Origin of the sequence: Pseudomonas frederiksbergensis (genome assembly GCF_900105495.1) — a bacterium.
Classification (GTDB): Bacteria; Pseudomonadota; Gammaproteobacteria; order Pseudomonadales; family Pseudomonadaceae; genus Aquipseudomonas; species Aquipseudomonas frederiksbergensis.
The window spans coordinates 5,103,132-5,560,502 of record NZ_FNTF01000002.1 but is presented as its reverse complement, the minus strand read 5'-3'; the positions used below and the strand labels follow the sequence as shown (position 1 = coordinate 5,560,502).

Genomic DNA, 457,371 nt, shown 5'->3' with positions numbered 1-457,371 from the left:
GGCGAAAGAAGCCGTCGAACGTGGTTTCACTGCGGTGAAAATGAACGGCACCGAAGAACTGCAATTCCTCGATTCCTTCGAGAAAGTCGACCTGGCCCTGGCCAACGTCGCCGCCGTGCGCGATGCGGTGGGCCCGAACGTCGGCATCGGCGTCGACTTCCATGGCCGGGTGCACAAGCCCATGGCCAAGGTGCTGATGAAGGAACTCGACCCGTACAAACTGATGTTTATCGAAGAGCCGGTGCTCAGCGAAAACTACGAAGCGCTGAAAGAATTGGCGCCGCTGACCAGCACCCCGATTGCCCTCGGCGAGCGGCTGTTCTCGCGCTGGGATTTCAAGCGTGTGCTCAGCGAAGGTTATGTCGACATCATTCAACCGGATGCGTCTCATGCCGGCGGCATCACCGAAACCCGCAAGATCGCCAACATGGCCGAAGCCTACGACGTGGCGCTGGCGCTGCATTGCCCGTTGGGCCCGATTGCACTGGCGGCGTGTTTGCAGCTGGATGCGGTTTGCTACAACGCGTTCATCCAGGAACAGAGCCTGGGCATTCATTACAACGAGAGCAATGACCTGTTGGATTACGTCAAGGATCCGCGGGTGTTCGACTACGACAAAGGCTTCGTGAAAATCCCCAATGGCCCGGGCCTGGGGATCGAGATCAACGAGGAATACGTCATCGAACGTGCGGCCGTCGGCCACCGCTGGCGCAACCCGATCTGGCGCCATGCCGATGGCAGTTTTGCCGAGTGGTGATGCCCTCTCGATGATCGTTCCCACGCTCCGCGTGGGAATGCAGCCAGGGACGCTCCGCGTCCCAAGAGCGGACGCAGAGCGTCCGGTGAGGCATTTCCACGCAGAGCGGGGGAACGATCACATCCAAGCTTTTCATCGACCTCAATAAACATAAGAAGAGGCATTCCTCATGCAACCGCAAACCCTCACCGGGCAGGCGTCGTTGGTGACGCCCAGTCGCAAGCGTTTTTTCATCATGGTGCTGCTGTTCATCACCGTGGTGATCAACTACCTGGACCGCAGCAACCTGTCCATCGCCGCCCCGGCACTCACCAGCGAACTGGGCATCGATCCGATCCACGTCGGGCTGATCTTCTCGGCATTCGGCTGGACCTACGCCGCCATGCAAATCCCCGGCGGCTGGCTGGTGGATCGGGTTCCACCACGGATTCTTTACAGCGTCGCATTGCTGCTGTGGTCGATCGCCACAGTGATGCTCGGCTTCGCCGGCAGCTTCATCGCACTGTTCGTGTTGCGCATGGCAGTCGGTGCACTGGAAGCGCCGGCGTACCCGATCAACAGCCGCGTGGTCACTACCTGGTTCCCCGAGCGCGAACGCGCCACGGCTATTGGTTTCTATACCTCCGGGCAGTTCGTCGGCCTGGCATTCCTGACGCCGGTATTAGCCTGGTTGCAGCATCAATATGGCTGGCACATGGTATTCGTCAGCACCGGTGCGGTGGGCATTCTCTGGGCAGTGATCTGGTACGCGGTGTATCGCGAGCCGCGGGATTTCAAAGGGGCCAATGACGCCGAAATCGAGCTGATCCGCGAGGGCGGCGGGCTGGTGGATATCCAGGCTGAACAAGCCAAAGTCAAAGCCAAATTCAGCTGGATCGACCTCGGCATCGTGCTGACCAAGCGCAAGCTCTGGGGCATCTACCTCGGCCAGTTCTGCCTCAACTCGACGTTGTGGTTTTTTCTGACGTGGTTCCCGACCTACCTGGTGAAATATCGCGGCATGGACTTCATCAAGTCCGGCCTGTTGGCGTCGCTGCCGTTTCTCGCCGCTTTCGTCGGAGTGCTCTGTTCGGGGTTCTTCTCCGACTGGCTGATCCGTCGCGGCTATACCGTGGGTTTCGCCCGCAAGTTGCCGATCATTGGCGGCCTGCTGATTTCCACTTCGATCATCGGCGCCAACTTCGTTGAGTCGACACCGCTGGTGATTGCCTTCCTCGCGTTGGCGTTCTTCGGTAACGGGTTGGCTTCGATCACCTGGTCGCTGGTGTCAACGTTGGCCCCGGCGCGCTTACTCGGGTTGACCGGTGGGGTGTTCAATTTCATCGGCAACCTGTCGGCGATTACCACGCCGATCGTCATCGGTTTCCTGGCTACCGGTGATTCGTTCGCTCCGGCGATCACCTATATCTCGGTTCTGGCATTGATTGGCGCGCTTTCCTACATCTTGCTGGTCGGCAAAGTCGAGCGTATCAAGTTGTAGTGGCGGCATGCGGGCGACCATAATGCCGCCCGTTCACTCGCTCAACGGTAAAGGCTGGATATGCAGGAAGACGCCCCAAAAATCGCCAAGGACGCCGCCCCGACCGGCACCCAGACACTGCTTCGTGGTTTGGGTGTGGTTCAGGCCGTGGCCAGCGGTGCCCGCGATCTCAAGGAGATCGCCCGGCTGATCGGCACCACGCGCAGCACCACTCATCGACTGGCCAGCTGCCTGGTGGACGAGCGATATCTGCGCGTGGTGCCGCAAGTTGGTTATCTGTTGGGACCAAAGTTGATCGAGCTGGGCTTCCAGGCGCGTGAAGAATTGCCGCTGGTCACATTGGCCGGGCCGTATCTGGATGAGTTGTCAGCGTTGACCGGCGACACCATTCACCTGGCGATTCGTGAAGGCGACGAAGTGCTGTACCTGCATAAGAATCCGGGGCGCAATGGCCCGGAAATGCGTTCGCGGGTCGGCCATCGCATGCCGTTGGCGCGCACCGGGATCGGCAAGGCGCTGATGCTCGACGACACGCAGGAAGAATGGCAACGGCTGTACGAAATCAGCTTGCCGGTGGGAGGGAAAAATCAGTTCTGGCCGCAGCACCCGGAGCAATCCTGGGAGCAGTTTCAGCAGCGCATGGTCGAGTATGTGGCGGGCGGTTACGCCTTCGATCTGGAAGATAACGAACCGTCGATCCGCTGTGTGGCGGCGCCGATTCGTGATGCCAGCAAGCGCATCGTTGCCGGCATCAGCATCGCCAGCACCGTGCCTTATATGCCGCTGGAAAAAATGGCCGAGCTGATTCCCCTGATCAAAGGGGTCACGGCTCGGCTGTCGGCGGAGCTTGGCTTGAAGGTTTAAATCTTCAGTGTCGCCATGTCGATCACGAAGCGGTACTTCACGTCACCGGCAATCATGCGGGTGTAAGCCTCGTTGATTTGGCGGATGTCGAGCATTTCGATGTCGCAGGTAATGCCGTGTTCGGCGCAGAAATCCAGCACTTCCTGGGTTTCGGCGATGCCGCCGATCAGGGAGCCGGCCAATACGCGACGGCTCATCACCAGTTTGCCGGCGTGGACCGGTGGATCGACCGGCTCGATCAAGCCCACCAGAATGTGCACGCCGTCGAAACGCAACGTATCGAGGTAGGGATTGAGGTCGTGCTGCACCGGAATGGTGTCCAGCAGGAAGTCGAAATGTCCTGCGGCGGCTTTCATCTGTTCGGCATCGGTGGACACGATCACGTGGTCCGCACCCTGGCGACGACCTTCCTCAGCCTTGCTCACCGAGCGGGTGAACAGCGTGACTTCGGCGCCCATCGCCTTGGCGAACTTGATGCCCATGTGGCCGAGGCCGCCCATGCCGAGAATCCCGACCTTGTCGCCCGCCTTCACGCCGTAGTGCTTGAGCGGCGAATAGGTGGTGATGCCGGCACACAGGATCGGCGCAGCGCTGGCCGGGTCGAGTTTTTCCGGGATGCGCACGACGAAATGTTCGCTGACCACGATGCTGTCGGAATAGCCGCCCATGGTGTTGCTGCCATCGACGCGGTCCGGGGTGGCATAGGTCATGGTCGGACCTTCGAGACAGTATTGCTCGAGGTTCGACTGGCAGGCTTCGCAGCTGCGGCAGGAATCAACCATGCAGCCGACGCCAACCAGATCGCCGACTTTATGTTGGGTCACGTTCGCACCGACGGCGGTAACTTTGCCTACGATCTCGTGGCCGGGCATCAGTGGATAAACGGCAATGCCCCACTCGTTGCGTGCCTGATGGATGTCGGAATGGCAGACGCCGCAGTAGAGAATGTCGATCGCAACGTCGTCGGCCCGCGGGCTGCGGCGCTCGAATTTTACGGGGGCGAGGGGAGTGGTGGCCGACTGGGCGGCGTATCCGATGGCGGTGTACATGGTGAACCTCGCAAAAGCTGTGACGGGTGAGGTGGCGCATTTTGGGCGCCGCACCGGCCACCGGCCATGGCGAATCCTCCGGGTGTCATGCCTAATCCTCCGGCATCAGCCTTCGACGGGTCGCATTGGCCATCAGACCTGCGATGATGCTTTCATCCCTGTTTTCGCGACTTTTTTGTGAAGAGCTCTCATGTTGTTGACCCGTCATCTGGATGCCAATGCCACGCTGGTTTCGCTGATTCAGCCTTTGACCAATCGCGACGGTTTCGCGCCCACGGCGTTGCCGGGTGTGCAGGTTTTACGCGCCAGTTGTGATGTGGCTCGCGGCCCGCAGATTTACGAACCGAGTCTGGTCATCATCGCCCAGGGCAGCAAACTGGCGTATCTGGGGCCGCGTACGCTGGAGTACGGCGCCGGGCATTATTTGATTCAGGCATTGCCGGTACCTTTTGAGTGCGAAACGTTTTCGGCGCCAGATGGACCGATGCTAGGGGTTTCCATTGCCATTGACCGGGTGTTGCTCGGTGAGTTGGTCTTGGCCATGGGGCTGGCGCCGGGGCGTAGCATTGCGGCGCAAACGCCAGCGTCCATGACCTCGGCGGTACTCGACGATGCGATGCGTGGTTGTGTTGAACGACTGCTGCGTTGCCTGCACGATCCGCTGGAATGCCAGGTCATGGGGCAGGCGCGATTGCGCGAGTTGTTGTTCGTCGCCTTGCGCGGGCCGCAAGCCGATGTGCTGCGGGCGCTGGTCGAGCAGCAGGGGCAGTTCGCCCGGATCGCGGCGTCGCTCAGCCATCTGCATGCGCATTACACCGAACCGCTGAACGTCGAAACCCTGGCCAGTTGCGCGAACATGAGTGCGTCGACCTTTCACGAGCATTTCAAACGCAGCACATTGTTGTCGCCGGTGCAGTACTTGAAGCGTTTACGTTTGCTCAAGGCGCAGCAGTTGTTGCTATCCGAGGGGCTGGGTGTGGCGCAGGTGGCGCATCGGGTCGGGTATCAAAGTACGTCGCAGTTCAGTCGCGAGTACAAGCGCTACTTCGAGCGTAATCCCGGTGACGAACGCGCCGCTTAAGTTGGCGATGATCCCCCTTGTAGGAGTGAGCCTGCTCGCGATTGCTGTGGGTCAGTCGACATCTTCTTTGGATGACTCACCGCAATCGCGAGCAGGCTCACTCCTACAGGGGGATTGTGGTGTGGGGTAAATGGCGGACAACAAAAAGGCCCCCATTTCGGGAGCCTTGATGTTCAGCGATTCGACTTACATGTTCGGGTAAGTCGGGCCGCCAGAGCCTTCCGGTGCGACCCAGGTGATGTTCTGTGCAGGGTCCTTGATGTCGCAGGTCTTGCAGTGAACACAGTTCTGGGCGTTGATCTGGAAGCGCTTCTCGCCGTCTTCCTTGGTCACCACTTCGTACACGCCGGCCGGGCAGTAACGCTGGGCAGGCTCATCGTACAGCGGCAGATTCTTGGCGATCGGGATGCTCGGATCGGTCAGCTTCAGGTGGCACGGCTGCTCTTCTTCATGGTTGGTACCCGAGATGAACACCGAACTGAGTTTGTCGAAGCTGATCTTGCCGTCCGGTTTCGGGTAGTCGATCTTCTTGCAGTCGGCCGCCAGCTTGAGGCAAGCGTAATCCGGCTTGGTGTCGTGCAAGGTGAACGGCAGTTTGCCGCCAAAGATGTTCTGGTCGAGCCAGTTGAAACCGCCGCCGACGATGGCGCCGAACTTGTGGATCGCCGGGCCGAAGTTGCGGCTGGCGAACAGTTCGTCGTAGAGCCAGCTCTTCTTGAACGCGTCGACGTAGGTGGTCAGCTCTTCGGTGCCGTCTTTTTCAGCAAACAGCGCTTCGGCCACGGATTCAGCGGCGAGCATGCCGGACTTCATCGCGGTGTGGCTGCCTTTGATCTTGGCGAAGTTCAGGGTGCCGAGGTCGCAACCAATCAGCGCGCCGCCCTTGAAGACCATTTTCGGCAGCGAGTTCAGGCCGCCTTTGCAGATGGCGCGAGCGCCGTAGCTGATGCGCTTGCCGCCTTCCAGGTACTGCTTGAGCACCGGGTGATGTTTGAGGCGCTGGAACTCGTCGAACGGCGACAGGAAGGTGTTGCTGTAGGAAAGATCGACGATCAGGCCGACTACAACCTGGTTGTTTTCCAGGTGATAGAGGAACGAGCCACCGGTGTTCTCGGTGCCCATGATGTCCAGCGGCCAACCGGCGGTGTGCACCACCAGACCTGGTTGATGCTTGGCCGGGTCGATTTCCCAGATTTCTTTCAGGCCGATGCCGTAATGCTGGGCGTCGGCTTCGCTGTCGAGATTGAAGCGCTTGATCAGTTGCTTGCCGATATGGCCGCGGCAACCTTCGGCAAACAGCGTGTACTTGCCACGCAGTTCCATGCCCGGGGTATACAGGCCTTCCTTCGGGTTGCCTTCGCGGTCAACGCCCAGATCGCCGGTGATAATCCCGCGAACCACGCCGTTCTCGTCGAACAGTGCTTCCTGGGCGGCGAAGCCTGGGTAGATTTCCACGCCCAGGTTCTCGGCCTGTTGGGCCAGCCAGCGGCACAGGTTGCCCAGGGAGATGATGTAGTTGCCTTCGTTGTGCATGGTCTTGGGCACAAAGAGGTCAGGAATCTTCTGCGCGCTGTCGGCGTTCTTGAGAACGAAGATGTCGTCGCGGGTGACTGGCGTATTCAGCGGGGCGCCGAGTTCTTTCCAGTCAGGGAACAATTCGTTCAGGGCGCGTGGTTCGAACACGGCGCCGGACAGGATGTGAGCACCGACTTCGGAGCCTTTTTCGACCACGCAGACGCTGATTTCCTTACCGGCTTCGGCGGCCTTCTGCTTCAAGCGGCAGGCGGCGGAAAGACCAGCGGGGCCGGCACCGACGATGACGACGTCGAATTCCATGTATTCGCGTTCCACAGGTTATCTCCTACTCAAGGCTCAACAGTTTTTTTTCTAATTGGAGGTTTGGTGTCGCATCCATGAATTCCTGCGCAATGCAGGAAGAGGACAATCGATGAGCCACCTTTCTCTCTAAGGTGGCGCATTATATCTACACCACTCCTAGCGTCCAATACAAACGTTTGTTTGAATCGGCTCAAAGCCAGAGAAATCAAAGTCACGCGGCTTATGACTGGCCATTTTGCCGTATTGACCGGAATAGGCGTTCCGGTCAAGATACGGTCGGTTTTGCGCTCGCCGTAGGCTGACTGTTGGTTTCAAGAGCACCTCTAAAGACAGGGCGATGGCAGTACAAGGTGATGCGCAGCGCAGGTTCCGGCGCGCAGTTTACACGCCACGATATTGAATGACTCGTCAGTCACCACTGACGAACGGTCATCTTCATCGTGAGCGCTTGTCACTTGACAGCTTTGCCAGCGTTTTTAGAGGTGCCCTTGCGCCGATGAGCATCAAACCGCCAGGTTCGCCTAGGCGACTTTCTTTTCACCGGAGAGTAACGAGGAATCCATGAAGGTTCTTGTAGCTGTCAAACGCGTTGTGGACTACAACGTCAAGGTTCGCGTCAAGGCGGACAATTCCGGCGTCGATCTCGCCAACGTCAAGATGTCGATGAACCCGTTCTGCGAAATCGCAGTGGAAGAAGCCGTACGCCTGAAAGAGAAAGGTGTTGCGACTGAAATCGTCGTCGTCTCCATCGGCCCGTCCACCGCTCAAGAGCAACTGCGCACCGCGCTGGCTCTGGGTGCCGACCGCGCCATCCTCGTCGAATCCGCTGAAGACCTGACTTCCCTGGCCGTTGCCAAGCTGCTCAAGGCTGTTGTCGACAAGGAACAGCCTCAGCTGGTGATCCTTGGCAAACAGGCTATCGACAGCGACAACAACCAGACCGGCCAGATGCTTGCGGCACTGAGCGGCTACGGTCAGGGCACGTTCGCGTCCAAAGTCGAAATCAGCGGCGACAGCGTTGCCGTGACTCGTGAAGTCGACGGCGGCGCGCAGACGGTTTCCCTGAAACTGCCGGCCATCGTCACCACCGACCTGCGTTTGAACGAGCCGCGCTACGCGTCCCTGCCAAACATCATGAAAGCCAAGAAGAAGCCTCTCGAAGTGCTGACTCCGGACGCTTTGGGCGTTTCCACCGCCTCCACCAACAAGACACTGAAAGTCGAAGCGCCGGCTGCACGCAGCGCGGGTATCAAGGTCAAGTCGGTGGCTGAACTGGTCGAGAAACTGAAAAACGAAGCGAAGGTAATCTAAATGACTATCTTGGTTATTGCTGAACACGACAACAAAGTGTTGGCCCCGGCCACGCTGAACACCGTCGCTGCCGCCGTTAAAATCGGTGGTGACATCCACGTTCTGGTTGCAGGTCAGGGCGCTGGCGCCGTGGCTGAAGCAGCGGCGAAAATCGCTGGTGTGAGCAAAGTCCTGTCAGCTGACAATGCCGCTTACGCGCATCAGCTGCCGGAAAACGTCGCGCCGCTGGTGGCCGAGTTGGGTAAGAGCTACAGCCACATCCTGGCTGCCGCTACTTCCAACGGCAAAAACATCCTGCCGCGCGTTGCCGCTGCACTGGACGTTGACCAGATCTCCGAGATCATCTCGGTCGAAAGCGCTGACACTTTCAAGCGCCCGATCTATGCCGGTAACGCCATCGCCACCGTTCAATCGAACGCTGCGGTCAAAGTGATCACCGTGCGTGCTACCGGTTTCGACCCGGTTGCTGCTGAAGGTGGATCGGCTTCGGTTGAAGCCGTTGCAGCTGCTCACGATGCGGGTATTTCCAGCTTCGTCGGCGAAGAATTGGCCAAGTCCGATCGTCCGGAACTGACCGCTGCCAAGATCGTCGTTTCCGGCGGCCGCGGCATGCAGAACGGCGACAACTTCAAACACCTGTACGCCCTGGCCGACAAGCTGGGCGCTGCCGTCGGTGCTTCGCGCGCCGCGGTCGACGCAGGTTTCGTACCGAACGACATGCAGGTCGGTCAGACCGGCAAGATCGTTGCGCCACAGCTGTACATCGCCGTCGGTATCTCCGGCGCGATCCAGCACCTGGCCGGCATGAAAGACTCCAAAGTGATCGTTGCGATCAACAAGGACGAAGAAGCGCCGATCTTCCAGGTGGCCGATTACGGCCTGGTGGCAGACCTGTTCGAAGCAATCCCTGAGTTCGAGAAGCTGGTCTAATCCAGCGGCCTGACTTATAAAGAGCCCGACCTTTTGGTCGGGCTTTTTTTTTGTTCCGGATTTGAGTGGGAGAGTGTCGCCATGGATCTGCGCCGCGTTTACGGCTGGTCATTGCTGCTGGGGCTGACGGTATTGCCGGCGTTGTCCGTCGCTGCGGGCAAGTGCGAGCGTCTGGTGGTGACTGGCAGCCCGGACGCGCCGCCGTACCTGTGGCAAGACCCGCAAAACCCCAAGCATCTGATCGGCGCCAGTGCTGATCTGTTGCAGCAAGTGGCGGGGGAGTTGGGGATCAAGGTCGAATTGCTTTACGCCGGCAAACGTTCCCAGGCCCTGGATGAAGTGCGCAGTGGGCGAATGGACATGCTGGCGGATGCGTCATTGACGGTCAGCGAACTGGACACTCTGGATTACATTCATCCTCCATTACTGGAAAACGATTACCTGGTCTGGACCCGCAAAGACTCGACGCTGGTCTACAACGAAGCGCAGGACCTTCACGGTCATCCCGGCGCATTGTCGGAAAAGTCTCGTATGACACCGGCATTTGGCGTGTTCGCCGAGCAGCAATTGACCCTCGCACGTACGCCTAACCTCACCCAGGCCTTTCAGAAATTGCTGCTGGGTGAGGTGGAATTTGTCCTCGCCGGACGCTACTCGGGCCTGACGGCTGCGCAGACGCTTAATCTGGCCAATGACCTGATCGCCCGTCCACAACCGATCGACAAACCCGGTCTGTTCCTCGCGGTTTCCCACAACTCCGCCTGCAACGATCCGTGGTTGCGCGGACAGCTGGCCAAAAAGATGACAGAATTGCCCGCGTCCGGACTGACGGAAGCCGTGCTGCAACGCAACATCGAGCGCTGGAAGGCGCAGCTCTCACAGCCGCAGCAACCACCTGTCAGTACCCCAAAACAGTAGGGATTTTTAGTGAGTATCCGACCTTTTTTCGCTGCCCTGGCCGTTCTGGCCCTGGCGGGTTGTGCAGCCGATCCGGCGCCGAATGAACAAATGCGCCTGACCGAACGGGCACTAGAGCAGGCCAAGGCCGTGGGCGCCACCGCCGCCGACGTGCCGGAAATGAAACTGGCCGAAGACAAGTTCACCCGCGCCAAGGGCAGCATGAACGACCAATCCTTCAAGAACGCGCGCATGCGGGCCGAGCAGGCCGAGCTGGACGCGCGTCTGGCCGAAGCCCGGGTTCTGACCCTCAAGAGCGAGGAACAGTTGAACGTGCTCAACACCCGCATCACTCGCCTGCGCAAGCAACTGGGAGATGCCCAATGAGCCTCAAGACCAAAGCCTTGGGCGGTTTGATCCTGGCAGGCTGCGTCAGCCTCTATGGTTGTGCCGGTCAGCACAGCGAGGCCGCGTTGCAGCAGGCCAGTACCGACTTCCAGAAGGTCAAGGAAGATTCCAACGTGCTGCGAATCGCGCCCAAGGAAGTGATTCGCGCCGGTGAGTCGCTGGCCCGAGCCGATCGTCTGTCCAGCTATTGGGGCAGCGGATCGGACGTGCTGCATTACGCTTACCTGAGTGAACGCTATAGCGAAATCGCGCGCGAACACACCAATCAGGTGCTCAACGAAGAACGTGCGGCGAAGCTTGAACTGGAGCGTCAGCGTCTGCAGCTGGCCCTGCGCGAGTCCAAACTGCTTAGCGTGCAACAGCAGGGCAAGTGGCTCGAAGAACAGATTGTTGCACTGGCGACCACTCAGACTGACCGCGGCCTGGTGATGACGTTGGGCGATGTGCTGTTCGACACGGGCGAAGCGGAGTTGAAAAACTCGGCGAACCGCGTGGTGTTGAAGATCGTGCAGTTCCTGCAGCTCAACCCCAAGCGCGTAGTGCGCATCGAAGGTTATGCCGACAGCACCGGTGGCAAGCAGGAAAATCTCAAGCTGTCCCGTGACCGTGCGCAATCGGTGGCAGACGTGCTGATGGATTTGGGTATCGACGATAAACGCATTCAGGTCGAAGGTTACGGTGATGAATATCCGGTCGACGTGAACGCCTCCGAGCGGGGACGTGCACAGAACCGTCGGGTAGAAATTGTGTTTTCTGACGAAAAAGGCCAGCTCGGCGCTGCCCGGTAGGAATCTGTGATCTTTTGATCTTGCCCCTGACACTCAATGGGCCTGGAAAGATCGCAGCCTCGTTTCACTCGACAGCTGCTACAACCCGGCCTGCCCGTCAGCGCCGGGTTTTTTTACGCCTGCTGATCAACGCCAAAAAACAGTACAGTTTTTGCTGACACTGCACTGTACGGTCGACTATTGTGGCAACTGTCCCAGTACACTTCTAAACTGTTCCGGTATTGTTTCACACAAGAATAAAATGCCCGTGAAATCGAGTGCTGCGTCATGACCAATCTCTTGCTCTACCAACGTATTGCTCAGCAACTGGCCGAAGACATCCGCCGTGGCGTCTATCAACCGGGGGAGCGCGTGCCATCGGTGCGCAAGATGAGCTCGCAGCTCAATGTCAGCCATGCGACGGTGTTGCAGGCTTACGCCAACCTCGAGGATCAGGGGCTGATCCGCGCCCGGCCGCAGTCCGGTTACTACGTGCACCAGACCCCGGCCCTGACCGCGCCGACACCGGACATCGCCCGGGTCGAGCGTCCAGGTCTGGTCACCCGCAGCAGCATCATCCAACAAGTCCTGGTCGAATCCCGCCGCGAGGGTGTGTTTCCCTTGGGCGCGGCGGTACCGAGCGTTGATTACCTGCCGGTGCGGGCGCTGCATCAGCAACTGGCCAAAGTTACCCGTTTCCATAGCCCGCGGGCGTTCAGCTATATGTTCAGCCCGGGTTTCGAACCGTTGCGCCGACAGGTGGCGATTCGCATGCGCGATGCCGGCGTGGTGGTCGATCCGTCGGAAGTGGTGATTACCCACGGCTGCGTTGATGCCTTGCAGATGTCTCTGCGCGTATTAACCCGGCCGGGCGATTTGATCGCCGCCGAGTCGCCAACCTATTACGGTTTGTTGCAACTGGCTGACCTGCTGGGCCTCAAGGTCATCGAGATTCCGAGCGATCCGGCCACCGGCATGAGCCTCGAAGCTTTGCAACTGGCGGCCAACCAGTGGTCGATCAAGGCACTCGTGCTGACCACTCGTCTGAGCAATCCATTGGGCGGCACCATGCCCGAAGAGCGGCAGAAACAACTGCTGCGCCTGGCCTCGGATTTCGATATCCAGATTGTCGAGGACGATATCTACGGCGAACTGATGTTCGAGCAGGGGCGCACCAAATCACTTAAAGCCTACGATCGGCTGGATCGGGTGATCTATTGCTCCAGCTTCTCCAAAACTCTGTCGCCCGGTGTGCGGATCGGCTGGATGATTGCCGGCAAGTACCAGCAGGAAATCCAGCGTTTGCAGACCTTCAGTACCCACTCGGCTTGCAGCGTCACCCAAATGGGCATCGCGGCTTATCTGGAAAATGGTGGTTACGACCGGCATTTGCGCTACATCCGTCAGGAGTACCGCAAGAACCTCAGCGCATTCCAGCTGGCGGTACAGCAATATTTTCCGGAAGGCACGCAGATGACCCGGCCGACCGGCGGCTTCATTCTGTGGGTCAGCCTGCCGGGGCGGGTCAACACGCAAGAGCTGCACGTTCGTGCGTTGCAGCAGGGCATCAGCATCGCGCCGGGGCTGATTTTCAGTAACACCGAGCAGTTCAACCACTGCATTCGGCTGAACTGCGGCACACCCTGGAACCGTGAAGCCGAACGTGCATTGATGACCCTGGGCATGCTCGCCACCCAGCTCTGTCAGGAAATGGTCGGCGGCTTTTGAGGGGGCGGGCAGGATATTCCTGCCCGAGCTTGTCATGTCGCGTACAACAGGCGAGCATATGGCTCCTGCCGTTTGCCCCGTTGGGTCCATGAAGCCGATTTTCCCCGCCGTATGGCTATCGATCTGCCTGCTGATGACCTTCCAGGCCGAAGGTGTATTGGCGGCTTCCGTTCAAGAAAAACCGGCAGCCAGCGCCACGTCGAAAAAACCGGCAACGGTCAAGAAAGCCGCGCCGGTCAAAAAGAAAGCGGCCAAGGCAACAAAGCGACCGCCAATTGCATCCAAGTCCAAAACCGCCAGTGAGATCGCGAAAACCAAGCTGCCTTCGGCCGACCTGGATTTAAGCCTGCCCGAAGACATGGCCGAGGAGCTGAAACCGATCGGTACGGTAGAGTTGCCACGGCACGATGCAGTATTGCCGCAAATGTTCAGTGACAAGGCAGGCCCGTTTCAGCTCAACGGGAGGCTGATCAGCAACGAAATGCAGTTGCAACTGCGCAACGAAGAGCGTCATGAGGTCGAAGGCGCAGCCCTGGAATTCGAGTTCAAGCGATAATTTCTTTCCGTCCGTGACCTGTTGGCCAGACGCTTTGTCGGAGACTGGTCAGTCACGCTCGTTAAAGCGAAAAACCCCGGCCCAGACAATTTTAAACAAGCGTTTTAGCGGTTACTCTGTGCCACGTCATTTAACACATCACCCGTCGAGGAGCTCGTCGTCATGAAATGCCGTGAAGGCTGTGGCGCCTGTTGCATTGCCCCTTCCATCAGTTCACCGATCCCCGGCATGCCTAATGGCAAGCCCGCGGGAGAACGTTGCGTACAACTCTCTGTCGATAACCTGTGCGGCATTTTCGGCAAACCGGAACGTCCAGCAGTGTGTTCGGCGTTCGAAGCCGACGTCGAAGTCTGCGGGAGCAGCAGTGACGAAGCGATCAAATTGCTGGGGTGGTGGGAGGAAATGACGGCGGCGTGATGTGTTCAACGAACGGATTTTCAACAATAAGGAATAAGACTATGGGTTCGCTGCAACGTATGGCTGTGCTGTGTGGTTTAACGGTTTTTCTGGCTTCCACGGCCGCTCAGGCAGAAGACTGGAAAGTCGCCAAGAACGAAGACGGCATCAAGGTTTCCTTGAGTGAAGTGGCTGGCTCCGATTACAAGGCTTACCAGGGCGTCACCCTGATGAAGACCACCATGGCCAAACTGCGCGCGTTGCAGGAAGACGTGCCTGGCGCTTGTGCCTGGATTCACGACTGCAAGACTCAGAAATTGCTTAAGCATGAGGGCAATCAGAGCTGGACCTACACTCAGTTCAATACGCCTTGGCCGGTTACCGCGCGTGACTCGGTGTTGCATGTCACCACCACCGAAGGCGCCGATGGCAGTCTGACTCGCAAACTTGAAGGTGTGCCGACGTACCTTCCTGAAGAAAAAGGCTTTGTGCGGGTGACCAAGATTGATGGGTTCTGGAAGTTTGTGCCCAAGGGCGATCAGATTGAAGTGACTTATCAGGTGCATACCGAGCCGGGCGGTAGCATTCCGTCGATGGTTGCCAACAAGTTTGTGGTGGATGCGCCGTTTAATACCTTGAAAGCCCTGAAAGAACGCGCTGAGAAATAATTGCTCTTTTGATAAAACGCCCTGACTTGTTTGGGGCGTTTTCTATTTTGGTGGGGCGGTTTATTTAATCGGGGGCATATCCGTTTTTGCGGTAACGGCGGCTGGCGGTTCCGCCCTTACGGCGGGTCACTTGGAAAAGTCCCAAGTAACCAAGGGCTCTTGCCCCTTTCGGTCGGTGCCACGCCCAGGTTCGGCATGCCCTCGCTCCGGTCCTGCTCCGTGGGCCCCTGTTTCCTCAAAGCTTGCGCGTACATCTGATCATTCCCACGCTCTGCGTGGGAACGCCGCCGGGGACGCTCCGCATTTCGCTGTTGACGCAAGGCGTAAGTCCTGCGCACTGGTGACGCGGAGCGTCACGGGATGCATTCCCACGCAGAGCGTGGGAACGATCAAACTAACGGGCATTCGGAGCGGGAGACTTTATTTTGTATCCGAATATACGTTGCACGAAATTTTCACAACGTCTCCAAGACAATTCGCCCGCGCCAGGCATGCCGGACAGTAATCAATGGCAATGCCGCGTTTGATCGTGCAACATTTGCGCACCGCGCAAGCCCCGGGGCCGAGTACAGGCCAACAGAGGGCAAGGCGCCGCTGTATTTATTGAAACTTCAACTTCCAATGGGTCCTAAAACGACATGGCAAACCCGGACGCCCTGAGTCAGCAGCGAGCTTCTAGTCGCCTGCTGCAACCGACCGTCAAATCGCATCTGGCCTACACGCTGCTGTGTGCCCTGGTCATGATGGTCATGTTCAGCCTGTTGCGCGTTGCGCTGCTGGTTTACAACCGCGAGATGATCCTCGACACCCCGGCCTCGACCTTTCTCGAAGCGTTCGCCAACGGTCTGCGTTTCGACCTGCGCCTGGTGGTCTACCTCAGCATTCCATTGCTGCTGGCGCTGTTCAGCGCCCGGGCGATGTCCGCACGCGGATTCTTCCGGTTCTGGCTGACCATTGCCTCGAGCATCGCCCTGTTCCTCGGCCTGATGGAGATGGACTTCTACCGCGAGTTCCACCAGCGCCTCAACGGCTTGGTCTTCCAATATGTAAAAGAAGACCCGAAAACCGTGATGAGCATGCTCTGGTACGGTTTTCCGGTGGTTCGCTACCTGCTGGCCTGGGCCGTGGGCACGTTGATCCTGACCCTGGCATTCAAGGGCGCCGACCGCGCCACCCGGCCTCGTGGCCCCTTCAGCGGCGGCAGTATCGGTACGCGTAAGGTCGCCCCGTGGTATTCGCGCATCGCGGTGTTTGTCGTCTGCCTGCTGGTCTGCGTGGTCGCCGCTCGTGGCACCTTGCGCCAGGGCCCGCCAATGCGTTGGGGTGACGTCTACACCACCGATTCGAACTTCGCCAACCAGTTGGGCCTCAACGGTACTTTGTCGTTGGTCGCCGCGGCCAAGAGCCGGATGTCCGAAGATCGCGACAACATCTGGAAGGCCACCCTGCCACAGCCTGAAGCGCAGAAAGTGGTGCGTGACATGCTGGTGATGGCGGACGACAAACTGGTGGATGCCCAAACCGCAGCCGTGCGTCGCGATTACACGCCGCCGGCCGACAAGACCCTGCCGATCAAGAACGTCGTCGTGATCCTGATGGAAAGCATGGCCGGTCACTCGGTGGGCGCCTTGGGTGCACCGGGCAACATCACACCGTACCTCGACAAACTGTCGAAGGAAGGCCTGATGTTCGACCGCTTCTTCTCCAACGGCACCCATACCCACCAGGGTATGTTCGCCACCATGGCCTGCTTCCCGAACCTGCCGGGTTTCGAATACCTGATGCAGACGCCGGAAGGCAGCCACAAGCTGTCCGGCCTGCCGCAATTGCTCAGTGCCCGTGACTATGACGACGTGTACGTCTACAACGGCGACTTCGCCTGGGATAACCAGTCGGGTTTCTTCAGCAACCAGGGCATGACCAACTTCATTGGGCGCAACGACTTCGTGAACCCGGTGTTCTCCGATCCGACCTGGGGCGTGTCCGACCAGGACATGTTCGACCGAGGTCTGACTGAGCTCAAGGCGCGGGAAAACGGCAAGCCGTTCTATGCGCTGCTGCAAACCCTGTCCAACCACACGCCATACGCCTTGCCGACGCCATTGCCGGTTGAGCCCGTGACCGATCGCGGTAGCCTGAACGAGCATTTGACCGCCATGCGTTATGCGGACTGGGCGCTCGGCCAGTTCTTTGAAAAGGCCCGCAAGGAGCCGTATTTCAAGGAAACCCTGTTTGTGATCGTCGGCGACCACGGTTTTGGCAACGAGCGTCAGATCACCGAAATGGACCTGGGCCGCTTCAACGTACCGATGCTGATGATCGCACCGGGCATCCAGGAAAAGTTCGGCGAGCGGGACCATACCGTGGGCACGCAGATCGACATCGTGCCAACCATCATGGGCCGTATTGGTGGTGAAGTGCGTCATCAGTGCTGGGGCCGCGATTTGCTCAACCTGCCTGAAGGCGACACCGGTTTCGGTGTGATCAAGCCGTCGGGTAGCGAGCAGACCACCGCCATCATCACGGCAGATCAGATTCTGGTGCTGCCGAAGGAAAAGGAAATGGCGCCGAAAATGTACCAGTACGAACTGGGCGCCACCCCTCACGCCGAGATCGTTCCGGATGCGCCGCGTACCGCTGAGCTGAAGCTCAAGCTCGAAGCGTTCCTGCAAACGGCGACCAAAAGCCTGATCGACAACACCGCCGGTGTGGTTGACGGCACGCCGGACTAAGTCGTGATGCAATAAAAAGAGGCCCTTGAAAAGGGCCTCTTTTTTTTGCCTGTTAAACCTTTATATCTTGCCGAGCAACAGCAGGATCAACAGCACCACCAACACCACGCCGATGATACCCGACGGGCCATAACCCCAACTTCTGGAGTGTGGGAAGACCGGTAAGCCACCTATCAGCAGGAGGATCAGAATAATGATTAGAATTGTGCCCATATCTATTTCCTTGTTGGAAGTGTTCTGGAATTACCTGGCGTTTAACGGTCAGCCGGGCTGCTGTAAATCCGGGCTGCTTACAAAATCCGACTGTAGTGAATGAAAGAAAATTCCAAGTTTTTTTAATGTTTTTCGAAGAAAGGCTTATTTCGTTTTTTATTGCACAAGTTGGTTCAGGCGCTGCCACGGTTTGCTCGGGCCATTCAGCAATCTGATGGAGCGTGGATCGGGCATAGTCCTTCGCTACACTCGGTGCATCTTCCCCGGAACAACAAGGCTGTTTGCTATGCAAAATCGCATGATGATCACTGGCGCGGGCTCGGGCTTGGGTCGCGAAATCGCGCTGCGCTGGGCGCGTGAAGGCTGGCAGCTGGCCTTGTCGGATGTCAGCGAACCCGGTCTGCAGGAAACCCTGAAATTGGTTCGAGAAGCCGGCGGCGACGGTTTTATCCAGCGTTGCGACGTGCGCGATTACAGCCAGCTGACCGCGTTCGCCCAAGCCTGCGACGAGAAATTCGGGGGCATCGATGTCATCGTCAACAACGCCGGCGTTGCCTCGGGCGGGTTTTTCAGTGAGCTGTCCCTGGAAGACTGGGACTGGCAGATTGCGATCAACCTGATGGGCGTGGTCAAGGGCTGCAAGGCCTTCCTGCCGCTGCTGGAAAAAAGCCAAGGCAAGATCATCAACATCGCGTCGATGGCCGCCCTGATGCAAGGCCCGGCCATGAGCAACTACAACGTGGCCAAGGCTGGCGTGGTGGCGTTGTCCGAAAGCCTGCTGGTGGAGTTGGCGCAGCAGGAAATCGACGTGCATGTGGTGTGCCCGTCATTCTTCCAGACCAATTTGCTGGACTCCTTCCGTGGCCCGACGCCGGCCATGAAAGCCCAGGTCGGCAAGTTGCTGGAAAGCTCGCCGATCACCGCAACCGACATTGCCGACTACATCTATCAGCACGTTGCCGCCGGCGAATTCATGATCCTGCCTCACGAACAGGGCCGTATGGCCTGGGCGCTCAAGCAGAAGAACCCGCAACTGCTCTACGATGAAATGACCGCCATGGCCGACAAAATGCGCGCCAAGGCCAAACAAACCGCAGGCTGAACTTGCCCGTACGCAATACCGTCGTTAGGGTGGCCGCCATCGGCCATCCTCGCGAGACGTTTGCATGCTCAATTACCTGTGGTTTTTCCTCGCCGCGCTGTTCGAAATCGCCGGCTGTTTTGCCTTCTGGATGTGGCTGCGCCAGGGGAAAAGTGCCTGGTGGGTCGTGCCCGCGCTGCTCAGTCTGACCTTGTTCGCGCTGCTGCTGACCCGCATCGAAGCGACCTACGCCGGTCGCGCCTATGCCGCTTACGGTGGCATCTACATCATCGCGTCGATCGGCTGGCTGGCGGTGGTCGAGCGGATTCGTCCGCTGGGCTCGGACTGGCTCGGGGTGGCACTGTGTGTGATCGGGGCTAGCGTCATCCTTTTCGGCCCGCGATTCTCCGCTTCCTGAAGGATCAGTCCTTCATTCAACCGGTTTGTCAGACGTTTCCATAGGAACTGTTCGGAAGGGGCTGTAGGGCGGGACTGATTTGCCGTAATCCCATTGAAGACCCTCCGAGTGCAGGGCATCGTCAGGGTCCGATACCCCTGAAGGACGAATGCCATGCTTGTACTCAGTCGCGTTGTGGGCGAGTTGATTTCCATCGGTGACAACATTTCCGTGCGCGTTCTTGCCGTCAACGGCGGCAGTGTGCGTTTCGGCGTCGAAGCGCCGCAAAACGTCAACGTGCACCGGTCCGAGGTCTACGACCGCATCCAGGTCAAACTGGCGAAAAACAAAGGGCGCTGAGATCTCAGTCGAACAAGTGCTTGGGCACATCGTGTTTGAGCATCAACTGGCATTGTTCGCTTTCCGGGTCGAAGACAATCAGCGCCTGGCCCTTGGTCAATGCCTGGCGAACACGCAGAACACGGGTTTCCAGCGGCGTGTCATCGCCATTGTCCGTACCGTCACGGGTCACGAAATCCTCGATCAGGCGGGTGAGGGTGTCGACTTCAAGTTGGTCATGGGGGATCAGCATAGGCACCTCGGCTAAACAATGGCGCGATGCTACGGCGAATGGGAGGTTGCGGCTAGCCTGGGGTTTTGAGTTGTCTGGTCTGACGCCATCGCGAGCAGGCTCACTCCCACAGGTGACCGCGTACTCCTGTGGGAGATTCTATGGTTGAGGGAAAGCCCTCAACTGGCTTTTGGCTGATATTCGCTTTGCCCTTTCAGCAAGGCGAATACCACCCGAGCAAGCTTGCGAGCCAGCATCACCAGCGCCTGAGTGGTGCTGAAACCCCGCGTTCTTTGTTCTTCGTAATACCCTTTCCAGGCTTTCGTACGGCTAGCCGACATCGCTGCATTGTGCAGAAGTCGGCGGGCCTCGGGGTCGCCGCGCTTGGTCAAACTGCGGCGAGCGTCCTTCTGTCCTGATTTCGCCACCCGTAAATCCATGCCCAGGAAGGCGATAAAGGCATCCGCGTTTCTAAAATCTCCTCGCTGAAATGCAGTTATCAAGCGGGCCCCAGTCAAAAATCCAATACCCTCAACTTTCAGGCAGCGCTTCAATTGACCGAGCAAACCGGCTTCTTTGAGCTGATCGTTGATCGTCTTTTCGATCAGCGTCTCAAGCTGCTGCATGGACTTCACTTGCTCGGCAAAAGCCGCCTTAAGCAGCGGCTCATTCGACCAGCTCTGCACCAGGCCGACCCTGGCCTGGACCAAGGCTGCGCGGCGGCGGAAAAGGCTCAGGAGCTGGCGGTACAGCGGTGAGGGCGGGGTCCAAGGACGCAACTCCTCGGCTTCGTTCTTCAGGTAACGAGCCAGTAGCTTGGCATCCAGTGCGTCGGTTTTGGCGCGGATCTTCACGCCTTCGCGATAATGTTTGAGCTCATAGCCTCCCACCATGTAAATCGTGCAACCGGCCTCATAGGCCAGATCAGCGAAGTCCAGGTGGTAAATGTTGGTCGCCTCAATGGCAATAGCCACCGTCCCCGACAACGCCTTCAGCCACTGTTTGATGGATGTTTTGGTGTTGGGAATCTCTTCAAGCAAATCCCCATCAGACTGATAAATCACCAGTTCATTCTTGGCGACATCCACACCTACGATCGGCTTTGTGACAGAAACCGGCATTGCCATTGGATTTCCTCCGGGATATGGTTTTAAGCACTTGAAGGGCTCACCCAGAGGCGCAGGCTTGTTCCTATCGTCGGTCTAGCCAGATGCATTCTTTATCGGCGCTTGGGTGAAAGGAGGAGGGGCGAAATCTCCCACGGTCTGTACTGCGTCAACAGTCAGAATCGAGCCTTGTCCCTCCTCCTCCCTTCAAGTCCTACCATACAAGCGAGCCTGCTCGCGATGGCAATCTTTCAATCACAGCCTATCTCAAGCAAGACTCAGCTTTCGGAGCGCTGCCCCACCAGGCTATCCACCGACGGCACCCGCGTGTCGCTTTCCATCTGTGTCTCATGTTCGATCTGATGACTGAACCGGTCCAGCGACCCCTTGGCCGGTTGTGCATCGCTGGCAAACACCGGCGGGCTCAGAATATAGGCGCCGAGCAGGCGGCTGAGGGCGGCGAGGCTGTCGATGTGGGTGCGTTCGTAGCCGTGAGTGGCGTCGCAGCCGAAGGCGAGCAGGGCGGTGCGAATGTCATGCCCGGCAGTGACCGCCGAATGGGCATCGCTGAAGTAATAGCGAAACAGGTCACGGCGCACCGGCAACTCGTTGTCACTGGCCAGGCGCAGCAGATGTCGCGACAGGTGATAGTCGTAAGGCCCGCCGGAATCCTGCATCGCCACGCTCACCGCGTGTTCGCTGGAATGCTGACCCGGTGCGACCGGGGCAATGTCGATGCCGACGAATTCGCTGACGTCCCACGGCAATGCCGCCGCCGCGCCACTGCCGGTTTCCTCGGTGATGGTGAACAGCGGATGACAGTCGATCATCAGCTCTTGGCCGCTGTCGACGATCGCTTTGAGCGCCGCCAGTAATGCGGCAACGCCGGCCTTGTCGTCAAGATGACGGGCGCTGATGTGGCCGCTTTCGGTGAACTCCGGTAAAGGGTCGAAGGCGACAAAGTCACCGACGCTGATCCCCAGTGAGTCGCAATCGGCACGCGTGGCGCAATAGGCGTCCAGGCGCAATTCGATGTGATCCCAACTGATCGGCATTTCATCCACGGCGGTATTGAACGCATGCCCGGAAGCCATCAGCGGCAACACGCTGCCACGGATCACGCCGTTGTCGGTAAACAGGCTGACCCGGCTGCCCTCGGCAAAACGGCTGGACCAGCAACCGACAGGCGCCAGGGTCAGGCGGCCGTTGTCCTTGATCGCGCGAACCGCTGCGCCGATGGTGTCGAGGTGAGCGGAGACCGCGCGGTCGGGACTGTTCTTCTTGCCCTTGAGGGTGGCGCGGATCGTGCCGCGGCGGGTCATCTCAAAGGGAATGCCCAGCTCTTCAAGCCGTTCGGCGACGTAACGCACGATGGTATCGGTGAACCCGGTCGGGCTGGGAATGGCGAGCATTTCCAGCAGGACTTTTTGCAGGTAGTTCAGATCCGGTTCGGGAATGTTGCTGGTCATGGAAACTCCTGATGAGTTAAGCGTTGATCGTTCCCACGCTCCGCGTGGGAATGCCTCACTGGACGCTCCGCGTCCGCTTTTGGGACGCAGAGCGTCCCTGGCTGCATTCCCACGCAGAGCGTGGGAACGATCAGGAAGGGGGGGCTAAGCCGCCGGTTGACTGTGCGGAAACAACAAATCCACAAACCGCTCGGCCGTCGGCTGCGGTTCGTGGTTGGCCAGTCCGGCGCGCTCATTGGCTTCGATAAACACATACTCCGGTTGATCGGCGGCAGGCACCATCAGGTCGAGCCCGACCATTGGAATGTCCAGCGCCCGCGCCGCGCGCACCGCCGCATCCACCAAGGTTGGATGCAGGATCGCCGTCACATCCTCAAGAATCCCGCCGGTATGAAGGTTCGCCGTTCGCCGTACGAACAGATGCTCGCCCGCCGGCAGAATGCTGTTGTAGTCAAAACCCGCCGCCTTCAAGGTGCGCTCGGTCTCGTGATCCAGCGGGATTTTGCTTTCTCCGCTGGTAGCCGCCTGACGACGCCGGCTCTGCGCTTCGATCAGCGCACCGATGGAATGCTGGCCATCACCGACCACTTCTGCCGGACGACGAATCGCCGCGGCGACCACCTCAAAACCGATCACCACAATCCGCAAGTCGAGGCCTTCGTGGAAACTCTCCAGCAGCACGCGACTGTCGAACTGGCGGGCGGATTCGATGGCTTGCTGGACCTCTTCGATGCTCCGTAAATCCACCGCGACGCCTTGGCCTTGTTCGCCATCCAGCGGTTTGACCACGACCCGTTCGTGCTCGTCGAGAAACGCCAGGTTGTCGTCGGCATTGCCGGCCAGTTGCTGCGACGGCAGGTTCAGCCCGGCGGTCTTGAACACTTTGTGCGTCAGGCTTTTGTCCTGGCACAACGTCATGCTGATAGCGCTTGTCAGGTCGCTGAGGGATTCACGGCAACGTACGCGGCGACTGCCATGGATCAAGGTGAACAGGCCGGCATCGGCGTCATCGACTTGCACTTCGATGCCGCGACGGTGCGCTTCCTCGACGATGATCCGTGCATAAGGATTGAACTCGGCTTCGGGACCCGGGCCGAGAAACAACGGCTGATTAATGCAGTTCTTGCGCTTGATCGCGAAGGTCGACAGGTTGCGAAACCCCAGCTTGGCGTAAAGGCTCTTCGCCTGCCGGTTGTCGTGCAGCACTGACAGGTCCAGGTAACTCAGCCCACGGCTCATGAAGTGTTCGATCAAATGTCGCACCAGCACTTCACCGACACCCGGACGCGAACATTGCGGATCGACCGCCAGGCACCAAAGGCTGCTGCCATTTTCCGGATCGTTGAACGCCGTGTGGTGATTGAGACCCATGACGCTGCCGATGATCGCACCGCTGTCCTCATCTTCGGCCAGCCAATAGACGGGCCCGCCCTGATGACGCGGCGTCAGCAGACTCGCATCGATCGGCAGCATGCCGCGCAACAGATACAGCTGATTGATCGCCTGCCAGTCCGCGTCGCTCTGGGCGCGGCGGATGCGAAAGCCGCGAAATACCCGAGTCGACTGGCGGTAATCGCTGAACCACAGGCGCAAGGTGTCGGACGGGTCAAGGAACAACTGGGCCGGCTCCAGCCCCAGCACTTGCTGAGGCGCAGCCACGTACAGGGCGATGTCGCGTTCACCGGTGTGCTCGTTGAGCAGTTCTTGGGCCAGGCTCGCCGCATCCGGGAAGGTATGGCCGATCAGCAACCGGCCCCAACCGCAATGCACGGCGATCGGTGCAGCGCCCAATTCACTGCCGTCTTCGGCGAGGCGCGCCTGCAAGCGTTCGTAAGAGGGCGCCTGACCGCGCAACAAGCGTTGGCTGTAGGCCGTGGCGTGGGGTTTCATCGATCAGATTCCTTGTTCGCTGAGCCACAGGTTCAGCGCCGCCAATTGCCACAGCTTGGAACCGCGCAACGGGGTCAATTGACCTTGTGGATCGGTCAGCAGACGGTCGAGCATCGCCGGGTTGAACAGGCCGCGATCCTGACTCGGATCGAGCAGCAGTTCGCGCACCCAGTTCAGCGTATCGCCTTGCAAATGCTTCAGGCCGGGGACCGGGAAGTAGCCTTTCTTGCGATCGATCACTTCACTCGGAATCACCAGCCGCGCCGCTTCTTTCAAGACCTGCTTGCCGCCATCGGGCAGTTTGAATTTGCCCGGCACGCGCGCCGACAATTCCACCAGGCGATAGTCGAGAAACGGTGTGCGCGCTTCCAGGCCCCAGGCCATGGTCATGTTGTCGACGCGTTTGACCGGGTCGTCCACCAGCATGATCGTGCTGTCCAGGCGCAGGGCTTTGTCCACCGCGGCATCGGCGCCGGGTTGTGCGAAATGTTCCTTCACGAAGTCACCAGCAGCGTCATTTGATGTCAGCCATTTCGGCTGCACGGTGGCGGCGTAGTCGTCGTAGCTGCGGTCGAAAAAGGCATCGCGATAGGCGGTGTACGGATCTTCGGCACCGTCGACTTGTGGATACCAGTGATACCCGGCGAACAACTCGTCCGCGCCTTGGCCGCTCTGCACCACTTTGCAGTGCTTGGCCACTTCACGGGACAGCAGATAGAACGCGATGCAGTCATGGCTGACCATCGGTTCGCTCATGGCGCGGAACGCCGCGGGCAATTGCTCGATGATTTCTTTTTCGGCGATGCGCAATTGGTGATGCTGGGTGCCGTAGTGCTTGGCGATCAGGTCCGAATACTGGAACTCGTCGCCGCGCTCGCCGCCGGCATCCTGGAAACCGATGGAGAAGGTCGACAGGTTTTCCACGCCGACTTCACGCAACAGGCCGACCAGCAGGCTCGAATCGACACCGCCCGACAGCAGCACCCCGACGTCGACTGCCGCACGTTGACGGATCGCCACCGCGTCACGGGTGCTGTCGAGTACGCGGTCACGCCAGTCTTCGAGTGTCAGATTCATCTCGTCGGCGTGTGGGCCGTAGGGCAGGGTCCACCAGGTTTTCTGCTCAGTGGTGCCATCGGCTTCGATGCGCATCCAGGTCGCCGGTGGCAGTTTTTCGATGCCGGCCAGCAAGGTGCGCGGTGCCGGGACGACGGCGTGGAAGTTCAGATAATGATTGAGTGCCACCGGGTCGAGGATCGGGTTGATGTCGCCGCCCTTGAGCAACGCCGGCAGTGCCGAGGCAAAGCGCAGGCGCTGACCGGTGCGCGACAGGTACAGCGGCTTCACGCCGAGACGGTCGCGGGCGATGAACAGGCGTTGGGCATCGCGCTCCCAGATGGCGAAGGCGAACATGCCGTTGAGTTTGGGTAGCAGTGCTTCGCCCCAGGCGTGATAACCCTTGAGCAGGACTTCGGTGTCACCGCCGGAATAGAAGGCATAACCGAGGCTTTCAAGCTCGGTGCGCAGTTCCGGGAAGTTGTAGATCGCGCCGTTGAAGGCCAGGGACAAGCCCAGTTGGTTGTCGATCATCGGCTGCGCCGAGCCGTCCGACAGGTCCATGATTTTCAGGCGACGATGGCCCAGGGCAATCGGCCCCTGGCTGTGGAAGCCCCATGCGTCAGGGCCGCGTGGGGCCAGGTGATGGGTGATTCGTTCAACGGCCGCGAGGTCCGCAGGTTGATGATCAAAGCGTAACTCGCCAGCTAATCCGCACATAAATTCCTTACCGGTTTTTCCGTTGGGGAGGGTCAATCGATACCGCGCCAAAAACGGCGGGTACTCAGAAACTGACCCGGCTGAATCCCCGGAGTTTTAGACCGATAAGTTATAAGGCGTGGCGTCAGACTTTTCCGCGGACCAATTGGCGCACGGCAAAACGGTTGGGATGGCAGGCTTCGGCGACCGTTCTGGGCAGGGGCAGCGGTTCGTTTTCGATCCATGCCGCGAGCAATTCACCCGACAGCGGCGCGGTGATCAAGCCGCGAGAACCGTGGCCGCTGTTGACGTAAAAACCCTCAAGCCAGGGGCAGGGAACATCCGGTACTTGCCGGGCGTCCTTGCTCAGCACGGCGTAGGCATCGGCGAAGGCCGCGGGTTCGGCCAACGGGCCAACGATCGGCAGGTAGTCCGGGCTGGTGCAGCGGAACGCGGCGCGTCCTTCAAGCAGTTGCGGGTCCAATTCCTGTGCATGCAGCCGCCTGGCCAGGTCGGGGGAAATTTCCTCCAGCAAAGCCAGGTTGCCGAGGTGTTCGGCGAGGGTCGGGGTCAGGTCGTCGCTCTTGAAGTCGAAGCTGGCGCCGAGGGTGTGTTCGCCCAGTCGAGCCGGCGCCACATAGCCTTCGGCGCAGACGACGGTGGCCAGGCTCTGGCTTTCCGGTGTTTGCGCCAACCGAGTGATCTGGCCACGAATGCGTTTGAGGGGCAGCTCGGCGCTTTGAGGGAAGCGCTTGATTTCTGCGGCGCCGGCCAGGATCACCACGGGGGCACTGGCCAGCAAATCATCACCGTCCCAGGCCTGCCATTGATCATCAACCTTGCGCAGCTCCAGGACATCGCGATGGGGCAGCCACTGGATGTTCGCCGAAGATGCTTGCCAATGGCACAACGCCGGCGGATGAACCCAGCCGCCCTCCGGGAAAAATAATCCGCCGTGCTCCAGGGCGATGCCGGCCCGAGTCTGGGCTTGCGGTTGATCGAGCAAGTGCACCAGGTCTGGCGAAAAGGCGGCGGCCAATTGCGCCTGGCGTTCGGCTTCCTTGGCATTGAAGGCCAGTTGCAAGACCCCGCAATCGTCCCAGTCGATGCCCCGTTGCAGCTGTTCGAGCAAGCGTCGGGTGTGACCGAAACCACTGACAATCAATTGCGACAACGCGGTGCCATGGGCCGAAAGCTTGAGATAAAGCACGCCCTGTGGATTGCCCGAGGCTTCTTGCGCCAGCGCATCGTGACGCTCCAGCAGGCTGACTTGCCAACCCCGCGCGGCGAGACTGGCGGCCGTGGCGCAACCGGCCAGGCCGGCGCCAATCACCAGTGCCCGACGTTCGCCGGTCAATGGCGTCGGACGTGCGAACCATGGTTTGACTGCGGCGGGCGCCGGGACTTCTTCCGGCCAGCCAAGAAAAACGCCCCGCAGGATCTCCCATTTGTGGCCGATGCCGGGCGTGCGCTTCATCTTGAAGCCTGCGGCATTCAACAGGCGGCGAACCCAACCGGTGCTGGTGAAGGTGCTGATGGTCGAGCCGGGGGCCGCGAGGCGTGCCAGTTCGGCGAACAGCTCGGCGGTCCACATGTCGGGGTTTTTCGCCGGGGCAAAACCGTCGAGAAACCAGGCGTCGATCTGCGCGTCGAGTTGGGGCAGTTGTTCCAGCGCATCGCCGATCAGCAGGGTCAAGGTCACGCGGCCGTTGTCCAGCACCAGGCGCTGGAAGCCTGGATGGATCGCGACGTATTGCGTCAGCAATTGATCGGCAAACGGCTTGAGTTCCGGCCACAAGGCCAGGGCGCGCTGCAGGTCGGGCAGGCTCAGCGGGTACTTTTCGACACTGACAAAATGCAGTCGCGCCCCGGCCGCCGCGTGCTGTTCGAACAGCTGCCAGGCGCAAAGGAAATTCAGCCCGGTGCCGAAACCGGTCTCGCCAATCACCAGTCGACCGCCCGCCGGCAGCGCGGCAAAGCGTTCACGCAAAGCGTTCTGTTCGAGGAACACGTAGCGGGTTTCGTCCAGCCCCGACAGGTCGGAGAAATACACATCATCGAACACCCGCGAACGCGGGAGCCCTTGGTCGTCCCAGTCGAGCTGGGCGTGGGGCAATACAGGTTTCATGGCAGGCTCGGCAACGGCAAGGCGGCCATTCTAGCCGATCGCCGGGGTGGTGCTTGATCCATGGCAACGCATGCGCTCGCAGATTCGCTGAAAATCTGTAGCAGCTGCCGAAGGCTGCGTTCGATCGCGCAGCGGTCGCAAAAACAGCCGATGCATTTTTCAGGTAAAACGTGAATTCAGGATTTACGACCGCTGCGCGATCGAACGCAGCCTTCGGCTGCTGCTACAGGAAACGTCGTTGCTGGGAAGTCAGGGATTTCTCCTGCGGAAACCACTCAATCCGCTAGTCTTGCTCAATCTGGAAAGGGAGCCATCCATGTTCGAATCCGCCGAAATCGGTCACGCCATCGACAAAGAAACCTACGAAGCCGAAGAACCAGCCCTGCGTGAAGCCCTGCTCGAAGCGCAGTTCGAACTGCACCAGCAACGCCGCTTCCCGGTGATCATCCTGATCAATGGCATCGAAGGCGCCGGCAAGGGCGAGACGGTCAAGTTGCTCAACGAATGGATGGACCCACGCTTGATCGAGGTCCGCACGTTCGATCAGCAGACCGACGAAGAGCTGGCGCGGCCACCGGCCTGGCGCTACTGGCGGATGCTTCCGGCCAAGGGCCGCATGGGGATTTTCTTCGGCAACTGGTACAGCCAGATGCTGCAAGGCCGGGTTCATGGCTTGTTCAAGGACCCGGTGCTGGATCAGGTCATCAACCAGTCCGAGCGCTTTGAAAAAATGCTCTGCGACGAAGGCGCGCTGATCTTCAAGTTCTGGTTCCACCTCTCCAAGAAGCAAATGAAGGCGCGGCTCAAGGCCCTGGCGGATGACCCGCTGCACAGTTGGCGCATCAGTCCGCTGGACTGGCAGCAATCGCAAACCTACGACAAGTTCGTGAAATACGGCGAACGCGTGTTGCGCCGTACCAGCCGCGACTATGCGCCCTGGCATGTGATCGAAGGGGTGGACCCGCATTACCGCAGCCTGGCGGTGGGCAAGATCCTGCTCGAAGGCCTGCAAAGCGCCCTGAAGCGACACAAGGTCCATCCTTCCAAGGTCAATGCCGCGCCGTTGCCGATCCATGTCGATCAACTGAGCCTGCTCGACAGCCTGGATTTGACCCTGCGCCTGGACAAGGACGATTACGAAGAACAATTGATTACCGAACAGGCACGATTCTCCGGCCTGATGCGCGACAAACGCATGCGTCGGCATGCCTTGGTGGCGGTGTTCGAGGGCAATGACGCGGCCGGCAAGGGTGGGGCGATCCGCCGGGTTGCCGCGGCCCTCGATCCGCGTCAGTACAACATCGTGCCGATTGCCGCGCCCACTGAAGAGGAACGGGCGCAGCCTTATCTGTGGCGGTTCTGGCGGCACATCCCGGCCAAGGGCAAGTTCACGGTGTTCGATCGTTCGTGGTACGGGCGCGTGCTGGTGGAACGCGTCGAGGGCTACTGCCCACCGGCTGACTGGTTGCGGGCCTACAGTGAAATCAATGATTTTGAAGAACTGATCGCCGAGGCCGGGGTGATCGTGGTCAAGTTCTGGCTGGCCATCGACAAGCAGACGCAACTGGAGCGCTTCCAGGCGCGGGAAGAGATTCCCTTCAAGCGTTTCAAGATCACCGAAGATGACTGGCGCAATCGTGACAAATGGGACGCCTACCGCGCGGCGGTCGGTGACATGGTCGATCGCACCAGCACCGAGATCTCGCCCTGGACACTGATAGAAGCCAATGACAAGCGCTGGGCGCGGGTCAAAGTCCTGCGCACCATCAATCTGGCGCTGGAAGAGGCGTTCGAAAAGTCCGACAAACACAACAGGAAAGCGCAACAGCACAAGAAGTGAACGATGGTTACGCATACACGGGGTGAATGATTGTCGCGGTCGGTAATGCAGTGGACTTATGCTCGGTCCACTCCCAACCGACAACAACAATGAGGTATGCCATGCGTGAAGTGGTGATCGTCGACAGTGTGCGGACCGGCCTGGCCAAATCCTTTCGCGGCAAGTTCAACATGACCCGCCCGGACGACATGGCGGCCCATTGCGTCAATGCGCTGCTGGCGCGTTCGGGCATCGACCCGGCCAGCGTCGAGGATTGCATCGTCGGTGCCGGTTCCAATGAAGGTGGCCAGGGCTTCAACATCGGACGCAACATCGCGGTGCTGTCGCGCCTGGGCACCGGCACTGCCGGCATGACCCTCAACCGTTTTTGCTCGTCGGGCTTGCAGGCGATCGCCATCGCCGCCAACCAGATCGCCTCGGGTTGCAGCGACATCATCGTCGCCGGTGGCGTCGAGTCCATCAGCCTGACCATGAAAAGCATCAACACCGACAACCTGATCAACCCGCTGCTGAAAGAGCAGGTGCCGGGCATTTATTTCCCGATGGGCCAGACCGCCGAAATCGTCGCTCGTCGTTACAACGTCAGCCGCGAAGAACAGGATCTGTACGCGCTGCAAAGTCAGCGACGTACCGCTCAGGCTCAGGCCGATCGATTGTTTGACGATGAAATCGTGCCGATGGCGGTGAAGTATCGGGTTGAAGACAAGGCCACCGGTCAGGTGCAGATCCTCGACGGCATCGTCGACCACGATGACTGCAACCGCCCGGGTACCACCCTGGAAAGCCTGGCGGGATTGAAACCGGTGTTTGCCGAAGACGGTTCGGTGACGGCGGGCAACTCTTCGCAGCTGTCCGATGGCGCGTCGATGACGCTGGTGATGAGCCTGGAAAAAGCACTGGAACTGGGGTTGAAACCGAAGGCGTTCTTCCGTGGTTTCACCGTGGCCGGTTGCGAGCCGGATGAAATGGGCATCGGCCCGGTGTTTTCGGTGCCGAAGTTGCTCAAGGCCAAGGGTTTGCGAATTGGCGACATTGATCTGTGGGAACTCAACGAAGCGTTCGCCTCGCAATGCCTGTACAGCCGCATTCGGCTGGAGATCGATAACGACAAGTACAACGTCAATGGCGGCTCGATTTCCATCGGCCATCCGTTCGGCATGACCGGCTCGCGTCAGGTCGGGCATCTGGTGCGTGAATTGCAGCGCCGCAATGTGCGTTACGGTATCGTCACCATGTGTGTAGGTGGCGGCATGGGGGCGACCGGGTTGTTTGAAGCAGTGCGTTAAGACTGCAAGATTTGTGTTGCCTGGTTAGCCGCTATCGCGAGCAGGCTCACTCCCAGAGGGATCTGGTGTGACATAGATCCAATGTGGGAGTGAGCCTGCTCGCGATGGCCGCGCCGCGGTCTACAGGCTCATCCGCAAAAGCAGCATCCGCTCAATGTAAGCCTGTACCTCGCGCGCCAACTTCTCCGGATTTTCAAACGGCCCCTCCAGGGTGTTTTCCCGGGTGCTGAAATACAAATCCCCATTCACACGACACACCCGGTCACAGCGAAAGTGAGTGGCGGGGGCATTGTCCTGGGCGCGTTTGCCGTACATGGCGATCTCCTGGGGAATGTTCCTGTTGGCGAATTCCATGAGCTTATGCATGAACCACTTGCGACGCCTGGCCAGCCGATCGACGGCATAGCGCCAATTTAATGGTGCGACCTGCACAGTTTCATTCGCGGCCAGCGCCCAACTGTCCCTGTGTGCTGAACAGGTCTGAGCCTAGAATGACGGTTCTCGCCACTTGGCTTCGGGGTTCGCAATGCACATTTCATCGGGTCGCTGGGTTTACGGTCTGTTCCTGGCCTTGGTGACCGCGCTGTTGTGGGGAATCCTGCCGATCAAACTCAAGCAAGTGCTGCTGGTGATGGACCCGGTGACGGTGACCTGGTTTCGCCTGATCGTATCCGGCGGCTGCCTGTTCATTTATCTGGCGGCGACCAAGCGCCTGCCGAGCCGCAAGGTGCTCGGGCCGCGTGGTGGCTGGTTGGTGTTGATGGCGGTGCTCGGCCTGGTGGGCAACTACGTGCTGTACCTGATGGGCCTGAACCTGCTCAGCCCCGGCACCGCGCAACTGGTGGTGCAGATGGGGCCGATTATGTTGCTGATCGCCAGTCTGTTTGTGTTCAAGGAACGGTTCAGCGTGGGGCAGGGGATTGGCCTGCTGGTGCTGCTAATCGGCTTTGCCCTGTTTTTCAATCAGCGGCTGGCCGAATTGCTGACCTCGCTGACCGATTACACCGCCGGCGTGCTGCTGGTGTTATTGGCGTCCACGGTCTGGACGTTTTACGCCTTGGGCCAGAAGCAACTGCTCACGGTATGGAATTCGCTGCAGGTGATGATGGTGATCTATCTGTTCTGCGCGTTGTTGCTGACGCCGTGGGTGCACCCGCTGGAAGCGCTGCAACTGAGCCCGCTGCAAGGCTGGCTGCTGCTGGCGTGCTGCATGAACACCCTGATCGCCTATGGCGCCTTTGCCGAAGCCCTGGCGCATTGGGAGGCATCGCGGGTCAGTGCGACGCTGGCGATCACGCCGTTGGTGACATTCGCTGCGGTGGCCGTGGCGGCGTGGATGTGGCCGGAGTATGTGCATGCCGAGACGATCAATGGTCTGGGGTATGGCGGGGCGGTGCTGGTGGTGCTGGGGTCGGCGCTGGTGGCGTTGGGGCCGTCGCTGATTGCGGGGCTCAGGGCTCGAAAGGCCCGAATAGCGGTCGGATGATCGTTCCCACGCTCTGCGTGGGAATGCCTCAATGGACGCTCCGCGTCCGCTTCGGCAGGGACGCGGAGCGTCCCGGGCTGCATTCCCACGCGGAGCGTGGGAACGATCAGTCAGGTCAGCCTTTGGCACCCGCCTCGAGCATATTCTCCGGCCTTACCCACGCATCAAACTCTTCATCCGTCAGGTACCCCAACTGCAACGCCGCCTCACGCAAGGTCAGCCCTTCCGCGTACGCCTTCTTGGCGATTTCCGCCGATTTGTCATAGCCAATGTGCGGATTCAGCGCCGTCACCAACATCAATCCACGCTCCAAATGCTCAGCCATTTTCTCTGCATCCGGTTCCAGACCGGTGATGCAATGCTGCTGGAAGTTGCTGCATCCATCGCCAAGCAGGCGGATCGATTGCAGCAGGTTGTGGATGATCACCGGTTTGAACACGTTCAGTTGCAGGTGCCCCTGGCTCGCGGCAAACCCGATGGCGACGTCGTTGCCCAATACCTGGCACGCCAGCATCGACAGGGCTTCGCACTGAGTCGGATTGACCTTGCCCGGCATGATCGAGCTGCCTGGTTCGTTGGCCGGCAATTTCACTTCGGCAAAGCCTGCTCGCGGTCCGGAGCCCAGCAGGCGCAGGTCGTTGGCGATTTTCATCAGGGTCACGGCGAGGGTTTTCAGCGCGCCGGACAGCGTGGTCAACGGCTCATGGCCAGCCAGGGCCGCAAACTTGTTGGGTGCGGTGACGAACGGCAGGCCGGAGAGGGCGGCCAGTTCGGCAGCGATGGCTTCGCCAAAACCGTGGGGCGAATTCAGCCCGGTGCCGACTGCGGTGCCGCCCTGGGCCAGTTCACAGACGGCGGGCAGCGCACTGCGAATCGCCCGCTCGGCGTAATCCAGTTGCGCGATGAAGGCCGACAGTTCCTGGCCGAAGGTGATCGGCGTCGCGTCCATCATGTGGGTGCGGCCGGTCTTGACCAGTTTCATGTGCCGCGCAGACAGCTCGGCCAATCCGCCCGACAGTTCGTTGATCGCCGGCAACAAATGCTGTTGCACCGCCTGGGCGGCCGCGATGTGCATGGCGGTCGGGAAGCAGTCGTTGGAACTCTGGGAGCGGTTGACGTGATCGTTAGGGTGAACCGGCGACTTGCCGCCGCGAGCATTACCGGCCAGTTCGTTGGCGCGACCGGCGATCACTTCGTTGACGTTCATATTGCTCTGGGTGCCGCTGCCGGTCTGCCAGACCACCAGCGGGAACTGGTCGTCATGGCTGCCGTCGAGCACTTCGTCGGCGGCCTGTTCGATCAGCCGGGCGATGTCGGCGGGCAGGTCACCATTGCGGTCATTGACCCGCGCCGCGGCTTTCTTGATCAGCGCCAGGGCATGCAGCACCGCCAGCGGCATTTTTTCGTTGCCGATGGCGAAGTTAATCAGCGAGCGTTGCGTCTGAGCGCCCCAGTAGGCTTCATCCGGGACTTCAACCTGGCCAAGGCTGTCGGTTTCGATACGGCTCATCATGCACACTCCTGTAGGTCGATAGCGCAGTTTAGGCCGTGATCGCCGGCCGTGGTTCCATCAGTCTGTTTTTTGACCGTTCAGCCCCTCTAAATCAGGTGCGACAAGGCTTGGGGTTGAGTGACACAGTTTTTTAGGTGCAGAATGGTCGCCCTTGAGGTTTTGCCTCGCCTGCTAGAAAAGGAAACTCGATGACTCGTCTTCGTGCCATCTGTACCGCGGTTGCACTGGTTTGCGCCAGCGGCCAGGTTCTTGCCGATACCGCCAGCCACAACGCCAGTGCCGAAGCTTTCCTGACCCTGGCGCACGCTGACAAATTGGGCACTCCGGTGTACATGCAAGTGCAGCAAATGTTCGCTCAGCGCTTTGAGCAAACCAAAGCCCCCGAGTCGAAAAAAGCCTTGCTGGAAACTTACCAGGCCAAAGCCAACGCCGCGCTGGACCAAGCCATTGGCTGGAACAAGCTGAAGCCGGACATGGTCAAGCTCTACACCACCAACTTCAGCGAATCCGAGCTGAAAGACCTGGTCGCGTTCTACAAGTCGCCACTGGGCAAGAAAGTCCTGGAAAAAATGCCGCAGCTGACTCAGCAATCGGCCCAGATGACTCAAGCCAAGCTGGAAAGCGCGGTGCCTGTGGTCAACAAGCTGCTGGCTGACATGACGGCCGAGCTGGAGCCTAAAGGCGCCGCTCCTGCCAAGAAAAAGCCTTAAGCGGAGTTCGGTATGACCATGCAACAACGCATCGAATCAACGCTGAGCCTGTTGCAGCCGCTGCATCTGCAAGTGCTGGATGAAAGCCACATGCACAGCCGTGGGTTGCAGACCCACTTCAAGGCCGTGGTGGTCAGCCAGCAGTTTGAAGGGCTCAACCGCGTCAAGCGTCACCAGAAAGTCTACGGCACGCTCGGCGAGCTGATGGGCGAGTTCCATGCGTTGGCGCTGCATACCTACACGCCAGAGGAATGGGCACAGATCGACGCGGCTCCGGCCTCGCCGACCTGTGCTGGCGGCAGCAAGCATTGATGTGAAGGGTTGATGGGCTGTGCCAAGCCTGCAGATCGCAGTCCTAAACCACACCGTTTTTGCTAGAATCCGCAACGCGCCGCTCACCCGGCGCGTTTTTTTTCGCATCCGGTTCACCCCTTACGAGGGTAGCCACCTGGAGAATCACCCATGACACAACAGATTGTCGTGGCGGCACTGTATAAGTTCGTCACCCTGGAAGATTACGTCGCCCTGCGCGAGCCACTGCTGCAAGCGATGGTCGACAACGGCATCAAAGGCACCCTGCTGATCGCCGAAGAAGGCATCAACGGCACCGTGTCCGGCAGCCGCGAAGGCATTGACGGGCTGATGGCCTGGCTGAAGAACGACCCGCGCATGGACGACATCGACCACAAAGAGTCGTACTGCGACGACCAGCCGTTCTATCGCACCAAAGTCAAACTCAAGAAAGAAATCGTCACCCTCGGCGTCGAAGGCGTAGACCCGAACAAAAAGGTTGGCACCTATGTGGATCCGCAGAACTGGAACGCGCTGATCAGCGATCCTGAAGTGCTGTTGATCGACACCCGCAACGACTACGAAGTCTCGATCGGCACCTTTGAAGGCGCCATCGACCCGAAGACCACCAGTTTTCGCGAATTCCCCGACTACATCAAAGCCCATTTCGACCCGGCCGTGCACAAGAAAGTCGCGATGTTCTGCACCGGCGGCATTCGTTGCGAAAAGGCTTCGAGCTACATGCTCAGCCAGGGTTTCGACGAGGTCTATCACCTCAAGGGCGGCATTCTGAAATACCTCGAAGAGGTGCCGCAGGAAGAAACCAAATGGCAGGGCGACTGCTTCGTGTTCGACAACCGTGTGACCGTGCGTCATGACCTCAGCGAAGGCGACTACGATCAATGCCATGCCTGCCGTACGCCTGTCAGCGCCTCCGACCGCGCGTCCGAGCACTACGTGGCCGGCATCAGTTGCCCGCATTGCTGGGATAAGCTGAGCGAGAAGACCCGTCGCAGTGCCATCGACCGGCAAAAGCAGATCGAACTGGCCAAGGCGCGCAACCTGCCGCACCCGATCGGCTACAACTACAAGCAAACTCCTTCCGAGGCTTGAACCATGTCTGCGCAACGCCTGCTTTATGTGATGGACCCGATGTGCTCCTGGTGCTGGGGCTTCGCGCCGGTGGCCAACGCGCTGGTCGAGCAGGCGCAAGCAGCGGGGGTGGACGTGCACCTGGTGGTGGGCGGTTTGCGTACCGGCAGCGGTTCCGCGCTGGAGCCGACCACCCGGCGCTACATCCTTGAGCATTGGCAAGCGGTCACCGAAGCCACGGGGCAACCGTTCAAGCTGGAAGGCGCATTGCCCGCCGGGTTTGTCTACGACACCGAACCTGCCTGTCGGGCACTGGTGACCGCGCGCAGCCTGGCGCCGGATTGCGCATGGAAACTGCTGGGGCTGATTCAGCATGCGTTTTACGCCGAAGGTCGCGACGTCACTCACGCCAGTGTCCTGGTGGAGCTGGCGGAGCAGGCCGGTCTGCCACGTATCGAGTTCGCCGCCGCGTTCGACCGTGCCGATCAGCACGCCGCGACAGCGGCCGATTTCACCTGGGTCCAGGACCTGGGCATTGCCGGTTTCCCTACCTTGCTGGCTGAGCGTAATGGTCAATTGGCGCTGTTGACCAATGGCTATCAGCCGCTCAGCGTATTGTCACCGTTGCTCGGCCGCTGGCTGGAGCGCGCTGCCTGTGCATGACCAGCCTGACGAAGCCGCAACCGCTACACGTGTCGACCGTCTGAGCTGGGCGGAAATCCGTCGCCTGGCGCTGCATCACAAAAAATCCCTGTGGATCGCCAACGGCGTGGCCGTGTTGGCCACCTTGTGCAGCGTGCCGATTCCCTTGCTCTTGCCGTTGCTGGTGGACGAAGTGCTGCTGGGCCATGGCGACTCTGCGCTGAAGATCATGAACCACGCGCTGCCCGACGGCTGGCAGAAAGCGTCGGGCTATATCGGCCTGATGCTGCTGGTGACCTTGTTGCTGCGTTGTGGCGCCTTGTTGTTCAACGTGGTTCAGGCGAAGTTGTTTGCGGCACTGGCCAAGGACATCGTGTACCGCATTCGCACACGGCTGATCGATCGGCTCAAGCGCATTTCCCTGGGCGAATACGAAAGCCTGGGCAGCGGCACGGTGACCACGCACCTGGTCACCGACCTCGACACTGTGGACAAATTCGTCGGCGAAACCCTCAGCCGTTTCCTGGTCGCCATGCTGACCCTGGTCGGCACCGCGAGCATTCTGATCTGGATGCACTGGAAGCTGGCGCTACTGATCATGCTGTTCAACCCGCTGGTGATCTACGCCACGGTATTGCTGGGCAAGCGGGTCAAGCACCTGAAGAAACTCGAGAACGACAGTACCTCGCGCTTTACCCAGGCACTCACCGAAACCCTCGATGCCATTCAGGAAGTGCGTGCCGGCAACCGTCAGGGTTTTTTCCTCGGGCGCCTGGGGCAGCGCGCCCGGGACGTACGCGATTACGCGGTGAACTCGCAGTGGAAAACCGATGCTTCGAACCGTGCCAGCGGCTTGCTGTTCCAGTTCGGCATCGATATTTTCCGTGCGGCGGCGATGCTCACCGTGCTGTTTTCCGACCTGTCCATCGGCCAGATGCTCGCGGTGTTCAGCTATCTGTGGTTCATGATCGGTCCGGTGGAACAGCTGCTGAATCTGCAGTACGCCTACTACGCCGCCGGCGGCGCGCTGTCGCGGATCAACGAGCTGCTGGCCCGGGCCGATGAACCTGAATACCCGGGCGGAGTGGACCCGTTCCACGGTCGCGAAACCGTGGGCATTGAAGTCCAGGGATTGAGTTTCGGTTACGGCGACGAGTTGGTGTTGAACCAGATGGACCTGTCGATCGCCCCCGGCGAAAAAGTCGCGATCGTCGGCGCCAGCGGTGGTGGCAAAAGCACGCTGGTGCAGTTGCTGCTGGGCCTGTACACGCCGCTCTCCGGGACGATCCGCTTCGGCGGTTCCACCCAGCAAGAGATCGGCCTGGAAACCGTGCGGGAGAACGTCGCCGTGGTCTTGCAACACCCGGCGCTGTTCAACGATACCGTGCGCGCCAACCTGACCATGGGCCGTGAGCGCAGTGACGAAGCCTGTTGGCAAGCGCTGGAAATCGCGCAATTGCACGCCACGATTCGAGAGTTGCCCAATGGCCTGGACAGTATCGTCGGGCGTTCCGGCGTGCGTTTGTCCGGCGGCCAGCGCCAACGCCTGGCCATTGCGCGGATGGTGTTGGCCGAACCCAAGGTAGTGATCCTCGACGAGGCCACTTCGGCACTGGATGCCGCCACCGAATACAACCTTCACCAGGCGCTGGCGCGGTTCCTGAGCAATCGCACCACGCTGATCATTGCGCACCGATTATCGGCGGTGAAACAGGCCGACCGGGTGCTGGTATTCGATGGCGGACAAATTGCCGAGGATGGCGACCATCAGCAACTGATTGCCGAGGGTGGTTTGTACGCCAAGCTTTATGGGCATTTGCAGCAGCATTAGGTCGGTGCCGCGTACCTATATAGGGCGATGTTCAGAGGGTGCCGAGGCGGATCCTCCGCTTGCCGGAACCGGGAACGCACCCTAGTCTAGCTGTAGCGATTTCGTCCGGAAGACGATCAAGCAGTGCTAATGCAAGGGATCTCATGAAACAAACGCGGACTCTCGGAACGCCACGGTTGTTGGGCATTGTCTGGCCATTTATCGCCGTTGTGTTATTTCAGGCCCTGTTGGGCGGCGTGAGCCTGTACGTTCTGTCGGCGGTTCGCGGCTACGTTGCCGGTGAAAGCCTGTGGTCCAAAGGCCAGAAAGACGCCATTTATTACCTCAATCTTTACGCCGACAGTCGCGACGAGGCGATTTTCCTCAAATACCAGAACGCCATTGCCGTGCCCCAAGGGGGCCACGAGTTGCGTGTGGCGCTGGATCATCAGCCGCCGAATATCGAAGCCGCGCGCGCGGCGATCCTCAAAGGCGGCAACCACCCGGATGACATCGATAGTGTGATCTGGCTGTACCTGAATTTCCGGCACTTCAGTTACCACGAGAAAGCCATTGACCTCTGGAGGGTGGGGGATGCGTATCTGGTGCAACTCGATGCCATTGCGCGGGAAATGCATCAGCGCGTCACCACCCGCCAGGCCAGCGCTGCCGATATCAAGCGCTGGAAGGAACAGATATTCCTCATCAACGAAAGTGTGACACCGGCGGCGAAGGCCTTCAGCGATGCCTTGGGTGAAGGCTCGCGGAGGATCCTGCGGGTGTTGCTGGTGACCAACCTCGCCACGGCTCTGGGATTGATCCTCCTGGCCTTGATGCGCACGCACAAATTGCTCAAGCAGCGCCATGCCTTCGCCGACGCTTTGCAGTTGGAGAAAGACCGGGCACAAATCACTTTGCAATCGATCGGCGATGGCGTGATCACCACGAATGTCGACGGAGCGATTGCCTACATGAATCCGGCCGCCGAGGCGTTGACGCACTGGAAAGCCGAACAGGCGACGGGTTTGCCGCTGGCGGCGCTGTTCAATCTATTGGACGAGAACGCTCAGGCCGATGGTTTCACGTTGATCGAGCACATTTTGAGCGGACAGCTGAGCGGTGGCAGCGAACACTCAAAACTGATCCAGCGCCTGGATGGCAGCACGGTTTCGGTGACCCTGGTCGGTGCGCCGATCCGCAACGCCGGCAAGGTCAGCGGCACGGTGTTGGTGCTGCACGACATGACCCAGGAGCGGCAATACATTGCCAATCTGTCCTGGCAGGCGACCCATGACGCCTTGACCGGGCTCGCCAACCGCCGCGAGTTCGAATATCGCCTGGAGCAGGCGCTGCACAACCTGACACGTCAGCCGGGGCGCCATGCGCTGATGTTCCTCGATCTGGATCAGTTCAAACTGGTCAACGATACCTGTGGCCATGCAGCGGGTGATGAATTGCTGCGGCATATCTGCGCACTGTTGCAGTCCGGTTTGCGCGAAGGCGATACCCTGGCCCGCCTGGGTGGCGACGAGTTTGGCATCCTGCTGGAGAACTGCGCCCCGGAAGCCGCCGAGAAAATCGCCGAGGGCCTGCGTCAGACTGTGCAGAACCTGCACTTCGTCTGGAAAGGCCGACCCTTTGTAACCACGGTGAGCATCGGGCTGGTTCACGTTGCTCAGAATCCGACCACCCTCGAGGCCTCGCTGCGCGCTGCCGACATGGCCTGCTACATGGCAAAGGAAAAGGGGCGCAATCGGGTTCAGGTCTATCACGCCGATGATTCGGAACTGTCCCTGCGCTTCGGCGAGATGGCTTGGGTACAGCGCTTGCACATCGCACTGGAAGAAGACCGTTTCTGTTTGTATGCCCAGGAAATCGCGCCACTTGGTCATGTCGAGAAGGGCGGTGGACATATCGAAATTCTGTTGCGCCTGCATGACGAAGCCGGACGCATGATATTGCCCGACAGTTTTATTCCGGCTGCTGAGCGATATGGTCTGATGACATCCCTTGATCGCTGGGTGGTACAGAACGTATTCAAAATTATTGCCCAATGCATAGCCGAACAGCACAAAGGCCCATTGGCCATGTGTGCGATTAATCTGTCAGGCACAACTATCGGAGATGAGGCGTTTCTGCACTTCCTGCGTGAACAGTTTGTTACTTACTCCATACCGCCTGAAATGATTTGTTTTGAAATCACTGAAACCAGTGCTATTTCAAATCTTGGAAGTGCAATCAGATTTATTAATGAACTCAAAGGCTTAGGTTGCCACTTTTCACTGGATGACTTTTGCGCCGGAATGTCCTCATTCGCATACTTGAAACATTTACCTGTAGACTTCTTGAAGATCGACGGGAGTTTCGTAAAGGATATGTTGGACGACCCGATTAACCGCGCCATGGTCGAAGTGATCAATCACATCGGTCATGTTATGGGTAAGCGTACGATTGCCGAGTTTGTTGAAACACCCCAGATCGAGCAGGCACTGTTGGAGATCGGGGTGGATTACGCTCAAGGGTATGTTATTGAACGCCCGCATTTGTTTACCTGCGACAGTTTACAAAGTCGTCCCGCCAGGCCACAGCCTTTGTTGTTCAAGGCGCCTGGCACGTTCCGTTGAAATCTCTTGCTGATCCTTATAATCACAATCAAAAGGAGCTCGACAGTGATCGACACATTCAACCGAACCGGACCACTCATGGACGCTGCAAGTTATCCCGTCTGGGCTCAACGCCTGATCCAGGATTGCAGCGAGAGCAAACGCCGGGTTGTCGAACACGAACTGTATCAGCGACTGCGTGATAACAAACTCAGTGCAAAGACCATGCGCCAGTACCTGATTGGTGGCTGGCCGGTAGTTGAACAGTTCGCGTTATATATGGCACAAAACCTGACCAAGACACGCTTCGCCCGCCATCCAGGTGAAGACATGGCTCGTCGCTGGTTGATGCGTAACATACGCGTCGAATTGAACCATGCCGATTACTGGGTGCACTGGAGCCGTGCTCACGGTGTCAGCCTGGAAGATCTGCAAGCGCAAAAAGTTGCCCCTGAACTTCACGCCTTGAGCCATTGGTGCTGGCACACCAGTTCAGCGGATTCACTGATTGTTGCCATTGCCGCCACCAACTACGCCATTGAAGGCGCGACCGGGGAATGGTCGGCGCTGGTCTGTTCCAATGGTATCTACGCGGCCTCTTTCCCGGAGGAAGATCGCAAGCGGGCCATGAAGTGGTTGAAGATGCATGCCCAGTACGACGATGCCCATCCGTGGGAAGCCCTGGAAATCATCTGCACGTTGGCGGGTATGAACCCTAGTAAATCCCTGCAAGTGGAACTGCGTCAGGCCGTGTGCAAGAGCTACGACTACATGTTCCTGTTCCTGGAGCGCTGCATGCAGCTTGAGCATGCGCAAAAGGCACCTGTCGCGCGTGAGCGCATGGAACTGGCCGAGAGCTGATCGGCTGATACACGCCATTGAAAAAGCCCGCTCTCCCTCGTCTAGGGAGGCGGGCTTTTTTGTATTGGCAGTCAACAACAGTCAGGCGCTGATCTTCAGCCCAATCAGCCCGGAAATGATCAACGCGACACTGGCGAGCCTGAACAACGCCATGGATTCACCGAACAGGATGATCCCGGCAATGACCGTCCCGACCGCACCGACACCCGTCCAGATCGCATAGGCCGTGCCCAGCGGCAATTCCTTCATGGCAAGGCCCAGCAAGCCAAGGCTGATCGCCATGGCGGCAACGGTCAATGCGGTGGGGAGAGGGCGGCTGAAGCCATCGGTGTATTTCAGGCCGACGGCCCAGCCAACTTCGAACAGGCCGGCGAAAAACAGAATGATCCAGGACATGAGAGACCTCCATCGATTGACGGGGTCGTCCCCAGATTAATGACTCGATCGAGCCGCGAGGTCGTCCTCGCGTTTTGCAATAGAGTGCCCATCATTAACCCGGGGATCAAGTTTTCGGATCAGTCGATAGCCTGCTGCGCCGCTGTTTCCCGATCTTCTTTCTCGCTCATCCGGCGGAAATATGTCGAGAGCAGCGCCCCGGAGATATTGTGCCAGACGCTGAACAACGCACTCGGCACCGCCGCCAGCGGTGAAAAGTGTGCACTGGCCAGCGCTGCACCCAACCCGGAGTTCTGCATGCCGACTTCCAGTGCCAGGGATTTACGCTGGGCCAGTGGCAATTTGAACAACCTTGCGGTGAAGTAACCCAGCAGATAGCCAAAGCTGTTGTGCAGCATCACCACGGCCATGATCAGCAGGCCGGATTCGGCAATCTTCGTCTGGCTGGCGGCCACCACGGCTGTGACGATGATTACGATGCTCACCACCGACACCAGTGGCAACACGTCTATCGCGTGGCGAACCCAATCACCCAGCAGGCGCTGGGCAACCACGCCAAGCACGATCGGCAGCAGCACCACTTGCAGGATCGACCAGAACAGCTCCATGAACGACACCGGCAACCAGGCTGAGGCCAGCAGCCAGATCAGAGCCGGGGTCAAAAGCGGGGCGAGGAGGGTGGTGACAGCGGCAATGGCCACCGACAGCGCCAGATCGCCGCGGGCCAGCCAGGTCATCACGTTCGACGAAGTGCCGCTAGGGCAGCAGCCGACCAGGATGACGCCGACAGCGATCTCCGGCGGCAAGTGGAAAGCCTGGCAAAGCAACCACGCCACACCGGGCATGATCACAAAATGCGCAACCACGCCCAAGGCCACGCGCCATGGATGGCGAGCGACTTCGGCGAAGTCTTCGAGCTTGAGGGTCAGGCCCATGCCGAACATCACCAGGCCCAACAGCGGCACGATTGCGCCCTTCAGGCCGATGAACCAGGACGGTTGCAGGAACGCCACGACGGCGAAAATCAATACCCAGTAAGCGAAGGTGTTGCCGACAAAACGACTCAATGCAGCCAGTGCGCGCATGGCCTGATCCTTGTTCTTTGAGTAACCCATAAAAATGTGGGAGCGAGCCTGCTCGCGATAGCGGTTTCACAGTCAACATACATGTTGATCGTGATGACGCCATCGCGAGCAGGCTCGCTCCCACAGGGATGACCTTTTACCTTTTAGATCCCCTGCGGAGTCTCTTCACCACCCAGCGCTTCAACCATCGATGGCAGGAAGTCGCCGAAGGTCAGCATCATCAGGGTGAAGCTGGCGTCCAGTTGGCCGAGGGCTTCTTCGCCACCGTCCTGTTCCGCCTGGTCTTGCAGCAGGTCTTCGAACTTCAGGCGCTTGACCACCATCTTGTCGTCAAGAACGAAAGACAGCTTGTCCTGCCAGGCCAGCGACAGCTGAGTGACCACTTTGCCGGTGCTCAGATGCAGTTGGATTTCTTCGCTGGTCAGGTCCTGGCGCTTGCAACGCACGATGCCGCCATCTTCATGGGTATCACGCAGCTCGCACTCGTCCAGCACGAAGAAATCGTTCGCGGCTTTCTGGGTGGTGACCCATTCAGTCATGGTCGCGGTAGGAGACATCTTCACGGTCAGCGGACGTACCGGCAGTGTGCCGATGACTTCACGCAGGGTGGACAACAGGTCTTCGGCACGTTTCGGGCTGGCCGAGTTGACCAGGATCAGGCCCTGCTTCGGCGCGATGGCAGCGAAAGTCGACGAACGACGAATAAAAGCCCGCGGCAGGAAGGCCTGGATGATTTCATCCTTGATCTGATCGCGTTCTTTTTTGTAGACCTTGCGCATTTGTTCGGCTTCGATCTCTTCGACCTTTTCCTTTACCGCGTCGCGCACGACGCTGCCCGGCAGAATGCGTTCTTCTTTACGGGCAGCGATCAGCAGGAAGTCGCCGCTGATGTGCACCAGCGGAGCATCTTCGCCCTTGCCGAAGGGCGCGACGAAACCGTAGGTGGTCAACTCCTGGCTTGCACATGGACGCGCCAGTTTGGTGGCCAGTGCAGTTTCCAACGCCTCGGCATCAAAAGGCAGATCTTGGGTCAGGCGATAGATAAGCAGGTTTTTGAACCACATGGGGCGAGTCTCTCCTTTATACAAAGGGGGGCATTATTCTCTTCGCAGCGCCATAGGCCAACCCTTCTCTAAGCCTTTGGAAGGCCTGAAAAAATTAATTTAAAAAGTGCTTGCCAGAGATGTGGTCGCTCCGTAGAATGCGCGCCACACCGAAAGTGAAGGGTGATTAGCTCAGCTGGGAGAGCGTCTGCCTTACAAGCAGAATGTCGGCGGTTCGATCCCGTCATCACCCACCATTCGCTTCCAGTGTTACGCGCAGCGGTAGTTCAGTCGGTTAGAATACCGGCCTGTCACGCCGGGGGTCGCGGGTTCGAGTCCCGTCCGCTGCGCCATATTCGGTTATCTGGAACGCTGAACGCCAGGTCACCACGGAAAAGCCCGCTTAACGCGGGTTTTTTTCTGTCAAAAGTTTGCAAGTTGTTCCTGCTGGTCGCGTCGTTTTATGGGTTTTCAGATTTTTTTGAAAAATATTCAATTAAATCAACACTTTATGAAAATCTGTGGCACAATGCGCCCCGCAACGAAGGTAAAGGGTGATTAGCTCAGCTGGGAGAGCGTCTGCCTTACAAGCAGAATGTCGGCGGTTCGATCCCGTCATCACCCACCACTTACTTTCAACGCTACGCGCAGCGGTAGTTCAGTCGGTTAGAATACCGGCCTGTCACGCCGGGGGTCGCGGGTTCGAGTCCCGTCCGCTGCGCCATATTCGGTCACCTGGAACGCTGAACGCCAGGTCACCACAGAAAGCCCGCTTAATGCGGGCTTTTTGCTGTCTGGGGTTTGGTGAAGTCCTTCACAGCGTGCCGTGGATATAACTATGTAGTGCCTGCAAGGCACGCAGCTTTCGGACAATGGACAGCGTTCTCCATGACCAATACCTGTCATGGAGCAAGTTCATTGCCTACCGAGAGGCTGTAATCATGAAGTCCACCCCTCCTGAAGTTGTTGTTTCGTCCTCCACTCCCGACTCGTTCCTTCCGAATCCGGTTTTCGTAACCTGCGATGACGCCGCTGCTTTTTTGCACGAGTCGTTGAAAGGTCAACAAGGCGTCGAGTTCTCAGGATTCATGCTCAAAAACGAGGAAGGTCACTTTCTTTGCGCCACCGAGGTGATGCACGGCGAAGAAAGTGCTGATACACAAAAAGAACCCAAATTTCCGTTAGTCGTATCCGTAAGTGCAAATGGTGCGCTGGAGGTTCCGGCCGGATACACCCTCCAGGCGCGCTTGCTTTCCCATGTCGACATGGTCAGAGGTCTGGAGGAAAGCAACGTAGAGTGGATCCAGCGAAAGCTGTTCTTTTCAGTTTCCGATCTTTTCGAAGTAATGACCCGGCGTCGAAAATTTTCCAGATGTTACGTATCTGGAAGTGGCGGTCTGCTTTCTTACACCTCAAAAGACACAGAGTTCGAGCAGGAGTTGTCACGCCAGCTTGGAAGAAAGCCCGATGGCAGGCTTCAATCCTTCGAGAGCTTGTATGAACGAGGTGAAGTGCCAGGCAGCATTCTGGTTTTGTTGGCTGTAGCCGCCGGGGAGGTGGTCACAGTGGTACCAGGCAGTCTTTGGAGGAAAAGGGGCGAGCTGAAAGCCAGTTGGCGGAAAGACATGCTGCAGCAAAATCCGCCGATCAGGCGGATGCCGGTTTGTGGGCCAATCCTTAAGGATGCCAGGGAAGTTGCCCGGTATCTTCATACGAAAATGCAAACGTTATCGTCCACGCAGCAGCAGGTGGGCATCGTACTCAAGCATAAAACGCAGGAAGTTTTTGTCGTCACCCTCCCTATTGCATGTGATTACGCCTCGTTCAATCGGGAAGCTCTCTTCCCAAAGGATCGCCACGGTAATCCAATCCTCCCGGAAACATTTCGGGTTCACGGTTTCTACCAATCGGTGAACCCTCTCCCGACAAATCGACTGCCCCCCACAGACGTCGAGCTTTATAAAAACTTCTTCTCTCCCGCGGACCTGCGGGTCGGCCTGAACCGGGTTGTCATGGCACCTCATCATCGCTTGTTTTTGTGCACGCCCGATGGGGCGGTACTGCGTTTTGCCAAGCCTGAGTCCGAGAAAGTGATAGAACTGATGGCGAAGCTGGACCTGTATACCAATGGACAACAAGACATTGAGCAGAGCATAACGACGGGAGCGCTGCGTCCGAGGGCGTACGTTGATTTGGTGGCGGCTGCCGGGGCCTTGGGTGTCCTTTATACGAGTAAAGTCTGGCCGCAAGCCGGTAAGGTTACTGTCTCCACGACCGTCGTCTCCGTCGACCCGGAGGCGCCGCAATGATTACTCACTATTACGGCTGTGGCGGTAGTCGCTGACTGCTTCATACACGGCTTTGCGTAACCGGTTGATGCCGCCAATGGGGCGATGAGCCTCAAGGCCAAACCACGGGTTGAACGACTGGTTATCGCATTGCATGTTCAGCGCAGGTGTATCGAAGTCCTGGGCGGGTACTTTGATCCGCGCCACGGTCTCGAACGGAGCATCGCGTTGCTGCCACTCAATACTGGTGTCTTCGATCGGCATGTATTTGGTCGGATCCTGGCGCTGTATCTGCAGTACGAAACAGGCTGGCACCCGGTCGGTCGACAGCTGCTGGTTCAGCGCAGTGCGCAGGAAGTTCGGCAGGTTCTGATTTTGCGTGGGCAGCGTGTAGACCGGGCAGCTATCAGGATCCGGGGCCACGCGGAATTTAGCGTTGGCTTCACCGAACTTGTACGGCGAAACCGAAAAGTAAGTGGTCTGCGTCGGGCTTGCCGGGGCAGGGGAGAGCGTCGCCAACGCGATAAACAGATGGCGGACTTGCCACGTGCGCGGGTCCCAACCCGGGAAGAACGCCATCGCCTTTTTGCCATCAGCCTGAGCCGCCACATTCTGACGATACTCAGCGACATCGCTGACAAAGAAGTTCGGATGGTTGAACATCACGAAGTCCTGTTCACTGTGCCCTTGGCGATCGCTCAGCAACTGTTTGCCAGGCACATCGAGCAATTTGATTGCCATGCCCCGGGCATCGCGGATGCTGTCGAATTGCGGATACGCATTGCCGTTGGACAGCCGTATCGTCGCTTGCCAGGTTTTGCCGGGTTCGTTGAATACCCCCTGACGCAGTTCGCCCGCCAGATCCGGCAGCACCTGAACCTCGGCCTTCACGCAGCCATGGGCCTTGGCATGGGCGTCGCGCAGGTAGCGGGTGTTTTCACGATGCTGATCGACGATGCGTACGGCCGTCTGGATGATGTCTCGGGTCATCGCTGATTCACCATCGGGAATCAGTTCTTCAGCCGAGACAGGGCCGCGGTGCTGCCAGGCGAACCACGCGGCGGCAAGTGCCCAGGCGAGCAATCCCAAGCCCAGCAACCACAGCAGGGTTTTGCCGAGAAAGGTGCCAAAACGCATCCAGAGTCTGCTCATGGCAATTGTGCCTCTAATGGGCCGCCCAACACTTTCAGATACTCCAGCAGCGCCCAGCGCTCTTCTGGTTGCAGCAGGCGACCGATGACGCCGTCACCACGCTTGCCTGCGCGGAATTCGTGGCCACTGTTGTGATTGCCGGTGATGCGTGTGTCGAACATGAAGCCATTGGTGAAGGCCTCGGTGCGATAGCCGAGGTGCCGGGGGTCGTACTCGAAAGTGCCTTTGTAGAAGGTGGTTGCGCGTTCATCCTGGGGTGAGAGCAACTGATAAAGGCTCGGCACCGAACCGTTATGCAGAAACGGTGCGGTTGCCCAGACTCCCGCCAATGGTCGCGCCTTGTAGGCGCGCAATTCGCGCACGCCAATCGGCAGGCCGAAACCATCCATGTCCGGTCGTTCGGCCGCAGGAATGTTTGCGTCACGGTAGGCCCGGTTTCCGACGAAAGCGGTGACGTAGGCCAACCCCTTAGCCGATGAGAGCTTGCTCAAATCCAGCGATTCAGTGGGCGTCGGCTGCAATTGCACATCCAGTTGCGCCAACTCTGCCGGGTCCCATTGCAAGGCGCTGAGGTCGAAGCGATGGTCGGCAATGTTGTTGGCCGCGCCCGGGTCGGTGCCGATGAACTCCACGGGCAGCATTTTCAAATGTTGCACCCAGCGCCCGTCACTTTGGACCGTTCGAGGTACATGGCAGCCGGCGCAGTTCTCGGTGAATAACTCACGACCCTTTGCGGCCTGGGTTTTGTCGATGGCGCCCAGCAGTGCTTCCGGCCAGGCCGGTGGTTTGAGCCGTTGCAGGGTTTGTTCGATCAGGTGCAGATCGCGCAAGCGGACACTGGACGGATAACGGTCGTCTCCTTTAAGCGGCTGGCCGTCAGCTTCGAAGAAACTCAGCGTGGCGCCCACTCCCAGGGCCTCGCCGATGTTACGGGCCATCGGTTGCTGCGCCGAACCGTTCCATTGCACCCAGTCGAAGGTCCACATGTCCCACAGTTGCGGATAGTCGACCGGAGCGTTGGCCACACGGTAGTTGGCGGGGGAAATCGCATCGCCGAAACTGGCGTTGGCAATGCGCCCGAAAGCGTCGGTGCGACCGGGGCCTTCTTCGGTGGGATAGAGCCCGCGATGGGTGTCGTTCCAGGCCACTTTCAAGAAGGTGTCGAGAGAGACTTTGAAGTCTTTGCGCAGTTGTTGATGCCGGGCATCGTAGTCCTGGCCCAATACGTTGCGAGCGAAACGCTCGAATTTCCATGGGTTGTAATAAGTCGACGTCAGGCTCGCTACCAGCGCTTGTCCGAAACTACCGCCGCGCAATGTAGGAACGCTGGAGGGCAGAACGTGCTGTGCCGAACCGCCATCGATGCGCACGGCCTGGCCGTTAAAGCGCAGTTCCCCGGTGTGGCAGGCAGCGCAGGTAATGTCCAGAAACTCGTCCTGGCTTCCAGGGTTCTGATGCCGGGCAAAACCCACGGGCAGATTGCCAGGGTTGTTCAATGTGGGTTTCTGGCTGGGGTCGATCAGGAAGCCAAAGCGGGCGAGGTATTCGGGGGCGGCGAATCGCTGTTGCGAGAACGGTAATTCGAGGGCCTTGAACCAGTCATAGCGCAAGCCTTTGACCTGAGTGCCCTGGGGCGTGAAGTAATAAGTCTCGCGATCGCTGGCGCTCCATTGCTCCAGATAATGCACTTGCTGCGCGGGGGACCAGGCCGGCAGTTTCGGGTTGGCGACGTAGTACAGAACCACAGCGAGGCCCAGCCCCAGCAGGATTGCGAACAGAACCAGCAAGCGAAAGAAGAGGCGCAAGATGGACATCCTTGTTGATTTGAAGCTCCCTTATGCCTCAGCAACTGAAGTGCGGCAAGAGGCCATTACGCCAGATGCGGGGGTTCTGCTATCGGTTCTTGCGAGCGCAAGATGACAGAACCTTCATCCGCCCATTCCCCAAATGCGTTAAAACACCTGAACTTATCAGAAGTTTCCTGCTCTCATGCCGGTAGCCATTGGTCGTGGCGGCCTGATAAGCTCGCGGCTTTACTCGATTGCCCTTTAGGCGCATGAACAAGGAAATAGCATGAAACAGCATCGGTTGGCGGCGGCGGTGGCCCTGGTTGGCCTGGTACTTGCGGGTTGTGATTCGCAGACCAGCGTAGAGCTGAAAACCCCGGCGCAAAAAGCTTCCTACGGGATTGGCCTGAACATGGGCAAGAGCCTGGCTCAGGAAGGCATGGATGATCTGGACTCCAAAGCCGTAGCCCAGGGCATTGAAGATGCCGTCGGCAAGAAAGAACAGAAGCTGAAGGATGACGAACTGGTCGAAGCCTTCGCTGCACTGCAAAAGCGTGCCGAAGAGCGTATGGCCAAAATGAGCGAAGAGTCGGCAGCTGCCGGCAAGAAATTCCTCGAAGACAACGCCAAGAAAGCCGGTGTAACCACCACCGCTTCGGGCCTGCAGTATGAAGTGGTCAAGAAAGCCGATGGCGCACAGCCTAAGCCGACTGACGTAGTGACCGTTCACTACACCGGCACCCTGACCAATGGCACCGTTTTCGACAGTTCCGTCGAGCGTGGCAGCCCGATCGATCTGCCGGTCAGCGGTGTGATTCCGGGTTGGGTCGAAGGCCTGCAACTGATGCACGTTGGCGAGAAGTACAAACTGTACATCCCTAGCGAACTGGCTTACGGCGCCCAAAGCCCAAGCCCGGCGATTCCAGCCAATTCGGTGCTGGTATTCGACCTGGAACTGCTGGCAATCAAGGATCCGGCGAAACAAGACGCTCCTGCCAAGTAACAGCGTCTGCTTTAAAAACAACGCCTCGCTTATGCGGGGCGTTGTTGCATCTGGCGTTCGGCGAAGGTAAACAAAGCGAACGGATGCTATAGGCTGGAGTCTTAGCCATTGAGGGCGCCCGCGCTAGCCGCGCCAAAGCGCCAAGTCAATGAAATCTTGGGTTTTTTTATGTGAGTAAAAAACGCCCGATCTGAGTCAGGCCCTTATGAATCGGGGCTTTCAGCCATGAAATGCAGCTCTGTTCACAAGGTTATCCACAATTTGTGTGGATAACATTTCAGCGGGAGAAATGATGAAAACGCCCTGGAATTTCGCTCGTTTCCTGCCTTTGGCTGGACGCCTGCTTGCGCGCGGACGTTTGCCGACCTTGCTCTTCGCCGTAGCCAGCAAAGGTGCCAGCCAAGGTAATCGGCTGGGCAAGATCAAGGATGATCTACGCCTGTTGCAGGCACTCTGCCTGGCTTACTGGCGCGGCGAGTATCGGTCCATCAGCCCCAAAGCGCTGATATCGGTGGTGGCAGGCCTGATGTATTTCCTCAGTCCGCTGGATGCCTTGCCGGACTTCATTCCAGTGTTCGGCATGCTCGATGACATTGCCGTGCTGGCTTGGCTGATGAAGGTTCTCGACGATGAACTCAACGCCTTCCGCGCCTGGCGCAAGCGTCAGTTACCGGAAAAGCTTGCGGTGGTCGAACGCCTGCCCGATACGCCGGAGCAACTTCAACTTCAGGGTCCGAAAAAAAACTGAACTGATTCAGTCTCATCCATTGATACCCCCGCGACCTTGGCCGCTGTTAGGATTACACTTCTAGGGAAAAGTGCCGACTCGCTAAGTGTTGTTGTCCTACGGGGTAGTCATGGATATTCAGATAATTACACGCGAAGGAGAGCCCGAGTATGCGGTTCTTCCATGGGCTCAGTATCAGGCTCTACTGAAAGCAGCAGGCATCAATGAACAACCGCCTCGGGTCGCCCCAGAGCGTCCGGCGGCAACACCAGACCAGATTCTTCCGGGGCTGGATCAATTACGCAGTTTGCGCGAAGGGAAGGGCATCGCCATCGAGGCGTTGGCCCGCACGGTAGGCATCAGCCCGTCTTATCTGGCCTTGATCGAAAGTGGCGAGCGTCTACCCGACGCTGCGATTCGCCGCAGCCTGGCCTGGGAATTGACGGTGCCAGGGTGGAGGGATGAATCGTGAGCGTACGCATCAGTCGTCAACATTGGGACGGGTTGCTAGGCGAACTGGATCAGGCACGGCGCCAGCGTCATCTTCTGACATACCGAGCGTTACTTGAACGTTTGCAATTACCCACACCGGCCATGCAAACCTTGACCGCCGCCCTTGAGCACTTGGCCGCGCTGGACGCCAAGGCCGAGCAGCCATTGCGCAGTTCGCTGGTGATCAGCCAGGGCGCCAGCCGCCTGCCGCGCACCGGATTCTTTGAATGTGTCGAGCGTCTGGGGCGTTTCTCCGGGCCGTCCGACGGGGTGGCCGCAGCGTCCTGGCATGCCTCGGAAGTGGTGCGGGTGTTCGAATACGAGTACCCGGAATCGGCGGAGGCCTGAGTGTTTTTAAAACTCAAGGCGCGGGCCAGCTACTGGCTGGCTCGCCGCTTGTTTCACTGGTCATGGTTTGTGCGTCAGCCGCGTGGCTGGAGCTGGCTCGAAGGCCAGTTCGCACGCATGGCGAACCTGGGTGATGTTGGCGCCCAGAGCTTCTATGGCCACATCCTGACCTTTCGCGGCGTGGGCCTTGGGGCTCGTGAGGAAGGTGTTCGATTGCTGCGCCTGGCGGCGTTGGCGGGGGATGGCAAAGCAGCGTATCAGGTGGGTGTGATCAGCCTGGCGGGAACGCCGAGCAAGGCACCGGATGCGGTTGAAGCTGCGCGGTTTTGGGAGATCGCCGCCAAAGCAGGGCATCCGTTGGCCGAACTTAAACTGAAAGAGTTGGCGGCTCGCGGTTCCGAGGCACCGCCCTCGATCTGAGTTGGCAGATCAATCACCGCTGCCCGACGAGCAATTCTTCTTCGGCTGCTGGCACCCCCAGACTATCGATCACATGCACGCTATACCCTGGCATATTCTTCGCGTGATGCTTGGCCTGCGATGCCATCTCCGCCAACTGGCTTGCATCGAGTTGTCCACAGGCCTGTGGATGTAAATGCACCACGCCAATCGACAGTGACAACAACGCAAACTCCTGGCGCACACCCTGACGGTTTGGCGCGATGAAGCAGCCGGCTTCCAGGTGTTCACTGCGATAAAAGCGTCGGCATTGGCTCTGGAAGTCGTCCAGTAACTGGTTCAAGCGTTTGCGCCAGTCTTCCGGGCCGAGTACCAGCAGGAAGTCATCGCCGCCGATATGGCCGACAAAGTCGCGGGAAGGGTCGACGCGATCATTCAGGCATTGCGCCAGGCACAGCAGGACTTCATCCCCACGGCCGTAGCCATAGATGTCGTTGAAGGGTTTGAAACTGTCGATGTCGACGTAGCAGATCACCGACTCCCGTTGCTGTTGCAGCACTCGCGACAGGCATTGCTGGATCGGCACGTTGCCCGGCAGCAGGGTCAGCGGGTTGGCGTAACGGGCTTGCTGGATCTTCAGTTCGGTAATCAGCTTGAGTACGTTGATCACCCGGCCCAGTCCCAGGTAACCACCGTTGAGGGTGATGATGAAGTCTTCTTCGATGCGCTGTCGCGCGCGGCTGGTGATCAGGCGACTCACTTGTTGCAACGACTGACTCATCTCAACGGCGAGGAAGTCATCACTCATTAAGCGGCTGATCGGTTTACGGGCGAACAGGTCGGTGGCAAAAGGCTTGAGCAGTGCATCGGAGAGCGAATGCCGGTGGACGATGCCACAGGGCTGGCCTTGCTCGTCGAGCACCGCCAGGGAGTTCAGGTTGGCCTGGCGACGAAAGGCTTCCAGGACGGTGGCGGTCGGGGTATCGCGACCCACTGCCGGTTGGTCGTTAAGCAAAGCGCTAAGGTCACTGACTTCATCATTCAACGCTATCGCTGTGCTTTCCCGTTTGGGCATCAGGGCTCGGGCATCACGAGGCGGATGTTCCTGAGGCCGGCAGAGCAGATAACCCTGGACCAGATCAACGCCCATCTCGGTCAGCACCGCGAGCTCTTCTGGCAGCTCGATACCTTCGGCGATCACTTGCGCCCGCGAGGCCTTGGCAATTTGCAGGATCGAGCCGACAAATTCGCGCTTGAGGGCGTCCTGGTGAATGCCGTCGATGAAGTGTCGATCAATCTTCACGTAGTCCGGACGCAATTCAGACCACAGGCGCAAACTTGAATAGCCTGCGCCCAGATCATCCAGAGCTATGGAAAAACCCATCGCTCGATAGTGATGCAGAGCGGTTTGCAACAGCTCGAAATCGTCGGTCGGGGTCTGTTCGGTCAGTTCGATTACCACCTGACTCGGCGGTATGCCGAAATCCTGCAGCAGTTGCAGGGTGCGCCCGGGTTGGTGGGCGGCTTCGAGCAGGGATTCAGGGGAAACGTTGAGGAACAGTTTGCCGGGTAGTTGCTGCTCATTGAAACGTCGGCAGGCGCTTTGACGGCAAGCGATTTCCAGCTCGCTCAACCGGCCTGCCTGACGGGCAACGGCGAACAGCGCGAGGGGAGAGTGCAGCGGACTGTTGGAGGGGCCGCGACTGAGGGCTTCGTAACCGACAATACGTCGCTCGGAGAGGGAAATGATCGGCTGGAACAAGCTGTGCAAACCGCTTTGAGTCAGTATGAAACTCAAGGCACTCAGCTGTTCTGTGGTGGTCATGGCTTTCTCTGGCGATAAAAAAAGGACCGGGAGCACTCTCTTCGATGAAGAGGGGCTCCCAGTCCTTTATTTCACGACAGAATGATGACTGTTTGATGACGCTCCGGGGAGCGTCAGCATTAAATTGCCATCATCTTGCGTGTAACCATTTAGTGCTTGGCTACTGCGGTATTGAGTTTCAAATAGTCCAACAGAATCCGCCCGGTCTCGCTCAGGTAGGCATCGTCTTCTGGTTTGGTCTTGTCTGTCTCGGCCGCAATTGCGTCTTCGTCTTCTTTCTTCAGCTCTTTGAGCGGCTCTTCACCCTTGGCCTTGCGACGGATATTTTCCATGGCAAGTTGCTTGGCTTCGATATCGGCGTGTTGTGCACGACGATCAGCTTCATTGAGACTGACGGTTTTTTCCGTCATCAGTTTTTGCGCCAGGGCCAGTTTGTCGCGGATGAATACGAACTCTGCGTCCTTGGCCGAGCGTACGTCATGCTCGGACTTGAGCTGCGAAATGTACGGCTTGAAGGGGTCGACCGCAGGCTTGATGGCCGCGCGGATGGTGTCCCACGGCATGGCTTCAGGCAGTGCGCTTTCACCGATTTCCTTGGTGTCGATGATCGACGGGTAATCGATGTCCGGCAGTACGCCCTGATGCTGGGTGCTCTGGCCGGAAACCCGGTAGAACTTGGCCAGCGTCAGTTTCAGTTCGCCATGGTTCAGCGGCTGAATGGTTTGCACGGTGCCTTTACCGAAGGTCTGGCCGCCGATGATCAACGCGCGGTGGTAGTCCTGCATGGCGCCGGCAAAAATTTCCGAAGCCGAGGCAGACAAGCGGTTGACCAGCAACGCCATCGGGCCTTTGTAGAAGGCACCCGGGTTTTCATCTTCCAGCACATCGACCCGGCCATCGGCATTACGCACGAGAACGGTCGGGCCTTTGTCGATGAACAGACTGGTCAGCTCGGTGGCTTCCTGCAAGGAACCGCCGCCGTTGTTGCGCAGATCGATGACCACGCCGTCGACCTTGTCTTTCTGCAACTCGGTCAGCAGTTTCTTGACGTCGCGAGTGGTGCTCTTGTAATCCGGATCGCCAGCACGGAAGGCCTTGAAGTCCAGGTAGAAGGCCGGGATCTCGATGACGCCGAGCTTGTAGTCCTTGCCGTCCTGTTTCAGGTTGAGAACCGACTTCTTCACGGCCTGGTCTTCAAGCTTCACCGCTTCGCGGGTAATCGGGACGATCTTGCTGGTCTGGTCGTTCGGCGCATTGCTGGCGGGGATCACTTCCAGGCGCACCACGGTGCCTTTTGGCCCACGGATCAACTTGACCACTTCGTCCAGGCGCCAGCCGACCACGTCGACCATTTCCTTGTTGCCCTGGGCAACGCCGATGATCTTGTCGGCCGGTGCGACCTGTTTGGTCTTGTCGGCCGGGCCGGCAGGCACCAGACGCACGACTTTCACCTGGTCGTTGTCGCTCTGCAACACGGCGCCAATGCCCTCGAGGGACAGGCTCATGTTGATGTCGAAGTTTTCCGCGTTATCCGGTGACAGATAGTTGGTGTGCGGGTCGTAGGACATGGCGAAGGTATTGATGTACGCCTGGAAGATATCTTCCGCACGGGTCTGGTCCAGGCGCGCCAATTGATTCTTGTAGCGCTTGGTCAGGGTTTCCTGAATCTGCTTGGAATCCTTGCCCGCGATCTTCTGCCGCAAGACTTCGTCCTTGACGCGTTTGCGCCACAGGTCGTCGAGTTCTGCGGTGTTCTTGAGCCATGGGGCGTCCTTGCGATCGACCTGCAAGGTTTCCTTGGCGTTGAAGTCGATCTTGTCGACGCCTTTGTTCAACTCGGCAAGGGCGAAGTCCAGACGCGCCTTGACGCGGTCCAGGTAGCGCTTGTAGATGGTGAACCCGGCGTTCAGGTCGCCGCTTTTGAGGAAATCGTCAAACTGGGTTTTCCACCTGTCGAATTCGGCAATATCGCTGGCCATGAAGTAGCTGCGCGACGGATCCAGCAGTTTGATATAGCTGTCATAGATGATCACGGAACGCGCGTCATCGAGCGGCGGCTTGCTGTAGTGATGGCGCTTTAGCAACTCGACGACGTTCAGGCTGGCGATCACTTCGTCACGATCAGGCTGAAGCTTGTCCCAGCTGTTGGCTGCAAACGAATGGGTCGACATCGGCAGCAGACCGATACCAATGAACAGGGCTAGGGCGGTGCTGGGGAAAAAATGCTTCATGCTGATTCGACGCGGGGACAATTGATCACGCATATTAGGCCGTCTTTGAAGTCGCCGGTACCACTAGTCTCTGTATGGAAACTGCCTGTTAGCTTTCGTACAGACCCCAGGGCCGGTCGCATAATGCAAGAAAGCCCGGCGCTACAGCTACGGGCTCAGTCCAGACTCACTATGGAGGCACTGTGAAAGCATTGCAAGGCGTTGAAGGTCGAGTGGAGTGGCTTGAAGAGCCCAGTCCTACATGCGATGTAGGACAAGTTCGGATTCGAGTGGCGGCAGCGGGTCTCAATCGCGCCGATTTGTTACAGAAAGCGGGCCTTTATCCGCCACCGCCGGGAGCCAGTCAGGTACTGGGTCTTGAGTGTTCGGGGGTGATCAGCGAGGTGGGGCCGGGCTCGTCCTGGCAGGTCGGGGATCGGGTTTGCGCCTTGCTGGCCGGGGGCGGGATGGCCGAGGAGGTAGTTGTCGACGGACGGCATGTGTTGCCGGTTCCCGAAGGTTTGTCCCTGGCTGAGGCGGCAGCGCTGCCCGAAGTGTATGCGACCGTTTGGCTGAATTTGTTTCAACTGGCTGCGCTCAAGCCGGGTGAGAAAGTTCTCCTGCACGCCGGCGCAAGTGGAATCGGTTCAGCTGCCATTCAGCTGTGCAAGGCGTTTGGTAACCCGTGCTGGGTCAGCGTCGGTTCCGCCGAGCGTTTGGCTTACTGCGAAGCGTTGGGCGCTCAAGGTGGGGTCGTGCGCAACGGCGATCTGGATAGCTTGAGCGACCTGGGGCCGTTCGATGTGATTCTCGACCCGGTGGGCGGCAGCTACGCCGCGTTGAATCTGAAACTGGTGGCGCTCGATGGTCGTTGGGTGCTGATCGGCCTGATGGGCGGTCGTGAGGCGCAGCTGGATCTGGCACAGGTACTGGCCAAGCGCGTGCAACTGCTGGGTTCGACCTTGCGCAGTCGTGACGAACAGTTCAAGGCGGATCTGTTCAGCGATCTCGGCCAACATGTCTGGCCGCTGTTTGCCGAAGGGCGTTTGAGCCCGCAATTGGCCAAGACCTTCCCGATCAAGGACGCCGAAGCGGCGTTTGCGGAGTTGGCGACTAACAAGGTGTCGGGAAAGTTGGTGTTGGTGATCGACGAAAGCCTGGTTTGATTGATCGTTCCCACGCAGAGCGTGGGAACGATCAGGCGAGGAGGTTACTTCCAGGTATGAATTGGCCAGCCGGCTTTTTCTGCGTGCTCAAGCAGCACCGGATCGGGATTTACCACGTGTGGGAAATCCACCTTCAGCAGCAACGGCAAATCATTGCGTGAGTCGGAGTAGAAGCTCGCGCCCTCGAGGTTTTCCTCTTGCGCATCCAGCCACTCCAGCAACCGCGTGATCTTGCCTTCGCGGTAGGTCAGCGTGCCAACGGTGTTGCCGCTATACACCCCATGTGCCACTTCCAGTTCGATGCCGAGAATCTCGTCAATGCCCAAACGATCGGCAATCGGCCTGACCAGGTGCGTGCCCGACGCCGAAATCACCAAAATCCGGTCGCCGGCCTTGCGATGGGCGGCAATGGCTTTGGTGGCGTCACTGAAAATGATCGGCTCGATGAAGTCTTCCACCCAAGGCCCTACCAAATGGTCGACCTCTTCGGGGGTGCGCCCGATCATCGGCTCCAGGCTGAAGGTCATGTACTCCTCCATCCGTAGTTTGCCGTGGCTGTAGGCGTCCATCAGTTCATTGTTCTGACGCATGAACGACTCGGGATCGACCCAGCCCAGGCGACCCATTTGTTCGCTCCAGAGGGTGGCGCAGTCGCCGTGGATCAGGGTTTCGTCCAAATCAAAAATTGCCAGGGCCATCAGTGCGGTTCTCTCTTCAACATCAGCAAAGTCATCAGGCTACCTCACACAGGGCCGTCGGATCGATGGAAAGCGCCAGACGCTGACCATCGGGATGCAGATCGGCCGCCGAGCGGTTCAGCACATCCACCACCAATTCCACGCCCCGAGCTTCGACCCGGTAGCGAATCACGTTGCCCAACAGGCTGTGGCTGCGGATTTGTGCGTCGAGTTCGCCGTTCAGGCTCAGTTCGATGGCTTCCGGGCGTATCGCGATGCGGTGGGTAATCGGTCGCTGCAGCAGTTTTGTGGCGCTGTCGGCGTCCAGCAGGTTGTAGTTGCCGATGAAACCTGCGGCAAAGAGATCGATGGGGGCGGTGTAAAGGGTCTGGGCGTCGCCGCTTTGTACGATCTTTCCCTGATTCATCAAGAAAATCCGGTCGGACATGGTCAGGGCTTCTTCCTGATCGTGAGTGACGAAGATCGTGGTCAAGCCGAGTTCGCGCTGGATCTGACGGATCTGTTCGCGCAAGTGCTTGCGAATCCGTGCATCCAGGGCCGACAGCGGTTCATCCAACAGCAACAGGCGAGGCCGGGTCACCAACGAGCGGGCGAGGGCGACTCGCTGGCATTGACCGCCGGACAGTTGATGCGGATAACGCGCGGCGAAGTCATTGAGTTCCACCAGTTTCAGTACTTCGGCAACACGCCTATGGCTGTCGTCGGCGTTGACCTTCTGCATGCGCAAACCAAAGGCGACGTTCTGCTCGACAGTCATATTCGGAAACAGCGCGTAGCTCTGGAACACCATGCCAATCCCGCGTTTTTGCGGGCTCAACGGCACGAGGTCCTGGCCATCGAGCAGGATTTTGCCGCCATCCACCGAGGTCAGCCCGGCGATGCAGCGTAGCAGTGTGGACTTGCCGCAACCGGACGGGCCGAGGAGGGTGACGAACTCACCCTTCTGGATTTCACAGTTGATGTCGCTGAACACCGTGGTGCCCGCGTAGCTTTTCAGTAGGTGTTGGACGCTGACGAAGCTCATTGGCTTTTGTCCTTGTTCAAAATATTGGCCGCCCAGGTCAGAACCAGCACAAAGAAGAAATAGGAAATCACCAGCGCACTGGTGAAGTGGCCGCTGCTGTTGCGCATGTTGTTGAGGTAGACCTGCAGGGTTTCGAAGCGGGTCCCGACGAGGATGTTGGCGAACACGAACTCACCGAACAGGAACGAGAACGACAGCAGCAACGCCACCATCAAACCTTTGCGCAAGTTTGGCAGCACCACCAGGAACGCCGCTTGCCAGGTGCTGGCACCGAGCAACTGAGCGGAGTCCATCAGGTCGCGCAGATTGATCGCCTGCAGGTTATTGGTGATTGCCCGGTACATGAACGGCAGCGCCACGGTGAAGTAGCAGCCGATCAGAATCCACGGCGTCCCGACCATCGCGAATGGCCCGGAACCGTAAAGCTGCAACAGTCCCACCGACGACACCACCGGCGGCACCGCGAAGGGCAGCAGGATCAGGATGTTCATCAGGGCATCGAGTTTCGGGAAGTGGTAATGCACCACAAACAGCAGCGGCAGAATCAGCACCACGGACAGAATCAGCGAGCCGACGCAGACCAGCAGCGATTGGCCGAACGAATGGAGAAAGCGCGGATCGCTCCACAGCTCCAAGTACCATTTAACGGTAAAGCCACTGGGCAGAATGGTCGCCGACCAACTGCTGGAGATCGAGTAAATCAGCGTCCCGAGTAACGGCAGCAGCAGGATGGCAAATAGCAAATACACCACCACCCGGTGATAGATCCCGACGGGGCCCAGTTCAGCGCGAGACATGGTAGCTCCTCTTCAACAGCAACTGATGCACGATGGTCACCAGGGTCATCAATGCCACCAGTACCACGGCCAGAGCACTGGCCAGGTTCGGGTCCAGGGAAATGTCGCCGGAAACCATCGCCGCGATGCGGATCGGCAGCACGTTGAAGTTGCCGGTGGTCAGTGCGTACACCGTCGCGTAGGCGCCCAAGGCGTTGGCCAACAGGATCACAAACGTACCGAGCAGCGCCGGGGTCAGCACGGGCAAACCGATGTGCCGCCAGAACTGCCAGCCATTGGCGCCGAGCAACGCGGCGGATTCGCGCCAGTCTTCGCGCAACGCATCAAAGGCCGGGTAGAGCAGCAGCACGCCGAGCGGAATCTGGAAGTAGGTGTAGAGAATGATCAGCCCGGTTTTCGAATACAGGTTGAAGTCCTGAATGATCCCGGCCTGCTTGAGCATGATGGTGAAGCTGCCGTTGAAGCCCAGCAGGATGATGAACGCGAAGGCCAAAGGCACGCCGGCAAAGTTGCTGGTCATGTTGGCGAAGGCGTTGACGAAGTTGCGCAGTTTCGAGTCGACCCGGCGCAGGGAATAGGCGCCGAGCACCGCGATGATGATCCCGAACACGCTGGACCAGAAACTGATCTCGAGGCTGAACTGGATCGCCTGCAGATAGAACTTCGAATTGAAGATCCTGGTGAAGTTAGCAATGCCCCAGCCGAACTCTTCCGATTGCAGGCTGTTGATCATCACCCAGGTCAGCGGGGCGATCTGGAATACGATAAAGAACAATGCGAAAGGCACCAGACACAAGGCTGCCAGCCATTTTCCGCGGGTCATGGTGTTCACTTGAGCAGCTCCCGGCACACAGGTTTGTCATGGGGCACGCCCAGCAGTTCACAGACAGTGCCGCAGATTTCAGTCTGTTTCGGTGCGGCGTTGGCATTGAAGCTGAAAGCATCGCCGAGGACGAACAGCGGTACTTCGCGTTCTTCCTGCAGCAGGCCGTTGTGGGAACGATCGTTGTTCATGCCATGGTCGGCGGTCACCAGCACCTGATACCCGGCGTCGAGCCAGGTTTGCAGGTAATCGGCCAGAATTATGTCGGCCGAACGGGCGCTGTTGCGGTACTGCGGGGTGTCGAGACCGTGCTTGTGCCCGGCGTCGTCAATGTTCATGGGATGGATCAGTAAAAAATTCGGCGCATGACGCAGGCGCAGGTTTTCGGCGTCGGCGAACAGGTGCGAGTCCGGGTAGTGATCGTTCCAGTAGAAATGACCGTGCTGGATCGGCAGGTCCAGGTCGTCGGTGTGACGATCCCGCGCGGCCACGAACGGCGAACGGTTATACAGCTCACTGACCCAGTGATAGGCCGCGGCGGCGGTGACAAGGCCGGCATCGCTGGCGTAGTGATAGATGCTGCGCTGGTTCGACAGGCGCGAGACGTTGTTGTGAACGATGCCACTGTCGATCGGGGTGACACCGGTCAGGATGCACTCGTAAAGCGGTCGGGACAGCGCCGGCAATTCGCACTCCAGTTTGTAGAGTGCCGCGCGTCCTGCGCCGACATAAGCCTGCAGGTGCCCCATGGCGTGACGGGCGACCTCGTAATTGAGGCCGTCGAGCACGACAAGGATGACGTTGTGCTTCATAGGGGCTGGAACTCCGCAAAACAGATGATTCAAATACGCAACCAATCCTTTGTGGGAGCGAGCCTGCTCGCGATAGCGGTCTGACATTCAACATTGATGTTGGCTGACAGTCCCTCATCGCGAGCAGGCTCGCTCCCACATTGGATCTCCATCAGATCCCCGAATGGGGATCTACCGTGTTACGGCATGTTGATGATGACTTCTTCCTGCCACTTCTGCGGAAGGGCTTTGGAGGTCTTTTCCCATGCATCGGCGTCTTTGATCGGCGTGACCTTTTTGTACTGCTCGTTAGGCAGCAACTGGGCCTGAACCTCGGGCGGCAGAGTCAGATGCTCGGCGCGGATCGGACGGGCGTTGCCGCGCGCCAGATTGATCTGGCCAGCGTCGCTGAAAATGTATTCGCGGGTCAGCTTGGCGGCATTCGGGTGCTTGGCGTACTTGTTGATGATGGTGGTGTAACCAGAGATCACCGAGCCATCGGAGGGAATCAGCACGGTGTAGTCATCCGGGTTGGCCATTTTGGCCTTGTAGCTCAGACCGTTGAAGTCCCAGACCACGCCGACTTCGATTTCACCCTTTTCCATGGTGGCAATTGTCGGGTTGGCCATCGACAGGCGGCCTTGCTTGGCGATATCGGAAAACAGATCCAGCGCCGGCTGGAGGTTTTTCTCATTGCCACCATTGGCGAGCGCGGCAGCCAGAACACCGTTGGCGGCTTGGGCCGCGGTGCTCACATCACCGATGGAAACCTTGTATTTGCCGTCCTTGAGGTCAGCCCATTTGGTCGGAGCGTCGGAACCGTGCAGCAGCTTTTTGTTGACGATGAACGCGATGGTGCCGGTGTAGGCGAGCGCCCAGTTGCCGTCCTTATCCTTGGCCCAGCTCGGGATCTGATCCCAGGTGCTTGGCTTGTAAGGTTGCACAACGCCTTGCTTCACCGCGATCGGACCGAACGCGGCACCGACATCACCGATATCGGCAGTGGCATTGTCTTTTTCAGCGGCGAACTTGGCGATTTCCTGGGCCGAGCTCATATCGGTGTCGATGTGTTTCAGGCCGTAGTTCTTGGCCAGGTCATCCCAGGTGCCTTTCCAGTTGGCCCAGTTGTCGGGCATGCCGACGCTGTTGACCTCACCTTCCGCTTTCGCCGCGGCTTCGAGGGTTTTCAAATCGCTATCAGCCGCCATCGCGGCGGTACACATGGCAATGGTCGAGCCTAACAGTGAGGCCAGGAAAAGCTGTTTCATCCGAAGCTCCTTTGGGCGTTTTCAACGCTGCGATTGCGGTTGTGTTGGTCTAGGTCAGCAATACCTGAGCCAATTTAGGCGCCTCGGATGACATTTTGATGTCGACGACCGGTCGGCCTATATTTTTCAAGTTGCAAAGCTCAGGCTTCGGAGTAAGCGTAGACCATGGCTAATAGGCTGATATAAAAGGACTTGGCCGTGAAATTGCAGGCGTTTGGAGCAACCGTTCGGCGGCTTTGTCATCTGTCAGTCATGAGCAGTGCCTAGGCTTGTCGGGAATTGAGGGAACCGATTTGAATCGCGGTTCCGCCCCGGAACAGTGCTGGTCTAGTCCAGATAGGTAACGTTGATGCGCATCGAGACAACCAAAGCGGTGACAGCCATCGGGCAGGTTCTGCAAGAACAGCTCGACCATGGCCTGTTGGCGCCCGGGAGCAAACTGCCGGCCGAGCGCAAGCTCAGTGAGTTGTTCGCAACCACGCGGATCACCGTGCGTGAAGCGTTGTTGCAACTGGAAGCCCAGGGGCAGATTTATCGGGAGGAGCGCCGTGGCTGGTTCGTATCGCCACCGCGCCTGGCCTATAACCTGATGCAGCGCAGTCACTTTCACGCAATGGTCAGTGCACAGGGGCGGGTGCCGTCCACCGAGGTGATTTCCGCGCGGTTGCAACCGGCGTCGGCGGCGGTCTGTGCCTGGTTGCAGTTGCCGGCGTTGTCCAGCGTGATTCAGATTTGCCGGGCGCGGCGGATAGATGGGCGGCTGGTGTTGTATGTGGAGCACTATTTGAATCCGCAGTTTTTTCCGGGGATTCTGGACTTCGATCTGAATCAGTCAATTACCGAACTGTATGCCCGGCATTACGACTTGCACTATGGGCGGGTGCGTTTCGAGATTGTGCCGACGGCGTTGTCGGTGGATGCGGCGGCGGCTTTACGGGTGTCGGTGGGGAGCCCGGGGTTGCGCATCGCTCGGGTCAATTACGATCAGCATGAACGGTTGATCGATTGTGATCTGGAGTTTTGGCGGCACGATGCGATTCATGTCGGGGTTGATGTGGTCTGAGCCTGGCCGCCACAGGCCTTGGTTCTGTCATTACCCGAATCGGTAAATGTCCATGCCCAGGGCGCCCATGGTGAATCCCTTGTGGCTCACGCTGAATGTACCTCCCGCACCGCGCGCAAAGTACAACGGCAACAGATGTTCATCACTGGGGTGGTTGCGCACGGCATTCGGTGCTTGCTGACGGTAATCGTGCAACGCGGGTTCGTCGTTGGCAGCGAGTTTTTCGATCATCCAGTCACGAAATGCCTGGGCCCAGGGTTCGACGCTTTCCGGGCCGGCGTGCCAGTCCAGTTCGCGCAGGTTGTGGGTGATGCTCCCGGAACCAATCAGCAACACGCCATGTTCGCGCAGGCTGGCCAGGGCATGACCGACACGGGTCTGCAGGGCCGGGCCGCCGCGGGTGGGTAGCGAAACTTGCACCACGGGGATGTCGGCTTGTGGATACATCAATGACAAGGGCACCCAGACCCCATGGTCGAACGGCCGTTCGGCGTCGATGCGAGCGGGCAGGCCATTGCTTTTCAGCAGTTCGACAACCTCTGCGGCCAATTTTGGATTGCCGGGTGCCGGGTATTGCACGTTGAACAACGCCTGCGGAAAACCGCCGAAGTCATGCCAGGTTTCAGGCTGGGGATTGCCGCTGACGAGCAACTCATTGCTTTCCCAATGCGCAGAAACAATGACGATGGCCTCGGGTTTCGGCAATTCTGCCGCCAGGCGAGCAAGAGCGGGCCCGCTGGCGCCCGGTTCCAGTGCCAACATGGGCGAGCCATGGGATATGTAAAGGCTGGGGAACATGAATGCGCTCCTGAGGGGTAAGATGGCATCATCTTCAGTCAGATCATTGATCTAAATCTAATATAAGTTTTAGAGTCTTTTGATCGAATTTTCGGGATTAATTATGCAGCCGGAGTTTTGGCACAAGCGGTGGACGTCGAATCAGATCGGCTTTCACCTGCCGGAAGTGAATCCATATCTGCAACGGTACTGGCCGCAGCTGGGCCTGGAAGAGGGCGCGCGCGTACTGGTGCCGTTATGTGGGAAAAGCCTGGATCTGCTGTGGCTGGCGAAATGCGGGCATGAGGTGCTGGGCATCGAATTGTCGGAAAAAGCGGTGGAAGACTTTTTCCACGAGCATCAATTTGATCCGGACGTCAGCGATCAAGGCCCCTTCACGGTCTATCGGGCGGGCTCGATCGAGATCTGGTGTGGTGATTTCTTCGCGTTGACGGCCGGCGACGTTGCCGATTGCAGCGCGCTGTACGACCGCGCTGCGTTGATCGCCTTGCCACCGAAGATGCGCGAGCAATATGCCGAGCATCTGAAGCGGATTATGCCGAAGGATTCGCTGGGGCTGCTGATTACCCTGGATTACGACCAGGCACAAATGGAGGGACCGCCCTTTGCCGTGCTGGATGACGAAGTGCAGCGGTTGTTCGGTGCGTCGTGGGAGTTAAAGATTCTGGAAGATCAGGACGTTCTGGGCGAAAGCTGGAAGTTCCTGGAAAAGGGTGTTACGCGGCTTGAAGAGCGGGTTTATCGGGTTTCCAGCCGATAGATTGGTGTTGTTTGTACCGGCCTCATCGCGAGCAGGCTCGCTCCCACAGTTGACCGAGCTGTCTAGATAGACGCGGTCTAATGTGGGAGTGAGCCTGCTCGCGATGGGGCCCGAATGAACACTGCAAAAATCAGCAGACAAAAAAAGGCCCGCATTCAATGCGGGCCTTTTTTTGTTAGTGCGAAGCCTCTCAGCCCCGACGACGCAACGCGTCAATACGCTCTTCCAGCGGCGGGTGGCTCATGAACATGCGGGCGAACCCTTGTTTGAGGCCACCGTTGATGCCGAAAGCCGTCAGGGTGTCCGGCATGTGCACCGGCAGCCCCTGTTCGGCCCGCAGGCGTTGCAGGGCGCCGATCATTGCGGCGGTGCCGGCCAGGCGTGCACCGGCTTCGTCTGCACGGAATTCGCGTTTACGCGAGAACCACATGACGATGGCGCTGGCCAGAATGCCCAGGACCAGCTCGGCGAAGATGGTCGCCACGTAATAGGCGATGCCTTGGCCTTCTTCGTTCTTGAAGATCACCTTGTCGACAAAGTTGCCGATGATCCGTGCGAAGAACATCACGAAGGTGTTCACCACGCCCTGGACCAATGCCAGGGTGACCATGTCGCCATTGGCGACGTGGCCGATTTCGTGGGCCAGAACGGCCTTCACTTCATCAGGCGAGAAGCGTTCGAGCAGCCCTTGGCTGACCGCGACCAACGCATCGTTCTTGTTCCAGCCGGTGGCAAAGGCGTTCGCCTCGTAGGCCGGGAAAATACCGACTTCGGGCATCTTGATCCCGGCTTCCCGGGACAATTGCTCGACGGTTTGCAGCAGCCATTGCTCGTGACGTGTGCGCGGCTGGCTGATGATTTGGGTGCTGGTGCTCATCTTCGCCATCCACTTGGAGATGAACAGCGAGAACAGCGAACCGGCGAAACCAAAGACCGCACAGAAAATCAGCAGCTGATTGAGGTTGAGATCAACCCCGTTGGCCGCCATGAACCCGTTGAAGCCGAAAAGGCTCAGGGTGATGCTGGCAATCAGCACGACCGCCAGGTTAGTGGCCAAAAACAGCAGGATGCGCATCATGGTTGTAGAAATCTCCTCATGCTAAAGATGTAGCGTACTGCGGGGTATATAAGGTGCTGACCCGGGCTATTCAACCGGGTGACTATTTCAAACTGTGTCCTACGGCAACAGTCTAGCTGTTTGAAGGGCATTTCCGACATCGATGCAGGAAGTGTTTGTCAGCCAATTAACGTCGTAAGCCCCGCCGTTGTTAGGCGCGAGCACGCAACGAGGCATCGGTCAGCGATTGAAGAAGCGATGTTCGGCAGGGCGCAAAGAAATGTTGCTGAATCAATCACCGTGCGACATGCGCAAGCGTCGCACGGTGACAGGCAGGTTACTGGCGATAGGACTTGAGGAAGTTGCCGATACGTCCGATGGCCATGTCCAGCTCGTCCACGCGCGGCAGGGTCACCACACGGAAGTGGTCCGGCCAAGGCCAGTTGAAGGCCGTGCCTTGTACCACCAGCAGCTTCTCCGACAGCAGCAGGTCGAGCACGAATTTCTCGTCGTTATGGATCGGGCAGACTTTCGGGTCGATCCTTGGGAACGCATACAGCGCGCCCATTGGCTTGACGCAGCTCACGCCGGGAATATCGTTGAGCAGCTCCCAAGTGCGATTGCGCTGTTCCAACAATCGTCCGTTGGGTAATACCAGATCATTGATGCTCTGGTAGCCGCCGAGGGCGGTCTGGATCGCGTGCTGGCTCGGTACGTTGGCACACAGGCGCATGTTGGCCAGCATGTCGATACCTTCGATGTAGCTCTGGGCATGGTGTTTCGGGCCGGAAATGGCGATCCAGCCGGAACGGAAACCCGCGACGCGATAGGACTTGGACAGACCGTTGAAGGTCAGGCACAGCAAGTCTGGCGCCAGGGACGCCGTGCAGATGTGCACGGCATCGTCGTACAGAATCTTGTCGTAGATCTCGTCGGAAAAAACTACCAGGTTGTGCTGACGGGCCAGTTCCAGCATGCCCAACAGGACTTCTTTCGAATACACCGCGCCGGTCGGGTTGTTCGGATTGATGATCACCAGTGCCTTGGTGTTCGGGGTGATCTTGGCCTTGATGTCGGCCAGATCCGGCCACCAGTTGGCCTGCTCGTCGCACAGGTAATGCACCGGGTTGCCGCCCGACAGGCTCACCGCGGCAGTCCACAGCGGGTAGTCCGGGGCCGGCACCAGCACTTCATCGCCGTTGTTGAGCAGGGCCTGCAGCGACATCACGATCAGCTCGGAAACGCCGTTGCCCAAATAGATGTCTTCAATGCCGACGCCTTCTACCTGCTTTTGCTGGTAGTACTGCATCACGGCCTTGCGGGCGCTGAACAGACCTTTGGAATCGCTGTAGCCCTGAGCCGTCGGCAGATTGCGGATGACGTCCTGGAGGATTTCATCCGGCGCTTCGAAACCAAAAGGCGCCGGGTTGCCGATGTTCAGCTTGAGGATGCGATGGCCTTCCTCTTCCAGGCGTTTGGCGTGCTTGAGCACTGGGCCGCGAATGTCGTAGCAGACGTTGGCGAGCTTGTTCGATTTGCTGACCTGCATGGCGATGTGTTCCCGAAAATGAACGATCCAGGCGGCGTATGAACGACCGTGCTGGGAATCCTGCGTATTCACACAGGCCTGACGCCTTGAGAGGCAGCATCCATAAATCCGTTTGAATGCGCGTGGTCTGGCTGCCAGACTGGCGTTTGACGAGGCGCAATCATACGTGCCGCCCGATCCGTGGAAAAGGTTCTGATCGGGCTTTTTCAGCTGCTGAGGTGTGATGATGGAAAAGTTGGAAAAAACCCAGGAAGAATGGCGGGCGATGCTCGATCCGGAGCAGTACAACGTTTGCCGCCTCAAGGGCACCGAGCGGCCGTTCTCCGGCAAGTACAACGACACCAAAACTGACGGTGTCTACCACTGCATCTGCTGCAACGAGCCGCTGTTCGATTCCAAGACCAAATTTGATTCCGGCTGCGGCTGGCCGAGCTTTTATGCACCGATCGGCGACAGTGCCATGGTCGAGATCCGTGACGTCAGCCACGGCATGATCCGCACCGAAGTGGTCTGCGCCAAATGCGATGCGCACCTGGGGCACGTGTTCCCGGACGGCCCGCCGCCGACCGGCCTGCGTTATTGCATCAACTCAGTGTGCCTGGACCTGGCACCGCGCGCGTAATGCGAGCCCTGTGGGAGCCGAGCTTGCTCGCGATGGCGATCAAAAGGACGCCATCGCAGGCAAGCCGTGCTCCTACAGTCAATCGGCAATTGATTTATTAAATTGCACACAATTCAATTGCTCGCTATGTTTGTCTCATCTTCCCTCATTCAGAGTCCGAACCATGAGCGACAACCTGCTGAGCATCCCTTGCACCACCATCAAGGGTGAGCAAAAGACCCTGGCCGATTTCGCCGGCAAGGCCGTGCTGGTGGTCAACACCGCGAGCAAATGCGGTTTCACCCCCCAGTACAAAGGTCTTGAAGAGTTGTGGCAGACCTACAAGGATCAAGGTCTGGTGGTGCTGGGTTTTCCGTGTAACCAGTTCGGCAAGCAAGAGCCGGGCAACGAAGGGGCGATTTCCGAGTTCTGCGAGTTGAACTTCGGCGTCAGTTTCCCGCTGTTCAAAAAGATTGAAGTCAATGGCGCCGGTGCCCATCCGCTGTTCGTTCAACTGAAAAAGCGCGCGCCGGGTGTGCTGGGTTCCCAAGGCATCAAGTGGAACTTCACCAAGTTTCTGATTGGCAAGGATGGTCAACTGGTCAAGCGCTTCGCCCCCGCGACCAAGCCGCAGGACCTGAGCCGCGAGATCGAAGCCCTGCTCAAATGAACACCTTGTCAGTCGATTCCCTGAAGCTTGACAGTCAACTGTGCTTCAAGCTGTACGCCGCTTCCCGGGCGGTGATCCGCGCCTACAAGCCGATGCTCGATCAGCTCGGCCTGACCTACCCGCAATACCTGGCGATGCTGGTGTTGTGGGAATGGCAGGACGCAGCGCCAGAGCAGCCGACGGTCAAGGCGTTGGGCGAACGTCTGGCGCTGGATTCCGGCACGCTGACGCCGTTGCTCAAGCGTCTTGAGCAACTGCAACTGGTTCAGCGGCAGCGCTCGGTGCGGGACGAGCGGGAAGTACACTTGAGCCTGTCGCCAACCGGCAAGGCTTTGCGCGATCAGGTCGGGCCGCTCAAGGCCCGTCTGTTATGCGACAGCGGTGTCGATCTGGATCGCTTGAATGATCTGCGCGACGGCCTTGATCACCTGTTGAGGCAAATCAAAGTACTGTCGTAGTCGGAATCCATAAATCCAGCAGGGCAGCCAGCTCTTCCCGGCGGAAGGGTTTTGCCAGGTAATCGCTCATGCCAGCCGCACGGCAGCGTTCGCGCTCCTCGGACATGGCGTTGGCGGTCAGGGCGACGATGGGCAGCTGTGGCCAGCGTCCGCTGCGACGGATTTGCCGACTGGCCTCGTAGCCGTCCATCACCGGCATGTTGCAGTCCATCAGCACCAGATCGAATTCGCTCTGCTCCAGCTGATCCAGCGCCTCACCACCGTGACCGGCGACAATCACCTCGCAACCGAGTTTTCCGAGCATCCCCTTGGCCACCAGTTGGTTGACCGGATTGTCCTCCACCAGCAGCACGCGTCCGCGTCGTTGTGGGGAGAGGACGTCGAGCCGGGCACCGTTGATCGTGCTGAGTTCCGGCTGCAGGGTTCGCCTTAGCGTCTGGTACAGCGCGTTGCGTGCCAGAGGTCGCGCCTGTTGCTGTAAGGGGGCGAGGGCGAGGGCTTCTTCGCTGGGCAGGAAACTGCCGTACGCGGTGACCAGCAGAATGGGGGCTGTACACGAAGGACGCAGGCCAAACAGACATTCGAGGCAATCGGTAATCAGTACATCCGGGTTCACACCCAGCAACGAGTCATCGATGGAACGCTGCTCATAGTCGAGTCCCCAGCCAGGCAAAACACTGCTCAACAGTTCGGCCAGACCGCTGCTGGCGGCGGTGATTGCGATGACCTTGCCCCGTAAAGAGGCCGGGGGAAGGGCGCGGGTGTGGCTGGGTAGCGGCAGATCGGCACAGAACTGACTGCCGAAGCCTGCTTCCGAGCTGATGGTGAGGCGCCCTTGCATGGCTTCGCAGAGGTTGTAGGTCAGCGCCAGACCCAGCCCGGTCCCGCCGAATTGCCGGGTAATGCCGGCGCCGGCCTGCGTGAAGGGCTGGAAGATCTTGACCTGGGCGTCCTGGGCGATGCCGATGCCGGTGTCGCAGACTTCGATTCTGACGCCGTCCTCGAATGTCGACAGGCGCACATCGACCCGACCGAAACGGGTGAATTTGAGGGCGTTGGACAACAGGTTGCTGACGATCTGTCGGACTCGCGTCGGATCCCCAAGCACCAGGGCCGGAAATTGCGGGTCGATCAGGCAGCTCAGCTCGACGCTCGGCGCGGCGTTTTGCGATAGCAGGTTGGCGGTGTCCTCGATCAGCGAGCCAAGATCGAACGGAATATGTTCGAGCTCCAGTTGGCCGGCATCGAACTTCGACAGATCGAGAATATCGTTGAGCAGTTCCACCAGCACTTTGCCTGAGTCATGGGCGATGGACAGCTGTTGCTGTTGCTCGGCATTGAGCGGTCCGTCCAGGGAAAGCGCGATCATCCCCAACAGGCCATTGAGCGGCGTGCGGATCTCGTGGCTCATGTTGGCCAGGAACACCGAGCGCGCTTCGGCCATGTCCAGGGCGGTACTGCGGGCGACTTCCAGTTCCTCGTTGGATTGGCTGAGCCGCGAGTTGATCGCCTTGAGTTCCGCAGTGCGGGCCGAGACGATGTTCTCCAGTTGCCCGAGGTAGTCGGTCAGGCGGTTTTCCGCGTTGCGTCGCTGCTGGATTTCGGTGGCGATGTTTTCGAATTGTTGATTGGCCACCTTGACCAGTACACCGATTTCATCGTTTTCATGGTCCGTCGGACACTCCAGCGACGTTGACTCCGCGCTGCGCGGGTCGCGACTGCTGAGTTCACGGATGACTCGCACCAACGGCTTGGTCAGCATCACGTAGAACAGCGCCAGCAGGATGCCAGTCAGCAGCAGGCTGCGCGCGAAGCCATTGAGCAGGGTCACCTCGGCCCGACGCAGAAAGCGGTTGCCGAATGAATAGGTGTCGACGTCCAGTCGCAGGATGCCGAGGGATTCGGTCGGCAAGTGATCCAGGTAGAGACGGTCTTCGAACTGCCGATTGGCGCCGAACAGGAAGTCGCTGATCACCCGATAGCCGCTTTGCACCCCCGGGCGTTTGACGTTGGCCAGCACGGTACTGTTGTTGTCGATCAATTGTGCGCCGATGATCGCCGGCGAGCGCAACAGGCCCAGGGTCAGTTCCTGAGCGAGTTCGGCGTCGATGTTGTAGGCAATGCGGGACGCGGGGTTATGGCTGATTTCCAGCAACGACAGGATTTCGCGGTTGATGGAGGCGTCTTCACTGGCATAATCGATGCCTATTTGCAGCAGGCTGAGCAGCGTGCCCAGAATGAAACCGACCAGCACAGTCAGCCTGGCTTGCTTGTAGGACAGCCGGTTGGTGAACTTGATATCCATGGGGTGTTGAACCACTTCCGTTTCCCTTCGCTGCTCAAGCATAGTCGATCATGCATGGATACCGATGTTCTCGTGAGCCCTTGTGCAGAGGGATGAACCGGACACCGGATGTTGTGTTTCGTCGCTGTATCACCATCATTACTGTGAACGTGCCCGAGGAGAAGACGTGGATTCCCGATTAAATGCTTTTCTTGAACGCGCCGATGCCGTTCTGGCCCGTATCGAACCGCTGCTGCCAGCACCTCGGCAAACCATCGACTGGACTCACTGCCTGGCCGCGCGCTGGCAACGTGAGGGCCGCAGCGGTTTTCTGTTGCCGCTGCAAGTCAGCCTCGACACACGTTTGACCGACCTGGTCGGTGTCGACCGTCAAGTGGAGCAACTGGGGCGTAATACCCTACAGTTCCTCGACGGCATGCCGGCCAACCACGCGCTGCTCTGGGGTTCGCGTGGAACCGGTAAATCGTCGCTGGTTCGCGCCTTGCTGGCCGAACACGCCGAAGCCGGTTTGCGCTTGATCGAAATCGAGCGCGATCACCTGGCGGACTTGCCGCGTATTGTCGAACAGATCGCCAAGTTGCCCCAGCGTTTCGTGCTGTTCTGCGATGATCTGTCGTTCGAGTCGGGCGAGGGCGATTACCGCGTGCTCAAAAGCGTGCTCGACGGCTCTCTCGAACAGGCGCCGGATAACGTTTTGCTGTACGCCACGTCCAACCGTCGCCATCTGGTGCCGGAAAAGGAAAGCGATAACGAAAACTGGAAACGCGTTGACGGCGAACTACATCCCAGTGAGGCGGTGGAAGACAAGATTGCGCTGTCGGATCGTTTCGGATTGTGGCTGTCGTTCTATCCGTTTACCCAGGAGCACTTCCTCAACGTCGTCGAACACTGGATCGGTCAACTGGCCGACAAGGCGGGCCTCAAGTGGCAGCGGGACGAAGAACTGGACATCCTCGCGGTACGTTGGGCCACGGGCCGCGGTAATCGCAACGGACGTTGCGCGTATCAATTTGCCCGCTATTGGGTCGGGCTGAAGCTGTTGGAGCACAAGGCATGATCGATTTACAAAAGAGCGGCCAGGGCCTCGAAGGCTACGGCATGCTGTGGGCGCAATTGGAGTCATTGCTGGCGGACGAACGGGATTTCATCGCCAACGCCGCGCAGTTCTCGGCGTTCCTGTTCAACCAGCTCGATGACCTGAACTGGGCCGGGTTCTACCTCAATCGCAATGAAGAGCTGGTGCTTGGCCCGTTTCAGGGACAGATCGCCTGCGTGCGGATTCCGTTCGGCCGTGGCGTGTGCGGAGCGGCAGCGGCTACCTTGCAGACCCAATTGGTCGAGGATGTGCATGCGTTTCCCGGGCACATCGCTTGCGACAGTGCGTCGAACAGCGAGCTGGTGGTGCCACTGGTCAAGGACGGTCGATTGATTGGCGTGCTGGACCTCGATAGCCCGAAACTGGCGCGTTTTACCGTTGAAGATCAGGCTGGTATCGAGCAATTGGCGGCGATTTTCCTGCGCCTGACCGACTGCTGATCATGCCAGGCCTGCCTTGACCAGCAGGCTTGCCGGATCAACCGCATCGATCTGTTGGGGATCGAGGAAACGATCGGCGTACTCCAAGTAGATTTGCGCGTTGATGAACAGCCCGAACAACTCGGGATCGATGTGAGCATCCCGGCACATGGTGGCCATGATGCCCAGCGCTTCGCTCAGGGACTTGGCTTTCTTGTAGGGGCGATCGGCGGCGGTCAGGGCTTCGAAAATATCGGCAATCGCCATCATCCGCGCCGGCAGGCTCATTTCTTCGCGCTTCAACTGTTTGGGATACCCCGTGCCGTCCATTTTCTCGTGGTGGCCGCCGGCGATCTCCGCGACGTTGGTGAGGTGGCCGGGGAAGGGCAGGTGGCTGAGCATCAGAATCGTCTGCACCATGTGGTGATTGATGATGTAACGCTCCTCACGGGTCAGGGTGCCTCGGGCAACGCTCAGGTTGTAGAGCTCGCCCCGGTTGTACTTGTAGCGCGGCACATCGAGCTTGAACCCCCAGGGATTGTCCTCTGGAATCAACTCGGCTTCGGGGCGTTCGAACAGGTGCTCGGGTTTGTCCGCCAGCAATGGCTCGCTGACCGGCAGTGCCGGTGCCGGGGTCCGTGCCTGACGTCGATTCTCTTCCCAGGAAACGCCCAGCCGGTCATCCAGGGTTCGGGTCCAGCTGCGTTGGGCAATGCTGCGCAGGCGTTGCTGGTCGGACTCGGCCATTGCCTCGCTGCCCAGGTTGCAGCGGGCAACGAACGCGAAATCATCGTCCAGCCCCGCCAGCGTGGCGTTGCGCAGTTCGGCCAGGTGCTGCTCGTTACCGCCCAGGGCCATGGCTTGCCAATAGCTGATCCAGGCATCGCGCTTGAGCACTTCGAAACGGGTGCGGATTTCGTGAATACGGTCGTTGAGGGTTTCCAGCTTCGTGGCTTTATCGACCACATATTCCGGGGTGGTGACCTTGCCGCAGTCGTGCAGCCAGGCGGCGATGTGCAGCGCTTCCCATTCATCTTCGTTGGGTTGATAGCCACTGAAGGCGGGGGCCTGGCTGGCAGCGGCGGCTTGGGCGAGCATCAGGGTCAGCGCCGGTACTCGCTGGCAGTGACCGCCGGTATAGGGGCTTTTGGCGTCAATCGCCCCCGCCAGAAGTTGAATGAAGGAATCCAGCAGTTGTTTTTGTTTGGCTTGCAGACGCTGACTTTCAATACTGACGGCGGCCGCGCCTGACACAGCCTGGAGGAACGCGATGCGGTCCGGACGAAGTTTCTCCAGATCGCTCTGGTTGCCGCTATCGGCCAATAGCAGGACCAGCAGGCCCACGGTTTCGTTATGACGATTGTGCAGTCGAATGCCGATCAGGTGGACGCGGGGACACTCCAGCTCATGCAACACCTTTTGCAAATCCCCGGCCTGTTCGAAACCAAGCGTGGTGACGATGTTGTCGGCCTTCGACAGCTGTTGTAGCCATGCCGGGCTTTGCGGCGCCTGGGAGTCGTGTGCTCGAAGATGAAATGGCGGCAATGCCCGTGAGGAACCGTTGAGGACCAGGCCATGGGGCTCCATTCGATCGCCATCACTTTCGCGCAGGTAGATCAGGCCGGCCTGGGCCTGGCCGATTTTCACGGTTTCAAACAACACCCGTTCCAGCAAGGGGGTGAAGCGAGTCTCGGCGCTCAGGCTGTCGGTGATCCGGAAAAAACTCGCCAGGGTGTCTTTCATGCGCGTCATCGACACGCTCAGTTGGTCGACTTCGAGCACGGGAGAGCGACGCGAGGCCGGAAAGTTGAAGTCGAAACTGCGCACCGCATCGGCCTCCTGCACCAGCGCGCGCAAGGGTTTGACCAGGATTCGTGAGGTCAGCCAGCCCAGCGGCAGGCACAGCAACAGCGTGGCCAGGGTAATCAGCGCGCCTTGCCAGCGCATGCGGTAGGCATCGACCAGCAATTCATCTTCCGGCACCAGCAGCGCCAGTTGCAGCCCCTGAGGGCCGCCCTCCTGCATGCGGCTGCGGGCAACGATCCATTGACGACCGGCGACATCCAGGCGATTACCTGCGGAGGGATTGTTGAGCAATGCACCGAGGCTGGGGCTCAGGTCGGCGGCTTTGATCAGGCGGGCAGTCTGATCGTCGATGATCAGTTTGCTGCTGTCGGGATACGCGATGGCATTTCCTTCTGCATCGAACAGCACGATTTCGGTACTGGGGGTCACGACATGTTTGGCCAGGGTTGCGGAGAGTGCCGCCAGGGTCAGGTCGGCACCCATGACCGCCTGTTCGCCACTGCGCCGGGCCAGGGTAGTGCCGACATTGCGGGTGGAGAAAAAGAGATAGGGTTCGGTGGTGATCTGATTGCTGTCGCTACGGGCATTGGCATACCAGGCACGGGTTCGCGGATCGTAGGATTCGTCGGGGTTGTCCTGGCGGCTGATGAGGGCCAGATCCTGATCGAAAAACAATGATTGGGAGCGGACCTGGCCGCTGTTGCCTGTTCGCTCAATGCTCCACACCTGATAAGCCGCCGTGTCCGGTGCCTTGAGGAGCGTTTTCAACTCGGGGGTTCGCAAGGGCCGAACCATGAAGAAATCGCCATTGCCATAGCCAAGGTACAACGAGGCCAGGTCGGGGTTGTCCTTGAGCGACTGGCTGAAGGGTTTGAGCAGCGCCAGGCGTTGCGCAAGGTCAGGTGCCTGGGTCGCCGGGTATTGCGCCAGCAGGGACAGCAGATGGCGAATCGGTTCATAAGTGGCGTGCAGGTCGAGACGGACATCCTGCTCGATGCGGTTGAAGAGTTTCTCACTGCTGGAAAGGATGATCTGCGTGGTTTGCTGGTAGTTGAAAAGGCCCAGCACCACGCCGGTCAGCAACAGCAGGAATGTGAACATCACACTGATATGGACGTGCAGGGGAAACCGACGTTGATCCGGGCGCAGTGGGCTGGGCATTGCAGGTCTCTCCATGATGGTTAACACACTGCTCAGCGTCCAAGCATAGTTAAGGCTCTGTCATTCTGCCTTTGTCGTTTTGGCCGATCTGTTGCTGCAATGCCTGCTCCAGTTCGAGCATGGCGCGCTCTATAGCCTTGCTGCAATCGGCCACTTGATCCTGATGGAACACTTCATGGCAGGCCTTTTCCATCGCCTCGCAGCTGTCGATCACCCTGGACGCCTGGACGATTCGGGCGGCGCCTTTGATTTTGTGGGCGACGTCGAGAAATGGCTGAGGCTCTTTGGAGGGGGACAGGGCCAGCAGTTCTTGTCGGTCCAGACGGTTGCTGTTCAACAGTTCGGTCAACAGTCGCTGGTCCAATACCGGATCTCCGCCGGTCAAAAGACGCAATCCTTGCAGACTGAAGGCAGGATCGCGCACGGTTGGCCTGATACCTTCAAACCACTGACTCAAGGCTGTGAGGGTAAGTGGCTTGAACAGGCAATCGTCCATCCCGGCTTGTTTGCAGCGTTGTATTTCTTCCGGTTGTGCGTTGGCGGTAAAACCCAGCACGGTACAGGCCGGGCGGTGCGTTTTTTGTTCATGTTGGCGAATGGCGCGGGCCAGTTCGTATCCGTTCATGACCGGCATGTTGCAATCGGCAATCACCAGATCGAACGGCTCGGCTTCCCATGCCTGAAGCCCCGCCTGTCCATCCGGCGCGACGCTGAATCGATGGCCCAGAAACTCCAGTTGCTGGCACATGAGCAAGCGATTGGCGGGGTGATCGTCGACCACCAGAACGTTCAAGGGAGTCGCAGTGGTGCGGATTTTCGCTTCAGCAGTTTCTGGCATCTGTACCAATGGCAATGTTGCCAGGTGCAACGACACCTCGACGTGCGTGCCGGCACCCGGCTGGCTGCTCAATTGCAGGCTGCCGCCCATCATTTCGCACAGGCTGCGGCTGATCATCAGCCCAAGCCCCGCCCCGCCTCTGGCTGACTGCACGGCGTGATCGGCCTGAGCAAAGGGTTCGAACAACCGCTGCTGATCCTGTTCGCTGATCCCTATGCCGCTGTCATGAACCTGCAACAACATCCGGACCCGCTCAGGCTCGGTGGTCGGCTGCAGGTCGACGATGATCCTGATTTGGCCGCGTTCCGTAAACTTGATGGCGTTGCTCACCAGGTTGGACAGCACCTGTTTGAAGCGCATCGGGTCCAGCAGGACATCAAACCCTGGATTGGCAGGGCGAAATTCCAGTAGCAGCCGCAGATTTTTCTGACGCGCCAGTCCATCGAAGACCCGCACCACCGAGGCCACGATTTCACTGGGATTGACCCGTTCAGGACTCAGGCTCAGGCGTCCGGATTCAATCCGTGCAATGTCGAGAATGTCTCCGATCAGCTCCAACAGGTCTTTCGCCGAGTTGTACGCCACGTCGATTGCCGGGCGATCCGGATGCTTGTGATCGATGCGTTTGAGCGTGAGTTCGAGCATGCCGATGACCGCATTCATCGGAGTGCGGATCTCATGGCTCATGGTCGCCAGAAAGGTGGTTTTGGCACGGTTGGCTTCATCGGCGCGCTCTTTGGCCTCGCGCAGGTCATCGAACAGTTGCCGCCGTTCGCTGATGTCGATCCAGCCGCCAATGATGCCTTGGACTTCACCGCTCGAATCACGGTAGGGAAGAATCCAGTGGTAAATCGTCAGTCTGCGCTCGCCGATGTGCAGCGCGCGATCGAGAATCAGCGGATTGCCCTCGGCCACGACGCGCTGGTAATCGGCCTGAAATTCCCGGGCTTCGAACGCATTGCTCAGGCTGGCTTGCATGACGCTTTTGCCGATGACGTCTTCACGTCTTGCGCAGAAGGCTTCCAGGTAACTGTCGTTGCAGCTTTGCAGCAGTCCCTGGCGATCGCGGACGTAGATCGGATGAGGCGTCCCGTTGACCAGTGATCGCATGAATTCGAGTTGATCGTTCAACGCACGCTCGGCTGCCTGGCGCTGCTTTATCTGGCGCCGCATGTAAGCGTTCCAGGCAACGGAAATCAGCAGCAGCACCCCGGCACCGATGACGACTTGGTAGAACAGACGGTGATAGTTGCGCCAGGTACTTTGCGAGGACGCCGAATAGCCGCGCCAGCGGCTGTTGATGATGCCCAGTTCTTCCGGTGCAATGCTCAGCAGCGCCTTGTCGAGAATGGTGTTCAGTTCTTTGGCGTCCCGGCTTGTTGCCAGTGAAAACGCAGCTTGCCGGGTGCCGATGGTGGTACTGATTTGAAGGGTGTGCTCGAAGAGCTGCGAAGAGATGAAGTAGTTGGCAATCACCAGTGAATTCACCGCACCTTCTGCCTTGCCCTCGGCCAGCAACTCCACGGCGCTGAAGGTATCCGGGGTTTCAATCAGCTTGATCCGCGGGAACTCGCTGCGCAGGTAATCCACCAGGGGATTGCCTTGGGCGATTGCCAGGCGTTTGTCCTCCAACTGCGCAAGGCTTGCCGGGCTGTCGGCGGCTTTGCGAGTCAGCAGGACAAAGGAGTTTTGCAAATAGGGGCGGGTGAAGTTCAACGTCGTTTCACGTTGGGCACTGGGAAGAAGTGCGGCGATCACGTCGGCCTGGTTGTCGCTGATCTGTTGGATCATCTCTTCATCGCTGCGGCTGCGACGGACATCGAAGCGCAAGCCGGTGCGCAATCTGATCAGCTCCAGCAAGTCCGCAGTAACCCCACGAAAGTTGCCATCACTGTCGAAAAACGTCAGCGGCGCAAAAGCCTCATTGACCACCACTCGCACTACCGGGTTTTGTGCCAGCCAGCGTTCCTCTTTGTGGGTGAGTTGCAGTTTCTGATCGGTGAGCAGCATGTCACTGCCGGCACTCCAGCGCTTGGCAATGTTGTCTCGTTCGCTGGTGGGGATGGCTAACAGCATTGCGTTGATGATGCCGAGCAGTTGCGGGTTGTCCTTATGCACGGCAAAGCTGAAACCGTGGGCTTCGTGTTTGCCGAAGTTGGCCATGCGGATGTTGTTCAGATAACCCTTGTTGATCATGTAATGGGTGGAAATCGTGTCACCCAGAAACACGTCAGCCTGATCGAAGGCAACGGCATTGATCGCATTCTGGTAGGACGGAAAGGACGTGATGATCGCCCCCGGATACATGGCCTTGACCTCTTCCAGCGGCAAATAGTGATACACCATGCTCAGCCGTAGCCCGGACAGGCCATCGGTCAAGGATCGGGTTTCACCTTCGCGGGTCACCAGAACCGGCTGGTCTGCGGCGTAGGGTGCGGAAAGTACGATGTCAACGTTGCGGGCTTCGAAACCATTGGCGGTCCCCAGCAAGTCGATCTTGCCACTTTCGAGCGCCTCGATCGCGGCCTCCCGGGACGCAAAGCGCAGCACCTTGATGGGCAGACCGGTTGTTTTGCCAAGGATACCTGCGTAATCGGCGGTAAAGCCTTCGTAGTCGTGACCACTGATGGTCAGGTCGAAAGGGGGGTAGTCCGGGGCTGACGTGCCCAGGATCAGTTCCCGTTTATGCTCAATCCATTGTCGTTGTGATTTATCCAGTTGGACTTCCTGGTGTCCAGCCATCGAGCGACTCATCAGGTTGTAGTTCTCGCTGACGGTCTGCGCAGCGGCCACTGAGGTGTGCAGGCATAAACCTGCGGCCATGAGTGTCAGATAATCCTTTATACGACTGGGCATCCTGTCTCTCACACTAACGCGTTACGTTTTGCCATATCGATGAGTTCAACCAGAGATTTGGCTTCGAGTTTCTGCATGAGGCGTTTTTTATAAGTACTAACAGTCTTGTTGCTCAGAAACATGCCTTTGGCAATTTCCTTGTTGGTGCGTCCTTGGGCAAATAGTTGCAAGACCATCAGTTCCCGATCATTGACTGACTTGAACAATTCCAGGTCGGAAAAACGAGCATCATCACAGCGAACAGGATTCAAGGCCTGGCTGGGAAAGTAGTTGTAACCTGACAATACGGCTTTTATAGCACTGACCAGCTCACTCAGGTCTTCCTGTTTGCACACATATCCCGATGCGCCGGATTGCATGCAGCGAATACCGAAAAGTGTTGGGCTCTGTGCTGTTAATACCAATGTTTTCAGGCGGGTACTCATTGCGTTGAAACGGGCGAGAACTTCCAGCCCGTCCAGTTTGGGAATGCTGATGTCGAGTATGACGAGGTCAGGCATGCATTCGCGAACCATCTGCATGGCGTCGACCCCATTATCGGTTTCGCCGACGACTTTGTAACCTTCATGTTCAAGCAACATTCTGACGGCAAGGCGGATGACTGGGTGATCGTCGACAATAAAAACGGAGTTCATAATCAAATCCCATACGAGCTCTAATAAAGCGCGCACCTTAGCTCAGATAGTTGAGGTGACGCATGAACTGACGTACCTGTAGCTGCAATATAGGAATAGTCCTACGGCTGAAGAAGAATAGGACTACGTATCAACTAGGTTTCTTATGAGGAAAGGTGAAAGTTGTTGGTAGTTGGTCGAAGTGTTGGAGTTGTTTAAGGTAAGTTTCAAATTGTGTTTTGGCGGGGGGTTAGTGTGGTTGGTATGTGTTTTTTTAGAATGATGCCAAGGTCAACAAGTTTCTAAATTCGGATTGTTTCAGAGGTTTGATCAAGTATCCCAATAATGGCAGTCCGTGTTCGTTGGCCTTTTTTTCAAGTTCATCCAGTTCAGCCGATGTCAGGCTGCTTAACAGTATCGCCTGTCTGATCATCCCCCGCTGACTGGCAAATTCGACCAGATCAAGTCCGCAAAGACCGGGCAGACATTGATCGCACAGAAGAATATCAAACGGTTGCACTGCCTTGAGCATTTGATGCAAGGCGCCATCGGCGCTGTCGGTCGTGGTCAGTTGAGTGAAACCGTAACTCTCAAGCAAGTATTGAGTCGCCCGGAGTTGGAAGGGATGATCTTCTACCAGCAAGATGCGCAGATCGTCTTTGAACATAGGAGTATTCACGCTTCTTCTGTTGGACTGAAGGAAGCGAGATTATTTCGCGAAGTTACCGAATAAATCGATCAGTTAGCTCAGCACATGTTGTAGGGGGATTCGGCGAACGTTGAGTGCACTTGGGGTTTGAGGGGGGCAAATCAACCATTGCACGCGGTGTAATGGCTGACCCCCCGGTTTTATCAGTGGCTTGAACGACCGGTCATCTCCAGCGCCATTTCGCTGGCATAGCTGTCGGTCATGCCGGCGATGAAATCAATCATCCGTAGAAACGAGGCGTGCAATGGACCGTGAGGATCGGGCGCATTGTTTCCCAACAGATCGAGGACCCGGCGACTCTTGAAGGACGGGGTTCGACCGTTATGCTGTTCCAGTGCCGCGCCGCAGAAGGCGTTGAGCAGGATTTCCAGCGTGGTGTAGGCGCCGATTTCATGCAGGGTCTTGCGCTTGTCCTGGAAGATTTTTTTCCGCGCCATGTCCTTCGCATTCAGCACGCAACGCTTGGCAGGCCCGTGCATGTGCTCCACCAGATCACCGGGCAGCGTGCCGGCCAGTAACGCGTCCTGTTGCTCGACAAAAGCCCGCGCAGCGGCATTGGTCAGGTGTTCAATGGCTTTGCCTCGCAGGATCGCCAGTTTGCGTCGACGCGAATCCAGTGGGCCCAGCTGGCGATAGGTTTCCGGCAGATCGTCACCTACAAGGTCCAGCAACAGGGACTCGACTTCGGCGTATTCCAGCAGCTCCATTTCCAGACCGTCTTCCAGATCGATCAGCGCGTAACAGATGTCATCGGCAGCTTCCATCAGATACACGAGCGGATGGCGCGCCCAACGTTGTTCCTCGAGTTGCGGCAGGCCGAGTTTATGGGCGATTTGTTCCAGGAGCGGAAGTTCGCTCTGATAGCAGCCGAACTTGTGTTTCTTGTAACCCAGTGAATCTGCGTGTTTTGCCGTCCATGGATACTTCAGATAAGTACCCAGCGTGGCGTAGGTCAGCCGGGTGCCGCCGTCGAACTGGTGATATTCCAGTTGGGTGAGTACCCGGAAGCCTTGGGCATTGCCTTCGAAATTGAGGAAGTCATTGCGTTCGACTTCGCTCATCGCATCCAGCCAGCCACGGCCGGCGGCTTGCTGGAACCAGTGGCGAATCGCGTCTTCGCCGGAGTGGCCGAAGGGCGGATTGCCGATGTCATGGGCCAGGCAAGCCGATTGCACCACCATGCCCAGGTCGCTGGGCTCGCACCAGTCGGGCAGGGCGCTGCGGATGGTTTCGCCGACGCGCATGCCCAGCGAACGACCGACGCAGCTGACTTCCAGCGAGTGGGTCAGGCGCGTGTGGATATGATCGTTGCTGCTGACCGGATGGACCTGGGTCTTGCGGCCGAGGCGGCGAAACGCGCCCGAGAAAATGATCCGGTCGTGGTCTTTGTGGAACGGGCTGCGGCCGAGTTCTTCCGGGCTGTGCAGAGGCTTTCCGAGGCGTTCGCGAGTAAGCAGGGTTTGCCAATCCAAGGCGGGTTCTCTCCGTCAGGTGTTCGGTTGCTTAAGCTTCCGGGTTCGCGTGCGGACCTGCAAGCGAAAAACACCCACACATCTGTAGGCGCACGGCTTGCCGCGAGCGCGCAGGACTGAACCCCTCGATAAAGAGGTTCAGTCCCGGTGTTACAAGAACGCGGCCAGATATGGCCTTAGTGGTGACGCGAAGAGCCTTGCATGACCAGCTTGATCAACGGACCCAGCGTGGCGCCCAGACGAACCAGCCGAGTGAGGCTGCTGACGCCACCGCCCTTGGCGCCCTTGCCCGTCAGGAAGCCCAGCAAGGTGACGGCTGCCACGCCCCAGAGTGGCGCGTGCTTGATGCCGAAGCCGTCCTGCAGGTTTTGCGTCATTCCGCGCACACGCTGCAAGGGTTGCAACAGTTGCGCGGATTCGTGACGGATTTCCTGACGATGCATTTCCATGCGCAGGCGGATCAGTGCTTTGCGCATTTCAGTGCGCGAGCTGTTGTGAGGCAGTTCAGGCAGGCTCATGGCAGCAGGCGCTCCCGATCGTTGGCCAATTCTTCCAGGGTGCCGTGGAAGGGCGAGGATTCATCGAAAATCGCCGCTCTCAAGCGCATCGCACAGAAAATCGCCGCGAGGGTATAGAAAACACAAAGCCCGATGATGGCCGCCAGGCGATAGGTGTCCCAAAACAGGATCAACACCAGCGTCGACAAGCCCACCAGCAACAGCAAGGCAAAAACCAGCGCCAGGCCTGCGAACAGCAGCAGGCTTACCGTGCGGGCTTTTTGTTCCTGCAATTCAATGCCGAACAGTTCGACATGGCTGTGCAGCAGTCCAAGAAACGCAGCACCCAGGCGCCGCGGTGAGGAGCTTGGGCCCGTCGCGGACGAGCCGGATTCGCCGATAGCCATATCAGCGCCGAGTGGCCAGCAAGCCAATCAGGAAACCAACCCCGGCCGCGATCCCGACCGATTGCCATGGGTTGGCCTGGACATAGTCTTCGGTGGCGGTAACAGCAGCCTTGCCGCGTTCGCGCATGGAGTCTTCGGTCAATTTCAAGGTTTCGCGCGCACGCAGCAGACTGTCGTGGATTTGCTCGCGCAGCTCATCAGCCTGATCGCCGGCCAATGTTGCCGTGTGTTCCAGCAACCGTTCGGTGTCGCTGACCAGAGTCTGAAAATCATTCATCAGGATTTCTTGAGCAGTCTTTGCCTTGATGCTGGCCATGGGTGGATCTCCGTAAGTGGCTTCTGAATCGTTCGAGTATGAGCCTTGCGCGAAGGTTCAGTACAAATGACTGGTACAACTTTTGCTATGTCGTGGTGCGTCTGTCTGCGCCGTTGCGCTGTTGCTGGGCAGGATGCGAGCAAAACCTTATCTCAAATAATGAAAACTCGCGCAAAGGTTGCAACCTTGTGCGCCAAAGTGGCTCATCGGGATCGATCTGCTGATCCTGTCAGGATGCAACTTGGTGCATGAATTGTCTGCGCGAACTGCTTTGGTGCTTTTTTAGCCTTCAGGTCTGCCAACCCCATGGAAAATCTGCAAAGCGCTGTGGACAGTCTGGTTCATAGCTCCAATACGTTGTTCATTCTGATCGGCGCGGTCATGGTTCTGGCGATGCACGCCGGTTTCGCCTTTCTTGAAGTCGGCACGGTTCGACAAAAGAACCAGGTCAATGCCTTGTCGAAGATTCTCAGCGACTTCGCCATTTCGACCCTGGCCTACTTCTTTATAGGCTATTGGATTTCCTACGGGGTGACCTTCATGCAACCGGCGGCTGTGATCAATGCTGATCATGGCTATGGACTGGTGAAGTTTTTCTTCCTGCTGACCTTTGCGGCGGCAATACCCGCGATCATTTCCGGCGGCATCGCCGAACGTGCCCGGTTTGTCCCGCAGTTGTGCGCGACGGCGCTGATCGTGGCGTTCATTTATCCATTTTTCGAGGGCATGATCTGGAACGGCAACTTTGGTTTGCAAGCCTGGTTGCTGGAACGCTTTGGCGCCAGCTTCCATGATTTCGCCGGCTCGGTCGTGGTTCATGCCATGGGTGGCTGGCTGGCCCTGGCGGCGGTGTTGTTGCTCGGGCCGCGCAATGGTCGTTATCGCGAAGGGCGACTGGTGGCGTTCGCGCCCTCGAGCATTCCCTTTCTGGCGCTGGGGTCGTGGATCCTGATCGTTGGCTGGTTCGGTTTCAACGTAATGAGCGCGCAAACACTGCAAGGTGTCAGCGGACTGGTGGCGGTGAACTCGCTGATGGCCATGGTCGGCGGTACCGTGGCGGCGCTGATCATCGGGCGCAATGACCCGGGTTTTCTGCATAACGGCCCGTTGGCCGGGTTGGTGGCGATTTGCGCCGGGTCCGACCTGATGCACCCGGTGGGCGCGCTGGTCACCGGCGTCATCGCCGGCGCATTGTTTGTCTGGTGCTTCACTGCGGCTCAAGTCAAATGGCGCATCGACGATGTGCTGGGGGTTTGGCCGTTGCATGGTTTGTGTGGCGTCTGGGGCGGAATCGCCTGCGGCATTTTCGGCCAGAGCGCGTTGGGTGGGCTGGGCGGCGTGAGTCTGATCAGCCAGTTGATCGGCACCGCGTTGGGGGTGATCGTGGCGCTGGCCGGCGGCTTTACCGTGTATGGCGTGATCAAGGCGTTGCATGGTCTGCGTCTGAGTCAGGAAGAAGAGTATTACGGCGCTGACTTGTCGGTGCATAAGATTGGCGCTGTGAGCCAGGACTAGGTTTCTTCGTCATCAGTACCCGGATAGAAACCGTGCAGCAGGCGATAGCGGTCGTGCCGTATCTGGTCGGCCCGCTCCTGTACCTGATGTGCGGGTAATCCCAGCATGATCAGCGCGTGGGAGGCGAGCATTAGGCTCGACTCCAGCAGTTCGGGCACGACTTCGCTGGCGCCGGCTGCCTTCAGCTCGGCCAGTTGGCTGTCGTCGCGTGTGCGCACCAGAATCGGCACGCTCGCATTGAGTTGCCGCGCTTCCTTGAGAATCAACAACGCAATGTCGGTCTGATCCACGGCGATCACCAGCAGCCTGGCGCGCGACAGCCCTATCGCAACCAGGAGTTCACCGCGACTTGAGTCGCCATAATGCACGCAGGTCTCATCCATGGCGGCTTCGTGGACACGCACCGGATCAGTATCCAGTGCGATGTAGGGTTGTTGCGCGTTGCGTAGCGCGCGGCCGATTGACTGACCTACACGACCGTAGCCACATATAACGACATGGTTGTGTAACCCGGCATTGAGCGCGTTGATTTCTTCAAGTTTTGCTTCTTCGTTGGGTTTGCGGTGCAGGCGTGTGGCGATGTGGGGGGCGGCGCGCAGCAACAACGGCGTGACGAGCATCGAACAAAAGGTCGCCGCCAGCAGCAGGCCACCAAAATCCGCGGGCATCAATTTGTTTTGCTGCATCTGTGCCATCAGCGCAAAGCAGAACTCGCCGCCCTGGGCCAATGCCAGGCCGCTGCGCCAGGCGGTTTCGCCATCGCTGCCACGCCATTTGACCAGCAGCGCAACGACGCTGCCCTTGAGCAGCAACAGCCCGAGGGTCAGGCCGAGGATCAGCAGGCCGTGGCTGGCGAACAACTGCAAGTCGATCAGCATGCCGATACTGACGAAGAACAGCCCGAGCAGGATGTCGCGGAACGGGCGGATGTCGGCCTCGATCTGGTGCCGGTAATGGCTTTCTCCCAGCAGCATGCCGGCGAGAAATGCACCCAGGGCAGGGGAGAGACCGAGCAGGTGCGTCAGCCACGCCGTCAGCAGAACAATGACTAGCGCCAGTAGTACGAACAGTTCCGGGGAGCGGGCAGCTGCCACTTCATGGAACAGCCGCGGCAGCAACCAGCGACTGACCAGCAGCAGGCCCACGAACAGTACGACGGTTTTACCCAGCGTCAGTGGCAGCGCCCAATACCAGGCCTGGTCACTGCTGCCAGAGAACACCGGCACCAGGGTCAGCAGCAATACCGCCACGACGTCCTGGAACAACAACACGGCGATGGCATTCTGGCCGTGGCTGCTGAAGATCTCGCCGAGACTGCTCAGTTCTTTACTGACTATGGCAGTGGAAGACAGCGACAGGCCGGCGCCGAGTAACAGCGCAGGCGTGATCGGCATGCCGAGCAGCATCAGCAACCCCCCTAGCAGCATCCCGGAGCACAGCACCTGCAGACTGCCAAGCCCGAATACCACTCGGCGCAACACGAGGATTTTCGACAGGGAAAACTCCAGCCCCAGGGAAAACAGCAGAAACACTACGCCGAACTCGGCGAGATCCGGCAGCTCTTCGCTGTCATTTACCCAGTTGAATGCGGTTGGCCCAATCATCAGGCCCACGCACAGGTAGCCCAGCACGGGTGGCAATCGCAGGCGCTGGAACAGCGCAATCACCACCAGGGAGGAAGCGAGGATGATCAACAGGTTGGCGAACACGAATAACTCCGGTGATGGGCGCTGGCAATTCAAGCGTAGAGGCAAAAAAGCGGCGAGCATGACGCAAGTGATGTTCAGGTCGAATGATTTGCGTCAGGGCGTTGCCGAAATCTCATGAAACCAGTTTTGATCAAGATGTCCCTGGCTCGACGGCTTTTCGTGGCGGGCCTAGAATGAACGCCTACTTTACCGGGTCTTGTAGTCATGCTTCCTGAATGTCAGCTGTTCGGCACCGTTGGTTGCCATCTTTGTGAAGTCGCCGAAGCCATGCTGATGGAGTTTGTCGAGCGCGGTCTGCTGGTGGAACTGGTGGATATCGCGGACGACGAAACATGGTTCGAGGCTTACAGTCTGCGTATTCCGGTTTTACGGCGGATCGATACCGGCGCGGAGCTGGGCTGGCCGTTCAGTGCCGATCAGGTAGTGGCGTTCCTGCGTTAGGCGGTCGGTGTTCCCGCCTGTCGAACTTTGCGATGGTTCCCTTGGCTTTACCGGCATTGATCGGATACTGTATGCACATACAGTTATTCGTGATGCCTGCCTTGCCCTCTGGTTTTCGGGTTTTGGGCAGGCGGTCCGGGCGTGAGAGGGATGAATCGTGGTCAATGTCGAACAATTGAAGAACAGCGTGAACCGGATGTCGGCGGACGTGGTGCGCGAGGCTGTCCTCGAATTGCGCCTGGATGGCCTGGTGACAGAAGGAAAAACTCCTTTCAATAAACTGCATTTCAATACCTGTTTCGCCGAAATCGAAGCCTTGTTCCAGCGCGCGGGCTATCACCGGCAGCTGGATGTCGTGGGCTATCAGGGTTTGTTGTATGCACTTTATGACCCAGGTCGATGGGAGGCAGTCGATGTGCTGCGCTGGCTCAAGGAGTTCACCGAAGCGGCAGCGCGCACGCAGATTCCGGCTTGAGGATTCTCTTCTAGGTTCGTTCCGGTCGCTGTTGGATAATGCCGCCCTGTATTGAGGGTTAGAATTTTCGTATGTCCACTTCATCATTTTCTGCTGCACACAACCAGGCCAGCACGCTCTACTTGCCGCCCGGTCCGTGGCGGACCGTACTCGATTGTCTGTGCGAGCACTTCAGCGCCATCGGTCGTGAACAATGGCTGGACAGAATCGCTCGTGGCCGTGTCCTCGACGGTCACGGCATACCGATCGCCCTGGATCTTCCTTACAAGGAAGGCTTGCGGATTCATTATTTCCGTGAGGTGCCGGACGAAAAGCCGATCCCGGTGGTTGAGTCGATTCTGTATGCGGATGAGCATCTGGTCGTGGCGGACAAGCCGCATTTTCTACCGGTGACGCCGGCGGGTGAATACGTGGAGCAAACCCTGTTGCGACGGTTGATCCGTCGACTCGATAACCCGCATCTGGTGCCTTTGCATCGCATTGACCGGCACACAGCGGGGTTGGTGCTGTTTTCCGCCAACCCTCAGAGCCGTTCCGCCTATCAGTCCTTGTTTCCTACACGGCAGATCGAAAAACGCTACGAGGCAATTGCCCGAGCGCTACCTGAACTGTCTTTTCCGCTGGTCCACAAGAGTCGGCTCATCGATGGCGAGCCTTTCTTCCGCATGCAGGAAGGCCCGGGCGTCAGCAATACCGAAACGGCTGTCGAGGTTACGGAGAAGAACGGTGATCTGTGGCGTTATGCGCTTTACCCGGTGACAGGCAAAAAGCATCAATTACGGGTGCACATGACAGCCTTGGGCGCCAGCATCTGCAACGACCCGTTTTATCCGCACGTACTCAAGGGTGTTGAGGATGACTATGCCAATCCTTTGAAACTGCTCGCTCAGGGATTACGATTTGTGGACCCGGTCAGCGGCCAGGAAAGAGCATTCGAAAGCACCATCACTCTGCAGTGGTGATCACCAAATTCAGCGAATCTGCCGATCTTCAGCCACGAAAAAGCCCGCATGAAGCGGGCTTTTTCATATCCGGTTGTTCACCGCAAAAATTACAGCTCTTTAACGGTACGAACCTGATCCTTGTTGATGCGGTTCTGCTTGCCATCCAGTTGTTCGAATTCGTAGAAACCCGAATCCTTATCGAACTTTGGCGCGTCGACAGCCTGGATTTCTCGACCGTCATTCAAGGTAATCACTGTAGGCGATGCGCAACCGGCGAGGGTAGCGAGGCCCAGTGCGAGCATGAAAGTGGCGAGGGTCCGTTGAGTCATGAGTGTGTCTCCGAATATGAATTCTTTTGGTTACTGAGCTTGAGACGTGTAGAGCGCGCGCAAGTTCCTTCTCGTGTCAGTCTGACACAGAGTTGTGGGCACTTAACAGTTCTGGTGTGTTGAGGTTGGCCAGACGTGGGTCATTGTCGGGGCATTGCAGGGCCGTAGCGCCCAGTTTGCGCATGAGGCGACCCGGGCTGCGTTCACCGTCGCTCCAGGCGCTTTCGAATTCGGCCGAGAGTGCCACGGGAATAATGCACAGCAGAGGCTCCCAGTGTTCGCCATGGCGAAGCATCAGTGGTTGGTCCGGGTGATGGCTGGCGGAATCGCGCATGCTATTGAGCAGTGCGGTGTCTACGCGCGGTACATCACAAGGCAGCACCAGCAAATGCGCATGGCGGGCGGCCTTCAGGCCTGCGCGAATACCGGCCAGGGGGCCAGGGAAGTCGCCTTCATCGTCATGAACCAGTTGGTCGGCGTAGGGGGCGTACTTTTCCAGGTTTCTGTTGCAGGAGATGATCAGGTCATCGCTCAGTGAGCGGGTCTTGCGGTGCAAGTGGGCAATCAATGGCTCGCCGTGCCATTCCAGCAGCCCTTTGTCCTGCCCGCCCATGCGTTGGCCGCGACCACCTGCCAGGAGCAGAATGGAGCAGGGCGGCAAATGTGTATTCGAGGTCATGGCCGGTCTCCATGGGGGCGGCGAAAAAATGAAGCGCTGTGATATAACACCGGGCTGTTTCTCCTACAACTGGATGAGCCTATGAAAGCCAAGGCTGATGTACCTTTCGCACCGCTCAACATCGCGGTGCTGACGGTCAGCGATACCCGTACCCTGGAAACCGATACTTCAGGCCAGCTCTTCGTCGACCGCTTGAGTGCTGCCGGCCATAACCTGGCGGCCCGGGTTCTGCTCAAAGATGATCTCTACAAAATTCGCGCGCAAGTCGCCAACTGGATTGCCGACGATGTTGTGCAGGTGGTACTGATCACTGGCGGTACCGGTTTCACGGGGCGCGACAGCACTCCGGAAGCGGTGAGTTGCCTGCTGGATAAACAGGTCGACGGTTTTGGTGAACTGTTCAGGCAAATATCGGTGGCGGATATTGGCACCTCTACTGTTCAGTCCCGTGCCCTGGCCGGCTTGTCCAATAGCACGCTGGTCTGCTGTTTACCGGGTTCGACCAATGCCGTGCGCACCGGTTGGGATGGCATTCTTGCCGAGCAGCTGGATTCGCGGCACCGCCCGTGCAACTTCGTCACTCATCTTAAACAGGCGGCACCCTGTGAATCCCGCGGGTAAGCCAGGCAAGACTGGCAGCCTGATGGCTGTCGAGGTGGCATTGGCACGCTTGCTGGCAATGGCGGAAGCCTCACCGATTCGTGAGCGTGAACGCTTGCCATTGGTGCAGGTTCAGGGGCGGGTGCTGGCTGATGACCTGGTCTCGACGCTGGATCTGCCACCTTGGCCCAACAGTGCCATGGACGGTTATGCCTTGCGCGTGGCCGACTGGACTGGAGAACCCCTGGTAGTCAGCCAGAAGATTTTTGCCGGTCAGGCTCCGCAGCCCTTGAAGCCTGGCACCTGTGCACGAATCTTCACCGGTGCGCCAGTGCCCGCTGGTGCAGATTGCGTCGAGATGCAGGAAAACACCGAGATTCTGGCGGATGAGCGAGTACGTTTCACCCAAACCATGGCCCCAGGACAAAACATTCGTCCCCAAGGCCAGGAAGCTACCGTTGGTGAATTGATTCTGCCAGCCGGCACGCGCCTCGGGCCGATCGAGCAGGGGTTGGTTGCATCGCTGGGATGTGCAGAGCTGGACGTGATTCGCAAGGTTCGCGTTGCTGTTCTGTCCACCGGGGACGAACTGATTGAACCGGGTCAGGCGCTGGGACCGGGACAGATTTACAACAGCAATCGAGTGTTGTTGTGCAGTTGGTTGCAGCGTCAGGGCTGTGAAGTGATCGACGCCGGGATTCTCCCGGATGATTTAGCGACTACCCGTACTTGTCTTGGTGAATTGAAAGATGTCGATCTGATCCTTTCCACCGGTGGTGTCTCGGTGGGCGAGGCGGATTTTCTGGGCATTGCCTTGCGTGAAGAGGGCGAGTTGACGTTGTGGAAACTTGCCATCAAACCCGGCAAACCGCTGACATTCGGGCATTTTCGCGGCGTGCCGGTGATTGGGTTGCCTGGCAATCCGGCTTCAACGCTGGTGACCTTTGCTTTGTTGGCAAGGCCCTATCTCTTGCGCCGCCAGGGTGTAAAAGAGGTTGAGCCCCTTAAGTTTCAGGTGCCTGCAGGGTTTGCATGGCCAAAAGCAGGCACTCGACGCGAGTACTTGCGCGGGCGTCTGGAGAATGGCCGGGCAATTATCTACAGTAATCAGAGTTCTGGTGTACTGCGTAGCGCTGCCTGGGCTGATGGTCTGGTTGAGGTGCTGGAGGATCGCACGCTGAGCGAAGGTGACTACGTGGGCTTCATCCCGTTGAGCGAAGTCTTGAGCTGACTCCCGCCGCTGTCTTACCGCGCAACCCCGGTTGATCGAACCGGGTTTCGCGTTCATGGCTTACCCTTGGTGAGCCAGGAGTGTCACGAGCTGGTCGAAACGGCTATTGGCGATCCAGGCCAGAACGCCGATGACGACGGCTGTTCCGATAGCCGAATAGGCAAGCCTGTGTTTTATGGATTTGACGTCACTGCGGACTTCATCGATGTCTCGTCGGATGTATTTGAGGTGTGTCTCCAGTTCAACGACGCGAGATTCCATGGCAGCCTCTCCACTGGGCTTTGCGCTGGTTTTGAATTCAGCTTGATGATTGGCGCGTTTTTCTGCGAAGGATGCAACCGGAGTGACCGGTGACCTGATCTCTTGGCTTTGCATGGCACGTCCCTGTGTAGTTTCTGCTGATGTTTGATAACTGCAGGTGCCAAGGTGTACCAAACGCATTGCTCGGTCAATTGAGCCGATTCCTCACATGTTGTAAGAAAAAATCCCGCCTTGTAGGACGCCATACGGCTCGACTTCAAAAAATTCAAATTCTTGCGACTTTTATGGGGCTAGATGAGGTCAACATTTCCAATACGGAATTCAATCATGGGAGTGACAACTAATGGGCGAACGCAAGGCGCTGTTGATTCTGCATGGCAAGCAAGCGCTCAACGAGGCGGTTCGCTCTGCCGTTGCGGACAAGCGAAAACAGGGTTGGGAACTGGCTGTTCGAGTGACCTGGGAAGCGGGCGACGCACAGCGGCTGGTAGATGAAGCACTGGCGGCAGGCTACACACAGATCATCGCCGGTGGCGGTGACGGTACCTTGCGCGATATTGCCGAAGCCATGGCAGCGCATTCGACACAGGCCAGCCTGGTACTGATGCCGTTGGGGACCGCCAATGATTTTGCGCGTGCCGCCGGCGTGCCTCTGGAGCCCGAGCAGGCGCTGGAACTTCTCGACATTGCACCGAGCGCCATTGATCTGGGGGAGGTCGGCGGGCAGGTGTTCCTGAATATGGCCACGGGCGGTTTTGGCAGCCAGGTCACGGCAAACACCTCGGAGGACTTGAAAAAAATCCTCGGCGGCGCGGCTTACCTATTCACCGGTTTATCGCGGTTCAGTGAGTTGCACGCAGCCTATGGCGAGTTGCAGGGGCCTGATTTCCACTGGAGCGGCGAGCTGTTGGCATTGGGCATCGGCAATGGCCGACAGGCTGGCGGTGGACACGTGCTGTGTCCAGAAGCGCTGGCTGACGACGGTCTGCTGGACATCAGTATTCTGCCTGCGCCGCAGGAAATCGTCGGCACCTTGAAAACCCTGCTGGCGGATGGCTTCGGCATCGACAACATGTTTGTGCGAGTCCGCTTGCCATGGGTCGAAATCAAGGTCTCGGAAGGCCTCTGTATCAACCTCGACGGCGAACCTCTGGAAGGTGACAACTTGCGTTTCTCGACACGTCCGGCGGCACTGCGCGTGCATTTACCTGAAAACTCGCCGCTGCTGGGGGCATCGCCATTGATCAATCATCCAGGCTGATGATCTGCTCGCGCACGGCGAACAGTACCAGGCCTGCTACATCGTAGATCTGCAAGCGCTTCATGAGCTGCGAACGGTGGGTTTCAACGGTCTTGATGCTGAGGCCCAGGCCATTGGCGATTTCCCGGGTAGATTTTCCGCGAACGATCAGCCGGAGGATTTCCAGCTGACGCGCTGTCAGGTTGTGCGAATCAGGTTCCGGCTGGTGTTTCTGAGTTCGGGTCAGCGCCTGGCTGATGACGGTATGGGCGATGGCCGGGCTCAGGTAGCGCTCATTGTTACGCAAGGCATCCAGGGCATGTTCGAGCTCGGTGGCCGTGGTGTCCTTGAGCAAGTAGCCATGCGCACCTGTTTCCAATGCCTGCATGATGAGTGCGGGATCGGTGTGCATCGACAGGATCAGCACCTTGCTCTGCGGGCGTACGCGCTTGAGTCGCTGCAATGCGTCAAGGCCACTGGTTTCCTTCATGGAAATATCCAGCAGGATGATGTCGGGGGACAACTGCTCGACCAACTCGAGCAACTGCGAACCGTCATTGGCTTCACCGATTACCGCGTAACCGGGAATATCCAGCACCAGGGCGCGCACGCCTGCCCTGATAAGTGAGTGGTCATCCACCAGAAGTAAGTTACAAGTCAACGCATAACCTTATTCGTACTGGCCCGTTCGAGCGCACGGGGCGCCCAGGGGAAGAGGGCTTCGATTTGAGTGCCTTTGCCCGGCTCGCTGCAAATGCTCAGTGTGCCGCCCAACTGATTGATCCGCTCCGACATCCCTGCCATGCCGCGTTGCCCTTCTCGGCCTGGATCGGTCGCTGGCGCGAAACCCTGGCCATCGTCGCTGATCAATAGCGTCAGGCCCTGCGGCAGACGTTGCAGGCGGACCAACAGATTTTTCGCTTTGGCATGGCGCAATATATTGGTCACCGCTTCCTGGGTGATACGAAAGGCGGCCAGGCTCATTTCCTCCGGTATACCGGACAGGCGCTGATGGCATTCCAGGCTCCAGTGCACCGGTGTGTTGGCCAGTGTCTTGAGTAAGTGCGCGCGCAGACTGGCTTCCAGGCCGAGGCTGGTCAGCTGCCTTGGATTGAGAATGGCCGACACGTCTCTTACCTTGGCCAGGGTCTCTTCCAGCGTGTCGCAGAGTACCGAACACTGGCCCTGGAGTTCTTCGGGCATTCGGCGTTTGAGCCAGTCGCTTTGAAGTTTTGCCGCGGTCAGCAATTGGCCGATGTCGTCATGCAGCTCCCGACTGAGCCGGTGACGTTCGTTTTCCTGAACCTCCAACAGCCGGTCAGCCAATTCCTGGGGTTGAAATTTTATCGACTTGCGCGAAAAACAATGCCGCACCCAGACGCAGGCCAACGCGGCGATATTGAGGGCAAGCAGACTCAGCGGCAGGCGAGTGGACAGGCTATAAACCAGCGCGCTGCCAAGCGCCGAGCAGGTACACAACACAAGCATGACCAGGTGCGCGTACTTTGAGGAGGGTAGCCTTCGTATGATTGACTTGAGGCTGGCGTACATAGCGGATGGAGCCAATAGATGTTCGCTGCGGGAAGACCGGGGCATCGAGGATAACGGTCTCTGTCTGGAGTCAATCTGCCATTAATTGACGTCAACTAATGGGCGGCATACTACCACCTAAGATACCGTTGGTCGCGTTTGGTCTATATGTCAGTCGAGTCAGGAAACAAGCACTCTATGGACAGCAGTTCCATAATGGAAAAAGTTGGCTGAAAGAGTGGTTTATTTGGTTTCGAGTTGTCGTAAGCAGGTATGAAATATTCAAATGCGACATGAGCCCGCTAAAGGGGCTTCACGGCAATAAAATTTCAGCACGGCATAGAAGCCCGATAATTCAGGCTTGCCGACCTGCAAAGGAAACGAGTGTGAGCGGTTTGGAATGAGCGGGGGGGTGAAACTGGCTGTGTCCGACCTGAAAGGCGAAGGCTTCGATCAGGGAGGTCTGTTCGCTGTCATCCAGGCTGAGTTGGCCGGTCTTCTGATCGATAAGCTCGAGTTGCCAGGCGATCAACGTCAGGCAGTCTTTCAGCGCACTCAGGGCCTGGTCGTGTAAATCCATGTGATTCTGCGCATGGCTGAGCAAACCATGAATGTGCAACGAAAATTCCGAAACGGCTGCCAAGGCAAGAGCATCGGCCTTGTTGGCCAGTTTGAGCAGGGTGCTCAGCATGCAGTCGATGGCGTCCTTGTCATTGCTGATCAGCTGCAAATGGCTCAGGCACTCCTCGGTTTTAACCAGCAGTGTTTCTGCTTCGACGAGAAATTCAGGGAGCCGGTTAGCCCATTCGTTACGATCGTTCGGCATGTCTATCTCCACAACGTCATGTCAAATGCGGGAATGTCGTATGTGTTGACGGGGACGATCAGAGTCCCCGCATTGCCATGCCGTCGTGAAATCGCGCGCCGGCCTGTCTGGCTGCAGGCTGGGGAACTCGATAGGGTGGATGGCCACTTACCTGCGATCGCACACAAAAGCCTGACTCCGTTCATGCAATGAGAATGGCGTCACATTAATGGCTATTGGATATTGCGAATATCAGGTTGGGCCTGATTGTTACTAGGGGAATCCCTTACACAGGGGAACCAACCGAACGAAACGAGGTCTCGCGGCAGGCAACAGGGCAGATGAATCGCCTGGCCAGTAAAGCATGATGTTAATGTGACATCAATGTTTGTTCGTGGCATTTTACACGGGGGTCAAGGTCCGGCAAAAACAGCCGATAACCCCCTTTAGTGAATTCATCAGAACAAGCCCAGGAGTCATTGATGGCCGGCATTCTCGACACGGTAGACCAACGCACGCAACTGGTGGGTGAGAATCGCCTGGAAATTCTCATGTTCCGGCTGGCCGGACGTCAATTGTTCGCGATCAACGTGTTCAAAGTGCAGGAAGTGCTGCAACTGCCGAAGCTGACCCTGATGCCCCAGCGTCATCCGTTTGTTTGCGGCGTGGTGAATTTGCGTGGCCAGACCTTGCCAGTGATCGACCTGTCCCAGGCCATCGGCATGCGCCCGTTGGTGCCAGGCCCGACCAGTACGATCATCGTCACCGAGTACAACCGTTCGGTGCAGGCGTTCCTGGTTGGTGGCGTGGACCGTATCGTCAACATGAACTGGGAAGCCATTCTGCCGCCGCCGGCCAGCGCCGGTCGCCAGCATTATTTGACGGCTATCAGCAAGGTCGACGACCAGTTGGTGGAAATCATCGACGTCGAAAAAGTTCTCGCGGAAATCGTCCCGTACAACGCCAAGGTCTCGCGCGAAAAACTCGACGATCCGGTTCTGGAACGTGCCCGTGGCCGTGAAGTGCTGCTGGTGGACGACTCGAACGTGGCCCTGTCGCAATTGCGCGACACCCTGGGTCAACTGGGCGTGAAGATGCACATCGCCAGCGACGGCTTGAAGGCGCTGAACATGCTCAAGGCCTGGGCCGATACCGGTGTGAACATGACCGACAAACTGCTGATGATTTTTACCGACGCGGAAATGCCGGAAATGGACGGCTATCGCCTGACCACGGAAATCCGCAACGACCCGCGCTTGCGTGGCCTTTATGTGGTCCTGCATACCTCGTTGTCCGGCAGCTTCAACGACTCGATGGTGAAGAAGGTTGGCTGCGACAACTTCCTCTCCAAATTCCAGCCGGACAAACTCGTCGATGTGGTGCGCCAGCGTCTGATGCTCGACGAAGTGCCTGCCTGACCCAACACACTCCCACAGTTTTGGCCTTTGATTCGGTGATCAAGCTCGTATAGGGTGGCGTTTTTATCCACCAGGGAGCTGGCCATGTTGCGTCTGAGCGCGCTGTATCGTTATCCGTTGAAATCCGGCAAGGGCGAGATCCTGCAGCAGGTCAGCCTCGACAAGCTGGGCCTGGACGGTGATCGACGCTGGATGCTGGTGGACGAGGCCAGCGGGCGCTTTCTGACCCAGCGTGCCGTGGCGCAGATGAGTCAACTGTCGGCGTTGTGGAATGCCGACGGTGGCTTGACCCTCAGTGCGCCGGGCCGCTTACCGATCAATGTCGCCCTGCCTGCCAGCCACGCTGAACTGCGTGGCGTGACCATTTGGCGCGATACGTTGCGTGTGCCGGATGCCGGTGACGAGGCGGGTGCCTGGGTCAGTGAGTTCATTGGCAAACCGACTCGCCTGGTACAAGTCCCTCTTGATCGCGCACGGACCACCCAGGCCGGCTACGGCAAGGACGATGATCAGGTGGCCTTCGCCGATGGCTTTCCGCTGTTGCTGATCGGACAGGCCTCACTGGATGACTTGTCGCAAAAAGTCGGCCGCCCGCTGGAAATGCTGCGCTTTCGGCCCAACCTGGTGATCGAGGGTAGCGAGGCGTATGCCGAAGATGGCTGGAAGCGTATCCGCATCGGCGATGTCGAGTACCGCGTGGTCAAATCGTGTTCACGTTGCATTCTGACCACCATCGACCCGCAAACCGGTGAGCGCAGCGAAGATCGTGAACCTCTGGCTACATTGCAGAAATACCGTAGCGAAGCCGACGGCGCGATGTTCGGACAGAACCTGGTCAACGACAGCAATGGCCAACTTGAAGTCGGTATGCCGGTGACGATCCTTGAATAGGACCATCTGAACAAAAAAATGCCCGTGTCCAAGGACGCGGGCATTTTTTTTTCGCTGTGAAACCCAGGGTTTTAGCCGCGGTATTCGCACAGGTAAGCGGTGTCGACGGCCACTTTCAGCTGGAACTTGCTGTTGGCGGGGACGTTGAACTGGCTGCCGGCGGAGAAGGTTTCCCAGTCGCTGCTGTCCGGCAGTTTGACGGTCAGGGCGCCGGACACCACGTGCATGATTTCACGCTGGCTGGTGCCGAATTCGTATTCGCCCGGTGCCATGACGCCGATGGTCGCAGGACCTTCAGCGGTGCCAAAGGCGATCGACTTGACGGTGCCGTCGAAGTACTCGTTGACTTTAAACATGGGCGATTCCTCGAAAAGGGCTGAAAAGGGCCGGCCAGTATGCACAAGGCCCATGCCGGCGTCACCTCTCTAAGACGGAAGAACCAATGGTAATAATCGTGCGGTATTGCGCGCATCTTCCAGCGCCCGATGTTGTTGGCCACTGAACTGCATGCCCGCCAGCTGCAGCGCGCCGTTGAGCCCTAACGGGCGTTCCAGACGTCGAGACTTGGCAAAGCGCTGTTTGAGGTTCATGTGCGGAACCCGGCTCAGGGCGCTGTCGAGTTGCAGGCGCTCCCACTCCTGGACCAGCTGTTTGCGATCGTAATCGCCCCAACTGGCCCAGCCTTCGAGGCGCGAGTGATGCTGGCCGAGCCAGTGTTCGAACGACGCCCAGACCTCGCTCAGAGACTGCGCGGCGTCGATGTTGGCCTGGGTGATGTGGGTCAGTTGCCGGCAAAACGGCGTCAGCAAAGGCCGACGCGTCGGGCGTACGAAGCGCTGAAAGCTATCCAGTTCTCGACCTTTTCGGTCCACCAGGGTGGCGCCGATTTCGATGATTTCCATTTCTGTTACTGGCCAACCACCCTCATCGGTGGTGGCTTCCAGATCAATGACCAGCCAGTGAGGCATCGCAGGGTTCCTGGTATCCGCGTCCTGATAGGGCTTGAGCGTAGCCAAACCCGGCGGATCCGCCTAGCGGCTTATTCGACCTCCAACAAAATCTGACGATTTTTCACCTGGTCACCGACCCTGACCTGCAAGCGTTTGAGCACGCCGTCGATGCCTGACTTGAGCGGATGCTCCATTTTCATGGCCTCCAGCACCACCAATAACTGGCCTTTACTGACAGGGCTGCCCTCGGTCACCAGCACGTCGACGATCGCCCCGTCCATCGGAGCCTTGAGGGTGCCGGAGCTGACGCTGGCCTGGCTGCTGACCAAGGCTTGCGTGCGGTCCATCAGCCGCACACTGCCGGGACGGGTGAACAGCCAGAGTTGCCCGGCCTCAAGACGGTAGGCATGGCGTCGGCGGACACCGTTGATGTCCAGGCTGGCCCAGCGTCCGTCGCACTGGATGATCTTCAATTCAAAGGGCACTGTTGCGACTTGAATCCGATACGGCTCACCCGATACAGCGTTCAACTCCACAGGCCAATCCTGATCCTCAAGGCCGATTCGATAGTGCAGCGGCACGCTGGCGTTGTTGCGCCAACCGGCCAGTGGCGCGTGATGAACCTGCGCCGAAGCCTGATAGAACAATGCCGCAGCGATGGCCAGTTCTTCGGCGCTCGGCACATGCGCATGCAGGCAAGGATGCTCGGCAAAGTGAGTCGGGATGAAGCCGGTACTGAACTCACCACTGATGAACTGCGGATGTTCGAGCAGGCTGGCGAGCAAACGCTGATTGCTCTGCACGCCGAGCAGCACGCTGTCCTGCACTGCCCGCAGCAGTTTGCGCCGGGCTTCTTCGCGGGTGGCGCCGTGGCTGATGATCTTGCCCAGCATCGGGTCATAAAACGGGCTGATGGTCTGGCCTTCGACCAAGCCATGATCGATTCGCACGCCGCTCTGCAACGCAGGCTCCCAGGCGGTGATGCGACCGGTCTGTGGCAGAAAACCGTGCGCCGGATCTTCGGCGTACAAGCGGACTTCCATGGCATGGCCGCTGAGCTGGACCTGCTCCTGGCGCAACGGCAACGGCAGCCCTTCGGCGACGTGCAACTGCCAGGCCACCAGATCGAGGCCGGTGATCAATTCGGTCACTGGGTGCTCCACCTGGAGACGGGTGTTCATCTCCAGAAAGTAAAACTGCCCGCGCGCATCCAGCAGAAATTCGACGGTGCCAGCGCCAATGTAATTCACTGCGCGACCTGCTTTTAGCGCCGCTTCACCCATGGCCTGACGCAACTCGGCGGTCATCACCGGGCAGGGCGCTTCTTCGATGACTTTTTGATGGCGACGCTGGATCGAGCAGTCGCGCTCGCCAAGGTAGACCAGGTTGCCGTGCTGGTCGCCGAACAGTTGAACTTCGACATGACGCGGGTCGATCAGCGCTTGCTCGAGGATCAGTTCGTCGCTGCCAAACCCATGCAGCGCTTCGGAGCGAGCGGTGCGCAGCTGTTCGAGCAAATCTTTGGCCTCGCGCACCAGGCGCATGCCACGCCCGCCACCGCCGGCACTGGCCTTGATCATCAGCGGATAGCCGATGCGTGCGGCTTCGCGGCTCAGGGTGGCGTCGTCCTGTTCTTCGCCCTGATAACCCTTGATACACGGCACACCGGCATCGAGCATGGCGAGTTTTGACAGGCGTTTGCTGCCCATCAGTTCGATGGCATCGGGACTGGGGCCGATGAAGGTGATGCCGGCATCCTGACAAGCGCGGGCGAACCCGGCGTTTTCCGAGAGGAAGCCATAGCCCGGATGGATCGCGTCAGCGCCGGTGCGCCGGGCGGCGTCGAGAATGGCCGGGATATTCAGATAGGACTGCTGCACCGGTGCCGGGCCGATGTTTACGGCTTCGTCGGCCAGTTGCACGTGCAGCGCATTGGCGTCGGCATCGCTGAACACCGCGACCGTGCGATAGCCCAGGGCCTGGGCGGTGCGCTGGATGCGGCAGGCTATTTCACCGCGGTTGGCGATCAGGATTTTTCTGAGTCCGGGCATGTTTTATTCCCACGGTTTTGCGGTGGATGTGATGGCCTCATCGCGAGCAGGCTCGCTCCCACATTTGAAATGCATTCCCCTGTGGGAGTGAACCTGCTCCGGGCGGCGTTCCGACTATGCTTTTAAGGCGCCCAGCCCGGTTTACGCTTTTGCACGAAAGCCATGGTCCCCTCAATACCTTCAGCCCCGGTCACCGCCTCGCTGAACCAGTCGGCCGCTTCATCCAGCAACGCATTCGAGGGCTGTCCGGCACTCGCCAGCAACAGCTTTTTGGTCGTCGCATTCGCCTCCGGCGCGCAGCACAACACATGGGCCAGAATTTCATCGAGACGCTCGGCCAACGCTTGCGCGTCATGCTCGACAAAATGCACCAGCCCCATGCGCCGTGCGTGTGTGCCATCGAAACGTGCCGCGGTCAGCGCCAGTCGACGTGTCTGGGTCAGGCCGATTCGCTGCACCACGAACGGTGCGATCTGCGCAGGCAGAAGGCCGAGGCTGGTTTCCGGCAGACCGAATTGCGCCTGGTGATCGGCCAAGGCGACATCGCTGACGCAGGCCAGCCCCAAACCACCGCCGAGCACCGCGCCTTGCAGCACCGTGATCACCACTTGTGGTGCGTGTTGTACCTCTTGCAGCAGCGCACCGAACGCGCGATTCAAATCGCGATAGGCGCTCGGGCCCTGAGCGCGTGCGTTGGCCATGTCCTTGATGTCGCCACCGGCGCAAAAATGCCCGCCGGCACCAGCGATCACCAAGGCACGAATCCCACGGTCATCGCGCACGGCCAACAGCACCGCACGCAGTTCCGCGACCATCAACAGGCTCATGGCATTGCGGCTTTCGGGGCGGTTGAGGGTGATGTGCAGGACGCCGTTGTGCGATTCCAGCAACAAGGTCTGGCAAACCGGCAGGGCGCTCATTTGTTTTTCCCCGGCAGGATGCCCATGAGTTTGCAGATGATCCCCAGCATGATTTCGTCGGCACCGCCGCCGATCGACACCAGCCGCACGTCACGGTACGCGCGGGCCACCGGGTTATCCCACATGAAGCCCATGCCGCCCCAATATTGCAGGCAGCTGTCGCTGACTTCCCGGCCCAGGCGCCCGGCCTTGAGTTTGGCCATCGACGCCAGGCGGGTGACGTCCTGGCCTTTGATGTATTGCTCGGTGGCCTGATAGACCAATGCCCGCAGGCATTCGATTTCGGTTTGCAGTTCGGCCAGGCGAAAGTGGATGACCTGATTGTCGATCAGCGCATTGCCGAAGGTTTTACGTTCCTTGCAGTACTCGATGGTGCTGTCGACGCAGTACTCCAGGCCCTTGATCATGTTCGCCGCGCCGAACAGCCGCTCCTCCTGGAACTGCAGCATTTGCATCATGAACCCCGCGCCTTCGTGGCCGATGCGGTTGCGTTGCGGTACGCGCACGTTGTCGAAAAACACCTGGGCGGTTTCCGAACTGCGCATGCCGAGCTTGTCCAGGTGCGAACTGAGGCTGATGCCGGGGGTGTTCATCGGCACCATGATCAGCGACTTGTTGATGTGCGGTTTGTCGTCTGAAGTGTTGGCCAGCAGGCAGATGAAATCCGCGCTCGGCGAGTTGGTGATCCACATCTTGCTGCCGTTGATCACGTAGTCGTCGCCGTCCTTGCGGGCGGTGGTTTTCAAACCGGCCACATCGGAACCGGCGCCGACTTCGGAAACACCGATGCAACCGACCTGCTCGCCAGTGATCGCCGGTCGCAGGAATTCTTCACGCAGTTCATCGGAGCCGAAGCGGGCGAGGGCCGGGGTGCACATGTCGGTCTGCACGCCAATGGACATCGGAATGCCGCCGCAATGGATGGTGCCGAACTCTTCAGCCGCGACGATCGAATAGCTGTAGTCGAGCCCCATGCCGCCAAACTTTTCCGGTTTGGAAATCCCCAACAGGCCGAGCTCGCCGGCCTTGCGGAAGAGCTCGTGGATCGGAAAGCGTCCGGCCTTTTCCCATTCATCGACGTGAGGATTGATCTCGTGATCGACGAATTGGCGGACAGTGCGGCGCAGTGCTTCGTGTTCCTGGGTGAAGATCATTCTTATTGTTCTCCTGACGAACCCGATCGTTCCCACGCTCTGCGTGGTAACGCCTCTATGGACGCTCTGCGTCCGCTCTTGGGACGCGGAGCGTCCCTGGCTGCATTCCCACGCAGAGCGTGGGGACGATCAAAATCTAGCGACGCCGAAGCTGTTGGATTGCAATGGCCGCACTTCAGCCTCATGGCAGATATCCAGCAAGTACCCGAGCAGGGTCCGGGTATCGCGAGGATCGATCAACCCGTCGTCCCACAAGCTGGCGCTGCCGTACAGTGCGGTGGACTGGCTGTCGAGTTTCTGCGCGGTGACCTGTTCCAGCATGTCGAGCATTTTCGGGTCGGGTACCAGGCCGTCCTTGGCCTGTTTGGCCTCGGTGACGATCCGCAGCACTTTGCCGGCCTGGGCGCCGCCCATCACCGCCGTGCGGCTGTTGGGCCAGGCGAAGATGAAGCGCGGGTCGAGGCCGCGGCCGCACATCGCGTAGTTACCGGCGCCATAGGAGCCACCGACGACGATAGTCAGTTTAGGCACCCGGGCATTGGCCACCGCTTGAATCATTTTCGCGCCGTGTTTGATCACGCCCTGCTGCTCCGACTCGGTGCCGACCATGAACCCGGTGGTGTTGTGGAAGAACAGCAACGGCGTCTTGCTCTGATCACAGAGCTGAATGAACTGCGCCGCCTTGCTCGCACCCTTGGGCGTGATCGGCCCATTGTTGCCAATGAACCCGCAGGCGCGGCCTTGAATCTGCAAATGGCCGCAGACGGTTTGCTGATCGAACTCGCCCTTGAATTCGAGAACGTTCGAGCCGTCGGCTATCCGCGCGATGATTTCGCGCACGTCGTAAGGTTTTTTCGCATCGTCGGGAATCAGCCCGAGCAACTCATCGATGGGGTAGAGCGGTTCTTCCCAGTGACGTTCGGGTAGCCATTGCAGCTGATCGTTCCACCGCAGCAGGCCGACAATCTCGCGCACCAGGCGCACGCCGTCGGCATCGTTCTCGGCCAGGTATTCAGCTGTGCCGGCGATCTGCGCATGCATCTCGGCGCCGCCCAATGCTTCATCGGTGGCGACTTCGCCGGTGGCAGCCTTGAGCAACGGCGGGCCGGCCAGAAACAGCTTCGCCTTGCCACGCACCACCACGACGTAATCCGACAACCCTGGCTGATAGGCGCCGCCCGCCGTGGCCGAGCCATGGACCACGGTGATTTGCGGCAGGCCCATGGCCGACATCCGCGCCTGATTGGCAAAGCTGCGGGCGCCTTCGACGAAAATCTCCGCCGCATAATTGAGGTTGGCGCCACCGCTTTCGGCCAGGGTAATGACCGGCAGTTTGTTCTCCATGGCGATCTGTTGCAGGCGCAGGGATTTTTTCAAACCGCTGGGGGAAATGGTCCCGCCCTTGATCGCACTATTGTTTGCCACTACTAGTACGCGCACGCCGGACACGTAGCCGATCCCGGCGATCAACCCGCCGCCTGCCGAGCTGCCGTCCTTGTCATCGTGCAACTTGTAGCCCGCCAGGCTCGCCAGTTCGAGAAACGGTGCGCCAGGGTCGAGCAGCAGATTGAGGCGTTCACGGGGCAACAATTGGCCGCGCTTGTCGAACCTGGGTTTGGCCTCGGCCGCTTTGTTCAGCAGGTTCTGTTCGAGCTGGCGGACATGCTCGATGCCGACCAGCATCGCCGCGCGATTGCGGGCGAACTGTTCGCTGAATGGGTCCACTTGCGACTGAATCACCGGCATGACTTATTCCTTGTCCTTGAGCACGTCAGGCAGGTAGGCACGGTGAAAACCGTTATACGACTCGCTGATCTGCGCCTTGTGTATCGGCCAGGCACGCCCGCCGAGGCTGGCGGCGCCGTCGATGCGCAAGGTGCTGCCACTGACAAATGCCGCGGCCGGGCTGAGCAGGAAAACGATCGCCGCGCTGACTTCCGATTCGGTGCCGATGCGTTTCAGCGGCACGTGTTCGCGCAAGGTCGGGATCACCGCTTTGAACGCGCCTTCGTAGGTGTCCATGCCGCTGGACGCGATCCAGCCCGGCGCCACGGCGTTGACCCGCACCCCGGCATAACCCCATTCGAACGCGGCGGTCTTGGTGAGGTTGTCCATGCCTGCACGGGCCGCGCCCGAGTGGCCCATGCCGGGCATGCCGCCCCACATGTCGGCGAGCATGTTGACGATGGCACCGCCGTGTTTGCTCATGGATTGGTTGAACACTTCCCGGGCCATCAGGAAGCCGCCCATCAGGTTGGTACGCAACACCGTATCGAAGCCTTTCTGATTGATCGACGCTAGCGGCGACGGGTACTGCCCGCCAGCATTGTTGACCAGGCCGTGAATCGGTCCGTGCTTGCGGATCAATTCGCTGACCACATGCTTGACCGTTTCTTCCTCACGAATGTCGCAGACCATCCAGTCAGCCTTGCCGCCATCTTCGGTAATCTCGGCCGTGACGTTTTTCAGCTTGTCAGCCTTGCGCCCGAGCAGCAGCACATGGGCGCCGAGGGCCGCCAGTTCGTGAGCGGTGCAACGGCCGATGCCGCTGCCGCCACCGGTGACGATGATGTTTTGGCCTGCAAACAAGTCGGCTTTGAAAATCGAATCGTAAGCCATGGCGACAGTCCTCTAGTTGACCCGGTCGGCGATGCGCTGCGGCACCGGTATCTGGATTTCCAGCAGTTGTTGGGCGAAGGCTTTGCCTTGCGGGTCGATCCGCAGGCTGGCCACGCCACCGCCTCCCAGGGCGTTTTCCAGCAGAAAATTAAGGCTGTGGGTGCCCGGCAGGTACCAGCGTTCGACGCGTCCGTGGATCGGATCGAGGACATGACTCATCCAGTCGACGATCACTGCCGGCGTCAAGGCTTCGGCAATCCACGGCAGGTACTCCGGCTCGCGGGCCATGACGCCGATGTTGCTGTGGTTGCCCTTGTCACCGGAGCGCGCCACGGCGAGTTTGACCAGGGCCACGCTGGCATCGGCTCGGCCCGAGGGTTTCGGTGGGGCGTACGCCACGGGCAGGTCGGCGGTGTCGATTGCATCAACGGCGGGCAAGGCACAGGGGTGGCGCTGGCCCTTGAGATCAATTTCCAGCGTGCAGGCGGTTTTGTCGATAAGGAAGGAGAACAGCCGGATCAGCGGATACACCGTCGGCCGGCCACCGACAATCCCGGTCAACCCCGGTGCCATGCCTGTGGCGGCCTGGGCGATCTCCCGGGAAAACACAATCAACGCCTGTTTGCCCGGATGGCGCACCGCGAGTTTGATCACCACTTCGCGGCTGTCCTGACGCTGACCGTGGGGCCCGTAAGTGGCCTCGCTGCCAAGCAATTCGATGTTCACTTCGCTGTAGGGTGGCCAACCGCGCTGACTGAAGATTTCCGAGGTCTTGTTGATGATGGCTTCGCTGACTCGACGCGCCTTGTCGACCGCATCGATCCCGGCGATCAGGCAACTGGCGGTGCAGCGGAAACCGTCCGGGTACGTCGCGCTGACTTTGTACTGATCGGTCGGCGCCAGGCCTTTTGCGCCGTGTACCTGAACCGCGTTTTTGCCTTGTTGCACGAGTTTGACTTCAGTGAAATCGCAGACCACGTCCGGCAGCAGATACGCCTGCGGGTTGCCGATTTCATACAGCATTTGCTCGCCGACCGTCAGGGGAGTGACCAGGCCGCCGGAGCCGTCGGGTTTACTGACGATGAACTGGCTGTCGGCGCTGACTTCAACGATGGGAAAGCCGATGTGTTCGTAGTCGGGCACCTCGCGCCAATCGGTGAAGTTGCCGCCGGTGCACTGGGCGCCACATTCGATGAGGTGCCCGGCCAATGCCGCCTGGGCGAGTTTGTCGTAGTCGTGCCAGGACCAGCCGAATTCATGCACCAGCGCGGCGCTGACCACGGCGCTGTCGACCACGCGGCCGGTGATGACGATGTCGGCGCCCAGACGCAGGGCCTCGACGATGCCCGGTGCGCCGAGGTAGGCGTTGGTCGAGACACACATCGGCGGCAGGGGCGCGCCGCTGAACATTTCATGGATACCGCTGCTGCTCAGCTGTTTGAACTGCGGCTGCAGGTCATCGCCCAGCAACACGGCGATTTTCAGCGTCACTCCGGCCTGGTCGCAAGCCGCTTGCAAAGCGGCGGCGCAGGCTTGCGGATTGACCCCGCCGGCGTTGCTGATGACACGGATTTTCCGTTCGGCCAGTTGACCCAGCAGCGGGCTCAGGACTTCGATGAAGTCGCTGGCGTAACCGGCCTGGGGATTTTTCATTCGCGCACCGGCCATGATCGACATCGTAATTTCGGCCAGATAATCGAACACCAGATAATCCAGGCGCCCACCTTCCACCAGTTGCGCGGCGGCGGTCGAGGTGTCGCCCCAGAAGGCACTGGCGCAACCGATGCGGATTGTCTTGGGCACAGTCAACTCCATAGTCACCTGCGATAGAAGTGCGTCGAGACTACCAAGCAAGCGCTTGGTTTGTAAACGGTATAAATATCTTCGGCCCGAGCGCTTGCTTGGTTGCGCCGTCCAGCTTAAATTGCCCGCGCAAGCCCGCGGTTTTAGCGGCGTGCGGCGTATTTGATTGATTCGACTGTAGGAGAGAACGGGTGGACGAGCAAAAAGCCCTGAGGGTGATGCGCGAATTGGTCGACAGCGGCCAATTGACCGACCCGGACAGCGCCCGCGGCAAACTGCTGCAAGTGGCGGCTCACCTGTTCCGCAACAAAGGTTACGAACGCACCACCGTGCGCGATCTGGCCGGCGCCGTGGGGATTCAGTCCGGCAGCATTTTCCATCACTTCAAAAGCAAGGACGAGATCCTGCGGGCGGTGATGGAAGAAACTATTCGCTATAACACTGCGTTGATGCGTGCAGCCCTGGCCGAAGCCGGCAGTGTGCGCGAGCGGGTACTGGCGCTGATTCGTTGTGAATTGCAGTCGATCATGGGCGGCAGCGGCGAGGCCATGGCGGTATTGGTATATGAGTGGCGCTCGCTGTCCGCAGACGGGCAGGCGCAAGTGCTGGCGCTGCGCGACATTTATGAAGAACTCTGGCTTCAGGTGCTGGGCGAAGCCAAGCAGGCCGGTTTTATTCGCGGCGATGTGTTCATTACCCGCCGTTTTCTGACCGGGGCGTTGTCCTGGACCACCACCTGGTTTCGCGCAGGCGGCAGCATGAGCCTCGATCAATTGGCCGATGAGGCATTGATTCTGGTGCTGGAAGAAAAGCAGTAAGTTTGTTTTGAAACAGAAGAAAACTGGCTAAGTAGCCGAAACCGCCTAGCTTGAATGCATTGAGGCGTTTTTTTTGGGGAGTGGGTTGTTTTGATGTCTTCGCCAATTCGGACGGTTTCGCGGCTTTTGCTGGCGACGCTTGCGCTGTTATGCATGGTTCCGTCCCAGGCTGCACAGCTGGTTCGGGTCGGTGCCGCACATTTTCCCCCTTATACCGTGCGCCCGGAATCCGGTGCCGACACCGGTTTGCTGCCGCAGTTGGTCGAGGCACTCAATGCCTTGCAGAGCGACTATCAGTTTGTGTTGGTGCCGACTTCCATTCCCCGACGTTTCGGCGACTTCAAGCAAGGCCGGGTGGACATGGCGATTTTCGAGAACCCGGACTGGGGCTGGAAGGACATCCCGCACACCACCGTCGACATGGGGCTGGAAGACGCCGAGATTTTTGTCGCGCAACGCCAGCCCGATGGCCAGCCGGTTCGCCAGCAGAATTATTTTGCCGACCTCGCCGGCAAGCGCCTGGCGCTGTTCAGCGGCTATCACTATGAATTCGCCAACTTCAATGCCGATCCAAAATTCCTCGCGCAAAACTACGATGCAACGTTGACGTATTCCCACGACAGCAACCTGCTGATGGTGCTGCGTGGGCGTGCCGACGTTGCCCTGGTGACGCGCTCCTATCTGAGCGATTACCTGCTGCGTAACGAGAAAGTCGCCGATCAGCTGCTGGTGTCCCAGCGTATCGACCAGATCTATCACCACTACGCCATCCTCCGGCCGGCCGCACCGATCACTGGCGAGGCTTTCGGCAAATTGCTGCAAGGGTTGCGGGACAATGGCCAACTGCTGAAGATTTTCGATCCCTACAAGATCGCCGTGGTGCCGGTTCCGGGTACCTGAGATCTGTGTGTAAGCCTTGAAGGGCAGCCGCTGATTCAGCTGCACCTGACTCGAGAGCCCGCGCTGCAAGTTCAAGTAGAAGGCAGATTACAGGTCTTAGCGACGGGCAAAGGTATCCACACGACTCCCCGACACCTTGCGGCAGTGCCCCAATGCATCGCGAATCATGAAGTTCACCAGCGTCGGCGAGACGCCAAGCTCCTTGGCGATGTCTTTTTGCGGCACGCCGTGCAGGCGGTACATCTCGAAGGCGTAGCGGGTGCGGCTAGGCAGCTCGGTCAGCGCGTCGGCGATGTGTTCCAGCGTCGAGAAGTTGATGTGCGAGGTTTCCGGTGAAGCACCTTGAATCACCACGTTCAGGCCTTCCTCCTCAGATCCTGAATACTTCTGCTCCAGCGCCTGTTTGCGGTAGTGATCGATTGCCAGGTTGCGCACGATCTGGAACAGGTAGCTCATCTGAGCCTTGAACGAGGACGTGATCTGCGGCGCTGATTGCAGTCGGAAGAACGCATCCTGCACCACGTCTTCAGCACGCGATCGGCAGCCGGTAATGCGGGCGGCAATCTTGACCAGAATCAGTCGATTGTCGACGAATACTTGAAGTAGCGGTGAATCGCACCTGCTTGTGGACACTTGTTCCGTCATTGGAAATCACCTTGCTCCAAATAGGTTGGCGGGACGGCAAGCGGGGGCTGAGCCGTCCAACACGTCGAGCAACAAATTATTATTAATGATAATTATTGTCAAATGAGAATTAGAGCTAATGCCCCTTTGAGGTGCAGAGTGAGAACTGCGACACGCTGGGTTAATCAAGTAGCGCCTGCGCACTGAAATGCCGGAGTACATGGTTCCGCTGCGATGGCGTCACCGAAATTTGCGCGGATTTGCGCGTTGACTGTCGCTTCGGACCGGCTCAGGCTGCCTGTGCTTTTTTGGGTGGATCGCAATTCACAAAGGAGACAGTCAATGCCCTTCGTTACGGTTGATGGACAACCCCTTCACTACACTGATCAAGGCACCGGCCCAGCCGTTCTGCTGGCCGGCAGTTACCTGTGGGACCAGGCCATGTGGGCGCCGCAGATTGCCGCCCTGTCCCAGCAATACCGGGTGATTGCTCTGGACCTCTGGGGCCATGGTGAATCCGGGCCGCTACCCCACGGCACGCAATCGCTGGATGACATTGCGCGCCAGGCACTGGCGTTGCTCGATCACCTGGACATCGACCGTGTCACGCTGGTCGGTCTGTCGGTCGGCGGCATGTGGGGCGTGCGTCTGGCGCTGTCGGCGTCGCAGCGGATCAATGGTCTGGTGCTGATGGACACCTACGTCGGCGTCGAGCCGGAACCGACTCGCCAATACTACTTCTCGCTGTTCAAACAGATCGAAGATACCGGCGTGATCGCACCGCAGCTGCTCGACATCGTCGTGCCGATCTTCTTCCGTCCGGGCATCGATCCGCAGTCGGCGCTGTACCAGGACTTCCGCGCCCAACTGGCCGCGCTGCCGCCGGAGCGTCTGCGCGAGAGCATCGTGCCGATGGGGCGGATTACGTTTGGGCGGGACGATTTGTTGCCGCGACTGGGCGAGTTGGATCCTGATACCACGCTGCTGATGTGCGGCGATCAAGACAAACCGCGGCCGCCATCGGAAACGAGGGAGATGGCCGGGTTGATCGGATGCCCGTATGTATTGGTGCCAGAGGCGGGGCATATCTCCAATTTGGAGAATCCGCAGTTTGTTACTAAGGCCTTGCTGGTGTTCCTGGCAGACAGGAGTTCGTGTGACACTTGATAAAAAGATTGTTAGAGCGCGGCCCGAACCTTCGGTGTGAGTAACTCGGTAGGCGTTACCGAAGGTTCAGGTGTGCTGGGACTATTTATAAAACAATGAGCTGGGTGAATGTAGCGTTACGGAAATGAGTTGTGCCAACGCCATTCAGTATGGTCAGTATTAATTCCCAGGCCTCGGAGTTTTTCTTCTACGTACTTTAAACATGCACCGCCATCCGGAATGTAATGCCCGGACGCGTCATTTACCAGTCCGATGACATCACGAATGCCTGAGCGGTCCTGAATATTATCCAGTCTGAATTCACCCGCACATATAACGGGTCTGCCACCGCCCAGTTGGCTGTGTCTTATATAATCGTTACGTGCTTCGTGCTTCCAAAGCTTATAGATAATCGAACCTTCGGGAGTGTACACCCAGGTGTAACTGTCATGGGAACCGTTGACGTTCAGGATTTCGGTCTGTCGACTTTTCAAACGTTCGCCCACCAGTTTTCCGTCAATCATTCCAACCAGCTGGCCTACACCATCGATTTTTGATGGATCATAAGTCCGCCACGACCGAAGGTCGCCGATCCACGGCAACCAGCGAACAGGATAGGTCTGGGTGTTCACATCTATGGGGCGGTAGTCGGTGTTGACCCACTCGGACCACGATATTTGTCCGGCCCATATTTGCTGTAAGTTAACGGAGTGGTTGGAGAGCCATTGGTGGATTTTCTTAAAGGATGTATTGGTAAAAATACGGTTGGCGGTCAGTATCAGTGACTCCAGCTCCCAATCATCGCTGGCGATCGGATGCTCCACTGGAAGTTGATATAGTGAAATATTATTCAGTTCGCTGATATGAATACTTTGCTTGCCGAAGAGGCGGGGAATATCTATGTCGACAGTGATGGCCTGGCCCGCTCTAGGGGCGTCGCAAAATAATTGCTTGTTTTCATGGTGGCCCATGCTTATATAGATTTTGTCGTCGGTGCCCGCAAATGATTTGTTCTGGATGGTTGCCGATATGCTGAGCTCTGTAATGTCGGCGCTGCGCTCAAAGTTACGCATTTCGTCGGTGAGGAAGTTCATGTTTTAGTGTCCTTTCTGTATGTCGAGGTCCTTCGTTTTCAGAAAGGTAAATGATTGTTTTATTGATGTCTCGTCGGGAGTGCTACGGAATATTAAAGTTGCCGCACAGATGATTCAGGGGAACATATCCCCCTGCGTAAGCGGTAAGCGGGCAGGGGGGCTTGGCTATAAGTTGGGAATGTCAGGTGCGTGGCCCGAGAATTTGCACCAACTTATCCGGCGACGGCGCGCCTTGCTGTTGTTGCAGCTCGCCCTTGCCGTCCATGTAGAAAATCGCCGGGGTGGCCTGCAGCTCCAGGTCTTCCATCAACTGCATGTTCGCCGCCAGTTTCGCCTGAATCGCCGGGGGCACGTCCTTCAGGGCTTTCAGCGAGCTCTTCTTGCCTGACTTCTCATGGTCTTCCAGTGCTTTCTGCGGATCTTTGGCGGCCAGCAGTGCAGCCGATTTCCCTGGACTGTCTTCGCGAATGATGCCGACCATGATGTGCCGCAGCTGCACCTTGCCCGCCTTGACCCATGGCCGCGCCTGCTCCCAGAACACGTTGCAATAAGGGCAGTTCGGATCGCTGAACAGGTACACGATCCGCGGTGCATCGTCCTTCCCGTCGGCGATCCAGTTGCTGGCTTCCATCTTGCCCCAGATTTCCTTGGCCATCGGTGCATAAACCAGCTTCTGCAACGGTGCGCTGCTCAGGTCGTTGCCGTCGGCATCGTACAGATTGCCGAGCAGCACGTGCTTGCCATCCGGGGTCAGGTACAACGCCATGCCCCGGTTCTGGTACTGCGCCGCATAACCGCGCAGGCCATCGGGCGCGTCGAATTGGCCGACGATTTTCGCGCCCTTGGCTTCGATTTTCTTGATCGCTTCGGGCAATTCTTCGGCGGCCTGCACTGAGGGTAAATGCAGCAGGGCAGCGCCCAGGGTCAACGTCAGCAGGTGGCGGAGGCGGGGCATGGCAATTTCCTTGAATAGGTGGCCGGTACGGCAGGATTCGGGGTGTCGAAGTTTTCCAGGGCGCGGGCCAGGCTCGCTTCCGACAGCTCACCCAGATGGCTGCCCAGCAGGCGACCTTCGGGGCTATAGAACAGCGTAGTCGGCAACGCCATGGAGCCGACGGCCTGACCCAATCGGCCACTGCCGTCGAACAGCACGTTGGAGAGGCTCAGGCCTTGGGTTTCCAGAAAAGTACTGACGCTTTGCATGCTTTCAGCCTGATTGACGAACAGGAACGTCAGGTCCGGGCGGTGTTGCTGGGCGTTTTCCAGTACCGGCATTTCCCGACGGCACGGCGGACACCAGGTGGCCCAGAGATTGATCACCAACGGGCCGCCCTGGTAATCGGCCAGTTGCACGGTTTCACCGGCGGCATTGCGCAGGGTGATTTCCGGCAGGCGCGTGCCTTGTTCGTAAATAGTCAGGGAGAAGGTCGCCAGCAACCAGAACGCCAGGCCACTGGCCACGCCAAAGCCCAACGGCCGGCGCAAGCCCGGGCGACGCCAGCCTCGATACAACGCCGCAAGTAGCAGCACGATCACACCGGGCCAGGCGAGGAAACCGCCGTCGCGCAGGTCGATGATCTGCCAGGGATCGTCGCGATAATGGGCCCAGTAAACGGCCACGAAACCGACCCGGGCAGCCACCAAGCCCAGCAGGAACAGGCTGAACAGCACCGACTCCGGATTCTCGCCGCCGCGTTTGGCCACCCGCCAGCCGACGAAAGTCGCCAGCGCCAGGGCGCTGATCAGCAGCAGGTGATTAAGCGCGATGGCAAAAGTGCCGAGAGTAAAAGTCAGCATTTAATGGGCGTCTCGGGTAGTGGTCCAGCGTTGCAGGAAGGTGCCGGCATCGACTTCACCGGTGATGCGCTGGCTCCGACGCTCGATGCCGTCGGCACCGATCCACAGCAGGCTCGGTGGCCCCGGCACTTTATAACGGCCGAGCAGTTCGCGGCTGGCGGCATTGTCGGCGGTGACGTCCAGCCGTAGCAAGCGCACATCGCTCAAGGCCTCCAGTACGTGGGCTTTGCCGAACACCTGTTTTTCCATGACCTTGCACGACACGCACCAGTCGGCGTAGTAGTCCAGCAAGACCCATTGGCCTTGAGCCTGTGCTTCATCGAGCTCCCGTTGCAGAGCTGCTGGGTCCTTGATCGTGGTGAATGCGTCATGGCTGACCGGGTTGGCGGCGCTGCTCGAGTTTGAAGCGCTGTAGACCTGCAAAGGCTTCATCAAGTCGTCGCTGCCACCGGCGGCACCGATCATCAACAGGCTGCCCCACACACCCAACAAGAGTGAGCTGGCGCCGAACACATGAGCGACGCGACCGAAACCTTCCGACTGTTTCCAGGCGCTGTACGCAGCAATCAGCAGCAACCCACCGCACAAACCAATCCACAGTGATTCGTCCAGCACCGGGCGCAGCATCAGCAATGCGGTGGCGAGGAACAGGAAGCCGAACACACCCTTGAGCAGGTTCATCCACGCACCGGGTTTGGGCAGGAAGCGATTGCCGACGGTGACCAACAGCAGCAGCGGCACACCGATGCCGATGCCCATGGCGAACAGAATCAGCCCGCCATGCAGCGCATTGCCGCTTTGCGCGATGTAGAGCAAGGCGCCCGCCAGCGGGGCGGTCATGCACGGCCCCACCAGCAAACCGGACAAGGCGCCCAACACCCCGGCCCCGAACAGGCTGCCGCCGCGCTGATTGCGCGAGACATTTTCCAGTCGATCACGCAGGGCCACCGGCAGTTGCAACTCGAAGAAACCGAACATCGGCAATGCCAGCAACACAAACACCGCAGCGAAACTGCCCAGCAACCAAGGGTTTTGCAACAACGCCTGCAAATTTGCCCCGAGCATTGCCGCCAGCACGCCCATCGCCGCATACACCAGCGCCATGCTCACGACGTAGCTGGTGGCCAAGGCGAAACCGCGTTTGGGTGTGGCGCCACTGCCGACGATCAAACCCGCCAGAATCGGCAGCATCGGCAACGAGCAAGGCGTGAAGGCCAGCAACAATCCCAGGCCAAAGAACACCAGCAAGCTCCAGCCCAGCGCCCGTTGTTGCAGGCCGCTGGCCAGGGCTTGGTCCGGTGCTTCGTCTGTCGCAGCGATAGCGGAGGTACCGCCCAGATCCACGACCTGAGTGTGCGGCGGATAACACAAGCCAGCGTCGGCACAGCCCTGGAAGCCCACTTTGATTTGACCGGTGGCGCCGGCCGCAATCTTCAGCTCCAGACCCTGGCGATAGACCTGCTGTTCGCCGAAGAACTCATCGCTGTGCGCTTCGCCTTCAGGTAACGCGGGATGCTGCTCAGCGGGCAAGCCATCGAACTTCAGGCGTTTCTGATACAGGTAATAGCCGTCGGCGATCTGCCAATAGAGCTGGGTTTCGCCCGACTCAAGACGCTCGGACGTGAAGACGAACGCTTTTTCCACCGGCAAAAAATCAGGTTTGGTCTCGAACGGATTGGTCCCTGCCTGGGCCACGCCCGAGATCAAGAGAGCAAAAAACAAAAACAGTCGACGCATGGGTAAGCCTTATCCCTGTGCAAGTGAGGTGCACAATGGAAGGCGGCGATTAACCGATGATTAACCACAGTGGCCTTGTGGCAATGGCGCTTGCGGCATAATGTCCGCTTAATCGGCCTCCGGCCTACTCACCTTTTTTTCAACAGGTCTCACCATGCACGTACTGGTTTGCGAAGACGATGAGTTGATCGCCAGCGGCATTGTTGCCGGCCTCACCGCTCAGGGCCTGACGGTAGAGCATGTCGCCACTGCCTCGTCGGCCCGGGCGATGCTCAAGGTCGCCGAGTTCGATGTGATGGTGCTCGACCTCGGTCTGCCCGATGAAGATGGCCTGAAGCTGTTGCAGCAATTGCGTCACAGCGGTCTGGAAATCCCGGTGCTGATCCTCACCGCCCGGGATTCAGTCACCGACCGCGTCGACGGCTTGCAGGCGGGCGCCGACGATTACTTGCTCAAGCCTTTCGACCTGCGCGAACTCGCCGCGCGCCTGCATACCTTGCTGCGACGAGTGGCCGGACGCAGCGTCAACTTGATCGAACACGGTCGCCTGACTTACGACCCGAGCAGCCGCGAAACCATGCTCGGCGGCCAGCCGGTGGACCTTTCCCGTCGTGAGCAGTCGCTGTTGCAGGCCTTGCTGCATAACCGGGGCCGGGTGCTGTCCACCGAGCAACTCAAAGACAGCGTCTACGGTTTCAACGATGAACTGGAAAGCAACGCCCTCAACGTGCATATCCATCACCTGCGACGCAAACTCGGCAATGGCATTGTCGAGACAGTGCGCGGCCTGGGCTATCGCCTGGGGCCGGCTGATGGTGCAGAGGAATTGAAAAAGTGATGAGCCTGCGTTTGCGCCTGAGCCTGACACTCGGCGCTGCTTTTGCGCTGATCTGGGCCTTGGCGGCAGCCTGGATGCTCAGCGACCTGCGCAATCAGATGATGTTTTCCCTCGACCAGCGGTTGGTGGCCTCGGCGCGGATGGTCGCCGGCCTGATGGAACAATTGCCGCCATTGCCGAGCAAGGGTGAGGGCACCCATTTCAGCGCTGAACAACTGAACCTCCCCGGTGGCATGGCCTGCCAGGTCAGTTCATTGCGTGGCGAAATCCTCGCCCGCAGTCACACCGATCCGCAACAAACCCTCGAAGCCGAGAAAATGGGCTTCCACGACCAGATGATCGACGGTGCGCCGTGGCGCAGTTTCACCCTGGCCCGCGGCGACGTGCGCATCACCACCGCTGATCGGCAGATCGAACGTGAGGCGCTGAACATGTCGATCCTGCTGGCCGCTTCGGTGCCGGTGGGCGTGGCGTTGCTGGGCTGCCTGTGCCTGCTCTGGCTGGGAATCGGCCAGGGGCTGGCGCCGCTGAATCGCATGCGTGACGCCTTGATGCGCCGTAGCGCCGATTCTCTCGAACCTTTGCAAATCCAGCCGCTGCCCAGCGAACTGCAACCGTTGCTGGACACCCAGAATCAGCTGTTCCAACGGATAGGCAAGACCATCGAACGCGAGCGCCGCCTGACCGGTGACGCTGCCCATGAATTGCGCAGCCCGCTGACAGCGATCAAGACCCACCTGCAAGTGGCGCGCATGACCGACGGCGCGGCCCGCGATCAATCCCTGGCCCGGGCCGAAGAGGGCGCCGATCGCCTGCACCGGACCCTTGAACAATTGCTGTTGCTGGCGCGGGTCGAGGGCAGTCTGTCGTTTGATGACGGCGTGCAATGCAGCGCCGAGCAGGTGGCGAAACTGGCAATTCAGGACGCCGCCAGCGGTGATCGTCAGCGGATCAAATTTCAGCTGCCGCCGAAAATCTCCCACGCCCCGGTGCAAATGCCCGCGGTGCTGTCGATTGCCGCGCTACGTAACCTGCTGGACAACGCGCTGCGGCATACCCCGGGCGACGGCGCGGTGGAACTGAGCCTGGAAACCACCGGCAATCGCGTGCAGTTCCTGGTTCGCGATCATGGGCCGGGGATTGCCGAAGACGATCTGCAACATTTGACCCAACGCTTCTGGCGCAACGGCCAGAGCACCGGCTGCGGCCTGGGGCTGGCGATTGTCCAGGCGATTGTCCAGCGTTGCGGCTGTACGTTGCATTTCGACAGCCGGCCGGACGGGTTGCGAGTCGAACTGACCATGCCGTTGCAACCTATCTAACAAGCACAAAAATCCCCCTGTGGGAGATTCTATGGTTGAGGGAAAGCCCTCAACTGGCTTTTGGCTGATATTCGCTTTGCCCTTTCAGCAAGGCGAATACCACCCGAGCAAGCTTGCGAGCCAGCATCACCAGCGCCTGAGTGGTGCTGAAACCCCGCGTTCTTTGTTCTTCGTAATACCCTTTCCAGGCTTTCGTATGGCTAGCCGACATCGCTGCATTGTGCAGAAGTCGGCGGGCCTCGGGGTCGCCGCGCTTGGTCAAACTGCGGCGAGCGTCCTTCTGTCCTGATTTCGCCACCCGTAAATCCATGCCCAGGAAGGCGATAAAGGCATCCGCGTTTCTAAAATCTCCTCGCTGAAATGCAGTTATCAAGCGGGCCCCAGTCAAAAATCCAATACCCTCAACTTTCAGGCAGCGCTTCAATTGACCGAGCAAACCGGCTTCTTTGAGCTGATCGTTGATCGTCTTTTCGATCAGCGTCTCAAGCTGCTGCATGGACTTCACTTGCTCGGCAAAAGCCGCCTTAAGCAGCGGCTCATTCGACCAGCTCTGCACCAGGCCGACCCTGGCCTGGACCAAGGCTGCGCGGCGGCGGAAAAGGCTCAGGAGCTGGCGGTACAGCGGTGAGGGCGGGGTCCAAGGACGCAACTCCTCGGCTTCGTTCTTCAGGTAACGAGCCAGTAGCTTGGCATCCAGTGCGTCGGTTTTGGCGCGGATCTTCACGCCTTCGCGATAATGTTTGAGCTCATAGCCTCCCACCATGTAAATCGTGCAACCGGCCTCATAGGCCAGATCAGCGAAGTCCAGGTGGTAAATGTTGGTCGCCTCAATGGCAATAGCCACCGTCCCCGACAACGCCTTCAGCCACTGTTTGATGGATGTTTTGGTGTTGGGAATCTCTTCAAGCAAATCCCCATCAGACTGATAAATCACCAGTTCATTCTTGGCGACATCCACACCTACGATCGGCTTTGTGACAGAAACCGGCATTGCCATTGGATTTCCTCCGGGATATGGTTTTAAGCACTTGAAGGGCTCACCCAGAGGCGCAGGCTTGTTCCTATCGTCGGTCTAGCCAGATGCATTCTTTATCGGCGCTTGGGTGAAAGGAGGAGGGGCGAAATCTCCCACGGTCTGTACTGCGTCAACAGTCAGAATCGAGCCTTGTCCCTCCTCCTCCCTTCAAGTCCTACCATACAAGCGAGCCTGCTCGCGAAAGCGATCTGTCAGTCACATCAATGCTGGATGTGCTGCCGCCTTCGCGAGCAGGCTCGCTCCCACATTAGCTTTGTGTTGCACACCAAATGTAACGTCTCTCCATTAGCCACCCACTCGCCGCAGCGCTATCGTCCCCGGCAGCAGCTTTGACTCAATGGATTGAGGTAACAGCGCCATGGATGCATCCCTTCAAATTTGCAAGGCAACCCCCGCCGACGCCGGCATCATCAGCCGGATCGTCGAGCGCTCCATTCGCGTGGGTTGTGCGCTCGACCATCGCAACGATCCACTCATCGTTGCCACCTGGACCCACAACAAAACCATCGAACACGTGCAGCCCTGGCTCACCGACGAGCGGTTGTACCTGAACATCGCCCTGTTGCAGGACAAACCGGTCGGCGTCGCGATGGCTGCGATCAGCGGCAAAGTGGCGTTTTGTTACGTGCAACCGGAATGGTTTCGTCGCGGGGCCGGGCAAGCGCTGGTGCGCGACCTTGAGCGCTGGTTGACTGATCAGGGTTTGCATCAGGCACGACTCAACAGCACCCGCACCAGCGAAGCCTTTTACCGTCATCTGGGTTACCAGCCTTGCGCTGAAACCTTCGCCGTAGCCGGGCTCCACGCCATTCCCATGCACAAAGCACTGCCCCCCCTTCATAGAATGGTCAGCGGGCTTTTTGGTTTTTGAACGTCGAAAGATCGTCCGAACACGGCCCGAGCCTTCGGACGATCTTTTGATCTCAGGCCGAAGGCTCGCCGCTCAACCCCTTGATCAGCAAATCCACATTCCCTTCCAGCTCGGCCACCGGATCCTCCGCATCCACACTCAACACCACCAACCGACTCCCTGCCTCGGCAATCACCGCTTTCACCGCCTCCGACGGCTGGCGATGGTGCAACACCACCGCCACCTCATTGTCCTTGAGTGTCGCGCCCAATTGCTTGAGCGCTTCAGGTGTCCACTCGGTATCCGGCCGCGCATCGAGGCCGATCAGCTCCAGGTTGAGGCCGCCAATCAGATAGCCAAAGTGATCGCTCAGGCTCATCACGCTGAGGTTGTCGGTACTGGCCAGCCGCGCTTCGCTGTCGGCGCTGAACTTGAGCAAACGCTGTTTGAGCGCCGCCAGGTTGGCCTCGATCTTCGGCTTGGCCTCGGGCGCCAGACGCACCAGGTCCGCCGCCATCACGTCCGCCATCCGTCCCATGTTGTTGCTGGAAAACCACGGCTGACTGTTCAACCCATCAACCTTGTTGTCGGGCTGCACGGCAATGCCGGGCAGGGCGCCGTCCACCGGGCGGGCGGCGTCGACCTCGACGATGCGGATGTTGCTACGCCGGGAGATCGGGTAAAGCGGATCATCCGCCCACAGCGAACGCAGACCAATCACCGCATCGGCGTCGGTCGCCAGTTTGGCCAGCGCCGGCGCGCCACGACCTGTGAAGTACGCGGTCTGCCGGCTACCGGGCAGGTTCGCCGGCGCGGCACGTTCAAGGCTGATGTCGGTGCCTTTGAGCAAGACTTCACCCAGACCATAAGTGATCGGTAAGGACGCCAGCACGCGCAACGGTTTGGCGCTGTCAGCTGCAAAGGTTGTATTGACCAGCCCGCACAGGGCCACGGCCAGGGTCAGTTGACGCAGAGAGAAAGACATTTATCCGAGATTCCCTTTCAGACTGGGGACAACGCCACGGGCAATGGCGGCGAGAGCGAAGGCGATACCAGCCACCAGGATGATCGCGGCGCCGGACGGGATAGGCAGGTCGAAGACAATCGGCGCGAGAATCCCGCACAGCGTGCTGACCGTAGCGATCAGTACCGAACACCAGAAGAAGCCCTTCAGCGACTGACTCAGCAATCGCGCCGCTGCCGCCGGAATCACCAGCAGGGCACCGACCAGAATCGCGCCGATGACTTTCACCGCCGCCACGGTGATCAGGGTCACCAGAATCACAAACAGGTAATCCAGGGTCTTCACCGCCACGCCACGGACCGCCGCCAGTTGCGGATTGAAACTGGCCAGCATGATGCGGTTATACAGCGGCAAGGCCAGGGCCATGACCAGCGAACCGACGATGGCCAACACCAGCAGGTCATTGCCGTTGACGGTCAGCACCGAACCGAACAACACGTTTTCGAGGATGTGCACGTTGATCTTGCCCGCCAGAATCAGCAGCAGACTGGCACCCAGCGCCAATGACACGGAAAGGAACACGCCGATCAAGGTATCCGGCGCCAGACCCGTGCGGTTGCGCAGGTAGTTCAGCAAGATGCCGAACAACAAGCAGTAGCCGAACAGGCTGCCGTAAGGCCCGGTGTAGGGTTCGCCCAGCAAAATGCCGATGGCTACGCCGGTCAGCGCCGCGTGACCCACCGCTTCGGAGAAAAACGCGAAGCGCTTGACCACTACCAGCGTCCCCAAACCGCCCAGCACCGGGCCGATCAGCAAACCGGCGAGCAATGCGTTGACCACGAATCCATAGGCCAGCGCCTCAGGCAGATAACCTGACGAGGCCCAGCCCTGGACCATCAAACGAAAGGCTTCATAACTCATTGCACAGCGCTCCGTGGATGAGTGGAGAACAGGGTCAGCAGACGTTCCGGGGTCAGCGCCTGTTTCGGCGTGGCATCGAACAGCACCCGGCGATTGAGCCCGGTGACGCGATCCGCCAGACGACCCACGGCTTCCAGATCATGCTCGATCCACAGCACGGTGATGCCGCTCTGGCGCCAGTCACCGAGCAGCCGTTCGAACACCTGAATGCCGGCCTCGTCGAGCGCCGACATCGGTTCATCCAAAACCAACAATTGCGGCACCGGAATCAATCCTTGAGCCAGCAATACCCGTTGCCGTTCACCACCCGACAACGCACCCATGCGCCGCTTGCGTTTGTCCTGCATGCCGACCCGTTCCAGGGCTTCGCCAATGGCGGCGGCGTAGTGTTTGCTCAAGCCGAGGAACGCCGGACGCCGCTGGCACATCGCGGCCATGAAATCATCGACGGTCATCGGCAACCCCCGATCGAATTCCAGGGCTTGGGGTACGTAACCGATGGTTCCCGGTGTGCCGGGCCATTGCAGGCTCAAGCGACCCTGATGCGGCATCTGCCCAAGCAAGGTCTTGATCAGCGAACTCTTGCCGCCACCGTTGGGGCCGACCAGTGCATGCACGCTGCCGGGCTGAACCTGGAAGGTCACGTTGTCGAGGATTGTCGTGCGCCCCAGCGTCAAACTGACCTGCGCAAAATCCAGCGTCGGTCCCGAAACCTGTAGGAGTGAGCCTGCTCGCGATTGCGGTGTGTCATTCAAGGATGATGGCGACTGACTGGACGCCTTCGCGAGCAAGTCGAATCGTCGCACCGCCGCTCCCACAGGGGATTCGGGATCAGTCAGGGAGGGGGTTTGTGCGGTGATGGTTTCTTTCGCGGTCATTTACCCGACTCCTGAATCGCCCTAACCACCGTGTCGAGGTTGCCGGTCATTTCCTTTTCGTACTTGTCGGCGGTGTATTCGCCATACGAAATGTGCGACAGCGGGTACAGCTTCACCCCGGACTCTCGCTGGATGGTGTCGACGTAGCTGGACGGGAAATCCATCTCCGAGAAGATGACTTTCACGTCCAGTTCGCGCAGTTGATCGATGGTCTTTTTCAGCTGGCTCGGGCTCGGTTCGATGCCGTGCGCCGGTTCGACCACAGCCGTCACTTCCAGGCCGAATTCGCGCAGCAAATAGTCATAAGCCGCGTGAACCGTGGCTACTCGCAGTTCGGCGTTCGGTGCCTGGGTCAGTTTCGCCAGGGCATCGGCGCGCATCTGCCGCAGGCGCTTGCCGTAGGCGCGGGCGTTCTGGGTGTAGGTCTTGGCGTTGGCCGGGTCGAGCTTGCCCAGTTCCCGGGCGATGTTGTTGACCTGGGCAATCGAGGCACTGATCGACAGGAAGGTGTGCGGGTTTACGACCTTGCCGGCACCGCGAGCGGCGGTGCCGGTGGCGGCCAGCAACGGCACGTTTTCGTTGGCTTCGATCACCGGGATTTTCGGGGTTTCGCTGGCGCCGATCATGCGGTCGGCGAAGTCGTCATGACCGACACCGTTGAGCACGACCACGTCCAGCCCGCTGATGCGCTTGATGTCTTCGGCGCGCGGCTCGTAGGCATGCGGGTTGAAACCGGCCGGAATCAGCGGTACCACCTCCGCCTTGTCACCGACGATGTTCGCCACGTAGCTGTAGTAAGGGTGCAGGGTGATGCCGATGCGCAGGCGCTTGGCTTCGTCGGCACTGGCCAGCGGAGTCAGCAGGCAAGCCAGTAAGCCGACCAATATCAGGCGCAAGAAACAACGTTGAGATGAAATAGGCATGGGAAAGCGGTCTTCTCTCGGGTGAAGGCGAGGGTTCAGTGCCGGTGCTGGCGTGTCACGCCGGCATCGAATTGCGCGACGATCTGCTGCCAGCCGGCGCTTTCCAGCGCGGCGTCGGTGAGGTCGGTCGGGGCCGCGAGGGCGTTGCCGCGGTTGAGCCAGACGTCCGGCGCATCGTCGTCAGCGCTCAAGCGCATCAGAAACGAACCCGCCACGGTGGGCGCCTGGCTCTGGCCGAAGTAAGCCTTGGCGTCGAGCAATTGCCAGGCATGACCGCCGCGGCTGACCGAACTGGCGTCCTGGGCGAACGGCGCAAAACCCTCATCGGCGAGGGCGGCAGGGGCGGGTAGCGCCTGTTGCTCCTGACGTAACAGATGAATTTCGTCGAGCGTCACCCGCAGGTCGGCGTAGATGCCTTGCTCGGACGCGCTCAAGTCACGACGGGCATCCAGTTGATGGCTGCCAACGCTGCTGACTTCCTGGGACTCACCGCGCCATGCGACCACCGAGCCGGCAACCGCAAGGATCATCAGGCACAACAGCAACACAAAGAGGGTTTCATGACCGGCACCGGCCGGACGGACGACTTGCGTGGTTGGCGTACTCATGGGGCTTCGATGTCCGCTTGGTCGATCTCGACGACGTGGCCAGGGCCGGCATCGAACAGCACATAGAACTCGGCGCCGGGCTTCTTGAAAGTCAGGGTCGAATCGGCGCCGAGCTTGCCCGGCACCAGGATGGTTTCGTCGTAGCCGATCACGTCCAGGGTCACCCCCGGCGCGCCGCTGCCGTCGGAGAAGCCGCCGGTGCATTTGATCTGCTCGGCGTCGATGGCTTTGCATTCGCACATCGGGTTGTGGGCCAGAGCGCTGGCGCTGAAACCGGCGCAAAGCAACAGCAGCGCGGCGCTCAACGGACGTAAAGCGTTAATCATGGTTTGCCTCCTTGTTGATTCAGCCAGGCGAGGGTGGCCGGGGATGCCTGGCTCAGGGGGATGGAGGCCTGGTGCATGGCGCCATCCCAGCCTTCCATGGTGATCCACAGTTCGGCGTCGGTTTTGGTCTTCTCGGGGATCGGCAACATCGCGCCCATGCGATACGGCGTGCCGAAGAAAATCACCCCGGCGGCGCGCAGGCTGCGCGGTTTGCCAATGCGCAGGTACGTCGCCTTGACCTGATCGCGGCAGCTGTCGCACAACGCCGCGTTGAAGCTCTTCATGTAGCCGGCCGGACCATCGAGGGTCGGGGCGTCGTTGCGCAACTCGGCCAGGCGCAGGCTCCAGGGCCCCACCTGAACCTCGCCGATTTCCCGCTCGCCCAGGCCGGTGTCACCGCGAAACAGCGCAGCATCGGCGAAGTACTTGGGCATGAACCCCAGCGGCACCAGCAACAGCAGGATGTTGATGTGGAAGCGCCATTTGTGCCAGAAACGGCTCAGTTTCGAGCCCGGTTTATCAGCGATGAACAGACTCATTGGCTGACCTCCGTGGCTTCATGGCTCGCAACCGCAGCAGCCTGACTGCGCGGGCGTTTATGGTTGCGCTTGAGGGCATTGGCCGTGGCCAGGGCGGTGCGTTTGGTCCAGATCAACAAGCCGCTGAGCACCATCATGCTCAGGATCAGGCCGAAGAAGAACCAGATCAGCTTGATCCAGATGCCACCGAAATCCCCGGTGTGCAGCGGACGCATGGACTCGGTTACCAGCTCCAGGCCGGAACGATCCGACAACAGGCGGGCGGCGGCGATGTCGCCGGTGTAAGGGTTGATGTCGGCGGTCTGGAACATCAGCGGATACCAACTGCGCCCACCCACCGAGAGGTAGCTATAGGCATTGGCGGGCAGGCTGACGAAGCTGTCGTCCAGGCCGGGAATACGTTCCTCGGCTTCGCGGATTGCTGTTTCCAGGCTGATCATCGGCGCTGGTGAACCGTCGGCCGTCAGCGGGACACTTTCACGCGGGACCACAGCCGTCACCGGCGCGGTGCTGATCGAGATCTGATTGTCGAACATGAACGCCTGAATCAGGAACCAGGTGCTGGTGATGGAAATCACCGCGATGAACCAGATCGACCAGATGCCGCTGAGGCGGTGAAAGTCGCCCCAGAAAATCCGGGCACCGTGACGAATGCGCAACGTCGGTCGCAAGAAGCCTTTCCAGAAGCGCTTGTAGACCACCAGCCCGGTGACCAACGAAGCCAGCAATGGCAGGCTGAGAAACGACACCAGGTACCAGCCCCAGCTATAACCGTTGGTGAACGGCACCAGCCACCAGCCATGCAGCGCACGGGTAAACGCCTTGAAATTGAACTGCGGCGCCGTGCCCTGAATGACGCCGCTATAGGGATTGACGTAAACCGTCACCGAGCGACCGTCGGGGTAGCTGACGTCCACGTCGAGGGCAAAGTGCGATTCATCGGGTCGGCTGATGGCCTCAACCAGAGTATTGGGCTCAGCCTTTTTGATCGCAGCAATGATCTGGTCATAGCTGAGCAGAGGCGCATTGTCCGAGGGTTGGCTGGCGCGCATCTGCGGGTTGGCCAGCCAGACGATTTCCTGGCTAACCACCGCCAGGGTGCCGGTCACGCAGACGATCAGTACGAAAAACCAGATCGGCAATGCCAGCCAGCTATGGACCAGAAACCAGAGTTTTGAACGGGATTTCTTCGACATGATTAAAGGTCTTGTTTCGATGAGCGGGCCGTCGCTGAGGGCTTCCCAGCGATGAGGTCCATGAAAGGCCGGGCTGTGGCTTTTGCCTACGCGGGCCGACTGCATCTAGATAAGACGGATGAGCGTCGGAAATCCTGAAGGGGGAGATGAAAGATAATGTTTCGCGATATCGTTTGGCTGTAGGCGAGTGATCCACGATCGTTCCCACGCTCTGCGTGGGAATGCAGCCCGGGACGCTCCGCGTCCCAGAAGCGGACGCGGAGCGTCCATTGAGGCATTACCACGCAGAGCGTGGGAGCGATCATTGGCTCAACCCTGCTTGAACATCTCCTGCGCCCGCTGCTCAATCTGCTCCTGAGTCAGATCTTCCTTGCGCGTGGCCAGAAACCACAGATGCCCATAGGGATCCTTCAAGGTCCCCGAGCGGTCACCATAAAACTGATCCTTGACCTCGGACACCACGATGCCGCCAGCCGCAATCGCCTGTTTGTAGGACTTGTCTACATCGTTCACATACAGATGCAGCCCCACGGACGGCGACGTGTCGGGATTGCTCAGCGGCCCCTGATCGCACGGCGTGCCAAGCATGATCGGGCAATCGCCGATGCGCAGTTCGGCGTGGCCGATGCCGCCATCGGGCATGGACAGGCGCATGACTTCGGTGGCGCCAAAGGCTTTCTTGTAGAACTCGATGGCTTCCGCCGCTTTTTGAATGCCCAGATAGGGGGTAATGCTGTGATAACCCTCGGGAATAGGTTTGACACTCATGATCGTTCTCCCTGATTTTTTTGTAGATGGAAGATTTCACTTCGCCGCTTTTCAGCAGGATCATCAAGTGTAGGCGCTGCCAAAAATGGCGATGTCTTGATTTTGATCCCCAGCATTTACCAAGTTCACAAAAAAGATCACCGCCCGCGGCTGCATCAGCACTGTTCAGCCATCAACCAAGGAGCTGCGCCCCTGGCCCGCGTTCCCCCAGCACATCGCCAAAGTTGCGCAGCGGACATGCCTCCATCGACAGACAACCACAACCAATGCAGCCATTGAGCTTGTCCCGCAGCAAGGTCAGTTGATTGATCCGCTCATCCAGATCCCGACTCCACTGCGCCGACAACACCTTCCAGTCCGCCGCCGTCGGTGCTCGGTTATCCGGCAGGGACTTGAGCGCCTCGCCAATCTCCGCCAGCGGAATCCCCAATCGCTGGGCTACTTTGATCAATGCCACCCGCCGCAGCACTTCCCGTGGATAACGTCGCTGGTTGCCCTGGTTGCGATTGCTTTTGATCAAACCCTTGGACTCATAAAAGTGCAGCGCCGTGACCGCGACGCCGCTGCGCGCAGCCACTTGGCCGACGGTGAGTTCCTTGTGCAGATTTTCCGAGGTGATCATTTGAAAAATGCCCCTTGACCTCAAGTTAACTCGAGGTTTTACCCTGCAGGCCTTCGGATCGCAAGATCCGGCTTACACGTCAGTGGGGACTCTTCATGCAAGCGTCAGAGAAAAATCGCAGCTTCACCCAATTGATCGAATTCGAGATCGAACCCCATCAACAGCCCGCGTTGGTATCGGCACTGTCGAAACAGACCGAACGTCTGGCCCAGGACTTCACAGGATTTCTGAGTGCCAGCATCCAGGCCAGCGATGATGGCCGACGAGTGCTCAACTACCTGCAATGGCAAACACGCGAGGCGGGAGAGGCCGCGTTCCAGAGCTTTGAAAGCGGCGAGCAGGATTTCTGGCAACTGATTCGCACCCATCAGGCGAAAACTGTGACCTTTGGCTCGTTCCAGGTCCTGCATAGCCTGGAACGCAGCCACGACAACGCCCTTCACTGCAATCTCGTGGGTTAGATCGACAGCTGCATGACACGCTCGCCCTGGAGATTTTCCGTGGGGCGGCGCTTGTTCACCGCCAGTTCGCCGATCTTGATCAGTCGCGTGCGGGTTACGTTGCGGCTCAAGCCCAGCAGCGCGGCGGTGTGTACCTGGTTGTAATGGCTGAAGCGATAGGCGGCTCGCAGCAACGCGTCTTCGACTTTCTCGTGCAGCGCTCCGGCTTGTTCTTCGAAGAGCTTTTGAAAAGCCCGGTCGAGCTGGGCTTCCGCTGAGTCATCGATGGTGCTGTGGTAATCGTCCTGACGCTCGATGCGTAGGTTCGACAGGCGCAGGTCGTCGCGTTCGATCACGCCGTTACGGCAGATCAACAGTGTGTGATGAATGACATTTTCCAATTCGCGAATATTGCCCGGCCAGCCGTAGCCGCGCAGTTTCAGTTCGGCCTCCTTGCTAATGGTGATGGTGCCGTAGCCGAGGCGCTGGCTGTAGGCTTCGATGAAATGCCGTGTCAGCGGCAGGATGTCGCCGGGGCGGTCGCGCAGGGGGCTTAATTCCAAGCTGACGACGTCGAGGCGGTAGTACAAATCCTCACGGAAATGCCCGGCGTTGATGGCTTTCTCCAGTTGCACGTTGGTCGCCGCCAGCACACGCACATTGATGGGAATGCTCTTGCGCGAACCCAGGCGCACCACTTCGCGCTCCTGCAAGACCCGCAATAACTTAACCTGGATCGCGATCGGCAAATCGCCGATTTCATCAAGGAACAACGTGCCGCCATCAGCCTCCTCGAACCAGCCGGCCTTGGCGCTCAGCGCACCGGTAAAGGCACCTTTTTCATGGCCGAACAACTCGGCCTCCACCAGGGATTCGGAAAACGCGCCGCAGTTCACCGCCACAAATGGCCGGTTGCGCCGGGCGCTGAGGTTGTGGACATGCCGTGCCACCAGCTCCTTGCCGGTGCCGGTTTCACCGATGATCAGCACGCTGGCTTCACTGGGCGCGACTTGTCGAATATGGGCGAGCAAAGCCTGGGATCTGGGGTCTTCGAACACCTGCGCCGTGGCGCGGATCGAGGTGGCCAGGGCGGGCGAGGGCGGTAAGGTCAGCAGTTGCATGGGCAGGCTCCATGAATAGAAGGCTATGAATAGAAAGTCGGGATCGGCAGGGACATGGTTCATGGAGTGTCTGAAGCGATGACAGGTTTATAAAGGTCCAGCTTTATTCCGTAAAAGACATTAAATTAATATTAATAGATCATTTGGAGATATAAAACGTTCTGCCTCAGCGGCGTTAGCCAAAGTCGATAGCCACTATCGAGAGCGTTGATTTCTGCAGATCGGATGCCCGGCGTAGCCTGTGTTCATTGCCTCGAACCCAGATGTCAGGACACTCACAATGAAACCTCCAATCGCTGCTTTCTTGCTGCTTGCGGTCTCCGTGCTCACTGGATGTGCCAGCCATGTTTCCCCGGAATTACGGCCGTACACCGCAGAAGAAACCAGAGAGTTGGCACTTGAGGCGTTGAATCGTCGCGGTTTGTCGTTCGACGAATACCATGCGAAAAAAGCCGAGCTGCTCGGCCAACCGCAAAAGTCGTTCAGTTTCGACAAACAAGGCGAGATGAACGCTGAACGTGCTGTACAGCTTCACGGTCGTCCTAGCTGAGCGAAAACTGTACCGCTTGAAGTTTTACGCAACTGTCCATGGGTTTCCCTGAAGGCCTGCGATAGGGTCAGTACCTGACTGACCCAATGGACTGCCACCATGACGCTCTCACTCGATCTGCTATTGGGCTTTGCCCTGTTTGCGCTTGTCACCTCGATCACTCCCGGCCCGAACAACACGATGTTGTTGGCATCGGGTGTGAACTTCGGTTTCAACCGCACCATCCCTCACATGCTTGGCATCACCTGCGGCTTCTTCGTGCTCGTCGTGGCGGTGGGGTTTGGCTTGGGCGCAGTGTTTCAAACCTATCCTTTGCTCTACAGCGTGCTGCGTTACGTCGGCGCGGCGTATTTGCTGTATCTGGCGTGGAAAATCGCCCATTCGGGACCGGTTTCCGAGAATGAAAAGGGCGAGAGCAAACCGATCAGCTATTTGGGCGCAGCGGCGTTCCAGTGGGTCAATCCCAAGGCCTGGATCATGGCCATCGGCGCAATCAGCACCTACACGCCCATGCAGGGTTATTTCACCAACGTGATCGTGATTGCAGCGGTGTTCGCCTTGATCAACCTGCCGAGCGTCAGTGTCTGGGCCGGCTGCGGCACGTTGTTGCGCAACGTGCTGAAGGATCGCCGCTGGTTGCGGCTGTTCAACTGGGGCATGGCCTTGCTGCTGGTGGCTTCGCTGTATCCGTTGTTGGTCGAAAGCTTTAGCTGACGCATTGCTTCAACCGCTTGCCCGATGCCTGTTAAGCTCGCCTTCAGGAGCGTTCCTACGCACTTTTAAATGAAGTTGTTCTTCTTTAACGGCCTCCGATCAGGTATTTCTAACGCTCTGAACGAACGGCGCAGCTCACGAGGCTGCGTTTGGCGTTTCAGTGACGAGCCTCCTGATCCCGGAACATGCTCTGCGAGTCTTCTATGAATAAGCGTCCTCTGTATTTCGACTACGCCGCCACCACGCCGGTGGATGAACGAGTCATCAAGGTCATGGTCGAGTGTCTGGGTTTTACCGGCAACTTCGGCAATCCAGCGTCCAGCTCCCATGCGTTCGGTCAACAGGCCCGACAATCGGTCGAGCAGGCGCGGCAGCAGGTCGCCGAACTGGTCGGCGCCCAGCCGGACCAGATCGTCTGGACCTCCGGCGCCACCGAATCGAACAACCTTGCCCTCAAGGGCGTGGCCCAGGCCCGCGGTGTTTCTGGCGGCCACATCATCACCAGCCAGATCGAACACAAAGCGATTCTCGACACGGCAAAGCAGTTGCAGGACGGCGGTGTTGCGGTGACTTATCTGGTGCCTGACGCCGAGGGTTTGATAACCCCGCAAGCGGTCAGCGAAGCAATGCGCGAAGACACCTTTCTGGTGTCGTTGATGCTGGTCAACAACGAGTTGGGCACGGTCAACGACATCTCGGCCATCGGCGAAGTCGTGCGTGCTCGCGATGCGTTGTTCCATGTCGACGCGGCTCAAGGTGCAGGCAAAGTGCTGATTGACCTGGCCCGGTTGCCAGTGGATCTGATGTCATTTTCCGCCCACAAGATTTACGGCCCCAAAGGCATCGGCGCGTTGTACGTCGGGCCACGCGCGCAGCAGCGTTTGCAGGCGCAGATTCATGGCGGTGGTCACGAGGGCGGTTTGCGTTCCGGCACCCTGGCGACTCATCAGATTGCGGCCATGGGTGTGGCGTTCGCCTTGGCGGCCGCTTCGTTCGATGAAGAGAAAGCCACGATCGTGCGGTTGCGTGAACGCTTGCTTGAGCAATTGCTGAGCATTCCCGGGGTACGCCTCAATGGCAGTCCGACCCAGCGCATCCCTCATACCTTGAGCCTGACCTTCAGCGAAGGCGAGTTCAATTCTGCGGCGTTGAGCACCTCGATCGCGTTCTCCGCGACCTCGGCCTGCAACTCCGCCAGTAATGCGCCTTCCCATGTGCTGCTGGCCCTGGGGCATGACGCCCGCTCGGCGAGTCGCACCATTCGCTTGAGTCTCGGCCGGTTCACCACCGAGCAAGACATCGACCAAGCGGTACAGCTGATTAAAGCGGCCTGCGCCAGTGCTCCGGCATTTTGGCAATAAGGTCTGAAAGTGTCGGCGTTGATCGACACTCAACAATAATGATGAAGTGATTAGCAGGAGACATGATGAGTACGCAGCCTTCGATCAATGGATCGGTGCCTCAACGCCTGGCGCAAACCCGCGAACTGATGAGCCGGGAGGGCATTCACGCTCTGTTGGTGCCGTCGGCCGACCCGCACCTGTCGGAATATCTGCCGGGTTACTGGCAAGGACGGCAATGGCTGTCGGGCTTCCATGGCTCGGTCGGCACGCTGATCGTTACGCCGGACTTTGCAGGCGTCTGGGCCGACAGTCGTTATTGGGAGCAAGCGACCAAGGAACTCAAGGGCAGCGGCATCGAACTGGTCAAGCTGCAACCGGGTCAACCCGGCCCGCTGGACTGGCTGGCCGAGCAAACCCCTGAAGGCGGCGTCGTCGCGGTAGATGGCGCGGTGATGGCCGTGGCTTCGGCGCGTACGTTGGGTAGCAAGCTCGAAGAGCGCGGCGCACGTTTGCGCACTGATATCGATGTTCTGAACGAAGTCTGGAGCGACCGTCCGACGCTGCCAAATGAACCGATCTATCAACACCTGCCGCCTCAGGCGACGGTCAGCCGCGGCGAGAAACTGGCGAAGCTGCGTGAGGTTTTGAACGATCGCGGTGCCGACTGGCATTTCATTGCCACCCTTGATGACATCGCTTGGCTGTTCAACTTGCGCGGCGGTGACGTGTCGTTCAACCCAGTGTTTGTTTCTTTCGCGTTGATCAGCCAAGAGCAGGCCACCCTGTTCGTGGCTCTGAGCAAGGTCGATACCAAGCTGCGCGCAACCCTCGAACAGGACGGCGTGACCCTGCGCGATTACAGCGAAGTGGCCGACGCCCTGCGCGCTGTGCCGAGCGGGGCGAGCCTGCAAGTCGATCCGGCGCGCGTTACCGCCGGCTTGCTGGATAACCTGGACAGCGGCGTGAAGCTGATCGAAGGCCTGAACCCGACGACGTTGGCCAAGTCACAGAAAAGCCTGGCCGATGCCGAGCACATTCGTCAGGCCATGGAGCAGGACGGCGCGGCGCTGTGTGAATTCTTCACCTGGCTGGACACCGCGTTGGGCCGTGAGCGCATCACCGAACTGACCATCGACGAACACCTGACGGCGGCGCGTACCCGACGTCCGGGCTATGTATCGCTGAGCTTCAACACCATTGCCGCGTTCAACGCCAATGGCGCAATGCCGCACTACCACGCCACCGAAGAAGAACACGCGGTGATCGAAGGCGACGGTCTGTTGTTGATCGATTCCGGCGGCCAGTATTTGGGCGGCACCACTGACATCACGCGGATGGTGCCGGTCGGTACGCCGACCGATGAGCAGAAGCGCGATTGCACGCGGGTGCTCAAAGGCGTGATTGCGTTGTCCCGTGCGCAATTCCCTCGTGGCATTCTCTCGCCGTTGCTCGATTCGATTGCCCGCGCGCCGATCTGGGCTGAAAGCGTTGATTACGGTCACGGCACCGGTCACGGCGTTGGCTACTTCCTCAACGTGCATGAAGGCCCGCAGGTCATCGCCTATCAGGCCGCTGCGGCACCGCAAACGGCTATGCAGCCTGGCATGATTACGTCCATCGAACCGGGCACTTACCGTCCGGGCCGCTGGGGTGTGCGGATCGAGAACCTGGTGTTGAACCGCGAGGCAGGTAAAAGCGAATTCGGTGAGTTCCTGAAATTCGAAACCCTGACCTTGTGCCCGATCGACACTCGTTGCCTGGAACCGTCGCTGCTGACTGACGACGAAAAACAATGGTTCAACGCCTACCACGCCGAGGTGCGCCAGCGCTTGAGCCCGTTGCTCGACGGCGCAGCCCTTGAGTGGTTGAACACCCGGACTGCGGCTATTTGATCGGTTGGAGTTCAGGCGCTTCTTCGAGCGCCTGGCTCATGTAGTCGACGAAGGCTTTGACCCTGGCGGATTGGCGACGATTCGCCGGGGACACGGCATGAATCGGCAGCGACTGGGCGCTGTATTCCAGCAAAATCGCGGTCACGCGTCCTGCCTTCAAGTCCTCGCTGAACAGCCAGACCGGCGACAGCGAAATCCCCAATCCCCCCAGTACCATCTCGCGGATCGCCTCGGAGTTGTTGCTTTGTGCGTTGCCCTTGATTCGCACTTCGTGACGTTGTCTCTCTCTCTCGTAAACCCACAGGTTCTGACTGTTCAGCAGGTTGAACAGCAGGCAGTTGTGTCCGCGTAATTCTTCGGGCGTTTGCGGCTGGCCGTGCTGCGCAAGGTACTCGGGCGCTGCGACAGTTACTCGGTGGGTGGTGCCGATGCGGCGGGCAATCAATCCGCTGTCGTTCAACTCGCCGATCCTGAACGTGACGTCCAGCCCTTCACTGACCAGGTCCTGATTTTGATCGCTCAGTTGCAGATCAATCTGCACTTGAGGATGTTTTTTGAGGAATGCCGGCAGTCGCGGAGCAATCTGTAAACGCCCGAAACTCACGGACGATCCGACTTTCAGGTTGCCGGCGACAGCTTCGCGGCCGGAGTGAAAGCTGTGTTCTGCGGCGTCTACGGCCGCCAGGATATGTCGACATTCGCTGTAGTACCGCTGACCTTCGTCGGTCAGGGATAGTTGTCGTGTGCTACGAGAAATCAACTTTCCACCCAGCTCAGTTTCCAGTGCTCGCAGCACTTTGCTGATGGTCGGCTGGCTGGTCTGCAATTCCCGGGCGACGGCAGAAAAGCTGCCACGTTCGACAACGCGAACGAAGATCGCCATTGCATTGAGTTTGTCCACGGGGTTTCTCATTGATGCCAAATGGGCATGGTCACTATAGCTATATAGCGTCTTATCGGCATGAGTGAACGGGAGGAGGATTTATCCCACAGCCACCTCTGACGGGAAATTGCGAAATGACTGACTCACTTGAAATGCGCGCTCTGATTGTTGACTCGGCCAACGGGCCTTTACGCTTGGCTTCCGTTCCACGGCCTGTGCCTGAGGCCGGTCAGGTATTGGTCAGGATCAAGGCCAGTGGGGTGAACCCTTTGGATGGAAAGATTCGCTCGGGTCAGGCTGCTCATGCGCGTCAGTCATTGCCGGCCGTATTGGGTATTGATCTCGCGGGAACAGTGGCGGCATTGGGGGAGGGTGTCAGTGAATGGCTGCCGGGGGATGAGGTCTATGCAATGGCCACCGGTATTGGCGGTGCGCAGGGTTCACTGGCTGAATACGCCGCCGTCGATGCACGGCTGCTGGCACGCAAGCCAGGCAATCTGAGCATGCGCGAGGCGGCTGGGTTGCCGTTGGTACTGATTACGGCGTGGGAAGGGTTGGTGGATCGTGCGCGGGTGCGGGCGGGTCAGAAGGTGCTGATTCACGGCGGTGCGGGCGGTGTCGGGCATGTGGCTATACAAATTGCCCGGGCTTTCGGTGCTGACGTATTTGCCACCGGGTCGGCCGGGAAGCAGGCGATCATCGAAGGGTTCGGTGCGACGTTTATTGATTATCGAAAATCTTCGGTTGAGGAGTATGTGGCTGAGCACACGGCGGGGGAGGGCTTCGACATTGTCTACGACACGGTGGGGGGTGAGACGCTGGACGCTTCATTCAAGGCTGCTCGGGTCTACGAGGGGCATGTCGTGAGTTGTCTCGGATGGGGGCAGCACAGTGTGGCGCCGCTCTCGTTTCGTGGGGCGACTTATTCTGGAGTGTTTACCTTGTTGCCGTTGCTGACTGGCAAGGGGCGTGAGCATCACGGGGAGATACTTAGGGAGGCTGCGCGGTTGATCGAGACGGGTCAGTTGAGACCTTTGCTCGACCCTCGGCAGTTCACGCTGCAAACCGCCGAGGCCGCCCATGAGCTGCTCGTTTCGGGAGCTGCGCAGGGGCGGTTGGTTGTCGAGATCTAACTCAGGGCTTCAACGACGAAGTCCAGGCGATCCTGACCGAAGAACAGCTGATTATCGACAAACATGCTCGGGGCACCAAATACACCCCGTTGCACTGCTTTCTCTGTGTTGTCCTTGAGAGTGGCTTTGACTTCCTCGTCGGCGGTCAGGGCCAGGACTTCATTTGGATCGAAACCGTTCTGTGTCAGTACTGACGCGACGGTCGCCAGATCATCGAGGCTGCGGCCTTCAACCCAGAGGGCGTGAAACAGGCAATCGATGAATGCCTGAAAGCGTTCAGGATGGCGCAATTGCATGCCGGTGACGGCGCGCATCAGCATCAGGGTGTTGATAGGAAAGTGGGGATTGAACTTCAGTGCCACGCCATAGCGCTTGGCGTAGCGGTCCAGATCTTGAAACATGTAGCGACCCTTGGCGGGGATAGCCGCGGGGGAGGCGTTACCTGTGGCTTTGAAGACGCCGCCCAGCAAGATGGGTATGTAGATCAACTGGCTGTCGGTCTGCTCACAGATCTTCGGTAGCTGGGTATAGGCCAGGTAGGTGGCGGGGCTGCCGAGGTCGAAGTAGAACTCCACGGTTTTGCTCATGGTCGATGCGCTCTGTTTATTATTGTGGGGGAGGGCTTACCAGCGTTCGCTCCAGGGGCGCAGGTCCAGCTCGAAGGTCCATGCATCACGGGGCTGGCTGTGGAGATACCAGTAGTTCTCGGCAAGGTGCTCTGGATTGAGAATGCCGTCCTGGTCCTTGGTCGCGTACTTTTCGGGGAAGCTCTCGCGGATAAAATCGGTATCGATGGCACCGTCGACTACAACATGGGCGACGTGAATGTTCATCGGCCCCAGTTCACGCGCCATGCTTTGCGCCAAGGCACGAATCCCGTGCTTGGCGCCGGCGAACGCCGCAAATCCTGAGGCCCCACGCAGGCCGGCGGTAGCACCGGTGAACAAAATAGTCCCGCGTTGACGCTTGGCCATGCGCTTGGCCACTTCACGAGCGTTGAGGAATCCTGAGAAACAGGCCATTTCCCAGATCTTGAAATATTTGCGCGCGGTTTCTTCGAGAATGCTGCAAGGCACATTGGCGCCGATGTTGAAGACGAACGCTTCGATTGGGCCGATCTGGCTTTCGATCTGCTCAACCAACGCAATCACGTCCTCTTCCTTGCGCGCATCGCAGGCAAACCCGTGGGCTTCACCTCCATCGGCCTTGATGGCGTCCACCAGCGGCTGGAGTTTGTCCGCGCTGCGGCGGGTGACACACGCCACAAATCCTTCCTGCGCAAAGCGCTTTGCAATTGCGCCGCCAGTGGCATCCCCTGCACCGACAACCAGTACGACCTTCTTGTTATTCATGGGTAGATCCCTTTGCTAAACGATCGTTAACTAAACGAACGTTATGCTACGATCCGGCAAGCGTCAAGGCGATCAATCCTGAGGGCAAGGCAATGCGTTACTCGGCCAATCACAAACTGGAAACCAAAGAGAAACTACTTGAAAGCAGTGCGGTGTCGGCCAAGAAGTCGGGTTTTTCAACGGTAGGCGTCGATGGTTTGATGAAGGCGATCGGCTTGAGTGGCGGGGCTTTCTACAGTCACTTTTCGTCAAAGGATGAGCTGTTCGCTTCAATCGTCGAGCGTGAACTGTCTCAAAGCCTGGAGCGGTTAGGGGCAGACCTGAATCCTGAGAAGTTCCAGCGCTGCCTGAAACACTACCTGAGCATGGCCCATGTCGAGCATCCGGAATCGGGTTGTGCTTTGCCGGCATTAGGGGCCGAGATTGCACGTTCAGACGTGATAATTCGTCAACAAGCGGAGAACTGGATTTGTCGGCTTCAGAAGAGTTGGGCACAAGTTCTGGAAAGCGACAGCCTGGCCTGGGCGATTCTGTCGCAATGTATCGGTGCGTTGGTTATTGCTCGAATGCTGGCCACGCCGGACATTCAGCGTGCGGTCCTGAAATCCAGCTACGATGAGATTGGCCGCCAGATCGCAGGTCCACGAACCTGACAAGGCGGCATCGATCTATTTGCAGATGACGATCATGCTGCGGCTGGTATAGCCGGCAGGGTTGAGGCCGAACGGGTAATCGCCTGGTTCTTCCACAGTGTCCCCTGACTTGGCGATGACCTTGTAACCTTTTGGAGCGCACGAGTTGGCGGCGCTGGTGTAGCACTTGTCCCAGGATGATGACAGCCCGGAACAGTTGATATGCAGCCCTCTCTTGCCGTGTTTTACCTGGGTTTTCGATGTCGCCGCGCAGCCCGCAACCGCAAGTACGGCGATCAATACCAAAATTCGTTTCATTACTGTCCTTATAGCGTTCCCGGATCTTTGCGCCCGGGTCTGGCTGCATTCGCTTTCGCTTGAAGCGTTCTGATATCCCTATCTGAAAAAATCCATGTCTGACACTGGGTTATGGGTCTAAACATGGCCTAATTGCGCGACAAATACCAGACCCTCGTCAAATCCTGGCTCAATCTGCAGTGACAGCAGGCTTGGCTGCACTCCCCATCGTCATGGTCGCGCCTATGGAGGCCAGAATGATGCAGATGATGGCCATCCATTGTGACAATGAAAGGTACTCCTGCAGAAACAACAGGCCTGACAGCGCGCCGATCGCAGGTTCAATGCTCATCAATGTACCGAATGTCCGGGTAGGGATGCGGGTGAGGGCGACCATCTCCAGCGTGTAGGGCACTGCGGTAGATAGAATGGCGACAGCGATGGCCACTGGGATCAGTGAGGGAGTGAGTAGTGCGGCACCAGCATGAACGATGCCGATAGGGGCTACAAAAAGTGCCGCAATCATCACCCCCAGTGCCGCGGTCTGCACGCCATTGTCGGCACCGGCCTTTTGGCCGAACAGAATGTACAGCGCCCAGCAGACACCTGCGCCCAATGCATAACCGGCGCCTACCAGATCAATCCCCGCGGTTGTTTCTCCCATAGGTATTAACAGTAGCAAGCCGACGGCTGCCAGGGCGATCCACAAAAAGTCGATCGCGCGACGTGAGGCGTAGATGGCTACCGCCAGTGGACCGGTGAATTCCAGCGCAACCGCGATACCGAGGGGGACGGTTTGCAATGACATATAGAAGAGGAAGTTCATGCCGCCCAACGCCATTCCGTAGACGATGACGGTGCGCAAGGATTTCGCGGTGAACTTCGCTCGCCAGGGGCGCAGTATCAGCATCATGATCACGCTGGCGAAGATCAGCCTCAGTGTGGTGGTTCCTTGCGCGCCGATAATGGGGAACATGCTTTTAGCCAGGGAGGCTCCTGACTGGATTGATGCCATGGCTATCAATAGCAGGCCAACCGAAAACAGAGTCGAGGCAAGGCTGCGAGGTTGGTCATTCATGGCGTGGCATTGTCCGAAGTAGGAAACGAGAGTGGTATTGGGCAATATACTGCGCATTCATGGCGGGCGCGTCTATATATAAGCTGTGATTTTGGCCGTCCTTATAGAAAAGCGTAATTAAGGATTGACGGCAGATTCTGGAAGTCTATAATTCGCCCCACTTCCGGCGCAGTCGAAACGGAAAACTCCTTGGTAAACAATGAGTTATGCGGTTTTCGGCAGCGAGTTGCTTCAGGTCATTGAAGCCCAGAAGGAGTTGAAAGAGCGAGGTGGTTTGGCGCTTTTGACGGTTCGATCTTCTCGGTCGAAAGCGGTGTAAAAGAGGTGTTGACAGCAGCGAGTAACGCTGTAGAATTCGCCTCCCGCTAACGAGAGATCGAAAGCGCAAGTGGTTGAAGTTGCAAAGGAAACTTTGAAAACTTCGAAAAATAACCGCTTGACAGCAACAGAGGCTGCTGTAGAATGCGCGCCTCGGTTGAGACGAAAGATCTTAACCAACCGCTCTTTAACAACTGAATCAAGCAATTCGTGTGGGTGCTTGTGGAGTCAGACTGATAGTCAACAAGATTATCAGCATCACAAGTTACTCCGCGAGAAATCAAAGATGTAACCAACGATTGCTGAGCCAAGTTTAGGGTTTCTTAAAAACCCAAAGATGTTTGAACTGAAGAGTTTGATCATGGCTCAGATTGAACGCTGGCGGCAGGCCTAACACATGCAAGTCGAGCGGCAGCACGGGTACTTGTACCTGGTGGCGAGCGGCGGACGGGTGAGTAATGCCTAGGAATCTGCCTGGTAGTGGGGGATAACGCTCGGAAACGGACGCTAATACCGCATACGTCCTACGGGAGAAAGCAGGGGACCTTCGGGCCTTGCGCTATCAGATGAGCCTAGGTCGGATTAGCTAGTTGGTGAGGTAATGGCTCACCAAGGCGACGATCCGTAACTGGTCTGAGAGGATGATCAGTCACACTGGAACTGAGACACGGTCCAGACTCCTACGGGAGGCAGCAGTGGGGAATATTGGACAATGGGCGAAAGCCTGATCCAGCCATGCCGCGTGTGTGAAGAAGGTCTTCGGATTGTAAAGCACTTTAAGTTGGGAGGAAGGGCATTTACCTAATACGTAAGTGTTTTGACGTTACCGACAGAATAAGCACCGGCTAACTCTGTGCCAGCAGCCGCGGTAATACAGAGGGTGCAAGCGTTAATCGGAATTACTGGGCGTAAAGCGCGCGTAGGTGGTTCGTTAAGTTGGATGTGAAATCCCCGGGCTCAACCTGGGAACTGCATTCAAAACTGTCGAGCTAGAGTATGGTAGAGGGTGGTGGAATTTCCTGTGTAGCGGTGAAATGCGTAGATATAGGAAGGAACACCAGTGGCGAAGGCGACCACCTGGACTGATACTGACACTGAGGTGCGAAAGCGTGGGGAGCAAACAGGATTAGATACCCTGGTAGTCCACGCCGTAAACGATGTCAACTAGCCGTTGGGAGCCTTGAGCTCTTAGTGGCGCAGCTAACGCATTAAGTTGACCGCCTGGGGAGTACGGCCGCAAGGTTAAAACTCAAATGAATTGACGGGGGCCCGCACAAGCGGTGGAGCATGTGGTTTAATTCGAAGCAACGCGAAGAACCTTACCAGGCCTTGACATCCAATGAACTTTCCAGAGATGGATTGGTGCCTTCGGGAACATTGAGACAGGTGCTGCATGGCTGTCGTCAGCTCGTGTCGTGAGATGTTGGGTTAAGTCCCGTAACGAGCGCAACCCTTGTCCTTAGTTACCAGCACGTAATGGTGGGCACTCTAAGGAGACTGCCGGTGACAAACCGGAGGAAGGTGGGGATGACGTCAAGTCATCATGGCCCTTACGGCCTGGGCTACACACGTGCTACAATGGTCGGTACAGAGGGTTGCCAAGCCGCGAGGTGGAGCTAATCCCAGAAAACCGATCGTAGTCCGGATCGCAGTCTGCAACTCGACTGCGTGAAGTCGGAATCGCTAGTAATCGCGAATCAGAATGTCGCGGTGAATACGTTCCCGGGCCTTGTACACACCGCCCGTCACACCATGGGAGTGGGTTGCACCAGAAGTAGCTAGTCTAACCTTCGGGAGGACGGTTACCACGGTGTGATTCATGACTGGGGTGAAGTCGTAACAAGGTAGCCGTAGGGGAACCTGCGGCTGGATCACCTCCTTAATCGACGACATCAGCTGCTCCATAAGTTCCCACACGAATTGCTTGATTCATTGAAGAAGACGATAAGAAGCAGCCCGAAATTGGGTCTGTAGCTCAGTTGGTTAGAGCGCACCCCTGATAAGGGTGAGGTCGGCAGTTCGAATCTGCCCAGACCCACCAATTTTGTGTGGGAAACACCTGTAGAAATACGGGGCCATAGCTCAGCTGGGAGAGCGCCTGCCTTGCACGCAGGAGGTCAACGGTTCGATCCCGTTTGGCTCCACCACTACTGCTTCTGTTTGTTGAAAGCTTAGAAATGAGCATTCCACCAAGATGGTGATGAATGTTGATTTCTAGTCTTTGATTAGATCGTTCTTTAAAAATTTGGGTATGTGATAGAAAGATAGACTGGACGTTACTTTCACTGGTAACGGATCAGGCTAAGGTAAAATTTGTGAGTTGCTCTTTGGAGCAAGAATCGAATTTTCGGCGAATGTCGTCTTCACAGTATAACCAGATTGCTTGGGGTTATATGGTCAAGTGAAGAAGCGCATACGGTGGATGCCTTGGCAGTCAGAGGCGATGAAAGACGTGGTAGCCTGCGAAAAGCTTCGGGGAGTCGGCAAACAGACTTTGATCCGGAGATGTCTGAATGGGGGAACCCAGCCATCATAAGATGGTTATCTTAAGCTGAATACATAGGCTTAAGAGGCGAACCAGGGGAACTGAAACATCTAAGTACCCTGAGGAAAAGAAATCAACCGAGATTCCCTTAGTAGTGGCGAGCGAACGGGGACTAGCCCTTAAGTGGCTTTGAGATTAGCGGAACGCTCTGGAAAGTGCGGCCATAGTGGGTGATAGCCCTGTACGCGAAAATCTCTTAGTCATGAAATCGAGTAGGACGGAGCACGAGAAACTTTGTCTGAATATGGGGGGACCATCCTCCAAGGCTAAATACTACTGACTGACCGATAGTGAACTAGTACCGTGAGGGAAAGGCGAAAAGAACCCCGGAGAGGGGAGTGAAATAGATCCTGAAACCGTATGCGTACAAGCAGTGGGAGCCCACTTTGTTGGGTGACTGCGTACCTTTTGTATAATGGGTCAGCGACTTATTTTCAGTGGCGAGCTTAACCGAATAGGGGAGGCGTAGCGAAAGCGAGTCTTAATAGGGCGTCTAGTCGCTGGGAATAGACCCGAAACCGGGCGATCTATCCATGGGCAGGTTGAAGGTTGGGTAACACTAACTGGAGGACCGAACCGACTACCGTTGAAAAGTTAGCGGATGACCTGTGGATCGGAGTGAAAGGCTAATCAAGCTCGGAGATAGCTGGTTCTCCTCGAAAGCTATTTAGGTAGCGCCTCATGTATCACTGTAGGGGGTAGAGCACTGTTTCGGCTAGGGGGTCATCCCGACTTACCAAACCGATGCAAACTCCGAATACCTACAAGTGCCGAGCATGGGAGACACACGGCGGGTGCTAACGTCCGTCGTGAAAAGGGAAACAACCCAGACCGTCAGCTAAGGTCCCAAAGTTATGGTTAAGTGGGAAACGATGTGGGAAGGCTTAGACAGCTAGGAGGTTGGCTTAGAAGCAGCCACCCTTTAAAGAAAGCGTAATAGCTCACTAGTCGAGTCGGCCTGCGCGGAAGATGTAACGGGGCTCAAACCATACACCGAAGCTACGGGTATCACTTAGGTGATGCGGTAGAGGAGCGTTCTGTAAGCCTGTGAAGGTGAGTTGAGAAGCTTGCTGGAGGTATCAGAAGTGCGAATGCTGACATGAGTAACGACAATGGGTGTGAAAAACACCCACGCCGAAAGACCAAGGTTTCCTGCGCAACGTTAATCGACGCAGGGTTAGTCGGTCCCTAAGGCGAGGCTGAAAAGCGTAGTCGATGGAAAACAGGTTAATATTCCTGTACTTCTGGTTATTGCGATGGAGGGACGGAGAAGGCTAGGCCAGCTTGGCGTTGGTTGTCCAAGTTTAAGGTGGTAGGCTGGAATCTTAGGTAAATCCGGGATTCCAAGGCCGAGAGCTGATGACGAGTGTTCTTTTAGAACACGAAGTGGTTGATGCCATGCTTCCAAGAAAAGCTTCTAAGCTTCAGGTAACCAGGAACCGTACCCCAAACCGACACAGGTGGTTGGGTAGAGAATACCAAGGCGCTTGAGAGAACTCGGGTGAAGGAACTAGGCAAAATGGCACCGTAACTTCGGGAGAAGGTGCGCCGGTGAGGGTGAAGCATTTACTGCGTAAGCCCATGCCGGTCGAAGATACCAGGCCGCTGCGACTGTTTATTAAAAACACAGCACTCTGCAAACACGAAAGTGGACGTATAGGGTGTGACGCCTGCCCGGTGCCGGAAGGTTAATTGATGGGGTTAGCTAACGCGAAGCTCTTGATCGAAGCCCCGGTAAACGGCGGCCGTAACTATAACGGTCCTAAGGTAGCGAAATTCCTTGTCGGGTAAGTTCCGACCTGCACGAATGGCGTAACGATGGCGGCGCTGTCTCCACCCGAGACTCAGTGAAATTGAAATCGCTGTGAAGATGCAGTGTATCCGCGGCTAGACGGAAAGACCCCGTGAACCTTTACTATAGCTTTGCACTGGACTTTGAATTTGCTTGTGTAGGATAGGTGGGAGGCTTTGAAGCGTGGACGCCAGTTCGCGTGGAGCCAACCTTGAAATACCACCCTGGCAACTTTGAGGTTCTAACTCAGGTCCGTTATCCGGATCGAGGACAGTGTATGGTGGGTAGTTTGACTGGGGCGGTCTCCTCCTAAAGAGTAACGGAGGAGTACGAAGGTGCGCTCAGACCGGTCGGAAATCGGTCGTAGAGTATAAAGGCAAAAGCGCGCTTGACTGCGAGACAGACACGTCGAGCAGGTACGAAAGTAGGTCTTAGTGATCCGGTGGTTCTGTATGGAAGGGCCATCGCTCAACGGATAAAAGGTACTCCGGGGATAACAGGCTGATACCGCCCAAGAGTTCATATCGACGGCGGTGTTTGGCACCTCGATGTCGGCTCATCACATCCTGGGGCTGAAGCCGGTCCCAAGGGTATGGCTGTTCGCCATTTAAAGTGGTACGCGAGCTGGGTTTAGAACGTCGTGAGACAGTTCGGTCCCTATCTGCCGTGGACGTTTGAGATTTGAGAGGGGCTGCTCCTAGTACGAGAGGACCGGAGTGGACGAACCTCTGGTGTTCCGGTTGTCACGCCAGTGGCATTGCCGGGTAGCTATGTTCGGAATAGATAACCGCTGAAAGCATCTAAGCGGGAAACTAGCCTCAAGATGAGATCTCACTGGGACCTTGAGTCCCCTGAAGGGCCGTCGAAGACTACGACGTTGATAGGTTGGGTGTGTAAGCGCTGTGAGGCGTTGAGCTAACCAATACTAATTGCCCGTGAGGCTTGACCATATAACACCCAAGCAATTTGCATGCTTCGAGCTGAAAGGCAAAGGGCACCAGATTGCGGTGTGTGAAGACGAAACGAACCGAAAGTTCGAGATACTCACAAAACACCTGGCTATCACATACCCATTCGCTGGAGCGTGAACCTGCAAAGGCCCACGACCTGGCTACCGAATTTCTTGACGACCATAGAGCATTGGAACCACCTGATCCCATCCCGAACTCAGCAGTGAAACGATGCATCGCCGATGGTAGTGTGGGGTTTCCCCATGTGAGAGTAGGTCATCGTCAAGATCAAATTCCGAAACCCCTATCTGCGTATGCAGGTAGGGGTTTTGTTTTGTCCGCGGGAAAGTGCAGTAGCGAAAAAGGCGCACCCGTTAGAAGAAATCCCACTAAATTGACCGCCCGGTTTTTGGTATGGTGCAGCTCGTTTTTTTAACGGACTGATTTCAAGCATACGGATTGGCGCCCCCCTTTTTAGTCAAAGAGCTGCTGCAGAAATGCCCCAACCGATACCCATAAAGGACCACGAAAAAGAGACGCGTCTGGTCAACAAAAGACTGATGGCGTGCGCCCTGTTCGTTGTTGCCATTACCTGCGCGCTGGTCGTGCGCATGTATGTCCTGGAAGTGGTCGAGTTTGACTACCACTCGACAATCTCTGAAAACAATCGTGTCCACGTCCTGCCGATCACCCCCACACGCGGATTGATCTATGACCGCAATGGCGTGGTTCTGGCGGACAACCGCCCCAGCTTCAACCTGACCATCACCCGCGAACGCGCCTCCGATGTTAAAGAGGAGCTGGATGAAGTCGTCAGCCTCCTGCACTTGCCGACAGAAGATCGAGTACTGTTCGACAAGGCAATGAAGCAGACCCGGCATCCTTTCGTGCCGGTCACTTTGTTCTACGAGCTCAGCGAAGAACAGATCGCCGTGTTGGCGGTCAACGAATTCCGTCTGCCGGGGATCGACGTAGAGCCACAATTTGTTCGCCACTACCCGATGGGCGCGCACTTTGCGCATTCGATCGGCTACGTCGGCCGCATCAACGAGAAAGAGTCCAAAGCCCTGGACACGGTGGAATACCGTGGCACTCAATCAATCGGCAAGACCGGCATCGAAAAATTCTACGAGTCGCAGTTGCACGGCCAAGTGGGTTACGAAGAGGTCGAGACCAACGCTCAAGGCCGGGTCCTGCGAGTGCTCAAGCACACCGATCCGATCCCAGGCAAAAACATCGTACTGAGCCTCGACGTCAAACTTCAGGAAGCCGCCGAGGAAGCCTTGGGTGATCGTCGCGGTTCGGTGGTCGCTCTCGACCCGTCGACCGGCGAAGTACTCGCGATGGTCAGCAAGCCGAGTTTCGACCCGAACCTGTTCGTCACCGGAATCAGCTTCAAGGAATACGCAGCGCTGCACGATTCCATTGACCGGCCGCTGTTCAACCGCGTGCTGCGCGGCCTCTACGCACCGGGCTCGACCATCAAGCCGGAAGTGGCCATTGCCGGCCTCGACGCCGGCGTCGTTACCCCGCAGACCCGCGTCTTCGACCCTGGTTACTACCAACTCCCGGACTTCGATCACAAATACCGCAACTGGAACCACAGCGGCGATGGCTGGGTGGACATGGACGCGGCGATCATGCGCTCCAACGACACTTACTTCTACGACCTGGCCCACAAGCTGGGCATCGACCGACTGCATGACTACATGGCCATGTTCGGCCTCGGCGAGAAAGTATCGCTGGACATGTTCGAAGAGTCTGCCGGCCTGATGCCATCGCAAGCCTGGAAGCGTGCCACGCGCCGTCAGGCGTGGTTCCCGGGTGAGACTGTGATCCTTGGCATCGGCCAGGGTTACATGCAGGTCACCCCATTGCAGCTCGCCCAGGCCACGGCACTGATCGCCAACAAAGGTGTCTGGAATCGCCCGCACCTGGCCAAAACCGTGGACGGTGTTGCGCCAGTGGATGACCATCCAATGCCAAACATCCTGTTGAAAGACCCGCGTGACTGGGAGCAGGTTAACCACGGCATGCAAATGGTGATGCACGACGCTCGCGGGATTGCGCGCGCGGCAGCGCAGGGCGCTCAGTACCGCATCGCCGGCAAGAGTGGTACCGCGCAAGTGGTGGCGATCAAGCAAGGCGAGCGCTACAACCGTGCGAAAACCCTGGAGCGTAACCGCGACAACGCTTTGTTCGTCGGTTTTGCCCCGGCTGAACATCCGAAGATCGTCATCTCGGTGATGATCGAAAACGGCGAGGCCGGCGGCCGCGTCGCAGGTCCCGTGGTACGGCAGATCATGGATGCCTGGCTACTCGATCAGGACGGCCACCTGAAGCCGCAATACGCCACACCGAGCAAAGCACCGGGCGCCCCTCACGTGTAAGCGCTCGCTATTTATTCCGTGTGTCGGCGGCTTGAGCCATAACGAAGCCGAGGACGTGCTGCCCACACTTGACTGAGTTGAACCGCAGATTTCTGGACGACGCTGAACTCGTGGGAGCGAGCCTGCTCGCGATGAACGATGACGCGGTGCCACGGATGAAACGCAAGCGCCATAAGGCACTTGCCATTGCCCTGACGTTAACGTAAAGATTGCGCCAGGGCGCTGATCTTAAAAAAGCGCAGGGCGGACCGATCCGGAGCGCTTGATGACGCTAATAAAAACAACTCATCCCACGTTGCACCATGAAGCTCGGCTGGCCCGGGAAAAACTCCATCTCGAGGGCGAAGTCCCGGATGGCGTGTTACGGGCGGAAATCGATGCGTCGTGGCGGCGTAGCCTCAGCCATGGCGTGCATTTCAATGCCAAGCACGAACTGGCGCTGGAATCGAGCGCGAGCCTCGACGTGCTGTTGGCGAGCAATCGGCTGCTGATCGATGCAGCATTGCCGGCCATCGATTACCTGGCCGAACGTCAGGGCAAGGAAGGGCTGGTCATCCTCGCCAATTCCGACGCCACCATTCTAGCTGTCGAAGGCCGCGCCGATCGCCTCAAGGGCAGCGGCCTGCAAGACATCACCCTAGGTGCCTGCTGGAGCGAAGCCGCTCGCGGCACCAACGCGCTGGGCACCGCACTGGTGGAGGCCCGGCCAACGATGATCGATTGCGGCGAACATTACCTCGATCGCCTGACCGATTTCTCCTGCACCTCGGTGCCGATCCATTGTCCGCAGGGCGACATCCTCGGCGTACTCGATCTGACCCGCGAAGGTCCGCTCGGCCGCGTTCACGACAGCACTGCGTTGCTGGCCATGGCCGTCAGCCAGATCGAAAGCCGGGTGTTCAACGCCAGTTATCCGGACGAGATCGTCCTGGCTTTCCACAGCCGTCGGCAGTACCTCGAATCCCCTTGGCAGGGCTTGTTGGCCGTGAGCCTTGGCGGGCAGATTCTCGCGGTCAGCGCCCAGGCCTGTCAGTTGCTCCACGCCGAGCGCTCGGCGCTGGTCGGTCGCCGCTGTGAAGAGTTTCTGGGCGTCGATGGCCTGCAACTTTTGTCGCGTCTGCATCAGGGCGGTGTCGGCAGTCTGCAAACCGCCAAAGGCGAGTTCTTCTACAAAACCCTGCGCGCGCCGCAGCGTACGATCAACGTCAGCACGCCGCCGCGCAGCCCGGCGAAAACCGCCAAAGCACAACCGGATCTCGAATTCCTGGCCGGCAGCAATGTCCGTTATGCCCGAGCCTTGCGCATGGCCCGTCAAGGCCTGGCCAATGAGCTGCCGGTGTTGCTGCTGGGCGAAACCGGCACCGGCAAGGAAGTCATCGCCCGCGCCCTGCACATGGCCGGCACCCGCTGCGACAAACCCTTTGTCGCGGTGAACTGCGCGGCGATCCCCGAAGGCCTGATCGAGTCGGAACTGTTCGGCTACCGCGAAGGCGCGTTCACCGGCTCCCGTCGCGGGGGGATGATCGGTCGGCTGCAACAGGCCCACGGCGGCACCTTGTTTCTCGATGAAATCGGGGACATGCCGCTGGCCTTGCAGGCCCGTCTGTTGCGGGTGTTGCAGGACCGCAAAGTGGCACCGCTGGGTGCCGGTGAAGAGCAAGACATCGACATTGCACTGATCTGCGCCACCCACCGCGACCTCAAGCGACTGGTCGAGGAAAAACACTTTCGTGAAGACCTGTTTTATCGAGTCAACGGCATTAGCGTGATGCTCCCGGCCTTGCGCGAACGTGAGGATTTCAGCGCTCTGGTCACGCGCCTGCTGGCCAGACTGGGTGCGCCGACGATGGTTCTGCATGACGATTTGAACCGCTTGCTCGGCGGCTATCACTGGCCGGGCAACATCCGCCAACTGGAAATGGTCTTGCGCACCGCGCTGGCCATGCGCGAGCCGGGGGACACCGCACTTACTCTCGACCACTTGCCCGACAGCATGCTCGACGAGTTGAGCGCCAGCGAACGTCCTCAGGCCGGCAGCATTCGCGAAAATGAACTGGAGCTGATTCGTCAGTCCCTGGATACTCACCAGGGCAACGTCTCGGCCGCCGCCGACGCCTTGGGCATCAGCCGCGCGACCTTGTATCGCAAGCTCAAACAGTTGCGCTCGTGATGCAGCGCTTGATCGTTCGGCTGATCGACAGCCAGGACCCTGAAGCCCTGCAAGCGGCGTTGCGCTGGCTGTACAGCTTCGTACGGCCCCATCGTCTGGCGATTGCCGGGCTGCTCGGGCTGTCGGTCTGCGCCTCGTTACTGGTGCTGGTCCAGCCTTGGCTGACCAAACTGCTGATCGACGATGGTTTGCTCGCACGCAACTTCCCGATGCTGGTGCTGATCGCCGGGCTGATGATCGTGGCCGGGCTGCTGGGAACGCTGCTGTCGGGGATCAACCGTTACCTGCACACGCGGCTGTCCGGGCGGATTCTGTTTGCCCTGCGCGATGACCTCTATCGACATCTGCAAACCCTCTCGCCGAGTTTCTACGGACAGCGCCGAATCGGTGACCTGATGTCGCGCCTCGATGGCGATGTTGCGGAGATCCAGCGCTTTGCCGTGGACTCGCTGTTCTCGGCAGTGTCGAGCGTGATCGGCCTGGTCTGCGCCGTGGCGATGCTGCTGACCCTGTCGTGGAAACTCTCGTTGCTGGCACTGGTGCTGATTCCCCTCGACGTACTCTGGTTGCGCTGGATGCGGCGCAAGGTCGAGCGCGATGTGCGGCAATTGCGCGAGCGTTCGGCGGACATGTCTTCGTTCATGGTCGAGACATTGCCGGTGATGAAATTCATCCAGTCCGCCGGCCAGCAACAGCGTGAATCGCGGCGCCTGGAAACCCTGGGCCAAGGCTACATGAGCCAGTTGCTGCGCCTGCAAGTCACCGAGTTTTTCACCCAGGCGGTGCCCGGCACGCTGACGTCCCTGTCCCGTGCCTGCGCGTTCCTGATCGGCGGGTATTGGGTGGTGCAGGGGACTTGGCAACTGGGCGCGTTGATCGCGTTTTCCACCTATCTGGGCATGGCGGTCGGACCGGTGCAGAGTTTGCTGGGGCTCTATGTCGCGGTCCAGCGAATGACCGTCAGCCTCGGGCGCGTGATGGAGTTGCGCGGTGAAGAACCCACCGTACTCACCCCGGTCACGCCGCAGCCGATGCCGACTTCCGGCGAGCTGCGTTTCGACAACGTGCACTTCAGCCATTCCGGTCGCCCGACGACCCTGCGCGGCATCGAAGCACGAATTCCCTACGGTTTGAAAGTCGCCCTGAGCGGCGGCTCCGGGGTCGGCAAATCGACCCTGATCGACCTGCTGCAACGGCACCACGATCCGCAGTCCGGCCGGGTGTTGCTGGGAGAAGTCGATCTGCGCGAACTTGACCTGTTCCAGTTGCGTCGGCGGATTGCCGTGGTCAGTCAGGACATCGTGCTGTTTCGCGGCAGCCTCGCCGACAACCTCGCCTACGCGGTGCCGGACGCCAACCGTGAAGCGATTGCCGAAGTGGCGCGGCTGGCGCAACTCGACAGCCTGATCGAGTCTTTGCCCGAAGGCCTCGACAGTCCGTTGGGCGAACGCGGTCAGCAGTTGTCGGGTGGGCAGAAACAGCGCATCGCCATCGCCCGGGCGCTGTTGCAGGACCCATTGATTCTGGTGCTGGACGAAGCGACCTCGGCGGTGGATGAAGCCACCGAGCGCGAAGTCATCGAAGCCATCGACCGACTGTTTGCCGGGCGCACGCGGATCCTCATCAGCCATCGTCCTTCAACCTTGGCCGATGCCGATTTGCGCTTTGAATTGCTCGACGGCGTACTCACTTCAAAAACGGTGCTGCATGAAACCTGAGCTGCGGATTGGTGTGGTGGATAGCGGGCACTCGGCGGCGCAGCGGGTGCAAGTGGTCGCCGGGCGGCGCTTTTCGTTGCTGGCCGATGGAATGGCCGAAAGCGATTTGCGCGACGATCCGCTGGGCCACGGCAGCGCGGTGATCGAGGCCATCGGTCGACGGGCGCCTGCGGCGGTATTTTGTGTGGCTCAGGTGTTCGACCAGCGCGGGGTCACCAGCGCGTTGCAGATTGCCACGGCGATTGACTGGCTGGTGGCGCAGGACGTTCGGCTGATCAATTTGAGCCTCGGTCTGCGGCAGGATCGCAGCCTGTTGCGTGAAGCCTGCGCGGCAGCGGTGGTGCGGGGCATCCTGCTGTGTGCGTCCAGCCCGGCGCAGGGCGAAGGAGTATTTCCGGCGAATTATCCACAGGTGCTGCGGGTGACCGGCGATGCCCGTTGCGCCGAACAGGAATGGTCGTGGCTCAACAGCGCTCAAGCGGATTTTGCCGCGTGTGTGCATGGCACCTATCCGGGGCAGTCCGGCGCCAGCCTCGGCTGCGCGGCGTTGAGCGGGCACATTGCGGGTTTCCTGGTTGAACATCCCGAGGCGAGCAACGAACAGGTCATTGAGTGGCTGCGAGAAAACGCCCGTTATCGCGGCCCTGAACGGCGCTTCGGCGCATGATTCTGATCCTTGGCGCAGGGCCCGCGGGAGCGGCGGTTGCCTTGGGTTTGCGTCGGCTCGGTTATCCCGTGACGCTGGTCAGCGAATGGCGGCGATTTGCGGCGCTGGAAGGCATTTCCCTTCGGGTGCTGGAAGCCTTGCGTGGCGCGGGGCTTCATCAAGCTTTGGCGGATGCGGCGCTGCCGTCTCAGCGGCAGGTGTCATGGAACGGTCAGCAGCATGCGCAAAACATCGAATTTTTACTGGATCGCCCGAGCTTTGATCGAGGCTTGCGCGAGGATCTGCGCCTGGCGGGCGTTGAGCTGATCGAAGGCCGAGTGCTGACGGTGCAGTCATCGGCTTCGGGGCATCGGGTCGAGGTCGAAGGGCGCGAGGCGCTGCTGGCGGATTTTCTGGTCGAGGCGCGCGGGCGTCAGGCTCCTGCGCTCGGCAAAGGCCTGCGCGGGCCGGAGACGGTCAGCCTGCTCAATCGCTGGCAAGGTGCGCCGGGCAGCACCGCCAGCGCGGTGGAAAGCCTTGAGGACGGCTGGGCCTGGATGGCCCGGCGAGCCGACGGTGAGTGTTACTGGCAATGGACGGTGGACGTGGCCAGTGCTGAGTTGCCGGGCAAAGCGCAATTGCTCGACTACTGTCGTCAACGGCGCCAAGGTTCGGCGTTGGCGCGGGCGTTTTTTGGTGTCGAGCCTGAACACGATCTACAGCTGCATGCCCGCAGCAGCACCGCGATTCTGTGCCCGCAGGTGTGTGGCGAGCACTGGATTCGGGTAGGGGATGCGGCGATGGCGGTGGATCCGCTGTCAGGCAACGGGATTTTTCAGTCCTTGTCCTCGGCGTTACAGGCGCCAACGGTGATCAACACGTTGTTGCGCAAACCCGAGCGAGCGGCGCTGGCCCAGCGCTTTCATCGGCAGCGGGTGGAGCAGCTGTTTTTGCGTTTTGCGCGGATCGGGCGGGATTTTTATGCCGATGAGCAGCGGTGGCTGGATCAGCCGTTCTGGCAGGCGCGGCGGCAGTGGCCGGATGCTGAGGTGGCGCATGCCGAGGCGGATTTTTCCTCGTTGAGAATCGAGCGTGCACCGGTGCTGCGCGATGGATATGTGGATGAGGCCGAGGTGGTGATCACGGCGGATCAGCCGCTGGGGATCTGGCATGTGCAAGGGGTTGAATTGGCGCCGTTGGTGCGGCGGTTGGGCACTGAATCTGCTGATCAGGTATTGGCGGGGTTGACGGTGGAGCAGGGAAGGGTGGTCCGCAGTTGGTTACTGTCGCAAGGCTTCAAACCCTGACACAGACTGATCGTTCCCACGCTCTGCGTGGGAATGCATCGAGTGACGCTCTGCGTCACATCCCAAAGCGGAACGCGGAGCGTCCCTGGCGGCATTCCCACGCAGAGCGTGGGAACGATCAACGTGTCACAACTTGATCAACACCGACTTCAACTCGGTGTAATGCTCAATCGCCGCGTACCCCATCTCGCGCCCAACCCCGGACATCTTGTAACCACCAAACGGCAGCGCCGGGTCCAATGCGCTGTGGCAGTTGACCCACACCGAACCGGACTTGATCCGCGGAATCATCCGGTGCACCGCCGCCAGATCGTTCGACCAGATACTCGCCCCAAGCCCATAAGGGCTGTCATTGGCCATGCGCAATGCATCGGCCTCGTCATCGAATGGAATCGCCACCAGCACCGGCCCGAAGATTTCCTCCTGCACCAGCGAGTGTTTCTGATCAACATCCACAATCACCGTCGGTTTGACGAAAAAGCCTGGCCCGAACTGTTCGCCACCACAGGCGATCGTCGCGCCGCTTTCCCGGCCTTTTTCGATGTAACCGTAAACCCGCTCCTGCTGACGCGCCGAGATCAGCGGTCCCATTTCCACGGTTGGGTCCAGGCCATTGCCGAGTTTCATGGCGTTGGCGATGTCGGCGATGTCTGCCACCACATTGTCAAAATGCTTGCGCTGCACATACAACCTGGAGCCGGCGCAGCACACCTGGCCCTGATTGAAGAAAATCGCGCTGGCGGCACCGGCTGCGGCGGACTTCAGGTCGGCGTCGGCCATGACGATGGTTGGCGATTTACCGCCCAGTTCGAGAGTCACCCGGGTCATGGACTCCATGGCGATCTTGCCGATCTGCTTGCCCACGGCGGTGGAGCCGGTGAAGGTCAGTTTGTCCACCAGCGGGTTATGGGTCAGGGCGGAACCCGCCGTGATGCCGGTGCCGGTGACCACGTTGAACACGCCTTCGGGGTAACCGGCTTCCAGCACCAGTTCGGCAAGTTTCAGTGCAGTCAGCGGGGTTTCGTCGGCGGGTTTGAGCACCACGGTGCAACCGGTGGCCAGGGCCGGGCCGAGTTTCCAGCAGGCCAGCAGCAGCGGGAAGTTCCAGGCAACGATGGCGCCGACCACGCCCACCGCTTCGCGGCGAATGAAACTGTGGAATTGATCGTTGGGCATCAACGGCAACGATACTTCAACGCTGGAGCCTTCGATCTTGGTCGCCCAACCGGCCATGTAGCGCAGGAAGTCGATGGACAGTTGTACGTCCATCACCTGGGCCACCGCCGCACTTTTGCCGTTGTTCAGGCATTCCAGTTGCGCCAGCAGTTCGGCGTCGCGCTCCATCAGGTCGGCGAGTTTCCACAGCAGGTTCTGCCGCTCCCGAGGTCGGGTGCGGGTCCAGGCCGAATCATCGAAGGCCTGACGGGCGGCGAGCACGGCGCGGTCGACATCTTCGGGCGTGGCCCGCGGCACGACGCACAGCACTTCACCGGTGGCCGGGTTGTGCAGGGGCATGGTCTGGCCATCGGCGGCCTCGACCCAGTCGCCGCCGATAAGCATGCGCGGTGCACGCTGGATGAACGCCGAAGTAGCGGGAAGCAGATAAGGGAGTGACATGGCGAGGCCTCTTGTTGTTCGTGAGAACAGGGCTTTCGCAATGGCTGTGCCAAGTGCCCGCAAAGGCAGGACTGCCCTTGGTTGACGGGGTTTGGGGGCTCAAAGGATATCGTGGGCGCTGTGAGGTTGTTGCAAATTGCGACAGCTATGAGACGACGAGCAACCGGGTGGCGACCTTGAGGTGTCGATTATTGAGGATTAAGATTTTCTGGATCGGTGGGTGAAGTGACGGACCGTTCATCCGGCAATACATCTGGCGTGAGGGAGGTATCGATGTTCCTTTCAACACTGGAAATTCAAAACATCATTGAACACAGTTTTCTGCCGTCCGTTTGTACTTGCCACATGGAGGCAGACCAGTCCCTGACGATTCGGGTCTGTGATTGCATGACCGGCAAAGTGGACCTGGTGGCCACCCATGTTCCGCTGTGGACGCTGGACAGTCCTCATGCAATCGCGTCGCTGGTAGCAGACATGCGGCACGAGATCGACGTGCACAAAGGCATTCACCCCACCTTTAATACTTGAACCGGCGTCACGCCGCACCGTTGTAAGACGGTGCGGCCCGCGCCGATTGATCAAGCTGCAAACTTACGGGAAATTTCTTCGAACGTGTCGCCATCCACGGCAGCCAGTAGTTTTCTGCCGTCCTTGAGTGTCGCCAGAAAGGTCACCTCGGTTTCCTTGCCGGCCAGCATGAACCCGGCAATTGCGCCGATGGGCCCCAACAGCATGGCCCCGGCCACGCCAAAGCCGATGGCATCCTTGATGTTGTTGATCGAATCCTCATTGGCCACTTCCACTCGCTTGAACGATGAGAGCGGGAGGGTAATGCCCGGCCATGGATGAAGCGACGTTCTGAGGGTGAAAACGCCGTCTCTGTACTCTCCATCACCTTGCAGAAAGTCCCCCGCCAGGACAGTGATGCTTGCCATTTTCTTATCCCCTGGTGGCAATCGGTGAACGACCATTTCGCGCTTGCAGGGGAGCAACGTCAATCGTCGACCGATGAGCTGTTCCGATCGGGCCATCTATGCTTGTCTCAGACTGCAACACGTGTCGCGATATTAGACGCAGGTAGTCACGTCCAGCGTTGTCGCAATGTCGTTGTTTTATCGTAACTAGTTGATTTAAAAGCTAATCATCAAGCTGGCACGCTCCGTGTATTGCTCATTGCAGACGTTTCTCTTGCCTCCGTCAGCGGTGCGCCGCCGACGGCAGAAACCATAAAAACGATAAGCCACAACAATAAGAAAGCACCGTGCGAGGTTCGACGTTGATGAAGAGAAAACTCCGATCAGGCCTGAGTGCCAGTCTGCTGGCCGTGGCCGCCTGTGCGGCGCTGCATTCGCCTTATAGCCTGGCAGCCCGCGACGCCCAGACCATCCTCAAGGAAACCTGTCAGGGCTGTCATACCCCCGAAGCCGATAACGCCCTGAGCCGAATCAGTCACCAGCGCAAAACCCCGGAAGGCTGGCTGATGAGCATCGCCCGGATGCAGATCATGCACGGTTTGCAGATCAGCGATGACGACCGCCGCACCCTGGTCAAATACCTGGCCGACACCCAGGGCCTGGCCCCAAGCGAAACCGATGGCGTGCGTTATGCGCTGGAACGTCGACTCAATACCGTCGAGAAATTCGACGACCAGACCAGCCAGATGTGCGGCCGCTGCCACTCCGGTGCGCGGGTTGCCCTGCAACGGCGTCCGGCTCAGGAATGGGAGCGTCTGGTGAACTTCCACCTCGGCCAATGGCCGTCCCTGGAATACCAGGCACTGTCTCGCGACCGCGACTGGTTCGACCTGGCTCGCAAAGACATGGTGCCGCTGCTGGCCAAGCGGTATCCGCTGGACAATCCAGCCTGGAAAAAGTGGCAGAGCAGCGCGCCGAAAGCCGAGGCGCTGGTGGGCGACTGGAGCTTCAGCGGCCACTTGCCGGGCAAGGGTGAACTGGCCGGCGTGATGAGCGTCACGGCCGATGGCAGCGACACATTCAAAGTCAGCGTCAAAGGCCAATACGCCGATGGCAGTCCGTTCAACGGCGATGGCAGCGCGATTCTCTACACCGGCTACGAATGGCGCGGCAATGTGACCATCGACGGCGTGACCATGCGCCAGGTGTTCGCCGCCCAGGGCAACGCGATGCAGGGCCGGATGTTCGAGGCCGAGCACGATGAGCGTGGCCTGGACTTCGTCGCCGCCAAGCAGGGCAGCAGCCGTTTGCTGGCGGTGCAGCCGGGTTACCTGAAGGCTGGCGCTGAAACTGAAGTCACTCTGATCGGCAGCGGTCTTTCCGGCAAACCGGACTTCGGCAAAGGCGTGGAAGTGGTCGAAGTACTGGAGCAAAGTCCAGAGCGCCTGCGCGTCAAGCTCAAGGCTGCGGCCAATGCTCAACCGGGTCTGCGCAACGTCACCGTCGGCACGCTGAAAGGTCCGACCCTGTCGGTCTACAGCAAGATCGCCGAAGTCAAAGTCGTGCCCGAATTCTCGGTGGCGCGGATCGGCGACGGCGGCGGTTCGACGCCGAAAGTCCAGGGCCGTTTCGATGCCGAAGCCTGGGGTAAGGGCGCCGACGGCAAGCCGTATCGCATCGGCGTGTTCCCGGCGCAGTGGTCGGTCGAAGCGTTCGACGACCGCGCCAAGGAAGACGAGGACGTCAAGTTCGCCGGCACCATGCAGGCTGACAGCGGTGTGTTCACACCGGGCGATGCAGGGCCAAACCCGCAGCGCAAAATGTCCACCAACAATGCCGGCAATCTCAAGGTGATCGCCGCCGTCGACGATGCAGGGAAATCCCTGACCGGCGAAGGCCACATGATCGTCACCGTGCAACGCTGGAACAATCCACCCATTCCATGAGTTGGCTGATTTGCAGGGTTTCAGACACTTTTTTGGAATGACCGCGAGCCCCGTAGAACGGGGTTTGCACAGGAGGTTGCAATGGGCGCTATTTTGAATCTGGTCGAGCGGAATCTGCACGAAGTGCACGTCGATGCCGACCGCATGCTGTTTCACATTCCCAGCAGTTCGCTGTTCGCCAGCGATGAGCTGACCGGCACCATCATCGATACCTTACGCGGTCCCGGCTGTTCGTCGGACGAGCTGATCCAGCGCCTGGCCGCGCGCTTCAACGGCGAGGAAATCACCGAGACCCTGCGCGAGCTGATGGCCCTGGAACTGGTTAGCGACGGCTCGCCGCTGACCCCGGACATTGGCACCAAACGGGTCGAGCGCACGGCGATCAATACCGTGGTGCTCAACGTCAATACCGGCTGCAACCTGAGCTGCACCTACTGCTACAAGGAAGACCTGGACAAGCCGTCGGCCGGCAAGAAAATGGACGTCGAAACCGCGGTCGCCTCGGTGGAAATGCTGTTGCGTGAATCGCCGGACGAAGAGCGTTTCACTGTGGTGTTTTTCGGCGGGGAGCCGCTGAGCAATCGCAAGCTGATCGAGTACATGGTCGACTATTGCGAGAAGCGTTTCCGCGAGGCCGGCAAGTTCGTCGAGTTCGTCATGACCACCAACGCGACGCTGCTCACGGAAGAGACCGTCGACTACCTCAACGCCCACCGTTTCGGCCTGTCAGTCAGTATCGACGGACCGAAAACCGTGCACGACCGCAACCGCATCACGGTGGGCGGGCAGGGCACGTACGACGTGGTGCGGCGCAAGGCTGAAATGCTGCTGTCGCGCTACAACAGTCGTCCGGTCGGTGCTCGAGTAACGCTCACCACTGGCGTCACCGACGTTGAAACCATCTGGGATCACCTGTTCAACGAACTGGGTTTTGCCGAAGTCGGCTTTGCCCCGGTGACTTCCGGTGACATCAGCACTTTCAACCTGTCCAGCGACGAACTGATCGAAGTCTTCGCCAACATGAAGAAGCTCGGCCGGCGTTATCTGGAAGCGGCGCTGGAGCATCGCAATATCGGTTTCTCCAACCTGCACCAGTTGATCACCGACATCCACGAAGGCCACAAAAAAGCCCTGCCGTGCGGCGCGGGCCTGAAGATGCTGGCGGTGGATCACAAAGGTGAATTGAACCTGTGCCACCGCTTTACCGGCTCTTCCTTGCCTACTTTTGGCAATGTCCATAGCGGGGTGAAACAGGTGGAATTGAACGACTTCCTGTCCCAGCGCCTGGACCGCACCAACACCGGTTGCGAGGACTGCCAGATCCGCAACCTCTGCTCCGGCGGCTGCTACCACGAGAGCTACGCACGTTACGGCGACCCGACCCACCCGACCTATCACTACTGCGAACTGATGCGTGACTGGGTCGACTTCGGCATCGAGGTCTACACCCGGATCATGGCCCACAACCCTGCGTTTATCAGCAGCTACATCACTCCGCGCAAGGCTCACTGATATGAAACATCTCAAGGCAATCAATAACAAAGCGCTGAAACTGGATGAGGCCGCGGCCGAGAACCGTATCGAAGAAGTGGTGGCGATGAGTTCCGTCGCCGGCTGCGCCTCGACCACCGACCCGGGTTGGGAAATCGACGCCTTTGGCGGTGTGTCGTCGCTGTGCCAGCCGATGGAAGCCGACCTCTATGGCTGCTCCGACCCTTGCTGGTGGCCGGCCCAGGTGCCCGACATGATGAGCACCTACCCGGACTGGAACAAGGATGCCCAGGCGTCCAATGAGAACTGGCGCAACCTCGGGACTGTCTTTCCCAAAGACAAATAATCGGACAGAAGAAGGATTCCAGCATGCTTCGCACTAAAGCCTGCGGCCTGGCCGCTTTCGCCGTCCTGAGCGCCTGTTCGCTCAACGTTCTGGCCGATGAAAACACCGCCCTGCAAAGCGGTCACGAATACATGGTGACCACCAATTACCCGAACAATCTGCACATCATTGATCTGGCTACCGACAGTCTGTTCAAGACCTGCAAAATGCCGGACGCTTTCGGTCCTGGCACCGTGCAGCTGTCGCCGGATCGCAAGACCGCCTACGTGTTGAACAATCACTACGCGGATGTCTACGGCGTTGAACTCGACAGTTGCAAGCAGGTGTTCCACGCCAGCATCACCCAGCAGCCGGGGGAGAAAGCCAGGTCGATGTTCGCCTTCACCGTCAGTCATGACGGCAAGGAACTGTTCACCATCGCCAACCCGACGTTGATGCTCAATGATCGCTACGAAGTGCAGCAACCGCGGCTCGATGTGTACGCCACTGACGCCGGCATGGATGCCAAACCCGTGCGCAGTTTCCCGGCGCCACGGCAGTTGACCATCATGCAGAGTGGGGACGACGGCACGCTGTACGTGGCCGGGGCGGATGTCTACAAGGTCGATGTGAAGACCGGCAAGTTCGACGTGCTGATCCCCAGTCGCCACTGGAAACGCCCGAACTACAGCGCGCCGGACGTGCTCTACGTGTGGAACCAGCAGACTTATCGCCATGACTTCTCGCTGCTCTACACCGCGGCGAAATTCAAGGACAAGAAGCAGGACCCCGCGACCGCCGAGTACCTCTACGGGCTGTTCAGCATCGACCTGAAAACCGGCAAGACCGAAACCACCGACTTCGGCCCGTTGACGGAAATCTACTTCAGCGGCATGCGCTCGCCGAAGGATCCGAACCTGATGTTCGGCGTGCTCAACCGTTTGGCGAAGTACGACATCAAGGAGAAGAAAATGCTTCAGGCGGCGACGCTGGATCATTCCTACTACTGCATTTCGTTCAACAAGGACGGCAGCAAGATTTATCTGTCGGGGACGTTTAACGATGTGGCGATCTTTGATGCCGATAGCCTGAAGCAGATCGGCAATATCAAGTTGCCGGGAGGGGATATGGCGATCACCACCGCGCAGGTATTTGTCCGGTAATTGCTTCGCTTGTGAGGACGCTTTCGCGAGCAAGCCCGCTCCCACATTCAACTGTTTTCTTTCTGAAAGAACTCGGTCGAATGTGGGAGCGGGCTTGCTCGCGAAGAGGCCCTCACAGACGCCCGGACATCAAGCCCCAGGCACCGGGCAACTCAAATCCCCCTCCTGACACTTCAGATAATTCTTGAAAGTCTCAACCCGCGCCTTGGTCAACTCAGTGATGCAATTGCTGTAGATCAGCGGATACACACTCCCGCCTTCGACCCCGGCGCTCGAGAACTTGCACTCGGCATCCCGAAACGCAATCCACGAACGCTGCGCCCCGATCAGCAGCTTTTTACTGTCGGGGTTACTCTTCAGTCGCTCATTGATCTGCTGGTAAAGCGCATTCAACTCCTTGTCCGCCGTCTTGTGTTGCTGTGCCGCACATTGATTCATCGTCGCTTGATCGGTGGCGTTGTCGCAGTCCATTGCATAAGCAGTGGCGGTGAACAGCAGAGGCGTCAGTGCCAGAAGAAAGCGTGGGTGCATGGGGATTCTCGCTGTGACTGGAAAGTTGGGAGGCAGTGTAGCGAAGCGGGCGGTCAACCAATAATGACGTCTGCCGCAAACTCTGTGGCCAGGGGGCTTGCCCCCGTTGGGGTGCGAAGCGCCCCCAAGCAGTTCCCTCTCCACATAAGTTATGGCCTGTTCGGGGATTCGTGTCTGTGTGCAGCCACCAGCAAAGCGTCAGCCGTGGCTTCGATATCCTCACGCCAATGCAACTTCTCCAACCAGCGTTCGGGAATGCCCTGCACTCCGTAATAAGCCCCGGCCAACTGACCAGCAATGGCGGCGGTGGTATCGGCGTCGTCGCCCAGGTTGGCGGCTTTCAGGATGGCGGCTTCAAAGTTGTCAGTCTGATGAAAACACCACAGGGCCGCTTCCAGTGAAGCAACGCAGTAACCGCTGCCATGGATTTCGTGTTCAGGTTTGCCGAAATATTCACCTCGGGCGATAGCGGCCACTTTGGGTTCCAGGCATGTCGTTTCTGACACGCTGAGCATTTCTGCCTTGGACGCGCCTTGCAACGCCCGGTGGATCAGCTCGGCGAACAACTGACAGCATTCAACCGCTTCCGGTGCGGCGTGGGTAGTTCGCGAACTGTTGGCGGAAAATGCCAGGGTCCGGTCGCGATCGGGAAAGTAATACAGCACCACCGGCACCAGACGCATCAGCGAGCCATTGCCGGCCGTGCCGGGATTGGTGGAGCCGGCGAACGGTTCGCCGGTTTGCTGATAACGCGTCAAGGCGTCGCGTACGGTCATGCCAATGTCGAAGCATTCGCCCGTCGAGCTCAAATAACCCCATTGCCACCAATTCACGTAACGCGCCATCTGGTCGGCCGCCTCGAAGCCGTTTTTGCTTAGCAGGCTTTCGGCCAGGCACAGCGCCATCGAGGTGTCATCGGTCCATTGCCCTGCTTTCAGATTGAAAGGGCCACCACCCACCATGTCGGTCAAGGGCTTGAACGAGCCGCGTGGCTGGAACTCGACGCTGGTGCCAACGGCATCACCGCAGGCCAGGCCCAGCAGGGCTCCGCGATAACGTTGCGTAAGTGAAAGCTGCATGAATCGTCCTGGTCTGAGTCAACGTCGCCCTGAACGTTAGCAGTTTCGGGCGCTGAGTTTCGTCTTCACGCCAGAACTTACACCTTGAAATGCAGCCGAATATTTCAGGTAGGGTTGATTGCGATACCCGATTGATACAACTTTAGGGTTGGTCTTGTGGTCTTACAGGCCTACTGTTCAGTACAGGAGGTGACTTATGAATCCAGCATCAGATCGCATCGAAAGGAAGATCCTGCTCAAAACGCCGCGCTCGCAGGTCTGGCGTGTGCTGGCCAATGCCGAAGCCTTCGGACAGTGGTTTGGCGTGGCGCTGGAGGGCAAGCGTTTTGTCGCCGGTGAGTGGACCCAGGGGCAGATTACGTACCCGGGTTATGAGCATTTGCTGTGGAACGTACTGGTGGAGCGGGTCGAGCCGGAACGGGTGTTTTCGTTTCGCTGGCATCCGTACGCGATCGAGCCCGATATCGATTACTCCCAGGAACCCACCACATTGGTGAAGTTCGAGCTCGAAGACCTGGATGAAGGCACGTTACTCAAAGTCACCGAGTCCGGTTTCGATCACATCCCTCAGACGCGCCGGCTCAAGGCGTTCCGCATGGACAGTCGCGGCTGGGATGAGCAGATGAGCAATATCGAAGAATTTCTCAAGGTCAATGCCAAGGAACGCGAGCGTCAGTCAGAGTGATGGCTGCATGTTCGAATGGTGGCTGAAACACCGGTCGTTTCTCGAGATGCACACGTTGTCGGCTGAATGTCCGCTGCAAGCCGCTAAATTCGCGGCTTCAACGCCTGAAACCTTACCCGTCTAAGGGTTTTCGGAAGGGTGGCTATAGCGAATGTCCTACACGCGATGGTTACTATGTCGTCTATTGCACATTGGATCCTAAGCGTAATCTGGCTTCATCAACCGAAGCACAGGAAGTGCTCGGGATCACGGATGATCGACCATAAGCAAGGAATCGCTGCCGACAGGGAGTCGTAATGGTCTTGGGAAACCCGCTTCGGCGGGTTTTTTTTCGCCTGCCGAAACCTGCACCCCTTAGGACCGGCAGCCAAGCCTTGGCTGCCGGCCGGGATGGATCAGCGTGCTGGCAACTGATCGAGTTTCGCCGCCGCGCGCTCGGTGATTTGCGAGCGCAGTTTCAACGACCCGGCGGCGCGTTCACGGGCTTCCTCTAGCACGCTGGCCGGGGCCGTCTCAGGGCTGCCCGAGGTAAACGGCGGTGCCGGGGCGTATTCGAGCTGCAACTGCACCAGCTCTGCCGTGTCCTTATCGAACAACTCCGCGGCCAGGGTCAGGGCAAAATCAATGCCCGCCGTGATCCCGCCACCGGTCAGAAGATTTCCGTCGCGCACCACCCGATCCTTCACCGGTATCGCCCCCAAAGGCGCCAACAATTCGTGATAGGCCCAGTGAGTGGTGGCGCGTTTGCCTTTCAACAGACCCGCTGCACCCAGCACCAGCGCGCCGGTACACACCGACGTGACGTAACGCGCGTTAGCGGCTTGCGTCTGGATGAAGGCCAGCGTCTGTTCATCCTCCATCAACGGCCCGACGCCAGCGCCGCCAGGAATGCAGATCACATCCAGCGGCGGGCAGTCGTCGAACGTGATGGTCGGTTTCAGCACCAGGCCCGTGCTTGCGGTGACGGGCATCAGGTCCTTCCAGATCAAATGCACCTTCACGTCCGGCAGCGAGGCCAGTACGTCGTAAGGGCCGGTGAGGTCCAGTTGCTGAACCTGTGGAAACAACAGAAAACCGATCTGCAACGTCATGGCATTTTTCTCATGAGGTGGGTGGACGACTTCACTTTAGGCTCGTAGGATTTGGCGCATACGCCAATAACCCCACGAATTACGCCAATCATGTCGAAAACCATTCACGTGCTCGCCTTTGCCAATGTGCAATTGCTCGACGTCACCGGGCCGTTGCAGGTGTTCGCTTCGGCCAACGATATTTCCCGCCAGCAAGGTTTTCCGCCACCTTATGCGCCGACGGTGATTGCCAGCGGCGGCGGGGCGGTGATGTCGTCGGCGGGGCTGGCGCTGTTGGCCGAGCCGTTGCCCGAAGAGGCCAGTGACACGTTGATCATTGCCGGTGGCTGGGGCGTTTACGACGCGGCGCGAGATGAACCGCTGGTGGCCTGGGTACGGGAACACGCGACGGGGTGTCGGCGAGTGTCGTCGGTGTGCACCGGGGCATTTTTGCTGGCGGCCAGCGGCTGGCTCGATGGCCGGCGGGTGGTCACTCATTGGAGCCGTTGCGAGCAGTTGGCGCAGCAGCATCCGCGGCTGCTGGTTGAGCCCAATCCGATTTTCATCAATGACGGCCCGGTCTGGACCTCGGCTGGGGTCACTGCCGGTATCGATCTGGCGCTGGCCATGGTCGAAGAGGATCTTGGCCGCACAATGGCCCTGGAAGTCGCCCGGCAACTGGTGGTGTTCCTGAAACGCCCCGGCGGCCAGTCGCAGTTCAGCGTGACGCTCTCTTTGCAAAAGGAAGGCAACCGTTTCGACGAACTTCATGCCTGGATCAGCGAAAACCTCACCAAGGATTTGGGCATCCCGTCCCTGGCCTTGCAGGCCGGCATGAGCGAACGCAGTTTTGTCCGCCATTACCGCGCCGACACCGGCCAGACGCCGGCCCGGGCCATCGAACTGATTCGGGTCGAGACCGCCCGGCGTTTGCTCAGCGATACCGGCGTGCCGATCAAACGGGTGGCGGTGCAATGCGGATTCGGCAGCGAAGAGACGCTTCGACGCAGTTTTCTGCGGGCCATGGGCGTGACCCCGCAGGCCTATCGCGAGCGTTTCAGCGTCAGCCTTCCAGTAGATCCAGTAATGCCTTGACCGTTGCCTCGGGCGCTTCTTCGGGAATGTGATGCCCGACGCCCGCCGGTGAGGTGGGCGATGTCTTCGCCTGTTTTTCCTAGGCTTCGATTTCCGCGACCTGATTGAAGTACTTCGACCGATCCGGCGTAAACGTCACCACCATGTTGGTCCGCGAACAGGTCAACGCCCGTTCTTCACTCAAATCGATATCCAGATCCTCCCCACGCAACCCTTGCCACTGGGCGAGGTACTTGAGGGATCCGTACTTTTCGAGCTTTTTCAGGCTGCGGCTGACGCCGCCTTTCCAGCCCAGCACCGGCAGTTCACCGGCAAGGCAGCGTTGGGCGAGTTCGGGGAAACGGGCGGCGCGTTGGCGGCCGATTTCCCAGCATTTGATCAGGCCTTTGTCATGGGCTTCCCACAATTCGTCGCGGTTCAGTCCGGACCTGAGAGGGGTGTCAATGCTGCGGTGGATGCGCTGGGTCATTCGGTTTCCTTGAATTCGGGTTTTGTTGGACAGCTCCGCTGTACCCGTTGGTGGTCGATGGTAGGGGGGATGTAACGGCTGGCAACAAAGGATTTTCTGGAAGTGAACGGGGGTGTTGTTTATGAAATGTCAGGCCTTGGCCTACACAAAACCTGTGGCGACACGGCCTCAAGGCTGCCAGAAACTCTTCTCCCCACTCAATTTCCGATCCAGGAAACACGCCGCACTGATCAGTGCCAAATGCGTCAGCGCTTGCGGCGTATTGCCCAGATGCCGCGCATGGCTGTCGAACTCTTCGGCGTACAACCCCAGCGGGTTCGCATACCTCAGCAATTGTTCAAATTCCAGATGCGCCTTTTCCACCCGTCCGGCGCGGGCCAGGCATTCGACGTACCAGAATGAGCACGCGGCGAAGGCGCCTTCTGTGCCGTCGAGGCCGTCGATCCGGGCGTGATCATTGCGATAGCGGTAAACCATGCCGTCGCGTACCAGATGCTTTTCGATGGCGTCGAGGGTCGCGAGCCAGCGCGGGTCTTTGGCGCTGACGAAGCGCACCAGTGGCATCAGCAGCATTGAGCCGTCGAGGGCGGTGCCGCCGATGTACTGGACGAAATGCCCGCGCTCTTCGTTCCAGAAGTTTCCCCAGATGTCCGCGTAGATCGCCTGTCGGGTCTGGTCCCAGCGCGCGAACGGGGCGGGCAGCGAGCGTTTTGAGGCGAGGCGAATGGCTCGGTCCAATGCGACCCAGCACATCAGCCGCGAGTGCAGAAAGTGATGCTGCTCGCCGCGCATTTCCCAGATGCCGACGTCCTTTTGCTCCCAGGTTTCGCAGACCTGATCAACCACTTCCACAGCGTGTTTCCAGCCTTCATGGGAGATGGCGTCGCCGTATTTGTTGACCAGGTACACCGCGTCCATCAGCTCGCCGAAGATATCGAGTTGGACCTGGTCGTAAGCCTGATTACCAACGCGCACCGGTGTTGCGCCGCCATGGCCGGAGAGGTGCGAGAGTTCGGTTTCCGGCAATTCCTGACGGCCGTCGATGGCGTAGAGGATGTTGAGTTTCATGGACTTGCCGTGGCAATCGCTGACCCGCCCGCGTAGCCAGCGCATGTAATCATTGGCTTCCTGAACGAAGCCCAGGCGCATGAACGCGTAGACGGTGAACGAGGCATCGCGGATCCATGTGTAGCGGTAATCCCAGTTGCGTTCGCCGCCAGGCGTTTCCGGCAGGCCGAAGGTTGCGGCGGCGAGGATTGCGCCGTGTTTGCGCGAGGTCAGCAGCTTCAGCGCCAGGGCCGAGCGATTGACCATTTCCCGCCAGCGGCCGCGGTAGTTGGACTGGCCGATCCAGTCGCGCCAGAACTTCAGGGTGCGTTCCAGGCAGATCGCGGCGACGCCTTCCTTGAACCGAGGGTCGTCGATACCGCCGAGCAGGAATTCGGCGCTCTGGTCCTGTTCGAGGGTGAATTCGGCGACAGCGGCATGGCCATCGATGCGTAAAACCTGATCCGAAGACAGGCGCAGGGACGGTTGATTGGCGGCCTCGAAGGTCACGTCTACTTCATCCATGCGGGCGCGGGTCTTGGCGCGAGCGTAGTCATGACGCACGGCGCAGCGCATGTGGAACGTTGCCTGGCCGCTGACCACAAGCACCCGGCGCATCAGCATCGGTGTGTCATCTTCGCTGTCGCCGATGGGCAGCAAGTCGGTGATCTCGACGACGGCGCGTTCGCTGAGCCAGCGGGTTTGCAGCACATTGGTGTCGGGCAGGTAAATCTGTTCGCGGCGAGCGTCGGGTAAGTCCGGGAACAGCTGGAATATCCCGGCCTCGGGGGTATCCAGCAGTGAACAGAAGATCGACGGGCTGTCGAATTCCGGCCAGCAGAAAAAGTCCACGCTGCCCTTGTCGTTGACCAGTGCCGCGCTGCGCATGTCGCCGATGATGCCATGGGCATCGATTGCGCTTTGTCGTTCGGGATGATGATCAGCCATTGCCGCGAAACTCCGGGAGCCTTGTGTCGAGGGCATAACTAGCTGACCGGCGGGCGGTGATGAGAGTTCACGCCGAACCCTGAACGTTTCGTCACCTGACACCCGATCGTTCCCACGCAGAGCGTGGGAACGATCAGGTCACGGGGTAGCGGATTCACATTCAACCAACAATTGCCTGCTTTCCCCTCGATCAAGCTTATGGCAACTTGCAGGCCCTTGTTGAGACCTGCACCTATGGCAAACCCTTACCGCGAGCTGTTCAAAGCCCCAGGCAGCTGCGCCTTTGTGCTGGCCGGGATGATCGCGCGGATGCCGATTTCCATGACCGGCATCGGCCTGATCACCATGCTCTCGCAGTTGCAGGGCGGGTATGGATTGGCCGGCGCCGTGGCGGCGACGTTTGCCTTGGCCACGGCGTTTTGTGCGCCGCTGGTTTCGCGGCTGGTTGACCGTTTCGGCCAGCGTCGGATCTTGCCCGTCTCGGCGCTGATCGGTGGCGGGGCGTTGTTGCTGGTGTTGCTTTGCACGCGCTTGCAGGCGCCGAACTGGACGTTGTTTGTGTTCGCAGCGCTGGCCGGTTGCATGCCGAGCATGTCGGCGATGGTGCGGGCGCGCTGGACCGAGGTGTATCGCGGCCAGCCTGAACTGCAGACCGCTTATGCGCTGGAGTCGGTGCTGGATGAGGTCTGTTTTATCGTCGGGCCGCCACTGTCGGTGGGGCTGTGCGTGGTGGCGTTCCCCGAGGCCGGGCCGTTGGCGGCGTTGCTGATGCTGGCGATCGGCGTGACGGCGTTTGTGCTGCAACGTGACACCGAGCCGGCGATTCATCCCCATGAAGACCATCATCAGGGCTCGATCATTCGTTCCAGCGAGATTCAGTTGCTGATGCTGTTGATGGTCGCCATGGGCATCATCGTCGGTGTGGTGGACGTGGTCAGCGTGGCGTTCGCCCAACAGCAGGGCCAGCCGGCGGCGGCGAGCATTGTGTTGTCGGTGTATGCCATCGGCTCTTGCCTGGCGGGGCTGGCATTTGGGGCGTTGCGCTCGAAACTGCCGCTGCCGCAACTGTTCCTGTACGGCGGGGTGGCGACGGCGGTGACCACGCTGCCGTTGCTGCTGGCGACGAACATTCTCGGGCTGTCGCTGGCGGTGTTTGTCTCCGGGATGTTCTTTGCGCCGACGCTGATTGTGGCGATGGCATTGGTGGAGCGCATCGTGCCACCGGCCAAACTCACTGAAGGCCTGACCTGGCTGGTGACCGGGTTGAGCATTGGCGTGGCGATCGGCGCGGCCAGTTCCGGCTGGCTGGTGGATGCATTCGGCGCGCGCAGCGGATTCTGGGTGGCGATTGCGGCTGGCGTGGTGGTGCTCGGTTCCGCAATCCAGAGCTTCCGCCACTTGAAATAAAGAACCCCTGTAGGAGTGAGCCTGCTCGCGATAGCGGTGTGTCAGTCAACTTGATGGTGACTGACACACCGCTATCGCGAGCAGGCTCACTCCTACAGGGGGATGTGTACGACTAATTCCCTTCTGTGTTCATCCGTTCATCTATACAGACAACTTTTCGAGGTGCGCCCGGTGACCCAGCTGACATTGCTCTGCCTGCCCTATTCGGGCGCGAGTGCCATGGTCTACAGCCGCTGGCGGCGCAAACTGCCGGAGTGGCTCACGCTGCAACCCGTGGAACTCCCAGGACGTGGCGCCCGGTTTGGCGAACCCTTGCACACCGACATGCGACGCCTGGCGCTGCAACTCGCGCAGGAACAAAAAGCCACGCTCAAGACGCCCTACGCGCTGTTCGGGCATAGTCTTGGCGCGTTGCTCGCCTGTGAGATGGCCCATGCGTTTCGCTCGCTGGGCTGCCCGGAACCGGTGGCGCTGTTTGCGTCCGGTACGGCTGCACCGACGATGCGGGCCGATTATGACCGGGGTTTCGCCGAGCCCAAAACCGATGCCGAATTGATCGAGCAACTGCGCACCCTCAACGGCACCAGCGAAGAGGTACTGGCCAACGAAGAGCTGATGAGCCTGACGCTGCCAGTGCTGCGCGCGGACTTTCTTTTGTGCGGCCGTTTCGAACCGCAACCGCGCCCGGCGCTCAAGTGCCCGATCCATGTACTCGGCGGCAAGGCTGATCGCGCCACCACTGAACAGTTGATCGGCTGGAGCGAGGAAACCCGCGGCAGTTTCTCGGTGGACATGCTGGCGGGCGGACACTTCTTTATCCATGAGCACCAGGCCAAGGTGTTGCGGCTGATCAAGGATCAGCTGGAAGTTCACCATCGGCGGCACGCGATGGCCGCCAGCGCCTGACAGAGCGAGTCTGTTCGCTCCCACAGGAACCACGTTTAAACAACTGGCGTATCCAAAAAAAATGCCCGTATCTCGCGATACGGGCATTTTTCATTTCAGCTCCGCCACTCAGAAATCATACTTTGCGGTGATCTGCATGTTACGCGGCTCGCCGTAGAACGTGGTGCCGAAGTTGCCCAGGCCCGTCAGGTACCTCTTGTCGAAGATGTTATAGGCATTGACGGTGAAGCTCAGGTGATCGTCGTACTGGTAACGGGTCATCAGGTCCACGAGGGTGTAGCCACCTTGCTTGAGCATGGTGCTGCCGCCCTCGCCACCGCCCACGTTCGGGCTGTAGCTCTGGCCGTAAAACGCGCTCTGCCAGCTGACCCCGCCACCGACGGTGAACTGGTCCAGCGCGCCGGGCAGACGGTAAGTGGTGAATGTACGAATCACGTGTTCCGGTTTACTGGTGGCCAGCGGGAAACCGAAGATGCGCTGTTCGTCCTTGTCACGGGTGCGGGCGTAGGTGTAGCCGGCAGACACGTTCCAGTCCTGCGCCAGTTCGCCGGCCAGTTCCAGTTCTACACCATTGGTGGTGGCGCCGTCGGTGGCTTTGAAAATGCCATCGCCGGTATTCAAATCAGTGCCGACCGATTGAGCGACGTTGTCCTGCTCGATGCGGAAAAATGCCAGGCTGGCGTTCAGTTTGCCGTCGAAGTAAGCCGCTTTCAGGCCGGTTTCGTAGCTGTCGCCTTCGACCGGTGCCAGGGTCGAACCGTTGATGTCCTTGTTGATCTGAGGTTGGTAGATCTTGGTGTAGCTGCCGTAGACCGAGTAGGTATCGTTCAGGTCATAGACCACACCGGCGTAAGGCGTGACAACCCCGTGTTCCTTGTAGCTGGCGTGAGTGTCGGTGAGGGTGCCGCCCGGATAGTAGGAGTAATCCTCGTTGTACTTGAAGGTGCTCAGACGGCTGCCGAGGATGAACGACAGGTCGTCGGTCGGACGCAGGCGCGTGGCCAGGTAAAGACCGTTCTGGCTCTGGGTGCGTTCGTACTTGCCGTTTTTCGGGAAGTCCTGTTTCGGCAGGCTGCCGTTCCAGTCATAGATGCTGCCCGGCACCAGTTCGAAGGCGCTGGTGTCGTACGTCGAGCCGGTCTGGCGCGAGTGCGATGCCATGAAGCCGGCTACCAGTTCATGCTCGCGACCGCCCAGGGAGAACGGACCGGAGACGCTTACGTCTGCGCTGTTCTGCACGCGATGACCTTCCCAGCGACCCCAGTAAAGGAAATTGCCTTCGCCCGTGGCGCGGTCCGCGTAACCACCGCTGGCCGAGGCCAGTTGGGTATCGTGATCGGTGGTTTTCTGGTCGAAGCTGGCCTTGAATTTCCAGTCATTGGCCAGCGCTTGCTCCAGCGACGAGAAGTAGGTGACGCTGTCGAAATCACGACGGCTCCAATCGGCACCTGGGTTGAAACTGCGAGAGAAGTCGGTACGGCCGCCGTCGGTGAAGTACGGCGAGTTACCGGTCCAGGAGCTGCCGCGCGGGGTGGCACTGGACTTGTCGACGCCCAGGGTCAGCAGGGTATCGTCGGTCAGGTCGGCTTCGAGCACACCATAAAACAGGTCTTTCTTCTGGCTGTAGTGGTCGATGTACGAATCTTTGTCCTGAAGGGCACCGACGAAGCGACCGCGCACGCTGCCGGAATTGTTCAGTGAACCGGAGATGTCGCCTTCGGTGCGGTAGTTGTCCCAGTAACCGGCGGTGGCGCTGACCGAAGCCTTGAACTCCTTGGTCGGCTTCTTGCGGATCAGGTTGACCGTGGCGGACGGGTCGCCAGCGCCAGTCATCAGGCCGGTGGCGCCTTTGATGACTTCGATGTGGTCGAGGCTGGCTGCGTCGTCGCTGTTGTTGGGGTTTTCACCGTACACGCCGTCGTAGGGGATGTTGACGCCATCGTACTGGAAGTTGGTGATGGCAAAGCCACGGGCGGAAAACTCGGTACGGTCACTGTCGTACTTCTGCGACGTGACGCCGGGGGTATTGCGCAACGCATCGCCAACGCTTTGTACGCCGCGATCATCCATCTGCTGACGGGTGATTACGGTGACTGATTGCGGGGTTTCGCGAATGGTCAGCGGCAACTTGGTCGCGGTGGTGGTGGCGCCGGTGGTGTAGGAACCGGTGTCTTCAGTGGTCAGGCCCAGGGCCTGGCCGGAAATGGTGGTCGCACCCAGTTGCAGGCTCGCGCCGCCGGTTACCAGCGTGACGGTATTGCCGCTGATCTGGAACGAAATGCCAGTGCCTTTGAGCAGGGTGACGAGGGCGTCGGAGGGTTCCAGTGAACCGGACACTGCGCGAGACTTGATCCCTGCAACCTGGTCCGGGCTGTAGAGGATTTGCAGAGGGGTCTGCATGCCCAGCTCGGTCAGCGCGCTGGAAAGCGATTGACCTGCAATGTTCACTTTTACAGGTGCGGCATTGGCCATCGAGCTCCCCAGCAAGGTGGCGGCCAGCATTACGCTTGTGAGCAGGGTGCGATGCAATGTCGGGCGCTGTACGGCCAACGCGAGTGGTGTGCGGCGTATTTGAGGTCGCATTACTTACCTGAGCTCCTGAAAAGTGTTGTGCAGAGTTTTGTTAATAAGAATGATTATTAGACGCGGCACGACCACAAAACCGGAAAGAAACCCGTTAAATAAATGTCGAAATGATGGAATGACCGGGTGTATACGACCCTGTGGTTAGGGAGCGGTGCAGGGGCAGCTCCTACAGGTGAAGCAACGTGCAGCCGCTCGTTCTTGACTATTTTTCAGGCAACGCGAAGCAATACTTTAAATCTATATGAGAATTACTATAAATTACGCACCTCAAGCTGCCACTATCGTGCCACTGCCTATCTCGGCGGTCGCCGATCTGGCTCAAGGATAGAAACCGCACCCTTGCGGCCGGGAGTCATGTTGGAAAACTACTATCGCGAGCTGGTGTGTTTTTTGAACGCCAAGCTGGGCAACCGTCAGGTCGCCGAAGATGTGGTGCATGACGCTTATCTGCGAGTTCTGGAGCGGTCCAGCGCCACGCTGATCGAGCAGCCTCGGGCGTTTCTGTACCGCACCGCGCTCAACCTGGTGATCGACGACCATCGGCGTAATGCCCTGCGTCAGGTCGAACCCCTGGAAGTGCTCGACAACGAAGAGCGCCACTTCACCCCATCCCCTCATCACAGCCTCGATCACGACCAACGCCTGGAGATGGTCCAGCGTGCATTGGCGGAATTGCCACGGTTGTGCCGCGAGAGTTTCCTGCTGCGCAAGATCGAAGGCCTTTCGCATCCGGAGATCGCCGAACACCTGGGCATTTCCCGGGCCCTGGTGGAGAAACACATCGTCAATGCGATGAAGCATTGCCGGGTGCGGATGCTGCAATGGGATGCCCATTGATCCGGCCCCATGTTCGCCGGTTTGGCTGACAGTAATGCTCCTACAGAAAATCGTAAGTTTTGGCTTTTCGGAAAAGTCCTACAGAAACATCGACAAGTCTTCCGTAGCCTTGCGGCCTCACGAATTCGATACCCTCCTGGGGGCCCGCATTGTCGAACAAAGCCTTACGTATCCTGATCGCCGACGAGTTGCATTTTCATCGCATGAAGGTCGAGCGACTGTTCAATCAACTCGACTACTACCGGATAGCACCGGTGCACAGTCTTGAAGAGCTGTTGACCCTGGTCGAATACAGTGGCGAGCCATTTGATCTGGTGGTCATCAATGCCTCGCTGGCGAGCGGGGCATTGAACCTGTTCGATTTCTTTCTTGATAACCAACAGGTTCATCACGCCTTGATCTATGACGGTCAGCAGGCGCAACTGCCGGCCATTCACGCTTGCGCTCATCAGAAGGTGGCGGTGAGCCACACACTACTGCCTGACCTGGCGTCCATTTCGCGGTTGATGGCAATCATCGATCCTCGGCTACCGTTCGTCGGTACTGTCATTTCTGTCAGGTAGTTGCGCCTGGTTTTCCATGCAAAAGTCTTTGCGTCGCCGGTGCGTTCAACCGGGTCGGGCGTATGGGCATTGATTATTCAATTGTCGTTTTTGTTGCTCAGGAGTTGCCATGAAGTCAGCGCTGATTGTGGACGATCATCCGGTGGTTCGCGCCGCAGTCAAAATCGTACTGATGCAGGAGGGTTTCAAGCGGATATACGAAGCGGCGTGTGGTAATGAGGTCTTGCCGAAGATCCGCGAACTCAAGCCCGATCTGGTGATCCTGGATCTGGTGATGCCCTCGCTCGACGGGCTGGATGTACTGACGCGGATCAAGGCCAGCGGGGTGCCCAGTCGAGTACTGGTCTTCACGTCCCAGGAACCCATTTTTTTTCAGGATCGTTGCATGCACGCCGGCGCCGTGGCTTATGTCGCCAAGACCAACGATTTGCAGCATTTGCACAAGGCCGTGCATGCCGTGATGGCTGGTTACACCTATTTCGCCCAGTTGCCCTTGGCGTCGGTGGCGCTGAACTCGATACAACTGAGTGAAAAACAGATGATCGATACGCTTTCCGACCGGGAACTGACGATTCTTCAGTATCTGTGCCGGGGCTTCAGCAACAAGGCGATCGCTGAATGTACGCACTTGAGCCACAAGACCGTCAGCACCTACAAGACCCGTCTGGTTGGAAAACTCAATGTGGAATCGGCGGTGCACCTGAGGGATTTTGCCAAGCGTAATCATCTGATCTGAGTGAGTTCGATCATGCGCGATTGTTTGTGGGCCCTGTTGCTGTTCTGTGGACTGGGTGCATCGGTGACGGCAGCCGATGAGCCAAAGCTTTTGCACGTGCTGGGACATTCCGCGGTGGAGGATTATCAGGTCCGGCTGGATGAAAAAGACTGGCAGTGGTTGCGCGGCAAACGAGTCTTGCGCCTTGGAGTATCGGGGCCGGACTACCCGCCGTTCGAGATCACGCGAAACGTTGATGAGCTGGAAGGCATCACCGCAGACTATGCCGCCCTGTTGGGGCAGTTGCTGCACGTCAAGATCGACGTGCTTCGTTATCGCACGCGCGAGGCAGCCATGGAGGCGCTCAAGCGCGATGACCTGGACCTGCTCGGCACGTCCAACAACTTTGAGGCGGCTGACCCCGAGCTGACCCGATCCGATGCCTATGCCGAAGATCAGCCGATGCTGGTGACCCGCCTGGACGACGGAATGCCCGTCGACCTTGCGGGCAAGCGCATTGCCATGGTCGATGACTATCTGCAAGCACAGACTGTCGAAGCCTTTTATCCCGAAGCGAGCTTGCAACGCTACCCCTCGGCACTCGACGCGATCGGGGCGGTGGCGTTCGGGCAGGACGATGTGTACCTCGGCGACTTCATCAGTGCCAATTACCTGATCAATAACAACTACCTCAGCAACGTTCGCCTGGTGGGGCCCTCCGGCCTGGACGCCAATCCGTTCGGCTTCGCCTTCAGCCGCGGTAATCCACGTCTGAAGAGTATTGTCGACAAAGCTCTGGCGGCGATTCCCATGGATCAGCGCATGGCCATCGAGCAGCGCTGGAGCGCCGGCAGAGCCAACATGGCGGGTCAAGAGCGAGTCCGTTTGAGCGCCAGCGAGCAACGTTGGCTGGGTCGACATCCGACCGTGCAAGTGGGGGTTATCGAGGACTTCGCACCGCTGACTTTTTACGATGCACAGGGACAACTCAGCGGGTTGACTGCGCAATTGCTGTCGCTGATCAGCCAGCGCAGCGGCTTGACCTTCGAGGTGCAGCGGGGTAACTCCCTCGATCAGCAGATCCAGCAACTCAAGGATGGCAAGATCGACGTGTTACCGGTGGTCACGCCCGGTATCGAACGCGAAGCCGAACTGCGTTTCACTCGGTCGTACCTGAACAATCCGTTTGTACTGGTCAGTGCGACCAACCCGGGAAGCCCCAGGACCCTGGACGATATGGCCGGTAAACGCCTGGCGATTTATCGCGGTCATCCGTTGCTCGAGTTCATCCGCGCTCAGGCGCCCACTGCACGTCTGGTCGAAGTGGCGAGTCCGGCGCAGGGGATGGAGTGGGTAATCAAGGGCCAGGCCGACGGGGTCGTCAGCTCATTGATCGTGGCTCGGTATCTGGTCACCCGGCAATACCGCGAGCGTCTGCGGATCAGCAGCACCTTGGGTGATGAACCGGCGCGTATCGCTCTGGCCACCAGCCGTGGTGCGCTGGAGTTGCACTCGATTCTGAACAAGGCACTGCTGAGCATTTCGCCCCGGGAGATGGATGAGTTGTTAGCCCGCTGGAGCAATGACGTGGTGGTCGATGACAGCTACTGGCTGCGCCATCGCCAACGCATTCTCCAGGCGTTTGCCGCGGCAGGCGCTTTGCTGTTGCTCGCCTTGGCCTGGATTGCCTGGCAGCGTCGGCAGATCACTCAACGCCAACAACTGCTCGGGCAATTGCAGGAGGCCAAGAACGCCGCCGACGACGCCAACCGCGCCAAAACCACTTTTCTGGCGACCATGAGTCATGAAATCCGCACACCGATGAATGCCCTGATCGGCATGCTCGAACTGGCGCTTAAGCGAGCGGAAGAGGGCTTCACTGATCGCTCCGCCATCGAAGTGGCGTCCACTGCCGCGCAGCAATTGCTGGCGTTGATCGGCGACATCCTGGACATCGCCCGCATCGAGTCCGGGCATTTGTCGCTGACCCCTGAGCGGGCCAATCTGCGCACGCTGGTGGCGTCGGTGTGCCGGGTGTTCGAAGGCCTGGCACGGCAGAAGAACTTGCAGTGGCGGGTCGAATTGGCCGAGCACAGCGATCGCGACGTGTTGGTCGACCCCACGCGCTTCAAGCAGGTGCTGTCCAATCTGCTGAGCAACGCGATCAAGTTCACCCGTGAAGGTGGGGTGAGTCTGACACTGCGAGTGGAGCCCGGGATCTCGGGGCATCTGGCCGTCAGTGTGCGTATCGAGGACAGCGGCATCGGGGTCAGTGCAGTCGATCAGCAACGACTGTTCAGCCCGTTCGTGCAGGCCGGCAACAGCCAGCAATCAGGCCACAACGGCTCCGGTCTGGGACTGGTGATCAGCCGCACGCTGTGCGAAATGATGGGCGGTCGATTGCAGCTCGACAGCGTCCTCGGAGTAGGGACGCGGGTCGACATCAGTGTTGATCTGATTGCGTTGCAACCGTTGGCCGGCGGCGCGTGTGCCGAAAGCGGATTGCAGGTGGCCACTCGGCTGCTGACGATTCTGGTGGTCGACGATTACCCGGCCAATCGATTGCTGCTGTCGCGGCAGTTGAGCTACCTGGGGCATCAGGTGCTGGAGGCTGATGATGGCGAGCAGGGTCTTGTGAAGTGGCGCGAGCATGAGCTCGATTTGGTCATCACCGATTGCAACATGCCGGTGGTCAATGGCTATGAATTGGCCGGTGCGATACGCGATGAAGAGCGCGCTAATGGCTTGCCCCCCACGCTGATTCTGGGGTTTAGCGCCAATGCGCAGCCGGAGGAAAAGATCCGTTGCCTTGAAGCGGGCATGGACGATTGTCTGTTCAAACCGATCCGGCTGGCAGACTTGAGTGCCTGGCTGGCGTCCCGATTTGTCAGTGAACCGCTGGCGCCGGTTGAAGAGAAAGCAACATTCCCAATCGACTTGAGCGGCCTGGAGCTCTACGTCGGCGAAGACCGCACGCTGATCGATCAACTGTTGCGCGAACTGGCCGAGACCAATCGCTACGATCGCGATGATCTGCTTGCCGCGCACGTCATTGGCAATCGACACCGGCTGCAAGACCTGGCGCACCGCATCAAAGGGGGCGCGCGGATGGTTCGTGCAAAACGTCTGATCGAGTGCTGCGAACAGCTGGAACGTGCCTGCGCCGAAGGGCGCGCGGCGTTGATCGACGAGGCCGTCGATCAATTGCAACACGCCATGGCACGCCTGGATCAGAGCCTCACGCAAGACTGACGCTTAATCCCACTGGGGCGCGAGGCCTTTGGGGCTGGTCAGCCGATGGCCACGATCCAGGCCCGCGATCAGCGCCATGTCGGCGTCGCTCAAGGTCAGTGTGCGGGCGTGCAGGTTACTTTGCAGGTTGGCGCGTTTGGTCGACGAGGGAATCACTGCGTAACCCAGTTGCATGGCCCAGGCCAGCGTGACGTGTGCCGGCGTCGCTTTCAGGCGATCGGCGATTTGCTGGATCACCGGGTCTTTCAGCACTTCGCCGTAAGCGAGGGTCATGTACGAGGTGATCGGGATGCCCTGGCTCTGCGCAAATTCGACGACCTTGCGGTTTTGCAGGTACGGGTGCAGTTCGATCTGGTTGGTCGCGATGTGTTCGGCACCGACCGCGGCGATCGCCTGTTTCATCAAGTCCACGGTGAAGTTGGACACGCCGATCTGCCGGGTCAAGCCCAGTTGTTTGGCTTCGAGCAGGGCGCCCATGAACTCATCGACTGGCACCTGGTTTTCCGGGGACGGCCAATGGATGAGGGTCAGGTCCAGGTAGTCGGTTTGCAGCTTTTGCAGGCTTTCCTTGAGGCTGTCGATCAGGCGATCCCCGGCGAAGTTGGCCACCCAGATCTTGCTGGTGATGAACAACTCGTCACGGGCGATGCCGCTGGCGGCAATGGCTTCGCCGACCTCGGCTTCGTTCTCGTAGATTTGCGCGGTATCGATGACCCGATAGCCCAGCTCCAGGCCAGTGCTCACCGAATCGATGACCACCTGGCCTTGCAAGCGAAACGTACCAAGGCCGAATGCGGGAATAGACATCAATGACTCCAGGGGTTGCAGTGGGAATGGGCAGGAGTATCCGCGCCCGCAGCCAGGGGAAAAACCGCTGGATTGGCAAAGCAATCTTTACCGCAAGTCATGAATCGGCTATTTCGCGTTGGTTATGGTCAGTGAGCCCTTTTGTGAAAGCGGTATTGCCTCCCTCTTTCATTGACGGTTGAAAGTAGGTCAAGTGCATGCTTATCAAGCATTCCCGCTTGTTGCAGCACCGCATAGAGTTGGTAAAAATCGCCATTAAGGTCATTTGCGAAGACGCCGGGATCATCGGAGCCGAGTGAAATCATAATGTCAGGGTCCCCATCAACGGCGAACCCAGGTGCTTTCATCCACCGTAGTGAGTGATGTTCTGCGAATGTCTCGTATTGGCTAATTCGAACGTTGCTAGTGGGAAGTGTTTCGACTACAACGTTTCGTTCGGCGAGTAAGCGCATGACGCTTTGCTGGAGTAGCAGCAGTGTATTTGCGTCAAGGTAGTTGGCTTCGACGCTGATCAGTTCTTCACTGCGATGCCATAAATCACCATTACCGGTTAGCCATTGAGTGAGCAGTTTCAGCAGTCTTCCGTTCGTCCGCCTTGCCTGATCGACGATTCGGGCCTCTTCTCGCCAGGCATCGGACAGCGACGCGTGTTGCCAACTCCAGGCAGGGTCCTTGTCGGACGCTAGAACATAGGGAACGTGCAGTCCACGCAATCGCATTACGTTTTCAAGAGAGATGGTGCTGATGTCTTGATTGAAGACGTAGCTTGCCATTTCTGTGATGGACAACTCGATGCGCCGAGTCTCAAGCTGAGCCGAGGGATGGGTCCGTAATAATGACCAGGCGCAGAGCAGGTCCAGCATCCACTCTCCCCGACTTACCACTATCTTCGGAGGCATCCTCGATAGCCAAAGAGAAGGGGCGATACCGAATGCAGTGCCATGGCCGATACGATCCCCTTCTTTGAGATCGAGCAGCTGCAGGGCGTCGGTCACATGTCTCAAGCCCGATATCAAATGGGGGAAGTCTTCCCCGACATGGTAGGTTCGGTGCGTGAAACCGTGGTGATGGCACACCCTGAAAACGGGTGCGAATACTTCCGGTGAAGCGTGGAGTTCATTCGCCGCCGCGTCGATTCCGGTTACCCAATTCTTTAACAATGGCCACCGATTGACGACACCCATCAAAGCGTTACCTTGCGCAACGAGATCTTTCCTCAATCCATAATGTCGGTAGCTTTTTTCTTTTTTACTTTGCCAATCCCAGATTTTTTTTGGGAAGTGTGCAACCAATGTCAGCTTGTGATTTTTACGATGGTTTGGGTTTTGAAGGCTCGGCTGAAACGTTTCCAACATGTGTAATATTTTACTGAGCGAAGATGAACGAGGCGTATCGGCGTCCGACGAATTGCCTTGCAGGAGGTACTCCAGATAGCCGCCCAAAACCGAGGTCAACATCGATTGATTTGCCAGCACGGTTTTTTTTGGCGCGAAACGACCTTCCAGCCATCCAACTTTGCTCACGCTTGGATTCGCTCCATGCATCTGTTGGAAGCGCGCTAGATATTGCTTTTCTACCGGGTCACGCAAGTTCGTGTAGGTGAATTTTTGAAATTGATCAAACCCATATTGATCTTCACCTTGTACCAGCAGACGGTAGTACTGGTTTTGAAGTAACAGGTAAATGTGCAACAGTCTATCGACTAACGGCTCCGCTTTGTGTTGCAGCCGTTCAAGAATGACTTTGATCCAGTCAAGTTCCTGAGCATAAGTGCAGCGTTTTTCGATGAGCGCTCTGGTGCGCTCCAGCGATGACACCGTGAGTATCTCCTTGTAATTGATCATCTGTTCGAAGTTTGGAGGCACCGACAAGGGCAGAGCACGGTTTGGTTCATAAGCCAGATTAATCAACCAGGCGCGGATGTGACGAGCACCTACAATTTGGCGGTATAGCATAGCAGGTGACAAATTTTCATTTATCGCATGACACAACTCGCGCGTACGAGCCCCGTTCGGTGACCGCTGCGAGTACTGTTCAGAAAAAGCCAATATTTCTGCTTTTGGCTCGTGCAGCGCTTTTAACCAACACGCTTCGGCATGTGTACTGCCGTTTAGATGAAGATGAGTCTCATGCAACCCTTCGCGCTCGATATAGTCCTCGACCAAGGGATGCGTTGGACTTAACAGCAAACAGGCGTGCGGTCCCTGGGTGTGAGATTTCTGCCAGTTAGGGGATATGTTTAACGAAGTTTTGGCGTAGGCCGCAGCCTGGATTGGTAAGGCAGATACCCTGCTGAGCAGACTTTGTTGCCATTCACCGAAGCTTTTTATATTGACGTGAAGTTCACCGTGACGGAACTCTAGAAACCCATTGACCAATGTATTCAGTGCGGGTAATACCCAATGACCAACTCTCGCTTCATAATGGTTGCAGAATAACCGCCAATTGGATTGAAAAACATGGTCCGGTTGCCGAGAAAACCAAGTTTGAAATGTTAGATAAGTCGCTTCCTCCATAAATTCTTTTGGAAATAAATGTGTGAACGGAATCTGCGTAAGTTTATTAAGCAGTCTGTTGCTGGACAGGAATGATGTACAGATACCCGGGTGTACGATAGTCGGCGTGTTTAGGTAGGTTTTCATTCGGGGTATTATCACTTGCGCAAGATTTTGTGGTTGTTACTTTTTACTTTGTTTTACTATTAATCCGCAGTTAATTTTTTCAAATATATCAGTTGGGCAGCCAGGATTCTGCTCTTTGTTAACGGCTAATTTGTCAAATAGTTCTTTGTATGTATTTTTTTGAGGAAGTAGGTTTAATAGTAGTGGGCATCCTCCAATAATTGCGGTAAGGGGGTACTTGGTCATGTCTATATTGATAAATTTTGAGTTGATGGTGGACCCGGCTGTTTGCGGGTTTTTTCTAAAGTTGCTCGAAGAGTTCGGCTCGATGTCAGAGCTATAATGATGATCGTGCTCTTCTACCAATACCGCATTGATTACGCATAGAGCAAAAAACTCCATGATTGTTGCTGGTCCCGCATTTGTGCCAGAACCTATTCTATAAGTTTGAGCACAATTGATTAGGCTGAAATACAAGCGTGTCCATATTTTTCCGATTAATACGGCAGATGGTTTAATGGATGGCGATAATGAGTTCGTATGGTCTAACCACATTGCGGTATTTTCTACAAATTTTGTTTTTTCGATGGCGCTGATTTGATCGTCTTCAGGGTCTTTTTCATCGGTGTCATCAGTGCCAACGTTATCAGACCAGCGAGGAGCTGAAATTGTCGGAGTTGTGGATATTCTGACTAATTCAAAAGCGACATGATTGGTTGAGTCCTTTGATGAAGGAAGTAACAGACGACACATTAACCCTAATACGTTAAAGATAGAAGCATAGGTTCTGTTGTCTTTATCAAAGACATTAATCAGGGTATAAGAAAAGGCGGGGGCCTCGTACTCCTTGCCAATGGAATCAAGTATTTCTTTAATGGGGATAAGGTCTTTGTTGGTATTGCCTGATGAACTGCGATTTAACCCAAGCACACCGCACTTGATTGCTCTGATCGAAGACGACGCTCCCATGATTACCGGCGCTGCATGCCATGCCCAGTTGAGTGCGTCTTCTTGGCGTCCGATGCTGAAGTAATTTTTAAACCAAGTTAACGCTAACTCATCGCTGTCTATTTTTATCGATTTACGGGCATCTTTGTATAAGGCGACGCTTCCAGGGCCTTGCAATAAGTACATGATGGTGTTTTGGGGGCTGCCCTCGCAGTGGCGTGCGACCTCCGCTGAAAGCGCCGCAAAGCATTTGCGCAGGCTCTCATCTTTTGGTTGTGGTCTTAAATAAGCGCCGGTATCAAATTCTCCATCTTCCAAGGCCAAGCGAAATACCGCGTCAATTAGAGTGGTAATGTCTCCAGTCGTCAAAGCATCGGTATCAATGCCTTTTTTGTAAAGGCTACCCAGGACCATTGCACGCATGGATTCCGAGAGGATTTGTGGCGAAATTGTCTGGTTTTTTTCGATTAAATGCGGGGCGCATGAGTTCAGTAGTTGGAGAATGGAGCGGAGAGGTTGCTTAAGCAAAAACTCTCGAAAAAGATTTATGTCTTGGTCCGATTTAAGCCTGAAGCCAGTTTTGATTATTGATTTTAGGGTTTCGTCTAGATTTCGCTTTTCGGTCCCCCATTTTGGATGGGTTATAGATATGTCCTTGATGCTTTTTTCGAAGCTCCAAAGAGGTGATAAGTGGATCCTTTTGTTTATCGGAAATAACTTTAATAAGTATTGATCTTCCAAGTGATCAATCAATTTTTCGCGCTCTGGGTTTCTGGTTGGGTCTTGTTGGTGAAGTCTCTCTCCGATATTTTCGTAGTAGTGATCTCTGACAAGGTGGGAGTAAAGCTCTAGGTCGCCTGTAATTAATACAATGAAGTGTGGGCTGTCCAAGTAGCACCTAATTAGCTCGAGAACCTCTCTTCCCTTTTTAAAGTTCGTATCTGCATCGTCTATCGCGATGACAAGTGCGTCAACTTTTAATATTTCGCACGTTGTTTCAACTAATTTGTGGAAGTTTTTCGCAAGTTCTACACCGTCCCTGGCTCTTTCAATGCCCAAGTCAAGAAATACTTCTTCGTCAATGCCGTCTAGCGGGTTGTGATTGTCGTTAAGTAATTGGAGTCCGCCGGCAAGCTCTTTAAATTGTTTTCTAAATTTTTCGCTTTTTTCGTTTGATAAGTCTGAGTACGATTGATAAGCAGTGGTTGTGTTTTCAATAAGTTTTTTAATTCTGTAAACTATTGAAAGAAATAAGTGTTCTCGGATATTTATTTTGCTTGGGTCTAGTAATTGAAGCGCTTTTAGACGAAGCCCCTTGATTTCAGCGTTTTCTTCACTGGTTAGTGCGTGATAGACGGCACTAAGAAATGTAGATTTCCCCGCGCCTCGAGTACCATCAATAAAAAACACTTGGCTGTTTCCCAAGGCGGGGGAGTACTGTTCTTTTTTTTCCTTGTTCTCAAGTCGCTCCTTTATTTGGCTTGTTAGTTTTTTGAAGGAGCCTCCTTGGATAAGGTTGTTTGGTTCGATAGGGCCGTTCCTTTCGCTGGATGATAGATCAATAGTTACTTGTTGTTCATTTGTATTTAACATTTGGGTTTCTCCGTTACAAGAGGGCGCCTGTCCAATTCTCTAGACATTAACAGCAGTGAAATTCTTAGTTGTACAATGCGCGTATCCGCATATCGGGTACGCGGTGATAGCTGATGGAGAAATTTCCATTTTTAATGTCCCTGTTGGCACGTTTCATCCTTGGTGACTGACCGGCCTCGTAGGAATAGCCGTTATTTTCGAGGACGATATCGAATTGATATCACTTCGTCTACGACGGTTTGGCCTAACTATTCGTCGTGAATGGGACGTGGGCACTGTCGACCCCGTCGCTACAACCGCCCGAACATAGCTGATTCGCCAGCTGCTACAGGGGGACGGGCTCCTAGGCAATATCACTGTGGCTGAATTCCTCACCCAGAAAGTCGATCAATGCGCGCACCGACGGCAGCAGCCCGCGGCGTGACGGGAAAATCGCGTGGACGATCCCGCACTTGGGGGCCCAGCCCGGCACCAGTTCCACCAATCGGCCCGCGGCAATGTCATCGCGCACCACCACGCTGGGCAGGTGAGCGATGCCGATCCCGGCCACCACCGCGTGACGCAGCGCCAACAGGTCATCGGTGACCATTCGTGGCGCATGCCGGATCACCGCGCTGGCGCCGTCCGCTGCAAACAATTCCCACTGATATTCACGCTGCGCCGCGCCCCAGTGCAGGCTCGGCAACCCGCTGAGGTCAGCCGGGGAGGCCGGTGACGACAGGCGCGGCACGAAGGCCGGACTGCCCACCAGGCATTGGGTGCTGTTGCCCAGTACCTTCATCACCATGTCGGTATTTTCCAGCGGCGGAAAGCGCACCCGCAGGGCGATGTCGAAACCCTCGTGGATCAGGTCGACCCGGCGGTTGGTGCTCTCGATGAACAATTCCACCAGCGGGTACTTGAGCATGTAGCGGGTCAGCATCGGCCCGACCCAGGAATTGAGCAGCGCCGTCGGACAACTGAGGCGCACCAGGCCTTGGGGTTCGGAGCGGTTGCGTTCGATCAGTTCGGCAGCGCTTTCCGCTTCGACGCGCATCGCCAGGCAACGCTGGTAATAGGCCTGGCCGATTTCCGTCAGTGAACAATGCCGGCTGGTGCGGTGCAGCAGGCGTACGCCGAGGCGCTCTTCGAGCTCGGCTATGCGCCGGCTCAGCTTCGACTTGGGCATGTCCAGCGCCCGGCCGGCGGGAGCGAAACCGTGATGTTCCACCACCTGGGTGAAGTAGTAGAGGGTGTTGAGGTCTTCCACCATCGTTCTCCATATAGAACGCTAAGGCTGATTTTTGCAGTCTAGTGCATCAAAGGCTGCGGTTTTAAGCTTTGTCCATCGCGTCACTCACCAGATTCGGAGGCGGAATGAAAAACATCATCGGTATCTACACCAGCCCACGGACCCATTGGGTCGGCGACGGTTTTCCGGTTCGTACGCTGTTTTCCTACGACAACCTGGGCAAACACATCAGCCCGTTTTTGCTGCTCGATCACGCCGGTCCCGCTGAATTCACCCCGACCACCGAGCGTCGTGGCGTTGGTCAGCATCCACACCGCGGTTTCGAAACCGTGACTATCGTTTACAAGGGCGAACTGGAACACCGCGACTCCACCGGCAGTGGCGGCAAGATCGGCCCAGGCGACGTGCAATGGATGACCGCGGCCTCCGGGATTCTCCACGAAGAATTCCATTCCGAAGGTTTCGCCAAGAGCGGCGGCACCCTGGAAATGGTGCAGCTGTGGGTCAACCTGCCGGCCAAGGACAAAATGGCCGACGCCGGTTACCAGACGATTCTCGATGGCGACATCCCGAGCATCACGCTCAAGGATCAGGCCGGCAGCCTGCGCTTGATCGCCGGTGAGTTTGACGGCCACACCGGTCCGGCGCACACGTTTACCCCGATTGACGTCTGGGACCTGCGCCTCAACGGCGGCAAATTGCTGACCCTGGACCTGCACGAAGGTCGTAACACAGCCCTTGTGGTGTTGCGGGGCACGGTTCAGGTCAACGGTGTGGAACTGGTGCGCGAAGGGCAGTTGGCGTTGTTCGAACGCAATGGCCAGCAGCTCAGCCTCGAAGCCAATAACGATGCCGTCGTGTTGCTGCTCAGTGGCGAGCCGATTGACGAACCCATCGTCGGTCACGGTCCGTTCGTGATGAACACCGAGCAAGAAATTCACCAGGCCTTCGCCGACTTCCAGTCCGGTCGGTTCGGTCGGATGAGCGGTTGAACTCAACGTTGTAATGCTGTGGCGTGCCGGACAAGGGCGACTACCCTTGCTTGGCCGCGTTTTAACGAACTATCAGGTTTCTCTCACGCCGGCCCGTTCGGCATCGATAAAAAGCGAGGATTACTCCCATGACTACTTCTTACAAACGTCTCGACAAGGATAACGCCGCCGTTCTGTTGGTCGATCACCAGGCGGGTCTGCTTTCTCTGGTGCGCGACATCGAGCCGGACCGTTTCAAGAACAACGTGTTGGCCCTGGCTGACCTGGCCAAGTACTTCAAGTTGCCGACCATTCTCACCACCAGTTTCGAAACCGGTCCCAACGGTCCGCTGGTGCCTGAGCTCAAAGCGCTGTTCCCGGACGCGCCATACATCGCCCGTCCTGGCCAGATCAATGCCTGGGACAACGAAGACTTCGTCAAGGCGATCAAGGCCACCGGCAAGAAACAACTGATCATCGCTGGCGTAGTGACCGAAGTGTGCGTGGCGTTCCCGGCGCTCTCGGCACTGGCTGAAGGCTTCGAGGTGTTCGTGGTGACTGATGCTTCCGGCACGTTCAACGAACTGACCCGTCAATCGGCCTGGGACCGCATGTCGGCCTCCGGCGCTCAGTTGATGACCTGGTTCGGCCTGGCCTGTGAGCTGCATCGCGACTGGCGCAACGACGTGGAAGGCCTGGCCACCTTGTTCTCCAACCACATCCCGGACTATCGCAACCTGATGACCAGCTACAACACCCTGACCAACAGCAAATAACCCTGACAACATAGAGCCCCTGTGGGAGCGAGCCTGCTCGCGATAGCGGTCTGCCAGTCACCCTCAATGGTGACTGGCATGGCCTCATCGCGAGCAGGCTCGCTCCCACATTGGTTTTGCATCAAACACTCCTACACTGTGCCCAATCTGTGAGATCTTCGCGCCACTGGTCCTTGCTGGAGTTGCTTGATGCTGTCACTGCTTACCGATCACCCATTGATCTGCGCGATGACTTTGGTCCTTATCGATCTGGGGCTGTGGCGCCTGCTCAGTGCCAATGGCAGCAACTGGAAACTGTTGGTGCGGCTGGTGATTTTTTCGTTGTTCAGTGTCCTGCTGTTCAACGAAGGCCTGAACCCCATGGAGCCGGCGCCCTGGGCCGACAATGTCCCGCTGCACCTGGCGGCGACCGGATTGCAGATCGGCTGGTGGTTGTTCGGTGCGCGCACCCTGACGGTGCTGATCGGCGCGGGGATGATGCAACGGGTCGGGCATACGGGGCGCTTGCTCCAGGATTTGCTCGGCGCGGTGATTTTCCTGATCGCGATCATCGCGGCTCTGGCGTATGTCCTCGACCTGCCGGTCAAGGGCGTGCTGGCAACCTCCGGCGCGTTGGCGATCATCGTCGGCCTGGCCTTGCAAAGCACCCTCAGCGACGTGTTCTCCGGGATCGTCCTGAACACCACCAAACCCTATCAACTGGATGACTGGATCTCGATCGACGGCACCGAAGGGCGGGTCACCGATATCGACTGGCGCGCGACGCGCCTGCAAACCTCCCAAGGCAGCATGGCGGTGATCCCCAACTCCCTGGCGGCCAAGGCCAAGATCATCAATTTCAGCCGGCCCAGTGACATTTTTGGTGTCTCTATCAGCCTGCAACTGAGCCCGCACGCACGTCCGCAAACCGTCATCGAAGCACTGGAGCGGGCGATGGAGGGTTGTCGTTATCTGTTGAACAAACCGGCGCCGTGTGTCGCGTTGAAAGGCTCCAGCGCCACCGGCGTGGAATACGAAATCAGTGGTTTCGTGGTCTCCATGGACCAGAAGCGCATGGTCCGAAACCTGCTGTTCGATTTGGCATTCCGGCACTTGCAGGCCAGCGGGGTCAGCCTGTTGTCGAGCGTCGAACCCAACGCACCTGCCAACCTGTCGCGGCCACGGGCATTGCTGGACGCGTCGAGTATTTTCTCGACCCTGCGTCAGGAAGAGAAAGAAACCTTCAGCCAGAACATGACACTGCAAACCTTCCGCGCCGGCGAAATGATCCTGCCGGCGGGGGAGGTCAGCGATCATTTGTTCATCATCGAATCCGGTGTGGTGTCGGTGGAGCTGAGCCGTGGCGGGGTCAAGTTTGAGTCCGGGCGCATGGGCCCGGGTGAGGTGATCGGCGAAGGCGGGATCTTGTCCGATACGGCGCTACCGGCGGACTTCAGCGCCAAGACGTTCTGCAGCTTGTACCGGATCGAAAAGGAGTACCTCACACCGTGTCTGGATGCGCGGCATGACATCAGCGAAGCGATGAAGGCGTTACTGGATTTCCGCTTGAACAAGGCGCAGACGTTGACCCAGGAAGCACCTAGGGTTGTGCAGAAGAAGGGGTTTTTGCAGTGGCTGCGCAATCGAGCGTAAGGGCTCGGAGATCACGGGAGCGGGTGCAATCGAGTGCACCGTCAGCCGGCGTCCCATTGGCATCCTCAACTTCCCAATAATTGGCTATTTTCTGCCATTCAGTGCGCGATTAACGTAGCTCCACATCCCTTGTGACTGGAGCTCACCATGCAACCGCGTATCGATTTCTACACCGCGTCCCCCGATGCACTCAAAGCCATGATCGCGCTGGAAACCGCTGTTTCGAAGTTGCCGCTTGAAAAGACCTTGATCGAACTGGTCAAGCTGCGTACCTCGCAAATCAACGGCTGCGCCTTCTGCCTTGATATGCACAGCGCCGATGCCCGCAAGGGCGGTGAAGACGAGCGCCGCCTGTACACACTGTCGGCCTGGCGTGAAACGCCGTTTTTTTCCCCACGTGAACGTGCTGCGCTGGCCTGGACCGAGTCCTTGACGCTGCTGAGCCAGACCCACGCCCCGGATGAGGACTACGAGCTGGCGGCGTCCGAGTTCAGCCCGAAGGAACTGGTCGACTTGACTGTGGCCATTACCACGATCAACGCCTGGAACCGTCTGGCGGTTGGTTTCCGCAAAATGCCTCAAGCCTGATCAATGAGCGTCTGCTGACGGTGCGGCCGGTGGTTGCACCTTGCGCATCAAGGGCACCATCGCCGTGGCGATGATGAAGCAGACCATGATCATCAGGAACGCATCGCCGTAGGTTTGTGTCTGCGCTTCGCGATAAGTCAGCAGCCACAGCTGATGCAGGCTGGCGGTGACGCCCGCGTCACCGCTTTGGCCGAGGGTGGCGAAGTTGTTGCCGACCTGGGACAGCCACTGGTTCAGTGCTTCGTTGGTGCTGTTGAGATTTTCCGCCAACCGGGTGAAGTGCAGGTTGGTGCGGTCATTGAGAATGGTCGCGCACGCGGCGATGCCGATGGCACCTCCCAGGTTTCGCATCAGGTTGAATAACCCCGAAGCATGTTTGAGCCGCGCCGGTGCCAGACCACCCAAGGTCAACGTCACCGCTGGCGGCACCGCCAATTGTTGGGCAATCCCGCGCAGCGCTTGCGGCAGCATCAATTCCTTGGCCCCCCAGTCATGGGTGATCGGGCTGAAATCCCACATCGACAACGCGAACAACCCCAGGCCGATCATCATGACCCAGCGCAGATCGATGCGATTGGCCAGAAAGGCGTACAGCGGAATCGCCATGATCTGGAACACCCCGGTGGAGAAAACCGCCAGACCAATGTCCAGTGCGCCATAGCCACGTACCCGGCCGAGAAACAGCGGCGTCAGGTAAATGGTGGCGAACAGGCCGATGCCGGTCACGAACGAAAAGAAGCAGCCAAGGGCGAAGTTGCGGTCTTTCAGGGCGCGCAAATCGACGATCGGGTTGGCGACGTGCAAGGTTCGACCAATGAACGCCAGGCCGGCCAATGCGCTGACCCATGCCGTGGTCAGAATCGTGCTATCGCTGAACCAGTTCCAGCGCGGGCCTTCTTCGAGGGTGTATTCCAGGCAGCCGAGAAACAGCGCCATGAACACCATGCTCAAGTAGTCAGCCCCTTTAAGCAGCGACAATTCCGGCTGATCGATCTTCACCAGCATCGGCACCGCCACCGCGACGAAAATTCCCGGCACCAGGTTGATGTAGAACAGCCAGTGCCAGGAAGAAACATCGGTAATCCAGCCACCGATGACCGGCCCCAGGGTCGGTGCCAACGACGCCACCGCGCCAATGGTCGCAGCCGCGATCACCCGTTGCTTGCCGGTGAAGAAAAAGAACGCGGTGGTGAACACCAGCGGGATCATCGAACCGCCGAGAAACCCTTGCAGGGCGCGGAAGGCGATCATGCTCTGAATGTTCCAGGCCGCGCCGCAGAGCAGGCTGGCCACGGTGAAACCCACCGCAGAAGCGCAGAACAGCCAGCGTGTCGAGAACACTCGGGACAGCCAGCCGGACAGCGGGATCACGATGATTTCAGCAATCAGGTAACTGGTTTGCACCCACGCCGTTTCGTCGGTTCCCGCCGAGAGCCCGCCGCCGATGTCGCGCAGCGAGGCCGAGACGATCTGGATGTCCAGCAGCGCAATGAACATGCCGATGCACATCGTGGCGAAGGCGAAAACCTTGGTCGCCGTTGCCATGTCGGCGGCATTGAACGGTTGTGCGGGGGCGGCGAGAGTGCGGCTCATGGCGCACTGGCCACGGCTGGCGTTTCGGCTTCCTTGCGAGTGTCCACTTCAGCGGTGACCGACAGGCCCGGACGCAGATGGCCGAGCACGCCATCGGCCGGATCAAGCGCGATGCGCACCGGCACCCGCTGGACGATTTTGGTGAAGTTGCCGGTGGCGTTTTCTGGTGGCAGCACGCTGAACTGCGAACCACTGGCCGGCGCAAGGCTGTCCAGATGACCGTGGAATTCCTGCCCCGAGAGCACGTCGGCATGAATGATCACCCGTTGCCCCGGTGTCATTCGCGATAGCTGATCTTCCTTGAAATTGGCATCGACCCACAGCCCGCTGGCCGGTACCACCGACAGCAGTTGCGAACCCGCCTGGGCATACGCGCCGACCCGCGCTCGGCGATTGCCGATCACGCCGTCCACCGGGGCCTTCAGTTCGGTGTAGCCCACATTCAACTGCGCCAGATCACGTTCGGCACGGGCCTGCATCAGCGCCGCGTGAGCTTGTTGTTTCTGGGTTGCAATCACATTCAACTGACGTTGTGCGGCGAGCAATTCAGCCTGGGCCCGGGCGCTGAGGGCTTGGGCGGTCTTGAACGTGGCGTTGGCGCGTTGGGCGCTTTCCACCGACACAGCGTTGCTGCCGATCAGTTTTTTATAGCGAGCATCGTCATCCCGGGAGCGGGTGGTTTCGGCGCCGGCGGCATCAATTCCGGCGCGGGCCTGGCCGATCACCGCGTGTTGCAATTGTTCAGTGGCATCGAGATTGGCGAGCAGCGCTTCTTCGGCGGCCACCGCACCTTCGGCCTTGGCCAGGTTGGCGCGGTAATCGCGGGAGTCGAGACGAATCAGCACATCGCCGGCCTTGACCTTCTGGTTGTCGGTGACCAGCACCTCTTCGATGTAACCCGCCACCTTCGGCCCGATCACCGTCACGTCGCCGCCGATGTAAGCATCGTCGGTTTCTTCGATGAAACGGCCAACGGTCCACCAATGAGTCGCATACAGCCCGGCGAACACCAGGGCAGCGATAACCACAGCCAGCAAGATCAACCGTTTGAGCAGGGGAGGCTTGGGTGTGCTCACCGGGACTGCGAGGTCGGGTTCAAGGGTGGGCATGCTGGTCATAGGGATTACCTGTGGGATGCGGGTATTTATTACGAATGTAATATGACGTAGGTAATATTTTGTGGCAATTGATTTTTGTTGCCGATCGTCAGGTGGCCTCGTGGAAAGAAAGCTAACCATTTGTTTAAGAAATGTAAGCGTTGTAGGACGCGTCTTGCATTTGCGTAGGAACGATCTGACTATCACTCGCATTAATGGAGTGGCATTAAGCCATTTAATGACCGCAAGGATGTTGAGTGCCGTATTCGTTTTGCGCTGTTCCTCGTCGTAGTCCCACGCCTTGCACGCTGTTGTCGGCCTTGCTGCTGAGCCTGAGTGTTTCCTCGCTCAAGGCGGCCGAACCCTCCGCTCCAGGCCAGGAAGTGCTACGCCAGCAGCAACAACAACAGCGCGACCTGCAACAACTGCAACTGGAACAGCGCCGCCGGCAACTGGAGCGCGGCAGTTTTGGTGCGGCGCCGGTCACGCCTGTCGTTCCTGCCACGGTGCCTGCCGATGAGCGCTGCTGGCCCCTGAGCGGAACGCGCATTGGCGGCGTGACGCTGATCAGCAGCCAGACACTCAATGAGCGAATCAAACCGCAGCTGTCGTCGTGCATGGGCGTCGGTCAGATCAACCATTTGCTGGCGACCATCACTGGCCTGTATGTCGAGGCGGGTTACATCGCCAGTCGGCCGTACCTGCGCAGCGCGCCAGCGGCGGGGCAGTCGCTGGATATCGTGGTCGATGAAGGCTACGTCGAGTCCATCGAGCTGGCCGACCAGAGTCTGCCGGTGTCCCTTGGCGGTGCATTTCCCGGCATGCTCGGCAAGCCGCTGAACCTGCGGGACCTGGAGCAAGGCCTGGATCAGTTGAACCGCTTGCGCTCCGTGGATTTCACCGCCGACATCGCCCCCGGCAGCCAACCCGGTGCTTCACGACTGATCCTGCGTTCGCGCACCCATGGGCAGTCGCGTTGGGCGTTGGGCCTGGGCGTGGACAACCTCGGCAGCGCCAGCACCGGGCGCGATCGCGACACCTTGAACCTGAGCCTGGACAGCCCGCTGGAGTTCAACGACGCGCTCAATCTGAACGTCAGCGACACCCTCAATCAGGGCGACCGCTACAGCCGCAATGCCAGTTTGTACTACGCCATTCCCTACGGTTACTGGACTTACAGCCTGTTCGCCAGCCACGCCGAATACCGTGCGCCGTTCAAACTCAGCACGCTGACATTCCACAGCACCGGCATCACCGATCAACTGAGCCTGCGCGCCGACCGAGTGCTGTGGCGAGATCAAAGCCGTCAACTGAGCGCCAACCTGCAACTGGCCCACAAGGACGTCGACAGTTACTTGGAAAACATTCGCCTGGGCATCCAGAGCCCGACCCTGACCGTGGCCGAAGCCGGACTCAATCTGTTCTGGCTCAACAGCGCGGTGTGGAACCTGGACATCCATTACGCCCAAGGGCTGCGCTGGCTCGGTGCCGACGACGATGCCCAACGCCAGGTCAACGACGTGCCCAAGGCGCAGTTTCGCAAATACCGCGCCGGCCTCAGCCAGTGGCGCAATGGCCAACTCGGTCAGCAGGCCTGGCAATGGCAGAGCCAGTTCAACGTGCAATACAGCTCCGATCCGCTGCCGGCCATCGAGCAATTGCTGGGCACCGACGATTCCGCGGTGCGCGGCTATCGGGTCAGCAGTGCGTCCGGTGCCAGTGGCGCGATCTGGCGCAATACCTTGCGCCTGCCATTGCGTAGCGCTTTGCCAGTGCAGATCACCCCACGTTTGGGCCTGGATAACGGCTGGATCAAGGCCGACCACGGCGCTCAAGGGCAACGCCTGAGCGGCGCCAGCGCCGGGGTCAACTTGAGCTGGAAAAACCTGCAAGTCGACGTTGATTACCAACGCAGCCTCAATACCCCCAACGGTTTGCAACATGAGCCAGAGACCTGGCTGATGCGCGTGGGGTTGCAGATATGAACACCAACAAACAGCCGTCGGACCTGAGCGCCACAGCCACGGCCAACAACTCAGCGCGCAACGTGATGCCGCACTTTAATTGAGAGGTTTTTATGCCTGCACAGACATTTGCGTTTCATCTTTCCCCTCGGGGCAAACTGCGCTGGGCAATTGCCAGCCTGTTCCTGATTGCTCACCTGCCCAACGCTTTGGCAGGGGGCGTAGTGGTCGCGCCAGGCCCCGGCGGCACCGCGCAATTGCAAACCCAGGGCGGCGTGCCCATCGTCAACATCGTTGCGCCTAATGGTTCCGGCCTGTCCCATAACCAGTTCCTGGACTACAACGTCGACCGTCAGGGCCTGGTGCTGAACAACGCGCTGCAAGCCGGGCAGTCGCAACTCGCCGGGCAACTGGCAGCCAACCCACAATTCAAGGGGCAGGCCGCGAGCGTGATCCTCAATGAAGTGATCAGTCGCAACCCCTCGGCCCTCAACGGCGCCCAGGAGATCTTCGGTCGCGCCGCCGATTATGTGTTGGCCAACCCCAACGGAATTTCGGTGAACGGCGGCAGTTTCATTAACACCCCGAACGCCAATCTGGTGGTCGGTCGCCCCGAACTGAACGACGGCAAGCTGCAAACCCTCAGTACCCGCGACGCCACCGGCTCGTTGCAGATTCAAGGTGCGGGCCTGCAAAACCGCGAAGGCTCGGTCAACCTGATCGCCCCACGCATCGACAGCCAGGGCAACCTGAGCGCCCGGGATCAGTTGAACCTCACCGTTGGCCGCAACCAGGTGGATTACGCCAGCAGCCAGGTGAAAACCGTGGACCCGGCCGGCAACTCTCAAGACCAACGCATCGACGCCAGCCTGTTCGGTGCGATGCAGGCTGGGCGCATCAACATCGTCAGCACCGCCGAGGGCGCGGGGGTGCGGGTCGGTCCGGTACAGGTCGACGGTCGTGATGGCGTACAGATTCGTTCCGCCGGTGACCTGAGTATCAGCGGTCAAGCTGTTCCCGACATCCTCGATGTGGTCCGCGCCGGTGTGCGCAGCAGTCAGGGCGATGTCGGTCTGCACAGCGGCAAGGACCTGCTGCTGGCTGCTGCTGATGTCAGTGGCCGTGACGTCAAGGTCGACGCCAAACGCAACCTGACCTTGACCACCGTCGAAAGCCGCAAGCTGCAAGAGAAACGCGAAAACTGGAACAACAGCACCATCGGCATCACCTGGGAAACCTATGACCGGACCCAGACCGACAGCGACTCGCGCCAGCACGGCAGCCAGATTCTCGCCAGCCGTGACGCGCAGTTGTCGTCCGGTGGCAACACCGAACTCAAGGCGGCCAAGGTCGACGCTGCCAACACTCTCAGCGTCCAGAGCGGCGGCGATCTGCGCCTGACTGCCGCCACCGAAAGCCACACCCAAACCGATCAGGGCAACCATCGCAAACACCTGTGGAAAGCCAACTGGGACACCAGCAGCGAAGAGCAGCGCAGCATCACCACACAGTTGAAGGGCGGCAATATCGCTTTGGCCACGGCGGCGTTGTTACGTGCCGAGGGCGCGGAGTTGAGCAGCAAGGGTGATATCCAGCTCGCCGGTAAAAAGGTCGAGATCACCAGCGCCAGCCGTACCCAACGCAACAGCGACAACCGCTATTCCGGTGACTTGGTGGGCGGCGGTTTCTTCGGCAAGACCGGCGACGCGGATCGGGGCAAAACCCTGAATCAGGGCAGCAAGGTCAATGCCGGCGGCAAACTGATCGTCAAGGCTGACGATGTGCGCATCAGTGGCAGTCAGGTGCGCGGCGGCAGCGAAGCCAGCGTGATCAGCGACAATGGCTCGTTGGTCATCGATGGCGTGCAAGACACCTCCCATGCCAACAGCCACGACAAGAACAGCAAGTTTTTTGGCATCACCAAGGATGAAACCCGTCAGAACGCCAAGGACAGCACCACGGTACGCAGCGAGCTGACCTCCGACAGCAACCTCAAACTCAATAGCGCCAAAGACATCGAAGTGGCCGGCTCTACGGTCAAGGCTGGCGGTACCCTCAGCGCCGAGGCGGTGGGGGACGTCAATGTGCATTCCGCGCAGAACACCCATGAGGCCGGCAAAACTACCGAAACCCGAGGCTTCGATGCCTATGCCAAGGAAAACACCCTGGGCGCCGGGCAGTACCGCGCCGGTGTGCATTACGAAGACAAGCAGCAAACCGCGAGTAGCCGTGATGTCAGCCAGCAAGGCTCCAGCCTCAGCGGCGCCAACGTGCAACTGGCGGCAGGCGGTGATCTGACCCTTAAAGGTGCCGAGGTCAAAGCCAAAAACGGCGACGCGACCCTGAGCGGTAAAAACGTGTCGCTGCTGGTCGAGCAGGACAGCCACAGCACTTCGACGGACACAACCAGCACCAGCGGCGGTTTCTACTACACCGGCGGCCTCGATCGTGCCGGCAGCGGAGTGGACTTCACCTACAGCACGTCCCAGGACACCACGAACAAAACCACCGCACAAACCACCAGCGTCCAAAGCAGCGGCAACCTGAATATAAACACCGGCAAACTCACCACTGAAGGCGCGCGTATTGATGCGGGCAGAGGTCTGAATGTCGCCGCCACCGAAGTCGACAATCGGGCCGCGAGCAACTCCGACAGCAGCACTCATACACAGAGCAACTGGTCGGCAGATGTTGGTGCCAACGTCGAATACAAAGACATCGCCCGGCCGATCGCCAAAGCCGTCGAAGGCGTACTGAACGGCAAGGTGCCGGACAAGGACACACTCTCCAATCTCGGCCAGCCGAATGTCGGCATCGACGTGGCGATCGGTCATCAGAACGGCAGCCATACCGAGCAAAGCAGCAACGCCGTGGTCAGCCAGTTCAAGGGTGGCACGGTGGACGTGAATGTCGCTGGCACATTGCAGGATCAGGGCACTCAGTACCAGGCGAGTGCGGGCAAAGTGAACATCAGTGCCGACACGTTGGTGGCGAGCGCCGCGAGCAATACCCACGGCAGCACCGATCAGGCGCTGGATGCCAAGACTGACGTGCGGGTCTACACCAAAACCGGTGAGGACGTGAACGTCGCCGGCAGTGGCGCGGGCGGCAGCAGCCAGACGCGCAAAGACAACTCCACCGCTGTGGTCGGCGGCTATGCCGGTAGCCAAGGCGTGAACATCAACCTGCGGAATGACGGCCAGTTTGAAGGCAGCCATTTCGATGGCGGGCAGGGCGGTGTTTCGATTAAAACCGGTGGTGAGCTGGCGTTGAATCAGGCCAATGACCGCCAGAGCAACGACAGCTCCAGCCTGCGTGGCAATGGTTCGCTGAGCGTCGGCACCGCGCCTGGCACCGACGGCACTAACGTCAACCTCGGTGCCGGTTTCCAGCTCGATCACAAAGGCAATCAAATTCAGGACAGCCAGGCTCGCGTGGCAAGTATCGAGGGCAAAGGCCCGGTGCAATTGAGCAGCGGCGGCGACCAGATCCTGCAAGGGACGACAATCGATACCGTCGGCGCCATCCACCTGAAGGCCGACGGCAAACTCGACCTGCAAGCGGCCACCGACACCCATCACGCCACCGGCAGCAATCTCGGCGGCGGTTTGAAGGTGGGCGGCAGTAAAACCAATACCGAGAAAAGCCTCGATCAGGGCGGCAACCTGAGCGCCAACTTCAACATCGGTCGGGTCAATGAAAGCAACCAGACACTGAGTGGCGGCAAGCTCAAAAGCCAGGACAAGATTCAACTCAGCGGCGATTCGATCCACCTGCAAGGCACTCAGGTCAGCGCGTCGAACGTTGCCCTTGATGCGCAAAACGGCGGGATCTATCAGGAGTCGGCTCAGTCCACGCAAAACCACACGAACTGGAACGTCGCCCTGAATGCCGGCGGTAATCTGAGCAACAGCACTCCGACGGCCACCAACGAAAAAGACGTGGCCAAGAGTGATCATGGCTTCAATGCCGGGGCCAAGGTGGGCGTGGATTACCTGCAAGGCACGACTCAGCAGAACAGCCAGATCAAGGCTGACAGCGTGGTATTGAACAGCGCGGGCGATGCGCAGTTTGCCGGTGCGCGGATCGATGCGACGAAGGTCAGCGGCAAGGTCGCTGGCGACCTGACCGTGGAAAGCCGTCAAGACAGCCAGACCAGCGCGAAGGTCGATGTTGACCTCGGTTTGACCGGCAAAAAAACAGCGTCCGCTGACAAGGACAAAGTGGCCGACAACACTAAACCGGGCGGGACGAACTACAAGCCGACCCTGAAACTGGATGCCGGTTACGCCCATAAGGACAGCGTCAACCAGGCGTCCGGCATCAACGGCATACAAGGCGTGAATCTCAAGGTTGGCGGTGCAACGCAATTGACCGGTGCACGGGTTGCGTCATCTGAAGGTCGTGTGGATTTAGGGGGCTCCAAGGTCAGCACCACCGACCTGAGCAACCGCGATTACGGGGTCAAGGCTGGACTCGATCTGCCAGAAAAACCGCAAACCGAGGGCAGCAAACCCGACGTTTCCGCCGCTGGGGAACACAGCGTCAAACTAGGCCCCGTGACCCTTGGCGGTCATTACGACAGCCAGATACTGCAAGCCGGGATCGACGAGAAAAACATCTAAGCCCCACATGCATCCCCCAGTGGGAGCGGGCTTGCTCGCGAAAGTAGTGGGTCAATCGACATCAATGTTGCTGACACACTTTCGCGAGCAAGCCCGCTCCCACAGGGACCGCGTTACTGCCGTTTGAAGCGGGTCATCAGTGATGACTGGTTGAAACATCCCTCGGGAATCCCGCATGGAAATGACACAAACGGAAATCGGAGACGGTCATTTCGGAAACTTCCCACATCCAGCATTTGAGCTTCCCGGTAGGGTCAATGGCCCCGGCAATGTGCCGAGCCTCCCAAGGAAGAACGCACCATGACCAGAAAGGCCGTTATCGTTTTCAGCGGCGGACAGGATTCAACCACCTGCTTGATCCACGCATTGCCGCTGTACGATGAAATTCATTGCATTACGTTTGATTATGGCCAGCGCCATCGTGCGGAAATCGAAGTGGCGCAACAGCTTTCAAAGCAGCTTGGCGTGAAGGTGCACAAGGTATTGGACACTTCATTGCTAAACGAACTGGCTATCAGCAGCTTGACGCGCGATCACATTCCCATTGCAAGGAGTACCGGAGAGGGCGTGCCTGATACGTTCGTGCCGGGCAGGAATATCCTGTTTTTAACGTTGGCTTCTATTTATGCCTATCAAGTAGGTGCGGAAGCTGTCATCACGGGTGTTTGTGAAACGGATTTCTCTGGCTATCCGGATTGTCGAGATGAGTTTGTGAAGGCTATGAATAAAGCTATTGAGTTGGGGATGGATTATAAATTGCGAGTTGAGACGCCGCTTATGTGGCTGAATAAAGCTGAGACCTGGGCTTTGGCTGATTATCATGAGAAGTTGGATTTGGTTCGTTACCGTACATTGACTTGCTATAACGGAATAATGGGAAGTGGGTGCGGTGACTGTGATGCATGTACTCTTCGTGCGAAAGGTTTGAGTGAGTTTTTGGAAGATAGAGCTGAGGTGAGTAAAAGTCTAAAAACTAAAATAAAGCAGTAGAGAGTAATGCACGGCGGGGGAGTGGCAATTAGAAGCTGATTCACACTCCCCTAGACCTTAAGCGGTTTTGGCTTCAGGTATGTATTTTTTAAATAATGATCTTGCTCCGTAAGCTGGGAAAACATTAAATACAGCGAAGCACATTTTTATAGCTATCTGTGCGTAGATCATACTAAGTATGTCGCTATTTTGCATTGCGCCATAAAACGCAATAAAGCAAAAAAGAATGCTATCTATTATTACTGCGAAGAAAGTGCTAAAAAATACGCGCAAAAATAGAAATCTGGAATTTGTGAGCTCTTTTATCTTGCAAAGCAAGTAAGAGTTTACGTATTCCGAGAAAAGAAACGAAACTGATGAAGCTACTAGAACTGACGACACTTGAGTCACGACTTCTGCATACGGAGCATCAAGTTTCCATCCGGGTAGTCCAGGTAAATAAATGACACCGTTCATTAGTAAAACAATTAGTGCGTTACTTGAAAAGGCAAATAGTAGGGCTCTCCTTGCTAATCTAAGTCCGTAGGTCTCGTTCAATAAATCTACGACTAGAAATGTTAGAGGGTAAAGAAAAACAGCAGGAGGTATGACGATGTCAAACGATTGCAAATATACGAGTTTAGTCGCGGCAATATTTGTGAAGATGTAAAGTGAAAGCAGAAGTACATTTAAAGCTACATAGATCATCCAGGATCGTTCATTACGATCATTCATTTCGTAGGTGGTCGGCGCGGTCCCGCCAGAGTAATATTTTCTGTATATGTCCTTGATTTCCCCTTTGCTTAGGTTATCTATTATTTCGCTTCTTAATACCTCGCCTATCTTTATTTTTATTATCTTCCCTGTGGAAATCACCATAACAACGACAAGGTTCTTGTTTTTTTCAAAACCCAATAATTTGTATTTGCTGTTTTCGGCTTCGTTGTTATTTACCATTAAATCTCTCCTCGATCACTATCCCAATAATGTAGCTAGTGTCGGTGTCAAACCCGTCCGTGGTAATGCGTAGTTTTTTTGTTGTTGTGTCGTACGCCAATTTTTCTCCATCGCCAGTTGACGAGCCCTTCTTCACTATCAAGATATCTCCCGGTTCGTTCATGCCACTAATTTCATTCTCCAGAAGTACACCTATTAAATTGCAGGCCGTGCCGAAGTAATATGTCAGCGGATGCGTTATGGCTAACTCACCAATTCTTTTGTCCAGGCTTTCAATCAGTAAGCACTCTTTAATGACCGGGACTGCTGCGGGGTTCATATTCCCTTGTGGTGATACACTGCTCTCTATTGTTTCTTTCTCTTCAAAATCTATTGTCTCTATCTCTTTATAAGACACACCAAAGAAATCCGATATTTTTCGAATCGTTGATTGTTGTACATGGATAACCCTTCCTTCCAGAATGTTGTAGATGGTCGTTCGGGTCAATCCGCTAGCATTGCACAAGGAAAGCCGGGTCTCTCCGCGGCTCTTTATCAGGTACTTGATGTTGTTCTTTAAATTTTCCGTTCTGTCTTTCTTGTGCATTAAATATTTACCATTTGCTTGTCGCTGCAACAGATTGCATGTAAGGAGATGATTCGCTTTGAGTGCAGCATCCTACACGTCTGCTCCGTCGGCAAAATAGATAATTTTTCACTCGGGTTAAATAACTGCGAAATATTTTTTATTGCCATGATTGAGTTCTGACATGTCATGTAAGACGCTGCCTACTAAGCTTGTAGAAATTTCTTACAGTAACTAGGAAGGGCTGAAAAATATTGATCTGGTAAGAATCATTTAATTACACAGATGTTCATTTATTTGATTAATTAAATAGAATTTTCTGGTAATAAATCTACCGGTCCGCCCTGTATAGCCGCCACCCAATCCTGGTTGAGGGCAAGAGTCGGGCGCTTTCTTATCCTTGCAAGGAGTTCCGAAATGAAAAAGATCACTTCAATCGGTATCGAACCGTCAGACCTTCCGGCTGATGACACCATCGATTCATCCCGTCCCGCCAAAGTCGCCGAACAACTCGTCAGCGTGCCTCTGCGCACTCACACACGTCCCGCCTCTGCGAGCTATTTCTTCGCCGTCGTTCCGGATGTCGACACGGAAGCTCTGCTCTGTCACGCCTCTGAAACCCTTGCCTCCCTCAGTGTCATGGCCACCGATCTTGCCCGTGAACTGGAAGGTCCTCGTCGCCATGTCATTGTGGGTATTCAGCAACTGTCGGCGCTGGGGGAATTGCTGGTCAATCGAGCGCTGGACAACCTGGAGCCGCCCCGGGGATCGTCTGAAAGTCGTCCGATGGCCAGTGCTGAATAATCGTGTGCCTTTACCCAATGGAGGTTTTTTGTCATGGATCGATACATGCCCGTTACCGGCGTCGACTGCAACGTCCCATCATTGCTGATCGACACTGAAGCACCCCTGGATGTGTTGCATGAAACGGCGGCCTACCGCATTCGTACCGCAACGCAACTGCTGGAGAGCTTTGCGTTTGGCGAGGGTGTCCACAGTGAGCTGGCGCGGGTGTTGGTGACTTCATTGCGCGATGGCTGTGATTTGCTGGATGTCGTTGGACGACGGTTGCAGGGGCAGGTTTCCGTGCAGGAAAACAGGTAGTGCCGATCAATTAACCGTAACCCGATCTGTAGCAGCTGGCGAAGCCTGCGTTCGGCTGCGAAGCAGTCGTAAAACCTGAGTTTGCGGTCTTCCTGAAATATCGCATCGTCTGATTTTACGACTGCTGCGCAGCCGAACGCAGGCTTCGCCAGCTGCTACGGTCCGTGTTGTTCCTTAACGGGTCGGTTCCTGCGGCGGGTTAATCCCGTTGCTTCCGGTTAATAGGAAGCATTACTATTCACGTCCCGTCTTCACAGCGCACCGCAATGACCCCCAAGCTGCCCCGCAGACACGGCTTTTTCGAGCATTACGAAGAGTTGGTCGGGACCTGGACCCGTCGCCTGAGAAATTGTCAGCAGGCCGAGGACCTGGCCCACGACACCTCCGTCAGAACGCCTTTTAGATCCGAAAACTCCCCACCAACTGATTCAATCGCCCAGCCTGCCGCTCCAGCTCGGTACAGGCCTGCAACGTCGATTGCAGATTCTCCACCCCTTGCTGATTCAGGGTGTTGATCTCGGTTATGTGGACGTTCAACGCCTCAACCACCGATGTCTGCTCCTCAGTCGTCGCCGCCACCGACTGGTTGACGTTGTCGATCTCGCCAATGCGCTGCGTCACGCTATTCAGCCGTTTGCCGGCCAGGTTGGCGATGCTGATGCTTTCTTCGCTGTGCTGCTGGCTTTCGGTCATGGAGGTCACTGATTCGCGCGCGCCGATTTGCAGTTCTTCGATCATCTGGTGGATCTCGGCAGCCGAGGTTTTGCGTGCGTCCGGCGAGGCTGCGCACTTCATCGGCAACCACGGCAAATCCACGGCCTGCTTCACCTGCGAGCGGCTCCGATGGCGGCGTCAAGCAATCAGGCATGGGTCGCGAGTTTGGTCGCGCCGTGATCGAGGCGTATACCGAGTTGAAGTCGGTGTGCATCACGCACTGACCCAGACGTTTACGACGGCCCCTGCAACGGGGGCCGTTGGCTTGACTGACTGATCTTGCGAGGACAACTAGTAGCTACACTTCTGCCTTGTTGTGGCGAGAGGCCGGGCGTAGGATGCGCCCCATGTCCAGCATGGCTGAATCGTTTTACCGCTACTCGACACGGATTGTTATGACTGCCCCCACCCGTTTTTTTGTTCCGCTGTTCTCCCTCTCGTTAATGACTCTCCCGGTGCTGGCCGACGCCAGTTCCGATCGCGCCGATTTGCTCGGGGTTTACCGTCAGGCGGTTGAACATGACGCGCAGCTTTCGGCGGCGCGGCATGATTACCAGGCGCGGCGCGAAAGTGTCCCGCAAGCTCGGGCCGGATTATTACCAACGCTCAACGCCGGTAGCACGGTCGAGTCGGTGCGTATGCAACGTGATGAGCCAGGCCTGACACGCTCGCGCAGTACGGCGGTATTTCAAGCCAGTCTCAACCAGCCGCTGTTTCGGGCCGATCGCTGGTTTCAGCTCGAAGCGGCTCACGCCAGTACCGCCCAAGCCGAGCTGGAATTGGGGGCCAAGGAACAGGGGCTGGTGCTGACAACCGCCCAGGCTTATTTCGAAACTTTACGTGCGCTGGATTTGCTGGCGGCGTCCAAAGCCGAGGAAGCCGCGCTCAAGCGCCAGCAGCAACAGGCCCAGGCGCGTCTGGAGAATGGTGCCTCAAGCATCACCGATGTGCTCGACGCTCAGGCCGCTTATGACAACGCCGGTGCCAATCGAAAACTCGCCGAGCGCAAGGTTGAGGATGCGTATGAAGGGTTGGCCCGTCTGACACGCCAGGATTACTCGTCAATCGAAGGCATTGCGCACCAGTTGCCGGTGGAGCTTCCGGCCCCCAACGATGCCAATGAGTGGGTGAGCCATGCGGTACGGCAGAACCTTGCCTTGCAAGCCAGCAATTATGCGGTGATCGCCGCCGAGCAAACCCATCGCCAGCGCAAGGCCGGTTATGCTCCGACCGTCGACGCGGTGGCGTCGTGGCGCAAGGGCGACAACGACAGCTTTGGCTACAGCAACCCGACGGACTTCGGCCGGGATGGCTACCGGGGCAATGTGGCCCAAGGCAGCATCGGCGTGGAGTTGAACATTCCGTTGTACAGCGGTGGCATGACCCGTTCGCAAGTGCGCGAAGCGACCGAGCGCCTGGCACAAAGTGAAGACGAGCGCGAAGACCGGCGCCGCGAAGTGGTGCAGAACACCCGCAATTTCTATCGCGCGGTCAACTCCGATATCGAACAGGTGATGGCCCGCCGACAGACCATTCACTCCGGCCAGGCCTCGGTCAAGGCCAACCAGGTGGGCCGTGACCTGGGCTCGCGCAACACCGCTGATGTGCTCAACGCCCAACGTCAGTTGTACAGCGCGGTGCGTGAATACAACAACGCGCGATACGACTACATCATCGACACGCTCAAACTCAAACAGGCGGCGGGGACATTGAGCCCCACCGACCTGACGGATCTGGCGATGTACCTGACCAAAGACTACGACGCCGATCGCGATTTCCTGCCGCCCGAGGAGCGCAGGGCGCTCTGATTGCTGATTCATACACCTGAGTGAAAGAAATATCATGCGATGATGTCATATTGATACTAATTGTTTCAGTGTTGATATAACCTATTGAAAGTTGAAGAATTTTTTTGCCGTTTACGGCAGGCATGGAAGCTTATGAGTAATGAAGGAAGGGGCGCTGAGTCGCCCATGGCAGACACAGGTCTTGTGTGTCTGGTGATGCTGGCCCGGTTTCATTCGGTGGCAGCCTCCGCCGAGCAGTTGGCCCACGAGTTCGCCCCCGCGCAACAGCCGTTCACGCCCCGTGAACTGCTGCTCGCCGCACGCAAGCTGGGGCTCAAGGCCAAATCGGTCAACACCACCATCCCCCGTCTGGACCGTACGCCAATGCCTGCGATTGCGGCCGATGGCGACGGGACGTTTTTCATCATTGCCAAGCTGGACCAAGGGAAGGCGCTGATTCAGGACCCGCGATCGGAGCGTCCTGAAGTCATCACCTTCGAGGCCCTGGCGGCGCGCTGGACCGGTGAATTGCTGCTGGTGCGTTCCGAGGCCGGGTTGCCGGGTGAAACCTCGCGGTTCGACTTCACCTGGTTCATTCCCGCCATCGTCAAATACCGAAAGCTGTTGGGCGAAGTGCTGCTGGTGTCCTTTGCCTTGCAGCTGTTTGCGTTGGTGACGCCGTTGTTTTTCCAGGTGGTCATGGACAAAGTGCTGGTGCATCACGGTCTGACCACCCTCGATGTGATTGCCGCCGGGCTGCTGGGCATCATGATCTTCGAGTCCGCCTTGAGCGGTCTGCGCAGCTACGTGTTTGCCCATACCGCGAGCCGTATCGACGTGGAGCTGGGGTCGCGATTGTTCCGGCATTTGATCAACCTGCCACTGGCGTATTTTCAGGCGCGACGGGTCGGTGATTCGGTCGCCCGAGTACGCGAACTGGAGAACATTCGCAGCTTCCTGACCGGCAACGCCATTACCTTGTTGCTGGATGTGCTGTTCTCTCTGGTGTTCATCCTGGTGATGTTTTACTACAGCGGTTGGCTGACCCTGATCGTGCTGCTGTCGTTGCCCTTGTACGTGTTGGTCTCGCTGTTTGTCACGCCGCTACTGCGTGCCAGGTTGCAGGACAGTTTTACTCGCGGCGCGGAGAACCAGGCGTTTCTGGTAGAGACCGTGAACGGCATCGACACAGTGAAATCCATGGCTGTCGAGCCCCAGGCGATCCGTAAGTGGGATAACCAGATGGCGGCCTATGTTGCTGCCGGTTTCAAGACCCAGACCTTGTCCACTGTTGCCAATGAAAGCGTGTCGTTGATCGGCAAACTGGTCACCGTGGCGACCCTCTGGCTGGGGGCTCGATTGGTGATCGATGGTCAGCTGTCGGTGGGCGAGTTGATTGCCTTCAACATGCTCGCCGGTCGCGTCAGCGGCCCGATCATGCGCCTGGCGCAGTTATGGACCAGTTTCCAGCAAACGGGTGTTTCGGTGCAGCGCCTGGGCGATATCCTCAACACCCGCACCGAGCTTTCCCAGGCTACTCGCAGCGCGTTGCCCCCTATCAAGGGGCAGATCGAATTCGACCAGGTGCATTTCCGTTATCGCACCGATGGCTCGGAAGTCTTGCGCGGGGTCAGCTTGCAGATTGATGCCGGCGAGGTGATTGGCGTGGTGGGGCGTTCCGGTTCCGGTAAAAGCACCCTGACGCGACTGCTTCAGCGCCTGTACGTGCCCGAGCGCGGACGGGTGCTGGTCGATGGCATGGACCTGGCACTGGCCGACGTTTCCTCCCTGCGCCGGCAGATCGGCGTGGTGTTGCAGGACAACATGCTGTTCAACCGCAGCATCCGCGAAAACATCGCCTTGAGCGATCCGGGCGCACCGCTCGAAGCGGTCATGCACGCGGCTACCATGGCCGGCGCTCACGAGTTCATTCTGGAGTTGCCCGAGGGCTACGACACCATGGTAGGGGAGCACGGCACCTCACTCTCCGGCGGCCAGCGGCAACGGGTGGCCATCGCCCGTGCCCTGATCGGCAACCCGCGGATTCTCATCTTTGATGAGGCCACCAGCGCGTTGGACTATGAGTCCGAACGGATCATCCAGCAGAACATGCAAAGCATCTGCGCAGGTCGCACGGTGATCATCATCGCCCACCGATTGTCGGCGGTTCGCGATGCCAATCGCATTCTGGTGGTCGATCGCGGGCAAATCGTCGAGCAGGGCAGCCATGCCGAATTGCTCACGCATCAGGCCGGCCACTATTCGCGTCTGCACCGTATGCAACAGGGCTGAGCAGCCCTTCACTCACTCGTCATTGGTTTGTCGACCGCGCCTGATATCGGGCGCGGCGGCACTCACTGTATTCCGGATTCAAGGACCGATTTCCCATGAGCGCAACGCCTTCGTTATTGCAGCGTTATCGCCACGCCTGGCTAGACTCCTGGCGCCAGCGCAAACAGATGGACAGCGTGCAGCGCCTGCCACATGAAGCGCAGTTTCTCCCCGCCGCGCTGGAGTTGCAGGACACCCCCGTGCATCCGGCACCGAGAATCTTTGTCTGGAGCATCATGGGGTTCGCCGTGTTGGCGCTGCTGTGGGCTTGCATCGGCAAGATCGAAGTGGTGGCGGTCGCACCGGGCAAGATCGTTCCCAATGGCAAGACCAAGCTGATTCAATCCAGCGAAACGGCGGTGGTCAGAGCGATCCATGTCAGTGACGGTCAAGCGGTGAAAGTCGGTGAGTTGCTGGTCGAACTCGACCCGACGGCGGCGGACGCCGACGTCAGACGGATTCAGAGTGACCTGCTGGCTGCACGCATCGACAGCGCCCGTAGTGCAGCAATGCTCGACGCGATCAATCAGCAAAAACCACCGGCATCGCTGATCGGAGCGATTGCCAACGCCAACCCGGAGCAGGTGCTCAGCGCTCAACGCTGGTTGCAAGGTCAGTATCAGGAGTACCGCAGCAATCTGGAGTTGGTAGACGCGGAAATCCTTCAGCGCAGCGCCGAAATCCAGTCTGCCCAGGCCCAGGTGGCCAGTCTGCGACAAACCGTGCCGATCGCCACGCAACTGGCCGAGGACTACCAGCGGCTATTGGCGCAACAGTACGTGGCGCGTCATGAATACCTGGAAAAGGAACAGGCCCGACTGGACCTGCAACGTCAGTTGAGTGTGCAGCAAGCCAGCGTGTTGCAATCCACCGCCGCCCAGGGGGAGGCGCGGCGTCGGCGCGAAGGTGTCGTTGCACAAAATCGCCGCGCCATGCTCGACCTGCAACAAGAGGCCAACCAAAAAGCCGCGAGCCTGGTTCAGGAACTGGCCAAGGCCCGGTACCAGGAAACCCTGACCAGCCTCAAGGCCCCGGTGGACGGCACCGTCCAGCAATTGGCCATCCACACGGTCGGCGGCGTGGTCACACCGGCCCAGCCGTTGATGGTCATCGTCCCGCTTGATCAGCCGGTCGAAGTGGAAGCAATGCTGAAAAACAAGGACGTCGGTTTCGTCCGAGCCGGCCAACCGGTCACAGTCAAAGTGGAAACCTTCACCTTCACCAAATACGGCACCGTCGACGGCGAAGTGCTCAGCGTCTCCAACGACGCCATCGACGATGAAAAACGCGGCCCGATCTACAGCAGCCGCATTCACCTGAAAACCGACCATTTGATGATCAACGGCCAGCGCGTGGCGCTGTCGCCGGGGATGTCGGTGACGGCGGAAGTGAAGACCGATCAGCGGCGGGTGATCGAGTACTTTTTGAGTCCGTTGCAACAGCATATGGATGAGAGTTTTAGGGAACGGTAATTGGGGGATCTCCGATACGCAAAAAAGGGAGAAGCTAAAAGGGATAGATGTATTTTAAGTCTGGATCAACTCCAGAAAAATAAATCTGTCTCCTTTGAAGTTTCTTTGAAGTTAAATTTGTTAAGGGTCAATAATGAATGGTTATGTAAAGCGATTGCTGTTTTGGTTGGGGGTTGGAGCAGCTAGCGTGCTGTTTTTGTATTGCTTGATACCGGAGCCTAACGACAATCCATATATGGAAATCTATTCGGCATCGAATGGCGATGATTTTTCCGGTTGTGGGTTTTCAGATAGCGAAAGGTCAGGAAGAGTATTTCGGTTTTATATGACTCCTGAAGATTGTCGGTTGATTGATTATGGTGGTGATGTTTTTACCATTTCCATTGAGTATCCCAGCATGAAAGTGGTAAAGCCGCGGGTGGATAACTCGGTTGTCACGATTCGAATGTTTCCGATTTTACGTTCTTCTTTTCAAGAAGGTGCATTTTTAGAAGGCGAGATACCTTCGAAAATAATTGAAGGTGTCAAGTTTTACGACTATGGGGGGCTTACTACTCGAACTTTTGACGGAGGTGAAGGCGAAACTGTATTCGCTACAGATCATAAGCGTTTCTGGCTGGCAAAGCGTTTGTTTAAAGATTTACGGGTGTCTTATCAGTATGCGCGTAAGTATGAAGACATAAGGTCGATGGATAGGTTTGTTATGAGCTTTCTCAAGCAAGTAATAGTTAACTAAGGGTTTATGGATGAATGTCGTTAATTTTAGTTTGGAAGAGCTTGTAAAATTAAAACAGTTTCAGGAGCAGAAAAATTATCCGGCGGTGTACGGGTATATGCATGAAATTGTGACCCGAGAGATAAAGGCCTCGCAGGATCCAACAGCTCTTGCGGAAATGAAGTCCATCGCCACATGGCTGGATGCTGCAAAATCGATTAACTCAAACGACCGAACGTTTCAAAGTGATGTTGTTCGTGGCTCCATGAAATTTGCAGTGGCGACGACAGGACGGCTTTTAACGGATGCCAATTTCCAAAAGGCCTCGGATGACTTAGCGTTAGAGGTTTCTACGCATGTGCTGGGTGCTAGAGGGATGCCGCCCATTCAGGAGATTATTAACGCAGACGTCAATTCGGCTGTGCAGGGGTTAGATCTCCAACGCTGGAACTGGGCTGGGACTATCGGTGACGTTCTTTGGCCAGTGCTTGGCGGGTTGGGGCACGATTATGTGCAGATAACCGGTGATTCCAAGGCCGAATACAGCAAGCATCTTGTTATCGCAGTCCTGCAGAACTCTGCTGGTATCAACCGCTTTCTGGACAGAGACACGCCACTCGACTCTTATCCAAAGTGGAAGCTCGCTCGTGAAATGGGTAAGTTACTTCCAGATGTTCTTTACCGTCTTTTTGACGGTTCGGCGGATGCGCCTGTCAGTGTGCCCTTGAACCCGGCATCTACAAACTTGATCAACATCGACATCAACCCATCCCCCAACCCCAACAACACATCCAGGGCGAAAGCAAAGCCCAGCAAGACGTCGCCACCGGCTTCATTCAAAACTCGGCGACGCACAACGTCTTCGCCGTCGGCGGGATGCTCAACAAAACCGATTTCACCTCTACCCAAATGGCCAGTCTTGCCTCTGGCGGTATCCGCCCTGGTGAGATGCAGCTGGACCCCAACGCTCGCCCTAACACTTACCTGTCGCAGTTCTACCCGACCCCGAGCGCGACCAAGCCGGATTTCAGCCTGCGCAGTGCGGTCACCCTGAACGGTTTGTCGGCAATGTCGACGTTCAACACCTATGTCGACCCGCTGCTGCTGGACCTGACCGGCAATGGCGTGCACATGACCGATATTCGCGACGGTGTGCTGTTTGATACCGACCACAGTGGCACGCTCAAGCGCAGCGGCTGGGCGGATCGCACCACGGGCATGTTGGTGATTGACGATGGCAGTGGTCAGGTCAAAGACGTCAGCCAGATGTTCTCCGAGTATTACGACGGCAAGGTCGGCGTCAACGGCGCGGCGGGCGAGGCAAAGTTCAAGGACGGTTTCGCGGCGTTGGCCAGTGAAGACGCGAACAAGGATGGCGTGATCGATCAGCGCGATCCGATCTGGAGCAAGTTGCGCGTCTGGGTTGACGGCACGCATGACGCCAAAGTCGATGGCGGTGAACTCAAGACGCTGGCCGAACTGGGAATCACCCAGATCAACGTCCGTGCAGTGGCATCTCCTCAAGCTGAGATGCGCGACGGTAACAAGGTGCTCGCCACCGGTTCGTTCACGATGAATGGCAAAAACCAGGAAGCGTTGGCGGTGGATTTTCTGGGGGATCCGGTCAGCAATGTCGTGACCAGCCAAGGCACCGGTACGCGGGTGACCTCGACCACCAGCGGCAGCAACAGCCGCACCACCAGCGCTTATGCCAGCCAGAGCACCACCGGTGAAACCCTGGATGCGGCACAACTGGGCGTGAACAACCTGTATGGCGGCAGCGGCGACGATACCTTGATCGCGGCGCCGGCCGGTGGTTGGCTGGTGGGCGGGGCGGGCAGCAACACCTACAACGGCGGCGTGGGCGATGACGTGTTTGTCATCAGCGCCTCGGACAACCCGACCAACATCCAAGGCAATGGCGGTCACGACACGGCGATTATCGTCGGTGACAAAGGCGTCGTGCTGAACATGGCCCGCGCTGGCCTGACCATCGCCCAAGGCGGTGGCGGCAACGACACGATCATGAGCGGTGGCATCGGCAGCGCCTTCATCAAGGGCGGTTCGGGCAACTCGACGCTGGTGGGCGGCTCGGGCAACGACGTGCTGGTCGGCGGTACCGGCCACAACACCATCATCGGTGGCAGCGGCAAAGCGGTGATTTATGCCGGGCCCAAGGGCGACACCATTTATGCCTCCGAAGGCGGCAGCATCATCCATGCCGGTGGCGGCGCCGATAAAATCTTCGGCGGTGCCGGCAATGACATCATCGAAGTCGGCCACGGCAACGCGACCATCGACGGTGATGGCGGGATCAACCTGGTCACGCTGCACGGTACCCATGGCGACTACCGTATCACCCGCACCGCGACCGGTTATGAAGTGGCCGACAAGGTCGCCGGGCGTGACGGCACGGTGACGCTGAGCAACATCCAGAAGCTCAACTTCTCGGACATTTCCGCCGTTGACCTGCTGACCCCCAACGCGATGCCAGTGGCGGATGTGCTCACGCTCGACAAGGCCGGCAAGGCGTTCGATCGCACGCAGGCGCATCTGATCAGTGCTGAAAGCCTGTTGGCCAACGATCAGCGCCTTAACAGTCAGGGCGCGCTGCATATTGCCAACGTCGGTGACGCGGTCGGCGGCACGGTCAGCCTCACCGCCCAGGGCGATGTGTTGTTCACCCCGGACGCGCGTTACACCGGTCTGATCAGCTTCAAGTACGGTGTGGCCGATGCGGCGGGTAATCTGTCGGCGTCGGTGGTGGACCTCGGCAGCGGCCAGACGGCGCCGATGCGTGCCGGTGTGACCCTGCTGACGCCAGAGGTGCCGCTTGATCCTTTGGCGGCTCAGCAATGGTACTTGAGCGACACCCATGTGCTGCCGGTCTGGAAGGACTACACCGGCAAAGGCGTGCGCATCGGTCAATTTGAGCCGGGTGGCCAGTTCGCCACCGCGCCGGAAATCTTTGATGTCGCGCACCCTGACCTGGCACCGAATATCGATCAGGCCTGGCTGCAAACGCAAAAGACCAACGGCACCTTGCCGGGGCTGGTGTCCAACCACGCCACGATGGTGGCGGGCGTGATGGTCGGGGCGAAGAACGGCATCGGCGGCGTGGGCGTGGCCTACGACGCGAAACTCGGTGGTTATTACCTGGCCGGCAAGGGCGACGACCTGGCGGGTCTGGGGCACATGGTCAGCTTCGACATTGCCAACAACAGCTGGGGCTTCAGCAATGACTTCGCCCTCAGCAGTTATCAGGACGGCCACTTCACCACCGCCACTGCGCTGAGCATGAATGCGCAGTACGCGGCGAGTAACGGTCGTGGCGGCCTGGGTACGATCATCGTTGCAGCGGGCGGCAACAGCCGTGCTACCGGTGGCAATGCCCAGGGTTCGCTGACCAACAACAATCGCTTCTCGGTAGAAGTGGGGGCGATCAACGCACAGGGCGATCTGTCGACCTTGCAGATTGGCTCCTCGCCATTTTCCAACCCGGGTGCGAGCCTTCTGGTGTCAGCACCGGGCAGCAATGTCGTGTCCACCAGCCACATGCTGGAAACCGAACGCGGCTCCACGTTCGGCAACGATTACTCCAGCATGCAAGGCACCAGTTTTGCCGCGCCGATTGTCTCCGGCATTGTTGCGTTGATGCTCGAAGCCAACCCGAACCTGGGTTATCGCGATGTGCAGCAGATCCTCGCGTTGTCGGCGCGCAAGATCAACGACCCGTCCACCCAATGGAGCGATAACGCTGCCCACGGCTGGAACGGTGGCGGCATGCACACCAGCAACGACTACGGTTTTGGTGAAGTCGATGCACGGGCCGCCGTGCGCTTGTCCGAAGCCTGGATGACCCAGAGCACCAGCGCCAACGAGTTCGTCTACAGTGCCTCCAGCGGTGCGCTCGGCAAGCCGTTGGCCGCGGGCGCGACGCTGACATCGTCCATCGCGATGCAGGCCGGTTTGAATGTCGAGCACGTCGAAATCGACTTTGATGCCCAGGCCGGGCGTCTGGGCGATCTGACGCTCAAGCTGATCTCCCCCGATGGAACCCAAAGCGTGTTGCTCAATCGTCAGGGCAAAGTCCCGGATGGCATGCCGGGCGCCAGTGCCTCCGACGTCGGCAGCACGCAGTCCGGGTCGTTCAAGTACACCTTCATGTCGACCCATGACTTCGGTGAGCGTTCGGCGGGTAACTGGACGCTGCAAGTAACCGATTCGGCATCCGGTCTGCCGGTGACGCTCAACGCCTGGTCGCTGCGTTTGTACGGCAGCAAAACCACGGCGGACGACACCTATTTCTACACCGATGAATACCTCAAGTCGGTGGTCGGGCAGGCTGATCGCGTGGTGCTGGATGACGCGGTCAATGGTCTGGCGGGCGGGCGCAATACCCTCAATGCGGCGGCTGTTTCGGGGGATACCTCGGTCAACTTGCTGACCGGTGTCGCCAGCATCGGCGGCGCGGCGTTGACGGTGAAAGATCCGTCGGGCATTCAGAACATCGTCACTGGCGATGGCAACGACACACTGGTGGCCGGCAATTCCGATGCCTTGCTCGACGGCGGGCGTGGCAACAACACGCTGACGGGCGGTGCGGGCAAGGACTTCTTTGTGGTCCATCGCCGTGAGGCGGGCAGCGATACCCTCGGCAACTTCGAGGCCGCTCGCAGTGAAATCGTCGATCTGGTGGGCTTTGCAGGGAAGACGTCCGCGGATCTGGTGCTAACGCAGCAGGGCGCGGACGTCAAGGTGGACCTGGGCAAGGGCCAGAGCCTCATCCTGAAGAACCAGGCGCTTGCCGGCCTCAGTGCAGCGAACTTCAAGTTCCAGGACACTTTTGTCGCGCCGACAGCTTACGTCAACAGCGACGCTTCGGCGGTCAAGCCGCAAGAGGGGCTGGGCACCGTGGTGCTTAACGGTGGCAGCAAAGGCGTGATGTACAGCAGCGATGCCCAGGGCAAACCGTTGGCTTCGCTCAACGGTACGATCTACAGCCATGACAGCGCGACTTCGGATGTGTTCGTGGTGGCGGCCCAGTCTGGCGTCAAGGATTACAACAACGCCTTGCGCGGGTTCCGTCACGGCATCGACAAGATCGACTTGCGCCAGACCGGCGTCACCGATTTCAGTCAGTTGATCATCGAGCACAAGAACCGCGCGACCTTCAATGGCCTGACGCAGATTCACGGGGTGTATGTGACGCGCATCGGTGCCCAGGGCAGCGATTCGAATACCAACCTGCTGTATCTGGATGCGCTGGATGTGGCGCAGATCAGTGCGACGGATTTCCTCTTTGCCGACCCTGCACCGGCTGTGGTGCCAACGGTCGGACCAGTGCCACCGGTGATCGAGCAGCCGACGGTCACCGTACCAGGAACGCTGACGCCGATTGTCGAGCGCCCTGGCGTCGACAAACCTTCGGTAGTCGCGCCGCTGCCTCCCATTGACCTGCACCCGACCATCAGCGTCCCGACCATTGATCCGGTGCTGCGACCTTCGGTCACGATTCCGGATTTCAAGCTTCCGGAAACCAAGACGATTGAGCAGATCCTGGCAGAGCGCGGTGTCAACCTGAACCCGACAATGCCGGAGCATAAAACCATCGAGCAGATCCTCGCCGAGCGCGGTGTCGGTTCGCTGGTGCCGTCGAAGGTGCCGGACATCGGTCCGGTCGGGCGGGATGTGGGCGGGCGTGAGCCGGTTGATATTCCGAGACCACGGCCGATAGTCATTCCGGATATCCCGACGATCGATATCGCTCATCGCGACCTTGATATCCCGACGCGTCGACCAGTCACCGTTCCAGACCTCGCGAGTTTGCAAGATCCGCGCCTGAAGATCGATGACATCTGGGGCGCCGGGCAAACGGCGGACACCACGTTTGCGTCAATCCGGGACAGAATCCGTGGCGGTTCAACACCTTCGACAGCGGACCCTCTGCCGGTCGCCACCGACCCCAACGTCATGACGGTCAAAGGATTCTTCGCCAATGTCACCGTGGGGGACGAGAGCAAGACTATCAACGTGGAGGCGTCCAGTGCCAAGGTGGTTGCCGGCAACGGTGACAATAAGGTGAATGTGACGGGCGGTCGGGCTGAGATCACGCTGGGTAATGGCAACAACGTGATTGCAGGCGACGTCAGCAAACTCACGGTCGGCCATGGCAACAACACCCTTACCAACACCGGGTCCTTCACGGCGGTGAAACTGGGGGATGGCAATAACAAGGTCCTGGTGAGCGGCAACATGCCGACGGTGGAAGTCGGGCACGGGGTCAACGACCTTGAGTTCAGCGGGGGGATGGGGCAGTTGGTGTTCGGTAAGGACATCAGCCCCGATCGTCTGTGGTTCCAGCACGAAGGGCGGGACCTGCAGATCTCGGTCATTGGCAGCAAGCAGGAGGTCACGCTGCATAACTGGTATGCCGATACCCCAGAACGTCCACGCGACATCATGACTGGAGATCGCCATCGGTTGTTGGGCAGTGATGTCGAGCACCTGGTCCAGGCCATGGCGTCGTTCGCGCCGGCGGCACCTGCAACCATGACCTTCGGTGCTGCCGAACAACAGGTATTGCAGCCTGTGCTGGCGGCCAACTGGACGTAGCTTCACGTTAGCCCGGTAACACGGCCCGCGATGGTTATCGGCGGGCCTTCGACCGTCTCGTTCGAGACCGGTCATGGCCTCATGAGACCCCTTTGTGGCCCCGGAGCCCTCAACGCCAGACCCGGTGAATCATCTATTTGCAGGAATCGTCATTTCTTCTGGAAGACGACATCCTGCGATTTCTTAATCCCATTGCTTCCAGTTAATAGGAAGCATTACTATTCACGCCCCGTCTTCACAGCACATCGCAATGACCCCCAAGCTGCCCCGCAGACACGGCTTTTTCGAGCATTACGAAGAGTTGGTCGGGACCTGGACCCGTCGCCTGAGAAATCGTCAGCAGGCCGAGGACCTGGCCCACGACACCTTCGTGAGGGTGCTTGAGTCCGATTCGGCGACGGTCGCACAACCTCGGGCGTATTTGCACCAGACCGCGCGCAACATCGCCGTGGATGGTTATCGGCGGGAGGATCGGCGGAGCGCCATGGAGTCGGAGGCGATCGATCACAGTGTGTCGTCGTCCGGCGACCCGGAGCATTTCATGCAGGCGATCCAGTTGGCTGACTCCATTGAACGGGCGCTCACCGAGTTGCCGGTCAACTGCCGCAAAGTGTTTGTCTGGCAGAAGATCGAAGGCCTGACCCAGGCCGAAATCGCCGAACGCCTGGGGCTGTCCAAGAACATGGTGGAAAAGTATATGATCCGCACGCTGCGGCATCTGCGCGACCGCCTTGACGGATTGCAGCCATGATCGGCGGTGCCTTTTCATCCCCAGCCAAACAGGAACTTCCATGATGGATACTCGTGATTGTGCGTGCGGGCAAACAGCGGTTCGCGACGATGCGGCGCGGTGGTTTGTGCGTTTGCAGGAACCTGCGATCAGTGTCGAAGAGTCTCGGCATTTCGAAGCCTGGCTGGACGAACACCCTCAGCATCGCGATGAATTCCAGTTGCTCCAGGGCTTGTGGTCGGCAGCGGATTTGCTGCCGGCGGCGCGTCTGCAAGCCTTGTGTGAAACCCCGCCGGTGCGCAGCAAGCGTCGTCCGCTGGTGCGTTATGCGGTGGCGGCCAGCGTGTTGGCCGTCGCGCTCGGCCTGGGGTTGTTCAGCGGTTTGAATCACCCGGCGATCTACACCGCCGAATTTTCCACGGCCCTGGGCGAGCGACGTCATGTGGCGTTGCCGGACGGTTCGGTGATCGACTTGAACAGCCGCAGCCGCGTTGAGGTGCGCTATGAGAACGACCGCCGCAGTATCGAGCTGACGCAGGGCGAAGCGATGTTCAGCGTCGAGCACGACGCCCGCCGGCCCTTTGTGGTCGAGGCGGGCAGCGGCAAGGTCACGGTTACCGGCACCCGTTTTGATGTGCGCCGCGACACCGCCCAAACCCGGGTCGTGGTGGAGCAGGGTACCGTCAAGGTTCAGGGCCACGCTGCGGCGGACAGCGATTTCATCAGCCTCACGGCCGGTCTTGGCACGCACATCGATGCCCAAGGAAAAGTGGCCGCTGCCTACGCGGTCAATCCTGCCGAGCTGACCGCCTGGCGCAGCGGCAAACTGGTGTTCAGCAACGCCAGGCTCAGCGACGTCGCCGAGGAAGTTTCGCGCTATCGAGAGAAGCCGCTCACCGTCGGCAACGACAAAGTGGGCAATCTGCGTCTGACCAGCGTGTTCAAATCCGACAACACCGACGCACTGCTCAAGGCCTTGCCGAGCATTCTGCCGGTGGCCGTGCGCACCCTCGATGACGGCAGTCAGGAAATAATTTCAAAATAAATTCAGGTTTTTTTCGAGTTGATCGTCTTCCTGTCCAACTGCAACTGGTTTGCATTAACAGGCGCACACTCTTGCGATCCACAGGACTACGTTCGACGTGAAAAAATCCACCGCTAAAAACAATAAATCACCTTGGTTACGCCTCGCTCTCGCCCTGGCTGTCACTGCGGCACTGCCCCAGGCTTTTGCCGCCGAGGCGATCCGCATCCCGGCGCAACCCTTGGGTCAGGCCCTGAGTGAACTGGGCCAGCAAACTTCGCTGCAGGTGTTCTTCAGCCCTGAGCTGGTCGCCGGCAAACAGGCCCCGGCGGTGGACGGCAACCTCTCACCGGAAGAAGCTCTGCGCCAACTGCTGCAAGGCAGCGGCTTGCAATACCAGATCGACGAAGGTTCGGTCACGTTGATGCCGGCTCCGACTTCGGCTGCCAACGGCCCTTTGGAACTGGGCGTGACCGACATCAAGGTGGTCGGCAACTGGCTCGGTGACGCCGATGCCGCCGTGGTGCAGAACCATCCCGGCGCCCGCACGGTGATTCGCCGTGAGGCGATGGTCGAGCAAGGCGCAATGAACGTCGGCGACGTGCTGAAGCGCGTGCCCGGTGTGCAAGTGCAGGACGCCAACGGCACCGGCGGCAGCGACATCTCCCTGAACGTCGGGGTGCGCGGCCTGACTTCACGCCTGTCGCCACGCTCCACCGTGTTGATTGACGGCGTGCCGGCAGCGTTTGCCCCGTACGGCCAACCGCAATTGTCCATGGCGCCGATTTCCTCCGGCAACCTCGACAGCATCGACGTGGTTCGTGGCGCCGGCTCCGTGCGTTACGGGCCGCAGAACGTCGGTGGCGTGATCAACTTCGTTACCCGCGCGATTCCGGAAAAAGCCACCGGTGAAATCGGCTCGACCCTGGAAACCTCCCAGCACGGTGGCTGGAAGCACATCGACACAGCGTTTCTCGGCGGCACCGCGGACAACGGCATCGGCATGGCGCTGCTGTACTCGGGCGTGAACGGCAACGGTTACCGTGAACGCAACAACGGCAACGACATCGACGACGTGATCCTCAAGACCCACTGGGCACCCACCGATGTCGACGATTTCAGCCTCAACTTTCACTACTACGACGCCAGCGCCGACATGCCCGGCGGCCTGACCCAGGCGCAGTACGACGCCGATCCGTACCAGTCCGACCGCAACAACGACAACTTCAGCGGCCGCCGCAAGGACGTCTCGTTCAAGTGGGTACGGCAGATCGACGACCGCACCCAGGCCGAAGTGCTGACTTACTATTCCGACAGCTTCCGTGGCAGCAACATCGCCGCTCGCGATCAGAAAACCCTCGGCTCGTTCCCGCGTACTTACTACACCTTCGGGATTGAACCGCGGGTGTCCCGTGTGTTCGATGTCGGCCCGACCACCCAGGAAGTCAGTGTCGGTTATCGCTACCTCAAGGAAGGCATGCACGAAGAGGCGAGCCGCCTGGCGCTGGTCAACAACGAGCCGGTCGCGACCAGGAGCTCGGACGGCCATGTGTATCAGGACCGCACCGGCGGCACTGAAGCCAACTCGGTGTACGTCGATAACAAAATCGACGTCGGCAACTGGACCATCACCCCCGGCATCCGCTTTGAACACATCAGCACCGACTGGCACGACCGCCCGGTGCTCGACACCGCCGGCAGACCGGTGCCGGAAAAGAACCGCAGCATCGAAAGCAACGAGCCACTGCCGGCCCTGAGCGTGATGTATCACGTGTCGGAGGAGTGGAAGCTGTTTGCCAACTACGAAACCTCGTTCGGCAGCCTGCAGTATTTCCAGCTCGGCCAGGGTGGCTCGGGTGACGAACCCGCCAATGGCCTGGAACCGGAAAAGGCCAAGACCTACGAGGTCGGCACGCGCTACAACAATGATGTGTGGGGCGGGGAAGTGACGCTGTTCTACATCGACTTCGATAAAGAGCTGCAATACATCAGCAACGATGCGGGCTGGACCAACCTCGGCGCGACCACGCACCAGGGTCTTGAAGCCTCGGTGCATTACGACATGGCGGCGCTGGACCCACGGCTCGATGGCCTGACCGCCAATGCCGGCTTCACCTACACGCGCGCCGTTTATGAAGGCGAGATCCCGGGCTTCAAGGGCCGTGACCTGCCGTTCTATTCGCGTCAGGTGGCGACGGCCGGCCTGCGTTACGACATCAATCGCTGGACCTACAACCTCGATGCGTTTGCCCAGTCCAAGCAGCGTTCGCCGGGCGTGGCGGTGAACGCTGATGGCAGTTTCAGCGGCAACTACATCACCGAAGGCACTGCGGACGGCCAGTACGGCGACATCCCGGGCTACGTGACCTGGAACGTACGCGGCGGTTATGACTTCGGCGCGACGCTTTCGAACCTGAAAGTCGGTGCCGGGGTGAAGAACATTTTCGACAAGCAGTACTTCACCCGTTCCAGCGACAACAACTCGGGGATGTACGTTGGCGCTCCGCGCACGTTCTTTGTGCAGGCTAGCGTCGGGTTCTGAGACCGAGGTGACTTCATCGCGAGCAGGCTCGCTCCCACACTTGATCGGCGTCGAACACAGACAGTGTGTGCACCGACGATTCCTGTGGGAGTGAGCCTGCTCGCGATGCTTTTAGACCTTCAACACCTTCCCGCCAATAGACACCGCCACCAGCAACACCGCCATCAACCCGAAGGCAAAACTCAAACTGCTGCCATGGGCGATAAACCCGATCAACGCAGGCCCCGCAAGAATCCCCGCATAACCCAGTGTGGTAATGGCCGGTACGGCGACGCTTTCGGGCATCACCGTCTGTTTGCCCACGGCGGTGTACAGCACCGGCACAATGTTCGAACAACCCGCTCCCAACATTGCATAACCCACCAGCGCCGCTTCCCAACTCGGGGCGAAGGTCGCTACAAACAGACCCGCTGCGGCCGTCAACCCACCGAACACAATCACCCGCGTGGCGCCGAGGCGACGCACGATCGAATCACCGGTCAACCGTCCGACGGTCATGGTCAGCGCAAACGCCGCGTAACCCAGTCCTGCATAAGCGGTGTCGATCCCGCGTTCCTGCGCCAGGAACACCGCGCTCCAGTCGAGCGCCGCGCCTTCGGCGAGGAACACGATGAAACACATCCCGCCGATGAACAGCACGATGCCATGGGGAACGGCAAACGCCGGCCCCGAACTTTCGCTGCCGTAAGGCAAGAGGTGCGGCGCGGCCTTGGCCAGGGCGATCAGCAGCATCACGATCACCACCAGCGTTGCTCCCAGCGGTGAAACCCCGAAGCCGAGCAGGGCGCTGACGCCCGCCGCACCCACAATCCCGCCGAGGCTGAACAGCCCATGGAAGCCCGACATCATAGTCTTGCCGCTGGCCCGTTCGACGATCACTGCTTGCAGGTTCACCGTCGAATCCACCGTGCCAAGGCCCGCGCCGAACATGAACAACGCAGCAATCAACGCCGGAATCGACGTCACCGTCGCCAGCAGCGGCAGGGCCGCGCAGATCAGCAACACCCCGGCGCTCACCACCCGGCGACAACCGAAACGCGTGGCCAGAAGACCCGCCAACGGCATCGCCAGAATCGACCCCACCCCCAGGCACAACAGCAGCAAACCGAGCGTCCCTTCATCCAGCCCGGCCCGAGCCTTGGCATAAGGCACCAGCGGCGCCCACGCAGCGATGCCGAAACCGGCGATGAAAAAGGCGATGCGCGTGGACATCTGCTCCAGGCGTCCGGGAACAAATGCGGTTTGGGTGTTGAGGTTGGTCATATCAATCCTTGGCAAAAGCGTCGCGTACCCAAGGGACAGTGATCGACCTGTAAGGGTTCGATATCCAGTCCGCGGGATTGGCAGTCAGGCAGGGCGCCATCGTTGCACAGCGTGACCCTCTGCCGCGAGCGCAAGTGCCGTCAATGTCCGGTTGGAGGCGATATGGACCATCCCCCTCAGGCTTTATTCGATGAAGGGAAAGATTGACGGTTGAAATAGCGTTGATGCATTTTTCAGGCACTTTCTGGCTGACTTCAGGACCGAACCATGACGCCGTTCTACGATGCTCGAGGCAATATCTATGCGGTTGTGGCGCCTGACGCCGTGCGCCGGGCAGGTATGGATTTACCCGCGCAGGCCAGTCGCGCTGCGCAAACCCGCGCGGCATGGACGGTTTCGGCTATCGAGGCTTTTTGTGGCTGGGCACCCGGTACACAACCGCCGGGTAGCAAGGATCATCGTTGCGATGGCTTGCTGATCGGGCCATTTCAAGACTCGCCACCGTTTGATCTGCTGATCGTCAACACCGACGGCACTCTGGCCGAGCGCAGTGGCAACGGGCTGACGATTTTCTCTCAGGCCCTGAGTGAGCAAGGGCGGCTGCCTGGGGATGAGGTTTGTTTGCTCAGGGTTCATCACGACAAGGCTGATGCGGTTTCGCCAGTGGGTACTTCGGTGAAACCGGCCGAGGTCGAGGGTGTGAAAGGGTTCTGGCTGGATTTGGGCAAACCCTCATTCGGGCCTGACGCGGTGGGGGCAAAAGGGGTTGATGACGTGCTGTTGAACGATCGCGATGTCAGCCATGTGCAGGCGTTGTCGGCGCTTGATTTCTCCTGGTCGCGCAGCCAGTTCGTGCGTATCGGCAATCCGCATTGCGTGACGCTTTTGGAGAGCGCCGATGCATTACCAAGCAATGAGCAAATGCGCGAACCGGAGTTGTCCGAAGGGCTGACGCGTATCGCTTACGCCATGCCGGCCGGGACAGGAGAGCCGTGTGCTGCTGGCGTGAATCTGCAATGGGCGATGCTTGAGTCTGAAGGGCGAGTCGTCGCGCGGGTATTCGAGCGCGGAGAGGGGCCGACAGCGTCGTCGGGTACCAGCGCCAGTGCGGTGGCTTGCGCGGCGTGGCGGGTGGGGTGGGTCAGTGCCGGGGAGGTGAAGGTGGTCATGCCTGGCGGTACGGCGCCGATTCTTCTGGAGGAAGAGCAGGGTGAGTTGAGTCGGGTCAGGTTGTTCGGCACGGCGCGGTTGATGGATTGAATTCAAGATTGCCTTCGCGAGCCTGCTCGCGAAGGCGTCAGCCCAGCCAACGCAAATCTCAGCTCTGATCGCCGAAGAACTCGACCACCGGCATCTGCCGCTTCATCAACACCTTGCCATCGCGCACCGAATACAGCGGCAGGCCCTGGCTGCGGATCACTTCGTAATCGCTGTCCGCCGACAGAATCAGCAAATTCGCTGGCCGCCCGCGTTCCAGTCCATAACGATCACCCAGGTTCATGGCTTTGGCACTGTTGTCGGTGACCAGGTCCAGCGCGCTTTGCAGGTTGCGGTAACCGAGCATGTGGCAGATGTGCAGGCCGGCTTCGAGCACCCGCAAGATATTGCCGTTGCCCAGCGGATACCACGGATCGACGATAGAATCCTGGCCGAAACACACGTTCATGCCCGCTTCCAGCAACTCATTCACTCGGGTCACGCCACGGCGTTTCGGGAAGTTGTCGAAGCGCCCTTGCAGGTGAATGCTTTCGGTGGGGCAGGAGACAAAACTGATCCCCGAATGCCCGAGCAGGCGAAACAGTTTGGCGCAGTAAGCGTTGTCGTAAGAGCCCATGGCCGTGGTGTGGCTGGCGGTGACCCGCGAGCCCATGTCGCGGCTGCGGGCTTCTTCAGCCAGCACCTCAAGAAAGCGTGAATGCGGGTCGTCGGTTTCATCGCAATGCACGTCCACCAGGCAACCGGTGCGCTCAGCCAGGTCCATCAGGAATTTCACTGAGCTCACGCCTTGATCGCGGGTGTACTCGAAATGCGGAATGCCGCCGACCACATCGGCGCCCATGCGGATCGCTTCTTCCATCAGGTCCCGACCGTTGCGGTATGACTCTATGCCTTCCTGCGGGAACGCAACGATTTGCATGTCGATCAGGTGACGGCTTTCCTCGCGCACTTCGAGCATCGCCTTGAGCGCGGTGAGCTGCGGGTCGGTGACGTCGACGTGGGTGCGCACGTGCTGGATGCCGTGGGCAGCGAGGGTCTGGATGGTTTTCTTCGCGCGGGTTTTGGTGTCCTCTTCGGTGATGGTCACCTTGCGCTCGCCCCAGCACTCGATGCCTTCGAACAGCGTGCCGCTCATGTTCCAGCGCGGTTCGCCGGCGGTGAGTGTGGCGTCGAGGTGGATGTGTGGCTCGACGAAGGGTGGCACCACCAGGTTGCCGCCGGCGTCCAGATCATCGGGCCCCAGGGTCGGGGCTTCGGTCTGTCGGGCGATGTTGCTGATCAGGCCGTTTTCCAGGTGCAACTCATGCAGGCCATCTTGGTTGCGCAGGCGGGCGTTGATGATGTGCATCAGGTGAATCCTTTTATAGATCTTGTAATGGTGCGTCGGCAGTACGGGCACCCAGCACGCCGGTCAGTACTACATACGTTAACGCGGCTGCGGCAATCCCTACCAGCGGCGCGACCCACGGTGAACTGAACGCAGCCACGGTGCCGACTGCGTAAGCGGCCAAGCCAGACCAGTTGAACGCCGGCAACCGGGCGTCGGCCAGACGTGGATATTGACCACGATAGCGGTAGAAGAAGTCCGCCATGATCACGCCGCCAATCGGCGGAATCACGGTGCCCAGCAAAATCAGGTAGGGCACCAGCAGGTCGTACATGCCCAGCAATGCCAGCAATGTGCCGATCACCGCGCCCGCCAGGGTCACGGTTTTGCGACGGCCGGTGCGCAGCAGGTTGCAACCGGCGACGGCGAAGTTGTAGATGGTGTTGTCCTGGGTGCTCCAGATATTGAGCAGCAACATCGCCATCGCCGCCATGGCGAAGCCTTGCAACAGCAACACTTCGACCACGTCCGGTTGCTGGTAGACGATGGCGCCATAAGCACCGATCAATACCATCAGGCCGTTGCCGATGAAAAAGCCGATCAGGCTCGCCAGCACCGCGACGCGTGCCGAGCGGGAGAAGCGCGTCCAGTTGGTCGCCTGGGTTGCACCGCTGACGAAGGTGCCGAACACCAGGGTAATCGCGGTCGACCAATCCAATGTTCCCGTCGGGACTACTGCGAGCAAACCGTCGAGCCCGCCGACCTTCATCGTGGCGACCCACATCGACAGCATCAGCAGCAACATCATCACCGGTACGGCGATGTACGACAGAATCTCCAGCCCGCGATAACCGACATACGCGGTCGCGCAAAACAGCAGGCCGAACAGCACCATCAGCCCCAGAACGGTGCCCTCGCTCAATTCGAAATACTTGCCCAGCACCACGGCGGCAGTGGCGGTGCCCCAGGCGTACCAGCCGATCTGGGTAAAGCCGAGGATCAGATCGCTGAGCTTGCTGCCCACTTCACCGAAGCAAAAACGTCCCATCAGCACCGAATTCAGACCGCTCTTGAAGGCGATGTAACCCAGGCCGGCGGCGTAAATCCCCAGCAGCAGGTTGCCGACGACGATCACCGCCATCATCTCGCCGAAGCTGAACGCCACACCCAGCTTGCCGCCGGCAAACATGGTCGCGGTAAAAAAGGTGAAACCCAGCAGGACCATGGCCGTTGAGGCCAGGCCCTTGCGGGCATGCATCGGGACTTCGCTGAGGGGGTAATCGTTGCCGGGATCGTTCTGCGTCATGGGGCGTTCCTTGCTGAATGAGTGACGCGGGGGTGTGTTGCAGTGGTCGTGCCAAGCGTGCGGTGGTGTAGTTATTTATAGCCGAGCGGGGGGATTTGGCTTGAGGAAGGCTCGATAGCGGTGCGGCAGTGATGCAAGTTGGAACACTGCCATTGATCGTTCCCACGCTCTGCGTGGGAATGCCTCAATGGACGCTCCGCGTCCGCTTCGGCAGGGACGCAGAGCGTCCCGGGCTGCATTCCCACGCAGAGCGTGGGAACGATCATCATCAATCAGCCGAAGGGAGGAACCGAAGGAGCGCTGCGACGATCGCTTCCGGCGCATCTTCCTGAACCAGATGCCCGGCATTCGCAATCACCTGAAATCGCGCCCCGGGGATCATCTGATGCAACGCCTGCCCACGCTCGATGGGAATCCACTGATCGTCTTCCCCCCACAGAATCTGCACCGGACAACGAATCGTCGGGTACAGCCCTTCGACCTCACGGGTATAGCGCTCGTCCATCTGCGCGATCTGCCGATAGAACGCCGCTTGTCCCGGATCGCCGAGCCACGGCTGCACGTAAGGCGCGAGTTCATGATCAGGAATCTCGCGCTTGATTGCCCCGCGTATATAGGCCGGCACGATCACCCGCTGAATGTAATCGGGCAGGCCGCTGAACGCCGCCTCATGCTGGCGCACATGCTGCACAAACGGCGAACCCCAGGGCGTCAGCGCCACCGGATCAATCAGCGTCAGGCTGCGGTAATCCTTGCCGTTCAGCAGGTGAGCACGCAGAGCGGTGGCGCCGCCGAAGTCGTGAGCGACCACGTCTGGCCGTTCCAGGCCCCAGTGATCGAGCAAATGAGCCAGCAGGTCGTTCTGCACGCCCAGCGACACATCGCCCTCGATTTTCTCCGATAGCCCATAACCCAGCAGGTCAAAGTAATGCACCCGATGGGTGGTGATGAAGTGCGGCGCAATCCGGTGCCACACGTAAGAAGAAAAAGGCGTGCCATGCACGAACACCAACGGCGGACCGTCGCCCCTTACGGCGTAACGAACGGAGCGCCCGTTGAAGCGATAGGTCTGAGGCAGCGGCCAGTCAGTCATTGGGGGTGTCCTCTTGGCGTGGAGAAGCCAAAAAGCATAGGCATAAAAAAACAGCCGATGAAGGCTGTTTTTATATTCACTGACGAAACGTATTACCCTGTGGGATTTTTATCGGCGTTTAGATCGGTTTACTCGCCGTGATAGATGCAGCCGCTGGTGCACGTCTCGTGGATGCGGATCGCGCTGAGTTCCGGCAGCAGTGGCTTCAATTCCTTCCAGATGAACTTGGCCAGCACTTCACTGGTCGGGTTTTCCAGGCCAGGAATGTCATTCAGGTAGTTGTGGTCCAGGCGCTCATAGAGCGGCTTGAAGATCGCCTTGATTTCCGAGAAATCACGGATCCAGCCCGTGTGCGGATCGAGGTCGCCGCTCAGGTGGATCGCCACTTTGAACGAGTGACCGTGCAGGCGGCCGCACTTGTGGCCTTCCGGCACGTGGGGCAGGCGGTGGGCGGATTCGAAGGTAAATTCCTTGAAGATTTCCAAAGTGATTTCAGCTCTGTCAGGTGGCGATCGCCGTGGCGATGTGGGCAGGCGGCGAGTTTAACAGTTTGCGTTTGGCGTTGCGGGAAAACACTGACTAAAGGGTCAGCAAGCGTTCCCCAAGGCGACCGCTGGCAGCCAGTTCGAGGAACTCATCGCCCATGCGACGGCTTTCATCCATCGTCGTGCGCCAGTATTTCTGCCGGCTCGGGGCATCGCCCATGAAGCGTTTGAAGTCGTTGCGGTCCGGGAGTTTGCCGTAGGGCAGGCGCGCCAGGTAATCCTTCGACGGCGCCAGCAACAAGACATCCTGCAAGCGCGCAGGACACGCGCGGCGCCACGGCAGGGTCTTGTCGAACCAGCCGGGAATCACCCGGTCGGTGAAATGCGGATAGAGCACGATGTCGTTGCCGCTGTAGGGCAGGTCGAGGTGATAGTCCAGCAGACCGCCATCGCGAAACGTCCCGGCACCGGCACCCGGTAAATCACGTACGCCTTCCATTACCATCGGGATCGAGCCCGACGCGAGCAAGGCCTGGCGCAGGTTGCCGGCCTCCAGCGCAACGAAGCGCGAGGGGAAGTCGTTGAGTGCATTGACCGGCGGTGCCAGGCGCGGATCGTGAATGATCAGCCGCTCGAAATGCCGCGACAGGCGCGCCCGGCCGCGCAGGTTGTCGGCGATCACCGATGACAGGCCCAACCCCAGTCGGCCGCGATGATCGTCGGCCAGCAGGCCGTGGCTTTTGACCACCATGATGTTCAGGCGGTAATGGGCGTTGTCCAGAATCGACGCATCGCGGCCGTCGAGTAGCTCATCGAGCATGCGCCGGGAGCTCTGGCTGATCTGCGCCATGGTCACGCCCTTGGCGAAGTTCTGCTCGGTGTAGAGATGACCGAGGCGGCGGATACCTTCGGCGGCATCCGGCAGACACGCGCTGGCGAAGCGCCAGGAACCCACCGACGCACCGATCAACGAGCGCTCTCGCGGTGCCGACGGCAGCCATTCGCCGAACAACGCCAGGTCCAGGCCTTGAATCCCCAACGCCTTGGGACCACCGGCGGCACCCGGCAGTGTGCCGACATCGGCGGCGCTCAAACCGTTTTCACGGATGCGCGCCAAGGCGCGAGGACCGGCCTTGAGGGTCAGGGAGGGGAACTTGATGTGGATGGCGGTCATACCGGTCTCGAATGCAGGCAAGCGGGGGATTATAAACAGGTCAGGCAACGCCACCAGCCCACTGTGGGAGCGAGCCTGCTCGCGATAGCGGTGTATCAGTCGGTATTAGTATTGGCTGACCCACCGCTATCGCGAGCAGGCTCGCTCCTACAGGGTTTTGTGTATGCCGGTGATGTCGCGTTGTCATCACTAATGATGGCAATTCAGTTTCAGTTAAGTTCGCCCCGTTAAGGTGCACTCCGTAGGCAACACATAAAAAACACGGAGACACCCCATGAAAACCCTGACTGCCCTGTTCACCGCGTCGATCATCGGCATGACCGCCAGCATCGCCCACGCTCGCGACCTCGGACCCGACGAAGCCCTGAGACTGCGCGACGCTGGTACCATTGTGTCTTTCGAGAAACTCAACGCTACCGCCCTGACCAAACACCCGGGTGCCACCATCACCGAAACCGAGCTGGAAGAAGAGTACGGCAAGTACATCTATCAGGTGGAAATGCGTGACCCTCAGGGTATCGAGTGGGATCTGGAATTGGACGCCGTCAGCGGGCAGGTTCTCAAGGATCATCAGGATACGTAATGAACGTAAATCTATGCGCCAGAGGTCGAATGGCCCTGGTGCTTCTGGCTTTTTGCTCGGTGGTCATGGCTCGCGACCTGGATCAGGACGAGGCCCTGCGCCTGCGCCAACAGGGCGTGATCCTGCCGCTGGAGCAGCTGTTGCAGCAAGCGCTGGACCGCTATCCCGGGGCCAAATTGCTGGAAGCCGAGCTTGAAGAGAAACACGACGTCTACATTTATGAAGTCGAATTGCTGACCAGCGAAGGTGTGGTCCGCGAACTGGACCTCGACGCCATTACCGGCCAGTTACTGAAAGACAAGGAAGATTGATCGATGCGTTTGCTCCTGGTGGAAGACCATGTGCCGCTGGCCGATGAACTGATGGCCGGCCTCAACCGTCAGGGTTACGCCGTGGACTGGCTGGCCGACGGTCGCGACGCTGTGTATCAGGGCAGCAGCGAGCCCTATGACCTGATCATCCTCGACCTCGGCCTGCCGGGTTTGCCAGGGCTCGACGTGCTGACGCAATGGCGGGCCGCTGGCCTGTCGACGCCCGTGCTGATCCTCACCGCCCGTGATTCCTGGGCCGAACGGATCGAAGGCCTCAAGGCCGGCGCCGACGATTACCTGACCAAACCCTTCCACCCCGAAGAACTGCACTTACGCGTCCAGGCGCTGTTGCGCCGTTCCCATGGCCATGCCAACCAGCCGACGCTCAAGGCCGCCGGGCTGCACCTGGACGAAGGCCGCCAATGCGTGACCCGCGACGGCGCCGACATCCAGCTGACCGCCGCTGAATTTCGCCTGCTGCGTTATTTCATGCTGCACCCCGAGCAGATTCTTTCCAAAAGCCACCTCGCCGAACACCTCTACGACGGTGAAACCGAGCGCGACTCCAACGTGCTCGAAGTCCACGTCAACCACCTGCGGCGCAAACTCGGGCGCAGCGTCATCGAAACCCGTCGCGGCCAGGGTTACCTGTTCGGCGGGCAAGCCCAGTGAGGTCGATGCAGCGCCGCTTGAGTCTGGGGTTGATCAGCGTGATGGTGATCGTCGGCCTGGTGCTGGCGCAGACCAGCCTGTGGCTGTTCGAAATGGGTTTGCATCGCTACCTCGAAGCCGGGCTGCGCAACGACAGCGAAAACCTGCTGGTGGCGCTGGTGCGTGGGCCGCAGGGTTTACAGCTGGATGAGCGACACCTGTCGCCGGCCTATCAGCGACCGTTTTCCGGGCATTATTTCCGCATCGATTTTGCCGACAAGCATTGGCGTTCCCGTTCGCTGTGGGATCAGGAACTGCCGCGCCTCGACCATGCCGGCCTGCACAGCAACCTGCAATTGGGGCCGGAAGGCCAGCAATTGCTGGTGCTGCGTTCAGACTATCGACGGCTCGGCCAATCGATTTCGATCAGCGTGGCCCAGGATTACACGCCAGTGCGCGAGAGTTTCCGGCGCATGCAGCAAGTCGGTCTGGGGCTTGGTTTGGCGGGGCTGCTGCTGATTCTGCTGCTGCAACGCATCACCGTGCGCCGCGCCTTGCGCCCGCTGGAAAAGGCCCGTGAGCAGATCGCCCAGTTGCAGCAAGGCCAGCGCTCGCAACTCGATGATCAGGTGCCGGTAGAGCTTGAGCCGCTGGTGGCGCAGATCAACCATTTGCTGGCGCACACCGAAGACAGCCTCAAGCGTTCGCGCAATGCGCTGGGCAACCTCGGCCACGCCTTGAAAACCCCGCTGGCGGTGTTGTTGAGCCTGGCCTCAAGCGAGAAGCTCGATGCGCAGCCAGAACTGCGCAAGGTTATTAAGGCGCAGCTGGAACAAGTCCAGCAGCGACTCAATCGCGAACTCAATCGTGCACGGTTATCCGGCGATGCGTTGCCGGGGGCGCTGTTTGATTGCGATGCCGAATTGCCTGGGTTACTGGCGACCTTGAACATGATTCATGGCGAGCATCTGGACCTCAGCTATAGGGCGCCGAAGGGGTTGCAACTGCCTTGGGATCGCGAAGATTTGCTCGAACTGCTTGGTAACCTGCTGGACAACGCCTGCAAATGGGCAGATGCCGAGGTTCGGTTGAGCGTGGTCGAGACGGCCGAAGGGTTTGAGTTAAGCGTGGAAGACGATGGGCCGGGGATTCCTGAAAACCAGCGCGATCAGGTGTTCGGCCGGGGTACTCGGCTTGATGAACAAACGGATGGGCATGGGTTGGGATTGGGGATTGTGCGGGACATCGTCGATACGTGGGGCGGGGTGTTGCGGCTGGAGGAGAGTGAGTGGGGCGGGTTGAAGGTTGTAATCGAATTACCTCGTCGATGATCGTTCCCACGCTCCGCGTGGGAATGCATCCCGTGACGCTCTGCGTCACATCCCAAAGCGGAACGCGGAGCGTCCCTGGCGGCATTCCCACGCGGAGCGTGGGAACGATCGGCGTCAGGTCAAACCCTGAACTGATCCATCAAGCTCTGCTGCTGATTCGCCAGGCTATTGAGTGACTGACTCACCCGCGCCGATTCATTGGCCTGGCCCGACAGCGACTCTGTCACATCCCGAATCGTCGCCACGTTGTTGTTGATCTCCTCGGCCACGGCACTTTGCTCTTCCGCAGCACTGGCGATCTGCAAGTTCATGTCGCTGATCACCGTCACCGCCTCACCAATCTGCCGCAGCGCCGTCACCGCCTGACCGACCTGTTCGACACTGCCCTGAGCCTGACGATGGCTGCTGTTCATCGAGCCGACCACGTCCTGAGTGCCACTCTGCAACTGCTCGATCACCAGGCGGGTTTCTTCGACGGACTCCTGGGTCCGGCGTGCCAGGTTGCGCACTTCATCGGCCACGACGGCAAAACCACGCCCGGCTTCACCGGCACGAGCGGCCTCGATGGCGGCGTTCAGCGCCAGCAGGTTGGTCTGCTCGGCGATGGCGCGAATCACTTCCAGCACCGAACCGATCTTCTCGCTGTTGGCCGCCAGGCCTTCGACTTGCACCATCGCCGCGCTCATGTCGGCGGCGAGGTTGTCGATGCTGGCGGTGGTGCGGTCGATCACGGTCAGACCGCGACGGGTGGCCTGATCCGCGTCCCGCGCAGCCTGTGCCGCTTGCGCTGCACTGCGCGCGACATCCTGGGCGGTGGCGCTCATTTCGTGGGAAGCGGTCGCGACCTGATCCACCTGACGGTATTGCTGCTCCATGCCGGCGCTGGTCTGCGTGGCGATGGCGGACGATTGATCCGCCGTGTTGCGCGCGTCCTGCACCGAGCGTTTGACCTCGGCAATGATCGGTTGCAGCTTGTCGAGGAAGCGGTTGAACCAGCCGGCCAATTGGCCGAGTTCGTCCTTTTTGTCGTAGGCCAGGCGGCGGGTCAGGTCGCCTTCGCCGCTGGCAATGTCTTCGAGCATCTGCGCCACACCCAAAATCGGTTTGGTCACGCTGCGGGCCATCAACCACACCAGCAACAGGCCAATCAATGCGGCCAGTACACCCAGGCCGAGTTCGATCAGGGTGCCGGCGGTGTTGCTTTCATCGAGTTGCTTTTTCAACGCTTCGGCGGGGCCGACCAAAACTTTCTCCGGCACCTCGAGCAACACGCCCCAGGACTTGCCACCGGGAATCGGCTGGAACGGCGACAGCACTTTGAGCTGTTGATTGCCGTGCAGGCTTTCGGTCTTGCTGCTGGCGGCGAGCATGCGGATCAGCTCGGCACCGTTGGTTTTGTCCACGGCGTCCAGGCGCTGGCTGAGTTTGCTGGCGTCCGGGCTGTAACCGGCCAGCAACCCGACCGGGCTGATGATGCTGACGTTGGTCTGGCCGTCATAGAGCTTTTTGCTCGCGCCCTGGCTGATGGCTTGCAGGCTGTTGAGGTTGATGTCCACCGACAGCGAAGCGATGACCTTGCCGTTGACCATCAGCGGGAAAACGATGCTGGTCATCAGCACATTGTGGCCGTCGATCACGTAGAAGTAAGGTTCGATCACGCAGGGCTTGAGGGTCGTGCGCGGGCAGGTGAACCAGGCGTTGGCCGGTTCGCCGCTCGGGCCGGTGGTGGTGTCGGCCATGTCGCTTTCCGGTAGCGCCATCGACGTCACCTTGCCAGGCACAGGTTGCGACCAATAGAGCGCGAAACGGCCCTTGTCGTTGCTGCCCAGCTCGGCCTGGCCGGCGAACAGATCGTCCTTGCCGTCCAGCGCGTTGGCTTCGAACACCAGCGAGAGGCCGAGCAAGTCGGGGTTGGCTTGCAGGGCCGACTTGACCTGACGCGTCAGGTCCTCACGCAGGTCAAAGGCATCGAGGAAGCGCTTCTCGGCCTGATCGCGCAGGAACAGCACCTGACGCGAAAAACCGTGGCCGTATTGATAGGCGTCCATGAACTGCTGGCGAATCCCCAGCGCCTGGTTTTCACCCTGGGATTCGATCCGGGCCTGGGCTGCCTCGGTGAGCATCTCCATGCTGGAGGCTTTCACCATCTCGGAGCTTTGCTCCATGCGATACAGCGAAAGACCCACCAGCAGGGTCACGATGCCGGCCAGGCACAGCCCGGCCAGCAGGGTGATTTTCCATTGAATGGAAAGTTGTCTGAGCGACATGGAGACGTCCTTATTCGATATTTATCTGAGACTTTGCACTGTAACGGCCGCGATTCGGCTTTCTTTATTCGTTCAATCAAATAAGCCATCACACAAAACCTGTAGCAGCTGGCGAAGCCTGCGTTCGGCTGCGAAGCAGTCGTCAATTCGGGTGCTGAGGTGTTTCAGGCACACCACATGCGCAGGTTTTACGACTGCTACGCAGCCGAACGTAGGCTTCGCCAGCTGCTACAAGGGGTCGTGATCGCTTTGACAAGGCGTTAATGGTCCGGCAAAGTGCGCGCCCTCTAATAAAACCCTCACATTCCATCCGCTGGCGGCTCTTTGCAGACTGCCGGCCGGGCTCTTCCGTTTGCCTTGAGGTAACGATGATTAATGCTGTAATCGCTGCGGTCGGCGTCATGCTGATCCTCAGTCTGTCCCGCGTGCACGTCGTAATCGCGCTGATCGTAGGTGCCCTGGTGGGTGGTTTGACCGGTGGCCTGGGCGTCGACGCCACACTCAAAGCCTTCAATAGCGGCCTCGGTGGCGGTGCGACGGTCGCGTTGTCCTACGCATTGCTTGGCGCTTTCGCAGTGGCCATTGCCAAGTCCGGGCTGGCGCACGCGCTGGCAGACAAAGCCTTGCTGATGGTCGATCGTCAGCACGCCAGCGGTGGCCGTCAGGTCAAATGGCTGTTGATCGGTTTGCTGTGGGTGGTGGCCATCGCTTCGCAGAACATCCTGCCGATACATATCGCCTTTATTCCGCTGCTGGTGCCGCCGCTTTTATATGTGCTGACCAAGTTGCAACTGGACCGCCGACTGATTGCTTGCGTCATGACCTTCGGTCTGATCACACCGTACATGTTCCTGCCCGTGGGCTTCGGCAACATTTTCCTGAATGAAATCCTGCTGGCCAACGTCGCCCGTAGCGGGGTGGACATCAGCGGCATCAACGTCACCCATGCCATGGGGATTCCGGCCTTGGGCATGGTCGTCGGGCTCGCGGCAGCGTTTGTCAGCTACCGCAAGAAGCGCGTCTACGATCTGGAAAAGATCGAGCAAGTCGAACAGGTCGCGGTGCAGTACAACCCGCTGAGCCTGATGATCGCCGGTCTGGCCATTGCGGTGGCTTTCATCATTCAGCTGTTGCTGGACTCGATGATCATCGGTGCGCTGGCAGGCTTTCTGATTTTTTCGGTGTCAGGCATCGTGAAGTGGCGTGAAACCGACGACCTGTTCACCGAAGGCATGAAGATGATGGCGATGATCGGTTTCATCATGATCGCCGCCTCCGGTTTTGCCGAGGTGATGAAAGCCACCGGTGAAGTGCAGACACTGGTCGAGACATCGGCTTCGTGGATCGGCCACAGCAAAGGCATTGGCGCGTTGCTGATGTTGTTGGTCGGGCTGTTGGTGACCATGGGCATCGGTTCGTCGTTCTCCACCGTGCCGATCCTGGCCGCGATTTTTGTGCCGTTGTGCGTGCAACTGGGCTTCAGCCCGATCGCGATCGTGTGCATCGTCGGCACCGCCGGCGCGCTGGGCGATGCCGGTTCGCCCGCGTCGGACTCGACCCTCGGTCCGACCTCGGGCCTGAACATCGACGGCCAGCATCACCACATCTGGGACACCGTGGTCCCGACCTTCCTGCACTACAACCTGCCGTTGCTGGTGTTCGGCTGGGTGGCGGCGATGGTCCTCTAAGCCGGCCCACCACCGATCGTTCCCACGCTCTGCGTGGGAATGCCTCAACGGACGCTCCGCGTTCGGCTCTTGATGGGACGCGGAGCGTCCCGGGCTGCATTCCCACGCAGAGCGTGGGAACGATCAACAAGAGCCGCATTCAACTTTTGATGCTGCGTGCCGTTAAAGCCTCTAACCACGCCAATAAAATCAAAAGAGTGAACCGTCATGCGCATGAGCCTGAAGGCTAAAGTCCTGTCCCTTGCCGTCCTCCCGGTGTTGCTCTTTGCGCTGGTCATCAGCCTGACCACATTGTTCATTCTGCAGGAGCAGGCCCGCACGGAAGTCGAGGAAACTCGCCAGCGCCTGCTCAGCGATGCCAAGGCAACCCTGCAAAGTTACGTCGCCGTGGCCATGACCACGATCAAACCGCTCTATGACGCGGCCGCCCCCGGTGATGATGCGGCGCGGGCCCACGTGGTCAAGTTGCTGTCGAGCATCACCTACGGCAAGGACGGCTACTTCTTCGGCTACGACTCCAACACCGTGCGCCTGTTCAAGGCCAACAGCCCGGAAGGTGTGGGCCAGAGCTTCAAGGACAACCGCGATCCGAACGGCGTCTATGTCAACCGCGACCTGGTGAAAGTCGCCAAGGACGGCACCCACTACCTGCAATACAGCTCGACGCTGCCCGGCAACACCCAAGTGCTGGTGCCGAAACTCGGCTACACCGAATACCTGCCGAAGTGGGACATGGCGGTCGGTACTTCGGTCAACCTCGACGGCATCGAAGCGCAAGTGGCGCTGGTCGAAATCAAGGTCCAGGAGCGCATGCAAGGCGTGGTGCTGAGCATCGTCGGGATTGCCGTGGTGGTGCTGTTGATGATTGCCGCTGCCGGGATGCTGCTGGCCAACACCATCTTGCGTCCGCTGAACCTGATGAAAGCCAACCTCGATGACATCGCGGCGGGCGAGGGCGACCTGACGCGTCGCCTGACCATCACCAGCCAGGACGAACTCGGCGAACTGGCCGGCTCGTTCAACCGCTTCGTCGACAAGATCCATGGCCTGGTGCGCCAGATCACCGAAATGACCTCGCAACTGACCGGGCTGGTGAATCAGGTCTCCGACCAGGCGCAGCGCTCGGATCAAGCCATGGAGCGTCAGCGTCACGAGACCGATCAGGTCGCCACGGCGATCAATCAAATGTCGGCGGCGGCTCAGGAAGTGGCGAAAAGTGCGCAAAACGCCGCAGTGGCTGCCCAGCAGACCGACGAAGAAGGCCAGGCTGCCAAGCGTGTGGTGGCCGGCAGCATCGTGAAGATTCATGCGTTGGTGGACGACATTCGCAGCAGTGGCGTGTCGCTGGACAGCTTGCAAAAAGACGTGTCGTCGATTGTCAGCGTACTCGGCGTGATCCGTTCGATTGCCGAGCAGACCAACCTGCTGGCGCTCAACGCCGCCATCGAAGCTGCCCGTGCCGGTGAGGCCGGTCGTGGTTTTGCGGTGGTGGCCGACGAGGTTCGGGCGCTGGCCAGTCGCACGCAAATCAGCACCCAGGAAATCCAGGGCATGATCGATCGTTTGCAGGCCGGCACTCAGTCGGCGGTGGAAGCGATGCGCCGTTCCAGCGAAGCCGGGGACGGCACTTCGGCCCAGGCCAACGAAGCGGGTGCCTCGCTGGACACCATGGCCCAGCTGATCGGCACCATCAACTCGATGAACGCGCAGATCGCCAGCGCCGCCGAAGAGCAGACCGCCGTGGCCGAAGAGATCAACCGCAGCGTGCATCAGATCGCTGTGGCCGTGGACAGTGTCGCCGATGAAACCCAACTCGGCGCCCAGACGTCCCGCAGCCTGGCCGACCTCGGTCAGCGCCTGGGCAAACTGGTGGGCCAGTTCCGCATCTGACGGACGATGCCTTTGTGGCGAGGGGGCTTGTGTGGCGAGGGAGCTTGCTCCCGCTCGAGTGCGCAGCGCTCGCAAGATTTTACGGCCGCTGCGCTGCCGAGCGGGAGCAAGCTCCCTCGCCACACAAGCGTGTTCGACTTGGTCGCTACGGTCTGTCCCAGTAGGGCACCGTGCCGAAGCATTCGACAAAGAAATCAATCACCGTCCGCACCTTCACCGACAACCGTCGGCTCCCAGGCCAGAGAACTGCAATCTGCTGCGGTTCCGGACTGTTGGACACCTGATACGCCCCGAGCACCGGCACCAGCGTGCCCTTGCGCACCGCCTCACCGATCAGCCACGACGGAAACATCACTAGCCCCAAGCCTTGTTCGGCGGCTTGCGTCAGGGTGTCGGCGTGGTTGCCGGTGATCGGACCCTTCACCGAGCAGGGCGTCCAGTCCTGCTGATCCTTGCGGAAAAACCAGCGTTGCTGGCCGGTCACGCCCTTGTAGGCCAGGCACTGATGCGCGGCCAGTTCTTCGGGATGTTGCGGTGTGCCGTGACGTTCCAGATAGGCCGGGCTCGCGGCGACTTGAAAACGATGGGGCGCCAGAATCCGCGCCTGCATGCTCGAATCGTGCAGCGCGCCGATGCGAAACAGCAGGTCGGCGCCTTCCTGCAAGGGATCGACGTAGCTGTCGGTCTGCTGGATATCCAGTTGCAGTTTCGGGTAGCGCTCGCAGAGCCGCCCCAGCCACGGCGTCAGGTGCCGCTGACCGAACACCACTGGCGCGTTGATCCGCACCAGTCCGCTCGGTTCGCTTTGCTGTTCCTGCAGGGCCTGCTCGGCCTCTTCGAGTTGCACCAGCACCAGCCGCGCGTGATGACCCAGCATGCGCCCGGCTTCGGTAGGTGAGACGGCGCGGGTGTGGCGGTAGAGCAATTGCTGGTTCAGGGCTTGTTCCATCAATTGGATCTGCCGGGAAATCGAAGAAGGGGCCAGGCCTTCGCGACGGGCGACTTCGGAAAAACTGCCGTGGTCCAGCACCGCTACAAACAGCCGAAGTGCCTTGAATCCCAGTTCGTTGAGGCCATGCATGAGAAGTCTGCTGTGCGAGTTACGCAAAAGTGTTGTCTGGATGCTCCCATTTATCGCAAAGGATCGCCAGCCGATAATGCGCGCCACCCCATCCCCGCGTTCATCTGATAACTGGCAGGTTTTCGTTATGCAATCTTCTTCAATCGACATCGCTGAAACGCCGGCGCCCCAACCAGGGCTGCGGCTGTTGCTGCTGCCACTGGTGATTCTGGCCGGCATGGGCCTGTCCGTGGAGGCCGGTCTGCTCGGGCCGCTCGGGGTTCAGGTCGGGCACTTGTGGGCGACCTTGAGCATCTTCGGTGTCGGCTCGGCGATTTTGTTCTTGCTGTTGCTGTTCAGCGGTCCGCAACAGGGGCCCGCCTTGAATGAACTGCCGCGCTGGCAGTTGATCGGCGGTTTTTTGGGGCCGATGTACGTAATCGTGCTGACCTTGGCCACGCCGCACATCGGCATTGCCATGACCATGATCGCGATCCTCTCCGGGCAGGTTGGCAAAAGCGTGTTGATCGACCACTTCGGCTGGTTCGGCGCTACCCGCAAAAAGGTCAACGGTGAACGTTGGCTGGCCTTGCTGCTGATTGTCGCGGCACTTGTTCTGATCGCTCGGGGTTGATGATGAATCTGATTATTTTGTTGGCGGTGGTCGTGGCGGCCGGTGCGGTGCTGAGTGTCCAGGCGGCGATCAATGGGCGATTGGGCGAAACGGTGGGCGTGTTGCGTAGCAGTTTGCTGACCTTCGTGGTCGGTGCAGTGACCACCGGGCTGCTGATCCTGTTTTTCGAGCCGGCCCATGCCGTGAGTTTGCTGGACGTGCCGAAATGGCAGCTCAGCGGTGCACTGTTCGGGGTGGTGTACATGCTGGTGATGGTTGGCGCGGTGCCGCGGGTCGGCACGGCGGTCGCGACGGTGGCGGTGATCGTGGGGCAATTGGGGATGGGGATGTTGATCGATAACTTCGGCTGGTTGGGCAACCCGGCGATCGAGTTGTCCAGCAGCCGGATACTGGCGATGGTGTGTCTCGCCTTGGCATTGCTGTTCATGTATCGCAGCAGTGCCCGGCAGGGGTGACGCAAGCTCCTACACTGGTGATACGGGTCGCATGTGCGAAACCCGGACGACCACCACCAATGGAGTCAGGCTCATGATCGACAGTGAAAGTAAATGCGACTGCCCCAAGTGCTCCTGCAAACTGGGCGAACATCCGATCGCGCGACACGGCAAGCACTATTGCTGTGAGGCCTGCGCCAAACACCATGAACACGGCGAAGAATGCGCGACCAAAGGTTGTAAGTGCGCCAAGGGCTGACACCCATGACGCACAGAATGTGGAGCCTAATCAGGCTCCACTTCCAGCTTCAGGCTTTGATCTTCCAGCCGTTCGGTATGGCGGATGATTCCATTGAGTCGTCGCCCATCCACCTTCACTACCAGCGTTTTTGCCTGTTCCAGATCTTGCGGTACAGGTGACTGGACGCGGAGGGCGAAGCGGGTCGGGTCATGCTCGACTTGTTCAAGGCCGACCTCACACTCGGCACTTTTGGTGATCCGGCCAAACAGCGTATCGAGGCCGTAGTCCAGGTGTGCCTTGCTGGTAAGTTGCGTCGTTGTCATGCCCGATCCCTCCCAAAAGTCCAAGGCTGCGCCATCCGTTAATTCGCCGGCCGCCACTTGACGTTTTCCACGCCGAACTTCTCTGCCATCGGCTTGCTGGTTTTTTGCACCTTCTCACGGCCGAAGCGGGGGATTCGTCCGATCCCCGCGTCGCAACTTGCCCAATGCCAAGCCTCCGCGTTATCCATCTTGTCCAGGCGGATGATGAAAGACTTGGGCGCGCCATGAAGGGTGTATTCAATGACGAAAAGTTTTGCGTTGTTCATAAAGCCCATATTCCTCCCTGTGGTTATACAAGGATCGTTGGGGGGGCGGAAAATTCACTCGGATTGTCAGACGGATACCACCAATGCCGACAGACTGCTGGTTCGTTACCTGTAATCCCCTGAAACCCTGCGTCCCAGGCCGAACGGGGAGCATCCATTGAAGCATTCCCCTGTGGGAACGATCAGCTCCTTCGAAATAGGGGTTGATGTAAACTCCTCGGCACTGACTTCACGAGATGTGCCTCCCCCATGAGCGAACCGATTCGTCTGACCCAATACAGCCATGGTGCTGGATGTGGCTGCAAGATTTCTCCCCAAGTGCTGGAAGTGATCCTGGCCGGCAGCGGGGCGCAGAACCTTGACCCGAAACTCTGGGTCGGCAACGCCTCGCGCGATGACGCGGCGGTATACGCCATTGATGAAGAACGCGGCGTGGTCTCGACCACCGACTTTTTCATGCCGATCGTCGACGACCCGTTCGACTTCGGCCGCATCGCCGCCACCAATGCCATCAGCGACATCTACGCCATGGGCGGCGATCCGTTGATGGCGATTGCGATCCTCGGCTGGCCAGTCAACGTGCTGGCCCCGGAGATTGCCCGGGAAGTGATCCGCGGCGGGCGTTCGGTCTGCGATGAAGCCGGCATTCCGTTGGCCGGTGGGCATTCCATCGACGCACCAGAGCCGATCTTCGGCCTCGCCGTGACCGGTCTGGTGGAAAAGCGCCACATGAAGCGCAACGACACCGCTACCGCCGGTTGCCTGCTTTACCTTACCAAACCGCTGGGCATCGGCATCCTCACCACCGCCGAGAAGAAGGGCAAGTTGCGCCCTGCCGACATCGGCCTGGCCCGCGACTGGATGTGCACCCTGAACAAACCCGGCAGCCGTTTCGGCAAACTCGAAGGCGTCACCGCGATGACCGATGTCACCGGTTTCGGCCTGCTGGGGCATTTGGTGGAAATGGCCGATGGCAGCAACGTGACCGCGCGCATCGAGTACGACCGTGTGCCGCGTCTGCCGGGTGTCGAGTATTACCTCGACCAAGGCTGCGTGCCGGGCGGGACGCTGCGCAACTTTGACAGCTACGCCAGCAAGCTGGGGCGTCTTCAGGAAATGCACAAGCGCGTGCTCTGCGATCCGCAGACCAGCGGTGGCCTGCTGGTTGCAGTCACCCCGGAAGGCAACGAACACTTCCTCAAAGTAGCCGCCGAGCTGGGTCTGACCCTTGAGCCGATCGGTGAACTGATCGAGCGACAGACCAACGCGGTTGAGGTGTTTTGATGTCCATCGAATTCACCGATTACCGCGACATTTTCCTCAACGACCGACCGATGATGGATGCCCGTGCGCCGGTCGAATTTCTCAAAGGCTCGTTCCCCGGCGTGATCAACCTGCCGCTGATGAATGACCATGAGCGGCAACGGGTCGGCACTTGTTACAAGCAACACGGCCAGCAAGCGGCCATTACGCTGGGGCACCAGTTGGTGTCCGGCGAGATAAAAGCCGAGCGTATCCAGGCCTGGGCCGATTTTGCCCGGGCTCATCCTGATGGGTATTTGTATTGTTTTCGCGGTGGTTTGCGTTCGCAGATCGTCCAGCAATGGCTCAAGGACGAGGCGGGCATCGACTATCCGCGAGTGGGTGGCGGCTACAAGGCCATGCGCAGCTTCTTGCTCGACACGCTCGATCAGGCGGTTGCCCAGTGTGATTTCGTCTTGCTGGGCGGCATGACCGGCACCGGCAAAACCGAAGTGCTCACGCAGTTGAGCAACGGCCTGGACCTTGAAGGTCACGCCCATCATCGCGGCTCCAGTTTCGGCAAACGTGCCACTGGCCAGCCCTCCAACATCGATTTTGAGAACTGCCTGGCGGTGGACGTGCTGAAGAAGCGCGCCCACGGCATCGAGCAGTTTGTGCTGGAAGACGAGAGCCGCGCGATCGGCAGTTGTGCGCTACCGCTGCCGCTGTTTCAGGGCATGCAGCAGTTTCCGATGGTCTGGCTGGAAGACAGCCTGGAAGGGCGGGTCGAACGGATCCTGCGCGATTACGTGGTGGACTTGTGTGCCGAGTTCATCGGTGTGCATGGCGATGAAGGTTTCGCGCTGTTTTCCGAGCGCCTGCTGGAGAGCCTGAACAATGTGCAGAAACGTCTGGGCGGTGAGCGCCATCGGCGGCTGTTGATGTTGATGGAAGACGCGCTGACGGAGCAGGCGAGCAGCGGGGCCGTGGACTTGCACCGGGGCTGGATCGAAGGGTTGCTTCGCGAGTATTACGACCCGATGTATGCGTTTCAGCGGGAGAAGAAAGGGGGGCGCATTGAATTCGCCGGGGAGCGGGTTGCGGTGCTTGAATACCTGCGCGAGCGGCGCATCAATCAGAAGTAATGTGTTGGATTTGCCGGCCCCATCGTCGGAACGCCGCCCGGAGCAGGCTCACTCCCACATTTGATTTGGGGTGGGCACAAATGTTGTGGTCACAGCAGGCACCTGTGGGAATGAGCCTGCTCCGGGCGGCGTTCCGACGATGAGGCCCTGACAGGCACCAAATCCCTTAAAGCTTATGTCGGACAAGTCTCCTGCCCATTATCCAGACCTTGCTTGTAGGCGTGGCTCTGCACACTGGCCTTGCCGTTGTGCCAGGTCAGAGTGAGCACGTACAGCGAGTCGTAGTCGCTGGATTCCCAGTCATCGGTAATGTTCTGTTTCTTGCCAACGGCTTCTCCAGCAACCCTGTTGATCAGCTCCGGCAGGTAGCCGGAGGACCAGGCGGTGTAGATGACCGAGTTGTGATATTTGTCGTGGAGCAATTCATCGGCCAGGTCGCTGGTGTCGTTGGCCGAGAAATTGATGTTCACCGGCAAACCGAGCTTGATCGCGCTGGGGCTGATGGTCATCAGGGGACGGATGTAGCTGTAGGAATTGTCCAGTTCGCCTTCTTCGACATTGCGCGTCGGGTTGGCGGCAAACACATAGTTGGCCTTGCCGAATTTTTCCGGCAACAAGGTGGCCAGGTCGATGGCACGGTTCAGGCCCTGGCAGTTGAGCTGGCCGAGGCCGCCGGCGGGTTTTTCCGCATGGCGCAGGAACACCAGCGTCTGGGTGCCGTCCGCTGGTTGGGCGCGGCTTTCGCTGGACTCAAGGGACAGGAACAGCGCGCTGACCGCCAACAGGGAAGGCAGGAGGACATACGCGCGATGTTTGAAGCGTTGGGCGAATTTGAAAAGGTTCATCATTTGAATAGGTGATCTTCAGCGCATTCAGTTAAGGCTGACAAACCTTTACACCGCCAGCTCCGTGCATCGGGTGTTTTCCATGTCGTTGGGCCGGTCCGTTTCCGAAAGGGCAATGCTCAGAGTCCTCTGAAGCCCATTTGGTTCGATCCGAGCGAGTGCGCAGCACTGTAGCGGCAACCTGAGATGGGTTAGAGCAGAGGTTATCGACAGGATGTTGCGGATTTATGGACACAGTACAGGTCTCGGCGCCATTCACAGGCTGCGATCTTCTGATCTTGCTCATCAGCAATATTGATAACGCCAAAAATTCGCGGCCGTCGCCAAGCCTACATTATGATCAGCGTCGACTTTTTTCGTGTGGATGCTTCCCATGACCGATCTGTCCGCGTTCCCGATTACCCAAAAATGGCCGGCTCAATACCCCGAGTGGATCCAGCTTTACTCCTTGCCGACTCCCAACGGCGTCAAGGTGTCGATCATGCTCGAAGAGATCGGACTGCCCTACGAGCCGCATCGGGTGGCCTTCGACACCCACGACCAGATGTCCCCCGAATTTCTTTCGCTGAACCCCAACAACAAGATCCCGGCGATCCTCGACCCCCACGGTCCGGGGGACCAACCCCTGGCACTGTTCGAGTCCGGGGCGATTCTGATTTACCTGGCCGACAAGAGCGGGCAACTGCTGGCCCAGGAATCGGCGGCTCGCTACGAGACCATTGCGTGGCTGATGTTTCAGATGGGCGGCATCGGGCCGATGTTCGGCCAGCTCGGTTTTTTCAACAAATTTGCCGGCAAGGACTACGAGGACAAACGTCCCCGCGACCGCTACGTCGATGAAAGCAGACGCCTGCTCAATGTCCTCGATAACCGTCTGGAAGGGCGCAACTGGATCATGGGCGAGCGCTACACCATCGCCGACATCGCAACCTTCCCCTGGGTGCGCAACCTGATCGGCTTCTATGAGGCTGGCGAGCTGGTGGGCATAAACGACTTCACCAACGTCACGCGGGTGCTGGAGCGCTTTCTGGCGCGGCCGGCGGTGATGCGCGGGCTGGAAATCCCCAAGCCAAACGCTTCGATTTGATCAATACCAAGGAAGGCCATGCACTCATTCGATTTCAAGCAAGTAGATGTCTTCAGCCGTGTTGCGCTCAAGGGCAATCCGTTGGCGGTGGTGTTCGGCGCCGATGAGCTCAGCGATGAGTACATGGCGGCGTTCGCCAGCTGGACCAACCTCAGCGAAACCACATTCATACTCGAACCGCGCGATCCTCGCGCTGACTATCGCGTGCGGATTTTCACCACCCTGAGCGAATTGCCGTTCGCCGGTCACCCGACACTGGGCACCTGCCATGCGTGGCTGGAGGCCGGTGGTGTGCCCAAGGGCGAAGAGATCATTCAGGAATGCGGCGTGGGGCTGGTGCGGGTTCGTCGACAAGGGGCAGAGCTGGCCTTTCTCGCACCGGCATTGCTCAAAACCGGGCCGGTGGAAGCCGATGTGGTGGAACGGGTGCGGCGGGGGCTAGGCCTGGAATCGGGGGCGATCGTGCGCACTCAGTGGGTCGACAACGGTGCGGGGTGGCTGGCCGTGATGGTCGAGGATCGCCAGCAGGTGCTGGACCTGCAACCGGATCATTCGCAAATGCTTGGCCTGGCCGTCGGTGTCATCGCGCCCTGGCATCCCGAGCGTGATGGTGATGACGCACAGTTCGAAGTACGGGCGTTCATCTCCGGCGACGGCATGCCGGAAGACCCCGCCACCGGCAGCCTGAACGCCGGAATTGCCCAGTGGTTACTCAACGCAGGACTGGCGCCGACGTCCTATGTGGTCAGCCAGGGCCTGACCATGGGCCGCGCCGGGCGCATTCAGGTCGAGCAAGTGGGCGACGAGATCTGGATCGGCGGCGCGGTGGTGACCTGCATCAGCGGAACCTTGACGCTCTAGCAGAACTTGCCGCAAACCCCTGTATCGCGGTGATTATTGCCGAACCGGTAAGGGCTTATTCTGCGATCGAGGTTTGTACCCCGCGCCTTGCAAGGCATAAGCTTCGCCCCCTACGACTTTCGTCTCGTCCTCCGTTTCTCAGGAAATCCACATGTCCAGTCAGTTCCCCGAAGCACGTCCACGCCGCCTGCGCCGCAATGCGAGCCTGCGCAGCCTGTTCCAGGAAACCGAGTTCAGCTTGAACGATCTGGTGCTGCCGATTTTCGTTGAGGAAGAGATCGATGACTTCGTCCCGATCAAAAGCATGCCCGGCGTGATGCGTATCCCGGAGTCGAAACTGGCAGGTGAGATCGAGCGATATGCCCGCGCCGGGATCAAGTCGGTGATGACGTTCGGCGTGTCGCACCATTTGGACGGCAACGGTAGCGACACCTGGAGCGATAACGGTCTGGTGTCGCGCATGTCGCGCATCGCCAAGGATGCGGTGCCGGACATGATCGTGATGTCCGACACCTGCTTCTGTGAGTACACCGACCATGGTCATTGCGGCGTGCTGCACAACCATGAAGTCGACAACGACCAGACCCTGATTAACCTCGGCAAGCAAGCGGTGGCCGCGGCCCGTGCCGGTGCCGATGTGATCGCCCCGTCGGCCGCGATGGACGGGCAGGTTCAGGCCATTCGCCGGGCGCTCGATGAAGCGGGTTTCAACCAGACCGCGATCATGGCCTATTCGACCAAGTTTGCCTCGGCACTCTACGGTCCGTTCCGTGAAGCCGGCGGCAGCGCGCTCAAGGGCGATCGCAAAAGCTACCAGATGAACCCGATGAACCGTCGCGAAGCCGTGCGCGAATCCCTGATGGACGAGCAGGAGGGCGCCGATGCGCTGATGGTCAAACCGGCCGGGGCGTACCTGGACATCATCCGCGACATCCGTGAAGCCTCGCGCTTGCCGCTGTCGGCGTATCAGGTGAGCGGCGAGTACGCGATGATCAAATTCGCCGCCCAGGCCGGGGCGATCGATGAAGATCGCGTGGTGCGTGAGAGCCTTGGCGCGATCAAGCGGGCCGGGGCGGATCTGATCTTCACTTACTTTGCGATGGACCTGGCGCTGGCCGGGATCTGAGATCTTGACGTGATCGTTCCCACGCAGAGCGTGGGAACGATCATCAGCGGACGCCAAAAAACGGCCTGATCCCGTGATCCCGCAAGTACCGCTCGATCACCTTGGGATCGGCAGAATTGTCGGCAATCGCCACATACGTGTCCGGTCGCAACAGGTAAAACCCGTTACGCGCCAGCCCCGCCGCTTCAAACGCCGGCCGCCAGTCAAACACATGCAAGGGCAAATGATGTTCGTGGCACCAGGCGATCATTTCGTCGCTGGTGTCGCCATACACATGCACCTGCCAGGTCAGACACTTCAGCGATTCGAAATTGTCCCCCTCACCATCGTGAGCCCACGGCAGGCGATCGCCACCATGAACATGACCGGCAACGCCCGCGCTCAACGGCATCCCGCGATAATTCAGGGTGATCTGCGACACCGTGCGAAACAGGAACTCGCGGGACGCCTCAAACGATGCCATTTTCGGAATCAACAACGGCGTCAGGCGCGTGCGCAGTAAATCCGCGATGCGCCCTTCGGCCGTGACAAAGCTGAACACCCGATCGGTGGTGGCGACCAGTTTGCGGGCAAACGCGATGCGCTCGGTTTCGTAAGTGTCGAGGAGTTTGGCCTCAGCGCCGCCGCTCAACACCGCCGCGAGTTTCCAGGCGAGGTTGATGGCATCGCCAATGCCGGTGTTCATGCCCTGGCCCCCGGCGGGGCTGTGGACGTGGGCGGCATCACCCAATAGAAACGCGCGCCCGGTTTGAAAGTGATCCGCCACCCGATGATGCACGCGGTAGGTCGAGAACCAGTTCAGTTGCTCGATCTTCACTTTCATATGCTCGATGGCCCGGCTGCTGACGTCTTCAAATTGCAGGGTGTCGACCTGGTCGGCGCGTTCGTCGCGTACGGTGCCGATCAGACGGGCGCGGCCTTCACCGGCCAAGGGAAACACTGCGAGAAAATCCGCTTCATCGAGATCCACGTGCAGTTCGCCGTTGAACGTCGGCCCGCTGGCTTGCACGTCGGCGACGTAGAAAACCTGTTGGTAGGTGCCGCCAGGGAAACCGGTGTCCAGGGTTTTGCGCACGATCGACCGGGCACCGTCACAACCCGCCAGATAGCAGGCCTGGCAGGTTTGCTCCTGACCATCGGCCAAGCGCAAAAAGGCGGTGATGCCGTCACCGGTTTCCACGAAATTCTCAAGCTCAGTGTTGCGTTCAACCTGGACGCCAAAGGCTTCGAGGCGGTCGATCAGCAGCCGTTCGTGTTCGTCCTGAGGAAAGATTTCGAGGAACGCATAGGGCGTCAGGCCTTCACCGATGCGGCTCAGTGGCAAGCGCGCCACGGGTTCGCCCTTGACCCAGAAATTGGCGGCGGCCACTCGATGACCGTTCTGCACCACGGCATTGCTGAGGTCGAGCTGGCGATACAGCTCCAGCGTCCGCGCCTGGACGGCCAGCGCCCGCGACGTGGTTCCGGGTGCTGACGTCTTGTCGATGATGCGCACTTGCACGCCAAGCTTGCTCAGCCACAGCGCTAACACCAGTCCGGTCGGGCCGGCGCCGATGATCAGTACGTCGCTACGGTTCATGAGCCTGTCCTCCTCGGTGTGTGGCTCAAGTATGGTTCAGCCGCGACGGACGGGCGGGTTGTCTGCCAAACGGAGAAAGGCCCCGCAGCCCTGATGCCGACCAAGCCAAAACGCGATCCGTAGCAGCTGGCGAAGCCTGCGTTCGGCTGCGAAGCAGTCGTAAAACCTGAGTTTGCGGTCTTCCTGAAACACCGCATCGTCTGATTTCACGACTGCTTCGCAGCCGAACGCAGGCTTCGCCAGCTGCTACAGGGAACAGTGGGGGGCGGTGAGAGTCATAGCCTGCGCCATGCCATTGATCGTATGGTTACCCCGGCTCAACGGATTTGATGGAGCAACATGCAAGCCAAACGATTGATGATGAGCGTCGCCGCGCTGCTGGTGCTGGCGGGTTGCGGTACTCAGCGCACGCAAGAGCCCCCGGCGCGCAAGCCTGCCGAGGTCAAGGCCGAGATCGTGCGCCTGCTGCCGGCAAAAACCACCGATCGCCAGGGCTGGGCGACCGATATCTACGTAGCATTTGCTGCCCAGAACATTTATCCATCCACCCAAAACCTGTGCTCGGTCCTGGCGGTCACCGAGCAGGAATCGACTTTCCAGGTGGACCCGCCGGTACCGGGCCTGGGCAAAATCGCCCGCGCGGAAATCGACCGCCGTGCCGACAAAGCCCACATTCCCGGCCTGCTGGTGAGCGGTGCGCTGCAGGTGAGTTCATCCAATGGCAAAAGCTACAGCGAACGGCTCAATGCGGCGCGCAGCGAAAAAGAGCTCAGCTCGATCTTCGATGACTTCATCGGCATTGTGCCCATGGGCCGGACGCTGTTCGGTGGGCTCAACCCGGTGCGCACCGGTGGACCGATGCAAGTCAGCATCGATTTCGCCGAGCAACAGGCGAAGACCTATCCGTATCCGGTGAACGGCTCGATCCGTCGTGAAGTATTCAGTCGTCGCGGCGGCCTGTACTTCGGTATCGCCCACTTGCTCGGTTATCCGGCGAGCTACAAACAACCGCTGTATCGCTTTGCCGATTTCAATGCCGGTTGGTACGCCAGCCGCAATGCCGCGTTTCAGAACGCAGTGAGTCGCGCGTCGGGCATACCGCTGGCGCTGGATGGTGACCTGGTTCGCTACGATTCGATCATGCCAGGCACCACGGAATTGGCGGTGCGCACCCTCGGCAAGCAACTGGGCATGCGCAATCCGACCATTCGCGACCAATTGGAGGAGGGCAAAAACTTCGAATTCGAGAACACCCAGCTCTATGCACGGGTTTTTGCCCTGGCCGAACAGGCGGAAGGTCGGCCATTACCGCGTGCGGTGTTGCCGGGGATTGTGCTGCAAAGCCCGAAGATCACCCGCAAACTCACCACGGCATGGTTTGCCAAGCGGGTCGATGAGCGCTATCAGCGTTGCATGGCGCGGGCCGGCAAGTGACCGAGCGCAAAAGACAGACGTAAAAAAACCCGGCTGATAAGGCCGGGTTTTTCATTGAGTACCACGGTAAAACCATTCATTTATACAGCGCGGCTTTCGATCAGACGGTCCGAACCACCTTCAGCGACGCGGTTCTCGATCAGGCGATCGGAGCCACCTTCAGCAACGCGGTTTTCGATCAGACGATCCGAACCACCTTCAGCGACGCGGTTCTCGATCAAACGATCGGAGCCACCTTCAGCGACGCGGTTCTCGATCAGACGATCTGAACCACCTTCTGCGACGCGGTTCTCGATCAGACGATCCGAACCACCTTCAGCAACGCGGTTTTCGATCAAACGATCGGAGCCACCTTCGGCCACACGACTTTCAATCAGACGATCCGAGCCGCCTTCAGCGACAACCGGGTGAACAGAGGTAGCGGCGAAAGCGTTAACTGCAAAAACCGAGAAAGCAATGCTGAGGATAGTTTGGCGTTTCATGATGGTGTGCTCCGGGGTGTAGTTGTTGGGTGTGAGGCTGATGTTACGCCGCGGATTTTTTATGAGAACTTCATTGCCGTGATGGTGAACATCGACGGCAATGATAGGAAGGACGACTCACCCCACATGAGCGTGATGTTCCAGTTCCCCACCTCGGCCGCCATCGTGACCAGCGTTCGACGCCATGCTCATAGGCGAGCATGGCGCCACCGCGCCCTTGTTCACCGGCTAGACTGGCCGATGACGAGTATTCGCTCGTCTGCTGATTCTGTTTTCGTTTCGCCAGGAGCGCGCGATATGTACCAGCTATACGGACACCAGAACTCCGGCGCTGCCGCGATAGAAGCGGCACTGGAGCTGTGCGAAATTCCTTACCGCTTCATCGACGTTGAAACCTCTCCCGAGGCGACCCACGCGCTGGAGAAGCTCAATCCGCTCAAACAGGTCCCGACCCTGCAATTGCCCGATGGCAGCGTTCTCACCGAGAGCGCGGCGATTCTGATTCACCTGGGGCTCACGTTCCCCCAATCAAACCTGTTGCCGAAAAACGCCGCCGAGCGGGATCAGGCCATTCGCGGCCTGGTGTACATCGTCAGCAATTGCTATTCGGCGATTGGCATCATCGACTACCCCGAGCGCTGGCTGGCCGAGACGGATGAATCGTCCAGGCAAAACCTCATGGCCGGCGCCCGCGCGCGACTGCACCGGAGTTGGGAGGTGTTTGCCGATCAGTTTTCGGGCGATTTGTATCTGGGCGACGAGACGCCGGGGGCACTGGATGTGCTGGCGGCGGTGGTTTCAAGATGGGCGGGCAGTCGCGAGTATTTGCGCAGTGCAAGGCCCGGATTTTTCGCGTGGCTTACGCGCATTGACCGGCACCCGACATTGGCACCGGTCTTTGCGCGGCATTGGCCGGGTTGATCTATTCGCCGCGGATGTACTGCTCCAACTGGCGAATCAATTCAGCCTGTTCGGCGATGGCTTCCTTGACCAGGTCGCCAATCGACAGCAAACCGATCAACTGGCCGTTTTCCACCACCGGCAAGTGGCGCAGGCGTTTGTCGGACATGATGCCCATGCAGGTTTCGACGGTTTGACGGGTGTCCACGGTGATCACCGGCGACACCATGATGTCTTCGACCGGTGTACCGACGGAGGAGCGGCCCTTGAGCACGAGTTTGCGCGCATAGTCACGCTCGCTGATGATGCCGACGACCTCGCCATTTCTCAAGACCGGCAAGGCGCCGACGTTTTTGGCGGCCATGACCATCAGGGCTTCCAGCACCATTTGATGCGGTGCAATGGTGTGGACCTCATGATTCTGTTCAGCCTTTAACTTCAGCAGTTGGGCGACGGTTTTCATGGCAGTTTCTCAGGTGTTGTCGTTGTCCTTGAAGAATCGTAGACACCGGCGCTGAGGGCAAGGCAGAAAGCGGCAGATAACGCTCAAAAAACGCCATTCAGCAGTTTTTCTTCGGTAAACCTGAAATTTTCCACAGTTATTCATTGATCCATGGGCTGACTCGATCCATGTGGGAGTGAGCCTGCTCGCGAAGACCGCGGGTCAGTCAATACAGGTGTCGACTGATACACCGTTTTCGCGAGCAGGCTCGCTCCCACAGGGATTGCATCCACCTCGCAGAGACGGGCTATCGCCTTGGATGACGCGTAGAATTGCGCCTTGAATCAAATCTTGAGGTTGCAGTGGTGGATTTACAGCGGGGCTTCGTCCTGACCCGGCATTGGCGCGATACCCCGGCCGGTACGGAAGTTGAGTTCTGGCTGGCGACCGACACCGGTCCCCAGCGGATCCGCCTGCCTCATCAACCCTCGGTGGCGTTCATTCCCGCCGCCCAGCGCGATCAGGCTGAAGCGTTGCTTCGCGGCGAAAAGAACGTTGAGCTGAGGCCGTTGGCGTTACTGGATTTCGAACACCGCCCGGTGCTCGGTCTGTACTGCCAGCAGCACGGTCAACTGATGCGTCTGGAAACCGCACTGCGCAAGGCCGGTGTCGACGTGTTCGAAGCCGATGTGCGCCCGCCGGAACGCTACATGATGGAGCGTTTCATCACCGCGCCGGTCCGGTTCAGTGGCACGCCGAACGCCGAGGGCCTGCTGCTCGATGCCCAGATGAAACCCGACCCCGACTATCGCCCGAGCCTCAGGCTGGTCTCCCTGGACATTGAAACCACCGCTCAGGGCGAGCTGTACTCCATCGCCCTGGAAGGCTGCGGCGAACGCCAGGTCTACATGCTCGGGCCGCCCAATGGCGACGGCAGCGAGGTGGATTTCCAGCTCGAATACTGCGATTCCCGAACCCTGCTGCTGAAAAGACTCAACGAATGGTTCGCCCGCCACGACCCCGACGCGATCATCGGCTGGAACGTCGTACAGTTCGACCTGCGCGTGCTCCACGAACATGCCCGGCGGCTGGCGGTGCCGCTGAAACTGGGGCGTGGCGGCGAAGAAATGCAGTGGCGCGAACACGGGAGCCGCACCCATTACTTCGCCTCGGCCGCGGGCCGGCTGATCATCGACGGCATCGAATCCCTGCGCTCGGCGACCTGGAGTTTCCCCTCGTTCAGCCTGGAGAACGTCGCGCAAACCCTGCTTGGCGAGGGCAAGTCGATCGACAACCCGTACCAGCGCATGGACGAAATCAACCGCATGTTCGCCGAGGACAAACCGGCCCTGGCCAAGTACAACCTCAAAGACTGCGAGCTGGTAACGCGGATTTTCGCCAAGACCGAGCTGCTGACCTTTCTGCTGGAACGGGCCAGCGTCACCGGTTTGCCGGCGGATCGCAGCGGCGGCTCGGTGGCGGCGTTCACGCACCTGTACATGCCGCTGATGCACCGCCAGGGTTTCGTCGCGCCGAACCTTGGGAACAAGCCTGCGCAAGCCAGCCCCGGCGGGTTTGTCATGGACTCGCAACCGGGCCTGTACGAATCGGTGCTGGTGCTCGACTACAAAAGCCTCTATCCGTCGATCATCCGTACCTTTCTCATCGACCCGGTGGGCTTGATCGAGGGCCTTAAACATCCGGATGACAGCGAGTCGGTGCCAGGCTTTCGCGGTGCGCGTTTTTCCAGAACCCGGCATTGCCTGCCCGCCATCGTCGCCCGGGTCGCCGAAGGGCGTGAAACCGCCAAGCGCGAACACAATGCGCCGCTGTCCCAGGCCCTGAAAATCATCATGAACGCCTTTTACGGCGTGCTCGGTTCCAGCGGTTGCCGCTTCTTCGACACACGCCTGGCGTCGTCCATCACGCTGCGCGGTCACGAAATCATGTTGCGTACGCGACAGCTGATCGAAGCCCAAGGCCACACGGTGATTTACGGCGACACCGACTCGACCTTCGTCTGGCTGCGTCGTGCCCACGGTCAGCAAGAAGCCGCACAGATCGGCCACGCGCTGGTGGATCACGTCAACCAGTGGTGGCGCGAGCATGTGCAGCAGCAATACGGTCTGGAAAGTGCGTTGGAGTTGCAGTTCGAAACCCACTACAAGCGCTTTCTGATGCCGACCATTCGTGGCGCCGAGGAGGGCAGCAAGAAGCGTTATGCCGGGCTTGTGACCCGCGCCGATGGCGCCGACGAAATGGTCTACAAAGGCCTGGAAACCGTGCGCACCGACTGGTCGCCGCTGGCCCGGCAATTCCAGCAGGAGCTGTACCTGCGCATCTTCAATCGCAAACCCTATCAGGAGTATGTGCGCGACTACGTGCGCAAGACCTTGGCGGGGGAGTTCGACGATCGCCTGATCTACCGCAAGCGCCTGCGCCGCACCCTCGATGACTATCAGCGCAACGTGCCGCCCCATGTGCGAGCCGCAAGGATTGCCGATGAGTACAACGACCAGCAGGGCCGTCCGCGGCAATACCAGAACGGTGGCTGGATCAGTTACGTGATCACCGTCGCCGGGCCCGAGCCGCTGGAAATCCGCAGCGCGCCGATCGACTACGACCACTATGTCACCCGGCAACTGCAACCGGTGGCGGACGCCATTCTGCCCTTCGTGGACGACGACTTTTCAACGTTGATTGGTGGGCAACTGGGCCTGTTTTGAGTCCAGCAGCAACAACGTCCAGTCATCCAGGATGCCGTGGAAATACTGATCAAGTGCTTGATGAAAGTCGCTGTTGGCGCCGGCAACCTGGGCGAACAGTGTCATGGAAGAGTGAAACTTGAGATCGTCGGGATGGCCGAATATGCTGGCGACCGAGCTTTTTTCGATGTTCAGCACCATTTGCGTGCAGGTGTGCAACCGTGAGCCCAGCAGTGGATGATTGAGGTACGCCGCAGCTTCCTCTTTGGAACGAATGGCAAAGTGGCGGGACATCTCGCTGCCGCCCAACCCTGCGAATTGCGGAAAGATGAACCACATCCAGTGACTGCGCTTGTGGCCGGCGTTCAGCTCGGCCTGGACCCGTTTGTACACCGGGTCCTGTGCCTGGATAAAGCGTTGCAGATTAAAGGAATCGTCCTGATCAGTGCTTCTCATGCCGAAGCCCTCTGACAGACTGCGATGGCTCAGACCATGGCCAATCGCTGTTTGCGTTGTGGCGCGCGAAACGCCTGTTCCAGCGCCTCCAGATCCCCAGCCTCCAGTTGCAATTGCGCCGCTTGCGCATTGAGTTGCAGGTGCTCGGGGCGGACCGCTTTGGGGATGGCGATCACGCCTTCGTTACGCAGCATCCATGCCAGCGCTACCTGGGCCGGCGTCACACGGTGACGGGCGGCTATTTGCTTGAGCGTTGCATGGTTCAGCATAGGCCCACCCTGACCGATCGGACAGTAGGCCATGAGTGGCATTCGATGCTGGCGGCTCCAGGGCAGCAGATCAAACTCGATGCCGCGCTCTTCCAGGTTGTAGAGCACCTGGTTGGTGGCACAGGCCGATGAGGCCAGTTCCTCCAGGTCATCGACATCAAAATTGGAAACGCCCCAGCGACCGATCTTGCCTTCGACCCGCAGGCGTTCGAAGGCTTCGACCGTTTCTTCGAGGGGGTACTGGCCGCGCCAGTGCAGCAGGTAAAGATCGATGTAATCGGTATCCAGCCGCCGCAGGCTGCGTTCGCACGCCAGGGGAATCCCTTTGCGGCTGGCGTTGTGCGGGTAGACCTTGCTGACCAGAAACACTTCATCACGTCTGCCGGTGATGGCTTCACCGACCACTTCCTCAGCGCCGCCCTCGCCGTACATTTCAGCGGTATCGATAAGGGTCATGCCGAGTTCGATACCCAGGCGCAATGCCGCCACTTCCTGGGTGTGCCGGGAACGGTCTTCGCCCATGCGCCAGGTGCCTTGGCCGATCACCGGTACGTTGACGCCGGCCAGTTCGAGGGTGCGCATTCAAATCTCCTTATTTTGAATCGATGAGTACTCCTTCGGTTGGCAACAGAATACCCCGGTGGTTCCATCGACCTGTAGCAGCTGTCGAGCTTGCGAGGCTGCGTTCGGCTGCGAAGCAGTCGCCGAATCAAACAATGAGGTGTTTCAGGAATACCGCGTGCGCAGGAGTTGCGAGGACTTCGTCCTCGGACGCAGCCTCGCAGGCTCGGCAGCTGCTACATGATCGCATTGGGCCTTACTGGGTAGAAAACTTCATCACCGTGCTCTGGGCATAGGTCTTGCCCGGGTCCAGGCGCGTGGACGGGAAGTTCGGCTGATTCGGCGAATCCGGGTAGTGCTGGGTCTCCAGCGTGAACGCGCCCCAGTGCGGGTAGACCTTGCCAGCCTTGCCCTTGACCGAACCATCGAGGAAGTTGCTGGTGTAGAACTGCACACCAGGCTCGGTGGTGTAGAGCTGCAAGCGACGACCGGATTGCGGATCGCTGACCTCGGCGGCGAGTTGGCCCACATCACCTGCGGCGTTCAGCACCCAGTTGAAATCGAAGCCGCCCTGTTTCGGTTCGGCAAATTTCAACTGAGGGTGATCGGCTTTGATGTGCTTGCCAATGGCGGTCGGCTGGGTGAAGTCCATCGGTGTGCCAGCCACCGGGGCCAGTTCGCCGGTAGGGATCAGCTTGCCGGTGACCGGCGTGTAATGACTGGCGTGCAGGGTGGCGAGTTGTTTCAGCACATCACCGTTGCCGGCGCCGGCCAGGTTGAAATAGCTGTGATTGGTCAGGTTCAACACTGTGGCTTTATCGGTGGAAGCCTTGTAGTCGATGCGCAACTCGTTTTGCTCGTTGAGGCTGTAGGTCACCTCGGTTCTCAGGTTGCCGGGGAAGCCCATTTCACCGTCTGCCGACAGGTAGGTCAGGGTCACGCCGACCGAATCCTTGCCGTTGCTCGGTTGGGCTTCCCAGACGTGCTTGTCAAAACCCCGGGGGCCGCCGTGCAGCGAATTGGAACTGTCGTTGAGCGGTACCTGATAACGCTTGCCGTCCAGTTCGAAAGCACCGTTGGCCAGGCGATTGCCAAAGCGCCCGATGGTCGCACCGAAATACGCCGTGCCGCTCTGGTAGCCCTGCACGTCATCGAAACCGAGCACCACGTCGTCGAACTTGCCGTTTTTGTCCGGCACTTTCAGCGACTGCAAAATGCCGCCGTAAGTAATGACCGTGGCGGTCAGGCCATGGCTGTTGCGCAAGATGTATTGCTCGACGGGCGTGCCGTCATTGGTTTTGCCAAAGGCCTTGTGTTCGCTGGACAGGCCGGCGGCCTGGGCGGAGAGGGTGGCGATCATCAGAGACAGTCCAAGGGCGCAGAACGGGTATCGGGATTGAAGCATGGTTGACCTTCCTTTTTATTGTTTTTGACAAAGTAGTCATACTACTAATCGGTTTTTAATAGGAGCAAGGAAGGATTTATAGCTTATGCAGGCGATGTTGCAATTATAAAGTATGACTAATTTGATGGCGTCGCTTAACGGGTTCCAACGCTTGCGGACGGTCGGCACTGCACTTTTCCAGGATTCACGGCTCTACCCTTGGCCAGCCTGCGGCGAATCCCCACCGCCGGCCCATGCCCAAGTTCGATAACCCATGGCTCGAGTTTTACCCCGCACCACCCCGCGAATCCGCCGCCGTTGCCTGCTGTTGGCTTGCTTGTCGATGCTCGCCGCCTCCGGGTGCAGCCAGCAGCAGGGCAGCGATATCGTCAACCAGTTCCGCGAAGGCAAACCCCAGGAATTTCTCCAGACCAGCGTCGACCGCATGGCGACCCTGGCGATGCGCGACAACCTCGACAGCCTCTACCTGCTGATGAGCAAGCTCTACTTGCGCAACCCGGACGAGTTGAAAAAATCCGGCTTCCTTGACGCCCGCACCGCGGGCAAACAAGTGCGCATGGCCATCGAACAGCAACAGCCGCTGCCGACCCTGGGAGGCAAAAAAGACTTGGCAGCGCTGAGTTATGCCATGAGCCCGGAGTTTCTCGGCGACCGGGTCGGTGCCTTCATTTATGCCATTGGCAGCATGCTCGTCACTGCGCACGGCAATCGGCTCGAGTTCTACATGACGGATGCGATCAACCCGACGTTCGTCAGCAATGCGGCCCGCAACATCGAGAAAGCCACCTGGATCCTCAGCCAGCGGCAAAACAGGAACGGCGAGCCTTTACTGTTCTCCAACGAAATCTCGGAGGAGGGCAGCAACCTGAGTTTTGCCGTGGAGTTCGGCAAGATCGTCGCCCGGCTGGACCTGCTGACGCAGATGCTGGACGAGCGCTACCGCCGGATCGGCTTAAATTACGCGCAGAGTTTGCTGTTCCTCAATTTCCTGCCAGTACAGTGAACCCCTTGTAGGAGTGAGCCTGCTCGCGATAGCGGTTTAACATTCAGCAATGATGCTGGCTGTGAGTCCGTCATCGCGAGCAGGCTCACTCCCACAGGAGCGTGTGTGGGCTTTAGGTATAACGATAGTTCGCATCGATATAAGTGGTTATAAGAAAAATCGCTATGCTGCGGGCCTGATTTTTCATGCGTTTTTGTGGGCGTGTTAATGGAATTCGGTAATTTCGGTTTAGTCGTGGCAGGTCTGGTGGTCGGCTTTATTGTCGGGATGACAGGCGTGGGTGGCGGTTCGTTGATGACCCCCATTCTGTTGTGGTTCGGTGTCAATCCGGCCACCGCAGTGGGGACGGATTTGCTGTACGCGGCGATCACCAAGTCCAGTGGCGTGCTGGTTCATCGAAAGAACAAGAACATCGACTGGGCCATCACCGGTTGGTTGACCCTCGGCAGCGTGCCGGCGGTGGCGCTGACGTTGTGGTTCCTGAGCACCTTGCAAACGTCCCCGGAGGCGATGAACGCGGTCATCAAACAGGCCTTGGGCTTTGTCCTGTTTGCCACGGCGCTGGCGATTTTCTTCAAGAAACGCCTGCTCGATTTCGCCCACAAACGCGCGGGCGGTCATTACAACCCCAGCGGCAATCGCTTGAATGCGCTGACCGTGATCACTGGCCTGGTCCTCGGCACCATGGTTGCCCTGACCTCCATCGGCGCCGGCGCCCTGGGCACCGTTGCGTTGTTCATTCTCTATCCGATGCTGCCGACCCGCCGCCTGGTGGGCACGGAAATCGCGCACGCCGTACCGCTGACCCTGGTGGCCGGCCTCGGCCATGCGAGCATGGGCAACATGGATTGGCACGTATTGGGTTACTTGCTGATCGGTTCGCTACCGGGAATTTACTTGGGCAGCCACCTCACTGGCCGCATCTCCGATGAAGTGCTGCGACCTTGCCTGGCCACGATGCTGGTGCTGATCGGGTACAAACTGGCCTTTTGATCGGGCCGCGGTTGCACAAACAAACCAGCCTGGCAGGCGCGCTCAGGGCCGAGTCAGAATTTCCAGCAGATGCCCGTCCGGGTCATCGAAGTAAACCCGTCGGCCACCGCCGTAATCGTTGATCTCGTTCGGTCGTTGTTTACCGGGGTCGGCCCACCAGGGTTGCTGTCGGGCTTGCAGGCGGGCGAAGGCCGCATCGAAATCCTCGTCACCGATCAAAAACGCGTAGTGCTGGGAGGCAATCGGCGGGTCATTGTCGTAGAAGTCCAGCGACACGCCATTGTCGAACTTGACGATCAGCATCGGGCCGAAGGGTTCGGGGCTGGGCAGGCCAAGGATGTCTGCCAGGTAGTTGGCTGATATCTGCTTGTCGCGACACCAGACGATGGTGTGGTTCAACTGAGCGCTCATGCAGAGGTCCTCACGGCGGATCAGGGCGATGTTATTGATTTATGAGATTAGCTCAGGCTGTTGCGCAATGACCGCCCTGACCTAAGCTTGGGGCAGGCGAGACATATTGCGTGCGTCACCCGGAACGAACGCCGCGATGCGCAATCATTAGAGCGTGGATATCAAAAGGAGATGCGCATGCTCATCAGGTCTTTGACCCTGACTACCCTGCTGGCTTTCGCCGGCCCCTTGCTCGCTGCCGATGACGGCTCACCGCTGGACATGGACAAGGGCAGGTCCCGGCCGTTGATTGTCATCGCGCCGAGCACGGTCGATCCCACGTGGGTCAGTCTGAAAAAGTCGCTGGATGAACCGGCCAATCGCAAGGGGTTCACCGAGCGAAACATGGTCCTGTACACCGTGCTTAATCTGATGGGCCAGCGCGAGGGCAAAGACCTGGGGCCGCAAGACACGGCGGCATTGATCCGTTCGCTCAAGTTGGGGGCTGGCGCCAAGAGCAAAGTCATCCTGGTGGGCAAGGACGGGGAAAAGAAACTTGAGCAATCGGGAACGATCGAGCTGAAGGAGATTTTCGCCGCCGTCGACCAATTGCCGGCGACGGAGCAACAAGCCACAGTGCCGACACCACCGCCGGTCACGGAAGCCGAACCGGCCAAGGGCGCCAAGGGAGCAAAACCGGGCAAACCGGCGAAGCCTGCCAAGCCGCCTGAAATGCCGGATGATTGAACTCGGCGGCTAAAAAAAACGCGTGTTTCGGGGGGCGATGTACCGATTTCCATTGGTCTCGGAAGTTTCCTGCAAGTCCTGTCGGTGTTTATGAACTGGTTTCTGTCAGAGCGCACGGCTAGCCTTCGTCAGCCACCGCGAAATAGCGGTCGGACGTGGGAATCCGCGACACTGAGGGATCCAGGGACGTAAACACCAATGGCACAAAAAGGAGCCTCGTCTGTGAAGAAGTTCAGCAAGCATCCATCGCAAACCCCAAACGGTGCCGATCAACTCGATCCCGCGAAGCCGTGTGAAACCGCAAAAGGCGCCGTTACCCAAAGCCCCAGGCGTACCCCCACGACCCGGCAGGTTTTCACTGTTGCGCCTGGTGTCGACACGCTGACCCTGCTGAATCAGGCCTGCGAAAACCTTGCCTCCCTGAATGTGCTGATTGCGAGTTTTGCCGGAAAACTGGAAGGTTCGAACCGCCAGCTGCTGCTGTCGATCCAGCAATTGGCGGCGGTCACCGAGTTGTTGGTGAATCAGGCGCGGGAAAATCTTGATCCGAGAAGTGGTGCGCCTGACGCTCAGCCGCCGACTCTGCATTGAGCTGACGCAGTAACGACAATGGGCGACCTCAAAGAGGTCGCCCATTTTGTTTGCCGCTGCGAGAAATCGCGTTTCTTGGCTACTTGGCCAGCGCACTCAATATCGTATGAGCAATCTTGATCCGCTCAGGGTTCGGGTAGTTTTTGTTGGCCAGGATCACGATGCCGATGTCTTTCGACGGCACGTACGCCACGTAGGCACCGAAGCCGCCCGTTGAACCGGTTTTGTTAATCAGCACGCTTTCCGGTTGAGGTTGCGGCGGGGTCAGCCACTGGACTTCGTGAGCCTCCATCGCCATCTGCGTCGAGTTACCCGCCAGCAATTTATCGAGGCTGACCGGATAGGGGTAGAACTCCCAACCCAGCCCCTGAGTCATATCGCCCACTTTGTAGTAGCCGGTATGCGTCGCGGCGATGGCCCGCTGCAGCGGATCCTCAAGGCGGGCCGGTTTCATGTTCGCTTCAACATAACGAATCAGGTCCGCCGCGCTGGTTTTGACGCCATAAGCCTCTGAATCCAGTGCCCCCGGCCCAACCCGTACAGGCTTGTCTTCCTTGTTGTAACCCTGGGCGTAAAGCCCCATTTGAGCTTGCGGCACCTTGAGGTAGGTGTGTTTGAGCCCGAGTTTCGGCAGCAGGGTTTTTTCCATCACGTCATCAAACGGCGCGCCGATACTCTGGGCGGCGAGGTAGCCGAACAACCCCAGGCTAGGGTTTGAATACTGCCGATGGGTGCCCGCGACATAGGTCGGTTTCCACTGCTTGAAATAGCCGAGCATCTTGTCTGGTGCGTCGGCATCGTCGGGGAATTGCAATGGCAAGCCGCCGGCGCTGTAGGTGCCCAGTTGCAGCACGCTGATGTTATCGAACGCGCTGCCACGCAGATCCGGCAGCACGCTGCTGGCCTTGTCCGACAGGGACAGTTTGCCGGTGGCCTGAGCGTAGGCGGCGAGGGTCGCGGTGAAGGTTTTGCTCACCGAGCCGATCTCGAACAAGGTGTTTTCGGTGACGGGTTGTGCGCTTTCTTTCGACGCCACCCCGTAGTTGAAGTAATGCGGCTTTCCGTTGACGGTCACGGCCACGGCAATTCCGGGAACGGCCTGGGCTTGCATGACCGGTTGTACGGCGGCATTCACCACCGTCTCGATTTGATCCTGTGCGACGCATTGGCCGGAGGCGAGCAGCGCCACGCAAACGGCGAGAATTTTCAGCCTGTCCATGTTGGTTGGGTCCGTCATTGATTCGATTGCGCGCCATTTTAGGGGGTTAACCGCTACGCTCCGAGCGGTTTTTGAACCCGGCCGCCCATAAGCGGGCCGGGAAGATTGCTAACAGGCCAGGCGCGACCGCTGAATCAACGCACCAGACACGGCCGCTTGTTATCGAATTTCCAGCCCGGAATCAGAAACTGCATCGCCACGCTGTCATCCCGGGCACCCAATCCCATGCCTTTGTACAACTCATGAGCCTTGGCCAACTGATCCAAGTCCAGTTCGACACCCAACCCGGGTTTCTTCGGCACCTGCACACAACCGTCAACGATTTGCAGCGGCGCTTTGGTCAGGCGCTGGCCGTCCTGCCAGATCCAGTGGGTGTCGATGGCGGTAATGTCACCCGGCGCGGCGGCCGCGACGTGGGTGAACATCGCCAGGGAAATATCGAAGTGGTTGTTGGAGTGCGAACCCCAGGTCAGGCCCCATTCATGGCACATCTGCGCCACGCGGACCGAACCCTGCATGGTCCAGAAGTGCGGGTCGGCCAGTGGAATGTCCACTGATTGCAACTGGATCGCGTGGCCCATTTCCCGCCAGTCGGTGGCGATCATGTTGGTGGCGGTTTTCAGACCTGTGGCGCGACGGAATTCCGCCATGACTTCACGGCCCGAATAACCGTTTTCCGCGCCGCACGGGTCTTCGGCGTAAGCCAGTACGTGATGCTGATCCCGGCACAAGCGAATGGCTTCCTTGAGTGACCACGCACCATTCGGATCAAGGGTGATGCGCGCGTCGGGAAAGCGTTCGGCCAGGGCGGTGACGGCTTCGATTTCTTGATCGCCACTGAGCACGCCGCCCTTGAGTTTGAAGTCCTTGAAACCGTAGCGCGCGTGGGCGGCTTCAGCCAGGCGCACCACGGTGTCGGCGGTCATGGCTTTTTCGTGACGTACGCGGAACCAGTCGTTGTCGGCGTCCGGTTCGCTGCGGTAGGCCAGGTCGGTTTCGTTGCGATCACCGACATAAAACAGGTAACCGAGCATCTTCACTTCATCGCGCTGCTGACCTTCACCGAGCAAGGCCGCGACCGGCACATCCAGATGCTGGCCGAGCAGATCGAGCAATGCAGCTTCCAGGCCGGTGACGGCGTGGATGGTGATGCGCAAATCGAACGTCTGTAACCCGCGACCGCCGGCATCGCGATCGGCGAAGGTCTGGCGCACTTGATTGAGGATCTTCTGATACGTACCGATCGGACTGCCGACCACCAACGAGCGAGCGTCTTCGAGGGTCTGGCGAATGCGCTCGCCGCCCGGCACTTCACCGACGCCGGTATGACCGGCGTTGTCCTTGAGGATCACGATGTTGCGGGTGAAAAACGGCCCGTGGGCGCCGCTCAGATTGAGCAGCATGCCGTCGTGGCCGGCCACCGGAACAACTTGCATGCTGGTAATGACCGGGGCTTTGGCAGTTTCTTGTGCATTCATTTTCATGTCCTTCAAACGGATATTCAGGCTTGGTTGGGCGCTTGTTCGGCCAGTGCAACGGCAGGTGCGGATTTCGGTTTATTGCGTGCGGCGAAGACGATGATTGCGGCAATGATCGAGGTCGCGGCCAGGCCGTACAGCCCGCCCTGAATCGAACCGGTGCGTTCTTCCAGCAGACCGAAGGTGGTCGGCGCGACGAAGCCGCCGAGGTTGCCCACCGAGTTGATCAGCGCGATGACGCCCGCCGCGATCCGTGCGTCCAGATAGGCCTGAGGAATCGGCCAGAACAGCGACGACGCTGATTTGAAACCCAGCGCAGCAAAGCAGATCGCAACGAAGGCGAAGATCGGCCCGCCGGTGGTGGACATGAACATCCCGGCTGCTGCGATCAGCAGTGCCGCGGCGACCCAGGCTTGTTGATGCTTCCATTTGGCTGACAGCGAAGCGAAGGCGTACATGCCGACGATCGACAGCAGCCACGGAATCGAGTTGAACAACCCGACCTGAATGTCGCTCAGGTCGCCCATCTTTTTGATGATGCTCGGCAGCCAGAAGGTCGCGGCATAAATGGTCAACTGGATGAAGAAGTAGATCAGGCAGAACAGGATGATCTGGCGATCCTTGAGCAGCTTGCCCAACGACGGTTTGATCGGTGTCGCGGCTTCGCGGGCCAGTTGTTCGTCGTCGATGGCCTTGACCAGTGCGTCTTGTTCGGCGCGGCTCAGCCATTTGGCGTCGTGGGGTTTGGAGTCCAGCCAGAACCAGACGAACACGCACAGCCCGACGGAGAACATCCCTTCAATGAAGTACATCCACTGCCAGCCGTGCATGCCCAAACCGCTGATTTGCAGCAGTAACCCGGACAACGGGCCGGAGATCAGCGAAGCAATCGCCGAACCGCTGAGGAAGATGGCAATTGCCTTGCCGCGTTCAACGCCAGGCAACCAGCGGGTGAAGTAGTAAATCACGCCGGGGAAGAAACCGGCTTCGGCCACGCCGAGCAGAAATCGCAGGATGTAGAAGTGGGTTTCGTTCTGGATGAACGCCATGCAAGCGGCGACCAGGCCCCAGGTCAGCATGATGCGGGTCAGCCAGATTCGCGCGCCGACTTTTTGCAGGAGGATGTTGGAGGGGACTTCAAACAGCGCGTAACCGATGAAGAACAGACCGGCGCCGAGGCCGTAGGCAGCAGCGCCGATGCCCAGGTCATGTTCCATGTGGGCGCGGACGAAGCCGATGTTCACGCGGTCGATGTAGTTGACGATGAACATGATCACGAACAGCGGCAGAACATGGCGTTTCACTTTTGAGATGGCGGACTTGAGGACCGAATCGGCGCCATCGTTCATCCCGGATATGGATGTATTCACTGCGTTATCTCCCACTGATTATTTTTATGCGGGGTGTGACTGGGTGTTGCGATGTTGATAGACATCATACAACTACGTTTTTTCGTCCTGCAAGTGCCTTAGTCCAACAAAATAGCGTTATTCATGAGGTTTATTAGTCTTTCTGCCGAATGGATGAGCTTGGTTTCGATCGTTTAGGCTCGATTTGTTGAGTGTTGTCATACAAGTTGGTCGGCGCGTTTTTGCTGAGATTCCCGCCCGGCGCAGTGCTACGATTCCGGTAGCCCTGCTTCCGGATGACCGCCATGCAAGAAGACCTCGACGCGCCTGCCCGCAAGCGCACCCATAACCTGGCCCATGACCTGGTCGCCAAACTGACCCAGAGCATCTTGCTCGGGCAGATGCTGCCCGGTGACAAGCTGCCGTCCGAGAACACGATTGTTCAGGAGCACGGCGTCAGTCGCACGGTGGTGCGCGAGGCGATCTCGAAATTGCAGGCGTCCGGTCTCGTGGAAACCCGCCACGGCATCGGCACCTTTGTTATCGAGCGAGCGCCGGAGCAGGGACTGCGGTTGAACGTCGATACCGCGCTGGGGGTGCGCAGCATTCTGGAGTTGCGCATGGGCCTGGAAACCCAGGCCGCCGCACTGGCGGCAACCCGTCGCACCGAGCATCAATTGGCGCAGATGCGCGAAGCGCTGGACGACTATCAAAGCCTGCTGGCCAACAACGACAGCTGCGTCGAAGCCGACAAGCGTTTCCACTTGCTGATCGCCGAAGCTACCGGCAACGTGTGCTTCAGCGAAATCATGCAGCACCTGGGCAGCGCCATGATCCCGCGCACCCGCGTCAATGCCGCCGAGCGCGGCGCAGTAGATTTGAGCAAGCTGGGGCAACTGGCCAACCTTGAGCACGAGGCCATTCTCAATGCGATCAAACGCCAGGACCCGGATGCGGCGCGGGCGGCCATGTGGCTGCACTTGACCAACAGCCGCGACCGGTTTTCGGCCGATGGCTGACCACCGTTTGTCTACTCGATAGCACCGCATCCGCGGCCCTGATTCCAACGAATACGGCCCAGATTTGCTGGTCCTCATCAGTGAGGTGCGTCATGGCTAACGATTCGATGTTCCGGGGCGCAACGCCCAACACCGACCCCACTCGACCCATTTCCGGTACCGACGAGCCGCGCATGGACCACGACGCGCCACCCGGCATGGACCCTTCGCGGGACCCGACCGAGGTCGACATTGATCGACCTGAAGACTGGATGGACCCTGAGGCGGCCGAAGACCTGCCTCCGCCAGATGAACCCACACCGCTGTCCGATGACAGGCGATAAAGAGAAACCCGGTCATTGCGCCTGATACCAATCAGTTAAGAAACGACAAAAAGTTTGCATTGCTGCGCCGTTTTTTTTGTGCACGACAGGTCCGGATCAGGCCTCGGTGACTCGAGCAACCACCGGCCTGCGCTCCAGATTCAATGCCAACACGCTGACCAGCACCACCAGTGCGCCCGCAACGATCATCAACGTCGGCCGCTCGCCCAGTGCAAAAGAGGCAATCGCCATGGCGGTCGGTGGAATCAGATACAGCGTCATCGTCGCGCGGCTCAGATCCACATGCGTCAGCACATAGGCCCAGGCGAGATACGCCAGGGCACTTGGGAAAATGCCCAGCCCAATGACGGCCAGCTGCACTTCAACCGGCGCGGTGATGACCTGGGTCACCAGCCCCGGGAGATAAACCAACAGCAGCAGCGTCCCGAACCAGACCGTGTAACACACCAGCGTCAGCCCGTCGTAGCGCCGCGAGTAGTGCTTCTGCAAGGCAAAGTAGAAACTCCACGACACCGCGGCCAACAGGATCAACAGACCATGGGCGTCGATGCTCCCCAGTCCATGATCCCCGGCCACCACAATCACCACGCCGATCAACCCCAGAAAAACGCAGCCCCACCGCCACGCGCTCACCCGGTCCTTGAACACGAAACGCGCCAGCAACGTGCTGAACAACGGCGTCGATTGCGCCAACACACTGGAGGCGCCGGCGCTGACACTTTGCTGGCCGAAATTCAGCGCCACATGGTGCAGGCTCACGGCAAAGAAACCGAGCGCGAACAGCAGCGGCAGGTCACGAATTTTCGGCAGGTTGATGCCTCGGAACACCGCGACCACCGCCATGAATGCCGACGCCAGCAGAAACCGCAGCAAGGCCAGATGACCAGGCTCATAGGCCTGCAAACCGATGTGAATGCCAGTCGGTGAGTAACCCCAGCAGCCGACCACAAATGCCATGGCCAGGAAGATTTTGACCGGCGAACCGGGGGAGGGCGTGAGTAGCTTCATGATCGGGACCTGTAGGCGGATGCACCCAGTATCAGAAGCCTGACTGTTCTCCACAACTGACTTATAGTGCGTCAACTCTTCACTTTAGGTGATGTATGGAGCTGGCACAGATACGCATGTTCAAGACCGTTGCCGAGGTCGGCAGCATCGCCCGGGCGGCCGAGTTGTTGCATTGCGTGCCGTCGAATATCACGGCACGGCTCAAGTCCCTGGAAGCGGAGCTGGGTGTCGCGCTGTTTCTGCGCGAGGGCCGAGGGCTGCGAATCAGCCCGGCGGGGCAAACCTTCCTGGCATATGCCTCAAAAATTCTTGCCCTGACGGCGGAGGCCAAGCGTGCGGTGGACCCTTCGGCCGAGCCCTCCGGGCCGTTGCGCATTGGCGCCATCGAGTCGTCGGCAACCGGCCGATTGCCGCGTTTGCTGGCGAAATTCCACAAACGTTTCCCCGGCGTTGCGTTGGAACTGACCACCGGCACCTGGGGCCAATTACTCGACGACACGCTCAATCACCGGCTCGACGGCGCGATCGTTGCGGTGGATGTCGAGCGCTCACACCTCAAGCGCACGCCGATGTACCGCGAGGAGCTTCTGTTGATCGCCTCGAAGTCTCTGGGGCCGGTACGGGACATCGCGGATTTGCAGGACAAGACCGTGTTCATGTGGCCCCAGGGCTGTCCCTACCGGGCGGCGCTGGAGCATTGGTTGCTGCGGCAGGGGCAGGCGTTGCCGATTGTCAGCCTGGCCAGTTACGGGGCGATTGTCGGCTGCGTCAGTGCCGGTGCGGGTGTCGCGCTGGTGCCAAAAGGCGTGTTCGATCAGTACGCCAAAGGGGCAGGTTGCGCGGGGTATGAGTTCCCCGAGCTGACAGCGATCGACAACCTGTTTTACTGGCATGAAAACGCCGGGGTACACCCGGCGCGGGAGGCGTTTGTGGGGATGTTGCGCGAAGAGTTCGCTTGACTCGTTACCTGTGGGAGTGAGCCTGCTCGCGATAGCGGTTTAACATTCAACAACAATATTGGCTGTGATTCCGTCATCGCGAGCAGGCTCGCTCCCACAGTGGGGGGATCATGTGACACTCACATCCCGCATCAACAACCCAAACTGCAAATCCACCGCATCCGGAATCGGTAAGTACACGGTGTGCCCATCCCCCGGTGCCACTTCGACAGGCTCGCCCCTGACGTTTTGCAGTTGATGCAAATCGAATTGGAAGTTGCCCTTGGGTGTCATCAGTTCCATATGGTCGCCCAAACCAAATCGATTCTTCACCTTGATCTCCGCCATCCGGTCACGCCGCTCGCCTGTCAGCTCGCCGACAAACTGCTGGCGCTCCGACACCGAGCTGCCGTGCTGGTAGTTCTGGTATTCGTCATGCACGTGCCGCCGCAGAAAACCTTCGGTGTAGCCGCGCTGGGCGAGGGATTCCAGATCCGTCATCAGGCTGCGGTCGAACGCGCGACCGGCCACCGCGTCGTCGATCGCCCGGCGGTAAACCTGGGTGGTGCGTGCGCAATAAAAATGGGATTTGGTCCGGCCCTCGATTTTCAGTGAGTGCACGCCCATTTGCGTCAGGCGCTCGACATGCTGCACCGCGCGCAGGTCCTTGGCGTTCATGATGTAGGTGCCGTGTTCGTCTTCGAAGGCCGGCATCAGTTCGTCGGGCCGATTGGCTTCCTGCAACAGGAACACCTGATCGGTCGGGGTGCCGATGCCCAGGGTCGGTTCGGGCTGGAAGGTCTGCACGATTTCGCCGAGCTGATTTTCCGTAGCCTCTTGCGCCGAATATTTCCAGCGACAGGCATTGGTGCAACTGCCCTGATTGGCATCGCGCTTGTTCATATAGCCTGACAACAGGCAGCGACCGGAATACGCCATGCACAAGGCGCCATGGACGAACACCTCCAGCTCCATGGCCGGGACTTGCTCGCGGATCTCGGCAATTTCTTCCAGGGACAGCTCTCGCGACAGGATGATCCGGCTCAAGCCTTGTTGCTGCCAGAACTCGACACTGGCCCAGTTCACCGTGTTGGCCTGTACCGACAGGTGAATCGGCATCTGCGGATAATGCCGGCGGACCAGCATGATCAAGCCCGGGTCGGACATGATCAGCGCGTCCGGCGCCATGGCAATGATCGGCGCCAGATCCTTGAGGAAGGTTTTCAGCTTGGCGTTGTGCGGGGCGATGTTCACCACCACATAGAAGCGCTTGCCTTGAGCCTGGGCTTCGTGAATGCCGAGGGCCAGATTGGCGTGATCGAATTCGTTGTTGCGCACCCGCAGGCTGTAGCGCGGCTGACCGGCGTACACCGCATCGGCGCCGTAGGCGAAGGCATATCGCATGTTTTTCAGGGTGCCGGCGGGGGCCAGCAGTTCTGGAGGCAGGAGAGTCATGGCAGCGTCGGTCACAAAAGCCGCCGAGAGTAAGCGGCTTGTCCGCGGAGTTCATTGATCTGGATCTATGCTTGATGAACAAACGGATGGCACTCGCGCGAACCGTGGCGGACTAAGCATCAGGGCGCGGCATTGTGTCCTTGCGGACTGACATGGATCGGACATGAACGAAGAGACAGTACAAAACAAATCACTGGTGATCTTGCTGGGGCTGGTCACTGCTGCCTTCATCTGGATTTTGCTGCCGTTTTACGGCGCGGTGTTCTGGGCGGTGATTCTCGGCATCCTTTTCGCGCCCTTGCACCGACGACTGCAACTGAAGTTCGGCTGGGAACGCAATCTGACGTCGCTGTTCACCCTGAGCATCTGCCTGGTGATCGCGATTCTGCCGGTGATTGCCCTGAGTATCTTGCTGGTGCAAGAAGGTGCCTCGGTCTACAACCGCATCGAAAGCGGCGAACTGGACATCGCCGGGTATGTGACGCATTTCAAACAGAGCCTGCCGCCGTATTTCCAGCACTTGCTCGATCGGGCAGGGGTAGGCGAGCTGGACGGGCTGCGGGAGAAAATCATCAAGAGTGCGGTGACCGGCAATGAGTTTATCGCCACGAAGGCGTTCAGTTTTGGCCAAGGCACGTTCGAGTTTGTGGTGAGCTTTTTCATCATGCTCTACCTGCTGTTCTTCTTTTTGCGTGACGGTGCCGAACTGGCCCGCAAAGTGCGCGCTGCCGTGCCGCTGCAGGACACCCAGAAACGCCGTTTGCAACTCAAGTTCAATCGGGTGGTTCGAGCGACAGTGAAGGGCAACCTGTTGGTGGCAATCACACAGGGTGCATTGGGCGGTCTGATTTTCTGGTTTCTGGATATTCCGAGCGCGTTGCTCTGGGCGGTGTTGATGGCGTTTCTGTCGCTGTTGCCAGCGGTGGGGGCGGGGATTGTCTGGGCACCGGTGGCGGCGTTTTTCCTGTTCGCCGGTTCGATCTGGCAGGGCGTGGTACTGGTGCTGTTCGGGATCTTTGTGATTGGCCTGGTGGATAACGTGCTGCGACCGATTCTGGTCGGCAAGGATACCAAGATGCCGGACTATCTGATCCTGATCTCGACCCTGGGCGGTCTGGCCATCTTCGGCCTCAATGGCTTTGTGATCGGGCCGCTGATTGCTGCGCTGTTCATGTCGAGCTGGGCAATCTTCATTGAAACCAAACCGCGGGTGCAGCTACCTTAAACGCTGATTTGGCCTTGGCCGAGACGTTGCGACAGTGCCTGGGCGGCCGGCAGCGAGGTGAGCGGACCGCTGATCGGTTCGCCGTCCTGCACCAGGTACCAACAGGCAAGCAATCCCAGCGCTCTGAGCGGTGCGGGAACGGCGCTGCCGATAACGGACATGATCTGAACCTGGGACATAAGTACCTCCATCAAACGTTGGAGCTACCTTACGGACCGAGCGCCTGATCGGACAATCAACGCTTTCGATAGTCGTCATTGATACCAATGAGGCTTCGCTTCAGTCGACCACCAGATCCAGCATATGAACCACTTCCTGCTCGTTGAGCAGGCCTTTGCGCACCAGGTTTTCTGCCAGCAGCGAAAGAAACTTGGCGCTGCGATGGCCTTCAAGGTGCTTGAGTTCGGTCAATGCGTTGTACACCTTGCTGGAAGTGCACAAGCCGACAATACGGTGCGGGTTTTGCGTGGGCATAAGGTCGTCCTTGTTTTTATCAACCTGTTGTTAACGGACAAGTCCTAGAGTGCGGACCCGACATGACATAAATATGACCGTTTTCCCCAGCACGGGGGAAGGATGGCGAGTCAATCTTGCCAATTTTCGCCGCAAAGACTGTCCCGACAGCGACCTTGGCGAGATTTATCCAGACCTCTGCCGACGGACGGTCACAAAAAAGGCCCCGCTGTTGAGGCGGGGCCTGCTGATTCCGTTACCAGCGGCCATAACCGCGGGGAGGGCCGTAGTAACCGCGCGGTGGACCGTAATACCCGCGTGGTGGGCCGTAATAAACCGGCGGTGGGCCGTAATAGGCCGGTTGCTGCACGTAGACCGGTGCCGGCTGGTAATAAACCGGTGGCGGGCCGTAGTAAACCGGCTGTGGCTGAACGTAAACCGGTTGCTGTACATAAACCGGGCGGTTGCTGTTGATGAGGGCCGAACCGACGATGGCCGACCCAACGATCGCGCCAAATACCGCCGGTCCTTCCCAACCGTGACCGTGGTGACCGCCGCCAGCTTCTGCCTGCCCTGCGATAGCAAGAGCACCGACCAGCAAGGCTACTGTGGGGATTTTCCGGATCATGATAGTTCCTCGGTTCTTCGCCCCGGCGCTTGTGTCTGCAATAGACCCAAGGATTGTCGCGGGGATACTTCTAAGACAGCGTTTTTTTCAAAATCAGCACAGCCGTTGGGTAAATTTTGTGTAAGGTCTGCACTAGCATCTTTACAGTCTAGAGATGCCGCGTGCAGGCACGCCGTTATGATCGATCAGACCCGATGGATTGGCTAATCCCGTCCATCTGAAAGTGCTACTCAAGGAGATTTTTCATGCAGATGAACCCCGACAGAGACACCCAGCTGTGCATGTCGCTTTCCGCACGACCCGGGAACTTCGGCCTGCGGTTTCACAATCATCTGTATGAGCAACTGGACCTGAATTTTTACTACAAGGCCTTCAGCAGTCAGGACCTGTCAGGCGCCGTTGGCGGCATTCGCGCCTTGGGGATTCGGGGTTGCGGCGTGTCGATGCCGTTCAAGGAGGCGTGCATTGCGCTGGTCGATGAACTGGACCCTTCCGCCGCGGCCATTCAATCGATCAACACCATCGTCAACACTAATGGCCATCTCAAGGCTTACAACACTGACTACATCGCAATCGCCCAGTTGCTTGACACCCATCAGGTGCCGAAGGAATTGACCTTTGCCCTGCGCGGCAGCGGCGGCATGGCCAAGGCGGTGGCCAGTGCCTTGCGCGATGGTGGCTACAAAAATGGCCTGATCGTTGCTCGTAACGAGCGTTCCGGACGGGCGTTGGCCGAGTCGCTGGGCTATCGATGGCAAGCGGAGCTGGGCTCGGAGCGGCCGCAGATGTTGATCAACGTCACACCGATTGGCATGTCCGGCCCCGAGGCCGATCAGTTGGCATTCGATGCTGAATCCATCGCTGCTGCCGAGACGGTTTTCGACGTGGTGGCAGTCCCCTCGGAAACTCCGTTGATTGTGCGCGCTCGTGCTGAAGGCAAGCGAGTGATCACCGGTTTGGAAGTGATCGCGATCCAGGCGCTGGAGCAGTTCGTGCTGTACACGGGCGTGCGGCCGACCGCTGAGCAGTTTCACAAAGCCGTGGAATTTGCCCGCAGTGGCCTTGGCTATCCTGCTGCCCCGCAAGCGAAACCGTGATTGGGGTGACTCATGCATCCTGCCATTCTTAATCTGGATCAGGCCGAACTTGAGCCGCTGCCCGAAGCGTTTGCGCCGACGGGAGACACCGCCGACCGCTATCGGCAACGGCAGGCACGCATCGGCCAGCAACTCGGCGCGCAGAAGCTGGGTTATCGCCTGTACGCGCTGGAACCGGGGATGCGTGGCAGCCCGTTTCACAGTCATCGGGTCAACGAGGAGATGTTTTACATCGTGGCCGGGGAAGGTGAGATTCGCTTGGGCACCGAGCGTTTCCCCATTCGCGCCGGAGATGTCATTGCCTGCCCGCCGGGTGGCCCTGAAGCCGCGCACCAGATCATCAACACCAGCAACGCTGAACTGCGCTACCTGGCGGTCAGCACCCAACAATCACCCGAGATTTGCGAATACCCGGATTCCGGCAAGTACGCGGTGATGGACGACTTCAAGGTCGACGCCGAGGGCAATGCCTCGGGCTTCGTCGCCGTCGCCCGGCCGGCCGACGGCGTGGATTATTGGGACGGCGAGTAGCGCAGGGTTATTCGAGGCGGGCCAGGCGCTCTTCCAGCGCCGCAATTCGCGCCTCGAGCTCTTCGATCCGCTCAACCGATACGCCACCACCCGCGCCACGTTCGGTCGGGTTCTGCCGTGCCGCCAGGATCACTTCGATGTCCGCCGGGTCGCCCAAGGCGTGCATGTAGCGGTCTTCACGCTGACCGGCCTGGCGCGGAATCAACAGCGCCAGACCGCGAGCGATCAAGCGTTCCAGTTGATGCACCACCTGTTCGGCATCCTCGAAGTCATGCATGCGGCCGCTGCGGGTCAGCAGTTCATTGACCGTTTGCGGACCGCGCAGGAACAGCAGCCCCGCAAGAATGACTTGAGCCGGCACCAGTTCCAGGGCCTTGTCGACTTTGTGTTCCCAGCGATCCGCACGGCTGCCCATCACCAGTTTGGTGAAGCCGCGGCCTTCAAGCGCGCGCAGGCTTTGGCCGACTTGACCCTGGGTCAGGTTCATCACCGGCTCGCGGCTGGTTTTCTGGTTGCAGGCGATCACCAGCGCATTAAGGGTTAGCGGATAGGTTTCCGGACTGGTGGCCTGTTTCTCGATCAACGAACCCAGAATGCGGATTTCCGTGCTGTTGAGTCGCGGCTCGTCGAAGGTCGTTTCTTGCTCGGTGCTCATGATTGTGCATTCCTTCCCGGGTTCATGATTTTCTCCTGCTGGCATGCACTTTAGATAGACGTGTGCCAATGGCAACTGAATTCGTCGCCGCCCCTTGGCAATGGTCACAAAACCTAAATCAATCTGTTACGCCATCTTAACAATCAGACGTGCACCGTATGCATGGCTGCAGAGGACTGCGGTTCATCACGGGTACGGCGAAAATTCCTATCGACGACGTCACCGGCCTTATTAATTGTGCAGTGGAGCAAGGCATGAAGCTGACGTGGGTATCGACCCGCAATAATGCGCTGATCGGCGCGTGCCCGCTATGACCGTACTGGTCACCGGCGCCGCCGGTTTCATCGGGTATCACACGGTCAAGCGCTTGTGTCAGGAAGGTCTTGAGGTGGTCGGTATCGACAATCTCAACGACTACTACAGCGTGGAACTCAAACACGCACGGCTCAACGAACTCAAGAATCTGTCGGGCTTTCATTTCCAGGCACTGGATATCGTCGACAAACCGGCCTTGATGGCTTTGTTCAAGGATCACGGCTTCACAGAGGTTATCCATCTGGCAGCCCAGGCGGGCGTTCGCTACTCGCTGGACAACCCGGACGTGTATGCGCAATCGAACCTGACCGGTTTCTTGAATGTGCTGGAAGCCTGCCGGCGCCATCGCCCCGAGCATCTGATTTATGCGTCGAGCAGCTCGGTGTACGGCACCAACAGCAAAATGCCGTTCAGCGTCGAAGACGCTGTCGATCATCCGATTTCGTTGTATGCCGCCAGTAAGCGTGCCAACGAGCTGATGGCCCACAGCTATTGCCATCTATTTGGACTGAAGGCCAGCGGCCTGCGTTTTTTTACCGTTTACGGACCTTGGGGGCGCCCCGACATGGCGCTGTTCAAATTTACCGACGCGATCCTCAACGGCAGACCGATTGACCTCTACAACCAAGGTCAGATGTCGCGCGACTTCACCTACATCGACGACATCGTCGAAAGCATTGCGCGCCTGCGCCCGAGACCGCCGTTATCGGACGGCCCTGGCGATGGCGCCAACCGGATCTTCAACATCGGGCGCGGCACGCCGGTGGCGCTGCTGGATTTCGTCGAGTGTCTGGAGTCGGCATTGGGCAGGAAAGCCCGGCGCAACTTCCTGCCGCTGCAGGCTGGCGATGTCGTCAAGACCTGGGCGGATGTGTCGGCATTGGCGCAGTGGGTCGATTTCCGTCCTCAAGTGACAGTTGAAGCCGGCGTAGCCGAATTTGTGAAGTGGTACAGCCACTTTTATCAGAGATAAAACGTCGGCCCTTGATCATGAAAATCCAGGGAAATAGAGGCCTCTATGAGCCAAGACATATTTGTATCCGTCCTGATTCCGGCAAAGAACGAGGCGAGCAATCTCAAATTGCTGCTCGAAGAAATCCGTATCGCACTGGTCGATGAGGCGTATGAAATCATCGTCGTGGACGATGGCAGTACTGACGCTTCCTTGCAGGAGCTACGGCAGACGCGGCACAGCGGCCTGAGTACGTTGCGTATCCTGCGCCATGAGCGTTCGCTGGGGCAGAGCACTTCGCTCTACCATGCGGCGCTTGTCGCCCGGGGCCAATGGCTGGCCACGCTCGATGGCGACGGTCAGAACGACCCGGCGGATATCCCCGGCATGCTGGCATTAGTGCGCAGCGAGCAGGGCCGCGTCGACCTTCAGTTGGTGGCCGGGCACCGGGTCAACCGTCGCGATACCGCGAGCAAGCGCTGGGCCTCGCGTTTTGCCAACGGGTTGCGCAGCCGGATGCTCAAGGACCAGACGCCGGACACCGGCTGCGGGCTGAAACTGATACAGCGGGCGGCGTTTCTGCGCTTGCCGTACTTCGACCATATGCACCGGTTCATTCCTGCGCTGATCCAGCGTCATAACGGCCGGATGATCACCCATCCGGTCAACCATCGGCCCCGCACGGCCGGGGTATCCAAATACGGAAACATCGACCGGGCCTTGGTGGGCATCCTCGATCTGATCGGCGTCTGGTGGCTGATCAGGCGCACGCGCCTGCATGCCCGTGCGCAGGAGATCGAAGGATGAACCTGTCTCGCGAAACCCTGTGGCTGGTGGTCGGTTTCAGTGGCCAGATCGCCTTCACCGGTCGCTTTGTCCTGCAGTGGCTGTACAGCGAATACAAGAAACGCAGCGTGATTCCGGTGAGCTTCTGGTACCTGAGCATCGTCGGCAGCGCGCTGCTGTTCGCTTACGCCATTTACCGACAGGACCCGGTTTTTATCGCCGGTCAGGCATTCGGTTCCATCGTCTATTTGCGCAACCTGCAATTGATTGCCCGCAACAAAACCTTGAAGGACTGAACCGTGCGCCGAACCCTGTCACCCAGCGTCGAATGCCTGGGGTTGATGTTGCTTGCTCTTTTATTGGTCGGCGCCGGGTTTGGGCTGCGCCAGCCGCAGAATGTCGACGAGGAGCGATTCCTCGGCGTTGCGCTGGAGATGCTGCATAACGGTTCCTGGCTGATTCCGCATCGAGCCGCCGAAATCTACGGCGATAAACCACCGATTTTCATGTGGACGGTGGCGTTTTTCACCTGGATCACCGGGATGCCCGCCCTTGCCCTTTATATTCCGGGGCTTTTGTCTGCCACATCGGTCACGGCCATGCTCTATGACCTGGGGCGCCGGTTGTGGAATCAGCAGGCCGGACGAACAGCCGCGCTGCTGTACCTGGCCACGTATCAGACGTACAGCATTCTGCGGACCGGTCAGATCGACAGTTTTCTGATTCTGTTCACCTCTCTGGGCCTGTACGGCCTGGCCCGTCACTTGTTGCTCGGGCCCGCCTGGCGTTGGTTCTACGCGGGTTGCGCGGCCATGGGCATTGGCGTGATCACCAAAGGGGTCGGCTTTCTCCCGGCGTTGATGCTGATTCCGTATGCCTATGCAGTACGCAAAGGCTGGCCTGGCGTGGTGGCCATGCCGGGCGAGGCGCGCAAGTGGTGCCTGGGTTTTTTGGTGGTGCTTGGCGCCGTCGCGATCTGGCTGCTGCCCCTGGCGGTGTCCATCGCCTTCAATGGCGCCGCTGATGAAATCGCCTATGCACGGGAAATTCTGCTGCGCCAGACAGCGGGGCGCTATGCCGCCGCGTGGGATCACCGAGAACCGTTCTGGTACTTCTTCGTCAACGTCATCCCGCAATACTGGATGCCGTTGGTGCTGGCCTTGCCATGGCTCGTGCCCGCCTGGCGCAGGCAGTTGCGCAAGCGCGACGGTCGAGTGCTGGTGCTGCTGGGCTGGGTCGTACTGGTGGTTTTGTTTTTCTGCCTGAGCAGCGGCAAGCGCAAGTTGTACATCTATCCGGCGTTACCGGCGCTGGTGCTGGTTGCGGCACCGCTGATTCCGTGGCTGTTCAAGCGCTGGTTCGGCAAGCGCCCGCGCGGTCGGCGGGTGTTCCAGGTGTTGGCCGTCACGTGGTTCGCGCTGTGGTTTGCGCGCGGTTTCGTCGATCCGGTCAAGGACGGGCCCAATCCCCACGAGGCGCTGATGGTGCAAGCAGCGGCGATGACCCAGGGCGCAGACCTGGTGCTGGTCAACTGGCGTGAGGGCCATTGGTTATTCGCCCGACAGCCGATCGTGCATTTCGGGATGATCGGCTCCACGGTCGAGCAGGCCGCTCAATGGCTGCGCGAACACCGTCAGGCGTACGCCTTGGTGCCGGACGAACTGCTGAGCCGGTGTTTCAATCCGCAGGCCGCCCGTGAACTGGGGGAAACTTCGCGCGCACAGTGGTCGATTGTCGGTGCCGATGCCGACAACGGCCGTTGTCATCCCGGACAGCCAGCCAATATCTATCGCTTCACCTGGGACCGCGCATGGCTATAATCGCCCCACGTTTCCCTCCTGTCACAACATGAGACTGCCATGACTATTTCCCTGTACGCCGCTTCCGTTCCGGTTTTCAAACAAATGCTCAACGCCCTGAGCGACGTCTTGAACAAGGCCGAAGCCCACGCCACTGCCAAGAACATCGACCCGAATGCTTTGCTGCAAGCCCGTCTGTACCCGGACATGTTCCCGCTGGTCCGTCAGGTGCAGATCGCCGTTGATTTCGCCAAGGGCGTTTCCGCGCGTCTGGCCGAAGTCGAACTGCCGAAATACGACGACACCGAAACCACCTTTGCCGAGCTGCAAGCGCTGATTGCCAAAGTGCTGGCCTTCATCGGCGAGATCAAACCGGAACAGATCGACGGCAAGGAAGGCATCGAAATCATCACCCGTCAGGGCACGCCGAAAGAAAAACGCTTCACCGGCCAGGCTTACCTGCTGAGCTACGGTCTGCCGCAATTCTTCTTCCACGTCACCACCACCTACGCATTGCTGCGTCACAACGGTGTGGAAGTGGGCAAGCGCGATTACATGGGCGCGTTCTAAACCGTCCTGATACACAAAAGCCCGCCAAGGTTCGCGCCTTGGCGGGCTTTTTTTTGGTGAATCAAAAGATCTTTGTTACGCCATACGCGCGGCTTTCTCGTCTTCGCCCAGGCACGCCGCCGCGGTGAACAGCACGTCGGTGGAGGAGTTCAGCGCGGTTTCCGCCGAGTCCTGCAGCACACCGATGATGAACCCGACGGCCACCACCTGCATGGCGATTTCACTGGGGATGCCAAACAGGCTGCACGCCAGTGGAATCAACAGCAACGAGCCGCCCGCCACGCCCGAAGCGCCACAGGCACAGATCGCCGCGACGATGCTCAGCAGGATGGCGGTCGGAATGTCCACGGCAATGCCCAGCGTATGCACGGCCGCCAGGGTCAGCACGGTAATGGTGATTGCAGCGCCCGCCATGTTGATCGTTGCACCCAGCGGGATCGAGACCGAATAGGTGTCTTCGTGCAGGCCCAGGCGCTTGCTCAATTCCAGATTGACCGGAATGTTCGCCGCCGAGCTGCGGGTAAAAAACGCAGTGATGCCGCTTTCGCGCAAGCACGTGATCACCAGTGGATACGGGTTGCGACGCAGCTTCCAGAACACGATGGCCGGGTTCATCACCAGCGCCACAAACAGCATGCAGCCCAGCAAGACCGCCAGCAGATGCACGTAACCGATCAAGGCACCAAAACCGGAAGTGGCGAGGGTCGAAGCCACCAGGCCAAAAATACCCAGCGGCGCAAAACGGATCACCAGGCGTACGATCAGGGTCACGCCGTTGGACAAGTCGCCGAGCACTTCACGAGTGGTGTCACCGGCATGGCGAATGGCAATGCCCATGCCAATCGCCCACGCCAGAATTCCGATGAAGTTGGCATTCATCAGTGCGCTGACCGGGTTGTCGACCACGCTCAACAGCAGGCTTTGCAGCACCTCGCTGATACCGCCCGGTGCGCTGACCGCAACGTCGTGAGTGGCCAACACCAGGCTCGACGGGAACAACATGCTGGCGACAACGGCCACCACCGCCGCCGCAAACGTTCCCAGCAGATACAGAAACAGAATCGGCCGGATGTGGGTTTCCTGGCCGTGCTTGTGATTGGCAATCGAGGCCATGACCAGCACGAACACCAAAATCGGTGCGACAGCTTTAAGCGCCGAAACGAAGACTTTGCCGATGAATGCGGTGGACTTGGCCACCTCTGGCGCGAACAGGGCCAGGGCAATCCCGGCAATCAGGCCGATGATGATTTGTGCGACCAGGCTCAAGCGATTCAGGCGGAACCATAGCGAAGGGGATAAAGCGGTCATAAAACGGCATCTCTGATTTTATTAGGTGCGGGGTATCGCGACATCAATGCCAATCAATGGCCGATGAGCAGGGTGTACGTATCGCAGGGCGCGGACTTTATCACAGCGTGGTCCTTGTCCTTCAGACCTGTGACGATCTGCCGCCCGCGGATCAACGAGATCGGCAGGTTCGTGCAACCCTGATCGGAAACACTCTGTTAAGATTCGCCATCCTCATTTTCAAGTCATGCCAGTGGGCCTTCGGGCTATCGCTGGTGTCGTCGTTTTCTGGAGTTGTGCATGCTGTTGCCCATCCTTCTGTTGTCTGCCGCCGGTTTCACGGTCCTGACCACGGAATTCGTCATCGTCGGCCTGTTGCCGGCGATCGCTCGAGACCTTGAAGTCAGCATCCCCCAGGCGGGTTTGCTGGTGACCTTGTTCGCGTTCACGGTCGCCGCATTCGGGCCATTCCTGACCGCGTATTTCGCAAGGTTCGAGCGCCGAAAATTGTTCATCTCGGTGCTGATAATGTTTGGCTTGGCCAACACCCTGGCGGCGTTTGCGCCGAACATCTGGGTGATGTCCGTCGCCCGGTTGATCCCCGCGTTGGGGCTGCCGGTGTTCTGGGCGCTGGCCAGTGAAACCGCGGTGGACATTGTCGGCCCGGACTACGCCGGTCGTGCCATCGCGAAGATCGGTTTCGGGATTGTCTGCGCTACGGTGTTCGGCATTCCGGTGGGCACACTGATCTCCGATGCGTTCGGCTGGCGCAGTGCCTTCGGCATTCTGGCGGTGATCGCGTTTGCCAAGGCGTTGCTGCTGTTTATCTACCTGCCGAAAACCAATCTGCATCAGCATCAGGTGAGCTTTCGTTCGCAGTTCAGGATCCTGCGCAGCCCGCTGATGGTGGGGCATGTACTGCTGTCGGTCCTGGTGTTCAGCGGCATGTTCACCGCCTACACCTACCTGGCGGACATTCTTGAGCGCCTGGCCGGTTTCAACGGCACGGTGGTTGGCTGGTGCCTGATGGGCTTCGGCGCGGTCGGCTTGATCGGTAACTCGCTGGGCGGCCGTGCGGTGGATCGTCATCCGTTGATCGCCTCGATGATGTTCTGCGCGTTCATGATCGCCGGCCTGGTGGCGCTGGTGCCGAACATTCATTCGCCGCTGGGTCTGGCCGCGGCGATGGGGATCTGGGGCGTGACCCAGGCGGCGTTGTTCCTGGTCAGCCATGTGCGCTTGATGAAGGCTGCACCCGAAGCGCCGGCGTTCGCGGCATCGCTGAACATTGCCGGGGCTAACCTGGGGATCGGCCTGGGCGCGATGATCGGCGGCAGGGTCATCGACGGTGTAGGCCTGCAAGGTCTTGGTTTCGCGGCGGCCGCGTTTATCCTCGCCTCGATCCTCCTGGCCATCGCGCTGATGACCTTCAAGCCCCGCGAAGTCTGCGCCTGACACCTCACATCTCGGTGAACAGCTGGCGTCGGGCACCTTCGGTAATGGCGACAATGCCGGGGTGCTTGACCTTGCGTTCCACCGAAATGGCGTAGAACGACTCGGTCACCGCGTCGGTCTGGCCAATCAGTTCCACGCCGTATTGGCGTATCACTTCATCGGCAATCACGCTTGGGCCGATGAAGATCCCGCTGCCGGATTGGCCGAAAGCCTGCATCAAGGCGCTGTCATCGAACTCGCCGACGATGCGCGGCTGGATCTGCTGCTCGGCAAACCAGCGCTGCAAGCGACTGCGCACCACGGTCTCCGGTCCTGGAATCAGCAGCGGTGCGCCGTGCAGGCCGCGGGGGAAATCCTGACCGTATTGCGCCGCCAGTCCAGCAGTGGCGAAGAAGCTGATCCCGCATTCCCCGAGTTTCTGGCTGTAGCCCTTGATGTCCAGGTGCGAGGGCATCGGGCTGTCGGAAATCACCAGGTCGAGCCGCTGGATCGCCAGGTCGGCGAGCAGGCGTTCCAGTTTGTCTTCGCGACAAGTGATGCGCAGCGGCTCGCTCAATTCCATGGTCGGCGCAATCAGGCGATAGACGATGGATTTGGGCACCACATCGGCCACGCCTACCCGAAACAGAATCTGTTGCTCGTTGGGCTGGGCTCGCAGCATCAGCTCCAGTTCGCCGCCCAACTGGAACATTTGCTCGGCGTAGGGCAGGGTCTGACGACCGGCTTCGGTGAGTTCCAGCTGCCGGCCGACCCGCCGAAAAAGCTCGATGCCATAGGTTTGTTCGAGCAGGGAAATCTGCCCGCTGATGGTCTGCGGCGTCAGATTCAGTTGCTCGCAGGCGCGCACGATGCTGCCGGTCTTGGCCACCACCCAGAAGTAATGCAGCTGTCGATAGTTGAGCATGACGACCTACAGTTCGTTAAATCCGAAGTATAGCCGCTAAAAATACGAATTTTCCTGAAGTGTTTGCCTCCCTAGAATGCCCCGCTATCGACGGGTGGCCTTTTCGCCCTGTCTGTTCTATCGAGGAAAGCATCATGAAGCTTAAAACCACGGCACTGCTGATCACGTCTTTACTGGTATTGGCCGGTTGTGACCAGGCCGAAAAAAGCGCTCAGCAACTGATGGGCAAGGCTGCCGAAACCGCCAAACAAGCGATCGACGATACCCACAAAGCCGCAGAGCAAGCGATCAGCGATGCCACGGGTGGTCTGATCAGCAAGAAAGAACAATCGGCCAAGGAAACGGACAAAACCGAATCTTCGTCCCAGGAAATCTAAACCGTCTTAAACGAGTCAGGACTGACCCATGGAATACCTTTTAGAACTTGCTGCAAGCCCCACTGCCTGGGTCGCCCTGGCTACATTGATCGTGATGGAAATCGTGCTCGGCATCGATAACCTGATCTTCATTTCGATCCTGACCAACAAACTGCCCGAGCAGCACCGGCAGAAGGCGCGGCGCATTGGTATCGGCATGGCGCTGATCCTGCGACTGGCGCTGCTGAGCACCATCGCGTTCATCGTCCAGTTGACTGAGCCTGTGATCGATATCTTCGGCCAGACGTTCTCCTGGAAGGACATGATCCTGATCGCCGGCGGCCTGTTCCTGTTGTGGAAGGCGACCACCGAGATCCATCACAGCATGGACCCGGCGCCGGATGATCCAACGTCGGCCACCTCGACCGTGACCCTGGGCTTCGCTGCCGCTATCGGTCAGATCCTGATGCTGGACATGGTGTTCTCCATCGACAGCATCATTACCGCTGTCGGCATGACCGAACACTTGCCGATCATGATCATCGCGGTGGTGGTGTCGGTACTGGTGATGTTGCTGGCGGCTGACCCTCTGGCCAAGTTCATCAACGACAACCCGACAGTGGTGATGCTGGCGCTGGGCTTCCTGATCATGATCGGCATGACGCTGATCGCCGAAGGCTTCGGCGCCCATGTACCGAAAGGCTACGTGTATGCAGCCATGGCGTTCTCGGCGACGATCGAGAGTTTGAACATGATGTCACGGCGGGCGAAGCAGAAGCGTTTAGCCGCTGAAGCTTAACTCGCGTCAAACGAAACGGCCGCCTGCGCTCGAAAGAGCCCAGGCGGCCGTTTTTGTTTGGATACGTAAGGGGGGCGGTCAGTGCGCGGCAGCGTGCTGTTCAGTGGTTTTATCGGGTTTCGCCATTGGCGCCGACTGAACCGGATGATGGTGCCGACGGGTAATGCGCAGGACTCCCCATAACATGGCGGCGGCAACGGCCAGCCAGCCAGAAATCAACATCACAATGGTCATCGCCAGGCTCATCAGTGCCTCCTCTTCGCCCTGCTGCGGGCACACACTCTTTGCACATGACAGTCTAGTCGCTGCTGTGTTTCAGACTATTGACCAAAGGTCGGCTGTCACCAATCAGTTCGCTCTATCGAATGCCATCATCTGCCGCTTAAGGCTATACCGCTGCCGCGCGGCGTCCTATGATCGACGGCCAAGCCGGGAGCGCGGATGCCTGGCGTCTAAATCAAGAGAGTGATGATGGTGCGGGTATTTTCTCGAGTTCGGTCTTTAGTGCTGGTCGTTGGCTGCGTTGCCGGTCTGGCGGGTTGCGCGGGGAGTGTGGCACCGGAAATCAAGCGGCTGCCGGAGCGCGTCGAGCTCAGTGGCACGTTCTACCGTGGCGTGGCGAATCAAAGTGGGCCGCAAGTGCTGGCCAGCATGTTGTCCCAGCAAGGCATTGTGATAACGCCAGGGTTGCTCGAAAAACCGTTGCATTTGCCGGGTGCCGAAGCCCAGTTACAGCAGAACATGCAGAACCTCGCTCGCGAGTACGGCATGGTCGTCTATCCCCTCGACAGCAATCTGCCGGCACTATTGACCCAGGTTGCGGCCGGTTACCCGGTCATGGTGCGTTTCACCGAAGGCTCGGCGTTCTGGGCTGAACCGCGTTACGCCATTCTTGCCGGGTACAACCGCCAGAAGCAGACCGTGCTGCTGCGCTCGGGCATGAACCGTCGAGAGTTGATGGGCTTCGGTTCGTTTGAAGCGGCGCTCAAGGATGCCGGTGGCTGGGCCGTGCTGATCCAGAAGCCGAATCAATTGCCGGCCAATGTCGATCAACAGCGATGGCTCAAGGCCGCGAACGACCTTGCCCAGGCAGGTCAGGAGCAGGCAGCCGCCAGGGCGAAGAAAGCGCTGAGCGCGCAATAAGTCCGTTCGTCATTTGCCGGGCACCCTTGCACTTTGCCGACTTCTAATGAAGTAGGGCCCGGATTTCTCCGGGCCGGATTCAAAGGAGGCGCCCATGGCACATTCCAAGACCCCTGTCGGCCCGCATTCGTCTGAGCATTCTTCGGGTGATGAGTTGGGGTTCGATCCCGATTCACCGGACCTCGCCGATCCTCAGGTCGACCCCATCGGACCTGCCAAGGCACCCAGGGATGTGAAGCCGGGCGACAATCCCAAGGCTCCCGCGAAGCCTTACGATCCACTCGCCGATCTGAAACCCTGAGCCTGAGTGAGGTGCGTATGTCTACCGATTCGAGTTTCAACGACAAACGTCCGGACAGCGTTCCAACCACGCCTGAAAAAGACATCGACCCTGTGATGGATCCGAACGATCCATTGAGGGATCCCTTGGCGCGTCCGATGGTAGTGCCAACGGAACATCCCCACGGCACGAGAGATCCGAGTGCCGGGGATGGCATTCCGGATGACGACCAGATGCCGTTGCCCAATGATTAACGCTGGACGAAAAAAGCCCCGAAGAATCGGGGCTTACTTTTACCTGTTGTTTATTTCGACGCTTCAACCACGCTGCTCTGACGATGCTTGAGATTCTTGTCGGATTTGTACTGCAAGGCTACAGATGGCACGTTGGTGCCCCTGCCGGTTTCAACCCAGCTGCGAATACGGCTGGCATCGGCAAAGTGTGTGTACTTGCCAAAGGCGTCGAGGATGACCAGCGCAACCGGGCGATTGCCCATGCTGGTGACCAGCACCAGGCAGTGACCGGCTTCGTTGGTGAAGCCGGTTTTCGTCAGCTTGATGTCCCAGTTCGGCTTGTTGACCAAGTGGTCGGTATTACGGAAACCCAGGCTGTAGTTGGGTTTACGGAACGAGACGGTTTTTTGCTTGGTCGTACTCAGTTCAGTCAGTAGCGGGTATTTGTGCGCAGCGATCAGCAGTTTGCTCAGGTCGCGGGCTGTGGACACGTTGCGAGGGGAGAGGCCGGTGGGTTCGACGAAGTGTGTACTGGTCATGCCCAGTGCTTTTGCTTTGGCATTCATCGCGGCAATAAACGCGACGTAGCCACCTGGATAATGATGGGCCAGGCTGGCAGCCGCGCGATTTTCCGAGGACATCAGGGCAATCAGCAGCATTTCCCTGCGCGGCAATTCGCTTTTGAGTTTCACCCGGGAGAACACGCCTTTCATTTCCGGCGTGTCGCTGATGTTGATCGACAGGTATTCGTCCATGTTCTGTCTGGCTTCAACCACGATCAGCCCAGTCATCAACTTGCTGACGGAAGCGATCGGCTTAACCACGTCAGGATTACTGGCATAGATGATTTTGTTGGTCTGCAGATCCATCAGCAATGCGCTGCTGGAAGCGAGCTTCAGTGTTGACGTATCTCGCGGCGCTGAAGTGGTGTCGGCAGCGTTGACGGTTGGCGTGGTGAAAGTCCCGGTAAATGCAAAAAATAGGCTCAGGATGGAAAGACGGATTTTCACGCTGGCAGACTCGTTAGGTGTGGATAAACCGTTCTGTAACGGGTTGTTTCTTTAAAAACGACGCATTTTAGGAGTATGGCTGAAGAACTGTCGATGGTTGATCAATGAACAGGTCAAAGTCCTTGAAAACCCCTACAACCTGTAGGTTTCCGGCGAGCGGTAGTGTTTTAAATCCAGGCAAAAAGAACCCCGCCAATGGCGGGGTTCCTTTGTTCGTCGCAGCAATGAAGTTGCGAACTCAGCTGTGCAGTGTTTCGGCTGCGTACAGCGTGTTTTCCAGCAGGCAAGCGCGCGTCATCGGGCCAACGCCACCCGGGACCGGAGTGATCCAGCCAGCGCGGGGCAGGGCGGTGTCGTAGATCACGTCGCCAACCAGTTTGCCGTCTTCCTGGCGGTTGATGCCGACGTCGATCACGATCGCGCCTTCCTTGATCCACTCACCCTTTACCAGCCCCGGCTTGCCGGCAGCGACCACCACCAGATCGGCACGACCGACGTGGCCTGCCAGATCCTTGGTGAAGCGGTGGGTGACGGTCACAGTGCAGCCGGCCAGCAGCAGCTCCATTGCCATCGGGCGGCCAACAATGTTGGAAGCCCCGACAACCACTGCGTCCATCCCGTAGAGATCGACACCAGTGCTTTCCAGCAGCGTCATGATCCCTTTAGGGGTGCACGGACGCAGCAGTGGAATGCGCTGGGCAAGGCGGCCGACGTTATAAGGGTGGAAACCGTCGACGTCCTTGTCTGGACGAATGCGTTCCAGCAATTTGGAGGCGTCCAGGTGTTCAGGTAAAGGAAGCTGAAGCAGAACGCCATCAATCGCCGGATCGTCGTTCAGGCGATCGATCAGATCGGTCAGTGCTTCTTGAGTGGTTTCGGAAGGCAGGTCGTAGGCTTGGGAAATGAAGCCGACCTCTTCACAGTCTTTACGCTTGTGCGAGACATAAACCTGAGAGGCGGGATCGCTGCCGACCAGGATCACCGCGAGACCGGGCGTGCGCAGACCTTGCTGGCGACGCTCGTTGACGCGTTTGGCGATCTGCTGGCGCAGGCTGGCGGCGATCGATTTGCCGTCGATTAGTTGTGCAGTCATTGCGCGTGATTAACCATCGAGAGGGGAAAAAAAGAGAACGCATTCTCGCATGTCATGAGGTGAGGGCAAAGGCGCTTGGTCTGCAAATTCCCCTAACCCCTTTAATTAAATGAATTTTTTTTAAAAAAGAGTTGACGACCTTCAGGGTCACCTATAACATTCGTCGCACTTGTCGGGCACAGCCTAGCACTGGTTAAGAAGGTCGAGCAGAGTTGATGTTTGATTCGGTGAGACTGAAAGCACTTAGTTTGTAATCGTCCAAGAATACAGATTAACAAGGCGCCCGTAGCTCAGCTGGATAGAGCATCCGCCTTCTAAGCGGATGGTCGCAGGTTCGAGTCCTGCCGGGTGCGCCATTAGGCAGCTTTGGCACAAGTAACGCAACATGGCAATATGGTGGGCGTAGCTCAGTTGGTAGAGCACGGGATTGTGACTCCCGTTGTCGAGGGTTCGATCCCCTTCGTCCACCCCATATTTAGAAAGGCGCCAGATTAACAGTCTGGCGCCTTTGCTTTAAAAGCTTGATGCGGATGTGGTGGAATTGGTAGACACACTGGATTTAGGTTCCAGCGCCGCAAGGTGTGAGAGTTCGAGTCTCTCCGTCCGCACCATTTACAAGTAGCTATTTAATAGCAGAAAACGGCGCAGCACCTGAAAAGGGCTGCGCCGTTTTTGTTTCAGAAGTCTGAATTTTCAAAGCGGCCGCAAGTTCTGGGTCGAGAGGGCGGCTAGGATCGTCGAATTTATGTTTCTCGATGATGCTGATTCGCCCGTTGGTCCCCTTGTGGGGTCGACTGTCAGGGATGGATTGCCGATGCCTTCTATATATAGAAGGATTGGTGCAGAGCCCTGGCATGATTGGCTGTGTTTGCTAACAGGGCGCGGCACAACCGTTTGTCCCCGCCTATAAATTGCCTGCTGCTTTTTTACCCGTTTTCAGTAGGGTGACTTCTTGAGTTTGACCCACTAGAATGCATGCCCTTGATTCTGGGGTCGGAAACGGCCGGCTAACGTCTGTGCAACGAGGAATATCCATGCAAGTTTCTGTTGAAAATACTTCTGCTCTTGAGCGCCGCATGAGCATCACCGTGCCGGCTGAGCGCATCGAGAGCCAGGTCAACAAGCGTCTGCAGCAGACCGCCCAAAAGGCCAAGATTGCTGGCTTCCGTCCAGGCAAAGTGCCAATGAGCGAAATCAAGCGCCGTTTTGGTGCTGATGCGCGTCAGGAAGCGGTCGGTGACGTGATCCAGTCCTCTTTCTACGAAGCTGTCGTTGAGCAGAAGCTGAACCCGGCTGGCGCTCCTTCGATCGAGCCGAAATCGCTGGAAGCTGGCAAAGACCTGGAATACGTCGCGATTTTCGAAGTGTTCCCTGAGTTCACCGTTGCCGGTTTCGAAGGTATCGCGGTTGAGCGCCTGAGCGCTGACGTGGCTGATGCCGATCTGGACAAAATGCTGGAAGTGCTGCGCAAGCAGAACACTCGTTTCGAAGTGGCCGATCGCGCTGCTCAAACCGAAGACCAGTTGAACATCGATTTCGTTGGCAAGGTCGATGGTGAAGTGTTCGCTGGCGGTTCCGCCAAAGGTACTCAGCTGGTTCTGGGTTCCGGCCGCATGATTCCTGGTTTTGAAGACGGTCTGGTTGGTGCTAAAGCCGGCGAAGAGCGCGTTCTGAACCTGACTTTCCCAGAGGACTATCAGAACCTCGACCTGGCAGGCAAAACCGCTGAGTTCACCGTAACCGTGAACACTGTTTCCGAGCCAAAGCTGCCAGAACTGAACGAAGAATTCTTCGCTCAATTCGGCATCAAGGAAACGGGTCTGGAAGGCTTCCGCACTGAAGTTCGCAAGAACATGGAGCGTGAACTGCGCCAGGCGATCAAATCCAAGGTCAAGAATCAGGTAATGGACGGTCTGCTGGCCACCAACCCGATCGAAGTGCCGAAGGCTCTGCTGTCCAACGAAGTTGACCGTCTGCGCGTGCAGGCTGTTCAGCAGTTCGGTGGCAACATCAAGCCTGAGCAACTGCCAGCCGAGCTGTTCGAAGAACAAGCCAAGCGTCGCGTCGTGCTGGGTCTGATCGTGGCTGAAGTGGTCAAGCAATTCGACCTCAAGCCTGACGAAGCCCGCGTTCGTGAAATGATTCAGGAAATGGCTTCGGCTTACCAGGAGCCTGAGCAGGTTGTGTCCTGGTACTACAAGAACGACCAGCAACTGAACGAAGTTCGTTCGGTTGTGCTGGAAGAGCAAGTTGTGGATACTGTTCTGCAGAAAGCTAGCGTGACCGACAAATCGGTCTCTTACGAAGAAGCAGTCAAGCCGGTAGAAGCTCCACAAGCCGACTGATCGTTTTTGCGGTAAGAAGCACACACCATAAGCCAGCCTTCGTGCTGGCTTATGCGTATTCAAGACATAACTATTTGGGAGTGACTGCAGAGCATGTTCCGTAATTCGTATATTCAGCAGAACTCTGATATCCAGGCCGCAGGCGGCCTGGTCCCGATGGTTGTCGAGCAGTCAGCTCGTGGCGAGCGCGCCTATGACATCTATTCGCGCCTTCTCAAGGAGCGAGTGATCTTTCTGGTTGGTCCGGTAGAGGACTACATGGCCAACCTGATCTGTGCGCAATTGCTGTTCCTTGAAGCGGAAAACCCGGACAAGGACATCCATCTCTATATCAACTCCCCGGGCGGTTCGGTAACGGCGGGCATGTCGATTTATGACACCATGCAGTTCATCAAGCCAAACGTGTCGACCACCTGTATCGGTCAAGCGTGCAGCATGGGCGCGTTCCTGCTGACCGCCGGTGCCCAGGGCAAGCGTTATTGCCTGCCGAACTCGCGTGTGATGATTCACCAGCCACTGGGCGGTTTCCAGGGCCAGGCTTCGGATATCGAAATCCATGCCAAGGAAATCCTCTTCATTCGTGAGCGTCTCAACACGCTGATGGCCAAGCATAGCGGGCGCACTCTTGAAGAAATCGAGCGCGATACCAACCGCGATAATTTCATGAGTGCAGAAGCCGCGCGTGAATACGGGTTGATCGATGAAGTGATCAATCAGCGCCCCGCTTAAAATAAGCAGCTCAAAATAGGGTTGGTCGGCGCGTCCGATCACCAGCGGGCTTGAAAAAGCCCGCAATAGCCTTCATCTTGTGTTGCAAGCCTATCGGATTTGGATCGAACGAATGACTGACACCCGCAACGGCGAGGACAACGGCAAGCTGCTCTATTGCTCCTTCTGTGGCAAAAGCCAGCATGAAGTGCGCAAATTGATTGCCGGCCCCTCGGTCTTTATCTGCGACGAGTGCGTCGACCTGTGCAATGACATCATCCGTGAGGAGGTGCAGGAAGCCCAGGCCGAAAGCAGCGCGCATAAATTGCCTTCGCCTAAAGAAATCAGCGGCATCCTTGATCAGTACGTAATTGGTCAGGAGCGTGCGAAAAAGGTTTTGGCCGTAGCGGTGTACAACCACTACAAGCGCCTGAACCAGCGTGACAAAAAGAATGACGATGTCGAACTTGGCAAGAGCAACATCTTGCTGATTGGCCCGACAGGCTCGGGTAAAACCCTGCTTGCTGAAACACTGGCTCGCTTGCTGAACGTTCCGTTCACCATCGCCGACGCAACCACCCTCACCGAGGCAGGTTACGTGGGCGAAGATGTCGAAAACATCATTCAGAAGCTGCTGCAGAAGTGCGATTACGATGTGGAAAAGGCCCAAATGGGTATTGTCTACATCGATGAGATCGACAAGATTTCGCGCAAATCTGACAACCCGTCGATCACCCGGGACGTTTCCGGTGAAGGCGTGCAGCAAGCCTTGCTCAAGTTGATCGAAGGCACGGTCGCTTCCGTACCGCCTCAAGGTGGTCGCAAGCATCCGCAACAGGAATTCCTTCAGGTCGACACCCGTAACATCCTGTTCATCTGCGGTGGTGCGTTCTCCGGTCTGGAAAAGGTTATTCAAAACCGTTCCACCAAGGGCGGTATCGGTTTCAACGCGGAAGTGCGCAGCAAGGAAGAAGGCAAGAAAGTCGGTGAGTCCCTGCGTGAAGTCGAGCCTGACGATCTGGTCAAGTTCGGTCTGATCCCGGAGTTCGTCGGTCGTCTGCCGGTACTTGCCACGCTGGACGAGCTTGATGAGGCTGCGTTGATGCAGATTCTCACCGAGCCAAAAAATGCCCTTACCAAACAGTATGCCAAGCTGTTCGAGATGGAAGGTGTGGATCTGGAATTCCGGGCCGACGCTCTGAAATCGGTCGCTAAACGTGCCCTGGAACGTAAAACCGGTGCCCGTGGACTGCGTTCGATTCTCGAAGGTGTATTGCTCGACACTATGTATGAAATCCCCTCGCAGTCCGAGGTGAGTAAAGTAGTGATCGACGAAAGCGTTATAGAAGGCAAGTCCAAGCCACTGTATATCTACGAAAACAGTGAGCCGGCTGCCAAGGCAGCGCCAGACGCCTAAGCGTCCAGCTGCTGTAATAAAGAAGGGGCCTTCGGGCCCCTTTGCTTTTAGCGCGTTTTAACACCTTCTTTAAGCTTGTTTTTTTTGAAGGTAGCCCCCATCTTGGTTTCAAGCTCACTTCCATCTGTTTACGGCCTTATGGCCGCCGTAGAGGCGAAATCATGAAGACAACCATCGAATTGCCTCTCCTGCCATTGCGTGATGTTGTGGTTTATCCGCACATGGTTATCCCGCTGTTCGTGGGGCGTGAGAAATCCATCGAAGCCCTCGAGGCAGCGATGACGGGCGACAAGCAGATCCTTCTGCTGGCTCAGAGAAACCCTGCTGACGACGATCCCGGTGAAGAAGCACTTTATCGTGTAGGTACCATTGCTACCGTTCTGCAGCTGCTCAAGCTGCCTGACGGCACGGTCAAGGTTTTGGTTGAAGGTGAGCAGCGGGGCGCCGTTGAGCGCTTCAGCGAAGTGGACGGCCACTGCCGTGCCGAAGTCTCATTGATCGACGAAGTCGACGCGCCAGAGCGCGAGTCGGAAGTGTTCGTACGCAGCCTGCTGGCTCAGTTCGAACAATATGTGCAGTTGGGCAAGAAAGTCCCCGCTGAAGTCCTGTCGTCTCTAAACAGCATTGACGAACCAGGCCGCCTGGTCGACACCATGGCCGCACACATGGCCCTGAAGATCGAGCAGAAGCAGGAAATCCTCGAAATCATTGATTTGTCGGCCCGGGTCGAGCACGTTCTGGCGTTGCTGGATGCCGAGATCGACCTGCTGCAAGTCGAAAAACGCATTCGTGGTCGCGTCAAAAAACAAATGGAGCGCAGCCAGCGCGAGTACTACCTGAATGAGCAGATGAAGGCCATTCAGAAAGAGCTCGGCGACAGCGACGAAGGCCACAACGAAATCGAAGAGCTGAAAAAGCGCATCGATGCCGCCGGTTTGCCGAAAGACGCCTTGGCCAAAGCCCAGGGTGAACTGAACAAGTTAAAACAAATGTCGCCAATGTCTGCGGAAGCGACCGTGGTGCGCTCGTATATCGACTGGCTGGTTCAGGTGCCATGGAAGGCGCAGAGCAAAGTGCGCCTGGACCTGGCGCGCGCCGAAGACATTCTCGATGCAGACCACTATGGTCTGGAAGAAGTCAAAGAGCGGATCCTCGAATACCTCGCCGTGCAAAAACGAGTGAAGAAAATTCGTGGTCCGGTGTTGTGCCTGGTCGGTCCTCCCGGGGTGGGTAAAACCTCTCTGGCGGAGTCGATTGCTCACGCCACCAACCGCAAATTCGTGCGCATGGCCCTCGGTGGCGTGCGTGATGAAGCGGAAATTCGTGGTCATCGCCGTACCTATATCGGTTCGATGCCAGGAAGATTGATTCAAAAGATGACAAAAGTGGGCGTCCGCAACCCGCTGTTCCTGCTCGATGAAATCGACAAAATGGGCAGCGACATGCGTGGCGATCCGGCATCGGCGTTGCTGGAAGTGCTCGATCCTGAGCAGAACCACAACTTCAACGATCACTATCTGGAAGTCGACTACGACCTGTCCGATGTGATGTTCCTTTGCACCTCGAACTCCATGAATATTCCACCCGCCTTGCTGGACCGGATGGAAGTGATTCGTCTGCCGGGTTACACCGAAGACGAAAAGATCAACATTGCCGTCAAGTACCTCTCGCCAAAGCAGATTGCTGCCAACGGCTTGAAGAAAGGCGAGCTGGAATTCGACGCTGAAGCGATCCGCGACATCATCCGTTACTACACCCGCGAAGCCGGTGTACGTGGTCTGGAGCGCCAGATTGCCAAGGTTTGCCGCAAGGCGGTCAAAGAGCACGCGATGGAAAAACGCTTCTCGGTGAAGGTCACTGCCGAGATGCTCGAACACTTCCTGGGCGTGCGCAAATTCCGCTACGGTCTGGCCGAATCTCAGGATCAGATCGGTCAGGTAACCGGGTTGGCATGGACTCAAGTGGGCGGCGAATTGCTGACCATCGAAGCCGCTGTCGTGCCGGGTAAAGGCCAGTTGATCAAGACCGGTTCCCTGGGTGACGTCATGGTCGAATCGATCACTGCGGCCCTGACCGTTGTTCGCAGTCGTGCGAAGAGCCTGGGGATTCCCCTGGACTTCCACGAGAAGCGCGACACGCACATCCACATGCCGGAAGGGGCAACCCCGAAGGACGGCCCTAGCGCCGGTGTGGGCATGTGCACGGCTCTGGTGTCGGCATTGACCGGGATTCCTGTGCGCGCGGACGTCGCCATGACTGGCGAAATTACGCTGCGTGGCCAGGTGCTGGCGATTGGTGGTTTGAAAGAAAAACTGCTCGCAGCTCACCGTGGAGGAATCAAGACGGTGATCATTCCTGAAGAGAACGTACGCGATCTGAAGGAAATTCCTGACAACATCAAGCAAGATCTGCAGATTAAACCGGTTAAATGGATTGACGAGGTCCTGCAAATTGCGCTGCAATACGCGCCGGAGCCCTTGCCAGATGTAGCTCCAGAGATAGTTGCAAAGGATGAAAAACGCGAGTCTGACTCTAAGGAAAGAATTAGCACGCATTAGTACGCATTTGCCTGGGTGGCTTGTTGACAGCTTTTTAGAGCCCTTGTTATAAAGCGGCTCTTAAGTGTCTGTAGGCCATTCAGCACTCGTTTTTGCTTTCACCAAAAAACTTAGAATCATACTCAAATAGATATAAGGGGACTTAGAGTGAACAAGTCGGAACTGATTGATGCTATCGCTGCATCCGCTGATATCCCGAAAGCTGCTGCTGGCCGTGCGCTGGACGCTGTAATCGAATCCGTCACTGGCGCTCTCAAGGCTGGCGACTCTGTTGTTCTGGTTGGTTTCGGTACTTTCTCCGTAACCGATCGTCCAGCTCGCATTGGTCGTAACCCACAGACCGGTAAGACGCTGGAAATCGCAGCAGCCAAAAAACCAGGTTTCAAAGCCGGTAAAGCACTGAAAGAAGCTGTCAACTAAGTTCGATTCAGGTTTTTGCCTATCCGGGTCGGGGTCATGCCTGACCTGGCAGCGGAGCGGTAGTCCAGTCGGCGAGTCGCCGATCCGAGACGCCGAGGCTCGCACGTTCGAGTCATCGGTCCGCTCCGCCAGTTACGAGAAGGCGCATCCTCGGATGCGCCTTTCTTCTATCCGGATTCTACCCACGCTCCACGGTTGCCTAATTTTGAAGTTCAACCGTTTCTGGGGGACGCATGCTGCAGAATATCAGGGACAATTCACAAGGCTGGATTGCCAAGACCATTATCGGGATCATCGTTGTACTGATGGCTTTCACCGGTATCGAGGCCATTTTTCAGGCGACGACCAACAGCCAGGATGCGGCCAAGGTCAATGGTGAAGAAATCAGCCAGAACGAGCTGAGCCAGGCGGTCGATATGCAACGCCGTCAGCTCATGCAACAGCTGGGCAAGGATTTCGATGCTTCCTTGCTCGACGAAAAAATGCTGCGCGAATCGGCCCTCAAAGGCCTGATCGATCGCAAGCTGCTGCTGCAAGGCGCAGAAAACTCGAAGTTCGCTTTTTCCGAAACTGCTTTGGACCAGGTGATCCTGCAAACGCCTGAATTCCAGGTTGATGGCAAGTTCAGCCCAGAGCGTTTCGACCAGGTTATTCGCCAACTCGGCTACAGCCGCATGCAGTTCCGCCAGATGCTGGCTCAGGAAATGCTGATCGGTCAGTTGCGCGCGGGCCTGGCAGGCAGTGGTTTCGTTACCGACGCACAGGTTCTGGCATTCGCCCGTCTGGAAAAACAGACCCGCGATTTCGCTTCGCTGAACGTCAAGGCTGAACCGGCGGCGGTGAAGCTGACCGACGATGAAGTCAAAGCCTATTACGACGAACACGCCAAGGAATTCATGACGCCGGATCAGGTGGTCATTGATTACGTGGAGTTGAAGAAGGCTTCCTTCTTTGATCAGGTCAGCGTCAAGGACGAAGACTTGCAAGCGGCGTATCAGAAAGAAATCGCGAACCTGTCGGAACAACGTCGGGCCGCGCACATTCTGATCGAAGTGAACGACAAGGTGACCGAAGCGCAAGCCAAGGCCAAGATCGAAGAGATCCAGGCACGTCTGGCAAAAGGCGAGAAGTTCGAAGCCCTGGCCAAGGAGTTCTCCCAGGATCCTGGTTCGGCGAGCAACGGCGGTGACCTTGGCTATGCCGGTCCTGGCGTCTACGATCCAGCCTTCGAAACAGCGCTGTATGCGCTGGCCAAGGATCAGGTCTCGGCGCCGATCCGTACTGACTTCGGTTTCCACCTGATCAAGCTGTTGGGCGTGGAGGCACCTGAAGTGCCGACGTTCGCCAGCCTGAAAGACAAGCTGACCCGTGAGCTGAAAACCCAGCAGGTCGAGCAGCGTTTCGTCGAGGCGACCAAGCAACTCGAAGACTCGTCGTTCGAAGCCTCCGATCTGGCTCAGCCGGCGCAGGACCTGAAGCTCACTGTGCATACGTCCAAACCGTTCGGCCGTGAAGGTGGCGAAGGTGTTGCGGCCAACCGTGCCGTGATCACTGCAGCGTTCAGTCCTGAAGTGCTGGATGAGGGTGCCAACAGCACCGCCATCGAGCTCGATCCGGAAACCGTGATCGTGCTGCGCGCCAAGGAGCACCTGAAGCCTGCGCAACTGCCGCTGGAAAGCGTCGCTGCCAGTATTCGCGTGCAACTGACCAAGGAGCACGCCAGTGCTGCCGCCAAGACCAAGGCTGAAGAGCTGATTGTCAGCCTGCGCGAAGGCAAGACTCCGCTGGACAAGGCGATCGACGGTCAGAGCTGGAAAGTGACCCAGGCCGCTACTCGTGGCCAGGAAGGGGTTGACCCAACCGTGCTGCAGGCACTGTTCCGCATGCCGAAGCCCGTCGCCAAGGACAAGCCGACCTTCAGCAACGTGACTCTGGCTGATGGCAGCCTGGTGATTGTGCGTCTGGACGGCGTGAACGAAGCGGCTGCGCCGACCGAAGAAGAGAAGGCTCAATACCGTCGCTTCCTCGCTTCGCGCATTGGCCAGCAAGACTTTGCGGCCTACCGCAAACTTCTGGAAAGCCAGGCTGAGATCAAACGCTTCTGATGCCTGACTGAGTTTTGCGCTACACAAAGACCCCGGCCGAAAGGCTGGGGTTTTTTATGGGTGAAACGAAAGCAGCACGGGTTATCCGTCGCCTGAATAATTTACCGTGCGACTTTTTGCTGTAAATGACAGTCAGTAGACTTGTAACTGTTTTAAGACACTAATCGATACTCCGCTAAGCATCGATCTGTTGCACAATACGCCCCGGACCGTTTTCCTCAGGATGTTCAATGTTTAAATCAATTCCCATGCGTGTTGCAGGGCTGGCGTTGGTGCTGGCCGCCGCGGCCGGTTGCTCGTCGAAGAAAGCCCCTATCTACGAGCATGAGAACTTCGACGACTCCGGAACGTTTTCGCGCAGCTACCCGGTGACTGATGCGCAGACGTGCGAAGCCGCCCGTCGGGCGTTGCTCAGCCAGGGCTACATCATCACCAGCTCGGACCCGAAACTGGTCAGCGGACACAAAAGCTTCCAGCAGACCGGCGAGACCCACATGGAGATCAGCTTCAGTGTGGTCTGTGCCGATGACGGCAGTGAGGGGCGCCACGCGACCATGTTCGCCAACGCCTTGCAGGATCGTTATGCGCTGAAGAAGACCAACAACTCCGCCAGCGTTGGTGTGGGCGTGCTGGGTTCTGTGTCGATGCCGATCGGTTCGTCCGACGACTCGATGGTCAAGGTTGCCAGCGAAACCGTATCGTCACCCAAGTTCTACGAACGTTTCTTTACCTTGGTCGAATTGTTCCTGCCGCCGGAAGCGAAAAAAGCCGCGCACATCCAGGAAAAGCCGAAACCCGATCTCGGCGTGCCTGAAGCCAAGGCCGCACCGGCTCCGTTAGCGCCGACCCCGGCACCTGCGGCAGAACCCGCGCCGGCGCCTGCTGAAGCTGCTCCAGCAGCCTCTGAGCCTGTGGCACCGCCACCTGAAGCTGCTCCGATTGCTCCGGCCGACAACGCCGAGCCGGCATCGACCACGGAAACGGTCACTCCGCCGCCCGAATCAAGCCTGCCGCCACCCACCGAGCCTATTTCGGCCATTCCTGTTTCAGGCCAGTAATCGTGCTCTGACGCTGCGGGACCGGTTCAGACAAATCCGCTCCCGTAGTGCGCTGTTAAATTGATCCGCGTCAACCAGGCCGTTGTCCTACAGCCTGTATCGAAAAAATCCTGTGATAAATTCCTGACCGCCTGCTACGTTTTATTAAGTAGCCGCTGGGCGGCGTGCCTGCGTCATTTTTCTTTCACGTGGGCACTTTATGCTCGGGGCGCTGGTCATTTATTCAGGCGTTTTTTCAACGAGCCGTGGGAGATTCAAAATGGATGAGTATCAAGAAGAGCTGCTCGAGTATCAGGCGTTTGAACTGGACCCGCTGGAACCGGCCGAAGACGCTACCGAGCTATAAGCGTCAAGCGGATTGGCGATGACTGCGGCGAAACTCGCCGGGAGTCTGACCGCTCCAGCGTTTGAAGGCCCGTTGAAAGGCTTCGGCCGAGGCAAAGCCCAGCAGGTAGGCGATTTCTCCGAACGCCAGTTCGGTATCGCGGATGTAGGTCATGGCCAGGTCGCGACGCGTGTCATTGAGGATCGCGCGAAATTGCGTGCCTTCCTCGGCGAGTTTGCGGCGCAAGGTCCAGGTTGGCAGTTTCAGGCGTGCCGCCACTTCTTCCAGGTCGGGTTCCCGGCCACCATTGAGCAATGGCCCCAGTAACTGAGTGATGCGTTCACGCAGGCTGCGGGTGCGTGTCAGTTGTTCCAGTTCTCGCTCACACAGTTGCAGCAAGTGTCGCCAGGTGCTCGGGCAGTGTTCCGGGTTGCGCTGGGCGAGGCTGGCAAGGCTCAAGCGCAGTTGATTGTGCTCGCAGCCAAACTGGATCGGGCAGTCGCCCAGCACTTCATACGCCGTTCGGTAATCCGGCTCTTCAAACTCGATCTCGATACGTTCGGCCCGCAATGGGGCAGGGCTGACGCTGGACAATTGCTGCAACCAGCCAGCGATGATCGAGTCCACCACGAAGCGGTTATAGGCGTTGTAGGGGCTGATGGAGTAAAACCGCAGCCATGCACCTTGGGCGTCTTCGTGAAAGCTCGATTGACCGCGATAGTTGGAGCCATATAAGGCTTCGAAGCGAATCAGGCAGCGCGCGGCTTCACGTACCGTCGGCGCCTGAGCGGCCGTGACCCCGGCCAGGCCGACCTGGCTCAGGCGACTGAGCTGGCCCATGCGCAAACCGAGTGCCGGGTCGTCGGTCAGTTGTATGGCGCTGTGGCCCAGGCGCATGTAACGCGGGATCGAGAGCCGAGCCCCCGCTTCGCTGAGGCGCGCGGCGTCGAGGCCGTATTGTTCGAGCAGCGGCTGAGGGTCCACGCCATGGCTGCGCACGGCGTCGGCCAGGCTATGAACAAAGCCCACCGACAGATCGCCGAGGCGCATCGGCAACGGTTTCATCGGTTACAACCAGAGGTTCAGCAAACGCGCGCCACGGGCATTGCCGTCGACGAACTGCTGCCCATTGCTGCTGAGAAAACTTTGACCGGCGCTGCCCTGATCCCAGAACTGACCGCGCAGGAACACGCTCATGCCGGCGATTGCCTGGCTGCTGGGCGGTTGAGCGGTGAGTGTCAGGCGATGCCAGGCTTGTCCTTCGCTGAGTTCGCCGGCCTTGAGACTGACCGAGCCAGGCGTCGACAGCCCCTTGTAACCGCGCCACGGTTGGTCCCAGGTGCCGCGCCCGAGCACAAACGCCGGGACTGCGACGAACTGCGCACCCTGGCGGTCGAGCTTGCGGTAGTTGTCCGGATACCAGCTGTCGCTGCCGATCAGCACGCCCAGGCGTCCGGCCGGGGTATCGACGACGTTGAGCGTATGCTCGCCATTGGCGGCAATGACTTCATGCTCATCGAAAATCGGGTGCATCTGGCGCTGGGGTTGGCCGATCGGCAAGCCATCGCGACCGAATACCACGCTGCTGTTGTACAACGCGCCGCGGCCGATTTTCAGGGTGCCGTCGATGATGCTGGGCTCAGGTAGCACGATAGAACCCGCCACCAACGTCACGTGGAATTCTTTCGCCAGTCCACCAAACAGTGCCTGGTAGTCCTTGGCCATGCCTTTGGCCTTCATGCGCAGGTGCGCGTCGTCCAGACGTTTGTCGCCCTCGGCGCTGATCAGTGCGCGGAGGAACTTCAGTGGGTTGCTGACCGCCAGCCAGTTCATGGCTTCCTTGAGCGTGGCGGCCTGGTACAGCTCATCTTTCTCGCCGCTGACCATCAACCAGGTGCCGACATGTTCGGGCAGGACGACGATGGTTTTTTCATTCAGCAGGCCCTGGTCCTGGGCCTTTTGCAAATAAGCCGCCAGCTTGCGGTGCAGGCGCTCGGGGCTTTGATAGTCGGTGGGAAACAGCTCGGGCTGGATGCCCAGCAGGTTGCCGCGATCGGCGGGTGTGCCTTGGTCGACCGCGAGGTTGATGCGCAGGTCCGACAGGTAATGACCCACCGGACGGTCCGCGGCCCACATGGCGTAGGTCGTAAGGGCGGCAATCAATGCCATGGAGAAGGTCAGGTACAGAAGTTTGCGCATGGGGAAACAGTCAACGGCCGTGTGCAGGATTCGCGACTAGGGTAGGGCGCATACCGGCGCTTGCCAAGGGGCGCTGCACATTTGGATCAATAAGTTGTCAGTTACGGTCATTGAGTGACAGCGGTGCGACTCTTAGTCTGTTCAACATGACTGACGGGGGCCGTAGAGCTCCTGCACTTTTTCCGTGATCGCTCGATGTGGAGTTACCGATGGCCGCCGCTCATTACCCGCACCTGTTGGCCCCGCTGGACCTGGGTTTTACCACGTTGCGCAATCGTACCCTGATGGGTTCGATGCACACCGGTCTTGAGGAAAAGCCCGGTGGTTTCGAGCGCATGGCGGCGTACTTCGCCGAACGTGCCCGTGGAGGCGTCGGCCTGATGGTCACTGGCGGTATCGGCCCGAACGACGAGGGCGGGGTGTACTCTGGCGCAGCCAAACTGACCACCGAGGAAGAAGCGCTCAAGCACCGGATCGTCACCCGCGCGGTGCATGAGGCGGGCGGCAAGATCTGCATGCAGATCCTTCACGCCGGGCGTTATGCCTACAGCCCGAAACAGGTCGCGCCTAGCGCCATTCAGGCACCGATCAACCCGTTCAAGCCAAAAGAGCTGGACGAGGAAGGCATCGAGAAGCAGATCAGCGATTTCGTCACCTGTTCGACCCTGGCGCAACAGGCCGAGTACGACGGTGTCGAGATCATGGGCTCAGAAGGTTATTTCATTAACCAGTTCCTCGCCGCCCACACCAACCACCGTACTGACCGCTGGGGCGGCAGCTATGAAAACCGCATGCGCCTGCCGGTGGAAATCGTCCGTCGGGTGCGCGAAGCGGTAGGCCCGAACTTCATCATTATCTTCCGCCTGTCGATGCTCGATCTGGTGGAAGGCGGCAGCAGCTGGGAAGAAATCGTGACGCTGGCCAAGGCCATCGAGCAGGCCGGTGCGACGATTATCAACACCGGCATCGGTTGGCACGAAGCCCGGATCCCGACCATCGCCACCAAAGTGCCGCGCGGGGCGTTCAGCAAAGTCACGGCCAAGCTGCGTGGCTCGGTGAGCATTCCGCTGATCACCACCAACCGGATCAATACCCCGGAAGTGGCCGAGCAGATTCTGGCCGAAGGCGATGCCGACATGGTTTCCATGGCGCGACCGTTCCTCGCCGACCCGGACTTCGTCAACAAGGCCGCGGCCGGCCGTGGCGATGAAATCAACACCTGCATCGGTTGCAACCAGGCTTGCCTGGACCACACCTTTGGCGGCAAGTTGACCAGTTGCCTGGTGAACCCACGCGCCTGTCACGAAACCGAGCTCAATTACCTGCCGGTGCAGCAGATCAAGAAAATCGCGGTGGTCGGTGCCGGTCCTGCGGGTCTGTCCGCAGCGACTGTGGCCGCCGAGCGTGGTCATCAGGTGACACTGTTTGATTCGGCCGGCGAAATTGGCGGCCAGTTCAACATCGCCAAGCGTGTACCGGGCAAGGAAGAGTTCTTCGAAACCCTGCGCTACTTCAACCGCAAACTGCAGACCACCCATGTTGAGGTGTGCCTGAACACCCGTGTCGACGTGGCGAAACTGGTTGAGGGCGGTTACGACGAAATCATTCTCGCCACCGGCATCGCGCCAAGAACCCCGGCGATTCCGGGTGTCGAGAACGCCAAGGTGCTGAGCTACCTGGACGTGATCCTGGAGCGCAAACCGGTGGGCAAGCGCGTCGCGGTGATCGGCGCCGGTGGTATCGGATTTGATGTCTCTGAGTTCCTGGTTCACCAGGGCGTCGCCACCAGCCTGGATCGCGAGGCGTTCTGGAAGGAGTGGGGCATCGATACGCATCTGCAAGCGCGCGGCGGTGTCGCCGGCATCAAGGCTGAACCGCACGCACCGGCGCGTGAAGTGTTCCTGTTGCAGCGCAAGAAATCCAAGGTCGGCGATGGCCTGGGTAAAACCACTGGCTGGATTCACCGCACCGGTCTGAAAAACAAGCAGGTACAGATGCTCAACAGCGTCGAGTACCTGAAAATCGACGACGAGGGGCTGCACATTCGCATCGGCGAAACCGGCGAGCCGCAGCTGCTGCCGGTGGACAACATCGTGATCTGCGCCGGGCAGGATCCGCTGCGCGAATTGCACGAGGGGCTGGTGGCAGCCGGGCAGAACGTGCATTTGATTGGCGGCGCGGATGTGGCAGCGGAGCTGGATGCCAAACGCGCGATCGACCAGGGGTCGCGGTTGGCGGCTGAACTCTAACGTGGATCGTTCCCACGCTCTGCGTGGGAATGCCTCAATGGACGCTCCGCGTCCGCTTTAGGGACGCGGAGCGTCCCGAGCTGCATTCCCACGCAGAGCGTGGGAACGATCAATCTCCACAACGGCTGTTAAGATGCCGGCTCCTCATCCGGAGCCGGTATCGATGCTTCTCCCGCCAACCGATTGGCTACCCCAGGCCCCCCTCGAGCCCTTTCATCTCGATTGGCTGACCAACGCTGGCATCGAAGTTGCGATCCTGCGCCTCGACCAGATCGACCCACTGATCAGTGGCAACAAGTGGTTCAAACTCATCGAACACCTGAAAGCCGCTGACCGGATCGGTGCCAAAGGCATCATCAGTCTGGGCGGTGCCCACTCCAATCATCTGCATGCACTGGCCGCGGCGGGTCAGCGTTTTGATTTCCGCACCGTTGGCCTGTTGCGCGGTCATCCGCAAGAAACGCCGACGGTGAAAGACTTGCAGGCATTCGGCATGCAGTTGCATTGGCTGGGTTATGGCGGTTATCGAGCGCGGCACGAGCCGGGTTTCTGGTTGCCATGGCAGGCGCAGTATCCCGGTCTGCATCCGGTGCCGGAAGGTGGCGGCGGTTTGCCGGGAGCCAAGGGCTGCGTGCAGTTGAGGGCAATGGTCAGCGAGCAGCTGAAGGGTCTGGGCTGGAGCGACTACGACGGCTGGTGGCTGGCCTGCGGAACGGGGACCACCCTGGCCGGTGTGGTGCTGGCCGAGGCGGGCGAGCACCCGGTATATGGCGCATTGGCGGTGCCCGACGATCACGGCGTTGCGCAGCAGGTCGAATCAGTTATGCAAGAAGCGGGTTTGCCGGATCGTGCTTATGAGTGCTTCGACGCCAGTCGTGGCGGCTTTGCCAAAGTCGATCCGCTGTTACTCGAATTCATCGATCAGACCGAACAGGCCAGCGGCGTTCCCCTCGAACCGCTGTACACCGGCAAAGCCCTGTTGGCGCTCAAGCTGCAAGCAGAAGCGGGAAGATTCGCAAGCGGCACGCGCCTGATCTTCATTCATACCGGCGGTTTGCAGGGCCGCCGGGGTTTCCAGTGAACGACGGAAATCACCCGCGCTTGGGCATCATCCGCAGCAAGGTGTTATCGCGCACCACGTAGTGGTGATAAATCCCCGCCAAGGCATGCAGGCCGATCAGCCAGTAACCGATAGTGCCGCCGAGTTCATGCCAGCCCTCGATCTGCTTGGCCAACGCCTTGTCTTCCGGGATCAGCAGCGGCAGGTCGAAGCCGTAGAACATCACTTGATGACCTTTTGCGCTGGTGACCAGCCAGCCCAGAATCGGCATGGCAATCATGAAAATGTACAGCGCCCAGTGCATCAGTTTGGCCAATATGGTCTGCCACTGAGGCGAGGCCGGGAAGATTTGCGGTGCCGGGCCCAAGCTGCGAGCAAACAAACGCAGCCAAACCAGCACAAACACCGTCAAGCCCAGCATGAAGTGCGATTCGGTGATCAGCGTCCGCCCGCCACTGCCTTTTGGAAAGATCCCGCGAAATTCGATGCAGGCGTAAACCAGCGCCAGCAAAACCAACATCAACCAATGCAGCGTGATCGATACGGTGCTGTAGCGTGAGTCGGAATTCTTCCAGGGCATACGGTGTTCCTCACAGGTCAGGTCGAGCCACCGTTCTAATTCGACGGTGTGCTTTTACTGTAATCCCCTTACTTTCTTTCTGCCTGAGTTGAGTCAATTTTTTATCAGATGTCGTCGGTGATATGCAGGCATTGCATCAGTGTTTGCCGGGTTCACCTGAATTCACCCATGTGGCGGTTGGAAGTAAGTAATTAAGAATCAGTACTGAGCTGGTTTTGAGAGGGGTGTAACTGTTTGTTGTTTATATTTGGTATTTGGGAGGACTTTGCATCGCTCAAAGAAGTTGGTTATTTTGAAGGCGTAAAGTTTGTCAGGGAGACAAACTGAAAAGCTCGAAAATCATAGTATTTGTCGAGCAGCTAAAAAGGATTTTTATGAGTGTGAAAATGACAAGTAGTAACAAGATCTATGCCGGCGTCGTAAAAAAGATGATGGCTAAAGCGCCGATCCCCAAACCAAAACCAACCAAACCACCCGTCAAACCCACCGTGCCCGTAAAGCCGCCTGTCAAACCGACCGTACCTGTCAAACCTCCGGTCAAACCGACAGTGCCCGTCAAGCCACCCGTCAAGCCACCCGTCAAGCCACCCGTCAAGCCACCCGTAAAACCGACCGTACCCGTTAAACCACCGGTCAAGCCTGCCTTGCCTCCCGGGAAGGCGCCGATCCCGCCGACCAAGCCAGTGGGGCCTGTCCGGCCGCCGCTGCAGTGGCCAACCCTTAACATCAACATTGATCCGATAGCCTTCATTAACCTGCTGAACACCCTCGGCAGCATTCGAAACAGTGACGGTACGACTTCCCTGCCCGATGGCAGTCTGGTCAATGCCGATAAAAATTCGGTGAAACGCCCGGACGGCATTATCCAGCACGCGGACGGAAGGGTAGAGTACCCGGACGGTCGCATCGTATGGCCGGATGAAACGATTGAATATCCGGATGGACGCCTGGTCTGGAAGGATGGCACCGAGCAGTACCCCGATGGCCGTGTAAAGTATGCGGACGGCTCAATTTTTGATGCCAGCGGTAATCAAATAAATGCGGAGTGAATTCGAGCGGTTAGACTACGCTCTGGCAGTATCGTATCGGATGCTTAGTTTATAAATTAGAGCGTCATTAATAAAAGTTCGATTATAAAAAAAACGCCGTACCCTTTCCGGGTTACGGCGTTTTTATAGTCGCGATTTTATGCAGTCTGTGGCATCTCGCCCTTGGCCAGACGTTTGTTGATATCAGCAATCACTTCCGGCAAATCAGTGATGGTGTCGATCATGTAGTGCGGGCGCGAGCCCTCGAACATTCCGTGGATGCGCTTGCGTTCGCTGTCCAGTTGGTCGCTGCCGAGGGCGCGGTAACCTTCGTAGTCCAGGCCCAGCGCGTTGCCCGAGCAGATCAGCGCCACGGTCCACATGCCGGCGCGACGACCTTCAAGAATGCCCGGTACGGTGTCGTCAATCTTCACGCAGGCTGCGACATCATCAATGCCCAGGGCGATCACGTTGGCCAGCGCCTGGGCCGGCCATGGGCGACCGTTAGGCACTTCGTCGGTGGCGACCACGTGATCGGCAACGTAACCGTTGGTGGCGGCCAGTTCGACCACTTTGTCCATGACCTGTTTCGGGTAGCCAGAGCAGGAACCGATCTTGATCCCTTGCTGGCGCAGGTTGGCGATGGTGTCCAGCGCGCCCGGAATCAGCGCCGAGTGCTCGGCGATTTTTTCGATTTGCAGGGGCATGAAGCGTTTGTAGATGGCGGTGACGTCATCGTCGGTCGGGGTGCGGCCGAACACGGCGCGATAACGTTCGGCCACTTGCGGCTGATCGCAGAGGGTGCGGATGTGGTCCCACTTGCCCATGCCCATCGGGCCGCGGGCTTCTTCGATGGAAACCTGGACGTCGAATTCGGCGAAGGCTTCGACAAAAATCTGGGTCGGGGCGAAGGAGCCGAAATCGACCACGGTGCCGGCCCAGTCGAGGATGGCGGCTTGCAGTTTGGTTGGGTTTGTATAGTTCATGGTGATCAAATCCTGTGGCAACTGGCTAAAGGAGAGCTGCGTTTGGTGGGAGCGGGCTTGCTCGCGAAGGCGGTATGCCAGCTGACATAAATGTTGAATGTCGGTCCGCTTTCGCGAGCAAGCCCGCTCCCACAGGGGAATGCGGTGTGGTTTATATTTCGAGGACTTCCATCTCGCGCAGTACTTCGGCGATAGCCGCCACCGCCGCGTGCATCTCGGCCTGGTTGACGTGGCCGATGCAGCCGACACGGAAGGTTTCGACCTGGGTCAATTTGCCGGGGTAAAGGATGAAACCCTTGGCTTTGACGCGTTCGTAGAATTCCTTGAACTGGTAGCGCGGGTCTTTCGGTGCGTGGAAGGTGACGATGATCGGCGCCTGAATCGCGGCAGGCAGGAAACTGCGCAGCCCCAGTCTGGCCATGTCATCGAGCAGCACCTGGCAGTTGTTGGCATAGCGCTGATGCCGGGCGGGCAAGCCACCTTCTTCGTTGTATTGCAGCAGGGCTTCGTGCAGGGCGGCGACCACGTGGGTCGGCGGGGTGAAGCGCCACTGGCCGGTCTTGGCCATGTAGGTGTGCTGATCGAAAAGGTCCATTGCCAGCGAATGCGAGTTACCGGCGGCATTGGCCAGCGCTTCTTTGCGAGCGAAGACAAAGCCCATTCCCGGCACGCCTTCCAGGCATTTGCCCGAAGCGGCGATCAGTGCGTCGAACGGCACCTGTTGCGCGTCGATCGGCAAGGCGCCAAAAGAACTCATGGCGTCGATGATCAGGCGTTTGCCGTGTTGCGCGATGACGTGGGCGATTTCCGGCAGCGGGTTGAGGATGCCGGTGCTGGTTTCGCAGTGAATCAGCGCGACGTGGGTGATGCTGGCGTCGGCACGCAGCAGGCGGTCGACGTCGGCGGCGGTGGTCGGCTCGTCTTCGGCGGTTTCGAAGGTGCTGAAGGAGCGGCCGAGCACTTCGCAGATTTTCGCCAGGCGTTTGCCGTAAGCGCCATTGATCAGCACCAGGACTTTGCCGTCGCGCGGCACCAGCGTGCCGATCGCCGCTTCGACCGCGAACGTGCCGCTGCCTTGCAGGGGCACGCAATGGTGGCTGTCGCCGCCGTTGATGATCGCCAGCAGTTGTTCGCACAGGCTGGCGGTCAGTTGATTGAAGCGGTCATCCCATGAACCCCAGTCAACCATCATCGCCTGACGGGTGCGGGCCGATGTGGTCAGTGGGCCGGGGGTGAGCAGGATGGGTTCGGCAGTACTCATTCTCGTGTCCTCGCAATCGATGGGATGAAGCTACGGGGCTTAAATTGCAATTTGCCGAGCTATCAATCAAATTGTTTGTTGTTATGCCAGTCATCAGTGAGGGTTATTCATGAACCTGTTCCAGCTCCGCGCATTCGATGCGGTGGCCCGCGAGGGCAGTTTCACCCGGGCCGCCGCGCGACTGTTCATCAGCCAACCGGCGGTCACCGGGCACATCAAGGCGCTGGAGGAGCATTACCAGATCACCCTGTTGCGGCGCACCGCGCGACGGGTGGAACTGACGGAGGAGGGCACCAAACTGGCCGCGATCACCCGGGCGATGTTCGGTCTGGCCGAAGAAGCGCAGGTGATGCTCGAGGCCAACCGACAGTTGCTGACAGGGCGTCTGGAAGTTGCGGCGGACGGGCCGCACATGGTGATGCCGATGCTGGCGAGTTTGCGGGCGCGGTATCCGGGCATTACCGTGAACCTGCGGCTGGGCAATGCTCAGGAAACCTTGGCGGCGTTGCTGTCGGAGCATGCCGACGTGGCGGTGCTGACCGAGGTCGAACCGCGCAAGGGCCTGCATTTGCAAGACTTGAGCGAATCACGGATTTGTGCGCTGGTGCCTGATGGTCATCCTTGGGCGCAGATGTCGAAGGGAGTACCGCTCAAGGCGCTGGATCAGGTGATCATGGTGTTGCGCGAGCCCAGTTCGATCACCCGGCGCACCTTCGACGAGGCGTGCGCCGCGGCGATGGTCAGTCCACGGGTGTTGCTGGAGCTGGACAGTCGCGAGGCGGTGACCGAAGCCGTCGCCGCAGAGTTGGGGGTTGGCGTGGTGTCGTCGGTGGAAGTCAGCCACGACCCGCGGGTGGCGGCGGTGCCGATTGTTGGTGAAGGGTTGGTAAACCGACACATGATTGGCTGCATGGAGCGGCGGCGGGATTTGCGCTTGATACAGGCGTTTTTCGAGTTGGCGCCCGGCCGATAGACCGAGGTGCGGCCTTCGCGAGCAAGCCCGCTCCCACATTGGATCTACAGCGTTCACAAAATGGATCGTTCCCACGCTCTGCGTGGGAATGCCTCAATGGACGCTCTGCGTCCGCTTTGGGACGCGGAGCGTCCCGGGCTGCATTCCCACGCAGAGCGTGGGAACGATCATTGGGGGAGGCTTTCGCGAACCATCTGCAGAAACGTCGCCACCACCCGCCGCGAACTCTGCTCGCGCAAGCACACCAGTGTCTCGGTCAACCGCCGTTTGCAGTCGGTAATCGGCAACGCGCAAACCCTGGAATCTGCACCGAACTCGGCAGCAGAAACAACACCAACGCCAATCCCCACCACCACCGCTTCCCGCGCCGCTTCCCGGCCTTCAACCTGAATTGCCGGGCGAATGCGAAAGCCTGCCTGAGCCATTTCTTCTTCCAGCGTCTGGCGCGTCACCGAACCGATTTCCCGCAGCACCAAAGGCGTGTCATCCAGGTCCGCGAGGCAAATCGACTCACGGCCGGCCCACGGGTGATTGCGCGAAACGAACGCCACCATCGGGTCATTGCGCAGCGGCAGCGAGATCAGACGTTCGTCACTGACATCGCGACCCAGCAACGCCAGGTCGGCCTGGTAATTGAACAACCGGAACAGCGATTCATCGGTGTTGCCGGTTTCGATCTTCACGCTGATACCGGGGTAGCGTTCGCAGAACCGCGCGATCTGCGGCAGCACATGCACCGGCGCATCGACGGCGAGAATCAGGGTGCCCGTCTGCAATGCCTGGGATTCCTGAAGTAACTCTTGAGCCTCGGCCTCGATGACGAACAACCGCTGGGTAATGCTCAACAACCGCTCACCCAGATCCGTCAGGCGCACCGAGCGTTTGTTGCGGTGGAACAGCAGCACACCGAAACGCTCTTCGAGCTTGCGCACTTGGTCGGAAATCGCCGGTTGCGTGAGGAATAGCCGCTCGGCGGCTTTGGTAAAGCTTCCGTGGACGGCCACGGCATGGAAGGCTTTGAGCTGGGCGTGGGAAACCGACATCGAAAACTCCAGTAACAAGCTGAGCTTATATTTGAAATACGATAAATCGATTTCACTTATTAATCAGTAATTGTTTTTATCCACCTCAGCCCCGGTGACTGGTCAGTCGAACAGCGTCGGCGGCCATGAGCCTGTGCGTGCAACAGCAGGACTCATCTGACCGATATCGCCTCAGGGAAGCTGCGATATCGAAGTGCTCAACAATAAAAAAACAGGCGTTATTTCTCAATTTCTGCCGGCACACTCACACCCTGAGGTCAGAACCACCATGAACAAGCACATCGGCACCATCAAGCGTTGGCGCGTGCAGATCTTCGCGATCACCTGGCTCGCTTACGCCGCGTTCTACTTCACCCGCAAAGCCTTTTCCGTGGCAAAACTGGGGATCGCCGAAGATCCCACCTTCATGCTCGACAAAATGGCCATGGCCAACCTCGACGCCATCTACCTCACGGCTTACGCCATCGGGCAATTCACCTGGGGCATCCTGGCCGACCGCTTTGGTCCAAGGGTCGTAGTGTTTGGCGGGTTGCTGATTTCAGCGGCGGCAGCCTTGGTGATGGGCAGTTTTGCGACGTTGCCAATCTTCGCTACCTGCATGTTGATTCAAGGGTTCGCCCAGTCCACCGGCTGGTCCGGGCTGTGCAAGAACCTCGGGAGTTTCTTTCCCTCTGAACAGCGCGGGCGGGTGCTGGGGCTGTGGAGTTCCTGCTACGCCTTTGGTGGGTTGGTGGCGTCGCCGTTTGCTGGCTGGTGGGCGTATACGCTGATCGGCACCTGGCATGCGGCGTTCTTTTCCAGTGCGGCGGTGGTTGGGCTGGTCGCCGTGCTGTTTTTTATTTTTCAGCGCAACAAACCCGAAGACGTTGGCTTGCCGGCGGTGGAACCGGAGCCGCAACTGACGGCGCAAGAGGCTGATGCGCAAAGCAGGATCAGCATTCTGGAACCGTTGAAAGAAATCCTGCGCAACCGCACCGTGCTGGTCCTGGGGCTCGCGTACTTTCTGCTGAAACCGGCACGCTACGCGATTCTGCTCTGGGGCCCGGTGATCGTCTTCGAGCAGATGCCCTCGGTGGGCAAGGTCGGCGCGGCCATCATTCCGACTGCCTTTGAACTGGCCGGGTTGCTTGGGCCGATTCTGCTGGGGCTGGCATCGGACAAACTGTTCGGCGCCCGACGCATGCCAGCGTGTGTGCTCAGCCTGTTGGCGCTGACCGTGACCCTGGCGTTGTTCATGGGTGCCCTGCATACCGGCAGCGTGATGCTGGTGGTGGCGCTGCTGTTCGTCATGGGCCTGACCCTGTACGGACCTGACTCGATGATCAGCGGCGCGGCGGCGATCGATTTCGGCACCGCCAAGGCAGGTGCTACAGCGGCCGGTTTCGTCAACGGTTGCGGCTCGGTCGGGGCGATTCTCGGCGGATTGCTGCCGGGCTACTTCGACTCGGTCACGGTGTTCATCGTCTTCGCTGGCTGCGCGTTGTTTTCGGCCCTGGTGTTGATCCCACACTGGAACAGCCGTCCGGCTGGCCTGCGTGCCGAAAGCACTTTCGTACCTGACCAACCGATCAGCGTAAAACCTCTGCGTACTTAAGGATTGACCCATGAGACCTTTCTGGCTGGAACAGGCGCTGGCGGCCGAGTCCTGCGCGCCATGCGAACCCTTGGCGGGCGACACCCGCGCCGATGTCTGCATTGTCGGCGGTGGCTACACCGGGTTGTGGACGGCGATCATGCTCAAGCAACAGAACCCCGAACTGGATGTGCTGTTGATCGAGGCCGATATCTGCGGCGCCGGCGCCAGTGGTCGCAACGGTGGTTGTGCACTGTCGTGGTCGGCCAAGTACTTCACCCTTGAACGGCTGTTCGGCGTCGAAGAAGCCGTGCGGCTGGTCAAGGAATCGGAGCGCAGCATTCATGCCATCGGCGCCTTTTGCGAGCAGTACGCGGTGGACGCCGATTACCGCCTCGACGGTACGCTCTATACCGCCACCAACCGCGCTCAATGCGGCTCGACCGATGCTGTGATCGCAGCGTTGGAGCGCAATGGCATCAACTCTTTCAGCCAACGACCGGTGGCCGACGTGCAACGCATGGCCGGTTCCAGCAAACATCTGGAAGGCTGGTTTTCCCCGGCGGCGGCCAGCGTGCAACCGGGCAAACTGGTGCGCGGCTTGCGCCGGGTCGCCTTGCAACTGGGGGTGAAGATTCACGAGCATACCGCCATGACGGGGTTGCAGGAGGGCAAGCCTGCGTTGGTACAAACCTCGAACGGCACCATTCGCGCGGATCGCGTGGTGCTGGCGATGAACGCCTGGATGGCCCGGGCGTTTCCACAGTTCGAGCGCAGTGTGGCGATTGTTTCCAGCGACATGCTGATCACCGAACCGCGCCCCGATCTGCTTGCCGAAATCGGTTTGACCAGCGGCGTCACCGTGCTCGATTCGCGGATTTTCGTGCACTACTACCACAACACCCCGGACGGCCGAATCATGCTCGGCAAGGGCGGCAATACCTTTGCTTACGGCGGGCGAATGTTGCCGGTGTTCGATCAGCCATCGCCCTATGCCGGTTTGTTGCAACACAGCCTGGGCGAGTTCTTTCCGGCGTTTGCCCAGGTCAAGGTCGAGGCGACCTGGAACGGTCCGTCTGATCGCTCGGTCACCGGTTTGCCGTTTTTCGGTCAGATGAGCGCCAGCGGCAACGTGTTTTATGGTTTCGGATACTCCGGCAGCGGGGTTGGCCCGTGTCATATGGGCGGGCAGATTCTCGCCTCGATGGTTCAAGGGCTGGATAATGCCTGGACCCGTTCGCCTCTGGTCAACGGCCCGTTGGGCTTGTTTCCGCCGGAACCGATTCGTTACCTCGGCTCATTGATGGTGCGCAACGCCATCCGCCGCAAGGAGCGCGCCGAAGATCATGGGCATCGGCCGCGGCATCTGGATGTGCGTCTGGCGAAATTCGCGGCGGCGGCAGGCAAGGCCGACAAGGGCTGAGTCAGGGCGATGGGTCCGAGCGATTGACCAGCCAATCGAGCAGCAAATCGCTATCGCGGCGTGGCTCGGGATCAGGCCGGGTGCGCGGATGATGGCCCATGCCGATACACAGCACCGGTCGGTCCGGGTCACTGTCGAGAAAACTGATCAGGACGTCGCTGCCGGCCTTTGGCAGGCTGGACGCATCAATCCGACCGTCCGGCGTTGCAAAGGCCACCGGTAACCAGATACCCACAGATTCAAGCGGATCCGCTTGCGCGGTTGGCCACAGCCTGACTTGTATTCGACCTCGATCATCCAGCGCCGGCGGTTGCCCGGCAGGGCCCAGTACCCGGGCGGGCTGGTAACCCGGGATGCTCGGCCTGGTCTGTTTGAGTGCCGGCCTGAATACCGTTGACCAGGGAATGGCGGTGAACTGATTGCGGTAATGAACGACAGTGACCGGTTTGTCGGTGGCAAGAATCGAAGGTTGTTGCCCTTGATGTCGGGTTTCGGTGAGCAGCCATTGATCGTTGAAATTCGCCAGTGGATGTTCCGACACTTGCACGATCCGTGCGCTGCGCAGTGCGCTCTGGTTGCTTTGACCGTGGATCTGCAGGTACTGGCAACGCAGACGTTCCAGTTGTCGTCGGCTCAACTGATCGTGATGGATGTGCTCGGGCGCGGGGCGGACCATGACCGGTAAGGGTTTGCTGAGCGCGTGGTTGGCCGCGCCATCGTCGGGTTTTTGCGAGCCACGATTCCTGGCCTCCAGTCGTGAGGGAATGGGCGGCGAGTCATGGCGCTGGAACAACTCACTGATCGTCGGCCCGTCACTGTCTTCGAGCGCGTTGCCCTGGAATGGCGTAAGGACGGGGTCCTGGGGGAAGCTCAGGCTGTCATCTGCCAGGACCAGCACATGCCCTTCGCGCTGATGTTCGAAGTGATAGTGAATGCCTTCTTCTTCGCACAGCCGTTGCAGTAATGCCAGGTCGCTCTCCTCGTACTGAATGCAAAAAGGCCGGACGGGATAGTGTCCGCTGGATAATTCGAAGCGATAGCTCGCCTCGGGCACATCATGTTCCTCCAGCAGTTGGCGCAGGATCATCGGCACGCTGAGGTGATGAAAGACCCGGCGTGAACGCTGCCGGTCGAGCCATTGAAGGTAGGGCACGAGCACCAGTTTGTAGCCGATCCGGTGTGGGCCGCGATGCTCGCGACTGGCACTGTGAAGTACGCCGTGAATACCCTGGCCCTCCATCAGGCTGAGGAACACCGGTTGTTGCAGCAATCGGTCGAGGTTCATGGCCGGTGCGAGGCCGATCACTTCGATGTCGAATCGATAGGGCTGGTTGAGGGCTTCTCGGCCACTGAACTGCAACACCTGCAAACTCAAATCGCCGTCGAGAAGTGTCAGGGTGAAGGGGCTTTCCTTGTCGTTGTGCATCGAACGCGCTTCTGCCATGGAATTCGGGCGCAGAGGGTACGAAACCATAGCCCTTTATAGTCACCGCAAATCGAAGTTTCAGAATCGCCCTACAACTGACGGTGAAGATGTCGATGGGTCATGCGGGTTAACAGGGTGGATTTTTTGGTCGATTGCCAACTTTAGGGCGTATAAACTTGCGCCCATGCGTCGGCCAATAGATGTCTCGGCGCCACAGATCAAGAGAGTGAGTAATGGGCGCACAGTGGAAGGTTAAACACAAAGAAGCGGCATCTAACGCCAAGGGCAAGATCTTCGGCAAACTGGTAAAAGAAATCACCATCGCTGCGCGTAACGGTGCCGATGTCGCGACCAACGCACATCTGCGGCTGGTGGTTGAACAGGCCAAGAAAGCCTCGATGCCCAAGGAAACCCTGGATCGCGCGATCAAGAAAGGCGCGGGCCTGCTGGGTGAAACCGTGCAGTACCATCGCGTGACCTATGAAGGCTTCGCACCGCATCAGGTGCCGCTGATCGTTGAATGCGTGACCGACAACATCAACCGCACCGTCGCTGAAATCCGCGTTGCGTTCCGCAAGGGCCAATTGGGCGCTTCCGGTTCGGTAGCGTGGGACTTCAACCATGTCGGCATGATCGAGGCGTCCCCGGACAGCCCGGACGCCGATCCGGAAATGGCCGCCATCGAAGCCGGCGCCCAGGATTTCGAGGCGGGTGACGAAGAGGGCACGACCCTGTTCCTGACCGAGCCTGCGGACCTGGACGCCGTGCAGAAAGCCCTGCCCGAGCAAGGGTTCACCGTGTTGTCGGCCAAGCTGGGCTATCAGCCGAAAAACCCGGTCAGCGGTCTGAGCGATGAGCAGATGGCTGAAGTCGAGGCCTTCCTTGAAGGCCTTGATAACCACGATGACGTGCAGGACATGTTTGTCGGGTTGGCGGGGTAATTTGATTTTTCAGTGATACCGCTATCGCGAGCAGGCTCGCTCCCACAATTGACCGAGTTGTCTGTAAGGACGCGATCTAATGTGGGAGCGGGCTTGCTCGCGAATGACCGCGCAGCGGTCACCGATTTTCCAGTACTCGTACAATCTCCGCGAACCCCGGTCGCTCCAGCACCTGCGGCTGACAGCAGCGCTGCTGCAATTGCTCCAGATGCACACGACCTTCATCGCTCAATCCCGAGTCGATCCGCTCCAGCAATTCCCCCAGCAAAATCCCGAACGCTCGCACTTCTATCCGTTGCAGCGCACGGCTTTCAAGGCTGTCCGAGATGGCATGGAAAGACGCGGCGCCAAAATCCCCCAACAGGCAATCACCGTGCTCGTTCCACAAAATGTTGTGGCCGTAGAGGTCGCCGTGGGTGATGCCATGCTGGTGCAAATGTTCGGCTGCCGAGGCGATGCCAGAGGCGATGCGCAATGCTACGCCAGCGCTGAGCCGGGTGTCGTTGGCGTAAACGTCGCGGGTGCATGACGCCAGGCTCGGCAGGCCGGCCAGATTGCGATAGCTCGGATCGATCAATTGCATCACCAGCCCGGCCTGGGCTTCCGGATGCCCGACGATGCGGCCTTTAACCCGGATCAGGTTGGGGTGACTACCGGCGGTGATGCAGGCGTTCATCTCGTGTAACGGCGAGCCATCGCTGGTCATTTCGCCTTTGTAGAGCTTGACGGCGACCGCTGTGGCCGGGTGGTTCGGTCGATCCCAAACAGCCCGATAAATAACCCCTGACGCGCCTTCGCCCAGTTGCTGCTCCAGACTCAGTTCAGACCACGGAATGCGGGGTGTGGCTTCGAGGGCAGCCGCATCGGCTTCGGTCTCCAGCGGGTTACCGGCGTACGCCAACCAGCTCAGGCTGGGCAGGGTCAGCAACCACTCGGGCAACTCGCTCAACTGATTGGCGGCGATGCGGATCAGTTCGAGTCGATGGCAATGCCGCAAGCTCTGTGGCAAACCTTGCAAGCGGTTGCCGGCAAGCATGAGTTTTTGCAGGTGCGGGCGTTCACCCAGTTCGGCCGGCAGCTCAGTGATGCAGTTATCGGTCAGGATCAGCCAGCGCAGCAACGGTGGCAGGGCCGCGCCTGGCACGCGCTCGATACGATTGCCCTTGAAGCCGACCATCGTCAGTGCGGCGCATTGGCCCAGGCAGTCGGGCAGTTCGGTGAACAGATTGTCCGAGCAGAACAACACGCGCAAACGGGTCAGGCGGTGCAAGTCGTCCGGCAGGCTGCTCAAGGCATTGCCGCTGAGGTCGAGGACTTCCAGCGAGTCCGCCAGGTCGAAGATTTCCCTCGGAAACTCCGTCAGGCCGCCGCTGAGGTCCAGACGGGTAATGCCCGACAGTTGGCCGGCGCGTAGTTGGGCAAGGGTATCCATGAACAGATTCACTATTGATCGAGAGGAGGGCGCACAGGCCCGGAAGCGGGCGACATGATACCGGCAAAGGTGGGGTGGCTGTTAAACCGCTATCGCGAGCAGGCTCGCTCCCACACTGAGGTTGTGTTGTACACCGCTCCCACAGGGTTTGCTGTGTTGCCTCGGGTTAGCGCTCGATACTGCGATTCCACCGCGCATTCCACGCTGGGCGCTGTTCGTTGACCTGATCCCAATCGATCGCAATGGCAGTGGCCAGGTACTGTTTCATCGCTTCGACCTGGCCACGAGTCTTGTCGGTGGTCGGGGTATTCGGGTTGGACGGGATCTGGTCACCGTCTTCAAGCGCGGCGGCCTGGGCTTCAGGCGTCAGCAAGAAAGCGGCGAGTTTTTGTGCCAATTCCGGCTGAGTGTTGTTGGCGATGGCACATTCGGCCACGTTGAGCACCACGGCGCCTTCCTTCGGCTGCGCATACTCCACCGGCATGCCCTTGAGTTTCAGCGCGGTGACCTGGGTCGGCGTCAACGGGAACAACGCGGCTTCGTCGGTCTGAAGCATTTCGGAAATCTTCGCCGAGCTCGGAATGTACTCCAGCACGTTGCGCCCGACGGTGTTCGGCCACGCCTTGAAGCCTGGTTCGACGTCGGTTTCGCTGCCGCCCTGAATCCGGTTGAACATCAAAAAACCGTGCAGGCCAAAGGTCGAGGAGGCCATTGACTGGAACACCAGTTTGTCCTTGAAGCGCGGGTCGGCCATGTCCATCCACGAGGTCGGTGCGGTCCAGCCTTTCTCCTTGAACAGCCGCGTGTTGTACGCCAGCCCGGTCACGCCGAGGCTGACCGCCACCGCTTGATCCTTGATGCGACCCTTGGCCGGAATCTGCGCCAGCGGTGCGCTGTCTTCAAGTTTGTCGCACAGCCCCATGGCGATGGCGCGGTACATGATGCCGTCGTCGAGGAACATCACGTGCATCTGCGGGTTGCCTTTGCTGGCCTGGACCTTGGCCAGAATGTCGGCGGAGGTGCCTGGCACGATCACCACTTTGACGTTGTTGGCCTTCTCGAAAACCGGTAGCACCTTGTCGGCATAGAGCCGCTCCATGGTCCCGCCGTTCATGCCCAGGTAAAGCGTCGGTTCGGCCTGGGCCTGGGTGGCGGCGAGCAGGGCGCCCAAGCAGGAGATACCGAGCAGTGCAGTGCGTTTGACGTTATTCATTAGCGCGACCTTCCTCTATCAAGCAACGGAGATGGAGTGAAACCGGGTGATGGAAAACGCATCCAGCGACGTTTTTGAAGCGCCGCTGCAGATGATTTCGGTGAGCGCCTGGCCCACCGCGGGGCCGATCTGAAAGCCTGCACCAGCAAAGCCGAATGCGTGTAACAGACCGGGTTGAGTGCCGCTGTGGCCGATCACCGGTTGGCGATCGGGCAGGTAACCTTCGGTGCCGCTCCAGGTGCGAATCGCCTGGGCGCCTTCAAGAAACGGATAAAGCTCGACGGCCTGACGCAGGATCTCGATCACGGCGTTCTGGCCCGGCCGGGCGCGGGCGCCATCAAGGGCAAAACCCTGACCGCCACCCAACACGCAATTGCCGCGAGCGACCTGACGGGCATAGATACCGCCGCCCTCGACCCCGGTGCTGGCATTCATCACCAGCGGCAACGGCTCAGTGACCAACATCGCCGGGTGCCCGGCGTGCATCGGCACTTTCTCACCGAACTGTTCTGCCAGGGTGCCGGCCCAGGCTCCGGCGCAATTCAGCAGCCAGGGTGCCTGCAGCTCCAGACCGGTTTGCGTGCTGATGCGAAAGCGTTGGCCGTCGTGTTCCACCGCCGTCACCGCGCATTGTTCATGGACCTGCGCGCCATGTCGCCGCGCCGCCCGGGCAAACGCCGGGGACACCAGTCGTGGGTTGGCGTGACCGTCATCGGGGCAAAACGAGGCACCGACCGCCACCTCGCCGACCCACGGAAAACGTGCGCGTAATTCACTGCGCTCAAGCACCTGTAAGTCGAGACCAAAGCCCCGACTGCTGGCGGCGTAGTCTTGCAAGGCGTGCAAATCGTTGAGGCTGCGGGCCAGTTTCAGGTGACCGCTGCGCTGATACTCACCGTCGATGCCAATCAGCTGCGGCAGCTGCCCCCAGATGTCGTGGGCCCGCTGCGACAGCGGCAGTTGCGAGAGTGGTCGCCCCTGGCGCCGCACGCCGCCGTAGTTCACGCCGCTGGAATGCGAGCCACAGAAGTCCCGCTCCAGTAGCGCCACGCGACGCCCGGCCTTGCTCAGAAACAGCGCGGCGGAGGCGCCGACAATTCCGCCGCCAATGATGACGGCATCGACTTCGATCATGACTCGACCTCCAGACCAAACGGCAGGGGTTTGATGGGGGCCTGAGCCCTCAGGCGACCAATGTCGGAGATGGCGCGCTGGCTTTCGCAGGCAATGATTTCCGCTGCGGCGGCGCCGCACATCCGTCCCTGGCAGCGGCCCATGCCGATCCGGCAATGCGCCTTGACCCGGTTGATCTCCCAATGACCCTCGCGCACAACCTGGCGGATGTCGCCGGCGCGCACTTCTTCGCAGCGGCAGATCATCACGTCATTCGGGGCATCGGCGGCCCAATGTTCGGGAAAGATGAAGGCCCGTTCCAGACCTTGGCGGAAGGTATCGATCCGTCCCAGCGCCTGCTCCAATTGTGCCCCACGTTGCGGCGGGATCAGGTAACCGATGTCTTCGAGCAATGCCAGGGCCGCGCGTTCACCGGCCATTTCCGCCGCGTCGGCGCCCATGATGCCGGCGCCATCACCGGCCAGGTAAACCTCGGCGACACTGCTGCGACCGGCGCTGTCCCGTTGCGGCAGCCAGGCGCGGTTGAGCGGGTTCCAGGCGAATTCACAGCCGAGCAGGTCGGCGAGTTGGGTTTCACTGCGCAGGCCGTGGGCGAAGGCGACGGCGTCGCAATCGAGTTGTTGATTGCCTTTGGCGTTGCGCCAGGTCAGCGATTGCACACGTTGTTCGCCGTTGATGCCTGTGAGGCTGACGCCCTGATGTACCGGGATGCCGTGGGCGGTCAGCCAACTGCGGTAATAAATGCCTTTGGCCAGGGTGGCCGGCTGCGAGAGCAGACCGGACAGGGCGCGGGCCTGAGCGCTGAACGGCGAGCTGTCGAGCACCGCGACCACCTTGGCGCCGGCCTTGGCGTATTGATATGCCACCAGGTACAGCAACGGCCCACTGCCGGCGAACACCACGCGTTCACCGATGGCGCAGCCTTGAAACTTGAGGGCGATCTGCGCCGCGCCGAGGCTGTAAACCCCGGGAAGGGTCCAGCCTGGCACCGGCAGAATCCGGTCGGTGGCGCCCGTGGCGACAATCACACGGGAGAACGCCAGCCGCGCGGCGCGGCCTTCATGCAAGGTGTCGAGCGCGCCATCCTCGGCGTTCCACACCAACGTCTCGGGACGGTAATCGAGTTGCTCGCGCAGCGCGTCAATCGTCCGATGCAGCGCGTTGGCCTTGCCGGCTTCGAAGCCATACAGCTTGACCGGCGAGCGCTTGAAGTTTGCCGGTTGGCGCCGATAAATCTGCCCGCCCCCGTGTGCTGCTTCGTCCAGCAGCACCGGGCGAAGTCCATGCGCAACCAGCGTCTGCGCTGCCCGAATGCCGGCCGGACCGGCACCAATGATGACCACCGAATTCATACCCACCTCATGTGTGAGCGACGCAGATCCCTTGTGGGAGCGAGCCTGCTCGCGATGACGGCGGTACATTCAACATTAATGCTGGCTGACAGATTGCTATCGCGAGCTGGCTCGCTCCCACAGGGGATCCGGTTTCGGCAGATTGAAAAGGTGTTCATAGGGACCGCCCCGGTTCGCGGCTGATCTGCTGACCGGCTTCGAGCAGCGTCGAGCAGGCGCGCACGCGTCGGCCATCGCCCAGTCGAACCCAGCAATCCTGACAGGCACCCATCATGCAAAACCCGGCACGGGGTTCGGCGCTGAAGTCACTGCCGCGCAAGTGTTCGCTGCAGGTCAGCACCGCCGTCAGCAAAGTGTCGCCGAGCAGGCCGGTGGCCGGCGTGCCGTCGAGGGTAAAGTCCAGGGCCGGGCGGTCGCCTTCGGCCAGTCGTTTCAGCAGAGCCATGGCGCCCTCATTGTTTGCCCACCAGAACCCGATCGAGGCCGTAGACCCGGTCGAGCAAAATCATCGTCAACGCGGTCAACCCAATCACCAGTGCCGACACCGCCGCCATCATCGGATCGATGGATTCGGTGGCGTACACGTACATCCGCACCGGCAAGGTTTGCGTGGCCGGCGAGGTGACGAAAATCGACAGCGTGACCTCATCGAAACTGTTGATGAACGCCAGCAGCCAGCCACCGGCGACCCCCGGCAGAATCATCGGCAAGGTGATTTCCCGGAACAGCGTGAAGCGCCCGGCACCGAGCGATTGCGCGGCGTGTTCGGCGCTGCGATCCAGGCCGATGGCCGACGCCAGCACCAGTCGCAGCACGTACGGTGTGATCACCAGCACGTGGGCGAAGATCAGCCAGGCGAAGCTGCCGTTGACCCCCATCAGGGCAAACAACCGCAGCAACGCCACACCCAGCACCAAGTGCGGAATGATGATCGGCGACAGGAACAGACCGTTGAGAAAGTCGCGGCCGGGGAACTCGAAGCGAGTGATTGCCAGCGCCGCCGGCACCGCAATCAGCGTCGCCAGACTGGCCGCGCAAAACGCCAGGATCAGGCTGTTGTAGAACGCATCGACAAAGTCAGCACGCTCGAACACGGCGCGGAACCAGCGCAGGGAAAACTCCGTGGTGGGCAGGCTCAAGGTGTTTTCCGGGGTGAAGGCCACGAGGCAGACCACCACCAGCGGCGCCAGCATGAACAGCACCACCAGGGTATGGAACAGCAGGGCGAAAGGACCGTTCTTGGACATGACGAGTTATCCCAATGACTTCTTGTAGCGGCCTTCGATCATCCGGTTCCACGACAGCATGATCAGCAGGTTGAGCAACAGCAGGGCTACGGCGATGGCCGCGCCCATCGGCCAGTTGAGCTCCGACAGGTACTGGTCGTAGATCAGCGTGGCGACCATTTTTATCCGGCGTCCGCCGAGCAGGCCGGGAATCGCGAAAGAGCTGGCGGCGAGGCCGAACACGATCAAGGTGCCGGAGAGCACGCCCGGCATGATCTGCGGCAGCACCACTTGGCGCATCACGGTGAAGTGGCTGGCGCCGAGGGACATCGCGGCTTGTTCGGCGGCCGGGTCGAGTTTCTGCAGCGAGGTCCAGACCGGAATGATCATGAACGGCAGCATCACGTGGACCAACGCAATCACCACCGCGAACGGCGTGTAGAGCAGCTTCATCGGCGAGCCGCCAAAGGCTTGCAGGGTCTGGTTGACCAGTCCGTCGGCACCCAGCAACAGGCTCCAGCCGAAGGCGCGCACCACCACCGAAATCAGCAGCGGGGTGAGGATCAGAATCAGGAAGATCGAGCGCCACGGCGCGCCCATGCGGCTGAGGATGTAAGCCTCGGGCACGCCGATCACCACGCAGAGCAGGGTGGTCAGGGCGCTGATCCACATCGTGCGCAGAAAGATTTCGTAGAAGTACGGATCGCCCAGCAAGCTGCTGTAGTGATCAAGGGTGTAGGCGTCGCCGTTGATCCCCGAGCTGTAGTCGAAGACGTTGAACGACAGGACCAAGGTCAGCAGCAGCGGGATAACCAGCAGGCCGAGGTACAAGGCCAGGGCCGGTGCCGACAGCCAGTAACCCTGGCGTCCGTGGCGAATGGCGACAAGCGTACTCATGCCGGCACCTCGTCGACGGTTAGCACCCGCAGCAACGTTGCGTCCCAATCGAGCCCGACCGCCGTACCTTCGGTCAGCGGTGCCGAACCGTCGTTGCGGCGCACCACGCTGAGTTCGCCCAAGGTTGTCGAGACGCCATACAGCCATTGGCTGCCGAGAAAGAAGCGGCTGACGATGTTGCCTTGCAGGCGGCCCTGGCCTTTGTCCCGCAGGTCGATTTTTTCCGGACGCAGGCTCAGGATCAGTTCGCCGCCACTGCGAACCTGGACCACACCCGCGTCATCACGCTCGCCGGGCAGCAGATTGGCCTTGCCGACGAACCCGGAAATGAACTCGGTGCGCGGGTGTTCGTAGAGGGTGTACGGCGCGTCGATCTGGGTGATGCGCCCGGCCTGCATCACCACCACCCGGTCGCTGATGGACAGCGCTTCGGACTGGTCATGGGTGACCATCAGCGTGGTGATCCCGACTTCGCGCTGGATGCGGCGGATCTCGTACTGCATCTCTTCGCGCAGGTTGGCGTCGAGGTTGGACAGCGGCTCATCGAGCAGCAGCACCGGCGGCTCGATCACCAACGCTCGAGCCAACGCAACACGCTGACGCTGGCCGCCGGAAAGCTCTCGCGGATAACGCTCGGCGTGCTGGTTGAGGCGCACCAGTTTCAGCACCCGGTCCACTCGCTGCTGCAACTCGCCATTGGCCACTTTGCGCATGCGCAGGCCGAAGGCGACGTTGTCTTTCACGGTCATGTGCGGGAACAGCGCGTAACTCTGGAACACCACGCCCAAACCACGGCTGGCGGGTTTGGCGTGGGTGATGTCGCGACCGTCCAGCACAATGCGTCCGCTGCTGACTTCGACGAAGCCGGCGATCATTTGCAGGGTAGTGGTTTTGCCGCAGCCGGAGGGGCCGAGCAGCGAGACGAACTCGCCTTTCTCGACCGAGAGGTTGGTGGCCACGACGGCGTCGATCTCACCGTAGCGTTTGCCGAGTCCTTCAAGTTGCACAAAAGCCATAACTGCGCTCCACCTGAGATTGTTATGCATCGCCCGAAGGCGCGCTTTTTTGTATGGGCAGATACGAAAAGGTCTTGCGGGGTGCGTTGGCGCTCGACTTCTGTCGGCTGCCGCTGTTGTTCGAATCGCCCCTGTCTGGACGCAGAGTAGGACGAAGAATAGGATGGGCTCAATGGCCTATTTCACTGAGACGATGACTATTTTCAGTTTCATTCGGTGAGTAAATTAATACTCGAGAAAACCCATGACAGATTCCATTGAGCGGAATGAAAGCAAAAGTGATGTCGGTGTCGGCGCGGTCTCCAGACTGTTTGCCGTGCTGCGCAGTCTGGGTGACACCGTCGAGGGCGGGGAGCGGGTGACGCAACTGGCCCAGCGCATTGGCCTGTCGCAACCGACCACACACCGTTTGCTGCGCAGCCTGATGGATGAGGGCATGGTCGAGCAGGATGCGCGCAGCAAACGCTATCGCTTGAGCCTGGAGTTTTTCGCCCTGGCGGCCCGCGCCGGGAACACCGGAAACCTGCGCGAACTGGTGCGTCCGGCGTTGCTGCGGCTGTCGGCGTCGTTGGGGGATTCGTTGTTCTTGCTGGCGCGCAGTGGTTTTGATGCGATTTGCCTGGATCGCAGCGAAGGGCCGTTTCCGATCCGCACCTTTACCGGTGACATCGGCGGGCGGGTGGCGCTGGGCGTGGGGCAGGGCAGCCTGGCGATTCTGGCGTTCCTGCCGGAAGAAGAGCGCGACACGGTGATTCACTACAACTTGCCGAGGCTCAAGGATTTCCACCTGTACGACGAGGTGTTCCTGCGCTCGGAAGTCGAGAACGTGCGCAAGCTCGGTTATGCCGGGCGCAACACCGGCGTGTTGCAGGGCATGGCCGGGGTGGCGGTGCCGATTCTGGATCGTGAAGGGCGGGCGGTCGCAGCACTGAGCGTGGCCACTGTGAGTGATCGGCTGGGGCCGGATCGATTGCCGACGGTGGTCGAAATGCTTAAGCGCGAAGCGGCGCTGATCGGACCGCGGATCAATCCGTTCGACCCTTTATTGCGTAGGCCTTCGCAAGTGTTTGGGCAGGGCTGACCCCGCTCCCACAGGGAATCGATCGTTCCCACGCTCCGCGTGGGAATGCAGTCCGGGACGCTCTGCGTCCCAAAACGGACGCGGAGCGTCCGGTGAGGCATTCCCACGCAGAGCGTGGGAACGATCAGTATCGGAAGTCAGAACTGCACGGTTTGCTTGAGCATCTGCGCCGCCGGCGTATCAGTGGGGCTGACCATCGCGTAGTTGTACCCGCCCCCTGACCAGTACTCGGCCTGCAACCCGCCATCGCTGCGACTGCCCCTCGGCAACAGGTAGTTTTTCGGACCCGGTGGGCGGACGTAGAAGCTGACTTTATGGCCGCCCTGATCCTCGTAAACCACCATCGCCGCCGGCCCTTGCTCGGTGCTCAGCAAGCGTCCGCTGACCGGTTTGAAACCGGCGCCCGAAAGGTCAGGCAAGCGATTGGCCTGAGTGAAATAGCGGTCGAGCCAACCCTGCATGTCACCGTCATCACTGACTTTGTAATCGGCCGGCAGGATGCCTTGCTGGGCAATCAGGCGATAGGCCTGCAGGGCATCGGTCATTGGTAGTTGGGCACTGATGAGCGTCATCTCCCGGGCTTGCCAGCCGCTAAATCCGCCGATGCTGACCGCGATCAGCAACACGGCGGCGCTGGCCAGGTGACGGCGAGATTGTCGTTTGAGGCGCTGGCGAATCAGCGCCGGGTCGAGGTTCGGGTTGGCTGGTTGCTGCAGGGCGCCGCTCAATGCCGCGCGCAATTGCTGGGCGTCCTGCTGCCAGGCACGCACTTGGGCAGCCACTTCCGCGTTGCTGGCCAGAAAAGTCTCTACCAGACGTCGGTCGGCATCGCTGAGTTGCTGGTCGACATAGGCGTGCAGGTCACGCTCGCTTGGGGGCAGGCTGATCATTTGAGTCTCCGCAGGGAAGGGCGGGTGATTTCGCCGTCGCTCAACTGGTGCAAGGCCTGGCGGGCACGGGACAGGCGGGACATCACGGTGCCGGTGGGGACGTCGAGAATCTCGGCGACCTCCTTATAACTCAAGCCTTCGACCGAGACCCAGAGCAGCAGGGCGCGTTGTTCGGTGGTGAGTTGATCGAAGGCTTGCAGGGTTGATTGGGCGATCACGGTGCGTTCCACCGATGGCTGTGAATCGTCACGCCCGGTAAAGAATTCGAGCATCCGCGCATAACGCCGGGAGCGTCGGTGAGCATCGAGAAACTGTCGATACAGAATCGAAAACAGCCAGGCGCGCAAGTCGCCGTCGGGGTGTTTGTCGCTCCAACGCGACAGCGCGCGCTCAAGGCAAGACTGCACCAGGTCGTCGGCGCTGCTGGTATTGCGCGTCAATGACACGGCAAACCGGCGCAATCCGGGAATAATTTCTCGCAGTTGTTCGTCGATATCGTTCATGAAGTTCTGGCTAGTCACTACGCTTTGGACTAGGAAGACGCCCGGCATTCGAGGTTATTCCACGCCTGAAAAAATAAATACCAGGCGATGGAATAAACCGCCACGGTGTTCGTCTGCTTGATCCTTCTCACTTGTGGCCGATGGCCCTGGAGTCTTTCATGGTAGATCGCTCGTCACCGCCAACCCGGCCACCCTTGAGTGCCGCGAGCCTGACATTACGTCTGGCCGGTATCGCTGTGGTGGTTGCCGCCCTGGCCGGGGCTTTTGCCTACGTCAACGGCACCTTTGACCCACAGCGCCTGACCCCGAAAAAACTGGTCAATGTGCTGGAGACCAACAATGGCGTGCACCCCGGCTTCCGACGCAATCACTCCAAAGGCGTGTGCGTGATCGGGCATTTCGAGAGCAGTGGCGAGGCGCGCAGCTATTCCAGCGCTCAGGTGTTCAATGTTGCGCGGACCCCCGTGGTGGGGCGTTTCGCCTTGCCGGCCGGTAATCCTTATGCGCCGGACAACAGCGTGCCGATCCGCAGCCTGGCGTTGCGATTCACCCAGGCCAACGGCCAGCAGTGGCGCACCGGGATGAACAGCATGCCGGTGTTCCCGGTGGGCACGCCCGAAGCGTTCTATCAATTGCAGCAGGCCCAGTCGCCGGACCCGGCCACCGGCAAGCCGAACCCGGCTGCCGTGCCAGCATTCTTCGGTTCGCATCCGGAAGCAGGACCGTTCCTGGCCTGGATCAAAACCGCCAAGCCGTCGGCCAGTTACGTGACGGAAACCTACAACAGCGTCAATGCGTTTTACCTGGTGAACGCGGCCGGGCAACGGCAAGCAGTGCGCTGGAGCATGGTGCCCGTCGCTCAGGATGCCGCGGGTGCTACGGCGCCTGAAGGGGGGGAATTCCTGGAGAAAGACCTGGTTCAGCGCATTTCCGCAGGACCGCTGCGTTGGCAGTTGAACATCACGCTGGCCAACCCTGGCGATCCGGTCAACGACGCCAGCAAGGCCTGGCCCGAGGGTCGCAAAGTGTTGAACGCCGGCACCCTCGTACTTGAAAGCACCCAGCCGCAACTCAGTGGCGAATGTCGCGATATCAACTACGACCCGCTGGTACTGCCCGCCGGCATCGAAGGTTCCGACGACCCATTGCTCGCCGCTCGTTCAGCGGGGTACGCCAATTCCTACTTGCGTCGTACCAGCGAAGTCAGCCAGTTGCCCTCTGCCCATAAACAGGAGTCTCGTCAATGAGCGCTCAACCGAACCACTTCGCGCCATTAGCGCGATTGCTGCACTGGCTGATGGCGCTGATGATCATTGCCATGCTGTTTATCGGCGCGGGCATGGCCGCTTCGGTGTCCGAGCGTCATGAGTGGCTGATTCATCTGCACAAACCCTTGGGCGTCGCGATTCTGCTGTTGGTGATCGTTCGCCTGGCCGTGCGCTTTTCCACTCGACAGCCACCGCTACCAGCGGATCTGCCGGGTTGGCAAGCGCTGGCGGCCAAGGCTTCGCATGTTTTGCTGTACGCGTTGATGCTGATCCTGCCGCTGCTGGGTTGGGCGATGATTTCAGCGGCGGGGGATCCGGTGATGCTCAGCAGCTCGCTGCAGTTGCCGTCGATCGTACCGGCGAATGCGCAGGTGTTTGCGTTCCTGCGCAAGGCTCACGGGTATCTGGCGTACTTGCTGTTCCTGACGGTGTTGCTGCATTTGGCGGCGGCGTTGTTTCACGGCTGGGTACGCCGCGATGACGTGCTGGACAGCATGTTGCGGGGCAAGGATCGCGGCTGATCCCTTACGTTCACTTGTAGCAGCAGCCTCGCAGGCTCGACAGCTGCTACACAGTCAGTGCGACGCGGCTTCCAATGGTTGGACCTTTGTGGCGAGTGTCAGCCACCAATAAATCAACGCCACCGCATTGATGCCTGCGCCCAGCAGGCATACGCCGAGCCAACCGGCCCACGCGTACATCGCCGTCGAACCGATCGACCCCAAGGCGCTGCCAATCGAATAGAACAGCATGTAGCCGGCGGTGAGTCGGCTTTGGGCTTCGGGGCGCACGCTGTAGATCATGCTCTGGCTGGTGACGTGCACGGCCTGCAAACCCAGATCCAGGGTAATCACGCCAAGCAGCAATGCCCACAACGAGGACTGGGTGAAGGCAATCGGCAGCCAGGAAACCAGCATCAACAAGAGTGACAAACCGCTGGTCATTTGTCCCAGGCCACGATCAGCCAGATGCCCGGCACGAGCGGCGGCCAATGCACCGGCGGCACCTGCCAGCCCGAATAATCCGATTTGTGTGTGGGACAACGACAGCGGCGGGGCGCTCAGCGGTAGCACCATGGGCGTCCACAACACCATGGCACTGGCGAAGGTCAGTAGCGCGAGCACCGCACGCTGGCGCAGCACCGGTTCTTCCTTGAACAGCGTGAATACCGAGCCCAGCAAAGCGCCGTAGGAACTGGCGGGTTGCGCAGCTTCATGTTTGGGCAACACACGAAACAGCAGCAACGCCATCACCAGCGTCAAACCCGCCGACAACAGATAAATCGAACGCCAACCGGCGAGGTCGGCCATGCCGCCGGCCACTGTCCGGGCGAGCAGAATACCGACGACGATGCCGCTGGTGACCACACCGACCACACGCCCTCGCTGTTTCGGGATGGCCAATGTCGCGGCGTAAGCCACCAACACTTGTGTCACGACGGCCAATAACCCGGTCAATGTCATGCCGATCAGCAGCCAAATGTTGTCAGGTGCCAGTGCGATCGTGAGCAAGGCCAGCGCCGACAGCACAGTTTGCGTGACGATCAGGCGACGGCGATTGAGCAGGTCACCCAGCGGCACCAGCAACACCAAACCTGCGCCGTAACCGACTTGAGTCAGGGTGACGACGATGCCGATGGTTGCCGGGTCCATGGCGAAAGCCTCGGCCATGGCATCGAGCAGCGGTTGTGCGTAGTAAACATTGCCGACGGCCAGGCCGCAGGCGATGGCAAACAGCAGCACCACGGCGCCGCTCAGTGGATGTTCAGGTTTCATCAGGGGCTTCCTTGTGTGGTTTCAATATGAAACCAGTTGTACGGTAAGGAAGCTGGTTTTATATTGCAACTACATTTGATTGAGGTGAACGCGCTCATGGCAAAACGAACAAGCATGGAAAACGCCGAATGCCCGGTTGCCCGCTCCCTGGATGCTGTTGGTGATGGGTGGTCTTTGCTGATCGTGCGCGATGCATTTGATGGCATACGCCGGTTCGGGGAGTTTCAGCGCAATTTGGGCATGGCCAAGAATATTTTGTCTGCGCGGCTGCGCAGCCTGGTGGCCCACGGCATTTTCGACCTGGTGCCGGCGTCGGACGGCAGTGCGTATCAGGAATATGTGCTGACCGAGAAGGGCAAAGGCCTGTTCCCGTTGATCATCGGATTGCGCCAATGGGGCGAGGCGTTTTTCTATGAGGCAGGGGAGGCGCATTCGCGGGTGGTTGACCGACAGAACGGCCGACCGGTGCAGACGCTGGAATTACGTGCCGAGGATGGGCGCTTGCTGGGACCTGAGGATTGCCTGCGGATCGCTGCCGAGTGAGGCATGGCTGCATGCCGGACATGCAGCCATCGAGGGTGATCAGCGCAAGGTATCGACCATGTCAGCCACGGTCGTCAGCACATCCTTGCCCAATTGCTTCGAGCGTTTGCCAGACCAGCCGGTCAGCGCATTCGGCGCATCGTTGTTGTCCTTGAACGGCATTTCCAGGGTCAGCGACAGGCAGTCGAACTTCTCGCCAACGCTGTTGCACGCCAAAGTCATGTTGGCTTTGCCCGGTTCGTCCCGGGTGTAGCCGTGCTTGGTCTGGAAGTCCTTGGTCTGGCGCTTGAGATGACTGCGGAAGTGCTCTTCGAGTTTTTCGATCCGGGGCGTGTAGCCCGGGTTGCCTTCGCAGCCGGCGGTGAATACGTAAGGGATTTCTTCATCGCCATGGATGTCGAGGAACAGGTCCACGCCGTACTTTTCCATTTGCTGCTGAACGAACAGCACTTCCGGACTGATTTCCTGGCTGGCGCTCTGCCAGGCGCGGTTCAGGTCCTGGCCCATGGTGTTGGTGCGCAGGTGACCGTGGAAAGCCCCGTCCGGGTTCATGTTCGGCACTAGATACAGGTCGGCGCTGGTCAGCAGTTTGTTCAATATCGGATCGTCGTGATTTTCCAGGCGTTCGATCACGCCTTCCATGAACCATTCGGCCATGTGTTCACCGGGGTGTTGCTGGGCGATGATCCAGACCTTGCGTTGACCTTCGGCGCCCGTGCCTTTCCGCAGCAGCTGGATGTCGCGACCTTCGACGCTTTTGCCGGTGGCCAGCAGTTCGGTGCCAGCCTTGGTCAGCGCTTGCTCGATCAGCCAGTCATGACGGCCACGGCTGTAGGGTTCGAAGTAGGCGAACCAGGCGTGGGTGGCGGTGGCTTCAAGGCTGAAGCGCAGGCAGTCACCTTCGAAAATGGTCGGCACCCGGAACCAGTTGACGTGGTCGTAGGACGCCACCGCCTGATAACCATCCCAGGCTTTGTTGTAGGAGGACTTGCTGGCATTGTTCAGGCGGAACCAGTGTTCCTGACCGACGTGCAGACCGCTGGCCTTGAAGTGGAACCACTGAAAGTGCTGACTGCGGGTGTCTGGTTTGATCGCCAGCAGGGCTTGCAACGGATTGCTGATGTCCAGCACTTCAATATTGCCACTGTCGAAGTTGGCACTGATGTCGAATGAGGATTTGGCCACGGTCATAGTCGATTCCTGAATATGATTTTATGGCTGTTACTTTACACGTTGGGAAGGGAAAAACCGGGGGGAATTCTGGGTTGAGCGGGGGGCGTCCTCCATGACGCCGACGAAGCTTAGAGACTGTGCGATTGATTCTCAAGCGCTATTTTTGATTAGTTTGGGCCAATGATGCCGGGCTTCTGTTGCCATGGGACATTCTTTTGATATCATCCGCGCCATTCGAATTTGCTGCACTTAAAGACTTCATTAGCCTGAAGGTAAAGCCAGAATAACTGGCAAAAAAAAGACCCGGCAAAAAGCCGGGTCAAAAACCGTGATTAGCCTGATGAGGAGATAGTCCAGGAGACCGACCTAAGGTCACTTGGACAATCGACCGATCTCGCGACCAGCTGCATGCAATAATAATCATTCTCGTTTGCAAGTCAAATGTTTTTATCTGCGCGATAGGAAAGTTCTTTTCCCGTCCTCCTTCTCAGCACCCGCGTCTTATCCATTCTGATCGCCCTCCAGGGATCGATCCACCATCGCCCTGGCCATGTCGATCATGTGCACCGCCGAAAACGCCAGGTCCCGATGTGCGCCTTGCAGATTGCTGGCTGACTCGTACGCGATGGCGGCGGCACAACGCAGCAAATCCGTGGCATGGACCAGCGCTTCTTCGCTGCTGATGTTGCGGTTTACGTCAAAGAAACGTTCTTCGACCACTTCCTCTGAAACAGCTGGTTTCAAGTAATAATCCAGCGCTCGTTGCGCGGCAGCAGAGCCTTTTGGCGAGGTGAGGGAAGTGTCGATTTGCATGTCGGGCAGGTCGTTGCAGGGGATGGACATGGCGATGGCAAACTCCGTGATAGATTCAGATCCGTGAACCAATCCTAGTACGAACTGTATTTATGACGAGAGATTAAATACTACAATTTGTGTTTTGATGGCCGGAGGTGCCCACGTATCGTGCCGCACATGGATAAATGGATTGAATTGGTCAAGGCCAAGATGAGTGAACTCAAAGTCACTCAAGAAGTACTCGCAGATCGCCTCGGGATGTCCCAGGGCGGCGTGGGTCACTGGCTGAATAAACGCCGTCAGCCGAGCATCGAAGACATGAACCGTGTCTTGCGGGCGCTCGGGATGGATTTTCTGGAAGTGGCGATTGTGATCCGGGAGCCTTTAGTCCCACAGGACAACGAGATTTCGCTGACACAAAAGTACAACCCCTATTTCCGCTACCCGGTCAGTGACTGGCGGGCGCCTGTCGAGGTCCGCGACGGTGAACTGCCGGTGTATGGCAAGCCACGTTTCGAACTGACCGATTACCACGCCCAGGGTCCGGCATTCTGGCTGGTGGTGGTCGGCGATGCGATGACCGCACCCACTGGCATCAGCGTTGCCGAGGGCATGATGATCCTGGTGGACCCGGCCATCGTGCCGGAACCCGGAAAGTTGGTGATTGCCCACTGGCCGGACAGCACCGAGGCGGTTTTCCGCAAACTGATAGAAGAGGGCGGGCAGCGTTACCTGGTCCCGCTCAATCCGACGTATCCGAAAGCCCTTTACACCGAGGAGTGCCGAATTATCGGCGTGGTGGTTCAGGCGACCGCCAGGTTCTAATCAGATCGGTCCTCGCAAGGCGTAGGACCGATCTTCATTTCATGCGTCTTCAAACTCGACCAACGCACTGCCTTCGCTGACCATCTCGCCTTCCTGGCAATACAGTGCCTTGATCACCCCGGCGTGTGGTGCACGAATGCTGTGTTCCATCTTCATCGCCTCCAGCACCACCAACTGCGCCCCGGCTTCGACCGTTTGCCCGGCTTCCACCAATACCCGCACGATGCTGCCATTCATGGGCGCGGTCAGCCCGCCGTGATGGCTGTGGCTGGCTTCGACGGCGCTGATCGGGTCGTAGGACTCGATGCGGCGCAGTTCACCTTCCCATTGCAGATACAGCACCTCTCCCCGGCGGATTGCCCGATGCTGGCGGCGCAGGCCGTTGTGCTCGGTCAGCAGTTGCTCACCCTTGAGTTGAGCGGTGTGGGCGTCGGCGTCGCCCAACGTCAGCGCGCGATCCTGGCCTTCACAACTCAAATGCAGGGTGATTTCTGTCGGCAGTCCGGCCCGGAAACCATTGCTGTTGGCCCAAGGCGAAACCGGGTCATCGGCACGAGTTGTCCTCGGCTGGCTTTGGGCAAATGCTTGGGCGGCGGCTTGCCAGAATTCGTCACTGAGATCTGAGGCGACTGGCAGCAGCTCTTCCTGATAACGCGGAATGAACCCGGTATCCAGTTCGGCCGCAGCAAACGCCGGATGACCGACGATCCGGCGCAGGAAGTTGATGTTGGTCTTGAGTCCGCCAATGGCAAACTCATCGAGCATGCTCAGCAGCCGCAGTCGCGCCTGTTCACGATCCTCGCCCCAGGCAATCAGTTTGCCGAGCATCGGGTCGTAGAACGGTGAAATCTCATCGCCTTCCTCGACGCCGCTGTCTACCCGCCGTCCCGGACCATGCGCGGATTCGCGATACAGCTCCAGTCGACCGGTCGCCGGCAGGAAATCATTGCCCGGGTCTTCAGCATACAAGCGCACTTCGATGGCATGGCCGATCAGCGGAACCTCGGCTTGAGTCATCGGCAGCGCTTCGCCGCGGGCCACGCGAATCTGCCAGGCCACCAGATCGAGGCCGGTGATGGCTTCGGTGACCGGGTGTTCGACTTGCAGGCGAGTGTTCATCTCCATGAAGAAGAACTCACCCCGCGAATCCAACAGAAATTCCACGGTGCCGGCACCGACATAACCGATGGCCTGTGCCGAACGCACGGCGGCCTCACCCATGGCGCGACGCAGCTCCGGGCTCAAGCCTGGAGCGGGTGCTTCTTCAACGACTTTTTGGTGGCGACGCTGGATCGAACAATCACGTTCGTTGAGGTACAGGCAATTGCCGTGCTGGTCGGCGAAAACCTGGATTTCCACGTGACGCGGTTTGAGCAGGTACTTTTCCACCAGCATCCGCGAATCACCGAACGAGGATTTCGCTTCACGTTGGGCCGAGGCCAGGGCTTCGGCCAACTGACTGACGTCCTCGACCACTTTCATGCCTTTGCCGCCGCCGCCTGCGGTGGCCTTGAGCAGCACTGGATAACCGATGCGTGCGCAGGCGTCGCGGAACGTGTCGAAGTCCTGCGCTTCACCGTGATAGCCGGGCACCAATGGCACGCCGGCGGTTTCCATCAAGGCTTTGGCCGCGGATTTGCTGCCCATCGCATCGATGGCCGAGGCGGGCGGGCCGAGGAAAATCAGGCCCGCTTCTTCGATGGCGCGGGCGAACCCGGCGTTTTCGGAAAGAAAGCCATAACCGGGATGAATCGCCTGAGCGCCACTGGCCTTGGCGGCGGCGATCAGTTTGTCGATTTGCAAGTAACTGTCGGCGGCTTTGCTGCCACCGAGGTCGACGCGGATATCCGCTTCGCGGCTGTGTCGGGCTTCACGGTCGGTGGCGCTGTGCACGGCGACGGTGGTCAGGCCCAGGGCTTTGGCGGTGCGCATCACCCGGCAAGCGATTTCGCCGCGGTTGGCCACCAGCAGGGTGGTGAGAACAGGTGCGCTCATCAACGCGGCTCCTTGGTGGTGGTTTCGGCTTGCCAGCTCGGCGGACGTTTTTGCAGAAAGGCCCGCAGGCCTTCCTGACCTTCGGGGCTGACGCGGATGCGGGCGATGGCGTTTTCGGTGTAGCGGCGTAGTGCCGGGGTCAGCGCGCCGTGGCCGACTTCGCGCAGCAAGTCCTTGCTGGCGCGCATGGCGGCCGGACTGTTGAGCAGCAGGTTGTCGATCCACTGTTCGACTTTCTGTTCCAGCTCAGCGATCGGATAACTCTCCGACAACAAGCCGATTTCCCGCGCGCGTTGTCCGCCGAAACGCTCGGCAGTCAGCGCGTAGCGACGTGCCGCGCGTTCGCCGATGGCTTGCACCACGAACGGGCTGATCACCGCCGGGGCCAGGCCGATGCGCACTTCCGACAGGCAGAACTGCGCGTCATCGGCGCCGATGGCCATGTCGCAGCAACTGATCAGGCCCAGCGCACCACCGAATGCAGCGCCTTGCACCACCGCCAGCGTCGGGATTTTCAGCTTGGCGAGGTTGTACATCAACTCCGCCAGTTCCCGGGCGTCGTCGAGGTTGGTGTGGTAATCGAGTTCGGCCGATTGCTGCATCCAGGCCAGATCTGCACCAGCGCTGAAATGCTTGCCGCGTCCACGCACCAGCAGAAAACGCAGGCTGGCGTCGCTCGACACTTTGTCCAGGGCGAGGATCAGTTCGCGGATCATTTCGGCGTTGAAGGCGTTGTTCTTTTCTTCACGGCTGAGCCACAGGGTCGCAAAACCACGCGGGTCGGTCAGCAGTTCGAGGGTATTGAAGTCGCTCATGATTTTCTCCCGATCACATCCGGAACACGCCGAAGCGGCTCGGTTCGATTGGCGCATTCAGCGACGCCGACAAGGCCAGGGCCAATACATCCCGGGTTTGCGCCGGGTCGATGACGCCGTCGTCCCACAACCGGGCGCTTGAGTAGTAGGGATGACCCTGCTCTTCGTATTGATCGAGGATCGGTTGCTTGATCTCGGCTTCCTGCTCGGCGCTGAAACCGTGACCACTGCGTTCGGCCTGCTCGCGTTTGACCTGCACCAAAACACCCGCCGCCTGCTCGGCGCCCATCACGCCGATGCGTGCGTTCGGCCACATCCACAAGAAACGTGGATCGTAAGCTCGCCCACACATGCCGTAGTTACCGGCGCCGAAACTGCCGCCGATGATCACGGTAAATTTCGGCACCTTGGCGCACGCCACCGCGGTCACCAGTTTCGCGCCGTGCTTGGCGATGCCGCCGGCCTCGTACTTTTGGCCGACCATGAAACCGGTGATGTTTTGCAGGAACAGCAACGGAATGCCACGCTGACAGGCCAGCTCGATGAAGTGCGCGCCTTTCTGCGCGGCTTCGGCGAACAGAATGCCGTTGTTGGCGAGGATCGCGATCGGGTAACCGTGCAAGTGGGCAAAGCCGCACACCAGGGTCGTCCCGAACAACGCTTTGAATTCGTCGAACACCGAACCGTCCACCAATCGCGCAATCACTTCACGCACGTCGAACGGCTGCTTGGCATCCGCCGACACCACGCCGTACAACTCGTCGCTGTTATAGAGCGGGGCGATGGGTGTGCGCTGTTGCAGTTCACCGAGTTTTCGCCAGTTGAGGTTGGCGATGCTGCGCCGCGCAATGGCCAAGGCGTGTTCGTCGCTCTCGGCATAATGGTCGGCCACCCCGGAAATCTTGCAGTGCACATCGGCCCCGCCGAGGTCTTCGGCGCTGACCACTTCACCGGTCGCGGCTTTCACCAGCGGCGGGCCAGCGAGGAAAATCGTCGCTTGCTCGCGCACCATGATCGCTTCGTCGGCCATGGCCGGCACGTACGCGCCACCGGCGGTGCAGGAGCCCATGACCACCGCGATTTGCGGGATGCCCATGGCGCTCATGTTGGCCTGGTTGAAGAAGATCCGTCCGAAGTGCTCACGGTCCGGGAACACTTCATCCTGACGCGGCAGGTTGGCGCCGCCAGAGTCCACCAGATAAATGCACGGCAAGCGGTTCTGCTGGGCGATGGTTTGGGCGCGCAGGTGTTTTTTCACGGTCAGCGGGTAATACGAGCCACCTTTTACGGTGGCGTCGTTGGCGACGATCATGCATTCGACGCCTTCCACACGCCCGATCCCGGCAATCACGCCTGCGGCCGGAACGTCTTCGCCATACACCTCGTAAGCCGCCAATTGGCTGATCTCGAGAAACGGCGAACCCGGATCGAGCAGGCGATTGATCCGTTCACGAGGCAGTAGTTTGCCCCGCGAGGTGTGGCGCTCTTGCGCCTTCGGGCCGCCACCTTGCTGCACTTTGGCGAGCAGGGTGTGCAGGTCGTCGACCTGTTTGAGCATCGCCGCGCTGTTGGCCGCGAACTCCGCCGAACGGGGGTTGAGCTGGGTATGCAGGATAGCCATGGACAGCTCCGTTTAGCGGGTTTCGTTGAACAGTTCGCGACCGATCAGCATGCGACGGATCTCACTGGTGCCGGCACCGATTTCGTACAGCTTGGCGTCACGCAGCAGACGACCGGCCGGGAATTCGTTGATGTAGCCATTGCCACCGAGAATCTGGATCGCGTCGAGGGCCATTCGGGTTGCGCATTCGGCGCTGTAGAGGATGACTCCGGCGGCGTCCTTGCGGGCGGTTTCGCCGCGTTCGCACGCTTGCGCTACTGCATAGAGGTAGGCGCGGCTGGCGTTGAGTTGGGTGTACATGTCGGCGACCTTGCCCTGGATCAGCTGGAATTCGCCGATGCTTTGGCCGAACTGCTTGCGGTCGTGGATGTACGGCACGATCAAGTCCATGCAGGCCTGCATGATCCCGGTCGGGCCGCCGGACAGCACAACGCGTTCGTAATCGAGACCGCTCATCAGCACCTTCACGCCGCCATTGAGCACGCCGAGGATGTTTTCTTCCGGCACTTCGACGTCGTCGAAGAACAGCTCGCAGGTGTTGGAACCGCGCATGCCGAGCTTGTCGAATTTGTTGCTGCGGCTGAAGCCTTTGGAATCACGTTCTACGATGAACGCGGTGATGCCATGCGGGCCTTTTTCCAGGTCGGTCTTGGCGTAGATCACATAGGTGTTGGCGTCCGGGCCGTTGGTGATCCAGGTCTTGCTGCCATTGAGGACGTAGTGGTCGCCGCGTTTATCGGCGCGTAGTTTCATCGATACCACGTCGGAACCGGCATTCGGTTCGCTCATGGCCAGGGCGCCGATGTGTTCGCCGCTGATCAGCTTCGGCAGGTATTTGCTTTTCTGTTCGTGATTGCCGTTGCGGTTGATCTGGTTGACGCAGAGGTTGGAGTGCGCGCCGTAGGACAGGGCGACCGAGGCCGAACCGCGGCTGATTTCTTCCATAGCGACGACGTGCGCCAGGTAACCCAGGCCCGCACCGCCGTATTCTTCCGGCACAGTGATACCCAGCAGACCCATGTCGCCGAATTTACGCCACAGGTCGGCAGGGAACAGGTTGTCGATGTCTATCTGAGCGGCGCGCGGCGCGATTTCTTTGGCGACGAAGGACTGAACCTGATCGCGCAGCATGTCGATGGTTTCACCGAGGGCAAAGTTCAGGGATGGGTAGCTCATGGGTCACCTTTTGGCTTTTTTGTAGGGTCGGGAGGGCCGTGATTTGGTTCTCACCTTTACGTTAACGTAAGCCTGTGACGAATGGCTGTCAATCACCCTTTACGTTAACGTCAACTTGAGCGAGAGTAGAGCCAGTTCATAGAAGGCGAACAACCTCTGTGGGAGCACCTGTGGCGAGGGGATTTATCCCCGTTGGGTCGCGAAGCGGCCCCAAATCGGTGATTACGGTGTGTCAGAGAAGCCGTATTCACCGGGTTTGCGACTGCTTCGCAGCCGAACGGGGCGGTGCGACGTTTCGCTCAATCCCCTCGCCACAGGTCGCTCCCTCTGGGGGTCGCTGTAACACCCACTAATAAAGACAATAGGGGTCGTCATGGATCAACCCAGTGCAAGCCCGCAGCGTAGTTACACCCGTGGTTCCCAGGACAAAGCCTTGCTGGCGATGACCATCGGCCAGGCGTTCGATAACACCGTCGCGCAATACCCGACCGGCGAGGCGCTGGTCGTGCGCCATCAACAGTTGCGCTACACCTGGCAGCAACTGGCCGAAGCCGTGGATCTGCATGCCAAAGCGCTGTTGGCGCTGGGCTTGCAGGCCGGTGATCGTCTGGGTATCTGGGCACCGAACTGCGCGCAATGGTGTATCAGCCAGTTTGCCAGCGCGAAAATCGGCGTGATTCTGGTCAACATCAACCCGGCCTACCGCAGCTCCGAACTCGAGTACGTATTGAAGCAATCCGGTTGCCAATGGCTGGTTTGCGCCGGTGCCTTCAAGACCTCCGACTATCACGGGATGCTGCAGGGCCTCGTTCCCGAGCTGGCTGAGCAATCCATCGGAAAATTGCAGAGCGAACGCCTGCCGGAGCTGCGCGGTGTCATCAGCCTTGATGCTCAGCCGCCATCGGGTTTCCTGCCGTGGTCGCAATTGACCGATCTTGCGGGGAGCGTGTCGGCACAGCAGTTGAGCGAACGTCAAAACAGCCTGCATTTCGACCAGGCGGTAAACATCCAGTACACCTCCGGCACCACCGGCTTCCCCAAGGGCGCGACCCTCAGTCACTACAACATTCTCAATAACGGTTACATGGTCGGCGAAAGCCTCGGCCTGACCGCGAGTGATCGTCTGGTCATCCCCGTGCCGCTGTATCACTGCTTCGGCATGGTCATGGGCAACCTCGGTTGCATGACCCACGGCAGCACCATGATTTACCCCAACGATGCGTTCGATCCATTGCTGACCCTGACCACCGTCGCCGAAGAAAAGGCCACCGCGCTTTACGGCGTACCGACCATGTTCATCGCCATGCTCGATCAGCCCAAGCGTGCTGAATTCGATCTGTCGAGCCTGCGCACCGGGATCATGGCCGGGGCGACCTGTCCGATCGAAGTGATGCGCCGGGTCATCAGCGAAATGCACATGAGCGAAGTGCAGATTGCCTACGGCATGACGGAAACAAGTCCGGTGTCATTGCAGACTGGTCCGTCAGACGAACTGGAATTGCGTGTTACCACCGTCGGCCGCACCCAGCCGCAATTGGAAAGCAAGATCATCGACGAAGCGGGCAACCTGGTGCCGCGCGGCACTATCGGTGAGCTGTGCACCCGCGGCTACAGCGTGATGCTCGGTTACTGGAACAATCCGCAAGGCACCGCCGAGGCCATCGATCAGGCCGGCTGGATGCACACCGGTGATCTGGCGAGCATGAATGACGAAGGCTACGTATGCATTGCCGGACGCAACAAGGACATGATCATCCGCGGCGGTGAGAATATTTACCCGCGGGAGCTGGAAGAATTCTTCTTTACCCACCCGGCGGTGGCAGATGTGCAAGTGATCGGGATTCCGTGCTCGCGGTATGGCGAAGAGATTGTCGCCTGGATCAAATTCCATCCGGGCCACAGTGCTACCGAGCAGGAGCTGCAAGCGTGGTGCAAGGAACGCATCGCGCACTTCAAGACACCGCGTTACTTTAAATTCGTCGATGAGTTTCCGATGACGGTGACCGGGAAGATCCAGAAGTTTCGGATGCGGGAAATCAGTATTGAGGAATTGCGCGGTAATCACGCCTGACCACCATTCCTTGTGGGAGCGAGCCTGCCCGCGATGACGGCAGCACATCCAATATAGATGTCGACTGAACCACCGCTATCGCGAGCAGGCTCGCTCCCACAGGGGGGGGGGCAGCGGAAATGGCAAACACCAGAAAGCACAAAGGGGAGCCGAAGCTCCCCTTTAATTTTGTCGTTACGTGCTCTTTTTTTATTATTGAGGGGCGGTCTGTTGTTGTTTTTGGAAACCGTGACCCTTTACCGCTGTTTTTGTCGATCCCCATCCGGGATCAAGAGCAAACGTATTTTTTTGAGCGCTGATCTACTTTTTCGCCAAGCGATCCAACCAGTTCGGGAGCTACCTGAAGGTAGTTTTATTGTTCTCTGCCCGGTTGCGGGTTACTCCGAAAAGCACCCTGAAAAGCACATCCTCTCCAAAAAAATCTGTTAGCTGCGTCTCTGCCGTGTTGTTTTTGTTATGTCAGAGTCGTTACGTCTTATTTTTATTAGGTTTGCCGCTTTTTTTGTTCTTGTTATGCCATAGAGATAGCAGAAGCCGTGCCAACTTTTAAAAGTCCTTTAAAAACAATGAGTTGTGAATTTATAGGATTTTTCGTTCTGGCAAAACCCAACGATTTGTTTCCGTGTTACTCGCTTGCCCCCCACGTTTCAGACGCAGCGGTAACACCCGGACACATCCGCCCACTCACTGTGCGCTACGAGCCTTGGCCACGCGCGAACCGGTCGCTCGCCCCAGCACCGTGCAAATCTGCTGACCGGCCAGAATCAACGCGTCCAGGTCGATACCGGTTTCGATACCCAGGCCGTTGAGCAGGTAAACCACATCTTCGGTCGCGACGTTACCGCTGGCGCCCTTGGCGTAGGGGCAGCCGCCGAGGCCGGCGATGGAGCTGTCGAACACCGAGATGCCTTCCAGCAGGCTGGCATAAATGTTGGCCATGGCCTGGCCATAGGTGTCGTGGAAGTGCCCGGCGAGTTTTTCACGGGGTACATCGGCCGACACCACGTCGAACATCTTGCGGGTCGCGCCAGCGGTGCCGGTGCCGATGGTGTCGCCAAGGGACACTTCATAGCAGCCCATCGCGTAGAGCTCGCGAGCGACCCGCGCGACTTGCTCGGGCGCGACGTCACCTTCGTAAGGGCAGCCCAGCACACAGGACACGTAACCACGCACGCTGACACCGTGTTGCCTGGCGGCGTCCATGATCGGCACGAAACGCTCCAGACTTTCGCTGATCGAGCAATTGATGTTGCGCTGGGAAAACGATTCCGACGCGGCAGCGAAGACCGCGACTTCCTTGACCCCGGCTGCGATGGCATCTTCAAACCCGCGCAGGTTGGGGGCGAGTGCACCATACGTCACCCCAGGCTTGCGCTGGATCTGCGCGAAGACGTCGGCGGAACCGGCCATTTGCGGCACCCATTTGGGCGACACGAAACTGCCGACTTCTATATAGCCGAGCCCGGCGGCGGTCAGCGCGTCGACCAGTTGCACCTTGTCCTTGACGCTGATGGGTTGGGCTTCGTTTTGCAGACCGTCGCGTGGGCCGACTTCGACCAGGCGAACGTGAGTGGGTAGGGACATAAGCAATTCACCTGTTCAGTTAGGGATCGTTCCCACGCTCTGCGTGGGAATGCCGCAATGGACGCTCTGGATGTGTGACGCTGAGCGTCACGGGCTGCATTCCCACGCGGAGCGTGGGAACGATCATTACGTTTGGTTATTGGATGAGTTCCTGGTTTTTGATGGTCTGTTCCAGCGCCTGGGTGCAACGCTCCTGCGCGGTGTCCAGCTCCAGCTTCATCTGTTCGATGTCGAGCATCTGCTGCTCCAGCTGTTCGCGGCGTTCAGCGATTTTGGTCAGCATGGTTTGCAGCTGTTTCTGATTGCCACCGGTGGGGTCATAGAGTTCGATCAGCTCGCGGCATTCGGCCAGGGAGAAACCAATGCGCTTGCCCCGCAGGATCAGCTTCAGGCTGACCTTGTCACGGGGCGAGTAGATACGCTCCTGACCGCGCCGCTCGGGGCTGAGCAGGCCTTGCTCTTCATAAAAGCGAATGGCCCGGGTGGTGATGTCGAGCTCGCGGGCGAGGTCGGAAATGCTATAGGTCTGGCTGCTCATGGAAGCGCTCGAAAAAGGTCATGGCGCTAAGCTAATGGCAGGTTGACGTTTACGTCAAGGGGCGTGGGTTTTTGCTGTCAGTGCCGGCCCCATCGTGAGCAGGCTCGCTCCTACATTCGACCGTATTCTTTCTGAAAGAACCGGGTAAATGTGGGAGTGAGCCTGCTCGCGATGGGAGCACCTCGGTCCAAAGTCCTACACCTTATCGAGCTTCTTCTCATGTGCCGTCACCTGCTGGCACAACTCGATCATCTGCTCGCGCATCCAGCGGTTGGCCGGGTCCTGGTCGGTGCTTTCGTGCCAATAGAGGTGGGTTTCTACCGGCGGCACATCGTTGACCGGCAGGTTCACCGAGTACAAATCATGGCGACGGGCAAAGCGTTCCGGGACGGTCATCACCATGTCGGTCTGCTGCAACACCTGGGATGCCATCAAGTAATGCTGGGATCGCAGGGCGATCTTGCGCTGGATGCCCATTTTGCCCAAGGCCAGGTCGACATGGCCCAGACCGCTGCGGCGGCTGGAGATATGGATATGGGTCAGCGACAGGTAATCGTCGAGGGTGAACTTTTCTTTGCCTGCCAGCGGATGGCCCTTGCGCATGGCGCACACGTAACGGTCTTCCATCAACTTGACGTGGCGCACTTGCGGGTCTGTATTGAGCGGCGCGTCGACCGCGAAATCAAGTCGCCCGGCCGCCAGTTCCTTGGTGGTCTCGCGGCGCTTGGACAGGAAGCTTTCGATGATCACCGTCGGTGCCAGGCGACGCAGGCGCTGGAACAGCGGCGGCAGGATTACCGCTTCAGTGAGGTCGGTCATGCTGATGCGGTAGGTCTTGACCGCCTGCAACGGGTTGAAAATACGGCTTTCCTGCACCGACACCCGCAGCAGGGAGAGGGCGTTGCGCACCGGCCCGATAATGTTCTGCGCCATGGGCGTCGGGACCATGCCCTGAGCGGTGCGCACGAACAACGGGTCATTGAAGGTCTCGCGCAGACGGGCCAGGGCGTTCGAGACCGCCGGTTGAGTAATGCCGACAATCTGCCCGGCGCGGGTGAGGTTGGCTTCGGTGTAGATCGCGTCGAAGACGATGAAAAGGTTGAGGTCGACCTTGCTCAGATTCATTGCGCTGCACTCTTATTGTTGGGCTCTCGATCAGCCGATCATATATCGGTGATGAATGTTAATACACGCCGAGAATAGGCTAGGTAAATTTTCGTAGCTGTTCTAGCATCGATTGCATGACCTGAACAACTCATCAAAACCCTCAGTCAAAAGGTAGAGCTGCCCATGGATTTCGCTTATTCGCCCAAGGTGCAAGAACTGCGTGAGCGCGTGACCGCGTTCATGGATACCTACGTTTATCCCGCTGAAGCGGTGTTCGAGCGCCAGGTCGCCGAGGGCGATCGCTGGCAGCCGACGGCAATCATGGAGGAGCTCAAACTCAAGGCCAAGGCTGAAGGTTTGTGGAATTTGTTTCTGCCTGAGTCCGAACTCGGCGCCGGCCTGACCAACCTTGAGTACGCGCCGCTGGCCGAAATCATGGGCCGTTCGCTGCTGGGCCCCGAGCCGTTCAACTGCTCCGCGCCAGACACCGGCAACATGGAAGTGCTGGTGCGTTATGCCAACGAAGAGCAGAAGCAGCGCTGGCTCGAACCTTTGCTGCGTGGCGAGATCCGCTCGGCGTTCGCTATGACTGAACCGGATGTGGCCTCGTCCGATGCCACCAACATGGCCGCCCGCGCCGTGCGTGATGGCGACGAGTGGGTGATCAACGGCAAGAAATGGTGGACTTCAGGTGCCTGCGATCCACGCTGCAAGATTCTGATCTTCATGGGCCTGAGCGATCCTGACGCGCCGCGTCATGCGCAGCACTCGATGATTCTGGTGCCGGTGGATGCCCCGGGCGTGAAGATCGTTCGTCCGCTGCCCGTGTTCGGTTACGACGACGCACCTCACGGCCACGCCGAAGTGCTGTTCGAAAACGTCCGTGTGCCGTACGAAAATGTCCTGTTGGGCGAAGGACGCGGCTTCGAAATTGCTCAGGGTCGCCTTGGCCCGGGACGGATTCACCACTGCATGCGTTCAATCGGCATGGCCGAACGTGCATTGGAACTTATGTGCAAACGGGCGGTAACCCGTACTGCGTTCGGTAAACCTTTGGCACGTCTGGGCGGCAACATCGACAAAATCGCCGACTCGCGGATGGAAATCGACATGGCACGTCTGCTGACATTAAAAGCGGCGTACATGATGGACACCGTCGGCAATAAGGTTGCGAAAAGCGAAATCGCTCAGATCAAGGTTGTCGCACCGAACGTGGCCTTGCGGGTGATCGACCGGGCGATCCAGATCCATGGTGGGGCAGGGGTGTCCAACGATTTCCCGCTGGCCTACATGTATGCGATGCAACGCACCCTGCGCCTGGCCGACGGCCCGGACGAAGTGCACCGCGCGGCGATCGGCAAGTTCGAGATCGGCAAGTACGTGCCTAAAGAAATGTTGCGTAGCAGTCACTAAGACAAGACCGCGACGCTTGTATCGCGGGCCTGATCAGGCTCGCGATAGCGTTGAGGCTGCATCAGTCAACAGCAGGCAACCCGTAGAATGCTCGCGCACACGCCGTGCTGTGAGCCGCCAGCTCTTCTTCGCTCTCCCCGCGATGCAACGCCACTTCCCGCAACACTTCGGTCAGATACGCCGGTTCGTTGCGACCATTTTTCGGCTTGGGTCGCAGGCTGCGCGGCAACAGATACGGTGCATCGCTCTCCAGCATCAACCGTCCCCGCTTGATCTCTTTCACTAACGGATGCAGGTGCGTGCCCCGGCGCTCGTCGCAGATCCAGCCGGTGATCCCGATGTGCAAATCCAGATCGAGATAACTGAACAACGCTTTCTTTTCGCCCGTGAAGCAGTGCACCACGGCGGCCGGCAACTGATCACGATAATCGCGAAGGATTTCCAGCAAGCGCTGGCTGGCGTCGCGTTCGTGGAGGAACACCGGCAGTTGCAGCTCGACCGCCAACTCCAAGTGCTTTTCCAGGACTTTTTCCTGCTGCGGGCGCGGCGAGAAATCACGATTGAAATCCAGCCCGCATTCACCGACCGCCACAACGTTTGGCTCCTTGAGCAAACTGCGCAGGCGCTGGGCGCTGTCGGCGTTCCAGTCGCTGGCGCTGTGGGGATGAATGCCGGCGGTGGCGAACAGCCGTTGAGCCGTTTCGTCCAGTTGCCGGCACAGTTCCAGCGCTTGCTCGCTGCCCTCGACACTGGTGCCGGTGAGCACCAATTGGCAGACCCCGGCCGCGTAGGCGCGGTCGAGTACAGCCTGGTGTTTGTCGGCAAAACTGGGGTTGGTCAGGTTGACGCCGATATCGATGAGTTGCATGGTGCTACCTCGGACCAAAGGCCGGAAAGCATATCAGAGCTGTAGATTTATAAGAAAAGCCAAGAACTACAATGAGTTAAAGCTGTCTCTTGATGCCGCGAGACAGGTCAGGGTGGCCGTGGTGCCATCACTGCGCCAGTCTTTCGCACTTTGCCAGCGCTCACGGCGCTCTGTTTCTGTCGTTCGATTTCATGAAAATTCTTGAAATCGGCCCAGTATTCTTTCTGGAGAGTGGATGACACGTCCCTCGGTGTTGCTACTGCTGTGTTGTTCGTTGCTGCTGCCGATGTCGGCAGTTGCGCGTCTGGCCGGGCCGCTGCAAGCCGTGCCTGCGGCGAAAGTCCGCGACTTGGCGGAAATTCGCAGCAGTCGGGTGTTGCGGGTGCTGGTCAACCAGAGCCGCAACAGCTCCGGCGAAGTCCAGGGCCAGGCCATCGGTATTGAATACCACCGCTTGCGAGCCTTCGAGCAATACCTCAACGGTCACGCCCGTGACGGTCAGGAAATTACCCTCAAGATCATTCCCAAGGGCAAGGATCAACTGATCGGTGCTTTGCAGCGCGGCGAGGGTGATCTGGTCGCGCCGGGGGAGCTGCTGGACCTGCAACCAGGCCACGCGGTCAGCACCAGTGAACCGATTGCCAGCAACATCCCGTTGATATTGGTCGGGATCAAAGGCGAGCGACGTTACACCCGTCTCGAACAACTCTCTAGCAAAACCCTGGCGTTGCCCACCGGCAGTGCCGCCGGGGACGCGGTCAGCCAGATCAATCAAAAGCTCGCGTTGCTCAAACTGCCACCGGTGACCATCGAGTGGGTCGATCCCAGTCTGGCGGTCGAGGATGTACTGGAGATGGTTCAGGGGGGAATCTTTCACCTGACGATCGTCGAGCAACCCATTGCCGAACGCTGGGGCAAGATCCTGCCCAAGTTGCGCTTCGATCGGCAGGTACTCATCAGTGAGCCGGGCGAAGAGTTCTGGTTCGTGCGCCGTGACGCCTCAATGTTGCGCGCGAGCATTGATCGCTTCCTGACCGGTTACAAAAAACCATCGGATCAGGATGCCGCGTTCCTGCGGATCTATCGACGTCTGTATCAAGTGCACTATCCATTGGCCAAAGCTGATCGACAGCGCCTCGAGAAGCTTCGACCGGTGCTGCAAAAACACGCCGAAGCCCAAGGCATGGATTGGTTGAATCTGGCGGCCCTGGCGTTCAAGGAATCGGCCCTGCAACCCAATGCCCGCAGCGGCAGCGGCCCTACCGGCCTGATGCAGATCACCCCGTCCGCCGCCCAACGGGTGGGGGTCGACAACATTCAGAATCTCGATGCCAATGTGCAGGCCGGTGCGAAGTACCTGGCGATGATTCGTCGCAAGTTCTTTGCCAGCCCCAAACTCAACGAGCGCGAGCGCATGGCGTTCGTGCTCGCGGCCTACAACATGGGGCCGGAACGGGTTCAGGGCATGCGTGCCGAGGCTCGTCGGCGTGGTTTGAATCCCAATCAGTGGTTCTTCCAGGTTGAACGCATCGCCATGGAACAGGTGGGAATGGGCGCCGTCAGCTATGTTAATAGCGTGAACAAGTATTACCTGGCGTTCGATCGGGAGCGGGAGTCGTTGGAGCCCCAGGGGCAGAAAGTTGCCTCACGCAAATAATCGAATAAACTGATTGTTATGGCGGATTAATTGCGCTTTTAACATGTGATTTACTGATTAATATAGCGGCCAACCAACACACACTGACAACGGATGACACAGCATGAGCACACTGATCAACAAGGTAATGTTTACCCGCGCCGGCTACGGCCTGACTGTCTTGCGGATTTTCGTCGGCATCATCTTCGCTGCCCACGGCTCGCAGAAACTCTTTGGGGCGTTCGGTGGTTACGGTCTCGCGGGCACCGCGCAATACATGGAAAGCATCGGCCTGGCGCCGGGCTATCTGATGGCGACGCTGGCCGGTGGTACCGAGTTCTTCGCCGGCCTGGCATTGATCATTGGCTTGCTGGTTCGCCCAGCGGCCTTCGGCCTGACCTTTCTCTCGCTGGTGGCAATCTTCTCGGTGCACCTTCCTAACGGTCTGTTCATGGCCAACAACGGTTATGAATTTGCCCTGGCGCTACTCGGCGGCAGCATCGCGGTGCTGATCGAAGGCGCCGGCAAGCTCTCGGCTGACCGCGCTATCGCCGGCTGACCGCTCTGGCTCAATGAAAAGGCCCGCATTGCGCGGGCCTTTTTGTTGCTCGTCATTCTTGACACTGTCCGGTCAGCTTCTCTAGGATGCTGCCCATGCGCCGATTTAAACAGCTACTTGCGGGGCGCCAGGTGACTCATTCAGTTGCCGATAGAAGCTTGAAACAGGCTTCGAAATACCGCTAAAGCGCTGGTTCGGTGTTGCCTCTCACCTGCCATGCAGACTTTTGAGGCAGAGACACGACACAATGAATGCACTAAGCCCTGTTATACGCCCCGCGCCGATCACGGCACACCTCACCCAGCGCAATCCAAAAATCCTGCTTGGCGGCAAACATCAGCCGACACTCTTGCGTTATCTCGATGGCTGGCCGCGTCGCACCGGTGGGCCTGCGGCCTTCCTGATCCAGTTTGTCGAAGAGGGTGAATCGCTGGCTCGATTTGCCAGCGACAGTTTCGATCTGGCGGTGATTCAATCGCCCAGCCTCGAGGGCGCACCCGAAGTGATCAAGCAACTGACTCGCGTTGCCCGACAGGGGCTGATTACCCGCCGTTGAGGTTCAGAGTGCTGCGGCTCAAAGATAATCGATAGCCACGATATAGACGCACTGTTCACCGGTCGGTGTCTGAACCCGAACCTCGGCGTCCAGCGCCTTGCCGATCAGGGCGCGGGCCAGCGGCGAATCGATGCTGATCAGGCCCAGTTTCAAATCCAGTTCATCCGGCCCGACGATACGGTAGCGCGACTCTTTGCCGTCCTCGTCTTCGATTGTGACCCAGGCGCCAAAATAAACCTTGTTCGGATCGCTCGGTTTTTCGCTGACGACTTTGAGCGCTTCCAGCCGTTTGGTGAGAAAGCGCACTCGACTGTCGATCTCGCGCAGCATCTTTTTGCCGTAGGTGTATTCGGCGTTTTCCGAGCGATCGCCCTGTGCCGCGGCCTCGCTGACTGACTGTGTCACCTGCGGCCGCCGAACATGCCAGAGCTCATGAAACTCGGCCCGCATCCGCGCTTCACCTTCGGGGGTGATCAGCGCGGTGCCAGCGGGGCGGGGAGGGCGATAACGGCTCATGGCAACTTCTTGTGATAGAGAGAGCTTGAGTCTATCAACCCTCGCGCAAGACTGTCAGGGGGCTGGCGTTCAGCGCACGGCGCGTACCAAACACACCGGCTCCCCCGATCAGCACCGCACCGATCAGTGGCAGCACCAATAACCACGGATGGGGGTGCCACGGCAGGTCGAAGGCGTAGCGGTAGAGCACCATGCTTACCAGTTCCGAACCCAGCGCTGCCAACAACCCGCTGACCGCTCCAAGCAAACCGAATTCAATCCGCCGGGCCTTGACCAACAGTTGGCGCTCGGCCCCTAGCGCTCGCAACAAGGCGCCTTGGCGAATGCGTTCATCGAGCGTCGCCTGCAAGCCTGAAAACAACACCGCCATCCCTGCCGCCAACACGAACAACAGCACGTATTCCACCGCCAGAGTTACTTGGGCGAGGATGCTGCGCAGCTGTTCGAGCAAGGCTTCGACTTGCAAGATGGTTACCGCGGGAAACGCCCGGGACAGATCCACGATCTGCTGATCATGACCGGCCGCCAGATAGAAACTGGTCAGGTAGGTCGCCGGCAGATCCTTCAGTGTGCCGGGCTGGAAGATCATGAAGAAGTTAGGCTGGAAGTTGTCCCAGTTGACCTCCCGCAGGCTGGTGACCTTTGCTTCGCGATTGACGCCACCCACGGTAAACACCATGTGATCGCCGAGCTTGAGCTTCAGGCTTTCGGCGACTTTGCCTTCCACCGATACGCCGGGAATGTCGTCCGGGGTCTGTTCGGCCCACCAGTTACCCGCAGTGAGTTTGTTGCCCGTCGGCAAATCCGCTGCCCATGTCAGGCTCAGGTCGCGCTGGATCGCTCGGTCGCCGGCCGAGTCCTTGCTGACGATTTCCTGAACCGGCTCACCGTTGACGCTGATCAGCCGTCCAGGTACCACCGGATAGAGCGGCGCCGATTGTGCCGACAGTTCGATCAGGCGATCGGTAAACGCCTGTTTGTCCGCCGGCAGGATGTTCAGCGCGAAATAATTGGGCGCGTTTTTCGGTAGCTGGTTCTGCCAGGTGTCCAGCAACTCGCCACGCAGCAATGCAATCAACGCCATCGACAGCAGAATCAAGCCGAAGGCCAGGGATTGCCCCGCGGCCGCCAGTGGATGACGCAGCAATTGGCCCAGCCCGAGGCGCCACGGCAAAGAGGCGCGCGCCAGCATGCGGCGCAGACTCTTCAGGAGCAGCAACAACAAGCCGCCAAGGATCAGCGCTGCGATCACGCCACCACCAAGCAGGGCGAACGTCAGCAGCAGATCCAGGCTCAGACGCCACATGATCAGCCCAAGAGCGCCCAATGCCGCGCCGTACACCATCCAGGTGCTGGAAGGGATCGGCAACATGTCCCGACGCAACACCCGCAATGGCGGAACCCGACCCAGTGCCGCCAGTGGTGGCAAGGCAAACCCTGCCAGCGCGACCAATCCGGTGCCAATCCCGGCAATAGCGGGAAACAGACCGCCCGGTGGAACGTCGGTCGGTAATAAATCATGCAGCAGCGCGAACAGTCCCAACTGCGCGAACCAGCCGATGAGGGCGCCGCAGAAACTGGCGAGTAGCCCTAGTACCGTCAGTTGCAAACTGAACAGCACCATGGTTTCCCGTCGGGACAAACCCAGGCAACGCAGCAATGCACTGGCATCGAATCGGCGGGTAGCGAAGCGTGTCGCCGACAACGCCACCGCCACACCGGACAGCAGAACCGCCACCAGGCTGGCCATGTTCAAGTAGCGCTCGGCCTTGCCCAAGGCGCCGCCGATCTGTCGGTTACCATCGCGGGCATCCTGCAAACGCTGGTTGGCGGCCAGGCCGGGTTTGATCAATTGACGATAGGTTTCCAGCGCCTCGGCTTTACCGCGCCAGAGTTCGCGGTAACTGACCCGGCTGCCGGGTTGCACCACGCCGGTCGCGGCGAGGTCGTTGAGGTTGATCAGTACTCGTGGCGTCAGGCTGTAGAAATTACCGGCGCGGTCCGGCTCATAGGTCAGCACTCGCGCCAGTTTGAGAGTGCGCATGCCGACGTCGATGCTGTCTCCGATCTTCAGGTCCAGCGCAGTCAACAGTCGCGCTTCGACCCAGGCCTCACCGGGTTTCGGTCCGCCACCGGGTTCTTCCGGGGCGAAGGGCTCTGGGGCGCTTTTCAGTTCGCCGCGCAGTGGATAGACGTCGTCGGCCGCCTTGATGCTGGACAGCTGAATACCATTGTCAGTGGCGATGACGCTGGAAAATTCCACCACTTGAGCGTGTTCGAGGCCCAGCTCCGTGCCGCTTTTTATCTGTTCGGGTCGTGCGGGAGAGCTGCCTTCAAGCAGCAAGTCGGCACCGAGAAACTCGGTGGCACGCAGCATCATGGCGCCGTTCAGACGGGCGCCGAAGTAGCCGATGGCGGTACTCGCCGCCACAGCCACCAGCAAGGCAAAGAACAACACGCGCAACTCACCGGCGCGGGCATCGCGCAGCAGTTGGCGGATGGCAAGACTGAACAGGCGCAACAGCGGCAGGCGTGCCATTAAACCTCCAGGGGCGGGACGAGCAGGCCGGCGTCAAGGCGGATCAGGCGTCGGCAGCGATGTGCCAGGCGTTCATCGTGGGTCACCAGCACCAGGGTTGTGCCACGTTCCTGATTGAGCTCGAACAGCAGATCGCTGATGCGCTCGCCGGTATGGCTGTCGAGGTTGCCGGTGGGTTCGTCGGCAAACAGCACATCTGGCTCGGCGGCAAAGGCTCGGGCAATCGCCACGCGCTGTTGTTCCCCGCCGGAGAGCTGGCGGGGCGAATGGGTCAGGCGTTGGCCCAGTCCGACGCGTTGCAGCAGTTCGGTGGCGCGCGCACGGGCGTCCTTGCGCCCATCGAGTTCCAGCGGCAGCATCACGTTTTCGAGAGCGTTGAGGCTGTCCAGCAACTGGAATGATTGAAAGACAAAACCCACGTGCTCGGCGCGGATGCGCGCCCGTTGGTCTTCATCGAGATTGCTCAGGGCTTGACCCGCGAGCGTGACTTCACCGCTGCTCGGCAGATCGAGACCGGCGAGCAGGCCCAAAAGGGTGGATTTGCCCGAACCTGAGGCGCCGACGATGGCCAGACTGTCGCCCTTGTTCAGTTTCAGGCTCAGTTCGTGCAGGATAGTCAGTTCACCTTCCGCGCTGGGAACCACTTTGCTGAGGTTCTTCGCGGTGAGAATGCTTGCGCCCATGGAGAATCCGATGCGTGTGTGGTTTTTGAGTGCTGGCCTGGCCTTGATGTGCATGGCCCAGAGCGCAGCGGCGGGTACTGTCCTGATCGTTGGCGATAGTATCAGCGCGGGTTTCGGGCTGGATACCCGGTTGGGATGGGTATCCCTGCTTGAGGACCGGCTCAAGCGCGAAGGTTTCGACGATAAGGTAGTCAATGCGTCCATTGGCGGCGACACCAGTGCCGGAGGCCGGGCGCGCCTGCCCGCGCTGCTTGCAGAGCATAAGCCTGAGTTGGTAATCCTCGAGTTGGGCGGTAACGATGGCCTGCGCGGATTGCTGCCAACACAATTGCAACAAAACCTTGCAGCAATGATCGACAGCTCCCGCGCCAGTGGCGCCAAGGTGCTGCTACTCGGCATGCAATTGCCACCCAACTACGGCGTTCGTTATACCGAGGCCTTCGCGAAGGTCTACAGCACGTTGGCCGAGGAGAAAAAGATCCCCCTGGTGCCGTTTTTTCTCGACGGCGTAGGCGGTCATCCAGACTTGATGCAAGCCGACGGCCTGCACCCGACTGTCGGGGCTCAGGGCAAGTTGCTGGAAAATGTCTGGCCTACACTGAAACCGCTGCTTTGACGCTTTTCTAGCGGCGGTGTTTCGGCTAAGGTGGCGCCCCCGATTTGGAGCCCCCGATGCCGCGTCCTGCCTGGTCACTTTTTGCCTACCAACTGATCGAGCCTGACGAACAGCTGGATCTGTTTGCCTGCCAGGAAGTGCGGGTACATCTGGTGACCCGTCAGCTGGAGTTGGGCGGCTCGGCGGACCGGACCTTGTGCGGCAGCCTGTTGCCAGCACAACCGCGCTGGTCGAGCGTCGATCGCCGTGTGTTCCAGGACCAGCGTCTGTGCTCGCTGTGCCGGGCCATTCTGGAATCGCAAAAACGCGGCACCTCGCCGATCTGGCCGGAACTGCGTTTCGAGCTTTAGAATCCGATAGATTGCTTGCTATCGGTCAACTCCCCGAATTTCCAGATGCCGGTGTACAATCCCGTTTTTATACCCTTGTCGATCATGCGAAGGATTTTCCGGATGTTGCCGCGCTTTCCTGCCGTCACCCGCTACCTGTCTCTCGCCGCCCTCTGTGTGGCGGGTCCCGTAGCAGCATTGGAGCTGCCCCTGCCACCGCCCGGTGAAGACATCATCGGTCAGGTCCAGGTGATCAAGGCCAAGTACGAAGATACCTTCGCCGACCTTGGTACCACCTACGATCTGGGCTATTCGGAAATGGTCGCGGCCAACCCAGGCGTCGATCCATGGCTGCCGGGCGCTGGCACCGAAGTGGTGCTGCCGACGCGTTTCATCCTGCCACCTGGCCCGCGTGAAGGCATCGTCATCAACCTGGCCGAGTACCGCCTCTATTACTTCCCCAAAGGCCGGAACGTGGTGTACACCTTCCCGCTGGGTATCGGTCGTGAAGGCTGGGGTTCGCCGATTGCCCATACCAGCATCATCGCCAAGACGCCGAACCCGACCTGGACCCCTCCAGCGTCGATCAAGGCAGAGCACGCCGCCGATGGCGACCCGTTGCCGAACGTGGTGCCGGCCGGCCCGGACAACCCTCTGGGGCCGTTCAAGTTCACGTTAGGCACGCCGGGCTACCTGATCCACGGTTCGAACAAGAAGTTCGGCATCGGCATGCGCACCAGCCACGGTTGCTTCCGCATGTTCAACAACAACGTGCTGGAAATGGCGAGCATGGTGCCGGTAGGCACGTCGGTGCGCATTATCAGCGACCCGTACAAGTTCGGTGTCAGTGGTGGCAAGGTGTACCTGGAAGCACACACGCCGCTGGACGACAAGGGCAATCCCTCTGTGGTCGACAAACACACCGCGGTGATCAACGCGATGCTCAAGCGTGAGGACATCACCAACAACCTGCGCATGGACTGGGATGTGGTCCGCGACGTGGTTGCGGCCGAAGATGGTTTGCCGGTGGAAATCGGAGTGCCGAATGCCTCGGCGCCGATGGTGACGACTGCGCCGATCGACCCGCTGCAGTAATGCAATGAAAGGAACCCGCCGATGCTGACTGCCTCGGCGGGTTTTTTATTGCCGGTATGAAATAGCGGGCAATAAAAAAGCCGACCCAAAAAATGGGTCGGCTTGATAACAATCCCGAAGGACTATTACTTGCGGCTAGCTTTGTCCAGCATGCGCAGTGCACGCTCGTTAGCTTCGTCAGCAGTCTGTTGTGCTTTTTGAGCAGCAGCCAGAGCTTCATCAGCTTTACGGTAAGCTTCGTCTGCACGAGCCTGGGAGCGAGCAGCTGCGTCTTCAGTAGCGGTCAGACGTGCTTCGGTTTCTTTCGATACGCTGCTGCAACCGGTAGCCAGAACTGCGGCCAGAGCCAGAGCAGAGAATTTCAGAACGTTGTTCATCGTGTTCCCCTTCAAGGACTTTCTATTAAGTTAGCTGTCTCCTCAGAGTGAGGAAATAGCCGGCGTACATACTACCCATTACTTGTCGTAAGTAAACTGACGTAAAGCAAGAAGCCAAAAAAATTGTAGGCGTTGATTCTTTTTCGAGCAACTTTTAACTGCATTGTTTAAAAAATACCCAGCTGGGAGGCCCGAGCTGAGCGAGCCGCCGAAGAAAAGTTCCGGCGCCACGGCTCTTTTCCGAATCTTGGCTAAAGTCTGTCTAGATGGATTCGTCCACACTTTTGTACGGATTTTGCGTGGCGTCTCTCATATCTTTCTCCATGTTGAGGTGACTTTAACAAAGGGCGCTCGTCTTAAGTCTCAACATCCGGCAATGTTCAGGCTGTCGATCTTCAGAGATCTTGGTCGAGCCGTCTCTGCGTAACCCGGAGCAGTACCCCCCGCACTTAGCGTGATGACGAGCGTACCTTGAGCATTTCTGCCAATGGTGCCTACTATTTGATATGTGCTCGGTTGCGCGAGATGGGTGCAGTTCTTCTCGGTGTCCATTCAGGCACGGGGTGGCGTAGATGTTCCTTCGCCGGAAAAACATCGGTAAGGTAGGGGTCAGAATTCCAGACCCGCGAGGAGTAGTGATGAGCGAGGCGTTGTCCATCCACCATGACCAGGCTGGTCATCAGTTCGAGACCAATGTGGACGGTCATCGTGCCTACCTGACCTATATGGATCTGGGGAAACAGACCCTGGATATCTATCGCACCTTCGTGCCCAACGCGCTGCGTGGCCGCGGCATTGCGGCAGCCTTGACCGAGAAGGCGTTGGAGTACGCTGAGGAAATGGGTTACACCGTCATTCCATCGTGTTCCTACGTGGAGCGCTACATGGAGCGCCACCAGCGGCATGCAGCCAAGCTGAGCCAGTAAGCTTCATAGAATCGAACGCATAAAAAACGCCGGGTCATTGCCCGGCGTTTTTTTGTACGGCGAAAAGTGATCAGCTGCGATCGCGTTTTGGCAGCACATCCTTGAGCTTGGCGTGCATGCTGCGCAAGGTGTTTTCGGTGGCGGTCCAGTCGATGCAGGCATCGGTGATCGACACGCCGTATTGCAGGTCGGCGAGGTCTTTCGGGATCGCCTGGCAGCCCCAGTTCAGGTGACTTTCGACCATCAGGCCGATGATCGACTGGTTGCCTTCGAGAATCTGGTTGGCGACGTTCTCCATCACCAGCGGTTGCAAGGCCGGGTCCTTGTTGGAGTTGGCGTGGCTGCAATCGACCATGATGTTCGGCTTGATCTTCGCTTTGTTCAGCGCTTGCTCGCAGAGTGCGACGCTGACCGAATCGTAGTTCGGCTTGCCGTTGCCACCGCGCAGTACCACGTGACCGTAGGCATTGCCCTTGGTGGTGACGATCGACACGCCACCTTCCTGGTTGATACCCAGGAAGCGGTGAGGGCTGGAAACCGATTGCAGGGCGTTGATAGCGACCGTCAAGCCGCCGTCGGTGCCGTTCTTGAAGCCGACTGCCGAGGACAGGCCGGAGGCCATTTCACGGTGGGTTTGGGATTCTGTGGTGCGCGCACCGATGGCCGACCAGCTGATCAGGTCCTGCAAGTACTGCGGGGAGATCGGGTCGAGGGCTTCAGTTGCGGTCGGCAGGCCCATTTCGGCCAGGTCCAGCAACAATTGACGACCGATGTGCAGACCGTCCTGAATCTTGAAGGAGTCGTCCAGGTACGGATCGTTGATCAAACCTTTCCAGCCGACGGTGGTGCGTGGCTTCTCGAAATACACGCGCATGACCAGATACAGGGTATCGGACACTTCAGCCGCAAGCGCTTTCAGGCGCTCGGCGTATTCGTGGGCAGCCTTGATGTCGTGGATCGAGCAAGGCCCGATGACAACAAACAGGCGGTGGTCGGTGCCATCAAGAATGTTGCGAATGACTTCGCGGCCCTTGGTGACGGTGCGCAGGGCAGCGTCGCTCAGAGGGATATCACGCTTGAGCTGATCGGGAGTGATCAGCGTCTCGTTGGAAGCGACGTTTAGGTCGTTGATCGGTAAATCAGCCATCGTTTACTCGTCAGGTCACGGGTGCCGGCCGCCAGCGAACCCGCGCGGCGGAGCACAGCAAATTAAGCGCGTCGGGGAGCAGAACCTTAGCGCGTTACACCGTGGCTCGACAATGGGCAGACACCGGTTTAAGGGGCATTCTCAATTAGTTTTCGCGGGGAAAGCTAATTGAGAATGCTCCTGCTAATCCAGCAGGACCTGTGCAAATGCCTTGCGAACCGTGTCGTGAGAGAACTCTTCGGCATGTTCCTGGACCCATTCGAGGGCCAGGGCCTGCATCTCCTGCAGATCGTGATGCGCATCATGCAGTCGGCAGTAACGTTCGATCTGGCACACCTGCTCGCCCATCCGGGCACTGAACATCATCTGTTCGTCAACGAAGGCGATGCCTACCAGATAACCGCGTTTTCGTCGCAGGCACCAGGCTACATAGCCCAGAAAACGCATGTCGGGGTTCAACGTCGGCATGCGAACTTCCAGCGCCGTACCGTGGCGCCACGCCCGGTGATAATTGCAAGCCATGCCCCCGAGGCTGATAGTGTGCAGCTGTTGCCGTGAAATACACTCAGGTTTGAGCAACGTTAATTCGACGGGCACATCGTCAGGGTGAGGAATAAAACGTCCCATGAACACGGACTCCATGTGTCGGCCATCTGACATTGTTCCACCCAGTATAGTGGTCGAATCGGAACTGACTGATTTCGACGCCGACCAACGGCTGCTGGCGATGAGCGGTGTGTCGCTGGTCATTTTCACCAGCGTCGGCTGCGCCAGTTGCCGTTTTGCCCGTGAGCAATTGCCGCGACTCGATCTGGACGTCGATCGGCTGTGCTGGATCGATGCCGGGAACAATGGCGGGGTGGTCGAGCGTTACCAGGTTTTCTATTTGCCTGCGCTGTTTGTGGTGCGCGACGGCGAATTTTTCGGGGCATTAAAATCGCGCCTGACCCGCACGGAGCTCAATGCAGCCGTGGCTCAGGCGTTGAGTCGAATTGCAGAGGAGTTGCCATGATGGGGGCAGTGACCAAACCGACAATCGGTATTATCGGCACCGGTGCGATTGGCGGTTTCTACGGATTGATGCTGGCGCGTGCCGGTTTCGATGTGCATTTTCTGTTACGCAGTGAGTTTTCGGCGGTGGCCGAGTGCGGATTGCGGCTCAACAGTGCAGTGCACGGCGCGCTGACATTGAATCCGGTTCAGGCGTATTCGAGTGCCGAAGACATGCCGCCCTGTGACTGGTTGCTGGTGGGCGCGAAAACCACCAACAACGCCCAACTGGCACCGACAATCATTCAAGCCGCAGCACCGAATGCCAAAGTGCTGCTGATGCAAAATGGCCTGGACGTTGAAGACAGTCTGCGAGCGTTGCTTCCCGATTCGCTGCACGTGCTCGGTGGGCTCTGCTATATCTGCGTCCATCGCGACGGACCAGGCGTCATCACTCATCAGGCGCTCGGCGCGGTCAATGTCGGCTATCACAGCGGCCCAGCAACCGACCAGCAGGCGCGCATGGCGATTGTCGAGGAGGGCACCGGACTGTTCCGCGCCGCCGGCATCGACTCCCAGGCCATGGCGAACCTGCATCAGGCGCGCTGGCAAAAACTGGTCTGGAATATCCCTTACAACGGTCTGTCGGTGCTGCACGAGGCCAGCACCACGCCGTTGATGGCCGATGCCGACAGTCGGGAACTGATCAAGGCGCTGATGGCTGAAGTGGTTCAGGGAGCAATCGCCTGCGGTCACGACGTACCGGCCGGTTATGCCGATCATCTGTTCATGATGACCGAGAAAATGCCGGACTATTGGCCGAGCATGTACCACGACTTTCTGCACAAACGACCGCTTGAGCTGGAGGCCATTTACGCCCGGCCACTGGCGGCAGCCAAGGCTGCAGGGTGCGAGTTGCCGCGAATCGAAGCCTTGTATCGCAGTTTGAGTTTTATCGATCGACGTAACACCTGAGTCGATCAACCTGAGGGGGAAGGGCATGGCAAAGACTATCGACGACAAACTGGTGCTGGCGATTTCTTCGCGTGCGCTGTTCGACCTGAGCGAAAGCCACAAGGTCTATCTGTCGAGCGGCGTCGAAGCCTATCGGCAATATCAGATCGAACACGAAGACGAAATCCTCGAGCCCGGTGATGCATTTCCCTTGGTACAGAAACTCCTTAACTTGAACGCCAGCCTTGGCCGCGCCCGGGTCGAGGTGATCCTGGTGTCACGCAACAGTGCCGACACCGGCCTGCGGGTTTTCAATTCGATCCACCACTATGGCCTGGCGATTTCCCGCGCGGCGTTTGTCGGCGGGCGCAGTCCTTATCCGTACCTCAAGGCCTTCGGCTGTGACCTGTTTCTCTCGACGCATGCCGAAGACGTGCGCAGTGCGCTGGATGCCGGGTTCGCCGCGGCGACCATTCTGTCGGGTGGCGCCAGCCGTGCGGCCAGTGATGAACTGCGCATTGCTTTCGATGGTGACGCGGTGCTGTTTTCCGACGAATCGGAGCGCGTCTATCAGTCCGGCGGCCTGGAAGCGTTTCAGGCCAGCGAGCGTGAGGCTGCCCGCGAGCCCCTGCGCGGCGGGCCGTTCAAAGGCTTCCTCGCCGCCCTGAATTTGCTGCAACGGGAGTTCCCGGAAGACGCCTGTCCGATCCGCACCGCACTGGTGACCGCGCGGTCGGCGCCGGCCCATGAGCGAGTGATCCGTACCTTGCGCGAATGGGACATTCGTTTGGACGAGTCGCTGTTTCTCGGCGGCCTGACCAAGTCAGCGTTTCTCGAAGCCTTTGCCGCCGACGTGTTTTTCGACGATCAGGCGGGTCATTGCGAGTTGGCCCGCGAGGTGGTCGCCACCGGACACGTGCCGCACGGCATAAGCAACGAGCAAAAGGTTTAAGCCCACGGTTCAATGCGTTACGCGAAACGCCGCACTCGCCAAGGCACTGCTAAGCTGAATCAATCTCCGCCATGTCGGCACTCGAGGAGGTCATATGATTCATTCGATGCTGTACGCCACTGACCTCGGCTTGTACGCGCCTTTGGTCATGCAGCATGCCTTGGCACTGGCGCGCACATTCAATGCCGATCTCTACGTAGTGCATGCCGTTGAACCGATGGGGCTGTTCGCCGAGTCGGTGCTTCAGAGTTACCTCGATGAGCAGTCGTTGAACGAGTTTCACAGTCAGGGCCTGAATACGGTGATCGCCAATATCGAGCATCGGGTGCTCGATAGCTTTCGTGAAGAGTTGGGGGATGAAGGGGAGCAGGACCTTGAGCGGATCAAAGCAGTACGGGTGCTTCAGGGCGATCCGTCCCAGGTGATTCTCGACCAGGCGCAGAAACTCTCCGTGGATTTGTTGATCGTAGGAAGTCATAGCCATGGTGCTGGCGCGGAAACGCCTTTGGGGCGGACTGCGGCGCGGGTGTTGCAACTGTCGCGGGTACCGGTCTATCTGGTGCCGCTGGTGGAACGTCGTCGGCAAGGGGATCGTTAGTGTTCCTGCCTCGCATTCACGGGGCAGGACACCAGAACACGAATAGTGGCAGTTTGATAAAAAAGTTCTAGATTTATTCTTCAAACCATTAATATAGTTATATACCGTCGCTGATGCCCGTGGCGTCTACCTGCTTTGAGGGATTCATATGAAGCTTCAACAACTGCGCTACATCTGGGAAGTGGCGCACCACGACCTCAACGTTTCCGCTACAGCCCAAAGCCTTTACACGTCGCAACCGGGCATCAGCAAGCAGATCCGTCTGCTGGAAGACGAATTGGGGGTCGAGGTATTCGCTCGCAGCGGCAAGCATCTGACCCGCGTCACCCCGGCTGGCGAGCGCATTATCACCACCGCCGGCGAAATCCTGCGCAAGGTTGAAAGCATCAAGCAGATCGCCCAGGAATTCTCCAACGAGAAGAAAGGCACCCTGTCGATTGCCACTACGCACACCCAGGCGCGTTATGCGTTGCCCCCGGTGATCAGCAACTTCATCAAGCAATACCCGGACGTTGCCCTGCACATGCACCAGGGTTCGCCGATGCAGATCGCTGAAATGGCCGCTGACGGCACCGTCGATTTCGCCATTGCCACCGAAGCGCTGGAGCTGTTCGGGGATCTGGTGATGATGCCGTGCTATCGCTGGAACCGCTGCGTGGTCGTGCCTCAGGGCCACCCGCTGACCAAGCTGTCGAAGTTGACCCTCGAAGCCTTGGCCGAATACCCGATCGTGACGTACGTATTCGGTTTCACCGGTCGCTCGAAGCTCGACGAAGCGTTCAGCCATCGCGGCCTGACGCCGAAAGTGGTGTTCACCGCCGCCGACGCCGACGTGATCAAGACGTACGTTCGTCTGGGTCTGGGCGTGGGTATCGTGGCGAAAATGGCGGTCGATGCCAAACTCGATAGCGACCTGGTCATGCTTGATGCCAGCGACTTGTTCGAGTCCAGCATTACTAAAATCGGTTTCCGTCGCGGCACGTTCCTGCGTGGCTTCATGTGCGACTTCATCGAGAAGTTCGCCCCGCACCTGACCCGCGAAGTCATGGCCAAGGCCATCCAGTGCCACAATAAGCAGGAACTGGAAGAGCTGTTCGACGGCGTCGAACTGCCGGTCCATTAATCTCCCGGGTCAGACCACCTCGGTGACAGAAAACTGTTGCCGAGCACCCGCCACCAGAATCTCCACCTCGTCCCCTTCGAACTTGCCCAGCAGGCTTTTACCCAGCGGTGAGCGGGGGGTGATGACGGTAATCCATTGCCCTACCAGGTCGACCTTCAAGCCCGCCGCATCGGGGGCCAGAAACAACCATTGCTCACGACCCTTTTCGTCTTCCAGACCGAGCAGGGCACCGACTTCGATACCACGCTGATCGTCGTAAGGGCGCAGCGTCAGGTTCTGGCAAAGTGTCAGTGACTGCCGGATTTCCTCCACGCGTTTGGCCTGTCCGGCTGCCAGGTAAGACGCCTCCAGACCCAGTGTGTCGTACTTGTTCTCAGCGATGTTTTCTTCGTGGGTCGCGGTTTCGTAAGCGGTCTGTGCGGCACGCTCGGCGATGTCGAGGTCGATCCGCAGCTTGTCGAGAATCAGTTGGTGGACGGTCGGCTTGTGCATAAAGAGCTTCTTGATCAATCGCAGAATTGCAGGACGTTGGCGCGGCTTTTTTCGCTCGGCGCAGTCTGGTCCTGCTGCAACCAGAACTGGCATTTCGGGTTGGACAGATTGCGTCCGGTGCTGCGAGCCTGATCCATACGTTGCTGCTGCTCGTTCTTGCGCAGGTTTTCTTCGTACTGTTCGAACAACGGGCTCTGCGGTGGAATGTCCGGCACCGGTTGCGCCACCACCGGTGGTTTGGCCAGTTGCTGCACGGCTTCAGCCACGGGCGCCAGTTGTTCGCTGAACAACAGTCGAGAGGCGAGCCAGCATGTCAGCGCGATCGCGATAAACCCCAGCCACATTCCCAGGGCAATGCTGCCCGTCAGTTGCAAGGCGCTGAGCTGGATCAGCAGCGGGCGGCGCGGATTGGGACGGTTGGGCATGGCTGCCTCCTGGCGGGTGGTCGCGGGCGAGTGGCGATTGTCGCATGAAGATTAATCGCCGTCGGCTCTTCTGCACGGGGTAATTTATGAGGACAATCGGCGCCTTTGCCAACGGGAGCCTGGAATGCCTGAAATGCCTCAAGTAAAAAACTGCTGGCGCTGGGATATTTTTTGCGCCGTGGTCGACAACTTTGGTGACATCGGCGTGACCTGGCGTCTGGCCCGACAACTGGTGGCCGAACATTCGGTGGCGGTGCGCTTGTGGGTCGATGATTTGCGGGCCTTCGAGCGTTTGTGCCCGGACATCGACATCAATGCCTCACAGCAATGGCAGCAGGGCGTCGAGGTGTGTCAGTGGACGCCCGACTGGCGGCCCACTGAAGCCGCTGACGTGGTGATTGCAGCGTTCGCCTGCCAGTTGCCGAGTGCCTACATGGAGGCCATGGCCGAGCGGGAAAAACCGCCGCTGTGGATGAATCTCGACTACCTGAGTGCCGAGGACTGGGTCGTCGGCTGCCACGGCTTGCCGTCGGTGAAGTACAAGAGCGTACAAAAATTCTTCTTCTTCCCTGGGTTTCAAAAGGGCACCGGTGGCTTGTTGCGTGAAAGCGGATTGCTTGAGCGTCGTCAGCAGTTTCAGCAAAACCCCGAGGCTCAGCGAGAATTCCTCCAAGGCTTGGGGATCGATCCTGCGCAAGGTGCGCAGTTGATCTCGCTGTTTGCCTACGAAAATAAAGGGCTGGCCAGCTGGCTCGAGGCAATGGTTGCCGACTCGACGCCCACTCATCTGCTGGTGCCCGAAGGCCGGATTCTTGGGGATGTCGAACGTTGGCTCGGGGTGGACGGTCTGGTGGCCGGCGCGGTGCATGTGCGTGGTGAATTGACCGTGCAAGTGCTGCCGTTCGTCCGACAGGATCAATACGATCACCTGCTCTGGTGCTGCGATTTCAATGCCGTGCGCGGTGAGGATTCCTTTGTCCGCGCCCAATGGGCTGGCCGGCCACTGCTTTGGCACATCTATCAGCAGGACGAAGACATCCATCTGGACAAGCTCGACGCCTTCCTCGCGCTGTACACCAAAGGCTTGTCCGAGCCTGCCCGCGAGGCGATCAGCGGTCTTTGGCGAGCGTGGAATGCGGGTGACAATATGAGCGTGCACTGGCAATTAACCCGCAAACACTGGCCAGAACTGCAAAAACACGCCGAAGCGTGGTGTCTGGAACAGGCTTTGCAGGCCGATCTTGCCGCAGCGCTGGTACAGTTTTACCTAAATTGGATATGATACGCGGCCTAGATTTTTGTAAACCCCATCCAAATTCGGATACTCGCAATGAAAACTGGTAAAGAACTGAAACCCGGGATGGTTATCCGTCTCGAAAACGATCCTTGGCTGGTTCAGAAAGCTGAATTCACCAAGTCGGGTCGTAACAGCGCGATCATGAAGACCAAGCTGAAAAACCTGCTGACCGGTTACAAGACCGAGATCGTTTACAGCGCCGACGACAAACTGGACGACGTAATCCTCGACCGTAAAGAAGCGACCCTGTCCTTCATCAGCGGCGACTCCTACACGTTCATGGACACTACCGACTACACCATGTACGAACTGAACGCTGAAGACATCGAAGCCGTTCTGCCTTTCGTTGAAGAAGGCATGACCGATGTTTGCGAAGCGATCTTCTTCGAAGAGCGTCTGGTTTCCGTAGAACTGCCGACCACTATCGTGCGTCAGGTTGACTACACCGAAGGTTCCGCTCGCGGCGACACTTCCGGCAAGGTGATGAAGCCTGCCAAACTGAAGAACGGTACCGAGTTGTCGGTTGCTGACTTCATCGAAATCGGCGACATGATCGAGATCGATACCCGCGAAGGCGGTTCCTACAAAGGCCGTGCTAAATAAGCACTGCTTCAGGAATGAAAAGCCCGACCATTGAGTCGGGCTTTTTTGTGCCTGCAGTTTCAGGTCCAGCAATGAACCCTTGTGGGAGCGGCGGTGCGACGATTCCACAGTTGTGCTGCGTTATTTCTTCAGGTGTTGCTTGAGCTCTTCGGACGCTTGAAGCATCGCCGAACGCACCGCAGGCACCTGGCTCACCACATTGAGCAAACCGTAGTCGTGGATCATGCCGTTGTAACGCACCGAGGTAACCGGCACCCCGGCTTCGTCGAGATTGCGGGCATAGGCCTCACCCTCATCGCGCAGGACATCGGCGCTCGCCGTCTGCACCAGCGCGGGTGGCAGGCCCTTGAGTTGAGCAGTCGTCGCCCGCAGCGGCGAGGCATAGATCTCGTTACGCTGTTTGGCGTCGGTGGTGTAGTTGTCCCAGAACCACTTCATCATGTTTTTGGTGAGGAAGTGCCCCTCGGCAAACTGGTTGTAGGACGCCGTCTCGAAGCTGGCGTCAGTCACCGGCCACAGCAGCGCCTGGAACCTGATCGCCGGCGTGCCCTTGTCTTTGGCCATCAGCGCAACCACCGCTGCCATGTTGCCGCCGACGCTGTTACCGACCACGGCCAGACGTTTGCCGTCGACATTGATCTCTTTACCGTGCTCGGCCACCCATCGGGTTGCGGCGTAAGCCTGGTTGATCGCCACCGGGTAATGCGCTTCCGGCGAAGGCGTGTAATTGACGAACACCGCCACCGCCCCCGAGCCGGTGACCAAGTCCCGAACCAGACGTTCGTGGGTCGGGAAATCCCCCAGCACCCAGCCGCCGCCGTGGAAGAACATGAACGCAGGCAACTCACCTTTGACCCCGGCTGGCCGAACGATGGTCAGGCTGAGCGGTTGGCCGTCGACTTGAATGGTCTTCTCGCTGACATCGGCTTTTGGCAGCGTCAGTTTCACCCCGGCCTGCGCGCCGACCAGCACGGCGCGGGCTTCTTCAGGGGTGAGTTGTTCCATCGGTTGGCCGTTGCCGGCGTTCAGAACATCGAGGAACGCCCGGGTGTTGTGTTCAACCCCGTCGCCCGCGAACGCGCTGTGGATGGACAAGGCGAGAAGGGTACCGGTCAAGACTTTACTGAAAGTGCGCATGTTCGTTTCCTTGTTCGGGCCTGGGAATCAGCGGTTAGACGGTGACGTGCAAACGCACATCGACGTTGCCACGGGTGGCGTTGGAGTACGGGCAGACCTGGTGTGCAGCGTCGACCAGGCTTTGTGCATCGGCTTGTTCAAGACCCGGCAAGCTGACGTGCAGGTCGATGTCCAGGCCGAAACCGCCAGGGATCTGGCCGATGCCGACATGGGCGGTGATCGAAGCGTCGTCCGGGATTTTGCGTTTGGTCTGGCTGGCGACGAATTTCAGCGCGCCGATGAAGCAGGCGGAGTAACCGGCTGCGAACAGTTGCTCAGGGTTGGTCGCTGCGCCGCCGGCACCACCGAGTTCTTTGGGCGTGGCGAGTTTGACGTCGAGGATGTTGTCGCTGGAAACCGCACGACCGTCACGGCCGCCGGTGGAAGTTGCGATAGCGGTGTAGAGAGTTTGCATGGTGTGAGCCTCATTCGGGTTTGATGTTTTGCGCTAAATGTTTGCGCGCTAAGTAAGTGCGAAATGAATGTATCGCGCAAATATTTAGCGCGCAATATAAATTTTCGAAGAGATATTGGTTTAAGAAATGGGCGCTGCTTGGATGTATTGAGCTAGAGCGGTCGCGGCAGGATTTTCAGTAAGAATTTTTTTTGACTGGATGACGAAAAGGATTTGAAGCACACCACCCATCCCCTGTAGGAGTGAGCCTGCTCGCGATAGCGGTGGATCAGTCACTTCAACCTTGACTGACCTACCGCTATCGCGATCAGGCTCACTCCCACAGGGGGATTTGTGGTGGTTTGGAGGTTAGAGACTGTTCTGCAGATTACTGCGCAGCGCTTGCAGCTCCGCTTGTAATTTCTGCAGCCGCTCCAGGGTCATCCCGCTGGCGCCGAGGATGCACCGGGGGATACTGCGGGCTTGTTCCCGCAAGGCACGACCCTGTTCGGTAAGTTCGACAATCACCACCCGTTCGTCTTCACGACTGCGGGTGCGGCTGAGTAAACCTTCGGCTTCCAGGCGTTTGAGCAAAGGCGTCAGTGAGCCGGGATCGGTCAGCAGGCGCGTGCTGATTTCGCCTACGGTCAAACCGTCCTGTTCCCACAACACCATCATCGCCAGGTATTGCGGATAGGTCAGGCCCAGTGCTTGCAACAGCGGCTTGTAGACCTTGGTCATCAGCAGCGAGGTGGAGTGCAGGGCGAAGCAGGCCTGATTATCCAGCAGCAGGTCGTCGCAGTTATCCGGGGTATCGCGCTCGGTGGTCATTTCGAAGCCTTGATCAGTGATCGTCATAAATCTAGCGGGCGAATCTTTAATGCACCAGACAATTCTAGCCTAGTGCCGGTCGAGGGTGCTTTGCAGGGCCAGATCCCACGGCGGGATCGGGCTGAAACGGGTTTTCAGGTATTCCAGCAACAGGCGGCTACGGGGATTGGGTTGTTGCTCAAGGCGCAAGGCATAAATGCCGGTGGTTTCCGGTGGTGGCAGGCCGTGTTCACAGAACAGCGGAAGCAGTTCACCGCGTAAGAGGTATTCGCTGGTCAACCAGGTGGGCAAGTGTGCGATACCCAGCCCGGCCAATGCGCCGCAGACCAACGCCTCGGCATTGTTGGCACCCATGCGGATGCGCGCCGGGCGGTGCAAGTGCATCTGCCCGTCGCGTTCGAAGCGCCAGGCGAACGGCGGAGCCAGGCCATCCCAGTCGAGGCCATCATGCTCAGTCAGTTGCGCCGGATCGGTCGGCACACCACGCCGTTGCAAATACTCCGGGCTGGCGCAGGCGATGCGCACCATGCTCGCCAGCGGCGTGGCCACCAGCCGGGTATCGGCCATTTGCCCGGCGCGCAGCACCAGATCGACCTTGCCCAGATTCAAACCCTGCATGTCGACGAAACTGTCGATCAGGTGCAACTGCACGTCGAGGCCGGGGTAGAGCATCAGAAAGTCGGCAATCACCGGCGCCAGATGCCGCCGTCCGAAGGCCGCCGGTGCATCGATCCGAATCAAGCCTTCCGGTGCGCTGCTCAAGGATACTGCCTCAGCCCGAGCCAGCCGCAGTTCAGCCACGATCCGTCGGGCGCGCTCGGCAAATGCCAAACCCGCCGGGGTGGCGCGCACGGCGTGGGTGCTGCGAATGAACAACTGGCTGCCGACGGCGTTTTCCAGGCTGTCGATGCGCCGGGCCACGGCTGAAGGGGTCAGTGGATGACGGCGGGAAGCGGCGGAAAAACTGCCGGTTTCCAGCACGTCGAGGAACAGACCCAGCTGTTCGGTCAATTGATCAGGGTTCATGGTGGTGTCAGCGCTTGTGCGAAGTTGGCACAGCCATTGTGCGTTGCTGTGCGTTTCCCCGCCAGCGCCGACTGCGTAGGATGAATAGCCTGACGTGAAGGGAAAATCGCCTGTGATTGAGTTTTTGATGTACCTGGTGTTTGGCGCCGCTCTGGGAACCCTCGGTGGGTTGTTCGGCATTGGCGGTGGTTTGATTGCGATCCCGTTGCTGGGCGTGTTGTTTGGCCTCGATCAGCAGATTGCCCAGGGCACGGCGCTGGTCATGGTGGTGCCCAACGTGATGCTGGCGCTTTGGCGTTACCACCAGCGTAATCGCATTGAATTGCGCCACGCGCTGCCATTGGCCTCGATGGGGTTCTGTTTTGCCTGGATCGGTTCGATCTGGGCAGTGGGCATCGATGCACAAACCATGCGCATCGGGTTTGTCGCGTTCCTGATTGCTCTGTCGGCCTACAACCTGATGCGAATGTTCTACGCCAACGCGCCCGTGTCGGCGCAGATGAATTACTCATGGCCATGGCTGGGCGTGCTCGGCGCCGCCTCCGGCACCATGGGCGGGTTGTTTGGCGTGGGCGGGGCGGTGGTGGCAACGCCAGTGCTGACCAGTCTGTTCGGCACCAGTCAGGTGGTTGCCCAGGGGTTGTCCCTAGCGCTGGCGCTGCCAAGTACTGGCGTCACGCTGGTGACTTACGCGGTGCATCATCAGGTCGACTGGATGATCGGCCTGCCTTTGGCGGTTGGCGGTCTGATGAGCATCAGTTGGGGCGTGAGGATTGCCCACGCACTGCCAGAGCGACTGCTGCGCGGGTTGTTTTGTGGGTTTTTGGTGTTCTGTGCGGTGATGCTCGCCCTTAAAGTTTGAAACCTTCGACGATGTGCTCGGCCAGGCACTCAGTGATCGGCGATGGATTGTGCAGGTTGCGCACCAGCATTATGCTGGCTTCGGGCAGGATTGGCAGGCCTTCGGCTTCACCGAGAATGCGCATGTCGGGGGTGATCAGGCTTTCCAGTTGCGCAGTGACAGCCAGTCCGGCACTGACTACCGCCATGATCGCCGACAGGCTGTCGCTGTTGTACGCCACGCGATAATCGCAACCCATGGCGTCCAGCGCATTGCAGGCCCATATGCGGCAGAAGCAATCACTGTTGAACATCGCCAGTGGCAACGGTGTTTGCTCATGGGCGCTGAAACACTGTGCCTCGGCCCAGACAAAATGCTCCTTGCGCAGTAACTGGCCGATTTCATTGCCCGGCTCGCGGGTGACGATGGTCAAGTCGAGGTCCTGGCGCAGCAGCAATTGTTTTGATGATTCGCAGTGCACCTCGATCTGGATCAGCGGATACGTCTGGGCAAACCGCCGCAGAATCCCCGGTAAAAAACGCATCACGTAATCGTCGGGCGTGCCGATGCGCACCATGCCGACCATGTGCGGCTCGCGCAGCGTATTGAACACCTCGCTGTGCAGTTTGAGGATGCGCCGGGCATAGCCCAGCAACACCTGGCCTTCAGCCGTCAGCCGCACCTGCCGTCCGTCACGCTGGAACAATTGACGCTGCACCACGTCCTCTTCCAGTCGCTTCATCTGCATGCTCACGGCGGACTGAGTGCGATTGACCAATTCGCCGGCGCGGGTAAAACCGCCCTGGTCGGCGATGGCGACAAAGGTGCGCAGCACTTCGGTGTCGATACTTGGGAAGGCGGACATTCATCAATCTCCGAGATGTGTTACATCAGAAACATTCGTTGGATTGATCTTAGCCCCGGCGCGACACTTGAGCCATCCAAACGGAGGGCAACAAGATGAAAGGTCAAAAAGGTTATGTCGACGTAGAAAAACACTCGGTGCACCTGATCTCTGATTTGCTGCACAAATTCAATCGCTGGTACGAACTGCACCGTGAACGTGAAATGTTGGCGGGCATGAGTGATGAAGCGTTGAAGGACATCGGGCTGAGTCGTGCGGATGTCGAGCACGAGGCCATCCGCCCGTTCTGGGATGACCCGATGCACAAATGAGTCATACACAACTACACAAACCATCTTCCGGTGGGGTAGGTTGCGAGCAGACAAGGAGATGCTCATGCGCGCAACACTGTCCTTTTCCATCAAACAGGCTCGGCGTCTGGCGCTGGCCGCCCAAGGGTTCAACGGGCGCCAGCCGCCAGCGGCGATCAAGCCGGTGCAGCTCAACCGTCTGATCGAGCGGCTGGGCATTCTGCAGATCGATTCGGTCAATGCATTGGTGCGTTCGCACTACCTTCCCTTGTTTTCCCGCCTCGGCAATTACTCCCCCGACTTGCTCGACCAGGCTGCCTGGAGTTCGGGCCGGCGGCGCACGCTCTTCGAGTATTGGGGGCACGAAGCCTCGTTGCTGCCCTTGGCGATGTACCCGTTGATGCGCTGGCGCATGCTGCGCGCGACCCGTGGCGAAGATATCTATCAGCAACTGGCGCGTTTCGGACGTGAGCAGCAGGACACGATTCGCCGGGTGCTGGCCTCGGTTCAGGAGCTGGGTGCGCTGGGTGCCGGAAGCCTGTCGACCCGTCAGGAACGGGCAGGGCCCTGGTGGGACTGGAGCGCAGAAAAGCATGCGCTGGAATGGTTGTTCGCCGCCGGAGAAGTGACTGTGGCCGGGCGGCGTGGGTTCGAGCGGCTTTATGATCTGCCGGAGCGGGTAATTCCCTCGGCGATTCTTGCGCAGCCGCTGCTGAGCGAGGCCGAGGCTCAGCGCGGCCTGTTGCTGCATGCCGCGACAGCGTTGGGCGTCGGAACAGAAAAAGACCTGCGCGATTACTTTCGCCTGAGTCCCGGTGATGCCCGTCCGCGCTTGGCGGAACTGGTGGAGGCGGGTGAATTGCTGGGCTGTGAAGTCCAGGGCTGGCGGCAACCGGCCTATTGTCTGCCTGATCCGAAAGTGCCGCGCAAGGTCGAAGCCAGCGCCTTGCTTTCACCCTTCGATTCACTGATCTGGGAGCGCAGTCGTACCGAGCGCCTGTTCGATTTTCGCTATCGGTTGGAGATCTATACGCCGCAGGACAAGCGGGTCTACGGCTACTACGTATTGCCGTTTTTGCACAATGAACGGATTGCCGCGCGGGTGGATCTGCGCGCCGAACGGGCGCAGGGCAGGCTTGCGGTGCACGCGGTGCATGAGGAAGAGCCGGGGCTGGATGACGAAGGGATGCTAGCGTTGGCGGTCAATCTGCGGCGAATGGCGGATTGGCTGGGGCTTGAGCAGGTTCAGTTGAATTGTCCGCGGGCGAGTGCGGCGCGGTTGCGGGTGGCATTGGCACAGCTTTGAGCACCGATCGTTCCCACGCTCTGCGTGGGAACGCCTCTAGGGACGCTCCGCGTCCAGTGACGCGGAGCGTCACGGGCTGCATTCCCACGCAGAGCGTGGGAACGATCATTTAGCGTCGGACTTGCTTCAGCGTCTCGGCAATCAAAAACGCCAACTCCAGCGACTGATCGGCATTCATCCGCGGGTCGCAATGGGTGTGATACCGATCCGACAACCCGTCTTCGGTAATCGGCCGCGCCCCACCAATGCACTCAGTGACATTCTGCCCGGTCATCTCGATGTGGATGCCGCCGGCATACGTGCCTTCGGCTTCGTGAACCTGGAAGAACTGCTTCACCTCACCAAGAATCTGCGCAAAGTCGCGGGTCTTGTAGCCGCTGCTGGCCTTGATGGTGTTGCCGTGCATCGGATCGGAACTCCACAGCACCTGCTTGCCTTCGCGCTGTACGGCACGGATCAGTTGCGGCAGGTGATCGCCGACCTTGTTCGCGCCCATCCGCGCAATCAGGTTCAGACGGCCAGGATCGTTGTCCGGGTTGAGCACGTCGATCAGGCGAATCAGGTCTTCGGGGTTCATGCTGGGGCCGACTTTGACCCCGATTGGATTGTTCACGCCCCGCAGGAACTCGACGTGTGCGCCGTCGAGCTGGCGGGTGCGGTCGCCGATCCACAGCATGTGCGCCGAGCAATCGTAGTAATCGTTGGTCAGGCTGTCGCGACGCACGAAGGCTTCTTCGTAGTTCAGCAGCAGCGCTTCGTGGGCGGTGAAGAAACTGGTTTCGCGCAGTTGCGGCGAGCTGTCCATGCCGCAGGCGCGCATGAACGCCAGGGTTTCATCGATGCGATCGGCCAGGTGGCTGTATTTTTCCGCCAGCGCCGAGTTGGCGATGAAGTCCAGGTTCCATTTGTGCACTTGATGCAGATCGGCAAAGCCGCCCTGGGCGAAGGCGCGCAACAGGTTCAGGGTCGCGGTGGACTGGTGATAGGACTGCAGCAGGCGTTCCGGGTCCGGCACGCGGCTTTTTTCGTCGAAGCCGATACCGTTGACGATGTCGCCACGGTAGGCCGGCAGGGTGACGCCGTCGATGGTTTCATCGTTGGCCGAACGCGGCTTGGCGAACTGACCGGCCATGCGCCCGACCTTGACCACCGGGCAACCGGCGGCGAAGGTCATGACGATCGCCATTTGCAGCAGCACTTTAAAGGTGTCGCGGATTTTCGCGGCGGAGAACTCGGCAAAACTTTCGGCACAGTCGCCGCCCTGCAGCAGAAACGCGCGGCCCTGGGTCACTTCGGCAAACTGACGGCGCAACTCCCGGGCTTCACCGGCAAACACCAGCGGCGGGTAACTGGCCAGCGTTTGCTCGACGTGCAGCAAATGCGCTGCGTCGGGGTAACGGGGTTGTTGCTGGATCGGCAGGGCGCGCCAGCTGTCAGGGCTCCAGGGTTGGCTCATCACGGTCTCTAGTGTTTTACGCTCGGACGGTCATGTTATCAGCAATTAGTGCGTGACCTGTTCCCGTCGCTTCGCGGACAATCGCGCTTTTGCCGCGCCACTCCGCGGTTTTAGTACGTTGCCGGGTACGGCGACGATCAGGAGACGAAATGACTGAGGAGCGCGTCGAGCATCTGCTCGCCGAGGTACAGGATGAGTTCGGCGTGATTCGCGTGCTGGAAGTGGCCGATTACCGTTTTCTCGAGTTCGGTGATGCCATCGAACAGAGCTGCGTGTTCACGGCTGATCCGAGCTGGCTCGAATACGATTACACCCGGGCGATGCTGATTGGCGCGTTGTGCCACGAGCAGCCGGAAAGCGCGCTGTTCCTCGGCCTCGGTGCCGGCACACTGACCCAGGCCTGCCTCAAGTTCCTGCCGCTGGAAGACGTCGAAGCCATCGAGTTGCGCCCTGACGTGCCGCGCCTGGCCATTGAATACCTTGGGCTGGATGACGATCCGCGACTGTATATCCGGGTGGGCGATGCGCTGGAGCTGCTCGATACCGCTGAGCCGGCGGATCTGATTTTTGTCGACCTCTACACCGATGTCGGGCCAGGTGTCGGGCATCTGGCGTGGAATTTCCTGGAAAACTGTCAAAAACGCCTGAACCCGGGTGGTTGGCTGGTGATCAACCAGTGGGCCACCGATGATGGCAAGCCGTTGGGCGCCGCATTGTTTCGCGGGCTCTATCACCGGCATTACTGGGAGCTGCCGGTGAAGGAGGGCAATGTGATTCTGCTCGTGCCTTCGGAGCTGGATCAGGAACTGGACATGAACGGCCTGATCGCCCGCGCCGAAGGGCTGGCGCCGCGGTTGGGGTATTCGTTGCAGTCATTGATCAAGGCAATCCGCCCGGCGACGTGAAGGCTGGTGAGATAACTGTGGCGAGGGAGCTTGCTCCCGCTTGAGTGCGCAGCACTCACAAAATCTCCATGGATTGCCAGGATTTTCGGGGCCGCTTCGCAGCCCAGCGGGAGCAAGCTCCCTCGCCACAAAAGCCGGCGTGTCAGCAGCCTTTGAAGACTCCGGGTCGCTTCTCGATCATCGACCGCACGCCTTCCTTGGCATCTTCACTGGCCAGCAACTTCTTCACCATCGGCGGCAATGCCTGGGCCGCCGCGGTTTCCCCTTCATAACGCGCCTGCCTTGCAGACATCAACGTCGCCCGAACCCCAAGCGGCGCTTGCCGGGCAATCCGCTCAGCCAATTCAATCGCCCGTGGCAGCAGGTCCTCGCTGGCCATCACTTCCTGCACCAACCCCAGGTGCAACGCCTCATGGGCATCGAAGTCATCACCGGTCAGCAGCCAGCGCATGGCATTGCCCCAGCCAGCGACCTGATGCAGGCGCAACGTGGCGCCGCCGAACGGGAAGAGCCCGCGTTGCACTTCTTTCTGGGCGAAACGGGTATTGCTGGCGCAGAGGTTGATGTCGGCGGCCAGCATCAATTCGATACCGATGGTCAGGCAGTAGCCTTGCGCGGCGACAATCACCGGTTTGCTCACCCTGGGGCCGGCGAACACCCCCCACGGATCGCAGCCGCCGGGCGGTGCCTGCCAGCCGTCAGCCAGGGCCGCGCTGGCGCTGACCAAATCGAGCCCTGCGGTGAAATGCTCACCGTGGCCGAACACCACTGCCACCCGCGCTTCGCTGTCGGCCTCGAACTCGCCATAGGCCAGGCTCAGTTCGTTGAGCAAGTCGAGATCGAAGGCGTTGCGTTTGGCCACTCGATCCAGGCCGATCATCAGGACGTGACCGTGCCGTTCACGGCTCACACGGCTGGAGCAGGGCTGATTCATGGTGTATTTCCTCGGGCGGGGAAGGGATGTCAGGCAGCAGGTCTGCGTGACAAGGGTGAACCGTTTTAGCGCGATCGTCAGCAGGGCTGGGCCTTTGAAAAATAGACTGTTGTCCGATTGTCCGCAAAGCGTGTGACAGAACGCTAAACACCGCACTTTTCCGACAAATAAAGCTCCCTTTTTGAGCGAATTCCGGTATAGTGCGCGCCGGCCTTTAACCAGGCCGCGTTTAGGTAGCGCAATTCCCCGAAGTCAGCTTCGGCTGCACGTCCGCACAGCGGACTCTCCCTTGACGAATCTTTTTCATTCATTCGTTTTCGCAAATCCCCGCCGACAAAGCAGCCAGGGCGACTCTTGAGTCTTACACGGCATGCGCAGCTTTGGAGCATGGGTCTTTGCGGATGCACTTAGAGGCAGACCCATGACCCAGGAAACCGGCGGCTTCGCCGCTTTTAATCTTAATCCGAACATTCTTGCAGCCGTCATCGCGACTGGCTACGAAGAACCTTCGGCTATTCAGCAGCAATCGATCCCGATCATCATGGCCGGTCACGACATGATTGGTCAGGCGCAAACCGGTACGGGTAAAACCGCTGCGTTCGCCCTGCCGATCCTGCATCGCATCGATCCTGCTAAGCGCGAGCCGCAAGCCCTGATCCTGGCGCCAACCCGTGAGTTGGCGCTGCAAGTAGCAACCGCTTTCGAAACCTACGCCAAGCAAATGCCGGGCGTTACCGTTGTGGCCGTTTACGGCGGCGCCCCTATGGGCCCACAACTGAAAGCAATCCGTAATGGTGCACAGATCGTTGTCGCCACTCCGGGCCGTCTGTGCGACCACCTGCGTCGCGACGAAAAAGTTCTGTCGACCGTGAACCACCTGGTTCTCGACGAAGCGGACGAAATGCTCAAGCTGGGTTTCATGGACGACCTCGAAGTTATCTTCAAGGCCTTGCCTCCAACCCGTCAGACCGTATTGTTCTCGGCTACCTTGCCGCAGTCGATCCGTGCCATTGCCGAGCGCCATCTGCGCGATCCGCAACACGTGAAGATCCAGACCAAGACTCAGACCGTTACCGCGATCGAACAGGCTCACCTGTTGGTTCACGCTGACCAGAAGACCTCGGCTGTATTGAGCCTGCTGGAAGTTGAAGACTTCGATGCCCTGATCATGTTCGTGCGCACCAAGCAAGCGACCCTGGACCTGGCCAGTGCCCTGGAAGCCAAAGGCTACAAAGCCGCTGCGCTGAACGGTGACATTGCTCAGAACCAACGTGAGCGCGTGATCGAATCCCTCAAGGATGGCCGTCTGGACATCGTTGTGGCGACCGACGTTGCTGCTCGTGGTCTGGACGTTCCGCGCATCACTCACGTGTTCAACGTTGACATGCCGTACGATCCAGAATCCTACGTTCACCGTATCGGCCGTACCGGCCGTGCCGGTCGCGAAGGTCGTGCACTGCTGCTGGTGACTCCGCGTGAGCGCCGCATGCTGCAAGTGATCGAGCGTGTAACCGGTCAGAAAGTTGCCGAAGTCCGCCTGCCGGACGCTCAGGCTGTTCTCGATGCCCGCATCAAGAAACTGACCAACAGCCTGTCGCCGCTGGTGGCTGATGCCGAATCGACTCACGGTGATCTGCTGGATCGCCTGACTGCCGACATCGGTTGCACTCCGCGTGCACTGGCCGCTGCTCTGCTGCGCAAGGCAACCAACGCTCAGGCGTTGACCCTGGCAGCCATCGAGAAAGAACGTCCACTGGTGCCGAACAACGCACCGCGTGGCGATCGTCCAGAGCGTACCGGTGATCGTCCGGACCGTGGTGATCGTGAGCGTCGTGCTCCGGTTCCATTGGCCGAAGGTCGTGCTCGTTGCCGTACCGCGCTGGGTGCGCGTGATGGTATCGCTGCCAAGAACCTGCTGGGCGCTATCCTCAATGAGGGTGGTCTGGCTCGCGAAGCAATCGGTCGCATCCAGGTGCGTGACAGCTTCAGCCTCGTTGAGCTGCCGGAAGATGGTCTGGAGCGTCTGCTGACCAAGCTGAAGGACACTCGCGTTGCTGGCAAGCAGTTGAAGCTGCGTCGCTATCGCGAAGATTGATCCGCTCTCGGGCTGATTGATCGAACATAAAAAATCCCCGACTGGTTCGGGGATTTTTTTTGCCTGCCGTTTGTAGTTGTGGCGAGGATTAGCCCGTCACTTGGCCGCCGCCCGCGGTGATCACCTGCACGCTCATGCGTGGTGTCGCCAGGTCGAATCCGGCTTCGTCCAGGTGCCGCTTGAGCGACAGGTTGAACGCTCGGGACACTTCCCATTGCTTGATCGGCGCGGTCTTGAACCGGGCGCGAAGAATTGCGTTGCCTGACTCAAAACTCTCGACACCCTGGATCTCCAGGGGCGACCAGATGTTGCGCCGTTGCAGTGGATCGGTGCGCATCTTCTGGCCGACGTCGCGCATCAGTTTGATCGCGTTATCGATGTCCATGTTGGAAGGTATCGCCACCCGGAAAATCGCGTAGCCGAATTCCCGGGAATAGTTCTTGATGCTTTTGATTTCGCTGAACGGAATGGTATGGACGATGCCGTCAATGTCCCGCAGGCGCACGGTACGAATGGTCAGCCCTTCGACAGTGCCCAGGTGGCCGCCAACGTCCACGTAGTCGTCGATGGCCAGCGAGTCTTCGATGATGATGAACAGCCCGGTGATCAGGTCCGCCACCAGCGACTGTGCGCCGAATCCGATGGCCAGGCCGATCACGCCGGCACCGGCCAGCAAGGGGGTGACGTTCATGCCCATGTTTGCCAAGGCAACAATCAGCGCAATGATGAAAATCGCCACGAACAACACATTGCGAATCAACGGCATCATTGTCTGTGCGCGGGCATTCGCCAGGCCTTTGCGCGAGCGGGTGAGGGCGTGGTGCACGGCGGTGTCGCTGAGAATCCAGATCAGCCAGGCAAAAATCAGCGTGCCGCCGAGGCTGAACAGTTTGACGCTGACTTCATGCCCTTCGCCTTCGGTGAAGCTGATCAGCGACATGCCCCAGACCCGCAGGCCGAGTTCGATGAACGCCAGCCAGACCACCAGGTGGGCGAGTGTGTAGAAAAAGCTTTTCAGGCGATCCGAATACAGGGCATGACGCTTCACGCTGCGCTGTGGCTTGAGTGAATGGCGGCGCACCAGGCCATTGATGACCATGCACAACACCAGCAGCACGGTGCAAATCAGCGACTGACGCAATGCGGTGCTGGTATCGCCGGCCGAGACGAACGTGGCGAACAGCGAAATCCCCACCAGCACCAGCGCCGGCACGTACCAGAAGGTGCCGAGAATTTCGATCGTGTCGCTGAGGGCGCGGCGGGTCAGGCGCCGGGACAACGGTTGGTTGCGGATCAAGTGGGCGATGGGGCGACGGAACCGCAGGATGAACATCCCCGTGGACAACGCCGCCAGTACGTTGGCGACTGTCGCGGCGGTGTGAGCCAAATGACTGCCAAGGCTTTCGACCAGGCGCGGATCGCTCAGGGCTTCACCGAAGGCGGCGAAACTGCCGATCAGCCACAGGGGCCGAAAGGCTTGATGCCGCAGGATGTGCAGGGCGCGGTGGCGGTGTGGGCCGTCGAGCAGCGAAAAGGCGATCACGCAGATTGCCGAAAAACAGGTGCCGACCACCAGCGCATACGCCAGCACCATGGCCAGGCTTTTGCCCAATGACGAAGGCAGGGCGTAGCTCATGTAGACCGTGATGACCAACGCAATCAGCCACGGTCCGAGTTTGCGCAGGGCGAAGCGCAACATGTCCAGGGCCTTGGGGTGCTGCGGCAGTTCTTCGGTGAGGCCGAAGCGCATCCGCACCCGGTGGCTGATCCAGATCAGCGCCGCCGCCAGCAAGCTCCAGAGCATCAGGATCAGGGCGAAGGCAAAGATGATCGGCAGCCATTCATTGGCCGGCAGCACCAGCGCTGTCAGTTCATCCTCAGCCAGTTTGAATTCTTCAGACCAGCGCGTGAGAGGGCTGTCCGCGCCTGAAAACTGTTTTTCGAAACTGGCCAGGGTGCCACCGATCAGTCCCAGTACGCCTGCTTCGGCGACCGGCTGGGCCTTTTTGGTGGCGTCGCGCAGCTTCTTCAGATCCGCCAGCAATTGGGCGCGTTGCTGATCGTTCTCCAGCGACTTGATGACTTCGTCCAGGGATTGTCCCAAGGGCTCTTGCGCCTCAGGCTGTTTTGCCGAGCTGTTGAGCAGGCCAGGCAAGCCGACCGCCTGGGCAGGCGTCATCGGCAGCAGCGTCATGAGGCAGACAAGGAACAAACATGGCAGGGCAAAAAGACGAGCGAACACTAGGCGGTCAACCTTGGAATGAGCAGATCGACCGAGTGTACGAGCCCGTCAAAATCAATGCGAGCCAGGGCTGGGGATTTATTCGTTGAGTTTGGCGAGGATCTTGAAAACCACGGTGGCGAGGATCGTCAACATGCCGATCCACATCGCGAACACGCCGAGGTTTTTATCGCGAAAATTGAAGCCGATTGCCAACATGACCATCCCGGAGAGAATTGGAATCAGCATGGCGTGAAACGAAGATAACGAGATCATGGGCGACTGCCTTGTCAAAGGGGTAGTTAAAGTCTAGGCGGCTTTTGGGCGACCGGTGGTGAGGTGTATCCGAGAGCGGCGAGACCACTGTGGCGAGGGAGCTTGCTCCCGCTCGGTTGCGCAGCAGCCGCAAACACCTATACATGCGGTGTTCCTGAAACACCGCATCAGTGGAATTCGGGGCTGCTTCGCAGCCCAGTGGGAGCAAGCTCCCTCGCCACAGGGTTTGTTACGGCAGTTCGCGGCAAGCGTAAAACGCGCTCAGCACTTTGACCAGGTGTGCCAGGTCATGGCTGCCGCACAATTCGCGGATCGAGTGCATGGCGAAAGTTGGCAGGCCGATGTCGACGGTGCGCACGCCCAGGTGGCTGGCGGTGATCGGGCCGATGGTCGAGCCGCAACCCATGTCGCTGCGCACCACGAAGCTCTGTACCGGCACTTCTTCGGCCATGCACAGGTGACGGAAGAACCCGGCGGTTTCGCTGTTGGTGGCGTAGCGCTGGTTGCTGTTGACCTTGATCACCGGGCCGGCGTTGAGTTTCGGACCGTGGTTGGCATCGTGCTTGTCGGCGTAGTTGGGGTGCACGCCGTGGGCGTTGTCAGCCGAGACCAACAGGGACTTCTGAATGGTGCGCACGAACTCATCGCCTTCAGGCAGCAGGCGACGCAGTGTCTGCTCCAGCATCGGGCCGTCGGCACCGCAGGCCGAGCAGGAACCGACTTCTTCGTGATCATTGCAGACCAGCACGCAGGTTTCGTCGGTTTCGGTGGTCAGCAAGGCTTGCAGGCCGGCATAACACGACAGCAGGTTGTCCAGGCGCGCGCCGGCAATAAAATCGCCATGCAGGCCGATGACCGCAGCGCTTTGGGTGTCGTAGAAGCTCAGCTCATAGTCGAGCACCACGTCGGCGTTCAGGCCATGTTCGCGGGCAAGTTGATCGGTGAGCACGGCACGGAAGTCCACGCGCTCGTCACCGGCAAATTGCGCGAGGATCGGCGGCAGTTCGGTCTGGGCGTTGATCGCCCAGCCCATGTTGGCTTCACGGTTCAGGTGAATGGCAAGGTTAGGGATGATGGCGATCGGCGCCTTGAAGTCGACCAGTTGGCTCTCGACCTTGCCATCACGGCGGAAGGTCACGCGGCCGGCCAGGGACAGGTCGCGGTCGAACCATGGCGCCAGCAATGCGCCGCCATAGACTTCGACGCCCAGTTGCCAGAAGCCCTGGCGTTGCAGTTCCGGCTGGGGTTTGACCCGCAGGCACGGGCTGTCGGTGTGCGCGCCAACCAGGCGAATGCCGCCGTGCAGGGGCGAATGACGGCCCATCTTGAACGCGACGATCGATGAGTCGTTACGGGTTACGTAGTAACGGCCATTGGCTTCGGTGGCCCATGGCTCGCGCTCGTCAAGGCGTTGAAAGCCTGCCGCTTCCAGGCGCTGAACAAGGCTGGCGGTGGCATGGAATGGGGTAGGGGAGGCCTTGAGGAAATCGATCAGGCCTTGGTTCAACTCTTCGCGCATAAGTAGCTCCAGACAGCAATGGCGCAAGTTTAACGTATTGGCTCACGGCATTGCAGAGACAATGCCGTTCGACGTACGCCGGCTGCTGGCTGGTGAAGAGTATTAGCCGGTGATCAGCTTGCCCTTGAGGAACACTTCGCGACGTTGCTTGCGGCCTACATGCTCATGTTTGCTCGCGAGGTAAACCTCATTGAATTTTTCCTTCGAGATCCCCGGAATCTGTCGGATGTATTCGTCCACCAGGCGGTCATAGGCGGCTTCGGTGATGAGCTTGTAGATGTCCCGGCGATAGAAGAAGCCCAGTTGAAAACCCAGGGTTTCGCTTTGATGGTTTGTCTGGCCGGCAAAGCAGTTTTCAAAGTCGATGGCTTTGAGCTGAGTCTGTGGTGTTTGCCGGATCATGATGTTGCCAGCCCAGAAATCCATGTGCGTGATGTTTTTGCGCGCCAATGAGCTCAACAAATCGAAGGCGTCGAGAATGAATGTCTCGACGTTGTCCGGGTTGCGTTTAAGCCATTGCACGCCGTCGATATGGTCGTCGAGCAGGCGCGTGATAATGAAATATTCCTGGGTCAGCCCCAGTCGGTCCTTGGTGTAACCGAACCCTTGCAGCGGCGGCATCTGCACGCCACGGCGCTGTGCTTCGAGCGTATTGATCAATTCTTCCAGCGGCCAGTCGAATCGGCCATTGCGCTGTGGTTTGCCAAAGGTCACGCGCATTTTTGCCTTCAAGGTATCCAGCGGCTGGACCTTGGCAAACAGCGGCGTATCGCCGGAAGCCAGCGGCGCACTGGCACGGGTGAGCTTGTGCGCGCGTCGTTTGTGTATGAGCTGTTCAAGCGCCTGTTGTGCTTCGGCTGAAGGCTGCTCGCTAAAGTGCAGGGTGGTGTTGAACAGGCAGAAGGTGAATGGGTAGTCGTCTTGGAATGTCTTGTTGCTGAGCACGAGGGGCTTCCTGCCTGCTATCAAAGTGATGGCAGTTTACGTTTCATTACAAATTCATGACAATAATTTCACATTATTTTCACTTCTATTTGTAACAAAAAAACGCCCTTCAATTGAAGGGCGTTTTTAGATTCTGCGGTTGCTTAAAAAGGAGCGGGACATTCAAAGCGCAAGCGCTCGCCGCTTTGCGGATGAGTGAAGCTGAGCATGCTTGCGTGCAAGCAGAGTCGTGGCCAGGCTGCCAGTGCTTGCTCGTGGGCATACAGCCCGTCCCCCAGCAGAGGGTGGCCGATGGAAAGCATGTGCACGCGCAACTGATGGGAGCGGCCGGTGATCGGCGTCAATTCGACCCGACACCAATCGCCACAACGTTCCAACACCCGCCAGAAGGTCAGGGCATGTTTGCCGAACTCATGGTCCACGACGTGGCGTGGCTTGGTCGGCGGGTCGTAGCGCAAGGGCAGATCGATGCTGCCACTGTCCAGCTCCGGTTGTCCCCAGCACAGTGCGGTGTAGGCCTTTTCGGTTTCACGGTCGTGAAATTGCCGAGACAGCTCGCGATGCGTGTCCGGATCACGGGCCAACAGAATAATGCCGGAGGTTTCCCAGTCCAGACGATGGACGATTCGCGCTTCCGGGTAGCCGTTTTCTTGCAGGCGGGTAATCAGGCAATCCTTGTTGTCATCCGCCCGGCCAGGGACAGAGAGCAATAGGGTCGGCTTGTTCACCACCAGTACGGCGGCGTCCTGATGGATGATATGGATGTTGGACAACGGCATTAAAACAGCCTCGTAACAAACGCCAACGGCGGCTCAGGCCTCACACCCGTAGGAGCGACCTGTGGCGAGGGGGCTTGTCGGAACGCCGCATCGCCCCGTTGGGCTGCGAAGCAGCCCCAAAACTTTCGGTGTACCGAAAGTCCTGTGAGTGCTGCGCACTCAAACGGGGCGATGCGGCGTTCCGACAAGCCCCCTCGCCACAGTTCGCCCCTACAGGATCTGGAAGGCTGAACCGCCGTAGCTCCCGCCGGATCGACTAGCGATCTGGCAGGGTGATATTGAGTTCCAGAATCGAGCAGCTGCCCTGGTTTTCCAGAGCGACGTGCACGTCATCGGACCCGATATTGACGTACTTGCGGATGACCTCGACCAATTCCTTCTGCAAGGCTGGCAGGTAGTCCGGTGTACTGCGTTGGCCGCGTTCGTGCGCCACGATAATCTGTAGACGCTCTTTCGCTACCGACGCGGTGCTGACTTTTTTGCTGGCACGAAAGAAGTCAAAAAGATTCATTATCTACCTCCAAACAGGCGCTCGAAGAATCCCTTCTTCGTTACATCGAGAAAACGATGCTCCACGTTCTTGCCCAGCAGGCGATCGACCGCATCGCTGTATGCCTGACCGGCATCGCTCTGGTCGTCGAGAATGACCGGCACGCCTGAGTTGGAAGCCTTGAGTACGGCCTGGGATTCTGGAATGACACCCAGCAGGGCGACCGCCAGAATCTCTTTGACGTCTTCGACGCCGAGCATTTCGCCGTCACTGACTCGTTGCGGGTTGTAGCGGGTCAGCAGCAGGTGTTCCTTGATTGCCTCTTCGCCCTTTTCCGCGCGGCGCGATTTGCTGGCCAGCAGGCCGAGCATGCGGTCCGAGTCACGAACCGAGGACACTTCCGGGTTGGTCACGATAATCGCTTCGTCTGCGAAGTACATGGCCAGGTGAGCGCCTTTTTCGATACCGGCCGGCGAGTCGCAGACCACGTATTCGAAGTCTTCTTTGAGCGCCATCAACACTTTTTCCACGCCTTCCACGGTCAGCGCGTCTTTATCGCGAGTCTGACTGGCGGCCAGTACGTAGAGGTTTTCCAGGCGTTTGTCTTTGATCAGGGCTTGTTGCAGGTTGGCTTCGCCGTTTACCACGTTGACGAAGTCATACACCACACGGCGCTCGCAACCCATGATCAGGTCGAGATTACGCAAACCGACGTCGAAGTCGACGATAACTGTTTTGTGACCGCGCAGTGCGAGGCCGGTACCGATAGCAGCACTGGTGGTGGTCTTACCCACACCACCCTTGCCGGATGTAACCACGAGAATCTTGGCCAAGGTGTTTCACCCCTAAGGAAAAAGGACATTTAGCCCCTGAAAAACATCTCTAGAAAAACTACTGCAGTCGGACAGCCTTGGCTGGAATTCGGCCCAGAGCGGCGCTTACCTCGGGTAAACACTGCTTATGGCCTTTTTCCTACTTCGTTTGAGCCGTTTTCGCTACGTTTTAGAGATGTTTGGAAAATGCGGCAGTATCCGTTAAAGCCGAATGATGTTCAACACATCGCCCGACAGGCTGACCTGTACGCCCGCGCCCCACAAAGGGTCGCGACGCAGATCCTCCGAAACCTTGTAGTGCCCTGCAATGGAGACCAGTTCAGCGCTCATTTGCTGACAGAAAATCCTGGCTTTCGTGTCGCCTTTGACACCGGCCAACACTCGACCACGCATCGGGCCGTATACATGGATGTTGCCATCGGCGAGAAGTTCCGCCCCCGGGCTGACTGAGGAAATCACCACCAGATCGCAGCCCTGGGCATAAATCTGCTGCCCACCGCGTACGGGGGAGGTGATGATCTTCGTTGGCTTGATTGTCGGCTCCGGCGGTTTTTCCGGTTTTTTCGGAACTTGGCCTTCGAGCGGGTCCAGCGGACGCTCACGGGCACCGGACGGTGGCAGCACCGGCAGGTCGACCGCAATGGCCGCGGCAATGTCTTCGATACGGCTGGCACGGATCGCCAGGGTGCGCAGGCCATGCTGGCGGCAGACGCGCATCAGGCTCGGCAGATCGACCGCGCCTTCGCCGGCCGGGAGTTTGTCCAGGGCCAGCACCAGTGGCGCGTTACTGAAAAAGTTAGGCGCCTGGGCGACCTTGGCGGCCAGTTGACGATCGAGGTTCTCGAGGTCGTTACGAGCCAGTTCCAGCACCGTAATGGCGAGCATGCTGCCCTTCAGCTGGAACACGGGATCTTGGTCTAGCGGTTCGGTTTGGCTCATGGTCGGCATACAACGACTTGTCACTAAAAGTGCCGAGACTTATAACGAGAACGCCCGCGAGCCGCAAGCCGGGTCGAACGATGTAGAATGCGCGGCCATTGTCTTTCCGGAACCTTTAATGGATCGCCCGCGTTTTCGAACAGCATTTCTATCTCCACGTTTCTGGCCGCTGTGGTGTGGCTTGGGGCTGTTGTGGCTGATTGTCCAGCTACCGTATCCGGTGTTGCTGTCGATCGGTCGCGCCCTGGGTGCATTGATGTATCGAGTAGCGGGCGACAGACGGCGCATTGCCAAGCGCAATCTCGAACTGTGTTTCCCTGAAAAAACCGCTGCCGAGCGCAAGCGCCTGCTCAAGGAAAACTTCGCCTCAACGGGCATCGCGTTTTTCGAAATGGCCATGAGCTGGTGGTGGTCGCGCGAGCGTCTGGCGAAGCTGGCCCATGTCGAAGGGTTGGAGCATTTGAAAAAAGCCCAGCGCGACGGCAAAGGCGTGATCCTGATGGCCGTTCACTTCACCACGCTGGAAATCGGCGCGGCCTTGCTCGGCCAGCAGCACACCATTGATGGCATGTACCGCGAACACAAGAATCCATTGTTCGACTACGTCCAGCGCCTGGGGCGCGAGCGGCACAACGTCGATTCGCTGGCGGTGGAGCGTGACGACGTGCGCGGCATGCTCAAATTGCTGCGCGCAGGCCGGGCAATCTGGTACGCACCGGACCAGGACTACGGCGCCAAGCAAAGTATCTTCGTGCCGCTGTTCGGGATTCAGGCTGCAACCGTCACCGCCACCAGCAAGTTCGCGCGGTTGGGCAAGGCGCTGGTGGTGCCGTTCACTCAGGAACGTCTGGCGGACGGCAGCGGTTATCGACTGGTGATTCATGCACCGCTCGAGGGCTTTCCCGGCGAAACCGAAGAGGCCGATTGCCTGCGGATCAACCAATGGATCGAAGGCGTCTTGCGCGAATGTCCGCAGCAATACCTCTGGGCGCATCGCCGCTTCAAGAGTCGTCCACCGGGCGAACCGAAGCTGTACGCAAAACGCGGTTGAACCACCGTCCTTATAAGCACCATGGAGTGTTGCGATGAGTCCTGCTGAACCGGTAACAGGGTTGATTCTTTCCGGCGGCGGGGCTCGGGCGGCTTATCAGGTCGGTGTGCTGGCGGCGATTGCCGAGCTGTTGCCGGTGGGGGCGAGCAATCCTTTTCCGGTGATCGTCGGCACTTCGGCCGGCGCAATCAACGCGGTCAGCCTCGCCAGTGGGGCGATGGATTTTCGGGGTGCGATTCAACGTTTGACAGCCTTCTGGCAGGGCTTTCGCAGTCATCTGGTGCTGCGCAGCGACTGGCCGGGCGTGATCCACCAGGCCAGCCGTTTTGTCAGCCACAGTTTGCTCGGGATTGGCGCTCAGGTGCCGGTGGCTTTGCTCAACAGTTCGCCGCTGCGTGGGCTGCTCGACGACAAACTGCAGATGAGCGGGATTGCCGAGGCCATTGCACAGAAGCAGTTGCAGGCGGTTGCGGTGACCGCGTTCGGCTACGAGTCCGGTCAGGCCGTGACCTTTTATCAGGGCGGCGGCACCATCGATGCCTGGTTGCGCCATCGGCGGATCGGCGTTCCCACGCAATTGACGGTCGATCACTTGCTGGCCAGTTCGGCCATTCCGCTGTTGTTTGCGCCTGTGAAAATCGGTGAAGAGTATTTCGGCGACGGCGCGGTACGCCAATCGGCACCGATCAGCCCGGCGCTGCACCTGGGCGCCAGCCGAGTGCTGGTGGTGGGCGTCAGCGGCAACCCCCGCGGCGTCGACCCGGAACAACCGCTGCAACGCGCCTACACCGGCCAGCAACCGAGCCTGGCACAAATCGGTGGGCACATGCTCAACAGCACGTTCATTGACAGCCTGGAAAGTGACATCGAGTTGCTGCAGCGGCTCAATCAGTTCAGTCATCTGCTGCCCGATGGCACGCCTACGCGTGCGCTGGGTGTGGCGCCGATAGATGTGCTGGTGATTTCGCCGAGTCAGCCGATCGATGAGATTGCGGCGCGGCATCGGCAGGAGTTGCCGGCGGCGCTGCGTCTGTTTCTGCGCGGGCCGGGGGCGACCAAGACGAGCGGGGCGGGGGTGCTGAGTTATCTGCTGTTCGAGGCGGGGTATTGCAGCGAATTGATTGATTTGGGGCGGCGGGATGCGTTGGCCAAGCGCGGGGAGTTGTGTCGGTTTCTCGGGTTGGCGGAGCCTGTGGTTTCGGCTTGAGATTTTTTGTGTTGCGGCCATTCGCGAGCAGGCTCGTTCCCACAGTTGAAATGCATTCCAATGTGGGAGCGAGCCTGCTCGCGATGGCGTCCTTACAGACGCCGCCGAATCAGAAGTGCACCTTGACCAGGAAACTGGTCACGCTCTGATCGGTCTTGAAACCCTGGCTGTCTTCGATGCCGTACTTGTTTTTCCAGTAGTCATACTCGACACCCACGTACAACTGCTTCTCGCCCAGGTTCAGCGCCTTGCCCAGGTCGTATTTGACCTGTGGATTGAAGTGCAGGTTGGCGTGGTATTCGCCTTTTTTGTTGACGTCGTTGTCGACCACCCAGTCCATGAAACCATCGACCAGGATGTTCGAATCGCCCACCGGGATGGTGTAGGACCAGACCGGTGTGACCTGCCAGATATTGTCCCCCGGGCGGTCGCCTTCGGTATGACGGTTGTAGAAGTTCAGCTGGAAGTAATCAAAGCCGGGGATGGCCAGGTCAAAAGCAGGACCGATCAGGTAGGACTCGGTATCGTCTTCACCAAACTCGTACGTCATGGCCAGCAACACGTCCTTGATCGGGCCGAACTCGAGTTTCTGATCGAAGATCTTGCCGAACGACAGGCGCGGGCTGATTTCACCGTAGTAAGTGTTCTCACCGGCGAAGGAATCTTCCTTGCCGTTGTAGAAAATCTTGTCGACGAACACGAAGTTGTCGCCGTATTTCCAGCCATCGGCGTGTTCGAAGGTCACGGTCTGCTGAATGCGCGGGTTGACCTGGAAGTCCTTGCCATACAGGTAGGTCAAGCTGTTGTTCTGCCATTGCAGCAAGTCGCCGGCCATGGCCTGCCCCCCGGCCAGCAAAGATCCCGCCAGCATCAGGCTAGTGCACGTACGTTTCATTCGGTTGCTCCCAAAAAGTAGGTGTTCCACGTTATTTTTCTAAGGTCGGCGCTCTGGTGTGGCGCCTTTTTCTGTCGCTGTAAAAAATCATCCAATCGGTCAGCTTCAGTGCTGTTAGCAAGAGCTGAGCCAAGGCTTTTGAAAAGCCAAAAAACTCCCGCTCGGCGGCTCAAGAGCAGTCGATTGAGAGTGTTTTTGGAGTGCCTTGGTACCGTCCAGGGCCGGGATAAGTTGGCTTTCTGGTCAGGAATTAAATCCGGGCTTTTTTTTAGACCAGATTCGGGCGGCCGCGGAGAATACTGACTCCTTGGCCAGGTCTCAAGTGCCCCGCAACAGCGCACCGACGACAGGTTTGGAGCACCGTTGCGGATCATTTAGAAGTGCACCTTCACCAGCAGGCTGGTGGTGTTTTCATTGGTGTCGAAGCGGGTGCTGTTTTCGATGCCGTATTTGTCTTTCCAGTAGCTGTATTCGGCGCCGACGTACACCTGTTTCTCTCGCCAGCCCAGGGCTTTCCCCAGGTCATATTTGATCTGTGGGTTCACGTGCAGGTTGGCGTGGTAGGTGCCCTGTGAGTTCTGGTCGTTATCGACGACCCAGTCGATGTAGCCGTCGATCAGCAGGTTCGAGTTGCCCAATGGCAGGGTGTAGGACCAGGCCGGCGTGATTTGCCAGACATCGTCGCCGGGACGCGAGCCTTCGGTCTGGCGATAGTAGAAGTTCAAGGTGAAAAAATTGAAGCCCGGCACCGCGAGGTCGAAACCGGGGCCGATCAGATAGGCCTCGGTGTCGTCTTCGCCATTCTCGTAGGTCATGGCCAGCAACACGTCCTTGATCGGGCCGAACTCGAAACGGCGGTCGAGGATTTTGCCGAAAGACAGGCGTGGACTGAACTCGCCGTAGTAGGCGTGAACGCCTTTGTTGCGGTCTTTCTCGCCGTTGTAGTAAGTGCTGTCGACGAACAGGAAGTTGTCGCCGTACTTCCAGCGGTCGGCGTGCTCAAAGGTTATCGTCTGCTGGATCGACGGGTTGACCGCGAAATCCTTGCCATACAGATAGCTCAGGCTGTTGGTCTGCCACAGCAGCAGATCGCCGGCCATGGCCTGACTGGCGGCCAATAGACCACCGCCTAACAGCATGTTTGTCTGTGTCCGAATCATCTGTTGCTCCCTCTTGTTTTTATTTTTCAAGGCGCAGGAGTTTCCACTGTGGGAGCGAGCCTGCTCGCGATGGCGTCGGTTCAGTCAACATCGATGTTGAATGTGATATCGCTATCGCGAGCAGGCTCGCTCCCACAGGGGGCTTGTGGCGTTGGTGGATCAGTGCGGGTGCGCGTGGCAGTCGTTGATGGCCGCGCGTTCGGCGCCGCCGAGGATGTTGAACAGCAGGTTCAGCGACAGCGCACTGAGCGTGGCCATGGCGATGCCGCTGTGGGTGATCGGGCTCATCCACAGCGGAAGGTGAGCGAAGAATTCCGGACGGACCACCGGAATCAATCCCATACCGATGCTCACCGCCACCAGCAACTGGTTGCGACGGTCGCCGATGTCGGCTTCCTGAAGAATCTTGATGCCAGTGGCGGCGACCATGCCGAACATCGCAATGGCCGCACCGCCCAGTACGGCGGGTGGAATCGAGGCCACCAGAAACGCCGCTTTCGGCAACAGACTCAACATCACCAGCAAACCGCCGGCGACGATGGTCACCGAGCGGCAACGCACGCCAGTCATCTGCACCAGGCCGATGTTCTGCGCGAAAGAGGAATGGGTGAAGGTGTTGAAGAAACCGGCGAAGAACGAAGCGCCGGCATCACACAACAAACCGCGGCGCAGCATCCGTGGGCAAACGTCCTGGCCGGTAATTTTGCCCAGCGCCAGGAACATCCCGGTGGACTCGACGAAGATGATCACCACCACCAGGCACATGGACAGGATCGGCGCGAGTTCGAACTTCGGCATGCCGAAATGCAGCGGGGTCACGAATTGCAGCCACGGCGCCTGGGCCATGCCGCTCAGGTCGACCATGCCAATCAGGCCGCAGAGCACGTAACCCAGGCACATGCCGATCAGCACGGAAATGTTGACCCAGAAACCGCGCATGAAGCGGTGGACCAGCAGAATGGTGGCCAGTACCAGCGCGGCGATGGCCAGGTAAATCGGCGAGCCGAATTGTGCGGCACCGGCACCACCGCCGGCCCAGTTCACGGCCACGGGAAACAGCGACAAACCGATCGAGGTGATGACCGTACCGGTCACCAGCGGCGGGAAGAAGCGTACGACTTTGGACATGAACGGCGCGATGATCATGCCGAAGAATCCGGCGGCGATGGTCGCGCCGAAGATCCCTTGCAGACCGATGCCAGGCATGCCGGCCATGGCGACCATGCTGCCCACTGCGGCGAAACTGGCGCCCATCATCACCGGCATGCGAATGCCCATGGGGCCGATGCCCAGGGACTGCACGATGGTCGCGATCCCGGCTACCAGCAGGTCGGCATTGATCAGGAAGGCGATTTCTTCACGACTCAGGCCAGCGGCCTGTCCGATGATCAGCGGCACCGCGATGGCTCCGCCGTACATCAACAGAACGTGTTGCAGGCCGACCAGGATCAGTTGCAAAAGGGGCAAACGCTGAATGGCGGGTGCGTCGGGGATGCGGGCTTTGGTTAGCTCGGACATGCAACACCTCGGATCTTTTTTATTCTTGTGATGTTTGTATCAGGGGACCTGTGGCGAGGGAGCAAGCTCCCTCGCCACAAAAGCCCGCTTGTTACAGGCTTTTGTGTTGCTTAGTTGGTGGGGGCCCCCTGCACAATCCAGGCACCGATCAGGTCACGTTCCTGCTGGGTCATCTGGGTGATGTTGCCCAGTGGCATGATCTGGCTGGTGACGGCTTGCGCCTGGATGCGCGCCGCGTTCTGGCGGATCTGCTCGGGGGTGTCGAGCATCACGCCGGCCGGTGCAGCACTGAACAGCGGACTGGTCGGTTTGGCAGAATGGCAAACCGTGCAACGTTCCTGAATCACGCTGTGCACCTTGTCGAAACCGGGGCCGGCGTTGGACGCCTGAGCCGGTGCAGCGGCAGGTGCAGCAGGTTTCGCCGCTTCAGGTTTCACGCCACCACCGAGGGCAGTTTCCGGCAACGGCTGGTACTCGATGGTGCCAGGCGCCTTGGCCACTTCAGGTGCGCTGGACATCTGCGCCGGGCCAGTCACGTAAGCCAGGCAAATCATGCCCACTGCCGCGGCGGGCAGGGTCCAGGCAAATTTGTGGCTGTCATGACGGGTGTTGAAGTAGTGACGCACCAACACCGCCAGCACCGCGATCCCGGCCAGGATCAGCCAGTTGTATTGGCTGCCGTAGGTGCTCGGGAAGTGGTTACTGATCATGATGAACAGCACCGGCAAGGTGAAGTAGTTGTTGTGACGCGAACGCAGCAAGCCTTTGGCCGGCAGCGCCGGATCCGGCGTGCGGTTTTCGGCAATCGCGGCAACCAGTGCGCGCTGGGCCGGCATGATGATGCGGAACACGTTGCCGACCATGATGGTGCCGATGATCGCGCCGACGTGCAGGTACGCACCACGACCGCTGAACACTTTGCTGAAGCCGTAAGCGGCGCCAATGATCAGCACGAACAGGATAAAGCCAAGCAGGGCAGGACGTTTGCCCAGGGCCGAGTCGCAGAGGAAGGAGTAGACGAACCAGCCGACGAACAACGAGGCAATGCCCAGAGCGACCCCTTCAGGGCCGGTCAGGCTGCTGCCCGGTGCCAGCAGGTACAGCGTCGGGTTGGAGTAGAACACCACGCACAGCAGCGCGACCCCCGACAGCCAAGTGAAATAGGCTTCCCATTTGAACCAGTGCAGGTTGTCCGGCATGGTCGGTGGAGCCAGTTTGTATTTTTCCAGGTGGTAGATACCGCCGCCATGGATCGCCCACAAATCGCCCGCCAGACCGTTTTTCGGGTTGACCCGATTGAGGTTGTTTTCCAGCCAGACGAAATAGAACGACGCACCGATCCAGGCCACGCCAGTAATCATGTGAACCCAGCGCACGCTCAGGTTCAGCCATTCCAACAGATGTGCTTCCACAGTCTTTACCTCTCGCCTGTCACTCTGTTGTCGAGTGATCAGACCTTCTCTTATTGGTGGGGGGCAAGGATCAAACGCTCATCCTCTTTGAAAAAATGCTCATCGCAGTTGTTGCCTGTGCCACTGCGATCAACCACCAGGAAGTCATCCCGCTTTTCGATCGTCAGCACCGGATGGTGCCAAACGCCGCGATGGTAATTAATGCCCTGCCTGCCGTTGGTGACGAAGGCGCGGACCAAGCCTGATACAGGTTCATCGCCAAGTGGCGCGACCACGATCAGAAAGGGGTTGCCGAGCAGCGGAATGAAGGCCTGGCTGCCCAGCGGGTGACGCTCCAGCATGCTGACGGTCAGCGGCATGTCCTGCGCGTCGGCGCGGAAAATGCTGATGATCGCCTTGTCCTCTGGCGTGGCGGTTTCCACCGTCGCCAGTTTGTGAAAGCGCATGGTCGAACCGTTGTTGATCATGAAGTGATCGCTGCCGTCGGTTTCGATCACGTCACCGAAAGGGGCGAAGGCTTCTTTGGTCAGCGGTTCAATCGTCAATGTGCGCATGCTGGTCTTCTTTTCGTTGAGTTCTGTTGATCGTTCCCACGCTCTGCGTGGGAATGCAGCCCGTGACGCTCCGCGTCACATCCAAAGCGGACGCAGAGCGTCCATTGATGCATTCCCACGCGGAGCGTGGGAACGATCATTACGGCTTATTTAGCGACCTTGCCCAAAACCCGCAGGCGGCTAACACCGCCATCCGGGAACACGTTCAGGCGGATGTGGGTGATCGGCCCCAGCGCCTTGATCTGTTCGGCGAAGGTGTGTTCGGCGTGCATTTCCAGTTTCTGCGCCGGCAGCAATTCGCGCCAGAACAGCGATTGGGTTTCGATCTGGCTGTCGGTGCCGCCCTTCACGAACGCGCCCTGGATCGAGCACGTGTCCGGGTAGTTGCCCTTGAAGTGCAGGGTGTCGACGATGACTTTCTCGATCTCGCCGGCATGGCCCAGTGCGACGATCACCCAGTCATTGCCCGGCGTGCGACGACGTGCAGTTTCCCAGCCGTCGCCCATGTTGATGCCGCGGCCCGGGTTGAGGATGTTGCTCATGCGCCCGAAGTGTTCGTCGGAGCAGGCGAGGGCGCGGCCACCGTTCAGGGCTGCTGCCAGGTCAACTTGCTCGTTGTCGCCCACAGCGGACCAGTCGCGGAACGGAATACCGTAAACACGCAGACGGGCCACGCCACCATCCGGGTAGATGTTGAAGCGCAGGTGGCTGAACGCCTTGTCATTGCTGATTTCGTGGTAGTGGTGGCTGTTGCCTTGCAGCTCGACGGCGGACAGCACTTCAGTCCACTGGGTGTTTTCGTCCGGCTCGCCCGAAGCGAGGAAGCAGGCTTCCAGCGAGGCCGACGGCGGGAAGTTGCCGGTGAAGAATGAAGTGTCGATGTCCACGCCCTTGATCGAACCCGGAACGCCCAGGCGGATCACCGCGCTGTCGTAGCCTTCGAAGCGCTTGCGGCGCGACTCCCAGCCGTCCATCCACTTGCCGTTGTCATCGAACACGCCCTCCTTCCACACAGCCGGGGTCGGCTGGAACAGGCGGTTGGCATCAGCGAACCAGTCATCGGTGACCGAGATGATTTTGGTGCCCAGACGGGCGTCGGCCAGGTTGACGAACTTCTCGAAAGGTACGGCGTAAGCTTTCATTCTTCTTGTCTGCCTTTAATTAGTTGGCTTGGGATGCTCGCAGGGCCCTGGGCGTTTTCCGCGTTTTTTAACACTCGGGCCAAGTTCGCTATAGGGTCAGTAATCGGAACAGGGCGATCTTGTTGATCTCCGCCAGCGCGCACTTGAACTCGGTGTCTTCCGGGTTGTGAATGCGCGTTTCGAACGCCGCGAGGATCTGATGCCGGTTGCTGCCTTTTACCGCCATGATGAAGGGAAACTTGAACTTGGCCTTGTAGGCGTCGTTCAGCTCGGTGAAGCGTTGAAACTCTTCGGCCGTGCATTGGTGAATACCGGCGCCAGCCTGTTCATTGGTGCTGGCTTCGGTTAGTTGGCCCTGGACGGCAGCTTTGCCGGCCAGGTCCGGGTGAGCGTTGATCAGGGCCAATTGGCTTTCGTGATCGGCGCTCAACAGGATGTCGCTCATGCGCTGGTGCAGGGTTTCGATCTGGTCGATCGAAGCGTCCTGGCCCAGGTCGAAGGCCTTCTCGGCCACCCATGGCGAATGTTCGTAGATGTCGGCGAAGGCCGCGACAAACGCGTCGCGGCTCAGGGTCGAGGGCTTCAGGGTTTGGAAGTGGCTCATTTCGCGGCCCCTTGATACGGGTGGGTTTCGTGCCAGTGGCGAGCGATGTCGACGCGACGGCTGAACCACACCTGTTCATGACTTTTAGCGTATTCGATAAAGCGTTTGAGCGAGGCCAGACGCGCCGGGCGGCCGATCAGCCGGCAGTGCAGGCCGATCGACAACATCTTCGGTGCTTCGGCACCTTCGGCGTACAGCACGTCGAACGCGTCTTTCAGGTATTCGAAGAAATCGTCGCCCTTGTTGAATCCCTGGACCTGGGTGAAGCGCATGTCGTTGGTGTCCAGCGTGTACGGGATCACCAGGTGCGGCTTGCCGGTCGGGTTGTTCGGTTCCCAGTAGGGCAGGTCGTCGTCGTAGGTGTCGCAGTCGTAGAGGAAACCGCCTTCCTCCATCACCAGTCGACGGGTGTTCGGGCCCGTGCGGCCGGTGTACCAGCCCAGTGGGCGCTCGCCGGTGATTTCGGTGAGGACGCGGATCGCTTCGAGCATGTGCTCGCGTTCTTGCGCTTCGTCCATGTATTGGTAGTCGATCCAGCGATAGCCGTGGCTGCAGATTTCGTGGCCGGCATCGACCATCGCGCGGATCACGTCCGGGTGACGCTGGGCGGCCATGGCCACGGCGAAGATGGTCAGCGGAATGTCGAATTCCTTGAACAGTTTCAGAACCCGCCAGACGCCGGCACGGCTGCCATACTCGTAAAGGGATTCCATGCTCATGTTGCGCGCGCCTTGCAGCGGCTGCGCCGAGACCATTTCTGAAAGGAAGGCTTCGGATTCTTTATCGCCGTGCAGGATGTTGCGCTCGCCGCCTTCTTCGTAATTGAGCACGAAGGACAAGGCGATGCGGGCATTGCCCGGCCAGTGTGGGTGAGGAGGGTTACTGCCGTAACCGATCAGGTCGCGTGGGTAGTCAGCGCTCACTGCAGTCTTCCTTCTTATTCGTGGTAACAGTTTGTGTGCGCGGCCTGGCGATGAGTTGCAAGGCTGGCGTCACAGCGATGGGCTGATTGTATACAACTTTATATCCACTTTGTAAGCCTGTTTTTTTGCATTTTTCATTGATTGTCATCTACACATGTTATTGCAAGAAACCTGCCTGACTGGTCAGCTAATAGATGAAAGGTCCTTTGGCTCTATGGCTCAGCGACAGATTCAGCGGCAATTCCTGTATGACGGCGATGGCGGTAAATATGTTGTTTTTATTGTGTACAATTTTTTTGAAAAGTGTCTTAATCAGTCGCTCGCCGCAGCGTTTCGTGCTCCGAATCGGTGCGGTCTCCTTTTCAACTGACTTCGGGAGGCGCGAGGTCTGACTGCTCCACGCAGGCAGGCGCGCAGAATCAATGGGACGTTTGACTACTCACGTTTTAGACGCTGCACATGGTTGCCCGGGCAGCTCGATCAAGGTCGAGTTGTACCGCGTTGAAGGTTCGCAGCTGGAATTGGTCGCCACTGCGATAACCAACAGCGACGGTCGGGTCGATGCACCGCTACTGCAAGGCGATGACTACCGGTCCGGGGTCTATCAGGTTCAGTTTCATGCGGGCGATTACTACCGCGCCCGTGGCGTTCAACTGCCAGAACCGGCGTTCCTGGATGTGGTGGTGCTGCGTTTTGGCATCTCTGCGGAACAGGATCACTACCATGTGCCGTTGCTGATTTCGCCTTATAGCTATTCGACCTACAGAGGAAGCTAGACTCCCCCAAGAATCTGCGCATAAAGCTTCTTTGGTCTTTCGCCCGCTCACACTGCGGGCTTTTTTTTTGCCTGGAGAAATGTGCTGTCCGTGCCGACGTAATCGCTAGCAGGCTAGCTCCCACAGGGATGTGTGAACGCCGCAAATCCAATATGGGAGCTAGCCTGCTAGCGATGCTTTTGACGTTAGCGGCTCAACAAGGATGCCGCGCCCGCACCACTGAACAACCCGGCACTCACCCGGTTAAACCAACTCTGCCCCTTGCCGCTGCGCAAATACCGCGCCGCACCATGGGCACCCAGCCCATAAGCCAATTTGCACAGCAGATCCAGCACGGTCCAGGTCACAATCATCACCAGCAACTGCGGCAGGAATGGCTGCTCGGCACTGAGGAACTGCGGGAGGAAAGCGGCGAAGAACAGGATGTCTTTCGGGTTGCTGGCGCCCAACATGAACGCGCGCCCGAACAGTGCGCGAAAGCGTGGCACTGGGGCAGCCTGGGGCACTTCAGCGCCGTGGGAGGGCAGACGCGATTGCTGCCAGCTCTGCCAGGCCAGGTAGAACAGGTACAGCGCCCCGACGACCTTCAGCGCGCTGAACAACTGTTCCGATGCCAACAGCAAGGCGCCTAAACCCAGCGCCGACGCACTGAGCAAGCAGATCGACGCAATCACGCCCCCCAGAAACGCCGGGTAAGAACGGCGCAAACCGTAATTCAGACTGTTGCTGATCATCAGCAAAGACAGTGGCCCCGGGATCAGGATCACCACCAGCGCAGCGCCGCTGAACAGCAGCCAGGTTTCCAGACTCATCACTTTCCTCCATTTGCACAAAAGCCTCACCCGACGGGGTGAGGCTGTTTTGAAACACTGTTTTCGAAACGTAGACGGCTTACAAGAAAACGAACTTGGCGATGAAAATCGCGCAGAGCACCCACAGACTGACGGAAATTTCCTTGTGTTTACCGGTGAAAGCCTTCAGCACCACGTAAGTGATAAAGCCCAGCGCGATGCCGTCGGCGACCGAGAAGGTCAGGGGCATCATGATCGCGGTAACGATCGCCGGAATGCTGTCGGTCGCCTCGTCCCATTCGATATGCGCCATGCCGCCCATCATCAGCATCGCCACATAAATCAGCGCACCGGCGGTGGCGTAAGCGGGGATCATGCCAGCCAGCGGTGCGAAAAACATTGCGGCAATAAATAGCACACCTACGGTCACAGCGGTAAGACCAGTCCGACCACCCGCGGCGACACCCGCGGCACTTTCCACGTAGCTGGTGACTGGCGGAACACCGACCACCGCACCGAATACACTGGAAGCACTGTCGGCCTTGAGGGCGCGGGAAAGGTTTTCGATCTTGCCGTCAGCGTTTACCAAACCGGCGCGCTGGGCGACGCCCATCAGGGTGCCGGCGGTGTCGAACATGTGCACAAAGAGGAAGGCCAGCACCACGCTGATCATGCTGATATTGAATACACCGGCGACGTCCATGGCCATCCAGGTCGGTGCCAGGCTCGGCGGGGCGGACATGATGCCCTCGTAGTGCACCAGGCCCAGGCCCCAACCCGCCAGGGTGACGGTGATGATGCTGATGAGAATCGCGCCAAACACTTTGTGGTAGCTGAGTACGGCGATCATCAGGAAGCAGATGGCGGCCAGCAGCGGGCCAGGTTCGCGCAGGGAGCCGAGTTTGATCAGGGTAGCCGGGCTATCAACCACGATGCCCGCGGTTTTCAAGCCTATCAGCCCCAGGAACAAGCCCACGCCGGCACCCATGGCAAAGCGCAAACTCACCGGGATGCTATTGAGCAGCCATTCGCGGATCCGCGAAAAAGTCAGAAACATGAACAACACACCGGAAACAAACACCGCGCCAAGGGCGGTTTCCCAGTTGTAACCCATGGTGCCGACCACGGTGTAAGTGAAGAAGGCGTTGAGGCCCATGCCCGGCGCGAGCCCGACCGGCCAGTTGGCGTACAGGCCCATCAACAGGCAACCCAGCGCGGCGGCGATGCAGGTGGCGACGAACGCGGCACCGTGATCGATCCCGGCATCGGCCATGATGTTGGGGTTGACGAAGATGATGTAGGCCATGGTGATGAAGGTTGTCAGACCGGCAATCAGCTCGGTCTTCACCGTGGTGCCATGCAAGCTGAGTTTGAAGATGCGCTCCAGCCAGCCATTGCGTATTGGCGGCGAGAGTTCCAGCGTCGGGGCTTCGGATTTGCGGCTTTCCACAGCGAGTACTCCTCAAGAGTTTTATTGTTATTTCCAGGGCCGGACCCATGAGGGTGGCAGCGACCCTTTGAGGTACTTGCGAATTTGTTGACCGCTTGGTCAGGAACTCGCACGAAGTGGATTATGCTTTTGTATACAAATAAAGCAAATAATGTTTTTGATTTTGTAGACGAAAAGTTTGGCAATAGGGATATATCGCCGCAGAGGTGCGCTGGATGGACGAAGGATTCACGTGGCTGGCAGGCTGCTGAGTCAGGGCCGGCGGGAAAAGCGGCTCGAGGGGGAGGGTAGAAACGAATAAACCGGCGCAAGGGCCGGTTTATTTTTTGTCTGGAGTTTTGTGGTGACTGTGCCGGCCTCTTCGCGAGCAAGTCGGATCGCCGCACCGCCGCTCCCACAGTTGATCGCATTCTAATGTGGGAGTGGGCTGGGCTTGCTCGCGAAGGCGTCACTCAGAACAGCACAAAACCATCAGGCTGCGGCGAACCGCTTGTCCAGATAATCGATGATCACCTTGGACTCGTACATCCAGGTGGTCTGGCCGTTCTCTTCGATGCGCAGACATGGAACCTTGATCTTGCCGCCCTGTTCCAGCAGGGTCTGGCGATCCTGTTCGTTGTTCTTCGCGTCGCGCAACGCCACCGGCACGTTCAAGCGGCGCAGGGTGCGGCGGGTTTTCACGCAGAACGGGCAGGCGTGGAACTGATACAGGGTCAGGTCCTTGGCAGCCGTGTTGACCTGAGCCTGAACCTCGGCAGGGCGCTGCTTTTTGCTTGGGCGGGTGATGAAGTCGATGAAGATGATCAGTTGGCCAAGGCCGACACGAAGCGCTTTAACGAACACGGTATAAGCCTCACAGGGGCAAACAGAAGGCGCGCAGCTTACCTGATTTTCGCAGGCGAAAAAAAACCGGCGATGAATCAGACTGTGTGAAAACGTAGTTTGCGGCGGCGTAAAGCAGATGCCCCGACTTGTCGGGGCATTTGCTTTACCGGAAAAAAAAATAAAGGGCCTCTCAGCCCATCAGCGCTATCAGCTTTTGTGCTCCCAGCACCTGGATAGCCCTTTTCAAGTTGTAGGCCTGTACCGCTAGCGCCATTTCTGCGCGAGTCCCCTTCAACTGGCGCAGCAAAAACCGGCCATTTCCGAAGATCCAGTGCTTTAGGTTGCCGAAGGGATGTTCGACGATGGATCGGCGATTGACCATCATCTCGGGATGGGCCTTCATTCGCTGTTCCATTCGCTCAAACGCCGCTTCATGGGCATGGCGCATCAGATAGCGACGCTGAGCCTTGGTGCAGCGGCTTTTCAGCGGACATTTCCCGCAGTCGCTGATTGCCGCCTGGTAGATTCGATCGCCTTTGTTCAGCTGTTTAAGTGTCAGTGGTTTGCCAGCGGGGCACTGATATTGATCAGTATCTTTGTCGTAGCTGAAGTCTGTCCGGTCAAAGTACTGCTCCTCACCACTGGTAGGGTTGTTGGCCCTGTTCGGTGGAACAAAAGCGGTGATCGCCGCGTCCTCGCACGCCTGGAACTGGGCGCCATTGGAGTAACCTGCATCCGCTGTGACGCAGAGTTTTGTTTGCTGCAGCTCATCTTTAGCGGCCTTGGCCATCGGTTCGAGTTGGCGGTTATCGGTGCCTTCCTGAGTGACTTCGTGGTGCAAAATCAGGCAGTGCTTCGCATCCACAACACTTTGAACGTTGTAAGCCACCAGCGGGACGGAGGCCGTTCGCATTTTTTGCGCATCGGACTCGCCAACAACGTGTTGAGTCAGACCTTGAGCTTGCATCAGCACTTGGCAGGTCTGGTTATTGGCCTTTTTTACCTGCAACTCGGCTAGCGCTTTCTGTACCGCTGAGCGGTCGATCGACTCTCCTTCTTCGTCGCGATCCGCTTCATCGAGTTGTGCCAGGTAACGCGCAATCTTCTTGTCGAGCGCCGCTTCCCGGTGCTCGAGTTTTTTTGTTGTCAGGTGTTTGCGGCTGGAAGCGACCGCCTGAAACTTGCTGCCGTCGATGGCCACCAACTCTCCGGCAATCAGACCAGCCTGGCGGCAGAATCGAACGAAGGCACGACAGGTTGCGGTGAACGCGGCGCTGTTGTCGCGCCGAAAATCAGCAATGGTTTTGAAGTCAGGTGCCAGTCGGCCCAACAACCACATGACCTCCACATTGCGCCGACACTCCGCCTCCAGTCGCCGCGACGAACGAATGCGCTGAAAATAGCCGTACAGATAGAGTTTGAGCAGGTCGGCGGGATCGTACGAAGGACGCCCAGTGGCCTTGGGTCTGGCTTTATCAAAGCCCAAATGCTCGAAGTCCAGAAGAGCAATGTAGGCTTCGATCACCCGTACCAGATGGTCGTCAGGAATGAGCTCGTCCAGCGAGAGTGGAAAAAGCGCGCTCTGGGAGCGGTTTTCACCTTGGATATAGCGCATAAGAAAAATGCCCGTATCTTGCGATACGAGCATTTTCTTCAACCGGCCAACAGATTGCTAGGTTTTCACACAGTCTGATGAATGCCGGTTTTCTTCTGCTGCGAATTACTTGATCAGGCTGAGAAACTCGCTACGGGTGGCCGCGTTTTCGCGGAACTCACCCAGCATCACCGACGTGATCATCGTCGAATTCTGTTTCTCCACACCGCGCATCATCATGCACATGTGCTTGGCCTCGATCACCACTGCAACGCCCAGGGCGCCGGTGACTTGCTGGACCGCATCGGCGATCTGGCGGCTGAGATTTTCCTGGATCTGCAGGCGGCGTGCGTACATGTCGACGATCCGCGCGACTTTCGACAGGCCCAATACCTTGCCGCTCGGGATGTAGGCGACGTGAGCCTTGCCGATAAACGGCAGCAGGTGATGTTCGCACAACGAATAGAGCTCGATGTCCTTCACCAGCACCATTTCGCTGTTGTCGGAGCTGAACAAGGCACCGTTGGTGACCTCTTCCAGTGTCTGTGCATAACCGCGGCAGAGGTACTGCATGGCTTTGGCGGCACGTTTTGGCGTGTCGAGCAGGCCCTCGCGGGAGGCGTCCTCGCCCAATTGGCCGAGAATCGCGGTGTAGTTCTGTTCCAGTGTCACAGAGGCTGATTCCATAAGGGTTTCAGAGGGGTACTGTTTCTGTCTGTACCAATTGTGTACCAATCAAGCTCTTTTCAAGCGTCCCGAGTTCACACCAGTCGATGCTGGAGTTGATCCATCGGGCGGAGGTCGATAGCAACATCTGAACGCCATGACCGAGCTGAGTGGCAATAAACGCAGGGTTCATCCCCGACATGAGGCACATGGTAGCGTATGTGTGCCGGCAGTTGTATGCCGACGGGCGCGAAGCGACATTTCGGCCAGTGCGGCGCGGAAGTGTTTGTCGGTTCCACTGGCCAGGCGGATTTTATCCGCATCCCGCTACACCCTGTCGCCAAGGTGCAGCAGTGATGCTTTCCTGAAGCCTGTCATGACTCATCAGGCCGAAGCAGGTCGTATCAGACGTGAGTGATCGACAGGTCGCTGATGATGCAGATAGAACCGTCTAGCGGGTCGGTGGTGTCGGAGTAATCGATCTGGTTGTACACGCCACCGTGGAAGGCGAGTGTTTTCGTGTCCCAGGTGTTGTCGAGGCGCATGATCGCGGAAGTGGATTTAACGCCGTTACAGCTAGCCGATACAGAGACGGCGCCGCTCGAGTTGGCGTGAATGTTGATTTTGAAAAGTGCACCGAGCGGCACGTTCTCCAAAACCGTCGAGTTGACCGGATCGTCCTGGAGGTAGCTTGACCGGAACCCCATGGTGATTTTTCCTTTGTTCCAGAACACCTTTACCGGAGGTCGTTCTGAACCCTTCACATGAATCTGGCCGATCACGACTTTCTGCAGCGAGTTGACTTTGGTCAGTCGCATTTCCTGGCGGTTCCAGTGGTCCGCTGCGCTGGAGAACAGCCAGTAACCTGGCTCTTTCCACTCGCAGCGGGTTCGTAGCGTGCTTTTGCTCGAGGCTCCAAGTGTCGGCGCCGTCATCTGCACCGAACCATCGTCAAGCATTGAGATGACGTCGGGGCATTCGATCAGTGCGCGCCAGCCGATGAGCTCAAGCGCAATCGGGTTGGTGTCGGAGATAGGAAGCGGGGTAGCGATGGTGAAGTTGCTGATGTCTACAGTCATGGTTTTTGCCTCAGTCCATTGATGTCGTTTTTGCTCTGGTGAGCCTTGCGTTTGATGCAGGCCTGCATCCTTCTGCCCACTCAGTAAATGGGCAGAAGTGATGCCTGGCAGCTTCCGATCGATTTCCGTTGGCCTGGATATAAATATGGGTATTCCCGTATTTCGTGTCAATGGGTATTCCTATATTTTATTCGGCGCCTATATCCAAGATGCAAAAAAAGCCCGCGCTTGGCGGGCTACTCTTGGAGGGCGTCGAACGTCATGGCACGTTCCCGAGCCACTGCAACTTGGTTCACCGTGAATACATCGCCCACCAGAAGACATGACCCAGAATCGCAATCTGCTGCTCCTGGATCTCGGCGAAGGTGTAGTCCTCGTCCGGATGCTCGTCACGGTTGAAGCTGCGCAGGCGGATCCCGCTGGGTAGTCGGTAGACTTGTTTCACGCGCAACTGACCGTTGTGATTGATCGCGTACATCTCGCCATCGACGATATCGCCGAGCGAGTTCTTTGCGACGTTCAAGCCCACGGTAGCGCCGTCGCGCAGTACCGGGATCATGCTGTTTCCGCTCACCATTACGCACTTGGCATGATTGAACTGCACGTTGTTATGACGCAGGTCTTTCTTGAAGAAACGCAGCCTGGCGCTGTCGTTTTCCGCGATCACGAAACGGCCTGAACCGGCCGCCAGCTCAACTTCACGCAGGAAGGGGACATAAACCTCGTCGTCATCCAGGGGCGTGCTGTCGTCCCAAGGCTGAATGTCTGACATTGCAACGTTTGGAGCAGGGCGATTCAGCGGAACCGCATCGGACAGCCCTTTGAGCATGTCCCCGACACCTTCAGCCAGCCACATCGGTGAAACGCCACACGCTGAAGCGATCTGGGCAGCGAAGGCTGTTGCCTTCGATTTCCCGCGCTCAAGATCGGAGATTGAGGTTTGCGTCAGGCCTGCGCGCGCGGCAAGCTCGGTCTGATTGAGCTTGGCGTATTGGCGGGCTGCTTTGAGTCGTTCTTTGAATTCCATCTGCGGAGTATTACGGGGGCTCCTATATCATTGCAAATCGTTATCTCTACAACGTGCTATGGATGTTCCCGTCCTGGGTGATATGAGTACATTTACAAGGCGACCGCTTTACTCGTCTCGACCTTCCATCATGGTCCGTTTGAGCATCACATAAACTGCTCCGGCGCCGCCGTGTTTAGCTTGGCACGAGGTGAAACCGAGCACTTGTGAATGCTGGCGCAACCAGGTGTTGACGTGGCTTTTGATCATCGGTCGCTTGCCGTCCAGACGCACAGCCTTGCCGTGGGTGACGCGCACGCAGCGGATTTCGAATTTGGTCGCTTCGGCCAGAAACGCCCAGAGGGTTTCCCGGGCCTTTTCCACGCTCATGCCATGGAGGTCGAGGCTGCCTTCGAAAGGGATCTGGCCGATCTTGAGCTTGCGCATCTGGCTTTCCTGAACGCCGTCACGCGCCCACATCAGCTCGTCTTCCGGGCCAACATCGATAACGAACTGATCGGACAGCCCGTCAACGGTGGTGGCGTCGGTGCGCACAGTGGCGGCCTGACGCAACTTGGCGATTTGCGCGCGGTCAGCTTTGGGTTTGCCGGTTTCGGCGCGATCGTGTTTGATCGGCTTGACGCCTTGGATCGCGCTTTTGAACAGGGAAAAATCGTCGTCTTGCATGTCAGCCTCCGCGAAGGGCGGCCAGTTTACCCAACTCGAGACGAATGGGGCGCGAGAAAACGCACAGCACTCGGCTCAGTCGTGCTTTTTCATCAAATGCGGGGAGATGTTCAACGCTTGCGACTGCCGCGCGCGGCGACGGCAGCGGCGCCACAGCCACACGCCGAGGTACAGCACGAACAGGCCAATCGCCAGAATCACTGCCGACCCGACCCGGTTGGTGTTCAACTCGCCGAGGGCGGGGGCATGGCCGAGCAGGCTGGCGGCGCCTGCCATCGCCATCAATACGCCGCTCATCGACAGCACGGCAGCAAATGCCGCGCCGATTCGAAAACGCCAGTTGCGTTGGCCTTTGGGCCGCAAGCGGCGAGCGTCAAAACCATCGGATAACTTCATTCCGACCTTCCTCAATGGGTATCGGCCCTTCGACCGGGAGTTGACCGGGATGTTCCTGAGGCTAAGACAATTACAGCAAATGATAGGCTTTTGCGGATGAGCGGCGACATGCACCGCTCATCGAGCGTCGATCAGATCAGTTCGTGAGTCTGTGCGAGGGTGGCGAAGTTGTCCGCCATGATCGCCATTTCCGTCTGCTGAACGTGGGCTGCGCTCAGGACGCCGCCCTTGTAAGGCAGGTCGCGGGTCGCGCAGGCGTCTTCTACCAGCGTGCAACGAAAGCCCAGGTTCTTCGCGGCGCGCACCGTGGTGCTGACACTGGAGTGGCTCATGAAACCGCATACGATCAGGTCCAGCGAGCCGAGGTTCTGCAGGCGCTCCAGCAGTTCGGTGCCGTGGAACGCACTCGGCAGCAATTTACCGATGACGGTTTCGTCGCCCTGTGGTTCCAGGCCCGGGATGAATTCACCGCGCTCACCTTGTGGATCGAACAGCCCCCCGACGGTGCCGAGGTGATGGACATGCACGATCGGCCGGCCAGCTGCACGGGCAGCGGCCACCAGTTGCTTGATGTTCGCGACGGCAGCATCCATACCGCTCAAGGCCAATGGGCCGCTGAGGTATTCTTTCTGGGCATCGATGATGACAAGGGTCGCATGACTCAGAACGGCTGCCGCGTAACCGCGGCCGCTGAGTTGAAACATCGTTTTTGGAACGGACATTCTGGGGCTCCTTCGAGTGGGGCTTTTGCGACATTGTCCTCTGGCTGAGCGCTTCTGTGAATCGCTACCATCGTAGGCGCCGTCTTTGCTGGCTCGCAGCCTTGTCAATAGGCTCGTTTTGTTCAATAGCCAGCTGAAAAAACAGAATAGTCCTACATTCGCCTCGGTAGTTTTCCCGCGTCGTCGAGATGCGTTTTGGCTGTTAGAATCGCCAGTCGTTTTTTTTGGAGTTTGCCCCGTGATCACTTCCCGACTTCGTACCCTGCGTGACCATATCCGTTGGGCCGTCAGCCGCTTCCATGGGGAGGATCTGTTTTTCGGCCATGGGACCGACAACGCCTGGGACGAAGCGCGTCAGTTGGTGTTGGGTGCCTTGCACTTGCCGTGGGAAATCGCCGACAGCTACCTCGACTGCAGTCTCGAAGAAGACGAGCTGGTCAAGCTGCAACGCTTGCTCAAGCGCCGTATCGAAGAACGCATTCCTACCGCCTACCTGTTGGGTGAAGCGTGGTTTTGCGGCATGTCGTTCATTGTCGATGAGCGCGTATTGATCCCGCGTTCGCCGATTGGCGAGCTGATCGAAAAACGTTTTGAACCATGGCTGGGCGCCGAACCTGCGCGGATTCTCGACCTGTGCACCGGTTCCGGCTGCATCGGTATCGCCTGTGCCTACGAGTTCCAGAACGCCGAAGTGGTGCTGGCCGACCTGTCGTTCGAAGCACTGGAAGTGGCCAACCAGAACATCGAGCGTCATGGCGTCGATGAGCGGGTGTACACGGTTCAGGGTGATGGTTTCGATGGTTTGCCGGGTCAGCGTTTCGACCTGATCGTGTCGAACCCGCCTTACGTCGATGCGGAAGATTTCGCCGACATGCCGGACGAATACCAGCACGAACCGGAGCTCGGCCTGGCCTGCGGTGATGACGGTTTGAACCTGGTGCGTCGCATGCTCGCCGAAGCGGCGGATCACCTGACCGAGAAAGGCTTGTTGATTGTCGAAGTGGGCAACAGCCAGGTTCACGTCTCGGCGCTGTACCCGGAAGTCGATTTCGCCTGGCTTGATTTCGAGCGCGGTGGGCATGGCGTGTTCATGCTGACGGCGGAACAGTGCCGCAACCATCAGGCGCTGTTTGCTTCCCGCGTTTAACCCGTAATGATCGTTCCCACGCTCTGCGTGGGAATGCCTCAATGGACGCTCTGCGTCCGCTTTGGGACGCGGAGCGTCCCGGGCTGCATTCCCACGCGGAGCGTGGGAACGATCAGTCAGCGGTGCGTGGCAATCCAGATCAACAACCCCGCCTGAAACACCGCAAACGCCACCAGGCAGGTAATGGTAAAGCGCAGTCCGGCGTCTTCGCGCTTGTACTTGCTGACTTTTTCTTCGTGTTTCTTCAGTTTGACTTCCTGCTCGGCCAGATTTTGCTCGGCTTGCTGGAGCATCTGCGCCGCCTCGAGAATTTCCACGACCTGCAGTTTTTCCGTACTCCAGTCACTCAACAGGTCGCCGACCTGCACTACTTTGACGCTGCCTTTCAAATGCTGGGCGTCGGCGTAGATCACGTCGAAACCGTGCATCCGCAAAAAGTGATCGCGGCGCAGGCGAGTGTCTTCGTTCAGCGCATCCTTATTGTTCAGGTCGGTGCCGTCGACCGTGTAGCCGGGCCATCTCTTTTTCGCCCAGGTAATGCCCTGAGCGGCCATGAAGCGACCGATGCCACGGTTCATCGGTTCGATCTGCAAACCGCTGTCAGGCCCAAAATGCACACGCTTGGTGGCGTGATCGACCCACACGTCCAGATGATTCTGTTCCTTGCGCACACGCTGGCCGGGCAGCGCAATGCTCATGCGCATCAGGCTGTGTTCCTTGTTGTTGCGCTCGGCGTAACCGAATTCAACAAAGCGCAGCGGCCGTCCACCGGTATTGCGGTCGGTTTTCAATGGCGCCAGACGGAGCATCTTGTGGTGCTCGGCGTGGACGTCCGCCCACGGCAGCTCGACCACTGGTGGAGCGTCTTTTTCAGCAGTGGTGTCGGGTGAAGTCTGGGTATCAGTCATAACGGCGAGATCCTGTCCAAGCTCTGCTTGTCGCCAGTCTTAGCGCTGGCGACAAAGGCTTATCGGCCGTTTTTTTCAGGACTGGAGGGCTAGGGGGCGTTCTCAACTAGTTTTCACGCCGCGCCGGGTCTGCTGTTGTGCAGGGCAAGGCGCGAGAAGCGTGGTTTGGTCATTCCAAACAAGCTTCGAGCAACGCAGCCCTGCACAACAGCAGGCCCGGCCCTTCGGGGTGTGCCTTAAAGCGGGCCAGGCTGCGTTGCAGGCCTTGGAAAGGGAACAACCATTACCAGCGGCCTGCGCCTTGCCTGGCCCGCTTTAAGGCGACAACGCGGCGTGAAAACTAGTTGAGAACGCCCCCTGACCCCGCTTAACTGGCGCGAAGTCCGTCAATAAAGCCGAGGATTCGCGTGCCGAGTTCCGCTGCCAGCGGCAATTGCGGATCCTTGTAAGAGGCCAATTGCCGTTTTACATCGTTGGGCACGATGCGCATCACGTGGTTCATGCCTTCGATCAGCGCCAGTTCGGCGTCCGGTTTGGCCGCCTTCAACAGCCTGGCGTCACCGACACCGACCTGGATGTCATTGCTGCCCTGGATGATCAGCGCCGGCATCTTCAACTTGGCGAATGCTGCCGCCGGGTCCTGGCGGAACAATGAAATCAGATACGGTTGCACGCTCGGGCGGAAAATCACCTGCAACTGCGGCGGCACGTTGTCGTCGGTGCGGCCGGCCTTGAGGCTGTCGAGCAGTTCATTGCTGCGCAGCATCAGCGGTGGCGGCAGGCGATTGCTCAATTGCTGGCGCAGTACCTGATCGATCGGCCGGGCGCTGCCGGACATGGAAATGACCGCGGCGGCATCCAGGCTCGGCGCCGCGAGGCTGGCGATCAAGGCGCCTTCGCTGTGGCCCAGCAGGATCAACTGGCCAAATCGCGGGTCGGATTTGAGCTTCCGGCCCCAGGCTTCGGCGTCAGCCACGTAGGCTTCAACCGACAGGTTTCGTTCATCCGGGGTTGCCGCAAGGCTCGCCGCCACGCCGCGTTTGTCATAACGCACGCTGGCGATGTTGTGTTTGGCCAGCACCCAAGCGAGACGCTTGAGGCTGTCGTTGCGTCCGCCGTCGGGGTTGTTTCCGTCACGATCTGTAGGACCGGAGCCAGAAATGATCAGGACAACCGGTACCGGCGTGTCGGACTTGGGCAGCAATAACGAGCCGAAAAGCTCGCCGGTGCCGGTGTCCAACGTGATCGGGCGTTGCAGGACAGTGGCCTGTACAAAGCCGGTAAAGAGGGTAAGGCTCAAGGCTATAACTCGCAGCATCATCACGCCATCATGAACAAGATGCCGGTTGGACTCGCAGGCACCCATAAGGTTCGAGGATGAACTACTTGGGTAGCCTGCGTATACTGGCGCGCATTACGTATTTGGTTCGAATTCACGGAGCGTCCTGCATGTCCGGCAATACCTACGGCAAGCTGTTCACTGTCACCACCGCGGGCGAAAGCCATGGTCCGGCGTTGGTCGCCATTGTCGACGGCTGCCCGCCGGGCCTGGAGATCTCCCTGGAGGATCTGCAGCGTGACCTGGATCGCCGCAAACCCGGCACCAGCCGCCACACCACCCAGCGTCAGGAAGCCGACGAAGTCGAAATCCTCTCCGGCGTGTTCGAAGGTCGCACCACCGGTTGCGCCATCGGCCTGCTGATCCGCAACACCGACCAGAAGTCCAAGGATTACTCGGCGATCAAGGACCTGTTCCGCCCGGCCCACGCCGACTACACCTATCACCACAAATATGGCGAGCGCGATTACCGTGGCGGCGGTCGCAGCTCGGCCCGTGAAACGGCCATGCGTGTGGCGGCCGGTGCGATTGCGAAAAAATACCTGGCCACTCAGGGCATCGTCATTCGTGGCTATATGAGCCAGCTCGGCCCGATCGAAATTCCGTTCAAGACCTGGGATTCGGTGGAAGAGAACGCCTTCTTCAGCCCTGATCCGGACAAGGTCCCGGAGCTGGAGGCCTACATGGACCAGTTGCGTCGCGACCAGGATTCGGTTGGCGCGAAGATCACCGTAGTCGCCGAAGGGGTAATGCCGGGCCTTGGCGAGCCAATCTTCGACCGTCTCGATGCCGAACTCGCTCACGCGCTGATGAGCATCAACGCGGTCAAAGGCGTGGAAATCGGCGCCGGTTTCGCCAGCGTTGCCCAACGCGGCACCGAGCACCGCGATGAAATGACCCCGCAAGGTTTCCTCAGCAACAACGCGGGCGGCATTTTAGGTGGCATTTCGTCGGGTCAGCCGATCGTCGCGCACCTGGCGCTCAAGCCAACCTCGAGCATCACCACGCCGGGTCGTTCCATCGACATCCATGGCAACCCGGTGGACGTCATCACCAAGGGTCGCCACGACCCGTGCGTCGGCATCCGCGCCACACCGATCGCCGAAGCGATGATGGCCATCGTGCTGATGGATCACCTGTTGCGTCACCGTGGGCAGAACCTGGACGTGCGCGTGAGCACGCCGGTGCTGGGTCAACTTTAATGGCTGACCTCACAGCCGCTGCGGTCTAAGGACAGTGACGGCGCTCCCGTACTGGCGGCTCTCCAGTTTCTATCTGTTCTATTTCGCCTTGCTCGGTTCGACAGCGCCGTTTCTGGCGCTGTACTTCGATCACCTGGGCTTTTCCAGTGCGCGCATCGGCGAGCTGGTGGCGATCCCGATGCTGATGCGCTGCGTGGCGCCGAATATCTGGGGCTGGCTCGGTGATTACACCGGCCGACGCCTGGCCATCGTGCGCTTCGGTGCGGTCTGCACGCTGCTGACGTTCTCGCTGATCTTCATCAGCAAGACCTACGCCTGGCTGGCGATGGTCATGGCCTTGCACGCGTTTTTCTGGCACGCGGTGTTGCCGCAATTCGAAGTCATCACTCTGGCGCACTTGCAGGGCCAGACTAACCGTTACAGTCAGATCCGCCTGTGGGGTTCCATCGGTTTCATCATTGCCGTGGTCGCGCTCGGACGGCTGTTCGAGGGGTTGAGCCTGGATATCTATCCGCTGACGCTGGTGCTGATCATGGCCGGGATCGTGGTGAGCAGCCTGTGGGTGCCCAACGCTCAACCGGTTCAGGGTGAACGACCGGCGGGGGACGGTTTTCTCAGGCAGTTGCGCAGTCCCGGGGTGTTGGCGTTTTACGGTTGCGTAGCGCTGATGCAAATGAGCCACGGTCCTTATTACACCTTCCTGACCTTGCACCTGGAGCGACTCGGGTACAGCCGTGGGCTGATCGGCATGCTCTGGGCGGTCGGTGTGGTCGCCGAAGTCTTGATGTTTCTGGCCATGAGCAAGATCCTCGCGCGCTTTTCCGTGCGACGGGTGCTGCTGGCAAGTTTTCTGCTGGCGGCGTTGCGTTGGTTGTTGCTCGGTTCGTTCGCGGAGTTCCTTTGGGTGCTGTTGTTTGCCCAGGTGCTGCACGCGGCGACCTTCGGCAGCTTTCACGCGGCAGCCATCCAGTTCGTGCAACGTAGCTTCGGCGCGCGCCAACAAGGGCAGGGCCAGGCGTTGTACGCCGCACTGGCCGGCACCGGCGGCGCACTGGGTGCGTTGTATTCCGGCTATAGCTGGAATGCCCTCGGCCCCGCATTGACCTTTAGTATTGCCAGCCTCGCAGCCTTCGCGGCAGCCGTTATCATTGCCACACGCATGCAAGAGGACAGACCGTGAGCCTTGCGCGTGCGCTGCGGCAGATCGAGGCCTTTGAATTTTTGTTCGAGTGCGAGTTGAAGCTGCGCTCACTCTTGAACCATAAAAAGCTGAACCGTTAAGGAGTTGCCAAATGAGCAGCCTGTCCGTTTACCACGTCTCAAGCCCTGACTTGCCCAACAAGGTGCTGACGCATGTCGAAGACATCGCTTCGACCCTGGCCGAGCAGGGCGTGCGTTTCGACCGCTGGCAAGCCGCGGCGAAAATCCAGCCAGGCGCCAGTCAGGAAGAAGTGATCGCCGCGTATCAGGAACAAATCGACAAGCTGATGACCGAACGTGGTTACATCACCGTCGATGTCATCAGCCTGAGCAGCGATCACCCGCAAAAAGCCGAATTGCGCGGCAAATTTCTCGACGAACATTGCCATGGCGAAGACGAAGTACGATTTTTCGTCGCCGGCCGTGGCTTGTTTTCCCTGCACATCGGCGATTACGTCTACGCGGTGCTTTGTGAGAAAAACGACCTGATCTCGGTACCGGCTGGCACCCGGCATTGGTTCGACATGGGCGAGCATCCGCATTTCATCGCGATCCGCCTGTTCAACAACCCTGACGGCTGGGTGGCCGATTTCACCGGCGAAGACATCGCCAGTCGTTTCCCGCGTCTTGAAGACTGAGGCGATGCCCTGTAGGAGCTGAGATCAGGGATCGAAGATCAGAAGCAGGGATTGCGCAACGTCAGAAACAAAACAGGCCGTGGAGCGAAAGCTCTCACGGCCTGTTTGGTTACAGCTTACAGCCCCGGAACGGTTTAAGCCGAGTGATACGTCGGCAGGGCGAACCGCTGCTGGCTTTGCAGCATGGAAATCTGTGGCAGTTCGCTGGCCTGTTCGGCGATGTCACGGCGAATGGCGCTGATCACCCAGGACAGCTGATCACCTGCATGCAGTTGCTGGTAGGAAATCGAGCGCTTGAAGACTTTGCCGTCGCTGCTGCTCAAGGTCAGCAAAATGCCACCATCCGGACGTGGCTGGGTGGTCACTTCGAAGTTGGAGAACAGGGACGAAAATTTTTCTTGGATCAGGTTCATGTCTATCAGCTCCGTTAGCTCTTGAATGGCAAGCATGCAGAGGTAGTTGCAGTGATTGTGCCAGCACCTGATTTTTTAAAAATCCTTATATATCAATAGGTTAGTTTTTAGGTGTTTTTGCGGTTTCGTGCAATCTGCATGAAAGGCCATCGTGCATCCTGCATTTTGCGTGGTCGACATCGATTCGATGGAACCAATTGCCCGGCACAAGCTCGCGATTACGAATGCCGCAGACGTGGATACAAATCATTTCAAAAACCGCGTGTACAGCTCAGGAACCGCTGACGTATTTTCGGCCTCAATCAACGCCGCCCGAACAATAAAAAGATCGACCGGGAGCAACCATGAGCCGCACGCCAAACGACACGATTACCTGGAGCATGATGCTCCGCAAGCTGCCTTCCATTGCCAAAGCCATTCCGCGCGTGGTGAAGGGCATGAAAGCCGCCAACGTCAAGGACCCGACCCAACCGTGTGGCCTGGGCTGGAGCTTCGAGCAAGCGACGTTGCGCAATCCCGATGGCCCGGCATTGCTGCAGGGCGAAGTGGCGCTTGCGTATGCTCAGGTCAACCAATGGGCCAATCGCATCGCCCATCATTTGATTGCCCAAGGCATCCGCAAGGGCGATGTGGTGGCGGTCTTTATCGAGAATCGCCCGGAACTGCTGGTGACGATCCTGGCGGTGGCCAAGGTCGGCGCGATCAGTGCCTTGCTCAATACTTCGCAGACCCGCGATACCCTGGCTCACAGCCTGAACCTGGTGGCACCCGCGGCGATCATTGTCGGAGAAGAGCTGGTGCCGGCATTTTCGGCGGTTCGCGAACGGGTGTCGATCGAGGCGGCGCGCACCTGGTTCGTTGCTGATCGAGACACCTTCAGTCATCCGGGCATTGCGCCCGACGGGTTCATCAACCTGATGACCGCCAGTGCCGACAGCTCCAGCGCCAACCCCGCCAGCAGTCAGCAGGTTTTTTTCGACGATCCTTGTTTCTATATCTACACCTCGGGCACAACCGGCTTGCCCAAGGCCGGGGTATTCAAGCACGGCCGCTGGATGCGCAGCTCCGCGAGTTTCGGGCTGATCGCCCTGAATATGCGCCCGGAGGATGTCGTCTATTGCACCTTGCCGCTCTATCACGCCACCGGGCTGTGCGTGTGCTGGGGCTCGGCGATCAGTGGCGCCTCGGGCTTTGCGATCCGCCGCAAGTTCAGCGCCAGTCAATTCTGGAACGATGTGCGCAAGTACCGTGCGACCACCCTCGGTTACGTCGGTGAATTGTGCCGCTACCTGGTGGATCAACCGCCCAGCGCCGACGACAGCCAGCACGGCGTGACGAAGATGATCGGCAATGGCCTGCGCCCCGGCGCATGGGGCGAATTCAAGACGCGATTCGGGGTCAACCATATCTGTGAACTGTACGCCGCCAGCGACGGCAACATCGGTTTCACCAACATCCTCAACTTTGACAACACCGTCGGTTTTTCCCTGATGTCATGGGAGTTGGCGGCCTACGACCACGACAGCGGCGCGCCCATTCGCGATGCCAGCGGCTACATGCGCAAAGTCGCCAAAGGCGAGCAGGGGCTGTTGCTGGCGAAGATCGATGACAAGGCGCCGCTGGACGGCTACACCGATCCGCAGAAGACCGAAAAGGTTGTGTTGCACGACGTGTTCAAGAAGGGCGACCGTTACTTCAATACCGGTGACCTGCTGCGCAACATCGGTTTCGGTCACGCGCAATTTGTTGACCGGCTGGGAGATACCTTCCGCTGGAAGGGCGAAAACGTCTCGACCACCGAAGTCGAGAACCTTCTTTTGCAACACCCGCATATTTCCGAAGCCGTGGCCTACGGCGTGGAAATCCGCAACACCAACGGGCGTGCCGGGATGGCGGCGATAACGCCAGCCGAGTCCCTGGCGACTCTGGATTTCAGTGAACTGCTGGCGTTCGCCCGTGAGCAAATGCCCGCCTATGCGGTGCCGTTATTCTTGCGGGTGAAGGTGAAAATGGAGACCACCGGCACCTTCAAATACCAGAAGACCCGGCTTAAGGATGAAGCCTTCGACCCCGGCAAAACCGGCGATGATCCGATCTATGCCTGGCTGCCAGGGACCCAGACTTACGTGCAGGTCACTCCGCAGTTGCTGGCGGATATTCACGGCGGCGCTTTTCGTTATTGAATGCAGCGCTATTGAATGTGGCTATGGCCGTCCATGAGAAAAAAGAAGTGACAGCCTCGGGGCTGCTCGGGAAACTGTCGGCTTTGCGAATAACAGAACGTGGAGTGCCCAATGTCCGACCAAAGCCGCCAGATGTCCCCCGAAGAAGCCGCTGAATTTGCCGAACAGGTATTCAACAAGGCGCGTGAGGGCGATGCGGCCATGATGGCTGCGCTGTTGACCAAGGGCCTGCCGCCGAACCTGCGTAACCACAAGGGCGATACGCTGCTGATGCTGGCCGCTTACCACGGCCATGTGGAGACGGTAAAAGTCCTGCTCGAACACAAGGCCGACCCGGAAATCCGTAACGACAACGGCCAGAGCCCGATTGCCGGCGCGGCGTTCAAGGGTGATCTGGCGGTGGTCAAGGCACTGGTTGAAGGCGGCGCGCAAGTGGAAGGTTCGTCCTTCGACGGTCGCACTGCGCTGATGATGGCCGCGATGTTCAATCGCGTGGAAATCGTCGATTACCTGATCAGCAAAGGCGCCGATCCGAAAGCCAAGGACGCCAATGGCGTTTCTGCGCTGGATGCCGCCAAGACCATGGGCGCGGTGGATACCACGGCGCAGTTGCAGAAACTCCTAGGCTAACGGCTCAAGGAATTCTTGAAGCAAACGAAAACCTGTGGCGAGGGGGCTTGCCCCCGTTGGGTGGCGAAGCCGCCCCAAACCGGTTACCCGCGTTTTTCAGGAAGACTGCATTCATCGGTTTTACGACTGCTTCGCAGCCGAACGGGACGGTGCGGCGTTCCGACAAGCCCCCTCGCCACAGGACGCCCACCTACCGCAAAGAGTGTTTCTGAATCAGCCGAGGCATCAATACACCCAAACCTCAACCCGCCGATTCTTGATTCGCCCTTCATCCGCGCTATTGGCCGCCACCGGCATCTCGGCGCCAAAACCGCGAATTTCGCGAAATACCACACCGCTTTTCACCAGTTCCCGCCGCACCGCCATGGCGCGTAGTTTCGACAGCAGATCGGCCCGCGCCGGATCACTTTTGGCGTCGCCAAACCCCACCAGCGTCACCTGCCGATTGGTCTTCTCGTGCTGCTGTAGATAGTCGAGCACCCGCGACAGGTCCTGCCGGGCCTTGTTGTCCAGCGTCGCACTGCCTTCTTCGAAACGGAAATTCACGGTCAGGCGCTGGGCGTGACGGCTGAGTGCCTGATAACCCTCGGGCATCAATGCATTCGGCGTGACCGTCATGGCCTGGACGGTCTGGGCGATAAAACCATTGGCCGCGACAATCGCCTGACCTTTGCTGCTTTGAGCGAACGCCACCAATGCGTCGGCCCAAGGACTTTTCCCGTTGGGCGGCAGGTAAAAGAACAGCCGGCGCGACAATGGATAGTCTTCCGTGGCGATCAAGCTGTTGAGCGGCAGCATGGCTTGGGATTGGCCATCGGCAATCGCTACCGCTTTGGCTTGACGCACGTAAGGCAGACCGATGAAGCCGATCCCTTGCGGGTCCAGGCTAACCGCGTCGGACAATTGCTCGCTGGATTCGAACCGTTTCGCAGCGCTACTCAGCGTTTTCCCACGACGGCTGAGGACCAATTCCTTGAACGTGTCGTAGGTGCCCGATTGGTCATCCCGCGCATAGAGATGAATCGTCCCACCGGTGCCGCCGAGTTCTTCCCAGGTTTTTGCTTCGCCGCTGAAGATTCGCGCCAGTTGTTCGGTGTTCAGTTCACTCAACGGATTTTGCGGATGAAGGATGATCGCCAGGCCATCGATGGCGATGACCTGCTCGGCGCCGGCGCTTTTAAAATCACCCAAGCGTGCAAGGTCTGCCCGTTCGCTGTCCTTGATCGGGCGCGAGGAGGCGGCGAGGTCGGCGGTGGCGGTTTTCAGGGCGGTGAAACCGGTGCTGGAACCGTGGGCCGCGATGTCCACCGCGACCCGGCGGCCCTGAACGGTTTCGCCGATGACGCGAAGTTCGTTGGCTTTGTCCGGGGCCTCGCTGTGAACCTTGAGCAGGCCTTGTTCGCGCATCAGCCCCTCAACCAGCGCCGGGCCCAATGCCGCGCCAATGGTGTTGGAACCCTGGATGCGCAGCACCGGGCCAGTCTCGGGCGTCGGCAATGCGCCAGCCGAAGCCGTCAGCGGCAGCCAGGCGCACAGTATCGACAGGAACAACACGCGCAGCGTCATGCCGGCACCTTATAAGCCAAAGGAAGTGCCGGGAGAATAAGTCAGTAAGGTTTCTGAAAGATGACAGGGTGTGACGGATCGTTCCCTCGCTCTGCGTGGGAATGCATCCCGTGACGCTCTGCGTCACTTCCAGAGGCGGAACGCGGAGCGTCCCTGGCGGCATTCCCACGCAGAGCGTGGGAACGATCAGCGAAACCGGATCAGCTCAATTCAAGCCAGATCGGCGCATGATCCGACGGTTTTTCCATCCCGCGCAATTCGTAATCCACACCTGCGTCCTTCACCCGTGGCAACAACCCGTGGGACGCCATGATCAAGTCAATCCGCAGGCCACGCTTGGGCTCATCCTCAAAACCGCGGCTGCGGTAGTCGAACCAGCTGAAACGATCGGACACCTCCGGGTTCAAGTGACGGAAGCTGTCCACCAGGCCCCAGTTCTTCAGCCGGGCCATCCACTCGCGTTCTTCCGGCAGGAAGCTGCATTTGCCGGTTTTCAGCCAGCGTTTCATGTTGTCCGGGCCGATACCGATGTCGCAGTCTTCAGGGGAAATGTTCACGTCGCCCATCACCACCACTGGCTGGTCGTTGCTGAACTGGCTTTCCAGCAACTGCTGCAGATCGCTGTAAAAACGTTCCTTGGCGGGGAACTTGGTCGGGTGATCGCGGCTTTCGCCCTGTGGGAAATAGCCGTTCATGATGGTCACCGGCACGCCATTGGTGTCGGCGAACGTGCCCCAGATGAAGCGGCGCTGAGCGTCTTCTTCATCGGTGACGAAACCTTTGTGCAGCGCGATAGGTTCCTGGCGCGAGAGCAGGGCGACGCCGTAATGACCTTTTTGACCATGGAAATACACGTGATAGCCCAGCGCCTGAACCTCGGCCAGCGGGAATTGGTCGTCGTGGACCTTGGTTTCCTGCAGTCCGATCACATCTGGCTGATGCTTTTCGATCAGCGCCGCCAACTGATGAGGGCGAGCGCGCAGCCCGTTGATGTTGAAGGAGACGATCTTCATGGTCGGCAGTCCTGGCAAAAGGGCGATGCTAGCTGACATGTAGGAATGGGGCCAGTGTTGGGGTGAGGGGTTTCGTGTTTGTCCGACAGCTTTGTATTGGTAGCAATGGCCTCATCGCGAGCAGGCTCGCTCCCACAGGGGACGAGTCTGGTCTATACCTTGTGGGAGCGAGCCCGCTTGCGATGGCGGCATCACAACCAACACTGATTCGGATCAGCAAGGAACTGTGCCAGCGCTATAGGCTCGTAACCAGAAGAGCGCAGTCATCTGACCTGTGCCAGGGGAGATCAACCGTTATGCCCGAAACTTCCACTGTCATCGCCGATATTCACATGCTCGACAGCGGCTATTCCCGCGAAGCACGTTCGTTGCTGTACCAGGCTTACCGGCATGAGCCGACGTTCGGCTACCTGTTCGAAGCCGAGCGTCCCGGTTATGAGCAGCGGGTCCGGGCTACCGTGCGCGAACTGGTCAAGCAACACTTTCTTCAGGACTTGCCGGCCATCGGCCTGCTGGTCAACGACCGGTTGATCGGCATCGCACTGATCGCGCCGCCGCAACGCCGCCTGGGCATCACAGAGAGTTGGGCCTGGCGTCTGCGCATGGTGCTGAGCACCGGTTTTCGCTGTACCCGACGTTATCTCGAGTATCACGATGCCGTGATGGCTTGTGTGCCGTCCGACTCGGTACACCTGCTGCCATTGCTGGGGGTTCATCCGCAATTCCAGGGCAAACACTTTGGCGAACAATTGCTGCAAGCGGTGCACAACTGGTGCGCGGTGGATGAACACTCCGAGGGCGTGATCCTCGATACCGGGAATCCTCGTTATCTGGAGTTCTATAAGCGTCAGGGCTACGAGGAAATCGGTGAGGTCGCCGTAGGACCGATTCGCGAGCACGTGTTTTTCCACGCCAATCCGCAGGTGTTACAAACAGCAACGGCATAAAGGTAGAACTTTCACCGCACGCCAGGCTCTATCACGCTCCCAAGCTCGTGATAGCATCCGCGCCTATGAAGTTTCCAGGAAGAATTACCAGTGGCGTGCTGATGCTGATTACCAGCTGCGCGGCACTGGCGCAAAGTGAATTGGATGTGCGGATCAAACCGTCCAACGATGAACTGAAAGCCAATATAGAGGGCTATATCGGCAGCCTCGGCGATCGAGACGAAGAAGCCTTGCTGCGCTTCAGTCGTGGCGCCGAAGAACAGGCGCGCAAGGCCGCCCAGGCCTTGGGTTATTACCAGCCGCAGATCGACTCTGATGTGAAGGGCGGCAAGACGCCGCGCCTGGTGCTGAACATCGAGCCCGGCGAGCCGGTGCATTTGCGCAACGTCACCATTCGCGTCGACGGCCCTGCTGCCTCCCTCAAATCATTCCGTGTGCCCAAAAGCAATACGCTGAAAACCGGCGCAGTGCTTAACCATGGCCATTACGAAGACGCCAAGCGCCTGATTCAGAATCAGGCCTCGCGTTTTGGCTTTTTCAGTGGTTATTTCAGCAGCCAGAAATTGTTGGTCGACCCGCGAGCCGGCGTCGCCGATATCGAACTGGTCTACAACAGCGGCCCGCGTTATTCATTGGGCAAAGTCAGTTTTGAAGGGGACACGCCGTTCGACGAGGACCTGCTGCAGCGCATGGTGCCATTCAAGGAGGGGGCGCCCTACGACTCCGAACTGATCGCCGAGCTCAGCCAGGCCATGCAATCGAGTGGCTATTTCGAAAGCGTACGGGTGGATGCGGCGCCGACGGCGTCCAGGAACGACGTGATCCCGGTGGACGTCAAACTCGAAACCCGCAAACCACGGACCATGGGTCTGGGGCTCGGCTATTCCACTGACGTCGGCCCACGGGTCAAGGCCAACTGGACGCGGCACTGGGTCAACCCTCAGGGGCACAGCTATGGCTGGGAAACCGAAGTCTCGGCGCCTCGGCAGAACGTCGGCGTGTTCTACGACATTCCCCTGGACCCGCCGCTGACCGACAAGCTGCGGTTCGCCGGTGGCTATCAGAACGAAGAAATCGCCGACAAGGACTCCCTGAGCAAACTGCTGACCATCGGTCCCGAGTGGCACAGCAAGCTGCCCAGCGGTTGGCAGCGGGTGGTGTCGCTCAAATGGCAACGCGAGGAATACAGGCTCGGTGACGACTCGGGGCTTAGCACCTTGCTGATGCCTGGCGTCAGCTATTCCTACCTTAAAAGTGATAACCGCATCGACCCGCACAACGGTTATCGCCTGGAATTCGAGACCAAAGTGGCCAAGGAAGGTTTGGGTTCTGACAACAACCTGCTTTACGGCACCGCGTTGGTGAAGGGCTTGACCACGGTCTTCGACAAACACCGCTTCCTCGGTCGGGTGCAGGTCGGCGGCAGCGCCACCAACGGCTACAAATCGGTACCGCCGTCGTTGCGCTTTTTTGCCGGTGGCGATCAGAGCGTGCGCGGCTACGACTATCAGAGCCTGTCACCGGAAAACTCCGAGGGCGACCGCATCGGGGGCCGTTACATGGTTGCCGGCAGCGTCGAGTATCAGTACTCCGTTGCCGAAAAATGGCGGGTCGCGACGTTCATTGATCAGGGCAACTCCTTCAATACCCTCGAACTGCCGAACCTCAAGACCGGCGTCGGTATCGGCGTGCGCTGGGTTTCTCCGGTAGGGCCGATTCGCCTCGACTTGGCCCATGCGATGGACGACGACGGCGGCATTCGACTGCACTTTTCCATGGGGCCTGAGCTGTGAAGCGTGGTTTGAAAATAACGCTGTTGGCGATTCTGGCGCTGCTGATGCTGGTCGTTTTGACCGTGACCACCGTGCTGGGTACTTCGACGGGCAGCCGCTGGGCGTTGGGGTTGGTGCCGGGTCTGACCGTGGAAAATTATCAGGGCCGATTGGGCGGACAGTGGAGCGCCGACCGTGTGTTGTGGCAGCAAGACACCAGCCGGGTTGAGCTGAGCAAGGTGATTTTCGCCTGGTCGCCGCTGTGCCTGACGCGTATGGCACTGTGCATCGAGCAACTGAAGGCCGATCAAGTCAGCCTGCAATTTCCACCGGGCACGGATGAAGACAGCAGCGGTTCGATCGAACTTCCGGACCTGGATTTGCCGCTGGCCATCGAACTGGGCGACGTCCAGGTCGGCAGCCTGCTGTTCAACGGCAGCGAAGAACTCAAGGGCCTGCAACTGGCGGCGCACTGGACGGCCAACGGTCTGCAGATCGATTCCGTTCATTTGCAAAGGGATGACCTGAGCCTGAATCTTTCAGGCCTGCTGCAACCCAGCGGCAACTGGCCGCTCAAGGCGCAAGGCCAACTGACCCTGCCAGCCCCCGGCACCGCGCCTTGGACGCTGGCCCTGAAGGTCGACGGCGATCTGCTGAAAACCCTGAACCTGAAAGCCGACAGCAGCGGTTACCTGAACGGGCAATTGACCGGGGAGCTGCAACCACTGGTGGAGAACCTGCCGGCCAAGGCACGGATCACCGCTGACGGCTTCAAGCCCGGTGCCGATCTGCCGGACACCCTGCAACTCAACCAACTGGAACTCACCGGCGACGGCGACCTGAAAAACGGTTACCAGTTGCTCGGCAAAGCCACGTTGCCGGGCGAAAAAGGCCCCGTCGCGTTGTTGCTGCAAGGCAAGGTCGACGCCAATGGCGCGCAGATCGCCGGACTGGACCTCACGGCCAACGACAAGCAAAGCCTGAAGCTCACCGGCAACCTCGACTGGAGCAAAGGCCTGAGCGCCGATGCCAAAATCGACTGGCTGGATTTCCCGTGGCACAGCCTCTATCCACTGATCGACGAGCCCGAAGTGGCGTTGCGCAGTTTCAACGGTGAAGTCTCCTACACCGACGGTAAATACCTCGGCAGCTTCAAATCCGCACTCGACGGCCCGGCCGGAGAATTCAGCCTGACCAGCCCGTTCAGCGGCGACCTGACGAAGATCTACCTGCAACAAATTCAACTCGAAGCCGGGCAGGGCAAGGCCGAAGGGCACCTGAACCTGCAATTCGCCGATGGCATTGCCTGGGACACGGCGCTGGACCTGTCGGCGATCAACCCGGCGTACTGGGTCGCGGAGTTGCCGGGCATCCTGGCCGGACCGTTGCGCAGCAAGGGCGAGATGAAGAATGAAACACTCAGCCTGACGGCTGATCTCGACTTGAAAGGCAAACTGCGCGGTCAACCGGCAGTGATCCAGGCCAACGCCGATGGCGGTGGCGAGCAATGGAACCTCAGCGCGCTGCAAGTTCGCCTCGGCGACAACAGCATCAACGGCAAGGGCAGCCTGCAACAGAAGCTCACCGGTCAGATCGATATCAAGCTGCCGCGCCTGGCTCAGTTGTGGCCGCAACTGCGCGGTCAGCTCAATGGTCGCGTCGATGTCGCCGGAACACTCAAGGCCCCGCAAGGCAAGCTCGGGCTGCAAGGCACGCAACTGGCCTTCGAAGACAATCGCCTGCAAAGCCTGAATCTGGACGCCACCCTCGATAGCGCGCAACGGGCGAAAATCGACCTCAAGGGCAGCGGCATTCGGGCCGGTGAAACGTCGCTGGGGACGCTGACCGCCAGCGGCCAGGGCGACATCAAAAACCAGAAACTCGCCCTCGACCTGCAAGGGCCGAAGCTGAAACTCGCGCTCGGCCTCGACGGCAATCTGGACCAAGGCAATTGGCGTGGGCGCCTGGCCAGCGGCGATATCCAGGCCGGCGGTCAGGACTGGAAGCTGCAAGGCCCGGCGAAGCTCGAGCGGCTGGCGGACGGCAAGATCAACTTCGGCGCCCATTGCTGGACATCCGGCCCGGCCAGCCTGTGCGGTGAGGATCAGCGCCTGATGCCTGAGCCGAAGCTGCGTTATCACCTCAAACAGTTTCCGATCGACAGCCTGGCGCAGTGGTTGCCCAAGGATTTCGCCTGGAAGGGCCGGCTCAACGCGGACCTGCAACTGGACCTGCCGGCCAGCGGCCCGAACGGCCTGATCAGCGTCGATGCCAGCGGCGGCACGTTGCGCATCAAGGAAAAGGACCAGTGGCTGGACTTCCCGTACCAGACCCTGAAACTCAACAGCAAACTCACGCCCAAGCGCATCGACACTGACCTCAATTTCGTCGGCGGCAAGCTCGGTGAGCTGATGCTCCAGGCGCAGATCAATCCGTTGCCGAAGGACAAGCCACTGACCGGCTCGTTCCGCCTGAGTGGTCTGGACCTGTCGGTGGCGCGGCCATTCGTGCCAATGGTCGAGAAACTGACCGGACGCTTGAATGGCAGCGGCACGCTCGCCGGTACGCTGCTGGCGCCGCAGGTCAACGGCAATCTGCTGCTCAGCGACGGCGAGATTTCCGGGCCTGAACTGCCGATGGACCTCGAAGCGCTGCAACTTCAAGCCGTGATTGCGGGTGAAACCGTGCAATTGAACGGCGGCTGGAAAAGCGGCAAGACCGGGCAGGGCACCTTGAGCGGCAACATCGCCTGGGGTCAGGCATTGGTGGTGGATCTGGCGCTCAAAGGTACGCAATTGCCGGTCACCGTCGAGCCCTACGCCAAGCTGGAAATGGCGCCGGACCTGAAGATTTCGGTGAAGGACGACAAACTGGCGATTGTCGGCAAGGTATTGGTGCCCAAAGGCGAGATCACCGTGCGCGAGTTGCCGCCATCGACGGTCAAGGTGTCCGATGACACGGTGATCGTCGGCCAGCAGACCGAAGAGGGCAAACCCCCGATGGCCATGGCGATGGATATCGATGTGGTGGTCGGTCAGGACAAACTCAGCTTCGCCGGGTTTGGCCTGACCGCCAACCTGCAAGGTCATGTGCACATCGGCGACAACATGGACACCCGCGGCGAGCTCTGGCTCAACGATGGGCGTTATCGCGCCTACGGTCAGCGGTTGACCGTACGCCGGGCGCGTTTGCTGTTTGCCGGCCCGATCGATCAGCCGTACCTGGACATCGAAGCGATTCGCCAGACCGACGACGTGATCGCCGGCATTCGCCTGAGCGGTAGCGCCGAGCAGCCGACCACACAGATCTTCTCCGAGCCGGCGATGAGCCAGGAACAGGCGTTGTCCTATCTGGTGCTGGGGCGCCCGCTGAGCACCAACGGTGAGGACAACAACATGTTGGCTCAAGCGGCGCTCGGCCTGGGCTTGATGGGCAGTTCGGGGGTGACCAGCGGCTTGGCGAAAAACCTGGGGATTCAGGATTTCCAGCTCGATACCGAGGGTAGCGGCAACGCCACCAGCGTGGTCGCCAGCGGCAATATCTCCGAGAAGCTCAGCCTGCGTTATGGCGTTGGCGTGTTCGAACCGGCCAACACCATCGCCTTGCGTTACAAGCTGAGCAAGAAGGTCTACCTCGAAGCAGCGGGCGGCGTGGCCAGTTCGCTGGACATCTTCTACAAGCGGGATTTCTAAACCCCCGCGCGGTCCCTGTGGCGAGGGGGTTTGTCGGAACGCCGCATCGCCCCGTTGGGCCGCGTAGCGGCCCCAAAACATGCAACTTCATTCCTTGATCGTTCCCATGCTCCGCGTGGGAATGCAGCCCGGGACGCTCCGCGTCCCTTCCCAAGCCAAACGCAGAGCGTCCGTTGAGGCATTCCCACGCAGAGCGTGGGAACGATCACTCACCAGCCATTGATCAACAAAATAGCAAGCAACCTAACTATTGCGTTGACATTCGCTGCCTAGGCAGTAACATCTCGACATACATTCTCTGCCTAGGCAGCTAATTGGTGGTCAGATGAAGCATTTCACCCCAGACGAATTCCACACGTGCCATCTCGGTCTCCTGCTCGGGCGCGCTGCGCTGCTCAAGGACCGGATCATCGACACGCACATGGAACCCCACGGCATCACTGCCGCGCAGTTCAAAGTGCTGATCATCATGGCCCAGTTCGGCGTCGATACCCCCGCCGAGCTGTGTCGTCACCTGTCGCTGGACAGCGGATCGATGACCCGCATGCTCGACCGCCTGGAACAGAAAGGCTTCCTCGCCCGCCAACGCTCCGAGGCGGATCGTCGTCAGGTTCAGTTGGTGTTGACCGAACAAGGCCAGCAGTTGACTGACCGCCTGCCGGAGATCGGCGCCGACGCCATGAATGAACTGGCTGGCGCGATCACCCCAGAGGAATTGAAAACCCTGGAACAGATCCTGAAGAAAATTCTGGTGGCAGCCGGTGACTCGATCACCCTGCTGCGGGTAGGTGACAAATGAGCAGTAAAACCCTGCGTGCCGGCCTGAGCCTGGTGCTGGCGGCCATGACCCTGGCCGGTTGCGCCAGCTACAGCGGACTGACCACCGAAGGCAAAAGCCTCGATGCGAAAACCCTCAAGGCCGGACAATCCCTCAGCGGTGTAACCCTGTCGCCCGCGGCCTGGCCGAAAAGCGACTGGTGGAAGAGCCTCGGCGACCCACAGCTCGACGGCTTGATCCGCGAAGCCCTGCACGACAGCCCCGACATGCAAATCGCCGACGCCCGTGCTCACCAGGCCAGTGCCGCCGCTTACGCAGCGGATGCCGCTCGCATGCCGACCCTCGATGCCAGTGCCGGCGTCAGCCGTTCGCGTCTGGCTCGGGATCAGGACCCGAGGGGCGAGGGCGATGCGTACTCCACCGTGCGCAACATCAGCGCCAGTTTCAATTACAACTTTGACCTTTGGGGCGGCCAGCGTGATGCCTGGGAAGCAGCATTGGGCCAGGCCCGTGCTGCCGAAGTCGATCAACAAGCCGCGCAACTGACGTTGTCCGCCGACGTCGCTCGCGCCTACAGCGATCTGGGGCAGGCGCATATTGTCTACGACCTGGCCAATGAAGACCTCAAGCGCACCAAACAAATGCTCGACCTGAGCCAGCGTCGCCTGAGCTCGGGGATCGACAGCCAATACCAGTTCCAGCAAACCGAAAGCCTGGAAGCCACCTCCGAAGCCAGCCTGATCGATGCCGAAAAACGCCTGCAAAGCGCGAAAATCGCCTTGGCCGTCTTGCTCGGCAAAGGCCCGGATCGCGGCAACGAAATCCCCCGGCCGAAAATCCTCCAGGCCAGCGCTGTCGCGTTGCCATCGGTGCTGCCGGCCGAGTTGCTCGGTCGGCGTCCAGACCTGGTGGCCGCGCGTTGGCGGGTCGAGGCGGCGAGCAAGAACATCGACGCCGGCAAAACCCGCTTCTACCCCAACCTCAACCTGAGCGCCGCGGCCGGTGCCGAGTCGTTGCTGGGCGATGCGATGTTCGGTTCGGCCAGTCGCTTCTTCAACATTGCACCAACGATCTCGGTGCCGATTTTCGACGGTGGCCGCCTGCGCGCCGACCTCGATTCCCGCGACGCCGATTACGACCTCGCGGTGGCGCAGTACAACAAAAGCCTGGTGAAAGCCCTGGGCGATGTCAGCGACACCATCAACCAGCTGCGCGATATCGGCCGGCAGATCGGGGCACAACAGCGCGCCACCGACATTGCTCAGGATTCTTACAACACGGTGGTTGAGCGGTACGGTTCCGGCATCGGGAATTACCTGGACGTGCTCAGCATCGAGCAGCAACTGCTCCAGGCCCAGCGGCAGCTGGCCAACCTGAATGCCGAGCAGATCGACCTGTCGATCCAACTGATGCAGGCGCTGGGCGGCGGCTTCCAGGGCGAAACCCTGGCCGCCGCCAATGCAACCCCAGCCACGCTGAACAACTGATTCGAGGTATTTGTCATGGCCACTGCCGAAACAACACCCACCCCTGACAACGCACAAGACACCCGCAATTCGCGTAAACGCAAAGTCATGCTGGCAGCGCTCGCGATCGTGGTGATCCTCGCCGGCATCGGCGTCTGGGGTTATCACGAACTCTATGGGCGCTGGAACGAAAGCACCGACGACGCCTATGTAAACGGCAACGTGGTTGAAATCACTCCGCTGGTCACCGGCACTGTGGTCAGCATCGGTGCCGACGATGGCGACCTGGTTCACGAAGGCCAGGTGCTGATCAACTTCGACCCGAACGACGCCGAAGTCGGCCTGCAAAGTGCCCAGGCCAATCTGGCCCGCACCGTGCGTCAGGTTCGCGGCTTGTACAGCAACGTCGACGGCATGAAAGCCCAGGTCAATGCGCAGCAGGCCGAAGTGCAAAAGGCTCAGGACAACTTCAATCGCCGGAAAAACCTCGCCGCTGGCGGGGCGATTTCCCAGGAAGAACTGTCCCATGCTCGCGACGACCTGACCTCGGCGCAAAACGCCCTGGCCAACGCCAGACAGCAACTCAAAACCACCAGTGCGCTGGTTGATGACACCGTGGTGTCGTCGCACCCGGACGTGATGTCCGCTGCCGCGCAATTGCGTCAGGCGTATTTGAACAACTCCCGCAGCACCTTGATCGCGCCGGTCACCGGTTACGTGGCCAAGCGCTCGGTACAACTGGGCCAACGCGTTCAGCCGGGCACCGCATTGATGGCGGTGATTCCGCTGGATCAGCTGTGGATCGACGCCAACTTCAAGGAAACCCAGCTGCGTGATATGCGCATTGGCCAGCCCGTAGATATCGAGGCCGACCTGTACGGCAGCGACGTGAAGTTCAGCGGCACCATCGACAGCCTTGGTGCCGGTACCGGCAGCGCGTTTGCCTTGCTGCCGGCGCAGAACGCCACCGGCAACTGGATCAAAATCGTCCAGCGGGTGCCGGTGCGGATTCACATCAACGCCGAAGAACTGGCCAGGCACCCGTTGCGGGTCGGCCTGTCGACTCAGGTCGATGTGAACCTGCGTGACCAGAGCGGCCCGGTGCTGGCACAACAGTCGCCGCAAAAGGCTTCGTTCAGCACCAATGTCTACGACCTTCAATTGGCCGAGGCCGACGCGATGATCACTCAGTTGATCCATGACAACAGCGCGGCGGTCAGCAAAACCGTTCAACGCTGATCAGTCATCACACCGACCCTGTGGGAGTGAGCCTTTGTGGTGAGGGGGCTCGCCCCCGTTGGACTGCGCAGCAGTCCCATCTTCCAGGGCCGCTTCGCGACCCAACGGGGCGATGCGGCGTTCCGACAAGCCCCCTCGCCACAGGAGCCCCCGCTCCAAAAAATTCAGCTCCAAAGGATTTGCGATGAGCAATAACGCGTCTTTCACGCCGCCCAGCCTGCTGCTCAGCACCATTGGCCTGTCGCTGGCGACCTTCATGCAAGTGCTCGACACCACGATCGCCAACGTGGCGTTGCCGACGATTTCCGGCAACCTCGGCGTGAGTTCGGAGCAGGGCACTTGGGTGATTACCTCGTTCGCGGTCAGCAACGCCATCGCGCTGCCGCTGACCGGCTGGCTCAGCCGGCGTTTCGGCGAGGTGAAGCTGTTTCTCTGGGCGACGATCCTGTTCGTGCTGGCTTCGTTTCTATGCGGTATCTCGACCTCAATGCCGGAGCTGATTGGCTTTCGGGTGCTTCAAGGCCTGGTGGCAGGTCCGTTGTACCCGATGACTCAAACGCTGCTGATTGCCGTCTATCCGCCCGCCAGGCGCGGCATGGCCCTTGCGTTGCTGGCGATGGTCACGGTGGTGGCGCCGATTGCCGGCCCCATCCTCGGTGGTTGGATTACCGACAGCTACAGCTGGCCGTGGATCTTCTTTATCAACGTGCCGATCGGTGTTTTCGCGGTGATGGTGGTGCGCCAGCAACTCAAGGCGCGGCCAGTGCAAACCAGCTACCAACCGATGGATTACGTCGGCTTGATCACCCTGATCATTGGCGTCGGCGCATTGCAGGTGATCCTCGACAAGGGCAACGACCTGGACTGGTTCGAGTCGAACTTCATCCTCATCGGCGCGGCGATTTCGGTGATTGCGCTGGCGGTGTTCGTGATCTGGGAAATGACCGACAAGCACCCGGTAGTCAATCTGCGGCTATTCGCTCACCGCAACTTCCGCATCGGCACGATTGTGCTGGTGTTGGGTTACGCCGGGTTCTTCGGGATCAACCTGATTCTGCCGCAATGGCTGCAAACCCAGATGGGTTACACGGCAACCTGGGCGGGGCTCGCGGTGGCGCCGATCGGGATTCTGCCGGTGCTGATGTCGCCGTTTGTCGGCAAGTACGCACATAAATTCGACCTGCGGCTGCTGGCCGGGCTGGCGTTCCTGGCGATTGGCCTGAGCTGCTTCATGCGTGCCGGGTTTACCAACGAAGTGGACTTCCAGCACATCGCTCTGGTGCAGTTGTTCATGGGAATTGGCGTGGCGCTGTTCTTCATGCCGACCTTGAGCATTCTGATGTCGGACCTGCCACCGAGCCAGATCGCCGACGGCGCGGGCCTGGCGACGTTCCTGCGGACACTGGGCGGTAGTTTTGCTGCGTCGCTGACGACGTGGATCTGGATTCGCCGAGCCGATCAGCACCACGCCTATATGAGCGAAAGCATCAGCACCTATGAGCCGGCTACCCGCGAGGCGCTGAACAGCCTGGGCGGGGCGAGCAGTCCGGCATATGCGCAACTGGATCATGTGCTGACCAGCCAGGCGTACATGCTCTCCACCGTGGATTACTTCACGTTGCTGGGGTGGGCGTTCATGGGCTTGATTGTGCTGGTGTGGCTGGCGAAACCGCCGTTTGCGGCGAAGGCGGGGCCGGCTGCGTCAGGTCACTAAGGCCTGAAACTGATCGTTCCCACGCTCCGCGTGGGAATGCAGCCCGGGACGCTCCGCGTCCCTTCCAATGTCGAACGCGGAGCGTCCGTTGAGACATTCCCACGCAGAGCGTGGGAACGATCAAGATCAGGCAGAAGGTGCTGCCAGTTGTGGCGGCGGGGCGAAGTCGAATGGCGCCAACGCAAACCCACTTTCATCCACCTGCAACGCCCACCCCTGACGATCCCAATCCCCCAACACAATCCGTTTAGCCGCCTGCTCGCCAATCTGCAACTTGTGAATGGCCGGGCGATGGGTGTGCCCATGGATCAGGGTTTTCACACCAAAGGCCTGCATGATCCGCGGCACTTCTTCGGGCGTGACATCAACAATGTCATTGGCCTTCATCCGTGTCTGCGCACGGCTTTCATTGCGCAGCTTGCGCGCCAGCTTATGGCGAGTCCGCAAAGGCAAGTGGCGCAGGATGAACAGGGTAACCGGATTACGCAGATAGCGACGCAGCTTCATATAAGCCTCGTCGCGGGTGCAGAGGCTGTCGCCGTGCATCAATAGCACCGGCTCGCCGTAAAATTGCACGACACTCGGATCTTTCAGCAACGTACAACCGGCCTGTTTGCAAAAGGCCTGGCCGAGCATGAAGTCGCGATTGCCGTGCATCAGAAAAATGGCCGTGCCGCTGTCACTGAGGTCGCGCAGGGCCTGGCAGATGGAACGCTGGAACGGCGTCATGGCATCGTCGCCAATCCACGCCTCGAAAAAGTCGCCCAAGATGTACAACGCACTCGCCGAGCGGGCGCGTCCGGCGAGCAAATCCAGAAACGCCCGGGTAATGTCCGGGCGCTCCTCTTCCAGATGCAAGTCTGAAATCAGCAGTATCACTCAATGATCTCGGCTTTCTCGATGATCACGTCTTCTGCAGGTACGTCCTGGTGGCCGGCTTTGGAAGTGGTAGCCACGCCTTTGATCTTGTCGACCACGTCGGTGCCTTCAACGACTTTAGCGAATACGGCGTAGCCCCAACCCTGAGCGGTTTTGCCGCTGTGGTTCAAAAAGCTGTTGTCAGCCACGTTGATGAAGAACTGGGCGGAAGCCGAATGCGGCTCCATGGTGCGGGCCATGGCAACGCTGTACTTCTCGTTCGGCAGGCCGTTGTCGGCTTCGTTCTGGATGCTTGGGCGCTTGTCTTTCTTTTCTTTCATGCCTGGCTCGAAACCGCCGCCCTGGATCATGAAGTTACCGATGACGCGGTGGAAAACAGTGTTTTCGTAGTGACCGGCTTTGACGTACTCGATGAAGTTGGCCACGGTGATCGGGGCTTTCTCAGCGTTCAGTTCCAGGACGATGTCGCCATGGTTTGTTGTCAGTTTGACTTGGGTCATGATCGGGGACTCTTTATAAAAGAAGCGGTTTCTAATAATTCGTGGGTTTTGGGGCATTGAAGCCCTCAACCGGTCCGGCCAGATTCGGCCAAGGTGCGCAGTTTAGCGTGCCGGGCGCGAATTTCGAGGCTGTTTTTCACTTGCCCCCGATTAAATGCAGCCGTTTTCGGGCCTGCTCTGTCAGCGACTTGACGGCATCGGCTATGATAAGCCCCTTTGTTTTAACCGCCGCTTTGATTTGGCCAACTGGCCGCGCACTTGTACGTTCAAGGATCCTATGAGCAAGCCCACTGTCGACCCTACCTCGAATTCCAAGACCGGCCCTGCCGTGCCGGTCAATTTCCTGCGCCCGATCATCCAGGCGGACCTGGACTCGGGTAAGCACACGCAGATCGTCACCCGTTTCCCGCCTGAGCCCAATGGCTACCTGCACATCGGTCACGCCAAGTCGATTTGCGTGAACTTCGGCCTGGCCCAGGAATTTGGCGGCGTCACGCACCTGCGTTTCGACGACACCAACCCGGCCAAGGAAGACCAGGAATACATCGACGCGATCGAAAGCGACGTCAAATGGCTGGGCTTCGAATGGTCCGGTGAAGTGCGCTACGCCTCGCAGTATTTCGACCAGTTGCACGATTGGGCCATTGAGCTGATCAAGGCCGGCAAGGCCTACGTCGATGACCTGAGCCCTGAACAGGCCAAGGAATATCGCGGCACGCTGACCGAACCGGGCAAAAACAGCCCGTTCCGTGATCGCAGCGTCGAAGAAAACCTCGATTGGTTCGCCCGCATGAAGGCCGGTGAGTTCAAGGACGGCGCACGCGTGCTGCGGGCCAAGATCGACATGGCCTCGCCGAACATGAACCTGCGCGACCCGATCATGTATCGCATCCGTCACGCGCATCACCACCAGACCGGTGACAAGTGGTGCATCTACCCGAACTATGACTTCACCCACGGTCAGTCGGACGCCATCGAAGGCATCACCCACTCGATCTGCACCCTGGAGTTCGAAAGCCATCGTCCGCTGTACGAGTGGTTCCTCGACAACCTGCCAGTACCGGCGAAGCCGCGTCAGTACGAGTTCAGCCGCCTGAACCTGAACTACACCATCACCAGCAAGCGCAAGCTCAAGCAACTGGTCGATGAAAAGCACGTTCATGGCTGGGACGATCCGCGCATGTCCACGCTGTCCGGCTTCCGCCGCCGTGGTTACACGCCCAAATCGATCCGCAACTTCTGCGAAATGATCGGCACCAACCGTTCCGACGGCGTGGTCGATTTCGGCATGCTGGAATTCAGCATCCGTGACGACCTCGACCACAGCGCCCCGCGTGCCATGTGCGTGCTGCGTCCGCTGAAAGTCGTGATCACCAACTACCCGGAAGGCCAGGTCGAGAACCTCGAACTGGCGTGCCACCCGAAAGAAGACATGGGCGTGCGCGTCCTGCCGTTCGCCCGTGAGCTCTACATCGACCGTGAAGACTTCATGGAAGAGCCGCCAAAAGGCTACAAGCGCCTGGAACCTGCTGGCGAAGTGCGTCTGCGCGGCAGCTACGTGATCCGCGCCGACGAAGCGATCAAGGACGCCGATGGCAACATCGTCGAACTGCGTTGCTCCTACGACCCGGAAACCCTGGGCAAGAACCCTGAAGGCCGCAAGGTCAAAGGCGTGGTGCACTGGGTGCCGGCTGCGGCCAGCGTCGAATGCGAAGTGCGCCTGTACGATCGCCTGTTCCGTTCGGCCAACCCTGAGAAGGCCGAAGACAGCGCCAGTTTCCTGGACAACATCAACCCTGACTCGCTGCAAGTCCTCACCGGTTGTCGTGCCGAGCCTTCGCTGGGCAATGCACAGCCGGAAGACCGTTTCCAGTTCGAGCGCGAAGGTTACTTCGTCGCGGATATCAAGGACTCGAAACCGGGCGCTCCGGTATTCAACCGTACCGTGACCTTGCGTGATTCGTGGGGCCAGTGATTACAGGCCTGATCGGCCTTGATAAATAGGCAACCTAAAGTGCTTACGATCTACAACACGCTCACCAAGAGCAAAGAAGTCTTCAAGCCGCTGGATGGCAACAATGTGCGCATGTACGTCTGCGGGATGACCGTGTACGACTACTGCCATATTGGCCACGGCCGCAGCATGGTCGCGTTCGACCTGGTGACCCGCTGGTTGCGGTTCAGCGGTTATAACCTGACCTATGTGCGCAACATCACCGACATTGAAGACAAGATCATCAATCGGGCCAAGGAGAACGGCGAGCCGTTCGACGCGCTGACCGAACGCATGATCACCGCGATGCACGAGGACGAGGCCCGCCTCAATATCCTCAAGCCAGACATGGAACCGCGGGCCACCGATCACATTCCGGGCATGCTGAGCATGATCCAGACGCTGATCGACAAGGGTTACGCCTACGCCCCGGGCAATGGCGACGTGTATTACCGCGTCGCCAAGTTCATGGGCTACGGCAAGCTGTCGCGCAAGAAAATCGAAGACCTGCGCATCGGCGCGCGGATCGAAGTCGACGAGTCGAAACAGGACCCGCTGGACTTTGTGCTGTGGAAAGCCACCAAACCGGGTGAGCCGAGCTGGCCTTCGCCGTGGGGCGAGGGTCGTCCGGGCTGGCACATCGAGTGCTCGGTGATGTCCACCTGCTGCCTGGGTGAGACCTTCGACATTCATGGCGGCGGCAGCGACCTTGAGTTCCCGCACCACGAAAACGAAATCGCCCAGAGCGAAGCGGCCACCGGCAAGACCTACGCCAACGCGTGGATGCATTGCGGCATGATTCGCATCAATGGCGAGAAGATGTCCAAGTCCTTGAACAACTTCTTCACCATTCGCGACGTGCTGGAAAAGTACCACCCGGAAGTCGTGCGTTACCTGCTGGTGTCGAGCCACTACCGCAGCGCGATCAACTACTCGGAAGACAACCTCAAGGACGCCAAGGGCGCGCTCGAGCGTTTCTACCACGCGTTGAAAGGCCTGCCGAACGTCGCGCCGGCTGGCGGCGAAGCCTTCGTCGAGCGTTTCACCCAGGTGATGAACGACGACTTCGGCACGCCGGAAGCCTGTGCGGTGCTGTTCGAGATGGTTCGCGAGATCAACCGTCTGCGCGAGAGCGATCTCAATGCCGCGGCCGGTCTGGCGGCTCGTTTGAAGGAGTTGGCGAGCGTGCTGGGGGTGTTGCAGCTTGAGGCTGACGACTTCTTGCAGGCCGGCGCCGAAGGGCGGGTCGATGCGGCTGAGGTTGATGCGCTGATTGCTGCGCGTCTGGCGGCACGTGCTGGTAAAGACTGGGCTGAATCCGACCGTATCCGCGACCAGCTCACCGCGATGGGTGTGGTGCTGGAAGACGGCAAGGGCGGGACGACCTGGCGTCTGGCTGACTGATTGCTGCGTTTGCTCCAAACAAAACCCGCCTTGTGCGGGTTTTTGTTTGGGCGCGAAAAGAGACCCTAACCCTCTCCCAAAGCGAGAGGTGACCGATTGGGGGATGTTCAAGAGATACGCCGATCTGAACGATTTTTAGCGAATCCATAATCAACTCGATGTTTCAGGTCGATGTACAACGCCAGACACCTCGGTCGGCCCCCTCTACCTCCGGGAGGGCTGGGGTGAGGGCAACGCTTTGCGTCGGCTGCACGGTAAACGCAGTCATCAAAACCAAAGCCTGTGGTTGCTTTTGCCGTGCGCGTAGGTCTTGATGTCTGACGCGGCCAAACTTGGCGGCGGCGCATGCAGCGGGATGCTGATCGGCGACGATTATGGAATGGAGGCATCATGGCTAATCACTATAGCGAGCTTCTAACGACCCCCGGTGCCACGGGGTTAGTGCTCGCGAGTTCTATTGCGCGGTTGCCGCAGGCAATGATCGGCATTGGCATTATCACCATGCTGGTGCAGCAAACCGGTGTTTACTGGCTGGCCGGCGCAGTCGCCGGTACGTTTACCTTGGCCAATGCGCTGATCGGCCCGCATATCTCGAAACTGGTTGATCAGCGTGGCCAGAGTCGCGTGCTGCCCGTCGTCACCGCTTTCAGCATTGGCATGTTGCTGGCGCTGATCATCGCTGTGTACCTGCGGGCGCCGGTCGCGCTGCTGTTTGTTCTGGCGGCACTCGCGGGGACGATGCCGAGCATGCCCTCGATGATCAGAGCACGCTGGTCGCAGCTGTTCCGTGGCAAACCGCAATTGCACACGGCGTTCTCTCTGGACACCGTGCTGACTGAACTCGCCTACATCATCGGCCCACCCCTGGCGATTGGTTTGAGCGTGAGTTTTTTCGCCGAAGCCGGGCCGCTGGTTGCCGTTGTGATGCTGGCGGTCGGGGTGACGGCTTTTCTTATGCAGCGCCAGACAGAACCGAAAGTGGTCGTGGGCAACATCAGCCGCACCAGCTCCACGTTGCTTATTCCCGGCGTACGCACCATCGTCCTCGCGCTGCTGGCGATGGGGATGATTGGCGGATCGATCGACGTGGCAGTCGTGGCCTTCGCCAACGCACAAGGCTGGCCAGAGTCCGCCACATTCATCCTCGCAGCCTATGCGCTCGGCTCGATGATTGCGGGTCTGACGTTTGGTGCGTTGAGGATTTCTCTGTCGATAGAAAAACAGTTCTTTATCGGGATATTGGTCACGGCACTCACAAGTGTTTTACCGATTTTTTCAGCGGACGTTTATATCCTTTCAGGGATGCTGTTTATCGCTGGCATGTCATTTGCGCCAACCATGGTGATGGTGATGCACCTGGGTACGATCATTGTTCCGCCATCTAGGATTACCGAAGGCCTGACGTGGATGACCACCGGCATCAGCATCGGCGTAGCGCTCGGTGGCATGCTTTCGGGTCTGGTTATCGATTCTTATGGCGCGCGGGCGGGATTCGGGGTGGCCATTGGCGCCGGGGTCGTGATGGTAGTAGTCGTGCTGGTTGGGTTGCGCACATTGAGTGCGGTCTCAGCTGCGAATGTTGAGCCAGCCTTTCAATAATTGGCACTGTCCGGAATTTCGCCCTAACCCAAGCCCTCTCCCCCAGGAGCGGGGACTGATTGGGGGATGCTCAAGATGCTCGGCAACTCGGAATTCATGCTTTGAATCCATAATCAACTCGGTCGCTCAGGTCGATGTATAGCGCCAGACACCCCGGTCGGCTCCCTCTCCTGGGGGAGAGGGCTGGGGAGAACGCCTCACTCAATCTCCAATCTGCCGCAACCGCTTGTAAAGCGTATTCCGGCTAACCCCCAACCTGCGGGCCAAATGGGAGATATTCCCCCCAGCCGCCTGCAACTGCCGATTCAATTCCTCGGCATCATTCAAGTCAACCACTACCGGCTCCGGCAAATCCACCGGCTCCATCTCCAAATCAACAAAAAAATCATCCGGCAAATGCTCCGGCCGCACCGGTTGTTCCTCGGCCATGGCCAGCGCTACCTGCATCACGCTGCTGACCTGGCGTAAATTCCCCGGCCACGGGTGGCGCCCGAACAACTCCAATACCTCTCGGCTCAGCCCGGCCCACTGCGATGGCTCGCGGTGTTGTTCCCACAGGCGTTTGAACAAGGCCTCTTTATCACTGCGTTCTCTTAACGGCGGCAGTTCCAGGGTCAAACCACCAATCCGGTAATACAAATCCTCACGAAACCGTCCCAACTGCACCTGCTCGCGCAACGAGCGGTTGGTTGCCGAAATAATCCGTATATCCACCGGGAACAACTCGCTGCTGCCCACCGGTTGCACACAACGCTCCTGCAACACTCGCAGCAGTCGAGCCTGAGTCGGCAACGGCATATCGCCGATTTCATCAAGGAACAGGGTGCCTTTGTCGGCCTTGCGGATCAGCCCGATGCTGCCTTTCTGGTTGGCACCGGTGAACGCACCTTTCTCGTAGCCAAACAGCTCTGACTCCACCAGTTCGGCGGGGATCGCTGCACAGTTGACGGCAATGAACGGTTTTTTACTCCGGGAGCCGGCTTGATGCAGGGCTTTGACGAAGACTTCCTTCCCGACCCCGGTTTCGCCGTGGATCAGCAACGGAATGTCTTTTTCCAGCAGCCGCTCCGCCTGGCGCACGGCTTTTTCCACGCGACTGTCGCCGAAATGAAGGGTATTGAGGCTGATCGCTGCTGGAGTTGTCACCGCCGATTCGGTGAACACTCGCGCCTGAATCGGCACCTGTTTCGGCCGCTTCAACAGGCATTGAAAGCGATTGCGCCCGGAGGCTTGCAGGGCGAAGGGCAGGCCATCGGGCTGGTTCAGTAGTTCCAGCAAGGACACCTTGAACAGGCTTTCGACGCTGACCCGCGACAGACTGATGCCCAGCAGATTGTCGGCCCGGCGGTTGGCCGACAGCACCTGACCGGTTTCATCGAAGATCAGCAACCCGGCCCATTGGCTGTCGAGGTTGTTCAGCCCGGTGTTGAAGGTCAGTTGAAAATGCTGGCCATGGAACAGGTTGAGGATCAGCCGGTTTTCCACAGTCTGACTCATCATTTTGACCATGCCGAGCGTGTGGGACGGCGGCAGGTAGCTGTCGCTGGACACATCCAGCACCGCGATGACCTTGCGTTCGGCATCGAAAATCGGTGCGGCGGAACCGGTCATGAAACGGTTGGCCTTGAGGAAATGTTCATCGTGCTCGATGTGCACTGCCTGCTCGCAGGCCAGCGCGGTGCCGATCGCATTGGTGCCGCTGCAGCGTTCCATCCAACTGGCGCCGGCGCTGAAACCGCGGGTCAGGCTCGGCTCGATAAAACGCTGGGTGCCCCAGGACGTCAGCACCTGGCCCTGATTGTCAGCGAGCATGATCAGGCAGTTGGAGTTACTGAGGATGTTCTCGTAATACGGCAGGACTTCCTGGTGAGTGGTTTGCACCAGTGAGTGCTGGCTCTCCAGCAATTGCGCAATGCCCTCGGCCGGCAACTGATCGAACGCCGGTGCGCTCTGATGATTGAGGCCGAACGCGCGGCATCGGGACCAGGAGTCCTGGATGATGGCGTCATGGGAGAGCGGCAGGGCGGGTGCGGCCATGGCAGTCGATCTCTGAGCATTATTATTTTTGTTATGAGTAACGCGATCTCTGTAGCAGCTGGCGAAGCCTGCGTTCGGCGACGCAGTCGTCGTGAAACCTGTATACGCGGTCATCCTGATACACCGCGACGACTGATATCACGACGACTGCGTCGCCGAACGCAGGCTTCGCCAGCTGCTACAAGGGCGTGTGCGATTCAGAATTTCCCGCAGTAAAAGCATCCGTAGAGTGTTGTTCACTATTGTTCATTGTCAACCGCCGGATTGTTCAATTGTTCAGTCGCGGTTGTTCATTTCTGTTCAGCAACGAACCCGGTTTTTCTTCCATTTTCAGGATTCCCAAGCCGGATCAACGGCTTGCAGTTTCTGGCACGAATGTCGCTCTGTTGCTCAGGTCGCTTGACTCCAATAATAAAAAGGCCGAGCCATGTCGTTAACCCTGGAGCACGTCAGCCGCACCGTCGAGGGCCAGACCTGGATCGACGATGCGTGCCTTAGTTTCGAAGCCGGATCCTTCAACGTTTTGCTCGGGCGCACGCTGTCCGGCAAAACCAGTCTCATGCGCCTGATGGCCGGTCTGGACAAGCCCGACAGCGGGCGCATCCTGATGAATGGCGTCGACGTTACCCAGCGCCCGGTGCGATTGCGCAACGTGTCGATGGTTTATCAGCAGTTCATCAACTACCCAACCATGACGGTGTTCGAGAACATCGCCTCGCCCTTGCGCCAGGGCGGCGTTTCCAATGAGCTGATCCAGAGCAAAGTGCTGGAAACCGCAAAGATGTTGCGCATCGAGAAATTCCTCCAGCGCCATCCGCTTGAACTCTCCGGCGGTCAGCAACAGCGCACGGCAATGGCCCGGGCGCTGGTCAAGGATGCCGAGCTGATCCTGTTCGATGAGCCGCTGGTGAACCTCGACTACAAACTGCGCGAAGAATTGCGTCAGGAAATGCGCGAGCTGTTCAAGGCTCACCACACCATCGCCATCTACGCCACCACCGAACCCAACGAAGCCCTGGCGCTGGGCGGCACCACCACCATTCTTCATGAAGGCCGGGTGATTCAAAGCGGCAAGTCTTCCGAGGTTTATCACCAGCCGCAAACCGTGCTGGCGGCGGAGCTGTTCTCCGAGCCGCCGATCAACCTGATGCCGGGGCGTATCGCCGGCAACGAAGTCAGCTTCGCCAATTTCGTGCACTTCCCGCTCAACGTCGATCTGCGGCCAGTGGGCGAGGGCGAGTTCCGCTTTGGCGTACGGCCCAGCCATATTTCGCTGGTGCCAAGCAACGACGATGACCTGGAACTGGCGGTGACCGTTGAGGTGGCCGAGATCAGCGGGTCGGAAACTTTCCTGCACGTGCGCAACGAACATTTCCTGCTGGTGCTGCACTTGCCCGGCGTCCACGAATACGACGTCGATGCGCCGATTCGGATCTATATCCCGACCCATAAACTGTTTGTCTTCGATACGCAGGGGCGGCTGGTCCAGGCGCCCGGTCGCCGTATCGCGAGGGTTGCCTGATGGCCGAGATTCGTTTGCAGCACCTTGCCCACAGTTACAGCCGCACGCCGACCGGCCCCGAGGATTACGCGATTCGCGAGATGGACCACGTCTGGGAGCAGGGGGGGGCTTACGCACTGCTCGGGCCTTCGGGCTGCGGTAAATCGACCTTGCTCAACATCATTTCCGGATTGCTCAGTCCGTCCCAGGGCCAGGTGCTGTTCGACAGCAAAGTGGTCAACGACCTGACCCCGGAGAAGCGCAACATCGCTCAGGTTTTCCAGTTTCCGGTGGTCTACGACACCATGACCGTGTTCGATAACCTGGCCTTCCCCCTGCGTAATCAGGGCATGGCCGAGGCGAAAATTCACAGCAAGGTGCAGGAAATCGCTGAAGTCCTGGACCTCCAGGTGTTGCTGGGCAAGAAGGCGCGCAACCTCACCGCCGATGAAAAGCAGAAAGTCTCCATGGGCCGAGGGCTGGTGCGCGATGACGTGTCGGCGATTCTGTTCGATGAACCGCTGACCGTGATCGACCCGCACTTGAAGTGGAAATTGCGGCGCAAGCTCAAGCAGATCCACGAGCAGTTCAACATCACCATGGTCTACGTCACCCACGATCAGCTCGAAGCCTCGACCTTCGCTGACAAGATCGCGGTGATGTACGGCGGGCAGATTGTGCAATTCGGTACGCCGCGAGAACTGTTCGAGCGGCCGAGCCACACCTTTGTCGGCTATTTCATCGGCAGTCCGGGGATGAACCTGATCGAGGTTCAGCCGCAGCCTGGCGGTGTCGGTTTCGCCTCGACGCATTTGCCGCTTTCCGATGCTCAGCAGAAACGCGTCGCCGAGTCCGAGTGGAAAACCCTGAAGGTCGGTATCCGTCCGGAGTTCGTGCACGTGTGGGATGAGCCGTTTGATGAGGCGATGCAGGCACAGGTCGTACACGTCGAAGACCTTGGCACCTACAAGATCATGACCCTGAACCTCGACGGCGCCCCTTTGAAAGTGCGCCTGGCCGAAGACAAGCCAGTGCCTGAGGGAATCGCCTACATCAGCTTCCCGGCGCAATGGTTGATGGTGTATGCCGACGAATACCTCCTGGAGACGTAGCCATGAACAAGGTGCAGAACAACAAGGCCTGGTGGCTGGTGTTGCCGGTGTTTTTGCTGGTGGCGTTCAGTGCGGTGATCCCGATGATGACCGTGGTCAATTACTCGGTGCAGGACATTTTCGACCAGTCCAGCCGCTACTTCGTCGGCGCCGACTGGTACAGGCAAGTGCTGCTCGATCCGCGCTTGCACGACTCATTACTGCGTCAGTTCATCTATTCCGGCTGTGTGCTGCTGATCGAAATCCCGCTGGGCATCGCCATCGCCCTGACCATGCCGACCAAGGGCCGCTGGTCGTCGCTGGTGCTGATCATCCTGGCGATTCCGTTGCTGATTCCGTGGAACGTGGTGGGGACGATCTGGCAGATCTTCGGTCGGGCGGACATTGGCCTGCTCGGCGCCAGCCTCAAGGCCATGGGCATCAACTACAACTATGCGGCCAACACCATGGACGCCTGGGTCACGGTGCTGGTGATGGACGTCTGGCACTGGACGTCGTTGGTGGCGCTGTTGTGTTTCTCCGGTTTGCGGGCGATTCCGGACGTGTATTACCAGGCGGCACGGATTGATCGGGCATCGGCCTGGGCGGTGTTCCGACACATTCAGTTGCCCAAGCTCAAGAGCGTATTGCTGATCGCGGTGATGCTGCGGTTCATGGACAGTTTCATGATCTACACCGAGCCGTTTGTGCTGACCGGTGGCGGTCCGGGGAATGCCACGACCTTCCTGAGCCAGACCCTGACGCAAATGGCGATCGGGCAGTTCGACCTCGGCCCGGCGGCGGCTTTCTCGCTGGTGTACTTCCTGATCATCCTGTTGGTGTCCTGGCTGTTCTACACGGCCATGACTCACTCTGACGCCAACCGCTGAGGTCTGCCATGAGTAAAAGAAAGCTCATTCCGTTGCTGATTTACATCCTGTTCCTGCTGGTACCGATCTACTGGTTGCTGAACATGTCCTTCAAGAGCAACACCGAAATCCTCAGCGGCCTGACGTTGTTTCCGCAGGATTTCACCTTCGCCAACTACAAGGTGATTTTCACCGATCCGGCCTGGTACACCGGTTATCTCAACTCGCTGTACTACGTGAGCCTGAACACGGTGATTTCCCTGAGCGTGGCCTTGCCGGCCGCGTATGCGTTCTCGCGCTATCGTTTTCTCGGTGACAAGCACCTGTTTTTCTGGCTCCTGACCAATCGCATGGCGCCGCCAGCGGTGTTTTTGCTGCCGTTCTTCCAGCTGTATTCCTCGATTGGTTTGTTCGACACCCACATCGCGGTTGCGTTGGCTCATTGCCTGTTCAACGTGCCATTGGCGGTGTGGATTCTTGAGGGCTTCATGTCCGGCGTGCCGAAGGAAATCGACGAAACCGCCTACATTGACGGCTACAGTTTTCCCAAGTTCTTCGTGAAGATCTTCGTTCCGCTGATCGGCTCCGGGATCGGTGTGACGGCGTTTTTCTGCTTCATGTTTTCCTGGGTCGAGCTGCTGCTGGCGCGGACGCTGACCTCGGTCAACGCCAAACCGATTGCGGCGGTGATGACGCGCACGGTCTCGGCGTCCGGCATCGACTGGGGCGTGCTGGCGGCGGCGGGGGTGTTGACTATCCTGCCAGGCATGCTGGTGATCTGGTTTGTTCGCAACCACGTGGCCAAGGGCTTTGCCCTGGGCCGGGTCTGAGGAGCTGATGATGGAATGGATGAGTTGGACCGGTCCTACGGCGGCATTCTTCAGCGTCATTGCCTTGATCCTGGTGGGCATGACGACCTGGGAACTGCGGTCGCCGAGCATTCTTCGCCGTGGTTTGTTGCCGATTGCCACCACCCGTGGCGATCGGTTGTTTATCGGTCTTCTCGGCAGCGCCTACCTGCATTTGCTGGTAATCGGCGTCACCGACTGGAGCATCTGGGTGGCGTTCGCGTTGTCCCTGGTGTGGCTGTTGGCTGTGATGCGTTGGGGCTAGTCGAATCGCTCGGCAAAGTTGCTCCGAAACCCTATAAGGAGGTCTCTATGTTCGACAAAAACAATAAGCTGCGACATAGCGTTTCATTGGCAGCCATGCTGGCACTCAGCGGGTTGAGCGCTGCAGCCTGGGCCGATGCCTATGAAGACGCCGCCAAGAAATGGATTGGCAGCGAATTCAAACCGTCCACCCTCACCCCGGAACAGCAGCTCGAAGAGTTGAAGTGGTTCATCAAGGCGTCCGAGCCGTTTCGCGGGATGAGCATCAAGGTGGTTTCGGAAACCATCGCGACCCACGAATATGAATCCAAAACCCTGGCCAAAGCCTTTACCGAAATCACCGGGATCAAGCTGACCCACGACTTGCTGCAAGAAGGCGACGTGGTGGAAAAGCTGCAGACCCAGATGCAATCGGACAAGAACATCTATGACGGCTGGGTCAACGACTCGGACCTGATCGGCACGCACTTTCGCTACGGCAAAACCGAATCGATCACCGACCTGATGGCCAACGAAGGCAAGGCTTACACCTCGCCGACCCTGGACATCAAAGACTTCATCGGCATCTCGTTCACCACCGCGCCGGACGGCAAGATCTATCAGCTACCCGACCAGCAGTTTGCCAACCTTTACTGGTTTCGCGCCGACTGGTTCGAGCGGGCGGATCTGAAAGCAAAATTCAAGGAAAAATTCGGTTACGAACTGGGCGTGCCGGTGAACTGGTCGGCCTATGAAGACATCGCCAAATTCTTCAGTGAAGACATCAAGGAAATCGACGGCAAGCGCGTCTACGGTCACATGGACTACGGCAAGAAAGACCCGTCCCTGGGCTGGCGCTTCACCGATGCCTGGTTCTCGATGGCCGGCGCTGGCGACAAAGGCATTCCCAACGGCTTGCCGGTGGACGAGTGGGGCATCCGCGTCGAGGACTGCCATCCGGTTGGTTCCAGCGTGACCCGCGGCGGCGACACCAACGGCCCGGCGGCGGTCTATGCCACCACTAAATACGTCGACTGGCTGAAGAAATACGCGCCACCGGAAGCGGCGGGCATGACCTTCTCCGAATCCGGTCCGGTGCCGTCCCAGGGCAACATCGCGCAGCAGATCTTCTGGTACACCGCGTTTACCGCCGACATGACCAAACCGGGCTTGCCGGTGATGAACGCCGACGGCACGCCGAAATGGCGCATGGCACCGTCGCCGAAAGGTCCGTACTGGGAAGAGGGCATGAAACTCGGTTATCAGGACGCCGGTTCCTGGACCTTCCTCAAGTCCACGCCTGAGAAGCAAAAACTCGCGGCCTGGCTGTACGCGCAGTTCGTGACCTCGAAAACCGTATCCCTGAAGAAAACCATCGTCGGCCTGACACCAATCCGCGAGTCGGACATCAACTCGCAAGCCATGACCGACCTGGCGCCGAAACTCGGTGGTCTGGTCGAGTTCTATCGCAGCCCGGCCCGTGTGCAATGGACCCCGACCGGGACCAACGTGCCGGACTATCCGCGTTTGGCACAACTGTGGTGGAGCCACATCGCCGAAGCGGCCAGCGGCGAGAAAACCCCGCAACAGGCGCTGGATGGTCTGGCCAAGGATCAGGACGCGATCTTGACCCGTCTGGAACGCTCGAAGGCGCAAGCCACCTGCGCACCGAAAATGAACCCCGAACGTGACGCGCAGTACTGGTTGGACCAACCGGGTGCACCGAAGCCGAAACTGGCGAACGAGAAGCCTAAAGGTGAAACCGTGAGCTATGCCGAACTGCTGAAATCGTGGGAGGCGGCGCGTAAGTAAGCGTCTGTAATGTGAAACGCAAACGGCACCGTGAGGTGCCGTTTTCTTTGGCGCCTGATCCATTGCAATCGCGAGCAGGCTCACTCCTACAATGATCTGCGGTGTTCACAGCATTTGTGACCGGCACAACGCCTGTAGGAGTGAGCCTGCTCGCGATAGCAGTGTGTCAGGCAACAAAGGTGTTGACTGACCGGGCGCCTTCGCAGGCAAGCCCGTTCCCGCAGGTTTCAGTGATGTCTACAGATTCTGTGACCACCCCCGATCACTGTGGGAGCCGGGCTTGCCCGCGAAGTGGCCGGCCCGGATATTGGAAGTCGGGAGCCGGACACCTCAGCGCGCCACCCGCTCAACCGCAGGAAATCCCAACCGAAACACCGTCATCGCCCCCGGCAAGCTCTTCACCTCGGCCACACCCTGATGCAGGCTCATGATCGACCGCACAATCGCCAACCCCAACCCGGTGCTGCCCTGTGAACGCGAGCGGCTGCTGTCGACCCGGTAGAACCGATCAAACAGGTGCGGCAGATGCTGCGCCTCAATCCCAGCGCCCGGGTTGCTGACCAGCAACGAAACCTGGGTCGCGCCGCGCTCAATCAGCAGCGTTACGGTTTTCCCGGGCGGGCAGTGGCGTAGTGCGTTGGACAGCAAATTCGAGATCGCCCGTTGAATCATCAACCGGTCACCCATCACCTGCGCACTGCCGACCACGTTCAGATGGACCTGCTTGTCCTGCGCCGACAGGGAAAACATCTCGGCGACTTTCCAGGCTTCTTCTTCCAGGGCAACCGACTCGAACGGCGCGAGCGCCGACGGGTGACTGACCTGTGCCAGAAACAGCATGTCCGAGACAATCCGCGCCACGCGCTCCAGCTCTTCAGTGCAGCAAACCAGGACATCCTTGTACTCATTCACGCTGCGTTCGCGGGACAACGTCACCTGCGCCTTGCCCATCAAATTGTTGATCGGCGTACGCAGCTCATGCGCCAAATCATCAGAGAACTGCGACAGCTGCTGCACACCGGCGTCGAGACGATGCAGCATGAAGTTGATGCCCTGCGCCAGTTCGCTCAGCTCCTGGGGCATGTTCACCACCGACAGCCGATGATCCAGATCCTGGGTCGAGACCATCGCCGCCACTTTGCGAAATTCACGCATCGGCGCCAGACCGCGCTGCACCGCGCCCCAGGCACTCAGTCCGATAAAGATCAGCAGTAACGGCAAGGCAATCAGGGTCGAGCGCAGGTAGGCGCTGAGCAAGGCCTCATCGTGGGCGTTGTCCATCGATAACAGCACCGGGACGCGTGTGCCGTCCTTGAGGCTGATCAGCCTGGACGCTGTGAGGAATTTCGCCCCCTTGGCGTCGGTGTTGGTGGTGTAGGCCAACTCGTCGCTGACGGCCCGCACCGCCTTCAATTCAAGTCGCGGATCGGCCATGCCGGTGCCGGATTTGAGCAGTTGCGTGCGCAGGTTGTTGCGGTCGTAAATGGTTAGCGTGAGGTTGTCATGGCCCATGACCTGATCAAGCAGGATGTGCGGTTTCGCCCTGATTTCGCCGGGGTCAGTGTACAGCGACAGGCTGTGTTCAACCTGCTCCATCTTCTTTTCCAGACTGTCCCTGGATAACCCGTTCAGCTCATGGGTCAGGGCGAAATACGCCAGGATCGCCAGGAACACCACGAGCAGCGCGCCGAGAATACTGACCGTCAGCCCCAGCCGCATCGACAGGCTGGCCGGCTTCATTCCCGCGACTCCAGCACGTAGCCGACACCGCGCAGGGTGTGGATCAACTTGTTGTCGAACGGGTCATCGATCTTCGCCCGCAACCGCCTGATCGACACTTCGACCACGTTGGTGTCGCAGTCGAAGTTCATGTCCCACACCAGCGAAATGATCTGGGTGCGGGTCAGCACTTCGCCGGACTGGCGCATCAACAGATGCAGCAGGGCGAACTCCTTGGTGGTCAGGTCGATACGCTGTTCGCCACGAAACGCACGATGACGGCCAGGGTCGAGTTCCAGGTCGGCGACTTTCAGTACCTGCGGCACCGGGATGTTCTCGCTGCGACGCATCAGAGAGCGCACCCGTGCCAGCAATTCCGGAAACTCGAACGGCTTGAGCAGATAATCGTCGGCGCCCAGATCGAGGCCACGAATCTTGTCAGCCAGGCGACCGCGCGCGGTGAGCATCATCACCCGCGTGGAGTGAGTGCGACGCAGTTGTTCCAGCACGCCCCAGCCGTCCAGTTCCGGCAGATTCACATCCAGAATGATCAGGTCATAAACCTGTTGTTGCGCCAGATGCAATCCATCGGCGCCATTGGCGGCGTGGTCAACGATATAACCACTTTCCGTCAGTCCCTGATGTAAGTATTCGGCAGCTTTAAGCTCGTCCTCGACGACAAGGATTCGCATGATCAATCACCACTTTCATTGAATGGATATTTAATTAAGGTGGCCGGGAAAGTTGTTGTTTTTGTAAGGGCTTCCGGACGGGTTTGAATAACGAATCACTATTTTCCTACAGCACTTTCTCCGTTTGCAGGCGTGCAAGGTAAAGGCTGTAGTGACTACAGAGTCAACCGATTACTCGGTGTTGAGGCTTTAAAACCACAGTCTGCGACAGCCTGTCGCAGCAGGCGGGAACAAAAATCCATCTGCCTCATGAGAGGTGAATTGAGACAAGTACTGTTCGACGGATGCCGGCACATCATTTGTTTCTATGTATTGCTAGTTAGGTATTTGCGCTTTGCATGCTAGAGCAAAACAACTTGGCGCAACCGTGGATAACGGATTTGTAATGTTTCAGTCACCTTGTCGATAAGTTCAAAACCCTACCGTGGCGGCATCGAAGATTCTTGATTAAAGGAAGTATTCCATTGCCCGGTTTAAGAGAACTGACGGCGCGGTCACGCCTGAAAAAAACGGCGTGGATGGTCATGGTCAGCGGCGGTTTGTTGCTGGCCGGCGCGCCTTTTGCCAATGCATCGACCCTGACCCTCGATCAGGCCCTGCAAACCGCATTCGCCGGCAACCCGGATCTGGCAGCGGCGCAATGGGAAATCGGCATCGCCGAGGGTGACCGCCAGCAGGCCGGTCTGATCCCCAACCCCGAAGTGTCGTGGGAAGCCGAGGACACCCGCCGCGATTCGCGCACCACCACAGTGATGCTCAGCCAGCCGATTGAACTGGGCGGCAAGCGCGGCGCGCGGATCGATGTCGCCAGCCGCGCCCAGGACGCCGCCGGGATCGAACTGCAGCGCAAGCGCAATGTCTTGCGCGCCGATGTGGTTCAGGCATTCACCAGCGCCCAGACTGCGCAGCAACGCGTGCAGTTGTCTCGCCAGTCGCTGCAACTGGCCGAGCACGGATTGCGCGTGGCGCTGGGGCGGATCGAGGCGGGCAAGTCGTCGCCAGTCGAAGGCACACGGGCGCAAGTGCAACGCTCCGAAGTGCGACTGGAACTGAGCCGCGCCGAACGGGATCAGGCCAACGCCTATCAGCAACTGGCGCAGGTCATGGGCGCACCGTTACCGACTTCGACCACCGTGCAGACGGCCACGCAAAGCATGCCCGCCGTGCCGCCGCCGACCCGCTTGCTGGAGCGCCTGAACGAGACCGCCGAGCTGCAGCTGGCCACGTTGCAGATCGATCAGCGCGAGGCATCGTTGGGACTGGAGAAGGCGCAACGGATTCCCGACCTGACCGTGAGCATCGGCAGTCAGTACAGCGAACAGGAGCGCGAGCGGGTCAACGTGGTCGGGCTGTCGATGCCGATTCCGCTGTTCAACCGCAATCAGGGCAACGTGCTGGCGGCAGCGCGCCGTACCGATCAGGCGCGGGATCTGCGCAACGCCACCGAGCTGCGCTTGCGCACCGAAATCCAGACCACCCTTGAGCAATGGCAGACCGCCAACGGCGAAGTCCAGGCGTTCAACCAGACCATCCTGCCCGCCGCACAACGTGCAGTGGACAGCGCCACGCGCGGCTTCGAAATGGGCAAGTTCGGTTTCCTCGACGTGCTCGACGCCCAGCGCACCCTGATCAGCGCCCGCACCCAATACATCCAGGCCGTTGCCGAGGCGACGGAAGCGCGGGTGCGCATCGAACGCATTTTCGGCGACCTCGGCGCACTCGCCGTCAGCCCTTGAATTTCACCTTTCAGATCACTGCGCGATGGCATGGCGCAGAGGAGTTTCCATGGATAAAAAACTGATCGTTGTCGCGGTGGCAACGTTGGCGCTGGGCATTGGTATTGGCTCGATGTGGGCGGGCAACGGGTCCATCGAGGCCCACGCCGATGAAGCGGCGGAGCATGCGGACCACGACGAAAAAGGCGTTGCAGCCGAAGGTGAAGAGGGGCATCTGACGTTGAGTGCCGAGCAGATCGCGGCGGCGGGCATTCAACTGACCGAAGCGCGGGCGCAAAGCATCAGCCTCGGTTTGTCGTTCCCCGGCGAAGTGCGCCTGGACGAAGACCGCACCGCCCACGTCGTACCGCGGGTGCCAGGGGTAGTCGAGTCGGTGTCGGTCAATCTCGGGCAGTGGGTGAAGAAGGGCCAGCTGCTGGCGGTGATCGCCAGTCAGCAGATCTCCGATCAGCGTAGCGAACAGGCTGCGGCGCAACGGCGCTTGGCCTTGGCGCGCACCACCTACGAGCGCGAGAAGCAGTTGTGGCAGGACAAGATTTCCGCCGAGCAGGATTTGCTGCAGGCGCGCCAGGCGCTGGAAGAAGCCGAAATCGCCGTGAACAACGCCCGGCAAAAGATCAGCGTACTCAGTGGCAGCGTGGTTGCCACCGGCGGCAATCGTTATGAACTGCGCGCGCCGTTCGACGGGGTGGTAGTGGAAAAGCATCTGACGTCAGGGGAGGTGGTCGACGAAACCACGGCGGCGTTCACGCTCTCGGACCTGTCGCGAGTGTGGGTAACCTTCGGCGTTTCGTCCAAGGATCTGAACAAGGTGCAGGTGGGCAAAGCGGTCACTGTCAGCGCCCCGGAACTCAATGCGCAAGTCGCCGGCACGGTGGCTTACGTCGGCAGTTTACTCGGCGAACAGACCCGTACCGCCACCGTTCGCGTCACCTTGGAAAACCCTCAAGGTTCGTGGCGTCCCGGATTGTTCGTCACCGCACTGGTCGCTACCGACAGCCGTCAGGCCAACGTGGCGGTGCCGGAAGCTGCGATCCAGACCGTCGAGGACAAACCCACGGTGTTCGTGCGCACCGATGACGGCTTCGAGGCGCGGGCCGTGGAGCTGGGCAGTCGTGCAGCGGGGCAGGTGGAAGTTACGCAGGGGCTGGAGGCCGGTGCGCAAGTCGCTGCGGCCGGCAGCTTCGTTCTCAAATCGGAACTGGGCAAGGCCTCGGCCGAGCACTCTCATTGAAGAAGCTCATTGAAGACTCCCCCTAAAGACGCCCATCGATTCGCCCCCTCGACGAGAAGGTTCTCATGTTCGAACGCCTGATCCAGTTTGCCATCGAGCAGCGCATCATCGTGCTGCTTGCCGTTCTGCTCATGGCCGGCCTCGGGATCGCCAGTTATCAAAAACTGCCGATCGACGCCGTGCCCGACATCACCAACGTCCAGGTGCAAATCAACACCGGCGCCGCCGGGTTCTCGCCGCTGGAAACCGAGCAGCGCATCACCTTCCCGATTGAAACCGCCATGGCCGGTCTGCCGGCGCTGGAGCAGACCCGTTCGCTGTCGCGTTCGGGGCTGTCGCAGGTCACGGTGATTTTCAAGGACGGCACCGACCTGTTCTTCGCCCGGCAATTGGTCAACGAGCGGTTACAGATCGCCAAGGAGCAATTGCCCGAGGGCACCAACGCGGTGATGGGGCCGATTTCCACTGGCCTCGGCGAGATATTCCTGTGGACCGTGGAAGCCAGGGAAGGTGCGCTCAAGGACGATGCAAGTGCCTACACGCCGACGGATTTGCGGGTGATTCAGGACTGGATCATCAAGCCGCAACTGCGCAACGTCCCTGGTGTGGCCGAGATCAACACCATCGGCGGCTTTGCCAAGGAATACCAGATCGCCCCCGATCCGAAACGGCTGGCGGCCTACAAGTTGACCCTCACCGACCTGATCACGGCGCTTGAGCGCAACAACGCCAACGTCGGCGCCGGGTACATCGAGCGCAACGGCGAGCAGTTGCTGATTCGTGCGCCGGGGCAAGTGGCGAGCATCGAGGACATCGCCAATATCGTCATGGCCAACGTCGATGGCACGCCGATCCGGGTGAAGAACGTCGCCACCGTGGACATCGGCCGCGAACTGCGCAGCGGCGCGGCCACGGAAAACGGCCGTGAAGTGGTGCTCGGCACCGTGTTCATGCTGATCGGCGAAAACAGCCGCACCGTGTCCCAGGCCGTCGCCAGCAAGCTGGAGCAGATCAACCGTTCGCTGCCCAAAGGCGTGATCGCGGTGCCGGTGTACGACCGCACGCACCTGGTGGACAAGGCCATTGCCACGGTGAAAAAGAACCTGATCGAAGGCGCGATTCTGGTGATCGCGATTCTGTTCCTGTTTCTCGGCAACATCCGCGCGGCATTGATTACCGCGATGGTGATTCCGTTGTCGATGCTATTCACCTTCACCGGTATGTACAGCAACAGGGTCAGCGCCAACCTGATGAGCCTGGGCGCCCTCGACTTCGGCATCATCGTCGACGGCGCGGTGGTGATCGTCGAAAACACCCTGCGACGGCTGGCCCATGCACAGCAGCATCACGGGCGTTTGCTGACCCGCTCCGAGCGTTTGCGTGAAGTGTTTGCGGCGGCCAAAGAGGCTCGGCGACCGCTGATTTTCGGCCAGTTGATCATCATGGTCGTGTACCTGCCGATCTTTGCCCTGAGCGGCGTCGAAGGGAAAATGTTCCACCCGATGGCGTTCACCGTGGTCATCGCCTTGCTCGGCGCCATGCTGCTGTCGGTGACCTTTGTGCCGGCCGCGATTGCGCTGTTCGTCACCGGCAAGGTCAAGGAAGAAGAGGGCATGGTGATGCGCGGTGCGCGCCGGGTGTATGCGCCGGCGCTGGCGTGGGTGATGAACCATCGCGCCGTGGCGGTGGGCGCGGCGTTGGGCGTGATTGTGCTCAGCGGCGTGCTGACCAGCCGCATGGGCAGCGAGTTCGTGCCGAGCCTCAGCGAGGGCGATTTTGCCCTGCAAGCCTTGCGCGTGCCGGGCACCAGCCTCACGCAATCGGTGGACATGCAGCAGCGTCTGGAAACCCTGATCCTGGGCAAAGTACCGGAAGTCGAGCGCGTGTTCGCCCGCACAGGCACTGCGGAAATCGCCTCCGACCCGATGCCGCCGAACATCTCCGACAGCTACGTGATGCTCAAGCCAAAAGAGCAATGGCCGGACCCGGACAAGTCTCGCGAAACCCTGATGGCGGAACTGCAACAGGCCGCCGCGACGTTGCCGGGCAGTAACTACGAACTGTCGCAGCCGATTCAGTTGCGCTTCAACGAACTGATCTCCGGCGTGCGCAGCGACGTCGCGGTCAAGGTGTTCGGCGATGACATGGACGTGCTCAACGCCACCGCGGCGAAGATTGCCGCCGCCATGCAGAAGGTCAATGGCGCCTCTGAAGTCAAAGTCGAACAAACCACCGGCCTTCCGGTGCTGACCATCAACATCGACCGCGACAAGGCGGCGCGTTACGGGCTCAACGTCGGCGATGTGCAGGACACCATTGCCGTCGCGGTGGGTGGGCGTCAGGCCGGCACGTTGTATGAAGGCGACCGACGTTTCGACATGGTGGTGCGGTTGTCCGATGCCATGCGCAAGGACATCGAAGGTCTGTCGGCGCTGTTGATTCCGGTGCCGGCACCGCTCAATGGCGCGGCTGATCAGATTGGTTTTATTGCCTTGAAAGAAGTCGCCAGCCTTGATGTGGTGCTGGGGCCGAATCAGGTCAGCCGCGAAAATGGCAAGCGCCTGGTGATCGTCAGCGCCAACGTGCGCGGGCGCGATATCGGGTCGTTCGTCGAAGACGCGGGCGAGGTGATCGAGCGAGAGGTGCAGGTGCCTGCGGGTTACTGGATAAGTTGGGGCGGGCAGTTCGAGCAACTGCAATCGGCGGCCAAGCGCCTGCAGATCGTGGTGCCGGTGGCGTTGCTGCTGGTGTTCGGGTTGTTGTTCATGATGTTCAACAACCTCAAGGATGGCTTGCTGGTGTTCACCGGGATTCCGTTTGCGTTGACCGGCGGGGTCATGGCGCTGTGGTTGCGGGACATTCCGCTGTCAATCTCGGCAGGCGTGGGCTTCATCGCGCTGTCGGGGGTAGCGGTGCTCAACGGGCTGGTGATGATTGCGTTCATCCGCAACCTGCGGGAGGAGGGGCGTTCGCTGTCTGATGCGATCAACGTAGGCGCGCTGACACGTCTGCGCCCGGTGTTGATGACGGCGCTGGTGGCGTCACTGGGCTTTATTCCGATGGCGCTGGCGACCGGTACTGGCGCGGAAGTGCAGCGACCATTGGCGACGGTGGTGATTGGCGGGATCCTGTCCTCGACCCTCCTGACGCTGCTGATCTTGCCGGCGCTGTATCAGCTCGCCCATCGCCGAGAAGAAGACACAGCTCCAACAGAGTAGGTGATCTACCTGTGGGAACTAGCCTGCTAGCGATAGCAAATCTGTCAGTCGACACTGATGTTGATTGATCCATCGCCTTCGCGAGCAAGCCCGCTCCCACAGTTTTTTGGCACATAACGGATATGTAATTTGCGCGCCACCGTTACGAAAGGTTCGGATTGTTACCTTGATCCCGTCAGCTACTAAACGAGGAATCAAACATGAAATTCGCACAAATCAGTGCCTTTGCAGCAGCGTTGGCGATGTCTTCTCTGGTCTTGGCCGAAGGCGGCGGTGATCGGACCTTCGCAAAAATGATGACCGCCAATGACCGCTCTGTAGAGCTGTTCGTCGCCAAGGAACAAGCTCGCGACCCCGTCGTCGTCAATGAAAAGAAAGACGGCAACACCAAAGACTTGTAAGCGCATCGCACTTGAACAAGCCCGTCATCGAGTCTCGATGCCGGGTTTTTTTATGAGCCAGGATTGGAAGGAAATGGATATGAAAGTGCTTAAGTCAATGACGTTCGCCAGCGTGCTGACGATGTCCCTGAATGTGTTCGCCGAGGGTGGTGGTGACCGGACGTTCGAGCGGGCGCTGAGTGCCAATACCAAAGCCATGCAGCAGTACGCGGCCAACCAGGGCAAACCGGCGCCGGTGGTCAAGGACTACGAATACGGAATGAAGCTGGACGTGGTGAAAGTGGTGAGCGTTGTGCGCCCGCCAGCTGCCTGCGCCGTAGTCCCCACGGCCATGACCTATGAAGACTCCAAGGGCCAGCTCAACACCATCAAATACACGGTGGCGGGGGATTGCCGCAATCGCGGCGGCTGACACCGTCTTGATGGCCAGGACCGGATTCCCCCATAGGAGCTACCGAATATTCGGCAGCTCCTATGGGTTTTATTCAGGCGCACATAAAAAAGGCGCCCCGAAGGACGCCAAAGATTCACCTCTTACCAAAGGAGCAAGGAGCTTCTAAAGGTGAATGTGTAGCAACCGCTCAATCAGAGAATCGCCAACGGGTACTCGACAATCACCCGCACTTCATCCAGATCCGATTCAAACGCCGTGGCGCGAGTCGTGGCCTGGCGCAAACGCAGCGACAAGTCTTTCATCGAACCGCTCTGCACCACGTATTTGACTTCGACATCACGCTCCCAGCGCTTCTGGTCGGTCAACGGATTGCCGTCAGCATCGCGGCGCATGTACACGGCGTTGGCGTTGGAGTAATCGGCGTCGGTGCCTCGGGCGTAACGAGTCATGAACGATAGCCCCGGCACACCGTAAGTGGTCATGTCGAGGTCGTAGCGCACCATCCACGAACGTTCCTTGGGCGAGTTGAAGTCGCTGTACTGGATGGAGTTGTCGAGGAAGATCGAGTCGGATTGACGCAGGTAATCGAAGTCGTCATTGCCGTTGTTGCGCTGGTGCGAAAGCGCAACGGAGTGCGCGCCGAGTTTCACGCCGACCCGGCCGCTCCAGATGTTGTTATCGAACTTGCCGAGCAATTGTTTGCCTTCGTCGACAGCCTTGTAATAGTTCAGGCCGCCAAACAGCGACAGGTCATCCGATAGCGGATAGGTCCAGGCAGTGCCGGCGTAGTACTGATTCCAGGCATCCTTGAGGCGGCTGGAGTACAGGCTGAAACTGAGGTTCTTGTTCAGTACATAGTCGCCGCCGCCGTAAGCGATCCACGGCGAATTGACCGGGCCGGCATAAAACGTGGCGAAGTTCTCGCGCATGTCGCTGGACACGGGTTGGCTCATCGCATGCAACCGACCGCCCTGAATCGACAGGCCTTCGATGCTGGTGTTGGTCGCCGTCACGCCGCGAAAGCTTTCCGGGAGCAAGCGCGAGTCACCGGCCGCCACCACCGGGTTGGCCGGGAACACGTCACCGACCTTGACCACCGTATCGAAGGCTCGCACTTTGGCGGCGCCACCCATCTTCGTGTACTCATTGCGCGCCTCGCCATCATTGTTGACTGGCAGCACATCAAACGAACTACGGCCACCGTTGCGCCCGTCACCGGTGTCGAGCCTCAAACCGATCATCGCAAACGCATCGACACCGACGCCGACGGTGCCTTGGGTAAACCCGGATTCGAACTTGCTGATCACCGCTTGGGCCCAGGCTTCGGAATAACCATTGCCGGTGGGGCTGGACTGGCCGTTGCGGTGATCACGGTTGAAGTAGAAGTTACGGTTGAGCACCGTCAGGCTGCTGCCCTCGATAAACCCTTCGGCTTTATCATCCGCCATCACCATGGACGGTCCGGAGCCGACCACCACCGCTAAAGCGGCCATCGACATTTTTGTATTGTTAACCATCAATCACTCCTTGGGTTCGGCAGAACGGGAACGTGCTTCGGCGTGGGTTTTTATTGTTCGGCGGAGAAGGCCCGCCGGCATGGTCGCCGGGTGACATCGTTGCAAGCTGCGGATAACGCCAAGGTGATGCGGGAATTACAATTTCGTTATGTGGGTGGAGTAAAAGCCCTAAGCATTCAGGTCAGGGTTGCGAGCTGATCGATCTCTGCCGAAGCAGTGATCAGCATCAGCTTTTGGTAGTTGAACCTTGCAATCAGTTAAGGAACAACACAATCCGAAGGCCCCGTTTTTTATTGCGTTGCCTAGGGACCAGCAGCCTCAAATCAAAATGGCCAACGATGTGTACTTGGCTACCATTGGATCCGCAGTAAGAAGTTTCATCGGTTCTGTCATTGCAGTGGCCACGATGAGGCGGTCGAACGGATCACGATGGTGAGGTTCCAGATCTTTCACCGCAATGGCGTGTTCGGATGAAACAGGTAGTTCAATAAATCCGCTTTGGATGCAGTATTGGCGGATTTCCTCCAGATCAACGCTTAGCTTTCCTAGACCGACCTTGATAGCCATTTCCCAGAAGGTCGCGGCGCTGACATAAACTTCAGTGGCGTTATTAATGAGTTGTCGGGCTTTGCCAGATAATTTCTGATCGTCGGCGAGTGTCCAGAGCAGTACATGGGTATCGAGCAACACCCTCATGGTTGCTGCCCTTCAAATGCATCCAGCAGGTCGTCTGGCAAAGCGGCGTCGAAGCCGTCGGTAAGGATGAGTTTGCCTTTCATCGCTCCAATTCGCTGTCCGCGCGGTCTTTCCACTGGAACCAGGCGGGCAAGGGGACGGCCGTGTTTGGCGATCGTGATGACTTGTCCGGCGGCTGCGTCATCGACGAGTTTGGATAAATTGTTTTTTGCTTCTGCTAACGGAACAATGATCATGATTCGCCCCTCCCTATATTCTGGACAAATATAGCCAGAATTTTGTGGAGCTGCAAAATTGCGCAAGACCTCAGCACAGACGAATGGCAAAAGGGTCGGTTTGATGTCGTAGCGCTCAGGTGAAGCTTCGTTCCGACGTCCAGTGGCCAAAGCGTCAGATCCGTCTACCAGTTCATAAAAGATGTCGCGTTTCATTGCTCGTCCTCGCTTCGGTTTGTCTGTCCGGCAGGCACTCAAGATAGAGGCACTACCCCAATTCTGGCTGTAGGACGAACCTGACGATTCCGCGAGAGCTTTCTGGGATTAGAGAAGGAGGGCAGGGCAGCAGTAACAAATCCCACAAACGCAAAAACGGCACCCGAAGGTGCCGTTTCTGTTTTCTACCAAGTGTCGCTTAAGCGATCAACCCGCCAACCCCGCCTGCTGAACCAGCACCAGCAACGGTTGCGGATACAGACCGAGGAAGAACGCCAGTGCGGCGATCGCCAGCAGCATCACGCCGCCTGCACGTTGTTCCCAGTGCAGTTGTGCATCGTGGCGACGCAGGTTCGGTTCGATCAGGTACAGGGTGACCATCACGCGCAGGTAGTAGAAGACGCCGATGGCGCTGCCCAGAACCAGGGAACCGACCAGCCACCATTGGTGCGACTCGACACCGGTAGCGATGATGTAGAACTTGCCGATGAAGCCCGCGGTCAGCGGGATACCGGCCAGGGACAGCATCATCACGGTCAGTACGGCGGTCAGGTACGGACGGCGCCAGAACAGGCCGCGGTATTCGTACAGCGCATCCGCGTCACGGCCGTTGTACGGCGAGGACATCAGGGTGATCACGCCGAACGCGCCGAGGCTGGTGATCACGTAGGTGACCAGGTACACGCCGATGGCTTCCACGGCCAGGCCTTTGCTCGCCACCAGGGCGATCAGCAGGTAACCGAAGTGAGCGATGGACGAGTAACCCAGCAGACGCTTGAGGTTGCTCTGGGTCAGTGCCAGCAGGTTACCGAACAGGATCGACGCGATGGCGATGATGGTCAGCACGTCGCTCAGTACACCGCTGCTTGCAGCCGGCGAGATCTGGAACAGACGCACCATCACTGCGAACACAGCGACTTTGGACGCGGTGGCCAGGAACGCGGCCACCGGTGCCGGAGCACCTTCGTAAACGTCCGGGGTCCAGAGGTGGAACGGTACCAGCGACAGCTTGAACGCCAGACCGATCAGCATCATGCCCAGGCCCAGTTGCGCCAGCGAGCTTGGCAGGCCGGTGGCTGCGAGGGCCTGGCCGATGCCAACGAAGCTCAGGCTGCCGGAGTCGGCATACAGCAGGGCCATGCCGAACAACAGGAACGCGGAACCGGCGGCCGACAGCACCATGTACTTGATACCGGCTTCCAGCGAACGCTTGTTGAAGAAGGCATACGCCACCAGACCGTAGACCGGTACCGAGAGCAGTTCCAGACCGATGAACAACCCGGCCAGGTGCTGCGCGCTGACCAGCACCAGGCCACCGGCGGCGGCCATCAGGATCAGCAGGTAAAGTTCTTCACGGTTGCCCGGGTAACCCGAACCGCCATCGCCGAGGTAGGCGTGGGCGAGGGTCACACAAGCGAGGGTGGCGACCAGGATCAGCGCCATGTACAGACAAGCGAAGGTGTCGATCTGCAGCAATGGCGTCACGGCCAGGGGCGCGACTTTCAGGGCTGGCAGGATCGACAGCAATGCCAGGTTCAGGCCCGCCACGGAAATCAGGAAGGTCTGCGAGTGGTTGCGGCGCCAGGCGATCGCCAGCATCACCACGATGATCGTGGCGCTGGTGATCAACAACGGCGCAAGCGCGATAAAGTGTTGAGTCGTGAATTCCATAGCGCTCTTACCGGGCCGAAGCGAGTTGAGTGAAGGCGGTACCGAGCCATTGCTGCACGCCATGCATCGTCGCAGCAGAGGTATCGAGGAACGGTTGCGGGTACACGCCGATGTAAATCAGCAGCGCCGCAAGCCCAACCACCATGATCAGTTCGCGAGCATCCATGCCATGCAGCACCGCATCCGACTTGGACGGGCCGAAGTAGGCACGGTGGATCATGATCAGCGAGTAGACCGAACCGAACACCAGGCCGGACGTCGCGATGATCGTGATCCATGGGGCGGCCGGGAACGTGCCGATCAGGATCAGGAACTCACCCACAAAGTTACCGGTACCCGGCAAGCCCAGCGACGCGGCTGCGAAGAACAGGCTGATGGCTGGCAGGTAAGCGATCTTCGACCACAGGCCGCCCATCTCACGCATGTCGCGGGTATGAGTGCGCTCGTACAGTTGACCACTGAGGATAAAGAGTGCCGCCGCCGACAGACCGTGCGCCAGCATCTGCATCACCGCGCCCTGCAGGGCCAGTTGGCTGCCGGAGTAGATGCCGATCAACACGAAACCCATGTGGGAAACGGAGGAGTAGGCGATCAGGCGCTTGATGTCGGTTTGGGCGAAGGCCAGGAACGCACCGTAGAAGATCCCGATCAGACCCAGGGTCATGGCGATCGGCGCAAACTCGGCCGAGGCATTCGGGAACAGCGGCAGGGCGAAACGCAGCAGACCGTAAGCAGCGGTTTTCAGCAAGATACCGGCCAGGTCGACCGAACCCGCTGTTGGCGCCTGGGCGTGAGCGTCAGGCAACCAGGAGTGGAACGGCACCACTGGCAGCTTCACCGCGAAGGCGATGAAGAAGCCGAGCATCAGGATGTACTCGGTGGTCAGCGACATCTTGGTTTTCAACAGGTCGGCGTAGTTGAAGGTAATCACGCCGGTTTCGTCGAAGTTGACCAGGACCAGGCCCAGGATCGCCACCAACATGATCAGGCCGGAAGCCTGGGTGAAGATGAAGAACTTGGTCGCCGCGTAGATCCGGGTTTTCTTGCCGTCCGAAGAACTGTGACCCCAGAGCGCGATGAGGAAGTACATCGGCACCAGCATCATTTCCCAGAAGAAGAAGAACATGAACAGGTCGAGGGCGAGGAACACGCCGACGACACCGCCCAGGATCCACATCAGGTTCAAGTGGAAGAAACCAACGTGACGCTGGATCTCTTTCCACGAGCAAAGTACCGAGAGGATACCCAGCAGGCCGGTCAGCAGGATCATCAACAGCGACAGGCCGTCGAGGGCCAGGTGCACGCTGATGCCGAAGCGCTCGATCCAGATGTGCTTGAACTCGAGCACCCAGGTCGGATCGGCGCCAGGCGCCGGAGCAAATGAATAATCACCGTGGGCCCACAGCCAGAGGCCGAGTGCGAGTTCCAGGGTCATGGTCAACAGCGCAATCCAGCGGGGGAGGGTAGCGCCGAAGCGCTCACCCATCCAGCACAGCAGGCCGCCGATGAAGGGGATCAGGATTAGCCAAGGCAGAATCATGACGGGCTC

412 protein-coding genes, 9 tRNA genes, 3 rRNA genes and 6 pseudogenes (1 of these 430 cut by a window edge) are annotated in these 457,371 nt (G+C 59.0%); 223 read left to right on the top strand and 207 right to left on the bottom strand.

The features are described 5' to 3' along the window. The 3 genes from dgoD to BLW70_RS26125 all read left to right on the top strand — a co-directional run. Positions 1-757, top strand: partial view of a galactonate dehydratase gene (gene dgoD / locus BLW70_RS26135; RefSeq protein WP_008152275.1) — the 3' portion only. 392 nt of this gene lie to the left of the window's left edge; the window shows 757 of its 1,149 coding nt (coding positions 393-1,149); its start codon lies beyond the left edge, outside the window; it ends in the stop codon at positions 755-757. A 169-nt stretch (positions 758-926) separates the two neighbouring features. Further along, the gene (locus BLW70_RS26130) at positions 927-2,237 is read left to right on the top strand and encodes an MFS transporter (RefSeq protein WP_074878934.1); all 1,311 of its coding nucleotides are present in this window, start codon (positions 927-929) and stop codon (positions 2,235-2,237) included. 60 nt (positions 2,238-2,297) lie between these two features. Next, the gene (locus tag BLW70_RS26125; RefSeq protein WP_074878932.1) at positions 2,298-3,101 is read left to right on the top strand and encodes an IclR family transcriptional regulator; all 804 of its coding nucleotides are present in this window, start codon (positions 2,298-2,300) and stop codon (positions 3,099-3,101) included. Here the strand turns inward: BLW70_RS26125 and BLW70_RS26120 are convergent. Next, complete coding sequence (locus BLW70_RS26120; protein ID WP_074878930.1) at positions 3,098-4,150, bottom strand: NAD(P)-dependent alcohol dehydrogenase; 1,053 nt, start codon at positions 4,148-4,150, stop codon at positions 3,098-3,100. The genes BLW70_RS26125 and BLW70_RS26120 overlap by 4 nt on opposite strands. 190 nt (positions 4,151-4,340) lie before the next feature. Between BLW70_RS26120 and BLW70_RS26115 the strand changes: the two genes are divergently transcribed. Next, positions 4,341-5,231, top strand: a complete 891-nt coding sequence (locus BLW70_RS26115) for an AraC family transcriptional regulator (RefSeq protein WP_074878928.1) — start codon at positions 4,341-4,343, stop codon at positions 5,229-5,231. Between the two features lie 186 nt (positions 5,232-5,417). On the opposite strand, the gene BLW70_RS26110 is transcribed toward BLW70_RS26115, so the two are convergent. Next, positions 5,418-7,082, bottom strand: coding sequence for an electron transfer flavoprotein-ubiquinone oxidoreductase (locus tag BLW70_RS26110; RefSeq protein WP_074878926.1), 1,665 nt, complete (start codon positions 7,080-7,082; stop codon positions 5,418-5,420). Between the two features lie 549 nt (positions 7,083-7,631). On the opposite strand from BLW70_RS26110, the gene BLW70_RS26105 reads away from it, so the two are divergent. The 10 genes from BLW70_RS26105 to BLW70_RS26060 all read left to right on the top strand — a co-directional run bounded on the left by BLW70_RS26105 (position 7,632) and on the right by BLW70_RS26060 (position 17,463). Further along, on the top strand, positions 7,632-8,381 hold the full coding sequence (locus BLW70_RS26105) for an electron transfer flavoprotein subunit beta/FixA family protein (protein ID WP_074878924.1): 750 nt from the start codon (positions 7,632-7,634) through the stop codon (positions 8,379-8,381). After that, entirely contained in the window at positions 8,382-9,311 is a 930-nt protein-coding gene (locus BLW70_RS26100) for an electron transfer flavoprotein subunit alpha/FixB family protein (protein WP_074878922.1), read from the top strand. 81 nt (positions 9,312-9,392) lie between these two features. Further along, positions 9,393-10,229 (top strand): substrate-binding periplasmic protein, encoded by an 837-nt coding sequence (locus BLW70_RS26095; RefSeq protein ID WP_074878920.1) that lies wholly within the window; start codon positions 9,393-9,395, stop codon positions 10,227-10,229. A gap of 9 nt (positions 10,230-10,238) precedes the next feature. Next, on the top strand, positions 10,239-10,595 hold the full coding sequence (locus BLW70_RS26090; RefSeq protein ID WP_074878918.1) for a DUF4398 domain-containing protein: 357 nt from the start codon (positions 10,239-10,241) through the stop codon (positions 10,593-10,595). After that, the gene (locus BLW70_RS26085; protein ID WP_074878916.1) at positions 10,592-11,404 is read left to right on the top strand and encodes an OmpA family protein; all 813 of its coding nucleotides are present in this window, start codon (positions 10,592-10,594) and stop codon (positions 11,402-11,404) included. The genes BLW70_RS26090 and BLW70_RS26085 overlap by 4 nt, the downstream gene beginning before the upstream one ends. Before the next feature lie 267 nt (positions 11,405-11,671). Next, positions 11,672-13,111, top strand: coding sequence for an aminotransferase-like domain-containing protein (locus BLW70_RS26080; RefSeq protein WP_008146981.1), 1,440 nt, complete (start codon positions 11,672-11,674; stop codon positions 13,109-13,111). Positions 13,112-13,199: 88 nt separating this feature from the next. Beyond that, positions 13,200-13,667 carry a translation initiation factor 2 gene (locus BLW70_RS26075; RefSeq protein WP_074878914.1) on the top strand — a complete coding sequence of 156 codons (468 nt, stop codon included), beginning with the start codon at positions 13,200-13,202 and terminating at the stop codon, positions 13,665-13,667. Positions 13,668-13,829: 162 nt separating this feature from the next. Then, positions 13,830-14,084, top strand: coding sequence for a YkgJ family cysteine cluster protein (locus BLW70_RS26070; protein ID WP_074878912.1), 255 nt, complete (start codon positions 13,830-13,832; stop codon positions 14,082-14,084). A 41-nt stretch (positions 14,085-14,125) separates the two neighbouring features. Beyond that, complete coding sequence (locus tag BLW70_RS26065) at positions 14,126-14,731, top strand: START domain-containing protein (protein WP_074878910.1); 606 nt, start codon at positions 14,126-14,128, stop codon at positions 14,729-14,731. A gap of 638 nt (positions 14,732-15,369) precedes the next feature. Then, a complete protein-coding gene (locus BLW70_RS26060; protein WP_074878908.1) occupies positions 15,370-17,463 on the top strand; it encodes an LTA synthase family protein in 2,094 nt (697 codons plus the stop codon). Between the two features lie 60 nt (positions 17,464-17,523). Here the strand turns inward: BLW70_RS26060 and BLW70_RS26055 are convergent, their stop codons facing one another. After that, the gene (locus tag BLW70_RS26055; RefSeq protein WP_173860449.1) at positions 17,524-17,682 is read right to left on the bottom strand and encodes a DUF3309 family protein; all 159 of its coding nucleotides are present in this window, start codon (positions 17,680-17,682) and stop codon (positions 17,524-17,526) included. A 280-nt stretch (positions 17,683-17,962) separates the two neighbouring features. On the opposite strand from BLW70_RS26055, the gene BLW70_RS26050 reads away from it, so the two are divergent. From BLW70_RS26050 to csrA, 3 genes are all read left to right on the top strand, one after another. Then, complete coding sequence (locus tag BLW70_RS26050) at positions 17,963-18,778, top strand: SDR family oxidoreductase (RefSeq protein WP_074878906.1); 816 nt, start codon at positions 17,963-17,965, stop codon at positions 18,776-18,778. A gap of 64 nt (positions 18,779-18,842) precedes the next feature. Then, positions 18,843-19,175, top strand: a complete 333-nt coding sequence (locus BLW70_RS26045; RefSeq protein WP_074878904.1) for a YnfA family protein — start codon at positions 18,843-18,845, stop codon at positions 19,173-19,175. Between the two features lie 153 nt (positions 19,176-19,328). Next, positions 19,329-19,514, top strand: a complete 186-nt coding sequence (gene csrA / locus BLW70_RS26040) for a carbon storage regulator CsrA (protein WP_074878902.1) — start codon at positions 19,329-19,331, stop codon at positions 19,512-19,514. 4 nt (positions 19,515-19,518) lie between these two features. On the opposite strand, the gene BLW70_RS26035 is transcribed toward csrA, so the two are convergent. From BLW70_RS26035 to mnmC, 6 genes are all read right to left on the bottom strand, one after another. After that, positions 19,519-19,746 (bottom strand): YheU family protein, encoded by a 228-nt coding sequence (locus tag BLW70_RS26035; protein WP_003199186.1) that lies wholly within the window; start codon positions 19,744-19,746, stop codon positions 19,519-19,521. Positions 19,747-19,904: 158 nt separating this feature from the next. Beyond that, positions 19,905-20,852 (bottom strand): IS110 family RNA-guided transposase, encoded by a 948-nt coding sequence (locus tag BLW70_RS26030; RefSeq protein ID WP_074871984.1) that lies wholly within the window; start codon positions 20,850-20,852, stop codon positions 19,905-19,907. A gap of 257 nt (positions 20,853-21,109) precedes the next feature. Then, positions 21,110-22,300 carry an osmoprotectant NAGGN system M42 family peptidase gene (locus BLW70_RS26025; RefSeq protein ID WP_074878900.1) on the bottom strand — a complete coding sequence of 397 codons (1,191 nt, stop codon included), beginning with the start codon at positions 22,298-22,300 and terminating at the stop codon, positions 21,110-21,112. A gap of 144 nt (positions 22,301-22,444) precedes the next feature. Continuing rightward, a complete protein-coding gene (ngg, locus tag BLW70_RS26015) occupies positions 22,445-24,190 on the bottom strand; it encodes an N-acetylglutaminylglutamine synthetase (RefSeq protein ID WP_074878898.1) in 1,746 nt (581 codons plus the stop codon). A gap of 3 nt (positions 24,191-24,193) precedes the next feature. Beyond that, positions 24,194-25,966, bottom strand: a complete 1,773-nt coding sequence (locus BLW70_RS26010; protein ID WP_074878896.1) for an N-acetylglutaminylglutamine amidotransferase — start codon at positions 25,964-25,966, stop codon at positions 24,194-24,196. 124 nt (positions 25,967-26,090) lie between these two features. After that, the gene (gene mnmC / locus BLW70_RS26005) at positions 26,091-28,073 is read right to left on the bottom strand and encodes a bifunctional tRNA (5-methylaminomethyl-2-thiouridine)(34)-methyltransferase MnmC2/FAD-dependent 5-carboxymethylaminomethyl-2-thiouridine(34) oxidoreductase MnmC1 (protein WP_074878894.1); all 1,983 of its coding nucleotides are present in this window, start codon (positions 28,071-28,073) and stop codon (positions 26,091-26,093) included. Positions 28,074-28,389: 316 nt separating this feature from the next. Between mnmC and pap the strand changes: the two genes are divergently transcribed. After that, positions 28,390-29,913 (top strand): polyphosphate:AMP phosphotransferase, encoded by a 1,524-nt coding sequence (gene pap, locus BLW70_RS26000; RefSeq protein ID WP_074878892.1) that lies wholly within the window; start codon positions 28,390-28,392, stop codon positions 29,911-29,913. Positions 29,914-30,014: 101 nt separating this feature from the next. Next, on the top strand, positions 30,015-31,199 hold the full coding sequence (locus BLW70_RS25995; RefSeq protein WP_074878890.1) for a thiolase family protein: 1,185 nt from the start codon (positions 30,015-30,017) through the stop codon (positions 31,197-31,199). Between the two features lie 120 nt (positions 31,200-31,319). Here BLW70_RS25995 and BLW70_RS25990 read toward each other — a convergent pair whose 3' ends face one another. Continuing rightward, a complete protein-coding gene (locus BLW70_RS25990; protein ID WP_033055288.1) occupies positions 31,320-31,514 on the bottom strand; it encodes a DUF6316 family protein in 195 nt (64 codons plus the stop codon). 211 nt (positions 31,515-31,725) lie between these two features. Here BLW70_RS25990 and BLW70_RS25985 point away from each other — a divergent pair, with 211 nt between their 5' ends. Then, a complete protein-coding gene (locus BLW70_RS25985) occupies positions 31,726-32,685 on the top strand; it encodes a DMT family transporter (protein ID WP_074878888.1) in 960 nt (319 codons plus the stop codon). A gap of 115 nt (positions 32,686-32,800) precedes the next feature. Here the strand turns inward: BLW70_RS25985 and BLW70_RS25980 are convergent, their stop codons facing one another. Beyond that, positions 32,801-34,195 (bottom strand): class II fumarate hydratase, encoded by a 1,395-nt coding sequence (locus BLW70_RS25980; protein WP_074878886.1) that lies wholly within the window; start codon positions 34,193-34,195, stop codon positions 32,801-32,803. A 191-nt stretch (positions 34,196-34,386) separates the two neighbouring features. Here BLW70_RS25980 and BLW70_RS25975 point away from each other — a divergent pair, with 191 nt between their 5' ends. The 7 genes from BLW70_RS25975 to BLW70_RS25945 all read left to right on the top strand — a co-directional run bounded on the left by BLW70_RS25975 (position 34,387) and on the right by BLW70_RS25945 (position 42,207). Continuing rightward, the gene (locus BLW70_RS25975; protein ID WP_074878884.1) at positions 34,387-34,908 is read left to right on the top strand and encodes a DUF2059 domain-containing protein; all 522 of its coding nucleotides are present in this window, start codon (positions 34,387-34,389) and stop codon (positions 34,906-34,908) included. A 12-nt stretch (positions 34,909-34,920) separates the two neighbouring features. Further along, positions 34,921-35,220, top strand: a complete 300-nt coding sequence (locus BLW70_RS25970; protein WP_074878882.1) for a BolA family protein — start codon at positions 34,921-34,923, stop codon at positions 35,218-35,220. 150 nt (positions 35,221-35,370) lie between these two features. After that, positions 35,371-36,312, top strand: coding sequence for an oxygen-dependent tRNA uridine(34) hydroxylase TrhO (gene trhO / locus BLW70_RS25965; protein WP_074878880.1), 942 nt, complete (start codon positions 35,371-35,373; stop codon positions 36,310-36,312). Positions 36,313-36,351: 39 nt separating this feature from the next. Further along, complete coding sequence (locus BLW70_RS25960) at positions 36,352-36,954, top strand: DsbA family protein (protein WP_173860450.1); 603 nt, start codon at positions 36,352-36,354, stop codon at positions 36,952-36,954. Further along, complete coding sequence (locus BLW70_RS25955) at positions 36,947-38,764, top strand: ABC transporter ATP-binding protein (RefSeq protein WP_074878876.1); 1,818 nt, start codon at positions 36,947-36,949, stop codon at positions 38,762-38,764. Before BLW70_RS25960 ends, BLW70_RS25955 begins: the two co-directional genes overlap by 8 nt. A 143-nt stretch (positions 38,765-38,907) precedes the next feature. Continuing rightward, a complete protein-coding gene (locus BLW70_RS25950) occupies positions 38,908-41,367 on the top strand; it encodes an EAL domain-containing protein (RefSeq protein WP_074878874.1) in 2,460 nt (819 codons plus the stop codon). A 78-nt stretch (positions 41,368-41,445) separates the two neighbouring features. After that, entirely contained in the window at positions 41,446-42,207 is a 762-nt protein-coding gene (locus BLW70_RS25945; RefSeq protein ID WP_413037955.1) for an iron-containing redox enzyme family protein, read from the top strand. Positions 42,208-42,288: 81 nt separating this feature from the next. Here BLW70_RS25945 and sugE read toward each other — a convergent pair whose 3' ends face one another. From sugE to rdgC, 3 genes are all read right to left on the bottom strand, one after another. Further along, positions 42,289-42,603, bottom strand: a complete 315-nt coding sequence (sugE, locus tag BLW70_RS25940) for a quaternary ammonium compound efflux SMR transporter SugE (RefSeq protein WP_074878870.1) — start codon at positions 42,601-42,603, stop codon at positions 42,289-42,291. 119 nt (positions 42,604-42,722) lie between these two features. Beyond that, positions 42,723-43,688 (bottom strand): bile acid:sodium symporter family protein, encoded by a 966-nt coding sequence (locus tag BLW70_RS25935; RefSeq protein ID WP_074878867.1) that lies wholly within the window; start codon positions 43,686-43,688, stop codon positions 42,723-42,725. Between the two features lie 143 nt (positions 43,689-43,831). After that, positions 43,832-44,752: a recombination-associated protein RdgC gene (rdgC, locus tag BLW70_RS25930; protein WP_074878865.1), complete on the bottom strand. Its 921-nt coding sequence runs from the start codon at positions 44,750-44,752 to the stop codon at positions 43,832-43,834. A gap of 160 nt (positions 44,753-44,912) precedes the next feature. Between rdgC and BLW70_RS25925 the strand changes: the two genes are divergently transcribed. From BLW70_RS25925 to BLW70_RS25905, 5 genes are all read left to right on the top strand, one after another. Continuing rightward, positions 44,913-44,988: transfer RNA gene (locus tag BLW70_RS25925), tRNA-Val, on the top strand. Positions 44,989-45,007: 19 nt separating this feature from the next. Next, positions 45,008-45,084, top strand: a tRNA-Asp gene (locus BLW70_RS25920). Between the two features lie 199 nt (positions 45,085-45,283). Next, positions 45,284-45,359, top strand: a tRNA-Val gene (locus BLW70_RS25915). A gap of 19 nt (positions 45,360-45,378) precedes the next feature. Next, positions 45,379-45,455, top strand: a tRNA-Asp gene (locus tag BLW70_RS25910). A 217-nt stretch (positions 45,456-45,672) separates the two neighbouring features. Continuing rightward, on the top strand, positions 45,673-47,040 hold the full coding sequence (locus BLW70_RS25905; RefSeq protein WP_139273423.1) for a hypothetical protein: 1,368 nt from the start codon (positions 45,673-45,675) through the stop codon (positions 47,038-47,040). Here the strand turns inward: BLW70_RS25905 and BLW70_RS25900 are convergent, their stop codons facing one another. Both BLW70_RS25900 and BLW70_RS25895 read right to left on the bottom strand, forming a co-directional pair. Beyond that, positions 47,041-48,171 (bottom strand): catalase family protein, encoded by a 1,131-nt coding sequence (locus BLW70_RS25900; protein ID WP_074878860.1) that lies wholly within the window; start codon positions 48,169-48,171, stop codon positions 47,041-47,043. It lies immediately after the preceding gene. Continuing rightward, positions 48,168-49,976, bottom strand: coding sequence for a di-heme-cytochrome C peroxidase (locus BLW70_RS25895; protein WP_074880828.1), 1,809 nt, complete (start codon positions 49,974-49,976; stop codon positions 48,168-48,170). The genes BLW70_RS25900 and BLW70_RS25895 overlap by 4 nt, the downstream gene beginning before the upstream one ends. A gap of 268 nt (positions 49,977-50,244) precedes the next feature. Between BLW70_RS25895 and BLW70_RS25890 the strand changes: the two genes are divergently transcribed. The 5 genes from BLW70_RS25890 (at position 50,245) to BLW70_RS25870 (ending at position 52,948) form a co-directional block, all read left to right on the top strand. Then, positions 50,245-50,961, top strand: a complete 717-nt coding sequence (locus BLW70_RS25890) for a BamJ family beta-barrel-assembly machinery protein (protein WP_074878858.1) — start codon at positions 50,245-50,247, stop codon at positions 50,959-50,961. Between the two features lie 292 nt (positions 50,962-51,253). Beyond that, on the top strand, positions 51,254-51,709 hold the full coding sequence (locus tag BLW70_RS25885) for a YkvA family protein (protein WP_074878857.1): 456 nt from the start codon (positions 51,254-51,256) through the stop codon (positions 51,707-51,709). 109 nt (positions 51,710-51,818) lie between these two features. Beyond that, entirely contained in the window at positions 51,819-52,160 is a 342-nt protein-coding gene (locus BLW70_RS25880; RefSeq protein WP_074880824.1) for a helix-turn-helix domain-containing protein, read from the top strand. Beyond that, positions 52,157-52,528: a hypothetical protein gene (locus BLW70_RS25875; protein WP_003223109.1), complete on the top strand. Its 372-nt coding sequence runs from the start codon at positions 52,157-52,159 to the stop codon at positions 52,526-52,528. The genes BLW70_RS25880 and BLW70_RS25875 overlap by 4 nt, the downstream gene beginning before the upstream one ends. Beyond that, complete coding sequence (locus tag BLW70_RS25870) at positions 52,529-52,948, top strand: SEL1-like repeat protein (protein ID WP_074878855.1); 420 nt, start codon at positions 52,529-52,531, stop codon at positions 52,946-52,948. Between the two features lie 13 nt (positions 52,949-52,961). On the opposite strand, the gene BLW70_RS25865 is transcribed toward BLW70_RS25870, so the two are convergent. Next, the gene (locus BLW70_RS25865; RefSeq protein ID WP_074878853.1) at positions 52,962-54,752 is read right to left on the bottom strand and encodes a bifunctional diguanylate cyclase/phosphodiesterase; all 1,791 of its coding nucleotides are present in this window, start codon (positions 54,750-54,752) and stop codon (positions 52,962-52,964) included. Positions 54,753-54,901: 149 nt separating this feature from the next. Then, positions 54,902-56,983: a carboxy terminal-processing peptidase gene (locus BLW70_RS25860; RefSeq protein WP_162493960.1), complete on the bottom strand. Its 2,082-nt coding sequence runs from the start codon at positions 56,981-56,983 to the stop codon at positions 54,902-54,904. Between the two features lie 182 nt (positions 56,984-57,165). On the opposite strand from BLW70_RS25860, the gene BLW70_RS25855 reads away from it, so the two are divergent. After that, complete coding sequence (locus tag BLW70_RS25855; RefSeq protein WP_074878849.1) at positions 57,166-58,128, top strand: zinc-binding dehydrogenase; 963 nt, start codon at positions 57,166-57,168, stop codon at positions 58,126-58,128. A 44-nt stretch (positions 58,129-58,172) separates the two neighbouring features. Here BLW70_RS25855 and BLW70_RS25850 read toward each other — a convergent pair whose 3' ends face one another. From BLW70_RS25850 to BLW70_RS25825, 6 genes are all read right to left on the bottom strand, one after another. After that, on the bottom strand, positions 58,173-58,826 hold the full coding sequence (locus tag BLW70_RS25850; RefSeq protein WP_074878847.1) for an HAD family hydrolase: 654 nt from the start codon (positions 58,824-58,826) through the stop codon (positions 58,173-58,175). A 34-nt stretch (positions 58,827-58,860) separates the two neighbouring features. Next, positions 58,861-59,850, bottom strand: coding sequence for an ABC transporter ATP-binding protein (locus BLW70_RS25845; protein WP_074878845.1), 990 nt, complete (start codon positions 59,848-59,850; stop codon positions 58,861-58,863). Continuing rightward, a complete protein-coding gene (locus BLW70_RS25840; RefSeq protein WP_074878843.1) occupies positions 59,847-60,647 on the bottom strand; it encodes an ABC transporter permease in 801 nt (266 codons plus the stop codon). Before BLW70_RS25840 ends, BLW70_RS25845 begins: the two co-directional genes overlap by 4 nt. Further along, complete coding sequence (locus BLW70_RS25835; protein ID WP_162493977.1) at positions 60,634-61,470, bottom strand: ABC transporter permease; 837 nt, start codon at positions 61,468-61,470, stop codon at positions 60,634-60,636. Before BLW70_RS25835 ends, BLW70_RS25840 begins: the two co-directional genes overlap by 14 nt. A 5-nt stretch (positions 61,471-61,475) precedes the next feature. Further along, on the bottom strand, positions 61,476-62,282 hold the full coding sequence (locus tag BLW70_RS25830) for an alkaline phosphatase family protein (protein ID WP_074878838.1): 807 nt from the start codon (positions 62,280-62,282) through the stop codon (positions 61,476-61,478). A gap of 179 nt (positions 62,283-62,461) precedes the next feature. Beyond that, positions 62,462-63,529: an ABC transporter substrate-binding protein gene (locus BLW70_RS25825; protein ID WP_074878835.1), complete on the bottom strand. Its 1,068-nt coding sequence runs from the start codon at positions 63,527-63,529 to the stop codon at positions 62,462-62,464. 349 nt (positions 63,530-63,878) lie between these two features. Between BLW70_RS25825 and BLW70_RS25820 the strand changes: the two genes are divergently transcribed. Continuing rightward, complete coding sequence (locus BLW70_RS25820; protein ID WP_074878833.1) at positions 63,879-64,592, top strand: UTRA domain-containing protein; 714 nt, start codon at positions 63,879-63,881, stop codon at positions 64,590-64,592. A gap of 30 nt (positions 64,593-64,622) precedes the next feature. On the opposite strand, the gene BLW70_RS25815 is transcribed toward BLW70_RS25820, so the two are convergent. Then, positions 64,623-65,390: a DODA-type extradiol aromatic ring-opening family dioxygenase gene (locus BLW70_RS25815; protein WP_074878831.1), complete on the bottom strand. Its 768-nt coding sequence runs from the start codon at positions 65,388-65,390 to the stop codon at positions 64,623-64,625. Positions 65,391-65,493: 103 nt separating this feature from the next. On the opposite strand from BLW70_RS25815, the gene BLW70_RS25810 reads away from it, so the two are divergent. Next, the gene (locus BLW70_RS25810) at positions 65,494-66,150 is read left to right on the top strand and encodes a thiopurine S-methyltransferase (RefSeq protein WP_074878830.1); all 657 of its coding nucleotides are present in this window, start codon (positions 65,494-65,496) and stop codon (positions 66,148-66,150) included. 190 nt (positions 66,151-66,340) lie between these two features. Here the strand turns inward: BLW70_RS25810 and htpX are convergent, their stop codons facing one another. Together htpX and BLW70_RS25800 are read right to left on the bottom strand one after the other, a co-directional pair. Further along, positions 66,341-67,228, bottom strand: a complete 888-nt coding sequence (htpX, locus tag BLW70_RS25805) for a protease HtpX (protein ID WP_074878828.1) — start codon at positions 67,226-67,228, stop codon at positions 66,341-66,343. 316 nt (positions 67,229-67,544) lie between these two features. Next, complete coding sequence (locus BLW70_RS25800; RefSeq protein WP_008145866.1) at positions 67,545-68,756, bottom strand: pyridoxal phosphate-dependent aminotransferase; 1,212 nt, start codon at positions 68,754-68,756, stop codon at positions 67,545-67,547. 226 nt (positions 68,757-68,982) lie between these two features. Here BLW70_RS25800 and msrB point away from each other — a divergent pair, with 226 nt between their 5' ends. The 3 genes from msrB to BLW70_RS25785 all read left to right on the top strand — a co-directional run bounded on the left by msrB (position 68,983) and on the right by BLW70_RS25785 (position 70,485). Beyond that, entirely contained in the window at positions 68,983-69,378 is a 396-nt protein-coding gene (gene msrB / locus BLW70_RS25795) for a peptide-methionine (R)-S-oxide reductase MsrB (RefSeq protein ID WP_074878827.1), read from the top strand. A 163-nt stretch (positions 69,379-69,541) separates the two neighbouring features. After that, on the top strand, positions 69,542-70,027 hold the full coding sequence (locus BLW70_RS25790; protein WP_074878825.1) for a glutathione peroxidase: 486 nt from the start codon (positions 69,542-69,544) through the stop codon (positions 70,025-70,027). Further along, on the top strand, positions 70,024-70,485 hold the full coding sequence (locus BLW70_RS25785) for a MarR family winged helix-turn-helix transcriptional regulator (RefSeq protein ID WP_074878823.1): 462 nt from the start codon (positions 70,024-70,026) through the stop codon (positions 70,483-70,485). The genes BLW70_RS25790 and BLW70_RS25785 overlap by 4 nt, the downstream gene beginning before the upstream one ends. Here the strand turns inward: BLW70_RS25785 and BLW70_RS25780 are convergent. Beyond that, complete coding sequence (locus BLW70_RS25780) at positions 70,469-72,790, bottom strand: hybrid sensor histidine kinase/response regulator (RefSeq protein WP_074878821.1); 2,322 nt, start codon at positions 72,788-72,790, stop codon at positions 70,469-70,471. The genes BLW70_RS25785 and BLW70_RS25780 overlap by 17 nt on opposite strands. 166 nt (positions 72,791-72,956) lie before the next feature. On the opposite strand from BLW70_RS25780, the gene BLW70_RS25775 reads away from it, so the two are divergent. Both BLW70_RS25775 and BLW70_RS25770 read left to right on the top strand, forming a co-directional pair. Then, positions 72,957-73,847, top strand: a complete 891-nt coding sequence (locus tag BLW70_RS25775) for an ATP-binding protein (RefSeq protein ID WP_074878819.1) — start codon at positions 72,957-72,959, stop codon at positions 73,845-73,847. Beyond that, on the top strand, positions 73,844-74,326 hold the full coding sequence (locus BLW70_RS25770) for a GAF domain-containing protein (protein WP_074878818.1): 483 nt from the start codon (positions 73,844-73,846) through the stop codon (positions 74,324-74,326). Before BLW70_RS25775 ends, BLW70_RS25770 begins: the two co-directional genes overlap by 4 nt. On the opposite strand, the gene BLW70_RS25765 is transcribed toward BLW70_RS25770, so the two are convergent. From BLW70_RS25765 to BLW70_RS25730, 8 genes are all read right to left on the bottom strand, one after another. Further along, entirely contained in the window at positions 74,327-77,272 is a 2,946-nt protein-coding gene (locus BLW70_RS25765; RefSeq protein WP_074878815.1) for an HD domain-containing phosphohydrolase, read from the bottom strand. A gap of 49 nt (positions 77,273-77,321) precedes the next feature. Next, entirely contained in the window at positions 77,322-80,966 is a 3,645-nt protein-coding gene (locus tag BLW70_RS25760; RefSeq protein ID WP_074878813.1) for a transporter substrate-binding domain-containing protein, read from the bottom strand. 8 nt (positions 80,967-80,974) lie between these two features. Continuing rightward, complete coding sequence (locus BLW70_RS25755) at positions 80,975-81,601, bottom strand: response regulator transcription factor (protein WP_074878811.1); 627 nt, start codon at positions 81,599-81,601, stop codon at positions 80,975-80,977. A 253-nt stretch (positions 81,602-81,854) separates the two neighbouring features. Next, positions 81,855-82,247, bottom strand: a complete 393-nt coding sequence (locus tag BLW70_RS25750) for a response regulator (protein ID WP_074878808.1) — start codon at positions 82,245-82,247, stop codon at positions 81,855-81,857. Between the two features lie 185 nt (positions 82,248-82,432). Next, positions 82,433-83,761 carry a deoxyguanosinetriphosphate triphosphohydrolase gene (locus BLW70_RS25745; RefSeq protein WP_074878806.1) on the bottom strand — a complete coding sequence of 443 codons (1,329 nt, stop codon included), beginning with the start codon at positions 83,759-83,761 and terminating at the stop codon, positions 82,433-82,435. Between the two features lie 176 nt (positions 83,762-83,937). Continuing rightward, the gene (locus BLW70_RS25740; RefSeq protein ID WP_074878804.1) at positions 83,938-84,279 is read right to left on the bottom strand and encodes a hypothetical protein; all 342 of its coding nucleotides are present in this window, start codon (positions 84,277-84,279) and stop codon (positions 83,938-83,940) included. Next, a complete protein-coding gene (locus BLW70_RS25735; protein WP_008145878.1) occupies positions 84,276-84,665 on the bottom strand; it encodes a phage holin family protein in 390 nt (129 codons plus the stop codon). The genes BLW70_RS25740 and BLW70_RS25735 overlap by 4 nt, the downstream gene beginning before the upstream one ends. Position 84,666: 1 nt before the next feature. Further along, on the bottom strand, positions 84,667-84,981 hold the full coding sequence (locus tag BLW70_RS25730; RefSeq protein WP_074878802.1) for an ElaB/YgaM/YqjD family protein: 315 nt from the start codon (positions 84,979-84,981) through the stop codon (positions 84,667-84,669). 306 nt (positions 84,982-85,287) lie between these two features. Between BLW70_RS25730 and BLW70_RS25725 the strand changes: the two genes are divergently transcribed. Further along, positions 85,288-86,496, top strand: a complete 1,209-nt coding sequence (locus BLW70_RS25725; protein ID WP_074878800.1) for an ammonium transporter — start codon at positions 85,288-85,290, stop codon at positions 86,494-86,496. Here BLW70_RS25725 and BLW70_RS25720 read toward each other — a convergent pair. After that, positions 86,493-88,205, bottom strand: a complete 1,713-nt coding sequence (locus tag BLW70_RS25720; RefSeq protein ID WP_074878799.1) for a cation:proton antiporter — start codon at positions 88,203-88,205, stop codon at positions 86,493-86,495. The genes BLW70_RS25725 and BLW70_RS25720 overlap by 4 nt on opposite strands. Positions 88,206-88,409: 204 nt before the next feature. Here BLW70_RS25720 and BLW70_RS25715 point away from each other — a divergent pair, with 204 nt between their 5' ends. From BLW70_RS25715 to BLW70_RS25705, 3 genes are all read left to right on the top strand, one after another. Further along, positions 88,410-88,646 carry a glutaredoxin family protein gene (locus BLW70_RS25715; RefSeq protein WP_074878797.1) on the top strand — a complete coding sequence of 79 codons (237 nt, stop codon included), beginning with the start codon at positions 88,410-88,412 and terminating at the stop codon, positions 88,644-88,646. 157 nt (positions 88,647-88,803) lie between these two features. After that, positions 88,804-89,121 (top strand): hypothetical protein, encoded by a 318-nt coding sequence (locus tag BLW70_RS25710; protein ID WP_008145883.1) that lies wholly within the window; start codon positions 88,804-88,806, stop codon positions 89,119-89,121. A 71-nt stretch (positions 89,122-89,192) separates the two neighbouring features. Beyond that, positions 89,193-90,083 carry a pseudouridine synthase gene (locus tag BLW70_RS25705; protein WP_074878796.1) on the top strand — a complete coding sequence of 297 codons (891 nt, stop codon included), beginning with the start codon at positions 89,193-89,195 and terminating at the stop codon, positions 90,081-90,083. Positions 90,084-90,172: 89 nt separating this feature from the next. Here BLW70_RS25705 and BLW70_RS25700 read toward each other — a convergent pair whose 3' ends face one another. Further along, a complete protein-coding gene (locus tag BLW70_RS25700; RefSeq protein WP_074878794.1) occupies positions 90,173-90,394 on the bottom strand; it encodes a YgdI/YgdR family lipoprotein in 222 nt (73 codons plus the stop codon). 76 nt (positions 90,395-90,470) lie between these two features. Next, a complete protein-coding gene (mobA, locus tag BLW70_RS25695; RefSeq protein ID WP_074878792.1) occupies positions 90,471-91,073 on the bottom strand; it encodes a molybdenum cofactor guanylyltransferase MobA in 603 nt (200 codons plus the stop codon). A gap of 81 nt (positions 91,074-91,154) precedes the next feature. Between mobA and moaB the strand changes: the two genes are divergently transcribed. Further along, positions 91,155-91,694 carry a molybdenum cofactor biosynthesis protein B gene (gene moaB / locus BLW70_RS25690; RefSeq protein ID WP_074878790.1) on the top strand — a complete coding sequence of 180 codons (540 nt, stop codon included), beginning with the start codon at positions 91,155-91,157 and terminating at the stop codon, positions 91,692-91,694. Then, the gene (locus BLW70_RS25685; RefSeq protein ID WP_074878788.1) at positions 91,678-92,904 is read left to right on the top strand and encodes a molybdopterin molybdotransferase MoeA; all 1,227 of its coding nucleotides are present in this window, start codon (positions 91,678-91,680) and stop codon (positions 92,902-92,904) included. The genes moaB and BLW70_RS25685 overlap by 17 nt, the downstream gene beginning before the upstream one ends. 60 nt (positions 92,905-92,964) lie before the next feature. Here BLW70_RS25685 and BLW70_RS25680 read toward each other — a convergent pair whose 3' ends face one another. Continuing rightward, the gene (locus tag BLW70_RS25680) at positions 92,965-93,279 is read right to left on the bottom strand and encodes a hypothetical protein (RefSeq protein ID WP_074878786.1); all 315 of its coding nucleotides are present in this window, start codon (positions 93,277-93,279) and stop codon (positions 92,965-92,967) included. A gap of 229 nt (positions 93,280-93,508) precedes the next feature. Here BLW70_RS25680 and yegS point away from each other — a divergent pair, with 229 nt between their 5' ends. Further along, the gene (gene yegS / locus BLW70_RS25675; protein WP_074878785.1) at positions 93,509-94,426 is read left to right on the top strand and encodes a lipid kinase YegS; all 918 of its coding nucleotides are present in this window, start codon (positions 93,509-93,511) and stop codon (positions 94,424-94,426) included. Here the strand turns inward: yegS and BLW70_RS25670 are convergent. The 3 genes from BLW70_RS25670 to BLW70_RS25660 all read right to left on the bottom strand — a co-directional run bounded on the left by BLW70_RS25670 (position 94,410) and on the right by BLW70_RS25660 (position 96,761). After that, positions 94,410-95,066 (bottom strand): response regulator, encoded by a 657-nt coding sequence (locus BLW70_RS25670; protein ID WP_074878783.1) that lies wholly within the window; start codon positions 95,064-95,066, stop codon positions 94,410-94,412. The two genes, yegS and BLW70_RS25670, sit on opposite strands and share 17 nt — an antisense overlap. Further along, the gene (locus BLW70_RS25665) at positions 95,063-95,956 is read right to left on the bottom strand and encodes a sensor histidine kinase (RefSeq protein ID WP_074878781.1); all 894 of its coding nucleotides are present in this window, start codon (positions 95,954-95,956) and stop codon (positions 95,063-95,065) included. The genes BLW70_RS25670 and BLW70_RS25665 overlap by 4 nt, the downstream gene beginning before the upstream one ends. Before the next feature lie 334 nt (positions 95,957-96,290). After that, complete coding sequence (locus BLW70_RS25660; protein WP_074878779.1) at positions 96,291-96,761, bottom strand: hypothetical protein; 471 nt, start codon at positions 96,759-96,761, stop codon at positions 96,291-96,293. A 461-nt stretch (positions 96,762-97,222) separates the two neighbouring features. Here BLW70_RS25660 and BLW70_RS25655 point away from each other — a divergent pair, with 461 nt between their 5' ends. Next, complete coding sequence (locus BLW70_RS25655) at positions 97,223-98,158, top strand: chemotaxis protein CheV (RefSeq protein ID WP_074878777.1); 936 nt, start codon at positions 97,223-97,225, stop codon at positions 98,156-98,158. A gap of 84 nt (positions 98,159-98,242) precedes the next feature. Next, a complete protein-coding gene (locus BLW70_RS25650; protein WP_074878775.1) occupies positions 98,243-99,049 on the top strand; it encodes an MOSC domain-containing protein in 807 nt (268 codons plus the stop codon). A 71-nt stretch (positions 99,050-99,120) separates the two neighbouring features. On the opposite strand, the gene ppnP is transcribed toward BLW70_RS25650, so the two are convergent. From ppnP to BLW70_RS25610, 8 genes are all read right to left on the bottom strand, one after another. Then, positions 99,121-99,405, bottom strand: coding sequence for a pyrimidine/purine nucleoside phosphorylase (gene ppnP / locus BLW70_RS25645; RefSeq protein WP_074878773.1), 285 nt, complete (start codon positions 99,403-99,405; stop codon positions 99,121-99,123). A gap of 69 nt (positions 99,406-99,474) precedes the next feature. Further along, positions 99,475-100,017: a 3'-5' exonuclease gene (locus BLW70_RS25640; protein ID WP_074878771.1), complete on the bottom strand. Its 543-nt coding sequence runs from the start codon at positions 100,015-100,017 to the stop codon at positions 99,475-99,477. 71 nt (positions 100,018-100,088) lie between these two features. Further along, positions 100,089-102,050, bottom strand: a complete 1,962-nt coding sequence (locus tag BLW70_RS25635) for an acetyl-CoA carboxylase biotin carboxylase subunit (protein WP_074878769.1) — start codon at positions 102,048-102,050, stop codon at positions 100,089-100,091. Positions 102,051-102,172: 122 nt separating this feature from the next. Further along, positions 102,173-102,970, bottom strand: coding sequence for an enoyl-CoA hydratase/isomerase family protein (locus tag BLW70_RS25630; protein WP_074878767.1), 798 nt, complete (start codon positions 102,968-102,970; stop codon positions 102,173-102,175). Next, a complete protein-coding gene (atuD, locus tag BLW70_RS25625) occupies positions 102,967-104,124 on the bottom strand; it encodes a citronellyl-CoA dehydrogenase (RefSeq protein ID WP_074878766.1) in 1,158 nt (385 codons plus the stop codon). Before atuD ends, BLW70_RS25630 begins: the two co-directional genes overlap by 4 nt. A gap of 129 nt (positions 104,125-104,253) precedes the next feature. Continuing rightward, positions 104,254-105,870: a geranyl-CoA carboxylase subunit beta gene (atuC, locus tag BLW70_RS25620; RefSeq protein WP_074878764.1), complete on the bottom strand. Its 1,617-nt coding sequence runs from the start codon at positions 105,868-105,870 to the stop codon at positions 104,254-104,256. A 3-nt stretch (positions 105,871-105,873) separates the two neighbouring features. Further along, complete coding sequence (locus tag BLW70_RS25615) at positions 105,874-106,743, bottom strand: SDR family oxidoreductase (RefSeq protein ID WP_074878763.1); 870 nt, start codon at positions 106,741-106,743, stop codon at positions 105,874-105,876. Positions 106,744-106,755: 12 nt separating this feature from the next. Continuing rightward, positions 106,756-108,546, bottom strand: a complete 1,791-nt coding sequence (locus tag BLW70_RS25610; protein ID WP_162493959.1) for an acyclic terpene utilization AtuA family protein — start codon at positions 108,544-108,546, stop codon at positions 106,756-106,758. A gap of 191 nt (positions 108,547-108,737) precedes the next feature. Here BLW70_RS25610 and BLW70_RS25605 point away from each other — a divergent pair, with 191 nt between their 5' ends. Together BLW70_RS25605 and BLW70_RS25600 are read left to right on the top strand one after the other, a co-directional pair. Then, complete coding sequence (locus tag BLW70_RS25605; protein ID WP_074878758.1) at positions 108,738-109,364, top strand: TetR/AcrR family transcriptional regulator; 627 nt, start codon at positions 108,738-108,740, stop codon at positions 109,362-109,364. A gap of 93 nt (positions 109,365-109,457) precedes the next feature. Continuing rightward, positions 109,458-110,264 carry a substrate-binding periplasmic protein gene (locus BLW70_RS25600; RefSeq protein ID WP_074878756.1) on the top strand — a complete coding sequence of 269 codons (807 nt, stop codon included), beginning with the start codon at positions 109,458-109,460 and terminating at the stop codon, positions 110,262-110,264. 96 nt (positions 110,265-110,360) lie between these two features. Here BLW70_RS25600 and BLW70_RS25595 read toward each other — a convergent pair whose 3' ends face one another. Continuing rightward, positions 110,361-110,909, bottom strand: coding sequence for an RNA polymerase factor sigma-70 (locus tag BLW70_RS25595; protein ID WP_074878754.1), 549 nt, complete (start codon positions 110,907-110,909; stop codon positions 110,361-110,363). A 321-nt stretch (positions 110,910-111,230) separates the two neighbouring features. Here BLW70_RS25595 and BLW70_RS25590 point away from each other — a divergent pair, with 321 nt between their 5' ends. Then, the gene (locus tag BLW70_RS25590; protein ID WP_074878751.1) at positions 111,231-112,055 is read left to right on the top strand and encodes an alpha/beta fold hydrolase; all 825 of its coding nucleotides are present in this window, start codon (positions 111,231-111,233) and stop codon (positions 112,053-112,055) included. Between the two features lie 116 nt (positions 112,056-112,171). Here BLW70_RS25590 and BLW70_RS25585 read toward each other — a convergent pair whose 3' ends face one another. From BLW70_RS25585 to dsbD, 4 genes are all read right to left on the bottom strand, one after another. Next, on the bottom strand, positions 112,172-113,128 hold the full coding sequence (locus BLW70_RS25585; RefSeq protein WP_074878748.1) for a hypothetical protein: 957 nt from the start codon (positions 113,126-113,128) through the stop codon (positions 112,172-112,174). Between the two features lie 181 nt (positions 113,129-113,309). Beyond that, positions 113,310-114,083, bottom strand: coding sequence for a thiol:disulfide interchange protein DsbG (dsbG, locus tag BLW70_RS25580; RefSeq protein ID WP_074878746.1), 774 nt, complete (start codon positions 114,081-114,083; stop codon positions 113,310-113,312). Further along, positions 114,059-114,925 carry a TlpA disulfide reductase family protein gene (locus tag BLW70_RS25575; protein WP_074878744.1) on the bottom strand — a complete coding sequence of 289 codons (867 nt, stop codon included), beginning with the start codon at positions 114,923-114,925 and terminating at the stop codon, positions 114,059-114,061. Before BLW70_RS25575 ends, dsbG begins: the two co-directional genes overlap by 25 nt. Further along, positions 114,926-116,662 carry a protein-disulfide reductase DsbD gene (gene dsbD / locus BLW70_RS25570; RefSeq protein ID WP_074878743.1) on the bottom strand — a complete coding sequence of 579 codons (1,737 nt, stop codon included), beginning with the start codon at positions 116,660-116,662 and terminating at the stop codon, positions 114,926-114,928. A gap of 154 nt (positions 116,663-116,816) precedes the next feature. On the opposite strand from dsbD, the gene BLW70_RS25565 reads away from it, so the two are divergent. Then, complete coding sequence (locus BLW70_RS25565; RefSeq protein WP_074878741.1) at positions 116,817-117,500, top strand: response regulator; 684 nt, start codon at positions 116,817-116,819, stop codon at positions 117,498-117,500. Next, a complete protein-coding gene (locus BLW70_RS25560) occupies positions 117,497-118,822 on the top strand; it encodes an ATP-binding protein (protein ID WP_074878738.1) in 1,326 nt (441 codons plus the stop codon). The genes BLW70_RS25565 and BLW70_RS25560 overlap by 4 nt, the downstream gene beginning before the upstream one ends. A 49-nt stretch (positions 118,823-118,871) precedes the next feature. On the opposite strand, the gene BLW70_RS25555 is transcribed toward BLW70_RS25560, so the two are convergent. Beyond that, a complete protein-coding gene (locus BLW70_RS25555) occupies positions 118,872-119,819 on the bottom strand; it encodes an IS110 family RNA-guided transposase (protein ID WP_074878736.1) in 948 nt (315 codons plus the stop codon). Positions 119,820-120,216: 397 nt separating this feature from the next. Between BLW70_RS25555 and BLW70_RS25550 the strand changes: the two genes are divergently transcribed. After that, positions 120,217-120,729 (top strand): GNAT family N-acetyltransferase, encoded by a 513-nt coding sequence (locus BLW70_RS25550; RefSeq protein WP_074878734.1) that lies wholly within the window; start codon positions 120,217-120,219, stop codon positions 120,727-120,729. 52 nt (positions 120,730-120,781) lie between these two features. On the opposite strand, the gene BLW70_RS25545 is transcribed toward BLW70_RS25550, so the two are convergent. The 10 genes from BLW70_RS25545 to soxR form a co-directional block, all read right to left on the bottom strand. After that, positions 120,782-121,693: a metal ABC transporter substrate-binding protein gene (locus BLW70_RS25545; protein WP_074878730.1), complete on the bottom strand. Its 912-nt coding sequence runs from the start codon at positions 121,691-121,693 to the stop codon at positions 120,782-120,784. Continuing rightward, on the bottom strand, positions 121,694-122,593 hold the full coding sequence (locus BLW70_RS25540; protein WP_003226663.1) for a metal ABC transporter permease: 900 nt from the start codon (positions 122,591-122,593) through the stop codon (positions 121,694-121,696). Continuing rightward, positions 122,590-123,471, bottom strand: a complete 882-nt coding sequence (locus BLW70_RS25535) for a metal ABC transporter ATP-binding protein (protein ID WP_074878728.1) — start codon at positions 123,469-123,471, stop codon at positions 122,590-122,592. Before BLW70_RS25535 ends, BLW70_RS25540 begins: the two co-directional genes overlap by 4 nt. Further along, the gene (locus BLW70_RS25530; protein WP_074878726.1) at positions 123,468-124,394 is read right to left on the bottom strand and encodes a metal ABC transporter substrate-binding protein; all 927 of its coding nucleotides are present in this window, start codon (positions 124,392-124,394) and stop codon (positions 123,468-123,470) included. The genes BLW70_RS25535 and BLW70_RS25530 overlap by 4 nt, the downstream gene beginning before the upstream one ends. A gap of 35 nt (positions 124,395-124,429) precedes the next feature. Next, the gene (locus BLW70_RS25525) at positions 124,430-125,002 is read right to left on the bottom strand and encodes a DUF6162 family protein (RefSeq protein ID WP_074878725.1); all 573 of its coding nucleotides are present in this window, start codon (positions 125,000-125,002) and stop codon (positions 124,430-124,432) included. Then, positions 124,999-125,328 carry a hypothetical protein gene (locus BLW70_RS25520; RefSeq protein WP_074878723.1) on the bottom strand — a complete coding sequence of 110 codons (330 nt, stop codon included), beginning with the start codon at positions 125,326-125,328 and terminating at the stop codon, positions 124,999-125,001. Before BLW70_RS25520 ends, BLW70_RS25525 begins: the two co-directional genes overlap by 4 nt. Then, entirely contained in the window at positions 125,325-125,867 is a 543-nt protein-coding gene (locus BLW70_RS25515; protein ID WP_074878721.1) for a thiamine pyrophosphate-binding protein, read from the bottom strand. The genes BLW70_RS25520 and BLW70_RS25515 overlap by 4 nt, the downstream gene beginning before the upstream one ends. Beyond that, positions 125,864-127,063, bottom strand: a complete 1,200-nt coding sequence (locus BLW70_RS25510) for a PepSY-associated TM helix domain-containing protein (RefSeq protein ID WP_074880821.1) — start codon at positions 127,061-127,063, stop codon at positions 125,864-125,866. Before BLW70_RS25510 ends, BLW70_RS25515 begins: the two co-directional genes overlap by 4 nt. 309 nt (positions 127,064-127,372) lie before the next feature. Then, positions 127,373-127,831 (bottom strand): VOC family protein, encoded by a 459-nt coding sequence (locus BLW70_RS25500; RefSeq protein WP_074878713.1) that lies wholly within the window; start codon positions 127,829-127,831, stop codon positions 127,373-127,375. Positions 127,832-128,003: 172 nt separating this feature from the next. Continuing rightward, positions 128,004-128,453 (bottom strand): redox-sensitive transcriptional activator SoxR, encoded by a 450-nt coding sequence (gene soxR, locus BLW70_RS25495; protein ID WP_074878711.1) that lies wholly within the window; start codon positions 128,451-128,453, stop codon positions 128,004-128,006. 95 nt (positions 128,454-128,548) lie between these two features. Between soxR and BLW70_RS25490 the strand changes: the two genes are divergently transcribed. Then, positions 128,549-128,914, top strand: coding sequence for an antibiotic biosynthesis monooxygenase (locus tag BLW70_RS25490; RefSeq protein WP_074878709.1), 366 nt, complete (start codon positions 128,549-128,551; stop codon positions 128,912-128,914). On the opposite strand, the gene BLW70_RS25485 is transcribed toward BLW70_RS25490, so the two are convergent. Continuing rightward, entirely contained in the window at positions 128,911-130,014 is a 1,104-nt protein-coding gene (locus tag BLW70_RS25485; RefSeq protein WP_074878707.1) for a sigma-54 interaction domain-containing protein, read from the bottom strand. The two genes, BLW70_RS25490 and BLW70_RS25485, sit on opposite strands and share 4 nt — an antisense overlap. A gap of 280 nt (positions 130,015-130,294) precedes the next feature. On the opposite strand from BLW70_RS25485, the gene BLW70_RS25480 reads away from it, so the two are divergent. The 4 genes from BLW70_RS25480 to BLW70_RS25465 all read left to right on the top strand — a co-directional run bounded on the left by BLW70_RS25480 (position 130,295) and on the right by BLW70_RS25465 (position 134,513). Beyond that, complete coding sequence (locus BLW70_RS25480; protein WP_074878705.1) at positions 130,295-130,564, top strand: hypothetical protein; 270 nt, start codon at positions 130,295-130,297, stop codon at positions 130,562-130,564. A gap of 99 nt (positions 130,565-130,663) precedes the next feature. Beyond that, positions 130,664-131,278, top strand: coding sequence for a LysE family translocator (locus tag BLW70_RS25475; RefSeq protein WP_074878704.1), 615 nt, complete (start codon positions 130,664-130,666; stop codon positions 131,276-131,278). A gap of 203 nt (positions 131,279-131,481) precedes the next feature. Continuing rightward, a complete protein-coding gene (locus BLW70_RS25470; RefSeq protein ID WP_074878702.1) occupies positions 131,482-132,639 on the top strand; it encodes a cysteine desulfurase family protein in 1,158 nt (385 codons plus the stop codon). Positions 132,640-132,704: 65 nt separating this feature from the next. Next, positions 132,705-134,513, top strand: coding sequence for an aminopeptidase P family protein (locus BLW70_RS25465; RefSeq protein WP_074878700.1), 1,809 nt, complete (start codon positions 132,705-132,707; stop codon positions 134,511-134,513). Here BLW70_RS25465 and BLW70_RS25460 read toward each other — a convergent pair. Further along, the gene (locus BLW70_RS25460; RefSeq protein WP_174553775.1) at positions 134,506-135,426 is read right to left on the bottom strand and encodes a LysR family transcriptional regulator; all 921 of its coding nucleotides are present in this window, start codon (positions 135,424-135,426) and stop codon (positions 134,506-134,508) included. The genes BLW70_RS25465 and BLW70_RS25460 overlap by 8 nt on opposite strands. Positions 135,427-135,530: 104 nt before the next feature. On the opposite strand from BLW70_RS25460, the gene BLW70_RS25455 reads away from it, so the two are divergent. Further along, positions 135,531-136,529, top strand: coding sequence for a zinc-dependent alcohol dehydrogenase family protein (locus BLW70_RS25455; RefSeq protein WP_074878695.1), 999 nt, complete (start codon positions 135,531-135,533; stop codon positions 136,527-136,529). Here BLW70_RS25455 and BLW70_RS25450 read toward each other — a convergent pair. Both BLW70_RS25450 and BLW70_RS25445 read right to left on the bottom strand, forming a co-directional pair. Beyond that, positions 136,526-137,116 carry a 2-hydroxychromene-2-carboxylate isomerase gene (locus BLW70_RS25450; protein ID WP_074878694.1) on the bottom strand — a complete coding sequence of 197 codons (591 nt, stop codon included), beginning with the start codon at positions 137,114-137,116 and terminating at the stop codon, positions 136,526-136,528. The genes BLW70_RS25455 and BLW70_RS25450 overlap by 4 nt on opposite strands. Before the next feature lie 36 nt (positions 137,117-137,152). Further along, a complete protein-coding gene (locus tag BLW70_RS25445) occupies positions 137,153-137,881 on the bottom strand; it encodes an SDR family oxidoreductase (RefSeq protein ID WP_074878691.1) in 729 nt (242 codons plus the stop codon). A 92-nt stretch (positions 137,882-137,973) separates the two neighbouring features. Between BLW70_RS25445 and BLW70_RS25440 the strand changes: the two genes are divergently transcribed. After that, entirely contained in the window at positions 137,974-138,534 is a 561-nt protein-coding gene (locus tag BLW70_RS25440; RefSeq protein ID WP_074878689.1) for a TetR/AcrR family transcriptional regulator, read from the top strand. Between the two features lie 15 nt (positions 138,535-138,549). Here the strand turns inward: BLW70_RS25440 and BLW70_RS25435 are convergent, their stop codons facing one another. After that, on the bottom strand, positions 138,550-138,831 hold the full coding sequence (locus tag BLW70_RS25435; protein WP_074878687.1) for a hypothetical protein: 282 nt from the start codon (positions 138,829-138,831) through the stop codon (positions 138,550-138,552). Positions 138,832-139,000: 169 nt separating this feature from the next. Beyond that, positions 139,001-139,888: a threonine/homoserine exporter RhtA gene (gene rhtA / locus BLW70_RS25430; RefSeq protein ID WP_074878685.1), complete on the bottom strand. Its 888-nt coding sequence runs from the start codon at positions 139,886-139,888 to the stop codon at positions 139,001-139,003. 661 nt (positions 139,889-140,549) lie between these two features. Between rhtA and BLW70_RS25420 the strand changes: the two genes are divergently transcribed. From BLW70_RS25420 to qhpG, 10 genes are all read left to right on the top strand, one after another. Then, a 16S ribosomal RNA gene (locus tag BLW70_RS25420) occupies positions 140,550-142,088 on the top strand. A gap of 82 nt (positions 142,089-142,170) precedes the next feature. Further along, a tRNA-Ile gene (locus BLW70_RS25415) sits at positions 142,171-142,247 on the top strand. A 30-nt stretch (positions 142,248-142,277) separates the two neighbouring features. Next, positions 142,278-142,353 (top strand) — tRNA-Ala (locus tag BLW70_RS25410). Between the two features lie 248 nt (positions 142,354-142,601). Beyond that, a 23S ribosomal RNA gene (locus BLW70_RS25405) occupies positions 142,602-145,493 on the top strand. 172 nt (positions 145,494-145,665) lie between these two features. Continuing rightward, a 5S ribosomal RNA gene (gene rrf / locus BLW70_RS25400) occupies positions 145,666-145,781 on the top strand. Together the 16S, 23S and 5S rRNA genes with 2 tRNA genes alongside form the textbook arrangement of a ribosomal RNA operon. 209 nt (positions 145,782-145,990) lie before the next feature. After that, the gene (mrdA, locus tag BLW70_RS25395) at positions 145,991-147,883 is read left to right on the top strand and encodes a penicillin-binding protein 2 (protein ID WP_074878683.1); all 1,893 of its coding nucleotides are present in this window, start codon (positions 145,991-145,993) and stop codon (positions 147,881-147,883) included. 265 nt (positions 147,884-148,148) lie between these two features. After that, a complete protein-coding gene (locus tag BLW70_RS25390) occupies positions 148,149-150,053 on the top strand; it encodes a sigma-54-dependent Fis family transcriptional regulator (RefSeq protein WP_074878680.1) in 1,905 nt (634 codons plus the stop codon). Beyond that, positions 150,053-151,771 carry an ABC transporter ATP-binding protein gene (locus BLW70_RS25385; protein WP_074878678.1) on the top strand — a complete coding sequence of 573 codons (1,719 nt, stop codon included), beginning with the start codon at positions 150,053-150,055 and terminating at the stop codon, positions 151,769-151,771. The genes BLW70_RS25390 and BLW70_RS25385 overlap by 1 nt, the downstream gene beginning before the upstream one ends. Continuing rightward, positions 151,761-152,438 (top strand): subtilisin-like serine protease QhpE, encoded by a 678-nt coding sequence (gene qhpE, locus BLW70_RS25380; protein WP_074878676.1) that lies wholly within the window; start codon positions 151,761-151,763, stop codon positions 152,436-152,438. Before BLW70_RS25385 ends, qhpE begins: the two co-directional genes overlap by 11 nt. Beyond that, a complete protein-coding gene (qhpG, locus tag BLW70_RS25375; protein ID WP_074878674.1) occupies positions 152,435-153,724 on the top strand; it encodes a flavin-dependent monooxygenase QhpG in 1,290 nt (429 codons plus the stop codon). Before qhpE ends, qhpG begins: the two co-directional genes overlap by 4 nt. Before the next feature lie 126 nt (positions 153,725-153,850). Here the strand turns inward: qhpG and BLW70_RS25370 are convergent, their stop codons facing one another. Beyond that, entirely contained in the window at positions 153,851-155,341 is a 1,491-nt protein-coding gene (locus BLW70_RS25370) for an aldehyde dehydrogenase family protein (RefSeq protein ID WP_074878672.1), read from the bottom strand. Between the two features lie 273 nt (positions 155,342-155,614). On the opposite strand from BLW70_RS25370, the gene BLW70_RS25365 reads away from it, so the two are divergent. Beyond that, positions 155,615-155,869, top strand: coding sequence for a DUF1652 domain-containing protein (locus BLW70_RS25365; protein WP_074878670.1), 255 nt, complete (start codon positions 155,615-155,617; stop codon positions 155,867-155,869). Between the two features lie 50 nt (positions 155,870-155,919). Here BLW70_RS25365 and BLW70_RS25360 read toward each other — a convergent pair whose 3' ends face one another. Next, entirely contained in the window at positions 155,920-156,276 is a 357-nt protein-coding gene (locus BLW70_RS25360) for a hypothetical protein (protein WP_074878668.1), read from the bottom strand. A 344-nt stretch (positions 156,277-156,620) separates the two neighbouring features. Here BLW70_RS25360 and peaA point away from each other — a divergent pair, with 344 nt between their 5' ends. The 4 genes from peaA (at position 156,621) to peaD (ending at position 161,180) form a co-directional block, all read left to right on the top strand. Continuing rightward, positions 156,621-158,201: a quinohemoprotein amine dehydrogenase subunit alpha gene (gene peaA, locus BLW70_RS25355; RefSeq protein WP_074878666.1), complete on the top strand. Its 1,581-nt coding sequence runs from the start codon at positions 156,621-156,623 to the stop codon at positions 158,199-158,201. 81 nt (positions 158,202-158,282) lie between these two features. Continuing rightward, positions 158,283-159,713: a quinohemoprotein amine dehydrogenase maturation protein gene (peaB, locus tag BLW70_RS25350; RefSeq protein ID WP_074878664.1), complete on the top strand. Its 1,431-nt coding sequence runs from the start codon at positions 158,283-158,285 to the stop codon at positions 159,711-159,713. A 1-nt stretch (position 159,714) separates the two neighbouring features. Further along, positions 159,715-160,038 (top strand): quinohemoprotein amine dehydrogenase subunit gamma, encoded by a 324-nt coding sequence (gene qhpC, locus BLW70_RS25345; protein ID WP_008145336.1) that lies wholly within the window; start codon positions 159,715-159,717, stop codon positions 160,036-160,038. A gap of 23 nt (positions 160,039-160,061) precedes the next feature. Then, positions 160,062-161,180, top strand: coding sequence for a quinohemoprotein amine dehydrogenase subunit beta (gene peaD / locus BLW70_RS25340; protein WP_074878663.1), 1,119 nt, complete (start codon positions 160,062-160,064; stop codon positions 161,178-161,180). 129 nt (positions 161,181-161,309) lie between these two features. On the opposite strand, the gene BLW70_RS25335 is transcribed toward peaD, so the two are convergent. Next, positions 161,310-161,711: a lysozyme inhibitor LprI family protein gene (locus BLW70_RS25335; protein ID WP_074878662.1), complete on the bottom strand. Its 402-nt coding sequence runs from the start codon at positions 161,709-161,711 to the stop codon at positions 161,310-161,312. 149 nt (positions 161,712-161,860) lie between these two features. Continuing rightward, positions 161,861-162,790 carry an ADP-ribosylglycohydrolase family protein gene (locus tag BLW70_RS25330; protein WP_074878661.1) on the bottom strand — a complete coding sequence of 310 codons (930 nt, stop codon included), beginning with the start codon at positions 162,788-162,790 and terminating at the stop codon, positions 161,861-161,863. 196 nt (positions 162,791-162,986) lie between these two features. Here BLW70_RS25330 and BLW70_RS25325 point away from each other — a divergent pair, with 196 nt between their 5' ends. Continuing rightward, positions 162,987-163,475 (top strand): SRPBCC family protein, encoded by a 489-nt coding sequence (locus BLW70_RS25325; protein WP_074878658.1) that lies wholly within the window; start codon positions 162,987-162,989, stop codon positions 163,473-163,475. A gap of 395 nt (positions 163,476-163,870) precedes the next feature. Here the strand turns inward: BLW70_RS25325 and inhA are convergent, their stop codons facing one another. Then, positions 163,871-164,566, bottom strand: a complete 696-nt coding sequence (gene inhA, locus BLW70_RS25320; protein ID WP_074878656.1) for an isonitrile hydratase — start codon at positions 164,564-164,566, stop codon at positions 163,871-163,873. Positions 164,567-164,656: 90 nt separating this feature from the next. On the opposite strand from inhA, the gene BLW70_RS25315 reads away from it, so the two are divergent. Next, on the top strand, positions 164,657-165,640 hold the full coding sequence (locus tag BLW70_RS25315) for a GlxA family transcriptional regulator (protein ID WP_074878654.1): 984 nt from the start codon (positions 164,657-164,659) through the stop codon (positions 165,638-165,640). A 79-nt stretch (positions 165,641-165,719) separates the two neighbouring features. Here BLW70_RS25315 and BLW70_RS25310 read toward each other — a convergent pair whose 3' ends face one another. After that, positions 165,720-166,109, bottom strand: a complete 390-nt coding sequence (locus BLW70_RS25310; protein ID WP_074878653.1) for a hypothetical protein — start codon at positions 166,107-166,109, stop codon at positions 165,720-165,722. A gap of 168 nt (positions 166,110-166,277) precedes the next feature. Then, positions 166,278-168,104 (bottom strand): glycoside hydrolase family 15 protein, encoded by a 1,827-nt coding sequence (locus BLW70_RS25305; RefSeq protein ID WP_074878651.1) that lies wholly within the window; start codon positions 168,102-168,104, stop codon positions 166,278-166,280. A gap of 234 nt (positions 168,105-168,338) precedes the next feature. On the opposite strand from BLW70_RS25305, the gene BLW70_RS25300 reads away from it, so the two are divergent. Beyond that, positions 168,339-169,511 carry an MFS transporter gene (locus tag BLW70_RS25300; protein WP_074878648.1) on the top strand — a complete coding sequence of 391 codons (1,173 nt, stop codon included), beginning with the start codon at positions 168,339-168,341 and terminating at the stop codon, positions 169,509-169,511. 171 nt (positions 169,512-169,682) lie between these two features. Then, positions 169,683-170,417 (top strand): thioesterase II family protein, encoded by a 735-nt coding sequence (locus tag BLW70_RS25295; protein ID WP_074878646.1) that lies wholly within the window; start codon positions 169,683-169,685, stop codon positions 170,415-170,417. Positions 170,418-170,525: 108 nt separating this feature from the next. On the opposite strand, the gene BLW70_RS25290 is transcribed toward BLW70_RS25295, so the two are convergent. Further along, positions 170,526-173,000, bottom strand: a complete 2,475-nt coding sequence (locus BLW70_RS25290; RefSeq protein ID WP_074878643.1) for a TonB-dependent siderophore receptor — start codon at positions 172,998-173,000, stop codon at positions 170,526-170,528. Positions 173,001-173,357: 357 nt separating this feature from the next. Between BLW70_RS25290 and BLW70_RS25285 the strand changes: the two genes are divergently transcribed. From BLW70_RS25285 to BLW70_RS25270, 4 genes are all read left to right on the top strand, one after another. Further along, positions 173,358-173,840 (top strand): sigma-70 family RNA polymerase sigma factor, encoded by a 483-nt coding sequence (locus BLW70_RS25285; protein ID WP_074878641.1) that lies wholly within the window; start codon positions 173,358-173,360, stop codon positions 173,838-173,840. Positions 173,841-173,989: 149 nt separating this feature from the next. Beyond that, positions 173,990-174,403 (top strand): chemotaxis protein CheY, encoded by a 414-nt coding sequence (locus tag BLW70_RS25280; protein ID WP_074878638.1) that lies wholly within the window; start codon positions 173,990-173,992, stop codon positions 174,401-174,403. A gap of 109 nt (positions 174,404-174,512) precedes the next feature. Then, positions 174,513-175,139, top strand: coding sequence for a response regulator transcription factor (locus BLW70_RS25275; RefSeq protein ID WP_074878636.1), 627 nt, complete (start codon positions 174,513-174,515; stop codon positions 175,137-175,139). A 12-nt stretch (positions 175,140-175,151) separates the two neighbouring features. Next, positions 175,152-178,370, top strand: a complete 3,219-nt coding sequence (locus BLW70_RS25270; RefSeq protein WP_074878634.1) for a transporter substrate-binding domain-containing protein — start codon at positions 175,152-175,154, stop codon at positions 178,368-178,370. Between the two features lie 3 nt (positions 178,371-178,373). Here BLW70_RS25270 and dkgB read toward each other — a convergent pair whose 3' ends face one another. The 4 genes from dkgB to BLW70_RS25250 form a co-directional block, all read right to left on the bottom strand. After that, complete coding sequence (gene dkgB / locus BLW70_RS25265; protein WP_074878631.1) at positions 178,374-179,177, bottom strand: 2,5-didehydrogluconate reductase DkgB; 804 nt, start codon at positions 179,175-179,177, stop codon at positions 178,374-178,376. 128 nt (positions 179,178-179,305) lie between these two features. After that, positions 179,306-181,819: an amidohydrolase family protein gene (locus tag BLW70_RS25260; RefSeq protein ID WP_074878629.1), complete on the bottom strand. Its 2,514-nt coding sequence runs from the start codon at positions 181,817-181,819 to the stop codon at positions 179,306-179,308. A gap of 36 nt (positions 181,820-181,855) precedes the next feature. Further along, complete coding sequence (locus BLW70_RS25255; protein WP_074878627.1) at positions 181,856-184,339, bottom strand: P-loop NTPase fold protein; 2,484 nt, start codon at positions 184,337-184,339, stop codon at positions 181,856-181,858. A gap of 343 nt (positions 184,340-184,682) precedes the next feature. Continuing rightward, positions 184,683-185,591 (bottom strand): LysR substrate-binding domain-containing protein, encoded by a 909-nt coding sequence (locus BLW70_RS25250; RefSeq protein ID WP_074878625.1) that lies wholly within the window; start codon positions 185,589-185,591, stop codon positions 184,683-184,685. 104 nt (positions 185,592-185,695) lie between these two features. Here BLW70_RS25250 and BLW70_RS25245 point away from each other — a divergent pair, with 104 nt between their 5' ends. From BLW70_RS25245 to BLW70_RS25230, 4 genes are all read left to right on the top strand, one after another. Continuing rightward, entirely contained in the window at positions 185,696-186,562 is an 867-nt protein-coding gene (locus tag BLW70_RS25245; protein ID WP_074878623.1) for a pirin family protein, read from the top strand. A 128-nt stretch (positions 186,563-186,690) separates the two neighbouring features. Beyond that, positions 186,691-187,317, top strand: a complete 627-nt coding sequence (gene ycaC, locus BLW70_RS25240; RefSeq protein WP_074878621.1) for an isochorismate family cysteine hydrolase YcaC — start codon at positions 186,691-186,693, stop codon at positions 187,315-187,317. Between the two features lie 189 nt (positions 187,318-187,506). After that, entirely contained in the window at positions 187,507-188,949 is a 1,443-nt protein-coding gene (locus BLW70_RS25235) for a mechanosensitive ion channel family protein (RefSeq protein WP_074878619.1), read from the top strand. Positions 188,950-189,096: 147 nt separating this feature from the next. After that, a complete protein-coding gene (locus BLW70_RS25230; RefSeq protein WP_074878617.1) occupies positions 189,097-189,537 on the top strand; it encodes a carboxymuconolactone decarboxylase family protein in 441 nt (146 codons plus the stop codon). On the opposite strand, the gene BLW70_RS25225 is transcribed toward BLW70_RS25230, so the two are convergent. Further along, entirely contained in the window at positions 189,538-191,130 is a 1,593-nt protein-coding gene (locus BLW70_RS25225; RefSeq protein WP_074878614.1) for a DHA2 family efflux MFS transporter permease subunit, read from the bottom strand. Further along, positions 191,127-192,248: an HlyD family secretion protein gene (locus tag BLW70_RS25220; RefSeq protein ID WP_074878612.1), complete on the bottom strand. Its 1,122-nt coding sequence runs from the start codon at positions 192,246-192,248 to the stop codon at positions 191,127-191,129. The genes BLW70_RS25225 and BLW70_RS25220 overlap by 4 nt, the downstream gene beginning before the upstream one ends. Before the next feature lie 236 nt (positions 192,249-192,484). Between BLW70_RS25220 and BLW70_RS25215 the strand changes: the two genes are divergently transcribed. The 3 genes from BLW70_RS25215 (at position 192,485) to queC (ending at position 199,806) form a co-directional block, all read left to right on the top strand. After that, positions 192,485-194,212: a ShlB/FhaC/HecB family hemolysin secretion/activation protein gene (locus BLW70_RS25215; protein ID WP_074878610.1), complete on the top strand. Its 1,728-nt coding sequence runs from the start codon at positions 192,485-192,487 to the stop codon at positions 194,210-194,212. A gap of 92 nt (positions 194,213-194,304) precedes the next feature. Next, positions 194,305-198,816 (top strand): hemagglutinin repeat-containing protein, encoded by a 4,512-nt coding sequence (locus BLW70_RS25210; protein WP_074878609.1) that lies wholly within the window; start codon positions 194,305-194,307, stop codon positions 198,814-198,816. A 300-nt stretch (positions 198,817-199,116) separates the two neighbouring features. Next, entirely contained in the window at positions 199,117-199,806 is a 690-nt protein-coding gene (queC, locus tag BLW70_RS25205) for a 7-cyano-7-deazaguanine synthase QueC (RefSeq protein WP_074878607.1), read from the top strand. 57 nt (positions 199,807-199,863) lie between these two features. Here the strand turns inward: queC and BLW70_RS25200 are convergent, their stop codons facing one another. Continuing rightward, on the bottom strand, positions 199,864-200,742 hold the full coding sequence (locus BLW70_RS25200) for a queuosine precursor transporter (protein ID WP_074878606.1): 879 nt from the start codon (positions 200,740-200,742) through the stop codon (positions 199,864-199,866). After that, entirely contained in the window at positions 200,732-201,328 is a 597-nt protein-coding gene (locus BLW70_RS25195; RefSeq protein WP_074878603.1) for a helix-turn-helix transcriptional regulator, read from the bottom strand. Before BLW70_RS25195 ends, BLW70_RS25200 begins: the two co-directional genes overlap by 11 nt. 396 nt (positions 201,329-201,724) lie before the next feature. Between BLW70_RS25195 and BLW70_RS25190 the strand changes: the two genes are divergently transcribed. The 3 genes and pseudogenes from BLW70_RS25190 to BLW70_RS31585 form a co-directional block, all read left to right on the top strand. Beyond that, a complete protein-coding gene (locus BLW70_RS25190) occupies positions 201,725-202,111 on the top strand; it encodes a DUF6124 family protein (RefSeq protein WP_074878602.1) in 387 nt (128 codons plus the stop codon). Positions 202,112-202,144: 33 nt separating this feature from the next. Continuing rightward, complete coding sequence (locus tag BLW70_RS25185; RefSeq protein WP_074878600.1) at positions 202,145-202,411, top strand: hypothetical protein; 267 nt, start codon at positions 202,145-202,147, stop codon at positions 202,409-202,411. Positions 202,412-202,677: 266 nt separating this feature from the next. Beyond that, positions 202,678-202,803: pseudogene (locus BLW70_RS31585) on the top strand (RNA polymerase subunit sigma-24); the annotation flags it as partial. 374 nt (positions 202,804-203,177) lie between these two features. Here BLW70_RS31585 and BLW70_RS31580 read toward each other — a convergent pair. After that, positions 203,178-203,268, bottom strand: a pseudogene (locus BLW70_RS31580) (methyl-accepting chemotaxis protein); the annotation flags it as partial. Between BLW70_RS31580 and BLW70_RS30760 the strand changes: the two are divergent. The 10 genes and pseudogenes from BLW70_RS30760 to BLW70_RS25130 form a co-directional block, all read left to right on the top strand. Beyond that, a pseudogene (locus BLW70_RS30760) lies at positions 203,257-203,349 on the top strand (aldehyde dehydrogenase family protein); the annotation flags it as partial. The pseudogenes BLW70_RS31580 and BLW70_RS30760 overlap by 12 nt on opposite strands. A 171-nt stretch (positions 203,350-203,520) precedes the next feature. Then, positions 203,521-204,933, top strand: coding sequence for a TolC family outer membrane protein (locus BLW70_RS25170; protein ID WP_074880818.1), 1,413 nt, complete (start codon positions 203,521-203,523; stop codon positions 204,931-204,933). Between the two features lie 132 nt (positions 204,934-205,065). Continuing rightward, entirely contained in the window at positions 205,066-207,204 is a 2,139-nt protein-coding gene (locus BLW70_RS25165) for a type I secretion system permease/ATPase (RefSeq protein ID WP_074878599.1), read from the top strand. A 95-nt stretch (positions 207,205-207,299) separates the two neighbouring features. Next, positions 207,300-208,715, top strand: a complete 1,416-nt coding sequence (locus tag BLW70_RS25160; protein ID WP_074878597.1) for an HlyD family type I secretion periplasmic adaptor subunit — start codon at positions 207,300-207,302, stop codon at positions 208,713-208,715. A gap of 133 nt (positions 208,716-208,848) precedes the next feature. Then, positions 208,849-209,451, top strand: a complete 603-nt coding sequence (locus BLW70_RS30530) for a hypothetical protein (RefSeq protein ID WP_139273421.1) — start codon at positions 208,849-208,851, stop codon at positions 209,449-209,451. Between the two features lie 10 nt (positions 209,452-209,461). Next, entirely contained in the window at positions 209,462-210,484 is a 1,023-nt protein-coding gene (locus tag BLW70_RS31220; RefSeq protein WP_235865025.1) for a hypothetical protein, read from the top strand. Continuing rightward, on the top strand, positions 210,379-216,045 hold the full coding sequence (locus BLW70_RS25145; RefSeq protein ID WP_235865050.1) for a S8 family serine peptidase: 5,667 nt from the start codon (positions 210,379-210,381) through the stop codon (positions 216,043-216,045). Before BLW70_RS31220 ends, BLW70_RS25145 begins: the two co-directional genes overlap by 106 nt. A 250-nt stretch (positions 216,046-216,295) precedes the next feature. Then, positions 216,296-216,796, top strand: a complete 501-nt coding sequence (locus BLW70_RS25140) for a sigma-70 family RNA polymerase sigma factor (protein ID WP_074878590.1) — start codon at positions 216,296-216,298, stop codon at positions 216,794-216,796. Between the two features lie 40 nt (positions 216,797-216,836). Beyond that, positions 216,837-217,820 (top strand): FecR family protein, encoded by a 984-nt coding sequence (locus BLW70_RS25135; RefSeq protein ID WP_074878588.1) that lies wholly within the window; start codon positions 216,837-216,839, stop codon positions 217,818-217,820. A gap of 97 nt (positions 217,821-217,917) precedes the next feature. Continuing rightward, a complete protein-coding gene (locus BLW70_RS25130) occupies positions 217,918-220,341 on the top strand; it encodes a TonB-dependent siderophore receptor (RefSeq protein ID WP_074878586.1) in 2,424 nt (807 codons plus the stop codon). Between the two features lie 111 nt (positions 220,342-220,452). Here BLW70_RS25130 and BLW70_RS25125 read toward each other — a convergent pair whose 3' ends face one another. Further along, positions 220,453-221,604, bottom strand: a complete 1,152-nt coding sequence (locus BLW70_RS25125) for an MFS transporter (RefSeq protein WP_074878584.1) — start codon at positions 221,602-221,604, stop codon at positions 220,453-220,455. A gap of 267 nt (positions 221,605-221,871) precedes the next feature. On the opposite strand from BLW70_RS25125, the gene BLW70_RS25120 reads away from it, so the two are divergent. Beyond that, positions 221,872-222,864 carry a diaminopimelate epimerase gene (locus tag BLW70_RS25120; protein ID WP_074878581.1) on the top strand — a complete coding sequence of 331 codons (993 nt, stop codon included), beginning with the start codon at positions 221,872-221,874 and terminating at the stop codon, positions 222,862-222,864. 58 nt (positions 222,865-222,922) lie between these two features. Here BLW70_RS25120 and codA read toward each other — a convergent pair whose 3' ends face one another. The 5 genes from codA to BLW70_RS25090 all read right to left on the bottom strand — a co-directional run bounded on the left by codA (position 222,923) and on the right by BLW70_RS25090 (position 228,207). Then, complete coding sequence (gene codA, locus BLW70_RS25115; RefSeq protein ID WP_074878579.1) at positions 222,923-224,170, bottom strand: cytosine deaminase; 1,248 nt, start codon at positions 224,168-224,170, stop codon at positions 222,923-222,925. 13 nt (positions 224,171-224,183) lie between these two features. Continuing rightward, positions 224,184-225,455: a cytosine permease gene (codB, locus tag BLW70_RS25110; RefSeq protein WP_074878577.1), complete on the bottom strand. Its 1,272-nt coding sequence runs from the start codon at positions 225,453-225,455 to the stop codon at positions 224,184-224,186. Between the two features lie 268 nt (positions 225,456-225,723). After that, positions 225,724-226,548 (bottom strand): alpha/beta fold hydrolase, encoded by an 825-nt coding sequence (locus BLW70_RS25100; RefSeq protein WP_074878574.1) that lies wholly within the window; start codon positions 226,546-226,548, stop codon positions 225,724-225,726. 128 nt (positions 226,549-226,676) lie between these two features. Further along, positions 226,677-227,033, bottom strand: coding sequence for a 6-carboxytetrahydropterin synthase QueD (gene queD, locus BLW70_RS25095; protein WP_008152165.1), 357 nt, complete (start codon positions 227,031-227,033; stop codon positions 226,677-226,679). 94 nt (positions 227,034-227,127) lie between these two features. Beyond that, the gene (locus BLW70_RS25090; protein ID WP_074878572.1) at positions 227,128-228,207 is read right to left on the bottom strand and encodes a hypothetical protein; all 1,080 of its coding nucleotides are present in this window, start codon (positions 228,205-228,207) and stop codon (positions 227,128-227,130) included. 274 nt (positions 228,208-228,481) lie between these two features. On the opposite strand from BLW70_RS25090, the gene BLW70_RS25085 reads away from it, so the two are divergent. From BLW70_RS25085 to BLW70_RS25070, 4 genes are read left to right on the top strand one after another with little or no spacing between them, the layout of a single operon-like run. Then, on the top strand, positions 228,482-228,790 hold the full coding sequence (locus BLW70_RS25085) for a PepSY domain-containing protein (RefSeq protein ID WP_074878570.1): 309 nt from the start codon (positions 228,482-228,484) through the stop codon (positions 228,788-228,790). Beyond that, positions 228,790-229,101: a PepSY domain-containing protein gene (locus BLW70_RS25080; RefSeq protein ID WP_074878568.1), complete on the top strand. Its 312-nt coding sequence runs from the start codon at positions 228,790-228,792 to the stop codon at positions 229,099-229,101. Before BLW70_RS25085 ends, BLW70_RS25080 begins: the two co-directional genes overlap by 1 nt. 3 nt (positions 229,102-229,104) lie before the next feature. After that, on the top strand, positions 229,105-229,773 hold the full coding sequence (locus tag BLW70_RS25075; protein WP_008152159.1) for a response regulator transcription factor: 669 nt from the start codon (positions 229,105-229,107) through the stop codon (positions 229,771-229,773). Further along, on the top strand, positions 229,770-231,083 hold the full coding sequence (locus BLW70_RS25070; RefSeq protein WP_074878567.1) for a sensor histidine kinase: 1,314 nt from the start codon (positions 229,770-229,772) through the stop codon (positions 231,081-231,083). Before BLW70_RS25075 ends, BLW70_RS25070 begins: the two co-directional genes overlap by 4 nt. A gap of 119 nt (positions 231,084-231,202) precedes the next feature. Here the strand turns inward: BLW70_RS25070 and BLW70_RS31575 are convergent, their stop codons facing one another. Both BLW70_RS31575 and BLW70_RS31570 read right to left on the bottom strand, forming a co-directional pair. Next, entirely contained in the window at positions 231,203-231,958 is a 756-nt protein-coding gene (locus BLW70_RS31575; RefSeq protein ID WP_371916924.1) for a methyl-accepting chemotaxis protein, read from the bottom strand. Between the two features lie 102 nt (positions 231,959-232,060). Further along, a pseudogene (locus tag BLW70_RS31570) lies at positions 232,061-232,207 on the bottom strand (HAMP domain-containing protein); the annotation flags it as partial. 1,514 nt (positions 232,208-233,721) lie between these two features. Between BLW70_RS31570 and BLW70_RS25060 the strand changes: the two are divergent. The 3 genes and pseudogenes from BLW70_RS25060 to BLW70_RS31560 all read left to right on the top strand — a co-directional run bounded on the left by BLW70_RS25060 (position 233,722) and on the right by BLW70_RS31560 (position 236,928). Beyond that, positions 233,722-235,038, top strand: a complete 1,317-nt coding sequence (locus BLW70_RS25060; RefSeq protein WP_162493974.1) for a Na+/H+ antiporter family protein — start codon at positions 233,722-233,724, stop codon at positions 235,036-235,038. 207 nt (positions 235,039-235,245) lie between these two features. Further along, positions 235,246-236,022 (top strand): annotated as a pseudogene (locus tag BLW70_RS31565) (cache domain-containing protein); the annotation flags it as partial. An 84-nt stretch (positions 236,023-236,106) separates the two neighbouring features. Further along, on the top strand, positions 236,107-236,928 hold the full coding sequence (locus tag BLW70_RS31560; RefSeq protein WP_371922184.1) for a methyl-accepting chemotaxis protein: 822 nt from the start codon (positions 236,107-236,109) through the stop codon (positions 236,926-236,928). Positions 236,929-237,073: 145 nt separating this feature from the next. Here the strand turns inward: BLW70_RS31560 and BLW70_RS25050 are convergent, their stop codons facing one another. Continuing rightward, positions 237,074-238,009 (bottom strand): LysR family transcriptional regulator, encoded by a 936-nt coding sequence (locus tag BLW70_RS25050; RefSeq protein ID WP_074878559.1) that lies wholly within the window; start codon positions 238,007-238,009, stop codon positions 237,074-237,076. Positions 238,010-238,136: 127 nt separating this feature from the next. Here BLW70_RS25050 and BLW70_RS25045 point away from each other — a divergent pair, with 127 nt between their 5' ends. From BLW70_RS25045 to BLW70_RS25035, 3 genes are all read left to right on the top strand, one after another. Continuing rightward, on the top strand, positions 238,137-238,622 hold the full coding sequence (locus tag BLW70_RS25045; protein ID WP_074878557.1) for a DMT family transporter: 486 nt from the start codon (positions 238,137-238,139) through the stop codon (positions 238,620-238,622). Beyond that, positions 238,622-239,077 carry a DMT family transporter gene (locus BLW70_RS25040; RefSeq protein ID WP_074878555.1) on the top strand — a complete coding sequence of 152 codons (456 nt, stop codon included), beginning with the start codon at positions 238,622-238,624 and terminating at the stop codon, positions 239,075-239,077. Before BLW70_RS25045 ends, BLW70_RS25040 begins: the two co-directional genes overlap by 1 nt. A gap of 73 nt (positions 239,078-239,150) precedes the next feature. Further along, complete coding sequence (locus BLW70_RS25035) at positions 239,151-239,315, top strand: metallothionein (protein WP_074878553.1); 165 nt, start codon at positions 239,151-239,153, stop codon at positions 239,313-239,315. Between the two features lie 26 nt (positions 239,316-239,341). Here the strand turns inward: BLW70_RS25035 and BLW70_RS25030 are convergent, their stop codons facing one another. Both BLW70_RS25030 and BLW70_RS25025 read right to left on the bottom strand, forming a co-directional pair. Further along, positions 239,342-239,620, bottom strand: coding sequence for a hypothetical protein (locus BLW70_RS25030; RefSeq protein WP_074878551.1), 279 nt, complete (start codon positions 239,618-239,620; stop codon positions 239,342-239,344). A gap of 38 nt (positions 239,621-239,658) precedes the next feature. Then, the gene (locus tag BLW70_RS25025; RefSeq protein WP_074880815.1) at positions 239,659-239,886 is read right to left on the bottom strand and encodes a DUF6555 family protein; all 228 of its coding nucleotides are present in this window, start codon (positions 239,884-239,886) and stop codon (positions 239,659-239,661) included. Positions 239,887-240,135: 249 nt separating this feature from the next. Here BLW70_RS25025 and selD point away from each other — a divergent pair, with 249 nt between their 5' ends. Next, the gene (selD, locus tag BLW70_RS25020; protein ID WP_074878549.1) at positions 240,136-241,170 is read left to right on the top strand and encodes a selenide, water dikinase SelD; all 1,035 of its coding nucleotides are present in this window, start codon (positions 240,136-240,138) and stop codon (positions 241,168-241,170) included. Beyond that, positions 241,170-242,273, top strand: a complete 1,104-nt coding sequence (gene mnmH, locus BLW70_RS25015) for a tRNA 2-selenouridine(34) synthase MnmH (RefSeq protein WP_074878547.1) — start codon at positions 241,170-241,172, stop codon at positions 242,271-242,273. Before selD ends, mnmH begins: the two co-directional genes overlap by 1 nt. A gap of 173 nt (positions 242,274-242,446) precedes the next feature. Here the strand turns inward: mnmH and BLW70_RS25010 are convergent, their stop codons facing one another. After that, positions 242,447-243,121, bottom strand: a complete 675-nt coding sequence (locus BLW70_RS25010) for a histidine phosphatase family protein (RefSeq protein ID WP_074878545.1) — start codon at positions 243,119-243,121, stop codon at positions 242,447-242,449. Between the two features lie 370 nt (positions 243,122-243,491). Here BLW70_RS25010 and BLW70_RS25005 point away from each other — a divergent pair, with 370 nt between their 5' ends. The 3 genes from BLW70_RS25005 to hemB all read left to right on the top strand — a co-directional run bounded on the left by BLW70_RS25005 (position 243,492) and on the right by hemB (position 246,192). Then, positions 243,492-244,205: a glutathione binding-like protein gene (locus BLW70_RS25005; protein ID WP_074878542.1), complete on the top strand. Its 714-nt coding sequence runs from the start codon at positions 243,492-243,494 to the stop codon at positions 244,203-244,205. An 18-nt stretch (positions 244,206-244,223) separates the two neighbouring features. After that, a complete protein-coding gene (locus tag BLW70_RS25000; protein WP_074878540.1) occupies positions 244,224-245,066 on the top strand; it encodes a PhzF family phenazine biosynthesis protein in 843 nt (280 codons plus the stop codon). A 151-nt stretch (positions 245,067-245,217) separates the two neighbouring features. Further along, positions 245,218-246,192 carry a porphobilinogen synthase gene (gene hemB / locus BLW70_RS24995; protein ID WP_046047616.1) on the top strand — a complete coding sequence of 325 codons (975 nt, stop codon included), beginning with the start codon at positions 245,218-245,220 and terminating at the stop codon, positions 246,190-246,192. 43 nt (positions 246,193-246,235) lie between these two features. Here hemB and BLW70_RS24990 read toward each other — a convergent pair whose 3' ends face one another. Further along, on the bottom strand, positions 246,236-247,771 hold the full coding sequence (locus tag BLW70_RS24990; RefSeq protein WP_074878538.1) for an FAD-dependent oxidoreductase: 1,536 nt from the start codon (positions 247,769-247,771) through the stop codon (positions 246,236-246,238). A 339-nt stretch (positions 247,772-248,110) separates the two neighbouring features. On the opposite strand from BLW70_RS24990, the gene BLW70_RS24985 reads away from it, so the two are divergent. Then, positions 248,111-249,205 carry a DUF1615 domain-containing protein gene (locus BLW70_RS24985; RefSeq protein WP_074878536.1) on the top strand — a complete coding sequence of 365 codons (1,095 nt, stop codon included), beginning with the start codon at positions 248,111-248,113 and terminating at the stop codon, positions 249,203-249,205. Positions 249,206-249,285: 80 nt separating this feature from the next. Here BLW70_RS24985 and BLW70_RS24980 read toward each other — a convergent pair whose 3' ends face one another. Further along, positions 249,286-249,687 carry a hypothetical protein gene (locus BLW70_RS24980; protein WP_074878533.1) on the bottom strand — a complete coding sequence of 134 codons (402 nt, stop codon included), beginning with the start codon at positions 249,685-249,687 and terminating at the stop codon, positions 249,286-249,288. Positions 249,688-249,984: 297 nt separating this feature from the next. On the opposite strand from BLW70_RS24980, the gene BLW70_RS24975 reads away from it, so the two are divergent. Beyond that, the gene (locus BLW70_RS24975; protein ID WP_074878531.1) at positions 249,985-250,608 is read left to right on the top strand and encodes a glutathione S-transferase; all 624 of its coding nucleotides are present in this window, start codon (positions 249,985-249,987) and stop codon (positions 250,606-250,608) included. 1 nt (position 250,609) lies between these two features. Here BLW70_RS24975 and BLW70_RS24970 read toward each other — a convergent pair whose 3' ends face one another. Next, a complete protein-coding gene (locus BLW70_RS24970; protein ID WP_074878529.1) occupies positions 250,610-251,050 on the bottom strand; it encodes a CBS domain-containing protein in 441 nt (146 codons plus the stop codon). A 344-nt stretch (positions 251,051-251,394) separates the two neighbouring features. Between BLW70_RS24970 and BLW70_RS24965 the strand changes: the two genes are divergently transcribed. After that, positions 251,395-253,755 carry a DNA polymerase II gene (locus tag BLW70_RS24965; RefSeq protein WP_162493973.1) on the top strand — a complete coding sequence of 787 codons (2,361 nt, stop codon included), beginning with the start codon at positions 251,395-251,397 and terminating at the stop codon, positions 253,753-253,755. On the opposite strand, the gene BLW70_RS24960 is transcribed toward BLW70_RS24965, so the two are convergent. The 3 genes from BLW70_RS24960 to BLW70_RS24950 form a co-directional block, all read right to left on the bottom strand. Continuing rightward, positions 253,720-254,190: a DUF1810 domain-containing protein gene (locus tag BLW70_RS24960; protein WP_074878523.1), complete on the bottom strand. Its 471-nt coding sequence runs from the start codon at positions 254,188-254,190 to the stop codon at positions 253,720-253,722. The genes BLW70_RS24965 and BLW70_RS24960 overlap by 36 nt on opposite strands. Positions 254,191-254,219: 29 nt before the next feature. Then, positions 254,220-255,041 (bottom strand): aldo/keto reductase, encoded by an 822-nt coding sequence (locus tag BLW70_RS24955; protein WP_074878521.1) that lies wholly within the window; start codon positions 255,039-255,041, stop codon positions 254,220-254,222. 235 nt (positions 255,042-255,276) lie between these two features. Next, complete coding sequence (locus tag BLW70_RS24950; protein WP_074878519.1) at positions 255,277-256,425, bottom strand: aldose epimerase family protein; 1,149 nt, start codon at positions 256,423-256,425, stop codon at positions 255,277-255,279. Positions 256,426-256,678: 253 nt separating this feature from the next. On the opposite strand from BLW70_RS24950, the gene BLW70_RS24945 reads away from it, so the two are divergent. Both BLW70_RS24945 and BLW70_RS24940 read left to right on the top strand, forming a co-directional pair. Next, positions 256,679-257,428, top strand: a complete 750-nt coding sequence (locus BLW70_RS24945; protein ID WP_074878517.1) for a hypothetical protein — start codon at positions 256,679-256,681, stop codon at positions 257,426-257,428. A 207-nt stretch (positions 257,429-257,635) separates the two neighbouring features. Next, positions 257,636-258,421 (top strand): sulfite exporter TauE/SafE family protein, encoded by a 786-nt coding sequence (locus BLW70_RS24940; protein WP_074878514.1) that lies wholly within the window; start codon positions 257,636-257,638, stop codon positions 258,419-258,421. A gap of 42 nt (positions 258,422-258,463) precedes the next feature. On the opposite strand, the gene BLW70_RS24935 is transcribed toward BLW70_RS24940, so the two are convergent. After that, a complete protein-coding gene (locus BLW70_RS24935) occupies positions 258,464-258,832 on the bottom strand; it encodes a VOC family protein (protein ID WP_074878512.1) in 369 nt (122 codons plus the stop codon). Positions 258,833-259,009: 177 nt separating this feature from the next. On the opposite strand from BLW70_RS24935, the gene BLW70_RS24930 reads away from it, so the two are divergent. After that, entirely contained in the window at positions 259,010-259,558 is a 549-nt protein-coding gene (locus tag BLW70_RS24930) for a DUF4174 domain-containing protein (protein ID WP_074878510.1), read from the top strand. A gap of 222 nt (positions 259,559-259,780) precedes the next feature. After that, positions 259,781-260,149, top strand: coding sequence for a DUF6124 family protein (locus BLW70_RS24925; RefSeq protein WP_074878508.1), 369 nt, complete (start codon positions 259,781-259,783; stop codon positions 260,147-260,149). Between the two features lie 79 nt (positions 260,150-260,228). On the opposite strand, the gene ampC is transcribed toward BLW70_RS24925, so the two are convergent. From ampC to BLW70_RS24910, 3 genes are all read right to left on the bottom strand, one after another. Next, positions 260,229-261,386 carry a class C beta-lactamase gene (ampC, locus tag BLW70_RS24920; protein WP_413037953.1) on the bottom strand — a complete coding sequence of 386 codons (1,158 nt, stop codon included), beginning with the start codon at positions 261,384-261,386 and terminating at the stop codon, positions 260,229-260,231. A 116-nt stretch (positions 261,387-261,502) separates the two neighbouring features. Continuing rightward, positions 261,503-262,846: a glucarate dehydratase gene (gudD, locus tag BLW70_RS24915; RefSeq protein ID WP_074878504.1), complete on the bottom strand. Its 1,344-nt coding sequence runs from the start codon at positions 262,844-262,846 to the stop codon at positions 261,503-261,505. Positions 262,847-262,869: 23 nt separating this feature from the next. Then, positions 262,870-264,216: an MFS transporter gene (locus BLW70_RS24910; RefSeq protein WP_074878502.1), complete on the bottom strand. Its 1,347-nt coding sequence runs from the start codon at positions 264,214-264,216 to the stop codon at positions 262,870-262,872. Between the two features lie 284 nt (positions 264,217-264,500). Between BLW70_RS24910 and BLW70_RS24905 the strand changes: the two genes are divergently transcribed. Both BLW70_RS24905 and BLW70_RS24900 read left to right on the top strand, forming a co-directional pair. Further along, positions 264,501-265,214 carry a FadR/GntR family transcriptional regulator gene (locus BLW70_RS24905; RefSeq protein ID WP_074878501.1) on the top strand — a complete coding sequence of 238 codons (714 nt, stop codon included), beginning with the start codon at positions 264,501-264,503 and terminating at the stop codon, positions 265,212-265,214. Between the two features lie 92 nt (positions 265,215-265,306). After that, positions 265,307-265,537: a hypothetical protein gene (locus BLW70_RS24900; protein WP_074878499.1), complete on the top strand. Its 231-nt coding sequence runs from the start codon at positions 265,307-265,309 to the stop codon at positions 265,535-265,537. A 96-nt stretch (positions 265,538-265,633) separates the two neighbouring features. On the opposite strand, the gene BLW70_RS24895 is transcribed toward BLW70_RS24900, so the two are convergent. Next, entirely contained in the window at positions 265,634-266,545 is a 912-nt protein-coding gene (locus tag BLW70_RS24895) for a DMT family transporter (protein WP_074878498.1), read from the bottom strand. 95 nt (positions 266,546-266,640) lie between these two features. Here BLW70_RS24895 and BLW70_RS24890 point away from each other — a divergent pair, with 95 nt between their 5' ends. Next, positions 266,641-267,504, top strand: a complete 864-nt coding sequence (locus tag BLW70_RS24890) for a LysR substrate-binding domain-containing protein (protein ID WP_074878496.1) — start codon at positions 266,641-266,643, stop codon at positions 267,502-267,504. Between the two features lie 108 nt (positions 267,505-267,612). On the opposite strand, the gene trhP is transcribed toward BLW70_RS24890, so the two are convergent. Further along, a complete protein-coding gene (trhP, locus tag BLW70_RS24885; protein ID WP_074878494.1) occupies positions 267,613-268,938 on the bottom strand; it encodes a prephenate-dependent tRNA uridine(34) hydroxylase TrhP in 1,326 nt (441 codons plus the stop codon). Positions 268,939-269,101: 163 nt separating this feature from the next. On the opposite strand from trhP, the gene BLW70_RS24880 reads away from it, so the two are divergent. Further along, positions 269,102-270,163, top strand: coding sequence for an AI-2E family transporter (locus BLW70_RS24880; protein ID WP_074878492.1), 1,062 nt, complete (start codon positions 269,102-269,104; stop codon positions 270,161-270,163). On the opposite strand, the gene BLW70_RS24875 is transcribed toward BLW70_RS24880, so the two are convergent. The 3 genes from BLW70_RS24875 to BLW70_RS24865 all read right to left on the bottom strand — a co-directional run bounded on the left by BLW70_RS24875 (position 270,160) and on the right by BLW70_RS24865 (position 271,244). Then, complete coding sequence (locus BLW70_RS24875; protein ID WP_074878491.1) at positions 270,160-270,342, bottom strand: hypothetical protein; 183 nt, start codon at positions 270,340-270,342, stop codon at positions 270,160-270,162. The two genes, BLW70_RS24880 and BLW70_RS24875, sit on opposite strands and share 4 nt — an antisense overlap. Positions 270,343-270,442: 100 nt before the next feature. Beyond that, positions 270,443-270,637 (bottom strand): hypothetical protein, encoded by a 195-nt coding sequence (locus BLW70_RS24870; protein WP_003179723.1) that lies wholly within the window; start codon positions 270,635-270,637, stop codon positions 270,443-270,445. A gap of 235 nt (positions 270,638-270,872) precedes the next feature. Next, a complete protein-coding gene (locus BLW70_RS24865; protein ID WP_074878489.1) occupies positions 270,873-271,244 on the bottom strand; it encodes a hypothetical protein in 372 nt (123 codons plus the stop codon). Between the two features lie 245 nt (positions 271,245-271,489). Between BLW70_RS24865 and BLW70_RS24860 the strand changes: the two genes are divergently transcribed. Both BLW70_RS24860 and BLW70_RS24855 read left to right on the top strand, forming a co-directional pair. Further along, entirely contained in the window at positions 271,490-272,341 is an 852-nt protein-coding gene (locus BLW70_RS24860; protein WP_074878487.1) for a shikimate 5-dehydrogenase, read from the top strand. A gap of 12 nt (positions 272,342-272,353) precedes the next feature. Continuing rightward, positions 272,354-272,872: a cupin domain-containing protein gene (locus BLW70_RS24855; RefSeq protein WP_074878484.1), complete on the top strand. Its 519-nt coding sequence runs from the start codon at positions 272,354-272,356 to the stop codon at positions 272,870-272,872. Between the two features lie 7 nt (positions 272,873-272,879). Here the strand turns inward: BLW70_RS24855 and BLW70_RS24850 are convergent, their stop codons facing one another. Beyond that, complete coding sequence (locus BLW70_RS24850; protein WP_074878482.1) at positions 272,880-273,527, bottom strand: YceH family protein; 648 nt, start codon at positions 273,525-273,527, stop codon at positions 272,880-272,882. 310 nt (positions 273,528-273,837) lie between these two features. Between BLW70_RS24850 and BLW70_RS24845 the strand changes: the two genes are divergently transcribed. The 5 genes from BLW70_RS24845 to BLW70_RS24825 are packed head-to-tail and all read left to right on the top strand — an operon-like array spanning position 273,838 to position 277,949. After that, positions 273,838-274,815, top strand: coding sequence for an NAD-dependent epimerase (locus BLW70_RS24845; protein ID WP_074878480.1), 978 nt, complete (start codon positions 273,838-273,840; stop codon positions 274,813-274,815). A gap of 45 nt (positions 274,816-274,860) precedes the next feature. Further along, positions 274,861-275,601, top strand: coding sequence for a glycosyltransferase family 2 protein (locus tag BLW70_RS24840; protein WP_074878477.1), 741 nt, complete (start codon positions 274,861-274,863; stop codon positions 275,599-275,601). Then, on the top strand, positions 275,598-275,876 hold the full coding sequence (locus BLW70_RS24835; protein WP_074878476.1) for a lipid-A-disaccharide synthase N-terminal domain-containing protein: 279 nt from the start codon (positions 275,598-275,600) through the stop codon (positions 275,874-275,876). Before BLW70_RS24840 ends, BLW70_RS24835 begins: the two co-directional genes overlap by 4 nt. A 3-nt stretch (positions 275,877-275,879) precedes the next feature. After that, positions 275,880-277,400 (top strand): ArnT family glycosyltransferase, encoded by a 1,521-nt coding sequence (locus BLW70_RS24830; protein WP_074878474.1) that lies wholly within the window; start codon positions 275,880-275,882, stop codon positions 277,398-277,400. Positions 277,401-277,439: 39 nt separating this feature from the next. Beyond that, positions 277,440-277,949, top strand: coding sequence for a DUF1993 domain-containing protein (locus BLW70_RS24825; protein ID WP_074878472.1), 510 nt, complete (start codon positions 277,440-277,442; stop codon positions 277,947-277,949). A 75-nt stretch (positions 277,950-278,024) separates the two neighbouring features. Here the strand turns inward: BLW70_RS24825 and sstT are convergent, their stop codons facing one another. Then, positions 278,025-279,257, bottom strand: coding sequence for a serine/threonine transporter SstT (gene sstT / locus BLW70_RS24820; protein ID WP_074878470.1), 1,233 nt, complete (start codon positions 279,255-279,257; stop codon positions 278,025-278,027). 279 nt (positions 279,258-279,536) lie between these two features. Here sstT and BLW70_RS24815 point away from each other — a divergent pair, with 279 nt between their 5' ends. Further along, positions 279,537-280,691 carry an MFS transporter gene (locus tag BLW70_RS24815; RefSeq protein ID WP_074878468.1) on the top strand — a complete coding sequence of 385 codons (1,155 nt, stop codon included), beginning with the start codon at positions 279,537-279,539 and terminating at the stop codon, positions 280,689-280,691. A gap of 4 nt (positions 280,692-280,695) precedes the next feature. Here BLW70_RS24815 and nhaR read toward each other — a convergent pair whose 3' ends face one another. Next, entirely contained in the window at positions 280,696-281,595 is a 900-nt protein-coding gene (gene nhaR / locus BLW70_RS24810; RefSeq protein ID WP_074878467.1) for a transcriptional activator NhaR, read from the bottom strand. 134 nt (positions 281,596-281,729) lie between these two features. On the opposite strand from nhaR, the gene BLW70_RS24805 reads away from it, so the two are divergent. Then, a complete protein-coding gene (locus BLW70_RS24805; protein WP_074878465.1) occupies positions 281,730-281,972 on the top strand; it encodes a hypothetical protein in 243 nt (80 codons plus the stop codon). 28 nt (positions 281,973-282,000) lie between these two features. Then, positions 282,001-282,750 carry a TerC family protein gene (locus tag BLW70_RS24800; RefSeq protein WP_074878463.1) on the top strand — a complete coding sequence of 250 codons (750 nt, stop codon included), beginning with the start codon at positions 282,001-282,003 and terminating at the stop codon, positions 282,748-282,750. 78 nt (positions 282,751-282,828) lie between these two features. On the opposite strand, the gene BLW70_RS30865 is transcribed toward BLW70_RS24800, so the two are convergent. Next, positions 282,829-282,996: a hypothetical protein gene (locus tag BLW70_RS30865; protein WP_162842864.1), complete on the bottom strand. Its 168-nt coding sequence runs from the start codon at positions 282,994-282,996 to the stop codon at positions 282,829-282,831. A gap of 167 nt (positions 282,997-283,163) precedes the next feature. Here BLW70_RS30865 and BLW70_RS24795 point away from each other — a divergent pair. The 3 genes and pseudogenes from BLW70_RS24795 to BLW70_RS24785 all read left to right on the top strand — a co-directional run bounded on the left by BLW70_RS24795 (position 283,164) and on the right by BLW70_RS24785 (position 284,427). Then, positions 283,164-283,893 (top strand): annotated as a pseudogene (locus BLW70_RS24795) (peptidase C39 family protein). A gap of 94 nt (positions 283,894-283,987) precedes the next feature. Next, complete coding sequence (locus tag BLW70_RS24790) at positions 283,988-284,194, top strand: DUF6021 family protein (protein ID WP_074878458.1); 207 nt, start codon at positions 283,988-283,990, stop codon at positions 284,192-284,194. Positions 284,195-284,211: 17 nt separating this feature from the next. Continuing rightward, positions 284,212-284,427 (top strand): hypothetical protein, encoded by a 216-nt coding sequence (locus tag BLW70_RS24785; protein ID WP_074878456.1) that lies wholly within the window; start codon positions 284,212-284,214, stop codon positions 284,425-284,427. A gap of 50 nt (positions 284,428-284,477) precedes the next feature. Here BLW70_RS24785 and pbpG read toward each other — a convergent pair whose 3' ends face one another. Continuing rightward, positions 284,478-285,416, bottom strand: coding sequence for a D-alanyl-D-alanine endopeptidase (pbpG, locus tag BLW70_RS24780; protein WP_074878453.1), 939 nt, complete (start codon positions 285,414-285,416; stop codon positions 284,478-284,480). Between the two features lie 238 nt (positions 285,417-285,654). Further along, the gene (gene folD, locus BLW70_RS24775; RefSeq protein WP_008148421.1) at positions 285,655-286,509 is read right to left on the bottom strand and encodes a bifunctional methylenetetrahydrofolate dehydrogenase/methenyltetrahydrofolate cyclohydrolase FolD; all 855 of its coding nucleotides are present in this window, start codon (positions 286,507-286,509) and stop codon (positions 285,655-285,657) included. A gap of 279 nt (positions 286,510-286,788) precedes the next feature. Between folD and BLW70_RS24770 the strand changes: the two genes are divergently transcribed. The 10 genes from BLW70_RS24770 (at position 286,789) to BLW70_RS24725 (ending at position 297,120) form a co-directional block, all read left to right on the top strand. Further along, positions 286,789-286,865 (top strand) — tRNA-Arg (locus tag BLW70_RS24770). Positions 286,866-286,905: 40 nt separating this feature from the next. Beyond that, positions 286,906-286,981 (top strand) — tRNA-His (locus BLW70_RS24765). A gap of 54 nt (positions 286,982-287,035) precedes the next feature. Beyond that, a tRNA-Leu gene (locus tag BLW70_RS24760) sits at positions 287,036-287,120 on the top strand. Between the two features lie 423 nt (positions 287,121-287,543). Continuing rightward, complete coding sequence (gene tig, locus BLW70_RS24755; RefSeq protein WP_074878450.1) at positions 287,544-288,854, top strand: trigger factor; 1,311 nt, start codon at positions 287,544-287,546, stop codon at positions 288,852-288,854. Between the two features lie 93 nt (positions 288,855-288,947). Continuing rightward, complete coding sequence (clpP, locus tag BLW70_RS24750; RefSeq protein WP_007901795.1) at positions 288,948-289,583, top strand: ATP-dependent Clp endopeptidase proteolytic subunit ClpP; 636 nt, start codon at positions 288,948-288,950, stop codon at positions 289,581-289,583. A 112-nt stretch (positions 289,584-289,695) separates the two neighbouring features. Next, positions 289,696-290,979, top strand: coding sequence for an ATP-dependent Clp protease ATP-binding subunit ClpX (gene clpX / locus BLW70_RS24745; protein WP_007946893.1), 1,284 nt, complete (start codon positions 289,696-289,698; stop codon positions 290,977-290,979). Positions 290,980-291,140: 161 nt separating this feature from the next. Beyond that, on the top strand, positions 291,141-293,537 hold the full coding sequence (lon, locus tag BLW70_RS24740; RefSeq protein WP_074878448.1) for an endopeptidase La: 2,397 nt from the start codon (positions 291,141-291,143) through the stop codon (positions 293,535-293,537). A 147-nt stretch (positions 293,538-293,684) separates the two neighbouring features. Continuing rightward, positions 293,685-293,957 (top strand): HU family DNA-binding protein, encoded by a 273-nt coding sequence (locus tag BLW70_RS24735; protein ID WP_002552737.1) that lies wholly within the window; start codon positions 293,685-293,687, stop codon positions 293,955-293,957. 233 nt (positions 293,958-294,190) lie between these two features. Beyond that, positions 294,191-296,062, top strand: coding sequence for a SurA N-terminal domain-containing protein (locus tag BLW70_RS24730; RefSeq protein ID WP_074878446.1), 1,872 nt, complete (start codon positions 294,191-294,193; stop codon positions 296,060-296,062). A 230-nt stretch (positions 296,063-296,292) separates the two neighbouring features. Beyond that, the gene (locus tag BLW70_RS24725) at positions 296,293-297,120 is read left to right on the top strand and encodes a DUF2242 domain-containing protein (protein ID WP_074878445.1); all 828 of its coding nucleotides are present in this window, start codon (positions 296,293-296,295) and stop codon (positions 297,118-297,120) included. A gap of 349 nt (positions 297,121-297,469) precedes the next feature. On the opposite strand, the gene BLW70_RS24720 is transcribed toward BLW70_RS24725, so the two are convergent. Further along, a complete protein-coding gene (locus BLW70_RS24720; protein ID WP_074878443.1) occupies positions 297,470-298,510 on the bottom strand; it encodes an AraC family transcriptional regulator in 1,041 nt (346 codons plus the stop codon). A 3-nt stretch (positions 298,511-298,513) separates the two neighbouring features. Next, entirely contained in the window at positions 298,514-299,644 is a 1,131-nt protein-coding gene (locus BLW70_RS24715; RefSeq protein ID WP_074878442.1) for a carbon-nitrogen hydrolase family protein, read from the bottom strand. A 209-nt stretch (positions 299,645-299,853) separates the two neighbouring features. On the opposite strand from BLW70_RS24715, the gene BLW70_RS24710 reads away from it, so the two are divergent. Both BLW70_RS24710 and BLW70_RS24700 read left to right on the top strand, forming a co-directional pair. Next, positions 299,854-301,893, top strand: a complete 2,040-nt coding sequence (locus tag BLW70_RS24710; RefSeq protein ID WP_074878440.1) for an oxidoreductase — start codon at positions 299,854-299,856, stop codon at positions 301,891-301,893. Between the two features lie 163 nt (positions 301,894-302,056). Further along, complete coding sequence (locus tag BLW70_RS24700) at positions 302,057-302,974, top strand: 1-aminocyclopropane-1-carboxylate deaminase/D-cysteine desulfhydrase (protein ID WP_074878437.1); 918 nt, start codon at positions 302,057-302,059, stop codon at positions 302,972-302,974. A 10-nt stretch (positions 302,975-302,984) separates the two neighbouring features. Here BLW70_RS24700 and BLW70_RS24695 read toward each other — a convergent pair whose 3' ends face one another. Then, the gene (locus BLW70_RS24695; protein ID WP_074878436.1) at positions 302,985-303,533 is read right to left on the bottom strand and encodes a cytochrome b; all 549 of its coding nucleotides are present in this window, start codon (positions 303,531-303,533) and stop codon (positions 302,985-302,987) included. A 374-nt stretch (positions 303,534-303,907) separates the two neighbouring features. Between BLW70_RS24695 and BLW70_RS24690 the strand changes: the two genes are divergently transcribed. Continuing rightward, positions 303,908-304,582: a T-complex 10 C-terminal domain-containing protein gene (locus BLW70_RS24690; protein WP_074878435.1), complete on the top strand. Its 675-nt coding sequence runs from the start codon at positions 303,908-303,910 to the stop codon at positions 304,580-304,582. A 137-nt stretch (positions 304,583-304,719) separates the two neighbouring features. Here BLW70_RS24690 and phnX read toward each other — a convergent pair whose 3' ends face one another. Both phnX and BLW70_RS24680 read right to left on the bottom strand, forming a co-directional pair. Beyond that, on the bottom strand, positions 304,720-305,547 hold the full coding sequence (gene phnX, locus BLW70_RS24685; RefSeq protein WP_074878433.1) for a phosphonoacetaldehyde hydrolase: 828 nt from the start codon (positions 305,545-305,547) through the stop codon (positions 304,720-304,722). Between the two features lie 151 nt (positions 305,548-305,698). Then, positions 305,699-306,808 (bottom strand): 2-aminoethylphosphonate--pyruvate transaminase, encoded by a 1,110-nt coding sequence (locus BLW70_RS24680; RefSeq protein WP_074878432.1) that lies wholly within the window; start codon positions 306,806-306,808, stop codon positions 305,699-305,701. Positions 306,809-306,917: 109 nt separating this feature from the next. Between BLW70_RS24680 and BLW70_RS24675 the strand changes: the two genes are divergently transcribed. After that, complete coding sequence (locus tag BLW70_RS24675; protein WP_074878430.1) at positions 306,918-307,781, top strand: LysR substrate-binding domain-containing protein; 864 nt, start codon at positions 306,918-306,920, stop codon at positions 307,779-307,781. Positions 307,782-307,948: 167 nt separating this feature from the next. Here the strand turns inward: BLW70_RS24675 and BLW70_RS24670 are convergent, their stop codons facing one another. Next, complete coding sequence (locus tag BLW70_RS24670) at positions 307,949-308,824, bottom strand: LysR family transcriptional regulator (RefSeq protein WP_074878428.1); 876 nt, start codon at positions 308,822-308,824, stop codon at positions 307,949-307,951. Positions 308,825-309,092: 268 nt separating this feature from the next. Here BLW70_RS24670 and BLW70_RS24665 point away from each other — a divergent pair, with 268 nt between their 5' ends. Together BLW70_RS24665 and BLW70_RS24660 are read left to right on the top strand one after the other, a co-directional pair. Further along, positions 309,093-310,418: an MFS transporter gene (locus tag BLW70_RS24665; RefSeq protein ID WP_074878426.1), complete on the top strand. Its 1,326-nt coding sequence runs from the start codon at positions 309,093-309,095 to the stop codon at positions 310,416-310,418. A 10-nt stretch (positions 310,419-310,428) separates the two neighbouring features. After that, positions 310,429-311,820, top strand: coding sequence for an FAD-dependent oxidoreductase (locus tag BLW70_RS24660; RefSeq protein WP_074878424.1), 1,392 nt, complete (start codon positions 310,429-310,431; stop codon positions 311,818-311,820). A 1-nt stretch (position 311,821) separates the two neighbouring features. On the opposite strand, the gene BLW70_RS24655 is transcribed toward BLW70_RS24660, so the two are convergent. Further along, positions 311,822-313,246, bottom strand: coding sequence for a type VI secretion system Vgr family protein (locus BLW70_RS24655; protein WP_074878422.1), 1,425 nt, complete (start codon positions 313,244-313,246; stop codon positions 311,822-311,824). A gap of 233 nt (positions 313,247-313,479) precedes the next feature. Between BLW70_RS24655 and BLW70_RS24650 the strand changes: the two genes are divergently transcribed. Continuing rightward, on the top strand, positions 313,480-314,187 hold the full coding sequence (locus BLW70_RS24650; protein ID WP_074878420.1) for a YebC/PmpR family DNA-binding transcriptional regulator: 708 nt from the start codon (positions 313,480-313,482) through the stop codon (positions 314,185-314,187). Positions 314,188-314,305: 118 nt separating this feature from the next. On the opposite strand, the gene BLW70_RS24645 is transcribed toward BLW70_RS24650, so the two are convergent. From BLW70_RS24645 to BLW70_RS24610, 8 genes are all read right to left on the bottom strand, one after another. After that, positions 314,306-315,619, bottom strand: a complete 1,314-nt coding sequence (locus BLW70_RS24645; protein ID WP_074878417.1) for a leucine-rich repeat-containing protein kinase family protein — start codon at positions 315,617-315,619, stop codon at positions 314,306-314,308. A 166-nt stretch (positions 315,620-315,785) separates the two neighbouring features. After that, a complete protein-coding gene (locus tag BLW70_RS24640; protein ID WP_074878416.1) occupies positions 315,786-316,832 on the bottom strand; it encodes an ABC transporter substrate-binding protein in 1,047 nt (348 codons plus the stop codon). An 18-nt stretch (positions 316,833-316,850) separates the two neighbouring features. Further along, positions 316,851-317,966 carry an NAD(P)/FAD-dependent oxidoreductase gene (locus tag BLW70_RS24635; RefSeq protein ID WP_074878414.1) on the bottom strand — a complete coding sequence of 372 codons (1,116 nt, stop codon included), beginning with the start codon at positions 317,964-317,966 and terminating at the stop codon, positions 316,851-316,853. Next, complete coding sequence (locus BLW70_RS24630; protein WP_074878412.1) at positions 317,963-319,318, bottom strand: FAD/NAD(P)-dependent oxidoreductase; 1,356 nt, start codon at positions 319,316-319,318, stop codon at positions 317,963-317,965. The genes BLW70_RS24635 and BLW70_RS24630 overlap by 4 nt, the downstream gene beginning before the upstream one ends. Before the next feature lie 154 nt (positions 319,319-319,472). Further along, a complete protein-coding gene (locus tag BLW70_RS24625) occupies positions 319,473-319,763 on the bottom strand; it encodes a (2Fe-2S)-binding protein (protein WP_008148449.1) in 291 nt (96 codons plus the stop codon). Positions 319,764-319,770: 7 nt separating this feature from the next. Continuing rightward, the gene (locus BLW70_RS24620) at positions 319,771-320,565 is read right to left on the bottom strand and encodes an ABC transporter permease (RefSeq protein ID WP_008148452.1); all 795 of its coding nucleotides are present in this window, start codon (positions 320,563-320,565) and stop codon (positions 319,771-319,773) included. 6 nt (positions 320,566-320,571) lie between these two features. Further along, positions 320,572-321,441 carry an ABC transporter permease gene (locus BLW70_RS24615; RefSeq protein ID WP_074878410.1) on the bottom strand — a complete coding sequence of 290 codons (870 nt, stop codon included), beginning with the start codon at positions 321,439-321,441 and terminating at the stop codon, positions 320,572-320,574. Continuing rightward, the gene (locus tag BLW70_RS24610; RefSeq protein ID WP_074878408.1) at positions 321,438-322,457 is read right to left on the bottom strand and encodes an ABC transporter ATP-binding protein; all 1,020 of its coding nucleotides are present in this window, start codon (positions 322,455-322,457) and stop codon (positions 321,438-321,440) included. Before BLW70_RS24610 ends, BLW70_RS24615 begins: the two co-directional genes overlap by 4 nt. A 244-nt stretch (positions 322,458-322,701) precedes the next feature. Between BLW70_RS24610 and BLW70_RS24605 the strand changes: the two genes are divergently transcribed. Further along, positions 322,702-323,538, top strand: a complete 837-nt coding sequence (locus BLW70_RS24605; RefSeq protein WP_008148459.1) for an IclR family transcriptional regulator — start codon at positions 322,702-322,704, stop codon at positions 323,536-323,538. A gap of 137 nt (positions 323,539-323,675) precedes the next feature. Here the strand turns inward: BLW70_RS24605 and BLW70_RS24600 are convergent, their stop codons facing one another. Both BLW70_RS24600 and BLW70_RS24595 read right to left on the bottom strand, forming a co-directional pair. Further along, positions 323,676-324,428, bottom strand: a complete 753-nt coding sequence (locus BLW70_RS24600) for an anti-sigma factor family protein (RefSeq protein WP_074878406.1) — start codon at positions 324,426-324,428, stop codon at positions 323,676-323,678. Next, entirely contained in the window at positions 324,425-324,931 is a 507-nt protein-coding gene (locus BLW70_RS24595; protein WP_074878404.1) for a sigma-70 family RNA polymerase sigma factor, read from the bottom strand. The genes BLW70_RS24600 and BLW70_RS24595 overlap by 4 nt, the downstream gene beginning before the upstream one ends. A 158-nt stretch (positions 324,932-325,089) precedes the next feature. Here BLW70_RS24595 and BLW70_RS24590 point away from each other — a divergent pair, with 158 nt between their 5' ends. Further along, the gene (locus BLW70_RS24590; protein WP_074878402.1) at positions 325,090-326,178 is read left to right on the top strand and encodes a catalase family peroxidase; all 1,089 of its coding nucleotides are present in this window, start codon (positions 325,090-325,092) and stop codon (positions 326,176-326,178) included. Continuing rightward, positions 326,175-326,720 carry a cytochrome b gene (locus tag BLW70_RS24585; RefSeq protein ID WP_074878400.1) on the top strand — a complete coding sequence of 182 codons (546 nt, stop codon included), beginning with the start codon at positions 326,175-326,177 and terminating at the stop codon, positions 326,718-326,720. Before BLW70_RS24590 ends, BLW70_RS24585 begins: the two co-directional genes overlap by 4 nt. Before the next feature lie 54 nt (positions 326,721-326,774). Here BLW70_RS24585 and BLW70_RS24580 read toward each other — a convergent pair whose 3' ends face one another. Further along, complete coding sequence (locus tag BLW70_RS24580; protein WP_074878398.1) at positions 326,775-327,974, bottom strand: MFS transporter; 1,200 nt, start codon at positions 327,972-327,974, stop codon at positions 326,775-326,777. A 96-nt stretch (positions 327,975-328,070) separates the two neighbouring features. Between BLW70_RS24580 and BLW70_RS24575 the strand changes: the two genes are divergently transcribed. Then, complete coding sequence (locus BLW70_RS24575; protein WP_074880813.1) at positions 328,071-328,517, top strand: winged helix-turn-helix transcriptional regulator; 447 nt, start codon at positions 328,071-328,073, stop codon at positions 328,515-328,517. A gap of 39 nt (positions 328,518-328,556) precedes the next feature. Here BLW70_RS24575 and BLW70_RS24570 read toward each other — a convergent pair whose 3' ends face one another. Both BLW70_RS24570 and BLW70_RS24565 read right to left on the bottom strand, forming a co-directional pair. Continuing rightward, on the bottom strand, positions 328,557-329,708 hold the full coding sequence (locus BLW70_RS24570) for a M14 family metallopeptidase (protein ID WP_074878394.1): 1,152 nt from the start codon (positions 329,706-329,708) through the stop codon (positions 328,557-328,559). Positions 329,709-330,191: 483 nt separating this feature from the next. Continuing rightward, complete coding sequence (locus BLW70_RS24565; RefSeq protein WP_074878393.1) at positions 330,192-330,533, bottom strand: DUF6124 family protein; 342 nt, start codon at positions 330,531-330,533, stop codon at positions 330,192-330,194. A gap of 129 nt (positions 330,534-330,662) precedes the next feature. Between BLW70_RS24565 and BLW70_RS24560 the strand changes: the two genes are divergently transcribed. Then, positions 330,663-331,310 carry a LexA family protein gene (locus BLW70_RS24560; protein ID WP_074878391.1) on the top strand — a complete coding sequence of 216 codons (648 nt, stop codon included), beginning with the start codon at positions 330,663-330,665 and terminating at the stop codon, positions 331,308-331,310. Between the two features lie 39 nt (positions 331,311-331,349). Here the strand turns inward: BLW70_RS24560 and BLW70_RS24555 are convergent, their stop codons facing one another. Genes BLW70_RS24555 through BLW70_RS24540 form a run of 4 tightly spaced genes read right to left on the bottom strand, consistent with a single transcriptional unit; the run spans position 331,350 to position 336,917 of the window. Further along, positions 331,350-333,305: an acetyl/propionyl/methylcrotonyl-CoA carboxylase subunit alpha gene (locus BLW70_RS24555; protein ID WP_074878389.1), complete on the bottom strand. Its 1,956-nt coding sequence runs from the start codon at positions 333,303-333,305 to the stop codon at positions 331,350-331,352. Next, positions 333,305-334,120, bottom strand: a complete 816-nt coding sequence (locus tag BLW70_RS24550) for a gamma-carboxygeranoyl-CoA hydratase (protein ID WP_074878386.1) — start codon at positions 334,118-334,120, stop codon at positions 333,305-333,307. Before BLW70_RS24550 ends, BLW70_RS24555 begins: the two co-directional genes overlap by 1 nt. 13 nt (positions 334,121-334,133) lie before the next feature. Continuing rightward, positions 334,134-335,741: a carboxyl transferase domain-containing protein gene (locus BLW70_RS24545; protein ID WP_074878384.1), complete on the bottom strand. Its 1,608-nt coding sequence runs from the start codon at positions 335,739-335,741 to the stop codon at positions 334,134-334,136. A 12-nt stretch (positions 335,742-335,753) separates the two neighbouring features. Beyond that, a complete protein-coding gene (locus tag BLW70_RS24540) occupies positions 335,754-336,917 on the bottom strand; it encodes an isovaleryl-CoA dehydrogenase (protein ID WP_074878382.1) in 1,164 nt (387 codons plus the stop codon). A 373-nt stretch (positions 336,918-337,290) separates the two neighbouring features. On the opposite strand from BLW70_RS24540, the gene BLW70_RS24535 reads away from it, so the two are divergent. Further along, entirely contained in the window at positions 337,291-338,988 is a 1,698-nt protein-coding gene (locus tag BLW70_RS24535; RefSeq protein WP_074878380.1) for an AMP-binding protein, read from the top strand. Between the two features lie 684 nt (positions 338,989-339,672). On the opposite strand, the gene BLW70_RS24525 is transcribed toward BLW70_RS24535, so the two are convergent. The 3 genes from BLW70_RS24525 to BLW70_RS24515 form a co-directional block, all read right to left on the bottom strand. Further along, positions 339,673-340,572, bottom strand: coding sequence for a hydroxymethylglutaryl-CoA lyase (locus BLW70_RS24525; protein WP_074878376.1), 900 nt, complete (start codon positions 340,570-340,572; stop codon positions 339,673-339,675). A 136-nt stretch (positions 340,573-340,708) separates the two neighbouring features. Next, a complete protein-coding gene (locus BLW70_RS24520; protein WP_074878375.1) occupies positions 340,709-341,110 on the bottom strand; it encodes a MerR family transcriptional regulator in 402 nt (133 codons plus the stop codon). Positions 341,111-341,305: 195 nt separating this feature from the next. Continuing rightward, a complete protein-coding gene (locus tag BLW70_RS24515; RefSeq protein WP_008148497.1) occupies positions 341,306-342,235 on the bottom strand; it encodes a LysR family transcriptional regulator in 930 nt (309 codons plus the stop codon). Between the two features lie 165 nt (positions 342,236-342,400). Here BLW70_RS24515 and BLW70_RS24510 point away from each other — a divergent pair, with 165 nt between their 5' ends. After that, on the top strand, positions 342,401-343,630 hold the full coding sequence (locus tag BLW70_RS24510; protein ID WP_074878373.1) for an acyl-CoA dehydrogenase: 1,230 nt from the start codon (positions 342,401-342,403) through the stop codon (positions 343,628-343,630). A 61-nt stretch (positions 343,631-343,691) separates the two neighbouring features. On the opposite strand, the gene BLW70_RS24505 is transcribed toward BLW70_RS24510, so the two are convergent. Next, entirely contained in the window at positions 343,692-344,498 is an 807-nt protein-coding gene (locus BLW70_RS24505; RefSeq protein WP_074878371.1) for a TatD family hydrolase, read from the bottom strand. Between the two features lie 235 nt (positions 344,499-344,733). On the opposite strand from BLW70_RS24505, the gene BLW70_RS24500 reads away from it, so the two are divergent. The 3 genes from BLW70_RS24500 to BLW70_RS24490 all read left to right on the top strand — a co-directional run bounded on the left by BLW70_RS24500 (position 344,734) and on the right by BLW70_RS24490 (position 347,249). Next, positions 344,734-346,155, top strand: coding sequence for an MltF family protein (locus BLW70_RS24500; RefSeq protein ID WP_074878370.1), 1,422 nt, complete (start codon positions 344,734-344,736; stop codon positions 346,153-346,155). A gap of 103 nt (positions 346,156-346,258) precedes the next feature. After that, the gene (locus BLW70_RS24495; RefSeq protein ID WP_074878368.1) at positions 346,259-346,693 is read left to right on the top strand and encodes a DoxX family protein; all 435 of its coding nucleotides are present in this window, start codon (positions 346,259-346,261) and stop codon (positions 346,691-346,693) included. A 247-nt stretch (positions 346,694-346,940) separates the two neighbouring features. Next, positions 346,941-347,249, top strand: a complete 309-nt coding sequence (locus BLW70_RS24490) for a hypothetical protein (protein ID WP_074878366.1) — start codon at positions 346,941-346,943, stop codon at positions 347,247-347,249. 18 nt (positions 347,250-347,267) lie between these two features. Here the strand turns inward: BLW70_RS24490 and greB are convergent, their stop codons facing one another. The 3 genes from greB to BLW70_RS24475 are packed head-to-tail and all read right to left on the bottom strand — an operon-like array spanning position 347,268 to position 350,987. Next, positions 347,268-347,765, bottom strand: a complete 498-nt coding sequence (gene greB, locus BLW70_RS24485; RefSeq protein ID WP_074878365.1) for a transcription elongation factor GreB — start codon at positions 347,763-347,765, stop codon at positions 347,268-347,270. Positions 347,766-347,799: 34 nt separating this feature from the next. Continuing rightward, positions 347,800-350,304 (bottom strand): ABC transporter permease, encoded by a 2,505-nt coding sequence (locus BLW70_RS24480; protein ID WP_074878363.1) that lies wholly within the window; start codon positions 350,302-350,304, stop codon positions 347,800-347,802. Beyond that, the gene (locus BLW70_RS24475; protein ID WP_074878361.1) at positions 350,304-350,987 is read right to left on the bottom strand and encodes an ABC transporter ATP-binding protein; all 684 of its coding nucleotides are present in this window, start codon (positions 350,985-350,987) and stop codon (positions 350,304-350,306) included. Before BLW70_RS24475 ends, BLW70_RS24480 begins: the two co-directional genes overlap by 1 nt. Positions 350,988-350,997: 10 nt before the next feature. Here BLW70_RS24475 and BLW70_RS24470 point away from each other — a divergent pair, with 10 nt between their 5' ends. The 3 genes from BLW70_RS24470 (at position 350,998) to BLW70_RS24460 (ending at position 353,027) form a co-directional block, all read left to right on the top strand. Then, positions 350,998-351,603, top strand: a complete 606-nt coding sequence (locus BLW70_RS24470; RefSeq protein WP_074878360.1) for an arylesterase — start codon at positions 350,998-351,000, stop codon at positions 351,601-351,603. 56 nt (positions 351,604-351,659) lie between these two features. Beyond that, positions 351,660-351,953: a hypothetical protein gene (locus BLW70_RS24465; RefSeq protein WP_003226812.1), complete on the top strand. Its 294-nt coding sequence runs from the start codon at positions 351,660-351,662 to the stop codon at positions 351,951-351,953. A gap of 102 nt (positions 351,954-352,055) precedes the next feature. Continuing rightward, a complete protein-coding gene (locus BLW70_RS24460; RefSeq protein WP_074878358.1) occupies positions 352,056-353,027 on the top strand; it encodes a L,D-transpeptidase family protein in 972 nt (323 codons plus the stop codon). 125 nt (positions 353,028-353,152) lie between these two features. Here BLW70_RS24460 and oprI read toward each other — a convergent pair whose 3' ends face one another. After that, positions 353,153-353,404, bottom strand: a complete 252-nt coding sequence (gene oprI, locus BLW70_RS24455) for an outer membrane lipoprotei OprI (RefSeq protein ID WP_002553018.1) — start codon at positions 353,402-353,404, stop codon at positions 353,153-353,155. Between the two features lie 638 nt (positions 353,405-354,042). On the opposite strand from oprI, the gene BLW70_RS24450 reads away from it, so the two are divergent. Beyond that, positions 354,043-354,330 (top strand): GNAT family N-acetyltransferase, encoded by a 288-nt coding sequence (locus tag BLW70_RS24450; protein ID WP_008057026.1) that lies wholly within the window; start codon positions 354,043-354,045, stop codon positions 354,328-354,330. A gap of 70 nt (positions 354,331-354,400) precedes the next feature. On the opposite strand, the gene BLW70_RS24445 is transcribed toward BLW70_RS24450, so the two are convergent. Together BLW70_RS24445 and BLW70_RS24440 are read right to left on the bottom strand one after the other, a co-directional pair. Beyond that, on the bottom strand, positions 354,401-355,477 hold the full coding sequence (locus BLW70_RS24445; RefSeq protein WP_007899930.1) for a 3-deoxy-7-phosphoheptulonate synthase: 1,077 nt from the start codon (positions 355,475-355,477) through the stop codon (positions 354,401-354,403). Positions 355,478-355,660: 183 nt separating this feature from the next. Beyond that, positions 355,661-356,104, bottom strand: a complete 444-nt coding sequence (locus tag BLW70_RS24440) for a PilZ domain-containing protein (protein ID WP_074878355.1) — start codon at positions 356,102-356,104, stop codon at positions 355,661-355,663. Here BLW70_RS24440 and BLW70_RS24435 point away from each other — a divergent pair. The 5 genes from BLW70_RS24435 to cysB all read left to right on the top strand — a co-directional run bounded on the left by BLW70_RS24435 (position 356,103) and on the right by cysB (position 360,094). After that, complete coding sequence (locus tag BLW70_RS24435; RefSeq protein ID WP_074878353.1) at positions 356,103-356,489, top strand: thioredoxin family protein; 387 nt, start codon at positions 356,103-356,105, stop codon at positions 356,487-356,489. The genes BLW70_RS24440 and BLW70_RS24435 overlap by 2 nt on opposite strands. Further along, entirely contained in the window at positions 356,486-357,442 is a 957-nt protein-coding gene (locus BLW70_RS24430) for a putative 2-dehydropantoate 2-reductase (protein WP_074878352.1), read from the top strand. The genes BLW70_RS24435 and BLW70_RS24430 overlap by 4 nt, the downstream gene beginning before the upstream one ends. 25 nt (positions 357,443-357,467) lie before the next feature. Next, positions 357,468-358,373: a 5'-nucleotidase gene (locus BLW70_RS24425; protein WP_074878349.1), complete on the top strand. Its 906-nt coding sequence runs from the start codon at positions 357,468-357,470 to the stop codon at positions 358,371-358,373. A gap of 94 nt (positions 358,374-358,467) precedes the next feature. Continuing rightward, on the top strand, positions 358,468-358,971 hold the full coding sequence (locus BLW70_RS24420) for a universal stress protein (protein ID WP_074878347.1): 504 nt from the start codon (positions 358,468-358,470) through the stop codon (positions 358,969-358,971). Between the two features lie 148 nt (positions 358,972-359,119). After that, positions 359,120-360,094, top strand: coding sequence for an HTH-type transcriptional regulator CysB (gene cysB, locus BLW70_RS24415; protein ID WP_008148549.1), 975 nt, complete (start codon positions 359,120-359,122; stop codon positions 360,092-360,094). 9 nt (positions 360,095-360,103) lie between these two features. Here cysB and BLW70_RS24410 read toward each other — a convergent pair whose 3' ends face one another. After that, positions 360,104-360,586, bottom strand: coding sequence for a GreA/GreB family elongation factor (locus BLW70_RS24410; RefSeq protein WP_056740335.1), 483 nt, complete (start codon positions 360,584-360,586; stop codon positions 360,104-360,106). A 14-nt stretch (positions 360,587-360,600) separates the two neighbouring features. After that, positions 360,601-361,011, bottom strand: coding sequence for a hypothetical protein (locus BLW70_RS24405; RefSeq protein WP_074878345.1), 411 nt, complete (start codon positions 361,009-361,011; stop codon positions 360,601-360,603). Between the two features lie 124 nt (positions 361,012-361,135). On the opposite strand from BLW70_RS24405, the gene earP reads away from it, so the two are divergent. Beyond that, the gene (gene earP / locus BLW70_RS24400; RefSeq protein ID WP_074878344.1) at positions 361,136-362,293 is read left to right on the top strand and encodes an elongation factor P maturation arginine rhamnosyltransferase EarP; all 1,158 of its coding nucleotides are present in this window, start codon (positions 361,136-361,138) and stop codon (positions 362,291-362,293) included. A 48-nt stretch (positions 362,294-362,341) separates the two neighbouring features. Then, the gene (locus tag BLW70_RS24395; RefSeq protein ID WP_007899917.1) at positions 362,342-362,911 is read left to right on the top strand and encodes an elongation factor P; all 570 of its coding nucleotides are present in this window, start codon (positions 362,342-362,344) and stop codon (positions 362,909-362,911) included. Between the two features lie 120 nt (positions 362,912-363,031). On the opposite strand, the gene BLW70_RS24390 is transcribed toward BLW70_RS24395, so the two are convergent. The 4 genes from BLW70_RS24390 to BLW70_RS24375 all read right to left on the bottom strand — a co-directional run bounded on the left by BLW70_RS24390 (position 363,032) and on the right by BLW70_RS24375 (position 366,338). Continuing rightward, positions 363,032-364,048, bottom strand: coding sequence for an alpha/beta hydrolase (locus BLW70_RS24390; protein ID WP_074878342.1), 1,017 nt, complete (start codon positions 364,046-364,048; stop codon positions 363,032-363,034). A gap of 34 nt (positions 364,049-364,082) precedes the next feature. Beyond that, on the bottom strand, positions 364,083-364,502 hold the full coding sequence (locus BLW70_RS24385; protein ID WP_074878341.1) for an organic hydroperoxide resistance protein: 420 nt from the start codon (positions 364,500-364,502) through the stop codon (positions 364,083-364,085). 348 nt (positions 364,503-364,850) lie between these two features. Then, the gene (locus BLW70_RS24380; protein WP_074880811.1) at positions 364,851-365,312 is read right to left on the bottom strand and encodes a MarR family winged helix-turn-helix transcriptional regulator; all 462 of its coding nucleotides are present in this window, start codon (positions 365,310-365,312) and stop codon (positions 364,851-364,853) included. A gap of 69 nt (positions 365,313-365,381) precedes the next feature. After that, a complete protein-coding gene (locus BLW70_RS24375) occupies positions 365,382-366,338 on the bottom strand; it encodes a LysR family transcriptional regulator (protein ID WP_074878339.1) in 957 nt (318 codons plus the stop codon). A gap of 112 nt (positions 366,339-366,450) precedes the next feature. Here BLW70_RS24375 and BLW70_RS24370 point away from each other — a divergent pair, with 112 nt between their 5' ends. Continuing rightward, positions 366,451-367,200, top strand: coding sequence for a sulfite exporter TauE/SafE family protein (locus tag BLW70_RS24370; RefSeq protein WP_074878337.1), 750 nt, complete (start codon positions 366,451-366,453; stop codon positions 367,198-367,200). Here BLW70_RS24370 and BLW70_RS24365 read toward each other — a convergent pair. Then, on the bottom strand, positions 367,190-368,044 hold the full coding sequence (locus BLW70_RS24365) for a LysR substrate-binding domain-containing protein (RefSeq protein ID WP_074878335.1): 855 nt from the start codon (positions 368,042-368,044) through the stop codon (positions 367,190-367,192). The genes BLW70_RS24370 and BLW70_RS24365 overlap by 11 nt on opposite strands. Before the next feature lie 95 nt (positions 368,045-368,139). Between BLW70_RS24365 and BLW70_RS24360 the strand changes: the two genes are divergently transcribed. Together BLW70_RS24360 and BLW70_RS24355 are read left to right on the top strand one after the other, a co-directional pair. Further along, positions 368,140-368,355: a DUF1127 domain-containing protein gene (locus BLW70_RS24360; protein WP_074878333.1), complete on the top strand. Its 216-nt coding sequence runs from the start codon at positions 368,140-368,142 to the stop codon at positions 368,353-368,355. Positions 368,356-368,419: 64 nt separating this feature from the next. Then, positions 368,420-369,640 (top strand): winged helix-turn-helix domain-containing protein, encoded by a 1,221-nt coding sequence (locus BLW70_RS24355; RefSeq protein ID WP_074878331.1) that lies wholly within the window; start codon positions 368,420-368,422, stop codon positions 369,638-369,640. A 109-nt stretch (positions 369,641-369,749) separates the two neighbouring features. Here BLW70_RS24355 and BLW70_RS24350 read toward each other — a convergent pair whose 3' ends face one another. Further along, positions 369,750-371,096, bottom strand: coding sequence for a class II 3-deoxy-7-phosphoheptulonate synthase (locus tag BLW70_RS24350; protein ID WP_074878329.1), 1,347 nt, complete (start codon positions 371,094-371,096; stop codon positions 369,750-369,752). A gap of 149 nt (positions 371,097-371,245) precedes the next feature. Here BLW70_RS24350 and BLW70_RS24345 point away from each other — a divergent pair, with 149 nt between their 5' ends. Then, positions 371,246-372,001, top strand: a complete 756-nt coding sequence (locus BLW70_RS24345) for a spermidine synthase (protein ID WP_074878327.1) — start codon at positions 371,246-371,248, stop codon at positions 371,999-372,001. Between the two features lie 142 nt (positions 372,002-372,143). Here the strand turns inward: BLW70_RS24345 and BLW70_RS24335 are convergent, their stop codons facing one another. Continuing rightward, positions 372,144-372,935 carry a crotonase/enoyl-CoA hydratase family protein gene (locus BLW70_RS24335; protein ID WP_074878323.1) on the bottom strand — a complete coding sequence of 264 codons (792 nt, stop codon included), beginning with the start codon at positions 372,933-372,935 and terminating at the stop codon, positions 372,144-372,146. Between the two features lie 421 nt (positions 372,936-373,356). On the opposite strand from BLW70_RS24335, the gene BLW70_RS24325 reads away from it, so the two are divergent. After that, on the top strand, positions 373,357-375,030 hold the full coding sequence (locus BLW70_RS24325) for a DEAD/DEAH box helicase (protein ID WP_008146183.1): 1,674 nt from the start codon (positions 373,357-373,359) through the stop codon (positions 375,028-375,030). Positions 375,031-375,118: 88 nt separating this feature from the next. Here the strand turns inward: BLW70_RS24325 and BLW70_RS24320 are convergent, their stop codons facing one another. From BLW70_RS24320 to minC, 8 genes are all read right to left on the bottom strand, one after another. Continuing rightward, positions 375,119-377,272: a mechanosensitive ion channel family protein gene (locus BLW70_RS24320; protein WP_074878321.1), complete on the bottom strand. Its 2,154-nt coding sequence runs from the start codon at positions 377,270-377,272 to the stop codon at positions 375,119-375,121. Positions 377,273-377,350: 78 nt separating this feature from the next. After that, positions 377,351-377,527 (bottom strand): hypothetical protein, encoded by a 177-nt coding sequence (locus BLW70_RS30860; protein ID WP_162842863.1) that lies wholly within the window; start codon positions 377,525-377,527, stop codon positions 377,351-377,353. A gap of 229 nt (positions 377,528-377,756) precedes the next feature. After that, positions 377,757-379,046 (bottom strand): M18 family aminopeptidase, encoded by a 1,290-nt coding sequence (locus tag BLW70_RS24315; RefSeq protein WP_074878319.1) that lies wholly within the window; start codon positions 379,044-379,046, stop codon positions 377,757-377,759. A 102-nt stretch (positions 379,047-379,148) separates the two neighbouring features. After that, positions 379,149-379,991, bottom strand: a complete 843-nt coding sequence (locus BLW70_RS24310) for a lipopolysaccharide kinase InaA family protein (protein ID WP_074878317.1) — start codon at positions 379,989-379,991, stop codon at positions 379,149-379,151. 143 nt (positions 379,992-380,134) lie between these two features. After that, on the bottom strand, positions 380,135-380,770 hold the full coding sequence (locus BLW70_RS24305; protein WP_046037585.1) for an RluA family pseudouridine synthase: 636 nt from the start codon (positions 380,768-380,770) through the stop codon (positions 380,135-380,137). Positions 380,771-381,026: 256 nt separating this feature from the next. Continuing rightward, entirely contained in the window at positions 381,027-381,281 is a 255-nt protein-coding gene (gene minE / locus BLW70_RS24300; RefSeq protein WP_007898843.1) for a cell division topological specificity factor MinE, read from the bottom strand. After that, positions 381,281-382,093 carry a septum site-determining protein MinD gene (gene minD / locus BLW70_RS24295; protein WP_008146172.1) on the bottom strand — a complete coding sequence of 271 codons (813 nt, stop codon included), beginning with the start codon at positions 382,091-382,093 and terminating at the stop codon, positions 381,281-381,283. Before minD ends, minE begins: the two co-directional genes overlap by 1 nt. A 201-nt stretch (positions 382,094-382,294) precedes the next feature. After that, positions 382,295-383,032: a septum site-determining protein MinC gene (gene minC, locus BLW70_RS24290; protein WP_074880809.1), complete on the bottom strand. Its 738-nt coding sequence runs from the start codon at positions 383,030-383,032 to the stop codon at positions 382,295-382,297. Between the two features lie 118 nt (positions 383,033-383,150). Between minC and BLW70_RS24285 the strand changes: the two genes are divergently transcribed. Beyond that, complete coding sequence (locus tag BLW70_RS24285) at positions 383,151-384,083, top strand: lipid A biosynthesis lauroyl acyltransferase (RefSeq protein ID WP_074878316.1); 933 nt, start codon at positions 383,151-383,153, stop codon at positions 384,081-384,083. A gap of 34 nt (positions 384,084-384,117) precedes the next feature. After that, complete coding sequence (locus BLW70_RS24280) at positions 384,118-385,290, top strand: patatin-like phospholipase family protein (RefSeq protein ID WP_074878314.1); 1,173 nt, start codon at positions 384,118-384,120, stop codon at positions 385,288-385,290. Positions 385,291-385,399: 109 nt separating this feature from the next. On the opposite strand, the gene BLW70_RS24275 is transcribed toward BLW70_RS24280, so the two are convergent. The 8 genes from BLW70_RS24275 to puuE form a co-directional block, all read right to left on the bottom strand. Further along, the gene (locus BLW70_RS24275) at positions 385,400-386,185 is read right to left on the bottom strand and encodes an outer membrane protein OmpK (protein ID WP_074878312.1); all 786 of its coding nucleotides are present in this window, start codon (positions 386,183-386,185) and stop codon (positions 385,400-385,402) included. Between the two features lie 374 nt (positions 386,186-386,559). After that, a complete protein-coding gene (locus tag BLW70_RS24270) occupies positions 386,560-387,345 on the bottom strand; it encodes an outer membrane protein OmpK (RefSeq protein WP_074878310.1) in 786 nt (261 codons plus the stop codon). A gap of 159 nt (positions 387,346-387,504) precedes the next feature. After that, positions 387,505-388,863 (bottom strand): nucleobase:cation symporter-2 family protein, encoded by a 1,359-nt coding sequence (locus BLW70_RS24265; protein ID WP_074878309.1) that lies wholly within the window; start codon positions 388,861-388,863, stop codon positions 387,505-387,507. A gap of 110 nt (positions 388,864-388,973) precedes the next feature. Then, positions 388,974-390,275 carry a urate hydroxylase PuuD gene (locus BLW70_RS24260; protein ID WP_074878307.1) on the bottom strand — a complete coding sequence of 434 codons (1,302 nt, stop codon included), beginning with the start codon at positions 390,273-390,275 and terminating at the stop codon, positions 388,974-388,976. A 50-nt stretch (positions 390,276-390,325) separates the two neighbouring features. Continuing rightward, positions 390,326-390,829, bottom strand: coding sequence for an ureidoglycolate lyase (locus tag BLW70_RS24255; RefSeq protein WP_007988150.1), 504 nt, complete (start codon positions 390,827-390,829; stop codon positions 390,326-390,328). 146 nt (positions 390,830-390,975) lie between these two features. Further along, positions 390,976-391,971 (bottom strand): allantoicase, encoded by a 996-nt coding sequence (alc, locus tag BLW70_RS24250; RefSeq protein ID WP_074878305.1) that lies wholly within the window; start codon positions 391,969-391,971, stop codon positions 390,976-390,978. A gap of 88 nt (positions 391,972-392,059) precedes the next feature. Beyond that, the gene (gene uraD, locus BLW70_RS24245) at positions 392,060-392,575 is read right to left on the bottom strand and encodes a 2-oxo-4-hydroxy-4-carboxy-5-ureidoimidazoline decarboxylase (RefSeq protein WP_074878303.1); all 516 of its coding nucleotides are present in this window, start codon (positions 392,573-392,575) and stop codon (positions 392,060-392,062) included. After that, positions 392,572-393,498, bottom strand: coding sequence for an allantoinase PuuE (gene puuE, locus BLW70_RS24240; protein WP_008146148.1), 927 nt, complete (start codon positions 393,496-393,498; stop codon positions 392,572-392,574). The genes uraD and puuE overlap by 4 nt, the downstream gene beginning before the upstream one ends. Before the next feature lie 422 nt (positions 393,499-393,920). Between puuE and uraH the strand changes: the two genes are divergently transcribed. Beyond that, positions 393,921-394,274, top strand: coding sequence for a hydroxyisourate hydrolase (gene uraH, locus BLW70_RS24230; protein WP_008146146.1), 354 nt, complete (start codon positions 393,921-393,923; stop codon positions 394,272-394,274). A gap of 185 nt (positions 394,275-394,459) precedes the next feature. On the opposite strand, the gene BLW70_RS24225 is transcribed toward uraH, so the two are convergent. The 10 genes from BLW70_RS24225 to BLW70_RS24175 form a co-directional block, all read right to left on the bottom strand. Next, positions 394,460-395,086, bottom strand: coding sequence for a LysE family translocator (locus tag BLW70_RS24225; RefSeq protein ID WP_074878299.1), 627 nt, complete (start codon positions 395,084-395,086; stop codon positions 394,460-394,462). 79 nt (positions 395,087-395,165) lie between these two features. Further along, positions 395,166-396,515, bottom strand: a complete 1,350-nt coding sequence (locus BLW70_RS24220) for an NCS2 family permease (protein ID WP_074878297.1) — start codon at positions 396,513-396,515, stop codon at positions 395,166-395,168. Between the two features lie 471 nt (positions 396,516-396,986). Continuing rightward, positions 396,987-397,358 carry a glutathione S-transferase N-terminal domain-containing protein gene (locus BLW70_RS24215; RefSeq protein WP_074878295.1) on the bottom strand — a complete coding sequence of 124 codons (372 nt, stop codon included), beginning with the start codon at positions 397,356-397,358 and terminating at the stop codon, positions 396,987-396,989. A gap of 172 nt (positions 397,359-397,530) precedes the next feature. After that, positions 397,531-398,955, bottom strand: coding sequence for an IS1182 family transposase (locus tag BLW70_RS24210; RefSeq protein WP_074873932.1), 1,425 nt, complete (start codon positions 398,953-398,955; stop codon positions 397,531-397,533). A 105-nt stretch (positions 398,956-399,060) separates the two neighbouring features. Next, positions 399,061-399,606, bottom strand: coding sequence for a GTP cyclohydrolase I FolE (folE, locus tag BLW70_RS24205; RefSeq protein ID WP_207250594.1), 546 nt, complete (start codon positions 399,604-399,606; stop codon positions 399,061-399,063). Positions 399,607-400,004: 398 nt separating this feature from the next. After that, positions 400,005-400,679: a polysaccharide lyase family 7 protein gene (locus BLW70_RS24195; protein WP_074878291.1), complete on the bottom strand. Its 675-nt coding sequence runs from the start codon at positions 400,677-400,679 to the stop codon at positions 400,005-400,007. Between the two features lie 292 nt (positions 400,680-400,971). Beyond that, entirely contained in the window at positions 400,972-401,706 is a 735-nt protein-coding gene (locus BLW70_RS24190; protein ID WP_074878289.1) for an XRE family transcriptional regulator, read from the bottom strand. Between the two features lie 108 nt (positions 401,707-401,814). Next, the gene (locus tag BLW70_RS24185; RefSeq protein ID WP_008146127.1) at positions 401,815-402,372 is read right to left on the bottom strand and encodes a Smr/MutS family protein; all 558 of its coding nucleotides are present in this window, start codon (positions 402,370-402,372) and stop codon (positions 401,815-401,817) included. A gap of 75 nt (positions 402,373-402,447) precedes the next feature. Continuing rightward, positions 402,448-402,768 (bottom strand): hypothetical protein, encoded by a 321-nt coding sequence (locus BLW70_RS24180; RefSeq protein WP_074878287.1) that lies wholly within the window; start codon positions 402,766-402,768, stop codon positions 402,448-402,450. A gap of 131 nt (positions 402,769-402,899) precedes the next feature. Beyond that, positions 402,900-403,490, bottom strand: coding sequence for a cysteine hydrolase family protein (locus BLW70_RS24175; RefSeq protein ID WP_074878285.1), 591 nt, complete (start codon positions 403,488-403,490; stop codon positions 402,900-402,902). Between the two features lie 238 nt (positions 403,491-403,728). On the opposite strand from BLW70_RS24175, the gene prmB reads away from it, so the two are divergent. After that, complete coding sequence (gene prmB / locus BLW70_RS24170; RefSeq protein ID WP_074878283.1) at positions 403,729-404,637, top strand: 50S ribosomal protein L3 N(5)-glutamine methyltransferase; 909 nt, start codon at positions 403,729-403,731, stop codon at positions 404,635-404,637. Between the two features lie 116 nt (positions 404,638-404,753). On the opposite strand, the gene BLW70_RS24165 is transcribed toward prmB, so the two are convergent. Together BLW70_RS24165 and BLW70_RS24155 are read right to left on the bottom strand one after the other, a co-directional pair. Beyond that, a complete protein-coding gene (locus BLW70_RS24165; RefSeq protein ID WP_074878281.1) occupies positions 404,754-405,545 on the bottom strand; it encodes a hypothetical protein in 792 nt (263 codons plus the stop codon). 367 nt (positions 405,546-405,912) lie between these two features. Beyond that, positions 405,913-406,911: an alpha/beta hydrolase gene (locus BLW70_RS24155; protein WP_074878279.1), complete on the bottom strand. Its 999-nt coding sequence runs from the start codon at positions 406,909-406,911 to the stop codon at positions 405,913-405,915. 83 nt (positions 406,912-406,994) lie between these two features. Between BLW70_RS24155 and aroC the strand changes: the two genes are divergently transcribed. The 3 genes from aroC to BLW70_RS24140 all read left to right on the top strand — a co-directional run bounded on the left by aroC (position 406,995) and on the right by BLW70_RS24140 (position 409,924). After that, complete coding sequence (gene aroC, locus BLW70_RS24150; protein ID WP_074878277.1) at positions 406,995-408,086, top strand: chorismate synthase; 1,092 nt, start codon at positions 406,995-406,997, stop codon at positions 408,084-408,086. 34 nt (positions 408,087-408,120) lie between these two features. After that, positions 408,121-409,266 (top strand): MFS transporter, encoded by a 1,146-nt coding sequence (locus BLW70_RS24145; RefSeq protein WP_074878276.1) that lies wholly within the window; start codon positions 408,121-408,123, stop codon positions 409,264-409,266. Positions 409,267-409,378: 112 nt separating this feature from the next. Continuing rightward, positions 409,379-409,924, top strand: coding sequence for a 1,2-dihydroxy-3-keto-5-methylthiopentene dioxygenase (locus BLW70_RS24140; protein ID WP_074878274.1), 546 nt, complete (start codon positions 409,379-409,381; stop codon positions 409,922-409,924). A 134-nt stretch (positions 409,925-410,058) separates the two neighbouring features. Here BLW70_RS24140 and BLW70_RS24135 read toward each other — a convergent pair whose 3' ends face one another. Then, on the bottom strand, positions 410,059-410,337 hold the full coding sequence (locus tag BLW70_RS24135) for a DUF3509 domain-containing protein (RefSeq protein WP_074878273.1): 279 nt from the start codon (positions 410,335-410,337) through the stop codon (positions 410,059-410,061). A 344-nt stretch (positions 410,338-410,681) separates the two neighbouring features. On the opposite strand from BLW70_RS24135, the gene BLW70_RS24130 reads away from it, so the two are divergent. Both BLW70_RS24130 and BLW70_RS24125 read left to right on the top strand, forming a co-directional pair. Further along, the gene (locus tag BLW70_RS24130; protein ID WP_074878272.1) at positions 410,682-412,520 is read left to right on the top strand and encodes a long-chain-acyl-CoA synthetase; all 1,839 of its coding nucleotides are present in this window, start codon (positions 410,682-410,684) and stop codon (positions 412,518-412,520) included. A 111-nt stretch (positions 412,521-412,631) separates the two neighbouring features. Continuing rightward, complete coding sequence (locus tag BLW70_RS24125; protein ID WP_056740408.1) at positions 412,632-413,150, top strand: ankyrin repeat domain-containing protein; 519 nt, start codon at positions 412,632-412,634, stop codon at positions 413,148-413,150. Between the two features lie 225 nt (positions 413,151-413,375). On the opposite strand, the gene BLW70_RS24120 is transcribed toward BLW70_RS24125, so the two are convergent. Together BLW70_RS24120 and xthA are read right to left on the bottom strand one after the other, a co-directional pair. Then, complete coding sequence (locus tag BLW70_RS24120; RefSeq protein WP_074878269.1) at positions 413,376-414,716, bottom strand: substrate-binding domain-containing protein; 1,341 nt, start codon at positions 414,714-414,716, stop codon at positions 413,376-413,378. A 200-nt stretch (positions 414,717-414,916) separates the two neighbouring features. After that, positions 414,917-415,729: an exodeoxyribonuclease III gene (xthA, locus tag BLW70_RS24115; RefSeq protein ID WP_074878268.1), complete on the bottom strand. Its 813-nt coding sequence runs from the start codon at positions 415,727-415,729 to the stop codon at positions 414,917-414,919. A 296-nt stretch (positions 415,730-416,025) separates the two neighbouring features. Here xthA and BLW70_RS24110 point away from each other — a divergent pair, with 296 nt between their 5' ends. The 7 genes from BLW70_RS24110 (at position 416,026) to BLW70_RS24080 (ending at position 427,337) form a co-directional block, all read left to right on the top strand. Beyond that, positions 416,026-416,676, top strand: coding sequence for a GNAT family N-acetyltransferase (locus tag BLW70_RS24110; protein ID WP_046047485.1), 651 nt, complete (start codon positions 416,026-416,028; stop codon positions 416,674-416,676). A 65-nt stretch (positions 416,677-416,741) separates the two neighbouring features. Further along, positions 416,742-418,469 carry an autotransporter assembly complex protein TamA gene (locus BLW70_RS24105; RefSeq protein ID WP_074878266.1) on the top strand — a complete coding sequence of 576 codons (1,728 nt, stop codon included), beginning with the start codon at positions 416,742-416,744 and terminating at the stop codon, positions 418,467-418,469. Further along, positions 418,466-422,140, top strand: a complete 3,675-nt coding sequence (locus tag BLW70_RS24100) for a translocation/assembly module TamB domain-containing protein (protein ID WP_074878264.1) — start codon at positions 418,466-418,468, stop codon at positions 422,138-422,140. Before BLW70_RS24105 ends, BLW70_RS24100 begins: the two co-directional genes overlap by 4 nt. Before the next feature lie 325 nt (positions 422,141-422,465). Then, positions 422,466-422,939, top strand: a complete 474-nt coding sequence (locus BLW70_RS24095) for a MarR family winged helix-turn-helix transcriptional regulator (protein ID WP_033057114.1) — start codon at positions 422,466-422,468, stop codon at positions 422,937-422,939. After that, positions 422,936-424,405, top strand: coding sequence for an efflux transporter outer membrane subunit (locus BLW70_RS24090; RefSeq protein ID WP_074878262.1), 1,470 nt, complete (start codon positions 422,936-422,938; stop codon positions 424,403-424,405). The genes BLW70_RS24095 and BLW70_RS24090 overlap by 4 nt, the downstream gene beginning before the upstream one ends. 15 nt (positions 424,406-424,420) lie before the next feature. Beyond that, entirely contained in the window at positions 424,421-425,623 is a 1,203-nt protein-coding gene (locus BLW70_RS24085; protein ID WP_074878261.1) for an HlyD/EmrA/EmrK family protein, read from the top strand. A gap of 184 nt (positions 425,624-425,807) precedes the next feature. Beyond that, complete coding sequence (locus BLW70_RS24080) at positions 425,808-427,337, top strand: DHA2 family efflux MFS transporter permease subunit (protein ID WP_074878260.1); 1,530 nt, start codon at positions 425,808-425,810, stop codon at positions 427,335-427,337. A 126-nt stretch (positions 427,338-427,463) separates the two neighbouring features. Here the strand turns inward: BLW70_RS24080 and lpxH are convergent, their stop codons facing one another. After that, positions 427,464-428,216 carry a UDP-2,3-diacylglucosamine diphosphatase gene (gene lpxH / locus BLW70_RS24075; RefSeq protein ID WP_074878257.1) on the bottom strand — a complete coding sequence of 251 codons (753 nt, stop codon included), beginning with the start codon at positions 428,214-428,216 and terminating at the stop codon, positions 427,464-427,466. After that, positions 428,213-428,716 (bottom strand): peptidylprolyl isomerase, encoded by a 504-nt coding sequence (locus BLW70_RS24070; protein WP_074878254.1) that lies wholly within the window; start codon positions 428,714-428,716, stop codon positions 428,213-428,215. The genes lpxH and BLW70_RS24070 overlap by 4 nt, the downstream gene beginning before the upstream one ends. Positions 428,717-428,993: 277 nt before the next feature. Between BLW70_RS24070 and BLW70_RS24065 the strand changes: the two genes are divergently transcribed. The 3 genes from BLW70_RS24065 to BLW70_RS24055 all read left to right on the top strand — a co-directional run bounded on the left by BLW70_RS24065 (position 428,994) and on the right by BLW70_RS24055 (position 433,712). Next, positions 428,994-430,691 carry a glutamine--tRNA ligase/YqeY domain fusion protein gene (locus tag BLW70_RS24065; protein ID WP_074878253.1) on the top strand — a complete coding sequence of 566 codons (1,698 nt, stop codon included), beginning with the start codon at positions 428,994-428,996 and terminating at the stop codon, positions 430,689-430,691. Between the two features lie 39 nt (positions 430,692-430,730). Then, entirely contained in the window at positions 430,731-432,113 is a 1,383-nt protein-coding gene (gene cysS, locus BLW70_RS24060; RefSeq protein ID WP_074878252.1) for a cysteine--tRNA ligase, read from the top strand. Between the two features lie 390 nt (positions 432,114-432,503). Continuing rightward, positions 432,504-433,712, top strand: coding sequence for an MFS transporter (locus tag BLW70_RS24055; protein ID WP_074878251.1), 1,209 nt, complete (start codon positions 432,504-432,506; stop codon positions 433,710-433,712). Positions 433,713-433,913: 201 nt separating this feature from the next. Here BLW70_RS24055 and BLW70_RS24050 read toward each other — a convergent pair whose 3' ends face one another. After that, positions 433,914-435,749 carry a sigma-54-dependent Fis family transcriptional regulator gene (locus BLW70_RS24050; RefSeq protein ID WP_074878250.1) on the bottom strand — a complete coding sequence of 612 codons (1,836 nt, stop codon included), beginning with the start codon at positions 435,747-435,749 and terminating at the stop codon, positions 433,914-433,916. A gap of 427 nt (positions 435,750-436,176) precedes the next feature. On the opposite strand from BLW70_RS24050, the gene BLW70_RS24045 reads away from it, so the two are divergent. Genes BLW70_RS24045 through BLW70_RS24020 form a run of 6 tightly spaced genes read left to right on the top strand, consistent with a single transcriptional unit; the run spans position 436,177 to position 442,113 of the window. Then, positions 436,177-437,271: an ABC transporter ATP-binding protein gene (locus BLW70_RS24045; RefSeq protein ID WP_008146067.1), complete on the top strand. Its 1,095-nt coding sequence runs from the start codon at positions 436,177-436,179 to the stop codon at positions 437,269-437,271. Beyond that, positions 437,271-438,362 carry an ABC transporter ATP-binding protein gene (locus BLW70_RS24040; protein WP_074878248.1) on the top strand — a complete coding sequence of 364 codons (1,092 nt, stop codon included), beginning with the start codon at positions 437,271-437,273 and terminating at the stop codon, positions 438,360-438,362. The genes BLW70_RS24045 and BLW70_RS24040 overlap by 1 nt, the downstream gene beginning before the upstream one ends. Before the next feature lie 2 nt (positions 438,363-438,364). Next, positions 438,365-439,231 (top strand): carbohydrate ABC transporter permease, encoded by an 867-nt coding sequence (locus BLW70_RS24035; RefSeq protein WP_074878246.1) that lies wholly within the window; start codon positions 438,365-438,367, stop codon positions 439,229-439,231. An 8-nt stretch (positions 439,232-439,239) separates the two neighbouring features. After that, on the top strand, positions 439,240-440,040 hold the full coding sequence (locus BLW70_RS24030; protein WP_017339615.1) for a carbohydrate ABC transporter permease: 801 nt from the start codon (positions 439,240-439,242) through the stop codon (positions 440,038-440,040). A 10-nt stretch (positions 440,041-440,050) separates the two neighbouring features. Further along, complete coding sequence (locus BLW70_RS24025) at positions 440,051-440,323, top strand: DUF2160 domain-containing protein (RefSeq protein WP_008146061.1); 273 nt, start codon at positions 440,051-440,053, stop codon at positions 440,321-440,323. Between the two features lie 47 nt (positions 440,324-440,370). Continuing rightward, the gene (locus tag BLW70_RS24020) at positions 440,371-442,113 is read left to right on the top strand and encodes an ABC transporter substrate-binding protein (RefSeq protein WP_074878244.1); all 1,743 of its coding nucleotides are present in this window, start codon (positions 440,371-440,373) and stop codon (positions 442,111-442,113) included. A gap of 330 nt (positions 442,114-442,443) precedes the next feature. On the opposite strand, the gene BLW70_RS24015 is transcribed toward BLW70_RS24020, so the two are convergent. Then, positions 442,444-443,853, bottom strand: a complete 1,410-nt coding sequence (locus BLW70_RS24015) for a heavy metal sensor histidine kinase (protein ID WP_074878242.1) — start codon at positions 443,851-443,853, stop codon at positions 442,444-442,446. Then, on the bottom strand, positions 443,850-444,524 hold the full coding sequence (locus tag BLW70_RS24010; RefSeq protein WP_074880806.1) for a heavy metal response regulator transcription factor: 675 nt from the start codon (positions 444,522-444,524) through the stop codon (positions 443,850-443,852). Before BLW70_RS24010 ends, BLW70_RS24015 begins: the two co-directional genes overlap by 4 nt. A 464-nt stretch (positions 444,525-444,988) precedes the next feature. Here BLW70_RS24010 and BLW70_RS24005 point away from each other — a divergent pair, with 464 nt between their 5' ends. The 5 genes from BLW70_RS24005 to BLW70_RS23985 all read left to right on the top strand — a co-directional run bounded on the left by BLW70_RS24005 (position 444,989) and on the right by BLW70_RS23985 (position 451,525). Further along, positions 444,989-446,260, top strand: coding sequence for a TolC family protein (locus BLW70_RS24005; RefSeq protein WP_074878240.1), 1,272 nt, complete (start codon positions 444,989-444,991; stop codon positions 446,258-446,260). Positions 446,261-446,309: 49 nt separating this feature from the next. Continuing rightward, positions 446,310-447,494, top strand: coding sequence for an efflux RND transporter periplasmic adaptor subunit (locus tag BLW70_RS24000; protein WP_074878238.1), 1,185 nt, complete (start codon positions 446,310-446,312; stop codon positions 447,492-447,494). Between the two features lie 65 nt (positions 447,495-447,559). Further along, entirely contained in the window at positions 447,560-450,712 is a 3,153-nt protein-coding gene (locus BLW70_RS23995; RefSeq protein WP_074878236.1) for a CusA/CzcA family heavy metal efflux RND transporter, read from the top strand. Positions 450,713-450,912: 200 nt separating this feature from the next. After that, positions 450,913-451,113: a co-regulatory protein PtrA N-terminal domain-containing protein gene (locus BLW70_RS23990; RefSeq protein ID WP_074878234.1), complete on the top strand. Its 201-nt coding sequence runs from the start codon at positions 450,913-450,915 to the stop codon at positions 451,111-451,113. Positions 451,114-451,192: 79 nt separating this feature from the next. After that, positions 451,193-451,525, top strand: coding sequence for a DUF2790 domain-containing protein (locus tag BLW70_RS23985; RefSeq protein ID WP_074878232.1), 333 nt, complete (start codon positions 451,193-451,195; stop codon positions 451,523-451,525). A 173-nt stretch (positions 451,526-451,698) separates the two neighbouring features. On the opposite strand, the gene BLW70_RS23980 is transcribed toward BLW70_RS23985, so the two are convergent. The 5 genes from BLW70_RS23980 to nuoM all read right to left on the bottom strand — a co-directional run bounded on the left by BLW70_RS23980 (position 451,699) and on the right by nuoM (position 457,362). Continuing rightward, positions 451,699-453,024, bottom strand: a complete 1,326-nt coding sequence (locus tag BLW70_RS23980; protein WP_074878231.1) for an OprD family porin — start codon at positions 453,022-453,024, stop codon at positions 451,699-451,701. Between the two features lie 318 nt (positions 453,025-453,342). Further along, a complete protein-coding gene (locus tag BLW70_RS23975) occupies positions 453,343-453,720 on the bottom strand; it encodes a type II toxin-antitoxin system VapC family toxin (RefSeq protein ID WP_074878228.1) in 378 nt (125 codons plus the stop codon). Beyond that, positions 453,717-454,151, bottom strand: coding sequence for a type II toxin-antitoxin system Phd/YefM family antitoxin (locus tag BLW70_RS31215; protein ID WP_235865023.1), 435 nt, complete (start codon positions 454,149-454,151; stop codon positions 453,717-453,719). The genes BLW70_RS23975 and BLW70_RS31215 overlap by 4 nt, the downstream gene beginning before the upstream one ends. A gap of 207 nt (positions 454,152-454,358) precedes the next feature. Further along, the gene (gene nuoN, locus BLW70_RS23965) at positions 454,359-455,822 is read right to left on the bottom strand and encodes an NADH-quinone oxidoreductase subunit NuoN (RefSeq protein WP_033057078.1); all 1,464 of its coding nucleotides are present in this window, start codon (positions 455,820-455,822) and stop codon (positions 454,359-454,361) included. 7 nt (positions 455,823-455,829) lie between these two features. Beyond that, the gene (gene nuoM / locus BLW70_RS23960; protein ID WP_074878223.1) at positions 455,830-457,362 is read right to left on the bottom strand and encodes an NADH-quinone oxidoreductase subunit M; all 1,533 of its coding nucleotides are present in this window, start codon (positions 457,360-457,362) and stop codon (positions 455,830-455,832) included. Positions 457,363-457,371: the final 9 nt, after the last annotated feature.

Coding starts and splice junctions, on each gene's coding strand:
- BLW70_RS25485 (WP_074878707.1), bottom strand. CDS start 130,014: ATGCAACTGCTGACCTTACCGCCCTCGCCCGCCCTGGCCACCTCGATC.
- BLW70_RS26060 (WP_074878908.1), top strand. CDS start 15,370: ATGGCAAACCCGGACGCCCTGAGTCAGCAGCGAGCTTCTAGTCGCCTG.
- BLW70_RS25450 (WP_074878694.1), bottom strand. CDS start 137,116: ATGAGCAAAACCGTGGAGTTCTACTTCGACCTCGGCAGCCCCGCCACC.
- minC (WP_074880809.1), bottom strand. CDS start 383,032: ATGAGCCAAACCGAACCGCTAGACCAAGATCCCGTGTTCCAGCTGAAG.
- BLW70_RS25045 (WP_074878557.1), top strand. CDS start 238,137: ATGCAATCTTCTTCAATCGACATCGCTGAAACGCCGGCGCCCCAACCA.
- BLW70_RS25615 (WP_074878763.1), bottom strand. CDS start 106,743: ATGGCTTACGATTCGATTTTCAAAGCCGACTTGTTTGCAGGCCAAAAC.
- BLW70_RS24990 (WP_074878538.1), bottom strand. CDS start 247,771: ATGAACCGTAGCGACGTACTGATCATCGGCGCCGGCCCGACCGGACTG.
- BLW70_RS25440 (WP_074878689.1), top strand. CDS start 137,974: ATGCGTTACTCGGCCAATCACAAACTGGAAACCAAAGAGAAACTACTT.
- BLW70_RS25445 (WP_074878691.1), bottom strand. CDS start 137,881: ATGAATAACAAGAAGGTCGTACTGGTTGTCGGTGCAGGGGATGCCACT.
- BLW70_RS25025 (WP_074880815.1), bottom strand. CDS start 239,886: ATGAACAACGCAAAACTTTTCGTCATTGAATACACCCTTCATGGCGCG.
- BLW70_RS25665 (WP_074878781.1), bottom strand. CDS start 95,956: ATGTACGCCAGCCTCAAGTCAATCATACGAAGGCTACCCTCCTCAAAG.
- BLW70_RS25005 (WP_074878542.1), top strand. CDS start 243,492: ATGACCGATCTGTCCGCGTTCCCGATTACCCAAAAATGGCCGGCTCAA.
- BLW70_RS25525 (WP_074878725.1), bottom strand. CDS start 125,002: ATGAGTACGCCAACCACGCAAGTCGTCCGTCCGGCCGGTGCCGGTCAT.
- BLW70_RS25725 (WP_074878800.1), top strand. CDS start 85,288: ATGGAAAATCTGCAAAGCGCTGTGGACAGTCTGGTTCATAGCTCCAAT.
- BLW70_RS24560 (WP_074878391.1), top strand. CDS start 330,663: ATGGATAAATGGATTGAATTGGTCAAGGCCAAGATGAGTGAACTCAAA.
- BLW70_RS26045 (WP_074878904.1), top strand. CDS start 18,843: ATGCTCAATTACCTGTGGTTTTTCCTCGCCGCGCTGTTCGAAATCGCC.
- BLW70_RS24025 (WP_008146061.1), top strand. CDS start 440,051: ATGGAATGGATGAGTTGGACCGGTCCTACGGCGGCATTCTTCAGCGTC.
- BLW70_RS24405 (WP_074878345.1), bottom strand. CDS start 361,011: ATGCCCAACCGTCCCAATCCGCGCCGCCCGCTGCTGATCCAGCTCAGC.
- BLW70_RS25120 (WP_074878581.1), top strand. CDS start 221,872: ATGACGCCGTTCTACGATGCTCGAGGCAATATCTATGCGGTTGTGGCG.
- yegS (WP_074878785.1), top strand. CDS start 93,509: ATGGGCGAACGCAAGGCGCTGTTGATTCTGCATGGCAAGCAAGCGCTC.
- BLW70_RS31560 (WP_371922184.1), top strand. CDS start 236,107: ATGACCTCGCAACTGACCGGGCTGGTGAATCAGGTCTCCGACCAGGCG.
- BLW70_RS24835 (WP_074878476.1), top strand. CDS start 275,598: ATGAACCTGTCTCGCGAAACCCTGTGGCTGGTGGTCGGTTTCAGTGGC.
- BLW70_RS24030 (WP_017339615.1), top strand. CDS start 439,240: ATGAGTAAAAGAAAGCTCATTCCGTTGCTGATTTACATCCTGTTCCTG.
- BLW70_RS24595 (WP_074878404.1), bottom strand. CDS start 324,931: ATGAACGATATCGACGAACAACTGCGAGAAATTATTCCCGGATTGCGC.
- BLW70_RS25500 (WP_074878713.1), bottom strand. CDS start 127,831: ATGAGTGTCAAACCTATTCCCGAGGGTTATCACAGCATTACCCCCTAT.
- BLW70_RS25230 (WP_074878617.1), top strand. CDS start 189,097: ATGCAACCGCGTATCGATTTCTACACCGCGTCCCCCGATGCACTCAAA.
- BLW70_RS24635 (WP_074878414.1), bottom strand. CDS start 317,966: ATGATCGAAGTCGATGCCGTCATCATTGGCGGCGGAATTGTCGGCGCC.
- BLW70_RS25125 (WP_074878584.1), bottom strand. CDS start 221,604: ATGACCAACCTCAACACCCAAACCGCATTTGTTCCCGGACGCCTGGAG.
- clpX (WP_007946893.1), top strand. CDS start 289,696: ATGACTGACACCCGCAACGGCGAGGACAACGGCAAGCTGCTCTATTGC.
- BLW70_RS24710 (WP_074878440.1), top strand. CDS start 299,854: ATGGCCGCCGCTCATTACCCGCACCTGTTGGCCCCGCTGGACCTGGGT.
- BLW70_RS24440 (WP_074878355.1), bottom strand. CDS start 356,104: ATGGGACGTTTTATTCCTCACCCTGACGATGTGCCCGTCGAATTAACG.
- BLW70_RS25365 (WP_074878670.1), top strand. CDS start 155,615: ATGTTCCTTTCAACACTGGAAATTCAAAACATCATTGAACACAGTTTT.
- alc (WP_074878305.1), bottom strand. CDS start 391,971: ATGAAAGCTTACGCCGTACCTTTCGAGAAGTTCGTCAACCTGGCCGAC.
- BLW70_RS25635 (WP_074878769.1), bottom strand. CDS start 102,050: ATGCCCGGACTCAGAAAAATCCTGATCGCCAACCGCGGTGAAATAGCC.
- BLW70_RS25100 (WP_074878574.1), bottom strand. CDS start 226,548: ATGACTGACTGGCCGCTGCCTCAGACCTATCGCTTCAACGGGCGCTCC.
- BLW70_RS24055 (WP_074878251.1), top strand. CDS start 432,504: ATGGCTAATCACTATAGCGAGCTTCTAACGACCCCCGGTGCCACGGGG.
- BLW70_RS25145 (WP_235865050.1), top strand. CDS start 210,379: ATGCAGCTGGACCCCAACGCTCGCCCTAACACTTACCTGTCGCAGTTC.
- BLW70_RS24495 (WP_074878368.1), top strand. CDS start 346,259: ATGAGCACACTGATCAACAAGGTAATGTTTACCCGCGCCGGCTACGGC.
- BLW70_RS26105 (WP_074878924.1), top strand. CDS start 7,632: ATGAAGGTTCTTGTAGCTGTCAAACGCGTTGTGGACTACAACGTCAAG.
- sugE (WP_074878870.1), bottom strand. CDS start 42,603: ATGTCCTGGATCATTCTGTTTTTCGCCGGCCTGTTCGAAGTTGGCTGG.
- BLW70_RS25195 (WP_074878603.1), bottom strand. CDS start 201,328: ATGCACAAGAAAGACAGAACGGAAAATTTAAAGAACAACATCAAGTAC.
- BLW70_RS24935 (WP_074878512.1), bottom strand. CDS start 258,832: ATGAGCGCTCAGTTGAACCACACCATCGTCTGGTGTCGCGACAAGCAG.
- BLW70_RS24565 (WP_074878393.1), bottom strand. CDS start 330,533: ATGTCCATCCCCTGCAACGACCTGCCCGACATGCAAATCGACACTTCC.
- BLW70_RS24130 (WP_074878272.1), top strand. CDS start 410,682: ATGAGCCGCACGCCAAACGACACGATTACCTGGAGCATGATGCTCCGC.
- BLW70_RS24395 (WP_007899917.1), top strand. CDS start 362,342: ATGAAAACTGGTAAAGAACTGAAACCCGGGATGGTTATCCGTCTCGAA.
- BLW70_RS24110 (WP_046047485.1), top strand. CDS start 416,026: ATGCCCGAAACTTCCACTGTCATCGCCGATATTCACATGCTCGACAGC.
- BLW70_RS24500 (WP_074878370.1), top strand. CDS start 344,734: ATGACACGTCCCTCGGTGTTGCTACTGCTGTGTTGTTCGTTGCTGCTG.
- BLW70_RS25650 (WP_074878775.1), top strand. CDS start 98,243: ATGTTGCGTCTGAGCGCGCTGTATCGTTATCCGTTGAAATCCGGCAAG.
- BLW70_RS24050 (WP_074878250.1), bottom strand. CDS start 435,749: ATGGCCGCACCCGCCCTGCCGCTCTCCCATGACGCCATCATCCAGGAC.
- BLW70_RS23975 (WP_074878228.1), bottom strand. CDS start 453,720: ATGAGGGTGTTGCTCGATACCCATGTACTGCTCTGGACACTCGCCGAC.
- BLW70_RS25385 (WP_074878678.1), top strand. CDS start 150,053: ATGCAGCGCTTGATCGTTCGGCTGATCGACAGCCAGGACCCTGAAGCC.
- BLW70_RS24035 (WP_074878246.1), top strand. CDS start 438,365: ATGAACAAGGTGCAGAACAACAAGGCCTGGTGGCTGGTGTTGCCGGTG.
- BLW70_RS24715 (WP_074878442.1), bottom strand. CDS start 299,644: ATGCGCAAACTTCTGTACCTGACCTTCTCCATGGCATTGATTGCCGCC.
- nhaR (WP_074878467.1), bottom strand. CDS start 281,595: ATGCTCAACTATCGACAGCTGCATTACTTCTGGGTGGTGGCCAAGACC.
- BLW70_RS24510 (WP_074878373.1), top strand. CDS start 342,401: ATGGATTTCGCTTATTCGCCCAAGGTGCAAGAACTGCGTGAGCGCGTG.
- mnmH (WP_074878547.1), top strand. CDS start 241,170: ATGTCCATCGAATTCACCGATTACCGCGACATTTTCCTCAACGACCGA.
- uraD (WP_074878303.1), bottom strand. CDS start 392,575: ATGAGCCACTTCCAAACCCTGAAGCCCTCGACCCTGAGCCGCGACGCG.
- BLW70_RS24365 (WP_074878335.1), bottom strand. CDS start 368,044: ATGTCCGCCTTCCCAAGTATCGACACCGAAGTGCTGCGCACCTTTGTC.
- BLW70_RS25905 (WP_139273423.1), top strand. CDS start 45,673: ATGAAGTCCACCCCTCCTGAAGTTGTTGTTTCGTCCTCCACTCCCGAC.
- BLW70_RS24045 (WP_008146067.1), top strand. CDS start 436,177: ATGTCGTTAACCCTGGAGCACGTCAGCCGCACCGTCGAGGGCCAGACC.
- peaA (WP_074878666.1), top strand. CDS start 156,621: ATGAAGAGAAAACTCCGATCAGGCCTGAGTGCCAGTCTGCTGGCCGTG.
- BLW70_RS25515 (WP_074878721.1), bottom strand. CDS start 125,867: ATGAGTCTGTTCATCGCTGATAAACCGGGCTCGAAACTGAGCCGTTTC.
- BLW70_RS25270 (WP_074878634.1), top strand. CDS start 175,152: ATGCGCGATTGTTTGTGGGCCCTGTTGCTGTTCTGTGGACTGGGTGCA.
- BLW70_RS25465 (WP_074878700.1), top strand. CDS start 132,705: ATGAGTACGCAGCCTTCGATCAATGGATCGGTGCCTCAACGCCTGGCG.
- BLW70_RS30530 (WP_139273421.1), top strand. CDS start 208,849: ATGAATGGTTATGTAAAGCGATTGCTGTTTTGGTTGGGGGTTGGAGCA.
- BLW70_RS24180 (WP_074878287.1), bottom strand. CDS start 402,768: ATGAAGTTATCCGATGGTTTTGACGCTCGCCGCTTGCGGCCCAAAGGC.
- BLW70_RS24225 (WP_074878299.1), bottom strand. CDS start 395,086: ATGAGTCTGGAAACCTGGCTGCTGTTCAGCGGCGCTGCGCTGGTGGTG.
- BLW70_RS25950 (WP_074878874.1), top strand. CDS start 38,908: ATGAAACAAACGCGGACTCTCGGAACGCCACGGTTGTTGGGCATTGTC.
- BLW70_RS24900 (WP_074878499.1), top strand. CDS start 265,307: ATGGCTAACGATTCGATGTTCCGGGGCGCAACGCCCAACACCGACCCC.
- BLW70_RS24570 (WP_074878394.1), bottom strand. CDS start 329,708: ATGACCGTGGCCAAATCCTCATTCGACATCAGTGCCAACTTCGACAGT.
- BLW70_RS25255 (WP_074878627.1), bottom strand. CDS start 184,339: ATGTTAAATACAAATGAACAACAAGTAACTATTGATCTATCATCCAGC.
- BLW70_RS24475 (WP_074878361.1), bottom strand. CDS start 350,987: ATGGGCGCAAGCATTCTCACCGCGAAGAACCTCAGCAAAGTGGTTCCC.
- BLW70_RS25785 (WP_074878823.1), top strand. CDS start 70,024: ATGAACACCTTGTCAGTCGATTCCCTGAAGCTTGACAGTCAACTGTGC.
- BLW70_RS24950 (WP_074878519.1), bottom strand. CDS start 256,425: ATGCTTCAATCCCGATACCCGTTCTGCGCCCTTGGACTGTCTCTGATG.
- BLW70_RS25860 (WP_162493960.1), bottom strand. CDS start 56,983: ATGAAGCATTTTTTCCCCAGCACCGCCCTAGCCCTGTTCATTGGTATC.
- BLW70_RS31220 (WP_235865025.1), top strand. CDS start 209,462: ATGAATGTCGTTAATTTTAGTTTGGAAGAGCTTGTAAAATTAAAACAG.
- hemB (WP_046047616.1), top strand. CDS start 245,218: ATGTCCAGTCAGTTCCCCGAAGCACGTCCACGCCGCCTGCGCCGCAAT.
- greB (WP_074878365.1), bottom strand. CDS start 347,765: ATGAGCCGTTATCGCCCTCCCCGCCCCGCTGGCACCGCGCTGATCACC.
- BLW70_RS25655 (WP_074878777.1), top strand. CDS start 97,223: ATGGCCGGCATTCTCGACACGGTAGACCAACGCACGCAACTGGTGGGT.
- BLW70_RS25760 (WP_074878813.1), bottom strand. CDS start 80,966: ATGCCCAGTCGTATAAAGGATTATCTGACACTCATGGCCGCAGGTTTA.
- BLW70_RS26010 (WP_074878896.1), bottom strand. CDS start 25,966: ATGTGCGGATTAGCTGGCGAGTTACGCTTTGATCATCAACCTGCGGAC.
- minE (WP_007898843.1), bottom strand. CDS start 381,281: ATGAATCTTTTTGACTTCTTTCGTGCCAGCAAAAAAGTCAGCACCGCG.
- lon (WP_074878448.1), top strand. CDS start 291,141: ATGAAGACAACCATCGAATTGCCTCTCCTGCCATTGCGTGATGTTGTG.
- BLW70_RS26125 (WP_074878932.1), top strand. CDS start 2,298: ATGCAGGAAGACGCCCCAAAAATCGCCAAGGACGCCGCCCCGACCGGC.
- BLW70_RS24650 (WP_074878420.1), top strand. CDS start 313,480: ATGGGCGCACAGTGGAAGGTTAAACACAAAGAAGCGGCATCTAACGCC.
- BLW70_RS23985 (WP_074878232.1), top strand. CDS start 451,193: ATGAAAGTGCTTAAGTCAATGACGTTCGCCAGCGTGCTGACGATGTCC.
- BLW70_RS25330 (WP_074878661.1), bottom strand. CDS start 162,790: ATGCAGCTTTCACTTACGCAACGTTATCGCGGAGCCCTGCTGGGCCTG.
- BLW70_RS26095 (WP_074878920.1), top strand. CDS start 9,393: ATGGATCTGCGCCGCGTTTACGGCTGGTCATTGCTGCTGGGGCTGACG.
- BLW70_RS25080 (WP_074878568.1), top strand. CDS start 228,790: ATGAACGTAAATCTATGCGCCAGAGGTCGAATGGCCCTGGTGCTTCTG.
- moaB (WP_074878790.1), top strand. CDS start 91,155: ATGAAAGCCAAGGCTGATGTACCTTTCGCACCGCTCAACATCGCGGTG.
- BLW70_RS24380 (WP_074880811.1), bottom strand. CDS start 365,312: ATGACCACCGAGCGCGATACCCCGGATAACTGCGACGACCTGCTGCTG.
- qhpC (WP_008145336.1), top strand. CDS start 159,715: ATGAAACATCTCAAGGCAATCAATAACAAAGCGCTGAAACTGGATGAG.
- BLW70_RS25275 (WP_074878636.1), top strand. CDS start 174,513: ATGAAGTCAGCGCTGATTGTGGACGATCATCCGGTGGTTCGCGCCGCA.
- BLW70_RS24480 (WP_074878363.1), bottom strand. CDS start 350,304: ATGGCACGCCTGCCGCTGTTGCGCCTGTTCAGTCTTGCCATCCGCCAA.
- BLW70_RS25600 (WP_074878756.1), top strand. CDS start 109,458: ATGTCTTCGCCAATTCGGACGGTTTCGCGGCTTTTGCTGGCGACGCTT.
- BLW70_RS25165 (WP_074878599.1), top strand. CDS start 205,066: ATGAGTAATGAAGGAAGGGGCGCTGAGTCGCCCATGGCAGACACAGGT.
- BLW70_RS25475 (WP_074878704.1), top strand. CDS start 130,664: ATGACGCTCTCACTCGATCTGCTATTGGGCTTTGCCCTGTTTGCGCTT.
- uraH (WP_008146146.1), top strand. CDS start 393,921: ATGGGACGTTTGACTACTCACGTTTTAGACGCTGCACATGGTTGCCCG.
- BLW70_RS25960 (WP_173860450.1), top strand. CDS start 36,352: ATGTGCTCCTGGTGCTGGGGCTTCGCGCCGGTGGCCAACGCGCTGGTC.
- BLW70_RS25510 (WP_074880821.1), bottom strand. CDS start 127,063: ATGTCGAAGAAATCCCGTTCAAAACTCTGGTTTCTGGTCCATAGCTGG.
- BLW70_RS24185 (WP_008146127.1), bottom strand. CDS start 402,372: ATGCAAGACGACGATTTTTCCCTGTTCAAAAGCGCGATCCAAGGCGTC.
- BLW70_RS24640 (WP_074878416.1), bottom strand. CDS start 316,832: ATGAATAACGTCAAACGCACTGCACTGCTCGGTATCTCCTGCTTGGGC.
- BLW70_RS25990 (WP_033055288.1), bottom strand. CDS start 31,514: ATGTACGGCAAACGCGCCCAGGACAATGCCCCCGCCACTCACTTTCGC.
- BLW70_RS25705 (WP_074878796.1), top strand. CDS start 89,193: ATGTCCACTTCATCATTTTCTGCTGCACACAACCAGGCCAGCACGCTC.
- BLW70_RS25360 (WP_074878668.1), bottom strand. CDS start 156,276: ATGGCAAGCATCACTGTCCTGGCGGGGGACTTTCTGCAAGGTGATGGA.
- BLW70_RS24720 (WP_074878443.1), bottom strand. CDS start 298,510: ATGAAACCGTTGCCGATGCGCCTCGGCGATCTGTCGGTGGGCTTTGTT.
- BLW70_RS25770 (WP_074878818.1), top strand. CDS start 73,844: ATGATCGATTTACAAAAGAGCGGCCAGGGCCTCGAAGGCTACGGCATG.
- BLW70_RS24790 (WP_074878458.1), top strand. CDS start 283,988: ATGGCACATTCCAAGACCCCTGTCGGCCCGCATTCGTCTGAGCATTCT.
- BLW70_RS25810 (WP_074878830.1), top strand. CDS start 65,494: ATGCAGCCGGAGTTTTGGCACAAGCGGTGGACGTCGAATCAGATCGGC.
- BLW70_RS24345 (WP_074878327.1), top strand. CDS start 371,246: ATGACTGAGGAGCGCGTCGAGCATCTGCTCGCCGAGGTACAGGATGAG.
- BLW70_RS24080 (WP_074878260.1), top strand. CDS start 425,808: ATGAGCAATAACGCGTCTTTCACGCCGCCCAGCCTGCTGCTCAGCACC.
- BLW70_RS24070 (WP_074878254.1), bottom strand. CDS start 428,716: ATGACCCAAGTCAAACTGACAACAAACCATGGCGACATCGTCCTGGAA.
- BLW70_RS24085 (WP_074878261.1), top strand. CDS start 424,421: ATGGCCACTGCCGAAACAACACCCACCCCTGACAACGCACAAGACACC.
- BLW70_RS24520 (WP_074878375.1), bottom strand. CDS start 341,110: ATGAGCAGCCAGACCTATAGCATTTCCGACCTCGCCCGCGAGCTCGAC.
- BLW70_RS25530 (WP_074878726.1), bottom strand. CDS start 124,394: ATGCCTATTTCATCTCAACGTTGTTTCTTGCGCCTGATATTGGTCGGC.
- BLW70_RS24690 (WP_074878435.1), top strand. CDS start 303,908: ATGAGTGTGAAAATGACAAGTAGTAACAAGATCTATGCCGGCGTCGTA.
- csrA (WP_074878902.1), top strand. CDS start 19,329: ATGCTTGTACTCAGTCGCGTTGTGGGCGAGTTGATTTCCATCGGTGAC.
- ppnP (WP_074878773.1), bottom strand. CDS start 99,405: ATGTTTAAAGTCAACGAGTACTTCGACGGCACCGTCAAGTCGATCGCC.
- BLW70_RS25010 (WP_074878545.1), bottom strand. CDS start 243,121: ATGATGAACCTTTTCAAATTCGCCCAACGCTTCAAACATCGCGCGTAT.
- BLW70_RS24580 (WP_074878398.1), bottom strand. CDS start 327,974: ATGAAACCTGAACATCCACTGAGCGGCGCCGTGGTGCTGCTGTTTGCC.
- BLW70_RS24355 (WP_074878331.1), top strand. CDS start 368,420: ATGCGCGCAACACTGTCCTTTTCCATCAAACAGGCTCGGCGTCTGGCG.
- htpX (WP_074878828.1), bottom strand. CDS start 67,228: ATGATGCGCATCCTGCTGTTTTTGGCCACTAACCTGGCGGTCGTGCTG.
- BLW70_RS24305 (WP_046037585.1), bottom strand. CDS start 380,770: ATGCCGTTGTCCAACATCCATATCATCCATCAGGACGCCGCCGTACTG.
- BLW70_RS25820 (WP_074878833.1), top strand. CDS start 63,879: ATGCGCATCGAGACAACCAAAGCGGTGACAGCCATCGGGCAGGTTCTG.
- BLW70_RS24645 (WP_074878417.1), bottom strand. CDS start 315,619: ATGGATACCCTTGCCCAACTACGCGCCGGCCAACTGTCGGGCATTACC.
- BLW70_RS24615 (WP_074878410.1), bottom strand. CDS start 321,441: ATGAGTACGCTTGTCGCCATTCGCCACGGACGCCAGGGTTACTGGCTG.
- BLW70_RS24155 (WP_074878279.1), bottom strand. CDS start 406,911: ATGGGTGCCTGCGAGTCCAACCGGCATCTTGTTCATGATGGCGTGATG.
- BLW70_RS24360 (WP_074878333.1), top strand. CDS start 368,140: ATGAAAGGTCAAAAAGGTTATGTCGACGTAGAAAAACACTCGGTGCAC.
- BLW70_RS25200 (WP_074878606.1), bottom strand. CDS start 200,742: ATGGTAAATAACAACGAAGCCGAAAACAGCAAATACAAATTATTGGGT.
- BLW70_RS26030 (WP_074871984.1), bottom strand. CDS start 20,852: ATGGCAATGCCGGTTTCTGTCACAAAGCCGATCGTAGGTGTGGATGTC.
- BLW70_RS26025 (WP_074878900.1), bottom strand. CDS start 22,300: ATGACCAGCAACATTCCCGAACCGGATCTGAACTACCTGCAAAAAGTC.
- BLW70_RS26050 (WP_074878906.1), top strand. CDS start 17,963: ATGCAAAATCGCATGATGATCACTGGCGCGGGCTCGGGCTTGGGTCGC.
- BLW70_RS24350 (WP_074878329.1), bottom strand. CDS start 371,096: ATGAGCCAACCCTGGAGCCCTGACAGCTGGCGCGCCCTGCCGATCCAG.
- peaD (WP_074878663.1), top strand. CDS start 160,062: ATGCTTCGCACTAAAGCCTGCGGCCTGGCCGCTTTCGCCGTCCTGAGC.
- BLW70_RS25700 (WP_074878794.1), bottom strand. CDS start 90,394: ATGACTCAACGGACCCTCGCCACTTTCATGCTCGCACTGGGCCTCGCT.
- BLW70_RS24190 (WP_074878289.1), bottom strand. CDS start 401,706: ATGGAATTCAAAGAACGACTCAAAGCAGCCCGCCAATACGCCAAGCTC.
- BLW70_RS24555 (WP_074878389.1), bottom strand. CDS start 333,305: ATGAGCGCACCTGTTCTCACCACCCTGCTGGTGGCCAACCGCGGCGAA.
- BLW70_RS25540 (WP_003226663.1), bottom strand. CDS start 122,593: ATGAGTTATGAAGCCTTTCGTTTGATGGTCCAGGGCTGGGCCTCGTCA.
- BLW70_RS25555 (WP_074878736.1), bottom strand. CDS start 119,819: ATGGCAATGCCGGTTTCTGTCACAAAGCCGATCGTAGGTGTGGATGTC.
- selD (WP_074878549.1), top strand. CDS start 240,136: ATGAGCGAACCGATTCGTCTGACCCAATACAGCCATGGTGCTGGATGT.
- BLW70_RS25185 (WP_074878600.1), top strand. CDS start 202,145: ATGGATCGATACATGCCCGTTACCGGCGTCGACTGCAACGTCCCATCA.
- BLW70_RS25520 (WP_074878723.1), bottom strand. CDS start 125,328: ATGATTAACGCTTTACGTCCGTTGAGCGCCGCGCTGCTGTTGCTTTGC.
- inhA (WP_074878656.1), bottom strand. CDS start 164,566: ATGACGTTGCAGATCGGTTTTCTGTTGTTTCCACAGGTTCAGCAACTG.
- BLW70_RS24940 (WP_074878514.1), top strand. CDS start 257,636: ATGGAATTCGGTAATTTCGGTTTAGTCGTGGCAGGTCTGGTGGTCGGC.
- BLW70_RS24870 (WP_003179723.1), bottom strand. CDS start 270,637: ATGCCCACGCAAAACCCGCACCGTATTGTCGGCTTGTGCACTTCCAGC.
- BLW70_RS24980 (WP_074878533.1), bottom strand. CDS start 249,687: ATGAAACGCCAAACTATCCTCAGCATTGCTTTCTCGGTTTTTGCAGTT.
- BLW70_RS25680 (WP_074878786.1), bottom strand. CDS start 93,279: ATGCAAAGCCAAGAGATCAGGTCACCGGTCACTCCGGTTGCATCCTTC.
- qhpE (WP_074878676.1), top strand. CDS start 151,761: ATGAAACCTGAGCTGCGGATTGGTGTGGTGGATAGCGGGCACTCGGCG.
- BLW70_RS24675 (WP_074878430.1), top strand. CDS start 306,918: ATGAACCTGTTCCAGCTCCGCGCATTCGATGCGGTGGCCCGCGAGGGC.
- BLW70_RS24460 (WP_074878358.1), top strand. CDS start 352,056: ATGTTGCCGCGCTTTCCTGCCGTCACCCGCTACCTGTCTCTCGCCGCC.
- rhtA (WP_074878685.1), bottom strand. CDS start 139,888: ATGAATGACCAACCTCGCAGCCTTGCCTCGACTCTGTTTTCGGTTGGC.
- BLW70_RS24195 (WP_074878291.1), bottom strand. CDS start 400,679: ATGACTGTAGACATCAGCAACTTCACCATCGCTACCCCGCTTCCTATC.
- BLW70_RS24470 (WP_074878360.1), top strand. CDS start 350,998: ATGCGTGTGTGGTTTTTGAGTGCTGGCCTGGCCTTGATGTGCATGGCC.
- BLW70_RS24605 (WP_008148459.1), top strand. CDS start 322,702: ATGACAGATTCCATTGAGCGGAATGAAAGCAAAAGTGATGTCGGTGTC.
- BLW70_RS24105 (WP_074878266.1), top strand. CDS start 416,742: ATGAAGTTTCCAGGAAGAATTACCAGTGGCGTGCTGATGCTGATTACC.
- BLW70_RS30860 (WP_162842863.1), bottom strand. CDS start 377,527: ATGATCTCGTTATCTTCGTTTCACGCCATGCTGATTCCAATTCTCTCC.
- BLW70_RS24265 (WP_074878309.1), bottom strand. CDS start 388,863: ATGTCCGAGCTAACCAAAGCCCGCATCCCCGACGCACCCGCCATTCAG.
- qhpG (WP_074878674.1), top strand. CDS start 152,435: ATGATTCTGATCCTTGGCGCAGGGCCCGCGGGAGCGGCGGTTGCCTTG.
- BLW70_RS25880 (WP_074880824.1), top strand. CDS start 51,819: ATGGATATTCAGATAATTACACGCGAAGGAGAGCCCGAGTATGCGGTT.
- BLW70_RS25765 (WP_074878815.1), bottom strand. CDS start 77,272: ATGCCCAGCCCACTGCGCCCGGATCAACGTCGGTTTCCCCTGCACGTC.
- BLW70_RS25040 (WP_074878555.1), top strand. CDS start 238,622: ATGATGAATCTGATTATTTTGTTGGCGGTGGTCGTGGCGGCCGGTGCG.
- BLW70_RS26035 (WP_003199186.1), bottom strand. CDS start 19,746: ATGCTGATCCCCCATGACCAACTTGAAGTCGACACCCTCACCCGCCTG.
- BLW70_RS24680 (WP_074878432.1), bottom strand. CDS start 306,808: ATGAGTACTGCCGAACCCATCCTGCTCACCCCCGGCCCACTGACCACA.
- BLW70_RS23995 (WP_074878236.1), top strand. CDS start 447,560: ATGTTCGAACGCCTGATCCAGTTTGCCATCGAGCAGCGCATCATCGTG.
- BLW70_RS24515 (WP_008148497.1), bottom strand. CDS start 342,235: ATGAATCTGAGCAAGGTCGACCTCAACCTTTTCATCGTCTTCGACGCG.
- BLW70_RS25985 (WP_074878888.1), top strand. CDS start 31,726: ATGCACATTTCATCGGGTCGCTGGGTTTACGGTCTGTTCCTGGCCTTG.
- clpP (WP_007901795.1), top strand. CDS start 288,948: ATGTTCCGTAATTCGTATATTCAGCAGAACTCTGATATCCAGGCCGCA.
- soxR (WP_074878711.1), bottom strand. CDS start 128,453: ATGATCACCTCGGAAAATCTGCACAAGGAACTCACCGTCGGCCAAGTG.
- mobA (WP_074878792.1), bottom strand. CDS start 91,073: ATGACCTCGAATACACATTTGCCGCCCTGCTCCATTCTGCTCCTGGCA.
- BLW70_RS24665 (WP_074878426.1), top strand. CDS start 309,093: ATGAACAAGCACATCGGCACCATCAAGCGTTGGCGCGTGCAGATCTTC.
- BLW70_RS24730 (WP_074878446.1), top strand. CDS start 294,191: ATGCTGCAGAATATCAGGGACAATTCACAAGGCTGGATTGCCAAGACC.
- BLW70_RS24625 (WP_008148449.1), bottom strand. CDS start 319,763: ATGGCTCTGCTGAAACGACTGGCCGAAGGCGACCGCCCGGCCCTGGAC.
- BLW70_RS24785 (WP_074878456.1), top strand. CDS start 284,212: ATGTCTACCGATTCGAGTTTCAACGACAAACGTCCGGACAGCGTTCCA.
- atuD (WP_074878766.1), bottom strand. CDS start 104,124: ATGATCTTCACCCAGGAACACGAAGCACTGCGCCGCACTGTCCGCCAA.
- BLW70_RS25090 (WP_074878572.1), bottom strand. CDS start 228,207: ATGACCGCCATCCACATCAAGTTCCCCTCCCTGACCCTCAAGGCCGGT.
- BLW70_RS25975 (WP_074878884.1), top strand. CDS start 34,387: ATGACTCGTCTTCGTGCCATCTGTACCGCGGTTGCACTGGTTTGCGCC.
- BLW70_RS24280 (WP_074878314.1), top strand. CDS start 384,118: ATGAGTCCTGCTGAACCGGTAACAGGGTTGATTCTTTCCGGCGGCGGG.
- BLW70_RS25945 (WP_413037955.1), top strand. CDS start 41,446: ATGGACGCTGCAAGTTATCCCGTCTGGGCTCAACGCCTGATCCAGGAT.
- BLW70_RS25835 (WP_162493977.1), bottom strand. CDS start 61,470: ATGACCCGCGGAAAATGGCTGGCAGCCTTGTGTCTGGTGCCTTTCGCA.
- BLW70_RS24135 (WP_074878273.1), bottom strand. CDS start 410,337: ATGAACCTGATCCAAGAAAAATTTTCGTCCCTGTTCTCCAACTTCGAA.
- BLW70_RS24545 (WP_074878384.1), bottom strand. CDS start 335,741: ATGGCTATCCTGCATACCCAGCTCAACCCCCGTTCGGCGGAGTTCGCG.
- BLW70_RS24505 (WP_074878371.1), bottom strand. CDS start 344,498: ATGCAACTCATCGATATCGGCGTCAACCTGACCAACCCCAGTTTTGCC.
- BLW70_RS25840 (WP_074878843.1), bottom strand. CDS start 60,647: ATGTCTCGCGCTGAACTGGGCCCCGTCGGGATCTATCACCGGGTGGTG.
- BLW70_RS24410 (WP_056740335.1), bottom strand. CDS start 360,586: ATGCACAAGCCGACCGTCCACCAACTGATTCTCGACAAGCTGCGGATC.
- BLW70_RS24695 (WP_074878436.1), bottom strand. CDS start 303,533: ATGCCCTGGAAGAATTCCGACTCACGCTACAGCACCGTATCGATCACG.
- ampC (WP_413037953.1), bottom strand. CDS start 261,386: ATGACGGACCCAACCAACATGGACAGGCTGAAAATTCTCGCCGTTTGC.
- tig (WP_074878450.1), top strand. CDS start 287,544: ATGCAAGTTTCTGTTGAAAATACTTCTGCTCTTGAGCGCCGCATGAGC.
- BLW70_RS25210 (WP_074878609.1), top strand. CDS start 194,305: ATGCCTGCACAGACATTTGCGTTTCATCTTTCCCCTCGGGGCAAACTG.
- BLW70_RS24125 (WP_056740408.1), top strand. CDS start 412,632: ATGTCCGACCAAAGCCGCCAGATGTCCCCCGAAGAAGCCGCTGAATTT.
- BLW70_RS25250 (WP_074878625.1), bottom strand. CDS start 185,591: ATGGTGGAAGACCTCAACACCCTCTACTACTTCACCCAGGTGGTGGAA.
- BLW70_RS25310 (WP_074878653.1), bottom strand. CDS start 166,109: ATGACCCAGCGCATCCACCGCAGCATTGACACCCCTCTCAGGTCCGGA.
- BLW70_RS25335 (WP_074878662.1), bottom strand. CDS start 161,711: ATGCACCCACGCTTTCTTCTGGCACTGACGCCTCTGCTGTTCACCGCC.
- BLW70_RS25305 (WP_074878651.1), bottom strand. CDS start 168,104: ATGGCTGATCATCATCCCGAACGACAAAGCGCAATCGATGCCCATGGC.
- mnmC (WP_074878894.1), bottom strand. CDS start 28,073: ATGAAACCTGTATTGCCCCACGCCCAGCTCGACTGGGACGACCAAGGG.
- BLW70_RS25750 (WP_074878808.1), bottom strand. CDS start 82,247: ATGTTCAAAGACGATCTGCGCATCTTGCTGGTAGAAGATCATCCCTTC.
- BLW70_RS24140 (WP_074878274.1), top strand. CDS start 409,379: ATGAGCAGCCTGTCCGTTTACCACGTCTCAAGCCCTGACTTGCCCAAC.
- BLW70_RS25545 (WP_074878730.1), bottom strand. CDS start 121,693: ATGTCTTTCTCTCTGCGTCAACTGACCCTGGCCGTGGCCCTGTGCGGG.
- BLW70_RS26130 (WP_074878934.1), top strand. CDS start 927: ATGCAACCGCAAACCCTCACCGGGCAGGCGTCGTTGGTGACGCCCAGT.
- queC (WP_074878607.1), top strand. CDS start 199,117: ATGACCAGAAAGGCCGTTATCGTTTTCAGCGGCGGACAGGATTCAACC.
- BLW70_RS25235 (WP_074878619.1), top strand. CDS start 187,507: ATGCTGTCACTGCTTACCGATCACCCATTGATCTGCGCGATGACTTTG.
- BLW70_RS25455 (WP_074878695.1), top strand. CDS start 135,531: ATGACTGACTCACTTGAAATGCGCGCTCTGATTGTTGACTCGGCCAAC.
- BLW70_RS24610 (WP_074878408.1), bottom strand. CDS start 322,457: ATGGCTTTTGTGCAACTTGAAGGACTCGGCAAACGCTACGGTGAGATC.
- BLW70_RS26080 (WP_008146981.1), top strand. CDS start 11,672: ATGACCAATCTCTTGCTCTACCAACGTATTGCTCAGCAACTGGCCGAA.
- BLW70_RS24430 (WP_074878352.1), top strand. CDS start 356,486: ATGATGGGGGCAGTGACCAAACCGACAATCGGTATTATCGGCACCGGT.
- BLW70_RS25800 (WP_008145866.1), bottom strand. CDS start 68,756: ATGCAGGTCAGCAAATCGAACAAGCTCGCCAACGTCTGCTACGACATT.
- rdgC (WP_074878865.1), bottom strand. CDS start 44,752: ATGTGGTTCAAAAACCTGCTTATCTATCGCCTGACCCAAGATCTGCCT.
- folD (WP_008148421.1), bottom strand. CDS start 286,509: ATGACTGCACAACTAATCGACGGCAAATCGATCGCCGCCAGCCTGCGC.
- BLW70_RS24630 (WP_074878412.1), bottom strand. CDS start 319,318: ATGAATTCGGTGGTCATCATTGGTGCCGGTCCGGCCGGCATTCGGGCA.
- BLW70_RS24845 (WP_074878480.1), top strand. CDS start 273,838: ATGACCGTACTGGTCACCGGCGCCGCCGGTTTCATCGGGTATCACACG.
- BLW70_RS24435 (WP_074878353.1), top strand. CDS start 356,103: ATGAACACGGACTCCATGTGTCGGCCATCTGACATTGTTCCACCCAGT.
- BLW70_RS25715 (WP_074878797.1), top strand. CDS start 88,410: ATGCTTCCTGAATGTCAGCTGTTCGGCACCGTTGGTTGCCATCTTTGT.
- BLW70_RS25030 (WP_074878551.1), bottom strand. CDS start 239,620: ATGACAACGACGCAACTTACCAGCAAGGCACACCTGGACTACGGCCTC.
- codA (WP_074878579.1), bottom strand. CDS start 224,170: ATGCACATCATCAACGCCCGCCTGCGCAACCAAGATGGCCTGCATGAG.
- mrdA (WP_074878683.1), top strand. CDS start 145,991: ATGCCCCAACCGATACCCATAAAGGACCACGAAAAAGAGACGCGTCTG.
- trhP (WP_074878494.1), bottom strand. CDS start 268,938: ATGACTCTCCTGCCTCCAGAACTGCTGGCCCCCGCCGGCACCCTGAAA.
- BLW70_RS24465 (WP_003226812.1), top strand. CDS start 351,660: ATGCCGCGTCCTGCCTGGTCACTTTTTGCCTACCAACTGATCGAGCCT.
- BLW70_RS24040 (WP_074878248.1), top strand. CDS start 437,271: ATGGCCGAGATTCGTTTGCAGCACCTTGCCCACAGTTACAGCCGCACG.
- BLW70_RS25585 (WP_074878748.1), bottom strand. CDS start 113,128: ATGAACTTCCTCACCGACGAAATGCGTAACTTTGAGCGCAGCGCCGAC.
- BLW70_RS24010 (WP_074880806.1), bottom strand. CDS start 444,524: ATGCGAATCCTTGTCGTCGAGGACGAGCTTAAAGCTGCCGAATACTTA.
- BLW70_RS24095 (WP_033057114.1), top strand. CDS start 422,466: ATGAAGCATTTCACCCCAGACGAATTCCACACGTGCCATCTCGGTCTC.
- BLW70_RS24090 (WP_074878262.1), top strand. CDS start 422,936: ATGAGCAGTAAAACCCTGCGTGCCGGCCTGAGCCTGGTGCTGGCGGCC.
- BLW70_RS25390 (WP_074878680.1), top strand. CDS start 148,149: ATGACGCTAATAAAAACAACTCATCCCACGTTGCACCATGAAGCTCGG.
- BLW70_RS25590 (WP_074878751.1), top strand. CDS start 111,231: ATGCCCTTCGTTACGGTTGATGGACAACCCCTTCACTACACTGATCAA.
- BLW70_RS24975 (WP_074878531.1), top strand. CDS start 249,985: ATGTACCAGCTATACGGACACCAGAACTCCGGCGCTGCCGCGATAGAA.
- nuoN (WP_033057078.1), bottom strand. CDS start 455,822: ATGGAATTCACGACTCAACACTTTATCGCGCTTGCGCCGTTGTTGATC.
- BLW70_RS24385 (WP_074878341.1), bottom strand. CDS start 364,502: ATGCAAACTCTCTACACCGCTATCGCAACTTCCACCGGCGGCCGTGAC.
- BLW70_RS30865 (WP_162842864.1), bottom strand. CDS start 282,996: ATGAGCCTGGCGATGACCATTGTGATGTTGATTTCTGGCTGGCTGGCC.
- atuC (WP_074878764.1), bottom strand. CDS start 105,870: ATGCCGGTGATTCAGTCGCAAGTGGACCCATTCAGCGAACAGTTCGCC.
- BLW70_RS24945 (WP_074878517.1), top strand. CDS start 256,679: ATGGCTCGAGTTTTACCCCGCACCACCCCGCGAATCCGCCGCCGTTGC.
- BLW70_RS25980 (WP_074878886.1), bottom strand. CDS start 34,195: ATGAGCCGTATCGAAACCGACAGCCTTGGCCAGGTTGAAGTCCCGGAT.
- dsbG (WP_074878746.1), bottom strand. CDS start 114,083: ATGCCCCGCCTCCGCCACCTGCTGACGTTGACCCTGGGCGCTGCCCTG.
- BLW70_RS24390 (WP_074878342.1), bottom strand. CDS start 364,048: ATGCGCACTTTCAGTAAAGTCTTGACCGGTACCCTTCTCGCCTTGTCC.
- BLW70_RS24550 (WP_074878386.1), bottom strand. CDS start 334,120: ATGAGCGACTTCAATACCCTCGAACTGCTGACCGACCCGCGTGGTTTT.
- BLW70_RS25000 (WP_074878540.1), top strand. CDS start 244,224: ATGCACTCATTCGATTTCAAGCAAGTAGATGTCTTCAGCCGTGTTGCG.
- BLW70_RS23980 (WP_074878231.1), bottom strand. CDS start 453,024: ATGGTTAACAATACAAAAATGTCGATGGCCGCTTTAGCGGTGGTGGTC.
- xthA (WP_074878268.1), bottom strand. CDS start 415,729: ATGAAGATCGTCTCCTTCAACATCAACGGGCTGCGCGCTCGCCCTCAT.
- BLW70_RS25085 (WP_074878570.1), top strand. CDS start 228,482: ATGAAAACCCTGACTGCCCTGTTCACCGCGTCGATCATCGGCATGACC.
- BLW70_RS24275 (WP_074878312.1), bottom strand. CDS start 386,185: ATGAAACGTACGTGCACTAGCCTGATGCTGGCGGGATCTTTGCTGGCC.
- BLW70_RS24875 (WP_074878491.1), bottom strand. CDS start 270,342: ATGTCCCAGGTTCAGATCATGTCCGTTATCGGCAGCGCCGTTCCCGCA.
- BLW70_RS25220 (WP_074878612.1), bottom strand. CDS start 192,248: ATGACCAGCATGCCCACCCTTGAACCCGACCTCGCAGTCCCGGTGAGC.
- BLW70_RS24850 (WP_074878482.1), bottom strand. CDS start 273,527: ATGAGCACCGAGCAAGAAACGACCTTCGACGAGCCGCGACTCAACAGC.
- BLW70_RS31215 (WP_235865023.1), bottom strand. CDS start 454,151: ATGAAACGCGACATCTTTTATGAACTGGTAGACGGATCTGACGCTTTG.
- BLW70_RS25885 (WP_074878857.1), top strand. CDS start 51,254: ATGAAAACGCCCTGGAATTTCGCTCGTTTCCTGCCTTTGGCTGGACGC.
- BLW70_RS25315 (WP_074878654.1), top strand. CDS start 164,657: ATGTCGAAAACCATTCACGTGCTCGCCTTTGCCAATGTGCAATTGCTC.
- BLW70_RS25050 (WP_074878559.1), bottom strand. CDS start 238,009: ATGCATGGCCTCAACGAACTGGGATTCAAGGCACTTCGGCTGTTTGTA.
- pap (WP_074878892.1), top strand. CDS start 28,390: ATGTTCGAATCCGCCGAAATCGGTCACGCCATCGACAAAGAAACCTAC.
- BLW70_RS26100 (WP_074878922.1), top strand. CDS start 8,382: ATGACTATCTTGGTTATTGCTGAACACGACAACAAAGTGTTGGCCCCG.
- BLW70_RS25595 (WP_074878754.1), bottom strand. CDS start 110,909: ATGACGGAACAAGTGTCCACAAGCAGGTGCGATTCACCGCTACTTCAA.
- BLW70_RS24805 (WP_074878465.1), top strand. CDS start 281,730: ATGAAGCTTAAAACCACGGCACTGCTGATCACGTCTTTACTGGTATTG.
- BLW70_RS25630 (WP_074878767.1), bottom strand. CDS start 102,970: ATGAGCGCCCTGCCGGTTTGCCAGACCTTGTTGCTGGAATCGCACAAC.
- BLW70_RS26065 (WP_074878910.1), top strand. CDS start 14,126: ATGGGTTCGCTGCAACGTATGGCTGTGCTGTGTGGTTTAACGGTTTTT.
- BLW70_RS24535 (WP_074878380.1), top strand. CDS start 337,291: ATGGATCAACCCAGTGCAAGCCCGCAGCGTAGTTACACCCGTGGTTCC.
- BLW70_RS25660 (WP_074878779.1), bottom strand. CDS start 96,761: ATGCCGAACGATCGTAACGAATGGGCTAACCGGCTCCCTGAATTTCTC.
- BLW70_RS25460 (WP_174553775.1), bottom strand. CDS start 135,426: ATGAGAAACCCCGTGGACAAACTCAATGCAATGGCGATCTTCGTTCGC.
- BLW70_RS24600 (WP_074878406.1), bottom strand. CDS start 324,428: ATGATCAGCCTGCCCCCAAGCGAGCGTGACCTGCACGCCTATGTCGAC.
- BLW70_RS24880 (WP_074878492.1), top strand. CDS start 269,102: ATGAACGAAGAGACAGTACAAAACAAATCACTGGTGATCTTGCTGGGG.
- BLW70_RS25035 (WP_074878553.1), top strand. CDS start 239,151: ATGATCGACAGTGAAAGTAAATGCGACTGCCCCAAGTGCTCCTGCAAA.
- BLW70_RS24655 (WP_074878422.1), bottom strand. CDS start 313,246: ATGCACAACGACAAGGAAAGCCCCTTCACCCTGACACTTCTCGACGGC.
- BLW70_RS24855 (WP_074878484.1), top strand. CDS start 272,354: ATGCATCCTGCCATTCTTAATCTGGATCAGGCCGAACTTGAGCCGCTG.
- BLW70_RS24020 (WP_074878244.1), top strand. CDS start 440,371: ATGTTCGACAAAAACAATAAGCTGCGACATAGCGTTTCATTGGCAGCC.
- BLW70_RS25160 (WP_074878597.1), top strand. CDS start 207,300: ATGAGCGCAACGCCTTCGTTATTGCAGCGTTATCGCCACGCCTGGCTA.
- BLW70_RS25730 (WP_074878802.1), bottom strand. CDS start 84,981: ATGGCCAGCATCAAGGCAAAGACTGCTCAAGAAATCCTGATGAATGAT.
- BLW70_RS24420 (WP_074878347.1), top strand. CDS start 358,468: ATGATTCATTCGATGCTGTACGCCACTGACCTCGGCTTGTACGCGCCT.
- cysB (WP_008148549.1), top strand. CDS start 359,120: ATGAAGCTTCAACAACTGCGCTACATCTGGGAAGTGGCGCACCACGAC.
- BLW70_RS25260 (WP_074878629.1), bottom strand. CDS start 181,819: ATGAAAACCTACCTAAACACGCCGACTATCGTACACCCGGGTATCTGT.
- BLW70_RS24015 (WP_074878242.1), bottom strand. CDS start 443,853: ATGAAGCCGGCCAGCCTGTCGATGCGGCTGGGGCTGACGGTCAGTATT.
- BLW70_RS25935 (WP_074878867.1), bottom strand. CDS start 43,688: ATGCGCGCACTGGCTGCATTGAGTCGTTTTGTCGGCAACACCTTCGCT.
- BLW70_RS24955 (WP_074878521.1), bottom strand. CDS start 255,041: ATGCGCACCCTCGAACTGGCCGGCGTCAACGTACCGGTGATCGGCCAA.
- BLW70_RS24960 (WP_074878523.1), bottom strand. CDS start 254,190: ATGAGAAGCACTGATCAGGACGATTCCTTTAATCTGCAACGCTTTATC.
- phnX (WP_074878433.1), bottom strand. CDS start 305,547: ATGAACTATACAAACCCAACCAAACTGCAAGCCGCCATCCTCGACTGG.
- oprI (WP_002553018.1), bottom strand. CDS start 353,404: ATGAACAACGTTCTGAAATTCTCTGCTCTGGCTCTGGCCGCAGTTCTG.
- BLW70_RS24445 (WP_007899930.1), bottom strand. CDS start 355,477: ATGGCTGATTTACCGATCAACGACCTAAACGTCGCTTCCAACGAGACG.
- BLW70_RS25865 (WP_074878853.1), bottom strand. CDS start 54,752: ATGACCACCACAGAACAGCTGAGTGCCTTGAGTTTCATACTGACTCAA.
- BLW70_RS24670 (WP_074878428.1), bottom strand. CDS start 308,824: ATGTCGGTTTCCCACGCCCAGCTCAAAGCCTTCCATGCCGTGGCCGTC.
- ngg (WP_074878898.1), bottom strand. CDS start 24,190: ATGAAACCCCACGCCACGGCCTACAGCCAACGCTTGTTGCGCGGTCAG.
- BLW70_RS24285 (WP_074878316.1), top strand. CDS start 383,151: ATGGATCGCCCGCGTTTTCGAACAGCATTTCTATCTCCACGTTTCTGG.
- BLW70_RS25435 (WP_074878687.1), bottom strand. CDS start 138,831: ATGAAACGAATTTTGGTATTGATCGCCGTACTTGCGGTTGCGGGCTGC.
- BLW70_RS25740 (WP_074878804.1), bottom strand. CDS start 84,279: ATGAGCCTGCCTGAACTGCCTCACAACAGCTCGCGCACTGAAATGCGC.
- BLW70_RS25535 (WP_074878728.1), bottom strand. CDS start 123,471: ATGACCGCGAAAGAAACCATCACCGCACAAACCCCCTCCCTGACTGAT.
- BLW70_RS24860 (WP_074878487.1), top strand. CDS start 271,490: ATGCAGATGAACCCCGACAGAGACACCCAGCTGTGCATGTCGCTTTCC.
- BLW70_RS25995 (WP_074878890.1), top strand. CDS start 30,015: ATGCGTGAAGTGGTGATCGTCGACAGTGTGCGGACCGGCCTGGCCAAA.
- BLW70_RS24585 (WP_074878400.1), top strand. CDS start 326,175: ATGAGCGCTCAACCGAACCACTTCGCGCCATTAGCGCGATTGCTGCAC.
- BLW70_RS24815 (WP_074878468.1), top strand. CDS start 279,537: ATGCTGTTGCCCATCCTTCTGTTGTCTGCCGCCGGTTTCACGGTCCTG.
- BLW70_RS25245 (WP_074878623.1), top strand. CDS start 185,696: ATGAAAAACATCATCGGTATCTACACCAGCCCACGGACCCATTGGGTC.
- BLW70_RS24315 (WP_074878319.1), bottom strand. CDS start 379,046: ATGCGCGAAGAGTTGAACCAAGGCCTGATCGATTTCCTCAAGGCCTCC.
- BLW70_RS24120 (WP_074878269.1), bottom strand. CDS start 414,716: ATGACGCTGCGCGTGTTGTTCCTGTCGATACTGTGCGCCTGGCTGCCG.
- BLW70_RS24590 (WP_074878402.1), top strand. CDS start 325,090: ATGGTAGATCGCTCGTCACCGCCAACCCGGCCACCCTTGAGTGCCGCG.
- BLW70_RS24985 (WP_074878536.1), top strand. CDS start 248,111: ATGCAAGCCAAACGATTGATGATGAGCGTCGCCGCGCTGCTGGTGCTG.
- BLW70_RS25790 (WP_074878825.1), top strand. CDS start 69,542: ATGAGCGACAACCTGCTGAGCATCCCTTGCACCACCATCAAGGGTGAG.
- BLW70_RS24255 (WP_007988150.1), bottom strand. CDS start 390,829: ATGCGCACATTGACGATTGAACCGCTGACCAAAGAAGCCTTCGCCCCT.
- BLW70_RS24175 (WP_074878285.1), bottom strand. CDS start 403,490: ATGTCCGTTCCAAAAACGATGTTTCAACTCAGCGGCCGCGGTTACGCG.
- BLW70_RS24970 (WP_074878529.1), bottom strand. CDS start 251,050: ATGAAAACCGTCGCCCAACTGCTGAAGTTAAAGGCTGAACAGAATCAT.
- BLW70_RS24840 (WP_074878477.1), top strand. CDS start 274,861: ATGAGCCAAGACATATTTGTATCCGTCCTGATTCCGGCAAAGAACGAG.
- BLW70_RS24525 (WP_074878376.1), bottom strand. CDS start 340,572: ATGTCCCTACCCACTCACGTTCGCCTGGTCGAAGTCGGCCCACGCGAC.
- BLW70_RS24865 (WP_074878489.1), bottom strand. CDS start 271,244: ATGATCCGGAAAATCCCCACAGTAGCCTTGCTGGTCGGTGCTCTTGCT.
- codB (WP_074878577.1), bottom strand. CDS start 225,455: ATGACGCAGAACGATCCCGGCAACGATTACCCCCTCAGCGAAGTCCCG.
- ycaC (WP_074878621.1), top strand. CDS start 186,691: ATGACTACTTCTTACAAACGTCTCGACAAGGATAACGCCGCCGTTCTG.
- BLW70_RS25575 (WP_074878744.1), bottom strand. CDS start 114,925: ATGCTGACTTTTACTCTCGGCACTTTTGCCATCGCGCTTAATCACCTG.
- BLW70_RS25135 (WP_074878588.1), top strand. CDS start 216,837: ATGATGGATACTCGTGATTGTGCGTGCGGGCAAACAGCGGTTCGCGAC.
- BLW70_RS24490 (WP_074878366.1), top strand. CDS start 346,941: ATGAATGCACTAAGCCCTGTTATACGCCCCGCGCCGATCACGGCACAC.
- BLW70_RS25325 (WP_074878658.1), top strand. CDS start 162,987: ATGAATCCAGCATCAGATCGCATCGAAAGGAAGATCCTGCTCAAAACG.
- BLW70_RS24930 (WP_074878510.1), top strand. CDS start 259,010: ATGCTCATCAGGTCTTTGACCCTGACTACCCTGCTGGCTTTCGCCGGC.
- BLW70_RS24825 (WP_074878472.1), top strand. CDS start 277,440: ATGACTATTTCCCTGTACGCCGCTTCCGTTCCGGTTTTCAAACAAATG.
- peaB (WP_074878664.1), top strand. CDS start 158,283: ATGGGCGCTATTTTGAATCTGGTCGAGCGGAATCTGCACGAAGTGCAC.
- BLW70_RS24000 (WP_074878238.1), top strand. CDS start 446,310: ATGGATAAAAAACTGATCGTTGTCGCGGTGGCAACGTTGGCGCTGGGC.
- BLW70_RS24700 (WP_074878437.1), top strand. CDS start 302,057: ATGCTTCTCCCGCCAACCGATTGGCTACCCCAGGCCCCCCTCGAGCCC.
- BLW70_RS25640 (WP_074878771.1), bottom strand. CDS start 100,017: ATGCCTCACTGGCTGGTCATTGATCTGGAAGCCACCACCGATGAGGGT.
- BLW70_RS25370 (WP_074878672.1), bottom strand. CDS start 155,341: ATGTCACTCCCTTATCTGCTTCCCGCTACTTCGGCGTTCATCCAGCGT.
- BLW70_RS24725 (WP_074878445.1), top strand. CDS start 296,293: ATGTTTAAATCAATTCCCATGCGTGTTGCAGGGCTGGCGTTGGTGCTG.
- gudD (WP_074878504.1), bottom strand. CDS start 262,846: ATGAATGCACAAGAAACTGCCAAAGCCCCGGTCATTACCAGCATGCAA.
- BLW70_RS26120 (WP_074878930.1), bottom strand. CDS start 4,150: ATGTACACCGCCATCGGATACGCCGCCCAGTCGGCCACCACTCCCCTC.
- dkgB (WP_074878631.1), bottom strand. CDS start 179,177: ATGTCTATTCCCGCATTCGGCCTTGGTACGTTTCGCTTGCAAGGCCAG.
- BLW70_RS25290 (WP_074878643.1), bottom strand. CDS start 173,000: ATGCGACCTCAAATACGCCGCACACCACTCGCGTTGGCCGTACAGCGC.
- BLW70_RS25225 (WP_074878614.1), bottom strand. CDS start 191,130: ATGAGCCGCACTCTCGCCGCCCCCGCACAACCGTTCAATGCCGCCGAC.
- BLW70_RS24325 (WP_008146183.1), top strand. CDS start 373,357: ATGACCCAGGAAACCGGCGGCTTCGCCGCTTTTAATCTTAATCCGAAC.
- BLW70_RS24375 (WP_074878339.1), bottom strand. CDS start 366,338: ATGAACCCTGATCAATTGACCGAACAGCTGGGTCTGTTCCTCGACGTG.
- BLW70_RS24660 (WP_074878424.1), top strand. CDS start 310,429: ATGAGACCTTTCTGGCTGGAACAGGCGCTGGCGGCCGAGTCCTGCGCG.
- BLW70_RS24620 (WP_008148452.1), bottom strand. CDS start 320,565: ATGTCCAAGAACGGTCCTTTCGCCCTGCTGTTCCATACCCTGGTGGTG.
- BLW70_RS25140 (WP_074878590.1), top strand. CDS start 216,296: ATGACCCCCAAGCTGCCCCGCAGACACGGCTTTTTCGAGCATTACGAA.
- BLW70_RS24540 (WP_074878382.1), bottom strand. CDS start 336,917: ATGAGCTACCCATCCCTGAACTTTGCCCTCGGTGAAACCATCGACATG.
- earP (WP_074878344.1), top strand. CDS start 361,136: ATGCCTGAAATGCCTCAAGTAAAAAACTGCTGGCGCTGGGATATTTTT.
- BLW70_RS25300 (WP_074878648.1), top strand. CDS start 168,339: ATGGCAAACCCTTACCGCGAGCTGTTCAAAGCCCCAGGCAGCTGCGCC.
- BLW70_RS25480 (WP_074878705.1), top strand. CDS start 130,295: ATGAAACCTCCAATCGCTGCTTTCTTGCTGCTTGCGGTCTCCGTGCTC.
- BLW70_RS25900 (WP_074878860.1), bottom strand. CDS start 48,171: ATGAGCAGACTCTGGATGCGTTTTGGCACCTTTCTCGGCAAAACCCTG.
- BLW70_RS24165 (WP_074878281.1), bottom strand. CDS start 405,545: ATGACTGATACCCAGACTTCACCCGACACCACTGCTGAAAAAGACGCT.
- BLW70_RS23990 (WP_074878234.1), top strand. CDS start 450,913: ATGAAATTCGCACAAATCAGTGCCTTTGCAGCAGCGTTGGCGATGTCT.
- BLW70_RS25845 (WP_074878845.1), bottom strand. CDS start 59,850: ATGAGCTTCGTCAGCGTCCAACACCTACTGAAAAGCTACGCGGGCACC.
- BLW70_RS25825 (WP_074878835.1), bottom strand. CDS start 63,529: ATGAAACAGCTTTTCCTGGCCTCACTGTTAGGCTCGACCATTGCCATG.
- BLW70_RS26075 (WP_074878914.1), top strand. CDS start 13,200: ATGAAGCCGATTTTCCCCGCCGTATGGCTATCGATCTGCCTGCTGATG.
- BLW70_RS26070 (WP_074878912.1), top strand. CDS start 13,830: ATGAAATGCCGTGAAGGCTGTGGCGCCTGTTGCATTGCCCCTTCCATC.
- sstT (WP_074878470.1), bottom strand. CDS start 279,257: ATGACCGCTTTATCCCCTTCGCTATGGTTCCGCCTGAATCGCTTGAGC.
- BLW70_RS24575 (WP_074880813.1), top strand. CDS start 328,071: ATGGCAAAACGAACAAGCATGGAAAACGCCGAATGCCCGGTTGCCCGC.
- BLW70_RS25815 (WP_074878831.1), bottom strand. CDS start 65,390: ATGTTCCCCAGCCTTTACATATCCCATGGCTCGCCCATGTTGGCACTG.
- BLW70_RS24065 (WP_074878253.1), top strand. CDS start 428,994: ATGAGCAAGCCCACTGTCGACCCTACCTCGAATTCCAAGACCGGCCCT.
- BLW70_RS25735 (WP_008145878.1), bottom strand. CDS start 84,665: ATGGCTATCGGCGAATCCGGCTCGTCCGCGACGGGCCCAAGCTCCTCA.
- msrB (WP_074878827.1), top strand. CDS start 68,983: ATGGAAAAGTTGGAAAAAACCCAGGAAGAATGGCGGGCGATGCTCGAT.
- BLW70_RS25850 (WP_074878847.1), bottom strand. CDS start 58,826: ATGGCCCTGGCAATTTTTGATTTGGACGAAACCCTGATCCACGGCGAC.
- BLW70_RS31575 (WP_371916924.1), bottom strand. CDS start 231,958: ATGGAGCAGCAATACCGTCAGGTGGATCAGGTCGCGACCGCTTCCCAC.
- BLW70_RS24335 (WP_074878323.1), bottom strand. CDS start 372,935: ATGAATCAGCCCTGCTCCAGCCGTGTGAGCCGTGAACGGCACGGTCAC.
- BLW70_RS25190 (WP_074878602.1), top strand. CDS start 201,725: ATGAAAAAGATCACTTCAATCGGTATCGAACCGTCAGACCTTCCGGCT.
- BLW70_RS25170 (WP_074880818.1), top strand. CDS start 203,521: ATGACTGCCCCCACCCGTTTTTTTGTTCCGCTGTTCTCCCTCTCGTTA.
- BLW70_RS24905 (WP_074878501.1), top strand. CDS start 264,501: ATGCAAGAAGACCTCGACGCGCCTGCCCGCAAGCGCACCCATAACCTG.
- BLW70_RS25565 (WP_074878741.1), top strand. CDS start 116,817: ATGCACGTACTGGTTTGCGAAGACGATGAGTTGATCGCCAGCGGCATT.
- BLW70_RS24270 (WP_074878310.1), bottom strand. CDS start 387,345: ATGATTCGGACACAGACAAACATGCTGTTAGGCGGTGGTCTATTGGCC.
- aroC (WP_074878277.1), top strand. CDS start 406,995: ATGTCCGGCAATACCTACGGCAAGCTGTTCACTGTCACCACCGCGGGC.
- trhO (WP_074878880.1), top strand. CDS start 35,371: ATGACACAACAGATTGTCGTGGCGGCACTGTATAAGTTCGTCACCCTG.
- BLW70_RS25780 (WP_074878821.1), bottom strand. CDS start 72,790: ATGGATATCAAGTTCACCAACCGGCTGTCCTACAAGCAAGCCAGGCTG.
- dsbD (WP_074878743.1), bottom strand. CDS start 116,662: ATGCGTCGACTGTTTTTGTTTTTTGCTCTCTTGATCTCGGGCGTGGCC.
- BLW70_RS24895 (WP_074878498.1), bottom strand. CDS start 266,545: ATGAAGCTACTCACGCCCTCCCCCGGTTCGCCGGTCAAAATCTTCCTG.
- BLW70_RS25970 (WP_074878882.1), top strand. CDS start 34,921: ATGACCATGCAACAACGCATCGAATCAACGCTGAGCCTGTTGCAGCCG.
- BLW70_RS25075 (WP_008152159.1), top strand. CDS start 229,105: ATGCGTTTGCTCCTGGTGGAAGACCATGTGCCGCTGGCCGATGAACTG.
- BLW70_RS25830 (WP_074878838.1), bottom strand. CDS start 62,282: ATGAAGCACAACGTCATCCTTGTCGTGCTCGACGGCCTCAATTACGAG.
- BLW70_RS25550 (WP_074878734.1), top strand. CDS start 120,217: ATGGATGCATCCCTTCAAATTTGCAAGGCAACCCCCGCCGACGCCGGC.
- BLW70_RS25490 (WP_074878709.1), top strand. CDS start 128,549: ATGCAAGCGTCAGAGAAAAATCGCAGCTTCACCCAATTGATCGAATTC.
- BLW70_RS25470 (WP_074878702.1), top strand. CDS start 131,482: ATGAATAAGCGTCCTCTGTATTTCGACTACGCCGCCACCACGCCGGTG.
- BLW70_RS26115 (WP_074878928.1), top strand. CDS start 4,341: ATGTTGTTGACCCGTCATCTGGATGCCAATGCCACGCTGGTTTCGCTG.
- BLW70_RS25755 (WP_074878811.1), bottom strand. CDS start 81,601: ATGAACTCCGTTTTTATTGTCGACGATCACCCAGTCATCCGCCTTGCC.
- BLW70_RS24425 (WP_074878349.1), top strand. CDS start 357,468: ATGGCAAAGACTATCGACGACAAACTGGTGCTGGCGATTTCTTCGCGT.
- BLW70_RS25890 (WP_074878858.1), top strand. CDS start 50,245: ATGAAACAGCATCGGTTGGCGGCGGCGGTGGCCCTGGTTGGCCTGGTA.
- BLW70_RS25285 (WP_074878641.1), top strand. CDS start 173,358: ATGTTGGAAAACTACTATCGCGAGCTGGTGTGTTTTTTGAACGCCAAG.
- BLW70_RS24450 (WP_008057026.1), top strand. CDS start 354,043: ATGAGCGAGGCGTTGTCCATCCACCATGACCAGGCTGGTCATCAGTTC.
- BLW70_RS24210 (WP_074873932.1), bottom strand. CDS start 398,955: ATGCGCTATATCCAAGGTGAAAACCGCTCCCAGAGCGCGCTTTTTCCA.
- BLW70_RS24800 (WP_074878463.1), top strand. CDS start 282,001: ATGGAATACCTTTTAGAACTTGCTGCAAGCCCCACTGCCTGGGTCGCC.
- BLW70_RS24890 (WP_074878496.1), top strand. CDS start 266,641: ATGGAGCTGGCACAGATACGCATGTTCAAGACCGTTGCCGAGGTCGGC.
- nuoM (WP_074878223.1), bottom strand. CDS start 457,362: ATGATTCTGCCTTGGCTAATCCTGATCCCCTTCATCGGCGGCCTGCTG.
- BLW70_RS26085 (WP_074878916.1), top strand. CDS start 10,592: ATGAGCCTCAAGACCAAAGCCTTGGGCGGTTTGATCCTGGCAGGCTGC.